The sequence below is a fragment of the Pseudomonas uvaldensis genome (assembly GCF_021271205.1).
In the GTDB taxonomy this organism is placed as follows: Bacteria; Pseudomonadota; Gammaproteobacteria; order Pseudomonadales; family Pseudomonadaceae; genus Aquipseudomonas; species Aquipseudomonas uvaldensis.
In genome coordinates this window covers 230,687-687,053 of the sequence record NZ_JAIWKS010000003.1, presented here as the reverse complement: position 1 = coordinate 687,053, position 456,367 = coordinate 230,687, and the positions used below count along the sequence as shown (strand labels likewise).

Annotated in this window: 442 protein-coding genes, 3 tRNA genes and 5 pseudogenes; 172 read left to right on the top strand and 278 right to left on the bottom strand. The window is 60.7% G+C overall.

The features are described from left to right. A partial coding sequence (locus tag LCU97_RS09705; RefSeq protein WP_232776236.1) for an OprD family outer membrane porin occupies positions 1-160 on the top strand: 160 nt, incomplete at its 5' end. A 473-nt stretch (positions 161-633) separates the two neighbouring features. Here the strand turns inward: LCU97_RS09705 and pcaC are convergent. The 11 genes from pcaC to pcaR form a co-directional block, all read right to left on the bottom strand. Then, positions 634-1,026 (bottom strand): 4-carboxymuconolactone decarboxylase, encoded by a 393-nt coding sequence (pcaC, locus tag LCU97_RS09700; RefSeq protein WP_053146328.1) that lies wholly within the window; start codon positions 1,024-1,026, stop codon positions 634-636. Between the two features lie 10 nt (positions 1,027-1,036). Continuing rightward, the gene (gene pcaD / locus LCU97_RS09695; RefSeq protein WP_232776226.1) at positions 1,037-1,828 is read right to left on the bottom strand and encodes a 3-oxoadipate enol-lactonase; all 792 of its coding nucleotides are present in this window, start codon (positions 1,826-1,828) and stop codon (positions 1,037-1,039) included. A 12-nt stretch (positions 1,829-1,840) separates the two neighbouring features. Then, a complete protein-coding gene (locus LCU97_RS09690; RefSeq protein WP_232776225.1) occupies positions 1,841-3,205 on the bottom strand; it encodes a 3-carboxy-cis,cis-muconate cycloisomerase in 1,365 nt (454 codons plus the stop codon). 21 nt (positions 3,206-3,226) lie between these two features. Then, positions 3,227-4,522 (bottom strand): MFS family transporter, encoded by a 1,296-nt coding sequence (locus LCU97_RS09685; protein WP_053146322.1) that lies wholly within the window; start codon positions 4,520-4,522, stop codon positions 3,227-3,229. A 195-nt stretch (positions 4,523-4,717) separates the two neighbouring features. Further along, on the bottom strand, positions 4,718-5,284 hold the full coding sequence (pcaG, locus tag LCU97_RS09680) for a protocatechuate 3,4-dioxygenase subunit alpha (RefSeq protein ID WP_232776224.1): 567 nt from the start codon (positions 5,282-5,284) through the stop codon (positions 4,718-4,720). A 1-nt stretch (position 5,285) separates the two neighbouring features. Continuing rightward, entirely contained in the window at positions 5,286-5,990 is a 705-nt protein-coding gene (gene pcaH, locus LCU97_RS09675) for a protocatechuate 3,4-dioxygenase subunit beta (protein WP_053146314.1), read from the bottom strand. 37 nt (positions 5,991-6,027) lie between these two features. Continuing rightward, a complete protein-coding gene (gene pcaF / locus LCU97_RS09670; protein ID WP_232776235.1) occupies positions 6,028-7,233 on the bottom strand; it encodes a 3-oxoadipyl-CoA thiolase in 1,206 nt (401 codons plus the stop codon). Further along, positions 7,230-8,009, bottom strand: a complete 780-nt coding sequence (locus LCU97_RS09665) for a CoA-transferase subunit beta (protein ID WP_053146309.1) — start codon at positions 8,007-8,009, stop codon at positions 7,230-7,232. The genes pcaF and LCU97_RS09665 overlap by 4 nt, the downstream gene beginning before the upstream one ends. After that, positions 8,006-8,866 carry a CoA transferase subunit A gene (locus LCU97_RS09660; RefSeq protein ID WP_232776223.1) on the bottom strand — a complete coding sequence of 287 codons (861 nt, stop codon included), beginning with the start codon at positions 8,864-8,866 and terminating at the stop codon, positions 8,006-8,008. Before LCU97_RS09660 ends, LCU97_RS09665 begins: the two co-directional genes overlap by 4 nt. Positions 8,867-9,145: 279 nt before the next feature. Continuing rightward, positions 9,146-10,492 carry an MFS transporter gene (locus LCU97_RS09655; RefSeq protein WP_053146303.1) on the bottom strand — a complete coding sequence of 449 codons (1,347 nt, stop codon included), beginning with the start codon at positions 10,490-10,492 and terminating at the stop codon, positions 9,146-9,148. 142 nt (positions 10,493-10,634) lie between these two features. Next, positions 10,635-11,477, bottom strand: coding sequence for a pca regulon transcriptional regulator PcaR (gene pcaR, locus LCU97_RS09650; protein ID WP_232776222.1), 843 nt, complete (start codon positions 11,475-11,477; stop codon positions 10,635-10,637). A gap of 584 nt (positions 11,478-12,061) precedes the next feature. Here pcaR and LCU97_RS09645 point away from each other — a divergent pair. Continuing rightward, a complete protein-coding gene (locus tag LCU97_RS09645) occupies positions 12,062-12,262 on the top strand; it encodes a hypothetical protein (RefSeq protein ID WP_053146297.1) in 201 nt (66 codons plus the stop codon). A 363-nt stretch (positions 12,263-12,625) separates the two neighbouring features. Continuing rightward, on the top strand, positions 12,626-14,101 hold the full coding sequence (locus LCU97_RS09640; protein WP_053146294.1) for an inorganic phosphate transporter: 1,476 nt from the start codon (positions 12,626-12,628) through the stop codon (positions 14,099-14,101). Positions 14,102-14,289: 188 nt separating this feature from the next. Here LCU97_RS09640 and ccoM read toward each other — a convergent pair whose 3' ends face one another. From ccoM to LCU97_RS09630, 3 genes are all read right to left on the bottom strand, one after another. After that, positions 14,290-14,406 carry a cytochrome c oxidase subunit CcoM gene (gene ccoM, locus LCU97_RS26670; RefSeq protein WP_053146291.1) on the bottom strand — a complete coding sequence of 39 codons (117 nt, stop codon included), beginning with the start codon at positions 14,404-14,406 and terminating at the stop codon, positions 14,290-14,292. 144 nt (positions 14,407-14,550) lie between these two features. Beyond that, on the bottom strand, positions 14,551-14,751 hold the full coding sequence (locus LCU97_RS09635) for a hypothetical protein (RefSeq protein ID WP_232776238.1): 201 nt from the start codon (positions 14,749-14,751) through the stop codon (positions 14,551-14,553). 52 nt (positions 14,752-14,803) lie between these two features. Next, positions 14,804-15,145, bottom strand: a complete 342-nt coding sequence (locus LCU97_RS09630) for a hypothetical protein (protein WP_053146286.1) — start codon at positions 15,143-15,145, stop codon at positions 14,804-14,806. 248 nt (positions 15,146-15,393) lie between these two features. Here LCU97_RS09630 and rapA point away from each other — a divergent pair, with 248 nt between their 5' ends. After that, positions 15,394-18,240: an RNA polymerase-associated protein RapA gene (gene rapA / locus LCU97_RS09625; protein ID WP_053146282.1), complete on the top strand. Its 2,847-nt coding sequence runs from the start codon at positions 15,394-15,396 to the stop codon at positions 18,238-18,240. Positions 18,241-18,315: 75 nt separating this feature from the next. Here the strand turns inward: rapA and LCU97_RS09620 are convergent, their stop codons facing one another. The 4 genes from LCU97_RS09620 to LCU97_RS09605 all read right to left on the bottom strand — a co-directional run bounded on the left by LCU97_RS09620 (position 18,316) and on the right by LCU97_RS09605 (position 22,285). Beyond that, positions 18,316-19,158, bottom strand: a complete 843-nt coding sequence (locus LCU97_RS09620) for a cache domain-containing protein (RefSeq protein ID WP_232776221.1) — start codon at positions 19,156-19,158, stop codon at positions 18,316-18,318. A gap of 182 nt (positions 19,159-19,340) precedes the next feature. Next, on the bottom strand, positions 19,341-20,216 hold the full coding sequence (locus tag LCU97_RS09615) for an ATPase (RefSeq protein ID WP_232776220.1): 876 nt from the start codon (positions 20,214-20,216) through the stop codon (positions 19,341-19,343). A 107-nt stretch (positions 20,217-20,323) separates the two neighbouring features. After that, entirely contained in the window at positions 20,324-21,307 is a 984-nt protein-coding gene (locus LCU97_RS09610) for an NAD-dependent epimerase/dehydratase family protein (RefSeq protein WP_232776219.1), read from the bottom strand. A gap of 78 nt (positions 21,308-21,385) precedes the next feature. Beyond that, positions 21,386-22,285 (bottom strand): LysR family transcriptional regulator ArgP, encoded by a 900-nt coding sequence (locus LCU97_RS09605; RefSeq protein WP_053146266.1) that lies wholly within the window; start codon positions 22,283-22,285, stop codon positions 21,386-21,388. Between the two features lie 95 nt (positions 22,286-22,380). Here LCU97_RS09605 and LCU97_RS09600 point away from each other — a divergent pair, with 95 nt between their 5' ends. The 4 genes from LCU97_RS09600 (at position 22,381) to LCU97_RS09585 (ending at position 27,662) form a co-directional block, all read left to right on the top strand. Further along, entirely contained in the window at positions 22,381-22,983 is a 603-nt protein-coding gene (locus LCU97_RS09600) for a LysE/ArgO family amino acid transporter (protein WP_232776234.1), read from the top strand. A gap of 175 nt (positions 22,984-23,158) precedes the next feature. After that, positions 23,159-23,755, top strand: coding sequence for a superoxide dismutase (locus tag LCU97_RS09595; RefSeq protein WP_053146260.1), 597 nt, complete (start codon positions 23,159-23,161; stop codon positions 23,753-23,755). Between the two features lie 307 nt (positions 23,756-24,062). Further along, a complete protein-coding gene (locus tag LCU97_RS09590) occupies positions 24,063-26,114 on the top strand; it encodes a putative bifunctional diguanylate cyclase/phosphodiesterase (protein ID WP_053146257.1) in 2,052 nt (683 codons plus the stop codon). 204 nt (positions 26,115-26,318) lie between these two features. Beyond that, a complete protein-coding gene (locus LCU97_RS09585) occupies positions 26,319-27,662 on the top strand; it encodes an imelysin family protein (RefSeq protein WP_053146254.1) in 1,344 nt (447 codons plus the stop codon). Positions 27,663-27,859: 197 nt separating this feature from the next. Here the strand turns inward: LCU97_RS09585 and LCU97_RS09580 are convergent, their stop codons facing one another. The 4 genes from LCU97_RS09580 to LCU97_RS09565 form a co-directional block, all read right to left on the bottom strand. After that, on the bottom strand, positions 27,860-29,095 hold the full coding sequence (locus tag LCU97_RS09580; protein ID WP_053146251.1) for an RNA polymerase sigma factor: 1,236 nt from the start codon (positions 29,093-29,095) through the stop codon (positions 27,860-27,862). Further along, a complete protein-coding gene (locus tag LCU97_RS09575; protein WP_053146248.1) occupies positions 29,095-29,571 on the bottom strand; it encodes an SRPBCC family protein in 477 nt (158 codons plus the stop codon). Before LCU97_RS09575 ends, LCU97_RS09580 begins: the two co-directional genes overlap by 1 nt. A 27-nt stretch (positions 29,572-29,598) precedes the next feature. Further along, a complete protein-coding gene (locus tag LCU97_RS09570; RefSeq protein ID WP_053146245.1) occupies positions 29,599-29,943 on the bottom strand; it encodes a YciI family protein in 345 nt (114 codons plus the stop codon). 67 nt (positions 29,944-30,010) lie between these two features. After that, positions 30,011-30,445 (bottom strand): YybH family protein, encoded by a 435-nt coding sequence (locus LCU97_RS09565; protein ID WP_232776218.1) that lies wholly within the window; start codon positions 30,443-30,445, stop codon positions 30,011-30,013. Between the two features lie 83 nt (positions 30,446-30,528). On the opposite strand from LCU97_RS09565, the pseudogene LCU97_RS09560 reads away from it, so the two are divergent. Next, positions 30,529-30,714: pseudogene (locus LCU97_RS09560) on the top strand (GNAT family N-acetyltransferase); the annotation flags it as partial. Here the strand turns inward: LCU97_RS09560 and LCU97_RS09555 are convergent. Both LCU97_RS09555 and LCU97_RS09550 read right to left on the bottom strand, forming a co-directional pair. Beyond that, positions 30,711-31,196: a GyrI-like domain-containing protein gene (locus LCU97_RS09555; RefSeq protein ID WP_053146239.1), complete on the bottom strand. Its 486-nt coding sequence runs from the start codon at positions 31,194-31,196 to the stop codon at positions 30,711-30,713. The pseudogene LCU97_RS09560 and the gene LCU97_RS09555 overlap by 4 nt on opposite strands. Before the next feature lie 78 nt (positions 31,197-31,274). Beyond that, the gene (locus LCU97_RS09550) at positions 31,275-31,937 is read right to left on the bottom strand and encodes a LysE family translocator (RefSeq protein ID WP_232776217.1); all 663 of its coding nucleotides are present in this window, start codon (positions 31,935-31,937) and stop codon (positions 31,275-31,277) included. A gap of 206 nt (positions 31,938-32,143) precedes the next feature. Here LCU97_RS09550 and alaC point away from each other — a divergent pair, with 206 nt between their 5' ends. Next, positions 32,144-33,361 carry an alanine transaminase gene (gene alaC / locus LCU97_RS09545; RefSeq protein WP_053146233.1) on the top strand — a complete coding sequence of 406 codons (1,218 nt, stop codon included), beginning with the start codon at positions 32,144-32,146 and terminating at the stop codon, positions 33,359-33,361. 131 nt (positions 33,362-33,492) lie between these two features. Here the strand turns inward: alaC and LCU97_RS09540 are convergent, their stop codons facing one another. Further along, entirely contained in the window at positions 33,493-34,845 is a 1,353-nt protein-coding gene (locus LCU97_RS09540; RefSeq protein WP_053146231.1) for a GntP family permease, read from the bottom strand. Between the two features lie 89 nt (positions 34,846-34,934). Continuing rightward, positions 34,935-35,468, bottom strand: coding sequence for a gluconokinase (locus LCU97_RS09535; protein WP_053146228.1), 534 nt, complete (start codon positions 35,466-35,468; stop codon positions 34,935-34,937). Between the two features lie 216 nt (positions 35,469-35,684). On the opposite strand from LCU97_RS09535, the gene gntR reads away from it, so the two are divergent. From gntR to LCU97_RS09520, 3 genes are all read left to right on the top strand, one after another. Further along, a complete protein-coding gene (gntR, locus tag LCU97_RS09530) occupies positions 35,685-36,716 on the top strand; it encodes an HTH-type transcriptional regulator GntR (protein WP_053146225.1) in 1,032 nt (343 codons plus the stop codon). Positions 36,717-36,869: 153 nt separating this feature from the next. Continuing rightward, complete coding sequence (locus LCU97_RS09525) at positions 36,870-37,379, top strand: hypothetical protein (protein WP_232776215.1); 510 nt, start codon at positions 36,870-36,872, stop codon at positions 37,377-37,379. A gap of 94 nt (positions 37,380-37,473) precedes the next feature. After that, positions 37,474-37,896, top strand: a complete 423-nt coding sequence (locus tag LCU97_RS09520; protein ID WP_232776213.1) for a GNAT family N-acetyltransferase — start codon at positions 37,474-37,476, stop codon at positions 37,894-37,896. 122 nt (positions 37,897-38,018) lie between these two features. On the opposite strand, the gene def is transcribed toward LCU97_RS09520, so the two are convergent. The 3 genes from def to LCU97_RS09505 form a co-directional block, all read right to left on the bottom strand. Continuing rightward, positions 38,019-38,558: a peptide deformylase gene (gene def / locus LCU97_RS09515; RefSeq protein ID WP_053146219.1), complete on the bottom strand. Its 540-nt coding sequence runs from the start codon at positions 38,556-38,558 to the stop codon at positions 38,019-38,021. Further along, complete coding sequence (locus LCU97_RS09510; protein WP_053146216.1) at positions 38,555-39,505, bottom strand: YihY/virulence factor BrkB family protein; 951 nt, start codon at positions 39,503-39,505, stop codon at positions 38,555-38,557. The genes def and LCU97_RS09510 overlap by 4 nt, the downstream gene beginning before the upstream one ends. A gap of 177 nt (positions 39,506-39,682) precedes the next feature. Next, entirely contained in the window at positions 39,683-39,874 is a 192-nt protein-coding gene (locus LCU97_RS09505) for a CsbD family protein (RefSeq protein WP_053146213.1), read from the bottom strand. 194 nt (positions 39,875-40,068) lie between these two features. On the opposite strand from LCU97_RS09505, the gene LCU97_RS09500 reads away from it, so the two are divergent. Continuing rightward, complete coding sequence (locus LCU97_RS09500; RefSeq protein ID WP_232776212.1) at positions 40,069-40,446, top strand: hypothetical protein; 378 nt, start codon at positions 40,069-40,071, stop codon at positions 40,444-40,446. A 102-nt stretch (positions 40,447-40,548) separates the two neighbouring features. Here LCU97_RS09500 and fadD1 read toward each other — a convergent pair whose 3' ends face one another. After that, positions 40,549-42,240 carry a long-chain-fatty-acid--CoA ligase FadD1 gene (gene fadD1 / locus LCU97_RS09495; RefSeq protein ID WP_053146207.1) on the bottom strand — a complete coding sequence of 564 codons (1,692 nt, stop codon included), beginning with the start codon at positions 42,238-42,240 and terminating at the stop codon, positions 40,549-40,551. Between the two features lie 362 nt (positions 42,241-42,602). Further along, positions 42,603-44,291, bottom strand: a complete 1,689-nt coding sequence (gene fadD2 / locus LCU97_RS09490; RefSeq protein ID WP_232776210.1) for a long-chain-fatty-acid--CoA ligase FadD2 — start codon at positions 44,289-44,291, stop codon at positions 42,603-42,605. 223 nt (positions 44,292-44,514) lie between these two features. Here fadD2 and LCU97_RS09485 point away from each other — a divergent pair, with 223 nt between their 5' ends. Further along, positions 44,515-45,459 (top strand): alpha/beta hydrolase, encoded by a 945-nt coding sequence (locus tag LCU97_RS09485; RefSeq protein WP_232776209.1) that lies wholly within the window; start codon positions 44,515-44,517, stop codon positions 45,457-45,459. A gap of 62 nt (positions 45,460-45,521) precedes the next feature. Beyond that, a complete protein-coding gene (locus LCU97_RS09480) occupies positions 45,522-45,992 on the top strand; it encodes a MaoC family dehydratase (protein ID WP_003227420.1) in 471 nt (156 codons plus the stop codon). Positions 45,993-46,123: 131 nt separating this feature from the next. On the opposite strand, the gene LCU97_RS09475 is transcribed toward LCU97_RS09480, so the two are convergent. The 4 genes from LCU97_RS09475 to LCU97_RS09460 form a co-directional block, all read right to left on the bottom strand. Beyond that, entirely contained in the window at positions 46,124-46,987 is an 864-nt protein-coding gene (locus LCU97_RS09475; protein ID WP_232776208.1) for an efflux RND transporter periplasmic adaptor subunit, read from the bottom strand. A gap of 10 nt (positions 46,988-46,997) precedes the next feature. Continuing rightward, entirely contained in the window at positions 46,998-47,204 is a 207-nt protein-coding gene (locus LCU97_RS09470; protein WP_003198565.1) for a DUF1656 domain-containing protein, read from the bottom strand. After that, entirely contained in the window at positions 47,191-49,191 is a 2,001-nt protein-coding gene (locus tag LCU97_RS09465; RefSeq protein WP_232776206.1) for an FUSC family protein, read from the bottom strand. The genes LCU97_RS09470 and LCU97_RS09465 overlap by 14 nt, the downstream gene beginning before the upstream one ends. A 211-nt stretch (positions 49,192-49,402) precedes the next feature. Beyond that, positions 49,403-49,867 carry a ferritin-like domain-containing protein gene (locus LCU97_RS09460; RefSeq protein ID WP_053153183.1) on the bottom strand — a complete coding sequence of 155 codons (465 nt, stop codon included), beginning with the start codon at positions 49,865-49,867 and terminating at the stop codon, positions 49,403-49,405. Between the two features lie 205 nt (positions 49,868-50,072). Here LCU97_RS09460 and LCU97_RS09455 point away from each other — a divergent pair, with 205 nt between their 5' ends. Together LCU97_RS09455 and LCU97_RS09450 are read left to right on the top strand one after the other, a co-directional pair. Next, positions 50,073-50,309 (top strand): DUF3820 family protein, encoded by a 237-nt coding sequence (locus tag LCU97_RS09455; protein ID WP_053153178.1) that lies wholly within the window; start codon positions 50,073-50,075, stop codon positions 50,307-50,309. A 12-nt stretch (positions 50,310-50,321) separates the two neighbouring features. After that, a complete protein-coding gene (locus tag LCU97_RS09450) occupies positions 50,322-51,509 on the top strand; it encodes an aminotransferase class V-fold PLP-dependent enzyme (RefSeq protein ID WP_232776204.1) in 1,188 nt (395 codons plus the stop codon). A gap of 120 nt (positions 51,510-51,629) precedes the next feature. On the opposite strand, the gene LCU97_RS09445 is transcribed toward LCU97_RS09450, so the two are convergent. Genes LCU97_RS09445 through zwf form a run of 3 tightly spaced genes read right to left on the bottom strand, consistent with a single transcriptional unit; the run spans position 51,630 to position 54,482 of the window. Continuing rightward, positions 51,630-52,295, bottom strand: a complete 666-nt coding sequence (locus LCU97_RS09445) for a bifunctional 4-hydroxy-2-oxoglutarate aldolase/2-dehydro-3-deoxy-phosphogluconate aldolase (protein WP_053153172.1) — start codon at positions 52,293-52,295, stop codon at positions 51,630-51,632. Positions 52,296-52,312: 17 nt separating this feature from the next. Continuing rightward, a complete protein-coding gene (gene pgl / locus LCU97_RS09440) occupies positions 52,313-53,026 on the bottom strand; it encodes a 6-phosphogluconolactonase (RefSeq protein ID WP_232776203.1) in 714 nt (237 codons plus the stop codon). Further along, the gene (zwf, locus tag LCU97_RS09435) at positions 53,013-54,482 is read right to left on the bottom strand and encodes a glucose-6-phosphate dehydrogenase (RefSeq protein WP_053153166.1); all 1,470 of its coding nucleotides are present in this window, start codon (positions 54,480-54,482) and stop codon (positions 53,013-53,015) included. The genes pgl and zwf overlap by 14 nt, the downstream gene beginning before the upstream one ends. A 197-nt stretch (positions 54,483-54,679) precedes the next feature. Here zwf and LCU97_RS09430 point away from each other — a divergent pair, with 197 nt between their 5' ends. Beyond that, positions 54,680-55,540, top strand: coding sequence for a MurR/RpiR family transcriptional regulator (locus tag LCU97_RS09430; protein WP_172679636.1), 861 nt, complete (start codon positions 54,680-54,682; stop codon positions 55,538-55,540). A gap of 130 nt (positions 55,541-55,670) precedes the next feature. Here the strand turns inward: LCU97_RS09430 and LCU97_RS09425 are convergent, their stop codons facing one another. The 11 genes from LCU97_RS09425 to edd all read right to left on the bottom strand — a co-directional run bounded on the left by LCU97_RS09425 (position 55,671) and on the right by edd (position 69,362). After that, complete coding sequence (locus LCU97_RS09425; RefSeq protein WP_232776201.1) at positions 55,671-56,525, bottom strand: D-hexose-6-phosphate mutarotase; 855 nt, start codon at positions 56,523-56,525, stop codon at positions 55,671-55,673. 186 nt (positions 56,526-56,711) lie between these two features. Next, complete coding sequence (locus tag LCU97_RS09420; protein WP_053153154.1) at positions 56,712-58,058, bottom strand: carbohydrate porin; 1,347 nt, start codon at positions 58,056-58,058, stop codon at positions 56,712-56,714. Positions 58,059-58,286: 228 nt separating this feature from the next. Further along, a complete protein-coding gene (locus LCU97_RS09415; RefSeq protein WP_232776199.1) occupies positions 58,287-59,447 on the bottom strand; it encodes an ABC transporter ATP-binding protein in 1,161 nt (386 codons plus the stop codon). A 2-nt stretch (positions 59,448-59,449) separates the two neighbouring features. Then, positions 59,450-60,295, bottom strand: coding sequence for a carbohydrate ABC transporter permease (locus LCU97_RS09410; RefSeq protein ID WP_232776198.1), 846 nt, complete (start codon positions 60,293-60,295; stop codon positions 59,450-59,452). Beyond that, the gene (locus tag LCU97_RS09405; protein WP_053153146.1) at positions 60,288-61,196 is read right to left on the bottom strand and encodes a carbohydrate ABC transporter permease; all 909 of its coding nucleotides are present in this window, start codon (positions 61,194-61,196) and stop codon (positions 60,288-60,290) included. The genes LCU97_RS09410 and LCU97_RS09405 overlap by 8 nt, the downstream gene beginning before the upstream one ends. Before the next feature lie 176 nt (positions 61,197-61,372). After that, complete coding sequence (locus tag LCU97_RS09400; protein ID WP_053153266.1) at positions 61,373-62,659, bottom strand: ABC transporter substrate-binding protein; 1,287 nt, start codon at positions 62,657-62,659, stop codon at positions 61,373-61,375. 114 nt (positions 62,660-62,773) lie between these two features. Then, entirely contained in the window at positions 62,774-64,033 is a 1,260-nt protein-coding gene (locus tag LCU97_RS09395; protein ID WP_232776197.1) for a D-mannose isomerase, read from the bottom strand. A 172-nt stretch (positions 64,034-64,205) separates the two neighbouring features. Next, positions 64,206-65,675, bottom strand: coding sequence for an ATP-binding protein (locus tag LCU97_RS09390; RefSeq protein WP_053153142.1), 1,470 nt, complete (start codon positions 65,673-65,675; stop codon positions 64,206-64,208). Further along, the gene (locus LCU97_RS09385; RefSeq protein WP_053153139.1) at positions 65,665-66,396 is read right to left on the bottom strand and encodes a response regulator; all 732 of its coding nucleotides are present in this window, start codon (positions 66,394-66,396) and stop codon (positions 65,665-65,667) included. Before LCU97_RS09385 ends, LCU97_RS09390 begins: the two co-directional genes overlap by 11 nt. Positions 66,397-66,579: 183 nt before the next feature. Then, entirely contained in the window at positions 66,580-67,539 is a 960-nt protein-coding gene (locus LCU97_RS09380; RefSeq protein WP_053153136.1) for a glucokinase, read from the bottom strand. Next, positions 67,536-69,362 carry a phosphogluconate dehydratase gene (gene edd, locus LCU97_RS09375; protein ID WP_053153133.1) on the bottom strand — a complete coding sequence of 609 codons (1,827 nt, stop codon included), beginning with the start codon at positions 69,360-69,362 and terminating at the stop codon, positions 67,536-67,538. Before edd ends, LCU97_RS09380 begins: the two co-directional genes overlap by 4 nt. Positions 69,363-69,581: 219 nt before the next feature. Between edd and gap the strand changes: the two genes are divergently transcribed. From gap to LCU97_RS09315, 12 genes are all read left to right on the top strand, one after another. Then, complete coding sequence (gene gap / locus LCU97_RS09370; protein WP_232776195.1) at positions 69,582-70,583, top strand: type I glyceraldehyde-3-phosphate dehydrogenase; 1,002 nt, start codon at positions 69,582-69,584, stop codon at positions 70,581-70,583. Between the two features lie 202 nt (positions 70,584-70,785). Beyond that, positions 70,786-71,304: an RNA polymerase sigma factor gene (locus tag LCU97_RS09365; RefSeq protein WP_232776193.1), complete on the top strand. Its 519-nt coding sequence runs from the start codon at positions 70,786-70,788 to the stop codon at positions 71,302-71,304. Between the two features lie 62 nt (positions 71,305-71,366). Beyond that, entirely contained in the window at positions 71,367-72,329 is a 963-nt protein-coding gene (locus LCU97_RS09360; protein ID WP_232776191.1) for a FecR family protein, read from the top strand. A 119-nt stretch (positions 72,330-72,448) separates the two neighbouring features. Then, on the top strand, positions 72,449-75,043 hold the full coding sequence (locus LCU97_RS09355) for a TonB-dependent receptor (RefSeq protein ID WP_232776183.1): 2,595 nt from the start codon (positions 72,449-72,451) through the stop codon (positions 75,041-75,043). An 89-nt stretch (positions 75,044-75,132) separates the two neighbouring features. After that, complete coding sequence (locus LCU97_RS09350; RefSeq protein ID WP_053153117.1) at positions 75,133-75,711, top strand: biliverdin-producing heme oxygenase; 579 nt, start codon at positions 75,133-75,135, stop codon at positions 75,709-75,711. A gap of 105 nt (positions 75,712-75,816) precedes the next feature. Further along, a complete protein-coding gene (locus LCU97_RS09345; protein ID WP_232776182.1) occupies positions 75,817-77,163 on the top strand; it encodes a CoA transferase in 1,347 nt (448 codons plus the stop codon). Positions 77,164-77,248: 85 nt separating this feature from the next. Then, complete coding sequence (gene arcD, locus LCU97_RS09340; protein WP_053153113.1) at positions 77,249-78,676, top strand: arginine-ornithine antiporter; 1,428 nt, start codon at positions 77,249-77,251, stop codon at positions 78,674-78,676. A gap of 31 nt (positions 78,677-78,707) precedes the next feature. Further along, entirely contained in the window at positions 78,708-79,964 is a 1,257-nt protein-coding gene (arcA, locus tag LCU97_RS09335; protein ID WP_232776181.1) for an arginine deiminase, read from the top strand. A gap of 68 nt (positions 79,965-80,032) precedes the next feature. Beyond that, positions 80,033-81,043 (top strand): ornithine carbamoyltransferase, encoded by a 1,011-nt coding sequence (locus LCU97_RS09330; protein WP_053153107.1) that lies wholly within the window; start codon positions 80,033-80,035, stop codon positions 81,041-81,043. 151 nt (positions 81,044-81,194) lie between these two features. Further along, positions 81,195-82,124: a carbamate kinase gene (arcC, locus tag LCU97_RS09325; RefSeq protein WP_053153104.1), complete on the top strand. Its 930-nt coding sequence runs from the start codon at positions 81,195-81,197 to the stop codon at positions 82,122-82,124. Positions 82,125-82,187: 63 nt separating this feature from the next. Next, a complete protein-coding gene (locus tag LCU97_RS09320; RefSeq protein WP_053153101.1) occupies positions 82,188-82,547 on the top strand; it encodes a DUF5064 family protein in 360 nt (119 codons plus the stop codon). 171 nt (positions 82,548-82,718) lie between these two features. Further along, complete coding sequence (locus LCU97_RS09315) at positions 82,719-82,895, top strand: hypothetical protein (protein WP_232776180.1); 177 nt, start codon at positions 82,719-82,721, stop codon at positions 82,893-82,895. Between the two features lie 7 nt (positions 82,896-82,902). Here the strand turns inward: LCU97_RS09315 and LCU97_RS09310 are convergent, their stop codons facing one another. Further along, positions 82,903-83,796, bottom strand: a complete 894-nt coding sequence (locus LCU97_RS09310; RefSeq protein ID WP_053153095.1) for a helix-turn-helix domain-containing protein — start codon at positions 83,794-83,796, stop codon at positions 82,903-82,905. A gap of 162 nt (positions 83,797-83,958) precedes the next feature. Between LCU97_RS09310 and pobA the strand changes: the two genes are divergently transcribed. Together pobA and LCU97_RS09300 are read left to right on the top strand one after the other, a co-directional pair. Then, the gene (gene pobA / locus LCU97_RS09305; protein ID WP_232776179.1) at positions 83,959-85,149 is read left to right on the top strand and encodes a 4-hydroxybenzoate 3-monooxygenase; all 1,191 of its coding nucleotides are present in this window, start codon (positions 83,959-83,961) and stop codon (positions 85,147-85,149) included. A gap of 120 nt (positions 85,150-85,269) precedes the next feature. Next, positions 85,270-86,724 carry an MDR family MFS transporter gene (locus LCU97_RS09300; RefSeq protein WP_408636367.1) on the top strand — a complete coding sequence of 485 codons (1,455 nt, stop codon included), beginning with the start codon at positions 85,270-85,272 and terminating at the stop codon, positions 86,722-86,724. A gap of 62 nt (positions 86,725-86,786) precedes the next feature. Here LCU97_RS09300 and LCU97_RS09295 read toward each other — a convergent pair whose 3' ends face one another. Beyond that, entirely contained in the window at positions 86,787-88,136 is a 1,350-nt protein-coding gene (locus tag LCU97_RS09295; protein WP_053153087.1) for a spinster family MFS transporter, read from the bottom strand. A 357-nt stretch (positions 88,137-88,493) separates the two neighbouring features. On the opposite strand from LCU97_RS09295, the gene LCU97_RS09290 reads away from it, so the two are divergent. Then, positions 88,494-90,671, top strand: coding sequence for a hypothetical protein (locus LCU97_RS09290; protein WP_053153085.1), 2,178 nt, complete (start codon positions 88,494-88,496; stop codon positions 90,669-90,671). A gap of 295 nt (positions 90,672-90,966) precedes the next feature. On the opposite strand, the gene LCU97_RS09285 is transcribed toward LCU97_RS09290, so the two are convergent. After that, positions 90,967-91,272 (bottom strand): DUF2288 domain-containing protein, encoded by a 306-nt coding sequence (locus LCU97_RS09285; RefSeq protein WP_232776177.1) that lies wholly within the window; start codon positions 91,270-91,272, stop codon positions 90,967-90,969. A 340-nt stretch (positions 91,273-91,612) separates the two neighbouring features. Between LCU97_RS09285 and LCU97_RS09280 the strand changes: the two genes are divergently transcribed. The 5 genes from LCU97_RS09280 (at position 91,613) to LCU97_RS09260 (ending at position 96,620) form a co-directional block, all read left to right on the top strand. Next, positions 91,613-92,740 carry a branched-chain amino acid ABC transporter substrate-binding protein gene (locus LCU97_RS09280; RefSeq protein WP_053153081.1) on the top strand — a complete coding sequence of 376 codons (1,128 nt, stop codon included), beginning with the start codon at positions 91,613-91,615 and terminating at the stop codon, positions 92,738-92,740. Between the two features lie 228 nt (positions 92,741-92,968). Continuing rightward, positions 92,969-93,892 (top strand): high-affinity branched-chain amino acid ABC transporter permease LivH, encoded by a 924-nt coding sequence (gene livH, locus LCU97_RS09275; protein WP_053153077.1) that lies wholly within the window; start codon positions 92,969-92,971, stop codon positions 93,890-93,892. After that, positions 93,889-95,154, top strand: a complete 1,266-nt coding sequence (locus tag LCU97_RS09270; RefSeq protein ID WP_232776176.1) for a high-affinity branched-chain amino acid ABC transporter permease LivM — start codon at positions 93,889-93,891, stop codon at positions 95,152-95,154. Before livH ends, LCU97_RS09270 begins: the two co-directional genes overlap by 4 nt. Further along, the gene (gene livG, locus LCU97_RS09265; protein WP_053153072.1) at positions 95,151-95,918 is read left to right on the top strand and encodes a high-affinity branched-chain amino acid ABC transporter ATP-binding protein LivG; all 768 of its coding nucleotides are present in this window, start codon (positions 95,151-95,153) and stop codon (positions 95,916-95,918) included. The genes LCU97_RS09270 and livG overlap by 4 nt, the downstream gene beginning before the upstream one ends. Continuing rightward, positions 95,919-96,620 carry an ABC transporter ATP-binding protein gene (locus tag LCU97_RS09260; protein WP_053153070.1) on the top strand — a complete coding sequence of 234 codons (702 nt, stop codon included), beginning with the start codon at positions 95,919-95,921 and terminating at the stop codon, positions 96,618-96,620. A 172-nt stretch (positions 96,621-96,792) separates the two neighbouring features. On the opposite strand, the gene LCU97_RS09255 is transcribed toward LCU97_RS09260, so the two are convergent. Beyond that, positions 96,793-97,707, bottom strand: coding sequence for a LysR family transcriptional regulator (locus LCU97_RS09255; RefSeq protein ID WP_053153066.1), 915 nt, complete (start codon positions 97,705-97,707; stop codon positions 96,793-96,795). Between the two features lie 104 nt (positions 97,708-97,811). Here LCU97_RS09255 and LCU97_RS09250 point away from each other — a divergent pair, with 104 nt between their 5' ends. The 3 genes from LCU97_RS09250 to LCU97_RS09240 all read left to right on the top strand — a co-directional run bounded on the left by LCU97_RS09250 (position 97,812) and on the right by LCU97_RS09240 (position 100,880). Beyond that, positions 97,812-98,411 carry a short chain dehydrogenase gene (locus LCU97_RS09250; protein ID WP_232776175.1) on the top strand — a complete coding sequence of 200 codons (600 nt, stop codon included), beginning with the start codon at positions 97,812-97,814 and terminating at the stop codon, positions 98,409-98,411. A gap of 74 nt (positions 98,412-98,485) precedes the next feature. Next, positions 98,486-99,160 carry a COG3650 family protein gene (locus LCU97_RS09245; protein ID WP_053153264.1) on the top strand — a complete coding sequence of 225 codons (675 nt, stop codon included), beginning with the start codon at positions 98,486-98,488 and terminating at the stop codon, positions 99,158-99,160. 106 nt (positions 99,161-99,266) lie between these two features. Continuing rightward, entirely contained in the window at positions 99,267-100,880 is a 1,614-nt protein-coding gene (locus LCU97_RS09240) for an NAD(P)/FAD-dependent oxidoreductase (RefSeq protein ID WP_232776174.1), read from the top strand. Between the two features lie 122 nt (positions 100,881-101,002). On the opposite strand, the gene LCU97_RS09235 is transcribed toward LCU97_RS09240, so the two are convergent. Continuing rightward, complete coding sequence (locus tag LCU97_RS09235) at positions 101,003-102,097, bottom strand: PLP-dependent cysteine synthase family protein (RefSeq protein ID WP_232776173.1); 1,095 nt, start codon at positions 102,095-102,097, stop codon at positions 101,003-101,005. 260 nt (positions 102,098-102,357) lie between these two features. Here LCU97_RS09235 and nhaA point away from each other — a divergent pair, with 260 nt between their 5' ends. After that, positions 102,358-103,542, top strand: coding sequence for a Na+/H+ antiporter NhaA (nhaA, locus tag LCU97_RS09230; RefSeq protein ID WP_232776172.1), 1,185 nt, complete (start codon positions 102,358-102,360; stop codon positions 103,540-103,542). Between the two features lie 251 nt (positions 103,543-103,793). Here the strand turns inward: nhaA and LCU97_RS09225 are convergent, their stop codons facing one another. Continuing rightward, positions 103,794-104,258: an outer membrane lipoprotein gene (locus tag LCU97_RS09225; protein ID WP_053153052.1), complete on the bottom strand. Its 465-nt coding sequence runs from the start codon at positions 104,256-104,258 to the stop codon at positions 103,794-103,796. A 171-nt stretch (positions 104,259-104,429) separates the two neighbouring features. Here LCU97_RS09225 and LCU97_RS09220 point away from each other — a divergent pair, with 171 nt between their 5' ends. Then, positions 104,430-104,714: a hypothetical protein gene (locus tag LCU97_RS09220; RefSeq protein WP_082339786.1), complete on the top strand. Its 285-nt coding sequence runs from the start codon at positions 104,430-104,432 to the stop codon at positions 104,712-104,714. Here LCU97_RS09220 and pdxH read toward each other — a convergent pair. From pdxH to dinG, 4 genes are all read right to left on the bottom strand, one after another. Then, positions 104,662-105,309, bottom strand: a complete 648-nt coding sequence (gene pdxH / locus LCU97_RS09215) for a pyridoxamine 5'-phosphate oxidase (RefSeq protein ID WP_232776171.1) — start codon at positions 105,307-105,309, stop codon at positions 104,662-104,664. The genes LCU97_RS09220 and pdxH overlap by 53 nt on opposite strands. A 24-nt stretch (positions 105,310-105,333) precedes the next feature. Further along, positions 105,334-106,344, bottom strand: a complete 1,011-nt coding sequence (locus tag LCU97_RS09210) for an OmpA family protein (protein WP_232776170.1) — start codon at positions 106,342-106,344, stop codon at positions 105,334-105,336. 116 nt (positions 106,345-106,460) lie between these two features. Further along, complete coding sequence (locus LCU97_RS09205) at positions 106,461-107,606, bottom strand: serine hydrolase domain-containing protein (RefSeq protein WP_232776169.1); 1,146 nt, start codon at positions 107,604-107,606, stop codon at positions 106,461-106,463. Between the two features lie 112 nt (positions 107,607-107,718). Then, positions 107,719-109,863, bottom strand: coding sequence for an ATP-dependent DNA helicase DinG (dinG, locus tag LCU97_RS09200; RefSeq protein ID WP_053153042.1), 2,145 nt, complete (start codon positions 109,861-109,863; stop codon positions 107,719-107,721). Positions 109,864-109,963: 100 nt separating this feature from the next. Here dinG and LCU97_RS09195 point away from each other — a divergent pair, with 100 nt between their 5' ends. Then, positions 109,964-110,428 carry a CopD family protein gene (locus LCU97_RS09195; RefSeq protein WP_232776168.1) on the top strand — a complete coding sequence of 155 codons (465 nt, stop codon included), beginning with the start codon at positions 109,964-109,966 and terminating at the stop codon, positions 110,426-110,428. A gap of 118 nt (positions 110,429-110,546) precedes the next feature. Here the strand turns inward: LCU97_RS09195 and LCU97_RS09190 are convergent, their stop codons facing one another. The 3 genes from LCU97_RS09190 to LCU97_RS09180 form a co-directional block, all read right to left on the bottom strand. Beyond that, positions 110,547-111,305 (bottom strand): hypothetical protein, encoded by a 759-nt coding sequence (locus LCU97_RS09190; protein ID WP_053153036.1) that lies wholly within the window; start codon positions 111,303-111,305, stop codon positions 110,547-110,549. Continuing rightward, positions 111,298-111,570, bottom strand: a complete 273-nt coding sequence (locus LCU97_RS09185; RefSeq protein WP_232776167.1) for a DUF1145 domain-containing protein — start codon at positions 111,568-111,570, stop codon at positions 111,298-111,300. The genes LCU97_RS09190 and LCU97_RS09185 overlap by 8 nt, the downstream gene beginning before the upstream one ends. A gap of 138 nt (positions 111,571-111,708) precedes the next feature. Then, positions 111,709-112,404, bottom strand: a complete 696-nt coding sequence (locus tag LCU97_RS09180; RefSeq protein ID WP_053153027.1) for an OmpA family protein — start codon at positions 112,402-112,404, stop codon at positions 111,709-111,711. Positions 112,405-112,596: 192 nt separating this feature from the next. Here LCU97_RS09180 and LCU97_RS09175 point away from each other — a divergent pair, with 192 nt between their 5' ends. The 4 genes from LCU97_RS09175 to LCU97_RS09160 all read left to right on the top strand — a co-directional run bounded on the left by LCU97_RS09175 (position 112,597) and on the right by LCU97_RS09160 (position 114,348). After that, positions 112,597-113,094 (top strand): DUF6231 family protein, encoded by a 498-nt coding sequence (locus LCU97_RS09175; protein WP_232776166.1) that lies wholly within the window; start codon positions 112,597-112,599, stop codon positions 113,092-113,094. A gap of 16 nt (positions 113,095-113,110) precedes the next feature. Next, positions 113,111-113,584, top strand: coding sequence for a YchJ family protein (locus tag LCU97_RS09170; RefSeq protein ID WP_053153261.1), 474 nt, complete (start codon positions 113,111-113,113; stop codon positions 113,582-113,584). A gap of 69 nt (positions 113,585-113,653) precedes the next feature. Next, on the top strand, positions 113,654-114,139 hold the full coding sequence (locus LCU97_RS09165) for an LEA type 2 family protein (RefSeq protein WP_053153018.1): 486 nt from the start codon (positions 113,654-113,656) through the stop codon (positions 114,137-114,139). Between the two features lie 5 nt (positions 114,140-114,144). After that, positions 114,145-114,348 carry an SEC-C metal-binding domain-containing protein gene (locus tag LCU97_RS09160; RefSeq protein WP_053153014.1) on the top strand — a complete coding sequence of 68 codons (204 nt, stop codon included), beginning with the start codon at positions 114,145-114,147 and terminating at the stop codon, positions 114,346-114,348. A 119-nt stretch (positions 114,349-114,467) separates the two neighbouring features. On the opposite strand, the gene LCU97_RS09155 is transcribed toward LCU97_RS09160, so the two are convergent. Continuing rightward, on the bottom strand, positions 114,468-115,025 hold the full coding sequence (locus LCU97_RS09155; protein WP_232776233.1) for a cysteine hydrolase family protein: 558 nt from the start codon (positions 115,023-115,025) through the stop codon (positions 114,468-114,470). Positions 115,026-115,211: 186 nt separating this feature from the next. Here LCU97_RS09155 and LCU97_RS09150 point away from each other — a divergent pair, with 186 nt between their 5' ends. The 10 genes from LCU97_RS09150 to pdeM all read left to right on the top strand — a co-directional run bounded on the left by LCU97_RS09150 (position 115,212) and on the right by pdeM (position 128,381). After that, positions 115,212-117,662, top strand: coding sequence for a penicillin acylase family protein (locus tag LCU97_RS09150; protein ID WP_232776165.1), 2,451 nt, complete (start codon positions 115,212-115,214; stop codon positions 117,660-117,662). 149 nt (positions 117,663-117,811) lie between these two features. Beyond that, entirely contained in the window at positions 117,812-118,846 is a 1,035-nt protein-coding gene (locus LCU97_RS09145; RefSeq protein ID WP_232776164.1) for a ligase-associated DNA damage response exonuclease, read from the top strand. After that, complete coding sequence (locus LCU97_RS09140; RefSeq protein ID WP_053153001.1) at positions 118,843-120,531, top strand: ATP-dependent DNA ligase; 1,689 nt, start codon at positions 118,843-118,845, stop codon at positions 120,529-120,531. The genes LCU97_RS09145 and LCU97_RS09140 overlap by 4 nt, the downstream gene beginning before the upstream one ends. Before the next feature lie 246 nt (positions 120,532-120,777). Further along, positions 120,778-121,560, top strand: a complete 783-nt coding sequence (locus LCU97_RS09135; protein WP_053152998.1) for a transporter substrate-binding domain-containing protein — start codon at positions 120,778-120,780, stop codon at positions 121,558-121,560. 57 nt (positions 121,561-121,617) lie between these two features. Continuing rightward, positions 121,618-122,346, top strand: coding sequence for an ABC transporter permease (locus LCU97_RS09130; RefSeq protein ID WP_232776163.1), 729 nt, complete (start codon positions 121,618-121,620; stop codon positions 122,344-122,346). Continuing rightward, positions 122,343-123,053, top strand: coding sequence for an ABC transporter permease (locus tag LCU97_RS09125; protein WP_053152992.1), 711 nt, complete (start codon positions 122,343-122,345; stop codon positions 123,051-123,053). The genes LCU97_RS09130 and LCU97_RS09125 overlap by 4 nt, the downstream gene beginning before the upstream one ends. An 11-nt stretch (positions 123,054-123,064) precedes the next feature. Beyond that, positions 123,065-124,183, top strand: coding sequence for a succinylglutamate desuccinylase/aspartoacylase family protein (locus tag LCU97_RS09120; protein WP_053152984.1), 1,119 nt, complete (start codon positions 123,065-123,067; stop codon positions 124,181-124,183). A 13-nt stretch (positions 124,184-124,196) separates the two neighbouring features. Next, entirely contained in the window at positions 124,197-124,961 is a 765-nt protein-coding gene (locus LCU97_RS09115; RefSeq protein ID WP_053152982.1) for an ABC transporter ATP-binding protein, read from the top strand. Positions 124,962-125,238: 277 nt separating this feature from the next. Then, entirely contained in the window at positions 125,239-127,725 is a 2,487-nt protein-coding gene (locus LCU97_RS09110; RefSeq protein WP_232776162.1) for a ligase-associated DNA damage response DEXH box helicase, read from the top strand. After that, the gene (gene pdeM / locus LCU97_RS09105; RefSeq protein ID WP_232776161.1) at positions 127,725-128,381 is read left to right on the top strand and encodes a ligase-associated DNA damage response endonuclease PdeM; all 657 of its coding nucleotides are present in this window, start codon (positions 127,725-127,727) and stop codon (positions 128,379-128,381) included. Before LCU97_RS09110 ends, pdeM begins: the two co-directional genes overlap by 1 nt. A 25-nt stretch (positions 128,382-128,406) precedes the next feature. On the opposite strand, the gene LCU97_RS09100 is transcribed toward pdeM, so the two are convergent. Further along, positions 128,407-128,622 (bottom strand): hypothetical protein, encoded by a 216-nt coding sequence (locus tag LCU97_RS09100; protein WP_053152974.1) that lies wholly within the window; start codon positions 128,620-128,622, stop codon positions 128,407-128,409. 101 nt (positions 128,623-128,723) lie between these two features. Continuing rightward, entirely contained in the window at positions 128,724-129,290 is a 567-nt protein-coding gene (gene dcd / locus LCU97_RS09095) for a dCTP deaminase (protein ID WP_017126297.1), read from the bottom strand. A 352-nt stretch (positions 129,291-129,642) separates the two neighbouring features. Here dcd and LCU97_RS09090 point away from each other — a divergent pair, with 352 nt between their 5' ends. After that, positions 129,643-129,852, top strand: a complete 210-nt coding sequence (locus tag LCU97_RS09090) for a cold-shock protein (protein ID WP_024780123.1) — start codon at positions 129,643-129,645, stop codon at positions 129,850-129,852. A gap of 131 nt (positions 129,853-129,983) precedes the next feature. Here the strand turns inward: LCU97_RS09090 and LCU97_RS09085 are convergent, their stop codons facing one another. Continuing rightward, complete coding sequence (locus tag LCU97_RS09085; RefSeq protein WP_053152973.1) at positions 129,984-130,991, bottom strand: DUF481 domain-containing protein; 1,008 nt, start codon at positions 130,989-130,991, stop codon at positions 129,984-129,986. Positions 130,992-131,125: 134 nt separating this feature from the next. On the opposite strand from LCU97_RS09085, the gene LCU97_RS09080 reads away from it, so the two are divergent. The 4 genes from LCU97_RS09080 to LCU97_RS09065 all read left to right on the top strand — a co-directional run bounded on the left by LCU97_RS09080 (position 131,126) and on the right by LCU97_RS09065 (position 135,923). Continuing rightward, the gene (locus tag LCU97_RS09080) at positions 131,126-131,503 is read left to right on the top strand and encodes an MGMT family protein (protein WP_371259593.1); all 378 of its coding nucleotides are present in this window, start codon (positions 131,126-131,128) and stop codon (positions 131,501-131,503) included. Positions 131,504-131,547: 44 nt separating this feature from the next. Then, entirely contained in the window at positions 131,548-133,107 is a 1,560-nt protein-coding gene (locus LCU97_RS09075) for an AmpG family muropeptide MFS transporter (RefSeq protein ID WP_053152970.1), read from the top strand. Between the two features lie 129 nt (positions 133,108-133,236). Further along, a complete protein-coding gene (locus LCU97_RS09070) occupies positions 133,237-134,952 on the top strand; it encodes a proline--tRNA ligase (RefSeq protein ID WP_053152967.1) in 1,716 nt (571 codons plus the stop codon). Between the two features lie 17 nt (positions 134,953-134,969). Then, positions 134,970-135,923, top strand: a complete 954-nt coding sequence (locus LCU97_RS09065; protein WP_232776160.1) for a hypothetical protein — start codon at positions 134,970-134,972, stop codon at positions 135,921-135,923. 69 nt (positions 135,924-135,992) lie between these two features. Here the strand turns inward: LCU97_RS09065 and dinB are convergent, their stop codons facing one another. Then, complete coding sequence (dinB, locus tag LCU97_RS09060) at positions 135,993-137,054, bottom strand: DNA polymerase IV (RefSeq protein WP_053152962.1); 1,062 nt, start codon at positions 137,052-137,054, stop codon at positions 135,993-135,995. 282 nt (positions 137,055-137,336) lie between these two features. On the opposite strand from dinB, the gene LCU97_RS09055 reads away from it, so the two are divergent. The 4 genes from LCU97_RS09055 (at position 137,337) to LCU97_RS09040 (ending at position 141,808) form a co-directional block, all read left to right on the top strand. Beyond that, a tRNA-Met gene (locus LCU97_RS09055) sits at positions 137,337-137,413 on the top strand. A 219-nt stretch (positions 137,414-137,632) separates the two neighbouring features. After that, positions 137,633-137,709, top strand: a tRNA-Met gene (locus tag LCU97_RS09050). 170 nt (positions 137,710-137,879) lie between these two features. Next, the gene (mprF, locus tag LCU97_RS09045) at positions 137,880-140,519 is read left to right on the top strand and encodes a bifunctional lysylphosphatidylglycerol flippase/synthetase MprF (protein WP_053152960.1); all 2,640 of its coding nucleotides are present in this window, start codon (positions 137,880-137,882) and stop codon (positions 140,517-140,519) included. After that, a complete protein-coding gene (locus LCU97_RS09040) occupies positions 140,519-141,808 on the top strand; it encodes a virulence factor family protein (protein WP_053152958.1) in 1,290 nt (429 codons plus the stop codon). The genes mprF and LCU97_RS09040 overlap by 1 nt, the downstream gene beginning before the upstream one ends. Before the next feature lie 106 nt (positions 141,809-141,914). Here the strand turns inward: LCU97_RS09040 and LCU97_RS09035 are convergent, their stop codons facing one another. The 4 genes from LCU97_RS09035 to LCU97_RS09020 all read right to left on the bottom strand — a co-directional run bounded on the left by LCU97_RS09035 (position 141,915) and on the right by LCU97_RS09020 (position 147,588). Continuing rightward, positions 141,915-143,675, bottom strand: coding sequence for an isocyanide synthase family protein (locus LCU97_RS09035; RefSeq protein WP_232776159.1), 1,761 nt, complete (start codon positions 143,673-143,675; stop codon positions 141,915-141,917). A 27-nt stretch (positions 143,676-143,702) separates the two neighbouring features. Further along, entirely contained in the window at positions 143,703-144,422 is a 720-nt protein-coding gene (locus LCU97_RS09030; RefSeq protein ID WP_269802866.1) for an HAD family hydrolase, read from the bottom strand. Continuing rightward, positions 144,419-145,414 carry an isocyanide synthase family protein gene (locus LCU97_RS09025; RefSeq protein WP_053152950.1) on the bottom strand — a complete coding sequence of 332 codons (996 nt, stop codon included), beginning with the start codon at positions 145,412-145,414 and terminating at the stop codon, positions 144,419-144,421. Before LCU97_RS09025 ends, LCU97_RS09030 begins: the two co-directional genes overlap by 4 nt. A gap of 272 nt (positions 145,415-145,686) precedes the next feature. Then, positions 145,687-147,588, bottom strand: coding sequence for a potassium transporter Kup (locus LCU97_RS09020; RefSeq protein ID WP_053152947.1), 1,902 nt, complete (start codon positions 147,586-147,588; stop codon positions 145,687-145,689). A gap of 272 nt (positions 147,589-147,860) precedes the next feature. On the opposite strand from LCU97_RS09020, the gene rimO reads away from it, so the two are divergent. From rimO to tsaA, 5 genes are all read left to right on the top strand, one after another. Continuing rightward, positions 147,861-149,201, top strand: coding sequence for a 30S ribosomal protein S12 methylthiotransferase RimO (gene rimO / locus LCU97_RS09015; RefSeq protein ID WP_232776157.1), 1,341 nt, complete (start codon positions 147,861-147,863; stop codon positions 149,199-149,201). Positions 149,202-149,314: 113 nt separating this feature from the next. Then, complete coding sequence (locus LCU97_RS09010) at positions 149,315-149,788, top strand: GNAT family N-acetyltransferase (protein WP_232776156.1); 474 nt, start codon at positions 149,315-149,317, stop codon at positions 149,786-149,788. Between the two features lie 75 nt (positions 149,789-149,863). Then, the gene (locus LCU97_RS09005) at positions 149,864-150,574 is read left to right on the top strand and encodes an rRNA pseudouridine synthase (protein ID WP_232776155.1); all 711 of its coding nucleotides are present in this window, start codon (positions 149,864-149,866) and stop codon (positions 150,572-150,574) included. Positions 150,575-150,631: 57 nt separating this feature from the next. Continuing rightward, entirely contained in the window at positions 150,632-151,093 is a 462-nt protein-coding gene (locus tag LCU97_RS09000) for a YehS family protein (RefSeq protein WP_053152934.1), read from the top strand. Between the two features lie 11 nt (positions 151,094-151,104). Next, the gene (gene tsaA / locus LCU97_RS08995; RefSeq protein WP_053152932.1) at positions 151,105-151,803 is read left to right on the top strand and encodes a tRNA (N6-threonylcarbamoyladenosine(37)-N6)-methyltransferase TrmO; all 699 of its coding nucleotides are present in this window, start codon (positions 151,105-151,107) and stop codon (positions 151,801-151,803) included. Positions 151,804-152,010: 207 nt separating this feature from the next. Here tsaA and fpr read toward each other — a convergent pair whose 3' ends face one another. Further along, positions 152,011-152,790, bottom strand: coding sequence for a ferredoxin-NADP reductase (gene fpr, locus LCU97_RS08990; protein WP_016966062.1), 780 nt, complete (start codon positions 152,788-152,790; stop codon positions 152,011-152,013). A gap of 122 nt (positions 152,791-152,912) precedes the next feature. On the opposite strand from fpr, the gene LCU97_RS08985 reads away from it, so the two are divergent. After that, a complete protein-coding gene (locus LCU97_RS08985) occupies positions 152,913-153,839 on the top strand; it encodes a LysR family transcriptional regulator (RefSeq protein ID WP_053152929.1) in 927 nt (308 codons plus the stop codon). Between the two features lie 4 nt (positions 153,840-153,843). On the opposite strand, the gene LCU97_RS08980 is transcribed toward LCU97_RS08985, so the two are convergent. From LCU97_RS08980 to LCU97_RS08970, 3 genes are all read right to left on the bottom strand, one after another. Further along, on the bottom strand, positions 153,844-154,206 hold the full coding sequence (locus LCU97_RS08980; protein WP_053152926.1) for a diacylglycerol kinase: 363 nt from the start codon (positions 154,204-154,206) through the stop codon (positions 153,844-153,846). 72 nt (positions 154,207-154,278) lie between these two features. Then, the gene (erdR, locus tag LCU97_RS08975) at positions 154,279-154,932 is read right to left on the bottom strand and encodes a response regulator transcription factor ErdR (RefSeq protein ID WP_053152923.1); all 654 of its coding nucleotides are present in this window, start codon (positions 154,930-154,932) and stop codon (positions 154,279-154,281) included. 224 nt (positions 154,933-155,156) lie between these two features. Beyond that, on the bottom strand, positions 155,157-155,903 hold the full coding sequence (locus LCU97_RS08970) for a tRNA-uridine aminocarboxypropyltransferase (RefSeq protein ID WP_232776232.1): 747 nt from the start codon (positions 155,901-155,903) through the stop codon (positions 155,157-155,159). A 184-nt stretch (positions 155,904-156,087) separates the two neighbouring features. Between LCU97_RS08970 and LCU97_RS08965 the strand changes: the two genes are divergently transcribed. Next, a complete protein-coding gene (locus tag LCU97_RS08965; RefSeq protein ID WP_053152920.1) occupies positions 156,088-156,510 on the top strand; it encodes a quorum-sensing-regulated virulence factor family protein in 423 nt (140 codons plus the stop codon). Here LCU97_RS08965 and LCU97_RS08960 read toward each other — a convergent pair whose 3' ends face one another. Further along, on the bottom strand, positions 156,511-156,705 hold the full coding sequence (locus LCU97_RS08960) for a hypothetical protein (protein WP_053152917.1): 195 nt from the start codon (positions 156,703-156,705) through the stop codon (positions 156,511-156,513). Positions 156,706-157,154: 449 nt separating this feature from the next. Between LCU97_RS08960 and LCU97_RS08955 the strand changes: the two genes are divergently transcribed. Continuing rightward, complete coding sequence (locus LCU97_RS08955; protein WP_232776154.1) at positions 157,155-158,273, top strand: LOG family protein; 1,119 nt, start codon at positions 157,155-157,157, stop codon at positions 158,271-158,273. A gap of 46 nt (positions 158,274-158,319) precedes the next feature. On the opposite strand, the gene recX is transcribed toward LCU97_RS08955, so the two are convergent. The 39 genes from recX to LCU97_RS08765 form a co-directional block, all read right to left on the bottom strand. After that, entirely contained in the window at positions 158,320-158,787 is a 468-nt protein-coding gene (gene recX, locus LCU97_RS08950) for a recombination regulator RecX (RefSeq protein ID WP_053152910.1), read from the bottom strand. Between the two features lie 8 nt (positions 158,788-158,795). Then, positions 158,796-159,848: a recombinase RecA gene (gene recA, locus LCU97_RS08945; RefSeq protein ID WP_053152907.1), complete on the bottom strand. Its 1,053-nt coding sequence runs from the start codon at positions 159,846-159,848 to the stop codon at positions 158,796-158,798. Between the two features lie 83 nt (positions 159,849-159,931). Then, complete coding sequence (locus LCU97_RS08940; RefSeq protein ID WP_053152904.1) at positions 159,932-160,432, bottom strand: CinA family protein; 501 nt, start codon at positions 160,430-160,432, stop codon at positions 159,932-159,934. A 70-nt stretch (positions 160,433-160,502) separates the two neighbouring features. Then, positions 160,503-161,015, bottom strand: coding sequence for a lysis system i-spanin subunit Rz (locus LCU97_RS08935; protein ID WP_232776153.1), 513 nt, complete (start codon positions 161,013-161,015; stop codon positions 160,503-160,505). After that, entirely contained in the window at positions 161,012-161,557 is a 546-nt protein-coding gene (locus LCU97_RS08930) for a glycoside hydrolase family 19 protein (RefSeq protein WP_232776152.1), read from the bottom strand. The genes LCU97_RS08935 and LCU97_RS08930 overlap by 4 nt, the downstream gene beginning before the upstream one ends. Before the next feature lie 518 nt (positions 161,558-162,075). Beyond that, positions 162,076-163,347 carry a tail fiber protein gene (locus tag LCU97_RS08925; protein ID WP_232776151.1) on the bottom strand — a complete coding sequence of 424 codons (1,272 nt, stop codon included), beginning with the start codon at positions 163,345-163,347 and terminating at the stop codon, positions 162,076-162,078. Between the two features lie 11 nt (positions 163,348-163,358). Next, on the bottom strand, positions 163,359-163,958 hold the full coding sequence (locus LCU97_RS08920; protein ID WP_232776150.1) for a YmfQ family protein: 600 nt from the start codon (positions 163,956-163,958) through the stop codon (positions 163,359-163,361). After that, on the bottom strand, positions 163,946-164,986 hold the full coding sequence (locus tag LCU97_RS08915; RefSeq protein ID WP_232776149.1) for a baseplate J/gp47 family protein: 1,041 nt from the start codon (positions 164,984-164,986) through the stop codon (positions 163,946-163,948). Before LCU97_RS08915 ends, LCU97_RS08920 begins: the two co-directional genes overlap by 13 nt. Then, positions 164,976-165,374 (bottom strand): phage GP46 family protein, encoded by a 399-nt coding sequence (locus LCU97_RS08910; protein ID WP_232776231.1) that lies wholly within the window; start codon positions 165,372-165,374, stop codon positions 164,976-164,978. The genes LCU97_RS08915 and LCU97_RS08910 overlap by 11 nt, the downstream gene beginning before the upstream one ends. Next, positions 165,374-165,883 carry a phage baseplate assembly protein V gene (locus LCU97_RS08905; RefSeq protein WP_053152865.1) on the bottom strand — a complete coding sequence of 170 codons (510 nt, stop codon included), beginning with the start codon at positions 165,881-165,883 and terminating at the stop codon, positions 165,374-165,376. The genes LCU97_RS08910 and LCU97_RS08905 overlap by 1 nt, the downstream gene beginning before the upstream one ends. 149 nt (positions 165,884-166,032) lie before the next feature. Further along, positions 166,033-167,073, bottom strand: coding sequence for a phage baseplate assembly protein (locus LCU97_RS08900; protein WP_232776148.1), 1,041 nt, complete (start codon positions 167,071-167,073; stop codon positions 166,033-166,035). A gap of 3 nt (positions 167,074-167,076) precedes the next feature. Next, positions 167,077-168,315: a DNA circularization protein gene (locus LCU97_RS08895; RefSeq protein ID WP_232776147.1), complete on the bottom strand. Its 1,239-nt coding sequence runs from the start codon at positions 168,313-168,315 to the stop codon at positions 167,077-167,079. Then, complete coding sequence (locus tag LCU97_RS08890; RefSeq protein WP_232776146.1) at positions 168,302-169,876, bottom strand: phage tail tape measure protein; 1,575 nt, start codon at positions 169,874-169,876, stop codon at positions 168,302-168,304. Before LCU97_RS08890 ends, LCU97_RS08895 begins: the two co-directional genes overlap by 14 nt. Positions 169,877-170,006: 130 nt before the next feature. Beyond that, a complete protein-coding gene (locus LCU97_RS08885) occupies positions 170,007-170,303 on the bottom strand; it encodes a phage tail assembly protein (RefSeq protein WP_053152853.1) in 297 nt (98 codons plus the stop codon). After that, positions 170,300-170,647, bottom strand: a complete 348-nt coding sequence (locus LCU97_RS08880; RefSeq protein ID WP_003198314.1) for a phage tail tube protein — start codon at positions 170,645-170,647, stop codon at positions 170,300-170,302. Before LCU97_RS08880 ends, LCU97_RS08885 begins: the two co-directional genes overlap by 4 nt. Before the next feature lie 67 nt (positions 170,648-170,714). Further along, a complete protein-coding gene (locus tag LCU97_RS08875; protein WP_053152850.1) occupies positions 170,715-172,211 on the bottom strand; it encodes a phage tail sheath subtilisin-like domain-containing protein in 1,497 nt (498 codons plus the stop codon). Next, positions 172,211-172,393 carry a DUF2635 domain-containing protein gene (locus LCU97_RS08870; RefSeq protein ID WP_053152846.1) on the bottom strand — a complete coding sequence of 61 codons (183 nt, stop codon included), beginning with the start codon at positions 172,391-172,393 and terminating at the stop codon, positions 172,211-172,213. The genes LCU97_RS08875 and LCU97_RS08870 overlap by 1 nt, the downstream gene beginning before the upstream one ends. Next, the gene (locus LCU97_RS08865; RefSeq protein ID WP_053152843.1) at positions 172,390-172,974 is read right to left on the bottom strand and encodes a phage tail terminator protein; all 585 of its coding nucleotides are present in this window, start codon (positions 172,972-172,974) and stop codon (positions 172,390-172,392) included. Before LCU97_RS08865 ends, LCU97_RS08870 begins: the two co-directional genes overlap by 4 nt. A 157-nt stretch (positions 172,975-173,131) precedes the next feature. Then, complete coding sequence (locus tag LCU97_RS08860) at positions 173,132-174,148, bottom strand: contractile injection system protein, VgrG/Pvc8 family (protein WP_232776145.1); 1,017 nt, start codon at positions 174,146-174,148, stop codon at positions 173,132-173,134. A gap of 9 nt (positions 174,149-174,157) precedes the next feature. Beyond that, entirely contained in the window at positions 174,158-174,370 is a 213-nt protein-coding gene (locus tag LCU97_RS08855) for a tail protein X (RefSeq protein WP_053152836.1), read from the bottom strand. Continuing rightward, positions 174,363-174,746: a phage tail protein gene (locus LCU97_RS08850; protein ID WP_232776230.1), complete on the bottom strand. Its 384-nt coding sequence runs from the start codon at positions 174,744-174,746 to the stop codon at positions 174,363-174,365. Before LCU97_RS08850 ends, LCU97_RS08855 begins: the two co-directional genes overlap by 8 nt. Further along, positions 174,746-176,815 carry a phage tail tape measure protein gene (locus LCU97_RS08845; RefSeq protein ID WP_232776144.1) on the bottom strand — a complete coding sequence of 690 codons (2,070 nt, stop codon included), beginning with the start codon at positions 176,813-176,815 and terminating at the stop codon, positions 174,746-174,748. The genes LCU97_RS08850 and LCU97_RS08845 overlap by 1 nt, the downstream gene beginning before the upstream one ends. 5 nt (positions 176,816-176,820) lie before the next feature. After that, entirely contained in the window at positions 176,821-176,946 is a 126-nt protein-coding gene (locus LCU97_RS26625) for a hypothetical protein (RefSeq protein WP_256222647.1), read from the bottom strand. After that, entirely contained in the window at positions 176,943-177,512 is a 570-nt protein-coding gene (locus LCU97_RS08840) for a phage tail assembly protein (RefSeq protein WP_053152826.1), read from the bottom strand. The genes LCU97_RS26625 and LCU97_RS08840 overlap by 4 nt, the downstream gene beginning before the upstream one ends. 161 nt (positions 177,513-177,673) lie before the next feature. Next, complete coding sequence (locus LCU97_RS08835; RefSeq protein ID WP_053152823.1) at positions 177,674-178,180, bottom strand: phage major tail tube protein; 507 nt, start codon at positions 178,178-178,180, stop codon at positions 177,674-177,676. Continuing rightward, entirely contained in the window at positions 178,180-179,346 is a 1,167-nt protein-coding gene (locus LCU97_RS08830) for a phage tail sheath protein (RefSeq protein WP_232776143.1), read from the bottom strand. Before LCU97_RS08830 ends, LCU97_RS08835 begins: the two co-directional genes overlap by 1 nt. A 2-nt stretch (positions 179,347-179,348) precedes the next feature. Continuing rightward, positions 179,349-179,576, bottom strand: coding sequence for a hypothetical protein (locus LCU97_RS08825; RefSeq protein ID WP_232776142.1), 228 nt, complete (start codon positions 179,574-179,576; stop codon positions 179,349-179,351). A gap of 89 nt (positions 179,577-179,665) precedes the next feature. Further along, positions 179,666-179,923 carry a tail fiber assembly protein gene (locus LCU97_RS08820; protein WP_232776141.1) on the bottom strand — a complete coding sequence of 86 codons (258 nt, stop codon included), beginning with the start codon at positions 179,921-179,923 and terminating at the stop codon, positions 179,666-179,668. 9 nt (positions 179,924-179,932) lie between these two features. Continuing rightward, entirely contained in the window at positions 179,933-180,553 is a 621-nt protein-coding gene (locus tag LCU97_RS08815; RefSeq protein WP_232776140.1) for a hypothetical protein, read from the bottom strand. A 23-nt stretch (positions 180,554-180,576) separates the two neighbouring features. Then, positions 180,577-181,107 carry a hypothetical protein gene (locus LCU97_RS08810; RefSeq protein ID WP_232776139.1) on the bottom strand — a complete coding sequence of 177 codons (531 nt, stop codon included), beginning with the start codon at positions 181,105-181,107 and terminating at the stop codon, positions 180,577-180,579. Next, on the bottom strand, positions 181,104-181,748 hold the full coding sequence (locus LCU97_RS08805; RefSeq protein WP_232776138.1) for a phage tail protein I: 645 nt from the start codon (positions 181,746-181,748) through the stop codon (positions 181,104-181,106). Before LCU97_RS08805 ends, LCU97_RS08810 begins: the two co-directional genes overlap by 4 nt. Further along, complete coding sequence (locus LCU97_RS08800; RefSeq protein ID WP_232776137.1) at positions 181,745-182,740, bottom strand: baseplate J/gp47 family protein; 996 nt, start codon at positions 182,738-182,740, stop codon at positions 181,745-181,747. The genes LCU97_RS08805 and LCU97_RS08800 overlap by 4 nt, the downstream gene beginning before the upstream one ends. Then, positions 182,737-183,069, bottom strand: coding sequence for a phage baseplate protein (locus LCU97_RS08795; RefSeq protein ID WP_232776136.1), 333 nt, complete (start codon positions 183,067-183,069; stop codon positions 182,737-182,739). Before LCU97_RS08795 ends, LCU97_RS08800 begins: the two co-directional genes overlap by 4 nt. 11 nt (positions 183,070-183,080) lie before the next feature. Continuing rightward, the gene (locus LCU97_RS08790; protein WP_053152805.1) at positions 183,081-183,692 is read right to left on the bottom strand and encodes a phage baseplate assembly protein V; all 612 of its coding nucleotides are present in this window, start codon (positions 183,690-183,692) and stop codon (positions 183,081-183,083) included. 3 nt (positions 183,693-183,695) lie between these two features. Then, entirely contained in the window at positions 183,696-184,208 is a 513-nt protein-coding gene (locus LCU97_RS08785; protein WP_232776135.1) for a hypothetical protein, read from the bottom strand. 36 nt (positions 184,209-184,244) lie between these two features. Continuing rightward, positions 184,245-184,595 (bottom strand): phage holin family protein, encoded by a 351-nt coding sequence (locus LCU97_RS08780; protein ID WP_053152799.1) that lies wholly within the window; start codon positions 184,593-184,595, stop codon positions 184,245-184,247. A gap of 94 nt (positions 184,596-184,689) precedes the next feature. Further along, positions 184,690-185,331 (bottom strand): hypothetical protein, encoded by a 642-nt coding sequence (locus LCU97_RS08775; RefSeq protein ID WP_232776134.1) that lies wholly within the window; start codon positions 185,329-185,331, stop codon positions 184,690-184,692. Positions 185,332-185,349: 18 nt separating this feature from the next. Continuing rightward, a complete protein-coding gene (locus LCU97_RS08770) occupies positions 185,350-185,532 on the bottom strand; it encodes a Com family DNA-binding transcriptional regulator (protein ID WP_232776133.1) in 183 nt (60 codons plus the stop codon). Positions 185,533-186,000: 468 nt separating this feature from the next. After that, a complete protein-coding gene (locus LCU97_RS08765) occupies positions 186,001-186,735 on the bottom strand; it encodes a LexA family transcriptional regulator (RefSeq protein ID WP_053153253.1) in 735 nt (244 codons plus the stop codon). 531 nt (positions 186,736-187,266) lie between these two features. On the opposite strand from LCU97_RS08765, the pseudogene LCU97_RS08760 reads away from it, so the two are divergent. The 4 genes and pseudogenes from LCU97_RS08760 to fdxA all read left to right on the top strand — a co-directional run bounded on the left by LCU97_RS08760 (position 187,267) and on the right by fdxA (position 191,582). Then, positions 187,267-187,625, top strand: a pseudogene (locus tag LCU97_RS08760) (DUF6124 family protein). A gap of 496 nt (positions 187,626-188,121) precedes the next feature. Then, a complete protein-coding gene (locus LCU97_RS08750) occupies positions 188,122-188,289 on the top strand; it encodes a hypothetical protein (protein ID WP_168199556.1) in 168 nt (55 codons plus the stop codon). Positions 188,290-188,556: 267 nt separating this feature from the next. Beyond that, the gene (gene mutS, locus LCU97_RS08745) at positions 188,557-191,124 is read left to right on the top strand and encodes a DNA mismatch repair protein MutS (protein WP_172679630.1); all 2,568 of its coding nucleotides are present in this window, start codon (positions 188,557-188,559) and stop codon (positions 191,122-191,124) included. 134 nt (positions 191,125-191,258) lie between these two features. Then, positions 191,259-191,582: a ferredoxin FdxA gene (gene fdxA, locus LCU97_RS08740; protein WP_053152788.1), complete on the top strand. Its 324-nt coding sequence runs from the start codon at positions 191,259-191,261 to the stop codon at positions 191,580-191,582. Positions 191,583-192,067: 485 nt separating this feature from the next. Here fdxA and rpoS read toward each other — a convergent pair whose 3' ends face one another. From rpoS to LCU97_RS08700, 8 genes are all read right to left on the bottom strand, one after another. After that, positions 192,068-193,078: an RNA polymerase sigma factor RpoS gene (gene rpoS / locus LCU97_RS08735; RefSeq protein WP_053152784.1), complete on the bottom strand. Its 1,011-nt coding sequence runs from the start codon at positions 193,076-193,078 to the stop codon at positions 192,068-192,070. Positions 193,079-193,183: 105 nt separating this feature from the next. Next, positions 193,184-194,032: a peptidoglycan DD-metalloendopeptidase family protein gene (locus LCU97_RS08730; RefSeq protein ID WP_232776132.1), complete on the bottom strand. Its 849-nt coding sequence runs from the start codon at positions 194,030-194,032 to the stop codon at positions 193,184-193,186. Between the two features lie 208 nt (positions 194,033-194,240). Beyond that, positions 194,241-194,876 (bottom strand): protein-L-isoaspartate(D-aspartate) O-methyltransferase, encoded by a 636-nt coding sequence (locus LCU97_RS08725; protein WP_172679635.1) that lies wholly within the window; start codon positions 194,874-194,876, stop codon positions 194,241-194,243. 41 nt (positions 194,877-194,917) lie between these two features. Continuing rightward, entirely contained in the window at positions 194,918-195,667 is a 750-nt protein-coding gene (gene surE / locus LCU97_RS08720) for a 5'/3'-nucleotidase SurE (RefSeq protein WP_053152778.1), read from the bottom strand. Then, on the bottom strand, positions 195,655-196,713 hold the full coding sequence (truD, locus tag LCU97_RS08715; RefSeq protein ID WP_232776131.1) for a tRNA pseudouridine(13) synthase TruD: 1,059 nt from the start codon (positions 196,711-196,713) through the stop codon (positions 195,655-195,657). Before truD ends, surE begins: the two co-directional genes overlap by 13 nt. Beyond that, a complete protein-coding gene (ispF, locus tag LCU97_RS08710) occupies positions 196,710-197,183 on the bottom strand; it encodes a 2-C-methyl-D-erythritol 2,4-cyclodiphosphate synthase (protein WP_053152774.1) in 474 nt (157 codons plus the stop codon). Before ispF ends, truD begins: the two co-directional genes overlap by 4 nt. A gap of 43 nt (positions 197,184-197,226) precedes the next feature. Continuing rightward, on the bottom strand, positions 197,227-198,072 hold the full coding sequence (gene fghA / locus LCU97_RS08705) for an S-formylglutathione hydrolase (RefSeq protein ID WP_232776130.1): 846 nt from the start codon (positions 198,070-198,072) through the stop codon (positions 197,227-197,229). 8 nt (positions 198,073-198,080) lie between these two features. After that, a complete protein-coding gene (locus LCU97_RS08700; RefSeq protein WP_053152770.1) occupies positions 198,081-199,193 on the bottom strand; it encodes an S-(hydroxymethyl)glutathione dehydrogenase/class III alcohol dehydrogenase in 1,113 nt (370 codons plus the stop codon). 106 nt (positions 199,194-199,299) lie between these two features. Between LCU97_RS08700 and LCU97_RS08695 the strand changes: the two genes are divergently transcribed. After that, complete coding sequence (locus LCU97_RS08695; RefSeq protein ID WP_232776129.1) at positions 199,300-200,196, top strand: LysR substrate-binding domain-containing protein; 897 nt, start codon at positions 199,300-199,302, stop codon at positions 200,194-200,196. Positions 200,197-200,361: 165 nt separating this feature from the next. Here LCU97_RS08695 and ispD read toward each other — a convergent pair whose 3' ends face one another. The 23 genes from ispD to rpsB form a co-directional block, all read right to left on the bottom strand. After that, on the bottom strand, positions 200,362-201,069 hold the full coding sequence (ispD, locus tag LCU97_RS08690) for a 2-C-methyl-D-erythritol 4-phosphate cytidylyltransferase (protein WP_053152766.1): 708 nt from the start codon (positions 201,067-201,069) through the stop codon (positions 200,362-200,364). Further along, a complete protein-coding gene (gene ftsB / locus LCU97_RS08685) occupies positions 201,066-201,344 on the bottom strand; it encodes a cell division protein FtsB (RefSeq protein WP_030139474.1) in 279 nt (92 codons plus the stop codon). The genes ispD and ftsB overlap by 4 nt, the downstream gene beginning before the upstream one ends. A 170-nt stretch (positions 201,345-201,514) precedes the next feature. Then, a complete protein-coding gene (gene eno / locus LCU97_RS08680; RefSeq protein ID WP_053152764.1) occupies positions 201,515-202,804 on the bottom strand; it encodes a phosphopyruvate hydratase in 1,290 nt (429 codons plus the stop codon). Between the two features lie 162 nt (positions 202,805-202,966). After that, entirely contained in the window at positions 202,967-203,812 is an 846-nt protein-coding gene (gene kdsA, locus LCU97_RS08675; RefSeq protein WP_053152762.1) for a 3-deoxy-8-phosphooctulonate synthase, read from the bottom strand. A gap of 4 nt (positions 203,813-203,816) precedes the next feature. After that, complete coding sequence (locus LCU97_RS08670) at positions 203,817-205,448, bottom strand: CTP synthase (RefSeq protein WP_053152760.1); 1,632 nt, start codon at positions 205,446-205,448, stop codon at positions 203,817-203,819. 274 nt (positions 205,449-205,722) lie between these two features. Further along, entirely contained in the window at positions 205,723-207,048 is a 1,326-nt protein-coding gene (tilS, locus tag LCU97_RS08665; RefSeq protein ID WP_232776128.1) for a tRNA lysidine(34) synthetase TilS, read from the bottom strand. Between the two features lie 127 nt (positions 207,049-207,175). Then, a complete protein-coding gene (locus tag LCU97_RS08660; RefSeq protein ID WP_053152756.1) occupies positions 207,176-208,123 on the bottom strand; it encodes an acetyl-CoA carboxylase carboxyltransferase subunit alpha in 948 nt (315 codons plus the stop codon). A gap of 150 nt (positions 208,124-208,273) precedes the next feature. Further along, entirely contained in the window at positions 208,274-211,795 is a 3,522-nt protein-coding gene (gene dnaE, locus LCU97_RS08655; protein WP_232776127.1) for a DNA polymerase III subunit alpha, read from the bottom strand. Between the two features lie 79 nt (positions 211,796-211,874). Further along, entirely contained in the window at positions 211,875-212,510 is a 636-nt protein-coding gene (gene rnhB / locus LCU97_RS08650; protein WP_053152752.1) for a ribonuclease HII, read from the bottom strand. 11 nt (positions 212,511-212,521) lie between these two features. Then, a complete protein-coding gene (lpxB, locus tag LCU97_RS08645; protein ID WP_232776126.1) occupies positions 212,522-213,652 on the bottom strand; it encodes a lipid-A-disaccharide synthase in 1,131 nt (376 codons plus the stop codon). Between the two features lie 2 nt (positions 213,653-213,654). Beyond that, entirely contained in the window at positions 213,655-214,431 is a 777-nt protein-coding gene (lpxA, locus tag LCU97_RS08640; protein ID WP_053152748.1) for an acyl-ACP--UDP-N-acetylglucosamine O-acyltransferase, read from the bottom strand. Beyond that, complete coding sequence (gene fabZ / locus LCU97_RS08635) at positions 214,428-214,868, bottom strand: 3-hydroxyacyl-ACP dehydratase FabZ (RefSeq protein ID WP_053152746.1); 441 nt, start codon at positions 214,866-214,868, stop codon at positions 214,428-214,430. Before fabZ ends, lpxA begins: the two co-directional genes overlap by 4 nt. Before the next feature lie 107 nt (positions 214,869-214,975). Beyond that, complete coding sequence (lpxD, locus tag LCU97_RS08630; RefSeq protein WP_053152744.1) at positions 214,976-216,031, bottom strand: UDP-3-O-(3-hydroxymyristoyl)glucosamine N-acyltransferase; 1,056 nt, start codon at positions 216,029-216,031, stop codon at positions 214,976-214,978. 3 nt (positions 216,032-216,034) lie between these two features. After that, the gene (locus LCU97_RS08625; RefSeq protein ID WP_024779019.1) at positions 216,035-216,538 is read right to left on the bottom strand and encodes an OmpH family outer membrane protein; all 504 of its coding nucleotides are present in this window, start codon (positions 216,536-216,538) and stop codon (positions 216,035-216,037) included. A 45-nt stretch (positions 216,539-216,583) separates the two neighbouring features. Then, on the bottom strand, positions 216,584-218,971 hold the full coding sequence (gene bamA, locus LCU97_RS08620; RefSeq protein WP_053152742.1) for an outer membrane protein assembly factor BamA: 2,388 nt from the start codon (positions 218,969-218,971) through the stop codon (positions 216,584-216,586). Positions 218,972-219,045: 74 nt separating this feature from the next. Further along, the gene (gene rseP, locus LCU97_RS08615) at positions 219,046-220,398 is read right to left on the bottom strand and encodes a sigma E protease regulator RseP (RefSeq protein ID WP_053152741.1); all 1,353 of its coding nucleotides are present in this window, start codon (positions 220,396-220,398) and stop codon (positions 219,046-219,048) included. Between the two features lie 52 nt (positions 220,399-220,450). Beyond that, complete coding sequence (gene ispC / locus LCU97_RS08610) at positions 220,451-221,641, bottom strand: 1-deoxy-D-xylulose-5-phosphate reductoisomerase (protein WP_053152739.1); 1,191 nt, start codon at positions 221,639-221,641, stop codon at positions 220,451-220,453. Further along, complete coding sequence (locus tag LCU97_RS08605) at positions 221,638-222,444, bottom strand: phosphatidate cytidylyltransferase (protein WP_053152737.1); 807 nt, start codon at positions 222,442-222,444, stop codon at positions 221,638-221,640. Before LCU97_RS08605 ends, ispC begins: the two co-directional genes overlap by 4 nt. Next, a complete protein-coding gene (gene uppS / locus LCU97_RS08600; protein ID WP_053152735.1) occupies positions 222,444-223,199 on the bottom strand; it encodes a polyprenyl diphosphate synthase in 756 nt (251 codons plus the stop codon). Before uppS ends, LCU97_RS08605 begins: the two co-directional genes overlap by 1 nt. 13 nt (positions 223,200-223,212) lie before the next feature. Beyond that, complete coding sequence (gene frr, locus LCU97_RS08595) at positions 223,213-223,770, bottom strand: ribosome recycling factor (RefSeq protein ID WP_053152734.1); 558 nt, start codon at positions 223,768-223,770, stop codon at positions 223,213-223,215. After that, positions 223,767-224,510: a UMP kinase gene (pyrH, locus tag LCU97_RS08590; RefSeq protein WP_024779012.1), complete on the bottom strand. Its 744-nt coding sequence runs from the start codon at positions 224,508-224,510 to the stop codon at positions 223,767-223,769. Before pyrH ends, frr begins: the two co-directional genes overlap by 4 nt. Positions 224,511-224,723: 213 nt before the next feature. Next, entirely contained in the window at positions 224,724-225,590 is an 867-nt protein-coding gene (tsf, locus tag LCU97_RS08585) for a translation elongation factor Ts (RefSeq protein ID WP_053152732.1), read from the bottom strand. Positions 225,591-225,784: 194 nt separating this feature from the next. Next, positions 225,785-226,522 (bottom strand): 30S ribosomal protein S2, encoded by a 738-nt coding sequence (gene rpsB, locus LCU97_RS08580; RefSeq protein ID WP_003198231.1) that lies wholly within the window; start codon positions 226,520-226,522, stop codon positions 225,785-225,787. 367 nt (positions 226,523-226,889) lie between these two features. Here rpsB and map point away from each other — a divergent pair, with 367 nt between their 5' ends. The 3 genes from map to dapC all read left to right on the top strand — a co-directional run bounded on the left by map (position 226,890) and on the right by dapC (position 231,756). Then, positions 226,890-227,672 (top strand): type I methionyl aminopeptidase, encoded by a 783-nt coding sequence (map, locus tag LCU97_RS08575; protein ID WP_053152730.1) that lies wholly within the window; start codon positions 226,890-226,892, stop codon positions 227,670-227,672. A 37-nt stretch (positions 227,673-227,709) separates the two neighbouring features. Further along, entirely contained in the window at positions 227,710-230,412 is a 2,703-nt protein-coding gene (locus LCU97_RS08570) for a [protein-PII] uridylyltransferase (protein WP_053152728.1), read from the top strand. A gap of 144 nt (positions 230,413-230,556) precedes the next feature. Further along, positions 230,557-231,756, top strand: a complete 1,200-nt coding sequence (dapC, locus tag LCU97_RS08565; RefSeq protein WP_232776125.1) for a succinyldiaminopimelate transaminase — start codon at positions 230,557-230,559, stop codon at positions 231,754-231,756. 79 nt (positions 231,757-231,835) lie between these two features. Here dapC and LCU97_RS08560 read toward each other — a convergent pair whose 3' ends face one another. Continuing rightward, positions 231,836-233,482 carry a Na+/H+ antiporter gene (locus LCU97_RS08560; protein ID WP_232776124.1) on the bottom strand — a complete coding sequence of 549 codons (1,647 nt, stop codon included), beginning with the start codon at positions 233,480-233,482 and terminating at the stop codon, positions 231,836-231,838. Positions 233,483-233,755: 273 nt separating this feature from the next. Here LCU97_RS08560 and LCU97_RS08555 point away from each other — a divergent pair, with 273 nt between their 5' ends. From LCU97_RS08555 to LCU97_RS08540, 4 genes are all read left to right on the top strand, one after another. After that, on the top strand, positions 233,756-234,118 hold the full coding sequence (locus tag LCU97_RS08555; RefSeq protein ID WP_053152722.1) for an ArsC family reductase: 363 nt from the start codon (positions 233,756-233,758) through the stop codon (positions 234,116-234,118). A 33-nt stretch (positions 234,119-234,151) separates the two neighbouring features. Beyond that, positions 234,152-235,186: a 2,3,4,5-tetrahydropyridine-2,6-dicarboxylate N-succinyltransferase gene (gene dapD, locus LCU97_RS08550; protein WP_053152720.1), complete on the top strand. Its 1,035-nt coding sequence runs from the start codon at positions 234,152-234,154 to the stop codon at positions 235,184-235,186. 74 nt (positions 235,187-235,260) lie between these two features. Next, a complete protein-coding gene (locus LCU97_RS08545) occupies positions 235,261-236,466 on the top strand; it encodes an aminotransferase class V-fold PLP-dependent enzyme (protein WP_232776122.1) in 1,206 nt (401 codons plus the stop codon). Then, positions 236,463-236,873 (top strand): SufE family protein, encoded by a 411-nt coding sequence (locus LCU97_RS08540; protein WP_232776121.1) that lies wholly within the window; start codon positions 236,463-236,465, stop codon positions 236,871-236,873. Before LCU97_RS08545 ends, LCU97_RS08540 begins: the two co-directional genes overlap by 4 nt. 115 nt (positions 236,874-236,988) lie before the next feature. On the opposite strand, the gene tcdA is transcribed toward LCU97_RS08540, so the two are convergent. Continuing rightward, positions 236,989-237,801 (bottom strand): tRNA cyclic N6-threonylcarbamoyladenosine(37) synthase TcdA, encoded by an 813-nt coding sequence (tcdA, locus tag LCU97_RS08535; RefSeq protein WP_053152714.1) that lies wholly within the window; start codon positions 237,799-237,801, stop codon positions 236,989-236,991. Between the two features lie 252 nt (positions 237,802-238,053). On the opposite strand from tcdA, the gene dapE reads away from it, so the two are divergent. The 3 genes from dapE to LCU97_RS08520 are packed head-to-tail and all read left to right on the top strand — an operon-like array spanning position 238,054 to position 240,440. Further along, positions 238,054-239,205, top strand: a complete 1,152-nt coding sequence (gene dapE, locus LCU97_RS08530; RefSeq protein WP_053152711.1) for a succinyl-diaminopimelate desuccinylase — start codon at positions 238,054-238,056, stop codon at positions 239,203-239,205. Next, positions 239,205-240,014 (top strand): putative RNA methyltransferase, encoded by an 810-nt coding sequence (locus LCU97_RS08525; RefSeq protein WP_053152709.1) that lies wholly within the window; start codon positions 239,205-239,207, stop codon positions 240,012-240,014. The genes dapE and LCU97_RS08525 overlap by 1 nt, the downstream gene beginning before the upstream one ends. Before the next feature lie 48 nt (positions 240,015-240,062). Beyond that, complete coding sequence (locus tag LCU97_RS08520; protein ID WP_232776120.1) at positions 240,063-240,440, top strand: hypothetical protein; 378 nt, start codon at positions 240,063-240,065, stop codon at positions 240,438-240,440. A 144-nt stretch (positions 240,441-240,584) separates the two neighbouring features. On the opposite strand, the gene LCU97_RS08515 is transcribed toward LCU97_RS08520, so the two are convergent. After that, positions 240,585-240,794, bottom strand: coding sequence for a cold-shock protein (locus LCU97_RS08515; RefSeq protein ID WP_053152705.1), 210 nt, complete (start codon positions 240,792-240,794; stop codon positions 240,585-240,587). Positions 240,795-241,015: 221 nt separating this feature from the next. Here LCU97_RS08515 and plsB point away from each other — a divergent pair, with 221 nt between their 5' ends. Genes plsB through LCU97_RS08500 form a run of 3 tightly spaced genes read left to right on the top strand, consistent with a single transcriptional unit; the run spans position 241,016 to position 244,687 of the window. After that, positions 241,016-243,517, top strand: coding sequence for a glycerol-3-phosphate 1-O-acyltransferase PlsB (gene plsB / locus LCU97_RS08510; RefSeq protein WP_053152704.1), 2,502 nt, complete (start codon positions 241,016-241,018; stop codon positions 243,515-243,517). A gap of 53 nt (positions 243,518-243,570) precedes the next feature. Then, entirely contained in the window at positions 243,571-243,969 is a 399-nt protein-coding gene (locus LCU97_RS08505) for a YbaY family lipoprotein (RefSeq protein WP_232776119.1), read from the top strand. Between the two features lie 28 nt (positions 243,970-243,997). Beyond that, a complete protein-coding gene (locus tag LCU97_RS08500) occupies positions 243,998-244,687 on the top strand; it encodes a DUF4197 domain-containing protein (RefSeq protein ID WP_232776118.1) in 690 nt (229 codons plus the stop codon). A gap of 70 nt (positions 244,688-244,757) precedes the next feature. Here the strand turns inward: LCU97_RS08500 and LCU97_RS08495 are convergent, their stop codons facing one another. Together LCU97_RS08495 and LCU97_RS08490 are read right to left on the bottom strand one after the other, a co-directional pair. After that, positions 244,758-247,823 carry an efflux RND transporter permease subunit gene (locus LCU97_RS08495; protein WP_232776117.1) on the bottom strand — a complete coding sequence of 1,022 codons (3,066 nt, stop codon included), beginning with the start codon at positions 247,821-247,823 and terminating at the stop codon, positions 244,758-244,760. 5 nt (positions 247,824-247,828) lie between these two features. Beyond that, positions 247,829-248,929: an efflux RND transporter periplasmic adaptor subunit gene (locus LCU97_RS08490; RefSeq protein WP_053152696.1), complete on the bottom strand. Its 1,101-nt coding sequence runs from the start codon at positions 248,927-248,929 to the stop codon at positions 247,829-247,831. 93 nt (positions 248,930-249,022) lie between these two features. On the opposite strand from LCU97_RS08490, the gene LCU97_RS08485 reads away from it, so the two are divergent. After that, the gene (locus tag LCU97_RS08485; protein ID WP_053152694.1) at positions 249,023-249,658 is read left to right on the top strand and encodes a TetR/AcrR family transcriptional regulator; all 636 of its coding nucleotides are present in this window, start codon (positions 249,023-249,025) and stop codon (positions 249,656-249,658) included. A 111-nt stretch (positions 249,659-249,769) separates the two neighbouring features. On the opposite strand, the gene LCU97_RS08480 is transcribed toward LCU97_RS08485, so the two are convergent. Continuing rightward, complete coding sequence (locus LCU97_RS08480) at positions 249,770-250,552, bottom strand: class I SAM-dependent methyltransferase (protein WP_232776116.1); 783 nt, start codon at positions 250,550-250,552, stop codon at positions 249,770-249,772. Between the two features lie 92 nt (positions 250,553-250,644). On the opposite strand from LCU97_RS08480, the gene LCU97_RS08475 reads away from it, so the two are divergent. Then, positions 250,645-251,265: a hypothetical protein gene (locus LCU97_RS08475; protein WP_053152690.1), complete on the top strand. Its 621-nt coding sequence runs from the start codon at positions 250,645-250,647 to the stop codon at positions 251,263-251,265. A 24-nt stretch (positions 251,266-251,289) separates the two neighbouring features. Here LCU97_RS08475 and LCU97_RS08470 read toward each other — a convergent pair whose 3' ends face one another. The 7 genes from LCU97_RS08470 to ppc form a co-directional block, all read right to left on the bottom strand. Further along, on the bottom strand, positions 251,290-251,988 hold the full coding sequence (locus tag LCU97_RS08470) for an extensin-like domain-containing protein (protein WP_232776115.1): 699 nt from the start codon (positions 251,986-251,988) through the stop codon (positions 251,290-251,292). A gap of 16 nt (positions 251,989-252,004) precedes the next feature. Continuing rightward, entirely contained in the window at positions 252,005-252,826 is an 822-nt protein-coding gene (locus LCU97_RS08465; RefSeq protein ID WP_053152685.1) for an isocitrate lyase/PEP mutase family protein, read from the bottom strand. 32 nt (positions 252,827-252,858) lie between these two features. Further along, positions 252,859-253,719: a DUF72 domain-containing protein gene (locus LCU97_RS08460; protein ID WP_232776114.1), complete on the bottom strand. Its 861-nt coding sequence runs from the start codon at positions 253,717-253,719 to the stop codon at positions 252,859-252,861. Beyond that, positions 253,719-254,027, bottom strand: coding sequence for a hypothetical protein (locus LCU97_RS08455; RefSeq protein WP_232776113.1), 309 nt, complete (start codon positions 254,025-254,027; stop codon positions 253,719-253,721). Before LCU97_RS08455 ends, LCU97_RS08460 begins: the two co-directional genes overlap by 1 nt. A 262-nt stretch (positions 254,028-254,289) precedes the next feature. Further along, positions 254,290-254,967: a tRNA (adenosine(37)-N6)-threonylcarbamoyltransferase complex dimerization subunit type 1 TsaB gene (gene tsaB / locus LCU97_RS08450; RefSeq protein WP_232776112.1), complete on the bottom strand. Its 678-nt coding sequence runs from the start codon at positions 254,965-254,967 to the stop codon at positions 254,290-254,292. A 93-nt stretch (positions 254,968-255,060) separates the two neighbouring features. Beyond that, entirely contained in the window at positions 255,061-255,711 is a 651-nt protein-coding gene (adk, locus tag LCU97_RS08445) for an adenylate kinase (RefSeq protein WP_053152677.1), read from the bottom strand. A gap of 291 nt (positions 255,712-256,002) precedes the next feature. Then, a complete protein-coding gene (gene ppc / locus LCU97_RS08440; RefSeq protein ID WP_053152676.1) occupies positions 256,003-258,633 on the bottom strand; it encodes a phosphoenolpyruvate carboxylase in 2,631 nt (876 codons plus the stop codon). Positions 258,634-258,826: 193 nt separating this feature from the next. Between ppc and LCU97_RS08435 the strand changes: the two genes are divergently transcribed. The 3 genes from LCU97_RS08435 to LCU97_RS08425 all read left to right on the top strand — a co-directional run bounded on the left by LCU97_RS08435 (position 258,827) and on the right by LCU97_RS08425 (position 260,687). Further along, positions 258,827-259,171, top strand: a complete 345-nt coding sequence (locus LCU97_RS08435; RefSeq protein ID WP_053152674.1) for a hypothetical protein — start codon at positions 258,827-258,829, stop codon at positions 259,169-259,171. 264 nt (positions 259,172-259,435) lie between these two features. Then, positions 259,436-259,849, top strand: coding sequence for a DUF4398 domain-containing protein (locus tag LCU97_RS08430; protein ID WP_053152672.1), 414 nt, complete (start codon positions 259,436-259,438; stop codon positions 259,847-259,849). A gap of 49 nt (positions 259,850-259,898) precedes the next feature. After that, positions 259,899-260,687, top strand: coding sequence for an OmpA family protein (locus tag LCU97_RS08425; RefSeq protein WP_232776229.1), 789 nt, complete (start codon positions 259,899-259,901; stop codon positions 260,685-260,687). A 91-nt stretch (positions 260,688-260,778) separates the two neighbouring features. On the opposite strand, the gene LCU97_RS08420 is transcribed toward LCU97_RS08425, so the two are convergent. The 15 genes from LCU97_RS08420 to LCU97_RS08350 all read right to left on the bottom strand — a co-directional run bounded on the left by LCU97_RS08420 (position 260,779) and on the right by LCU97_RS08350 (position 277,057). Further along, complete coding sequence (locus LCU97_RS08420) at positions 260,779-261,108, bottom strand: hypothetical protein (protein WP_053152670.1); 330 nt, start codon at positions 261,106-261,108, stop codon at positions 260,779-260,781. Beyond that, positions 261,105-262,010 carry an alpha/beta hydrolase gene (locus tag LCU97_RS08415; RefSeq protein WP_232776111.1) on the bottom strand — a complete coding sequence of 302 codons (906 nt, stop codon included), beginning with the start codon at positions 262,008-262,010 and terminating at the stop codon, positions 261,105-261,107. Before LCU97_RS08415 ends, LCU97_RS08420 begins: the two co-directional genes overlap by 4 nt. 145 nt (positions 262,011-262,155) lie before the next feature. After that, positions 262,156-263,433 (bottom strand): flavohemoglobin expression-modulating QEGLA motif protein, encoded by a 1,278-nt coding sequence (locus LCU97_RS08410; protein WP_053152666.1) that lies wholly within the window; start codon positions 263,431-263,433, stop codon positions 262,156-262,158. Between the two features lie 35 nt (positions 263,434-263,468). Beyond that, positions 263,469-264,020: a hypothetical protein gene (locus LCU97_RS08405; RefSeq protein ID WP_053152664.1), complete on the bottom strand. Its 552-nt coding sequence runs from the start codon at positions 264,018-264,020 to the stop codon at positions 263,469-263,471. A gap of 56 nt (positions 264,021-264,076) precedes the next feature. Further along, the gene (locus tag LCU97_RS08400) at positions 264,077-264,793 is read right to left on the bottom strand and encodes a TetR/AcrR family transcriptional regulator (protein ID WP_232776110.1); all 717 of its coding nucleotides are present in this window, start codon (positions 264,791-264,793) and stop codon (positions 264,077-264,079) included. A gap of 101 nt (positions 264,794-264,894) precedes the next feature. Continuing rightward, complete coding sequence (gene lysS / locus LCU97_RS08395; RefSeq protein ID WP_053152660.1) at positions 264,895-266,397, bottom strand: lysine--tRNA ligase; 1,503 nt, start codon at positions 266,395-266,397, stop codon at positions 264,895-264,897. Between the two features lie 88 nt (positions 266,398-266,485). Beyond that, a protein-coding gene (prfB, locus tag LCU97_RS08390; protein WP_156315945.1) for a peptide chain release factor 2 occupies positions 266,486-267,581 on the bottom strand; the annotation gives its coding sequence in 2 pieces (ribosomal slippage) (positions 266,486-267,508 and positions 267,510-267,581; 1,095 coding nt in all). A gap of 139 nt (positions 267,582-267,720) precedes the next feature. After that, positions 267,721-268,722, bottom strand: coding sequence for a diguanylate cyclase (locus tag LCU97_RS08385; protein WP_053152657.1), 1,002 nt, complete (start codon positions 268,720-268,722; stop codon positions 267,721-267,723). 43 nt (positions 268,723-268,765) lie between these two features. After that, positions 268,766-269,776 carry a chemotaxis response regulator protein-glutamate methylesterase gene (cheB, locus tag LCU97_RS08380; RefSeq protein ID WP_232776109.1) on the bottom strand — a complete coding sequence of 337 codons (1,011 nt, stop codon included), beginning with the start codon at positions 269,774-269,776 and terminating at the stop codon, positions 268,766-268,768. Further along, complete coding sequence (locus LCU97_RS08375) at positions 269,773-272,040, bottom strand: hybrid sensor histidine kinase/response regulator (RefSeq protein ID WP_053152653.1); 2,268 nt, start codon at positions 272,038-272,040, stop codon at positions 269,773-269,775. The genes cheB and LCU97_RS08375 overlap by 4 nt, the downstream gene beginning before the upstream one ends. After that, the gene (locus LCU97_RS08370) at positions 272,037-272,708 is read right to left on the bottom strand and encodes a chemotaxis protein CheW (RefSeq protein WP_232776108.1); all 672 of its coding nucleotides are present in this window, start codon (positions 272,706-272,708) and stop codon (positions 272,037-272,039) included. Before LCU97_RS08370 ends, LCU97_RS08375 begins: the two co-directional genes overlap by 4 nt. Continuing rightward, positions 272,705-273,979 (bottom strand): CheR family methyltransferase, encoded by a 1,275-nt coding sequence (locus tag LCU97_RS08365; protein WP_232776107.1) that lies wholly within the window; start codon positions 273,977-273,979, stop codon positions 272,705-272,707. The genes LCU97_RS08370 and LCU97_RS08365 overlap by 4 nt, the downstream gene beginning before the upstream one ends. Next, on the bottom strand, positions 273,976-274,512 hold the full coding sequence (locus tag LCU97_RS08360; protein WP_053152648.1) for a chemotaxis protein CheW: 537 nt from the start codon (positions 274,510-274,512) through the stop codon (positions 273,976-273,978). Before LCU97_RS08360 ends, LCU97_RS08365 begins: the two co-directional genes overlap by 4 nt. After that, positions 274,512-276,134: a methyl-accepting chemotaxis protein gene (locus tag LCU97_RS08355; protein ID WP_053152646.1), complete on the bottom strand. Its 1,623-nt coding sequence runs from the start codon at positions 276,132-276,134 to the stop codon at positions 274,512-274,514. The genes LCU97_RS08360 and LCU97_RS08355 overlap by 1 nt, the downstream gene beginning before the upstream one ends. 215 nt (positions 276,135-276,349) lie before the next feature. Next, entirely contained in the window at positions 276,350-277,057 is a 708-nt protein-coding gene (locus LCU97_RS08350; protein ID WP_053152644.1) for a tellurite resistance TerB family protein, read from the bottom strand. A gap of 176 nt (positions 277,058-277,233) precedes the next feature. Between LCU97_RS08350 and LCU97_RS08345 the strand changes: the two genes are divergently transcribed. From LCU97_RS08345 to LCU97_RS08315, 7 genes are all read left to right on the top strand, one after another. Beyond that, positions 277,234-278,148, top strand: coding sequence for a LysR family transcriptional regulator (locus LCU97_RS08345; protein WP_053152642.1), 915 nt, complete (start codon positions 277,234-277,236; stop codon positions 278,146-278,148). A gap of 97 nt (positions 278,149-278,245) precedes the next feature. Then, entirely contained in the window at positions 278,246-279,703 is a 1,458-nt protein-coding gene (locus LCU97_RS08340) for a gamma-aminobutyraldehyde dehydrogenase (RefSeq protein ID WP_053152639.1), read from the top strand. Between the two features lie 89 nt (positions 279,704-279,792). Then, positions 279,793-280,944 (top strand): putative ABC transporter substrate-binding protein YdcS, encoded by a 1,152-nt coding sequence (gene ydcS / locus LCU97_RS08335; RefSeq protein ID WP_053152637.1) that lies wholly within the window; start codon positions 279,793-279,795, stop codon positions 280,942-280,944. A 138-nt stretch (positions 280,945-281,082) separates the two neighbouring features. Beyond that, positions 281,083-282,120: an ABC transporter ATP-binding protein gene (locus LCU97_RS08330; RefSeq protein WP_053152635.1), complete on the top strand. Its 1,038-nt coding sequence runs from the start codon at positions 281,083-281,085 to the stop codon at positions 282,118-282,120. 1 nt (position 282,121) lies between these two features. Next, the gene (locus LCU97_RS08325; protein ID WP_232776106.1) at positions 282,122-283,069 is read left to right on the top strand and encodes an ABC transporter permease; all 948 of its coding nucleotides are present in this window, start codon (positions 282,122-282,124) and stop codon (positions 283,067-283,069) included. Continuing rightward, the gene (locus LCU97_RS08320) at positions 283,059-283,880 is read left to right on the top strand and encodes an ABC transporter permease (protein WP_232776105.1); all 822 of its coding nucleotides are present in this window, start codon (positions 283,059-283,061) and stop codon (positions 283,878-283,880) included. Before LCU97_RS08325 ends, LCU97_RS08320 begins: the two co-directional genes overlap by 11 nt. Before the next feature lie 60 nt (positions 283,881-283,940). Beyond that, positions 283,941-285,365 carry a gamma-aminobutyraldehyde dehydrogenase gene (locus LCU97_RS08315; RefSeq protein ID WP_232776104.1) on the top strand — a complete coding sequence of 475 codons (1,425 nt, stop codon included), beginning with the start codon at positions 283,941-283,943 and terminating at the stop codon, positions 285,363-285,365. A 57-nt stretch (positions 285,366-285,422) separates the two neighbouring features. On the opposite strand, the gene LCU97_RS08310 is transcribed toward LCU97_RS08315, so the two are convergent. After that, a complete protein-coding gene (locus tag LCU97_RS08310; RefSeq protein WP_053152627.1) occupies positions 285,423-285,608 on the bottom strand; it encodes a hypothetical protein in 186 nt (61 codons plus the stop codon). A 377-nt stretch (positions 285,609-285,985) separates the two neighbouring features. Here LCU97_RS08310 and LCU97_RS08305 point away from each other — a divergent pair, with 377 nt between their 5' ends. After that, positions 285,986-287,614, top strand: a complete 1,629-nt coding sequence (locus tag LCU97_RS08305) for a glucan biosynthesis protein D (protein ID WP_053152625.1) — start codon at positions 285,986-285,988, stop codon at positions 287,612-287,614. A gap of 79 nt (positions 287,615-287,693) precedes the next feature. Here LCU97_RS08305 and LCU97_RS08300 read toward each other — a convergent pair whose 3' ends face one another. From LCU97_RS08300 to LCU97_RS08290, 3 genes are all read right to left on the bottom strand, one after another. Beyond that, complete coding sequence (locus LCU97_RS08300; RefSeq protein ID WP_053152623.1) at positions 287,694-288,800, bottom strand: NADH:flavin oxidoreductase/NADH oxidase; 1,107 nt, start codon at positions 288,798-288,800, stop codon at positions 287,694-287,696. A 247-nt stretch (positions 288,801-289,047) separates the two neighbouring features. Continuing rightward, positions 289,048-290,757 carry a single-stranded-DNA-specific exonuclease RecJ gene (recJ, locus tag LCU97_RS08295; protein ID WP_232776103.1) on the bottom strand — a complete coding sequence of 570 codons (1,710 nt, stop codon included), beginning with the start codon at positions 290,755-290,757 and terminating at the stop codon, positions 289,048-289,050. A 172-nt stretch (positions 290,758-290,929) separates the two neighbouring features. Further along, positions 290,930-291,472 carry a YaeQ family protein gene (locus tag LCU97_RS08290; RefSeq protein WP_232776102.1) on the bottom strand — a complete coding sequence of 181 codons (543 nt, stop codon included), beginning with the start codon at positions 291,470-291,472 and terminating at the stop codon, positions 290,930-290,932. A 130-nt stretch (positions 291,473-291,602) separates the two neighbouring features. Between LCU97_RS08290 and LCU97_RS08285 the strand changes: the two genes are divergently transcribed. Beyond that, positions 291,603-292,802: a CaiB/BaiF CoA transferase family protein gene (locus tag LCU97_RS08285; RefSeq protein ID WP_053152617.1), complete on the top strand. Its 1,200-nt coding sequence runs from the start codon at positions 291,603-291,605 to the stop codon at positions 292,800-292,802. A 167-nt stretch (positions 292,803-292,969) separates the two neighbouring features. Here LCU97_RS08285 and LCU97_RS08280 read toward each other — a convergent pair whose 3' ends face one another. The 13 genes and pseudogenes from LCU97_RS08280 to ffh form a co-directional block, all read right to left on the bottom strand. Further along, positions 292,970-293,257 carry a DUF3509 domain-containing protein gene (locus tag LCU97_RS08280; RefSeq protein ID WP_053152615.1) on the bottom strand — a complete coding sequence of 96 codons (288 nt, stop codon included), beginning with the start codon at positions 293,255-293,257 and terminating at the stop codon, positions 292,970-292,972. Positions 293,258-293,444: 187 nt separating this feature from the next. After that, complete coding sequence (locus tag LCU97_RS08275) at positions 293,445-294,803, bottom strand: transporter substrate-binding domain-containing protein (protein ID WP_232776101.1); 1,359 nt, start codon at positions 294,801-294,803, stop codon at positions 293,445-293,447. A gap of 122 nt (positions 294,804-294,925) precedes the next feature. Next, positions 294,926-296,335, bottom strand: coding sequence for a threonine synthase (gene thrC / locus LCU97_RS08270; protein WP_053152611.1), 1,410 nt, complete (start codon positions 296,333-296,335; stop codon positions 294,926-294,928). A 104-nt stretch (positions 296,336-296,439) separates the two neighbouring features. Next, entirely contained in the window at positions 296,440-297,744 is a 1,305-nt protein-coding gene (locus tag LCU97_RS08265; RefSeq protein WP_232776100.1) for a homoserine dehydrogenase, read from the bottom strand. A gap of 132 nt (positions 297,745-297,876) precedes the next feature. After that, entirely contained in the window at positions 297,877-298,608 is a 732-nt protein-coding gene (locus LCU97_RS08260; protein WP_053152607.1) for a DsbC family protein, read from the bottom strand. Between the two features lie 215 nt (positions 298,609-298,823). Beyond that, a pseudogene (locus tag LCU97_RS08255) lies at positions 298,824-299,006 on the bottom strand (tyrosine-type recombinase/integrase); the annotation flags it as partial. 103 nt (positions 299,007-299,109) lie between these two features. Continuing rightward, positions 299,110-299,628 carry an RICIN domain-containing protein gene (locus tag LCU97_RS08250; protein ID WP_232776099.1) on the bottom strand — a complete coding sequence of 173 codons (519 nt, stop codon included), beginning with the start codon at positions 299,626-299,628 and terminating at the stop codon, positions 299,110-299,112. A 295-nt stretch (positions 299,629-299,923) separates the two neighbouring features. Beyond that, on the bottom strand, positions 299,924-300,820 hold the full coding sequence (xerD, locus tag LCU97_RS08245; protein WP_053152603.1) for a site-specific tyrosine recombinase XerD: 897 nt from the start codon (positions 300,818-300,820) through the stop codon (positions 299,924-299,926). A 132-nt stretch (positions 300,821-300,952) separates the two neighbouring features. Beyond that, the gene (gene rplS, locus LCU97_RS08240; RefSeq protein WP_003175895.1) at positions 300,953-301,303 is read right to left on the bottom strand and encodes a 50S ribosomal protein L19; all 351 of its coding nucleotides are present in this window, start codon (positions 301,301-301,303) and stop codon (positions 300,953-300,955) included. 9 nt (positions 301,304-301,312) lie between these two features. Next, positions 301,313-302,122, bottom strand: a complete 810-nt coding sequence (gene trmD, locus LCU97_RS08235) for a tRNA (guanosine(37)-N1)-methyltransferase TrmD (protein ID WP_172834632.1) — start codon at positions 302,120-302,122, stop codon at positions 301,313-301,315. Next, complete coding sequence (rimM, locus tag LCU97_RS08230; RefSeq protein ID WP_053152601.1) at positions 302,104-302,640, bottom strand: ribosome maturation factor RimM; 537 nt, start codon at positions 302,638-302,640, stop codon at positions 302,104-302,106. Before rimM ends, trmD begins: the two co-directional genes overlap by 19 nt. A gap of 5 nt (positions 302,641-302,645) precedes the next feature. After that, a complete protein-coding gene (gene rpsP / locus LCU97_RS08225; RefSeq protein WP_007927680.1) occupies positions 302,646-302,897 on the bottom strand; it encodes a 30S ribosomal protein S16 in 252 nt (83 codons plus the stop codon). A 230-nt stretch (positions 302,898-303,127) separates the two neighbouring features. Further along, positions 303,128-304,504, bottom strand: coding sequence for a signal recognition particle protein (ffh, locus tag LCU97_RS08220; RefSeq protein ID WP_053152599.1), 1,377 nt, complete (start codon positions 304,502-304,504; stop codon positions 303,128-303,130). Between the two features lie 203 nt (positions 304,505-304,707). Here ffh and LCU97_RS08215 point away from each other — a divergent pair, with 203 nt between their 5' ends. The 8 genes from LCU97_RS08215 (at position 304,708) to cmoB (ending at position 313,835) form a co-directional block, all read left to right on the top strand. Beyond that, positions 304,708-305,520, top strand: coding sequence for a cytochrome C assembly family protein (locus LCU97_RS08215; RefSeq protein ID WP_053152597.1), 813 nt, complete (start codon positions 304,708-304,710; stop codon positions 305,518-305,520). A 12-nt stretch (positions 305,521-305,532) separates the two neighbouring features. After that, positions 305,533-306,774 (top strand): transporter associated domain-containing protein, encoded by a 1,242-nt coding sequence (locus LCU97_RS08210; protein WP_053152595.1) that lies wholly within the window; start codon positions 305,533-305,535, stop codon positions 306,772-306,774. A gap of 117 nt (positions 306,775-306,891) precedes the next feature. Further along, on the top strand, positions 306,892-308,205 hold the full coding sequence (locus tag LCU97_RS08205; protein ID WP_053152593.1) for an MFS transporter: 1,314 nt from the start codon (positions 306,892-306,894) through the stop codon (positions 308,203-308,205). Between the two features lie 160 nt (positions 308,206-308,365). Continuing rightward, positions 308,366-310,780 (top strand): endopeptidase La, encoded by a 2,415-nt coding sequence (gene lon, locus LCU97_RS08200; protein ID WP_232776098.1) that lies wholly within the window; start codon positions 308,366-308,368, stop codon positions 310,778-310,780. A 208-nt stretch (positions 310,781-310,988) separates the two neighbouring features. Continuing rightward, positions 310,989-311,381 (top strand): protease inhibitor I42 family protein, encoded by a 393-nt coding sequence (locus LCU97_RS08195; RefSeq protein ID WP_232776097.1) that lies wholly within the window; start codon positions 310,989-310,991, stop codon positions 311,379-311,381. A gap of 2 nt (positions 311,382-311,383) precedes the next feature. Beyond that, positions 311,384-312,052, top strand: coding sequence for a lysoplasmalogenase (locus LCU97_RS08190; protein WP_232776096.1), 669 nt, complete (start codon positions 311,384-311,386; stop codon positions 312,050-312,052). Positions 312,053-312,138: 86 nt separating this feature from the next. Then, positions 312,139-312,882 (top strand): carboxy-S-adenosyl-L-methionine synthase CmoA, encoded by a 744-nt coding sequence (gene cmoA / locus LCU97_RS08185; RefSeq protein ID WP_232776095.1) that lies wholly within the window; start codon positions 312,139-312,141, stop codon positions 312,880-312,882. Next, positions 312,879-313,835: a tRNA 5-methoxyuridine(34)/uridine 5-oxyacetic acid(34) synthase CmoB gene (gene cmoB / locus LCU97_RS08180; protein WP_232776094.1), complete on the top strand. Its 957-nt coding sequence runs from the start codon at positions 312,879-312,881 to the stop codon at positions 313,833-313,835. The genes cmoA and cmoB overlap by 4 nt, the downstream gene beginning before the upstream one ends. A gap of 19 nt (positions 313,836-313,854) precedes the next feature. Here the strand turns inward: cmoB and tadA are convergent, their stop codons facing one another. The 4 genes from tadA to LCU97_RS08160 form a co-directional block, all read right to left on the bottom strand. Beyond that, positions 313,855-314,352: a tRNA adenosine(34) deaminase TadA gene (tadA, locus tag LCU97_RS08175; protein WP_053152582.1), complete on the bottom strand. Its 498-nt coding sequence runs from the start codon at positions 314,350-314,352 to the stop codon at positions 313,855-313,857. After that, positions 314,352-315,728 (bottom strand): multicopper oxidase family protein, encoded by a 1,377-nt coding sequence (locus LCU97_RS08170; protein WP_232776093.1) that lies wholly within the window; start codon positions 315,726-315,728, stop codon positions 314,352-314,354. The genes tadA and LCU97_RS08170 overlap by 1 nt, the downstream gene beginning before the upstream one ends. A 110-nt stretch (positions 315,729-315,838) precedes the next feature. After that, positions 315,839-316,702, bottom strand: coding sequence for a class I SAM-dependent methyltransferase (locus LCU97_RS08165; protein ID WP_053152578.1), 864 nt, complete (start codon positions 316,700-316,702; stop codon positions 315,839-315,841). A gap of 39 nt (positions 316,703-316,741) precedes the next feature. Beyond that, positions 316,742-317,635, bottom strand: a complete 894-nt coding sequence (locus tag LCU97_RS08160; protein ID WP_053152576.1) for an NAD(P)/FAD-dependent oxidoreductase — start codon at positions 317,633-317,635, stop codon at positions 316,742-316,744. A 106-nt stretch (positions 317,636-317,741) separates the two neighbouring features. Here LCU97_RS08160 and LCU97_RS08155 point away from each other — a divergent pair, with 106 nt between their 5' ends. Next, the gene (locus tag LCU97_RS08155) at positions 317,742-318,401 is read left to right on the top strand and encodes a TetR/AcrR family transcriptional regulator (RefSeq protein ID WP_232776092.1); all 660 of its coding nucleotides are present in this window, start codon (positions 317,742-317,744) and stop codon (positions 318,399-318,401) included. Between the two features lie 69 nt (positions 318,402-318,470). Here the strand turns inward: LCU97_RS08155 and guaA are convergent, their stop codons facing one another. From guaA to LCU97_RS08135, 4 genes are all read right to left on the bottom strand, one after another. Next, entirely contained in the window at positions 318,471-320,048 is a 1,578-nt protein-coding gene (guaA, locus tag LCU97_RS08150) for a glutamine-hydrolyzing GMP synthase (RefSeq protein ID WP_053152572.1), read from the bottom strand. Between the two features lie 79 nt (positions 320,049-320,127). After that, positions 320,128-321,597 (bottom strand): IMP dehydrogenase, encoded by a 1,470-nt coding sequence (gene guaB / locus LCU97_RS08145; protein ID WP_053152570.1) that lies wholly within the window; start codon positions 321,595-321,597, stop codon positions 320,128-320,130. 157 nt (positions 321,598-321,754) lie between these two features. Beyond that, the gene (locus tag LCU97_RS08140; RefSeq protein ID WP_053152568.1) at positions 321,755-322,303 is read right to left on the bottom strand and encodes a sugar ABC transporter ATPase; all 549 of its coding nucleotides are present in this window, start codon (positions 322,301-322,303) and stop codon (positions 321,755-321,757) included. A 68-nt stretch (positions 322,304-322,371) separates the two neighbouring features. Further along, complete coding sequence (locus LCU97_RS08135) at positions 322,372-323,139, bottom strand: sulfite exporter TauE/SafE family protein (protein ID WP_232776091.1); 768 nt, start codon at positions 323,137-323,139, stop codon at positions 322,372-322,374. A gap of 215 nt (positions 323,140-323,354) precedes the next feature. Between LCU97_RS08135 and xseA the strand changes: the two genes are divergently transcribed. The 3 genes from xseA to leuA all read left to right on the top strand — a co-directional run bounded on the left by xseA (position 323,355) and on the right by leuA (position 327,676). Continuing rightward, positions 323,355-324,734 (top strand): exodeoxyribonuclease VII large subunit, encoded by a 1,380-nt coding sequence (gene xseA / locus LCU97_RS08130; RefSeq protein WP_053152564.1) that lies wholly within the window; start codon positions 323,355-323,357, stop codon positions 324,732-324,734. A gap of 3 nt (positions 324,735-324,737) precedes the next feature. Beyond that, entirely contained in the window at positions 324,738-325,559 is an 822-nt protein-coding gene (locus LCU97_RS08125; RefSeq protein WP_232776090.1) for a peptidoglycan DD-metalloendopeptidase family protein, read from the top strand. 437 nt (positions 325,560-325,996) lie between these two features. Continuing rightward, entirely contained in the window at positions 325,997-327,676 is a 1,680-nt protein-coding gene (leuA, locus tag LCU97_RS08120; protein WP_053152560.1) for a 2-isopropylmalate synthase, read from the top strand. Positions 327,677-327,864: 188 nt separating this feature from the next. On the opposite strand, the gene LCU97_RS08115 is transcribed toward leuA, so the two are convergent. From LCU97_RS08115 to trmJ, 22 genes are all read right to left on the bottom strand, one after another. Then, positions 327,865-328,269 (bottom strand): hypothetical protein, encoded by a 405-nt coding sequence (locus tag LCU97_RS08115; RefSeq protein WP_053152557.1) that lies wholly within the window; start codon positions 328,267-328,269, stop codon positions 327,865-327,867. A 67-nt stretch (positions 328,270-328,336) separates the two neighbouring features. Continuing rightward, positions 328,337-329,128, bottom strand: a complete 792-nt coding sequence (locus LCU97_RS08110; RefSeq protein WP_232776089.1) for an amidohydrolase — start codon at positions 329,126-329,128, stop codon at positions 328,337-328,339. Continuing rightward, on the bottom strand, positions 329,116-330,264 hold the full coding sequence (locus tag LCU97_RS08105) for a pyridoxal phosphate-dependent aminotransferase (RefSeq protein WP_232776088.1): 1,149 nt from the start codon (positions 330,262-330,264) through the stop codon (positions 329,116-329,118). The genes LCU97_RS08110 and LCU97_RS08105 overlap by 13 nt, the downstream gene beginning before the upstream one ends. A 292-nt stretch (positions 330,265-330,556) precedes the next feature. Next, positions 330,557-332,029, bottom strand: a complete 1,473-nt coding sequence (gene der / locus LCU97_RS08100) for a ribosome biogenesis GTPase Der (RefSeq protein ID WP_053152553.1) — start codon at positions 332,027-332,029, stop codon at positions 330,557-330,559. A 102-nt stretch (positions 332,030-332,131) separates the two neighbouring features. Beyond that, entirely contained in the window at positions 332,132-333,283 is a 1,152-nt protein-coding gene (gene bamB, locus LCU97_RS08095) for an outer membrane protein assembly factor BamB (RefSeq protein WP_053152551.1), read from the bottom strand. Next, positions 333,276-333,917: a YfgM family protein gene (locus LCU97_RS08090; protein ID WP_232776087.1), complete on the bottom strand. Its 642-nt coding sequence runs from the start codon at positions 333,915-333,917 to the stop codon at positions 333,276-333,278. The genes bamB and LCU97_RS08090 overlap by 8 nt, the downstream gene beginning before the upstream one ends. Before the next feature lie 40 nt (positions 333,918-333,957). Beyond that, the gene (hisS, locus tag LCU97_RS08085) at positions 333,958-335,247 is read right to left on the bottom strand and encodes a histidine--tRNA ligase (protein WP_053152546.1); all 1,290 of its coding nucleotides are present in this window, start codon (positions 335,245-335,247) and stop codon (positions 333,958-333,960) included. A 23-nt stretch (positions 335,248-335,270) separates the two neighbouring features. Continuing rightward, positions 335,271-336,380 carry a flavodoxin-dependent (E)-4-hydroxy-3-methylbut-2-enyl-diphosphate synthase gene (gene ispG, locus LCU97_RS08080; RefSeq protein WP_053152544.1) on the bottom strand — a complete coding sequence of 370 codons (1,110 nt, stop codon included), beginning with the start codon at positions 336,378-336,380 and terminating at the stop codon, positions 335,271-335,273. 3 nt (positions 336,381-336,383) lie between these two features. Further along, on the bottom strand, positions 336,384-337,412 hold the full coding sequence (locus tag LCU97_RS08075) for a RodZ domain-containing protein (RefSeq protein ID WP_232776086.1): 1,029 nt from the start codon (positions 337,410-337,412) through the stop codon (positions 336,384-336,386). After that, positions 337,412-338,170 carry a type IV pilus biogenesis/stability protein PilW gene (gene pilW / locus LCU97_RS08070; RefSeq protein WP_053152540.1) on the bottom strand — a complete coding sequence of 253 codons (759 nt, stop codon included), beginning with the start codon at positions 338,168-338,170 and terminating at the stop codon, positions 337,412-337,414. Before pilW ends, LCU97_RS08075 begins: the two co-directional genes overlap by 1 nt. 12 nt (positions 338,171-338,182) lie before the next feature. Further along, positions 338,183-339,328 carry a 23S rRNA (adenine(2503)-C(2))-methyltransferase RlmN gene (gene rlmN, locus LCU97_RS08065; RefSeq protein ID WP_053152539.1) on the bottom strand — a complete coding sequence of 382 codons (1,146 nt, stop codon included), beginning with the start codon at positions 339,326-339,328 and terminating at the stop codon, positions 338,183-338,185. A gap of 28 nt (positions 339,329-339,356) precedes the next feature. After that, positions 339,357-339,782, bottom strand: a complete 426-nt coding sequence (gene ndk / locus LCU97_RS08060) for a nucleoside-diphosphate kinase (RefSeq protein WP_053152537.1) — start codon at positions 339,780-339,782, stop codon at positions 339,357-339,359. 92 nt (positions 339,783-339,874) lie between these two features. Further along, positions 339,875-340,075, bottom strand: a complete 201-nt coding sequence (gene iscX / locus LCU97_RS08055; protein ID WP_053152535.1) for a Fe-S cluster assembly protein IscX — start codon at positions 340,073-340,075, stop codon at positions 339,875-339,877. A 14-nt stretch (positions 340,076-340,089) separates the two neighbouring features. Further along, the gene (gene fdx, locus LCU97_RS08050; RefSeq protein WP_232776085.1) at positions 340,090-340,431 is read right to left on the bottom strand and encodes an ISC system 2Fe-2S type ferredoxin; all 342 of its coding nucleotides are present in this window, start codon (positions 340,429-340,431) and stop codon (positions 340,090-340,092) included. 3 nt (positions 340,432-340,434) lie between these two features. After that, positions 340,435-342,297 (bottom strand): Fe-S protein assembly chaperone HscA, encoded by a 1,863-nt coding sequence (gene hscA / locus LCU97_RS08045; protein ID WP_232776084.1) that lies wholly within the window; start codon positions 342,295-342,297, stop codon positions 340,435-340,437. A gap of 50 nt (positions 342,298-342,347) precedes the next feature. Then, positions 342,348-342,869 (bottom strand): co-chaperone HscB, encoded by a 522-nt coding sequence (gene hscB / locus LCU97_RS08040; protein ID WP_053152529.1) that lies wholly within the window; start codon positions 342,867-342,869, stop codon positions 342,348-342,350. An 8-nt stretch (positions 342,870-342,877) separates the two neighbouring features. Beyond that, positions 342,878-343,201 (bottom strand): iron-sulfur cluster assembly protein IscA, encoded by a 324-nt coding sequence (gene iscA, locus LCU97_RS08035; RefSeq protein ID WP_030139597.1) that lies wholly within the window; start codon positions 343,199-343,201, stop codon positions 342,878-342,880. A 24-nt stretch (positions 343,202-343,225) separates the two neighbouring features. Continuing rightward, a complete protein-coding gene (gene iscU, locus LCU97_RS08030; protein WP_003185157.1) occupies positions 343,226-343,612 on the bottom strand; it encodes a Fe-S cluster assembly scaffold IscU in 387 nt (128 codons plus the stop codon). A gap of 43 nt (positions 343,613-343,655) precedes the next feature. Then, positions 343,656-344,870 carry an IscS subfamily cysteine desulfurase gene (locus tag LCU97_RS08025; protein WP_053152527.1) on the bottom strand — a complete coding sequence of 405 codons (1,215 nt, stop codon included), beginning with the start codon at positions 344,868-344,870 and terminating at the stop codon, positions 343,656-343,658. Positions 344,871-344,920: 50 nt separating this feature from the next. Beyond that, the gene (gene iscR, locus LCU97_RS08020) at positions 344,921-345,412 is read right to left on the bottom strand and encodes a Fe-S cluster assembly transcriptional regulator IscR (protein ID WP_024777044.1); all 492 of its coding nucleotides are present in this window, start codon (positions 345,410-345,412) and stop codon (positions 344,921-344,923) included. A gap of 251 nt (positions 345,413-345,663) precedes the next feature. Further along, positions 345,664-346,440: a serine O-acetyltransferase gene (gene cysE, locus LCU97_RS08015; protein ID WP_232776083.1), complete on the bottom strand. Its 777-nt coding sequence runs from the start codon at positions 346,438-346,440 to the stop codon at positions 345,664-345,666. 1 nt (position 346,441) lies between these two features. Beyond that, positions 346,442-347,212: a tRNA (cytosine(32)/uridine(32)-2'-O)-methyltransferase TrmJ gene (trmJ, locus tag LCU97_RS08010; RefSeq protein ID WP_053152523.1), complete on the bottom strand. Its 771-nt coding sequence runs from the start codon at positions 347,210-347,212 to the stop codon at positions 346,442-346,444. Between the two features lie 145 nt (positions 347,213-347,357). On the opposite strand from trmJ, the gene suhB reads away from it, so the two are divergent. Continuing rightward, positions 347,358-348,176 (top strand): type III secretion system regulator SuhB, encoded by an 819-nt coding sequence (gene suhB, locus LCU97_RS08005; protein WP_041023393.1) that lies wholly within the window; start codon positions 347,358-347,360, stop codon positions 348,174-348,176. A gap of 308 nt (positions 348,177-348,484) precedes the next feature. Here the strand turns inward: suhB and LCU97_RS08000 are convergent, their stop codons facing one another. From LCU97_RS08000 to queA, 6 genes are all read right to left on the bottom strand, one after another. After that, the gene (locus tag LCU97_RS08000; RefSeq protein WP_053152520.1) at positions 348,485-349,033 is read right to left on the bottom strand and encodes a glycine zipper 2TM domain-containing protein; all 549 of its coding nucleotides are present in this window, start codon (positions 349,031-349,033) and stop codon (positions 348,485-348,487) included. Positions 349,034-349,150: 117 nt separating this feature from the next. Beyond that, a complete protein-coding gene (gene secF, locus LCU97_RS07995) occupies positions 349,151-350,065 on the bottom strand; it encodes a protein translocase subunit SecF (RefSeq protein ID WP_053152518.1) in 915 nt (304 codons plus the stop codon). A gap of 9 nt (positions 350,066-350,074) precedes the next feature. Then, on the bottom strand, positions 350,075-351,943 hold the full coding sequence (secD, locus tag LCU97_RS07990) for a protein translocase subunit SecD (protein ID WP_053152516.1): 1,869 nt from the start codon (positions 351,941-351,943) through the stop codon (positions 350,075-350,077). A gap of 63 nt (positions 351,944-352,006) precedes the next feature. Further along, a complete protein-coding gene (gene yajC / locus LCU97_RS07985; protein WP_007956696.1) occupies positions 352,007-352,342 on the bottom strand; it encodes a preprotein translocase subunit YajC in 336 nt (111 codons plus the stop codon). A 43-nt stretch (positions 352,343-352,385) separates the two neighbouring features. After that, the gene (gene tgt, locus LCU97_RS07980) at positions 352,386-353,501 is read right to left on the bottom strand and encodes a tRNA guanosine(34) transglycosylase Tgt (protein ID WP_172679633.1); all 1,116 of its coding nucleotides are present in this window, start codon (positions 353,499-353,501) and stop codon (positions 352,386-352,388) included. A gap of 14 nt (positions 353,502-353,515) precedes the next feature. Then, positions 353,516-354,565 (bottom strand): tRNA preQ1(34) S-adenosylmethionine ribosyltransferase-isomerase QueA, encoded by a 1,050-nt coding sequence (gene queA, locus LCU97_RS07975; RefSeq protein ID WP_232776082.1) that lies wholly within the window; start codon positions 354,563-354,565, stop codon positions 353,516-353,518. Positions 354,566-354,673: 108 nt separating this feature from the next. Here queA and LCU97_RS07970 point away from each other — a divergent pair. Both LCU97_RS07970 and LCU97_RS07965 read left to right on the top strand, forming a co-directional pair. Then, positions 354,674-354,758: transfer RNA gene (locus tag LCU97_RS07970), tRNA-Leu, on the top strand. Positions 354,759-355,077: 319 nt separating this feature from the next. Next, entirely contained in the window at positions 355,078-355,401 is a 324-nt protein-coding gene (locus LCU97_RS07965) for a hypothetical protein (RefSeq protein WP_053152509.1), read from the top strand. 278 nt (positions 355,402-355,679) lie between these two features. Here the strand turns inward: LCU97_RS07965 and LCU97_RS07960 are convergent, their stop codons facing one another. Then, positions 355,680-356,210 carry an RICIN domain-containing protein gene (locus tag LCU97_RS07960; RefSeq protein WP_172679628.1) on the bottom strand — a complete coding sequence of 177 codons (531 nt, stop codon included), beginning with the start codon at positions 356,208-356,210 and terminating at the stop codon, positions 355,680-355,682. Positions 356,211-356,785: 575 nt separating this feature from the next. On the opposite strand from LCU97_RS07960, the gene LCU97_RS07955 reads away from it, so the two are divergent. Beyond that, positions 356,786-358,138: a HEAT repeat domain-containing protein gene (locus tag LCU97_RS07955; RefSeq protein ID WP_232776081.1), complete on the top strand. Its 1,353-nt coding sequence runs from the start codon at positions 356,786-356,788 to the stop codon at positions 358,136-358,138. A 240-nt stretch (positions 358,139-358,378) separates the two neighbouring features. Here LCU97_RS07955 and LCU97_RS07950 read toward each other — a convergent pair whose 3' ends face one another. Both LCU97_RS07950 and LCU97_RS07945 read right to left on the bottom strand, forming a co-directional pair. Then, on the bottom strand, positions 358,379-358,738 hold the full coding sequence (locus LCU97_RS07950) for a DUF6124 family protein (RefSeq protein WP_232776080.1): 360 nt from the start codon (positions 358,736-358,738) through the stop codon (positions 358,379-358,381). 674 nt (positions 358,739-359,412) lie between these two features. Next, positions 359,413-360,282 carry a LysR family transcriptional regulator gene (locus LCU97_RS07945; RefSeq protein WP_232776079.1) on the bottom strand — a complete coding sequence of 290 codons (870 nt, stop codon included), beginning with the start codon at positions 360,280-360,282 and terminating at the stop codon, positions 359,413-359,415. 137 nt (positions 360,283-360,419) lie between these two features. On the opposite strand from LCU97_RS07945, the gene LCU97_RS07940 reads away from it, so the two are divergent. Then, positions 360,420-361,193 (top strand): sulfite exporter TauE/SafE family protein, encoded by a 774-nt coding sequence (locus LCU97_RS07940; RefSeq protein ID WP_232776078.1) that lies wholly within the window; start codon positions 360,420-360,422, stop codon positions 361,191-361,193. 93 nt (positions 361,194-361,286) lie between these two features. Here the strand turns inward: LCU97_RS07940 and LCU97_RS07935 are convergent, their stop codons facing one another. Both LCU97_RS07935 and LCU97_RS07930 read right to left on the bottom strand, forming a co-directional pair. After that, on the bottom strand, positions 361,287-361,736 hold the full coding sequence (locus tag LCU97_RS07935; RefSeq protein ID WP_232776077.1) for a hypothetical protein: 450 nt from the start codon (positions 361,734-361,736) through the stop codon (positions 361,287-361,289). A gap of 246 nt (positions 361,737-361,982) precedes the next feature. Continuing rightward, the gene (locus LCU97_RS07930; RefSeq protein WP_232776076.1) at positions 361,983-362,549 is read right to left on the bottom strand and encodes a helix-turn-helix domain-containing protein; all 567 of its coding nucleotides are present in this window, start codon (positions 362,547-362,549) and stop codon (positions 361,983-361,985) included. 150 nt (positions 362,550-362,699) lie between these two features. Between LCU97_RS07930 and LCU97_RS07925 the strand changes: the two genes are divergently transcribed. From LCU97_RS07925 to LCU97_RS07905, 5 genes are all read left to right on the top strand, one after another. Next, entirely contained in the window at positions 362,700-363,482 is a 783-nt protein-coding gene (locus LCU97_RS07925; protein ID WP_053152480.1) for an aldolase, read from the top strand. A gap of 19 nt (positions 363,483-363,501) precedes the next feature. Next, positions 363,502-364,389, top strand: a complete 888-nt coding sequence (locus tag LCU97_RS07920; RefSeq protein WP_053152478.1) for a dihydrodipicolinate synthase family protein — start codon at positions 363,502-363,504, stop codon at positions 364,387-364,389. 122 nt (positions 364,390-364,511) lie between these two features. After that, complete coding sequence (locus tag LCU97_RS07915; protein ID WP_232776075.1) at positions 364,512-364,778, top strand: Rho-binding antiterminator; 267 nt, start codon at positions 364,512-364,514, stop codon at positions 364,776-364,778. 142 nt (positions 364,779-364,920) lie between these two features. Then, positions 364,921-366,147 (top strand): colicin E3/pyocin S6 family cytotoxin, encoded by a 1,227-nt coding sequence (locus LCU97_RS07910; RefSeq protein WP_232776074.1) that lies wholly within the window; start codon positions 364,921-364,923, stop codon positions 366,145-366,147. A 7-nt stretch (positions 366,148-366,154) separates the two neighbouring features. Next, on the top strand, positions 366,155-366,409 hold the full coding sequence (locus LCU97_RS07905) for a colicin E3-like toxin immunity protein (RefSeq protein WP_232776073.1): 255 nt from the start codon (positions 366,155-366,157) through the stop codon (positions 366,407-366,409). A 395-nt stretch (positions 366,410-366,804) separates the two neighbouring features. Here the strand turns inward: LCU97_RS07905 and LCU97_RS07900 are convergent, their stop codons facing one another. Then, complete coding sequence (locus tag LCU97_RS07900) at positions 366,805-367,533, bottom strand: class I SAM-dependent methyltransferase (RefSeq protein ID WP_232776072.1); 729 nt, start codon at positions 367,531-367,533, stop codon at positions 366,805-366,807. A gap of 304 nt (positions 367,534-367,837) precedes the next feature. On the opposite strand from LCU97_RS07900, the gene LCU97_RS07895 reads away from it, so the two are divergent. After that, the gene (locus LCU97_RS07895; RefSeq protein ID WP_232776071.1) at positions 367,838-368,923 is read left to right on the top strand and encodes a sensor domain-containing diguanylate cyclase; all 1,086 of its coding nucleotides are present in this window, start codon (positions 367,838-367,840) and stop codon (positions 368,921-368,923) included. Here LCU97_RS07895 and LCU97_RS07890 read toward each other — a convergent pair. From LCU97_RS07890 to LCU97_RS07870, 5 genes are all read right to left on the bottom strand, one after another. Beyond that, positions 368,907-371,267 (bottom strand): TonB-dependent receptor, encoded by a 2,361-nt coding sequence (locus LCU97_RS07890; protein WP_232776070.1) that lies wholly within the window; start codon positions 371,265-371,267, stop codon positions 368,907-368,909. The genes LCU97_RS07895 and LCU97_RS07890 overlap by 17 nt on opposite strands. Before the next feature lies 1 nt (position 371,268). Beyond that, positions 371,269-373,671 (bottom strand): hybrid sensor histidine kinase/response regulator, encoded by a 2,403-nt coding sequence (locus LCU97_RS07885; RefSeq protein WP_232776069.1) that lies wholly within the window; start codon positions 373,669-373,671, stop codon positions 371,269-371,271. After that, a complete protein-coding gene (locus LCU97_RS07880) occupies positions 373,671-374,504 on the bottom strand; it encodes a response regulator transcription factor (protein ID WP_232776068.1) in 834 nt (277 codons plus the stop codon). The genes LCU97_RS07885 and LCU97_RS07880 overlap by 1 nt, the downstream gene beginning before the upstream one ends. A 266-nt stretch (positions 374,505-374,770) precedes the next feature. After that, the gene (locus LCU97_RS07875) at positions 374,771-375,838 is read right to left on the bottom strand and encodes an SDR family oxidoreductase (protein ID WP_232776067.1); all 1,068 of its coding nucleotides are present in this window, start codon (positions 375,836-375,838) and stop codon (positions 374,771-374,773) included. A gap of 3 nt (positions 375,839-375,841) precedes the next feature. Beyond that, a complete protein-coding gene (locus tag LCU97_RS07870) occupies positions 375,842-376,261 on the bottom strand; it encodes an ester cyclase (RefSeq protein ID WP_232776066.1) in 420 nt (139 codons plus the stop codon). A gap of 115 nt (positions 376,262-376,376) precedes the next feature. Between LCU97_RS07870 and LCU97_RS07865 the strand changes: the two genes are divergently transcribed. Next, positions 376,377-377,252, top strand: a complete 876-nt coding sequence (locus tag LCU97_RS07865) for a LysR family transcriptional regulator (RefSeq protein ID WP_232776065.1) — start codon at positions 376,377-376,379, stop codon at positions 377,250-377,252. Between the two features lie 119 nt (positions 377,253-377,371). Then, complete coding sequence (locus tag LCU97_RS07860; protein WP_053152456.1) at positions 377,372-377,959, top strand: hypothetical protein; 588 nt, start codon at positions 377,372-377,374, stop codon at positions 377,957-377,959. A 56-nt stretch (positions 377,960-378,015) separates the two neighbouring features. On the opposite strand, the gene LCU97_RS07855 is transcribed toward LCU97_RS07860, so the two are convergent. Continuing rightward, positions 378,016-378,561 (bottom strand): DUF4256 domain-containing protein, encoded by a 546-nt coding sequence (locus tag LCU97_RS07855; RefSeq protein ID WP_232776064.1) that lies wholly within the window; start codon positions 378,559-378,561, stop codon positions 378,016-378,018. Between the two features lie 140 nt (positions 378,562-378,701). Between LCU97_RS07855 and LCU97_RS07850 the strand changes: the two genes are divergently transcribed. From LCU97_RS07850 to LCU97_RS07840, 3 genes are read left to right on the top strand one after another with little or no spacing between them, the layout of a single operon-like run. Then, positions 378,702-379,406 carry a colicin E3/pyocin S6 family cytotoxin gene (locus tag LCU97_RS07850; RefSeq protein ID WP_232776063.1) on the top strand — a complete coding sequence of 235 codons (705 nt, stop codon included), beginning with the start codon at positions 378,702-378,704 and terminating at the stop codon, positions 379,404-379,406. Positions 379,407-379,414: 8 nt separating this feature from the next. Next, positions 379,415-379,654: a pyocin S6 family toxin immunity protein gene (locus LCU97_RS07845; RefSeq protein WP_232776062.1), complete on the top strand. Its 240-nt coding sequence runs from the start codon at positions 379,415-379,417 to the stop codon at positions 379,652-379,654. 32 nt (positions 379,655-379,686) lie between these two features. Next, a complete protein-coding gene (locus LCU97_RS07840; protein ID WP_232776061.1) occupies positions 379,687-380,091 on the top strand; it encodes a DUF488 domain-containing protein in 405 nt (134 codons plus the stop codon). Between the two features lie 42 nt (positions 380,092-380,133). On the opposite strand, the gene LCU97_RS07835 is transcribed toward LCU97_RS07840, so the two are convergent. Next, the gene (locus LCU97_RS07835) at positions 380,134-380,505 is read right to left on the bottom strand and encodes a PH domain-containing protein (protein WP_053152448.1); all 372 of its coding nucleotides are present in this window, start codon (positions 380,503-380,505) and stop codon (positions 380,134-380,136) included. A 173-nt stretch (positions 380,506-380,678) separates the two neighbouring features. Between LCU97_RS07835 and LCU97_RS07830 the strand changes: the two genes are divergently transcribed. Together LCU97_RS07830 and LCU97_RS07825 are read left to right on the top strand one after the other, a co-directional pair. Then, entirely contained in the window at positions 380,679-381,674 is a 996-nt protein-coding gene (locus tag LCU97_RS07830) for a TRAP transporter substrate-binding protein (protein ID WP_053152446.1), read from the top strand. Between the two features lie 198 nt (positions 381,675-381,872). Next, a complete protein-coding gene (locus LCU97_RS07825) occupies positions 381,873-383,777 on the top strand; it encodes a metallophosphoesterase family protein (protein WP_232776060.1) in 1,905 nt (634 codons plus the stop codon). Between the two features lie 29 nt (positions 383,778-383,806). On the opposite strand, the gene LCU97_RS07820 is transcribed toward LCU97_RS07825, so the two are convergent. Further along, positions 383,807-384,520, bottom strand: a complete 714-nt coding sequence (locus tag LCU97_RS07820; protein WP_232776059.1) for a FadR/GntR family transcriptional regulator — start codon at positions 384,518-384,520, stop codon at positions 383,807-383,809. A gap of 97 nt (positions 384,521-384,617) precedes the next feature. On the opposite strand from LCU97_RS07820, the gene LCU97_RS07815 reads away from it, so the two are divergent. Beyond that, positions 384,618-385,361 (top strand): FadR/GntR family transcriptional regulator, encoded by a 744-nt coding sequence (locus LCU97_RS07815; RefSeq protein WP_232776058.1) that lies wholly within the window; start codon positions 384,618-384,620, stop codon positions 385,359-385,361. Positions 385,362-385,475: 114 nt separating this feature from the next. Here the strand turns inward: LCU97_RS07815 and LCU97_RS07810 are convergent, their stop codons facing one another. From LCU97_RS07810 to LCU97_RS07765, 10 genes and pseudogenes are all read right to left on the bottom strand, one after another. After that, positions 385,476-386,198 (bottom strand): oligogalacturonate-specific porin KdgM family protein, encoded by a 723-nt coding sequence (locus LCU97_RS07810; RefSeq protein WP_232776057.1) that lies wholly within the window; start codon positions 386,196-386,198, stop codon positions 385,476-385,478. A gap of 135 nt (positions 386,199-386,333) precedes the next feature. Then, positions 386,334-387,101: an ABC transporter ATP-binding protein gene (locus LCU97_RS07805; protein WP_232776056.1), complete on the bottom strand. Its 768-nt coding sequence runs from the start codon at positions 387,099-387,101 to the stop codon at positions 386,334-386,336. 12 nt (positions 387,102-387,113) lie between these two features. Beyond that, positions 387,114-387,953, bottom strand: a complete 840-nt coding sequence (locus tag LCU97_RS07800) for an ABC transporter ATP-binding protein (protein ID WP_232776055.1) — start codon at positions 387,951-387,953, stop codon at positions 387,114-387,116. 10 nt (positions 387,954-387,963) lie between these two features. After that, the gene (locus tag LCU97_RS07795) at positions 387,964-388,872 is read right to left on the bottom strand and encodes an ABC transporter permease (protein WP_232776054.1); all 909 of its coding nucleotides are present in this window, start codon (positions 388,870-388,872) and stop codon (positions 387,964-387,966) included. After that, positions 388,872-389,909: an ABC transporter permease gene (locus tag LCU97_RS07790; RefSeq protein WP_232776053.1), complete on the bottom strand. Its 1,038-nt coding sequence runs from the start codon at positions 389,907-389,909 to the stop codon at positions 388,872-388,874. Before LCU97_RS07790 ends, LCU97_RS07795 begins: the two co-directional genes overlap by 1 nt. A 34-nt stretch (positions 389,910-389,943) precedes the next feature. Further along, positions 389,944-391,566 carry an ABC transporter substrate-binding protein gene (locus LCU97_RS07785; RefSeq protein WP_232776052.1) on the bottom strand — a complete coding sequence of 541 codons (1,623 nt, stop codon included), beginning with the start codon at positions 391,564-391,566 and terminating at the stop codon, positions 389,944-389,946. A 71-nt stretch (positions 391,567-391,637) separates the two neighbouring features. Then, positions 391,638-392,792 (bottom strand): mandelate racemase family protein, encoded by a 1,155-nt coding sequence (locus tag LCU97_RS07780; protein WP_232776051.1) that lies wholly within the window; start codon positions 392,790-392,792, stop codon positions 391,638-391,640. Between the two features lie 384 nt (positions 392,793-393,176). Continuing rightward, positions 393,177-393,602, bottom strand: a pseudogene (locus LCU97_RS07775) (aminotransferase class III-fold pyridoxal phosphate-dependent enzyme); the annotation flags it as partial. Positions 393,603-393,662: 60 nt separating this feature from the next. Continuing rightward, entirely contained in the window at positions 393,663-394,358 is a 696-nt protein-coding gene (locus tag LCU97_RS07770) for an OmpA family protein (protein WP_232776050.1), read from the bottom strand. 142 nt (positions 394,359-394,500) lie between these two features. Beyond that, positions 394,501-394,953, bottom strand: coding sequence for a winged helix-turn-helix transcriptional regulator (locus LCU97_RS07765; RefSeq protein ID WP_053152438.1), 453 nt, complete (start codon positions 394,951-394,953; stop codon positions 394,501-394,503). Positions 394,954-395,056: 103 nt separating this feature from the next. On the opposite strand from LCU97_RS07765, the gene LCU97_RS07760 reads away from it, so the two are divergent. Next, entirely contained in the window at positions 395,057-396,289 is a 1,233-nt protein-coding gene (locus LCU97_RS07760) for an MFS transporter (RefSeq protein WP_232776049.1), read from the top strand. Here LCU97_RS07760 and LCU97_RS07755 read toward each other — a convergent pair. Then, entirely contained in the window at positions 396,255-397,430 is a 1,176-nt protein-coding gene (locus LCU97_RS07755; protein WP_232776048.1) for an aspartate aminotransferase family protein, read from the bottom strand. The genes LCU97_RS07760 and LCU97_RS07755 overlap by 35 nt on opposite strands. Positions 397,431-397,528: 98 nt before the next feature. On the opposite strand from LCU97_RS07755, the gene LCU97_RS07750 reads away from it, so the two are divergent. The 3 genes from LCU97_RS07750 (at position 397,529) to LCU97_RS07740 (ending at position 400,152) form a co-directional block, all read left to right on the top strand. Beyond that, a complete protein-coding gene (locus LCU97_RS07750) occupies positions 397,529-398,434 on the top strand; it encodes a LysR family transcriptional regulator (protein WP_232776047.1) in 906 nt (301 codons plus the stop codon). A gap of 130 nt (positions 398,435-398,564) precedes the next feature. Beyond that, complete coding sequence (locus LCU97_RS07745; protein WP_232776046.1) at positions 398,565-399,356, top strand: DUF72 domain-containing protein; 792 nt, start codon at positions 398,565-398,567, stop codon at positions 399,354-399,356. Positions 399,357-399,447: 91 nt separating this feature from the next. Continuing rightward, the gene (locus LCU97_RS07740) at positions 399,448-400,152 is read left to right on the top strand and encodes a hypothetical protein (RefSeq protein ID WP_053152427.1); all 705 of its coding nucleotides are present in this window, start codon (positions 399,448-399,450) and stop codon (positions 400,150-400,152) included. Between the two features lie 120 nt (positions 400,153-400,272). Here the strand turns inward: LCU97_RS07740 and cyoE are convergent, their stop codons facing one another. The 7 genes from cyoE to hmpA all read right to left on the bottom strand — a co-directional run bounded on the left by cyoE (position 400,273) and on the right by hmpA (position 407,885). Beyond that, a complete protein-coding gene (cyoE, locus tag LCU97_RS07735; RefSeq protein WP_025211928.1) occupies positions 400,273-401,160 on the bottom strand; it encodes a heme o synthase in 888 nt (295 codons plus the stop codon). Positions 401,161-401,171: 11 nt separating this feature from the next. Further along, positions 401,172-401,507 (bottom strand): cytochrome o ubiquinol oxidase subunit IV, encoded by a 336-nt coding sequence (cyoD, locus tag LCU97_RS07730; RefSeq protein ID WP_039591596.1) that lies wholly within the window; start codon positions 401,505-401,507, stop codon positions 401,172-401,174. Beyond that, positions 401,508-402,134 (bottom strand): cytochrome o ubiquinol oxidase subunit III, encoded by a 627-nt coding sequence (locus LCU97_RS07725; RefSeq protein ID WP_047228598.1) that lies wholly within the window; start codon positions 402,132-402,134, stop codon positions 401,508-401,510. It lies immediately after the preceding gene. Between the two features lie 3 nt (positions 402,135-402,137). Beyond that, positions 402,138-404,168, bottom strand: a complete 2,031-nt coding sequence (gene cyoB, locus LCU97_RS07720; RefSeq protein WP_053152424.1) for a cytochrome o ubiquinol oxidase subunit I — start codon at positions 404,166-404,168, stop codon at positions 402,138-402,140. 3 nt (positions 404,169-404,171) lie between these two features. Continuing rightward, positions 404,172-405,119, bottom strand: a complete 948-nt coding sequence (cyoA, locus tag LCU97_RS07715; protein WP_053152422.1) for a ubiquinol oxidase subunit II — start codon at positions 405,117-405,119, stop codon at positions 404,172-404,174. Positions 405,120-405,912: 793 nt separating this feature from the next. Then, complete coding sequence (locus tag LCU97_RS07710) at positions 405,913-406,422, bottom strand: disulfide bond formation protein B (RefSeq protein ID WP_053152420.1); 510 nt, start codon at positions 406,420-406,422, stop codon at positions 405,913-405,915. 284 nt (positions 406,423-406,706) lie between these two features. After that, entirely contained in the window at positions 406,707-407,885 is a 1,179-nt protein-coding gene (hmpA, locus tag LCU97_RS07705; protein WP_232776045.1) for an NO-inducible flavohemoprotein, read from the bottom strand. 151 nt (positions 407,886-408,036) lie between these two features. Between hmpA and norR the strand changes: the two genes are divergently transcribed. The 4 genes from norR to LCU97_RS07685 all read left to right on the top strand — a co-directional run bounded on the left by norR (position 408,037) and on the right by LCU97_RS07685 (position 412,619). Next, positions 408,037-409,590 carry a nitric oxide reductase transcriptional regulator NorR gene (gene norR, locus LCU97_RS07700; RefSeq protein WP_232776044.1) on the top strand — a complete coding sequence of 518 codons (1,554 nt, stop codon included), beginning with the start codon at positions 408,037-408,039 and terminating at the stop codon, positions 409,588-409,590. 162 nt (positions 409,591-409,752) lie between these two features. Continuing rightward, positions 409,753-410,655 (top strand): chemotaxis protein CheV, encoded by a 903-nt coding sequence (locus LCU97_RS07695; RefSeq protein ID WP_053152413.1) that lies wholly within the window; start codon positions 409,753-409,755, stop codon positions 410,653-410,655. Positions 410,656-410,788: 133 nt separating this feature from the next. Then, entirely contained in the window at positions 410,789-411,538 is a 750-nt protein-coding gene (locus LCU97_RS07690) for a YkgJ family cysteine cluster protein (RefSeq protein WP_053152411.1), read from the top strand. Positions 411,539-411,647: 109 nt separating this feature from the next. Beyond that, the gene (locus LCU97_RS07685; RefSeq protein WP_053153229.1) at positions 411,648-412,619 is read left to right on the top strand and encodes a 2-hydroxyacid dehydrogenase; all 972 of its coding nucleotides are present in this window, start codon (positions 411,648-411,650) and stop codon (positions 412,617-412,619) included. Positions 412,620-412,664: 45 nt separating this feature from the next. On the opposite strand, the gene LCU97_RS07680 is transcribed toward LCU97_RS07685, so the two are convergent. Next, entirely contained in the window at positions 412,665-413,567 is a 903-nt protein-coding gene (locus tag LCU97_RS07680; protein ID WP_053152409.1) for a DMT family transporter, read from the bottom strand. 135 nt (positions 413,568-413,702) lie between these two features. On the opposite strand from LCU97_RS07680, the gene LCU97_RS07675 reads away from it, so the two are divergent. The 4 genes from LCU97_RS07675 to fecA all read left to right on the top strand — a co-directional run bounded on the left by LCU97_RS07675 (position 413,703) and on the right by fecA (position 418,629). After that, complete coding sequence (locus LCU97_RS07675; RefSeq protein ID WP_053152406.1) at positions 413,703-414,590, top strand: AraC family transcriptional regulator; 888 nt, start codon at positions 413,703-413,705, stop codon at positions 414,588-414,590. A gap of 115 nt (positions 414,591-414,705) precedes the next feature. Continuing rightward, positions 414,706-415,194: a sigma-70 family RNA polymerase sigma factor gene (locus tag LCU97_RS07670; RefSeq protein WP_232776043.1), complete on the top strand. Its 489-nt coding sequence runs from the start codon at positions 414,706-414,708 to the stop codon at positions 415,192-415,194. A gap of 4 nt (positions 415,195-415,198) precedes the next feature. After that, on the top strand, positions 415,199-416,146 hold the full coding sequence (locus LCU97_RS07665; RefSeq protein WP_232776042.1) for a FecR domain-containing protein: 948 nt from the start codon (positions 415,199-415,201) through the stop codon (positions 416,144-416,146). 143 nt (positions 416,147-416,289) lie between these two features. Beyond that, on the top strand, positions 416,290-418,629 hold the full coding sequence (gene fecA, locus LCU97_RS07660) for a TonB-dependent Fe(3+) dicitrate receptor FecA (protein WP_232776041.1): 2,340 nt from the start codon (positions 416,290-416,292) through the stop codon (positions 418,627-418,629). A 96-nt stretch (positions 418,630-418,725) separates the two neighbouring features. Here fecA and LCU97_RS07655 read toward each other — a convergent pair whose 3' ends face one another. Next, positions 418,726-419,133 carry an HPF/RaiA family ribosome-associated protein gene (locus LCU97_RS07655; RefSeq protein ID WP_232776040.1) on the bottom strand — a complete coding sequence of 136 codons (408 nt, stop codon included), beginning with the start codon at positions 419,131-419,133 and terminating at the stop codon, positions 418,726-418,728. Positions 419,134-419,629: 496 nt separating this feature from the next. Between LCU97_RS07655 and LCU97_RS07650 the strand changes: the two genes are divergently transcribed. Beyond that, positions 419,630-419,947, top strand: coding sequence for a DUF3509 domain-containing protein (locus LCU97_RS07650; protein WP_053152397.1), 318 nt, complete (start codon positions 419,630-419,632; stop codon positions 419,945-419,947). Positions 419,948-419,988: 41 nt separating this feature from the next. Here the strand turns inward: LCU97_RS07650 and LCU97_RS07645 are convergent, their stop codons facing one another. Next, a complete protein-coding gene (locus tag LCU97_RS07645) occupies positions 419,989-420,489 on the bottom strand; it encodes a phosphate-starvation-inducible protein PsiE (RefSeq protein WP_053152394.1) in 501 nt (166 codons plus the stop codon). Between the two features lie 315 nt (positions 420,490-420,804). Between LCU97_RS07645 and LCU97_RS07640 the strand changes: the two genes are divergently transcribed. Beyond that, positions 420,805-421,065, top strand: coding sequence for a YebG family protein (locus LCU97_RS07640; RefSeq protein WP_053152392.1), 261 nt, complete (start codon positions 420,805-420,807; stop codon positions 421,063-421,065). Between the two features lie 61 nt (positions 421,066-421,126). Here LCU97_RS07640 and LCU97_RS07635 read toward each other — a convergent pair whose 3' ends face one another. After that, positions 421,127-422,146, bottom strand: a complete 1,020-nt coding sequence (locus LCU97_RS07635; RefSeq protein WP_053152390.1) for a Glu/Leu/Phe/Val dehydrogenase family protein — start codon at positions 422,144-422,146, stop codon at positions 421,127-421,129. A 186-nt stretch (positions 422,147-422,332) separates the two neighbouring features. Between LCU97_RS07635 and LCU97_RS07630 the strand changes: the two genes are divergently transcribed. Continuing rightward, positions 422,333-423,136: a SirB1 family protein gene (locus LCU97_RS07630; protein ID WP_053152388.1), complete on the top strand. Its 804-nt coding sequence runs from the start codon at positions 422,333-422,335 to the stop codon at positions 423,134-423,136. Between the two features lie 49 nt (positions 423,137-423,185). On the opposite strand, the gene maiA is transcribed toward LCU97_RS07630, so the two are convergent. The 3 genes from maiA to hmgA are packed head-to-tail and all read right to left on the bottom strand — an operon-like array spanning position 423,186 to position 426,445. Further along, on the bottom strand, positions 423,186-423,821 hold the full coding sequence (gene maiA, locus LCU97_RS07625) for a maleylacetoacetate isomerase (protein WP_232776039.1): 636 nt from the start codon (positions 423,819-423,821) through the stop codon (positions 423,186-423,188). 11 nt (positions 423,822-423,832) lie between these two features. Further along, a complete protein-coding gene (gene fahA / locus LCU97_RS07620; RefSeq protein ID WP_232776038.1) occupies positions 423,833-425,137 on the bottom strand; it encodes a fumarylacetoacetase in 1,305 nt (434 codons plus the stop codon). 3 nt (positions 425,138-425,140) lie between these two features. Then, complete coding sequence (hmgA, locus tag LCU97_RS07615; RefSeq protein WP_053152381.1) at positions 425,141-426,445, bottom strand: homogentisate 1,2-dioxygenase; 1,305 nt, start codon at positions 426,443-426,445, stop codon at positions 425,141-425,143. Between the two features lie 116 nt (positions 426,446-426,561). Here hmgA and LCU97_RS07610 point away from each other — a divergent pair, with 116 nt between their 5' ends. After that, complete coding sequence (locus tag LCU97_RS07610) at positions 426,562-427,356, top strand: IclR family transcriptional regulator (RefSeq protein ID WP_053152379.1); 795 nt, start codon at positions 426,562-426,564, stop codon at positions 427,354-427,356. Here the strand turns inward: LCU97_RS07610 and LCU97_RS07605 are convergent. From LCU97_RS07605 to LCU97_RS07595, 3 genes are all read right to left on the bottom strand, one after another. Beyond that, positions 427,346-429,898 carry a helix-turn-helix transcriptional regulator gene (locus tag LCU97_RS07605; protein ID WP_232776037.1) on the bottom strand — a complete coding sequence of 851 codons (2,553 nt, stop codon included), beginning with the start codon at positions 429,896-429,898 and terminating at the stop codon, positions 427,346-427,348. The two genes, LCU97_RS07610 and LCU97_RS07605, sit on opposite strands and share 11 nt — an antisense overlap. Before the next feature lie 164 nt (positions 429,899-430,062). Then, on the bottom strand, positions 430,063-431,430 hold the full coding sequence (locus LCU97_RS07600; protein ID WP_053152374.1) for a DUF1329 domain-containing protein: 1,368 nt from the start codon (positions 431,428-431,430) through the stop codon (positions 430,063-430,065). A 22-nt stretch (positions 431,431-431,452) separates the two neighbouring features. Then, a complete protein-coding gene (locus LCU97_RS07595) occupies positions 431,453-433,246 on the bottom strand; it encodes a DUF1302 domain-containing protein (protein WP_053152372.1) in 1,794 nt (597 codons plus the stop codon). A gap of 632 nt (positions 433,247-433,878) precedes the next feature. Between LCU97_RS07595 and LCU97_RS07590 the strand changes: the two genes are divergently transcribed. The 3 genes from LCU97_RS07590 (at position 433,879) to LCU97_RS07580 (ending at position 437,050) form a co-directional block, all read left to right on the top strand. Beyond that, complete coding sequence (locus LCU97_RS07590) at positions 433,879-435,831, top strand: S-type pyocin domain-containing protein (protein WP_232776036.1); 1,953 nt, start codon at positions 433,879-433,881, stop codon at positions 435,829-435,831. Next, on the top strand, positions 435,831-436,088 hold the full coding sequence (locus tag LCU97_RS07585; protein ID WP_232776035.1) for an immunity protein: 258 nt from the start codon (positions 435,831-435,833) through the stop codon (positions 436,086-436,088). Before LCU97_RS07590 ends, LCU97_RS07585 begins: the two co-directional genes overlap by 1 nt. A gap of 194 nt (positions 436,089-436,282) precedes the next feature. Next, positions 436,283-437,050, top strand: coding sequence for an N-acetylmuramoyl-L-alanine amidase (locus LCU97_RS07580; protein ID WP_053152366.1), 768 nt, complete (start codon positions 436,283-436,285; stop codon positions 437,048-437,050). Between the two features lie 42 nt (positions 437,051-437,092). Here the strand turns inward: LCU97_RS07580 and LCU97_RS07575 are convergent, their stop codons facing one another. The 4 genes from LCU97_RS07575 to LCU97_RS07560 form a co-directional block, all read right to left on the bottom strand. After that, positions 437,093-438,004 (bottom strand): SDR family oxidoreductase, encoded by a 912-nt coding sequence (locus LCU97_RS07575; RefSeq protein WP_053152365.1) that lies wholly within the window; start codon positions 438,002-438,004, stop codon positions 437,093-437,095. 182 nt (positions 438,005-438,186) lie between these two features. Further along, positions 438,187-439,089 carry an alpha/beta fold hydrolase gene (locus LCU97_RS07570; RefSeq protein WP_053152362.1) on the bottom strand — a complete coding sequence of 301 codons (903 nt, stop codon included), beginning with the start codon at positions 439,087-439,089 and terminating at the stop codon, positions 438,187-438,189. Continuing rightward, positions 439,089-439,871 (bottom strand): class II aldolase/adducin family protein, encoded by a 783-nt coding sequence (locus tag LCU97_RS07565; RefSeq protein WP_053152360.1) that lies wholly within the window; start codon positions 439,869-439,871, stop codon positions 439,089-439,091. The genes LCU97_RS07570 and LCU97_RS07565 overlap by 1 nt, the downstream gene beginning before the upstream one ends. Before the next feature lie 153 nt (positions 439,872-440,024). Next, entirely contained in the window at positions 440,025-440,480 is a 456-nt protein-coding gene (locus LCU97_RS07560) for a flavodoxin (protein WP_232776034.1), read from the bottom strand. A 156-nt stretch (positions 440,481-440,636) separates the two neighbouring features. On the opposite strand from LCU97_RS07560, the gene LCU97_RS07555 reads away from it, so the two are divergent. Next, positions 440,637-441,113 carry a PAS domain-containing protein gene (locus LCU97_RS07555; RefSeq protein ID WP_232776033.1) on the top strand — a complete coding sequence of 159 codons (477 nt, stop codon included), beginning with the start codon at positions 440,637-440,639 and terminating at the stop codon, positions 441,111-441,113. Positions 441,114-441,165: 52 nt separating this feature from the next. Further along, positions 441,166-441,771, top strand: a complete 606-nt coding sequence (locus LCU97_RS07550) for a hypothetical protein (RefSeq protein ID WP_053152354.1) — start codon at positions 441,166-441,168, stop codon at positions 441,769-441,771. Positions 441,772-441,823: 52 nt separating this feature from the next. On the opposite strand, the gene LCU97_RS07545 is transcribed toward LCU97_RS07550, so the two are convergent. Then, positions 441,824-442,783 (bottom strand): MerR family transcriptional regulator, encoded by a 960-nt coding sequence (locus tag LCU97_RS07545; protein ID WP_232776032.1) that lies wholly within the window; start codon positions 442,781-442,783, stop codon positions 441,824-441,826. Positions 442,784-442,945: 162 nt separating this feature from the next. Between LCU97_RS07545 and folM the strand changes: the two genes are divergently transcribed. From folM to LCU97_RS07515, 6 genes are all read left to right on the top strand, one after another. Then, entirely contained in the window at positions 442,946-443,656 is a 711-nt protein-coding gene (gene folM / locus LCU97_RS07540; protein ID WP_232776031.1) for a dihydromonapterin reductase, read from the top strand. Positions 443,657-443,675: 19 nt separating this feature from the next. After that, positions 443,676-444,236: a GTP cyclohydrolase I FolE gene (gene folE, locus LCU97_RS07535; RefSeq protein WP_053152349.1), complete on the top strand. Its 561-nt coding sequence runs from the start codon at positions 443,676-443,678 to the stop codon at positions 444,234-444,236. After that, positions 444,237-444,617 (top strand): dihydroneopterin triphosphate 2'-epimerase, encoded by a 381-nt coding sequence (gene folX / locus LCU97_RS07530; RefSeq protein WP_053152347.1) that lies wholly within the window; start codon positions 444,237-444,239, stop codon positions 444,615-444,617. A 98-nt stretch (positions 444,618-444,715) separates the two neighbouring features. Beyond that, complete coding sequence (locus tag LCU97_RS07525) at positions 444,716-445,012, top strand: DUF1244 domain-containing protein (protein WP_053152345.1); 297 nt, start codon at positions 444,716-444,718, stop codon at positions 445,010-445,012. Continuing rightward, positions 445,005-445,343, top strand: a complete 339-nt coding sequence (locus LCU97_RS07520; RefSeq protein ID WP_232776030.1) for a HopJ type III effector protein — start codon at positions 445,005-445,007, stop codon at positions 445,341-445,343. The genes LCU97_RS07525 and LCU97_RS07520 overlap by 8 nt, the downstream gene beginning before the upstream one ends. 201 nt (positions 445,344-445,544) lie before the next feature. Continuing rightward, a complete protein-coding gene (locus tag LCU97_RS07515) occupies positions 445,545-446,798 on the top strand; it encodes a 2-aminoadipate transaminase (RefSeq protein WP_053152340.1) in 1,254 nt (417 codons plus the stop codon). Between the two features lie 69 nt (positions 446,799-446,867). Here LCU97_RS07515 and trxB read toward each other — a convergent pair whose 3' ends face one another. Continuing rightward, positions 446,868-447,830, bottom strand: coding sequence for a thioredoxin-disulfide reductase (trxB, locus tag LCU97_RS07510; RefSeq protein ID WP_003205459.1), 963 nt, complete (start codon positions 447,828-447,830; stop codon positions 446,868-446,870). Positions 447,831-448,140: 310 nt separating this feature from the next. Between trxB and cysZ the strand changes: the two genes are divergently transcribed. From cysZ to LCU97_RS07490, 4 genes are all read left to right on the top strand, one after another. Then, a complete protein-coding gene (cysZ, locus tag LCU97_RS07505; RefSeq protein ID WP_232776029.1) occupies positions 448,141-448,896 on the top strand; it encodes a sulfate transporter CysZ in 756 nt (251 codons plus the stop codon). A gap of 85 nt (positions 448,897-448,981) precedes the next feature. Continuing rightward, a complete protein-coding gene (locus LCU97_RS07500) occupies positions 448,982-449,764 on the top strand; it encodes a DUF6538 domain-containing protein (RefSeq protein ID WP_232776028.1) in 783 nt (260 codons plus the stop codon). A 969-nt stretch (positions 449,765-450,733) separates the two neighbouring features. Beyond that, positions 450,734-451,465, top strand: coding sequence for a DEAD/DEAH box helicase (locus LCU97_RS07495; protein ID WP_232776027.1), 732 nt, complete (start codon positions 450,734-450,736; stop codon positions 451,463-451,465). Continuing rightward, positions 451,462-452,190, top strand: a complete 729-nt coding sequence (locus LCU97_RS07490) for a hypothetical protein (protein ID WP_232776026.1) — start codon at positions 451,462-451,464, stop codon at positions 452,188-452,190. Before LCU97_RS07495 ends, LCU97_RS07490 begins: the two co-directional genes overlap by 4 nt. A gap of 714 nt (positions 452,191-452,904) precedes the next feature. On the opposite strand, the pseudogene LCU97_RS07485 reads toward LCU97_RS07490, so the two are convergent. Continuing rightward, positions 452,905-453,201: pseudogene (locus LCU97_RS07485) on the bottom strand (energy transducer TonB); the annotation flags it as partial. A gap of 635 nt (positions 453,202-453,836) precedes the next feature. Further along, a complete protein-coding gene (locus LCU97_RS07480; protein ID WP_232776025.1) occupies positions 453,837-454,061 on the bottom strand; it encodes a hypothetical protein in 225 nt (74 codons plus the stop codon). Between the two features lie 102 nt (positions 454,062-454,163). Here LCU97_RS07480 and LCU97_RS07475 point away from each other — a divergent pair, with 102 nt between their 5' ends. Further along, on the top strand, positions 454,164-454,403 hold the full coding sequence (locus LCU97_RS07475) for a helix-turn-helix domain-containing protein (protein ID WP_332875340.1): 240 nt from the start codon (positions 454,164-454,166) through the stop codon (positions 454,401-454,403). 60 nt (positions 454,404-454,463) lie between these two features. Here LCU97_RS07475 and LCU97_RS07470 read toward each other — a convergent pair whose 3' ends face one another. After that, positions 454,464-455,423, bottom strand: coding sequence for an HNH endonuclease (locus LCU97_RS07470; RefSeq protein ID WP_232776023.1), 960 nt, complete (start codon positions 455,421-455,423; stop codon positions 454,464-454,466). Positions 455,424-455,604: 181 nt separating this feature from the next. On the opposite strand from LCU97_RS07470, the gene LCU97_RS07465 reads away from it, so the two are divergent. Further along, on the top strand, positions 455,605-456,189 hold the full coding sequence (locus LCU97_RS07465; RefSeq protein ID WP_232776022.1) for a recombinase family protein: 585 nt from the start codon (positions 455,605-455,607) through the stop codon (positions 456,187-456,189). Positions 456,190-456,367: the final 178 nt, after the last annotated feature.

The following is a 456,367-nucleotide window of genomic DNA, read 5'->3' as shown; positions in this document are numbered from 1 at the left end:
GGAATGGGGTCGGGAAAGTGAGCTGGCCTATACCGTGCAGAGCGGCGCGCTGAAGAACCTCAACGTGAAATGGCGCAACTCGTCACTACGTCGGGACTTCAGCACCAACGAGTTCGATGAGAACCGCATTTTCATCAGCTACCCGATCAGTTTGTTATAGGACCAGCAACGCGGGTGACTGCACTACCGCTATCGCGAGCAAGCCCGCTCCCACAGGGTCCCAAGGTGGTCGCAACCTTTGTGAACACCCCGAATCCAGTGTGGGAGCGAGCCTGCTCGCGATGGCGGCGATACATCCAACATCATCGCCAGCTGACCTACCGCTTTCGCGAGCAAGCCCGCTTCCACAGGGTCCCAGGGTGGTCGCAGCCTCTGTGAACACCCCGAATCCAATGTGGGAGCGGGCTTGCTCGCGAAGGCGCAGGTACATTCAGCATCCTCGCCGACTGATCCACCACTTTCGCGAGCAAGCCCGCTCCCACAGGGTCCCAAGGTGGTCGCAACCTCTGTGAACACCCCGAATCCAGTGTGGGAGCGGGCTTGCTCGCGAAGGCGCAGGTACATTCAGCATCCTCGCCGACTGATCCACCACTTTCGCGAGCAAGCCCGCTCCCACAGTGGGTTGGCACAGTCTTAAGCTCGGGATTCGATCCCGAGCTCATCCCACACCGACTCGGCCAGGTGGAAGGTCGCATTGGCCGCCGGGATGCCGCAATAGATGGCGCTCTGCATGATCACTTCCTTGATCTCGCTGCGGCTCACGCCGTTGTTGGCAGCGGCGCGCAGGTGCAGCTTGAGTTCTTCGTTGCGGTTCATGCCGATCAGCATGGCGATGGTGATCAGACTGCGGGTGTGGCGCGGCAGGCCCGGGCGGGTCCAGATGTCGCCCCAGGCGTGGCGGGTGATCATCTCCTGGAACTCGCTGTTGAACTCGTTCAAGGCCGTGAGGCTGCGGTCGACATGGGCATCACCCAGCACCGCGCGGCGCACTTGCATGCCTTCGTCGTAACGTTGTTTCTCGTCCACAGAAAACTCCTCAGGCGCCGAGCAGGAAATCCAGCACTCGAGCGCTGAACGCAGCGCCGGCCTGGACATTGGAAAGGTGAGCGGCACGGAACTCGGCGTACTGCGCCCCGCTGACCCGCTCCTGGATAAAGTGCCCGCCCGCCGGCGGTGTCACGGCGTCTTCAGTGCCCGCGATCACCAGCAGCGGCACACGGATCGACGACAGTTGCTCACGAAAATCGGCATCGCGTACCGCCGCGCAGTTGGCGGCATAGCCCTGGGGCGAGGTGGCGGCGAGCATATCGGTGATCTTTTTGGCCTTCTCTGGATGAGCCTCGGCGAAGTCTGGCGTAAACCAACGGGCAATCGAAGCATCGCGCAACGCAACCATCGCCTCCTTGCCATCGCGCAACACGGTTTCGATGCGCGGGTTCCACACCGACGGGTCACCGATCTTGGCCGCCGTGTTGCAAACCACCAACTTATTCAACCGTTCGCCGGCATTGATCCCCAGCCACTGGCCGATCAGCCCCCCCATGGACAAGCCGCAGAAATGCACCTTGTCGAGGTTCAGGGCATCGAGCATCGCCAGCACATCGCGGCCCAGTTGCTCGATGCTGTACGGGCCTTCGGTCACCAACGACCGGCCATGACCACGCGTGTCAAAACGCAGCACGCGAAAGTGCTCGCTGAACGCCGCGACCTGTTCGTCCCACATGTGCAGGTTGGTGCCCAACGAGTTGGAGAGCAGCAGCACCGGGGCGTCTTGCGGCCCGTCGAATGAGTAATGCAGTTCGCCCTCGGCGAGTTTGACGAATCCCACAACCATCTCCTTTCAGGCGTTAAGGGCAAGGTGTTCGGCCACCGCTCGGGCGACCCAGGTCCGGGCCTGGCCGAGGTAATGAGCGGGGTCGAGTAATTGATCGAGCTCAGCGGCGGACAACTGCGCGGTCACCTGGGATTCGTCCCCCAGCACAGCGCGCAAATGCCGCTGTTCGGTGACGGCGCGCTTGCAACACTGCTCCAGCAGATGATGGGCAGTGTCGCGTCCGACCCGCTGGGCCAGGACGATGCTCACCGCCTCGGCCAGCACCAGCCCCTGGGTCAGTTCGAGATTTCGAGCCATACGCGCCTCGTCCACTTCCAGTCCTTCGACCAGCAGCCGCGCCTGTTGCAAGGCGCCGGACACCAGGCAGCAGATCTCCGGCAGGGTTTCCCATTCCGCGTGCCACAGGCCCAGGCTGCGCTCGTGCTCCTGGGGCATGGCGCTGAACAGCGTCGACACCAGGCCAGGCACCCGCGTCGCCGCGGCGATCAGCACCGCCGCGCCCACCGGGTTGCGCTTGTGCGGCATGGTCGATGAGCCACCCTTGCCCGGCGCCGACGGCTCGAAGACTTCAGCGGCCTCGGTCTGCATCAACAGGCTGATGTCGCGCCCCAGTTTGCCCAGGCTGCCGGCGATCAAGCCCAGCATTGAGCCGAACTCCACCAAGCGATCACGCTGGGTGTGCCACGGTTGTTCCGGCAGGTTCAGTTGCAGCTCGGCGGCCAAGGCTTCGGCGACGGGCAGCGCGTGCTCACCCAACGCGGCGAGCGTTCCGGACGCGCCGCCGAATTGCAGCACCAGCAAACGCGGCTTGAGTTCGCTCAAGCGCTGACGACCGCGAGTGATCGCCCCCAGCCACCCGGCGATTTTCATGCCGAGGGTCACTGGCGTCGCATGCTGCAACCAAGTGCGTCCGGCCAGCGGCGTGGCGGCGTAGCGCTCGGCCTGTCGAGCCAGGGTGACCGCCAGTTGTTTCAGCTCACCTTCGATCAGCTCCAGCGCCTGGCGCAGTTGCAGGACCAGGCCGCTGTCCATCACGTCCTGGCTGGTAGCGCCCAGATGCACATAACGCTCAGCCTCGGCGTTCTCGCTGGCAATGCGCTTGCCAAGCGCCTTGACCAATGGAATCGCCGAATTGCCCGCGCTGGCAATCGCCTCGCCCAACGCTGAAAAATCATACAGCTGGGCACGACAGGCCTTCTCGATTGGCGCCACCGCCCTCTCGGGAATCAGCCCGACCCGCGCCTCTGCCCGGGCCAGTGCCGCCTCGACGTCGAGCATGGCCTGCACCCGCCCCGCATCACAGAACACCTCGCGCATATCGCGGGCGGTGAAGTAGGCATCGAACAACTGATTGCCCGGTCGTTGGCTCATAAACAGTCCTTGGTGGCTTACTTAAAGGTCGTGATGCAAATACGCCGGTTGCTTCGGCAGGCGCAGGCTGAACAGGAACGCCACGACCATCATCACCGTGACATACCAGTAGAATGCGTTTTCCATGCCTTGGGCTTTCAGGCTCAGGGCGACGTACTCGGCCGAACCACCGAACACCGCGTTCGCCACCGCGTAAGCCAACCCTACCCCCAGCGCCCGCACTTCGGGTGGAAACATCTCGGCTTTTACCAAACCGCTGATGGAGGTGTAGAAGCTGACGATCGCCAATGCCAGGGTGATCAGGATGAAAGCCAGGAATGGGCTGCTGATGCTTTTGAGGGTCAGCAGGATCGGCACCGTGCACAACGCCCCCAGGGCACCGAACCAGAGCATGGAATTACGTCGGCCGATCCGGTCGGCGAGCATGCCGAACAACGGCTGCATGCACATATAAAGGAACAGCGCGCCGGTCATGATGTAACTGGCGGTCTTGGCGTGCAGGCCGGCGGTGTTCACCAGGTATTTCTGCATGTAGGTGGTGAAGGTGTAGAAAATCAGCGAACCACCGGCGGTGTAACCCAGCACGGTGATGAAGGCTGCCTTGTGGTGGCGAAACAACGCGGCGATGCTGCCGGCGTCCTTGTTCTCGCGCATCTCCTTGCTGCTGGTTTCCTTAAGGGAGCGACGCAGGAACAACGAGATCAACGCCGCCACGGCCCCGACCACGAACGGGATCCGCCAGCCGTAGGCGCGCAGTTCATCTTCGTTGAGAAACTGCTGCAGGATCACCACCAGCGACACCGCCAGCAACTGGCCGCCGATCAGCGTCACGTACTGGAACGAGGCAAAGAAACCGCGCTGGCCCTTGAGGGCGACTTCGCTCATGTAAGTGGCGGTGGTGCCGTACTCGCCACCCACCGACAAGCCTTGCAACAAGCGGGCGAACAACAGCAGCACCGGGGCCCAGACGCCAATGTCCTTATAAGTGGGCAGACAGGCGATGAGCAATGAGCCGAAACACATCATCAGCACCGAGATCATCATCGAATTCTTGCGCCCGTGACGGTCCGCCACCCGCCCGAAGATCCACCCGCCAATGGGGCGCATCAGAAACCCGGCGGCGAACACACCGGCGGTGTTGACCAGTTGCACCGTAGGGTTGTCGGACGGGAAGAACGCCGGAGCAAAATAGATCGCGCAGAACGCATAGACGTAGAAGTCGAACCATTCGACCAGGTTGCCGGATGAGGCACCGACAATGGCGAAGATGCGCTTGCTGCGTTCTTCGCCGGTGTAGTGAGTGGTTAGGGTGGTCATGGATTATTCACTCGTTAGGGACTGACAAGGTCTAGACACACCTTGTAACAGTCCCGTTCCACAAACAGGCGTTGCCTGTGCTGGCCCCATCGCGGGCAAGCCTTGCTCCCACAGGGTTCCAACCTCCACTTGGGATTGAACGCCCCCTCTCTCTGTGGGAGCAAGGCTTGCCCGCGATGCAATCTCAGCATCGACTCAGTAATCGAAGAACACCGTTTCGGCATCTGTCCCCTGCAACACCACATTCCATTGGTACACACCCAATGCATCGGGCTTGGTCACGATAGTCGCGCGGCGTTCTTCCGGCACGCAGGCCAGCAGCGGATCGCTCTCGTTGGCCTGCTCGCCATCGAAATAGATGCGTGTCAGCAGATGCTTGACCAGGCCACGGGCGAACACCAGCACCACCAGGTGCGGTGCCTGGGTCGTCCCGCCCAGCCCTGGCACGGTACCGGGCTTGATGGTGGTGAAGCGGAAACGCCCTTCGGCGTCCACCGGCACCCGACCGAAACCTTCGAAGTGCGGGTCCAGGGGTTTGTCCTGGTCATCTTCCGGATGGGCATACTTACCGGCGGCATTGGCTTGCCAGACTTCCAGCATGGCGTCGTTGACGAACTCGCCGTTGCCGTCAATGACCTGCCCGGTGATTGTCACGCGCTGACCGAGGGTCTGGGCCGCGGTCATGTCTTCGCGATTCAGCCAGGTCAGGCCGATGTGGTAGTAAGGGCCGACGGTGTGGGAGGTAGTGGCGGTAAGCGTCATCTTATTTCTCCATCGGCGTGGCTTCGCGGCCGCGCAAGACGATGTCCCAGCGATAACCGAGGGCGTAGTGGGGAACGGTTTTTTCCAGGTCGAAGCGAGCGATCAAGCGCTCCTTGGCGCTCGTGTCCGGCACGCAGTTATAGATCGGATCGTAGGCCAGCAACGGGTCGCCAGGAAAATACATCTGCGTCACCAGGCGCGTCAGAATACTCGGCCCGAATAACGAGAAATGGATATGCGCCGGGCGCCAGGCATTGTGATGGTTGCCCCACGGGTAAGCGCCGGGCTTGATGGTCTGGAACTGATACCAGCCATCGGCATCGGTGACGGTGCGGCCGGTGCCGGTGAAGTTCGGGTCCAGCGGTGCGTCATGCTTGTCGCGGTCATGATGGTAGCGACCGGCGGCATTGGCCTGCCAGATCTCCACCAGAATGCCCGGCACGGGATGGCCGTTCTCGTCCAGCACGCGCCCGTGAATGATGATCCGCTCCCCCAAAGGCTCGCCGGCATGCTGGGCGGTCAGGTCGTTGTCTTTCTCGTGCAGGCGGTCGGCGCCTACAGTCGGGCCGGTGATTTCCGATAGCGAGTGAGGCAGGTGCACCAACGGCTTGGACGGCGAGCGCAGGTTGGTGGACTGGTACGGCGGATGCAGATACTCCGGCTGGGTGCCCGCTTGAGGGCGACGATAACCAGGCTTGTCAGTCATGAAGCATTCCTCGATTTCTTATTAGTAGAACGACGTGTCAGACGCGTTCGATTGCCAATGCCAGGCCCTGGCCTACACCGACGCACATGGTCGCCAGCCCTTTCCTGCCGCCGGTCTTTTCCAGATGATGCAAGGCGGTCAACACCAGCCGCGCCCCACTCATGCCCAGCGGATGGCCCAGGGCGATGGCTCCGCCGTTCGGGTTGACCTGCGGCGCATCGTCCGCCAGCCCCAGTTCACGCAGCACCGCCAGGCCCTGGCTGGCAAAGGCTTCGTTGAGCTCGATCACGTCGAAGTCGGCGACCGCCAAGCCCAGGCGTTCGGTCAATTTGCGCACCGCGGGCACCGGGCCGATGCCCATCACCCGCGGCGCCACGCCAGCGCTGGCCATGCCCAGGACTCTGCCGCGAGCTGTCAGGCCGTGTTTTTGCACCGCTTCGGCCGACGCCAGGATCAGCGCCGCCGCGCCATCATTCACCCCCGAGGCGTTGCCTGCTGTGACGGTCTTGTCCGGGCCGTTGACCGGCTTGAGCTTGCTCAGCGCTTCCAGCGTGGTGTCGGCACGAGGATGCTCGTCCTGCTCGATCACGGTTTCGCCTTTCTTGTGGGCGATGCGCACCGGGACGATTTCCTCGGCGAAAAATCCCGCTGCCTGGGCCGCCGCCGTGCGCTGCTGACTGCGCAGGGCGAATGCATCCTGGTCGGCGCGGGACACTGCGTAATCGTCAGCGACGTTATCGGCGGTCTGGGGCATCGCGTCCACACCGTACTGGGCCTTCATCAACGGATTGATGAAACGCCAGCCTATGGTGGTGTCTTCCAGCTTCATGTTGCGCGAGAACGCCGCATCGGCCTTGCCCATTACGAAGGGCGCACGAGACATCGATTCCACGCCACCGGCAATCGCCAGGTCCATCTCACCGCTGGCGATGGCCCGGAACGCCGTGCCAACTGCGTCCATGCCCGAGGCGCAGAGACGGTTGAGGGTCACGCCGGGAATGCTTTCCGGCAGGCCCGCCAGCAGCAGTGCCATGCGCGCCACGTTGCGGTTGTCTTCGCCGGCCTGGTTGGCGCAGCCGAGAAACACTTCGTCAACGGCGCTCCAGTCCACCGAGGGGTTACGTTCCATCAACGCCTTGATCGGGACGGCCGCCAGGTCATCGGCCCGCACAGCGGACAGTCCGCCGCCAAAGCGGCCGATGGGGGTTCGAATCGCGTCACAGATATAAACGTCGCGCATCAGGCTTCTCCCGGTGCCTGGCCGTGGGCCGCCGCAGTGCGAGCTTCAAGGTCGCGCAAGGCGCGCAGCTCCACTTCGGTCGGTTCGACGGTGGTGTCCACCTGATCGGCGAAACGGATCGCCCAACCGGTGGCGGCAATGACTTGCTCGCGGGTCACGCCAGGGTGCAGCGATGTGACCACGAATTCATGGGTGCCGGCTTCCGGCTCCATGATGCACAGGTCGGTGATGATGCCCACGGGACCGGCACCCGGCAGACCCAGCCGTTTGCGCGAGTCGCCTCCCTCGCCGTGACCGACCGACGTGATGAAGTCCAGCTTGTCGACAAATGACCGCGCCGACTGCTTGAGGATGATCAGTACGCTCTTGGCGGACCCGGCGATTTCCGGCGCGCCACCGGCACCCGGCAGGCGGACTTTCGGTTGATAGTAGTCGCCCACCACCGTGGTGTTGATGTTGCCGAAACGGTCGACTTGCGCTGCGCCGAGAAAACCGACGTCGATGCGCCCGCCCTGCAACCAATAGCGAAAAATCTCACCGGTCGGCACGACGGTGTCGGCGGTTTCCGCCAGCTCACCGTCACCGATAGACAGCGGCAGGACACTCGGCTTAGCGCCGATCGGACCGGACTCGTAGATCAGCACCACATCCGGCGACGAGGTCAGTCGCGCCAGGTTGGCCGCTTTCGACGGCAGACCGATGCCCACGAAACACACGGCGTTGTTCTTCAAGCGACGGGCCGCCGCGACAGTCATCATTTCGTTGGTGGAATACGTCATTGCTTCGCCTCCGAAGTGGCCGCCAGCCGGAACTGGAACTCACTGAAATCCCGGGTGCCACGGATGAATTCGTCGATCCAGGCGGTAAACGCCCCACGATCCCGTGCGATGGGGTCCCACGCCTGATAGAAACGGTTGTCACGCTCGGTGTAGCCGTGGGCGTAGGACGGGTGAGCGCCGCCTGGCACATGGCATACGGCGCTCAACGCCCAGGTCGGCAGTACGCAGGCGTTCATCGGTGCATCGAGGTCGTCGACGATTTCTTCCACCGTGACGATGCAGCGCTTGGCGGCCAGGGCGGCTTCCTTCTGCACACCGAGAATGCCCCAGAGCAACACGTTGCCCTTACGGTCGGCTTTCTGGGCATGGATCACCGTAATGTCAGGGCGCACGGAGGGCACGGCGGCCAGGACTTCTCCGGTGAAGGGACAGGTCACGCTTTTGATCAACGGGTTGACCTTCGGCAAGTCGGAACCGGCGTAGGCCCGCAATACCGCGAACGGCAGGCCGGAAGCCCCGGCAACGTAAGCATTGGCGAGGTCGGCGTGGCTGTGCTCTTCGATTTCCATCGGATGTGGCCACTGTTTTTCCACGGCATCGCGCAGCCGGTGCAGTGACCCTACCCCTGGGTTACCGCCCCAGGAAAAAATCAACTTGCGAGCACAGCCGGCGCCGATCAACTGGTCATAGATCAAGTCAGGGGTCATGCGCACCAGCGTCAGGTCTTTCTTGCCCTGACGAATGATTTCATGACCCGCCGCCGTCGGAATCAGGTGGGTGAAGCCTTCAAGCGCGACGGTGTCACCGTCATTGACGAACTGCTTCACCGCGTCGTGCAGCGAAAGGATTTCAGCCATGGGGGCAGGCTCCGTTTTCCAGTGAACCGACATGAAGAAAAAGGCGCGAGGTCAAGCGCCTGAATGACTGAAGATTAAGTCGAGGAAAAAGGCCAAACAATCCGATAATCGACTGAGTGTTCGGTTATCGAACGGATTGTTGTTTGGCTAACGATTAGCCCAACGAAACGAAATCCTGTGGGAGCGGGCTTGCTCGCGAAAACGGTGGGTCAGTTATGCATACGCGACTGACACGCCGCCTTCGCGAGCAAGCCCGCTTATACAAATCAAGTTCTTGATTCAGGTCGCATCCGCATGGCTGACCATGCCCTTGATGACCACCGCGCCAGTCGCCAGCGCCGCGGGGATGACCAGGGCCGTCAGCACCTGCTCGAAATTCCAGCCCAGGCCCAACAGGGTTGCGCCCATCCAGGCCCCCAGGATTGCGCCGAACCGACCGATGCCGAGCATCCACGACACGCCGGTGGCCCTGCCCTGGGTTGGGTAGAAGCGCGCCGCCAGGGAAGGCATCGCCGATTGCGCGCCGTTGACGCACATGCCGGCCACCAGCACCAGGGTGGCCAGCAAGGTGATGTTGCCCAGGCTCTGCCCCACCGCGTAGGCAAATATCCCGGCCATCAAATAGAAAAGTCCGATCACCTTGTGCGGATTGAACCGATCCATCGCCCAACCCACGCCGACCGCACTCAACACCCCACCAAATTGGAACAACGCTCCGATGAAGGCGGCCTGCTCCATGCTTGCGCCACTGTCGCGCATCAGGGTCGGCAACCAACTGGTCAGCAGGTAAACGATCACCAACCCCATGAAATAGGTCAGCCAGAGCAGCAGCGTACCGGCGCTACAGGTGCGGGAGAAAATCACCGCCAGCACATTGCGGGCCTTTACGGTTTTCTGCTCGGGCACACTGAAGCTCGCCGCCTGGGCGATGGTGACCGGCTCGATCGGCGCCAGGGCCTTGCGTACTTTATCGGTGCCGCGATTGCGCACCAGCAGGTAACGCGCAGATTCCGGCAGCCAGAACAGCAACACCACGGCGAGGATCAACGGCAGGATTCCGCCGATGAGCAGAAGGCTGTGCCAACCGAAGGCCGGGATCAGCTTGGCCGAGATGAACCCGCCGCCGGCCATGCCCAGGTTAAAGCCACAGAACATGCTGGTGACCAGCAGCGATTTCTTGCGTTCCGGGGTGTATTCAGAAAGTAAGGTGGTGGCGTTGGGCATCCCGGCCCCCAGGCCCAGGCCGGTCAGGAAGCGCAGCACCAACAGTTGGTCCACGTTGGTGCTGTAGGCCGACGCCAGGCTGAAGGCGCCGAACAGCACGACCGCGCCCACCAATACCACTTTTCGCCCGAAGCGGTCAGCCAACGGCCCGGAGCCCAGGGCGCCGAACACCATGCCGATCAGCGCTGCACTCATCACCGGGCCGAGACTGGCGCGGTCGATGCCCCAGTCCTGGGAAAGGGCCGGGGCGATGAACCCCATGGCGGCCGTGTCGAGACCGTCCAGGAAAACAATCAGGAAACAGAGAATCACCACCCGCCATTGGTAGCGCGAGATCGGCTGGGCATTGATGAAGGATTGCACATCGAGGCAGTTGCCTACGGAGATCTGGGGCTGATTCATCGTGTCTCTCATTATTATTGTGTCGGGTCGCCCTTCACCGGCAGAGCGGGTGACCGCGCCGGATGACGCTGCCGCGACATTAATGAGCCCAGACAAATACCGTCAATTCGCCGGAGGCGACTGTGTGCGTTTATCGAACGGCTTAAGTGAACAGCTGCGCACTCAGGTCGCGGCTGGCCGCCAACAAGCCTGGCAGGAAACGCTGTTCCAGCTCTGTACGGCTAACCCGACCGGCATGGGTACTGACATTCAGCGCCGCCACCACTTGGCCGGATGCGTCGTAGACCGGCACGGCAATCGAACGCAGGCCTTGCTCCAGTTCCTGGTCGACTATGCACCAGCCCTGCTGCCGCACCTGCTGCAGGCATTCAAGCAGGGCTTCGGGTGTGTGCAGGGTCCGACTGGTCTTGGCCTGCAAGTCGGCATGGTCGAGATAGTCACGCAAGGATGCGTCATCCAGGGCGGCCAGGAGAATCCTGCCCATTGAAGTGCAGTAGGCAGGCAGCCGACCGCCAACGGACAAATCCACGGAGATCAACCGCTGAGTGGTGGCCGAGCGGGCAATGTAGAGGATATCGTCGCCTTCGAGTGTCGCCATGTTGCAGGCCTCGTGTAGCTGCTCGCTCATGCGGTCCAGGTAGGGCTGGGCGGAAACGGCCAGTGGCGTCGATGACAAGTAGGCATGGCCGAGGGTCAGCACTTTAGGCAGCAACGAGTAGGTGCGCCCATCGGTCGTGGCATAGCCAAGCTTGATCAACGTATGCAGGCAACGCCGGACAGCTGCACGGGGGATCTCGGTGCGATGGCTGATCTGCGCGATGGTCAGGTGCCGCTTGCGCTCCTGGAAGGCCTGGACTACAGCCAGGCCACGGGCCAGGGACGTCATGAAGTCCGGATCACCGGTCAGGGCCTGGATTCGTTTGGCCGGCGAGGCGACGATCGGTGGCGCGACCGAAGAGAAGGCGCTGCGCAATTGGTCGTTCATGTCTGTGCTTCCCCGGAAATGGCAACTATTACATACGCCTGTCCGGCAGGCAGACAAGGCTCGACCGGGCAAGACCGTTCGATTATCGAACCCACGGGCGATAATCGCAATCGGCATGCGTCGGCCATGCTTCGTCTATCCAGGCCGGGATAAAACTCTCATATGAGTAAAGGATTCTATTCGGGACTAGTGCAGGCCAAATGTTGAACTTGTCGTCTTCAATGGCGTCAGGATATCGTCAGCCGTTGCAATCGTTTGCAATCTAATTGCCATAACTTACATATACAAACATTGGTTCACACAATAACGATCAATTCAATTTCCCGATAGTGTTCTTCGAGCGGGTCGCTATAATGCACTTCAGGACGGTACGGCAATCGACCACTACCGCCCGAGGGGTACCAAGGCATATGGATTGCGGGTACCGGAACAGGTATCCGAAGCACCTTCAAGGCTGCTTCCCCTGTGTCGGCAACAACACGAAGCCCTGATGCTACGTCAGCTGTCAGCTCTGGTGCCGTGGCCGTCTGCATATCTTATGCAGTGCGTATCACCAGATTCATTTCACTTTATTAGGTAATACTGTGACGAAAGACGAACTGCGCGCGGAACTTGAGCGCCAGGAACAACGTTACAAGGAAGTTTACGGCGGGGAAATCACCACCTACGCCGCCCAACCTGAACCGGAACGCAAACCCTGGCGTAAACGCGCCACTGTTCAGGATCAGGCCTTTACCCAGGAACTGCAGAAAATGGAAAAAGAACTCCGGGCCGAAGAGCGATGACACGCCTGGCCTGATGTTCCTGAGCAACAGTGTCTGGCCAATACCCGGGCTGGATACCGATACCGGTAGCCCATCAAGAGCGGGCCGCCGTCTCATGCCATGGAGGAGGATCGCCGACCAGCGATCCGCCTTTCAGATATTTCACACGGCCCTTGGTACCTCACTCAAGCGGCGAGAATCGCCCTGCCCGGCTTGCTTTTCATCCCCGAATCAAGGGGTTGCGCCCGCCACCGAACACCTTGCCCGAAAAGCTTTCCTACAAATTATTTCGCAGAAGAATGCTACCGATGAGCAGGGAGTGCATCGATTTACGAGGTTTTCTGGCATAATCGCGCCCCCTTACGACCGGGTCAGAAAACCTTCATGATCGATTTATTCAGCGGACTGGATGCTTGGGTGCTTGTGAGCCTCTTGCTCGCCCTGGCTTTTGTCCTCGCCTTCGAGTTCATCAACGGCTTTCATGACACCGCTAACGCGGTTGCCACTGTTATCTACACCAAAGCCATGCCGCCTCACCTGGCGGTGTTCTTTTCCGGTGTATTCAATTTCCTCGGCGTGCTGCTGGGTGGCGTGGGCGTGGCTTATGCCATCGTGCACTTGCTGCCGGTGGAACTGCTGATCAATGTGAATACCGGCCACGGCCTGGCCATGGTGTTCTCACTGCTTGCAGCGGCCATTACCTGGAACCTGGGCACCTGGTACTTCGGTATCCCGGCATCCAGCTCCCACACGTTGATCGGATCCATCCTCGGCGTCGGCCTGGCCAACGCGCTGATCAACGATATTGCGCTGGCCGACGGCGTGAACTGGCAGAAAGCGATCGATATCGGCGCTTCCCTGGTGTTCTCGCCCATGGCTGGCTTCTTGATTGCCGCCCTGGTGCTGATCGGCCTGAAATGGTGGCGTCCGCTGTCCAAGATGCACAAGACGCCGGAACAGCGCCGCAAGATCGACGACAAGAAACATCCACCCTTCTGGAACCGCCTGGTGCTGGTGATTTCGGCCATGGCCGTCAGCTTCGTACACGGCTCCAACGACGGTCAGAAAGGTATCGGCCTGATCATGCTGGTGCTGATCGGTATCGTCCCGGCGCAGTTCGTCCTTGATCTGAACAGCACCACCTACCAGATCGAACGCACCCGCGACGCGACGCTGCACCTGAGCCAGTTCTACCAGCGCAACAACGAATCCCTGGGCGAATACCTCGCGCTGGGCAAGAGCGTGAACGGCGATCTGCCCGAAAAATTCCGCTGCAATCCGCAGCAGACCGAACCGACCATCAATGCGCTGCTCGATACCCTGAAGGGCGTGGCGGACTATCACTCGCTGCCGTCGGAAAAGCGCATCGAGGTGCGTCGCTACCTGCTCTGCCTGGACGATACGGCGAAGAAAGTGGGCAAGCTCCCTGGCCTGGCCGCGCGTGAGAAGGACGACCTGAACAAACTGCGCAAGGACCTGACCGCCACCACCGAATACGCTCCGTTCTGGGTGATCCTGGCCGTCGCCCTGGCCCTTGGCCTGGGTACCATGGTTGGCTGGAAACGTGTGGTGCTCACCATTGGCGAGAAGATCGGCAAGCAAGGCATGACCTACGCCCAGGGCATGTCGGCGCAGATCACCACCGCCTGCATGATCGGCATGGCGAATATCTTCAGCCTGCCGGTGTCCACCACCCACGTGCTGTCCTCCGGCGTGGCCGGCACCATGGTCGCTAACAAGAGCGGCCTGCAAGGCGGCACGGTACGCAACATCCTGCTGGCCTGGGTGCTGACCCTGCCGGCAACGGTGGGCCTGTCGGCCGCGTTGTTCTGGCTGGCGTCCAAAGCCATCGTCAGCTGATTCCAGCCGCTCACGAAAAAGGTGCGATCCTGGCGGGTCGCACCTTTTTTTATACTCAAGACTTTCCTGCTGTGGGAGCGAGCAGGCTCGCTACCACAGTGGTTTCGTGTCGAAGCAGAAAAACTGCAAAAAAAAGGGCGACCGAAGTCGCCCAAAATGCCTTGCGTGCTCGTTGCAGCTGGAAAGGTCTATGGCTTTCTGCGCTTATGTGCGTCTTTCCAGATGAATAATCCAAATACGGCGAAGAATACGAACATGAGGCCGACCGTCAGTATCCCGGCAAACACCACATTATCTAGAAACATGACGGGCCTCCTGGTCTTGCCCCTGTTGCGATGGGTTCAAGTTAACCAATCAGGCCTGGATGAGAATTGACCGGGGTCAATAACGCTCGCAGTTGAGCGAAAAGGCAGGGAAATAACTGATCTGTGTCAATGGAACGGAGAGAGTCAGCGCTTTTTCGGCTTGTTCTTGGATTTCTTTGCGGGCTTGCCCAGAGGCATGGCCTGCTCGAAAGCCTGGCGAACTTCATTGAGGCGTTTTTCGTTGAGGTCGTGAACGCGCTTGGCGCGTTCGGCGCTGAGGTCGATCAGCTTGTCGTCTTGGCTCATGGCGTCCGGAATCGTGCAGTGGATTGCGAATGCATCCATGATGCTGGGTCTGGGCCGCGTTGACCAGTCTGCCTTCGTCGCAAAACCGAAATCAGATCTGGATATCGACCCATAGCCCCTGACGTGTCTCGCCTTCCACCAGTGGCACCACGGGCACGGTTTTATCGGCATTCAGTTCGGTGCCAGGTACCGCCAGGTGTTCTTCGGGGTCTTCATCGGCTTCGCGTCGACGCCTGTCGCGCTCTTGCTGGCGACGCTGCTCCTCGCGCAACAACAGCGCGGCTTCTTCCGGATCGCGCTTTTGCAGATCGATGGTCGTTTCGCTGGAGCTTTGCTGTACCGGGACCACGGGCGGAATATCCGGTCGCTGACGGATCGGATCCTGTTGAGCGGTAATCGGTACGGCGCTCAAGGGGAGCGTGGGTGGCAACATAACAATCTCCTGTCTTCAGGTTGTCGGCTGCAAGGCAGGCAGCTTGAACCGCCGGTCTGAAACTTGTGACCCGGTTGGCATTAATACAAAACAGACACAAGCTTGTTTGATCACCAAGCCGGATTAAGTTCCATGGAACCGGTTGGCCGGAACCTGTCGATACCCCGGTCGGTGCGTGCGTATTTCCTTTGGTCTGGGGGATCAATCCGTTAAGATAGCCGGCTTTTTCAAGGCGGGAGTCAGGCAGCATGGCGCAGCAGTATCAACCGGGGCAACGCTGGATCAGTGACAGCGAAGCGGAGCTGGGTTTAGGCACCGTCCTGGCACAGGACGGTCGCTTGTTGACCGTGCTCTATCCGGCCACTGGCGACACCCGCCAGTACGCGCTACGGAATGCGCCCCTCACCCGTGTACGGTTCTCGCCCGGCGATGTGATCACTCATTTCGAAGGCTGGAAAATGACCGTCCGGGAAGTCGACGACGTCGATGGATTGCTGGTCTACCACGGTCTCAACGGGCAGAACGAAGTCGTGACCCTGCCGGAAACCCAGCTGTCGAACTTCATCCAGTTCCGCCTGGCCAGCGACCGCCTGTTCGCCGGCCAGATCGACCCGCTGGCCTGGTTCTCCCTGCGCTACTACACCCTTGAGCACACCAGTCGCCAATTGCAGTCCCCGCTCTGGGGCCTGGGGGGCGTCCGGGCCCAGCCAATCGCCCACCAGTTGCACATTGCCCGTGAAGTGGCCGACCGGATTGCTCCGCGCGTGCTGCTGGCAGACGAAGTGGGCCTGGGCAAGACCATCGAGGCCGGCCTGGTCATTCACCGCCAACTGTTGTCCGGGCGCGCCAGTCGTGTACTGATCCTGGTGCCGGAAAACCTCCAGCACCAATGGCTGGTGGAAATGCGCCGGCGCTTCAACCTGCAGGTCGCCCTGTTCGATGAAGAACGCTTTATTGAAAGCGATGCGAGCAACCCGTTCGAAGACACTCAGCTGGCCCTCGTGGCCCTGGAGTGGCTGGTCGAGGACGAAAAGGCCCAGGACGCGCTGTTCGCCGCCGGCTGGGACCTGATGGTGGTCGATGAAGCCCATCACCTGGTATGGCATGAGGATCAGGTCAGCCCGCAATACGCGCTGGTCGAACAGCTGGCCGAGACGATCCCGGGCGTGTTGCTGCTGACCGCGACGCCGGAGCAACTGGGCCAGGACAGCCATTTCGCCCGTCTGCGGCTGCTGGATCCGAACCGTTTCCATGACCTCAAGGCCTTCCGCGCCGAAAGCGAGAACTATCGCCCGGTGGCCGAGGCCGTGCAGGAATTGCTGGACAAGGGCCGCCTGTCGCCCGAAGCCCACCAGACCATCCACGGCTTCCTGGGCAACGAAGGCGAAGCCTTGCTGACCGCCGTCAATGACGGCGATGTCGAAGCCAGTGCCCGCCTCGTACGCGAACTGCTGGACCGACACGGCACCGGCCGTGTGCTGTTCCGCAACACCCGCGCCGCGGTGCAAGGTTTCCCGGAACGCAAGCTGCACGCCTATCCGCTGCCATGCCCGGACCAATACCTGGAATTGCCTTTGGGCGATCACGCCGAACTGTACCCCGAGGTCAGTTTCCAGGCCCAGCCGGACGCCAGTGACGAAGAGCGCTGGTGGCGTTTCGACCCGCGTGTCGAGTGGCTGATCGACACCCTGAAAATGCTCAAGCGCACCAAAGTGCTGGTGATCTGTGCCCACGCCGAAACCGCCATGGACCTGGAAGACGCCCTGCGCGTGCGTTCCGGCATTCCGGCCACGGTGTTCCACGAAGGCATGAGCATCCTGGAGCGCGACCGCGCCGCCGCTTATTTCGCCGATGAAGAGTTCGGCGCCCAGGTGCTGATCTGCTCGGAAATCGGCAGCGAAGGCCGCAACTTCCAGTTCGCCCACCACCTGGTGCTGTTCGATTTGCCGGCGCACCCGGACCTGCTGGAACAACGTATCGGTCGCCTGGACCGGATCGGCCAGAAACACACCATCGAGCTGCATGCGCCCTACCTGGAAACCAGTCCCCAGGCGCGGCTGTTCCAGTGGTACCACGAAGCCCTGAACGCATTCCTCAACACCTGTCCGACCGGCAACGCCTTGCAGCATCAGTTCGGCCCGCGCCTGCTGCCGATGCTGGAAGAAGCCGACGATGGCGAATGGCGGGCGCTGATCGACGAAGCCCGTGCCGAGCGCGAGCGTCTGGAAGCCGAGTTGCACACCGGTCGCGACCGCCTGCTGGAACTCAACTCCGGTGGCGCCGGCGAAGGCGATGCACTGGTGGAGGCCATTCTCGAACAGGACGATCAGTTCGCCCTGCCGATCTACATGGAAACCCTGTTCGATGCGTTCGGCATCGACAGCGAGGACCATTCGGACAACGCGCTGATTCTCAAGCCGAGCGAAAAAATGCTCGACGCCAGCTTCCCGCTGGGCGACGACGAAGGCGTGACCATCACCTACGATCGCAACCAGGCGCTGTCTCGCGAAGACATGCAATTCATCACCTGGGAGCACCCGATGGTGCAAGGCGGCATGGACCTGGTGCTGTCCGGTTCCATGGGCAACACCGCCGTGGCGTTGATCAAGAACAAGGCCCTCAAGCCTGGGACCGTGTTGCTGGAACTGCTCTATGTGAGCGAGGTGGTTGCCCCACGCTCGTTGCAATTGGGCCGCTACCTGCCGCCGGCCGCCTTGCGTTGCCTGCTGGATGCCAATGGCAACGACCTGGCTGCCCGGGTTTCGTTCGAGACCTTGAACGACCAGCTCGAAAGCGTACCCCGCGCCAGCGCCAACAAGTTCATCCAGGCCCAGCGTGATCAGCTCACCCCGCGCATCAATGCCGGTGAAGAAAAGGTCGCCCCACGTCACGCCGAACGCGTGGCGCAGGCCCAGCACCGTCTGGCGGCCGACACCGACGAGGAACTGGCGCGCCTGACTGCCCTGCAAGCAGTCAACCCGACCGTGCGCGACAGTGAGCTGGTGGCCCTGCGTCAACAGCGCGAGCAAGGCCTGGCGATGCTGGAAAAGGCCGCGCTGCGGTTGGAAGCGATCCGGGTGTTGGTGGCGGGCTGATTGCCTTGAGCCAAACAAGAAGCCCGCAGCGATGCGGGCTTCTTTGCAAATGCGCCTAACACAGAAACGCGGGCCTCAAGGGCTGTAATACCCCACCGCCACCAGGAAATGCCCGACCTTCTTCAGGTACGCGTGCTTGTCCTCGACCTTGCCGGTCACCGGATTCTTCCACCGATATTCATACTCCCCCGCATTATGCTTGCCGATCAGAGCCAGGATCGGTTCCCCCACCGGTTTGCCATCGGGGTCCTTGATCTTGGCAAAGTCGATGTTGATCAACCGCAGATTGGTGCCATGAGCGACATACCGACGGGTATCGAGGTCGACAATGAACACGTACAGGTCATCCTGCAAGTAGCCGCCCTTGAGGGAGTTGATTGCCGTCAACGTGCTCTTCTCGTTCGTCAGCAAGTCGCTTGAAGCCTTGTCCAGCAGCGCCCTGGCCTGTTCGGCGGAAGCCCGTGGCAGGTAGTAGCCGACCGCCAGGATCCGCTCGCCGACCCGTTGGAAATACACATGCTTGCGCTCGACCCTGCCGTCCGCCCAGTTTTGCCAACGGTACTCGGCTTGTTGAATGCCACTGGCTTCGGGGGTCTTCAGGGCGTCTTTGAAGGCCTTGCGCAAATCCGGGCCCAGCACTTCGGAAACGTCTCGCCCGATCAGCGCCGACGATGGCCCGCCGCTGGCGAGCATCACTCCTTGGGTGTCCACCACGAACACATAGCGATCCTGATCGACGAATTCCCCTTGGCGACTGAAGGCGGCAAACGCCTTGTCGCCATTGTCGTGGTAGTAGGCCAAGGCCTTTTCCAGCAAAGCCTTGGCTGCCTGGCCATCATCTGCTGTCGCAGCGTGTGCCGATGCCAGCCCCAGCAATAGCATTGCGACCAACCCGGTCGTCCTGCGAAGAAACCCCATGCGCGCGCCCCCGTTCGTTTTGATGTTTCAAAAGCGTAGACGGCGTGGAGGCGATGTAGAAGTATTCAGGGAATTAGGGGTTGTCTGGCAGGACGCCTTCGCGAGCCCGCTCGCGATGGCGTCCTGCCAGTCACTACCTGTAGACAGACCACTATCGAGAGCAGGCTCGCCCCACAAAGGAACTATTGGCCCCGGGCGCTGAGTTGTTGCTGCAAATGCTGAATCTGCGCCTGCAGGGTGTTGATATTGCGGGTGACCTGGCCGCGGAAGGCGTCGAACTCGGCGGTACTGCCGCCTTTGTCCTGCTGACTCTTGAGCACGATGATGTCCTGCTCCAGGCGATCGATGGCGGAGTTGGAGGTGGCCCTTTTCAACGCGGTGATATCGGCACCGATGCTCTTGAGCTGAGCATCCAGGGCGCCGCCCTCTCCTTGGTTTTTAAGAGTGGTGACTTCAGCCGCCAGCGCCTTGAGCTGGGTCTGGAGCTCTTTGTTGATGGCTTGCAGCTGCGTGTTGATGTTCTGCTGTTCAGTGCCCTGTGCAATCAGTTGGGCCAGTTCCTTGTCCAGGTCGGCGGACGGACCGAACGCGCCTTGCAACTGCCGGTATTGCTCCTGCAGTTTGCTCTCGAACAGCCGGGCCTGCTCCTGCAGCTTGCTGTCCAGTTGCCTGACCTGCAATTTCAAGGCTTCGCTGTCGCTCATGACATTGGACTGGCCGGCAACCACCTTGCCGGAAATGTCCTGCAAGCGCCCCGCCGCGTCCTCACTGATCCGGGCGAAGCTTTCCTGGGTGGCCACCAACTGCTGTTCCATCAGGGAAATCTGCTGGAAACTCCACCACGCCAGGAAGCCGAGCGCACACAACAATGCGCCGACCAGTGCCCACAGCGGTCCGGTGCTGGGCCCCTTGACCCTGGCGGCCGCAACGGGCGCCGTACGCGCTTGTACGTGGGGCGGGCGGTTGGACAAAAAGTCCTCGTCATCGGGAATGTCGGCCCGCATCCGCAGGCTCGGTACATCATCGAAGTCGTCGTTGGCATCGTTACGCATGGGCATGGGTTCAACCTTTGGGAAACCGGTAATGGCATGATGCGGCGAGTATAACCCCCTCGCCCGCCGCACCGATTGACCCCGAACCCGGCACTCGGTTCATGATGGGCCGATCAGCGGCCTTTCCACCAACTGCAGAACTCATCGAGAGCCGTCCACAGGCTGACCTGCGGATCGTAATCGAGATAATGCCGGGCCCGGCCGATGTCCAGGGTGAAATGCTTGTTCATGACCTGCATGCCCAGGCGCGATAACGTCGGTTCGGGACGGCCCGGCCATAGCTTGCATATGCCTTCGTTCAAGGCGGCGACGCTGTAGGCCAATCCGTAGGAACGGTAACGCCGCACTTGCGGAACGTCCATCCGGCGCATCACATAATTGACCACATCCCACAGCGGAACCGGCGCCCCGTTGCTGATGTTATAGGCCTTGCCCAGGGCCGAGCCGGTCACCAGCAGACTGCTGAGCAAGGCTTCGTTGAGGTTCTGCACGCTGGTGAAGTCCACCTTGTTCAAACCGTTGCCGACAATGGCCAACCGCCCCTTGCGCTGCATTTTCAACAGCCGTGGGAAAATGCTCATGTCACCGGCCCCGGTCACGAAGCGCGGCCGCAGGGCCAGCACTTCGAGGCCAAACTCCTGGGCACCGAAGACCTTCTGCTCGGCCAGGTACTTGGTTGCCGCGTAAGGATGTCCAAAGCGTTTGGGCACCTGGTCTTCGGTCAACCCAAGGTGATCATGGCCATCAAAATAGATCGACGGCGACGACAAGTGGACCAGGCGCCGGACCTTCTGCTTGAGACATGCCTCGACGATATTCTCGGTGAGCTGGACATTGCCCAGGTGAAAATCCTGATAGCGCCCCCACAGCCCCACCGCGCCAGCGCAATGCACCACGGCCTCGACATCCAGGCAGAGGTCGCGAGCCAGCAGTGGATCGCTCAAGTCCCCGGGTACGAACTGCGCGCCGCGACGCACCAGGTGGTCCACACTCTCGGCCCGGCGTCCGTTGACCCGTACATCCAGGCCCTGCTCCAGGGCGAAACGCGCGAAGCGTCCACCAATGAAGCCGCTTGCGCCGGTGACCAGAATCTTCATGAATACTCCCAACAAGTGCAGCGACGGGCTGCGAGCCCCCGTTGCAGGTTAATCTCAACGCCGCAAGCGGCTTGACGCTTAACGCGGCCTCCAAGGCACCAGCGACTGGCCGCAGGTGCGGATCAATCGATCGGTCAATGAACCGAGCAACTGCCCTCCATTGCGCCAATGATGCCAGTACAACGGCACATCGATCGGTTTATCTGCGAACAATTCCACCAACTCGCCCCGAGCCAGTTGTTCACGCACCTGCAGCTCAGGCACCAGCCCCCAGCCAAGCCCGACCTCGGCAAGACGAATGAAGCCTTCCGACGACGGGCAAAGATGGTGCTCGAAACCACCTTCCACCCCCAGGGAGGCCAGGTAGCGATGCTGGAGAAAGTCGTCCGGGCCGAACACCAGCGCCGGGGTACGGGCCAATTGATCGGCGCGCACACCGTTGGGGAAATGCCGGGCGATGAACGCCGGGCTGGCCAGGGCCCGGTAGCGCATGGCCCCGAGCAATACGCTACGGGCACCAGCCACCGGACGCTCACTGGCGCAGACACACGCCGCCACTTCACCGGCGCGCATGCGCTTGAGGCCGACGGTCTGGTCCTCGACCACCAGATCCATCAGCAAATGATGCTCGGCACAAAAATCACCCACCGCGGCCGCCCACCAGGTCGCCAGGCTGTCGGCGTTCAAGGCGATGCGCAAGCGCTCGGGCACTCCCTCTTCATCCAGCGCCGGGACCTGGCTTTGCAAGTCGCGCTCCAGCAGACGCACTTGCTGCACATGGTTGAGCAAACGCCGACCGATCTCGGTAGGCGCCGGCGGCGTGGCGCGTATCAGTACCGGCTGCCCGACCCGCGCCTCCAGCAACTTGATGCGCTGGGAAATGGCCGATTGCGACAAACCAAGTACTTGGGCGGCCCGCTCGAAACCGGCTTGCTCGACCACCGCCGCCAGAGCGGAAAGCAATTTGTAATCGAACATCAGTTCCTCTAATGAGCAATCAGTAGGATTTGTTTTTCTTATACAGCGTCGCACCGGAGAATGACCAGCACTCAACACCTCGCGGAGAAGTAATGATGTGGCAAAGCTATGTGAACGGCTTGTTGGTGGCCCTCGGCCTGATCATGGCCATCGGTGCCCAGAATGCTTTTGTCCTGGCCCAGAGCCTGCGTCGCGAACACCATTTGCCGGTGGCCGCCCTGTGCGTCACCTGCGATGCCTTGCTGGTGATGGCCGGGGTCTTCGGGCTGGCGACGCTGTTGGCCCAGAGCCCGCTGCTGCTGTCGATCGCCCGTTGGGGCGGCGCGGCGTTCCTGCTCTGGTACGGCAGTCTGGCGTTGCGCCGGGCCTGTTCGAAACAGAGCCTGCAGGAAGGCGGCAAACAAGCCGTGCGCTCACTGCGGGCGGTACTGCTCAGCGCATTGGCGGTGACACTGCTCAACCCACACGTGTATCTGGACACCGTGTTGCTGATCGGCTCCCTCGGCGCCCAGCAGAGTGTTCCCGGTGCCTACGTCGTGGGCGCGGCAAGTGCCTCTCTGCTGTGGTTCTTCACCCTGGCCCTGGGGGCCGCCTGGCTCGCCCCGTGGCTGGCCCGGCCCACGACATGGCGGGTATTGGACGTGCTCGTGGCGGTGATGATGTTTACCGTGGCGGTGCAATTGATCGTCGCCGGCTGATTATTGCAAACCGCTCTGGAACCTCTATTCCACACAGTTGTTGCGTGGTTATGCCGCACCCCCGGTGCTATGATCCGGGTCTTGCGCCGCAAGGAGTATAAACTCCCCGGCGCTAGTCCGGCCGCCCGTGATCGGCCTTGCGCTCACCGCAACTGACCTGATTAGGAGAATCACCATGGCTTTCGAATTGCCGCCGCTGCCCTACGCACACGATGCACTGCAGCCGCACATCTCCAAAGAAACTCTGGAATTCCACCACGACAAGCACCACAACACCTACGTCGTGAACCTGAACAACCTGGTGCCAGGCACCGAGTTCGAGGGCAAGACCCTGGAAGAAATCGTCAAGACTTCCTCGGGCGGTATCTTCAACAACGCCGCTCAGGTCTGGAACCACACCTTTTACTGGAACTGCCTGGCCCCTAACGCCGGCGGCGAACCTACCGGTGCGCTGGCCGAAGCCATCAACAAGGCCTTCGGTTCGTTCGACAAGTTCAAGGAAGAGTTCAGCAAGACGTCCATCGGCACCTTCGGTTCCGGCTGGGGCTGGCTGGTGAAAAAAGCGGACGGTTCCCTGGCCCTGGCCAGCACCATCGGCGCCGGCAACCCGCTGACCAGCGGCGACACCCCGCTGCTGACCTGCGATGTCTGGGAACACGCTTACTACATCGACTACCGCAACCTTCGTCCGAAATACGTCGAAGCGTTCTGGAACCTGGTCAACTGGAAATTCGTGGCCGAGCAGTTCGAAGGCAAGACCTTCACCGCCTGATTCGCGCTCCAGCCCAAAAGAACCCGGCACCTGCCGGGTTCTTTTTTGCCCGACGGGAAAGGGCCCGGCTATCGGAACGCTGGAAACGACCTCACGTCCGAATCCCAACAAAAAATCCCCCGCGGGCTCAAGTTGCGCCCCCTCCCAACCGACATAAAGACCATAGAGCAATCACTCTGAAAGAACCGTATATCGGCCATGTTCCAGGCGAAACTCCCTGTGTTCGATTGTCCCTTTGACTGACATCACAGGATTGCCAATACTCATGGCAACTTGACGCTACCCGCACGGTACAAGGAATCCCTCTTTGAAGCTGGAATTAAAGAACAGCTTGTCTGTGAAGTTGCTCCGGGTCGTGCTCATCTCGGCATTGATCGTCGGCATGATCTTGAGCTGCGCTCAGATCGTGTTCGATGCCTACAAAACCAACCAGGCCGTTACCAACGACGCCCTGCGAATCCTCGATATGTTCCGCGATCCTTCGACCCAGGCCGTCTACAGCCTCGATCGGGAAATGGGCATGCAAGTGATCGAAGGACTGTTCCAGGACAAAGCCGTACGCATGGCCTCCATCGGTCACCCTCGCGAAACCATGCTCGCGGAAAAGACCCGGCCCCTGCAGGATTCGAAAAGCCGCTGGCTGACCGACCTCATCCTGGACAAGGAACGTACTTTTACTACGCAACTGGTGGGTCGCGGTCCGTTCAGCGAATACTACGGCGACCTGAGCATCACCCTCGATACGGCCAGCTACGGACACAGTTTCATTGTGAGCTCGGTGGTCATCTTTATTTCCGGCATGCTGCGGGCCCTGGCGATGGGCCTGGTGCTGTACCTGGTCTATCACTGGATGCTGACCAAGCCGCTGTCGCGCATCATCGAACACCTGACCGAAATCAACCCCGACCGCCCCAGCGAACACCAGATTCCGCTGCTGCGAGGCCATGAGCAGAACGAGCTGGGTCTGTGGATCAACACGGCCAACCAGTTGCTTTCCTCTATCGAGCGCAACACGCACCTGCGCCACGAAGCGGAAAACAGCCTGCTGAGAATGGCGCAATACGACTTTCTCACCGGCCTGCCCAACCGCCAGCAACTCCAGCAGCAGCTGGACAAGATCCTGGTGGATGCTGGCCGCTTGCAACGTCGGGTGGCGGTGCTGTGCGTGGGCCTGGATGATTTCAAGGGCATCAACGAACAATTCAGCTACCAGACCGGCGACCAATTGCTACTGGCCCTGGCCGATCGGCTGCGGGCCCACAGCGGACGCCTGGGGGCATTGGCGCGATTGGGGGGCGATCAGTTCGCCTTGGTCCAGGCCGACATCGAACAGCCTTATGAAGCCGCCGAATTGGCCCAGAGCATCCTCGATGACCTGGAAGCCCCCTTCGCCCTCGACGATCATGACATCCGTTTGCGGGCCACCATCGGTATCACTCTTTTCCCTGAAGATGGCGGCAATACGGAGAAGCTGCTGCAGAAAGCCGAGCAGACCATGACACTGGCCAAGACCCGCTCGCGCAATCGCTACCAGTTCTACATTGCCAGTGTCGACAGCGAAATGCGCCGACGCCGCGAGCTGGAAAAAGACCTGCGCGAGGCCTTGGTCCGGGATCAGTTCACCCTGGCGTACCAGCCACAGATCAGCTACCGCGACCTGCGCGTGGTGGGTACCGAAGCCCTGATCCGCTGGCATCACCCGGAGCACGGCTTCGTGCCACCCGACCTGTTCATTCCCTTGGCCGAGCAGAACGGCACCATCATCGCCATCGGCGAATGGGTACTGGACCAGGCCTGCAAGCAACTGCGCGAATGGCATGACCAGGGCTTCATCGAGTTGCGCATGGCCGTCAACCTGTCGACCGTGCAACTGCATCACGCCGAACTGCCCCGAGTGGTGAACAACCTGTTGCAAAGGTACCGCCTGCCGCCCCGCAGCCTGGAACTGGAGGTCACCGAAACCGGCCTGATGGAAGACATCACCACCGCCGCCCAGCATTTGCTGAGCCTGCGCCGTTCCGGCGCGCTGATAGCCATCGATGATTTCGGCACCGGCTATTCGTCCCTGAGTTACCTCAAGAGCCTGCCGCTGGACAAGATCAAGATCGACAAGAGCTTCGTCCAGGACCTGCTCGAAGACGAAGACGACGCAACCATCGTCCGGGCCATCATCCAGTTGGGCAAAAGCCTGGGGATGCAGGTGATCGCCGAAGGGGTCGAGACGGTCGAGCAAGAGGCCTACATCATTTCCGAGGGCTGTCACGAAGGTCAGGGCTACTACTACAGCAAGCCTCTTCCGGCCCGGGAACTGGGGGCGTACCTGAAGCAGGCACAGCGCAGCAAGGCCCTCATTCTCTGAAGGTTTCAAAAAGCGCTGCCGGGTCCGCGCCTGTCGGGGGATGGAAATGCTTCAAGGCGCAGATCCGGGCTGCAATCTTTCATCTACAGACTAGAAATATTTACAGTCACGCCCTTTACACATAATGCAAATCTTTCGCATTATGTCGCACCTTTTGCGCGCCCTCGCGCCAGTCCCATCCATTACCGAAGCAGGATGTTCGCCATGATTCGTATGCCCCTGGCTTCCGCCAGTCTGCTGGCCATCGCTATTTCCCTCGCCGGTTGCGGCGAAGGCAAGGACAAGGCTGCCGCGCCGCAAGCGCCGACGCCGGCCGCCAGCACTGCCGCACCGGCCACCCCGGCTGCCAGCGGCAAGGTCGACGAAGCCGCCGCCAAGGCCGTTGTCGCGCATTACGCCGACATTGTCTATGCCGTCTACAGCGATGCCGAATCCACCGCGAAAACCCTGCAGACCGCCATTGATGCATTCCTGGCCAAGCCGAACGCCGAGACCCTGAAAGCCGCCAAGGCAGCCTGGGTCGCCGCCCGCGTGCCTTACCTGCAGAGCGAAGTGTTCCGCTTCGGCAACACCATCGTCGACGACTGGGAAGGCCAAGTGAACGCATGGCCACTGGACGAAGGCCTGATCGATTATGTCGACAAGTCCTACGAACACGCCTTGGGCAACCCGGGCGCCACCGCCAACATCATTGCCAACACTGAAGTGCAGGTGGGCGAAGACAAGGTCGACGTAAAAGACATCACCCCGGAAAAACTCGCCAGCCTGAACGAGCTGGGCGGTTCCGAGGCCAACGTCGCCACCGGCTACCACGCCATCGAATTCCTGCTGTGGGGCCAGGACCTCAACGGCACCGGTCCGGGTGCCGGCAACCGTCCTGCGTCCGACTACCTGCAAGGCGCGGGTGCCACCGGCGGCCACAACGACCGTCGTCGTGCCTACCTCAAGTCGGTGACCCAACTGCTGGTCAGCGACCTGGAAGAAATGGTCGGCAACTGGAAGCCGAACGTGGCCGACAACTACCGCGCCACCCTGGAAGCCGAGCCTGCCGAAAGCGGCCTGCGCAAAATGCTGTTCGGCATGGGCAGCCTGTCCCTGGGCGAACTGGCGGGCGAGCGCATGAAGGTGTCCCTGGAAGCCAACTCGCCAGAAGACGAGCAGGACTGCTTCAGCGACAACACCCACTACTCGCACTTCTACGACGCCAAGGGCGTGCGTAACGTGTACCTGGGCGAATACACCCGCGTAGACGGCACCAAGATGACCGGCGCCAGCCTGTCGTCCCTGGTGGCCAAGGCCGATCCGGCTGCGGACACCGCGCTCAAGGCCGATCTGGCCGACACCGAAGCCAAGATCCAGGTCATGGTCGATCATGCCAACAAGGGTGAGCACTACGACCAGCTGATCGCCGCAGGCAATACCGCCGGCAACCAGATCGTGCGCGACGCCATCGCCGCGCTGGTCAAGCAGACCGGTTCAATCGAACAGGCCGCCGGCAAGCTGGGCATCAGCGATCTGAACCCGGACAACGCTGATCACGAGTTCTGATCAACGCTGCTGAATAAAAAGGCGACCTTCGGGTCGCCTTTTTATTGACTGAAACACCCGCATCCCTGTGGGAGCGAGCCTGCTCGCGATGGCGTCAGGTCAGCCAACATCTCTGTCGACAGGTCCACCGCTATCGCGAGCAGGCTCGCTCCCACAGTTGCATTCGGGTGCCCACGCAGGCAGTGTCTAGCCACAGGTCACAGCAACCCCGCCAGCCGCCCCTCGATAAACCGCCGCTCCGGCAGTTGCTGCGTCAACTCGAGCGCACGCCGGTACGCAGCCCTCGCCTCCTCCACTCGCCCCAATTGCCGACAGAACTCCGCCCGCGCCGAATGAGCGAGGTGATAGTCGAGCAACTCGCCACGCCGCAGGATTGCATCAATCAGATCCAGCCCCGCCGCCGGCCCGTCGCGCTTGGCCAGGGCGGCGGCGCGGTTGAGTTCGATCACCGGTGACGGCATGACGCGCAGCAGCACGTCATAAAGCCCGACGATCTGCGGCCAATCCGTCTCTTGGGCAGTCGCTGCTTCGGCATGGACCGCCGCAATTGCCGCTTGCAGGCAATAGGGACCGAATCGACGGGTATTCAGCGCAGCCTCCACCAGGGCACAACCTTCGGCGATCAGCTCAGCGTCCCACAGGGAGCGGTCCTGTTCATCCAGCAGGATCAATTCACCGGTATCGGAGGTGCGCGCCGGTCGACGGGACTCGTGCAACAGCATCAGGGCCAGCAATCCCATGACCTCGGCCTCAGGCAGCAACTCCATCAACAGGCGCGCCAGGCGTATGGCTTCTCGGGTCAGGTCTTCCCGAGTCAATTCGACCCCCATCGAGGCCGAATAGCCTTCGTTGAACACCAGATAGATAACCCGCAAGACACTGTCCAGCCGTTCGGGCAGTTCCGAGCGGGAGGGCACCTGGTAGGGAATTTTCGCATCGCGAATCTTCGCCTTGGCCCGCACGATGCGTTGGGCGATGGCCGCTGGAGCTGCGAGGAAAGCCCGGGCTATTTCTTCGGTGGTCAGGTCGCACACCTCCCGCAATGTCAGCGGCACCTGGGCATCCGCCGCCAGCGCCGGGTGACAGCAGGTGAAAATCAGGCGCAGACGGTCATCTTCCAAATCTTCGTCGCTCCAATCGGACTGTTCCAGCGCTTCGAGCTGGGCGATCAACATCGGTCGCGATGCCGCGAAGCGCGCCCGTCTGCGCAAACGGTCAATCGCCTTGAAGCGTCCCGTGGACACCAGCCACGCCCGAGGATTGTCTGGCACACCGTCGAGCTGCCAACGCTCGACCGCAATGAAAAACGCCTCGTGCAGCGCCTCTTCCGCCAGGTCGAAGTCCCCCAGCAGGCGAATCAGTGTGGCCAGGATCCGTCGCGAGTCCTGGCGATAGACCTGCTCGACCCGCGTCTTGACCGCTTCGGCCGACATCAGTCGGGCATACCTTGGGTGACCAGTGCTTCGAGCCGGTCCAGACTCTCCCCCCAGCCTTCATGAAAACCCATGGCCTCGTGCGCCTGGCGGTCCTCTTCACTCCAGTGAAGGGCACGGGCGGTGTAGCGGGTTTTACCACCCTCGTCATCAAGCACCACCTCGGCGGTCATGAAGGCTTTGCCTGACGGCAGCCAGCCGGGAAGAAATGCATCGGTGAACACCAACCGCTGCGGCGCGACGATTTCCAGGAACACCCCCATGGTCGGGTACTCGCTGCCGTCGGGCGCACGCATCAGCGTGCGGAACTGGCCACCGACCCACAGGTCCATCTCGCACTCCGGCGTAGTCATGCCATGGGGTCCCCACCACTGCGCCAGCAGGGCCGGTTCGGTCCAGGCGCGGAAGATCTTCTGGCGCGGAGCATCGATCAACCGGCTGATGGATAACTCGAAAGAGGCAGGCTTGAGGTTCATGGGCAATATCCTGTTTGTGATTGTTGTTCAGGGGTTCAGTTGGCGTACCGGCCGGACTTCGACACAGCCGACCCGGGCCGCCGGAATGTTGCCGGCGACCTGGATGGCCTCGTTCAAGTCCTTGGCGTCGATCAGGTAGAAGCCCGCCAGTTGCTCCTTGGTTTCGGCGAACGGGCCGTCGGTGATCGACAGCTTGCCACCGCGCATGCGTACCGTGGTGGCGGTCTGTACCGACTCCAGGGCCTCGGCGGCGATCATCCGTCCGCTGCCCTGGACCGACTCCGCGTAAGCCAGGCATTCCGCATCCTCCGGGCTGTCGGGCGAGTCGTGCAGCGTTTGCTCGTTGCTATACACCAGGCATAAGTACTTCATGGAAAGCTCCGGGATCGAACTGATCAACTATGACGGTAGAACCGTGCGATGGAGAAAAAACCGACGATCAGGGCTGCAGATCGAAGATCGCGGTACCGGCCATCGGGTCGAACGGCGCCGACCAATGCTCATGGACAATCTTCCATTGCCCGGCGACGCGTTGATAGCAAGCCGTTACGCGCATCCAGCAAGCTTGTTCTTCGCCTTTGTCGTTGGTACCGCCGCAATAGGCCAGCCAATGGGCGAAGGCAATGTTGTCCGCCGGGGTGATCCGGATTTGATGGAAGTCGAACTTGTGCGGGCCGGGGCACATTTCCATGCAGGCCTGCCAATGGGCGCGATAGGCGGTCTTGCCTTTGAATTGCAAGGCCTGAATGGCATCGAACGAAACGATGTCCTCGTCGTAGAGCGCCATGACTTTTTCGACGTCCTTGGCCATGACAGCTTGGCGATAGGTATCGATCAGGGCCTGGATTTCGGTTTCGGTGGCTTGGGTATTCATGCTGGTTCTCCGCAGGTTTTTGTTGAAGACACCCTTGGTCGTCTGGAGAAACGGAGAATCGACAATCCGGATAAAAATAATTTGCCGGCCTGGAGGCATTGCCCGCCGTGGCGCGTGCAGTCTGGCCGGAAATCAGGGGTCTGGAGCTCTCGGTCGATCCCCGTAACGAATCGGCGATCAGCTTGTATACCTGACTGGGCCGGGTCGACAACGGCGAGGCCTACAAGGGCCTCGCCGGTCATGGACGGCGGATGGGATTGATCTTCTAGGCTTTGAGCGGTATCCAGACCTCCAGGCTGCCTTCGCCGGTCCTGGGGTTGAAGTCTTCACTGTAGCGTTCGAACTCCGGTTGATCCGCTGCTTCATGGCCTGATCGAGGCAACCACTCTTTCCAGATATACCGGAATGTTTCCGGCAACGTCTTCAACGGCCCCCGATGTTCGAACACCGCATAGTGGGCAGGCTGGAGCTCGATCCAGCGGTATTGTTCCGGCAAATCGTCCAGGCGGCTGATCTCGACGCCGGCGATGTATTCGAACCCGCCCTTGCCATCCGGATTGCAGCACACGCCGTAGGTCACGTCACTGACCTGCCCTGGCACCTCACCGAGCCAGGGTAAAAACTTTTCCCAGAGCAGAGGAATATCCTGGGCGGTTTCGGGGGTAAAACGAGCGCCAAAACCGGCAATGAGCTGAAAGTGTCCCTGTTCAAAACGTGGCTGGGCTGTGTAATCGCGCTCGTGCTTTTCCATGCGTCAACACTCCGCAAAACATGAAGTCGGGCTTGGCAGTATAGAAGCCAAACCATGATCGCCAGGCCGTTTCGCTTTTCAGGCTCCGAAAATCGCAGGGCCAGTGGCGACGCTTAAGAACTCGTTGTAACCAGAAACGATCACGTAGAGCGCGAAATAGCAGAAGATCGCAGCGGATGCCCAATAGGAATAACGTAATAATTTATCCCCCAACAGCTTGCCGCCCTGGGTCGCCGCCAGGCACACGCCCGCACACCACAGCAGACCGGCACTCAGGAACCCGCTGAGGAACAGTGCCGAGCTGAGCAGCGTGCCACCACCTGAGCGGGCAATGAGCGTACCGCCTACCGCCGCGAACCAGAGGATCGCGCTGGGCGACGACATGGCCAGGAAGATGCCTCGGAAAAACTCCTGGCGAGAGGAGTTATCGCGGGCCTCGGAAGCCTGGACCAGCACCGCGTCGTGATGAATCGCTGAGTGGACCATTTTCGCGGCAAAGTACAGCAACAACCCTGAGCCGCCGATCCACAAGACCCAGCGTACCGCCTCGTATTGCAACAATACCGTCATACCGGCCAGCGCCAGCACGGCGTAGATCAGGTCACCCACACATGTCCCCAGGCCCAGGGCAAAACCCTGGAAATAGCCCCGCTGCATGGCCAGGGTGATCATCGCAATGTTGGCCACGCCAATGTCCAGGCATAAGGAAAGGCTCAGCAGGAAACCGCTGGAAAACTCCATTGTTCAGTCCATTCGAAGAGGTACGACGGGTTTAGGGCGCGCAGTCGACAACCAGGGTCCTGCGACCGGCTCGACAGTGTCGTCGAAAATAGTTGTCGGCCGCCACTGGACAATATCCCCTGCACGCCCTTATCTTGCGCCGCAGGCCACCGCAGTGGCCAACGTCGCTCGGACGGTTCCGGGCGCTCACGTATCTCGAGGCAACAATGGCCGAACAAGGTTCGTCGCGCCGCTTTGCGCGCATCGATCGACTCCCCCCCTATGTATTCAATATCACTGCCGAGCTGAAGATGGCTGCGCGTCGGCGCGGCGAAGACATCATCGACTTGAGCATGGGTAACCCCGACGGCGCCACGCCCCCGCACATCGTGGAAAAACTGGTCACCGTCGCCCAGCGCGAAGACACTCACGGCTACTCCACCTCAAAGGGCATCCCACGCCTGCGCCGCGCCATTTCGCGCTGGTACAAGGACCGCTATGAGGTGGACATCGACCCCGAGAGCGAAGCCATCGTCACCATCGGCTCCAAGGAGGGCCTGGCCCACCTGATGCTGGCGACCCTGGACCAGGGCGACACGGTGCTGGTGCCCAATCCCAGTTATCCGATCCACATCTACGGTGCGGTGATCGCCGGCGCCCAGGTCCGCTCGGTGCCGCTGGTGCCTGGCGTGGATTTCTTCGACGAGCTGGAGCGGGCCATTCGCGGCTCGATTCCCAAGCCGAAGATGATGATCCTGGGCTTCCCGTCCAACCCCACCGCACAGTGCGTGGAGCTGGACTTCTTCGAGCGGGTCATCGCCCTGGCCAAGCAATACGACGTGCTGGTGATCCACGACCTGGCCTACGCCGACATCGTCTATGACGGCTGGAAAGCCCCGTCGATCATGCAGGTTCCCGGGGCGAAGGACATCGCGGTGGAGTTCTTCACCCTGTCCAAGAGCTACAACATGGCGGGCTGGCGCATCGGCTTCATGGTGGGCAACCCGGAGCTGGTCAGCGCTCTGGCGCGGATCAAGAGCTATCACGACTACGGCACCTTCACCCCGCTGCAAGTGGCCGCCATCGCCGCGCTCGAAGGCGACCAGCAATGCGTGCGCGACATCGCCGAGCAGTACCGCCAACGCCGCAATGTGCTGGTCAAGGGCCTGCATGAGCTGGGCTGGATGGTGGAAAATCCCAAGGCATCGATGTACGTCTGGGCCAGAATTCCCGAGGCCTATGCGCATTTGGGTTCGCTGGAGTTCGCCAAGAAGTTGCTGGCCGAAGCCAAGGTGTGCGTCTCGCCGGGGGTGGGGTTCGGGGAATATGGGGATGATCATGTGCGCTTTGCGCTGATCGAGAACCAGGACCGGATCCGTCAGGCCGTGCGTGGAATCCGCGCAATGTTCCGGGCGGATGGGCTGGTACAAAAGACCAACGCCTGACGCAAAACCCACTGTGGGAGCGGGCCTGTGGGAGCAAGGCTTGCCCGCGATGAAGACGACGCGGTCGACTTGGGATCGAGGTGTCTGGATCGCGGGCAAGCCATGCTCCCACATTGGTTACTGCGTTTCGGTCAGATCACCAGCGACAACAGCAGGATAAAGATCAGCCCCACCACGGACAGGATGGTTTCCATCGCTGTCCAGGTCTTGAAGGTTTCGGCCACGGTCATGTTGAAGTACTGCTTGACCAACCAGAAACCCGCATCGTTCACGTGCGACAGGATCAGCGAGCCGGCACCGGTGGCCAGGACCAGCAGCTCACGGTTCACACCCGGAATCATCCCCACCACCGGCACCACGATACCGGCACCGGTAATGGTTGCCACGGTCGCCGAACCTGTGGCGATACGGATCACCGCCGCCACCAGCCAGGCCAGCAGGATCGGAGAAATCTGCGCGCTCACGGCCATGTGGCCGATCACGTCACCCACGCCGCTGGTCACCAGCATCTGCTTGAAGCCACCGCCGGCACCGATGATCAGGATGATCGCAGCCGTCGGAGCAAGGCTGGCGTCCAGCCACTTCAGCATCTGGTTGGAACCGATGCCCTGCTTGTAGCCGAAGGTGTACAGCGAGAGCAGCAAAGCCAGCAGCAAGGCCGAGATCGGGTGGCCGATCATGTCCATCCAGACCCGGAAGAGGTTGCCGTCCGGCAGCGCCACATCCGCGAAGGTCTTGAGCAGCATCAGGAATACCGGCGACAGCACGGTGATCAGGGTGATGCTGAAGCTTGGCAGTTCGGCGGCATTCGTCTCCCGGGCCAGTTGGTCCACCAGCTCCTGGTTCGGGTGACCGGGAATGTGCTTGGCAATGAACGTACCGAAGATCGGCCCGGCGATGATGGCGGTCGGCAGCGCTACGATCAGGCCGTAGAGAATGGTCTTGCCGATATCAGCGCCGAATATGCCGATCGCCAGCAACGGCCCCGGATGCGGTGGTACCAGGCCATGGACGGCGGAAAGACCGGCCAACAGCGGAATACCGATCTTGATGATCGATACGCCGGTGCGGCGCGCGACGATGAACACCAGCGGGATCAACAGCACGAAGCCGATTTCGAAGAACAGCGGGATGCCCACCAGGAACGCGGCGAACATCATGGCCCATTGCACCTTTTCCCTGCCGAAGGCGCGGATCAGGGTCTGGGCGATCTGATCGGCCCCCCCCGATTCGGCCATCATTTTTCCGAGCATCGTACCCAGCGCTAGGATGATGCCGACAAAGCCCAGCACCCCACCGAAGCCGTCCTGGAACGCCTTGATGATAGTGCCGGTCGGCATGCCCGATGTCAGGCCGAGGAACGCGGCGGCGATGGTCAGGGCAATGAAGGGATGGAACTTGAACTTGGTGATGAGGACGATGAGTCCGATCACCGTGACCACTGCATCCAGCAGCAGAAACGTCTCGTGGGACATGCCAAACATGGGAGGTGTCTCCTGATTTGTTGTTGTTATTGAAGCAGTTATTCGTTAGCTGTCGGGACAGCGCTGTCTTTCTGACGCGTTGAAAAAACTCAGCTGGCGAGCTTGAGGCCGTGGGCCAGCCACCAGACGTAAGCCTCACGTGCCAGCTCGTCGACGCTGTGGCTGGATGCATCCAGGGCCAGGGTCAAGGGCTCGCCGACAGGCGACTCGAGGGTGGCGAACTGACTATCGATCAGGGTCGACGGCATGAAATGGCCCGGACGATGGGAAACCCGGTCGGCAGCCACTTCAGGTGTGAGTTCGAGGAATACGAAGCCCAGGCCCGGCAAGGCGCTGCGCAGGCGCTCGCGATAACTGTGCTTGAGGGCCGAACAGGTCAACACCGGGCGTTCGCCCCTGGCATCGACACGACGCAGCTCTTCGCACAGGCTGTCGAGCCAGCCGGCACGGTCGTCGTCGTTCAAGGGAATACCGGCACTCATCTTCTGGATGTTGGCCGCTGGGTGGAAAGTGTCGCCTTCGATGGCGGTGGCGCCGCTCAACTGGCACAGGGCCTGGCTGACGCATGTCTTGCCGCAACCGGCAACGCCCATGATGACGAGGGCGGTGATGGGATTGTTCATGTAACACCTCAGCGCGCAGACAGCGCTACCTTTGCGAGTTATGACACCAATGCAAAAGCAGAAGTTGCCGACGCCTTCTTGTCATTTTTGTAGTTGCAGCATGTTCGTTCACGACATCCACGGGCGGAGATCAGGCAAAACCCCGGTCACGTATTTGCAGCCACGTCGAGACAGCGCTACCTTAGTGCCTTGATTTTTGTTTGGCAAGCCACCCTGATGACTGTCCCTAAAAACGATAAAAATACACGCACCACCGGTCGCCCTACGCTCAACGAAGTCGCACGACTGGCTGGCGTCAGCCCCATCACCGCCTCCCGAGCCCTGCGCGGGGTCAGCACCGTTGCCACCGAGCTGGTGGAAAAAGTCCGCCACGCCGCCGTTGAACTCAACTACGTGGTCAATCCCGCCGCCCGCGCCCTGGCTTCGGCGCAAAGCCATTCGGTAGTGGTACTGGTGCCGTCGTTGTCCAACCTGCTGTTCATCGACACCCTGGAAGCCATCCATCGCGTGCTCAGACCCAAGGGCTTCGAAGTGGTGATCGGTAACTACCACTACTCGCGGGACGAAGAAGAAGACTTGCTGCGCAACTACATGGCCTATCAACCACGTGGTTTGCTGCTGACCGGTTTCGACCGCACTGAAAGTGCCCGACGCATGATCGAGGCCAGCAACATTCCCTGTGTGTACATGATGGAACTGGACCCCGGCGCGGGCCTTAACTGCGTCGGCTTCTCCCAGCTCAAGGCCGGCGAAACAGCCGCCGAACACCTGATTTCCAGGGGGCGCAAACGCCTGGCCTACATCGGCGCACAGTTGGACCAGCGCACCCTGCTGCGTGGCGAAGGCTTTCGTCGGGCACTGCAAAAGGCCGGTCTCTATGACCCGGACCTGGAGCTGCTGACGCCACGCCCGTCATCGGTGGGCCTGGGCGGCGAGTTGTTCCTTCAACTGCTGGCCAGTCATCCGGACGTCGATGCGATTTTCTTCGGCAACGACGACCTGGCCCACGGGGCGCTGTTCGAGGCGCTGCGCTGTGGCATCAGGATTCCCGAACAAATATCGGTGCTGGGCTTCAACGACCTGCCCGCCTCGGCCCATATGGTCCCGCGCCTGAGCAGCATCAGTACGCCACGGGAGGCCATCGGCCAACGTGCCGCCGAGCAGATGCTGACGTTGATGGCCGGCAACCGCATCGCGCAGCCGGTGGTCGACATGGGTTTTGAACTCAAGGTTCGCGAAAGCACCTGATCTCGATGCGGTGGAACCGTGCCGCCGGGCGGCAAGGGTTGGCCGCCGGGCGGCCTGCCTGCATTCGCTGAAGCCCGGTGGCATGGGGCTTTCCAGCGACGGCATGGTAATTGCTCCTGCCCATCGCTCAGCCATTACCTACAGGTGTCCATCATGTTGGTCAGTGCAAAACAGCAAATGATTAATCTGCCGCTCAAGCGTCCCGGGGAGGACCCCACGGCGGAGGCCGCCATCGGCCTGCAAAGCGCCGCCCTGCAGGCGTTGCGCGACAACGTCCAGGCCCAGGCCAGCCAAGTTCAGGAGTCTGCTACCCGCCAGGCCACCCAGCAGGTCAACGCGGCCACGGTCATCAGCGACAACGTCGATGAAGCGTTCGCCAAGACCCGCGTGCAGTTGCAGACCGTTGGTGGCGCTGCAACGGCCGAGTTCAAGGACTACATGAGCAAGACGCCGGAAGAACGCCTTCGCGACAGCATTCTCAAGGAGATGGGCATCACCGAAGAAGAATACGAGGCAATGCCGCCCGAGAAAAAACTGGCGGTCAGCCAGGAAATTGCCCAGCGTATGCAGGACAAGACGGCAATCGCACAAGTGGAGAAAGAACAGGAACGCCGCACGGATGCCAAGGAACCGTCCGTGGACCCCTTCCTGGCCGCTGTCTGAGCTCAACAGCCCTTCCAAGCTGGGGCCGATGATGCCCCAGCAGCTTCACACCCGACCGTTATAATGCCCGCCCCTCCTCGCCTCCGACTCTGATATGCCTGAGATTCACTACATGCTGCTCGACGCGCCACTATGGCCGTTGATGAACAAGTTCTATCGTGCCCACCAATCCTCGATGAAAGCAGTGCGTGACGCGCAGCTATGGGTGGCGCGCGAGGAACACATCGTCGCAGCCCTCTGTCTGCGGCCGGTATCGGGCGGGCATTGGTTGACCGGGCTGTTTGTCGACCCGGCGTACCGCGAGCAAGGGATCGCCGCCCGGTTGATTGCCGAAGCGATCAAAGGTGTGGAGGAACCGGTGTGGTTGTTCTGCCATCCGGACTTGCGCGGTTTCTATGAGCGACGCGGTTTCAGCTTCGATCCGGCGCTGCCTTATGCGATGGCCGAGCGCCTGAGCCGGTATGCCCGCAACAAGCCGATGATTGCGATGGGGTTGGTGCCCAAGGCACTGAATTGAATGCATCCCCTGTGGGAGCGGGCTTGCTCGCGAATGCGGACTGATTGTCAACATCGTCGTTGGACGCCAGATCGCATTCGCGAGCAAGCCCGCTCCCACAGGGGTTATGTGTAGCTGTCCAATTAATCGTCAGCAGCCGGATCCAGATCCGGAAACATCACTTCAGTGAAACCGAACTTGCTGAAATCCTTGATTCGCGACGGGTAAAGACGCCCGATCAAGTGATCGCATTCATGCTGCACCACCCGCGCATGGAAACCCGAGGCCATCCGCACGATCGGCTCGCCCTTGGGATCGAAGCCTTCATAGCGAATGTGCTGATAACGCTCCACAGCCCCACGCAGGCCCGGTACTGACAGGCACCCTTCGAAGCCCTCTTCCATCAACGGGCTCAGCGGTGTGATCAGCGGGTTGATCAGGATGGTCTGGGGCACTGCCTCGGCATCGGGATAACGCTCGCTGTGCTCGAAACCGAAGATCACCAGCTGCAGGTCCACACCGATCTGCGGCGCCGCCAGCCCGACACCACCAACGCTTTCCATGGTCTGGAACATGTCGTCGATCAATTGCCACAACTGCGGGCTGTCGAACATCTCGACAGGCACCGGCGGGGCGATGCGCAGCAGGCGTTCATCGCCCATTTTCAGGATTTCACGAATCATGGTCGGGCTTCGTCAGGGTGGGTGTGATGGATGGAATGGTCGCGCCCCAGGCCCGACACATGCTGTTTTTCGTGCTGGCCAGGGCTCTTTTCCCCAGGGTCCTTGCCCTCGGAAGACATGTGCTCGATCACCGCATTCATCTCTGCGCCGAGCAACAGCACCGCCGAAGAAATATAGAAGTACAGCAACAGCACGATAATCGCACCGATACTGCCATACATGGCGTTGTAGTTGGCAAAGGTCTTGACGTAAAACGCAAAGCCCAGGGAAGCGATGATCCACACCACCACCGCCAGCACCGAACCCGGCGTGATGAAGCGAAACTCCTGCTTGACGTCGGGCATTACGTAATAGATCAGTGCCACGGCCACCATCAGCAGGAAGACGATCACCGGCCAGCGCACGATCGTCCAGACCGTGACAATGAACTCCTCCAGCCCCACCTGCGCCGCGATCCAGCCCATCACCTGCGGCCCGAGCACCATCAACGCCGCAGCCGCCAAAAGCATGCCGGCAATGCCGACCGTGTACAGAATCGACAGCGGGAAGCGTTTCCAGGCTGGACGCCCTTCCACCACGTCGTAGGCGGCGTTCATCGCACTCATCATCAAGCGCACACCCGCAGAGGCAGTCCACAAGGCAATGACGATACCCACCGACAACAACCCACCCTTGGATTGCTGCAACTGATCGATCACCGGGTTGACCTGCTCCAGGGCCTGGGGCGGCAGCACCAGTTCCGATTGCAGGCGCAGCCAGGAGAAGAAATCCGGCAGGTGCAGGAAGCCGATCAAGGCAATCAGGAAGAGAATGAAGGGGAACAGCGAAAACAGCATCTGGTAGGCCAATGCCGAGGCGTAGGTCGACATCTCGTCGTCGAGAAACTCGGTCACGGTACGCATCATCACACGATGAAGGGGTAAGCCTTTCAAGGCCGGAAACATCATGTGCGTCTCCTTTCGCCGCAAAAAAAGGAAGGTCGTCTGGCGACTCATAGGGTTGTTATCCAAGACAAAGTAACCTGTTTGGCGACTTTGGAACAATTTCCCAGGTGCAAGTTCGAGCCGACATGAAAACGGCCATCCGCAGATGGCCGTTCCAATCGTTTTTTCACGACAGCCCGGTCAAGCCTCGTCGACGCCTTTCTTGAGCGCGTCCTTGGCCTTGCCTGCGGTTTGCTGGGCCTCACCTTTTTTCTCTTGCACCACGCCCTCGGCGCGCATGCGGTCGTTATCGGTGGCCTTGCCGACGCCTTGCTTGATGTTGCCCACAGCTTCGTTGGCAACGCCCTTCACCTTATCGCTCGTGCTACCCATGATGTCTCTCCTGTGAACAACGGTACGAAAAGTCATTACATAAGGGTTGACCGGGGCCGTTTGCGGGGAGTTTCATTTTTCGGCGGCATATTTCATCGTCGAACGCAGGTTGCGCTTTATGTTTGCCGGCCAACCCCCGAGAATGCCCCACGTATTCGGGCTGCGGCCTGAAGCTCCAATCCCGTAGGAATGTTATGAAACTCGATAAGAAACAGGCCATCGCCCGCAGAAACCAGGAACTGGGCGGTGCCGTACTGGGCGTCAATAATTGCCACTTCAGCGAATTGAACCGCAACCGCAACATCTTCTGGTTCAACATCCCGGTGACACGCCTGGCCGTCGGTCAGTACGAATGGGTCCATCTGTTGCTGCACACTCCGACCACCGACGAGCTGCTGCACTTGAAGGTACCGACCGTGTTCCTGCGGGAAAAGATGGAAGGCCTGGAAGTACGTAACCAGGGCAAGCGCAAGGCAGCCCTGAGCCTGGAGCTGAGTGCCGACAAGGATTCGTATCTGCAGGATTTGCGGCCCGGTGGTACCAACCTGAATTTCGCCCAGTTCAAGTTGTAACCGGTACCGCCGTGGGAGCAAAGCTTGCTCGCGATTGCGTCGGCTGGCCTACCTCAATCGCGAGCAAGCTTTGCTCCCACAGATTGTGGATTGCAGCCTGCCCTACTTCTTCAGACCCAGCTTCCTGAGCTCTTCATCCCGCAACTCGCGTCGCAGAATCTTGCCCACGTTGGTAGTCGGCAAGGCATCGCGGAACTCCACCGCCTTGGGCACCTTGTAGCCAGTGACGTTGGCGCGCATGTGCTCCATCACCTGCTCCTTGGTCAGCGTAGCCCCCGGCCGGACGACGATGAAAATCTTGATCGCCTCGCCGGATTTCTCGTCCGGTATGCCGATGGCGGCGCATTGCAGCACGCCCGGCAAGGTCGCCAACACGTCTTCCAGTTCGTTGGGGTACACATTGAAGCCCGAGATCAGGATCATGTCTTTCTTGCGATCGACGATGCGCATGTAGCCGTCCGGCTGGATCAGCGCGATGTCCCCGGTCTTGAGCCAGCCTTCGCTGTCGAGGATCTCGTCGGTGGCTTCCTGACGTTGCCAGTAGCCCTTCATGACTTGCGGCCCCTTCACGCACAGCTCGCCGACTTCCCCCAGCGGCAATTCGACGCCCGCGTCGTTGATCACCTTGCACAGCGTCGACGGCACCGGAATGCCAATGGTACCCACCTGAACCTTCTGGATCGGGTTGACGGTGGCTACCGGGCTGGTCTCGGTCATGCCGTAGCCTTCGCAGATCGGGCAGCCGGTGACCTCCTTCCAGCGCTCGGCCACCGCCAGTTGCAGGGCCATGCCACCGGACAGGGTAACCTTGAGCGCCGAGAAATCCAGCTTGCGGAAACCTTCGTTGTTGCACAGGGCCACGAACAGCGTATTGAGGCCGACGAAACCGCTGAACTTCCACTTGGACAGTTCCTTGACCATCGCCGGAAGATCCCGCGGGTTGCTGATCAGGACGTTGTGGTTGCCGATCAGCATCATCGCCATGCAATGAAAGGTGAAGGCATAGATGTGGTACAGCGGCAGCGGCGTGATCAACACTTCGCAACCTTCATTGAGGTTGGAGCCCATCAGCGCCTTGCATTGCAACATGTTGGCCACCAGGTTGCGATGGCTCAGCATCGCGCCCTTCGCCACGCCGGTGGTACCGCCGGTGTATTGCAGCACCGCCACATCGTCGCTGGACGGGTTGGCCTCGGTCACGGGCTGACCGTGGCCCTTGCTCAGCACGTCGTTGAACTTGACGGCCTTGGGCAGGTGATACGCCGGGACCATCTTCTTGACGTACTTGATCACGCTGTTGATCAACAGACGCTTGAGCGGCGGCAACAGGTCGGCAACTTCGGTAACGATGACGTGTTTGACGCTCGTCTTGGGCACTACGTTTTCGGCCAGGTGCGCCATGTTGGCCAGGCACACCAGCGCCTTGGCGCCTGAGTCGTTGAACTGATGCTCCATTTCCCGCGCCGTGTACAGCGGGTTGGTGTTGACCACGATAAGACCGGCACGGATCGCACCGAACACGGCCACCGGGTACTGGAGAACGTTGGGCAGTTGCACGGCGATTCGATCGCCGGGCTGCAAATCGGTATGCTGTTGCAGATACGCGGCAAAGGCACCGGACAGTTCGTACAGTTCACCGTAGGTGATCGTCTTGCCGAGGTTGCTGAATGCCGGCTTGTTGGCGAAGCGTTGGCAGGATTGCTTCAACACTGCCTGAATATTCGGATACTCGTCTGGATTGATGTCGGCAGCAATCCCAGCTGGGTACTTATCCTTCCAAAAGTCTTCAATCATGGAAGCCCACTCCTCAGCAACGCGAATTCTCACCGCATTTGATGCGATTATTATTGGTGTGTGTTTGTTGGTGAATCTGGCTTGAATGAAGGCCGAGAAGTCACAAAAGCGCGCCGAGAGTAGCAGCTTTGCCAAGGGTCGACTAGAGCCAAAATAGGCCTCCCTAGTCACTAATCCGACTCAAGAATATTCAGTGGTCATTTTTAGAGTAAAAATACTAAGCCCTGTTAAAACCTCTGACATACACATGAACCTGTGGGAGCGGGCTTGCTCGCGAATGCAGTGTGTCAGGCAATGAAAGTCGACTGACACACTGCATTCGCGAGCAAGCCCGCTCCCACACGTTTTATGGAACTCCCAAGTCAGGCGATATCCCGCAACTCCCGCCGCAGGATCTTGCCCACCGGCGTCATGGGCAGGGACTCTCGCAAGACGATGTGCTTGGGTATCTTGTAACCGGTGAAGTTCTCCTTGCAGTAAGCCTTGAGTTCCTCAACGCTTACACCTGCCTCGCGAGCCACCACGAACAGCTTCACCGCCTCCCCCGAACGCTCGTCCGGTACACCGATCACCGCGCAGTTAGCGACCTTCGGGTGAGCCATGACCACGTCTTCGATTTCGTTGGGGTACACGTTGAAACCCGAGACGATGATCATGTCCTTCTTGCGGTCGACGATGCGCACGAAACCGTCCGGGTCGATCACGGCGATGTCGCCGGATTTGAACCAACCCTCGCTGTCCAGTACTTCAGCGGTGGCTTCGGGCTTGTTCCAGTAGCCCTTCATGATCTGCGGGCCCTTGATGCACAGCTCGCCGCGCTCGCCCAAGGGTTGTTCGACGCCGTCGTCGTTGATCACTTTCATCAGCGTGCCCGGCACCGGGAGCCCCACCGTACCCAGCCGGGACTTGTTACCGTAGGGATTGGCACTCGCCACCGGCGATGTTTCGGTCAGACCGTAGCCTTCGGTAATGCTGCAACCGGTAAGTTGCTTCCAGCGTTCGGCGGTGGCCTTGACCAGAGCGGTACCGCCAGAATTGGTGACCTTGAGATGGGAAAAATCCACGGTCCTGAAGTCCGGATGGTCCATCAGTGCCACAAACAACGTGTTCAGGCCCAGCAGCAGCGAGAACCGCCAGTTCTTCAGCTCCTTGATGAAGCCACCGATGTCTCGCGGATTGGTGATCAATACGTTGTGGTTGCCGGTGACCATCATGCACATGCAATTCGCTGTAAAGGCATAGATGTGGTACAGCGGCAATGGCGCGATCATCACTTCCTGGCCTTCGCGCAGCAGCGGATGACCATCGTCGCCGAACTGCCCCAGGCACGCCCTGGCCTGTTGCATGTTGGCCACCAGGTTGCCGTGGGTCAGCATCGCGCCCTTCGCCAGCCCGGTCGTGCCGCCAGTGTATTGCAGCACCGCGATGTCATCGAGGCTGACGTTCAGTGGCCGGATGGCCTGGCCGCGCCCCAGGCGCAAAGCGCTCTTGAAAGAAATGGCCTGGGGCAGCGAATAGTCCGGGACCATCTTCTTGACCTTGCGCACCACGGTGTTGACCAGCCAGCCCTTGGCGGTGGGCATCAGGTCGCCCATCTTCGCTTCGATCAGGTATTGCAGGTCCGTGTCGGGCAGCACTTCCTGGACTTTGCTGCCGAACAGGTTCATGTACACCAGCGCCCGGGCACCGGAATCCTTGAACTGATGGCGCATCTCCCGTGGGGTGTACAGCGGGTTGGTGTTGACCACGATCAGCCCGGCGCGCATGGCCCCGAACACGGCGATCGGGTATTGCAGAACATTGGGCATCTGCACCGCGATGCGATCGCCGGGGGCCAGGTCAGTGTGGGTTTGCAGGTAGCCGGCGAATGCCGCGCTGTAGCGCTCCAGCTCGGCATAGGTCAGGGTCACGCCCATGTTGCTGAACGCCGGGCGATCGGCGAATTTCTTGCAGGAACGCTCGAACACCTCGATGACCGACTTGTAGGCCCCCACGTCAATGTCGGAGGGCACGCCGGCCGGGCGTTTGTCATTCCAGAAATCAGGCTGCATTGTTTTTGTCCTCTTTACCTGAACTGTCCCGGGCCGCCTCCGAGCTGTGCGAGAAGCGGAGCTCTTGGGACACTAGCAGCTCTGGCCAATCAGGCAAATACGGCAATTTGTGTCATAGATTGTGTGAATCTTGCTGCCTTCGCATGGCCTGATCAGGCGGAACGCAACGGATGGGCTATACAATGCAGCAACAGCGCGCATGCTCCCCTGCAAAGGAATCGTCATGATTCATGAAACGTTCTGGCTGACCACGACCGACCACAGCCGCCTGTTCGTCAATCAGTGGCTGCCCGAAAGCGCGCCCCGGGCGGTGATCATGGTGGCCCATGGGATGGCCGAACACAGTGGCCGCTACGCACGCCTGGCCCAGGCGCTGTGCAACGAAGACTATGGCGTCTACGCCCCGGACCTGCGCGGCCACGGCCGCACCGCCGAGAACGCGATCCTGGGCCATTACGCCGACCATGACGGTTGGGCCAAAGTGGTGGGCGACCTGGCCAGTCTCAATCAGCACATCGGCCAGCAACATCCCGAGACCTCCATCCTGCTGCTGGGGCACAGTATGGGCAGCTATATCGCCCAGGCTTACCTGCTGCATCACAGTGCAAGCCTGCATGGGGCGATTCTCAGCGGTTCCAACTTTCAACCGGTGACGCTTTATCGCGCCGCTCGCCAGATCGCCCGTTTCGAACGCTGGCGCCAGGGTGCCACCGGGCGCAGCGCCTTGATCGAGTGGCTGTCGTTCGGCAGTTTCAACAAGGCATTCAAACCGACGCGTACGGCCTTCGATTGGCTCAGTCGCGACCCGGTCGAAGTGGACAAATACGTTCAGGACCCACTGTGCGGCTTTCGTTGCACCAACCAGCTATGGGTGGATCTGCTCGGCGGATTGCAGCAAATCAGCAAAGCGTCCAATCTCGCCCAGATCGATCCGGGCCTGCCGCTGATGGTCATTGGCGGCGAATGTGATCCGGTGAGCGAAGGCAAGCGTCTCAAGGATCTGGCCGATGCCCTGTGCGACGCTGGCAACCGGCACTTGCAATTGAAGATTTACCCGCAGGCCCGGCACGAATTGTTCAACGAAACCAACCGCGATGAAGTGACGACCGACGTGCTTGCCTGGATCGCCCAGGCGTTGAGCCACAAACGGCCGCCACGAAGCGAGTAGTGTTCTTGACGCGGCCCGCTGGCTGCGTTTCTCCTTTTTACCCGTTACAGGATTTGAGACAGATGACCCAGGTTACCAACATCCCTTACGAAGCCCTCGAAGTGGGCCAGACTGCCAGCTACAGCAAGACCGTCGAAGAGCGTGACATCCAGCTGTTCGCAGCGATGTCGGGCGACCACAACCCGGTGCACCTGGACGCCGAGTTCGCGGCGGCGAGCATGTTCAAGGAACGCATCGCCCACGGCATGTTCAGCGGTGCACTGATCAGCGCGGCGGTGGCTTGCGAATTGCCTGGGCCGGGCACCATCTACATCGGCCAGCAGATGAGCTTTCAGAAACCGGTGAAAATCGGCGACACCCTGACCGTGCGCCTGGAAATCCTGGAAAAATTGCCAAAGTTCCGCGTGCGCATCGCCACCCGCGTGTTCAACCAGCGCGACGAGCTGGTGGTCGATGGCGAGGCCGAAATCCTTGCGCCGCGCAAACAGCAGACCGTGACCTTGCCGACTTTGCCGGCCATCAGCATCGGCTGATGATGCACGCACCTGTGGGCGCAAGGCTTGCTCGCGATGAACGATGACACTGTCCTGAAGTTGAACCGTGTCGCCTGTATCGCGAGCAAGCTTTGCTCCCACAGACTCCCGGTTTTGTTCCCACAGGCCAATCAGCGGGTATCGTCCTGCACCTGCACACTCGCGGTCATCCCCGCACTGAGGCTGACCCCGTCCGGCACCTTATCCAGCTTGATCCGCACTGGAATCCGCTGGGCCAGGCGCACCCAGTTGAAGGTCGGCTCAACCTCGGCCAGCAACTGGGTATCGGGGTTGGTGTTGCGGTCGGTGATACCGCGACTGATGCTTTCCACGTGTCCCTCCAGCGCATGGTCGGCGCTCATCAACCAGACCTTGACCGGATCGCCCACGCGGATCCTCGGCAGTTTGGTTTCTTCGAAATAAGCCTGGACATAAAACGTCGAGTCGTCGATCAGCGCCATGACCGGCTGCCCGGCGTTCACGTAGTTGCCTTCGGCCAACCGCAGGTTGGTGATGTGGCCGCTGCGTGGGGCCAGCACCTGGCTGCGGGCCAGGTTTAGCTCGGCGACCTTGGCTTCGGCCTGGGCTTCGCGCAGTTCGCCCCGGGCGATGCCCGCATTGATCTGGGCGTTTTCCCGCAGCTCGGCGCTGATGGCCTGGGGTCCAAGGGCGGCGCGGCGACTGGCTTCGTGTTCGCGCAGGCTCAGTTGCTGCTGACGGGTCTGGACCACGGCCCGGGCCTTCTCCACTGCAGCCTCGAACCGCTCGCGGTCGATGCTCAATAAAAGGTCGCCCGCCTTGACCTGCTGGTTGTCCACAGCCTTGAGTTCGCGCACCCAGCCCGATACATCAGGGGCAATCACCACCACGTCGGCGCGGATCCGCGCATCCCGGGTCCAGGGGGTGAGCATGTAGTATTGCCACAGATGAAAGCCGGCGAAGATGGCCACCGCCACCACGCTCAACGTGACGGCGACGCGTACGGAGGTCCGCATATTCAACTCCTTATAACGGCCCGAGGACCACTGTAATGACAGTCAGGACGCAGACATACAAGGCGCAGTCGAACAGCGCCTCATGCCAGATCCAGCGCCCGGCCGGCACGAGGCTGAGCAACAGGCGCAAGGCACCGGTCACCAGCAGAGCCAGCACGACATAAATCAGAAACGGGCTGAGCAACACCCCGCCGATCGACCATTCACGCAAGCCCATGGCTGTGCTCCCGTCGTTCAGGTTCGTGCTGGCGGCACCAGGCACGCCAGCTGTTTTGCAATTGCACCACCGCGCCCTGGGCCAACTTCAACGCATCGCCCGGCGGCTGCGCCGACAGCACCTTCAGGAACTCGGCGCTCGCCGGAGCCAATGCCTCGGCCTGCTCACCGTTGGGGCCCCGTTCGAGCACCCGCTCCAACGCGTCGAAATAACGCTTCTGCGCCAAGTGATCGGGCACCTGGGCAACAGCCAGGCTCAGGCGCAGGTGCAACAACTCATCACCGATGTCCAGGCCCAACAACCCATCATCCCAACGGCTGCGTGCCGGTACCGGCAGCTCAGGATAATGCCGCGCCAGCTGCAGCAACCGGTCGGCCATGCGTCCACCGAACCAGCTCTCGGCGCCGCGCAGGTTGCGATGGGTCAGGCGCACCAGGTCGTCGAGCGTCGCCTTCAGCAGTCGACGGCTGTGCCAGGCAGGATCGCGCAAGATCAATAGATTGAACGCAAGCACCGCCGCCCCCACGCCGATCATCATGGCCTGAGCATTATTGAAGAACGCGGCAACGTCGTACTTCATGGTATTGAGCGGGGACACCAGCACGATAAAGTGCAGAACGAACGAGGTGGCCGTGGCGAAAATCGGCGGCTTGGCCATGCCCAGCGCCCCCAGGAACAGCGGCACGCCCATGGCCATGCAGAGCATCGCGAAACTGCTCCACTGCGGCAGCACGATCTCGCCAACCACGAAGGCCGTCGGCACGGCCAGCAGGATGCCCCGCAGGAAACTCAGGCCGATCTGCGCACCGTTTTCGCGACTGGCAAACAGGCTGCACACCACGCAGGTGAGTAACAGCGCACCCGATGCGGCGGGCCAGGCCGTCGCCAGCCAGAAACAGCTCACGGCGAGAAACGCCAGGGCGCTGCGGGCGCCGAACACCATCGCCAGGGACAGGTCACGGTGCGGCGTGAGGGTACGTGGCGGATCCGCCGCCTCCCTGCCCTCCTGCACCGCCGATAGCGCAGCGCAGGCAGCCAGGGCGGTATCGAGCAACAAGGCGAAGCGGGCCAGGCAATAGCTTTGCGCCGAGCTGATCTCTGGATCATGGGAGGCGTCCAACACCCTGGGCCGCAAGGCGTGCAGCGTTGCGCTGTCGGCGGCGAGGGCGTGTTGCACATCGTCCATCCAAGGCTTCAAGGCCTCGGCTTCCTGCGGCTCGAGCTGCTTCCATTGCCGGCGCACCGAACGGGATATACGCAACAGCATCAGCAGCTTCTGGCTCAAGCCGCTGATGGCCCGGGCACGCTGCCGGCCGAGGCGGCCTTCGAACCAGGCATGTTCACGCTGGGCGTCCACGGCGACGATTTTGCCGAGGATTTCCAACAAGCCTTTTCGCGCCTGGGCGTCGCCGGCCAAGGTGGCACGGGCGGCCTGCATCCCACTTTGCCAGGCGGCACGGGCCTGATCCGCCAGTTGCCGCTCGACCCGTAACGGCCACAGCAAGGCGCTGGTCGCCGTCGCACAGACAATGCCCAGGCTGATCTCGGTGCAGCGCGCCACCGCTTGGTCGAACACGGTCAATGGATGGGAAATGGCCGGCAAGGCGATGATCGCCACCGTGTAGCCGGCCAGTACGAACGAATAGGACCAAGCGCTGCGCAGCAACGTGGAGCAGGCCGTGCACAGCCCCAGCCATAGCGCCAGCGCTAGAAGGAACAACCATGGCGCCTGGGCGAACAGCCCCATGAACACCACTGACATGACCGTTCCCACCAAGGTGCCGAGCAAACGCGCCAGTCCCTTCTGCACCACCATCCCGGACAAGGGCTGAGCCACGATGAACGCGGTCATCAGCGCCCATGACGGCTGCTCCAGGCCCCAGCGCAGAGCCAGCCATAGCGCCAGCCCACCACCGAGCACGGTTTTGATGGCGAATTGCACAGCGAGGCGGTCGGGGGCAAACAAGGCCTGAAAAGTAATGGGCACGCAAGAAACTCTTCGAGGATTGCAGTAACAATAGTCGCAACGACAAATGCAGGGAGAGCGCAATTATTAGCTAGCTATCTACTTGAGTCCATAGGCAATTACCCCAGAATCGGGCAACACACTTTTACGTATCCGGAGGCAAACGCCGTGGCGCAATCGCAACCACAAAAAAACGCCAGACTAGCTGGCGTTTTTTGGTCAAGAAGCGTACTCAGCTGGCTTTCGCCCGATTACGCAGGGCCTTGACCTGATCATGGTTGCGTTGCACGCCGTGATACTGGCGCTCTACCAAGTCACGAATCCCGACCAGATTGTGCTTGTTGATCTTTTCAAGCGCTTCCTGATAGGCCTTTTTCGCATGGTCTTCGCCACGCTCGGCCTCGTTGAGCACCGCCTCTTCATCCTTGCCGGTGAACATCGACTTCACATCGACCCAACGGCGGTGCAAGTCACCGGCCACGCTGGTGGAGGTTTCCGGATCTCCGCCCAGGGAGCGAACAGCGGCTTGAAGCTCAGACGCAGCAGTGGCGCAATCGGCGGCGCGCTGAACGAACAGAGCCTTGAGTTCGGGGTGCTTGATGTCTTCAGCACAGGTCTTGAAACCTTCCTGACCGTCCTTGCTGGTCTGGATCAGGTCGTTGAGGACGGAAATGGCTTCTTTGTTCATATCGGTCATTTTTCAGTTCCTTTGCTGGTGAATAAAAAACCTGCAAGGAATGTTGCATCGGCCATGCCAGGTCAAATCAAAACTCAATTCCCTTAAAAATCAAATAGTTAATTTATAACCAGCCAACTGTATCCGCGTTATTTGCATGATCTGTCATTTGGCCTGCATGCAGAATGCCTGTATTTTTCAAGGCTGTTGAATCAAGACATTTGCCATGAATCCGGAAACCCTCGAACTGCTGGTTACGCGCCAGATGCCCTTTGGCAAATACAAGGGCAGAATCCTGGCCGACCTGCCCGGTCCATACCTCAACTGGTTCGCCCGCGAAGGCTTTCCGCACGGAGAACTGGGTGGCTTGCTGGCATTGATGCAGGAAATCGATCACAACGGTCTTTCCGAGCTGCTCGATCCCCTGCGCCTCAAACACGGCAAACCCAAGCCCCATCCATGACTGAGCCCCACCATGCCCGAGAATACGCTGCGCGCCCACGATGAAGCTTTCTGGCAGACCTTTGTCGGCCGCTACGATGTTGACCCCGATGGGCCGTTGAACCTGGAGAACGGCTACTTCGGCCGCATGTCGCGGACGGTGGTGGAGGAATACCAGCGCAACATCGAATTCATCAACCGCAGCAACTCGGTCTATGTGCGCCAGCATTTCGACCGTGAACATGGCGAGGCGATTCGCCGTCGGGTCGCGGAGCTGATCGATGTCGCCCCGCAAACCGTGGCGCTGGTCCGTAGCGCGGTCGACGCCCTCCACTCCTTGATCCGCAACTATAACGGCCTGGTGCCAGGCGATCAGATTCTGATATGCGACCTGGAGTACCCATCGGTCAGGGACGCCATGCGTTGGCTGGCCCGCCAGCGTGGCGTGGAAGTGATCGAACTGGTCCACCAACACCCCGCCAGTTTCGAGAGTCTGGTAGGGACCTATCGCGAAGCCTTCATCCGCTACCCGCGCCTGAAGCTGATGACGCTGACCTACGTCAATCACCTGACCGGGCTGGTCATGCCGGTCCAGGCCATTGCCGAAACGGCGCGGGAATTCGGCGTCGACATCATTCTCGACGGCGCCCATGCCCTGGGGCAGATCGACTTCGATCTGAAGAAACTGGGGATCCCGTTCGCCGGCTTCAATTTGCAGAAATGGATCGGTGGCCCGCTGGCCCTCGGCTTCCTGTATATCGCCCCACAGCGGCTGGCCGACATCGACCCGGACATGGGCGATGCCAGTCATCCGTTGAGCGACATTCGCTCCCGCACACCCCACAGCACGCCCAACATTCCGGCCCTGATGACCCTGCCCCTGGTATTCGAAGAACACCATGCCCTGGGTGGCGCTCCGGCCAAGGGCGCACGGCTCGCCTACTTGCGTGACTTGTGGGTGAGTGCCGTGCGTGACCTACCGGGCATCGAGGTGATGACTCCGGATGACCGGCGACTCTACTGCGGCATCACTTCCATGCGCTTTACCGCTCGGACAGACCAGCAGGCGATGGCCGATCGATTGCTCAACGATTACGGAATCTTCACGGTGGTACGCAACACCCATGTTGGACCCTGCATCCGTATCACGCCGGGGTTGATCACGCTGGCCAGCGACATCGAGCGGCTGACCCAGGCCCTGATCGAGCTGAGCCATACGTAGCGGTTGCTCCCACAGCGTTTTTTCAGGGCGGACTCAAGCAAAACTCAGGGCAAAAAAAAACGGTGCGCCGACCAAGCGCACCGTAAAGCCGTAGATACACCCAACGAAATTCGGTCGGATTCAGTCCAGCAGCGCCAGGGCTTCGGCGGTGCATTCCTGGATGCGGGCCCAGTCGCCGTTCTTGATCCACTCGGGATCGAGCATCCAGCTACCGCCCACGCACATCACGTTCTTCAACGCCATGTAGCTCTTGATATTGGCCGGCCCCACACCGCCGGTAGGGCAGAATTTCACTTCGCCGAACGGACCGCCCAGCGCCTTGAGGGCCGCGACGCCGCCGCTGACTTCCGCCGGGAACAACTTGAAGCGGCGATAGCCCAGGCCATAGCCTTCCATGATGCCGGATGCGTTGCTGATGCCCGGCAGCAACGGGATCGGGCTCTGGACGCTGGCTTCGAGCAGATCGCGGGTGATGCCCGGGGTCACGATGAACTGCGAGCCGGCCGCTTCGGCAGCCGCCAGCATGTGGCGATCGAGCACGGTGCCAGCGCCGGTCACCAGCTCCGGGCGCTGCTCGCGCAGCACCTGAATGGCCTTGAGGCCATACTGGGAACGCAAGGTCACTTCCAGCGCCGTCAGGCCACCGGCGGCCAACGCATCGGCCAGCGGCAGGATGTCCTGTTCACGGGCAATGGTAATCACCGGCAGGATCCGCGCCTTGGCGCAGAGGTTGTCGATCAGGGTAACTTTGTCCGCCATGGAAACGGTCGGGGATGGGTTTTTCATAGCGGCTGATCCTTGGTTCATGGGCACCAGTAAATCTCTAACGTAGGTTGCAAAAACGCACGGATCGGCATCTCGGCGACATTGTCACCGGCCACCGCGGTGTTCAGGGTGGTCAACTTCGATTGACCGGAAATCGACAGCACCTTGTGCTTCGCCGAAGCCAGCAAGGCGCGGCTCATGGTCAGACGCTGGTGCGGCACGGTCGGTGCCAGCATCGGCCAGCAACGACGGGATCCTTCGCGGTCCAGGGCTTCGGCCAGGTTCGGGCTGTCGGGGAACAGGGAAGCGGTGTGCCCGTCATCCCCCATGCCCAATACCAGCACGTCGATGGGCGGCAACTCGGCCAGCAGGCGATCCGCCTGTTCGGCAGCGGCCTCCAGGTTGGCACTGGCGCTGTAGAGACTCAGGAACTGAGCCTTGGCTGCGGCCCCCTGCAACAGATAACGCTTGAGCAAGCCGGCGTTGCTGTCGGCGTGCTCGACCGGTACCCAACGTTCGTCGGCCAGGCTCACCACCACTTTCGACCAATCCAACGCCTGCTTGGCCAGGCTTTGGAAAAACGCCACCGGGCTACGACCGCCGGACACCACCAGGGTTGCCGCACCACGTGCCTGGATCGCTTCGCGCAATTGCTCGGCCACTTTCAACGCCAACCCTTCGGCCAGCAGCACCGGGCTCTTGAATTCAAGGGCGCTGACGCCCTGGGGCAGTTTCAGTTCAGATATCGCCATACCATGACCTCCCGTCCCGCGTGATCAGTGCGATAGAGCTCATCGGCCCCCAGGACCCGGCCGCATACGGCTTGGGCGCATCACCGGATTTCTTCCATCCAGCGATCAACTGGTCACACCACGTCCACGCGGCTTCGATTTCATCTTTACGGACAAACAGGTTCTGATTGCCGTTCATGACTTCCAGCAACAGCCGCTCATACGCATCGGGAATCCGTGCGCTGCGCCAGGTGTCGGAAAAATTGAGTTGCAACGGACCGCTGCGCAATTGCATGCCCTTGTCCAGGCCTTGCTCTTTGGTCATCACCCGCAGGGAAATCCCCTCGTCCGGTTGCAGGCGGATGATCAGTTTGTTGCTGATCTGCAGACGCTGCTCGGGAGCAAAAATGTAGTGGGAAGGTTCCTTGAAGTGGATGACGATCTGCGACAGCTTTTGCGGCATGCGCTTGCCGGTACGCAGATAGAACGGAACGCCGGCCCAGCGCCAGTTGCGAATGTCGGCGCGCAGGGCGACGAAGGTTTCGGTGTCGCTCTGGGTATTGGAATTGGGTTCTTCGAGATAGCCAGGCACCGCCTTGCCCTCGCTGTGACCGGCGATGTACTGACCGCGCACCACCTGGGTGGTCAGGCCTTCCGGGCTGATGGGCGCCAGGGCCTTGAGCACCTTGACCTTCTCGTCACGGATGCTGTCGGCGGACAGGTCGGCCGGCGGGTCCATGGCGATCAGGCATAACAGCTGCAACAGGTGATTCTGGATCATGTCCCGCAGTTGACCGGCCTTGTCGAAATAGCCCCAGCGGCCTTCGATGCCGACTTTCTCGGCCACGGTGATTTCCACGTGGGAAATGTAATTCTGGTTCCACTGGGTTTCGAACAGGCTGTTGGCGAACCGCAGCGCGATCAGGTTCTGTACGGTTTCCTTGCCCAGGTAGTGGTCGATGCGATAGGTACGGTTCTCCGGGAAAAACTGCGCCACGGCATCGTTGACCTTGCGCGACGATTCCAGGTCCGAGCCGATGGGTTTCTCCAGCACGACACGGGTGTTTTCGCTCAGGCCGACCTTCGCCAGGTTCTCGCAGATCGCGCCGTACACCGCCGCCGGCGTGGCGAAATAAGCGATGACTTGTTGGGCGGAACCGGCCTGCTCGGCCAGGGCGACGTAATCGTCAGCCTTGAGGAAATCCACGTGCAGGTAGGTCAATCGTGCCATGAAGCGCTCGACGACGGTTTCGCTCAGGTCCTTGTCGCCCACGTAGCGGCGCAATTCAGTGCCGATGAACGCCAGATGCTGCTGCTCGCTACCCGGTTCCCGCGCCAGGGCGAGGATCCGCGTGTCCTCGTGCAGCAGGCCCGCCGCATCGAGTTGGTAGAGGGCGGGGAACAGCTTGCGCAAGGCCAGATCGCCCAGCGCGCCGAACAAGGCAAAGGTGCACGGTTCAACCGTAATCGGAGGCATGATGTTTGTTCTTTTATCAAGTTAAGCTACAAATACCTTTTTTCAAGGCATCACTCAAGGAAAAATGTAGTAATAACCACAACATTTTCCGAAAATACTGATTCCGAGTGGTGGTCCGCCGGAGCCAACAGTAGGATAGGCCACCACAAAGGGTCGTATCAAAGACCCGTCTTTCCTAGGAATCTTTTATGGACCGCGTGCGAAATCTCCTGGAGCAGATCCAGAGTCGCCTTGAAGACCTCAACAAGGCCGAGCGCAAGGTGGCCGAGGTGATCCTGCTCAACCCACAGCAGGCCACCCGCTTCAGCATTGCCGCCCTCGCCCAGGCCGCGTCGGTGAGCGAACCCACGGTAAACCGTTTCTGCCGCTCGTTCGGCGTCAGCGGTTACCCGGAACTTAAGCTGCAGCTGGCGCAAAGCCTGGCCAGTGGCGCGGCTTACGTCAGTCGTGCAGTAGAAGCCGACGACAATCCGCAAGCCTATACCCAGAAAATATTCGGCAGTGCCATTGCCTCGTTGGACAGCGCCTGCCAGGCACTCGATCCAAATTTGATCAGCCGTGCCGTGGACCTGTTGATCCAGGCCCGGCAGATCCACTTCTTCGGCCTTGGCGCCTCGGCCCCGGTGGCTCTGGACGCCCAGCACAAGTTTTTCCGCTTCAACCTGGCGGTGACCGCCCATGCCGACGTGCTGATGCAACGCATGATCGCGTCGGTAGCCCATACTGGCGAGCTGTTCGTGATCATTTCCTACACCGGTCGCACCCGTGAACTGGTGGAAGTGGCCCGCATTGCCCGGGAAAACGGCGCTTCGGTGCTGGGCCTGACCGCCGAAAACTCACCCTTGGCCAAGGCCAGCACCCTGAGCCTGAACATTCCGTTGCCCGAAGACACCGATATCTACATGCCGATGACTTCGCGGATCATCCAGCTCACCGTGCTGGATGTACTCGCCACCGGCATGACCCTGCGCCGTGGCGTGGATTTCCAGCCGCATCTGCGCAAGATCAAGGAAAGCCTGAATGCGAGCCGGTATCCGGTGGGGGATGAGTTCAATTGATGCGGCTCAGGAGCTTTGGCGTCTGTTAGTCCCTCTTCGCGAGCAAGCCCGCTCCCACAAGAGAATGCATTTCAAATGTGGGAGCGGGCTTGTTCGCGAAGAGGGCTGTAGCAGCACTACAAATCCTGAATCAAGCCCCCACCCGCGCCTGCAAGCTCAAATGCGCCCGCTCCCCCGGCGCCAGGCATAGGCTGTCCGTGCCGCCACTGGCCGCCTCGACGCACACGAACTCATTGACTTCATCCCAACTCACCCCCAACAACGGCCGGGCACCGGGATGCCACACCACCGTGTCGGTACCGTCGCCTGTGTCGATGCACAATTGGCGCTGCCAGGCACGGTCCTTGAGCTGCAACTCCCCTTCGTGCTGGAATACCCGCTGACAGCCGCCCTCGACCCGCAACTCGCCTTCCTGCCGACAAACCGCGCGGCTCAGATGGTCGTAACCCTGCGCGCCCTCGAGCCCAGACAGCGCTACCTCACCGACGTCACCAATACGCCAATAAGCGTGCAACGCCTGGCTCAACTGACAGGGCAGGCTGTCCTGATGCTCGGTGCTCAAGCGCAATTCCATGCGCTCGCCCAGGTCTGCATGCAGGTCGACTTGCCAATCGCACAGCTGTAACTGCCAGTGCAGGTGCACGCCGTCATCGTCGCTGCGGCTGTCCATCAACTTCCAATCGATCAAGCGCGCCCAACCATGGGACGGCCAGGCGTTCTCGCTCGGATGGCGGCCATACCAGGGCCAGCACACTGGCACTCCGCCCCGTATCGCGCCGACTTGCGGCCATTTGGACGCGCACCACAGCCACGGCTTCTGGCCACGAGGCTGGAAATGCAACAACTGCGCACCCTGGCGACTGAACACCGCCTGGCACAGCGGATGATCGATCACCAGCACATCGCGCTGGCGATAGCGCTCCCACGCAAACACCGGGCGCTCGCGCAAGGATCTGAAAAAGCGTTGTAGCGGATGCTCATGCATGTGCCGCATTCCTGGAAATCATTGAACTCTCAACCGGACAACCGGGTGAAGCGCGTTGCGGTGGCGAGGGGATGTATCCCCTTGCCCCACAGGGTGCTGTTTCAGCCAAGTGCTTCACAAAAAAAAGCGGACAGCCTTGGCCGTCCGCAAATATGCGCACATAGAGAGGAGCTTATCGCAACAGCGTTAGAACACCGACTGAATTTTCAGGCCGGCCACCAGTGCGTTATCGACTTCATCGACACCGCCCGGGTGAGTGACGTATTGCAGGTTGGGACGAACGGTCAGCCAGTTGGTGACATGGAAGCCGTAGTTGATTTCATAGTTGTACTCGGTGTTGCGCAACGGCGAGAACAGCGGATCGTCGTAGTCCGTGACACCGTTGGCCACGTTGGTCAGCTCGGCGTTTTTCTTCACGTCATCGTTGACATGGATACGGGAGAAGCCGATGCCGACGTCATCTTTCGGACGTGCGTCGAACGGCCCCTTGTACACGAACATCAGCGACTGGTAGTTGTCGACGACGTTGGTGTCCTTGTCGTGGAAAGTCGCGTTGGCCGCGATGTTCAGGCCGCGGGAAGCATCGCCATTGTGGGTGGTGAGCTGCTGCTGCACCACGAGCCAGTAGCCATGCTTGCTGCTGTGGCTGCGATAGGCGAGACCGGTGGTCGCGGCATCGTTGCCGTTTTCGTCCTCGCGTACGTCATCGGCCTTGGCCGTGCTCTTGTAGTAACCCACGCGGTATTCGCCCGGCAGGTTATTGAGTTTAGGCGACCAGACCAACTCCACCGGAATCAGCGTACCTTCAGTGCCGCTGCCGCTGAGCTTGTAGCGGTTGTTGTTTTCCAGTTGCGAAGGGTTCTGGTTGTAGGCGCCGATCTGTGCATAAAGTTCAGGCGTGATGTTGTACTTGAACCGGATGGCCGCCTGCATGATTGGCCAGTTGTACCAGATGTTGGTCGCCCAGTTGCCTGCTTGCGAACCGCAGAACGCCAGGTTCTGGAACTCGCAAGGGAAGGTGTTGAAGTCTTCACCCACGCCGTAGTAACCGGCCTTGACGTCCAGTTTGCTGTCGAAGTACTTCTGCTTGATCCACAACTGGGTCAGACGGGTGGTTTGCCCACGACCCCAGACTTCCTGGGAAGAACTGAGGGTACCGGCACGTGGATCACCGATACGGTCGTTGGAAATGTTGCGACCGTCCCGGCGAGTGAATTGGATCTTGGCTTCCGTGTCGTCCCAACCTGCCAGCTTTTCAAGATCGAGCGCTACGCCCAGGCCAAACTGGCCCGACCAGCGCGCGGTCTTGTCGTCGTTGTAGCCGCCATGGAGATTGGCGCCCATTTCGCCGACGTAATCGGCCTTGATGTCGATACCTTGCTCAAGCAGCCGGGTCCGCTCGCCGCCCCAGTCACCCGTCATCCACTTCGAATTGGCGCTGAACGCTTCGTCAGCCTGTGCGCTACCCACCAGCATCATCGCCGCAACGGCTGACAACTGGCAGATAAGCTGGGCGTTGTTTTTCTTCTTCATCCCTACTTCCCTCGTCTTTATTGTTATTGACTGTTTTTATTTTTTCTAACGCGGTTTACAACGATTGCGGTGGACGGTTTCCCACCCACCGCATACTTCTTTGTGGGAGCGAGCCTGGGTGGGAGCTGAGCTTGCTCGCGATGAAGACGCCTCGGTCTTTTGGATGACCGCGTTATCGTTCTTCGCGAGCAAGCTTTGCTCCCACAGACTCGCTCCCACATTTGTTCTTCACCGGCCCTTGAACTGCGCCACGTTCGGCGCTCGCCCTTCGGCGTGCGCCTGACCAGCCGCTCCCAGGCGCTCACCGGTCTGCGCATCAAATAGTAATACTTTTTGAGGGTCAAACTGAAGCGTCATTGTTTCCCCGGCCTGTGGAGCCACGTCCGGAGCCAGGCGACAGCAAACCTTGGTGTCATTTAGACTGACAAATACCAGAGTGTCGGGGCCGGTGGGTTCGGTGACCTGGACTTCGGCGCGAATGGTCGGCAGGCCATTCGGCTCGCTACCCGCCAGCGCGATCTGCTCCGGACGCAGGCCCAGGATCACTTCGCGATCCTCCAGACCGGCGTCCTGCATGCCCAGCGGCAGCTCGCAACGGGCCTGGCCGCTGTCGAGCAAAGCCAGCAGGCGACCGTCCTTGCGTTGCAGGCGCAACGGGATGAAGTTCATCGGCGGCGAACCGATGAAACTCGCCACGAACTGGTTGGCCGGGTTGTTGTAGATCTCCTTCGGCGTGCCGAACTGCTGGATGATCCCGTCCTTCATCACCGCCACCTTGTCGCCCAGGGTCATGGCTTCGATCTGGTCGTGGGTTACGTAGACCGTGGTGGTCTTGAGGCGCTGATGCATCAGTTTCATTTCAGTGCGCATCTCGACCCGCAGCTTGGCGTCGAGGTTGGACAGCGGTTCGTCGAACAGGTAGATCTTCGGTCGCCGCGCCAGCGCACGGCCCATGGCCACGCGCTGTTGCTGGCCGCCGGAGAGCTGGCCGGGCTTGCGGTTGAGCAGGTGTTCGATCTGCAACAGCTTGGCGACCCGGGCCACTTCTTCGTCGATGGCAGACTGCTGCATCTTGCGGATCTTCAGGCCGAATTCGATGTTCTCGCGCACACTCATGGTCGGGTACAGCGCGTAGGACTGGAACACCATGGCGATGTCGCGATCCTTGGGACTCATGCCGCTGACATCCTGGTCACCGATCATGATCGCGCCGCCGGTAATGGTCTCCAGGCCGGCGATGCAGTTCATCAAGGTCGACTTGCCGCAACCCGAAGGGCCGACGAGGATCAGGAACTCACCGTCCTTGATGGACAGTTCGATGTTCTTCAGGGTGTCGGGCAGGCCGGCGCCGTAGGTCTTGTTTACATTGCGAAGTTCGAGCGTTGCCATGATTACCCCTTGACCGCGCCGGCCGTCAGCCCGCGCACGAAATACTTGCCTGCGACCACATAGACCAGCAGGGTCGGCAGCCCGGCGATCATCGCCGCCGCCATGTCCACGTTATATTCCTTGGCCCCGGTGCTGGTGTTGACCAGGTTGTTCAGCGCCACCGTGATGGGCTGCGAATCGCCGCTGGAGAACACCACGCCGAACAGGAAGTCGTTCCAGATCTGCGTGAACTGCCAGATCAGGCAGACCATGATGATCGGCGTCGACATCGGCAGGATGATCCTGCGGAAGATCGTGAAAAAGCCCGCACCGTCCAGGCGCGCCGCCTTCACCAGCGCATCGGGAATGCTGACGTAGTAGTTGCGGAAGAACAGCGTGGTGAACGCCAGGCCATACACCACGTGTACGATCACCAGGCCGGTGGTGGTGCTGGCCAGCCCCATCTTGCCGAGGGTGAACGAAGCCGGTAGCAGCACGGTCTGGAACGGCAGGAAGCAGCCGAACAGCAACAGGCCGAAGAACAGCTGCGAACCACGGAAACGCCACATCGACAGCACGTAGCCATTCAACGCACCGATGGCGGTGGAGATCAGCACCGCCGGAACGGTGATCATGATCGAGTTCCAGAAGTAACCGTTCACCGTGGCCCAGGCCTTGGCCCAGCCGATGCCACTGACCACGGTCGGCCAGCTGAGCAGGTTGCCGGTGCTGATGTCTTCCGGCGTCTTGAAGCTGGTCAGCAACATGACCACCAGCGGCACCAGGTAAAGCAGTACGGCGAGGATCAGCACTGCATGGATCGCGATGCGACTCAGGTTGATACCGGGTTTGACGACGAGACTAGTCATGGCGCTTGGTCCTCAGCTCGGAATACAGATAAGGCACGATGATCGCGAGGATCGCACCGAGCATCAGGATCGCACTGGCCGAGCCCATGCCCATCTGGCCGCGACTGAAGGTGAACGAATACATGAACATGGCAGGCAGATCGGACGAGTAGCCGGGGCCACCGGCCGTCATCGCCGCCACCAGGTCGAAACTCTTGATTGCGATGTGCGCCAGGATCATCACGGCGCTGAAGAACACCGGACGCAGGCTCGGCAGCACCACTTTCCAGTAGATCGTGGGCATGCTCGCGCCATCGATCTGCGCTGCACGGATGATCGACTGGTCGACACCCCGCAAGCCGGCAAGGAACATCGCCATGATGAAGCCCGAGGCCTGCCACACGGCCGCGATCACCAGGCAATACACCACGCGGTCCGGGTCGATCAGCCAATCCAGGCGAAAGCCCTCCCAGCCCCAGTCACGCAGCAGCTTGTCCAGACCCATACCTGGGTTGAGCAGCCATTTCCAGGCAGTACCGGTGACGATCATGGAGAGCGCCATCGGGTACAGGTAGATGGTGCGGATGAAACCTTCGCGGCGGATGCGCTGATCGAGCAATACCGCCAGCAACACACCAATGACCAGTGTGATGCCGATGAACAGTCCGCCGAAAACGGCCAGGTTCTTGCTCGCCACCCACCAGCGGTCGTTATCGAACAGCCGCGCGTACTGCGCCAGGCCGACCCATTTGTAGGTCGGAAGAAAAGTCGAATTGGTGAACGACAGGAGAAACGTCCACAGGATGTAGCCGTAAAAGCCCACCAGGACGATGAACATGCTGGGCGCCAGCACCAGTTTTGGCAGCCAGCGTTGCAGTGCATCGAACGGCGAGGCTTTGCTGAACACAGCAACAGAACTCATGGGAAGATCCAGTACTTGAAAAACTACAGTGACATTCCTTGTGGGAGCCGCTTGTGTGGGAGCCGAGCTTGCTCGCGATGAAAGCGCCTCAGTCTTTCGACGGACCGCGTTATGTTCATCGCGAGCAAGCTTTGCTCCCACAGGCCCGCTCCCACAGGGACAGCGTTGCTACCCGTTTACTTTGCCGACTGAACCGCCGCGCCAAGCTTCTTCGCAGCATCGGCCGGGTCGGCTTTCGGGTCGTTGATATAGTTGGTCACCACGTCAAAGAACGCGCCTTGTACAGCCAGCGTGGTCGCCATGTTATGCGCCATGCTCGGTTGCAGGCCGCCGGTCTGGGCGTCCGCCAGGAAGTCCTTGGCCGCGGTCTGGGCACAGGAGTCGAAACCGTGCTTAGCCATGTCCTTGAGCATGTCGTTACGCACCGGGATCGAACCCTTGTTGATGCTGAAGACCTTCTGGAAGTTTTCACCCAGGACGACCTTGGCGATATCCTCCTGACCGGCCGAAGTGCCCTTGTCCTTCTGCTTGAACACCGCAAGGGAGTCGATGTTGTAAGTGAAGGCCTTGTCGGTGCCCGGGAAGGCTACGCATTCGTAATCCTTGCCGGCGACTTTCTTGGCCGCGGTCCACTCGCTTTTGGCCCAGTCGCCCATGATCTGCATGCCGGCCTTGCCGTTGATGACCTTGGCCGCTTCCAGGTTCCAGTCCTGGCCCTTGCCGTCCGCGTCCATGTAGGTCGCGACTTTCTTCAGCTGTGTCAGCGCCTCGATCATGTCAGCCCCAGTCAGAGCGTCCTTGTCCAACTCGACCAAGGCCTTCTGGTAGCCCTTGGGGCCCATGACCGACAGCACCACGGCTTCGAACACCGTGCTGTCCTGCCAAGGCTGGCCGCCATGGGCCAGGGGAATGAAGCCCGCTGCCTTGAGCTTGTCGCCGGCGGCGTAGAATTCCTGGAGGGTGGTCGGCGCTTTTTCGATGCCGGCCTTCTTGAAGACTTCAGGGTTGATCCACAGCCAGTTGACGCGGTGGATGTTCACCGGCACGGCGACGTAATCACCCTCGTACTTGACGGTGTCGGAGACTTTCTTGTCGAGCAGCGAATCCCACTTCTCTTGCTTGGCAACGTCCTTCAGGACGTCGCTGTCGAGCAGGCCAGTGGATGCCCACTCCTGAATGTCCGGACCTTTGATCTGGGCAACGCCTGGCGGGTTGCCGGCCACCGCGCGGCTTTTCAGCACGGTCATGGCCGTGGCGCCACCGCCACCTGCGACGGCACCGTCTTTCCAGGTGAAGCCGTCTTTCTCGACCTGGGCCTTCAGGACATCTACAGCCGCCTTCTCACCACCCGAGGTCCACCAATGCACCACTTCGACCGTCCCTTTCGAGTCGGCGGCAAAAGCACTGAGGGGGAACAACGAGGCAATGGAAACAGCAACGGCGAGGCGATTGATCGCGTTCATCTGAGTACCTTTCTTGTTGTTATGCATGCAAGTCTGATGCTTGCGCTGCATGGATTCTAATCAGGGGAAATCCCTTCGCAGGTAACGAAGGGATGCGTCTATGTCACGACACGGTTACACAGCGACCAGGCTGGAATATTCCGCCAGGGCCGACGCCATGCTGGGCGCCAGGGGCAGTCGCGGAATCAGTACCGCCTGCCAGGCGTGATACAGGTCCGGCTTCCCCGGCCAGATATCGGCGCTTGGGCGGTTCCGTGGATCGAGCTCGTGGTGCCAGCTGCCGTTGCAACGGTCGATGAAATGGCGCTCACAGAACTCCCAGAAGCATCGGTACCAGGTTTCGTATTGAGCTTCATCGGTCCGTTTGAGCAAGGCACTGGCAGCGGCGGCCGCTTCGGCATGCACCCAATGCAGCCGATGGCGGACCACGGCGCGATTATCCCAGTCCAGCGTGTAGACAATGCCGGGCGCACCATCGACCTCCCAGCCGTGGCGGCAGTTCCGTTCGAAGAGTTTTTGCGCGTCCTGGACCAGCCAACCCGGGGTCAGCATGCCGATCCGCACCCGCGCCGCTTCGAGGTGCAACAGCAGGCGCGCCCACTCGAAACCATGGCCGGGCGTGGTGCCGTAGGGCCGGAAGCCATCAGCGGGGTTGTCGTGGTTGTATTCGCGCAGCGGTTGCCAGTCGCGGTCGAAATGTTCCACCACCAGGTAGTCGTTGGCGGCGGCATGGCCATGGATCACCCGCTCGACGATACGCAGCGCACGGGCCAGCCAGCGGGGGTCATCAGTGGCATCGGCCAGAGCAAGAAAGGCCTCAGTGGCGTGCATGTTGCTGTTGGCGCCGCGATAGGCCTCTTCGTCACGCCAGTCACGGGAAAAGGATTCGCGCAGGGCGCCCTCCTCCTCGCTCCAGAAATGCTCGTCGATGACCCGCACGGCTTCGTCCATCAACGCTTGGGCGCCGGGACGCCGGGCCACCACGGCTGAACTGGCAGCCAGGGCGACGAACGCGTGGAGATAAGCGGCTTTGCCGGGGTTGTCCTCGGTGGGTTGCGCAGTGGCGAACCAACCGCCGTGCTCGGCGTCCCGCAGCGGGCCGCTGAGGGCCTCGATGCCGTGATCCACCAGCTCGGCGAAGCCTGGCAGGCCCTGGATGTGGGCCATGGCGAAGCTGTGGGTCATGCGTGCGGTGTTCATGGTTTCGGCCTGGGCCCCGGCCGGCAAACGGCCCAGTTCGTCAAGGTTGCCGAAGCCGACCGGCAGCCTCGACGCTCTGGCGAATGCCAGCAGCCGCAAGCCTTCGGCGGCGAGCCATTGCTGGTGGGCAGGAGCGTTCAGCCAACTGCTGAAAGCCGGTTGGAAGGTGTCCATCGGGAATACCTTTTTTGTTGTTTTGACGCAGGGAGTCTAAACAAGGGGTCGGTGCGGGCAGGTAACGAAAGGGGGGAGTTATGTCACCGTCTTGTGACATTTACCTGAGAAGAGTGGTGAGGCTACTGACGTCATCGCGAGCAGGCTCGCGATGAACGATAACGCGGCGTGATCAATCAGCACTGCGCGGCAACTGCAATGTCACTCGCAAACCCCCTTCGCGCAGATTCTGCAAGCTCACCTCGCCACCATGGCTATGGGCAATGTTGCGGGCGATGCCCAGGCCCAGACCATAGCCCTGCTGTTGCCCGGCCAGGCGGAAGTGTGGTTCAAAGACTTGTTCCAGGCGCTGCTCCGGTACACCCGGCCCCTCGTCGTCGACGTGCAGGATGAATGCGGTTTCATCGTCATCGATGTGCAGGTGGGCGTTCTGCCCGTATTTCAGCGCGTTGTCGATCAGGTTACCAATGCAGCGCTTGAGGGCCAGCGGCTTGCCGGGATACGGCGCCAGCGCCCGGCCATCCTGGGTGACGCGACCGTTGCCGTTGGGTGCCACGTAAGGTTCCACCAGGCAATCGAGCACATGGTTGAGGTCCACCGGTTCGATGTTCTCGTGGATATCGGTGTCCTTCACACACTGCAGCGCGCCCTTGACCAGCAGTTCCAGCTCGTCCAGGTCACGGCCGAACTTGGCTTGCAGGTTCTCGTCCTCCAGCAGTTCGACCCGCAGCCGCAGGCGCGTGATGGGTGTCCGCAAGTCGTGGGAAATGGCGCTGAACAATTGGCTGCGTTCGGTCAGGTAACGGCTGATGCGCTCGCGCATGGCATTGAAAGCCCGCCCCACCTCTACCACTTCGCTGCCGCCGCCCTCGGGCACCGGCTCCACTTCGGCGCCCAACGACATGTTCCGCGCCGCCCGGGCCAAGCGCTTGAGGGGCCGGCTCTGCCAATGCACCAGCAAGCCGATGAACAACAGCAACAGACTGCTGGTGAGCACGATAAAGCCGACCTGCTGCTTGGGCAGGTCTTGCTCTTCGAGACTGGTGTAGGGTTCGGGTAGCAGCGAAGCGATGTACAGCCATTCACCCGGCGCCATCTGAATTTGCGTGACCAGTACCGGCGGGTTCACCGGCTCAAGGGTCAGGGCGTAATGAGCCCATGAACGGGGCAACTCATCGAGCTTGAGTCCACCATTGAAGATCCGCAGGTCTTCGGGGCTGACAAACTTGACGGAAATATCGGCGTTATTGCCCAAGGAGCGTCGCAGCACCTCGTCCACCGCCTGGAGCACCGCCAGTTTACGCGGTGTAACGGGCAGGACATCCATGCCCAGGGGTTTGTCGTTGAGCGTGACGACAAACCGCGTTCCGCCCATGCTGCGCAACTGGTCCAGCACCAGCGGCCGGTACGCGACCGGCAGCGAACGCAAATAACTGACACTGGCGGTCATCGAATGAGCGAGGCTGCGGGCGCTGGTCACCAGGCCCTCAAGCTGAGTGGCGCGCAGTTGCGACACCCAGATCAGGCTGGACAAGGTCTGGGCGAACAACACCACCAACAGGGTCAGCAGCAGCATCCGTCCCAACAACGAACGGGGCACCGGCAGCCGTCGGGCGAGTTTCCGAAGCCAGTCAGTGACCATTGCTGGCAACCACATTGGCCGCCAATTGATAACCGCTGCCGCGCACCGTACGGATCAGCCGTGGCGGTTTGTCGGTATCGCGCAGACGCTGGCGCAGCCGACTGACCGCCATGTCGACGATCCGGTCCAGCGGCATCAACTCCCGGCCGCGGGTCGCGTTGCCGATGGTGTCGCGGTCGAGGATTTCCTGGGGGTGATCGAGGAACAACTTGAGCAGGGCAAAATCGGCACCGGAAAGGATCACCTCTTCCCCGTCAGCGTGAAACAGCCGATGGCTGACCATGTCAAGCCGCCACTCGTCGAAGGCCAACACTTCGCTGCCCCCACGCTCCTGTCCGAACTGGGCCCGCCGCAGCAAGGCCTTGATGCGCGCCTGGAGCTCCCGCGGGCTGAACGGCTTGCCCAGGTAGTCGTCGGCCCCCAGCTCCAGGCCGATGACACGGTCGGCTTCGTCGGAGCTGGCGGTGAGCATGATGATCGGCACATGGGCCTGGCGCGGGTGCTGGCGAACCCAACGGCACAGACTGAAACCGTCCTCGTCGGGCAGCATCACGTCGAGGATCACCAGGTCGCTCGGCGCTTCGTTCAGCGCCTGGCGAAACCCGGCTCCATCGGGGGTAGTCCGCACCTGGAATCCCGCACGGCTGAGGTAAGTGTCCAGCAGCTCGCGAATCTCCTGGTCGTCGTCGACCAACAAAATCGATTTGTTCACTGAACTCACGGGGCCTCATCCTTGTTGTTTGGGTTGGGGCGGATTATGCCTGATGAGCCGGATCTATAAACACCGCAACCCCTTGTGGGAGCGGGCTTGCTCGCGAAAGCGGCGTGTCAGTCGACGAAAATGTTGAATGAAACACCGCTTTCGCGAGCAAGCCCGCTCCCACAGGGGACTGCATTTCAAATCTTAAACTTGTGCGGACTGCTCCAAGGCCACCCCAGCCCCCATCAGGCCAGAGTATGGTGCGGTGACCAGCCAGACCGGAATCCCCTTGAAGTAATCGCTCATGCAGCCCTTGTCGGCGAAGCAACGGGCGAAACCGCTTTCGAGGAAGAAATCGGCAAAGCGCGGAACCACGCCACCGACGATGTAGACACCGCCGCGTCCGCCCAACGTCAATACGTTGTTGCCAGCCACGCGCCCCAGCCAGCGGCAGAACTGCTCGAGCACTTCCAGGGCGATGGGGTCGCCGGCCAGGCCGGCCGCGGTAATGGATTCGGGGGTATCGAGTACCGGCACATGGCCGTCGACTGCGCAAATGGCCCGGTACACCCGAGGCAAACCGCTGCCGCTCAAGGCGGTTTCGGCGCTGACGTGGCCGATCTCGTTGTAGATGTGCTGCCACAGTTGGGTTTCCCGCGGGCTGCTCAGAGGCAGGTCGACGTGGCCGCCCTCCCCCGGCAACGCGGCGAAACGGCCCTCACCCAGATCCAGCAGCGTGCCGACGCCCAGCCCGGTGCCCGGCCCGATCACCACCGCCGGACGCATCGGCTCCGGGGTGCCTTCGCACACGACCCGATATTCGTCGGGACGCAAACGGGTCATGCCCAGGGCCATGGCCGAGAAATCGTTGACCAGCAACAGCTTCTCCACCTGCAGGGTCCGGCAGAACGCCAGGTTACTCAGGCGCCAGTGATTGTTGGTAAAACGAAACTCATCGCCGCTCACGGGACCGGCCACCGACAGGCACACCGAACCGATGGCGCCCGGCTTCAGGCCCAGGCCGCTCAGGTACACCTGGATCGCATCTTCCGGGCAGGCGTAATCCGCCGTCGCCAGCACCTGGATGTTTTCCAGGGTGTCGTTTTTCCACAGCGCAAAGCGTGCGTTGGTCCCACCGATGTCACCGACCAAAGCCAGTTTCAATTAAGCGTCTCCAGGGCAGAAGTGAAGGCGCTGGCGCCCTGCTCTGCCGAGCTGAACGCCATGCGCATGAAGCCGAACAGCTCGCGACCGGTGCCGATGTTGTTGCCCAACAGGCCCTTGGCAGGTTCGCGTGCGGCGAATTCCTCGGCGTCCACCTTCAGTTCCAGGGTGCCTTTGACGCCATCGACGCGGATGATATCCCCCTCCTGCACCCGAGCCAACGCGCCACCGACATAGGCTTCGGGGCTGACGTGGATCGCCGCCGGGATCTTCCCCGATGCGCCGGACATCCGCCCGTCGGTTACCAGCGCGACTTTGAACCCGCGATCCTGCAGCACTCCCAGGAACGGCGTCATCTTGTGCAGTTCCGGCATGCCATTGGAGCGCGGGCCCTGGAAGCGCATGACCGCGACAAAATCCTTCTCCAGCAACCCGGCCTTGAACGCATCCGCCAGATCCTGCTGATCCTGGAACACCATGGCCGGCGCTTCGACGATCTGGTTTTCCAGGGCCACCGCCGAGACTTTCATTACGCCGCGCCCCAGGTTGCCTTCCATCACGCGCAGGCCGCCTTCGGGAGAGAACGCCCGAGCCACCGGACGCAGGATATTTTCATCGAGGCTTTCGATCGGACCATCGCGCCACACCAGCTTGCCATCCTCCAGGAACGGCTCCTGGGTATAGCGGCTCAGGCCGCGGCCGAGCACGGTGTTGACATCTTCGTGGAGCAGACCGGCTTCCAACAGTTCGCGGATCAGGAACGACATGCCCCCCGCCGCCTGGAAATGGTTGATGTCGGCCTTGCCGTTCGGGTAGACGTGGCTGAGGGTCGGCACCACCTCGGAGAGGTCGGCCATGTCCTGCCAGGTCAGCTGGATGCCCGCCGCCATGGCGATGGCCGGCATGTGCAGGGTGTGGTTGGTGGAACCGCCGGTGGCGTGCAGCGCAACGATGGAATTGACCAGCGCCCGCTCGTCGACGATTTCGCCGATGGGCATGAAGTTACCGCTTTGCTTGGTCAGACGCGTGACCTGGAACGCCGCTTCGCGGGTCAGCGCATCGCGCAACGGCGTGTTCGGGTTGACGAACGAAGCGCCCGGCAAATGCAGGCCCATCACTTCCATCAGCAACTGGTTGGTGTTGGCGGTGCCGTAGAAGGTACAGGTGCCGGGGCTGTGGTAAGACTTCATCTCCGATTCCAGCAGCTCCTCGCGGGTGGCCTTGCCTTCGGCGTAGCGCTGGCGCACGTCGGCTTTTTCCTTGTTGGAAATGCCCGAAACCATCGGCCCGCCGGGCACGAAAATCGTCGGCAAGTGGCCGAAGCGCAGCGCGCCCATCATCAGGCCCGGCACGATCTTGTCGCAAATGCCCAGCATCAGCGCGCCGTCGAACATGTTGTGGGACAACGCCACCGCCGTGGACAGGGCAATCACTTCGCGGCTCGGCAGACTCAGTTCCATCCCGGCCTCGCCCTGGGTCACGCCATCGCACATCGCCGGCGTGCCGCCGGCGAACTGGCCGACCGAGCCGATCTCGCGCAGGGCTTTCTTGATCTGTTCCGGGAAGGTTTCGTAGGGCTGATGGGCCGACAGCATGTCGTTGTAGGAAGACACGATGGCGATGTTGGCGGCGTTCATCATCCGCAAGTGGTGCTTGTCTTCACTGCCGCAACCGGCCACACCGTGGGCGAAGTTGGCGCACTGCAACTTGCCGCGCATCGGCCCGTCGCTGGCTGCACCGCGAATCAATGCAAGGTAGGCCTCGCGCGTGGCGCGGCTGCGGGCGATAAGCCGTTCGGTGACCTCAAGTACGCGGGGATGCATGTGTAGAACTCCAGGCTAACGGGTGTGGCGACCTGATTGTCTATGCTGGTCAAAACCCCTCGGCGCGTTGGGCGACGGACGGTTTGATGACCACTCGGACCAGTTGATTCAGGTCACTCGTTGTAGATAAAACAAAATATTGCCATCAAAAAGGCTTGTTTTCTATTTTTATGCGAATAATCTTGTAATTCCAACAACAAATCGACGGCGGCGCAGTTAATGACTCTTCGAATCGCAATCAATGGTTTTGGCCGCATCGGCCGCAACGTCCTCCGTGCACTGTATACCCAAGGCTACCGCCGCGACTTGCAGATCGTCGCGATCAACGACCTGGGTGACAGTGCAATCAATGCTCACCTGCTCGAGTACGACACCGTTCACGGCACATTCGATGCCGATGTACAGCACGATCATGAAAGCCTGACGGTCAATGGCGACCGCATTTCGGTCAGCGCCATCCGCAACCCGGCCGAACTGCCCTGGGCCGCCGAGAAGATCGACGTGGTGTTCGAATGCACCGGCCTGTTCACCGACCGCGCCAAGGCCGCCGCGCACATCAGCGCCGGCGCCCGCAAGGTGATCATCTCGGCCCCGGCCAAGGGCGCCGACGCCACCGTGGTGTATGGCGTTAACCACGACATCCTGCGCCAGTCCCACCAGATCATTTCCAACGCGTCGTGCACTACCAACTGCCTGGCCCCGGTGGCCCAGGTGCTGCACCGCGAGCTGGGCATCGAAAGCGGCCTGATGACCACCATCCATGCCTACACCAACGACCAGAACCTGACCGACGTCTACCACAGCGACCCGTACCGCGCCCGTTCAGCCACCCAGAACATGATCCCGAGCAAGACCGGCGCCGCCGAAGCGGTGGGCCTGGTGCTGCCGGAACTGGCAGGCAAGCTGACCGGCATGGCCGTGCGCGTGCCAGTGATCAACGTGTCCCTGGTGGACCTGACCGTGCAGCTCAAGCGCGACACCTCGGCCGACGAAGTCAACGCCCTGCTGCGTCAGGCCAGCCAACATTCCAAGATCCTCGGCTACAACACCCTGCCGCTGGTTTCCAGTGACTTCAACCACAACCCGCTGTCATCGATCTTCGACGCCAACCACACCAAGGTCAGCGGCAAGCTGCTCAAGGTACTGGCCTGGTACGACAACGAGTGGGGCTTCTCCAACCGCATGCTGGATAACTGCCTGGCGTTGTGTAACGCCGAGTAAACCACGAACACGACTGAGCCGTTCTGTGGGAGCGGGCTTGCTCGCGAAGAGGGTGGGCCAGGCAACATGGGTGTTGAATGTGAAATCGCTTTCGCGAGCAAGCCCGCTCCCACAGGATTCGGGAGCGGCCCTTGATTCGAGGCTTGACCATTTGCCTAGATGATAAGCATTATCATCTAGGCAAACCGAATCGGGCCCTACCGTGAGTCAATCGCACTTTCACCATGTCTTCCTCGCCCAGCGCATACCGCTGCTGCGCACCCTGGAGCGAATGGTCAACAACCCCAGCACTGCCGAAGACCTGCTTCAGGAAACGTACCTGCGGGTCACCCGTGCGTTGAACGAACGTACGGTCGATCACCTCGAACCCTTCGTCTTCCAGACCGCGCGCAACCTGGCGCTGGATCATTTGCGCGCCCGGCGCATCCAGTCCCGGACGCTGCTGGAAGATGTGCCGGTGGAGGTCGTGAACAATGTGGTCGCCCCTCAGGGCAGCGCCGAAGATGCCGCTCACGCCGGGCAGATGCTCGAACGGCTCAACGCCAGTCTGCAAGCGCTGAGTCCGCGCCAGCAGCAGATCTTCATTCTCAACCGCCTGCAGGGTTACGGTTACCAGGACATCGCCGAACGGTTGGGTGTGTCACTGAGCACCGTGCAAAAGGAACTGAAGCTGATCATGGCGATCTGTATCGGCGTGGCCGAGCGTCACTCCGATAGCTAGCTGCAAGCCACAAGCCCCAAGCGGTAAACTGCGCCACTTGCCGCCCACGACGAGGTCTTACCGTGACAGACTCTCACCGCGCCGCTGAGCCGACGACTCGCCCGGACACCGCCCATGCCATGGAGCAGGCGCTGGACTGGCTGATCCTGTTGGAGAACCCCAGCCAGGAGCAGACACGGCAATTCCAGGACTGGTTGGCGGCCGATCCGCGCCATGGCGAAGCGTTTGTCAGGGCACAGACCATCTGGGACGGCCCGCAGGTACTGGAAAGTGCGCGCCAGTTGCAGGCCCGGCCAAGGGTCACCGCGCTGTCACGTTTGCGTAGCCACTGGAAACCGCTGGCCACAGCGGCCGTGCTGTTCCTGGGCCTGTTCAATTTCAGCGACCTGCCCCTGCGCTTCCAGGCCGATCACCTGACCGTGGTCGGCGAGCGCCAGCGCCTGCAACTGGAGGATGGTTCCAAAGTCCTGCTCAACACCGACTCAGCCTTCTCCAGTACCTTCAACGGACAACGGCACATGGCCCGGCTGTACAAGGGCGAAGCGTTCTTCGAGGTACCGGGCAATCACAGCCTGCCCCTGGAAATCGAAGCCGGCCCGGTCATCGCCAGCGTCAGCGACACTGCATTCGCGATGCGCTATCTCGACGGCGTCACCCAAGTCCAGGTGCAGCGCGGCGATGTGGAATTGCGGGCCAACCGCAACGACACCCATGTACGACTCTCGGCCGGGGAAAGCATCCGCATCGGCCCCAACGGCTTCGATCGCCCGGCGAGGCTCGATGCCGGCACCGATCTGGCGTGGGTCCAGGGACGGCTGGTATTCGAAAATCGATCGCTGGACCAGGTATTGGCCGAACTGCAGCGCTACTACCCCGGCTGGATCATCAATCGCAACGAGCAGTTGGCCCATATCACGGTGACCGGCAATTACCGCCTCGACCAACCGCTGGACGTGGTGCGCTCGCTGGCCCACATCACCTCGGCACGGGTCCAGGAATTCCCAGCCCTGGTCATCCTGAACTGAAGGAGCATTATTTTTACTCGATAGCGTGAGCTGGTTCGTCTCGTTATAGCCAATGCAATTGATTCGCATCTACAGATGCCGATCTGCACCTATAACAGATGCGACACGGAGCGCTATCGATGTCCTCTCGCCTTACTTGCCGGTTCCTCGCCCCTACCCGCACGTTGTCATTGCTGACCGCCGCCATCCTGATGGCCGGCAGCGTCCCGACCGCCCTGGCCGCCACCGCCGCGCAATCGTCGACGCACAACATGGGCGACTACACCTTCACCATCGCCCAGCAACCGCTGGTTTCGGCCCTGAATGCCTTTACCGCGGTCACGGGTTGGCAGGTGGGTCTGTCGGCCGAACTGGCCGAAGGCGTCGCCTCGCCCGGCGTGAACGGTTCGCTATCGCCGGAAAAGGCTCTGGAGCGCCTGTTGGTGGGGACCAACCTCGGCTATCGCAAACTGAGCAGCAACAACGTTGTCCTGGTAAAGAACGACACCGGCAGCGTGCTGAACCTGGAGCAGGTGACCATCAGCGCCACCCGCCAGGAACAAGCCATCACCCGCGTACCCAGCACCGTCACGGTCCATGATCGGCAGGCGCTGGACCGTCACAACGTCAACACCATCAAAGATCTGGTGCGTTACGAACCCGGTGTCTCAGTGGGGGGTGCCGGCCAGCGCGGCGGTATCAGCGGCTATAACATCCGCGGCATCGACGGTAACCGGATCCTGACTCAGGTCGACGGCGTGGAAATCCCCGACAGCTTCTTCAACGGCCCCTACGCCAAGACCCAGCGCAACTATGTCGACCCGGAAATCGTCAAGCGCGTGGAGATCCTGCGCGGCCCGGCCTCAGTGCTGTACGGCAGCAATGCCATCGGCGGTGCCGTCAGTTACTTCACCCTGGACCCGGACGACATCATCAAGCCGGGCAACGACGTCGGCGCCCGGCTGAAAACCGGCTACAGCTCCGCCGACGAGAGCTGGCTCAAGTCCGCCACCGTCGCCGGCCGCAGCGGTGCATTCGATGGCCTGCTGCACTACAGCCAGCGCGACGGTCATGAAACCGAATCCTACGGCAGCCACAACGGCACCGGCCTGGAGCGCACCGCGGCCAACCCGGAAGACGTACGCGCCAACAATGTACTGGCCAAACTGGGCTGGAATTACAACGAAGATTCGCGCCTGGGGCTGGTCTACGAGAAGTACAAGGACGACCGCGACAGCGATCTGAAAAGCGCCTATGGCGGCCCCTATGCCAACGGCCAGCCGGCCATTCCCCCTTTCGTGCTGCCTGGTGGCATGTACCAGTGGCGCACCGGCAACGACACCATCAGTCGCGAGCGCTTCGGCCTGGAACACAGTTTCGCCCTCGACAGCCTGCTGGCCGACCGCGTGAAATGGAGCCTGAACCACCAGATCGCCAAGACCGACCAGAGCACCGCCGAGTTCTATTTCCCCATCACCCGCCAGGTGTTGCGAACCCGGAATACCCTCTATGAAGAAAAACAGTGGATCTTCGACGCGCAGTTGGAAAAAGCCTTCAGCATCGCCCAGACCGACCACGCGCTGACCTATGGCACCACCCTCAAGCAGCAGAAAGTCACTGGCTCGCGCAGCGGCAATGGCGTCTGCCTGGCGGTCGGCGTGGGCTGTCCGACTGTAGGAGCCATCAGCACCCGCGACGTGCTGGCAAAAGCCAGCGACTTCCCGGACCCGACCATCAATACCTATAGCCTGTTCGCCCAGGACCAGATCAGTTGGGAGAAGTGGACCTTCACCCCGGGCCTGCGCTACGACCACACCCGCCTCAAGCCGCACCTCACCGAGGCATTCCTCAGCACCGTTGACCCCACCGGTGGCGGCGAAGTCAGTGACAGCAACAAGACCTGGCATCGCGTCTCGCCCAAGTTCGGCCTGACCTACGCCTTCACCGACCAGTACACCTGGTACGGCCAGTACGCCGAAGGGTTCCGCACACCGACCGCCAAGGCCCTGTACGGGCGCTTCGACAACCCCGACGCCGGCTACAGCGTGGAACCCAACCCCGACCTGGAGCCGGAAAAAAGCAAAAGCTACGAGACCGGCCTGCGGGGGCGTTTCGACGCCGGCTCGTTCGACGTAGCCGTCTTCTACAACAAGTACCGCGACTTCATCAACGAAGATGCAATCACCCCGGGGGCCAATCAGTTGACCTTCCAGAGCAACAACATCAAGCACGCCACCATCAAGGGCGCCGAGGTCAAGGGACGCCTGGACCTGGACGTGTTCGGCGCGCCACAGGGCCTGTATACCCAGGGTTCGGTGGCCTATGCCTACGGTCGCAACAACGACACCGGCCAGCCGATCAACAGCGTCAACCCGCTGACCGGCGTGTTCGGCCTGGGTTATGACCAGGACGATTACGGCACCCTGCTCAGCTGGACCCTGGTCCGGAAAAAGAACCGCGTCGACGACAGCAACTTCAACTCCCCCGATGGCGTCAGCAGCCAGTTCAAGACACCGGGCTTCGGCATCCTCGACCTGACCGGGTTTTACAAAGTGACCGACGACGTCACGCTCAGTGGCGGGCTCTACAACCTGACCGACAAGAAATACTGGCTGTGGGACAACGTGCGCGGCTACGACAGCGTCGGCGAAGCAGCGGTGCTGAACCCCGCCAACCTCGATCGCCTGACCGCGCCGGGGCGCAATTTCGCGGTGAATCTGATCTGGGACATCTGACCCGGTCACTCCGCCAGACGAATCCTTTGCAGGCGAACGCTTGCGCCTGCAAAGGAACCGAGTACCTGCTTTCATTCAAAGGAATATTCATGAGTCCCCAACGTTCCCAACGCCTGAACCAGATCACCCACGAACCGCACAGCAAGCTCGACGCCCTGGTCAAGGCCCACGCGCCGTTCGAAACGCCGGCCAGCTTCGCTCGCTTCGTCGTCGCCCAGTACCTGTTCCAGTCGGAACTGATGGATCTGTACAACGACCCGGAGCTGTCCGCCCTGATTCCCGACCTGCCGGCCCGCTGCCGTGCCGAAGCGGCCAAGGCCGATCTGGCGGACCTTGACACTGAAGTGCCGGCGGCAGTGGCCGGCGCCGTGAAAAACCCGACCCAGGCCGAGGCCCTGGGCTGGTTGTTCGTGTCCGAGGGTTCCAAGCTTGGCGCTGCGTTCCTGATCAAACGCGCCGTGGCCCTGGGCATGAGCGAAACCTTCGGCGCCCGTCACCTCGCCGAACCGCCGGGCGGTCGCGCCGAAGGCTGGAAAACCTTCACCCGGATTCTCGACGGGCTGGCATTGACCGAACAGCAGGAAGCCGAGGCGGACAAAGGTGCGCTGGATGCCTTCAACCGGTTTACCGTGTTGCTGGAGCGGGCTTACACAACTGAACTGGCCTGAACGGTTACCACAACCTGATGTGGAATGCGTTGTACCTGAAACACCGCGCCCGCCCTCGCAAAGCATTTTGATCTATGCTCGAACCCACGTTCCGGAGGGCCTTCGATGACAGACCTGCTCACATCCATGCAAGCCACACTCGGGTTGCCGACAACGCCGGTTCCTTTCATCGCTGAAGGCGCCCTGCCCTCCGCGTTCGACGTCACCGGACTGGCCTGCGCCAGCATCGCCGTTGCCGGCCAGGCCACCGCCGAACTCATCCGTCAGCAAACCGGCCGGCTGCCGCCGGTCGAAGTCGACCGGCGCCTGGCCTCGTTCTGGTTCTCCACCTCCCTGCGCCCCATTGGCTGGAGCGTGCCACCGATGTGGGACCCGGTGGCCGGCGACTACGCCACCGCCGATGGCTGGATTCGCCTGCACACCAATGCACCGCATCATCGTCTTGCCGCGGAAAAAGTCCTCGGCACGTGCCGTGATCGCGACGACATGGCGAGTAAAGTGGCCGGCTGGAACAAGGTCGAACTGGAACAGGCCGTGGTGGACGCCGGTGGCTGCGCCGCCGAAATGCGCTCGTGGCCGGTCTGGCAGACGCATCCCCAGGGCATGGCGGTGAACGCCGAGCCGCTGGTGCATTTGGCTGAATCCGTCGAGGCACGACCTGGACTCTGGCTCGGTTCCGTGGCGCGACCACTGGCGGGCCTCAAGGTGCTGGACCTGACCCGCGTATTGGCCGGTCCCATTGCCAGTCGTTTTCTCGCAGGCCTGGGGGCCGATGTGCTGCGCATCGATCCGCCCACCTGGAACGAACCCGGCGTGGTGCCGGAAGTCACCCTCGGCAAACGCTGTGCTCGCCTCGACTTGCATCGACCTGACGACCGAACCACGTTCGAGGCGCTGCTGAGCGATGCCGACATCCTCCTCCACGGCTACCGCGCCGATGCCCTGGAACGGCTGGGCTACGGCGCCGAAGCCCGCCGGCAGATGGCGCCGGGCCTGATCGATGTCAGCCTCAATGCCTACGGCTGGAGTGGCCCGTGGCAGCATCGTCGTGGCTTCGACAGCCTGGTACAGATGAGCAGCGGCATTGCCGAAGCCGGCATGGGCTGGAAACCGTCGGACAAACCGACACCGCTGCCAGTACAGGCCCTGGACCATGGCACCGGCTACCTCATGGCGGCCAGCGCCATTGTGCTGTTGTCCCGGCGCCTGGAGAAGGGCCAGGGTGGATCGGCACGCCTGTCGCTGGCACGTACGGCGAAGCTGTTGATCGAGCACGGCCCAGGCACCAGCACGGCGCTGCCTGCCGAGACACCCGACGATCAGGGCCTGCTGGTGGAACAGACGCCCTGGGGCCCGGCCCATCGGTTGCAGGTGCCCCTGAAGATAACCGGTTCGCCATTGCAGTGGGCCTATGGGGCGAGCGAGCTCGGCGCCCATAGAGCCCATTGGTAATCCGCCCCCTCCTGATCTGGATCAGCTAACCCGACGGCGAATCGACCTAGGCTGTGACTCTCTTCTGCAGCATTGGAGTCTCGCCATGTCTGACACCCCCGGAAAACTCCGACTCGGCGCCCTGGTCGCACTGGTCGTCGGCTCCATGATCGGCGGCGGAATCTTCTCCCTGCCGCAAAACATGGCCGCCAGCGCCGATGTCGGCGCCATTCTCATTGGCTGGGCAATCACCGCAGTGGGCATGCTGACCCTCGCGTTCGTGTTCCAGACCCTGGCCAATCGCAAACCCGATCTGGACGGCGGTGTCTACGCCTACGCCAAGGCCGGATTCGGCGACTACATGGGTTTCTCATCGGCGTGGGGCTACTGGATCAGTGCCTGGTTGGGTAACGTCGGCTACTTCGTGTTGCTGTTCAGCACCCTGGGCTACTTCTTCCCGATCTTTGGCGAGGGCAATACCGTCGCAGCGGTGATCGGTGCGTCGGTGCTGCTGTGGGCCGTGCATTGGCTGGTCTTGCGAGGGATCAAGGAAGCGGCGTTCATCAACCTGGTGACCACCGTCGCCAAAGTCGTGCCGCTGCTGTTGTTCGTGCTGATCGCGCTGTTCGCGTTCCGTCTCGATATTTTCACCGCCGACATCTGGGGCGTGAACAACCCGGACCTGGGCAGCGTGATGAACCAGGTGCGCAAGATGATGCTGGTCACCGTCTGGGTGTTCATCGGCATTGAAGGCGCGAGCATTTTTTCCGCCCGCGCCGAGAAACGCACGGACGTGGGCAAGGCCACGGTGATCGGGTTCATTACCGTGTTGTTGTTCCTGGTACTGGTGAACGTCTTGTCGCTGGGGATCATGACCCAGCCGGAACTGGCAAAACTGCAGAACCCCTCCATGGCGGCCGTGCTGGAGCACGTAGTGGGTCACTGGGGCGCGGTGCTGATCAGCGTGGGTCTGATCATCTCGCTGCTCGGCGCGCTGCTGTCCTGGGTGCTGCTGTGCGCCGAGATCATGTTCGCCGCCGCCAAGGACCACACCATGCCCGAGTTCCTGCGCCGGGAGAACGCCAACCACGTACCGGCCAATGCCCTGTGGCTGACCAACGCGATGGTCCAGCTGTTCTTGGTCATCACCCTGTTCTCGGCCAGCACTTACCTGTCACTGATCTACCTCGCCACCTCGATGATCCTGGTGCCGTACCTGTGGTCGGCGGCCTACGCCGTGCTGCTGGCGATGCGCGGCGAGACCTACGAAGGCTTCGCGGCCGAGCGGCGCAAGGATCTGATCATCGGCGCCATCGCCCTGATCTACGCGGTGTGGCTGCTGTATGCCGGTGGAATCAAGTACCTGCTGCTCTCCGCCCTGCTCTATGCCCCCGGCGCGATTCTGTTCGCCAAGGCCAAGCGCGAATTGGGCAAACCGGTTTTCACCTCTGTCGAGAAGCTGATTTTCGCCGCAGTGATCGCAGGCGCCCTCGTGGCCGCCTATGGGCTCTACGACGGCTTCCTGACCTTGTAGCTGGCTGACTGTTTTAACGGGAGGATTTGTAATGACCACGGAAAAAGTGAAGTACGGCGTTCATTCCGAAGCCGGTAAATTACGTAAAGTCATGGTGTGTTCCCCAGGCCTGGCCCATCAACGCTTGACCCCGAACAACTGCGACGAGCTGCTGTTCGACGACGTGATCTGGGTCAACCAGGCCAAGCGCGACCATTTCGATTTCGTCACCAAGATGCGCGAGCGTGACATCGATGTGCTGGAAATGCACAACCTGCTGACCGACATCGTCGCCATCCCCGAAGCCCTGGACTGGATCCTGCAGCGCAAGATCACCGCCAACTCGGTGGGCCTGGGCCTGGTGAATGAAGTCGGTTCGTGGCTGCGCAGCCTGGAGCCACGCCATATCGCCGAGTTCCTGATTGGCGGCGTCTCGGCCGACGACCTGCCAGACAGCTTCGGTGGCAAGACCATCCAGATGTTCCGCGACTTCCTCGGGCACTCCAGCTTCATCCTGCCACCGTTGCCCAATACCCAGTTCACCCGCGACACCACCTGCTGGATCTACGGCGGCGTGACCCTGAACCCGATGTACTGGCCGGCGCGGCGCCAGGAAACCCTGCTGGCAACGGCCATCTACAAGTTCCATCCCGAGTTCACCGACGCCGACTTCCAGATCTGGTACGGCAACCCGGACCTGGACCACGGCAGCGCCACCCTGGAAGGCGGCGACGTGATGCCTATCGGCAACGGCGTGGTGCTGATAGGCATGGGCGAGCGCTCATCCCGCCAGGCCATCGGCCAACTGGCGCTGAACCTGTTCCAGCACAAGGCCGTGGAGCGGGTGATTGTCGCCGGTTTGCCGAAGTCTCGCGCGGCCATGCATCTGGACACCGTGTTCAGCTTCTGCGACCGCGACCTGGTGACGATTTTCCCGGAAGTGGTCAGCCAGATCGTCGCCTTCTCCCTGCGCCCCGATGAGAGCAAGCCCGGCGGCATCGATGTGCGTCGGGAGGAAGGCAGCTTCCTCGACACCGTGGCGGCAGCCCTCAAGTTGCCCGCATTGCGCGTGGTGGAAACCGGCGGCAACAGCTTCGCCGCCGAACGCGAGCAATGGGACGACGGCAACAACGTGGTGGCACTGGAACCTGGAGTGGTGATCGGCTACGACCGCAACACCTACACCAACACGCTGCTGCGCAAGGCCGGGGTGGAAGTCATCACCATCAGCGCCAGCGAGCTGGGACGGGGTCGCGGCGGCGGCCATTGCATGACCTGCCCGATCCTCCGCGACCCGATCGACTACTGACTTTTGCGCCTGGGCCGGTGTTGACCGAACACCGCCCAGGGGATTACCGAAACCCAAGGAGATCCATCATGGCGTTCAACATCCACAACCGTAACCTGCTCAGCCTCGAACACCACACCCCCCGCGAATTGCGCTACTTGCTGGACCTGTCCCGCGACCTCAAACGGGCCAAGTACACCGGCACCGAACAGCAACACCTCAAGGGCAACAACATTGCGCTGATCTTCGAAAAAACCTCGACCCGTACCCGCTGCGCTTTCGAAGTGGCCGCCTATGACCAGGGCGCGAACGTCACTTACATCGACCCCAACTCTTCGCAGATCGGCCACAAGGAGAGCATGAAGGACACCGCCCGCGTGCTGGGGCGCATGTACGACGCCATCGAATACCGGGGCTTCAAACAGGAAATCGTCGAAGAACTGGCGAAGTTCGCCGGCGTGCCGGTGTTTAACGGCCTGACCGATGAATATCACCCGACGCAAATGATCGCCGACGTGCTGACCATGCGCGAGCATGCCGACAAGCCAATCCATGAAATCAGCTACGCGTACCTGGGCGATGCACGGAACAACATGGGCAACTCACTGCTGCTGATCGGCGCCAAACTGGGCATGGACGTGCGCATCTGCGCGCCGAAAGCGTTGTGGCCCCATGACGACCTGGTGCAACGCTGCCATCAGTACGCCGAGGAAAGCGGCGCACGCATCACCCTGACCGAAGACCCGAAAGCGGCGGTCAAAGGCGTGGACTTCATCCACACCGACGTCTGGGTGTCCATGGGTGAGCCGGTCGAAGCCTGGGCCGAACGGATCGAGCAATTGCTGCCCTACCAGGTCAACGCCCAACTGATGAAAGCCACCGGCAACCCACGCACGAAGTTCATGCATTGTCTGCCGGCGTTCCATAACAGTGACACCAAAGTCGGCAAACAGATCGCCGAGCAGTATCCACACCTGGCCAACGGCATAGAGGTCACCGACGACGTGTTCGAATCACCGGCCTGCATCGCCTTCGAGCAAGCGGAAAACCGCATGCACACCATCAAGGCGATCCTGGTGTCGACGTTGGCGGATCTCTGAACCACGCGCCGCCCCCTCTGTGGGAGCGGGCTTGCTCGCGAAAGCGCAGTATCAGCCAACACATCGATAACTGACACACCGCTTTCGCGAGCAAGCCCGCTCCCACAAGGGCATGCGTTGTCAGTTCCATTTTTTGTAGAAGGACAACACCATGCGCATCGTCGTTGCCCTGGGCGGAAACGCCCTCCTGCGTCGGGGTGAGCCCATGACCGCAGACAATCAACGCACCAATATCCGCATCGCCACCGAACAGATCGCCAAGATCCACCCCGGCAACCAGCTGGTCATCGCCCACGGCAACGGCCCGCAAGTCGGCCTGTTGTCGTTGCAAGCCGCGGCCTACACCTCGGTGACGCCTTATCCGCTGGACGTGCTGGGGGCCGAAACCGAAGGCATGATCGGTTACATCATCGAGCAGGAACTGGGCAACCTGCTGGACTTCGAAGTACCGTTCGCGACCCTGCTGACCCAGGTGGAAGTGGACGCCAATGACCCGGCCTTCCAGAACCCGACCAAACCCATCGGGCCGGTCTACAGCCAGGAACAGGCACAGAAACTGGCCGCCGAAAAAGGCTGGGCCATCGCCCCGGACGGTGACAAGTTCCGGCGGGTGGTCGCCAGCCCGCGCCCCAAGCGCATCTTTGAAATCCGTCCGATCAAATGGCTGCTGGAAAAAGGCAGCATCGTGATCTGTGCCGGCGGCGGAGGCATCCCGACGATGTACGACGCCGACGGCAAGCTGCAAGGGGTCGAAGCGGTGATCGACAAAGACCTCTGCTCGGCGCTGCTGGCCGAACAGCTGGAAAGCGATCTGCTGGTGATCGCCACGGACGTCAACGCCGCGTTCGTCGACTTCGGTAAGCCAACCCAGAAAGCCATCGCCCAAGCCCATCCCGACGAAATGGACAAGCTCGGTTTCGCCGCCGGCTCCATGGGACCGAAGGTGCAGGCTGCCTGCGAGTTTGCACGCAACACTGGCAAGGTGGCGGTAATCGGTTCACTCTCGGACATCGACGCCATCGTCCAGGGTACCGCCGGCACCCGTATCGGCACGGCGACACCCGGCATCGCTTATCGATAACAGGAAACTTGCGGGGCAGATCCAGGGTCTGCCCTTCTCCAGGCTTTCAAAGGAGAGATGTTTATGGCCATGTTCCAACCCGGTCACCTGCACATGGAACGCCATGCGCTGAACAAGGACGATTTCAGCTACAACCTGTGCATCGATTATGAAACGGCGCAGGATCCCAAGGAGGGCGAAGGCATGTCGTTCCGCTTGCACGGCACGGTCGAGGACAAGACCGTGGACGAGACGTTCTTCCTCGCCAAGGACCTGGCCTTCGACTTCGCCCGCCACGCCACGCGCATCGCCCAGACATATGGCCTGCCCAAGCACGCCAGCATCGGCTCGATGCACAAGTATTACGATGAAATGTTCGAAGACGTGCGCAAACAACTGGATGTGAAACCGGGGGATCCGGTGCGCCCTGAGCACTTGGCGTAACCCACTTGAAGGTCACGCCGAGCCCTGTGGGAGCGAGCCTGCTCGCTCCCACAAGGGGGATATCGATGTTCTGAATATCGGATTACATCCCGTGCTGTTCGAGTGGCAACTCCCCCACGCTGACCTATGCTCAACGTAGTACCCCCGGGTATTCGTTCAGAGGTCACCGCCATGAACATCAGAACAAAAAGGCGCTTCGCCGTTTTCATCACCTGCGCTGCCACGCTTGCGCTCTATGGCACCGCGGCCTACCGGGTCGAACAGGCCAGGCAACAACCCCGCGAATACGCCAGCTGCAACCTGGAACGCTGTATTCCCCACAACGCGACCCTGAACGCCCTGCGCTGAAGCGGGCTCAGTCGTCCGGCTGATCGGTCTTGAGCCGGTCGCGGAAGGCCTTGGGTGAAATACCGACCCGCCGGCGAAACAGCCGGGTGAAATTGGTCGGGTCGGAAAACCCGAGCATCTCTGAAATCTCGTAGATAGTCAGGCCGGTATAGGTCAACAGTCGCTTGGCTTCCAGCAATTGACGCTCATGCATGATCTGCAACGCCGGTTGCCCTGCCAGCTCGCGGCAGGTGCCGTTGAGGTGCGACACCGAAATGCCCAGGCGATGAGCCAGGTCCTCGACCTTCACGTGCTGGCGATAAGTTTCTTCCACCAACTGGATAAACCCGTTGAGGTATTCCCGGGCCCGCTGTGGACGCTGGGCCTTGGTGCGCCGCTGCATCACCTGGCGACTGACCCAGACCATGATCACGCTGACCAAGGCGTGCATGAGCATTTCCCGGGCCGGTTGATGCCCCAAATATTCGTCCTGCAAGGCACTGAACAGGCTGTTGAGGTATTCGGCGTTGTCCCCGGCCGGATAGCTGTCGGCCTGGGCCAGGATATTGACCGAATGGCCAAGTTGCGCCTGCAAATGCGTCACCAGCGGCGCCGCCAGGGTCACCACGTAACCCTCCACATCCTCGGAAAAACGAAAGCCGTGGACCGACAGTGGCGGCAGGATCTGCACCGTGGGCGGGCTGAGCAGCGCGCGCTGCCCCTCGATTTCCAGCTCCGCTTGTCCCTGGTACACAAACAGCAACTGGCAGAGATCGGCATGCCTGTGCGGTTTGATTTCCCATTGATGCTCGCGGCTGCGCTTGGAAATCGTTTCGCAATGCAGAAGATCCGGCGTCGGCCAATCCTGGCTTTCACCGTAGAGTTTGAACACCGGGATCGAAGGCAGGTCGGTTTTCTTCATAACGAGGATCGGCCTTGGGTTGCGGGCGATAATCGCACCGATTGGCAGAAAGTACAGGAATCGGCTCAGTTTTCCCCTTCAATCGACAGGTCTGCAAGCAAAAAATGCACGTACCAATCATCACCGACCCTGGTCGCGTGCTTCGTGAGAGTCATAACAACAATGAGAACCCTCAAGACCCAAGTCGCCATTATCGGCGCCGGCCCCTCTGGACTGCTGCTTGGCCAGCTATTGCACAATGCCGGAATCGACACGTTGATCCTCGAACGCCAGGCCCCGGATTACGTCCTGAGCCGCATCCGGGCCGGGGTGCTGGAGCAAGGCATGGCCGAACTCCTGCGCAAGGCCGGCGTCGGCCACCGCATGGACGCCGAGGGCCTGCCCCATGACGGTTTTGAACTGGCGCTCAACGGTCGTCGGGTACACATCGACCTCAAGGGCCTGACCGGCGGCAAACATGTGATGGTCTACGGCCAGACCGAGGTGACCCGCGACCTGATGGCCGCGCGCGAAGCGGCTGGCGGCCGCACGCTGTATCAGGTCGACAAGGTCCAGCCCCACGACATCCAGACCGACCACCCCTTCGTTACCTTCGAGCATCAAGGGCAAACCTGGCGCCTGGAGTGCGACTACATCGCCGGTTGTGACGGTTTTCACGGCGTCACCCGGCAGTCGATTCCGGCGGAAAACCTCAAGGTCTTCGAGCGGGTCTACCCGTTCGGCTGGCTCGGCATCCTGGCCGACACGCCACCGGTCCATGAGGAGCTGGTCTACGCCCGCCACGAACGCGGTTTCGCCCTGTGCAGCATGCGCTCCAGGACCCGCACCCGCTACTACTTGCAAGTGCCCGCCGAGGAACAGATAGCGGACTGGCCGGACGACCGTTTCTGGGCCGAACTCAAGCGCCGCCTGCCCAGCGACCTGGCCGAAGCGCTGGTGACCGGTCCTTCCATCGAAAAAAGCATCGCGCCACTGCGCAGCTTCGTGGTCGAACCCATGCAGCACGGGCGCCTGTTCCTGGTGGGCGACGCTGCTCACATCGTCCCGCCCACCGGCGCCAAGGGGCTGAACCTGGCGGCCAGCGATGTCAGCACGCTGTTCGACATCTTGCTCAAGGTCTATCGCGAGGGGCGCGTGGACCTGCTGCGGCAGTATTCGCCCATCTGCCTGCGCCGGGTCTGGAAAGCCGAGCGCTTCTCCTGGTGGATGACCTCGATGCTGCATCGTTTCGACGACGATGCCTTCGGCCAGCGTATCAGCGAAGCGGAGCTGGAATACTTCGTCGACTCCGAGGCCGGGAGAAAAACCATCGCAGAAAACTACGTCGGGCTTCCTTACGAGCCTATCGAATAGCCGCCTACCGATTTACACTGCGGGTTCCGGCCCCGGCGTGACGCCCGCAGGTTTACCTTGAATCACCTCAACACTGCCCAAGCCCAACAACCCGCCATTCACAGCATCCTGATCGCACTGATGCTGGCGATTTTCCTGGGTGCCCTGGACCAGACCATCGTCGCCGTCTCGATGCCTGCCATTTCCGCCCAGTTCAAAGACCTCAGCCTGCTCGCCTGGGTGATCTCCGGCTACATGGTGTCCATGACCGTGGCGGTGCCGATCTACGGCAAGCTCGGTGACCTCTATGGACGGCGCCCGCTGATGCTGTTCGGCATGGGCCTGTTTACCCTGGCCTCGCTCTTCTGCGGACTGGCGCAAAGCATGGAGCAGTTGGTACTGGCGCGGATCGTCCAAGGCATCGGCGCCGGCGGCATGATTTCCGTCAGCCAGGCAATCATCGGCGACATCGTGCCACCCCGCGAGCGGGGTCGCTACCAGGGCTATTTCAGCAGCATGTACGCGGTAGCCAGCGTCGCCGGGCCGGTGCTGGGTGGCTACATGACCGAGTACCTGTCGTGGCGCTGGGTGTTCTGGATCAACCTGCCGCTGGGCCTGGGCGCCTGGCTGGTGGCCCGGCGCACCCTGGTCGGGCTGGCGGTGCCGCAACGTACGCCGATCATCGACTACCTGGGCACCGTGCTCCTGATCATCGGCCTGACCGCGTTGCTGCTGGGCATAACCCAAATCGGCCAGGGATACGCCTGGCACAGCCAGGACGTGCTGGCGTTGCTGGGTGGTGCGGTGGTGGCACTGGCAGTCTTCGTCTGGCATGAGCGCCGGGCAAAGGAGCCCCTGTTGCCAATGCACTTGTTCGTCAACCGCAGCGCGGTGCTGTGCTGGTGCACCGTTTTCTTCACCAGTTTCCAGGCGATTTCCCTGACCGTGCTGGTGCCGTTGCGCTTTCAGAGCGTGACCGGTGCAGGCGCCGACAGCGCAGCGTTGCACCTGTTGCCGCTGGCGATGGGATTGCCCATGGGCGCGTATTTCGCGGGGCGGCGCACATCGGTCACGGGCCGTTACAAACCGATGATCCTCAGCGGCGCCCTGCTCTTTCCTTTCGCCATTCTCGGTATGGCCTTCACACCACCCGGCGCGTTCTGGCTCAGCAGCCTGTTCATGCTGCTCGGTGGCATCGCGTCCGGCATGCAGTTCCCCACCTCGCTGGTGGGCTCGCAGAATTCAGTGCAACAGCAGGACATCGGCGTCGCCACCAGCACCACCAACCTGTTCCGTTCCCTGGGCGGCGCGGTGGGCGTGGCGCTGATGTCGGCGTTACTGCTGGCGTTGCTACAGGACTCCAGCTTTGCCCAGCTCAGCGGTTCGGCGCTGCTGGGCGAAGGACATTCGGGCAACGTCCTGCTGGACGGCCTGAACGCCGCTCCGGGCGAGGCGCAGAACGCCTTGCGCCAGGAGTTGCAGAGCACCTTCCAACACCTGCTGTTGATCAGCGCGGCGGTATCGCTGCTGGGGCTGGCGGCCGCGGTGGCGATGCCCAATCAACTGCTACGTGGGCGGGATGAGAAAGAGCGGTAACCAGGCTTAGCGCAGAAACCCGTGGCGAGGGGTTGTGCAGGGCTTGCTTCTTGTGTGCGGCATTATGCTGTCGCCGCTGTGCCCACCGGGTCGACCACCCCACTCATCCCCTGCTTCATCCTCTTCGCATCGCGGGTGAAACAACGCGACGCCAGGAACAGGAACAGCATGGTCATGAACAACGCCACCGGGATCAGGTACATCGCGTCATGCAAGCCAATGGCCTTGAAGGCCTCGGTCATCTGGTCAACGCCGGCCGCGGCCATGGCGGTGCGGGCGAAATAATCCGACAAGCCACCGACCACCACCGGCCCCAGGCCACCGCCGAGCAGGTACAGGCCGGCGAAGAACAACGCCATCGCTGTCGCCCGCAAGCGCGGTTCCACCACGTCCTGGATCGCTGTGTAGACACAGGTATAGAAGGTGTAGGCAAACAGCCAACCGACGCTGAACACCGCGACGAACACGCCGATTTCAATGCGTCCGGCGTGCAGCGCCCACGCCGTGGTGAGCGTAGAGATCACCAGGCTGAACGCCGCGAACAGCAGGCGACCGTTGGGCACCCTTTGATGAATCTTGTCGGCGATCCAGCCCCCCAGGGTTAACCCGAACAGCCCGGTCACACCGACCATGATCCCCGTGGCAACGGCGGCCTCATGCAATGGCATCAGGAAATAGCGTTGCAGCATCGGCACCAGGAAGGAGTTGCAGGCATAGGTAGCAAAGTTGAAGCACAACCCCGCCAGCACCAGCCACAGGAACGTGGGAATCGCCAGCACCCGACGAATCGGCCGGTCGATTTTTTCCTGGGATACCTGCACGGTTTCCGCCGCGCCGCGCTTGGGCTCCTTGATGAAAAACATGAACACCGCCAGCACCAACCCCGGCACCGCGGCGATAAAGAACGGGGCCCGCCAACTGTCGAAGGCCTTGACCATCGCCCCGATGGTGAAGAAGGCCAACAGCAGCCCGATCGGCAACCCCAGCATGAAGATACCCATGGCCCGCGCCCGGCGGTGGGCCGGAAACAAGTCGCCGATTAACGAGTTGGCCGCTGGCGCATAACTGGCCTCACCAATCCCCACCCCCATGCGCACCACCAGGAATGCCCAGAAGCTGCCCACCAGGCCATTGACCGCCGTCAGCCCGCTCCAGGCCGCCAGCCCCCAGCCCATCAACCGGCTGCGCGAACCGGTATCGGCCATGCGCCCCAACGGCAGGCCAGCGATGGCGTAGACGATGGTGAAGGCCGTACCGATGATGCCAATCTGGAAGTCGCTGAGGCTCCACTCCATGCGAATCGGCTCGATGATGATGGCCGGGATGGTGCGGTCGAAAAAGTTGAACAGGTTGGCCAGGAACAACAGGAACAGAATGCGCCAGGCATTCGCCGCTTGGGTCGAGTTCTGCATGGGTCCGTCTCTTTATTGTTATGGGGCAACGGCGAGGCATCCGGGCCCTGAATCTGCAATCTAGATAGCGCAGCGCGGGCTGTCTCCAATCATTCGCCCCGCTGATACCGGGCCATGGGTGCGGCGGGTTTATTGACGGCAATCAAGTGACTGTGACAATTGCCATCATTTTGCCCAATCCTGATTAAAGATCATCCCTCGCTGGCCGATCCAACATGAATAGATTTACCCGAGCGCTGTCAGGCTGCTGTCCTGAACGCTTGGGCCGACCTTCGCGCCAACCAGGGCGCGAGCTCCCATCAGCGATGGTTCGATGACAACGATTGTCGAGCCGAACAGCTCAGGCATACGCGCACCATGACCTCAAAAAAAACCTCCACTGCGTTATCCGATCTGACCCTGAGCCCGGCCGCCAACGGACCTGAGACCTCAAAGTCCCCGGGTGGCCTGCGCGCCCTGTCGTCCCAGCAGTACCTGTACTTCACCGAAACCAACACCGACCGTATCCTCGATAACCTCGACGGCCTGCGTGACACCGTTTTCCCGCGCCCTGCGCATCTGGTGGACGAGGAAAGCGAACGCGACCAGCAGGAATTCCCGTCGGTGTGCCTGATCGGCCTGGGTCGTTGCGGTTCAAACATTGCCCTGGATGTGGCGGAGCTGGTGTACAACGCCCGCAAGTTCTACCTCAACGAATTCAATGCCGAGGACAAGGGCTACAACGACAAGGGCTACCGGCCTGCACAGTGGATCCGCACCAACCTGCGCCTGGGCACAGGCAAGGCAACCAAGCCGGTGTTCTTGGTGGAGCCTCTGGTCATGCTCGGCGACCTGGACAAGGACATCGCCGGGCGCATCCGCTTCTCGCGCAAGGGCGAAAAAAGCGGCTTCCTGCGTGACTACAGCAAGATGAAAATCATGGACCTGTCGGAGGTTCATGCCGGGGGTGCCGGTAACGCTCCCATCCTCGGCCAGTACCTGGCCAAGATCATCCTGAACAAGGACACCCAGCGCTTTTCCAGCCCTGACTGGAAAATGATCCACTCGTACCTGATCGACAGCTGCGGCATCAAGGCCAACCAGTCGCGCCTGTATTTCTCGATCTTCAGTGCCGGCGGCGGTACCGGTTCAGGCATGGCGTCAGAGTTCGGCCTGGCCCAGCAATACTCCTACATGAACAAGACGTTCGACACCAAGCCGATGGACGAGCATGACAGCAAGAGCGGCCACTCTTTCGTCTTCGAGCCGATCTTCACCAGCGGCATTTGCGTGCTGCCGAACATTTCCGATCACCGCAGCGAAATGTCCGAGGCATTGCACATCAACGCCGGACGCCTGCTGTGCAAATACCTCTCGGAAGAATGGGATTTCTCGTACAACTTCGCCAATGAAGACAGCAGCGAAGCCAGCGTCATGGGCCGTATCCGTCCCTGGAACGCGATGATGCTGATTTCCAACGACATCATGCGCTACGCCGAAGAAAGCGATGACGGCAACATCCAGAACATCGATGTCAATGCCATGGAGAAGCACGCCAACCAGTACATCTCCCAGCAGATCTTCAACATCCTGACGGCCCAGGCCGTCACCACCGACTACGACCAGAACTATTTCCGTCGCGCCGGTATCGATATCGGCGAAACCATCCGCCTGGATGCCAACGACCTGTTCATGAGCCTGGCCGGCCCTGTGGCGATTGCCTACGCCGAATCCGTCGTTCCGGAAACCCCGGCACCCAGCAACGACAAGTTCAAGGTGTTCGATAAAGAGCCGCCACGCCTGAACATCGATGACCTGTTCTTCCGCTCCATCGATCTGCCGCATTTCAACAAGGTGACCCAGGCCATCGAAGGCATCAGCCTGCTGCCGATCGAATCCAAGCGCTACCGGGCTTCGCTGGAGCAGTACAAGAACTCCGGCTACGATGCCGCGGCCCTGCACGACCTGCATTTCTTCAAGAACTGCTCGTCGGTGGTCTCCATCGTCTCGCTGCCCAAGGACTACAAGCTGTCCTATATGGACCTGAACCGGCTCAAGACCCACCTCAACAGCCTGTTTCCCAATACCACCCTCAAGCGCTATGCCCTGGTGATCGGCGCCTCGGCCAACCTGTCGCTGACCACCCTGATCGCCAAGAGCCCATGCCTGTCGGACGATTTCCTGACGCTGATCGTGGCCTTCATCAAGCGCTGCTTCGCCCGCAACCCGTATCGCTTCGACGACACCCTGGACAACTCGATCCTGGACTTCATCATCAACGAAGACTTCGACGAGGAACGGATCGACGACCTGCTCAACGAATTCGAGAACCCGGCAAAGATCCTCGACACCAACTGGTATGCGATCAAGCCGATGTACGAAAAGAAATACCGCGAGCTGATCAGCGACAAGGAGAAGTTCGTGTCGATCAACGATATCCGCCTGTCGCGGGACTGCGTGAAGAAGGCCATCAAGTACCTGCGCGAGATCTACCGGCACCGCATTGGCAAGACCAAGGTTATTTCCCTTAATAACCACACGGGGCGGACTTACTGAGCCCGGCACGACACCGCGTCGCCCCTTTCGCGAGCAAGCCCGCTCCCACATTGAACGGAGTTCTTCCAAGAAGAACGCGGTCCTTGTGGGAGCGGGCTTGCTCGCGAAGAGGCCTTGAACACCCCACCAATACAACATTCAGAAACAATTAAGCAGCCCACCGGCTGCTCAATAAACTGTTCCCGTTACGTATACGTCACCCTCCCCTGTGGCGTTTCACCACGGCACGGCGCCATCACGCTACTCAGCTACACACTTCCTCTCACTCAATAAGCGCACTTATTTGGTGCATCGATCATTTCGACGCCCTTTCCTGGATCAGGATCCAGGGAGAAACCACCACCGCCCAGAGCAGCGGATCGCGCTCCACGTAATACAGCGCCCGCGTTTCAGACAGCTTGGCGACATGCCCGGCGGCCAGCCAGGCGGCGACTTTGTCCCCTTCGTCCTGGGCCACGGCCTCGGCGGCGGCGATCAAATCCAGTGCCGGGTCGACCCACAATAGGGCACCCTTGGCAAAGAACGGTTCCAGCTCCTTCCAGGTAATGGAGGCCGTTTCACCAAGCAGCTTGGCATAGAGGGTGCTAGGTTCTTGATTCATGGGCACTGTCCGGAAAAGAAATCGGCGCGAATGATAACGTCGGTGGTCCGGCAGAAAAACCCGGTAGCAACAGGAGTGACCATTGAAAAGAAACAGCATTGCCAGGGATTGCCGATCAGACCGGACACCGCCCGCCGCTTTTCTGTCTTTTTCTTTCAATAAAGCGACACCCTCTGATTTTGTCCCCAAGCGCCAGCTTCCCTTGCCAACAACGGGCGCTCTACACTGTACCGGTACAGTTGCCGGGGGCATTTTCCGTGGGGATATCCAGCATATCTGACCCGGTTCTGCCGCTGCGGCGCCAGGACTATAAAAACTACAACAGCATGAGTGGAGCACTATGACTAAGGCTACTAAGCAGATTTCCAAACTGTTTGCCGCTATGGTTCTGGCTGGGGTTGCCAGCCATTCGTTCGCCGCCGACACCATCACGATCGGCATCGCCGGTCCGAAGACGGGTGCAGTCACCCAATACGGCGACATGCAATTCGCTGGCGCAAACCAAGCCGTCAAGGACATCAACGCCAAGGGCGGCGTCGATGGCAAGATGCTCGAAGTCAAGGAATACGACGACGCCTGCGACCCTAAACAGGCCGTTGCCGTGGCGAACAAAGTGGTCAACGATGGCGTCAAGTTCGTCGTCGGCCACCTGTGCTCCAGCTCCACCCAGCCAGCTTCGGACATCTACGAAGACGAAGGCGTGATCATGATCACCCCGGCCGCCACCAGCCCGGACATCACCGCCCGTGGTTACAAGATGATCTTCCGCACCATCGGCCTGGACAGCGCCCAGGGTCCTGCCGCCGGCAACTACATCGCCGACCACGTCAAGCCGAAAGTCGTGGCTGTCCTGCACGACAAGCAGCAGTACGGTGAAGGTATCGCCAGCGCCGTGAAGAAAACCCTCGAAGCCAAAGGCGTGAAAGTGGCCGTGTTCGAAGGCCTGAACGCCGGCGACAAGGATTTCTCCTCGATCATCCAGCGCCTCAAGCAGAACAATGTCGACTTCGTCTACTACGGCGGCTACCACCCTGAACTGGGCCTGATTCTGCGTCAGTCCAAGGAAAAGGGCCTGAAAGCCAAGTTCATGGGGCCTGAAGGCGTCGGCAACGAGTCCATCGCCCAGATCGCCCAGGACGCTTCCGAAGGCCTGCTGGTGACTCTGCCGAAGTCCTTCGATGCCGACCCGGCGAACAAGGCCGTCGTCGATGCCATCAAGGCCGACGGCAAGGATCCAAGCGGTCCGTTCGTGTTCCCAGCCTACTCCGCCGTCCAACTGATCGCCGAAGGCATCAAGGCCGCCAAGAGCGACGACACCGCCAAGGTCGCCGAGACCATCCACAAAGGCACCTTCAAGACGCCGACCGGCGACCTGTCGTTCGACGAGAAGGGCGACCTGAAGGACTTCAAGTTCGTGGTTTACGAATGGCATTTCAACAAGCCGAAAACTGAAGTCTCCCCTCAGTAAGCCAGGCATTACTGGTCAACAAGCCCACTGTGCAAGCAGTGGGCTTTGTTTTACGAGGTTTATGGGCCAGGCACCCGCGATCCGGGCGCTGGTTCACCTGAAAATCTTAAAACCGTCACCAGCGGTTCGCTGGCAAACGCTTGGAGCAAATGTGATCAGAGAACACAGCACCGGGCCGGAACATGACTCCACCAGTGAAATGCGTATCGGGTTTTTAGGAGCGCTGTAATGCCTGAGATCTATCATTTTTTCCAACAGCTGGTTAATGGCCTGACCATTGGCAGCACCTATGCCTTGATAGCCATTGGCTACACAATGGTTTACGGCATCATTGGAATGATTAACTTCGCCCATGGCGAGGTCTACATGATCGGTTCCTATGTGGCCTTCATTGCCCTTGCCGGGCTGGCCATGATGGGTATCGATTCACTGCCGCTGTTGATGACCGCCGCGTTCGTGGCATCGATCATCGTAACCAGTGCCTACGGCTACAGTATCGAACGCGTTGCCTATCGCCCCTTGCGTAGCAGCAACCGGTTGATCCCGCTGATTTCCGCCATCGGCATGTCGATTTTCCTGCAGAACACCGTATTGCTGTCCCAGGACTCCAAGGACAAATCGATTCCCAACCTGATCCCGGGGAGCTTCTCCTTCGGCCCGGGCGGCGCCGAAGAAGTGCTGGTGTCCTACATGCAGATCCTGGTGTTCGTCGTGACCCTGGTCGCCATGCTCGGGCTGACCCTGTTCATCTCCCGTTCCCGCCTTGGCCGCGCCTGTCGCGCCTGCGCCGAGGACATCAAGATGGCCAACCTGCTGGGCATCAACACCAACAACATCATCGCCCTCACCTTCGTCATCGGGGCCGCGCTGGCGGCTGTCGCCGCGGTACTGCTGAGCATGCAGTATGGCGTGATCAACCCGAACGCCGGTTTCCTGGTGGGCCTCAAGGCCTTCACCGCGGCGGTCCTGGGTGGCATCGGCAGCATTCCGGGCGCGATGCTCGGCGGGCTGGTGCTTGGGGTAGCCGAAGCGTTCGGCGCCGATATCTTTGGCGACCAGTACAAGGACGTCGTGGCGTTCGGTCTCCTGGTCCTGGTCCTGTTGTTCCGGCCGACCGGCATCCTGGGCCGTCCGGAGGTTGAGAAAGTATGAACAAATATCTTAAACAGGCGCTGTTCAGCGCCGCGCTGGTCTGGGCCGTGGCCTTCCCCGTGCTGGGCCTCAAGCTGAGCATCGTCGGGGTCAACCTCGAAGTGCACGGCACCGGTCCCCTGACACTGGGCGTGATTGCCCTGTGCTCGGTACTGATGTTCCTGCGGGTGCTGTTCAGCCAACAGGTCGGCACGCTGCTGCGTTCCAACCGCGGACCGCTGGTTTCACCCAAGGTCAGCCAGTTCCTGACACTGCCACGCACCCAGCGCCAGATCATCATCGGCCTGATCGTGGTTGCCCTGGTCTGGCCGTTCTTCGGCTCCCGGGGCGCGGTGGATATCGCCACGCTGATCCTGATTTATGTCCTGCTGGGACTGGGCCTGAACATCGTGGTCGGCCTGGCCGGGCTGTTGGACCTGGGCTACGTGGGTTTCTACGCGGTCGGTGCCTACAGCTACGCGCTGCTGTCCCATTATTTCGGCCTGAGCTTCTGGATCTGCCTGCCGATCGCCGGCTTGATGGCGGCCACCTTCGGCTTCCTGCTGGGCTTCCCGGTGCTGCGGCTGCGGGGCGACTACCTGGCCATCGTGACCCTGGGCTTCGGCGAGATCATCCGCTTGTTCCTGCGTAACCTCACCGACCTCACCGGCGGCCCCAACGGCATCAGCAACATTCCCAAGCCGACGTTCTTCGGTCTGAGCTTCGACCGCACCGCGGCCGAGGGCATGCAGACCTTCCACCAGTTCTTCGGGCTGACTTACAACCCGGTGAGCAAGGTGGTGTTCCTCTACCTGGTCGCACTGCTGCTGGCCCTGGCCGCGCTGTTCGTCATCAACCGCCTGCTGCGCATGCCCATCGGTCGCGCGTGGGAAGCGTTGCGTGAAGACGAAATCGCCTGCCGCGCACTGGGTCTCAATCCGACCGTGATCAAGTTGTCAGCCTTTACCCTCGGCGCCGCATTCGCCGGTTTCGCCGGCAGTTTCTTCGCCGCCCGTCAGGGCCTGGTGACGCCGGAGTCCTTCACCTTCATCGAGTCGGCGATCATCCTCGCCATCGTGGTGCTGGGCGGTATGGGCTCGCAGTTGGGTGTGATCCTGGCCGCGATCGTGATGATCCTGTTGCCTGAAATGATGCGTGAATTCAGCGAATACCGCATGTTGATGTTCGGCGCCTTGATGGTGCTGATGATGATCTGGCGTCCTCAAGGTCTGCTGCCTATGCAACGCCCCGAACTCAAACTAAGAGCGGAGCCGCACAAATGAGCCGCGAGATCCTCAAAGTTGAAAATCTGAGCATGCGCTTCGGCGGCCTGCTGGCGGTCAATGGCGTGGCCCTGACCGTGAAAGAAAAACAGGTCGTGGCACTGATCGGGCCGAACGGCGCGGGCAAGACCACCGTGTTCAACTGCCTGACCGGTTTCTACCAGCCTACCGGCGGCACCATCCTGCTCGATGGCGCGCCGATACAGGGCCTGCCGGGCCACAAGATCGCCCTCAAGGGCGTGGTGCGCACCTTCCAGAACGTGCGGCTGTTCAAGGACATGACGGCGATCGAGAACCTGTTGATCGCCCAGCACCGGCACCTGAACACCAACTTCTTTGCCGGCCTGTTCAAGACCCCGTCGTTCCGCAAGAGCGAGCGCGAGGCAATGGAGTACGCCGAGTACTGGCTGGAAAAGGTCAACCTCAAGGAATTCGCCAACCGCACCGCCGGCACCCTGGCCTACGGTCAGCAGCGTCGCCTGGAAATTGCCCGCTGCATGATGACCCGCCCGCGGATCCTCATGCTCGACGAACCGGCCGCCGGTCTGAACCCGAAGGAAACCGAGGACCTGAAAGCCCTGATCAGCGTGCTGCGTGAAGAGCACAACGTCACCGTGCTGCTGATCGAGCACGACATGAAGCTGGTCATGAGCATTTCCGACCACATCGTCGTGATCAACCAGGGCACGCCTCTGGCCGACGGCACGCCGGAGCAGATCCGCGACAATCCTGAAGTGATCAAAGCCTACCTGGGGGAAGCGTAAATGCTGCAGTTCGAAAACGTTTCCACTTTCTACGGCAAGATCCAGGCCCTGCACAGCGTCAACGTGGAAGTTCGCCAGGGCGAAATCGTCACGTTGATCGGTGCCAACGGCGCCGGCAAGTCCACTCTGCTGATGACGCTCTGCGGTTCGCCCCGGGCCCACAGCGGCAGCATCCGCTACATGGGTGAGGAACTGGTAGGCCAGGACTCGTCGCATATCATGCGCAAGAGCATCGCCGTCGTGCCGGAAGGCCGTCGGGTATTCGCCCGGCTGACCGTGGAAGAAAACCTCGCCATGGGCGGATTCTTCACCGACAAGGGCGACTATCAGGAACAGATGGACAAGGTGCTGCACCTTTTCCCACGCCTGAAAGAGCGCTTTACCCAGCGTGGCGGCACCATGTCCGGTGGTGAACAGCAGATGCTCGCCATTGGCCGTGCGCTGATGAGCAAGCCCAAGCTGCTGCTGCTCGACGAGCCGTCCCTGGGCCTGGCGCCGATCATCATCCAGCAGATCTTCGACATCATCGAACAGCTGCGCAAGGATGGCGTGACGGTGTTCCTCGTGGAGCAGAACGCCAACCAGGCATTGAAAATCGCTGACCGTGCCTATGTGCTGGAAAACGGCCGGGTGGTGATGCAAGGCACCGGTGAAGCGCTGCTGACCGACCCGAAAGTGCGCGAGGCCTACCTGGGCGGCTGAGCGGTTGCGGTAAACCCAAAAAAACGGCCTTCGGGCCGTTTTTTTGTCTGGGCCACTCGCCACAGGGTTGCGCGTATTTAAAAATAAAGAGGCCCAGGGAATGTTGTCGATCGATCACCTGATCGCCAAGCGCTACGCCCACTGACTGCGACTGGAACGCCTGTGGAGCGGGCTATCGCTGTAGCCGATCCAGCACCTCGCCACTGCGCTTGAACCAATCGATCAGATAGTCGGCCAGCACCTGGGTGCGCTTGGGCAGGCCGCCCTGGTACGGGTGGACCAGGTACATCGGCATGCGCCGGGTCTGGTAATCGTGCAGCACATTGCGCAGGCGCCCGTCGGCCAGTTCTTCATGCAGCAGGTAGGATGGCAGCCGGGCAATTCCGGCACCGGCCAAGGCCGCTTTTTTCAACAAGCTGTAGTGATTGCTGGCGAACGGCCCGCAGACACGCACCCGCAGCAGCTCATGCCGTTGGTGGTACAGCCATTCCTCGCGGCCGCTGTAATGGCTGTTGAGCAGGCAACGATGTTCGGCCAGCGCCTGGGGCGTCTGGGGTTCGCCGTATTGATCGAGATAGGCCGGGCTGGCGCAGGTCATCTCATGCCAGGCCAGCAGCGGTCGCGCCACTAGCCGTTCATCGATGGCGGCATCGGAACGGATCGCCAGGTCGAAACCATCCCGGGACAGATCGCGGTAGCCGTTGTTGAGTTCCAGTTCGATCTGCACGTCGGGATAGGTGCGGGCAAATTCCGTCAACAGCCCATCAAAGAAGGTTTCCCCCAGCGAAACCGGAACCGTCATGCGCACCGGACCGCAAATGTCATCCTTCAACCGGGCCAATGCCTGACGCGCACGCTCCACCTGCACCAGCAATGCCTGGGCCTGGGGCAGCAACGCCGCCCCCGCCGCCGTAAGACTCAGGCGTCGCGTGGTGCGCTGCAACAACACCACCGAAAAACGGCTTTCCAACAGACTGATGCGCTTAGACAACTGCCCCTTGCTGCACCCCAACTGCTGGGCGGCCAGAGTAAAACTACCCGCCTCGATCAACACGGCGAACGCCGCCAGGTCATCCATTTCGCTCATTGGATTGTTTCCAGATGAAAACCAAAGGTTGCCTATTAGCATGATTATCAGCGTAAAGAATCCTTCTAGACTGAAAAACTCGTTCAACCCAGTGAGGAATCCCCATGAAAATCCTGTTGATCGGCGCCAACGGCACCATTGGTTCGGCCATCGCTAACGAACTGTCGCCGCGTCACGAAATCGTCCGCGTCGGCCGCCACAGCGGTGACTTGCAAGTGGACATCAGCGACAGCACCTCGATTCGCGCCCTGTTCGAAAAGACCGGGCGCTTCGATGCGCTGGTCTGCGCGGCGGGCAATGTCACCTTCGCCCCCTTGGGCGACATGACGGAGGAAAGCTTTGCCCTCGGCCTGACAGACAAGCTGATGGGCCAGGTCAACCTGCTGCTGATCGGCCGGGAATTCGCCAATGACGGAGCCTCCTTTACCTTCACCAGTGGCGTGCTCAGCCATGACCCGATCAAGAGCGGCGCCTCGGCGGCCTTGGTCAACGGCGCTCTGGACAGTTTCGTCCGCGCAGCAGCCATCGAGTTGCCAAGAGGCTTGCGAGTCAACTCGGTGAGCCCGAACGTGCTGCTGGAGTCCATGGACAAGTACGCTCCCTATTTCCGCGGCTACAAACCGGTGGCCGCCGCCGACGTCGCATTGGCCTACGCCAAGAGCGTCGAAGGCCTGCAAACCGGCCAGACCTTTCACGTCGGTTAAATAAGAGCTCGCCTACGGGTTGTGGTGTAGGACCAGTCTGAGTAACGTGGCGGCACCTGTCTGGAGACCCAATGATGCGTGCCGCCCGTTCCGTTCTGCTTGTTGCCCTCCTACCACTCTTCGCCGGCTGCCAATTGCTCGACGGCACCCGCCAGAGCGCTTCCCACGCTGGCCAGATGCGCATGCAGGGCGAGCTCACCGCGGCCGATGGCAAGCTGATTTTCCAGCCGTGCCAGGAACAACGTCGCTACCTCGTCAATGACAGCGGCGCTACCAGCGTGCTGCAACAAGCCGCGACCCTGGCCAATGACCAGGGCAAGCTGTTTGCCGATATGCGAGGCCCTATTGTCTCCAGTGCAGCGGCCGGTACGGACAGCCAGTTCAACGTAGAGCAACTGTATCGCCTGGAGCGTTCAAGCACGGCGTGCGATGACGAGAACTTCAAGCGGCTAGTCCTGCGCGCCGCCGGCCATGGCCCCGAGTGGAGCCTCAACGCCAGCGGCAAGGGCATGGTACTGGAGCGTGAAGGCCAACCGACACTGGCGGTGCCCTACCTGGAAGAGCAATTGGGTGATGGCCGCTTCAACCTCAGCACCGAAGCCAACGGCCAGACAGTCGAACTTTGGGTCGCACCGCAACGCTGCGTCGATCCCGTCACCGGAAGCGTCCAGCACATGAGCGCCGAAATCCGGGTCAACGGCCAGGTCCAGCGCGGCTGCGCCTACTTCGGCGGTGCCCGCGACGACTGATTCGACGAGCGACCGTTTTAACCTCACGGGCGTTGCGGATTGCAGCTTATAATCACCGGTTTGAACGCCCTGGCGCAGTTGTGCGCCCCGCGAACCGGATCCCGTCATGTTACGAATCACCGAACTCAAGCTGCCGATCGATCATCCCGAAGAAGACCTGCGCGCTGCCATCGTGCAGCGCCTGGGCATCACCAACGATGATCTGCTCGACTTCACCCTGTTCAAGCGCAGCTACGACGCGCGCAAGAAATCCTCCGAGCTGTGCTTCATCTACACCCTCGACCTGACGGTGCGCGATGAGGCCGGCCTGCTGCGCAAGTTCGCCGATGACCGTAACGTCAACGAAGCACCGGATGTCAGCTACAAAATGGTCGGCCAGGCACCGGCGGACCTGAGCGAGCGGCCGATTGTGGTGGGTTTCGGCCCATGCGGGATCTTCGCAGCGCTGTTGCTGGCGCAGATGGGTTTCAAGCCGATCATCCTCGAGCGCGGGCCTGAAGTCCGCCAGCGCACCAAGGACACCTGGGGCCTGTGGCGCAAAAGCGTGCTCAACCCTGAATCCAACGTGCAATTCGGCGAAGGTGGCGCGGGGACGTTCTCCGATGGCAAGCTCTACAGCCAGATCAAGGACCCGAAGTTCCTCGGTCGCAAAGTGCTGCACGAGTTCGTCAAGGCCGGCGCGCCGGAAGAAATCCTGTACGTCAGTAAGCCGCACATCGGTACGTTCCGTCTGACAGGCGTCGTGGAAAACATGCGAGAGCAGATTCGCGCCTTGGGCGGCGAAGTACGCTTCCAGCAGCGGGTAACCGACGTCCTGATCGAAGAAGGCCAACTGGTCGGCGTGGAACTGGCCAGCGGCGAACGGCTTTACTCCCGGCACGTCATCCTGGCCTTGGGCCACAGTGCCCGCGACACGTTCCGCATGCTCCACAGCCGTGGCGTGTACATGGAAGCCAAGCCGTTCTCGGTGGGTTTCCGCATCGAACACCCACAGTCGCTGATCGACAGTGCGCGCCTGGGTAAATACGCCGGCCATCCGAAACTCGGCGCCGCCGACTACAAACTGGTGCACCACGCCAGGAACGGTCGTTCGGTGTACAGCTTCTGCATGTGCCCGGGCGGGACCGTGGTGGCGGCCACCTCCGAGCCGAATCGCGTCGTCACCAACGGCATGAGCCAGTATTCGCGCAACGAGCGCAATGCCAACTCCGGCATTGTTGTCGGCATCACCCCGGAAGTGGACTACCCCGGCGGACCGCTGGCCGGGATCGAGCTTCAGGAACGCCTGGAATCCCACGCCTTCGTGCTCGGTGGCAGCAACTACGAGGCCCCGGCGCAATTGGTGGGTGACTTCATCGCCGGCAAACCGTCCACCGCCCTGGGCAGCGTCGAGCCCTCCTACAAGCCAGGGGTCTCGCTGGGTGACCTGGCGCTGGCCCTGCCGGACTTCGCCATCGAGGCCATCCGCGAAGCCCTGCCGGCGTTCGAGAAACAGATTCGCGGCTATTCGCTGCATGACGCCGTATTGACCGGCATCGAAACCCGTACTTCGTCCCCACTGCGCATTACTCGCAACGAATCGTTGCAGAGCCTGAACGTGAAGGGCTTGTTCCCGGCGGGTGAAGGCGCCGGTTATGCAGGCGGGATCCTGTCGGCAGGCGTGGACGGGATCCGGATTGCCGAGGCGGTGGCGCGGGATCTCCTCGGCCTCAAGACCTGACACCAACCTTTGCGGGAGCGAGCCTGCTCGCGATGGCGGTGGATCAGTCAGACATTATTTGACTGCTCTGCCGCTATCGCGAGCAGGGCTCGCTCCCACAAGGGGCGGCAGCGTTTTCAAGCTCAAATCCCCGCCCGCAACACACTCTCCGGCAGCGCCTCCCCGCGCTCTACGCTCGCCGCCACTGCATCCATCAATCCGCTCAACTCGTATCCCTGTGCCTTGAGCCAGGCCGGATCGTAATAGGTCGTGGCATAACGCTCGCCGCCATCGCACAGGATCGCCACGATCGATCCCGACTCCCCTTTATCCTTCATCCGCTTCGCGGCGATCAGCGCACCGATCAGGTTGGTGCCGCTCGACCCGCCGACCCGCCGACCCAGGCGTTGCGCCAGGTAATGCATGGCGGCCAGCGATAAAGCGTCCGGTACCTTGACCATTGCATCGATGACCTTGGGCAGGAACGACGCCTCGACCCGTGGACGGCCAATGCCTTCGATCCGCGAACCGCACTCCAGGCGCAGGCTTGCATCGCCGCTGCGGTAGTAGTCAAAGAACACCGAGCGCTCAGCGTCGGCACACAGCACCCGGGTGCAATGCTGGCGATAGCGCACGTAGCGCCCCAGAGTCGCGGTGGTGCCCCCGGTGCCAGGGCTGGAGATCAACCAGCTGGGCTCCGGATGCCGCTCGAAACGCATCTGCTGGAAAATCGACTCGGCGATGTTGTTATTGGCCCGCCAGTCCGTGGCGCGTTCGGCGTAGGTGAACTGATCGATGAAATGCCCGTCATGCTCACGCGCCAGTCGCTCGGACTCGGCGTAGATCTGCGTAGGATCCTCCACCAGATGGCTCTGGCCTCCGTAGAAAGCGATTTGTGCGATTTTTTCCCGAGAGGTGGTTGCTGGCATCACCGCGATGAAGGGCAGGCCCAGCAGCCGGGCGAAATAGGCTTCGGAAATCGCCGTCGATCCGCTGGACGCCTCGATCACCGGCGCGCCGGGCTTGAGCCAGCCGTTACACAACGCGTAGAGAAACAGCGAGCGAGCCAGGCGGTGCTTGAGGCTGCCGGTGGGATGGCTGGATTCATCCTTGAAATACAGCTCGATGCCCGAAAAGCCAGGCAGTGGCAACGGGATCAGGTGGGTATCGGCGCTGCGCTGGAAGTCGGCTTCAATGATGCGAATCGCTTCGCGTGCCCACTGGCGGGGGTCGTTCATGTGTTTTCTCGCAGATCGGTTCGACGCGGGGAAGCCTGACGGCCAGGCACAACGCATATTCGGAAAAGCCAGTCCCAAGCTTAGGAAAAAAACTACATCGCGCACAGGTACAGCTAAGGTCCAATATGCCCGGCAACTGCCCGAGCGAACCTCAGGCGCCGTAACGTCATATAACAAAAAAGAATATAACTTTTGTTTTAACAACTAACGGTACGGGTTAGGGTGTGACCACTTTTTGATTGACGACATGGAGAGCGATCTTGCCTCTACGTAATTCTCTGACACGTTTTTTTCAGTTGGAAGCCGCCAGCGGCCTGCTGCTGATCGCCGCTGCCGTACTGGCCCTGATCATCAACAACTCGCCCCTGTCCTGGCTGTACGGCGGCCTGCTGGACACCCCCGTAGTGGCCCAGGTCGGCGCGCTGAAGATCGCCAAGCCCCTGCTGCTGTGGATCAACGATGGTCTGATGGCGATGTTCTTCCTGCTCATCGGGCTAGAGGTCAAGCGCGAGGTACTCGACGGCCAGTTGTCAAAACCATCGCAGATCGTCCTCCCGGGCGCCGCAGCCATCGGCGGCATGGTGGTGCCTGCTCTGATCTACTGGTTTCTCAACCGCGACAATCCTGCGGCCCTTTCGGGCTGGGCGATTCCAACGGCCACCGACATCGCCTTCGCCCTGGGGGTCCTGGCGCTTCTGGGCAAACGCGTACCGGTGTCGCTCAAGCTGTTCCTGATGACCCTGGCGATCATCGACGACCTCGGCGCCATTATCATCATCGCGATCTTCTACTCGGGCGCCTTGTCGACGCTCTCGCTGATGCTGGCAGCGGCGTGCATCGCCGTGCTGGTGGCAATGAACCGAATGGGAGTGGTCAAGCTTGGTCCCTACATGGTCGTAGGCCTGATTCTCTGGGTTTGCGTGCTCAAGAGTGGTGTGCACGCCACGTTAGCCGGCGTCACCCTGGCATTCTGCATTCCACTGCGCACGAGAAACGCCGAGACCTCGCCGCTGTTGTCCCTGGAGCATGCCCTGCATCCCTGGGTCGCGTACGGCATCCTGCCGCTGTTCGCCTTTGCCAATGCCGGCCTGTCCCTGAGCGGTGTCACCGTCGAGAGTTTCACCCATCCCGTGCCGATGGGCATCGCCATCGGCCTGTTGCTGGGCAAGACCGTCGGTGTGTTCGGCCTCACCTGGCTAGCGGTGAAAGCCGGTATCGCCGGCCTGCCCGCCGGCGCCAACTGGGGTCAGATACTGGGGGTGGCGATTCTGTGCGGCATCGGATTCACCATGAGCCTGTTCGTTGGCTCCCTGGCGTTCGAGCCCGGCGCAAGCCAGTACGCCGGCATGGATCGGATGGGCATCCTCACCGGCTCGATCCTCGCGGCAGTGCTGGGTTACGGGGTGACCGCAGCGGCCAGCCGCAAGCACAAAGCCTTGTCCTGACGCATCCTTGAAGACCGATCGCTACGCCTTTTCGCGGCGTAGCGATCCCTCACCCGGTCGATTCGCCCCCTCAAGATCAGACGTTCCAGCAAAGCAGTCCGACAATGCTCGGCAAGCGACCACCGAACGCCCCTGGCCACCGGGTCAGCGTCCGTCCCGCACGAATAGACCATGACCTTCGGCCAATTCAACGAAGGGCATAAAAAAACCCCGATCAGTCACCTGATCGAGGTTTTTCCTTCCCGCTGCGCTTAGTGCGTAACGCGGCTCACACCGTTCACGGTGGCGATACGAACCCGCTCGCCCACACGGAACACTTCGTTTTCCTGAACCTCTTGCACGTAGGCGCGCATGCTGCCGTCGTCTTCGCGAACAGTGATTTCCACACCCTGGGTGCGGGTCAGGCCTTCTTCGGTGGCGGAGCCGATCAGGCCACCGGCCACGGCGCCAATCACCGCGGCGACAATACTGCCGCGACCGCCACCAATGGCGCTGCCGCCGACACCACCGACCACCGCACCGGCGGCACCGCCGATCGGGGTCTTGGTGCCTTCGATCTTGACCGGACGCAAGGCTTCGATGGTCCCCATGCGAATCGTCTGCACGCGACGCGCTTCGTCACGGGAATAGGAGTCACCGGTCAGGCTCGACTGACAACCAGTGAGCAACATCGCCATCGTGGAAAAGGAAGCAACCAGCAAAACAGACTTACGCATAGCATCAGACTCCAAAAGACAGGTATTCATTAAACTCCGCAGCTTGACGCCTGTCACGGCTTCGCCGGGATAAAATTGTTTTCATTCAGGTGGGATACAGGCATACCCGAGAAATTCCACAAAACAGTAGCGCCAATTTACGAAACCTGCGTCGTTGGCCCAAGGATTTCCATGGACTATTTCATCATCGCGGCCACCACCCTCGCCGGTTTGTACTTCCACTGGTGGCTGTACGTACGGATCAAACGCTGGGTGGATCGTGACCTGGCGCTGTCATTGGCAGGGCGGGACGAGGGGAAGAAGGATTACATGCTGCAACAATTGGATCGCGCCCGAGCGCTACGGATCAAGCGCCGGGACCTGCCGCAATGGCTCCAGGCCGCTGCGGCAGATTATCCAGCCCCTACGGGGCCAGACGCTCGCGAGTCCAGTCCGCCCCTTCCAGGCGGTAGTTGAGACGATCATGCAGGCGACTCGGGCGGCCTTGCCAGAACTCGATGCGTTCAGGCAACAAACGGTAACCGCCCCAATGCTCGGGACAATGCGGCTGACTGTCGCTGAAACGCTGCTCCGTGGCCTTGAGCAAGTCTTCCAGCTCATGACGCCCGGCAATCACCCGGCTCTGGGGTGAAGCCCAGGCGCCGAGACGGCTGCCTAGAGGACGTACCTGATAGTAGGCGTCCGATTCTTGCGCCGTCACCTTCACCACCTTGCCTTCGATGCGCACCTGGCGCTCAAGGGTTGGCCAGAAAAAGGTCATGGCCGCGAACGGATTCGCGGCCAGGTGCTGCCCCTTGGCACTGTCATAGTTGGTGAAGAATGTGAAGCCCTGTGCGTCCAGGCCCTTGAGCAGCAGGATGCGGCAGTGAGGACGTCCGTCGGCATCTACCGTCGCCAGGGTCATGGCGTTGGCCTCCACCGGGGCCTGTTCGGTTTTCACCGCCTCAGCGAACCATTGGTGGAACAGCGCAAACGGCTCGGCCGGGGCTTGCGCCTCGGTCAGGCCGTTACGGGTGTAGTCGCGGCGCATATCAGCCAGCGTTTGGGTCATGGCGCACTCCTTGTGGTTCGCCCATCACTGCTTGGAGGTATCGGCGGCCGCGACTTTCTTGGTATCGGTGGCGGCTTTGGCCGGTTCGGGTTTCTTCGCCGGGGTGGCCTTCTTGGCTGGAGCTTTCTTCGCCGGAGCCTTGACCGGAGCCTTGGCCGGGGTCTTCTTGACCGGAGCTTTTTTGGAAGCCGCAGTCGTAGTCTTCTTGGTGACAGGCGCAGGAACCGGGACCGCAGGCTTCACATCCTGGGCCGCCACCATCGTAACCGGCGCAGGGGCTGGCATGTTGTATTTGCCCAGCAGTGCGACCAGGGTATTTTGCGGCGTAACCAACAGCTCCACACGACGGTTCAAGGCACGGCCCTCCACACTGTCGTTGGCAGCACGCGGCTCTACAGAGCCCATGCCCCGCAACATCAGGCGATCACGCTGCAAACCGCTGAGACGGAAAATCGCTGCCACGGACTGGGCACGTTCCTGGCTGAGTTTCAGGTTGGCCGGTGCCGCTCCCGAAGTATCGGCGTGACCGAGAATCAGCACGGCCGCTTTCGGGTCGGCTTCGAGGACCTTCGCCACGCGGGTGAACGGGCCGAGGGTCACCGGCAGCAGCATGGCCGGTCGGTCCGGGTTGAAGGAGCTGTCGACCGGTGCGGTGACCACCAACACGTTATCGCGACGCTCAAGCTCGAGCTTGCTGTCCTTGATGGCCGTGCGCAGCTTCGGCTCGTAGTCGTCGAGCCAGGCCTGGGTGATTTTCGGGTCGGGCATCGGTGCCGCCTTGACGGTTTCCTGCTCCTTATCGCCAAACGGCCACCACCACTTGCCGCCGCCTTGCGTTTCAGCTTTCGCAACGTCGGCAGGAGCCTTGGTCTCCGGCTTCAGGGGAGCCGCAGGCGCCGCTTCCTTGGTCGCCACTTTGTCGGACGAGCCAAATGGCCACCAGCCACCACCGCCCTCGGCATCATTCTGTGGAGTTTGCGCGCAACCGGTAACAACGAAGCACAGCGCCAGAGCGAGGGTTTTATTCGATGACATTGGATATCCACAAAATGATGTAAATGAAAATACAGCCCCCTGCTCGGGGCGCATAAACAGACGCTTTGAAACAAAAAAGGACACGAGGTTCCTGTGCCCGCTTTCTCGAAGAAGCTTTACAGACAAGTGGCGAGCACCCTCGCCAGGTTCTGCGCGCGCGGGTCCATCAGCACATAAGGGCCAAGCGTATTGGTCACAAAACCGAACGCCACGTCATGCTCCGGATCGGCAAAGCCGATGGAGCCCCCTGCCCCCGGATGACCGAAGGCCCGTGGCCCCAGGCCGTAGGTCGCGTTCGGTACATCCGGCTGGTCGAGCATGCAACCCAGGCCGAAACGGGTCTGGGTCAATAACGTTTTGTCGTCGCCGAAACTGTGCTGGCGGGTCAGCTCATCGAGCATTTCGCCTTCCAGCAGGCTGCCGTCCAGCAGGCCAGCGTAGAACCCTGCCAGGCTACGGGCATTGCCATGGCCGTTGGCGGCCGGCTGCTGCATACGCCGCCACTCCGGTTTGTTGGTGCTGGTCATGATCGAGGGCGGGTTGGTGAAGGCTCGCGTGGTCATCGCCGTGGGCTCACGCATCGTCACTTGTAACAGCCGCTGTGCGGCGGCATCGCCGACGTTGCCTTTGCCCCGGGCGATGTGGGCCACGCGGTGAAACTCCGCATCGGCCAGCCCCACATGGAAGTCCAGGCCCAGCGGCCTGGCAACCCGGGCCACGATGGACTCGCCAGGTCCGCGGCCATCCGCCCGTCGCAGCAATTCGCCGATCAGCCAGCCATAGGTGATCGCGGCGTAGCCATGGCCCTCGCCGGGTGTCCACCAGGGCGTTTCGGCCGCCAGCGCATCGACCATGGTCTGCCAGTCATACAGCGCCTCGGGCGCCAGCAACTCACGCAGCGCCGGCAGGCCGGCCTGATGGCAGAGCAATTGACGCAAGGTGATGGCTTGTTTGCCAGCGGCGGCAAACTCGGGCCAATACCGGGCGACCGGGGCGTCCAGTTGCAATTTGCCCTCGGCCACCAGTTGCAGGGCCGTGACGGCAGTAAAGGTCTTGGTGCAGGAAAACAGATTCGCGATGGTATCGCTGTGCCAGGCTTCGTGGCCGTCCTTGTCGGCCGTACCGGCCCACAGATCGATCACCGTCCGACCGCCCACCTGGATGCACAACGCCGCGCCGCGCTCCTGAGGATCATCGAACAACGCCGCGAACGCTTCACGAACGGCCTCGAACTGAAGTTCATAATGACCTTGAATCTGCACTCGCAACTCCTTTGAAACAAAGACTTTTAGCGTGGCCGCATTGTTTCAGCCATTGAGCTTTTTGAAAACCTTCATGGGACGGCTGGTCATGAACGTTTATTCGCCGTGATCATCAGGAAATTTCCCGCCGGAACGGCGGCAACGCGTTGAGGATGGCCTTGCCATAGCGCTGGGTCACCAGTCGGCGATCGAGCAAGGTGATGGTGCCGCGGTCCTCTTCGGTGCGTAGCAAACGGCCACAGGCCTGGACCAGTTTCAGCGAGGCATCCGGTACCGAGATCTCCATGAAGGGATTACCACCGCGAGCTTCGATCCACTCGGCCAGCGCGGCTTCCACCGGGTCGTCCGGGACCGAGAACGGGATTTTGGCGATGACCACGTGCTCGCAGTAGGCACCGGGCAGGTCCACACCCTCGGCAAAACTCGCCAGGCCGAACAGCACGCTGGAATCCCCGCCATCGACCCGCGCCTTGTGCTTGTTCAGGGTTTCCTGTTTCGACAGGTTGCCCTGGATGAACACCTGCTTGCGCCAGTCGCGGTCGAGACCGTCGAACACGTCTTGCATCTGCTTGCGCGAGGAAAACAGCACCAGGGTGCCCCGCGAGCCTTCCACCAGTGCCGGGAGGTCACGAATGATGGCAGCGGTGTGGGCGGCGGCATCCCGTGGATCGGCCCTGAGATCCGGTACGCGCAACACGCCCGCGTCGGCATGATGGAAGGGACTCGGGACCACGGCGGTCACAGCCGTTTTCGGCAGGCCTGCACGCATGCGAAAGCGATCGAACGTGCCCAGGGCGGTCAGCGTGGCGGAAGTCACCAGCGCACCGTAGGCCACGTTCCACAGGTTACGGCGCAACATGTCCGCCGCCAGGATCGGGCTGGCATTGACCTCGATATCGAACAGAGAACCGCTCTCGGCCAGCGTCAGCCACCGCGCCATCGGCGGATTGTCTTCCGGATCTTCGGTGGTGAACGCCGTCCAGAGCTCCCAGTTGCCCTGGGAGCGGGACAGCAGGCTGCCAAACAACGGGTACCACTCCTCGGCCTGGTTGCTGGCGATACCGATGTTCACCTCGCCGTCCATACCTTCCTTGAGCAGGTCGGTCAGGCGCGTGAACAGGTCGGTCAGGCGGGCGAAGCCCTTCTTGAGCTCGATGCCCATTTCGCGCATGTGCTCGGGGATGATCCCTGCGACGAAACGATGCCGTGGCCGCTCGCGGCCCTCGACGTCCTCGCCGGGTTTGAAGTCGGCGATCTGCTCGCAGGCGGTGAACATGAACTGCTGGTTCGTCTTGATCTCCCGCGCCAGTTCCGGCACCTGCTCGATGAACTTGCCCAGATCACCCGGCAACGGATGCTGGGCCAGCAGCTTGGTGAGGTTCTTGGCGGTGGTTTCCAGCCAGTCGGCGGTGGAACGCAACCGGGTGTAGTGGGCGAAATGCCCGATGGCCTTGTCCGGCAAGTGGTGGCCCTCGTCGAACACGTACACCGTGTCGCGAGGGTCCGGCAACACGGCGCCGCCCCCCAGGGCCAGGTCGGCCAGGACCATGTCGTGGTTGGTGACGATCACATCGACCTTGCCCATGCCTTCACGAGCCTTGTAGAACGCGCATTGGCCGAAGTTCGGGCAATGACGGTTGGTGCATTGGCTGTGGTCGGTGGTCAGGCGGGCCCAGTCGGCATCTTCCAGTGTGGTGGGCCAGCTGTCGCGGTCGCCGTCCCACTTATTGCCGGCGAGCTTCTCGATCATGCTGGTAAACAGCTTCTGGCTGGCTTCGTCGACCTCGATCTTGAAGCCTTCTTCCTCGAACAACTGGGCCGTGGCGGTCTGTGCCTGGCCTTCCTGCAACAGCATGTCCAGCTTGGACAGGCACATGTAGCGCCCGCGGCCCTTGGCCAGGGCGAAACTGAAACTCAATCCGCTGTTGCGCATCAGGTCGGGCAGGTCCTTGTAGACGATCTGCTCCTGCAGGGCGACCGTGGCCGTGGCGATCACCAGGCGCTTGCCGGCAGCCTTGGCGGTGGGAATCGCCGCCAGGCTGTAGGCGACGGTCTTGCCGGTACCGGTGCCCGCCTCCACCGCCACGACGGCAGGCTCGCCATTGCGCCGGCCTTCATCGTCGGTGTCGATGTCACCCAGTACTTTTGCCACTTCGGCAATCATCAGGCGCTGGCCGTAACGCGGCTTGAGGCTCTTGGCTTCGAGAAAACGCGAATAGGCGCCCTGGATCGTGGTTTTGAGTTCGGTGCTGATCATGAATGGTCGGGCGCTGGAAAACGCTGGATAAATTTTCAGTGGTTCGGATCGGCGGCTATCATACCCCGCTAATCAGTCCCGCGCAGAACGGAGTAACTCAATGACACTTTTTGCCTTCATCTACACCCTGCATTTATTGGCGGCCCTGACCTGGGTCGGCGGGATGTTCTTTGCCTGGATGGTCCTGCGCCCCGCCGCGGTGACGGCCCTGGAGGGTCCTGCCAGGCTCAGGCTGTGGGTCGAAGTGTTTCAACGTTTTTTCGTTTGGGTCTGGGTCGCGGTGGTGATTTTACCGATCAGCGGCACAGGTTTGATCCATGTGCGCTTCGCCGGCTTCGAAACCGCGCCGCGTTACGTGCAGGTCATGATGGGGTTGTATGTGGTGATGACGGCGTTGTTTATCCGCATCCAGGGCTTGCAGTTGCCGTCGTTGCGTAACGCGGTGGTGGCACAGGACTGGCCGGCGGGTGCGGCGGTGCTGGGCAGGATTCGTCGCTTGGTGGGTATCAATCTGTTGATCGGGTTGCTGGTGGTGGCGCTTGGCGCGGCGCGACCGATGTTCTGAGTATCATCAGGCGTTGCACCGCACCTGTGGGAGCGGGCTTGCTCGCGAAGACGGTGGATCAGTCAATATTGAATAACCTGACACGCCCTCTTCGCGAGCAAGCCCGCTCCCACAAGGGCTAGAAGCGTTGCACGGTCACCGCACCCGCAGCGCCGGCAGGCCCGGGCTGGCCATCGGCGCCGGGGCGACCGTTTTTGCCACCGTCGGCGGTGTAGACCAGGCAGCCCTTGGCCTTGCCGCCGGCGCCGGGTTTTCCGCCCGGTCCTGGCGCGCCGCCCGCGCCACCGTCCACCGCGACCTTGATCTGCGCCTGCGGGTAGTCTCGGGGCAGTTCGAGGCGCACCAGAGCGCCGGCCGCGCCAGGCTGGCCATCGCTGCCATTGCTGCCGTCGGCACCGCGCCCCGCCGAACCCCAGGTGCACCCCGGGGCCTGTCCGTTGGCGCCGTCAAGGCCTACATAACCCGGCGCGCCGGTACCACCGCGGGCATCCACCGACAACAGCGGTGCGTTCAATGCATTGAAGCGCAGGTTGAGGTTGCGCCCCGGCAGCGCTGCCTTCGTATAGGTCCCTGGCGCACCACGGGAAGTAATCTGGCTGCCATCGGCCAGTTCAGCCTGGGTCACGCTCATCTCCAGCGCCTGCTGCGACGGCACGATGGCGATCCGCGCCTCACGCCCCAGGTGCAGTTGGTCAATCGACAATTGAGTCACATTCGAGGGCACCAGCAATGTCCCGTAATCAGCCACCTCCAGCCGCTCCAGCGTCAGGGTGCTGGTGGTATTGGGCAGGCGCATCAGCGAATGACTTTCCACCTGGAGCACTTGGGCAGACGCCCACGGACAGACGAGTGCAGCGAGCAGACACAATTTACGCATGGGGAGCCTCTGCGGCGGTCGGAAGGGTTTGCAGGTGAAAAATGCCGAACAGCAACACCCTGAGGCGATCACGGCCAGGCGCGGGCGAGTGGCGAAAACTGGCCCTGAAGAACAGCAGCTCCAACAGATGGACCGCCAGCAACAGCGCGCCGGCAAGATTGACCAGCAGGTGCAGCGGATAAACGAACGGCAGGACCAGATTGACCAGCACCACCAGCCAGAACAGCAGGGTCAACAAGCGCCCCAACCCGCAAAACACCTTCATACGCCCCTCGGTGGGAATTATTCTTTGCATGCACAGTAACGGCTTGCCCACAGGTTAAGCCAGAGGCCGCGGCAAATTTAATCCAGGGGACAAGAGCGCTTGCCGGTGCGAGGGAGCGTGCCCCCTCGCACCGGGCTTTCAACGGTTGATCTTGATTTCCGTACGGCGGTTCATGGCTCGCCCGTCGGCAGTCTTGTTGTCCGCCACCGGCTGGCTCTCACCGGCACCGGCTACCGAGACGAAGCTGGCGCGAGGCACGCCGCTTTCAACCAGGTAGTTGACCACTGAATTGGCCCGCTTCTCTGACAAGCGCTGGTTGTAGGCATTGCTGCCAACGCTGTCGGTATGACCGGTCACCCGCAGTTGTACGGTTGATGACTCCTGTTTCAGCCGGGTCGCAACGGCGCTCAGTGTCTCCATGTCGGACGGGGTCAACGTGGCCTTGTTGAATTCAAAGTGCACATCGCGGATCACGATGGTTTCTTCCCTGACCACAACCGGTTCTTCAACCACGGGCGCCGGGGCTGGCGGCGGGCAACCGTCGGCATCGACCTGCACGCCCTTCGGCGTGCCTGGGCACTTGTCGCGGCTGTCCGGCACGCCATCGCCATCTTCGTCGCCGTCGCCATGAGCCCAGCACCAGGCGCCCGCCACAGTGCCCGCCACCAGCGCACCAGGGCCGATCCAGGAACTGCTTTCGATGGCGCCCAGTCCCGCGCCAACGACACCACCCGTGGCCGCACAGATCGGCCAGTCGGTTTTTTGCAAACCTGCGCAACCAGTCAACACACTGGTTAGCAGAACCAGGGGTAACACTGTCCGAACGCTGTTCATTGGTTCTTCTCCTTGAGGAATCGGCTTTGCACCGATTCAGGGGAGTAAAGACCCGAGTCGGGTTCCGCGCCAGCACCTGACTATCCTAGGGTTTGCCTCGCATTTGCGGCCGTTCGGCACTTTTAAGCGCAAACCGCTCTAGGCCATGTGGTCTGAGCAGGCTATCGTGAGGGCTCTGATTGAGGAATCTCGATGACCGCTGCCATTTCTCCACGCACGCCCCAGCAAGCCCTGGCCGCCGTGCTTGACCGCTACGCCCCCCGAAAACTGTTGCTGATCGGCGCCAGCGACTTTCCCGCGCTGGAAGCATTTCAACAGGCGCACCCCGATACCCAAGTGGTTCTGGCGCCCCCTGGCCCGCTGCCAGCGGACGTCGCCACGCAACGTTTCGACCTGGCCCTGGCGCTCGATTGCCTGGAGCATTTGCCCAAGCGCGACGGTCTGAACCTGCTGGGCGGGATCCGCAACCTCAACGCCAGCCGTATCGCCGTGCTGGCGGACCTCAAAGCCTGTGGCTGGCAGGAAACAGACTTCTTTTCCCTGGCCCTGCAGGCCAGCGAGCGGTTCCAGCGCGGGGAGCAGGTGCTGACCCTGTTCACCTACGATCTGCTTGAATACAAACAGGTCCCGGACTGGCTCAACTCACGCTTTTGGGCCAACCCGGAAAACTTTGGAAAATATTGGTGGTAGAGCTGTGAACATAAGCCTGCAGACAACCATCTGCCCCTGTGGCAGTGGCAACCCACTGGACGCGTGCTGCGGCCATTATCACGACGGTCACCCGGCGCCCTGCGCCGAAGCCTTGATGCGTTCGCGCTACAGCGCCTACGTGCTCGGTCTGGTGGATTATCTGGTGGCGACCACCCTGCCTGCCCAGCAGGACGGGCTCGACCGCCAGGCCATGAGCGAATGGAGCGCCAAGAGCACCTGGCTCGGGCTGGAAGTGGAAAGCAGCGAGGTCTTCGGCGGCCAACCGGAACACGCCTTTGTCACGTTCACGGCGCGCTGGCACGACGGTCAGGGGGAACACAGCCATCGCGAGCAGTCTTCATTCGTGCAGAACGGCGGGCGCTGGTATTTCATCGACCCGACCGTACCGGTCAAGACCGGACGCAACGACAGCTGCCCTTGTGGCAGCGGACACAAGTTCAAGAAGTGCTGCGCGAGCTATTTCCGCTGATACAGGAATCGTCCGATGCCTCTTGCGTTCGCCGGCGGGCTAGACTGCAGATAGACCAGAGGCGCGGACATGACCTACTCATCCCCCTTGCTACGCATCGCCTGCCTGCTGCTCTTCATCGGGCTCGGCAGTTGTGCCTCCTGGCAGGGTGACGAGCCTCCCGAACCGCAGGTGCATCTGGTCAAGGTCGAAGTCATCCGTGCGCGGTTGCTGGAACAGCGATTCATGCTGCACTTTCGGGTCGACAACCCCGGCGACAGTGACCTGACCGTGAGAGGCCTGACGTACCGGATCCATCTCGCGGACCTGCTGCTGACCGACGGCGAGCACGAACATTGGTTCACGGTGCCCCCGCGAGACAGTGGCTACTTCAAGGTGCCGATCCGGACCAATCTGTGGCCACAGGTGCGGGAGGTGGTGAAATTGCTCGAGAAACCCCGGCAGCAGATCCCCTATCGTCTGGAAGGTGAGCTGGAAACCGGATTATTCATCGCTCACTACGTGCACCTGGAGCGCAATGGCGTGATAATCGCCGCCGATTTAATTGCGGAGTGACACCGATGACCCAACAACCCCACGTCCATGGCCCCGATTGCAATCACGACCATGACCATCACCACGATCATGACCACGGCCACGTCCATGGCCCGCACTGCGGCCACGCCCACCAGGAACCGGTGCGCAACGCCCTGAAGGATGTAGGCCGCAACGACCCTTGCCCATGTGGCAATGGCAAGAAATTCAAGAAGTGCCACGGGGCTTGATTCAGCGGTTCTCCAGTTGAATCGCCATCGCGAGCAGGGCTCGCTCCCACAGAATCGGCGATAAGCATGTGGGAGCATGGCTTGCCCGCGATGACGCCGGCGCAGCCAATGCCGCAGTATCAGCCTGCTTCCAGAATCCGCCTCGCGCTGACCACCGTCGCATACTCTCCATGCAGGTTGCCCAGTGACATCGCGTGCACTTCATCCGCCGAACGGGCGTTACCGAAATAATCGGCCTTGTCGAACGTGAAGCATGCGTCTTCGACGACCCACGTTTCGAAGCCCAGGTTGCCGGCCGTGCGCGCCGTGGACTCCACCGAGTTATGCGTCGCTACGCCCACGACCACCAATTGCCCGATCCCGACGCTGCGCAGGTCCGCCTCCAGCCGGGTGCCGCTGAATGCGTCCGGTACCTGTTTTTGAATAAGCCATTCTCCGGCAAGCGGCGCGAATCGCTCCTGCACCTCCACGCCCGATTGCCCCGGCCAGAACACCGAATCCGGCGAGCGGGACAGGTGATGCACATGGATCACAGGACGCGCCGAGTTTCGCCAGAGCACAAGCAACTCAAGCATGCGCAGTTCCGCCTCGGGATTGTTACGCGGACCGAGCCTGGGATGCAGGATGCCTTTTTGTTGATCGATGAGCATCAGCGCCGCGTCTTTCTTTAGCTCCATGCCGGTTTTCTCTCTGGCGGTCATTGAAACGCCACACTTGAGCATCCTCTCGTCCCGAGGGCAAGTCACAGCGAGGGGCTTTCATCGACAAATCCGTAAATATCCCCTGCCCCCGCTTGCGCGGCCCTCTGCTGCTCACTAACGTAGCGCCTTTCGTTTGGTGCCCCCTCCCGCAGGAGCTTTGCCATGGCCTCGCCAGCCTCTAATTTCTTCTTCCCCCGACTCGGCGTTGCCGCCGCGGTGGCCGGTGTGCTCGGTTTGAGCGGTTGCCAGGCCTGGAACACCCAGGACACGGTCCCGCCCACCTCAGGCGTGCAGCCGCTCAAGGGGCTGGCGCAGAACGTCACGGTCCGGCGCAATGCCATGGGCATGCCGCTGATCGAAAGCAGCAGTTTCCATGACGCGCTGTTCGCCCTCGGCTACGTCCACGCCAGCGACCGCATCACCCAGATGGTGACCCTGCGCCTGCTGGCCCAGGGACGGTTGTCGGAAATGTCCGGGGCCGAGCGGCTGGACGTTGACCGTTACATGCGAGCCGTCAACCTGAAGAAAAGCGCCGACGAGCTGTACAAGGCATCGTCACCGCGGCTCAAGCGCTTCTTTGAAGTCTATGCCCGAGGCGTCAACGCCTACCTGTTCCGCTACCGCGACAAGTTGCCTTCGGACCTGGCCGCCACGGGCTACAAGCCCGAGTACTGGAAACCGGAAGATTCGGCCTTGATGTTCTGCCTGCTGAATTTCAGCCAGTCCGCCAACCTGCCGGAAGAAGTCGCCAGCCTGGTATTGGCCCAGACGATCACGAACGACAAACTGGCCTGGCTGACCCCATCCTATCCGGACGAACCACTGCCCCTGGATGAAGCCGGCAAGCTCCAGGGCATCCGGCTCAACGGCCAGGTCCCGGGCTTGAACGAAATCAGCAACGCCAGCAGCCAGTTGGCGGCGCTGAACCTGCCAGGCGCAGGGTCTTCGAATGACTGGGTCATCGCCCCGCAACGCAGTCGCAGCGGCAAGAGCCTGCTGGCCAGCGACAGCCATGGCCCCTTGAGCACGCCTTCATCGTGGGCGCCGGTGCAGATCCGCGCACCCAAGTACCAGGCCGCCGGGCTTTCCGTGCCGGGCATCCCGATGATCCTGGCGGGTTTCAACGGCAAGGTGGCCTGGAGCATGACCAGCGTGCAGGGGGACAACCAGGATCTGTTCCTGGAGAAAATCCGACGCCAGGGCAACAGCCTGTCCTACGAGGTCAACGGTAAATGGCAGCCGGTGAGCGTGCGTAACGAAACCTACTTCGTCAAAGGCCAGCGACCGATCCGGGAAGCCGTGTTCGAAACCCGCCATGGCCCGCTGCTCAACAGCGCCCAAGGCACCGCAATGGCCAATGGCTTTGGTCTGGCCTTGCAGACGCCGGGCTTGACCGACGACAAGACCCTCGACGCACTCTTCGACCTGTCCCGTGCACAGAATGCCGAGAAAGCCTCCGATGCCAGCCGCGAGATACGCGCCCTGGCGACGAACCTGATCTTTGCCGACGCCAGCCACATTGGCTGGCAGGTCACCGGTCGCTATCCGAACCGCCGCGAAGGCGAAGGCCTGCTGCCGTCGCCGGGCTGGGAAGGTCGCTATGACTGGGAAGGTTACGCCGACCCGATGGCACATCCCTACGACCAGGACCCGGCCCAAGGCTGGCTTGGCAACGCCAACCAGCGGGTCATTCCCCACGGCTACGGCATGCAGTTGTCCAACTCCTGGGCCGCACCGGAGCGTCGCGAGCGCCTGGCCGAACTGGCCGGTGCAGGCAAGCATGACGCCCGCAGCCTGACCGCGATGCAATACGACCAGACCACGCCATTCGCGGCCAAACTCAAGAAAGTCTTCGAGGCGCCGGGCATGGCCCTGCCGCTCAAACAAGCAATCGAGGCATTGCCAACGGCTGAGCGGGCCAAGGCCCGCGAAGCGTACACCCGGCTGATGGCATTCGACGGTCGACTGAGCCCGGTCTCCGCCGATGCGGCGATCTATGAACTGTTCCTGCAGCAAAGCATGCAACAGATCTTCCTCGACGAACTGGGCCCGGAAAGCAGTCCCGCGTGGAAAGCACTGGTCGCCAACGGTCAATTATCCTACTCGGCTCAGATCGATCATCTGCTCGGTCGTGAAGACAGTCCGTTCTGGGACGATGTGCGTACGGCGCAAAAGGAAGACAAGGCCATCATCCTGGCCCGCAGCCTGGCAGCCACCATCACGGCCGGGGAAAGCCAGTTGGGCGGCGACCACAACGCCTGGCAGTGGGGCAAATTGCATCGCTACGAGTGGAAGAATGCCGGCGGTCAAACCGTGCGCGGCCCGCTGCCGGCCGGTGGCGACGCGACCACGCTCAATACCGCGGCATTCGCCCTGGGTCAGGATTTCAACACCACCCAGGCGCCGGCCACGCGCTTTATCGTTGACTTCGGCCAGCCCGAACCGTTGCTGATCCAAGGTGGCATCGGCCAGTCAGGCAACCCGGCCAGCCCGAACTACATCAATGGCATCGATCCATGGATCAAGGGTCAATACCAGAGCCTGCCACTGCAACCGCAGAACTTCGACCGGGCGTATGGCAAGACGCGGCTGACCCTCACTCCCGGAAAATAAAGCGGCCCCCGCTGCAGGGAGGCTTGTTGTGGCGAGGGAGCACGCTCCCTCGCCACTGTTAACGCCAACGCCTCATCGTATTCAAACCCGATAGAACTTCTCCCCGCGCGCCCACCTCTACCTGACAAGCCCATCGCCCCGGTGATTGCATGGATCTTGTCATTGCCCGCCCCGAAGGCCTGTATTGCCCGCCTGGAGATTTCTACATCGACCCCTGGCGACCAGTGGAACGCTCGGTCATCACCCATGCCCACGGCGACCATGCCCGCAGCGGCAACCAGCATTACCTGGCCGCGGCCCCCGGCGAAGGCATTCTGCGTTCGCGGCTGGGCCAGGACATCAACCTGCAAACACTGTCCTACGGCGAACGCCTTCATCATCACGGCGTGACCTTGAGTTTCCACCCTGCCGGCCATGTGTTGGGGTCGGCTCAGGTGAGGCTGGAATATGAAGGCGAGGTCTGGGTGGCATCCGGGGACTACAAGGTGGAACCCGACGGCACGTGTGCCGCGTTCGAACCGGTGAAATGTCATACGTTCATCACCGAATCCACCTTCGGCCTGCCGATCTATCGCTGGCAGCCCCAGGCGCAGATATTCGATGAAATCAACCAGTGGTGGCGCGGCAACATAGCGGCCGGCCGGGCCAGCGTGTTGTTCTGCTACTCCTTCGGCAAGGCCCAGCGAATTCTCCACGGCATTGACGCAAGCCTCGGGCCGATCCTCGCCCACGGCGCGGTCGAACCGTTGAACCGTGTCTACCGCGACGCCGGGGTGTATTTGCCACCCACGATTTATGCCGGCGACATCAAAAAGAACGACCCGATCATGGCCCAGGCCCTGGTTATCGCCCCGCCCTCGGCCGGTGGCAGTACCTGGATGCGTCGCTTCGGGGATTACAGCGATGCGTTCGCCAGCGGCTGGATGCGCCTGCGCGGCACCCGCCGGCGAAGGGGCGTGGACCGGGGATTCGTGCTGTCCGATCACGCTGACTGGCCCGGTCTGCTATGGGCCATCGAACAGACCGGTGCGGAGCGAGTCATGGTCACCCATGGGTCGGTTGGCGTGCTCGTGCGGCACCTGTGCGAGCTCGGCCTCGACGCCCAGGGGTTCACCACCGAATATGGCGACGATGAAGAAGACCTCGTCACCGCCCCGTCCCACCCCGACGAGGACGCGTCATGAAGGCCTTCGCCGAACTGTATGCCGATCTCGATGCGACCACGTCCAGCAATGCCAAGCTGGCCGCCATGCGGAACTACTTCACCCAGGCCCCACCCCAGGATGCAGCCTGGGCCGTGTACTTCCTGTCCGGCGGGCGTCCACGGCAATTAGTGCCGGTGAAAATCCTTCGGGAACTGGCAGTGCAAGTGTCCGGGTTGTCACTTTGGCTGTTCGAGGAAAGTTACCAGGCCGTGGGCGACCTCGCGGAAACCATCTCGCTGGTGCTACCGGAGTCGCCGCACCGTTCCGACGAAGGCCTGGCGGTATGGATCGAAGAAAAACTGCTGCCCTTGCGCGGTGAATCGCCTGAGATACTGGCGGTGCGGCTACCGGCACTGTGGGCGCAACTCGATCGGCCGAGCCTGATGCTCTGCATCAAGCTCATCACGGGCAGCTTCCGGGTCGGTGTGTCCAAGCTGCTGGTGACCCGGGCGCTGGCTGCAATGGCAGGGCTGGACAGCAAACGGGTGGCCCAGCGCCTGGTGGGTTACACCGACCTGTCCCATCGCCCGACAGCCGACAGCTACCTGAAGCTGATCGCGAGCGAATCGGAGGATGAGCATGCCCAACGTGGCGGCCAGCCTTACCCGTTTTTCCTGGCCCATGCGTTGTCCGCCCCGGTGGAACAGTTCGACACCCTGCTGGGTCCGGCCAGCGACTGGCAAGTGGAATGGAAGTGGGACGGCATCCGATCCCAGGTGATCAAGCGCGACGGCCATTTGTGGGTCTGGTCTCGGGGTGAAGAGCTGGTGACCGAACGCTTCCCCGAGCTTCATCCCCTGGCCCAGGCGTTACCCGATGGCACGGTGATCGACGGCGAGATCGTGGTCTGGAAATCTTCGCAGCCGCTCAATGATCAGGCTTTCGACCCGGATACCCCCCTGCAACCATCGGTACAGCCCTTCGCCCTGCTGCAACAGCGTATTGGCCGCAAGACCTTGAGCAAGAAAGTCCTCGAAGACGCGCCCGTGGTGGTGATGGCCTACGATCTTCTGGAGTGGCAAGGGGAGGATTGGCGCAGCCGTCCCCAGGCCGAGCGACGCGAGCGACTGGAGGCACTGATTGTCCAATGTCACAGCCCGGTCCTGTTGCCGTCGCCGGTCGTGACCGGCCAGGACTGGCTCGACCTTGCCCGCCAGCGCGAAGCGTCCCGCAGCCTGGGTGTCGAGGGCATGATGCTCAAGGCCCGTAACGCGTTGTATGGCGTCGGCCGGACCAAGGACATGGGTGTGTGGTGGAAATGGAAAATCGACCCGTTCAGCGTCGACGCCGTGTTGATCTACGCCCAGCGCGGCCATGGCCGCCGCGCCAGCTTGTACAGTGACTACACCTTCGCCGTATGGGACAACCCACCGGGCAGCCGCGAACGCAATCTGGTGCCCTTCGCCAAGGCGTATTCGGGGCTGACCGATGAAGAAATGCGCCAGGTCGACAGCATCGTACGCAAGACCACAGTGGAGAAGTTCGGCCCGGTAAGCAGCGTAACCCCCACCCTGGTCTTTGAATTGGGCTTTGAAGGCATTGCCTTGTCCAAGCGCCACAAAAGCGGGATCGCCGTACGGTTCCCAAGGATGCTGCGCTGGCGCCAGGATAAAACCGTCGAAGACGCCGATACACTGGCTACGCTTCAGGATCTGCTGAAATAAGCCTCTTGCGGTTCCGCAGGAGAGCACAGCCTGCTCTCCCGTCTCGCTCCATCCCGGTGCGCTTTTTAAGGTACGCTGCACGCCCTTGCACCATCCCGTTCCACCGGCCGTCGGCTAAGCTGTTAAACGCTTGTTCGGTACTCTGGTTCGGAAATTGCTATCTTTTTGCCGTCTTACCGTTCGCACCTTTACCGGTAACAAAACTTACGCGCCTCATGCGCTCATTTTGGTTTTAGGGACTCGATAATGAAAAAAGCACTGCTGACCCTTTCTGCACTGGCATTGTGCATGGCCGCCGGCGCCGCCACGGCCAAGGAATACAAGGAACTGCGTTTTGGTGTCGACCCGTCCTACGCCCCGTTTGAATCCAAGGCCGCCGATGGCAGCCTGGTAGGTTTCGATATCGATCTGGGCAATGCGATCTGTGCAGAACTGAAGGTCAAATGCAAATGGGTCGAAAGCGATTTCGACGGCATGATTCCTGGCCTTAAAGCCAACAAATTCGACGGTGTGATCTCTTCCATGACCGTGACTCCAGCCCGTGAGAAAGTCATCGACTTCTCCAACGAGCTGTTCTCCGGCCCAACCGCTTATGTCTTCAAGAAAGGCTCGGGCCTGAGCGAAGACGTCGCTTCGCTCAAGGGCAAGACCGTCGGCTACGAGCAAGGCACCATCCAGGAAGCCTACGCCAAGGCCGTGCTGGACAAGGCCGGCGTCAAAACCCAGGCCTACCAGAACCAGGATCAGGTCTACGCCGACCTGATCTCCGGCCGCCTCGATGCGGCGATCCAGGACATGCTCCAGGCGGAGCTGGGCTTCCTGAAGTCGCCAAAAGGCGAAGGTTATGAAGTCAGCAAGCCGGTGGACAGCGAGTTGCTGCCTTCCAAGACCGCCATCGGTATCAAGAAAGGTAACAAAGAGCTGAAGGCGCTTTTGGACAAAGGTATCAAAGCGTTACACGATGACGGCAAGTACGCCGAAATCCAGAAAAAACACTTTGGCGATCTGAATCTGTACAGCGGCAAATAATGCGTGGCGCCCATCCGGCCTCGGATGGGCGCTTTTTTTCTGCCAAAGGCATTCTTCATGTTCGAACAATTCCTACAAAGTCTGGGGCTCTCGGCCTTCAGCTTGCAGGGCTTCGGCCCCCTGCTGATGCAAGGCACCTGGATGACCATCAAGTTGGCGGCCTTGTCCTTGCTGCTGAGCGTCCTGCTCGGCCTGCTGGGTGCCAGCGCCAAGCTGTCCCCCGTCAAACTGCTGCGTATCCTGGCCCAGCTCTACACCACGCTGATTCGTGGCGTGCCAGACCTGGTGCTGATGTTGCTGATCTTCTACAGCCTGCAAACCTGGCTGACTTCTCTTACCGACTTCATGGAATGGGAATACATCGAGATCGACCCATTCGGCGCCGGGGTCATCACCCTGGGCTTCATTTATGGCGCGTACTTCACCGAAACCTTCCGCGGCGCGATCCTCGCCGTGCCAAGGGGCCAGGTCGAAGCCGCCACGGCGTATGGCCTCAAGCGTGGCCAGCGTTTCCGCTTCGTGGTGTTTCCGCAAATGATGCGCTTTGCCCTGCCGGGTATCGGCAATAACTGGATGGTGATGCTCAAGGCCACCGCACTGGTGTCGATCATTGGCCTGGCCGATCTGGTCAAGGCTGCCCAGGATGCGGGCAAGAGCACCTACCAGCTGTTCTACTTCCTGGTGCTGGCGGCACTGATCTACCTGCTGATCACCAGCGCCTCCAACTTCATTTTGCGCAGGCTTGAACGCCGTTATGCCGCCGGTGCACGGGAGGCCGTGCGATGATCGAGCTTTTGCAGGAATACTGGCGACCGTTCCTCTACAGCGACGGTGTCAACGTCACGGGCCTGGCGATGACCCTGTGGCTGCTCAGCGCTTCGTTGCTGATCGGCTTCGTGGTGTCGATTCCGCTGTCCATCGCCCGGGTTTCGCCCAGGTTCTACGTGCGCTGGCCCGTGCAGTTCTACACGTACCTGTTCCGCGGCACGCCGCTCTATATCCAATTGCTGATCTGCTACACCGGCATCTACAGCATCGCGGCGGTGCGTGAGCAGCCTCTGTTGGACAGCTTCTTCCGCGATGCGATGAACTGCACGATCCTGGCCTTCGCGCTGAACACCTGCGCCTACACCACGGAGATTTTCGCCGGTGCGATTCGCAGCATGAACCATGGCGAAGTCGAAGCGGCCAAGGCCTACGGCCTGACCGGCTGGAAACTGTATGCCTACGTGATCATGCCTTCGGCACTGCGGCGTTCGCTGCCCTACTACAGCAACGAAGTGATCCTGATGCTGCACTCGACGACGGTGGCATTCACCGCTACCGTTCCAGACATACTGAAAGTCGCCCGGGACGCCAACTCGGCTACCTTCCTGACCTTCCAGTCATTCGGGATCGCCGCGTTGATCTACCTGAGCGTCACCTTTGCGCTGGTGGGGTTGTTCCGCCTCGCCGAACGTCGCTGGCTGGCCTTCCTCGGCCCGACTCACTAAGGTTCACGCAAATGCGCCACCAGATACATGACTTGCTGGCCCCGGTGCCGGGGACCGCACGCAAGATCCACAGTTTCCACTTCGGCCCGGAAAAAGCCGCCGGCAAAATCTATATCCAGTCGTCACTGCACGCCGACGAATTGCCCGGCATGCTGGTGGCCTGGCATCTCAAGCAACGCCTGGCGGAACTGGAAGCCTCGGGCCATCTGCGCCATGAGATCGTCCTCGTTCCGGTGGCCAATCCCGTTGGCCTTGAACAAGTGCTGATGGACGTGCCCCTGGGCCGCTACGAGTTGGAAAGCGGACAGAACTTCAACCGCCGGTTCGTCGACCTGAGCGAAGAAATCGGCAATGAAATCGAAGAGCTGCTGACCCAAGACCCACAGCATAATCTGATGCTGATCCGCACCAGCCTGCGCGATGCCCTTGCCCGGCAAACCGCCGCCACCCAGCTGCAATCCCAACGCCTGGTACTGCAAAGGCTGGCCTGCGACGCCGACATGGTACTGGACTTGCACTGCGACTTCGAAGCCGTGGCCCACCTCTACACCACGCCCGAAGCCTGGCCCCAGGTCGAGCCGCTGGCCCGCTACATCGGCGCCGAAGCCTGCCTGCTGGCGACCGACTCGGGAGGCCAGTCATTCGACGAATGCTTCACCCTGCTCTGGTGGCAACTCAAGGAACGCTTCGGCGACCGGTTCGAGATTCCCCTGGGCAGCTTTTCGGTCACCGTCGAATTGCGCGGCCAGGGCGACGTCAACCACGGGCTGGCGAGCCTGGACTGCCAGGCCCTGATCGAATACCTGATTCGCTACGGCGCCATTGAAGGCGAACCGATGCCCCTGCCGGACCTGCCGTATCCAGCCACCCCCCTGGCCGGCGTCGAGCCGGTGGCAACGCCCGTCGGCGGGCTGTTGGTCTACAGCGCCCTGCCGGGGGAATACCTGGAGGCGGGCCAACTGGTGGCGGAAATCATCGATCCGGTCAGCGACACCGTCACCCCCGTCCACTGCCGCAATGCCGGGCTGCTGTACGCCCGCTCGCTGCGCCGCATGGCCACCGCCGGCATGGTGATTGCCCATGTCGCCGGCACCGAAGCCTACCGTAGCGGTTACCTACTTTCGCCTTGAGGATGCACGTTCCATGTACAAACTGACCATCGAAGGCCTGCACAAAAGCTATGGCCAACACGAGGTACTCAAAGGCGTTTCCCTCAAGGCCCGGACCGGTGACGTCATCAGCCTGATCGGCGCCAGCGGCTCGGGCAAAAGTACCTTCCTGCGCTGCATCAACTTCCTTGAACAACCCAACGACGGTGCCATGAGCCTGGACGGCCAATCGATCCGCATGGCCAAGGATCGGCACGGTATGCATGTGGCCGACCCGAATGAGCTGCAACGCATCCGCACGCGTCTGGCCATGGTGTTCCAGCACTTCAACCTGTGGAGCCACATGACCGTGCTGGAAAACATCACCATGGCGCCACGCCGGGTGCTGGGGGTCGACAAGCAGGAGGCCGAGGCCCGTGCCCGTCGTTACCTCGACAAGGTCGGCCTGCCGGCGCGGGTCGCCGAGCAATACCCGGCGTTTCTTTCCGGCGGCCAGCAACAGCGGGTCGCCATCGCCCGGGCCCTGGCGATGGAGCCGGAGGTGATGCTGTTCGACGAACCCACTTCCGCCCTGGACCCCGAGTTGGTGGGTGAAGTGCTGAAGGTCATCCAGGGCCTGGCCGAGGAAGGTCGGACCATGATCATGGTGACCCATGAAATGAGCTTCGCCCGCAAGGTCTCGAACCAGGTGCTATTCCTGCATCAGGGGCTGGTGGAAGAAGAAGGCGCGCCGGAAGACGTACTGGGCAACCCGAAGAGCGAACGGCTCAAGCAGTTCCTCAGTGGCAATCTGAAGTAGCCCTTCCCTGGAAAAGACTCTATAGGAAAGGCTATGGAGCAAGGCACTGCGGGGGATCACACTGTGGGAGCAAGGCTTGCCCGCGATGAAGGCGATGCGGTCTGTCATAGACCGAGACGCCTGTATCGCGGGCAAGCCTTGCTCCCACAGTGCCTTGTTCCCACAGAGCCTCGCTCCTGCAGTCTCATGCTCCCACAAGCCCTGCGCCGTCATCTTTAAACCTTTCGCCTTTCGGCGTGGTCACTGAGAGAGGACTTTCAGGGCGCACGCGGCACGCATGGCAACCTCCAACAATTTCGCAAACCAGTGGTTCAGCGCTCGCGGCTGGAAGCCGTTCGCCTTTCAGAAACAGGTATGGGCCGCAGTCAAGCGAGGCGAGTCCGGGCTGCTGCACGCCAGCACCGGCGCCGGCAAGACCTACGCCCTGTGGTTTGCCGCCCTCAACCGTTTTGCCCGCCCCGCATCAACGCCAGATAAACCGCGCAAGCGCAAGCCACCGGCCGAACCGTTGACCATCCTCTGGATCACGCCGATGCGCGCATTGGCTGCCGACACCGGCAAGGCTCTAGAAGCGCCCCTGCAAGCGTTGCAAATTCCCTGGAGCGTCGGCCTGCGCACCGGCGACACCAGCGCCAGCGAACGGGCCCGCCAGGGCAGGCGCCTGCCCACGGCGCTGATCACTACGCCCGAAAGCCTGACCCTGATGCTCGCCCGCGCCGATTCGCAGAGCGCTACATCGACGCTGCGCATGGTTGTGGTGGACGAATGGCATGAACTGCTGGGCAACAAGCGTGGCGTGCAACTGCAACTGGCGCTGGCCCGCTTGCGACAGTGGCAACCCGGACTCATCGTCTGGGGCGTGTCCGCCACCCTGGGTAACCAGGCCCATGCCGAGCAGGTCTTGATCCCACAGGGCAACGGAATCAGCGTGCAGGGCGCGAACGAAAAAGCCCTGCTGGTCGATACGCTGCTGCCTCCCGCCCTCGAACGGTTTCCCTGGGCCGGACACATTGGCCTGAAGATGCTGCCCCAGGTCGTCGCCGAAATCGAGGCCAGCAACAGTTGCCTGGTCTTCACCAATACCCGGGCCCAATCGGAAATCTGGTATCAGGCCATTCTCGAAGCCCGGCCGGACTGGGCCGGGCTGTTTGCATTGCACCACAGCTCATTGTCCCGCGATACCCGGGACTGGGTGGAGCGCGCACTCAAGGATGGCGAACTCAAAGCGGTGGTCTGCACCTCCAGCCTGGACCTGGGCGTGGATTTCCTGCCGGTGGAGCGGGTGCTGCAGATCGGTTCGGCCAAGGGCGTGGCGCGGCTGATGCAGCGGGCCGGACGTTCCGGCCACGCGCCCGGACGGACCTCACGAATCACGCTGGTGCCGACCCACAGCCTGGAGTTGATCGAAGCCGCCGCCGCGCAGGACGCCGTGGCCCAACGGCGTATCGAACCTCGCGAATCGCCCCACAAGCCGCTGGATGTGCTGGTGCAACATCTGGTCAGCATGGCGCTGGGCGGCGGCTTCGTGCCCGACGAATTGTACCGGGAGGTGCGCGGCGCCTGGGCCTATCGCGACCTGAACGAAGCCGAATGGACCTGGGCGCTGGCATTCGTGCGCCATGGCGGCCTGTCATTGACCGCCTACCCCGATTACCGACGGGTCGAACCGGACGAGCAAGGCATTTGGCGCGTCCCCGATGCGCGCCTGGCCCGGCGTCATCGCATGAGCATTGGCACCATCGTCAGCGACGCCAGCCTGCAATTGAAGTTCTGGAGCAAGGGCGGAGGCGGCAAAACCCTGGGCAGTGTGGAAGAAGGTTTCATCGCCCGTCTGCGACCCGGTGACGGGTTCCTGTTCGCCGGACGATTGCTGGAATTGGTCCGAGTCGAAGATATGACCGCCTATGTGCGACGCAGCCAGGCGAAAAAAGCTGCCGTTCCGCGCTGGAACGGTGGACGAATGCCGCTCTCCAACGAGCTGGCCGCCGCCGTCGTGGCGCGCCTGAGCGAAGCCGCTGCGGGTCGCTTCGAAGGCCCGGAAATGCAGGCCGTACAACCTTTGCTGTTGACTCAGCAGCGTTGGTCCGGATTACCCACACAAACCACGTTGTTGGCCGAAGCCCTGAAATCCCGGGAAGGTTGGCATCTGTTTCTCTATCCGTTTGCCGGCCGCCAGGTTCATCTGGGGCTCGCCAGCCTGCTGGCTTGGCGCGTCAGCCGGCAGCAACCGGTGACTTTTTCCATCGCCGTCAACGATTACGGCCTGGAACTGCTCAGCGCCACGGCGGTGGATTGGTCGCAGCGCCTGAACCGGGAGCTGCTGAGCGCCGACAATTTGCTGGCCGATGTTCTCGCCAGCCTGAATGCCGGGGAACTGGCCCTGCGACGCTTCCGTGAAATCGCCCGGATCGCCGGCCTGGTCTTCGCCGGCTACCCCGGCGCACCTAAAAGCACCCGGCAGGTCCAGGCTTCCAGTGGGTTGTTCTTTCAGGTGTTCAAGCAGTACGACGCCGACAATCTTTTACTGGCCCAGGCCGGCGAGGAAGTCTTACGGGAAGAATTGGACATACGCCGATTGGAGCAGACCTTGGAACGCCTCAATACCTTGAAGCTGGATCTTTACGCTATCAAGCGCCCCACTCCGCTGGGGTTCCCTTTGCTGGTGGAACGGTTCAGGGAAAGCATGAGCTCGGAAAAACTGGCCGATCGCATCCGCCGGATGGTCAGCGAGCTGGAAAAAACCGCCGATCGTGGTGACCGCTGATGCCTGCACCCTATCCTGTCAGCCTCGCCGGCGAGGAACTCTGGTTACTGCCGAAGAAAGCCCTGTACTGGCCCGCCCAGGAAATCCTGATGGTGGCGGATGTACATTTCGGCAAGGCCGCCGCCTATCGCAGCCTCGGCCAGCCGGTGCCCCACGGCACCACCGCCAGCAACATCGCCATGCTGGACGCCTTGCTGGATAGCCTGCCGTGCCGTCAGTTGATCTTCCTCGGTGATTTTCTCCACGGCCCCGGCTCCCATGCGCCGGCGACCTTGAAGGCGCTTGCCGAATGGCGTGAACGACACCCGCACCTGGCGATGACCCTGATCCGCGGCAACCACGACAAGCGTGCCGGTGACCCGCCGCCGACGCTGAACATTCGCGTCGTGCCGGAGCCGTTGCTGCTGGGCCCCTTCGCCGTGCAGCACGAGCCCCATCCACACCCGAGTCGTCATGTCCTGGCCGGACATGTGCATCCGGTCTATCACTTGAGCGGCAAGGGTCGGCAGCGCCTGCGCCTGGCGTGTTTTCGCCTGGGTAGCGAAATCAGCCTGCTACCGGCCTTTGGCGCGTTCACCGGAGGCTTGCGTGTCGAACAGGACAATGACTGCAGAATTTTCGTGATCGGCGACGACGAAATATGGCCCATCAACTGAAAGAGGTTGATGGGCCAGCATTCGATCAGGCGGTAGGCACAGGAGGCGGCTCGTCCGGCAGCACAGGTTCGCCAGTCTCGTCAGGGTCAGCAGGCTGTTCGTTGGGGGTATCGGGATCGGGCTGGCCAGGAATGCCGCCCGCCGCTTCGACAGGGTGGGCCAGCAGGGACCAGGCCAGGACGCCGATCTGGTTGGGCTCAAGCCTTGCCAGTTCGGCACTGATGCGCGGATCGATCTTCATAGAGCAACTCCTGAGCGAAAGCCCGCTGCTCAGACGCAAAAACGGGCAGTACACCCCAATAGAGTGTCTGCCCGTCCAGGAATTCCGACAGCTCGTCAGAATCAGGTGCGCGGCAACGTCACGCCGCGCTGGCCCTGGTACTTGCCGCCACGGTCCTTGTAGGAGACTTCGCATTCTTCATCGGATTCGAGGAACAGCATCTGCGCTACACCTTCGTTGGCGTAGATTTTCGCCGGTAGGGTCGTGGTGTTGGAAAACTCCAGGGTCACGTGGCCTTCCCACTCCGGTTCCAGCGGCGTGACGTTGACGATAATGCCGCAACGGGCATACGTGCTCTTGCCCAGGCAAATGGTCAGCACGTTACGTGGGATGCGGAAATACTCGACCGTACGCGCCAGCGCGAAGGAGTTCGGCGGGATGATGCAAACATCGCTCTTGATGTCGACGAAACTCTTCTCATCGAAATTCTTCGGATCGACGGTGGCCGAGTTGATGTTGGTGAACACCTTGAATTCATCGGCGCAGCGCACGTCGTAACCGTAGCTTGAAACACCGAACGAAATCAGCCGGTCGGCGCCTTCGCCACGCATCTGGCGCTCCACGAACGGCTCGATCATGCCGTGCTCTTGCGCCATGCGGCGAATCCACTTGTCCGATTTGATGCTCATGGCGGGTGTCCTGATAGCGAGGTGGAGAAAAACTGTCCGGCATCTTACCGGGGCATGGGACGGGTTCAAAGTGCAGCGAGCAAATCTCGCCGATCCGCCTTGATTTCCGGGGCCTGCCGGCAATCGTGCGCGCCGTCAGTCACTAAAACCGAGAAACCTTCGCAAAGACCATTGGCACGTTACGGAAAAAGGGTTAAGGTGACGTCACTGTGCTGCTTGTGTCACTGAGAATCTCTACACGATATGTTGAATTTCGATCCAACCATCTACAAGAATTTTTCCTGCTCTTTGCACTCAGTCTCGGCCAGGGTTCTTCCTGAGTCGCAGTTATCTTTGTCCAAGGAGTTACACCATGTCTAATCGCCAAACCGGTACCGTCAAGTGGTTCAACGATGAAAAAGGCTTCGGCTTCATCACCCCACAATCCGGTGACGATCTGTTCGTACACTTCAAAGCTATCCAATCCGACGGCTTCAAAAGCCTGAAAGAAGGCCAACAGGTTTCTTTCGTCGCTACCCGCGGTCAGAAAGGCATGCAAGCTGAAGAAGTAACAGTTATCTAACTGTTCCTGCTTTAGCAAAAAGCCCCGCCCTTAAAAGCGGGGCTTTTTTGTGCCTGTCGATTCATACGAGCACACAAAAACCTGTGGGAGCGAGCAGGCTCGCTCCCACAGGGGTTATTTCTGCTTGGGAATTACCAGGTCACACCAAACCCGGCCGTATAGCGGGTCTTGCTCAAGTCGCTGTCTTCGGTACCCTCGATGACATCCTTCTCGGCCTTGAGGTTGAGCGACGCCCAGTCGGTGACCTTGTAGCGCAGCCCCACCTCGGCATCGTAGGCGTACTCCGCGACACCGGACAGTGGCTTGCCCACTTCCCCATTGGTGAAGAACTCGACGCGCTTGCCCATGAGGTACCGGTTGTAGTCCCACTTCATGGCGACGGAATAGAAATTGTCCTTGCCGCCGTCCCGGTACTCGTAGTCCGTGCGGTTCAACAGCGAGCCCAGCGAGAACGCCCCGAGTTCGTCGTCCCAGAACTGATAGCCCGGACCGGTACCCACCACGCGCTGGCGGGCCAGGTCTTCGACCTTGTCGCGCTTGTAATTGAGGCGCCCCTGCCAGAACCATTTGTCCGTCAGGAACCGGTCGAGAGAATATTCCAGCCTCCAGTTGTCGGCCGAGACCACGTCGTCCTGGAATTCCCGGTTGTACTCGCCCTCGGCGGTATGCCGCCATCGGCCATGGCGCGCCGAGGTCTTGAAGTCGATGTCGTAATCGTCGGTATCGTTTTCCGCGCGTTGATAATCCAACGCGGCATCGATGTTGCCCTTCCACACCAGGTCTTCGACCACTGGCTTGGGCTTGAGGATCTGCTGGATACTGGCCAACTCCACCGTCTTGGGCCCTTCGCCGTTGGCCAGGGTGACCTTGCCGTCGTCGGCCGCTTGCAGGGCCTTGGCTTTTTCACCGGTGTAGGCGTCCTGCTTGACCAGTAGCTGCTGGTCGCTCTCAAGGGTCTTGACCTGGTTCCAGTCGATGGGAACGGCACCTGCATAATCGGTCTGGATCAGCAACTTGCCGCCATCGAAAACGGTGATTTTTCCGCTGAGCTTGTCGCCGTTCTTCAGCCAGACGGTATCGGCAAGCAAGGGCATGGAGGCGCTGGTGACAGCTAGGCATAACAGGGTTCTGGACAACATAAGCGATAATGGGCTCAAGTTTTCGGTGAAAAGGCGGCATTATCCCCCGGGATGACACCTCAGCAACGACTGACCCGCGTAGGGGGAATGAGTTCATTTCTCAACCGCTCCTGTAGGAATTAATCTACGGACGGATACATTTCTCAGGAAAACCTAACGTGACTGATCTTCCTGCGGCCCCCGAAGATGCCGCGCAAATCCGCCGCACCACCCTTTACCTGACCCTGGCGCAGGTACCGGCCGGCAAGGTGGTCACCTATGGTCAGCTCGCCGAGATGGCCGGCCTGGGGCGGGCAGCCCGCTGGGTTGGCCGGACTCTCAGCCAGCTGCCGGACGACACCCGGCTGCCCTGGCATCGGGTGCTGGGTGCCGGCGGTCGGATCAGCCTGCCGGCGGGCAGCGCTTCGGGGGACGAGCAACGCGCCCGGCTGCGCCTGGAGGGCATCAGTGTCCTGAACAATCGTGTTGATATTCGGCGTCATGGCTGGCGCCCGGTAGAGCACAGCGGTTAGAGTGCGCGCTTTGTTTTCGCAATTTTTGAGGCAGACTCCAGCCCATGCCCCGTAAAACCTGGCGCGCCGCCCTCGCCGCCTATGCCAGTCCTTCGACGCTCGTGCTGTTGCTGCTTGGCTTCGCCGCCGGCTTGCCCTACATGCTGGTGTTTTCCACGCTTTCGGTCTGGTTGCGCGAGGCTGGCGTGGCCCGCGAAACCATCGGGTATGCGAGCCTGATCGGCCTGGCGTATGCCTTCAAATGGGTCTGGTCGCCGTTGCTCGACCAATGGCGCCTGCCACTGCTGGGAAAACTCGGGCGACGCCGTTCATGGCTGGTACTTTCCCAGGGCCTGGTGATCCTGGGCCTGGTCGGCATGGGGTTCTGCGATCCGCAGAAACACCTGTCCTGGTTGATCGCCATCGCCGTGATCGTGGCCTTCGCTTCGGCTACTCAGGATATCGCCGTCGATGCCTATCGCCTGGAAATCGTCGACGACACGCGCCAGGCTGCCCTGGCCGCCAGTTACATGTCCGGCTACCGGGTCGCTGCGCTTCTGGCCACCGCCGGCGCGCTCTACTTCGCCGAGGGTTTCGGTTCCACCGGTTTCAGCTACAAACACTCGGCGTGGGCCGGCACGTACCTGTTGTTCGGCGTGTTGATGGTCCCGGCTCTGCTCACTTCGGTGTTCATGCGCGAACCACCGGTACCGCTGCGCACGCAACTGCAGGCCGGACGCTATACGTTCGTCCACCAGTTGGCGTCGGTGTTTGTGTTGATCGTCCTGCTGGTGTCGGTCCCGGCGATGTTCACCCAACTCTACAACACCGACTTCGCCAGCGTGCTGTTCGAGGGCGTCAGCCTGCTCGACCTTTTGCTCGAAGACCGCGCTTTCCTGCGGGCCATCCTTTATATCATCCTGACGGCGATGTGCCTGTCGAGCATGGGGCGCCGCGGCCTGGCACCGGTGCTCACGCCCGTCAACGACTTCATCCTGCGCTACCGCTGGCAGGCCCTGCTGCTGCTCGGGCTGATTGCCACCTACCGGATGTCCGACACGGTCATGGGCGTCATGGCTAACGTTTTCTACATCGACCAGGGCTTCAGCAAAGACCAGATCGCCAGCGTCAGCAAGATTTTCGGCCTGATCATGACCCTCGTCGGAGCCGGCATGGGCGGCTTGCTGATCGTTCGCTTCGGCATCCTGCCGATTCTGTTCACGGGCGGCGTCGCTTCGGCCGCGACCAACATCCTGTTCTTGATGCTCGCCGACATGGGCCCGAACCTGAAGATGCTGGTGCTGACCATCTCCCTCGATAACTTCAGCTCCGGTCTTGCCACCTCGGCGTTCGTGGCGTACCTGTCGAGCCTGACCAACCTGAAGTTCTCCGCCACCCAGTACGCCCTGCTCAGCTCGATCATGCTGCTGCTGCCACGCTTGATCGGTGGCTATTCCGGCGTAATGGTGGAGAAGTTCGGCTATCACAACTTCTTCCTCATCACCGCCTTGCTCGGCGTACCGACCCTGCTGTTGATTGCCCTGCACTGGTTCCAGGAAAATCGTCGCCAGGGCCCGATCGACCCCGTGGAGTCGACACCCACCCGGCCGGCGGAAGAATCGTAGGAAACTTCACTAAACGCTGGGGAAACCGGCGTTAGTAACAGGCAACCGGCCACGCGCCTGTACGCCAGGGCATCTCCTCCGTACAATGCTTCGTCATTTCCAGTTATCAGCAACCGACAACGGCCAACCATGCGCACCAGTCAATTTTTGCTCGCCACACAGAAAGAAACGCCTTCCGACGCGGTCGTGATCAGCCATCAGCTGATGCTGCGTGCCGGCATGATCCGCAAACTTGCCTCGGGCCTGTACACCTGGCTGCCGATGGGCCTGCGGGTGATGCGCAAGGTAGAAGCCATCGTGCGCGAAGAAATGGATGCCGCCGGCGCCCTGGAAGTGTTGATGCCCGGAACCCAGCCGGCCGAGCTGTGGCAGGAATCGGGACGCTGGGAAGAGTACGGCCCCGAGCTGCTGCGCCTCAAGGACCGTCACGGTCGTGACTTCTGCGCGGGCCCGACTCACGAGGAAGTGATCACCGACCTGATGCGCAACGAGCTGAGCAGCTATAAGCAGCTGCCCATCAATCTGTATCAGATCCAGACCAAATTCCGTGACGAGATCCGTCCACGCTTCGGCCTGATGCGTGGTCGCGAATTCATCATGAAGGACGCCTATTCGTTCCACGCCGACCTGGCGTCGCTGCAGGTCACCTACGACCGCATGCACCAGGCGTATTGCAACGTGTTTACCCGCCTGGGCCTGAAATTCCGTCCTGTCGAAGCCGACAACGGCTCCATCGGCGGTGCCGGCTCCCACGAATTCCACGTACTGGCCGAGTCCGGTGAAGACGACATCGTCTTCAGCAGCGGTTCCGACTATGCCGCCAACATCGAAAAAGCCGAAGCCGTGCCACGGGAAACCTCCCGTCCCGCACCGACCGAAGAGCTGCGTCTGGTGGATACGCCAAACGCCAAGACCATCGCTCAGCTGGTGGAAGGCTACAACCTGCCAATCGAGCGCACCATCAAGACCCTGATCGTGCACGCCGAAGAAGAAGGCAAGCTGATCGCTCTGATCGTCCGTGGCGATCACGAGCTGAATGAAATCAAGGCTGCCAATCAGCCAGGCGTCGCCAGTCCGCTGGTCATGGCCTCCGACGCCGAACTGCGCGATGCCATCGGTGCCGGAGCCGGCTCCCTTGGCCCGTTGAACCTGCCGCTGCCGATCATCATTGACCGCTCGGTGGAACTGATGAGCGACTTCGCCATCGGCGCCAACATCGACGACAAGCATTATTTCGGTGTGAACTGGGAGCGCGACCTGCCGGTTCCCACCGTGGCCGACCTGCGCAACGTCGTGGCCGGCGACCCGAGCCCGGACGGCAAGGGCGTGCTGGAAATCAAGCGCGGCATCGAAGTCGGCCACATCTTCCAGCTGGGCAACAAGTACAGCAAGGCGATGAAGTGCGAAGTGCTGGGTGAGAACGGCAAGCCGGTCACCCTGGAGATGGGGTGCTATGGCATTGGCGTGTCCCGCGTAGTGGCGGCGGCCATCGAGCAGAACAACGACGAGAAAGGCATCATCTGGAGCGACGCCCTGGCGCCGTTCCAGATCGCCCTGGTGCCGTTGCGCTACGAGACCGACCTGGTACGCGAAGCCACCGACAAGCTCTACGCCGAACTGACGGCCGCCGGCTTCGAAGTACTGTTGGACGACCGCGACAAGAAAACCAGCCCCGGCATCAAGTTCGCGGACATGGAACTGATCGGCATCCCGCACCGGATCGTCGTCAGCGATCGCGGCCTGGCCGAAGGCAACCTGGAATACAAGAGCCGTACCGAGGCCGAGCCGCAAGCGCTGCCGGTCGCCGACGTGCTGTCCTTCCTCCAGGCCCGTATCCGCCGCTGACACCAGATAGAGACGTCATGTTCAAGCGAAACACCTTAGGCCTCGGGGGCGTCGCACTGTGCGGCGCCCTGCTGGTCAGTGGCTGTGCCAATCAAATGTCGCAACGCAGCGAGCACGAGGAACGGGTCGAGCGCAAATTGCTCGACCACAGCCTGCAGATCGATGCAGGCGAACCCAAGGTGCTCGACCTGCCGCAGCGCCGGGTGCGCATCAACGAGCAGAAGACCTTCGAGGTCACCGAGTTCGAAGTCACGCGCCATTACGACCGCTACACGCCCTACCAACCCTGGCGGGAAATCTACGAGATCCCCCTTGGCGCCGTGGCGCTGGTAGCCGGTATCGGCGCAAACGTGGTCAACGTGATCACCTTCGGCAACGTGCCGGACAGCGCGACCCACGACTGGATCAGCTACGGTGTTTCCGGACTCAACCCGTTCATGAACGTGCCGTCCCATGGCCGTGCCCAGCAGAACCTGGCCGGAATCGACGAAGTCCAGCGTGACAAACGCACCGAATACTCTAGCCTGCCCTGGAGCGAACGCCCGGTGCAGGTCAAGGCTGCCCGGCAAACCTTCGAGCTGAGCACCGACCGTAACGGCGTGCTGCGCTTGAATCTGCTGGAAAGCCCGTTCGCCGAATATGACCCGAGCCATTTGGGTAAATTGCAGATCAGCGTGACGGACGCCCTGGACGAGGTCCATACCGACTCCTCCCTGAGCGTCAGCAGCAACCTGCGTAACAAGTTGGTTGAAGCCCATGCGCTGATTTATGACGATCTGGAAGACGACGAAGTGAGTCAATGGGTCCACCGGGTCAAGCGCCTGTCGGAACTGGGGCTGGAAGAAGAGGCCAGCGAGCTGGAACAGAGCCTCATCGAATTGACCCGCAACGATCCGGAACTGCAGACCGAATTCCTGAAAGCCCTGACCAAGGATGGCGGCCGACTGGTGGCGGATCCGGGCGCGAACTGAAGCACAACCTTTGTGGCGGGGGATTTGTCCCCTCACCACAAAGAAGCGCCTGGTGCAGCCACCGCAACCTCAGCGCTCAAACAACTCCAACTGCTCGAACCCACCCCGCAAATCTTCCAGCCGTACCCCAATACCCAGCAGTCGCACCGGTTTGCCCCCACGGTTGAATGCCTGGGTCAACAGCAACTGATAGCTGCCCAGATCCCGCCCTGCCCCGGCCTGCTCCAGAGTCGTCTGGGTAAAGTCGTGGAACTTCACTTTGACAAACGGTTTGCCGGGCCGATAGCTGCTATCGATTCGCGCCATGCGCCCGCTCAGGGTTTGCATCAGTTCCGGCAGTTTGTCGAGACAACTGGCCAGATCAGGCAAGTCGACGTCATAGGTGTTTTCCACGCTGATGGATTGCCGTCGGCTGTCGTTGTGCACCAGGCGCTCGTCAATACCACGAGCGAGGTTCCACAGCCGCTCTCCGAAACTGCCGAACTCACGCACCAGCGCCAACTTGTCCCACTGGCGCAATTGCAAACAGTCGGCGATCCCAAGCCTGTTCAGTTTATCGGCGGTCACCTTGCCGACGCCGTGGAGCTTGCTGACTGGCAGGGTCGAAACGAAGTCCTCGACCTGGTCCGGCGTAATGACGAACAAACCGTTGGGTTTCTTCCAGTCACTGGCGATCTTGGCCAGGAACTTGTTCGGCGCGACCCCGGCGGACACCGTGATATGCAGCTGGTTGGACACCCGTCGACGGATGTCCTGGGCGATCCGCGTGGCGCTGCCGCCGAAGTGAGCGCTGGCGGAGACGTCCAGATAGGCTTCATCCAGAGACAGCGGCTCGATCAGGTCGGTGTAATCGCTGAATATCGTATGAATTTCCTTGGACGCTTCCCGATACGCATCCATCCGCGGCTTGACGATGATCAGGTCCGGACACAGTTTCAAGGCATGCCCAGACGACATGGCCGAACGTACGCCGTACGCCCGAGCCTCGTAGTTACAGGTTGCGATCACGCCCCGCCGATCCGCCGACCCGCCGACCGCCATGGGCTTGCCGGCCAGCCGCGGGTCATCGCGCATTTCGATGGCAGCATAGAAGCAGTCGCAGTCGACGTGGATGATTTTGCGTTGCGTCATGGCGAAGCGGAATGTGAGGCAGATCGGACCGCCAGTATCGCATCCGAACCTGTATATAGCACCAGTAGTTTGAAAGATCCTTCGCGGAGGCAGGAAATGCCCACGCGGAATTTAATTTCCTCAATTGCAACGCCCCCTCCAATAGCCTCCAGCCCTTGCCGGGCCTGCGTCACAGGGCAGTCACAATGCATTCTTCCGAGGCTAAGCACTTGAAGCGGAACAGTTTTTCCCGGACCAAGGGTTGACAGCCGTTCAATCCTCTGTAGAATGCCGCCTCACAGACGCGGGATGGAGCAGCCTGGTAGCTCGTCGGGCTCATAACCCGAAGGTCGTCGGTTCAAATCCGGCTCCCGCAACCAAACGTCTGAAAAAGGCCATTCGAAAGAATGGCCTTTTTTGTGCCTGATGGTTTTTCAGTTACCCACACTTGTGGGAGCTAGAGGTTCGGGTTGTAGGACAATTTCCTTTTTAATTTCGAGCATTTAGCCGCATCGGCTGCGAATGGGCCGTTAATTTGACCTTGCTCTGTTTTAACGGTTGACACCTGAGCTTTCGCCTGTAGAATGCCGCCTCACAGACGCGGGATGGAGCAGCCTGGTAGCTCGTCGGGCTCATAACCCGAAGGTCGTCGGTTCAAATCCGGCTCCCGCAACCAAACGTCTAAAAAGAGGCCATTCGAAAGAGTGGCCTTTTTTGTGCCTGTTGTTTTTTGCTTTTGGTAAAAATCGACTTCATTACAAAAGTTTTGTAATTATTTTCTGCCGCAGGGATTGGTAACCTGGCCGGATACCCCCATCCTGTCGCGCATAGCTCAAGAGGTGATTGATGCGCGCCCACTCTGACCCGCAAGACACTGTTACCGCGACACAACCGATCAAGGCCGAACGACTGCGCTGGCTGGACCGGATCAGCCAGTACCGCCAGCCCTTGGGCCTCGCCGTCACGCTGTTGCTGTTTGCGATTGCACTGATTGCCTGTCGTCATCTGCTTAGCGAACTCGATCTTTACGCGCTACACGACTCGATCCTCGACGTGCCTCGCCCGGCCCTGCTTGGCGCCATAGCCGCCACGGTCACAGGTTTCATCATTCTGTTGGGCTACGAATGGTCCGCCAGCCGTTATGCCGGCGTGACGCTCCCTTCCCAGACATTGATCCTTGGCGGGTTTACCGCGTTTGCCATCGGCAATGCGATTGGCCTGTCACTGCTGTCGGGCGGTTCGGTGCGCTACCGATTGTATGCCCGCCATGGCCTCGGAGCGGCGGATGTCGCCCACATGACGTTGTTCGCCAGCCTGTCCCTGGGCTGTGCGCTACCACCGCTGGCGGCCCTGGCCACTCTCAGCAACCTGCCCGCTGCCTCCGCGGCGCTGCACCTGCCCGCGACTTTGCTCGCAGCGATCTCCGTGGCGGTGTTGCTGGTCATGGGTGTGCTGGCCGTCGGTATCTACCGCCGACGCCTGCCTGAACAGCCTCATCGAGACAGCCTTCTGGTCAAGGCCGGACGTCGCACCCTTCGCCTGCCGGGCCGACGCCTGACCTTCCTGCAACTGATCATCACGGCACTGGACGTGGCCGCCGCCGCCACTGTGCTGTATCTGCTGCTGCCCGAGGCGCCGCCCTTCGGCGCATTCCTGTTGGTGTACCTGCTGGCGTTAGCCGCCGGCGTGCTCAGCCATGTGCCAGGCGGCGTCGGGGTGTTCGAAGCGATCCTGCTCGCTGCCTTCGCCGACAAACTGGGCGCCGCGCCGCTGGCCGCTGCCCTGCTCCTGTACCGTCTGATCTACGTGTTGCTACCCATGCTGGTGGCCTGCGTACTGCTGCTGATCAGTGAAGCGCAACGACTGTTCCAGACCCGCCAGACCCTGCGGGCGGCGTCCGGTCTGGCGGCGCCGATCCTGGCGGTGCTGGTGTTCCTGTCGGGCGTGGTGCTGCTGTTTTCCGGCGTGACCCCGGAAATCGACACCCGCCTGGAGCACATCGGTTTCCTGATCCCCCATCGACTGGTGGACGCTTCCCACTTCGGCGCCAGCCTGGTGGGTGTCTTGTGCCTGTTGCTCGCCCAGGGCCTGCGCCGTCGCCTGTCGGCCGCCTGGATGTTGACCACCGTGTTGCTGCTGGTGGGCGCCCTGCTCTCGCTGCTCAAGGGCTTCGACTGGGAAGAGGCGACGCTGCTGACATTGACGGCCGCCCTGCTGGCTGTTTTCCGGCGTTCCTTCTATCGTCCGAGCCGCCTGACCGAGCTGCCTTTTTCCCCGTTGTTTCTGATCGCCAGCCTCTGCGTGCTGGGCGCTTCGATCTGGTTGCTGTTGTTTGCCTATCAGGATGTCCCGTACAGCCATCAACTGTGGTGGCAGTTCACCCTGGATGCCGATGCCCCACGGGGCCTGCGTTCGCTGCTGGGGGCCGCAGTGCTGCTGGTAGTCGTGTCACTGACCTGGTTGTTGCGCACGGCGCGGCCGGTGATCCATCTACCCACGGCCGAGGAGTTGGAGCGCGCCAAGGCGATTCTCATGACGTCTTCGCAACCCGACGGTGGCCTGGCCCTGACGGGCGACAAGGCGTTGCTGTTTCATCCCAACGATGAGGCGTTCCTGATGTATGCCCGCCGCGGCCGCAGCCTGGTGGCGCTGTACGACCCGATCGGACCGACCCAGCAACGGGCCGAAATGATCTGGCAGTTCCGTGACCTGTGCGATATCCATCACGCCCGGCCGGTGTTCTATCAGGTGCGCGCCGAGAACCTGCCCTACTACATGGACATCGGCCTGACGGCGATCAAGCTGGGTGAAGAAGCGCGGGTCGACCTCAAGCGTTTCGACCTCGAGGCCAAGGGCAAGGAGATGAAGGACCTGCGTTACACCTGGAACCGTGGCACCCGGGACGGCCTGTCCCTGGAAATCCACGAGCCGGGCCAGGCCCCGATGGACGAACTCAAGGTGATTTCCGATGCCTGGTTGACCGGCAAGAACGTGCGCGAAAAAGGCTTCTCCCTGGGTCGTTTTAGCAATGACTATCTCAAGCATTTCCGCATCGCGGTGATCCGCTTCGAGGGTCGTCCGGTGGCCTTCGCCAACCTGCTGGAGACCCACAGCCACGAGCTGGCCAGCCTCGATTTGATGCGCGCCCACCCCGACGCCCCGAAGCTGACCATGGAATTCATGATGGTCGGCCTGATCCAACATTACAAAAACCATGACTACGCCCGCTTCAGCCTCGGCATGGTCCCGTTGTCGGGCCTGCAACCGCGTCGCGGCGCACCACTGACCCAGCGTCTGGGCTCGATGGTGTTCCGCCGTGGCGAGCAGCTCTATAACTTCCAGGGGCTGCGCCGCTTCAAAGACAAATTCCAGCCTGACTGGGAACCTCGTTACATGGCTGTGCCTGCCGGACTCGATCCGCTGGTGGCGCTGGCCGATACCGCCGCCCTGATTGCGGGCGGCCTGACTGGACTGGTGAAACGCTGATGATGCAACGCTCCTGGCGATATGTAGTGGCCGCCCTGCTGGTGCTGGCGGTGATCCTCGGTGGCGGTTACTGGTATTGGAACCGCCCGGCCCCACAACCCACTCTCGAACAACTGACGCCCGCCGATGGCGCGCCGATGACCCGGGTCATTCCAGGCACCAAGCCTCGCGCCCAGGTCCTGGTAGCCGTCAATGAAGATCAGAAACTCAGCGATACACAATTGACGACCCTGAGCCGCAGTGGCTCGGCGCAGATCGTCCAGGTGATCCTGCCCAAGGACTGCATGCTGCAGGGGCGCGCCCTGCAAGCCGGCCTGAGAGAACTTCAAGGACCGGCGACGCTGGTCAGCGGCATCGGCCCGGGGGCCGTGCTGGCCTGGCGCTGGCTGGCCGAGCAGAAGGACGACAAGGCCAAGGCCGTCTCGGTGGACCTGGCCCTGGAAAAACCCGGTTGCACCCACCTGCTGCCCAAAAGCGCGGCCCACGGCCACTGGCTGGTAGCCTGGAACGACAACCCCGACGACACCAGCGCTGCTTTCGTGCGGGATCAGAAGAATGCCGAAACCAGCATCAGCGACTACGACATCAACTTGCCGCAAGTGCTGAACAACGAACTGCGCAAAATCCTGGTGGGCGCGGAAAAAGGCAAGGGCGGCCTGGCCATCCCGGTGGTCGAAGTGCCCGCCAGCCAGGCCAGGGATACCGTGACCCTGTTCCTCTCCGGCGATGGCGGCTGGCGTGACCTGGACCGCGACGTGGCCGATGAAATGGCCAAGCTCGGCTACCCGGTGGTGGGCATCGACACCCTGCGCTACTACTGGCAGCACAAGAGCCCCGAGCAAAGCGCCGTGGACCTCACCGAACTGATGCAGCATTACCGCCAGGTGTGGGGGACCAAGCGCTTCATCCTCACCGGTTATTCGTTCGGCGCCGACGTGCTGCCAGCCATCTATAACCGCCTGCCAGCCACCGAACAGCAGCGGGTCGATGCAATCATCCTGCTGGCCTTCGCCCGCACGGGCAGCTTCGAGATCGAGGTCGAAGGCTGGCTCGGCAACGCCGGCACCGAAGCCGCCACCGGCCCGGAGATGGCCAAGCTCCCTGCCGAAAAAGTGGTGTGCATCTACGGTGGCGAAGAAGCCGACGAAAGCGGCTGCACCGACAAGACCGCCGTGGGCGAGACCGTCAAACTGCCGGGCGGCCATCACTTCGACGAAAACTACCCGGCCCTGGCCAGGCGCCTGATCGACGAGATCAACGATCGGCAGCCCAAGCCCGCCGATCAGTAATTCGATACCGGCTTAACGACAAGCCCCTGCTGCCTTACAGCCGCAGGGGCTTGTCGTTTTGTCGGTGCCGGCGCCTTCGCGACCAAGCGCCCACTGAGGGGTGGTCTTAGTAGACCTGAACCCGCCACAACTCCCGCGAAGCGGAACCCGCCGACATCGGCAGCCGCCCGTGCAGCGTTCGATAGTTGTCGATCAGTACCAGATCGCCCTCGCTCCATTGATGGGCAATCAGGCACTCCGGGTCGTAGACCAGGCTGTTGACCCGATCCAGCAACGCCTGTTGAGCCTCCTCGTCATGATCCTGCACAGACTGGCTGAGAGTCTGCAACGTCGAATCGGTGCCTTCCTGATAACGCAGGATGAGTTCGCCGCTGCGGGGATGATGATCCACAAGGCTGTACATGCGTGGCGAACCGCCGAAGTAGGTCATTTTGGTGTAGTAGGTGATGTTCACCGCCTGCCATTGCCGGGCGACCTGTTGCCCGACCTTGCGCAACACGTTCCGGCTGTCGACGATGGTGGTCTGGCCTTCGCCCGGCAGCGGCGCCGTCTTGCAATACAACATGAACTTACTGGCGCAGAATTTCGGGTTGCGCTGAACCTGGGCGTCGCTATCGGGCAGCATGTTCAAGTCCCAATGCAACGGTGTTTTCTCCAGCGAATGCACCACGCCTTGCGGTTTGTCCGCTGGCTTGACCACGTGTACAGCGCCGAAAGCCCATTCGTACAAGGTGCCAAAACGTTCGCAACTGCGGGCGAAACTGTCCTGGTCCTCGAAATGGCAACCCTTGAGGCAAACAAAGCCGAAGGTTTCCACCAATGCCTCCAATAACCCCGTGGACAGTCGTTCGAAACCCAGCCCCAACGGATCCCGCACCACCAGGCCGAAGAGCGGCAGCTTTTGCAGCTCGTACTCGAAGCCTTGTGCCTGGGGACCTTCTGTCTGGTGGTAAAGCCACGGCCGCCCCTGCCAGGTGACCAGCACATGCTGGTCCAGGTCGACCTGGGCCCGGGCGCGCAGGCTCTGGCTCCCGTCGAGGTTACATACAGGCACGGCGTGCCAGGGACTGTCGACGCGACTCAACCCTTCGGCCAGCCCGACGGTAAATTTGGGCCCGGTATTGCTGTACTGATGGACCGACAATCGGATGTCATCGGGGAAGAAGCGATCCACCGCAGCATTCAACGCCTGGCCACGCAGCATCATCTGATAGGCCTTGTAACTGATTTGCTGCAGGTACTCGTCCTCGCTCTGCCCTTCCTCGCGACACAGGCGCAGGTCGTTGTAGAGATGACTGCACAGATTGTCGTGGGTCCGACCGAGGGCTTCATCATGCCGGCTCTGTTCGATCAGGTCCCCCAGGTTTTTCCAGGGTAATCGGGCCTGCTTGACCAGGCTGGCGCGCACCGCCTCCGCACTTTGAGCCTGCGGGAACAGGTCTTCCATGCTGACCCACTCAATGGTGTGTGTCGTACACAGCTCACGCAGCGCCCGGTTATAGGCCGCACGAACGTCATCGCTCACCCCGACGATGTCATTGAACGTCGTGCCATCGCTGAGGATCGATACCACGCACCCAGGTTCATGCAGCGCGGCAATGGCCTGCCCCAGCTGATCGAGGCGTTCGATGGCCATGACCTCGCCATAGTCCGGCAGCACACCGAAGGTCTGGTCGATGGCATTGGGGGATTTGCAGGGAAAACCCGGCAGAATCAAGCGTACCGGACGGCGCTGATCGAAGCATTGCCCCAGCCGGAGTGCCAGACAGTCCCGGCCCTGTGTTTCGAAACGATCATCCGTACCCTTGAACAGGTAACCGGCCAGCAAATCGCTGACGGCCGTGATCCAGGCGTCTCTATGTTCCATGGAACAGCTTCCTTGAGAGTGGGTGTATCAACAGGTTTTGACGGTATCGCCATGCTCGGTGAACGCCTGCACGGCGCCACGGTGTTGCTTGAGGATGTGTAACAGCCCGGCCGGCTGTTCACAGTAGAAGTCGGGGGCCTGGGCCTGCCCGGCACACGTCGGACCATAGCCCCAGGCGACCATTGCCGAGGGCATGCCCGCGGCACGGGCAGTCTGCAGATCGATCTCCGTGTCTCCGACGAACAGACAGTGTCGGGGATCAACCGACAACCGTCGCGCGGCTTCCCATGCCACCACCGGCTGGGGTTTGAGCGAGCGGCCTGCACGGTGTCCCAGAATCGCGTTGAAAGCCGTGCGCGCGAGCAGCGACTCAGCGACACGGCAGGCCATGTCCTCGGCTTTGTTGGTCACGATCGCCAGTGGCAGTTGTAGCTCTCGACAGCCTTCGAGCATTGCCAATACACCACTGAAGGGCTTGGAAAACTGCACCAGATGATCCTGGTACAGACCCACATAACGCTGGTGCAGCATGCCCGCATCGGCGATACCAAACTGCGTCGCCACCGCCTCGATCATCGCAGTGGTACCACCGCCGATATAGCCCCGCACCGTTTCTGTTGTCAGCGATGGGCACCCGTGCGCCAGCAATACCTGGTTCAGGCACCAGGTGATGTCCGGCAAGGTGTCTACCAGGGTCCCGTCCAGATCGAAGAGCACGGCATCGATCCGCAACCGAGACGTTCTCATTGGGCACTGGCGTAGTGACAAGGACGCCCCTTGCGAAATACCAGCCGATGGAAGCGCTCGTCGACATTGCTGCGTTTTTCGAGGGTCACCACACCCCGTCGCTTGATTGCCACCGAATGCCAGGGCGTACGCCACAGGTCACTGGTCGGAACGAGGCGGATACCGATTTTCGTCGATACCGCCAGTTGCGGGTGAATCGACAGGCGCAGGCAATCCGGATAGCGCGCCTGCAATAATGCACTCCAGGCCTCACTGCGCTGGATCACTCGCTGAGAGGCCGGCTTGGCGATCTTCTTCACCGCGTTGAGGCTCATGCCGGCGAATTCATCAAGCCCCGAATAATCCTCGGACAGGAAACGATGGATACCGCAGTACATCAGCATCATGTGCGGATCGTCCTTGAAGCGCTGTTGCAACAGGATCAATGACTGACCGTGTTCGATCATCATTTCTTCGCGCATCGCGTCCAGGCAATCAAGTTGAGGGTAGGCATTCCTGAGATCGAAATGGGCAAAAGTGCCGCCGTAGTGCTGTTCGGCGTAATCCTGGATCGAGTCGGTATACGCCTTGACGTCCGCATCGGGGACACGCACCAGATCGGCAAACACATAACCATCCGAGCAGATGTGGATCAACGCACCGGGTGCATAAATCGCCTGGATCTGCGCGCACAGGCGATAGAGCTCATCGATGGCATGGTATTCAGCCAGGTCGGGCAAGTGGCTCAGGGTTTTCTTGCGGCTGGGGGATTTTCCGGGAAAGGCCGGCAAAACCATTTCAACTTTGCGACCGCTTTCGACTGCCCGCATGACTTTCGCAAGATGGGGCTCCAACACTTGCAAGGAAAGTTCGTCGCTTTCCCCGGGGGCGAGGCTACGACGGCGAAACAGGCATTCGAGAATCTGTTGGGCAATGTTCCGGGACGAGACAGGCTGATGCTCATGCACGCCCTGACCGCCCACCTGTTGAGCAACGGTGGTTGAACCCTGCATAGACAATCCTTGTTTGATAGTGACGGCAGCCAAATCCTTGGCCACCGGCAGATACTCCTTGATCTGCGGGCGGGTAAAAAATCCTACAGAAAGCAAACACTTGTCAAATTTTTCCGAAGCGCCACAGGACAGTGCTGTCACGGAATACCGGGACAGATGCCGCAAAAAAGCCCCCGCTGCCGCAAGGCAACAGGGGCTTTTGATTGACGCTCCCACGCTCGGCCAGGAACGTTCAGCGCCCCAAAGCGCTGAACACAAATCGTCGGTGGGCGCTACATCTCGACCTGCGTCCCCAATTCAATCACCCGGTTCAACGGCAGATTGAAGAACCGCAAATTGCCATTGGCATTCTTCAACATGAAAGCGAACAGCAATTCACGCCAGCGGGCCATGCCTTCGAGCTTGGAGGCGATGACCGTCTCGCGACTGAGGAAATAAGTGGTGCGCATCGGGCTGAAGTCCAGGTCATCCAGATGGCAGAGCTTGAGCGCCTCGGGCACGTCCGGCTCGTCGGTGAAGCCGAAATGTAAAATGACCCGGAAGAAGCCTTCGCCGTAGGAATCGACCTCGAAGCGCCGTTGTGGCGGTACACGAGGGATGTCTTCGTACACCACCGTCAACAACACCACTTGCTCATGCAACACCTGGTTGTGCAGCAAGTTGTGCAACAGCGCGTGGGGCACGGCATCGGAGCGTGCAGTCAGGAACACAGCGGTGCCCTGGACCCGGTGAGGTGGTTGTACACGGATGCTGCTGATGAAGATCGGCAACGGCAGCGCACCCTCGTCGAGGCGCTCCACCAGCAACTGCTTGCCGCGCTTCCAGGTGGTCATCAGCACGAACAAGGCAATACCGGCAATGACCGGGAAGGCCCCGCCCTGGATGATCTTCGGCACGTTGGCGGCGAAGTACAGGCCATCCACCAGCAGGAAACCGAGCAATACCGGCACCGCCAGCACAGGCGGCCATTTCCATAGCAACAGGATCACGGCCGAGACCAGAATGGTGGTCATCAGCATGGTGCCGGTCACCGCCACGCCGTAGGCCGAGGCCAGCGCGCCGGACGATTCGAATCCCAGCACCAGCAGCACCACACCCACCATCAACGACCAGTTCACCGCACCGATGTAGATCTGGCCCTGTTCGGCGCTGGATGTGTGCTGGATATACATGCGCGGGATATAGCCCAGTTGGATTGCCTGGCGGGTCAGGGAGAACGCGCCGGAAATCACCGCTTGCGAAGCGATCACCGTGGCCAGGGTCGACAGCCCCACCAGCGGCAGCAACGCCCAGCTGGGCGCCAGCAGATAGAACGGGTTGCGCGCCGCCTCGGGATCCCCCAGCAACAACGCGCCCTGGCCGAAATAGTTGAGCATCAACCCCGGCAACACCAGGAGAAACCAGGCGCGGGCAATCGGTTTGCGGCCGAAATGGCCCATATCGGCGTAGAGCGCTTCGGCACCGGTCAGCGCCAGTACCACGGCGCCGAGGATCGCCACCCCCATGCCTGGATGGACCACAAAGAAACGCACTGCCCAGGCCGGGTTCACCGCCAACAGCACTTCCGGTTGCTGACTGATGCCGTAGACGCCCAGCGCACCGAGCACCACGAACCAGGTGACCATGATCGGGCCGAACAGGATGCCGATCCGCGCGGTGCCATGGCGTTGGATCAGAAACAGCGCGATCAAAACCACCAGCGACAGCGGCACGACCCAATGGTCGATGCCCTCGAACGCCAGCCCGAGGCCTTCGATGGCCGAGAGCACGGAAATCGCCGGGGTGATCATGCTGTCGCCGTAGAACAGCGCGGCGCCGATCAGACCGCAGACCACCAGCAACGTGCGCAGCCGGGCCCGGCTTCCCGCCGCCCGCCGTGCCAGGGCGGTGAGCGCCATGATGCCGCCCTCGCCCTGGTTGTCGGCACGCAGGACGAACATCATGTACTTGATCGACACGACCCAGATCAGCGACCAGAAAATCAGCGACAGGATCCCCAGCACCCCGTCATGGTTGACGGGTACGCCATAGGCACCGGAAAACACTTCCTTGAGGGTGTACAACGGGCTCGTGCCAATGTCGCCATAAACCACTCCGACCGCCGCGACCAGCATGCTAAGCGGGTTTGCGGCCGAATGCCCGGCCTCCACCGCCTGACTACTTGCCTGCCCCATCCAATACTCCTGATTCCCAAAACCCGTCTTCTTATACGCAACATGTTTTGTCACGCCCATGCGTCGCTTTACATCTAGTTACAGGTATTCAGTTGACTGTAAAAAGCAACAAAGCGCAAAGGCGCGAAGCATAGCGCAGCACTCGTCGTTTTTCCCCGCATAAAGCTGGTCAAGTGACGCATCCATCGCTAGAATTGCGCACTTTTTGATCAGAGGCGCGTCAGGCGCCCTGTCTCCGCATCAGAGACGATCCCCCTACACCGAGGTTAGACATGTCCACCACTACCGCGCCAGCCAATCCCAAGGTCGGCTTCGTTTCCCTGGGTTGCCCGAAGGCCCTGGTCGACTCCGAGCGCATCCTGACCCAGCTGCGCATGGAAGGTTATGACGTCGTATCCACGTACCAGGACGCCGACGTGGTAGTGGTCAACACCTGTGGCTTCATCGACTCGGCCAAGGCCGAGTCCCTGGAAGTGATCGGTGAAGCCATCAAGGAAAACGGCAAGGTCATCGTCACCGGCTGCATGGGCGTGGAAGAAGGCAACATCCGTGACGTGCACCCGAGCGTGCTGGCCGTGACCGGCCCGCAGCAGTACGAACAGGTTGTCAGCGCGGTACACGAAGTGGTGCCGCCGAAGCAGGACCACAACCCGCTGATCGACCTGGTACCACCACAAGGCATCAAGCTGACCCCACGTCACTACGCCTACCTGAAGATTTCCGAAGGCTGCAACCACAGCTGCAGCTTCTGCATCATCCCGTCGATGCGCGGCAAACTGGTCAGCCGCCCGGTGGGCGATGTACTCGACGAGGCACAACGCCTGGTCAAATCCGGCGTCAAGGAACTGCTGGTTATCTCCCAAGACACCAGCGCCTACGGCGTCGATGTGAAATACCGAACCGGTTTCTGGAACGGTGCTCCGGTGAAAACCCGCATGACCGAACTGTGCGAAGCCCTCAGCACCCTCGGCGTCTGGGTTCGTCTGCACTATGTCTATCCGTACCCGCATGTCGACGAGCTGATCCCGCTGATGGCCGCCGGCAAGATCCTGCCGTACCTGGACATCCCGTTCCAGCACGCCAGCCCGAAGGTCCTCAAGGCCATGAAACGCCCGGCGTTCGAAGACAAAACCCTGGCCCGTATCAAGAACTGGCGCGAAATCTGCCCGGACCTGATCATCCGCTCCACCTTCATCGTCGGCTTCCCCGGCGAAACCGAAGAAGACTTCCAGTACCTGTTGGACTGGCTGACCGAAGCCCAGCTCGACCGCGTCGGATGCTTCCAGTACTCCCCGGTCGAAGGCGCACCGGCCAACGACCTGAACCTGGACGTGGTACCGGACGACGTCAAGCAGGACCGTTGGGAGCGCTTCATGGCGCACCAACAGGCCATCAGCTCGGCGCGCCTGCAAATGCGCATCGGCCGTGAAATCGAAGTGCTGGTGGACGAAGTGGACGAACAAGGCGCCGTGGGCCGCTGCTTCTTCGACGCTCCGGAAATCGACGGCAACGTGTTCATCGACAACGGCAGTCACCTCAAGCCGGGCGACAAGGTCTGGTGCAAGGTAACCGATGCCGATGAGTACGATCTGTGGGCTGAACAGATCAACTAACCTGTCGCCTCCACAGTAAATTCTGAAAGCCCTGCTCTTGCGACAAGATGCGGGGCTTTTTTACGGCTATCGTAAGGAGACCACGGGATACTCAGCACAAGGAACAGGCGGGCATGCGCCAGCATTCGGTCATTCACACCCCAAAACCCAGCGATTACCAGGAGCTGACCCAAGTATGGGAGGCTTCGGTGCGAGCCACCCATGATTTTCTGCCGGACAGCTACATCGAACTGCTGAAAAACCTGGTGCTGACCCGTTACCTGGACGCGGTGATGCTGATCTGCACCCGGGACGCTCGACTGCGCATCACCGGGTTCGCCGGTGTGGCGGCCGGCAAGATCGAGATGCTGTTCATCGACCCGCAACATCGGGGCCAGGGACTGGGCAAGCAGTTGTTGCATTACGCCATGGAACACATGAACGCCGATCAGCTGGATGTCAACGAACAGAACCCACAGGCCCTGGGCTTTTACCTCAAGCAAGGGTTCGAAGTGGTCGGCCGTTCGGCACGAGACGGCATGAACCAGCCGTACCCGCTGCTGCACATGCGCTACCGTCAGCCCGAGCTGAAGGTCCAGAGCGGCTGAACGAGGCAAATCGACGCGCGATTAACCGGCGCCAGACAGGTACAATGACTGCCCTCTTTTCGTTACGGCCCTGTCATGACTGACCCGATTCGCCTCTCCAAACGCCTTATCGAACTGGTCGGCTGCTCCCGGCGGGAGGCCGAGCTGTTCATCGAGGGCGGCTGGGTCACCGTGGACGGCGAAGTGGTCGACGAACCGCAGTTCAAGGTCACCACGCAAAAAGTCGAGCTTGATCCGCAAGCCAAGGCCACCGCGCCGGAACCGGTCACCCTGCTGTTGAACGTTCCGGCGGGCATGGACGTGGACATCGCCATGGCCGGCCTGGGCCCGCAGTCCCTGAGCGAAGAACATCGCTTCGGCAAACGTCCGCTCAAGGGTCATTTCCTGCGCCTGACCGCCAGCGCCGACCTGCAGGCCAACGCCAGCGGTCTGCTGGTGTTCACCCAGGACTGGAAAATCCTCCGCAAACTCACCGCCGACGCGTCCAGAATCGAGCAGGAATATGTGGTGGAAGTCGAAGGCGAGATGGTCGCCCATGGCCTCAATCGCCTGAACCATGGCCTGACCTACAAGGGCAAGGAGTTGCCTGCGGTCAAGGCCAGCTGGCAGAACGAGAACCGCCTGCGCTTCGCCATGAAGAATCCGCAGCCGGGGATCATCGCGCTGCTTTGCCAGGCGGTCGGCCTCAAGGCGACGGCCATCCGCCGCATCCGCATCGGCGGCGTGTCCATCGGCAAGGTGCCGCTGGGTCAGTGGCGCTACCTGTCGGCCAAAGAGAAATTCTAATTTTCCGATGCCCCGCCGAGCCGGGGCGTCCACTGCAGATCGATCAGGATTGCATACATGATTCACAACGACGTACTGCGCAGCGTGCGCTACATGCTCGACATCAGCGACAAGAAGGTCATCGAGATCATCAAGCTCGGCGGCCTGGAGGTGTCCCTCGCGGACCTGGCAGGCTATCTGAAGAAAGATGATGAAGAAGGCTTTGTGTTCTGCCCCGATGAAGTCATGGCGCACTTTCTCGATGGCCTGGTGATCTTCAAGCGAGGCAAGGATGAGAGCCGGCCGCCATTGCCCATCGAAGTACCGGTGACCAACAACATCATCCTCAAGAAGCTGCGGGTGGCCTTCGAATTGAAGGAGGATGACATGCACGCGATCCTCAAGTCGGCGGATTTTCCGGTGTCCAAGCCGGAACTCAGCGCACTGTTCCGCAAATTCGGCCACACCAACTATCGTCCGTGCGGCGACCAGTTGCTGCGCAACTTCCTCAAGGGGCTGACGCTGCGCGTTCGCGGCTGACGTCACGACACATGACCTACACCGTCTCCCCCATCGGCTTCGTACGCTCCTGTTTCAAGGAGAAGTTCGCCATCCCCCGGCAACCGCAACTGGCCCCGGCCGCGCGGGGCGTGCTGGAGCTGGTGACGCCGTTCGATCAGGGCGACGCGGTGCAGGGCCTGGAGCAGGTCAGCCATGTCTGGTTGCTGTTCCTGTTCCACCAGGCCCTGGAAGACAAACCGCGGCTGAAGGTTCGCCCGCCGCGCCTGGGCGGAAACAAGTCCATGGGCGTATTCGCGACCCGTGCCACTCACCGTCCCAATGGCATCGGACAGTCCGTGGTCAAGTTGGATCGGGTCGAAGCCGGTCGGCTGTGGATCTCGGGAATTGATCTGCTGGACGGCACCCCGGTCCTGGATATCAAGCCCTACGTGCCCTATGCCGACATTGTCGGCTCGGCGACCAACACCATCGCCCAGGCCGCGCCCGGGTTGATCCCGGTGCAATGGGCGGATACGGCGTTGCTCCAGGCCCGAAGCCATGCCAATCGCCTGGAAGAACCCTTGGTAGAACTGATCGAACAATGCCTGGCCCAGGATCCGCGTCCGGCGTACCAGATACCTACGGCCGAACGGGAATACGGAGCGCAGTTCTGGGACCTGGATGTGCGCTGGCATTACCCGCAGCCAGGGTTGATCCGGGTGCTTGAAGTCATTCTCGCGAAGAGATAACCGCCGGAAACGAAAAAGCCCGCGCTGCCTTCATCAGGTAGCGCGGGCTTTTTCGTGGGCTGTCAGTCAGACCGAGTCGTCATCATCGCGAGCAGGCTCGCTCCCGCAAGGTCCGGGGTGACCGCAGCCCTTGTATACACTACAAATCCAATGTGGGAGCGAGCCCTGCTCGCGATAGCGGCCTGTCAGACGCCGTAAATCTTCAGCTTATTTCTCTACAAACGCCCGCTCGATCAGGTAATCACCCGGCTCACGCATACGTGGCGAAACGGTCAGGCCGAAGCTGTTGAGCACTTCGCTGGTTTCTTCCAGCATGCTCGGGCTGCCGCACAGCATGGCGCGGTCGTCCTGCGGGTTGATCGGTGGCAGGCCGATGTCGCGGAAGAGCTTGCCGCTGCGCATCAGGTCGGTCAGGCGGCCTTCGTTTTCGAACGGCTCGCGGGTCACGGTCGGGTAGTAGATCAGCTTTTCACGCAGGGCTTCACCGAAGAACTCGTTCTGCGGCAAATGCTCGGTGATGAATTCGCGGTAAGCGACTTCGTTGACGTAGCGTACGCCGTGGCACAGGATCACTTTTTCGAAACGCTCGTAGGTTTCCGGGTCCTGGATGACGCTCATGAACGGCGCCAGGCCGGTACCGGTGCTGAGCAGGTACAGGTGCTTGCCCGGCTTGAGATCGTCCAGCACCAGGGTGCCGGTGGGTTTCTTGCTGATGATGATCTCGTCGCCTTCCTTCAAGTGCTGCAGTTGGGAAGTCAGCGGACCGTCGGGTACTTTGATGCTGAAGAACTCGAGATGCTCTTCCCAGTTCGGGCTGGCAATCGAGTAAGCGCGCATAAGCGGGCGGCCGTTGGGCTGCTGCAGGCCGATCATCACGAACTGACCGTTCTCGAAGCGCAGGCCCGGATCGCGGGTGCACTTGAAGCTGAACAGAGTGTCGTTCCAGTGATGAACACTGAGGACACGCTCGTGGTTCATGTTGCTCATGTACGGGGGACTCCTGGAAATGATGCCTGCGCCGGGAAGGAGCGCAATTGCATCGCATTCTAATAGCGGCGACAATATCTGTTAAATGGATTATTAAGATAAGGGTTATCGGTTATATCGATATGCGATTTACTCTACGTCAACTTCAGGTTTTCGTCGCCGTTGCCCAGCAGGAAAGCGTTTCCCGTGCTGCGGACCTGCTCAATCTGTCGCAATCGGCGGCCAGCACTTCCATCACCGAACTGGAGCGTCAATCCAGTTGCCAGTTATTCGACCGAGCCGGTAAACGCCTGAGCCTCAACGCCTTGGGCAAACAGTTGCTGCCCCAAGCGGTGGCGCTGCTGGACCAGGCCAAGGAGATCGAGGACCTGCTCAACGGCAAGTCAGGCTTCGGCTCACTGGCGGTCGGCGCCACCCTGACCATCGGCAATTACCTGGCGACCCTGTTGATCGGCGGTTTCATGCAGCGCCATCCGGAAAGCCAGGTGAAGCTGCATGTACAGAACACTGCCAATATCGTGCATCAGGTTGCGCACTATGAAATTGATCTGGGTCTAATCGAAGGCGATTGCAGCCACCCGGATATCGAAGTGCAGAGTTGGGTGGAAGACGAACTGGTGGTGTTCTGCGCGCCGCAACATCCACTGGCCAAACGCGGCCAGGCAACCATGGACGAATTGACTCATGAAGCCTGGATTCTGCGCGAACAGGGCTCCGGCACCCGACTCACCTTCGACCAGGCCATGCGTCATCATCGCAGCGCGCTGAACATTCGCCTGGAGCTGGAACACACTGAAGCCATCAAGCGCGCGGTGGAATCCGGCCTGGGCATTGGCTGCATCTCACGTCTGGCCCTGCGCGATGCCTTCCGGCGCGGCAGCCTTGTGCCAGTGGAGACGCCGGATATGGACCTGGCGCGACAGTTCTATTTCATCTGGCACAAGCAGAAATACCAGACCTCGGCCATGCGCGAATTTCTCGAGCTGTGCCGGGCCTTTACGGCCGGGGCACAGCGTAGCGACGAAATCGTGCTGCCGGCCATTGCCTGAGCATTTAAAGCAGCACCAGGCCCCACACCAACGCAATCATCGTCAGGGCGACAAGCTGGGCAGCACTGCCCATGTCCTTGGCGTTCTTGGACAGTGGGTGCAATTCCAGGGAAATGCGGTCGATGGCCGCTTCCACCGCTGAATTGAGCAATTCCACGATCAAGGCCAACAGACAGACCGCAATCAACAGCGCCTGCTCGACACGGCTGACGTTCAGAAAGAACGACAGGGGAATCAGGACAACATTGAGCAGAACCAATTGACGGAACGCCGCTTCGCCGACGAAAGCCGCGCGCAGACCGTCCAGGGAATAGCCGGAGGCGTTAAGGATGCGTTTCAGGCCGGTTTGGCCTTTGAAAGGTGACATAGAGTAGGCAACTGATTGAAAGAAGGTGGAAAAGCTAATCCAGGCCTGGTCAAAAAAGCGTGAATGGACACGCTATGGCTGCGGCGAAATTGACTCAAGTTGTTGCAACAACAAAGCCGCCTGGGTTCGGGTGCGCACATTCAGTTTACGGAAGATCGCCGTCACATGGGCCTTGATAGTGGCCTCGGACACATTCAATTCATAAGCGATCTGCTTGTTCAATAGCCCTTCGCAGACCATGGTCAGCACGCGAAACTGCTGCGGCGTAAGGCTGGCCAGGCCTTCACTGGCGGCCTTGGCTTCCTCGGACACACTCACCGCCTCGAACGCCTGGGGCGGCCAGGCGGCGTCGCCATCCAGCACCGCCTTCACAGCCTTCTGAATCGCTTCAAGTGAACTGGACTTGGGGATAAATCCGCTGGCGCCGAACTCCCGGGCCTTGACCATCACCGAGGCCTCTTCCTGGGCCGAAACCATCACGACAGGAATCTGTGGGTATTGACCGCGCAACAGTACCAGACCGGAAAAGCCATAGGCGCCGGGCATGTTCAGGTCCAGCAGCACCAGATCCCAGTCGGCCTTTTCGGTCAACCGGCTCTCCAGCTCCGCGATACTGGCCACCTCCGTCAGCCGGACATCCGGGCCCAGGCCCAGGGTCACCGCCTGATGCAACGCGCTACGAAAGAGCGGATGGTCATCGGCAATCAGGATTTCGTATGTGGCCATTGTTCAAATGATCCTGTTTTTTATGGCAGACCCGATGCAATCGCGCCCTGCCAGAGCCACTCAAGACACCGTCATACGGCGGGGTCCAAAGGGAGCACGTTCTACGCCAAGGCGTCGCCATCACAGCGTTTCTTACCCTCGGCCGTGCCCCGGTCGGCGCCAAGCATGCCCAGCGAAACCGGGGTGGTCAAGCAGCATGGCCACCCTGCCTTCAGTATGGGCCACTATTGGGCCAATACTGGTTGGGCCATACGGATAAAGGGCATCAGCTCAGCGTGAGCCGGGGTCAATACATTCACTTCCTGCTGCCCTTTGGCACCCAGGTAGTGCTGGCTGAACACATCGAAATAGGCGTCCAGGGCCGAGGCGGCGTCACGGTCCCCCGCGAGCTCCAGGCACAGCGCCGCCACTTCGGCCGTACACAGATGCTCGCTGCGGGTGGAACGGCGCAAGCGATAGCGCGACAGCTTGTCAGGCAGCAGGCTCAGGATTGGCAAACGGTCGAAATAGGGACTTTTTCGGAAAATCTTCCGCGCCTCCGTCCAGGTCGCATCCAAAAGAATGAACAGCGGACGCCTGGAATGATCGATCTCGACCGTGTGGGTGACCCTCGACGGCTCGACGTACTCACCGGGAAACACCAGGTAGGGTTGCCACTGGGGATCGTTGAGCAAGGCCAGCAACTGCGGGTCGGCTTCGGTGCGCGACCAGATGAACGCATGATTGTCGCGAACAACGTCGGCTATCAGCCAACCGGTATTGCTCGGTTTGAACACTTCCTTGTTGGTCATGATCAGACAAACCCCGGAGCGGGATTCGACATTTGGGCGCCAGGCGCAAAGGCAATGGCTTTCGATCACCCGGCAAGCGCTGCAACGGGGAGCGCGCCAGCCCCGGGCCTGGAGCGGCTTGATGCCCTCGTCGATGCGCTGGTCGCGCAGGCGGGCTACGGCGTTGGGGGCATGATTCATCATGGGAAACGCCGACAGGCAGGAAAACTCGACACGAACGACACTCGGCAGGGCAATGAAGGCCGGCAGTTTACCAGAGCGCGCAAGCCTGTACCGTCCACCCGTGCTCCCCTATAATCCGCCGCCACTGAACGCACAGTCACGTGACCGGTCGAACCACCTGTCACTGAACCAGGAGAGTTTCATGCTGCGCCTTATCGTCCCCACCGTTGCCGTTCTGCTGGCGACGTCCTTCAGCGCTCAGGCTGCCTCGCTGAAAGAACTCGAACTGAACAAGATGCTGCAGAACGTGGCCAGGGAAAGCAGCGTCGGCACGCCACGGGCCATCAATGAAGACATTCTCGACCAGGGCTATACGGTCGAAGGCACTGAATTGATCAACCATCTCAGTGTGCAAAGCAGCCATGCCCAACAAATGCGCGCCGATCCCAAGGCCGTGTATTTCCAGCTGGGCGCCAAGGTATGCACCAACCCTGGCTTCCGCAAGCTGATGGCCCAGGGCGCGACCATGCGTTACGAGTTCACGGAAGTTAAAACCAACCGCCCGGTCGCGACCGAACGCTTCCAGGAATCGGATTGCCCGAAACCGGCCAAGACCAAGAAGTAATCACCCCGTGCGTGCGCGCCGTTGCTCATCGTCGGCGCGCAGTTCCGCCACCAGCGCCTGCAGATAACGCGAGCGCCACGTCCGGCCCTCCAGCCGGCGGCAACATTCTTCCTCAAGACTGACTTGATTGGCCTGGGCCGCTTCCAACAGCGCCAGATACAACTGCCTGTCGAGTTCCAGAGTCACCCTGGTCATCTTCTCCCGCCTCCATGCCCGATCCGCTTCAATCCATCGAGAGGCCCGGCCATGGGCATCGAATAGCATTGGCGCGCCTGTTATCAGTAAATCAGAGCGGCACGCACCCGGCGTTCAATCAGACGAGCGGCATGGTATTTCCAGTGTATGCATCCGGCGGTTGCCAACGGTCACTTTTGGGCGCCATGATCTGGACGTGAAGGTCAACTAGATTAATGAGTATCGCTTTGCTTTGGGCAGAACGAGGCTGCCCCAGAACCTTGCCGTGAGATTGTTTTTTAATCCAAGGGAAAAACAGAACCCGATGGATGGCTCGATCGCTTTGCAGCAGACCGCATCGAGCCAAATCGAACGCTCGGGCACCGCCTGGACGACAACGACACACGAAGTGTCGTGGCCCTGACGAATCTCTCGTCCGGGCCGGGGTTCTGTAAGAAGGAGAAGCTTGAATGCCTTACAAACCGAATGACCTGCTCAGTCGTCATTTTGAGAACCATGGCCACGACCTTACCCGCAAGGTCGAAGAGCAACTCAACCTGGTATCACCCGACAGTCCCAACCTTCCCATCTACCGCGACATGATCCTGACCGTGCTGCGCATGGCCCAGGAAGACCACAACCGCTGGAATGCCAAGATCACCCTGCAGGCGCTGCGGGAGCTGGAACATGCATTCCGTACACTCGAACAATTCAAGGGCCGCCGCAAGGTGACTGTCTTCGGCTCGGCCCGAACGCCCATCGAACACCCCCTGTACGGCCTGGCCCGGGAGCTGGGTGCAGCGCTGGCCCGCTCGGACATGATGGTCATCACCGGTGCCGGCGGAGGCATCATGGCCGCGGCGCACGAAGGTGCGGGTCGGGAACACAGCTTGGGATTCAACATCACCCTGCCCTTCGAACAGCATGCCAACCCGACCGTCGAAGGCACACCGAACCTGCTGCCGTTCCATTTTTTCTTCACCCGCAAACTGTTTTTCGTCAAGGAGGCCGACGCTCTGGTGCTCTGCCCCGGCGGTTTCGGCACCCTCGACGAAGCGCTGGAAGTCCTGACGCTGGTGCAGACGGGCAAGAGCCCGCTGGTGCCGGTGGTCTTGCTGGACGTTCCAGGGGGTAAATTCTGGCAAGGCGCCCTGGACTTCATTCGCGAACAATTGGAGGAAAACCGCTACATCCTGCCCACCGACATGAAACTGATGCGACTGGTATTCAGCGCCGAAGACGCCGTGGAAGAAATCAACCAGTTCTACCGCAACTTCCACTCCAGTCGCTGGCTCAAGCATCAATTCATTATCCGCATGAACCACAAGCTCAACGAGCAAGCCATGGAGCAGATGCAGGTGGAATTTGCCGACCTGTGTCTGAACGATCGTTTTCACCAACTGACCTACAACGGCGAAGAATCCGACGAGGCGCGGTTCAGTCATTTGACGCGATTGGCATTCAACTTCAACGCCCGAGACCATGGCCGCTTAAGAGCGCTGGTGGATTACATCAACCTGCCGGAGAACTGGGCCCAGCCCTACCCCAGAGCCCGCCTCCATACCTGGGAGACGATCAAGGTCACCTGAGCCCATAAAAAAACGGCCCGCTATCGAAATAGCGGGCCGTTTTTTATCAATCGTCCAGGCCGCGACCGCTGAACAAGCGGTTGATCATCTCCATGGAGTAACCTCTGTACGCCAGGAAACGCCCTTGCTTGGCCCGTTCTCGTGCATCAATGGGAAGATGCCCCGAGAACTTGCGACGCCAGGTATCCGTTAACTGATCCTGCCAATCGATGCCACTTTCGCGCAAGGCTTGTTCGATGTCCGAGCGCTGCAAACCACGCTGCCCCAGCTCCTCGCGAATTCGTAACGGACCGTAGCCCGAACGGGCGCGGTACGCGACAAAACTTTCGAGATAACGGGTTTCCGAGAGCAGGCCCTCTTCCGTCAAGCGATCCAAGGCTGTTTCGATCAACTCATCGGGAGCGCCTCGCTGACGCAGTTTACGCGTCAGCTCGACTCGACCGTGCTCGCGCCTGGCGAGCAGGTCCATCGCAGTTCGCCGCACCGCGACGAGGGTATCGAGTACGGCGGTCATCGGATCGATCAGATATCAGCGTCAGCCAGGTCGTCAGCGGTCTCACGGCTGGACAGCGCCTTGACGTCCGCCACGGGGCTCAGCAGCTTGTCGCGCAGTTGCTTCTCGAGGGCTGCCGCCACTTCCGGGTTATCCGCCAGGAACTTGGCCGAGTTGGCTTTGCCCTGACCGATCTTGGTGCCGTTGTAGGCATACCAGGCGCCGGATTTTTCGACGAAACCGTGCAGCACGCCCAGGTCGATCATCTCACCATTGAGGTAGATGCCCTTGCCGTAAAGAATCTGGAACTCGGCCTGACGGAATGGCGAAGCGACCTTGTTCTTCACGACCTTGACGCGGGTCTCGCTACCCACCACCTCATCACCTTCCTTCACCGCGCCGGTACGGCGGATGTCCAGGCGGACCGAGGCGTAGAATTTCAGCGCGTTACCACCGGTAGTGGTTTCCGGGCTGCCGAACATCACGCCGATCTTCATGCGGATCTGGTTGATGAAGATCACCAGGCAGTTGGCATTCTTGATGTTACCGGTGATCTTGCGCAGGGCCTGGGACATCAGGCGAGCCTGGAGGCCCACGTGCATGTCGCCCATTTCACCTTCGATTTCAGCTTTTGGCACCAGTGCCGCCACGGAGTCGACGATGATCACGTCGACCGCGTTGGAGCGCACCAGCATGTCAGTGATTTCCAGGGCCTGCTCACCGGTGTCCGGCTGAGAGACCAGCAGGTCATCGACATTGACGCCCAGCTTGCCGGCGTATTCCGGGTCCAGGGCATGTTCGGCGTCGACGAAGGCGCAGGTCGCACCGGCTTTCTGGGCCTGGGCAATCACGGACAGGGTCAGTGTGGTTTTACCGGAGGATTCAGGACCGTAGATCTCGACGATACGACCTTTCGGCAAGCCGCCGATGCCCAGCGCAATGTCCAGACCCAGGGAACCGGTGGAGATGGAAGGAATAGCCTGACGGTCCTGATCGCCCATACGCATTACGGCACCCTTGCCGAATTGACGTTCGATCTGACCCAAGGCCGCAGCCAAGGCTTTCTTCTTGTTGTCGTCCATTAAAGTCCTCACGTAATCAATAAGGCCTGACGGCCAACACCTGTATAAGTAGCCAGTATTATTCCACAGCGATTCGGGATCGCCTACCCCTGATTTGAGATTTCTACGGCGGCATGTTGCAACAACCCCTCTAGCGCGGCCTTCACCGTTTGTCGGCGGACCTCGTCGCGGTTGCCCGGAAAGAATCGCTGCTCGCTGAAGACCGCGTCGCCGACGCCCCACGCGAGCCACACAGTGCCCACCGGCTTGTTCGGCGAACCGCCGTCCGGCCCGGCCACACCACTGACCGCCACGGCAAACCGCGCCAGGCTCTTATGCCGGGCACCCTCTACCATGGCCTCGACCACCTCGCGACTGACCGCCCCCACCGTCCCGAACAGATCGGCCGGTACGTTCAACTGCTGCGTCTTCTGACGATTGGAGTACGTGACGTAACCCGCCTCGAACCAGGCCGAACTCCCCGGAATACGAGTGATCGCTTCGGCAATCCCGCCCCCGGTGCAGGATTCGGCCGTTGTGACATGGGCATTGAGCAACTGCAAGCGCCTGCCCAGCTCAGCGGCCAGTTCGGTAATCTCGTCCATGGTGCTCTCCTGATTCGACGCAATGGGGCCTACCGTACACGAGCGTTCGAACGTTGCAAGGTTCGCCGGATTACTGACCCAATGCCCTGACGTAAGCCTGGCAAGCCTGCAGCGCGATCAATCCGCGGTCGCCTTCGTCGGTGATGGCGATAATTCGTTGAGCATGCGCCGGGTCAAGTCGGGCGCGTGGGGCGCCATGATCCACGCCGCCGGGGTCGGTGGCGGCAGGCACCGCGCAACCGGCGGTATCATCGGCGTCGAGGAGGACTGACAGCCGCACATCGGCAGTAGCAAGGCGATCGCGCAAACGATCCTGGTCACGTTGGGCATCGCTAAGGGCTCGGTAGTGGGTTTGTTCGCTGGTGGAGAGTCGTTGCTCCAGGGCGAGGCGTTTTTCCTCCTCGGCCTTTTGTTGCGCCGTGGCAACCACTGTCAGCTGACTCAAAGTTTCAGCCTGCAACCTTGCTTGCTCCGCCAATACTTTGCCGTAGCGCCAGTCCTGGATTTTCCATGCTGTACCGGCGACCAACAGCAAAATCACTAGCGCGGTCGTTGGAGCGAACTTCAGCAGGATAGAATTCATTTCAGTACCTTTAGCGCTCGCGCATATAGAGCCCGCCGATCTGCCGCACCGTTCAAGCCACCATTGATCCGGCGCGTGATGCTGTCGAAGTCTCCGATATCAGCAAGGGCGTTCAGCCCACGACTCATCCAGTACCAGGCCGCCGAATGAGCAGCCCATAGTGGTCGCTCCAAGAGTTCGGGCTCGTTTACCAAGTCCAGGCCAAGCCCCTTACCGCACGCCTCGTAATTGGCCCGACCAGTAATCTGAATCAATCCCCGCCCTCGGTATTGTTGACCATCTCCATCTTCTGCCGGCGAGTTACCCAAACGTAACGCCAACTCGCCGGTATCGTATTTCGATAGATAAGTATGGTCACCCAGCTCACGCACGTAATGCAGCTGCCCGGACTCGTGACCGATTTGAGCGATGAACGCCGCAACGCGCTTTGGGCCGATGATCTGATAGCGTTCCATGGCCGAATTTAACGTCGGTGTATAAATATCGGCATTGGCACCGGCATCCGGAAGGATCAGCAGGAGTTGTGCCTGCGTAATTGGCATGATGCTCTCCTTAATAAATCATTTTAAAACTAGAAATCAGGCTATCCATAAAGCGTTGAGCTATATCTCGCGAACAGAATATTCATGAGACCATTAACATACCTAAAACCCGAAAGTTTAAGCCACACTGCTTCCACCCCATAAAAAAACACCCAACAACTTCAACTCAACACATCGCAAGACACAGATCTAATAGAGAGTCAAACATGAACCTCTATTAGAAGAGCGCAAACAACAACTACTGACCGCCCCTTTTCAGGATGGACAGCCGACCTGCACACCACTAAAACTTATCAAAACACATGCCCACGATAAACAACCTCTAAACGCTCACCCAAACCATCTGATAAAAATTGTATTCCACCCTCCACACATAGCTCCTCTCGGATGCAGGGCGTTAGAATAATAGGTGTTTTTATTCTCAAACTCAAAAACTTGAATAACCGAATTAAATCGCCTATCTCATCCTGATTAAAATAAATAGGCATGCGCCCATTACTTGAGCGCATCTTTCAGTTTCAATACTTGATCACATATAGCAAGGCCACATTTCGGGGACGTGACTCGTTCCCCCCCGAAGGAGCAACTGTGATGGTATGGGTATGGTCCCCGGCAGCGATGGTGCTGCCAGTTATCGCATGAGTATGCTCACCAGCTGATACTGCCGATCCGGTAACTGTGTGCCCGTGGGCCCCAGCAGAAGTGGCGGTACCGCTAACAGCATGGGTATGCGCACCTGAGGAGTCTGAGCTTAAGGTAGCGTTGCCCGTACTTCCGCTGCTACGGCCAGCCAAAATCGTAGGGGTTCCATCAGCCCAGCCACCCACAACATCATAACTATGCGTATGCGCTCCAGCAGAAGCCGCTGTCGCACTAAGGGCATGCGTATGCGCCCCGCTGGCTGCGGCTGTTGCACTCAATGAGTGCTCATGTCCCCCGGCGGAAGCAGCGGTTGCACTTAGGGTATGGACATGCCCTCCAGCATTAGCAGCCGTTGCGGTATGAGTATGGGAGGCATTCTGCCCGACCTGCGCCGTCCCCAGCGCCCGACCTGCATCAATCCCTCGTCCATCATCCCAACCACGGATAAACTCGCCTCGTAAATCTGGCAACGCAAAAGTTGTACTACCATCACCCGGACCAAAACGCGTACCTATCGCCGCAAACAGCGCCGCATACTGTGTACGAGACACAAGACTGCCATTGCACTTGAGCCAGCCGTTAGGCGGCTCAAGTGTCGCTACGGCTTTGATATCTCCTACGTCGCTGCCGGTTTCCTTGATCGCCCCGGTACTGGCAATCATTACCCACGCACCACCTCCAACTGAACTGTTCCATTGGACCCAGACATCCCCGCCGTTGGTAATTTCACCGCTCTGGAGGGCATTGTGATCCATACCAAGAATTGGCCTGGCCGCCAGTCCATTCGGAGCGAAGGTACTTGCGCCGGTGTTGGCCCGCGCTGCCTTAAAACGCAGTACCAATCCATCAACCAGCGAAAGAGGAGCAGGTTTATAAGTAGCGATGTAAGCGTTGACCGTCGTACCAGTATCCACTGCGTAATCGACCAACCCTGACTGATTGATCTTACGTACCGCCAAAAGCAATTGCCCCAGGTCAGCTTCGTCAGGAACCATTCCGGCCCCGGTGATGACACCCAGTAACTCTTGCGTAACGGAGTTACCCCATACAGCCGGTATCAACGACCCCGGTGTACCGGTCACCGGATTCTCATCAACAAACTTGCCGTTCACCAACCCAACGCTGGGAACGCTTTTTGGATAATCCATCTCTCTACTCCTTAGTCATAATTGATATGCAGGGTCGTATGCGCCGGCGCACTACGATGAATCAGGCACTCCAGCGCCGACCCTGGATTCACGCCAAACCGCTCGCCCCAATAACTCGCGCCAAAACGTCGCCCGAGCAGCAACCGTCCACCGGTGTTGAGGGTCCACATGAATTGCGCCTGCCAGGTGCCGAAGTGCGCCTCGCCGAAACGGGCGCGCCCCATGCGGGGGGCTTTGTGTTCGGTGATGGTGGCGTTGGGGTAGCCCTGGGTTCTGGCGATTTCGACGTAGTACGCAATGGCCTGGCTGCCGACCGCCAGTAGCCGTCGACGCACCGCCAGGCGGCGATCGTCATACAGCGGCGTGGCGCCCAGGCACGGATCCGGCAGGTTCATTACCCGTTCCCAATCCGGCACCAGTTCACTCACGCCCGCCGGGTCCATTTCGTGGAGCAGGTCGGCGGCGCGGGCGTCGAGGCGGGCCAGTTCCTGGGCGATACCTCCCAGCACGTTTTCCAGTTCCGGCACCCGCTCCGGGTCCCAGGCGGGGCCGCTGGGCAGCAGGCTGCGCAGTTGGGCCTGGTACTGTCCGGCGGTTCTTATTCCAGCCATACGCAGCCTCCGAAGGTCAGCAACTGATTGCTGGCGGCGGTCACGTCGGCGCTGGGCGCGGTGAGTTTGTGGTCGGTCTCGCCGGTGGCGCTGCTGATGGCTTCGGCGATGTGAGTCAGCAACAGTGTTTCACCGAGGCCGGCTTCGCGATTGTGCAAGTCACGCAACTGCGCTTCGATGGCCGCACGCACCGTGCTGGTGTCCGGGGTGATACGCAGTTTGTAAGTCACCGGCACCTGGGTCGGCGCCAGGACATGCACCTCGGCGGTCACCGGGCGCAGCGGCTCGATATAGGCCCGGACTTCCTCCAGTTGATCGGCGGTGGGAATCGGTTGCGGATCGTCGTCGCGCATCACGAACAAGCCAACCGTGCCGGGCCCCAGGTAGCTGCCGCGGCACCAGGCGCGGGTGATGCCGGGGCATTCCAGGGCCCAGGTTTCATAGTCTTGCGCCGAGCCGCCGTGGGGAATGATGCGGTAGGAGCGGATCACCCGCGCCCGCAGGGACTCGAGGCTTTCCCGGGCGACGCCGCCGGTCAATCCTGGCGCCAACACGGTGAAACTGCTGCCGACGCCCAGGATCGGTTGCACCGGTGTCAGGACCAGGCCGGCCTCGGCATTGCCCAGGCTGCCGGCGTCCAGCGCGGCGACAGTGGCGGTGTTCAGGCCATTGCCGGTGGTGCGGGCCGTCGTCACTTTGTAAGTGCGACCGTCGTTGGCTTGCAGCAGCGTGTCGACGTCCAGGACCGCTCCGGCAGTGGCCGTGAAGCTGACGCTGCCGCTGGCCACCTGGGCCGCTTTGCGCGCCTGGTTCAGGCGCAGGGCAGCGATGCGTTCCAGGGTGGACTCGTCGGCCTTGTCCGGCAGGATCTGCTCGGCGATCCAGTCCAGATAACCATACAGGCCATAGGCGGCGCCGCCGAGGGTGCGGGCCAGCACCTGGGCATCGGACTGGCGCAGCGAGTCGCTGGCCAGGTCGCTTTGGGCGCGCTTGATCAGCACCGGCAGCGAAGGGGTTTCAAACGGCATAGGTCACCTGCCAACTGTTATCGGGGTTGATGTCCAGGCGCTCGCCGTCGGCCAGGGTCAGGACCGTGCGCAGGTTCAGGCGCTGGCCGTCGAGGCGTTCGCTGATGATGTCGATGGCGCTGCAGTGGCCGTCGTCGATCAGCCATTGCAAGGCTTCCCGGGCATAGAATTCGGCGTCGAGCTGGGTCTGGCGGGTCAGCTTGACCCGTCGCAACAACCACAGCCGCGAGCCGATGCGGTCATCGGCGACGGTAGGAAAGGTGTCGCCCCACCAGCCGAAACGCTCTTCGTCATCGACGGCATCGTCGTCAGCGGCGCGGCGCCAGGTGAACAGGCTGATCAGCACCGAACGGGTCAGCGCGGCACGCAGGTTCTGGCTGATGAACATCATTGGCCTCCCGCCGGCGCACCGGTCTGACCGCTGCCGGCCTGTACGCCGACATGCACGTGCTTGATCTGGCTGATGCCACCTGCGACCTGGTCGCCCTGGGAAACGATCTTGCCGGTGTGATTGATCACGGGACTGTCGATGTTCACCGCGCTGCTGGCGCGGATATTCAAAGTCGCGGTATCGATGTCGATGACGTGGCCGCGCTTGAAGTGAATCCGATCGCCTTCGTCGGTGTAGATCGCCACTTCGCCGGGGGCCAGGGCCTTGAGGCGAAAACGGCGGTCGGCAACCACCAGAACCACGGCATGGGAACGGTCACCGCCCAGGAACGTGGCGATACCCTCGGCGCCGGCGAGAGGGTTGCTGGTGAAGCCGTAGGGTTCGAAGTGTTCCATGTCGTCGTTCACTTCGCCGGCGGTGAGGCGCATTTGCAGCGATTGAAGCTTGGAGGCCGAGTTGGCGAGCACGACAGTGCCGCGCGCCAGGAGGCGGGTCAGTAGGCTCATGAGAGGGTCCTTTGGAATCACAAAATATGTCAGCCCGCGCGGAACGTTGTGGGAGCGGGCTTGCTCGCGAAAGCGGCAGCACATTCACTCTCGATGCAAGCTGAACCACCGATTTCGCGAGCAAGCCCGCTCCCACAACGGTGTCGATTTCAGGATTTGGGCGGCACCGGGTTCGCGTCGAAGGTATGGGGCGGGGCGACTTGCAACGTGGTGATCGAGCCTTGCGCTGACAGCGAATAGGTGACTTTGGAAATCAGCATGTCGCCATCGAACCCCAGCACCGGGTCGATCACCCGCACCAGGGTGTTGTGCCGCCACAAGTCGCCATTGGCCTGGCGCCAGCCCTGTACACGGTAGGTCGTGGTGAGGGCACGGCCGGTGCGGATGGCGCTTTCCCAGTCGGCCCGTTGCTGGGCCAGTTCGAAGGTCAATTGGGCGCTCTCGCTGATCACCGTCACCCGCTTGCGCTTGAAACTCAGGTCGGTAGCGGTGCCGGAGACTTCACTCACCGCCGCCCCGCTCTGTTGGTCGTTGCCCTTGTGCTGGCCAATGACGCGGTACTCGGAGAACACTTGGCTGTAATCCATCGGTGCGTTGCCCAACAGAATATTCTTGCCCAGTTCCAGCACATCACTGGCCCGCCCGGCGCTGCCGGGTTTGGCCAGCAGCACGCGCCCTTCGGCGTCGTCGGTGGAAAACACCCGGAACAACGTCAGCAGGCGATCAATGGACTGGAAGACCGTTTCTCCGGGCACGATGCTGTGCTGGCTCAACCGAGCGGTTTCCGGGATCTCGCTGACTACCCCGACGCCATATTGCGACGCCAGGGCCTGGACGATGCTCAGTACCGTCTGGCCGCGCCATTGGGTCGGGCGATTGATCGCCGCGCAGTCCACCAGGTCCTGGGTCTTGGAACCGCCTTCGATGCTCAGGCTGATCTGACGTCCGTCATAGCTGATCGGTGCCTTGAACACGTAGCCACTGAGCACCAGGTCGGAACCGATGCGCACCTGGCATTCGTCACCGGGGCGGATCGGTACCGCCTGGGTCTGCCCCGGCCATTGCCAGGTAATGTCGAGTTTGAATGTGCGGAACTGACGCTCCAGATCCGCACTGATTTCCACGCTTTTCCAGCCACCGTAATCCAGCCCGCCGACGGTGAGCGTGACAACATTGTCGAGCTCGCTCATGGCTTACTCCCCCGAGACTTTCAGGTCATTGGGTGGCAGGAAACCAGGGTGGGCGACGCCGTTGCGCTGGGTCACTTCGGTGACACGGGTGGCATCGGCGAATTGCTGATACGCCACCACCAGCGCCGGCAGACTCTGCTTGAACGACAGGTTGATCAGCCTGACACCCGAAGAAGCCACTGCCGTCAAGTGCGCAGCCATTTGCTGACGCAGGTTATTCAAGGCCTGGTAATGTTCCGGATCGGCCTTGAGGGAGGCCTGCCAGATGGCATCGTTGAGGGCATCGCGCAGGGCCAGTACATCGTCGGCCACCGGCACGTCCCGACGCCGGATCGGCTGCACGGCCTGCTGCGCCACCGATGGGGTGGCGCCCAGCTTGACCACCGGCGCCGCCACAGGCATCGCCGCAATCCATTGCGCTGCCTGCACCAGCAGCGTGTCCTGCACCAGATCGGCCACGGCCTGAGCCGCCGCCGTGGTGTCCTTGCCGGTGGTGAGCTTGGGCGCGTCCGTCTTGCGAATGGCTTCCACCTGTTGTGACACGCTGGCAATCACGCCGCGATAGCCGTCACGGGCGAAGTCCTTCAACTCCCGGATATCCCCCAACAGTCCCTTGAACTCCGCCACCACTTCCTTGGGCAGTTCCTTCACCGCCTTGACCAGATCGCTGAGTTGCCGATAGGTCTCGATCAATGGCTTGAGCTCCTGCTCGATGACGCCGTACACCTCTTTGAGGCTGTTGCGCAGGTCGGCGATGCCGATTCGCGCCGCCTTGATCAACGTCATGGCGTCTTCGAAGCGCCGCACCGCGGAACCCAGCAGACTGTCAGCCGACACCAGCAGCAGTTTCTGGCTGTTGATGGCAGCCGAGGGGAACTGCAGCGGTTGGTCGGGATAGAACTTCAAGGCAAAGGTCACCAGCCCGCCGTCCTGGCGGGTCTGGGTCATGTCGCACTCGCCGACCTTGACTTGCAGGCGCCCCAACCACGGATGCACCAGTTCGCCGCTGCCCTGCTCCAGCGCCTTGAGCAGCTTGTCGCGCTGCTCCAGGCAATCGGGGCCGACGATGAACGCGGTCAGTTCATGAATCCTGGCCTGCTGGCCCAGCCCTTCGAAGAACGGCTGGTCGCGCTGGGGATATTCATGCAACTGCCCCTTGTGGCCGACCGGGGTCTTCGCCTGGTCGACCCAGAACCCGACGCCACGAAACGACGCCGGCAACAAACGATCACGCCAGCTCATTGGAGCCTCCTGTGGAAAGTGAGCGATAGCCGATGCGCGAATTCACCGCCAGGCCCGGTTGATTGGTCTGTGGTGGATCGGCGCGCAAACCGGCCGGCGCGTTTTCGAAGCGTACGGTCAGGCCGCCTTCGAGTTGCGTTCGGTTGTTGGCAGCGCTTTGTTGCACCAGAGCGCTGGAGGTTTGCGGCAATGCACCCGGCGCCAGCGCCGTTTTCGCCACCGGGTTGCCGGATGGCGGCGCAAGACTGGACGACAGGCCCGAAGGCTGTTCACTGGCTCCGCCAAAGAATGCTGGCGCCAGTTCGCCCTTGCCTTCGGCATTGGTCTTTTGCTGCGCTTCGGTCAACCCCTGCACCTTGCCGGTGAAAGTGGTGATGATTTCCCCGAAGCCACCGTTGAAAAACGCCTTGATCGGCGCAATCACGCTCTGCAACTCGTCCCACCACTGGGTGAACCACTCGCCCACCGGCCCCCACTGCTTAACGAGCCCTTCGATGGGCGACCAGTCGAACAAACTGCTGAACACCGCCAGCATGAGCGACACCTGGTTGCGAATGCCTTCGCCGATGCCGGCAAAGACCTCGACGATGCTTCCCCAGTTCGTAATGACCAGGCCCAACGGCGTCCAGTTGAACAGTCCCTGGAGCGCGTCCATCACCGGCACCGTCAATGCCTTGAGTAAATCCCAGATGGCTGAGAACAACCCGGTCAGGGGCGTCCAGTTGCTGATGATCAACCCCAGGGGTGACCAGGCGAACAAGGTCCGCATGAACCCGATGACTGGCGTCGCCGCCGCCACGAGCACATTCCAGAGCGCGCCGAAAAACGCGCTGATCGGTCCCCAGTTGCTGATCACCAGCCCCATGGGTGTAAAGGCGAACATCGTTCTGAAGAACTCGGCCATCGGCAGCACGATGGGCGCAAGCCTTTGCCATAGCCCGGCGAAAAACGCCGAGATCGGCTCCCAGTAGGCGATGATCATCCCGGCTGCCAGGGCGATGCCCATGGCGATCAGGCCGATGGGATTCATCTTCAGGGCCAGGTTGACCACTTCGAGGGCCTGACTTGCGCCAGTGACCGCCGTCTGGATCGCACTGAACGCCACGGCGCCGGTGGCCAGGCCCTGCACCAGTTGCGGGTTGTCCTGCAGCACCTGGCTCACGCCGCTGACCATCGGCTGCAAACCGATCGCCACCGCGTTGACCGCCGGCCCCAGCGCCGAACCGAACTGTACCGACACGTTACTGATGGAAGTCTTCAATCCATCCAGGCTCTGTGCCGCCGCGCGGGGCGCTTCAGGTGCCTGGAGAGCACCCGTCACCACGTTCACCTCGGTGACTTCGCTCTTGAGCGCCGTCGCCGACCGCAGCCCCTCCATGAACGGCTTGGCGAGGCCACCGTCCGGGAGCAGGCCTGAAATATCCAGGCTGCCCAGGCCCGTTGCATCGAGGTTCTGCTTGAACAGTTGGACTTTCGCCCGAAGGCCGGCGAGCTTGGGCGACAGCTCATCGATGCCGGTCAGCAGCACCGCCCTTTTCTCTACCTTTTGTGTGTCTGCCATCACTGCACCTGCTGCATCGCATTGATCCGTTGCGCGTGCTCCAGGGATTCGCGGAGCACATCCAGTGGCCTGGCCATCATCTGTTCGGGGTCAACCTTCCAGAACCAGGCCAGGTCATAGGCGGCCGCGATCAGGTCGCCGATGGCTGCGACGCCGCACTCATGAAAAAACTCGCGACGGCCCAGCTCAGCGCGTTGAGGTCAGCCAGGTCCAACTGGTTGACCGACGACGGCGGGATGCCGGCGCAGACCGCGATGTATTTGGCCGCGACGTCCATGTCCAGGCTCACTTCTTCGCTCTTGTCGATCTTGTACGGCAGCGCCTTGATCGCGCGGACCTCCTGCACCGTCGGGCGGCGCAGGGTCAGTTCGTGCAACGGCTCGCCGTGGGCCTCGATGGCCACGCGCAACGTCACGACATCCGTCATTGCCAAGTCCCCTTGATGCCCTCGAATTTCAGCTCGATGGTGGCATCGTCGCCCTTGGACACCGGCTCTTCCACCAGGTAGGCGCCGGCCAGTACATAGACTTTGCCGTTGTTGAATTCACAGGTGACGGTCATGTCGGTGCCGGCCACCAGCTGCTTGAGCGGGAAGTCCGCGGTGTGCAGGGCCGTCACCTTGAAGGACGGCGCGATGTCGGTTTCCTTGTAGAAGCCCGGCACGACGGTTTCGCGTTTGGTGAACATCAGAGGTGCTTCACAGCCGCCGTTGATGGTCAGTTGAGCGCCGTCCACTTTGACGTAGCAGGTGCCCGCAATCAGTTGACCCATGGTGTTTCTCCCTTCAAATAAAAAGCCCACATGAAGTGGGCTGAATTCAGCTGTCCGAACACTATGTTCAGGCGACGTCGTCGTATTGCAGGCGGAACTGGTTGAGCAGCGCGAACACTCGCAAGCCGTTGATGTAGTCCGGCGGGAACAGCACGTTGACCCGGCTCGGGTCCTGGCTGTCGCGCTCGACGATCAAATGCTCGGCGAACAGTTCGGCGTTTTCCACGTGGCCTTCCAGTTCGAGCTTGGCGTACTGGGCAATCAGCTCACCGCGAATGGTGCTCGGCGTGACGATGGGCTGGCCTGCGCCGAAACGGGTGCCGTCGGAAGCCAGTTTGTGGCGACCGTACTTGCTGGTGATCACGCTTTGCAGGCGGCGGACGATGAACGCCGACTGGTGCATGGTTTCGCTGTCCAGGTAGGAGTTGTCGGCCTGGCCGAAGGCATTCTTCTGATAGGTGGTGATGGAGCGCTGGATGCGAACGTAGCCACCTTCGTAGTACGCCGTGGCGATGCCGTAGTTGAGCAGCGACTGACGCTCGGTCAGGGTGAAGCGTTCGCTGGCCGGGGCCGGATCCAGGCCTGGCAGGCTGCCGCTCTGGGTCGGACGGCTGGCGTCGGCCGAGATGAACACCGCGGTACGCGCGGCCAGTGCAGCGGCCTGGACCCAGAACGGTTGCGGTACGCCCGGCTCCAGGGCCTGGAGGGTCATGTGCTGGTCATTGCGTGCCTGACCGGCAGCCACCAGCGTGCCGATAGTACCGCGCTTGGCGCTGTAGACATGGCCGAACAACTGCTTGGCCCAGGACCAGCGACCGGTGCTGTCATCCATGACCGCTTGCCAGGTGTTCAGACTCGACACGTCGGACCATGGCATGGCGATGAACTCGAACGGCTCGTCGCCCAGGGCCGCGACGGCAGCGGTCTGGTCCGGCACACCAGCGCCGCCGGTCATGGCGGTGACGGCCGTGGTCAGGCCCGCCGGCGTATCTTCGCCGTTGCTCTTGCCGAGGCGATTGAATTGCAGGCTGATGTCGTTGCCGCTGTCGCCGGTCCATTTGGCGCTGAGGGTCACGACGCCATCGACGGCCGCGGCAGTCACCGGCAGGTCGGCTGCTGCGTTGACCTTCTGGGCCAGTGCCGTGGCAGCCTGGGCAGCGGTGGCGCCATTGACGATGGCAGCCTGGACACGCACACCGCCCACATACAGGTTGAGCACACCACTTTCGGTGGCGGTACCGGTGAGGGTCAGCACGCCCTTGGCGATGGCACCTTCGACGTTGTGCAGGGGCAGGCACCAGATTTCGCCGAGAGGATCGGTCTTGCGCCAGGTTTCGTACATCGAGGCGAGCATCGAGCCCTGCCCACCGATGCTTTTCGCCAGGGCAGCGCTGGAAACCAGCACCAATTTACCGACGTCTGCCGGCGGTACGTTGTCATTGACCTGGGCCACGATCAGCCGGCGCATGGCCGACGACGCGCTATTGGCGGCCGAGTTGTCCATTTCGGCGTAGAACAGCGGAACACGAATGTCCGCGGGAATGTTGCTGAATCCGATCGCCATTATTTGGCTCCCTGTGGTTTTGCCGTTTTCACGGCTTTGGTAGTGATATCGCCATCGGCCAGACGTCGACGCCACCAGGCGTTGTCCGGCACTTCACGGCCCTCGAGGGGCAGCAAGTCGCCCGCTTCCGGGTCCGGTACAGCCCGGCCCGGGGCCGGCAGCACGGTGATGCGTTTGCTCATGGGGTTACGTCTCCAGAGAAAGTCAGTTCCAGGCGCCCGTCGGGGCCGGGATGTTTCAGGTTGGGGTCCGCCGGATCGATGGCATCGACCCGCACGGTGACCCCGGTAAAGGACGACAAGCCGTCCAGTTCACGCTCGTGCCAGCTTTCGGCAGGCTGGCTCGCCAGATTGCGGCCCAGCTGGAACTCGGCGAAAAAGCGCAGCCGGTACAACACACGGCTGCCATTGACCGAAACCGGCTCGCTGCCGTCGTACTCGATGCCGACGTAATCGCTGCCCGGCTTGAATCCCACCAGCGCGCGCCACAACTCGGCCCGTAGCTCATGCAACAGTTCCAGCGCTTTTGTCGGGTCGCTGGCGTCAAGCACCAGCACGACGTCGAAGCGATCACGCACGGTTTGCAGCGTGACGTTCTGCGCGGTATTCCGGCCGGCGCTGTCGGCGCTCGGCAGCACATAGGCGCAAGGGGATTGCAGCGGCGTGTCGGCCAGCAGCATGGCGAGGTCGAAGCCGGCCGCCACGCGACGGGCGAGCGTGGGGCATTGCTCACGCAACTGCGTGAGGATCGGGGTGATCTTCATGGAGAGGCTCCAGCATTATCGGGATGTGCAATGAATGCCTTGTGGGAGCGGGCTTGCTCGCGAATGCGGCCGGACATTGACGCTGATGTCGACTGGCACACCGCTTTCGCGAGCAAGCCCGCTCCCACAGGGCCGGTGTTGTCTCAGCGGGTTGGGGTCAAGCCCTGGCGTCCAGGCAGGTCGCCTCGATCAGGCAGCGGTAGCTCTTTTCCCGATTGCCGGTGGCGGTGACCTTGTCGATGGACCAGCGACCGCGCATGAAATCCGGCCAGGTGGGGTCCAGCAGCACGATGCCTTCGGCGGACAACCCCGGGTTGCCCGGGCACTCGATCGCCACCTTGAGGGCTTCGCGCATCATCCTGCGCACTTCGCCTTCGCCGGCGGCGCGGGCATCGGCGGCGCTTTGGAAGCGCTGGCGCAGGGTCTTGAACGGCGCGATGCCGCTCTCCTCGACCTGCAGCTTGCCTGCCGCCGCATCCCACCAATGGGTCTTGCAGCCTTGGTACTTGGCCCGGGCGCCTTCATCCAGCTTGGCCGAGATGAACGCGTGGTCTCCCGGACGATTATCGGTGGTGACCGAGAGTTTCATTTCCGGTAGTACCTTGCCCGATAACGACTTCGCCTGACCGCGCCTGGCGAGCACATACAGCTCGTTGATCGGCTTGGCGACGGCATCGTAACGGCGGGCCAGTCGCGTCAGGAAACCCATGTCGGTTTCGTTGGACTGATCGATGTGCTCGATTTGGATCAGCGACAGCTCCGGCGCCACGCGGGGCGAAAATCCATGCCTGGACGTCAACTCCCGAAACAGCGCGCCCAGGGTCGTGGGGCCATGGCTGACGGACCGGCGTTGCTTGAATCCGGTCTCATCCGCCGCACTGAACGGCGCCGCCATGGCCACCAGCGTCAGGCGCAGGGGAAACAGGGTCGGCGTACGCCGGGTAATGACGAACTGGCCTTTATCCACCAGCCCCGATTCCAGGTAGCCGACCCGCAACCCGATTTTCCCGCCCAGGCTGGGCAGGCCTTCAAGTCCCTCCAGGTCAAGGGTGAGCGTCAGTTGGTCGGACTCGAAGCCTGCCGCGTCGACATGACTCCAACCGAGCAATCGTTCGTTGAGCAGCGCGGCATTGGCGCCGTAGATTTCCACGGCAGGCGTGAAACCCAGTGACATATCGCCTCCTTAATCCCAGGCCGAAACCGGTATGGACGCGACGGGCTTGAGGTCCACTTCCGGCAACACCACCCACACACCCGCCGGTAACACCGGACCCCATTCGGCCAACTGCGGATTGAGGCGCCAGAGCGCCTCTTCGGTGGCGTCGTCACAACGCTCCAGCTCGCGGTAGAGCAACAGATTCACCGAATCACCGGCGATACTTCGAACCCTACGCATTGGCGAACTCCGTCAAGTCAACGACCCAACCGACCACCATCGCCGTGCCGTCATCGATGATGTCGGTCTGGGTTTCGGTCACCTTGTTGATCTGCCACAGGCCCCAGTTGCGTCCGATGCCATCCACCAACGGCAACGGCACACGTTGGGCCTGCAAGGCTCGCAACTCATCGAGGCGATCCATGGCCGTCGCATACATGGATTTACCGGTGATCTTCAGCTCTTGCAGGCCTTGACCGACCTGGCTGGACTTGGGCTTGCTGGTGAGAATATCGATGCTTTTCCAACCGCCGTCCGATGTGCGCAGCAGGCTGTGATAAGCGAAATTCCTGGACAGTCCGAAGATGAAACTGCCGAGGACCATTTGTTGACGCATCATGTACCTCCGTCGGTCAGGGCCGCATCACTGCGCATGGCCAGGGTGTTGGGCTGGGCGGCCAGTCCGAACTGACCCGCGATCTGCTGAACGACCAGATTGGCCAATTGACTGGCACTGGCCTGGTCCTGGCCGTTGATGTAGATGTTGGCGGTCATGGTGTTTTGTTGGGTGGTGGTCTGGGTGTTGCTCAGGTCCTTGCTCACCTGATCCGGCGACTTGAGGCGATCAGCCCCGGTATAGATAGCCTCACCCAGGGATTCGCCGCCCTGGCTGCCGAAATAGGAACCCAGCGCACCGCCGACCAATGCACCAATGGCGGTGCCGATCACCGGAACGAAACTGCCGAGCATCGCGCCGGTGGCGGCACCGGCATAACCGCCCGCCAGCCCGCCAAGGCCGGCTCCGGCCGCCCCCGAAGCCGCCTTGTAGTCACCGGCCTCCAGGGCCTTGATGCCGTCGTAGCCGGCACTCGCCAGCGCCAGAGGCGCGCCCAGCCTGCCGGTGAAAGTTTTCGCTCGAGCAGCGGAGATTGCCAGTCGACTGCGCATATCCGGACGGGAAGTTTCGGCTTTTCCGGCGTCCGGCCCGCCGCCCTTGGCTTGATTTCCAGGCGGATCGCTGGCCGGTGGCTGGATCGCCGAGTCCGGTTTCAGCAGTGCTTCGCGGGTCGAGGCAACACCCGACGTCACTTTGTCCACAATGGCGCCGCGAAACGGCGACGCGAGCGCCGCGCCGAACAAGGCCAACGCCGCGGTGACTTTCGGCAGCGACTCGGCGACGGTGCTCAACCCCGTCGCCAGCGCGTCCACGCCAAGCATTGCCAGGTCGGTAATGGGCGCCACGGCGCTACCGATGGCGGTATCGAGACGGGTCACACTGGCATCCAGCGCATTCCAACGCGCCTGCGAGGTGTTTCCCCGGACGTCTGCGGTTTGGGCCATCGCCCCCTTGTCACCGTCGCCCTTATCGGAGGCCACGGTGAGCGCGGTCTTCAAGTCCTGGGGCGACTTCATCAACTTGCCGATGCCCTCGTCGCCTTCAAACAGCGTCTTGAGCAATAAGGTCTGCTGCTCGGCAGGTTTGCTTTGCAGCGCCGCCAGCACATCCTCGATCGCACCCGATGCGTCCATGCGCAGCCTGCTGGCAAGTGCCGCCGGTTCGATGTCCAGTTGAGCCCAGGCCGTTCGCTGTTCCGGCGTGACCTTGTCGCCCTTGCCCAACGCGGCTCCCAGGATTTCCAGCGAGGTGCTCGCTTCGTCCTTGCCGACAGAGGCGCTCAACAGCGCGGCTGCGATGGCGGCGATCTGCTCGGGCGTCATGCCCGCTTCGATGCCGGCCTTGCCACCGCGCTGGGCAACCGAACCGATGTCCGCCGCCGAGGTCTGCAAACTGGCACTGGCGCCAAGGCGGTTGGCCGCGTTACCCAACTCGAGACTTTTCCCTCGATCCAGGTTCAATGAAGTGCGCAAGCCAGCCATAAGCGCGCCGGCGTCCTTCAGCTCGATCTTGTAGGCCGACGCCATCACCGCACTGTCGCGGGCGAAATCCGTCAGCACCTGCTGACGGTCTTCCGGTTTGATATCCTTGACCAGCCCTGCGTTGACCGCCGCCAGCTGGATTTGCGCCAGTTGCACAGCGGTCGCCCCGCTGGATGCGGTTTGCTTTTCACCGGCGATCTTCTGGTTTTCGTTGGACATCACCTGCAGTTGTTCCGGCGACAACTGCAACTTCTGGTTCAGGTCAACCATGGCCGTCTGCATCGCCATGGCAGGCTTGAGGACGTCGGGGGGCGCCAGCTGATCGACCTCGGCCTTGAGTTTCGACTTCGGTTCCGCACCCGCCGCTGGCGCAGCTGCACTCGTCTTGAACAGCGACTGTTGCCCCAAGAGCGTGGTGTTCAGCGATGCCAGCGTCTCGCGCAGTTTCATTTGCTCCGACACCAGCAGCCGGATGTCGAGGCTGGCGGTGCTCAACGCCAGATTCAGCCCCGACGCTTCGGCCACACCGCCGAGTGTCGGCATCTCGACGCTCGCCGCATAGGACAGCGAATATTTACTGTCTGCCATCCGCTCTACTCCTGTTTCATGCCAAGGCGAGTGATCGCGATGTCGTAGCGGCGCAATGCCTTGCCGGCGTCCCACTCCAGGATCTCCGCTTCACTTACCGAGTAAATGAGCGGCACCACATCGAGGATCACTTCGATGTCGCGTTCCGAAAGAAGTCCGCCGGTTTGTTTAAAAAATCGTCGATGCGCACCTGAAGCTGAGTCCAGTCCGGCACGGTCAACAGGTCCAGGTCGGGAAGCATCAGGCCTGTGCAATGGGCGGTGATGAACTCGGCGCGTTCCTTGGCCGTCTTCAGCTTCTTCATCGCCTTGGTGGCCCGCAGCACCGGCATTTCCAGGCTCAGGGACGTCAGGCTGCGCCCCGCTACGTCGAGGGGTTGCAACAGCTGCACCTGGTCAGGATCGACCTCGGTGGTGGGCTCGAGAAAGTACGAGGCCGGGCGAGTCGACATGTCGTGCACGTACTGCGCGATGCTCACGTAGTCCGGGCGCTTGAGCTGGTCGAGCTCCTTGACCGAAAGGCCGGTGGCCAGTTTGGCCAGCTCGAAGAACTGATCGTCTTCATCTTCGCCGGCACGGGCCAGGGCTTCTTTCTGTGCGGCGTAAAACAGGGGTTTGAGTTGAAGTTGCTCGATCTGCGACCCATCGTCACCGGTGAGCGGCGACAGCAGGACGTGAACGGGAGGCGTCCAGGACATGGGATGGAATTCCTTAGAAGGTCATGGAGGGGGAGTCCCTTGTGGGAGCGGGCTTGCTCGCGAAGACGGCGGCACAGTCAACCAACATGTCGCCTGACACACTGCCTTCGCGAACAAGCCCGCTCCCACAAGAGGTCTGCGTTCAGTCGGTTGGCATCCGTTTAAGGCAGCAACACCGCACGGCGAGCATCGCCGAGGATGTCGACGCCGTTGAGCACGAACTTCTGGGTGCGCACGTCGATGTCGATCACCGGGATGCCGTTTTCCAGCCGGTTGTAGGTGCGGCAGGACAACTCCAGGTTGGTCTTGGGCTTCTCGTTCATCTTGAGCGCAGTCTCCTCCAGCGACTTCAGCTTGCCGCCGACGGTGTGGTAGGTGAACCAGGTGTTGCCGTCCTGATCCTGGCCGGCTTCGCGCACGTTCAGAAGGATGTCGTCGCCCACGCTCACGCCCAGCGCCAGCATGATTTCCGGGCCGACACCTTGCAGCGTCAGTTTGGCCGTCAGCGCTTTGCCGCTTTTGGCCATTTCCTCGGCGATGAAGCGCCCGCCGGTCATCGCCTCCATTTCGAACTCGATCTTCGGCGGGGTGAACTCTTCCACGGTTGCCGACAACGGCAGGCCCTGCAGGGTGGCCGCGATGGCCTGTCTTACGCGGTTGGTAAACATTAGAGAACATCCTCCAGGAACTGCTCGATGATTTCATCGCGGGCGTTGAGTTGATAAATCATGTGTTCGTTCGGCGCGTAGCGGCCGTAGTCGATCACCACGTACCAGGTGCCGTTCTTGTACTTCTCGACGCTGTTCAGTTCCGGATGCAGGTAGACACTGCCACCGGGAATGGTTTCGTCGGCCACCAGGGTTTGCAGCCAGTCGTTGATGCGCTTGACCTCCTGGTCCATGAACGACTTGGTCAGGTTCTTCGCCATGGCCTTCTGGCCGGCTTTCACCAGCTTGCGGCTGATCGCATCTTCCAGTCCCACATAGCTGATGAACTTGCCGGTGACCGAGCGGTTGCCCAGCAGCGAGAAACCGCCGAGGACGGTCCGGGAGTAATAGCTGACGCCGTAGCGGTTGAGCAGATCGCCTTCGGTGGAGGTGTCGAGGATGTTGTATTCCACGGTGCGGGACACGTCTTCGGCAAAGGTCACCTGGTTGCCCGGGCTCTCCCATTGCTTGACCTTGGCGAGGGCGGCGATGGCCAGGCTCGACGGGGCCAGGAAAACGTTTTTCTTCGCAGCCTTGGAGTACACCGCCGGCATGTTGTGCACCACCAGGCAACGGTCGAAACCGAGGTCGGCACCGCCCAGTTCCTGGCTGTAGGTCACCTGATCGGCCACCGAGGCGTCCTTGCCATCGAGCACCACACGGGCCTTGATGCGCTTGCCGAACGAGGCGAACTCGCTGGCCACGGCCTTGGTGCCGGTAAAGCCTGGCGCACCGATGATGGTCAGGTCTTCAGCGACCCCACTCAACGCGGCCAAGCCCAACTTGCGCCCGGTCTGCGCCTCGATGCCGCCGATCACATTGTTCTGCGTGTCGGCCAGCGTGGCGCCCTCTTCGACGATCACCACGTACACCGACACCTTGACCACTTTAAGGATCTGGTAGACCGCCTGGAACAGCGTGCCCGCCTCCGCACCGGTCGGGTCCAACTGAGCTTGGGTGGTGAAGCTGTTGATGCGGAACGGGGTGTTTTTCGGAATCAGCGGGTTGGCATTCGGCGCGGTGCCGACCAGGCCGATGACGTTGTCGCCCAGGCCACCCATGGCCTCGGGGGATTCGGTGGCATTGACGGTGATGCCGTTGTGCTCGAAGTTCAAAACCTCAGCCATGGTTATTCAGCCTTCTTGGCGGCGGCCTTTGTGGCCGGTTTGGATGGGATGGCTTGCGTATCGACAGCCTGGTTATGCGTCTCCAGGACGCTGGTCAGTTCAAGGCGACCGGCACTGCGCAAGGCATTGGCCTCGACATCCAGCAGCTCCAGTTGCTGACCGAGGCTCGACCAGTGCCCCCCGCCGGTGGGGAATGGCAACAGGACGGTGTATTGCTTACGAATGGGCATCTATGGGTTCCTTTCAGACGCAAAAAACACAAAACCCCCTGTCGCGGGGGCTTCTTGCGGGCGAAAAAAAACCGCTCTCGCGGTTCGGGTTACTTGATGAAGGTTGGCAGCACAGGCCAGGTGAGCTTGGACGGATCCTCGACCTGCTCGGGAATGTCACGCAACGCCTGGCGGTATGCTTTTACCTCGGCTCGCTGGGCGTCCGTCGCAGGGTAATCCAACAGTTGGGTGAAATCCGTATCGCGCAAGAGCTGGTTGCGGCGAGTGCGAATGGTGGCCCATTCAATTTCGCGTGACGGCACGGCGAGTGGGAATTCGGAGGTATCCACGGTGGGGGTATCAGACATGTTTGCTCCTTAACTGAAAACGACGGTATCGGACAACGACAACTTGGTCTTCAAGTCGCCCAGGTTGAACAGCCGACCATTGCCGACACGCATGGTGTCGATTCGTACGGTGGTGTAGTAAATATTGGGAATCAGAATACGCATGACGATGTTGCCGCTCGTATCGACGTATACCGCCGGCGTCATGTTCCCAAAAGTCGCGACATTCTGTAGGACCCGAGTGGGTTGATAGCAGTATCCAACCAACGTCTCTTCAATAATTTTCGCGGTACCGTAGCTGTACCCCTTGATGTTGAACCAGAACATTTCCGAGTTGGCATTGACGTTCAATGGCACCTTGAAATGCATGTATACGTTTGTGCTGGAGCCCAGTTCGGTGGAGGTAAAATCACCTTGCGCGGTAGAACCATAAGACCCTCCAGTCCCGTAGACATGCCCCTGCAGAACATTGCGCCGAATCGTACCGAGCGCAGTCGGATCCCCTTCCACATCCTTCAGGCTTCGCCACTCATTGAACTGAGCCAAAGCGGTAGCCATGGTTGTATTGATACTGCCGATCTTTCCGTTGACAACCGTGGTCAGGTTGTTGGCCGCCGATACCAGCGACGCGATGGTAGTTTCGAGACTCACGTTTCAGATTCCTGTGTTATTGGTCATTTGGCTTCAAGCGACATCACTCTGAACATCAGGCCGATGTGCCGAGCCATGTTGTCGATATTGGCTGTGGCCAGCGTGGCGATTTCCTCGCTGACCAGGATGTTCAGATTGTCGGATCCGACGACCACCGTGACGCTTTGCGCCGGCAGCGGAGAAATATCCAGCGTAAACCTTTGCAGTACACGGGCCGCGGCCGCCTTGTAAGTCAGCAACTTTCCAGCCACCGAATACACCGCCAGCAACGTTCCGGTTGACAGATAAAATCCGAATTCACCGATCTCGTATTCATCTTCCCCGTCGAACAGCGCGGCCATTCTCAGTTGCCCTGGATCGAGGTCCTCGTAGTCCACGATCGCCACACGCTGTCGCTCATTGCGAAGCGCGATTTCCGATCCCGTCGGATCGTACCGGGCGGTGCCGGCACCGATGTGAGTGATCTCACCTTTCAAGCCTTGGTTCTTTGCCTGCAACACCTCTTCCAGACCGGCGGAGGTGAAGCGAACCAAGCGCGTAATGTCTTCTGTCATGGCTGCGCCTTGAGGTCGTAATCGTTAATGAGGTAACGCTGGGAAATTCCAATGCTGAGGAGCCGCGCACCCAGTTCATGTCGCGGCAACGCTGAGCCGAGAAATAGTTCTCCTTCGCTCAACGGTCCGTGTATCGCCGCCGTTGCCGCGAGGCCGCCACTGGTTTGATGCACCAGCGTGATAGTGGCCTGGTCACGCTCGCTCTTGGCTGCATTGATCCTTCGGATCAAGCGGTTGTGATCGCCACTGGACCAACCCTGGCCGATGATGGCCTGCACATCGAAGGTGTACGGGTGAGCGCGGGGCTGCTGTTCATACCAGGCAGTGACATGAGGCGTGAACCCAAGAGACTCGACGGCATGATTCAAGGCCAGACGCGTGCCGGCCTGACGCTGGATCTGCCAGGACAACGAAATCGTCAGGCGTTTCTCCAAGTCTCCAGCGACCGCATCCCACTCACCCACCCCACGATCCGCCGCCAGATACGGCAAAAACGCCGAAGGCGCCGCGACCGGGTTCATCAGTTCGGGGAACGGCGGATCAATGTGTTCGAGCAACCGGGCGAAGCCGATATCCAGGGCCTTTTCCAGCGGTGAGCTGTTGGCCGGCAGCAGGCTCGGGCGAGGTGTGTCGTCTTTCATAGCGTGTCCACCTCGACCTCGACGCCCGTACAGTACGGCGCCTGGAAAGCCGTGGTCACGATAGGCTCGAGGGGTTCGAGAATCTCGAGACGGACCGCGCCGGCGCTATGCAGGGTGTAGTCGATCCAGCTCGGATCGACCCGGCCTTCCAGGCGATGACACGCCTCGGCATAGGCCCGTAGTTGCTGTTCTGCGGCGAGCCGGGTCAGGCCCGAATCCGGGCCGGGATTGATCTTCGCCGCGACACGGATTTTGTAGGGTTTGATCTGCGCGGGTTGGACGATGACCAGGTCCGTTTCCGGTCGTACATCGGGCCGGGCAAAATGCTGGCGGACGCTGTCGAGCAGGGCCTCGGATGGTGTGCCGTCGCCCTCTCGGGACAGCACCGTCACGGTGACCTCCCCCGGCGCCGTGCGGCGTCCGTTGCCGTCCTTGACCTGCGCCGCATGACCGTTAGGGTCGAAGGTGTAGGTGACCGTCACCACACCCGCCGCCGTGTTTTCCACGTTCACCGCCGGGCGTTCACCCAGGGTGAAAATCTCCCGACGATATTGCATGCGCGAACCCGCCGCCGGGGCGTGGGGGGCCAGGTAGTAACGCAGTCGGGCGTCATCGTCGCTTTCGTAGACCGGGGCGATGGGCGGGAATGCCGACGGGTCGCCCGGATCCAGCAGTTGGCGCTCCAATCCCATGTCGGCGAGACGTGCATCGAGGTTGGTCCCGGTGGCCCACCACGCCAGCATCTGCTTGATGCGGGCGTTGTACTTGCGTTCGTGGGTTTGCAAGCGGACGCAAAAGGCCTCGAGGGCCAGGGTCAGCAGTTCGCTTTCGTTCTCCAGGCTGGTGGCAAGCTTGGCGGCGCTATCGGGCGAACGTGCGCCGACGTATTCGACGACGAACGTCTTGAACTCCGCGAGCAGCTCTTCAAAGGCCTCGACAGTGACGATGGCCGGTTCGGCCAACTGGTTCTGACCAGGGATCAGCATGCTCATGTCACCACCTCGAAGGTCTGTTTGCGGTTTTTCCAGATACCGGCGAAACGCAGCAGCAATCCGGCCCCGTGTCGGCTGGCCACAATGACTTGCGGCTCGAAGTCGCCGATGCCGTTGTGCGGGTTGTAGAAGGCTTGGGCTGCGTGGCTCTGGGCGAGGATCAGCAGGTCATCGCCGAGGTTCTGCCCCAGCAACTGCGTGAGTGCGCAGCCGTATAGAGGACGTTTCTGGCGAGTCCCCAAAGGCGTGGTCAACGCCCGGGTGGCGCGCTGCACGAACTGCAGCCAGTCGTCGACCGTGGCGCCGGTATTTCGATCGATTCCAATCATGAGGAAATCTCTTATGCGGTACTGATGACGCGTCCTTGGTGATCCACCACCGAGCCGCTCAGGTGCACACCGGAAGCGTCGAGCCGAATGCCGACGGCGCCGACTTGCAATTCGATAGCCTCGGGTGTCATCGCCAACCGCGACGGGCCAATGTTCAACTGCAGGGCTTCGCGTGAACCGCTGAACGCCACCGGGCCGTTTTGCCAGTGCAGGACATGGCTGGCATGGTCGTAACCATTCTCCGTACCGTCCTGATAGAGCCGACGCGTCAGCGAGGCTTGTGTCGAGACGGGTGGGAACTGGCCGCCGTTGAGGCCGAACAACGCCACCGATTGCCCGCCGCCATCGCCACCGCCATGGTTGAGCAACAGGCATTGCTCGCCCACGGAAGGGATTCGCGACTCGCTCTGGGCGCCGGCGCTCGGGTTGAAAAAGCGGATCGCCGGAGTCAGCAACCCACCATGGCTGACCTTGCAGGTGTTGCTGGTTGCATCGACTTCCTGGCAAACGCCGATGCGGCAGAAACTCTCCGCACGTCGATGGAGGTCTTCCAGCTCGGTTTCCATCTGTGCCAGACGCTCGATAATCGGCCCCAGATGCATCTGTAACAGCCCATCGAACATGGCTCAGCCCTCGAGTGCGGTGTATTGATTCGGGTCGTCGATGTTCGACACTTCCCAAGTACGGGCAAATTTCGGGATGCCCAACGGGTCTTCCTGCAGCGTCGGGCCGAGGTACAGGGTCTGGGTGAACGAGAGGGTCCAGGCGGTGTATGGCCGGGTCCCACCGCTGAAGACGGACGCAATCCCCTCGACATCCGCCGGCCGACTGCATTGCTCGGCCGACAGGTTCCAGCGGTTGTCGACGATCACCCGTTTCAACTCACTGGCCAGATCGCAAGCCGCCAGACCCGTGTCGGGCGACACGACTTGCAGGGACAGCGTCAGGACATGAGCGATACGTCCGTCATTGGCACGGTTGCCTGAGGCATCGCGCTCGATGGCTATCAAGACCCAAGTCTGATCGCCTGTGTCGTCAAAATCCTGGGGGTTTCCGACTTTCAGGGCGGGAAGCGTGGTACGGAGCGTTTCGGCCATGGCGGAGAACAGCTGCGAGGGTTTTTCAATGAGAGCAGGCATGGGATGGCCTCTTGCTGTGAACCGGCGGCACCAGGCTCACTGTGGGTCGGAACGGGAATCCGGTGGTGGCACTTCGCACACGCCGATCCGCTTGGCGACCCAGCGCTCGTAGAGACCGATGGCCACGTCGGCACCGGCCATGGCGGTCAGGCAACCCAGGGCGCAAGCACTCCAGATCGACATGCCGAGGGCATACAGCAGCATGATTGCCGAGACACCGCAGATCACGCAGGCACCGGAGCGCAAGGCCAGTCGGCGTAACAGCGACCAGCCACGGGCCCCTTCCTTGTCGGCACGCCACATCTCGCCGGACACCCCGCCCACCAGGGCGAGCAGGATGACCAGCCAGATCGGCATGTCCAGCAACGCTTGTTGCTCGTTTGTCATTCATGTCTCCTGGGGGGATTGGTGGGATTCAAAACGCTCAGGGTGCACATGGCCTCCCAAGCCATTAGGCTGAATGAAAAAGATGCGGCTCCTCTCAACGCGTAATCAGCATGTCCAGGCTGGTGGCATCGCAGGCGTTGGTGGATTTCCTGTCGATTACCAGGTAGAGCGAAGAGGTCGGCGTAACGGCCACGCTGTTCAACATGAACGTGGCGCTGCCACCGTTTGCAAGACTGCCGGACTGGAGCACGGTGTCACCCAGGTTGAGCGACCAGCCGACGCCGTCCCCGCATGCGTTGTGCAGGTCGTTGATTCGTCCGAGTACATTGATGTTGCCGGAAACAGGACTGGCCCAACGAATGATGCTCTGGCTGTTCGCCCCTGGATGCGTGGCCACGTCTCCCTGCTTGAACACAAAACTGGTTCCGGAGCCGGTGAAGGTGAAGTTCTGCTTGACGCTGGCGACGTACGCGCCAGTGGCGTCGTCTCGCCAACAGGTTGACGGCTTGGCGCTGCATTCCATGTTGAACGTTGGCAAGAGCGTGTAATTGGCCGAGGCGTTGACCGTCGTTTTGTTTTGCATGAAAGACCACGGCGAACCGGCCGGCGACTGTTCGGTCATCAAGTACATGTCCCTGGCAAGATTCCACGACAGCGCGGTATCGGCACGGGAGTTCAGGGAGATGAAGGACGACAGAAGCCCAATCGCCAATAGAAGTTTTTTGGAGAGTTGCATTTTTTACCTCGATAGATGTCATTGAGCGTTGGTTGCACGGCTTACCCCGCACGCTGTTCGCTCGACGGCGTTTACTCGAGGCTCTACGGCCTTCACATGATTCAACGTCCCGCATCGGGAGCATTTGATCTGGAGTTCGGTGTGCTCGCCCATACGGGCCAGAAGTCGTTTGCACTGACCGCATCTGAAATCCTTCAGCATTGAAAGCCCTCCATTGGCGGTGGTGATGTGTTTGAACGCACCTCACGGTGCAGGCATTCCAAAAAGCCCGGTTGCCCAGGCTTTTCAGTAATGCGCTTGATCTTTCGGCGCGACTGGCGCGGTACGGATCCATTCAAATTGTTCCTCCGACCGCGGTCCCTGCCCGCCGGATAACTGCTTCTGGTGCTTTACGCTGCACACCTGGGCCAGTTGCCAACCCTCTGAACCGTTGAGGCCGGTTCATCGCTGCCTGTGGGTGAAACTAAAGAGCGGTTGTTGCCAGCCACTTTGTCGAGCGGCTTGGACACAGAATATGCATGTATGCATATCCAGTCAATGCGTAAATGCATTTATTTATGTACGTCAAATGCACAAACGCATCAAGCCTCAATGAATACGGGGGGCAGGGATTTTTCAGTGCGAAAAAAAACCCGCACGGTGGCGGGTTTTTATCGGATGGCAGTGAGGTTAACGGGCGTACATGCCCCACCAGAAGACGTGACCAAGAATGACGATCTGCTCATCCTGCATTTCCTGGAAGCTGTAGTCCTCGTCTGGATGCTCGTCGCGGTTGAAGCTGCGCAGACGGATGCCGGTAGGCAGGCGGTAAAGCTGCTTCACCCGCAGCTGGCCGTTGTGATTGATAGCATAGAGATCGCCATCGACAATATCGCCGATCCCGCACTTGCCCGCGTTCACCCCGACCGTCGCGCCGTCGCGCAACACCGGCAACATGCTGTTGCCTCGAACGGTCACGCATTTGGCCTGGTCGAACTGCACGCCGTTATGCCGCAGGCTGCGCTTGCCGAAGCGCAGGCTCGAGCGCTCGCTTTCCTCGATGACGAATCTTCCTGATCCAGCAGCCAATTCAACCTCACGCAGAAAAGGGACCGACACCTCGTCTTCTTCGACAGGGGTATCGTCGTCCCACAGGCTAATGTCCTTGAGTTCGGAATGCGACGCCTCGCGGCGGCTGTTGCCAGGGGGCGACACATCCGCGCGCCCGCGCAACTGGTCGGTGCTCACGGCAAAGTATTCGGCGATCTTCGAGATGTGTTTATCCGAAGGATCGACAATCTTGCCGCTGAGGATCCGCGAAAGTGTGGATTGAGGCACGCCGGTACGACGGTGAAGCTCCGTGGGGGAGATCCCGTGCTGATCGAGCAGTGCTCTTAATACGGTAGAAACGTTGCGTTTTTGCATAACGCGCATGATGCTTGTTCTTTTGGCAGAAGACAAATGCTGATTTGCATAAACCTGCATATCCGGGCGAAAACCTGTGGGAGCAAGGCTTGCCCGCGATGACGGTGGCACATCCAACATCGCCCCAAACTGACCCTCCGCCGCCGCGAGCAGGCACTTGGGAGATTTCCCCTACACCCTCTTGGGAAACGGCCCGATCCGCGTCCTTCAAATGTGCGACACCAGGCTACGTTGCCTTGCGCCTCTGCCTACAACTACGCCAGAATCCGCCGGCTTGTGCGCCTTGGGCCTCGTCGATACTTTGGTTCTCGTCACTGCCCATCAGTGATCGGGTTTAGTAGCCCGGCATCCAAGATGTACATAGCGCCATTCAGTCAGGTGTCCAATGCCTGCACCCAATGGCAGCTGTGCGCAGGGCGCCTTCGGGTGCGCCGGTTTCTTGGATCCCCGGTCTACTAACCTGCGTACAGCTGCCACTCTCTTCGTTTAGTAGCGACTCAGTGGCGGCTCCCACTTCGAGGATCCAAGACTATGTTCAAGCACACTCCTAATCCACCACTTACTGACGGTCACACATCCCGCACCCAGTCGGCGAATGCCAAAAACTCGACGAAGCCGCTACCCGCGCCTTGGACTATTACCTCAAGCCACCGGCCGAAAAAGAAACATCCGACACCCTCGACACCCTTTTCATCATCGCCCCTAACATCGACACCGAATGCCTGCTCGCCAACCTCAGCGAAACCCTGGCCTCGGCCAATGCCATGGTCAGTGATTTGGCATTCGACCTGGAGGGCTCGCGGCGACATATCGCGTTGGGGGTCCAGCAGATGATCGAACTGGGCCAGTTGCTGGCGAATCGGGCGTTGGATGTGGTTGAAGTGAGGTAGGCATTCATAATGCAGGCCCGGCGAGGGGAATGCGCCCCTCGCCACGGGCTCACCCGCTTCATTAAAACAATACTGGCGGCCTGGCTCGGCTCAGACAGCAGACATTATCGAGAAGGAGTTGGATTGATGACGGACGATGCCGATTCACGCAACCAGGTAATGACACCAGCGGAGAAAGCCGTTTGTGAAGACGCGTTGCGCTTCGCTCGATCCAATAAAAAAATAATTGCGAGAAGACTCACAGATAAGCTGATTTATCCGCCAGAAGAGGCTCCAGTATCAGTTTTCATGGCCGGCTCTCCCCCGCACGTGACGTAGTGAACGCGCTTAAGCTAGAGTATCAAGGCGACGTCCACGTGGATCTATTGCTCAAGCATATCGACAACTCGGGACGACTTTATAAAGCTGGTGTCGATAAAATTGACTACCATATCCCTGAGCGACACACGCGGGCCGACCTAGAGGCCACGCTCGGGCCACCATCAGGAGCGCACCTATGATCTCGATCAAGCTAGGTTTGACTAAAGGGGCCAAAAGCACCTTTGCCGATTTTATTCGCAATGCAAAATCGGACCAAAAGAAGCGTGTTTACAGCGAGGTTTTGATTGAAGCTACCAAGCAGCAGAATCAGTTGATGATGCAAGCCGAGGCGAAACGAACCTGATATCCAGATTTCAGAGAAGCCCGACCAAGCGTCGGGTTTTTTATTATCTCCAACCCATGCTCCGTAAGGCGATTGCAGGCACTCCGGCGGCAAGAAATACCCAAGGGTCAGAAATCCTGCTTTACCAAAGCGATGGAAGACGCTCATCCCTGGGTCCCACCAGACCACCCATGTTAACCTTGCGCCCATCGCGGAAAAGCCGGGCCAATGCCCCTCCTTTTGCCCCACACCTTTCAACGAGCTTGCCTGACACCCATGAACACCGCCGTGAACGACCTGTCCTCCCACACGCCGATGATGCAGCAATACTGGCGCCTGAAGAACCAGCATCCCGATCAGTTGATGTTCTACCGCATGGGCGACTTCTACGAGATCTTTTATGAGGATGCGAAGAAGGCCGCCAAGTTGCTGGACATCACCCTGACGGCGCGTGGGCAATCGGCGGGCATGGCGATTCCAATGTGTGGGATTCCTTACCACGCAGCGGAAGGTTATCTGGCGAAACTGGTCAAGCTCGGCGAGTCGGTGGTGATTTGCGAGCAGGTGGGCGATCCGGCTACCAGCAAAGGGCCGGTGGAACGCCAGGTGGTGCGCATCATCACCCCCGGCACGGTCAGCGATGAGGCGTTGCTGGATGAACGCCGCGACAACCTGATCGCGGCGGTGCTGGGGGATGAGCGCCTGTTCGGCATGGCGGTGCTGGATATCACCAGTGGCAACTTCTCGGTACTGGAAATCAAGGGTTGGGAGAACCTGCTGGCGGAGCTGGAGCGGGTCAATCCGGTGGAGCTGTTGATTCCCGATGACTGGCCCAAGGACCTGCCGGCGGAAAAACGCCGTGGCGTTCGTCGCCGGGCGCCGTGGGATTTTGAGCGCGATTCGGCGCTGAAAAGTCTCTGCCAGCAGTTTTCCACCCAGGACCTCAAGGGGTTCGGCTGTGAAAACCTGACTCTGGCCATCGGTGCGGCCGGCTGCCTGTTGGCCTACGCCAAGGAAACCCAGCGCACCGCCCTACCCCATTTGCGCAGCCTGCGCCATGAACGCCTGGATGACACGGTGGTGCTGGACGGCGCCAGCCGGCGCAACCTGGAATTGGACACCAACCTGGCCGGCGGTCGCGACAATACCCTGCAATCGGTGGTGGATCGCTGCCAGACCGCGATGGGCAGCCGCTTGCTGACCCGCTGGCTGAACCGTCCGTTGCGGGACCTGACAGTACTGCTGGCGCGCCAGTCCTCGATTACCTGCCTGCTGGATCGTTATCGCTTCGAGCAGTTGCAGCCGCAGCTCAAGGAAATCGGCGACATCGAGCGCATCCTGGCGCGGATCGGCCTGCGCAACGCCCGTCCCCGGGACCTGGCGCGCCTGCGCGATGCCCTTGGCGCCCTGCCCGAACTGCAAGTGGCGATGACCGACCTCGAAGCTCCGCATCTTCAGCACTTGGCGCGCATCACCAGCACTTACCCAGAACTGGCCGCGCTGTTGGAAAAAGCCATCATCGACAACCCACCCGCGGTGATCCGTGACGGTGGCGTGCTGAAAACCGGTTACGACGCCGAACTCGACGAGCTGCTGGCGCTGAGCGAGAACGCCGGCCAGTTCCTCATCGACCTCGAAGCCCGGGAAAAGGCCCGTACCGGCCTGAGCAATCTCAAGGTCGGCTACAACCGCATCCACGGCTATTTCATCGAATTGCCGAGCAAGCAGGCCGAACAGGCTCCGGCCGATTACATCCGTCGCCAGACCCTCAAGGGCGCCGAGCGCTTCATTACTCCGGAACTCAAGGCCTTCGAGGACAAGGCGCTGTCGGCCAAGAGTCGCGCCCTGGCCCGCGAAAAAATGCTCTATGACGCGCTGCTGGAAGATCTGATCAACCAATTGCCGCCCCTGCAGGACACCGCCGCCGCCCTGGCGGAGCTGGACGTTCTGAGCAACCTGGCCGAGCGCGCATTGAACCTTGACCTGAATTGCCCGCGCTTCGTCAGCGAACCGTGCATGCGCATCAGCCAAGGTCGTCACCCAGTGGTCGAGCAGGTACTGACCACGCCGTTCGTGGCCAACGACCTGAGCCTGGACGACAATACCCGCATGCTGGTAATCACCGGTCCGAACATGGGCGGTAAATCCACCTACATGCGCCAGACAGCCCTGATCGTGCTGCTGGCTCACATCGGCAGTTTCGTACCGGCGGCCAGCTGCGAGTTATCCCTGGTGGACCGCATCTTCACCCGGATCGGCTCCAGCGATGACCTGGCCGGCGGGCGCTCGACCTTCATGGTGGAAATGAGCGAGACCGCCAACATCCTGCACAACGCCACCGAGCGCAGCCTGGTGCTGATGGACGAAGTCGGACGGGGCACCAGCACCTTCGATGGCCTGTCCCTGGCCTGGGCGGCGGCCGAGCGATTGGCACAACTGCGCGCCTACACATTGTTCGCGACCCATTATTTCGAGCTGACGGTGCTGCCGGAAAGCCAGCCGCTGGTGGCCAACGTCCACCTCAACGCCACTGAACACAACGAGCGCATCGTATTCCTGCACCATGTACTGCCCGGCCCGGCCAGCCAGAGCTACGGCTTGGCGGTTGCGCAGTTGGCCGGTGTACCAGGCGAAGTGATTGCCCGGGCCCGCGAACATTTGAGCCGCCTGGAAACCTCCAGCCTGCCCCACGAGGCGCCGCGTCCGACAAAAGGCAAACCGGCGGCCCCTCAGCAAAGCGACCTCTTCGCCAGCCTGCCGCATCCGGTGCTCGACGAACTGGCCAAGCTTGACCTGGACGATCTGACCCCACGCCGGGCACTGGAATTACTCTATACATTGAAGACACGGATCTAACGCACGGGCGTTCAAGCTGTTAGAATCTCGCGCGGTTTGGAATGCTGAGGACTATTAGCCTGGTCCGCACCCAAGCCTGGCGAGCCCTACCGTGAAGAGGGACCCGCTGCCGCCGCCTGAGGAGAGAATTAGAAATGACCTTCGTCGTCACCGACAACTGCATCAAGTGCAAGTACACCGACTGCGTAGAAGTGTGTCCGGTGGACTGCTTTTACGAAGGCCCGAACTTCCTGGTCATTCACCCGGACGAGTGCATCGATTGCGCCCTGTGTGAACCGGAATGCCCGGCACAAGCCATTTTCTCGGAAGACGAAGTCCCGGCTGGCATGGAGGACTTCATCGAGCTGAACGCCGAACTGGCGGAAATCTGGCCAAACATCACCGAGAAGAAAGACGCCCTGCCGGATGCCGAAGAGTGGGATGGCAAGCCTGGCAAGATCGCGGACCTCGAACGCTGATCGTCCCTGTGTACGTCTTGAAGGCCCCTTGCGGGCCTTTTTGCTGCCTGGACCCAAATCGCAGGCAAAAAAAAGGGGCGGTTTGACCCGCCCACATTTTTTCCCTAATCCCTTTGTTCCCTTTCATCGTCCTGATGAATCGCGTCCTGCGATGTCCTTCCTTCCCCATCGTCCGTGACGGGTGTGTCTGTCCGTCGACACAGGACTGATATTAGTGTTTTCCCTGGCGAGTGCAATTCACCTCAAGCGGGCCGACAGTTGCTGTCATCGTTCGTTCATAAAAAAATAACCTTTAAAATCAATCCAGTATAAAAATTCATGCGCTTTATTGTCCTCTATCCCCGGCCATGAGAAACCGAACGCTTACACAACACTAGGCAAAAGCTTACAAACCAAACCGGAAAACAGCGCAGGATTAGAAAAGCGCCGCCCAGAAACGGCAAAGCCCCGAACCGGTCGGGGCTTTTTCTGCTGTAGCGGAGTGGTTACTGGAACAGCGACTCGCTCGACAAACCATTCTTCTCCAGGATTTCCCGTAGACGCTTGAGGCCCTCTACCTGGATCTGCCTGACCCTTTCCCGAGTCAATCCAATTTCCAGGCCGACATCTTCGAGGGTGCTGCTTTCGTGACCGCGCAGGCCAAAACGTCGGATCACCACCTCCCGTTGCTTGTCCGTCAGCTCCGAGAGCCACTGGTCGATGCTCTGGGACAAGTCGTCGTCCTGCAGCAGTTCACAAGGGTCGGTGGGACGCTCGTCGGTAAGGGTGTCCAGCAGGGTCTTGTCCGAGTCTGGCCCCAGCGAGACATCCACAGAGGAAACCCGCTCGTTGAGCCCAAGCATTCGCTTGACCTCGCCCACCGGTTTTTCCAGCAGGCTGGCGATTTCTTCCGGTGAGGGTTCATGATCGAGTTTCTGGGTCAGCTCACGGGCAGCCCGCAGGTAGACGTTCAGCTCCTTGACCACATGAATCGGCAGCCGGATCGTGCGGGTCTGATTCATGATCGCCCGTTCGATGGTCTGGCGGATCCACCAGGTGGCGTAGGTCGAAAAACGGAAGCCCCGCTCAGGATCGAATTTCTCGACAGCGCGGATCAACCCCAGATTGCCCTCTTCGATCAGGTCCAGCAGTGAAAGCCCACGATTGACGTAGCGTCGAGCGATTTTCACCACCAGGCGCAGGTTGCTTTCAATCATGCGTTTTCGACCGGCCGGGTCGCCCTTTTGCGACAGGCGCGCAAAATGTACTTCTTCCTCGGGGGAGAGTAGCGGCGAAAAACCGATTTCGTTGAGGTACAGCTGAGTGGCGTCCAGCGCCCGGGTGTAATCGATGTACTTATGTTGTTTAAGCGAAGCGGAGTGTCTGGATTTGGCGCGAACGGAAGGTGGAGATGACGCCCCTTCATCATTCGACATCGAATCCATAGCGATGCCGGTCTCCATCAGGAGAACCTCATCGTCGATGTCAAACTCCGGCACTTCTTTACTGAGAGCCATTGTTATAGTCCTTTGGTGAGTTCGACCTCAAGCTCGAGCGGCGCCTTTATCCTTGGCAACGCTGGAGCCTGTTCCCTCTACGTGACGGAACAGGCTGACAACCAATCAACGACGTGGCAGGAATTGCAGCGGATCTACCGGTTTACCTTGTCGGCGAATCTCAAAATGCAGTTTCACCCGGTCTGTACCCGTCGACCCCATTTCGGCAATTGTCTGTCCGACCTTGACCTGCTGCCCCTCCCGAACCAACAGCCTGCGGTTGTGACCGTAGGCACTGACGTAGGTATCGCTGTGTTTGATGATCACGAGTTCGCCGTAGCCCCTCAAACCACTCCCGGCGTACACAACCGTGCCATCAGACGCGGCTAAAACAGGCTGTCCCAAATCCCCGGCGATATCAATTCCTTTATTCAAACTACCGTTTGAAGAGAATTTCCCAATAAGAACGCCATTAGAAGGCCATCCCCAGCCTGTCGGGGCGGGGCCTGCCGGAGGCATCGGCGCGGCCTCCGGTTTGCTCGCGACGGACGGTACGGTGGCCGTCCCTGCGCCGACCGGCCGGCGAATGACCGTGGTTTTACTCGACGACGAAGGTGTCGACCCTGACTGGGTGACCACCGCGGTCGGTGTTGAACCGCTGCGCCCATCGAAGCGAATCGTCTGACCCGGATGGATCGTATAAGGCGCAGGAATGTTGTTCCGCGCGGCCAATGCTTTGTAGTCCCAGCCGTAGCGAAAAGCGATGGAAAACAACGTATCGCCCTTACGGACTACATACTGACCGGTCGTTACTGTAGGACGTTGTGGCGCAGCAGTGGTGTTGCGATCGACAACCCGGACGTTACCCGACGGTGTACTGGAACAACCGACCAGCAAGGTACTCAAGACAAGGCCAGTCACCAGGCGCTTAAAGCTCGTGATACCCATACGCTGCGCAATGACTGTGAGACTCACCCGCTGCTCCCTTTGTGGTGGCTGAAAAAATGGAAACTGCCTGTCCAGGCAGTGGTGGTGCGAGTAACGGGCGCATCCATCCTTCTATTAATGAAGCACGGGACGTTGCCGCACACGTTTGCTCGCCGCCGTTGAAGCCTGTTCGATGAACCGATGCCGCTGTAAGACACAGCAAGCGTCACGGAATTCAGCCGCTGTTTATAAATGCTCAGGCCAACGGCCCATTGAGTAATGGTACGAACCGCACCGCTCCCAGAACGTGCCGCGAGAAGCCATGTTCCTCTCGTACGATCAGCATCAGTTGCTGCACTTCGCCGGCACCCACCGGGATGACCATGCGTCCACCGGGAGCGAGTTGATCCAGCAGGGCCTGGGGAACATCCGTCGCCACGGCAGTGACAATGATTCCGTTATACGGCGCGAGGGCCGGCCAACCTTCCCAGCCGTCGCCCCAGCGAAACACCACGTTGCGCAGGTTAAGCTCCACCAGGCGCTCCTTGGCGCGGTCCTGCAACACCTTGATCCGTTCTACGGAAAACACCCGCTCGACCAACTGCGACAATACCGCCGTCTGGTAACCCGAACCGGTACCGATCTCCAGAACCTTGTCCAGGGGCCCCGCCTCCAGCAGCAACTCGCTCATGCGGGCCACCATATAAGGCTGGGAAATGGTCTGGTTGTGTCCGATCGGGAGAGCCGTGTCTTCATAGGCACGATGGGCGAGGGCTTCATCGACGAACAGATGCCGCGGCGTGCGGCGGATTACTTCCAGCACCTGGGCATTGGACAGCCCCTCTTCGTAGAGCCGCTGGATCAGGCGTTCACGGGTGCGCTGCGAGGTCATGCCGATCCCGCGGCGCAGCATATCGTCTTGCTCGCGAGCCATCAGCGCAACCCCTCCAGCCAGCCATCGAGATGTCGGAAGGCATCATTGAAGGTGCGATCGAGCTGCAACGGTGTAATCGAGACGTAACCTTGCATCACCGCATGAAAATCCGTGCCCGGCCCGCCATCCTCGGCATCCCCGGCGGCGGCGATCCAGTAGCCGGCCTTTCCGCGTGGATCGACCACGTGCATGGGCCTGGCGGCGCGGGCGCGATGGCCCAGGCGAGTCAGCTGGATGCCCCGGACGTGGTCGAGGGGCAGGTTCGGGATGTTCACGTTCAACACCGTACGCGGTGGCAGGTCCAGCTCGCCGTGGGCTTGCACCAGTTTGCGGGCGAAGTAGGCGGCGGTGGGCAGGTTGTCGACCTGCCGGGAAACGAACGAGAAGGCAAACGACGGGTGTTCGAGGAAACGACCCTCCAGGGCGGCGGCGACCGTGCCGGAATACAGCACGTCATCGCCCAGGTTGGCGCCCAGGTTGATGCCTGAAACGACCATGTCCGGCGCACGCTCCAGCAAACCGTTGATGCCCAGGTGCACGCAATCGGTCGGCGTACCGTTGAGACTGATGAAACCGTTATCCAGATAGCAGGGGTGCAACGGACGGTCGAGCGTCAGCGAGCTGCTGGCGCCGCTTTTGTCCTGGTCCGGGGCGATCACCACGCACTCGGCAAAATCTGCCAGCGCAGCATAGAGCGCGGCAAGACCGGGTGCTGTTACCCCGTCGTCGTTAGAAATCAGAATACGCATGGGCTGTCCGTCTGCCCTACCGGCACCAGATCGACGAGTTCGCGCACCAAGGCAGTGGCGAAACATCCGGCCGGCAGGACGAATTCCAGTTGCAGAATGTCTAGCGAGGGATAATGCCACGACAGCCCGCCAATGGGCAGTCGCAGGATGCGACGTTCGTGATTCATTCCCGCGTTTATCAACCAGTCCCGCAGCTCGGTCTCTTCCTCGGCGATGGCCTGCTCCAGCTCGAAAGTCGCGCCGGCGGCCGGCGAAGGCCCCTCGCCCCACTGTGGCCCGGTCGGATGCAGGTCGAGGATAGCCAGGCGCGGATCGCTGCATTCAGCCTCCGCGGCCGGGAAAAAGCTGCGGCTGTCAGTGAAGGCCAGCAAGTCACCCACCTGGGCCAGTTGCCAGGTGCCATCGGCCACCCGGGCCGCAAGTACCCGGTTGAACAAATAACTGCGGGCTGCCGACAGCAGCCGCGAACGCACGTTGCGCTGCTCCGGCAAGGCCTTGCGCGCCGCCCAGGCACGGGCATCGACGACGTTACCGCCGTCATGGCCAAAACGCTGGGCGCCAAAATAATTGGGAATGCCCTGGCGGACAATCTGCTGCAGGCGCGCATCGATAGCCGCTGCATCCCCCTTGAATTGGGTCAGGCGCAAAGTGAAGCCATTGGCCGAGTGCGCGCCACGCTGCAGCTTGCGTTTATGCCGAGCGGTCTTGAGGATTTTCAGCGTGTCATTCTCTGCCGACGACAGGTCCGGATCGGCCTTGCCGGGCAACTGGACGCTGAACCATTGGCGGGTCAGGGCTTGACGGTCCTTGAGCCCGGCATAGCTGACGGTGCGCAACGGCACGCCGGCCGCCTTGGCAATCCGTCGGGCAGCCTCTTCCGTATTCAGGCCGCGTTTCTCGACCCAGATCCACAAATGCTCGCCATCACCGGTCAACGGGATGTCGAGGACTTCATCGACCTGGAAATCTTCGGCGGTGGCTTTCAGCACCGCGCTGCCCAGCGACTCGCCATAGGCCCGCGGGCCCAACAGTTCCAGTTCGGTCATGGGCGCAGCAACAAGGCAACGGAATGAACGGCGATGCCTTCTTCACGACCGACGAAACCAAGCTTCTCGGTGGTGGTGGCCTTCACATTCACTTGATCCAGTTCGATCTGCAGATCCTCAGCGATCAGCCGGCGCATCGCTTCGATGTGCGGCGCCATCTTGGGAGCCTGGGCAACGATGGTGTTGTCGACATTGCCGACTTTCCAGCCCTTGGCGTGGATCAGCGAGACGACATGGCGCAGCAGCATGCGGCTGTCCGCGCCCTTGAATTGCGGGTCGGTGTCGGGGAAGTGCTTGCCGATGTCGCCCAGGGCGGCCGCGCCGAGCAACGCATCGCTCAAGGCGTGCAGCAGGACATCACCGTCAGAATGCGCGAGCAGCCCGAAGCCGTGTGCGATCCGCACGCCGCCCAGCGTGATGAAATCGCCCTCAGTGAACCGGTGAACATCGTAGCCGTGGCCAATACGCATAAAAAAACGCCCTGATTTCTGTCAGGGCGTGATTCTACCTGCATTAGGCGCTTAGAGCGCGTGCATGATGTTGCAGATGATCATCGATGAAACTGGCGATGAAGTAATAGCTGTGGTCGTAGCCCGGTTGCAGGCGTAACTCCAGCGGATGCCCGGCCGTCCTGGCCGCTTGCTGCAAGGCTTGCGGCTTGAGCTGGTTGTCGAGGAAATCATCGCGATCGCCCTGGTCCACCAGCAATGGCAGTTTCTCGTCGGCCTCGGCAATGAGCGCGCAGGCGTCCCATTCCCGCCATTTGGAGCGATCTTCGCCCAGGTAGCGGGAAAAGGCTTTCTGACCCCACGGACAGTCCATCGGATTGTTGATCGGCGAAACCGCCGACACCGAACGGTAACGACCAGGGTTGCGCAAAGCGCAGACCAGTGCGCCATGCCCCCCCATGGAATGACCGCTGATGCCGCGTTTATCCGACGCGGGGAAATGAGCCTCAACGAGCGCAGGCAATTCCTGCACCACATAGTCATGCATCCGATAGTGCTGCGCCCAGGGTTCCTGCGTGGCGTTCAGATAGAATCCCGCGCCCAGGCCGAAGTCCCAGGCGCCGTCCGGATCGCCCGGCACGTCGGCACCACGGGGACTGGTATCCGGTGCAACGATGATCAACCCCAACTCGGCAGCCATGCGCTGGGCCCCGGCCTTCTGCATGAAGTTCTCGTCGGTGCAGGTCAGACCGGATAACCAGTACAACACAGGCAACTTGCCGCCCTGCTCGGCTTGCGGCGGCAGGTAAACCGCAAAGACCATGTCACAGCCGAGCACTTCGGAACGATGCCGGTAACGCTTGTGCCAGCCGCCGAAGCTTTTCTGGCAGGAAATGTTTTCCAGACTCATGACCGACCTCAGAAATGAATAACGGTGCGGATGCTCTTGCCTTCATGCATCAGGTCGAATGCCTTGTTGATATCTTCCAGGCCCATGGTGTGGGTAATGAAAGTATCCAGCGGGATCTCGCCCTTCTCGGCCATTTCCACGTAGCTGGGCAACTCACTGCGCCCGCGCACGCCGCCGAATGCCGAACCACGCCAGACGCGTCCGGTCACCAGTTGGAACGGACGAGTGGCGATTTCCTGGCCGGCACCGGCCACGCCGATGATCACCGACTCGCCCCAGCCCTTGTGGCAGCATTCCAACGCGGCACGCATCAGCTGGACGTTGCCGATGCACTCGAAGGAAAAGTCCACGCCGCCATCGGTCATGTCGACGATGACCTCCTGGATCGGACGGTCGAAGTCCTTCGGGTTGACGAAGTCGGTGGCGCCCAATTGCCGGGCGATTTCGAACTTGGACGGGTTGATATCAATGGCGATGATGCGCGAGGCCTTGGCCTTCACCGCTCCGATCACCGCCGACAGGCCGATACCGCCCAGACCGAAGATGGCCACTGTGTCACCGGGCTGGACCTTGGCCGTATTGATCACCGCGCCAATACCGGTGGTGACACCGCACCCCAGCAGGCAGACTTTTTCCAACGGTGCATCCTTGGCGATCTTCGCGACGGAGATTTCCGGCAGCACGGTGTATTCGGAGAAGGTCGAGGTGCCCATGTAGTGGAAAATCGTCTCGCCCTTGTAGGAAAAGCGCGAAGTGCCGTCAGGCATCAGACCTTTGCCCTGAGTGGCGCGAATCGCCTGGCAGAGGTTGGTCTTGCCCGACTTGCAGAACTTGCACTGCCCGCACTCCGGTGTGTACAGAGGGATCACATGGTCCCCCACCGCCACCGAGGTCACGCCCTCGCCGATGGCTTCGACGATTGCGCCGCCTTCGTGGCCTAGAATCGACGGAAAAATCCCTTCCGGGTCGGCGCCCGACAAGGTGTAAGCGTCGGTGTGGCAGACGCCGGAGGCCACCACGCGCAGCAGCACTTCACCCGCCTTGGGCATGGCGACGTCGACTTCTACGATTTCCAGGGGTTTCTTGGCCTCGAAGGCAACGGCGGCGCGCGACTTGATCATCGTGTTTCTCCAGCAAATAAAAACGAGACCGGAGTGTAATCCGCCGCCATACAAGGAATAATCCAGTCAAAAGCAAAACATTATTGCCATACAGGGATAATCTTTCATGGCTGACAATCGCTGGGAAGGCATCGACGAGTTCGTCGCCGTGGCTGAATGCAGCCAGTTCACCGCAGCAGCCGAACGTCTCGGGGTATCGTCCTCCCACATCAGTCGACAAATCGTACGGCTCGAAGAGCGCCTTCAAACACGACTGCTGTATCGAAGCACTCGTCGCGTCACCCTGACCGAGGCCGGCCAGACTTTTTTGCAACATTGCCAGCGCTTGCAGGATGGACGGGAGGAAGCCTTGCGAGCGGTGGGGGATCTGGCCAGCGAACCCAAGGGCATGTTGCGAATGACCTGTGCCGTGGCCTATGGCGAACGTTTCATCGTGCCCTTGGTGACCCGGTTCATGGGGCTGTACCCGCAATTGCGAGTGGACATCGAACTGAGCAACCGGCCGTTGGACCTGGTTCATGAGGGGCTGGACCTGGCGATTCGCCTGGGTCGCTTGCAGGACTCACGCTTGATCGCGATACGCCTGGCCCCACGCCGCATGTACCTGTGCGCCTCGCCGTCCTATCTGGAGCGCTACGGTCGGCCCCATAGCTTGTCGGAACTGAGCCGTCATAACTGTCTGATCGGCAGTTCCGACCTCTGGCAACTGGAGCAGAACGGGCGGGAATTTTCTCAGCGTGTGCAGGGAAACTGGCGCTGCAACAGTGGGCAAGCGGTGCTGGACGCGGCACTGCAAGGCGCGGGCTTGTGCCAACTGCCGGACTATTACGTGCTGGAGCATTTGCAAAGCGGCGCGTTGATCTCGTTGCTTGAAGCCCATCAGCCGCCGAATACGGCAGTGTGGGCGTTGTATCCACAGCAGCGGCATCTGTCGCCGAAGGTGCGCCAGTTGGTGGATTACTTGAAGGAAGGGTTGGCTGAGCGGCCGGAATATCGGGGTTAGGCTCGACCGGTTTCTGTCCGTGGTTTATCCCGCGCCGGGGCTATCGCCTTCGCGGGCAAGCCCGCTCCCACATTTGGCCTCAGTGGATACCTGTTTTTTGAACAACCGAGATCCAGTGTGGGAGCGGGCTTGCTCGCGAAGGGCGCGGCACGGTATTGGAATTGATCAGCGACGGCCAGCCCAGTGCCGACGCAACCACTCCAGATCCTCGGGACGGGTGATCTTGATGTTATCCGATCGCCCTTCGATCAACCGAGGTGCCTGCCCTGCCCACTCCATCGCCGAGGCCTCATCGGTAATCACGACATCCGCCACCAGGCTGTCAGCCAACGCCCGATGCAAGGCGCCAAGGCGAAACATCTGCGGCGTGTAGGCTTGCCAAATCACGCTGCGATCAACGGTTTCCAGCACCCGACCGTGCTTGTCGACGCGTTTGAGGGTGTCACGCGCCGGAACGGCCAGCAGACCGCCGACCGGGTCGTTCGTCAACTCGCTGAGCAAGGTGTCCAGGTCACCACGGGATAGATTGGGCCGGGCGGCATCGTGCACCAGCACCCAATCGTGATCGTCGGCGCCCTGGCCATGAAGATGCAGCAAGGCGTTGAGCACCGAATCCGAACGCTGGGCTCCCCCGTCCACACGCTGGATGCGCGGGTCGCTGGCGCAGGCCAGGGTCGGCCAGTAGGGATCATCGTGCGCAACACTGACCACCACGCCTTTGACGGTCGGATGATCGAGGAAACAGCCGAGGCTGTGTTCGAGAATTGTGCGGCCACCCAGTTGCAGATACTGCTTGGGACGGTCCGCAGCCATTCGGGCTCCGATGCCCGCGGCAGGAATCACGGCCCAGAAGGCCGGCAAACGAATGCTCATTGGGCCAACTGGTAGAGGGTTTCGCCCTCCTTCACCATGCCCAGCTCATGACGAGCCCGCTCTTCAACGGTCTCCATGCCTTTTTTCAGCTCCATCACTTCGGCGTCCATCACCCGGTTGCGCTCCAGCAAGGCCTCATTCTCGGCGTGCTGGTCGGCAATCTGCTGAGTCAGCTCGGCCACTTGCGCAAGGCTGCCATTGCCCACCCAGAGACGGTACTGCAGGCCGGCCAGCAACAGAAGCAAGACGAGGAACAACCAATTGGGACTGCGCATCGAATATCGGGTATCCAGTGAAAAAAGACCGCCATGCCAAACTTTGAAGCATCTGATAGCACGAAGCCTGGAAAACCAGGCTTGTGCTTGATAAGGCATCAGATTAGAGGGAAAGCCACCGTTATGACGACTTTTCCGACGCAATCCGTTGTCTTTTTACCATTTACCGCTTAACCGCGAAACTCGGCGCGACCGTTGTACTTGGCCTTGCCGTTCAACTGCTCTTCGATACGCAGCAGTTGGTTGTACTTGGAAACGCGGTCGGAACGGCACAGCGAACCGGTCTTGATCTGGCCCGCCGCAGTGCCCACGGCCAGGTCGGCAATGGTCGAATCTTCGGTTTCGCCGGAGCGATGGGAGATCACGGCGGTGTAACCGGCGGCCTTGGCCATCTGGATGGCTTCCAGGGTTTCGGTCAGGGTGCCGATCTGGTTGAACTTGATCAGGATCGAGTTGGCGATCTGCTTGTCGATACCTTCTTTCAGGATCTTGGTGTTGGTCACGAACAGGTCGTCGCCCACCAGCTGGGTCTTGGCGCCGATCTTGTCGGTGAGGATTTTCCAGCCGGCCCAGTCGGACTCGTCCAGACCATCTTCGATGGAGATGATCGGATAGCGCTCGGTCAGGCCCTTGAGGTAATCGGCGAAACCTTCGGCAGTGAACACCTGGCCTTCGCCGGACAGGTTGTACTTGCCGTCTTCGAAGAACTCACTGGCGGCGCAGTCCAGGGCCAGGGTCACATCGGTGCCCAGCTTGTAACCGGCGTTGGCAACAGCTTCGGAAATCACTTTCAGCGCGTCTTCGTTGGAGGCCAGGTTCGGTGCGAAACCGCCTTCGTCGCCAACGGCGGTGCTCAGGCCACGGGCTTTGAGCACGGCCTTGAGGTGATGGAAAATCTCGGTGCCCATGCGCAGGCCTTCGGAGAAGGACTTGGCGCCCACCGGCTGGACCATGAATTCCTGGATGTCGACGTTGTTGTCGGCGTGCTCGCCGCCGTTGATGATGTTCATCATCGGCACCGGCATCGAGTAGACGCCCGGAGTACCGTTGAGGTTGGCGATGTGAGCGTACAGTGGCAGGTCCTGGTCCTGAGCGGCGGCCTTGGCGGCGGCCAGGGAAACGGCGAGGATCGCGTTGGCACCCAGGGAGGCTTTGTTCTCGGTACCGTCGAGCTTGATCATCGCCAGGTCGAGGGCTTTCTGGTCGGCAGGATCCTTGCCCAGCAGCAGGTCACGAATCGGACCGTTGATGTTGGCGACGGCCTTCAGCACGCCCTTGCCCAGGTAACGACCCTTGTCGCCATCACGCAGCTCCAGCGCTTCGCGCGAGCCGGTGGAAGCACCGGACGGCGCACAGGCGCTGCCGATGATGCCGTTGTCGAGAAGCACGTCCGCTTCGACAGTGGGGTTGCCACGGGAGTCGAGAACTTCACGACCTTTGATGTCGACGATTTTTGCCATTGTTGTAAACACTCCAAAGTTGACGAAAACGCTGTGGGAGCACGGCTTGCCGGCGATGGGGGCCTCAAGGGCGCCATCGCTGGCAAGCCATGCTCCCACAAGAGCAGTGCGGCCAGCGGGCCAGAGCGATAATCGAGCGGTACTTTACCGGAGAAAACCGGGTTACGCGGTTTCTATCGTCGGAAAACCCTTGACCAGCTCATCCAGAGCCTTGAGCTGAGACAGGAAAGGTTCCAGCTTGTTCAAGCGCAAGGCACACGGACCGTCGCATTTGGCGTTGTCCGGATCCGGATGCGCCTCGAGGAACAGGCCCGCCAGGGACTGGCTCATGCCGGCCTTGGCCAGGTCGGTGACCTGGGCACGACGACCGCCGGCAGAGTCGGAACGGCCGCCCGGCATCTGCAGTGCGTGGGTCACGTCGAAGAACACCGGGTATTCGAACTGCTTCATGATGCCGAAGCCGAGCATGTCCACCACCAGGTTGTTGTAGCCGAAGCTCGAACCGCGCTCGCAGAGGATCAACTGGTCATTCCCGGCCTCTTCGCACTTGCTCAGGATGTGCTTCATTTCCTGGGGCGCGAGGAACTGGGCCTTCTTGATGTTGATCACCGCGCCGGTCTTGGCCATCGCGACCACCAGGTCGGTCTGGCGCGACAGGAAGGCCGGCAGCTGGATGATGTCGCAGACCTCGGCGACGACCGCGGCCTGGGCAGGCTCGTGGACGTCGGTGATGATCGGCACGCCAAAGGCTTGCTTGATGTCCTGGAAAATCCGCATGCCTTCTTCCAGGCCCGGACCACGGTAGGAGGTCACGGACGAGCGGTTGGCCTTGTCGAAGCTGGCCTTGAACACGTAGGGAATGCCCAGTTTCTGGGTGACCTTCACGTATTCCTCGCAGACCTGCATCGCCATGTCGCGGCTTTCCAGCACGTTCATGCCGCCGAACAGCACCATGGGCTTGTCGTTGGCAATCTCGATGTCGCCGACGCGGATGATCTTCTGAGCCATCGTCTTATGCCTTTTTCTGGTGTTGAGCCAAAGCGGCCTTCACGAAACCGCTGAACAGCGGATGGCCGTCCCGTGGCGTCGAGGTGAACTCAGGGTGGAACTGGCAAGCGACGAACCATGGATGATCCGAGGATTCCACCACTTCCACAAGCGCGCCATCACCGGAGCGACCGGAGATTTTCAGGCCGGCTTCGATCAGTTGCGGCAGCAGGTTGTTGTTCACTTCGTAGCGATGGCGGTGACGCTCGACGATCACGTCCTTGGCGTAGCACTGGTGGACCAGGGAGCCAGGCTCGAGCAGGCATTCCTGTGCGCCGAGGCGCATGGTGCCGCCCAGGTCGGAGGCTTCGGTCCGCACTTCCACGGCACCGGTGGCGTCTTCCCATTCGGTGATCAGGCCCACGACCGGATGGCCACTGGCGCGATCGAACTCGGTGGAGTTGGCGTCTTTCCAGCCCATCACGTTACGGGCGAACTCGATGACCGCCACCTGCATGCCCAGGCAGATACCCAGGTAAGGCACTTTGTTCTCTCGGGCGTATTGCACGGCGGTGATCTTGCCTTCCACGCCCCGCAGGCCGAAGCCACCCGGTACGAGAATCGCATCGGCGCCTTCGAGCAGGCCGGTGCCCTGGTTCTCGATATCTTCGGAATCGATGTAGCGCAGGTTCACTTTGGTGCGGTTGCTGATACCGGCATGACTCATCGCTTCGATCAGCGACTTGTAGGCGTCCAGCAGTTCCATGTACTTGCCGACCATGGCGATGGTGACTTCATGCTCCGGGTTGAGCTTGGCATCGACCACGGCGTCCCATTCGGACAGGTCGGCGCCGGCGCATTGCAGGCCGAAACGCTCGACGACGAAATCGTCCAGGCCCTGGGAGTGCAGGATGCCCGGAATCTTGTAGATGGTGTCGGCGTCTTCCAGGCCGATGACCGCACGCTCTTCAACGTTGGTGAACTGGGCGATCTTGCGGCGCGAGGAAATGTCGATCGGGTGATCGGAGCGGCAGACCAGCACGTCCGGTTGCAGGCCGATGGAACGCAGTTCCTTGACCGAGTGCTGGGTCGGCTTGGTCTTGGTTTCGCCGGCGGTGGCAATGTACGGAACCAGCGTCAGGTGCATCAGCATCGCGCGCTTGGCGCCGATTTCGAAACGCAACTGACGGATGGCTTCGAGGAACGGCTGGGACTCGATGTCGCCCACGGTACCGCCGATCTCGACCATCGCCACGTCGGCGTCGCCGGCGCCCTTGATGATGCGGCGCTTGATTTCATCGGTGATGTGCGGGATGACCTGGATGGTCGCGCCCAGGTAATCACCACGACGCTCCTTGCGCAGCACGTGCTCGTAGACGCGGCCGGTGGTGAAGTTGTTGTTCTGGGTCATGGTCGTGCGGATGAACCGCTCGTAGTGGCCCAGGTCCAGGTCGGTCTCGGCGCCGTCGTGGGTGACGAACACTTCGCCGTGCTGGAACGGGCTCATGGTGCCCGGGTCGACATTGATGTACGGGTCCAGCTTGAGCATGGTGACCTTAAGTCCCCGCGCCTCCAGGATGGCCGCCAATGAAGCCGAGGCAATGCCTTTCCCCAATGAAGAAACAACACCGCCCGTGACGAATATGTAGCGCGTCATGAAAAACCCTAGAAGTCTGCGTTAAAGCGGTCCGAGCCGCCGGGGAAAGCGAAGGAAGGCCGAAGCCCCCGATCACCTGCATTAATCACAGTGCACCTTTCAAAAAAACCGCCGCGTTGGGACAGACCGGAAGAGAAATCACCGGTACGTTGCTCGCTACACATTTTTTGGAATCGCCCAGCAAAGACTGCTTGGTAATCGGCAACTCCTGCAATTCAGGCGAATCCACAGAAGTTGTATCAAGAAGGGAGCGTAGTCTACCGGAAAGCCCCTTTCAGCTCAAACCCCGATCTTGCCCTGGTGGCTGCCAACGCAATCGCCAATTGCCATCCAGGTCTGCATCCAGCCCCGGAAGGCCGGCCACCGCCAGCAATTGCTCACCCCGATACAGCAGCGGCAATCGGCCGCGAACGAACCCCGGCACGCCACGTTCGTTAAGCAGGCGCTTGAGATCCCGATGACCGCGACCAGGCAGCATCATGATTTCACCGCCCTGACGATAGCGCACACACAGCGGCCCTGCAGGGGGATAGCCCTCGACAATCACTTGCCCATTGCCCGGCAGGTTCAGGGGCTCGGCGATCAGCGGCCAGTCGAGGGCGCCTCGGAGCGGGCCCCGCCAGTGGTCGGGTAACCACCAGACCCGCCCGCCCGTACGGTGCAGCTCACCACCGGCCAGTCGCCAGATCGGTCGGGCATCGTCCCCGGCATCGCGCAGCGAATCCCAGCCAGCCCAATGATCGCTGTCGGGCAGCATCGTCATCGACGCCAGCCAATGGCTCAATGCATTGCGTTGGCGAGCGGGCGACAACGCCTGCAACGGCGCCAGCTCCAACGACCGCAATCCTAGCCAGTCGAACGCTCCCGGAGTCGTGGCGTGACCCAGGTCGATTCGCGCCAGGTCATCCAACAGGCCTTGGGCTTCGCTCAGGTGCGCGGCACCGCGCGCCAGGGTAGACGAAGCTTGAGGCCACTGCTGCGTCAACACGGGAAAAACCCGCTGACGCAGATAATTGCGTGCATAACGGTGATCATCGTTGGACGGGTCTTCAATCCAGCTCAGGCCGTGCTGCCTGGCGTAGGCTTCCAGTTCCGCACGTGACACATCGAGCAACGGCCGCAACAAATGCCCAGCCCCCAGGGAACGCTGCCTCGGCATCGCCGACAACCCCCTCACCCCCGTGCCCCGCAACAAGCGAAACAGCAGGGTTTCGGCCTGATCGTCGCGGTGCTGGGCGGTGAGCAGCACTTCATTGTCCTGAAGCGCCGCGATGAACGCACCGTAACGCGCTTCCCGTGCTGCGCGCTCGACACTGGCGCCAGGCCGCACCTGGACGTTCACCACCTCAAGCGGAACGCCAAGGGCTTCGCACACCGAACGGCAATGACCAGGCCAGGCGTCCGCGACAGCCTGAAGGCCATGGTGGACATGGATAGCGCGCAGGGTGGGCAGGGTTTGAGTGTTGGCGAGAGACGCGAGCAGGTGCAACAGGACGGTGGAGTCCAGGCCACCGGAGAAGGCGATGCGCCATGTGGCGGCGTTGCGCCAGGGTGTTAGTTGGGTAAGGAGGCGGGTGGGTAGATCCGCACGGGAGTTCATTGGATGTCAGCCCTGCATAAACCAATGTGGGAGCGAGCCTGCTCGCGATAGCGGCGTTGCATGTGCCGACGTCATCGCGAGCAAGCTTTGTTCCCACAGGCTCGCTCCACAGGGTATTGGAGTCGGCTTAGAGACCGTAGCTCATCAACCGCTCATAGCGACGGGCCAGCAGCGCGTCGTTGTCGAACTTCTTCAGCATCGCCAACTGCGAGCTCAGCTCGGTGCGAATCAGTGCAGCCGCGGCAGCCGGGTCACGGTGAGCGCCGCCCACGGGTTCGTTGATCACCTTGTCGACGATGCCCAGGCCTTTGAGGCGCTCGGCAGTGATGCCCATGGCTTCGGCGGCATCCGGCGCTTTCTCGGCGGTTTTCCAGAGGATCGAGGCGCAACCTTCCGGCGAGATCACCGCGTAAGTGGAATATTGCAGCATGTTCAACTGATCGCAGACACCGATAGCCAATGCACCGCCGGAACCACCCTCACCGATCACGGTGGCGATGATCGGGGTTTTCAGCCGCGCCATGACCCGCAGATTCCAGGCAATCGCTTCGCTCTGGTTGCGCTCTTCGGCATCGATACCCGGATAGGCGCCCGGCGTGTCGATGAAGGTCAGGATCGGCATCTTGAAACGCTCGGCCATTTCCATCAGGCGGCAAGCCTTGCGGTAGCCTTCGGGACGCGGCATGCCGAAGTTGCGGCGTACTTTCTCGCGTACTTCGCGACCTTTCTGATGGCCGATCACCATGACCGGCTTGTCTTCCAGACGGGCCACACCACCGACAATCGCGGCGTCATCGGCAAAGTGACGGTCGCCGTGCAGCTCATCGAATTCGGTGAAGATGTGTTCAATGTAGTCCAGGGTGTATGGACGACGGGGATGGCGTGCCAGGCGCGCGATCTGCCAACTGGTCAGCTTGCCGAAGATGTCTTCGGTCAGCGTGCGGCTTTTGTCCTGCAAACGGGAGATTTCATCGCCGATATTCAGCGAATTGTCATTACCGACCAAGCGCAACTCTTCGATCTTGGCTTGCAGGTCGGCGATCGGCTGTTCGAAATCTAGAAAATTCGGGTTCATAGGCGTCCGTCTTGGGTCGACGTCCAAGAGAGCTTGGGCCGGCCGGTTGTCTATTCGCGCCCTACCTTAAGGGAGAGGCGCGTTCAGGTCGAGATTAAAAATTCAGGTTGGGGTCAGGGCCACTCCGAGTCCAGGAGTGGCACCTGGCCGTCAACGGTATTGGAGGAAGACGTTGTCTTTGCCGAACTGGTCACGCAAGGCTTGAATCAACGCATCCGCCGGATCGATCCGCCAGCCTTCGCCAAACTGCAGCACGGCCTTGGCGTCGGGGCGCACGTATTCCATGGTGATCGGGCAGGCACCGCGATGGCGGGTGAACAACTCTCCCAGCCAGCGTAGCTGATCGCCCTTGAGATCCTGGGTCTGCAACTTCAAGCGCAGGCTCTCGGCCAGGTTGGTACGGGCATCCTCCATGCTCATCACCCGCTTGACCCGCAACCGCAGGCCACCGGAAAAATCATCGTTGCTGACCTCGCCTTCAACCACCACCATCGCGTCGGTCTGCAACAGCGACTGGGCCGAATGGAACGCATCGGCAAACAGCGAAGCCTCGATGCGCCCGGAACGGTCGTCGAGGGTGATGAAGCCCATCTTGTCACCCTTCTTGTTCTTCATCACCCGCAGGGCAATGATCATTCCGGCGACGGTTTGCGTATCGCGGGCCGGCTTCAGGTCGATGATGCGCTGACGGGCGAAGCGGCGGATCTCGCCTTCGTATTCGTCGATCGGGTGACCGGTCAGGTACAGGCCCAAGGTGTCCTTCTCGCCTTTGAGGCGTTCCTTGAGGGTCAGCTCCTTGGCCTTGCGATGGTTGGCGTAGACATCGGCATCTTCCTCGACGAACAGCCCGCCAAACAGGTCGGCATGTCCGCTGTCGTGGGTCCGGGCGGTCTGCTCGGCGGCCTTGATCGCTTCTTCCATGGCCGCCAGCAACACGGCGCGGTTGCGGTCGATGTTGGCTTGGTAGGCCTTGGGTTCATCGTGGAAATAGGGACCCAGCCGATCCAGCGCGCCGCTGCGGATCAAACCGTCCAGGGTGCGCTTGTTGATGCGCTTGAGGTCGACCCGTGCACAGAAATCGAACAGATCCTTGAACGGCCCGTCCTGGCGCGCCTCGGTGATGGCCTCGACCGGCCCCTCGCCCACACCCTTGATCGCGCCAAGACCATAGATGATGCGGCCTTCCTCGTTTACCGTGAACTTGAACTCCGAAGCGTTCACGTCCGGCGCGTCGAGGCGCAGCTTCATGGTCCGCACTTCCTCGATCAAGGTCACGACCTTGTCGGTGTTGTGCATATCCGCCGACAGTACCGCGGCCATGAACGGCGCCGGGTAATGGGCCTTCAACCACGCGGTCTGGTAGGACACTAGGCCGTAGGCGGCGGAGTGGGATTTGTTGAAGCCGTAGCCGGCGAACTTCTCTACCAGATCGAAGATGTTACCGGCCAGGTCTGCATCGATGCCGTTCTTGGCGCAACCTTCGATGAAGCCACCGCGCTGCTTGGCCATTTCCTCGGGCTTTTTCTTACCCATCGCCCGGCGCAGCATGTCCGCGCCGCCAAGGGTGTAGCCCGCCATGACCTGGGCGATCTGCATCACCTGTTCCTGGTACAGGATGATGCCGTAGGTCGGCGCCAATACCGGCTTGAGGCCGTCGTACTGGTAATCCGGGTGTGGGTACGCCAGCTCGGCGCGCCCGTGTTTGCGGTTGATGAAGTCGTCCACCATGCCCGATTGCAGCGGGCCCGGACGGAACAGAGCCACCAACGCGATGAGGTCTTCCAGGCAGTCGGGCTTGAGCTTCTTGATCAGCTCCTTCATGCCTCGGGATTCCAGCTGGAACACCGCCGTGGTCTCGGCCTTCTGCAACAGACTGTAGGTCGGCTTGTCGTCCAGCGGAATGAAGGCGATGTCCAACGGCTCTTCGCCAGCCCTGGCCCGGTCGCGGTTGATGGTTTTCAGCGCCCAGTCGATGATCGTCAGGGTCCGCAGGCCAAGGAAGTCGAACTTCACCAGGCCCGCTGCCTCGACATCGTCCTTGTCGAACTGGGTGACTAGGCCATCGCCCTCTTCATCGCAATAGATCGGTGAAAAGTCAGTCAGCTTGGTCGGCGCGATCACCACGCCACCGGCGTGCTTACCGACGTTACGCACCACGCCTTCGAGCTTGCGGGCCATTTCCCAGATTTCCGCGGCCTCTTCATCGACCTTGATGAAGTCCCGCAGGATTTCTTCCTGCTCATAGGCCTTTTCCAGGGTCATACCGACTTCGAACGGAATCATCTTCGACAGGCGATCGGCCAGGCCATATGACTTGCCCTGCACCCGCGCCACGTCTCGCACCACCGCCTTAGCCGCCATGGAACCGAAGGTGATGATCTGGCTTACGGCGTTGCGGCCGTATTTCTCCGCCACGTAGTCGATCACCCGGTCACGGCCATCCATGCAGAAGTCGACGTCGAAGTCGGGCATGGATACCCGTTCCGGGTTGAGGAAACGTTCGAACAGCAGGTCATATTCCAGCGGGTCGAGGTCGGTGATCTTCTGTACGTAGGCCACCAGCGAGCCAGCACCCGATCCACGGCCAGGCCCCACCGGCACGCCGTTGTTCTTGGCCCACTGGATGAAGTCCATCACGATCAGGAAGTAACCGGGGAACCCCATCTGGATGATGATATCCAGTTCGAAATTCAGCCGGTCGACGTAGACCTGGCGCTTGGCTTCGTAATCTTCGGTCGTGTCCTTGGGCAGCAGGACGCTGAGGCGTTCCTCCAGGCCGTCGAAGGACACCTTGCGGAAATACTCGTCGATGGTCATCCCATCGGGAATCGGGAAGTTGGGCAGGAAGTGCTTGCCCAGCTTCACTTCGATGTTGCAGCGCTTGGCGATCTCGACGGTGTTTTCCAGCGCCTCGGGCAGGTCGCTGAACAACTCGGCCATTTCCTCGGCGCTCTTGAGATACTGCTGGTCGCTGTAGTTCTTGGGCCGGCGCGGGTCGTCGAGGGCCCGGCCTTCGCCGATGCAGACGCGGGTTTCGTGGGCTTCGAAATCTTCCTGCTTGATGAAGCGCACATCGTTGGTCGCCACCAGCGGCGCGCCGATCCGGTCGGCCAGGGCCACCGCGGCATGCAGGTGCTCTTCATCGTTGGGCCGGTTGGTACGCTGAACTTCGATGTAGAAGCGATCCGGGAATACGTCCATCCACTGCCGGGCCAGGGTTTCGGCTTCCTCGTTGTTCCCGCTGAGCAGCGCCAGGCCGATTTCGCCCTCCTTGGCCGCCGACAGCATGATCAGGCCTTCGCTGGCCTCGGCCACCCACTCGCGCTCGATGATGATCGAGCCGTTGCGCTGACCATCGATAAAGCCACGGGAAATCAACTCGGTGAGGTTTCGGTAGCCGACGGCGTTCATCACCAACAGGCTGATACGGCTCAACGGCGCATCCGGGTCCTTGCTCGACAGCCACAGGTCGGCGCCGCAGATCGGCTTGATCCCACCGCCCATGGCCGTCTTGTAGAACTTGACCAGCGAGCACATGTTGTTCTGGTCGGTGACCGCCACGGCAGGCATGTTCATGCCGGCCAGGGTCTTGATCAGCGGCTTGATCCGCACCAGACCGTCGACCAGGGAGTATTCAGTGTGCAGGCGCAGATGAACGAATGAAGCCGGCATAGTGATCCTGCGTAAAGTCATGAAAACAACAAGGCCCGGATTGTACCGGGCCTTGTTCTGAGTGGCGAATGTCCGTCAGTTATGGCGCAAAACTTTCGATCAACCCCTCACGCGCCTCATACGCCAGCCGCACCGGAGCGAACGAACGCCGATGAATGGGCGTGGGGCCCAGGCGAGCCAGGGCTTCCAGATGAATGGGCGTCGGGTAACCCTTGTGGTTGCCGATGCCGTAGCCCGGATAGATCAATTCAAAGGCGGCCATTTCGCGGTCGCGGCTGACCTTGGCCAGGATCGATGCCGCCGCGATGGCCGGCACCTTGCCGTCGCCCTGGATGACGGCTTCGGCGCGCATCGACAGCTTCGGGCAGCGATTGCCATCGATCATCGCCAGTTTCGGCGTGATGTGCAGCCCCTGCACGGCCCGCTGCATGGCAAGCATGGTGGCGTGCAGGATGTTCAGCTCATCGATCTCTTCGACTTCGGCTCGGGCGATGCACCAGCTCAGGGCTTTCTCGCAGATCTCGTCATAGAGGGCTTCGCGTCGAGCCTCGGTAAGCTTCTTCGAATCGTTGAGGCCCAGGATCGGCCGGTTCGGATCGAGAATCACCGCCGCCGTCACCACCGCGCCACACAACGGCCCACGCCCGACCTCATCGACGCCCGCCACCAACTCTTCCACCTCGGCGACGAGATTGAAGTCCAGACCCATCTGCATCTTCGGGTTACTCATGATTTTGCGCCGATCAGAGTCAGTACCGCATCCGCTGCCTGATTGGAGGCATCACGGCGCAAAGTACGGTGGATTTCATCGAAGCCCCGGGTCTGCTCCTCGCCACCCTCGATCAAGGGTAATAGCGTATTGGCCAGCGCCTCGGGCGTAGCTTCGTCCTGCAGCAACTCAGGCACCAACAGGCGCTGGGCCAACAGGTTCGGCAAGGAAACGTAGGGGCTCTTGACCATGCGTTTGAGGATCCAGAACGTCAACGGCGCCAGGCGATAGGCGACCACCATCGGGCGTTTGTACAACAACGCTTCAAGGGTAGCAGTGCCGGACGCAATCAACACGGCGTCACAGGCCGCTAGTGCCTGATGGGAACGACCATCGAGCAACGTGACCGGCAGATCGCGCCCCGCCAACAGCGCTTCCAATTGGACTCGGCGCTGTGGACTGGCGCACGGCAGGACGAAACGCACCCCCGGACGCACCGCCCGCAGCCGTTCGGCGGCGTCGAAGAACAAGCCCCCCAGGCGACTCACCTCACCGCCGCGACTACCCGGCATCAGGGCCACCAGCGGCCCCTCAGGCAGCCCCAACGCGCGGCGCGCCTCGTTGCGGTCGGCCTCCAGGGGAATGGTATCGGCCAGGGTGTGACCGACAAAACGCACCGGCACACCCTTTTCCTCGTAGAACCGGGCTTCAAACGGCAACAACGTCAGCATCAGATCGCAACCTTCGCGGATCTTCAGCACACGCTTCTGCCGCCAGGCCCAGACCGAAGGACTGACATAGTGCACGGTCTTGATCCCGGCCTGACGCAACTTGAGCTCGATATTGAGGGTGAAGTCCGGCGCATCGATGCCGATGAACACATCCGGCTTCTCTTCGATCAAGGTCTTGATCAGCGCCTTGCGGCGCGCCAGCAGCTCTCTCAGGCGGCCGAGCACCTCCACCAAGCCCATCACGGAGAGGCGCTCCATCGGGAAATAGGAGTCCAACCCCTCGGCTTGCATCAACGGACCGCCGACACCGATAAACTCGACTGCCGGATGCTGCGCCTTGAGCGCACGCATCAAGCCGGCACCCAGAATGTCGCCGGAAGCCTCTCCCGCCACCAGCGCGATACGCAGATTAGCCATGGTTAACGGGTGATGCCGCGGGTCGAAGACTGGATGGAGTCGCGGAATATCGCGACTTCGGGGTGCTGCGCTGCAGCCTCGGCCAGCTCGGCCAGCGCCTGCTCGACGGTCAGCCCCTGGCGATACACAACCTTGTAGGCACGACGCAACGCAGCAATAGCCTCTTCGCTGAAGCCGCGACGACGCATGCCTTCGAAGTTCATGCTGCGTGCTTCGGCCGGGTTGCCGAATACCGTGACGTAGGCCGGAACGTCCTTGCCAATGGCGGTGCCCATGCCGGAAAAACTGTGGGCGCCGATATGGCAGTACTGGTGCACCAGGGTGAAGCCGGACAGGATCGCCCAGTCGTCCACATGAACATGGCCAGCCAGCGCCGTGTTGTTGACCAGGATGCAATGGTTGCCGATAACGCTGTCATGGCCGATGTGTGCATAAGCCATGATCAGGTTATGGTCGCCCAGGGTCGTTTCGGAGCGATCCTGGATGGTGCCACGGTGAATCGTCACACCTTCACGGATCACGTTATGGTCACCGATGACCAGGCGGGTTTCCTCACCTTTGTATTTGAGATCGGGCGTGTCCTCGCCTACCGAAGAAAACTGGTAGATGCGGTTGTGCCGGCCGATCCGGGTCGGCCCCTTGAGAATTACGTGGGGCCCGATCACCGTGCCCTCGCCGATTTCCACACCTGCGCCGACAATCGACCACGGGCCGACCTCGACATCGGCGGCCAGGACGGCCGTCGGGTCGATGATTGCGCGAGGGTCGATCAAACTCATAGTTTGCGTTCCGCACAGATGATTTCAGCGGAGCAGACTGGCTTGCCGTCGACCGAAGCCTGGCATTCGAATTTCCAGATCTGGCGCTTGCAACTGATGAACTTGGCCTCGAGGATCAATTGATCGCCCGGAGTGACCGGCTGACGGAAACGCAGCTTGTCGGAGCCTACGAAGTAGTAGAGCGTACCGTCTGCGGGTTTTACGTCCATGATCTTGAAGCCAAGGATCCCGGCAGCCTGAGCCATCGCCTCGATGATCAACACGCCCGGCATGATGGGATGCGCGGGGAAGTGACCATTGAAGAACGGCTCGTTGATGCTGACATTCTTGTAGGCGCGAATGCGCTTGTCCTCAACATCCAGCTCCACTACCCGATCCACCAGCAGGAACGGGTAACGGTGAGGCAGGTATTCGCGAATCTCGTTGATGTCCATCATTTCGGGGGGAAGCCTATGTAAAGATTGGGAGCGCGGGTTGCCACGCACTCCGCTGGCAAATCAAGGAGGCAGTCTAACGGCTGTGCACACTTGACATGAAAATGGTATCAGCCATCTGATGAAGCATTACCGTCAGGGGTCACGTCCCCCACACGCTTTTCCAACTGTCGCAAGCGTCGAGCCATGTCGTCGAGCTGCCGGATACGGGCCGCGCTCTTGCGCCATTCGGCCGCCGGCTGCATGGCGGTGCCGGAAGAATAAGCACCCGGCTCGGTAATCGAGTGAGTCACCATGGTCATCCCGGTCAGGAAAACGTTGTCACAGATCTCGATATGCCCCACCAGCCCTACGCCGCCGGCGAGCATGCAATGCTTGCCGATTTTGGTGCTGCCGGAGATCCCCACGCAGGCCGCCATGGCGGTGTGATCACCGACCTGGACGTTGTGGGCAATCTGGATCTGGTTGTCCAGCTTGACGCCATTGCCGATGATCGTGTCGGCCAACGCACCACGGTCGATGGCGGTGTTGACGCCAATCTCCACGTCGTCGCCGACCGTCACGCCGCCGATTTGGGCAATCTTCTGCCAGATGCCTTTTTCGTTGGCAAAACCGAACCCTTCACCGCCCAGCACCGCGCCGGACTGGATGACCACGCGCTTGCCGATGCGTACGTCGTGGTACAGGGTGACCCGGGGAGCCAGCCAGCCGCCCTCGCCGATCTCGCTGCGAGCGCCGACGAAACAATGAGCCCCCAGCGTGACTCCCGCACCGATGCGCGCCCCACTTTCGATGACCACGAAAGGACCGATGCTGGCGGTGGGATCCACCACGGCATCGGCAGCAATCACCGCAGTGGGATGAATGCCGGCAGCCGCCTTGGGCTTGGGGTCGAACAGATGGGAAATCCGTGCATAGGCCAGGTACGGGTCGGGCACGATCAGGGCATCGCCGGTAAATCCTTCGGCATCGGCAGCCTTGAGCAACAGCGCGGCAGCCCGACTGTCGGCCAGGTATTTTCGATACTGGGGATTTGCCAGGAAGCTCAATTGAGCTGGGCCAGCCTCTTGCAAAGTGGCCAGCCCAGTGATTGCCTTCTCCGGGTCGCCACGCAGGGTGGCGCCGAGGAACTCGGCCAGTTGGCCAAGCTTGATAGTCGCTGTCATGGATTACTTCAGCTGATTCATGCGCTCGATAACCTGGCGCGTGATGTCGTACTGAGGTTTGACATCGATCACCGCGCCACGCTCGAACACCAGGTCAAAACCACCTTTCTTGATGACTTCTTCCACGGCACTGTCGAGCTTGGGCTTGAGCTGCTTGAGCATTTCACGGTCGGCCACGGCTTTGGCTTCGTTCAGTTCCTTGGACTGGAACTGGAAGTCACGGGCCTTTTGCTTGAATTCAAGCTCCAGACGCTCGCGCTCGCCCTGGGCCATCTTGTCGCCACCGGCTACCAGACGATCCTGAATGCCCTTGGCACTGCTTTCCAGGCTCTTGAGCTTGGTCAGCTGCGGGCCGAACTTCTTCTCGGCATCCACGGCGTACTTCTTGGCCGCATCGGATTCCAGCAAGGCCATCTGATAGTTCAGCACGGCAATCTTCATGTCGGCAAATGCCGGACCTGCGACCAGTACGGTCGCCAGGAGAACCAATTGAGTCAACTTACGCACGATGTACTCCTACAAAATCCATTGTCGTTATCTTGGGTCAGACGCTTAGAACGTCTGGCCGAGGGAGAATTGGAACACTTGGGTTTCAGCTTCATCCGGTTTCTTGATCGGCATCGCCAGGGCGAAGCTCAAAGGACCGAGCGCGGTGACCCAGGTCACGCCCACACCCACGGAACTGGCCAGGTTGCTGAGGCTGACTTCGTTGCACTGAGTATTGGACTTGCTGCCATTGGTGTTGGTCGTGGTTTCGCACTTGGAATCAAACACGTTACCTACGTCCCAGAATACTGAAGTGCGCAACGAGCGTTGATCCTTGACGAACGGCATCGGGAACAGAACCTCGACACCACCTTGAATGAGCACATTGCCGCCGAACGGCAGTGGATCCTGGTCCGGGTCCAAGTCGGTGCCTACGTTACCTGTCCTCGCTACGCCACGGCTCGGAGTACTGCGTGGACCAAGGGTACTGTCCTTGAAGCCACGAACCGAGTTGAAACCACCTGCATAATAGTTCTCGTAGAATGGCAGCCCTTCAGTGGAACCGTAGCCGTCACCATAGCCCAGTTCGGTGTGCAGGCGCATGGTGTAGTTGTCGGTCAGCGGTTGGAACAGCTGGCCACGATAATCAAGTTTGAAGAACGACAGGTCACTACCAGGCGTCGTCGTTTCCAGCACCAGGCTCTGGGAATGACCACGGGTCGCCAGCACGCCCTTGTTCAAGGTCGACTCGGACCAGCCGGCGGACGCCTTGAAGTTCAGATAGCTGTCGCCTTCCCTGTTGACGAAGTCGAAGATCTCGTCAACGGTGTAACGACCGGTGTTGATCTTGTCCTGCTGGGCAGTCAGACCGAACGTCAGGCGCGAGGTCTCGCTGATCGGATAGCCGATGTTGGCGCCGACACCGTAACTGTCGACGGCATAGCTGGAAATATCGGAGTCCAGCTCGTCATAGTCGGTGGTGCGGTAGAAGGCGTTGTAACCCAGGCTCACACCGTCAGCGGTCCAGTAGGGGTCCACGAAACCGAAGTTGTAACGGGTCTGGTATTCGCTGCGGGTCAGGCCGATGCTGACCTTGTTACCGGTACCCAGGAAGTTGTTCTGGGTGATCGAGCCACCGAGGATCAGGCCCGCGCTCTGGGCGAAACCGACACTGGCGGTGATCGAGCCGGAAGCCTGCTCTTCGACGCTGTAGTTCACATCGACCTGGTCATCGACGCCCGGTACCGCCGGGGTCTCGACGTTGACTTCCTTGAAGAAGCCCAGGCGCTCCAGGCGGGTCTTGGACTGATCGATCAGGTAGGTCGAAGCCCAGCCACCTTCCATCTGGCGCATTTCGCGACGCAGCACTTCGTCCTCGGACTTGGTGTTGCCACGGAAGTTGATGCGGTTGACATAGGCACGCTTGCCCGGGTCCACGGCGAAAGTGATGTCGACGGTATGGTCTTCGTCGTGCGGCTGCGGCACGCCGTTGACGTTGGCGAAGGTATAGCCTTCGTTACCCAGTCGACGGGTGATCAGTTCGGAGGTGGTGGTCATCAGCTTGCGCGAAAACACCTGGCCCTTCTGCACCAGCAACAGCGACTTGACCTGGTCTTCCGGCACCTTCAGATCACCGCTGAGCTTGACGTCGCGAACGGTGTACTTCTCGCCTTCGTTGACGTTGACGGTGATGTAGACGTGCTTCTTGTCCGGGGTGATGGACACCTGGGTCGAGGCGATGTCCATGTTGATGTAGCCACGGTCCAGGTAATAGGAACGCAGGCGCTCCAGGTCACCGGAGAGTTTCTCACGGGCGTACTTGTCATCGTTCTTGAAGAACGACAACCAGTTGGTGGTCTTGAGTTCGAACAGGTCGATCAGGTCTTCGTCGGGGAAAACCGTGTTGCCCACCACGTTGATGTGCTGAATGGCCGCCACGGTGCCTTCGTTGATATTGACCTTGAGGCCAACGCGGTTGCGCGGCTGCGGCACCACTTCGGTGTCGACGGTGGCGGAGTAGCGGCCCTGGGCGACGTACTGGCGCTGCAGTTCGTTACGGACGCCTTCGAGGGTCGCGCGCTGGAAGATCTCGCCTTCGGCCAGACCGGATTGTTTGAGGCCCTTCATCAGGTCTTCGGTGGAGATCGCCTTGTTGCCCTCGATCTCGATACTGGCGACCGAAGGCCGCTCCACCACCGTGATGACCAGGACATTGCCGTCGCGGCCCAGCTGGATATCTTGAAAGAAGCCGGTCTTGAACAGCGCACGAGTGGACTCCACCAGGCGCCGATCATCCGCCTGCTCGCCGACGTTCAACGGCAAGGCACCAAACACGCTACCCGCGGAGACCCGCTGGAGGCCGTTGACGCGAATATCAGAGATAGTGAAGGACTCGGCGTGAACTTCGGCGATCATCAACACGGTAATTACCGCTGTTAGCAGCAGACGTTTCATGAAGTCCTTTCTTATTCCAACTGGCAATAAACAAACTGCCGCAAAATGCGGCAGATTCGCAATTCAGCGAAGCGTTACAGACGACCCAGATCGTTGACCAGGGCAAGCAACATCACCCCGACCACCAAGCTGATACCGATCTGTATCCCCCAACCTTGAACCCGATCCGACAAGGGACGACCACGCGCCCACTCGATCAGATAAAACAGCAGATGCCCCCCATCCAGTACCGGGATAGGCAGCAAATTCAGAACCCCCAGGCTAATGCTCAGATAAGCAAGGAAATTCAGGAAATCAGCGACGCCCGACTGGGCAGAAGCGCCCGCCACTTTAGCAATGGTTATCGGTCCACTCAAGTTTTTTACCGAGAGCTCACCGAACAACATTTTCTTCAGCGAATCGAGGGTCAGGACACTCATGGTCCAGGTACGACGCGCACCCTCGCCAATCGCCGCGACAGGCCCGAAACTGACCTCGCGGATCATTTCCGGTGGCCACTCGACGGCCTTGACACCCGCCCCCAGGTAGCCGCTCGGCGCCTTGCTCTCGCCACGGGCAGCCAGGGCGACCGGGACGTCGATTGGAACACCGTCGCGCTCGACGCGCAGCACAATTCTGGTATCAGGACGTACACGAACCGCATCGACCACCTGCTGCCAGTCGCTGACCGGTTGTCCGTCGAGGGCCAGCAGGCGATCACCGGTCTTGAGGCCCGCGGCCTGGGCCGGACCTTTGGGATCGAGCTCGGCCAGGATCGGCGGCAGCGCCGGGCGCCAGGGGCGAATGCCCAGGGAGCGGATCGGGTCCGGCTCATCGGCGCCCTTGAGCCAGTTATCCAGAACCAGCTCCCGAGGGGAATCGGTTGTCGAACCTTGCTCACGCACCGTGAGCTGCATCGAACCGCTCTCGCCCAGGCGACGAACCAGCTGCAGATTGACGGCAGCCCAGCCGGAAGTCGGCTCGCCATCGATCGCCACGATCTCCTGTCCCGCGTTCAGCCCCGCGCGCGCCGCCACGCTGCCGGCCTCGACCGCGCCGATGACCGGCCGCACCTGCTCGCTACCCAACATGGCCAGCGCCCAGAAAAACACCAGCGCCAGCAGGAAATTGGCGATCGGACCCGCCGCCACGATGGCGATACGCTGACGGACGGTCTTGCGATTGAAGGATTGGTCGACCTGATCGGCAGGCACCTCCCCCTCACGCTCGTCGAGCATTTTTACGTAACCGCCCAACGGGATAGCCGCCACGACGAACTCGGTACCCGTCTTGTCATGCCAACGCAGCAACGGCATGCCAAAGCCGACTGAAAAACGCAGCACCTTCACGCCACAGCGACGCGCGACCCAGAAATGACCGAATTCGTGAAAAGTGACCAGCACGCCCAGTGCAACCAGGGTGCCGACAATCATATAGAGCGCGCTCATCTGCTTTCTCCGCAATCCAGTCCAGGGCTGACCTGGCTAACGTATCGCAACCTCAACGCCCGTAGCGCTTCAGCCATTGGCCCGCCAGCTCGCGAGCCTTGGCGTCGACAGTGAATACCGCGTCGAGATCATCGAGGCGAACCACAGCCTCGAGGTTCAAGACCTCTTCGATGATACTCGCGATCTCGAGGTAACGGACACGCCCATCGAGAAACGCGGCTACCGCCACTTCATTGGCCGCGTTCAGCATGGCCGGTGCGCTGTCCCCTGCCTCGGCGGCCTGTCGGGCCAGGCGCAGGCAAGGGAAGCGCTGCTCGTCGGGCGCCTGGAAATCCAGGCGAGCGATGGCGAACAGGTCCAGCGGCGCCACGCCCGAATCGATCCGCTCCGGCCAGGCCAGCGCATTGGCGATGGGGGTACGCATGTCCGGGTTGCCCAACTGGGCCAGCACCGAACCGTCCACATAATCCACAAGGGAATGAATCACGCTCTGGGGATGGATCACCACCTCGACCTGGGACGGCTTGGCATCAAACAGCCAGCAGGCCTCGATCAGTTCCAGCCCTTTGTTCATCATGCTGGCCGAATCCACGGAAATCTTACGCCCCATGGACCAGTTCGGATGAGCACAGGCCTGCTCAGGCGAGACATGCTCCAGTTCCGCCAGGGGTGTCTGCCGGAACGGACCGCCGGACGCCGTCAGCAAAATTCGCCGGACCCCCACCGCCCCCAGGCCGCGGGAAAAATCCTGCGGCATGCATTGAAAGATCGCATTGTGCTCACTGTCGATCGGCAGCAGCACCGAACCACTTTTTCCGACGGCCTGCATGAACAGCGCGCCGGACATGACCAGCGCTTCCTTGTTGGCGAGCAGGATCTTCTTGCCCGCCTTCACCGCCGCCAGCGTGGGACGCAGGCCAGCCGCACCGACAATCGCCGCCATCACCGCATCGACCTCAGGATCGGAGGCCACCTCGCACAGCCCTTCCTCCCCGACCAGCACCTGGGTCTGCAGGCCGGCCGCGCGCAGGTCGTCCTGCAACGCCCGCGCCACGCCGGCCTCCGGCACCACCGCGAATCGCGGGGCATGGCGTATGCACAAGGCCAGCAATTCGCTCAGCCGGGTGAAGCCACTCAAGGCGAAGACCTGGTAACGCTCTGGATGCCGGCCAATGACGTCCAGCGTGCTAAGACCGATCGAACCGGTGGCACCCAGCACAGTGATCTGTTGAGGGCGACTCACGGCGCGGCCATCCACAGCAGCACGGCAAAGATCGGGATCGCAGCCGTCAGGCTGTCAATGCGATCCAGCACACCGCCGTGGCCTGGCAACAGGTTACTGCTGTCCTTGATCCCGGATTGGCGCTTGAACATGCTTTCGGTCAGGTCGCCGACCACCGATACGAATACGATCAGCGCGGCGCCGAACAGGCCGATCAGCAGCTGTCCAGCCGTCCATTCGCGCACGACACCGACCACGGTCGTAATCACCAGGCTCAGGGCCAGGCCACCGTAGACGCCTTCCCAGCTCTTGCCGGGACTGACCTTCGGCGCAAGCTTGCGTTTGCCGAACGCCTTGCCGGAAAAATAAGCACCGACGTCGGCGCCCCAGACCAGCACCATCACAGCCATGATCTGCCAGTTGCCCAACGGACCCTGCTTGATCCAGATCAGCCCTTGCCAGGCCGGCAGCAGGATCAAGAGGCCGATGGTCAGCTTGGTCGCCGCGTTGGCCCAGTGATGGGTGGTCCGAGGGTAGGTCAGTACCAGGAACGTTGCAGTGGCCCACCACAGCACCGACGCGCCCAGCACCCAGGGCGCGATGCCCGGCACCACGTACATGACGAACAGCATGGCCGCCACGGCCGCCGCATAGGTCATACGCGCCGACTGCGCGGCGAACCCCGCCAGCCGGGCCCACTCCCATGCTCCCAATGTCACGACCAGGCCGATGAACAGGGCAAAGCCAGCCCCTTCCAGCAGGAAGAAACCACCCAGAGCGATGGGCAACAGGATCAGGGCTGTGATGATTCGTTGTTTGAGCATTAAACCCGGGCTCCAGCTTCGATCTGCTCGCTCGTTTTACCGAAACGACGCTGACGGGAAGCGAAATCGGCCAACGCAATGCGCATGGCTTCGTGTTTGAAGTCCGGCCAGAAAAGGTCGGAGAAGTACAGCTCGGCGTAAGCCAGCTGCCAGAGGAGGAAATTGCTGATGCGGTGCTCACCCCCCGTGCGGATGCACAGGTCCGGCAATGGCAGGTCGCCCGTGGCCAGGCACGTTTGCAGCAGATCGGGCGTGATGTCTTCCGGCCGCAGATGTCCGGCCTGGACTTCGCGCGCCAACCGCTGGGCAGCCTGGGCAATGTCCCACTGGCCGCCATAGTTGGCGGCGATCTGCAGGACAAAGCGGTCGGCACCGGCTGTCGCCGCCTCGGCTTCGCGCATCGCGGCCTGCAACTCCGGATGAAAGCGCGAGCGATCACCGATGATGCGCAGACTGATGCTGTTCTCGTTGAGGCGCTTGGCCTCACGGCGCAAGGCCTTGAGGAACAGTTCCATCAAGGCGCTGACCTCATCGGCCGGACGCTGCCAGTTTTCACTGGAGAACGCGAACAGGGTCAGCACTTCAACCCCGGCCTCCGCGCACACCTCGATGACCGCGCGAACCGCATCGACCCCCGCCTTATGCCCGGCGACACCGGGCATGAAGCGTTTCTTGGCCCAACGGTTATTGCCGTCCATGATGATCGCCACATGGCGCGGCACCGCGAACGACCCGGCCTGCTTGGTCTTTTCCATGAAAACGAGACCCTTATACGGCCATCAGGTCTTTTTCTTTCTGCGCCAAATCCGCATCGATCTTAGCCACATACTTCTTGGTCAGGTCGTCGATCTCGCCCGCGGCGCGGCGCTCTTCGTCCTCGCTGATTTCCTTTTCCTTGACCAGGTCCTTGAGCGAACTGTTGGCATCGCGGCGGATGTTGCGCACGGCGACACGAGCCTCTTCAGCCACATCGCGGGCCTGCTTGGTGAAGCCCTTGCGTGTTTCTTCGGTCAGGGCCGGCATGGAAATCAGCAGCAACTCACCCAGGTTGGTCGGGTTCAGGTTCAGACCGGCACTGCCGATGGCCTTGTCGACCGCAGCGAGCATGTTGCGCTCGAAGGCCACGACCTGCAGGGTGCGGGCGTCCTTGACCGTGATGTTGGCCACTTGCTTGATCGGGGTGTCGGTACCGTAGTAAGGCACCATCACGCCCTCGAGAATGCTCGGGTGCGCCTGGCCGGTGCGGATACGACCGAAGTTGTGCGCCAGAGACTCCAGGGACTTCTGCATGCGCTGTTCGGCGTCTTTCTTGATTTCATTGATCATTGTTGAACTTCCTCGATCAGGGTTCCTTCGGCGCCGCCATGCACGATATTCAGCAGGGCACCGGGCTTGTTCATGTTAAAGACACGCAGCGGCATCTTGTGATCGCGGCACAGGCAAATAGCCGTCAGGTCCATGACACCCAGCTTGCGATCCAGCACTTCATCGTAGGTCAGATGATCGAACTTCTCGGCATGCGGGTCCTTGAACGGGTCGGCGGTATAGACGCCATCGACCTTGGTTGCTTTGAGCACGACATCGGCATCGATCTCGATCGCTCGCAGGCAGGCGGCCGAATCCGTGGTGAAGAACGGATTGCCGGTGCCGGCAGCAAAAATCACCACTTCCTTGGCGTTGAGGTGGCGCATGGCTTTGCGGCGATCGTAGTGATCGGTCACGCCAACCATGGAAATGGCCGACATCACGATGGCCGAGATATTGGCACGCTCCAGCGCGTCACGCATAGCCAGGGCATTCATCACAGTGGCCAACATGCCCATGTGGTCGCCCGTGACCCGATCCATGCCAGCCGCGCTCAGGGCCGCGCCACGGAACAGGTTGCCGCCGCCGATGACCAGGCCGACCTGGACACCGATCCCGACCAGTTGGCCGACTTCCAGGGCCATGCGATCCAGCACTTTCGGATCGATCCCGAACTCTTCCGAGCCCATCAGGGCCTCGCCGCTAAGCTTGAGTAGAATGCGTTTATAGCGAGCCTGATAACCACTGCCCTGCTGAGCCATTGCGAATCTCTCCTGCGGCGTATTTTCAAAAATTCTTTGCAAGCTGTTTGCAGCCTGCCTTCAGCCTAGCTTGACGCTGACACAGCGTCATCGGAACACGGCTTTGTAAGCCAGTTCCGACAGGAAACCAATATAAATCGGCGTCCTCATCCAAAAAGAGGCTGCGCGCGTGAGCGGGCAGCCTCTTCTGGGCGACAGTTGTAAAAACCTGTCTTATTGCTTGGCGGCAGCAGCCACCTGGGCGGCAACTTCTTCAGCGAAGTTGTCGACCGGCTTCTCGATGCCTTCGCCTACTTTGAAGTAGGTAAAGGATACGATTTCAGCGCCGGCTTTCTTCGCCAGGTCACCCACCTTGATTTCCGGGTTCTTGACGAAAGCCTGCTCAACCAGGCTGGCTTCGGCCAGGAACTTGGAGATACGGCCAGCCACCATTTTCTCGGCGATGTCAGCAGGCTTGCCTTTGAGCTTCTCTTCGTTCAGCTGCAGGAAAACCGCTTTTTCACGCTCGATCGCTTCGGCCGAAACGTCCGAAGGCAGCAGGAATTCAGGGTTGGTCGCTGCTACGTGCATGGCGATTTCTTTCGCCAGCTCGGTGTCGCCGCCCTTGAGGACGACAGCCACGCCGATCTTGTTGCCGTGCAGGTAAGTACCGACCACGTCACCTTCAACGCGAACCAGACGACGGATGTTGACGTTCTCGCCGGTCTTGCCAACCAGAACCAGACGCGCTTGTTCCTGAGCTTCGATCAGCGGAGCAGCATCGGTCAGCTTGTCAGCGAAAGCTTTTTCAACGCTGGCAGCGACGAATGCCTTGAAGTCGTCCTGCAGAGCCAGGAAGTCGGTCTGGGAGTTCACTTCCAGCAGAACGGCGGCCTTGCCGTCGTCCTTGATGGCGATGGCGCCTTCAGCGGCAACGTTGCCGGCTTTCTTGGCAGCCTTGATGGCGCCCGAAGCACGCATGTCATCAATGGCTTTCTCGATGTCGCCGCCAGCCTTGGTCAAGGCTTTCTTGCAATCCATCATGCCTTCGCCGGTACGCTCGCGCAGTTCTTTGACCAACGCTGCAGTAATCTCTGCCATTTCAAAATCCTCTTGGATAGGTTTTCAACCATTCCACCCGACCGAACGGGCGATCAATTCTTCCTGAAAACCATTGCTTATAGACCGCGGCAGGTTACAAACAGGTAGCGGTGCCGGCGACAAATGGTTTTCGAGGTGGCAAAAAGGGGGCCAAGCCCCCTTTTTGCTTACTGAGTCAACGCCAGGGGCGTCGATTACTCAGCGGCTGCTGCCGGAGCTTCTTCAGCGAAGACTTCGGTGCCGCCATTAACGTTGTTGCGACCACGGATAACAGCGTCAGCCATCGAACCCATGTACAGCTGGATGGCGCGGATGGCGTCATCGTTGCCTGGGATGATGTAGTCAACACCTTCCGGGCTGCTGTTGGTGTCGACAACGCCGATGACCGGGATACCCAGCTTGTTGGCTTCGGTGATCGCGATGCGCTCGTGATCAACGTCGATCACGAACAGTGCGTCAGGCAGACCGCCCATATCCTTGATACCGCCCAGGGAGCGGTCCAGCTTCTCAAGATCGCGAGTGCGCATCAGCGCTTCTTTCTTGGTCAGCTTGGCGAAAGTGCCGTCTTCGGATTGGACTTCGAGATCACGCAGACGCTTGATGGAAGCGCGGATGGTCTTGAAGTTGGTCAGCATGCCGCCCAACCAGCGGTGATCGACGTACGGCGAACCGCAACGTGCTGCTTCTTCAGCAACGATCTTGCCAGCGGAACGCTTGGTGCCGACGAACAGAATCTTGTTTTTGCCCTGGGCCAGGCGCTCTACGAAGGTCAGTGCTTCGTTGAACATCGGCAGGGTTTTTTCAAGGTTGATGATGTGGATCTTGTTACGCGCGCCGAAAATGTACTTGCCCATTTTCGGGTTCCAGTAACGGGTCTGGTGACCGAAGTGCACACCGGCCTTCAGCATATCGCGCATGTTGACTTGGGACATGATAGTTCCTTGATAAGTCGGGTTTGGCCTCCACGTATCCCAATGACCAACCAGCGACTTATATAAGCCGAAGGCACCCAGGTCATCGTGTCGACACGTGTGTGGATTTAAGCTTGCGGGGTCATCCCCGGAAAGCGGCGCATTTTATACCACAGCAAGGGCGAAAACGAAACCCGGATTCTGAAAACCTGTGGCGAGGGGATGAAGGGAGCAAGCTTTGCTTACTCAATCCACTCACCACAGAGCGCCAGGTCGGGAGCGCTTTGCCCCGATCGTCTGTTAGAATCGCGTCTTTAAGGGCCGCCCGGATCATCATCCGTCGCCCATTTCGTTTCGAACAGCGCCGCCGGGCGCAGAGAGAGCCTGTATGACCGTCACCCTCAAGACCCCCGAGGACATCGCGAAAATGCGTGTCGCGGGCAAACTCGCCGCCGACGTTCTGGAAATGATCGCCGACTACGTCAAGCCCGGCGTCACCACCGAAGAACTGGACCGCATCTGCCATGACTACATCGTCAACGAGCAGAAAGCCATCCCCGCGCCGCTCAACTACAAAGGCTTTCCGAAGTCGATCTGCACCTCGATCAACCACGTGGTCTGCCACGGCATCCCCAACGAGAAGCCGTTGAAGGATGGCGACACCCTGAACATCGACGTCACCGTCATCAAGGACGGCTATCACGGTGACACCAGCCGCATGTTCCATGTCGGCAACGTGCCGGAATGGGCCCAACGCCTGTCGAAAGTCACCCAGGAATGCATGTACATGGCCATCGAGCTGGTGAAACCGGGCTGCCGCCTGGGCGACATCGGCGAAGTGATCCAGAAGCATGCGCAGAAGAACGGTTTTTCCGTGGTACGCGAATTCTGTGGCCACGGCATCGGCAAGGTCTTTCACGAGGAACCGCAGATTCTGCACTACGGCCGCGCCGGCACCGGCATGGAACTGCAGGCGGGAATGACCTTCACCATCGAGCCGATGATCAACCAGGGTCGTGCCGAAACCAAGGTATTGGGCGACGGCTGGACGGCCATCACCAAGGACCGCAAGCTGTCGGCCCAATGGGAGCATACCCTGCTGGTCACCGAGACCGGGTACGAGATCTTTACCCTGCGCAGCGACGACACCATCCCTCGCGTTTCCGCCTGAACCGACACCAGCTATAGATAGAAAGGAAAGCCATTCGATGCCGCAGGTGGATCCCGAACTCTTCGACCGCGGCCAGTTCCAGGCTGAACTGGCCCTGAAGGCAAGCCCCATCGCGGCCTTCAAGAAGGCGATCCGCCAGGCCCGTGAAGTGCTCGACCAGCGCTTTCGCAATGGCCGGGATATCCGTCGGCTGATCGAGGACCGTGCCTGGTTCGTCGATAACATCCTGCAAAGGGCCTGGGAGCAGTTCAACTGGAGCCCCGACACCCACATCGCCCTGGTGGCGGTGGGCGGCTATGGTCGTGGCGAACTGCACCCCTATTCCGACATCGATCTGCTGATCCTGCTGGACGGCGCCGACCACGAAGTCTTTCGCGACTCCATCGAGCGCTTCCTGACGCTGCTCTGGGACATTGGCCTGGAAGTCGGCCAGAGCGTGCGTTCAGTGCAGGAATGCGCCGATGAAGCCCGTGCCGACCTGACAGTCATCACCAACCTGATGGAAAGCCGCACCATCGCTGGCCCCGAGCACCTTCGCCAGCGCATGCTCGACGTCACCAGCACGGCGCACATGTGGCCCAGCAAGGACTTTTTCCTGGCCAAGCATGCCGAGCAGAAGGCCCGCCACCACAAGTACAACGACACCGAGTACAACCTGGAACCCAACGTCAAGGGCTCCCCCGGCGGACTGCGGGATATCCAGACCATCCTCTGGGTTGCCCGTCGCGAGTACGGAACCCTGAACCTGCGGGCCCTGGCTGGCGAAGGGTTCCTGGTGGAGAGCGAAAATGCCCTGCTGGCGTCGTCCCAGGAATTTCTGTGGAAAGTTCGCTACGCCCTGCACATGCTCGCCGGACGCGCCGAGGACCGCTTGCTGTTCGATCACCAGCGCTCCATCGCGGGCCTGCTGGGCTTCGAAGGAAGTGATGCCAAGCAGGCCATCGAAAACTTCATGCAGCAGTACTACCGGGTGGTGATGAGCATTGCCCAGCTCAGCGAGCTGATCATCCAACACTTCGAGGAGGTCATCCTCGCGCCGGAAGACGCCGAGCCACCACAACCCATCAACGCCCGGTTCCAGTTGCACGATGGCTACATCGAAGCACGCAACGCGAACGTGTTTCGCCGCACGCCTTTCGCCATGATCGAAATTTTCGTGCTCATGGCCCAGCAGCCGGAAATCAAGGGAGTGCGGGCCGATACCATCCGCCTGCTGCGGGAGAACCGTCACCTGATCGATGACGACTTCCGCCACGATATCCGCAATACCAGCCTGTTCATCGAGTTGTTCAAATGCAAGATCGGCGTGCACCGCAATCTGCGGCGCATGAACCGTTACGGGATCCTGGGACGCTATTTGCCGGAGTTCGGTTTCATCGTCGGGCAGATGCAGCACGACCTGTTCCACATCTATACGGTCGACGCCCACACCCTGAACCTGATCAAGCACCTGCGTAAGCTGCAATACACCCCGGTATCCGAGAAATTCCCGCTGGCCAGCAAGCTCATGGGCAAGCTGCCCAAGCCCGAACTGATCTACATGGCCGGGCTGTATCACGACATCGGCAAAGGTCGTCACGGCGACCACTCCGAGATCGGCGCCGTGGATGCGGAGGCGTTCTGCCAGCGGCATCAACTGCCGGTCTGGGACAGCCGGCTGATCGTCTGGCTGGTACAGAATCACTTGTTGATGTCGACCACGGCCCAGCGCAAGGACCTGTCCGACCCGCAGGTAATCCACGACTTCGCCCAGACCGTCGGCGATGAAACGCGCCTGGACTACCTTTACGTACTCACCGTGGCCGACATCAATGCCACCAATCCCACGCTGTGGAATTCCTGGCGTGCCAGCCTGCTGCGCCAGCTTTACACCGAGACCAAGCGCGCCTTGCGTCGCGGCCTGGAAAACCCGGTGGACCGGGAAGAACAGATCCGTCGCACCCAAAGCGCGGCACTGGACATCCTGGTGCGCGGCGGCACCGACCCGGACGACGTCGAACAGCTCTGGTCACAATTGGGCGATGACTATTTCCTGCGCCATACCGCAGGCGACGTGGCCTGGCACAGCGACGCGATCCTGCAGCAGCCAGCCGACGGCGGCCCCCTGGTGTTGATCAAGGAAACCACCCAGCGCGAGTTCGAGGGTGGCACGCAAATCTTCATCTATGCCCCGGACCAGCATGATTTCTTCGCCGTGACCGTGGCCGCGATGGACCAACTCAACCTCAACATCCACGATGCCCGGATCATCACGTCCAGCAGCCAGTTCACCCTCGACACCTACATCGTGCTGGACACCGACGGCGATTCGATCGGCGACAACCCGGCACGGGTCAAGCAGATTCGCGACGGCCTCACCGAGGCCCTGCGTAACCCGGCGGACTATCCGACCATCATCCAGCGCCGGGTACCACGCCAGCTCAAGCACTTCGCGTTTGCACCCCAAGTGACCATCCACAACGACGCCCTGCGCCAGGTCACGGTACTGGAACTCAGCGCCCCGGACCGTCCGGGCCTGCTGGCGCGGATCGGGCATATTTTCCTGGAGTTCGACCTGTCGTTGCAGAACGCCAAGATCGCCACCCTGGGCGAGCGGGTGGAGGACGTGTTCCTCATCACCGATGCGCATAACCAACCGTTGTCCGACCCGCAGCTGTGCAGCCGCCTGCAGGACGCGATCGTCCGGCATTTGAGCGTCAGCCAGGAACCCGATATCAGCCCGACGCGCATCAACATCTGAACCAACAAAACTTCCCTTTGTGGGAGCGGGCTTGCTCGCGAAAGCGGAGTGTCAGTCGACTTCGCTACAGCTGATACACCGCTTTCGCGAGCAAGCCCGCTCCCACACACAAAGGACAGCGCCCCACTTTCGAAGAGGCCCTCGATGAACAACGCTCTGAACCAGTTGCAGCCCTACCCGTTCGAAAAGCTCCGTGCCCTGCTGGGCGGCGTCACGCCAAACCCGGACAAGCGCCCGATCGCCCTGTCCATCGGCGAGCCCAAACACCGCTCGCCCAGCTTCGTGGCTGAAGCCCTGGCCAGTAATCTGGAAAAAATGGCTGTATACCCGACCACCCTCGGCATCCCGGAACTGCGTGAAGCCATCACCGGCTGGTGCGAACGTCGTTTCAATGTACCGAACGGCTGGCTCGACCCGGCGCGCCACGTGCTGCCGGTCAACGGCACCCGCGAAGCGCTGTTCGCCTTCACCCAGACCGTGGTCAACCGTGGCGACGACGCATTGGTCGTCAGTCCGAACCCGTTCTACCAGATCTATGAAGGCGCCGCGTTCCTGGCCGGGGCCAAGCCGCATTACCTGCCGTGCCTGGACGAAAACGGTTTCAATCCGGACTTCGACGCCGTGTCGCCAGACATCTGGAAACGCTGCCAGATCCTGTTCCTGTGCTCCCCTGGCAACCCGACCGGCGCCCTGATTCCGGTGGATGTACTGAAGAAGCTCATCGCCTTGGCCGACGAGCACGATTTTGTGATCGCTGCGGACGAGTGCTACAGCGAACTGTATTTCGACGAACAGAGCCCGCCGCCGGGCCTGCTCAATGCCTGCGTCGAACTGGGTCGCAAGGACTTCAAGCGTTGCGTGGTGTTCCACAGCCTGTCCAAGCGCTCCAACCTGCCAGGCCTGCGCTCCGGCTTCGTCGCTGGCGACGCGGACGTGCTCAAGGGCTTTTTGCTGTACCGCACCTACCACGGGTGCGCGATGCCCGTTCAGACCCAACTGGCGAGCATCGCTGCATGGAACGACGAAGAACACGTGCGGGCCAACCGGGCGCTGTACCGAGAGAAATTCGACGCCGTGCTGGAAATCCTCAGCCCGGTGCTGGACGTGCAACGTCCTGATGGCAGCTTCTACCTGTGGCCGAATGTGGCTGGCGATGACGCAGCGTTCTGCCGCGACCTGTTCGAACAGGAACACGTGACCGTGGTGCCGGGATCCTATCTGTCCCGCGATGTGGATGGCGTCAATCCAGGGGCCGGGCGCGTGCGCATGGCCCTGGTTGCGCCGCTGGCGGAGTGTGTGGAAGCGGCGGAGCGGATTCGGGCGTTCATCCAGCGTCGGGGGTGATGGACCGTTTCGGTTGAACACTGAAGTTCTGTGGTGAGGGGATTTATCCCCTCACCACAATGAGTCCTGCGCAAAACTACTATTTACCCAACCCCAAATTCGCCTCCGCCAGATCCAACTCCCCCAGCACCTCACGCAGTACATCATCCCCGATCTGGTGATGACGACTGAGGCGATACAACTCCAGCCGTTGCGCCCGATAAGCCTTCAAGCGCAGCCGGCGCTCCAGCAGGTCCATTTCGAATGCCAACGCCTGGGCCTCGGCGGAGTCGTTGAACACGTCGAGCTGATGACGATACTCGGACATCAACCGCGCCTTGACCTCAGTAGCCAGCGCCGCCTGGGCCGCATCCGGCGTACTTGTCGCCTCGCTCGGCTCCTCCACTTCCAGCGCGCGGATCGCCGCTTCAGCGGTCTTGCGCCAGGCCTCGCGGACTTCGTTGCGGCGCTTGTCATCGGGGCTTTTTTCGATGCCCTTCAGTAACAGCGGCAAGGCAATGCAGGCCGCGATCAATGACAACAGGATCACCCCGGCGGCAATGAAGATCAGCAGGTCCCGCTCGGGAAACGCCTCGCCCGCACCCAATAGCAACGGCACAGAGAGCACGCCCGCCAGAGTCACCGCGCCTCTCACCCCACCGAACGTCAGCAGCCAGCAGGAGCGCGCGGTGGGCACCAGTGTCAGTTCCCCCTGGCCACGCCAGCGCCGCAACAACCCGGACAGGCGCCAGATGCTCTGCACCCAGACGAACCGCAGCACCAGCAACACCAGGAAAATCACCACGACATCCAGGCAGCGGTAGAACAGGGTTGGCCACAGCGTGGTTTCGTGGCTGGTCACGGCCTTGATGATGTCCGGTAACTGCAAGCCCAGCAGCAGGAAGATCAAACCGTTGAAGGCGAACTCCAGCAACGTCCACACACTGCGATTGAGCAGCCGCGTGCCGGTCTGGCGTGGCAGCAGGTCGAGCCAGCTCTGCATCATCCCCGCCGCCACCGCCGAGAGAATGCCCGAGGCGCCCAGTCGCTCTGCCACCACGTAGGCGGCGAAGGGTAGCAATAACATGAACACCACATGGGTGGCCGGGTCGTCCCAGCCCCGGGCGACCATCCAGGCTCGCAGGCGTCCCATCAACCAGCTCAAGGCGACCCCGACGAGCAGTCCACCTACCGCCACCAGCACGAACGTCAGGCTGGCATTGGCCAGGGAAAACATCCCGGTGATGGCCGCCGCCAGGGCGAACTTGAAGGTCACCAAGCCCGACGCATCGTTCATCAGCGCTTCGCCCTGTAGCATGTGCATCAGCGGTGCGGGCAAGCGATCCCGGGCAATCGCCGAGACAGCCACGGCATCGGTAGGCGACAACACCGCCGCCAGGGCAAAGGCCACCGGCAACGGGATACTCGGCAGGAGCCAATGAATGAAGTAGCCGGCGCCCACCACCGTGAACAACACCAGCCCCACCGCCAGCGTCAGGATCGGCCCACGCAGGCGCCACAGCTCCCGCTTGGGCATGCGCCAGCCATCGGAGAACAGCAGCGGCGGCAGGAAGAGAAACAGGAACAGCTCAGGATCAAGGGCCACGTGCAGGCCCAGGGAGGGCCAGGCCAGCACGGCTCCGGCGCCGATCTGCACCAGTGGCAGGGGCAGTGGGATCAACCGTCCGATCAGGCGCGACACGCCCACCAACATCAACAGGATCAGGACGGTATAAGCGCTTTGCATAACGGTTTCCACTTGCAGCGACACACATCCGGCAACAGCTTGCCGTTGAAGTGCCATATTAACCGCCTAGGATTAACTTGGCCGTTACACCTATGTCGCAGCAGCTCTTTAGTGCGCAAGCGGTGGGAGCAAAGCTTGCTCGCGATGAAAGCACCTCGGTCCGCCAGGAGATCGCGTCAACGCTCATCGCGGGCAAGCCTCGCTCCCACAACCGTCCGGTCATGGCATAATCCTTCACCTTTTATTTCCAGCACCTGCAAAGGGGGCAGTTCCTTGACGGATTCAAGCAAAACGTTGCACCTTTTCGGCATCAAAGCCTGTGACACGATGAAAAAAGCGCGCACCTGGCTCGATGAACACGCAGTACGCTATGAATTTCACGACTACAAGACTGCCGGCATCGACCGTGAGCACCTGACCCAATGGTGCAACGAGCATGGCTGGCAAGTGGTGTTGAACCGTGCCGGTACGACCTTTCGCAAGCTCGACGACGAACGCAAAGCCGATCTCGACCAGACGAAAGCCATCGAACTGATGCTCGCCCAACCCTCGATGATCAAGCGCCCGGTGCTCGATCTCGGTGACCGAACTCTGATTGGCTTCAAGCCTGATATCTACGCGGCGGCGCTTCAGTAAGCCTGCCCTGTCCATTTTTTTGAGGTAACGTTCATGTCCACTACTCTGTTCAGCCTGGCCTTCGGTGTCGGCACTCAAAACCGTCAAGGCGCCTGGCTGGAAGTGTTCTACGCACAGCCACTGCTCAATCCGTCGGCCGATATCGTCAAGGCCGTCGCGCCGATCCTGGGTTACAGTGAAGGCAACCAGGCCATCACCTTCACCACCGCTCAAGCCTCGCAACTGGCCGAAGCCCTCAAGGGCGTCGATGCCGCGCAAGCCAAGCTGCTGACTCGCCTGGCCGAGAGCCACAAGCCTCTGGTCGCCACCCTGCTGGCCGAAGATGCCCAACTGAGCTCCACGCCTGAGGCCTACCTCAAGCTGCACTTGCTGTCCCATCGCCTGGTCAAGCCTCACGGCCTGAACCTGGCCGGCATCTTCCCCCTGCTGCCGAACGTCGCCTGGACCAGCCAGGGTGCAATCGACCTGAGCGAACTGGCCGAGCACCAGCTCGAAGCCCGCCTGCGCGGCGAGTTGCTGGAAGTGTTCTCGGTGGACAAGTTCCCGAAAATGACCGACTACGTGGTTCCGGCCGGTGTGCGCATCGCCGATGCCGCGCGGTTGCGTCTGGGCGCCTATGTGGGCGAAGGCACCACCGTGATGCACGAAGGTTTCGTCAACTTCAACGCCGGTACCGAAGGCCCGGGCATGATCGAAGGTCGTGTCTCGGCCGGTGTGTTCGTCGGCAAGGGGTCGGATCTGGGCGGCGGCTGCTCGACCATGGGCACCCTGTCGGGCGGCGGCAACATCGTGATCAAGGTCGGCGAAGGCTGCCTGATCGGCGCCAACGCCGGCATCGGCATCCCGCTGGGCGACCGCAATACCGTGGAATCGGGCCTGTACGTGACCGCTGGCACCAAGGTCGCGCTGCTGGACGAGAACAACCAACTGGTCAAAGTGGTCAAGGCCCGCGACCTGGCCGGCCAACCGGACCTGCTGTTCCGTCGCAACTCCGAGACGGGTGCGGTGGAATGCAAGACCCACAAGTCGGCCATCGAGCTGAACGAAGCACTGCACGCGCATAACTAAGCCGCTTCACCGTCACCTGTGGGAGCACACTTACCCCCACAGGTGACGGCGTCACTCCAGCAGGGCCCGAAAGCATGTTGATTCCCTCCCCCTGGCGTGCCGATTTCCCGGCCATCGCCGCCCTTCAACGGCAAGGCCAGACCTACCTGGACAATGCCGCCACCACGCAAAAACCCCAAGCCCTGTTGGACGCCCTGGCGCACTACTACGCCAATGGCGCCGCCAACGTGCACCGTGCGCAGCATTTGCCGGGCGCCCACGCCACCCAGGCGTTCGAGGACAGCCGCCTCAAAGTGTCGCAATGGCTTAATGCGGGGAGCTGCGGGCAGGTCGTCTTTACCCATGGCGCCACTTCGGCGCTGAACCTCCTGGCCTATGGGCTGGAGCCTCTATTCGTTCCGGGCGATGAGATCGTCATCAGCGCCCTGGAACATCATGCCAACCTGTTGCCCTGGCAGCAGTTGGCCGAGCGCCGTTCGCTGAAGCTGGTGGTGTTGCCACTCGATGCCTGTGGGGTGATTGACCTCGACGCAGCCGCTGAACTCATCGGTCCGCGTACACGGGTGCTGGCGGTGAGTCAGTTGTCCAACGTGCTGGGGACCTGGCAACCCTTGCCGGCGCTGTTGGCGCTGGCCAAGGTCCAAGGGGCGCTGACGGTGATCGATGGCGCGCAGGGCGTGGTCCACGGTCGCCATGACGTGCAGGCCCTGGGTTGTGATTTTTACGTATTTTCCAGCCACAAGCTCTACGGCCCCGAAGGGCTCGGCGTCCTGTTCGGTCGCGATGAAGCTCTTGGCAAGCTGCGTCATTGGCAATTCGGCGGCGAGATGGTGCAGCAGGCCGATTACCACAGCGCCAGTTTCCGCCCCGCACCGCTGGGCTTCGAGGCCGGCACACCGCCCATTGCCAGCGTGATCGGCCTGGGGGCGACCCTGGATTACCTGTCCGGTCTCGATGCCCAAGCGGTCGTCGATCACGAGACGGCGCTGCACGACTATCTGCTCCACGGCCTGCTCGCGCGCAACGGCGTGCGTCTGGTAGGCAACCCACGCCTGGCGCTGGTCAGTTTCGTGGTCGAGGGCATTCACAACGCCGACCTCGCCCATCTGTTGACCGAGCAAGGCATCGCCGTACGCGCCGGACATCATTGCGCCATGCCGCTGTTCAAGCATCTGCATTTGTCGGGGGCGATCCGGGTGTCGCTGGCGCTGTATAACGACTCCGCCGACATCGAACGTTTCTTCGAAGCAATGGATCAGGCCCTGGAGATGCTGCGATGAACCTGCCGGACGACGCCGTCGCGGCGCTGCAGATCTTCCAGGACGCCTCAGGCTGGGAACAACGCGCCCGGCTGTTGATGCAATGGGGCGAGCGCCTGCCCCCCCTGAGCGACGCGGACAAATGCGAGGCCAACCTGGTCAGCGGCTGTGAAAGCCAGGTGTGGTTGGTGGGCCGGTTGCAGGATGGTCACTGGCAATTCCGCGCAGCCAGCGATGCGCGGTTGATTCGCGGGTTAGTGGCGTTGCTGCTGGCGCGGGTCAACGGGTTGTCCGCCGCCGAATTGCGGCAGGTGGATCTGCCGGGCTGGTTCAATCAGCTGGGATTGTCACGCCAGCTTTCATCTTCGCGCAGTAATGGGTTGAATGCGGTATTGCAGCGGATGGTTGAGTTGACTCGGAACCGCTAATAGCTTCGCGAGCAAGCCCGCTCCCACAGGGGATCTCATCGAACACAAATCTTGTGTACACCCCATATCCACTGTAGGAACGGGCTTGCTCGCGAAGAGGCCATCAGCGACACCCTCAAGTCTGAGGCTTGACCCGGTCAGCCGGCCGCCGCACACCCGCGACGATCTTATCCACAGCCTTGGTCGCCGCGACCATGCCGAACGTTGCCGTCACCATCATCACCGCGCCAAACCCGCCGGCGCAGTCGAGCTTCACGCCGTCGCCGACAAAACTCTTCTGCAGGCAGATGCTGCCATCCGGCTTCGGGTAACGCAGTTGCTCGCTGGAGAACACGCACGGCACGCTGTAGTGGCGGGTCACGGTGCGGGAAAAGCCGTAGTCGCGGCGCAGGGTCGAGCGCACTTTGGACGCCAGCGGATCGTTGAACGTGCGGTTCAGATCGCAGACCTGGATCAGCGTCGGGTCGATCTGCCCGCCCGCGCCACCCGTAGTAATGATCTGGATCTTGCGGCGCTTGCACCAGGCGATCAGTGCCGCCTTGGCATTCACACTGTCGATGCAGTCGATGACACAGTCGATGTTCGGTGTGATGTATTCGGCCATGGTGTCACGGGTGACGAAATCCGCCACCGCGTGCACCGTACAGTCGGGATTGATGCCGCGCAGCCGCTCGGCCATCACCTCGACCTTGGGCTTGCCGACCGTGCTGTCCAGGGCGTGCAACTGACGGTTGGCGTTGCTGACGCAGACGTCGTCCAGGTCGAACAGGGAAATCTCGCCCACACCGCAGCGGGCAATGGCCTCCGCCGCCCAGGAACCGACACCGCCCACCCCGACAATCGCCACGTGGGCCGCCCTCAGGCGCTCCAGACCTTCGATGCCATACAACCGAGCGATGCCGGCAAACCGTGGATCTTCTGTACTCATGACCGTTACCCCAAAAACCGGCGCGCATTATAGGGCACCGGAAACCAAACAGTCGTCGTTTTGCTATAAGATAACTGCCATCTTGTGAGTGCTGGCCGAACACTAACCAACGGCCGGACTCAGACCTGTCGGAGCGGGCTTGCTCGCGAAGGCGGTATATTCAGTCATCTATCAATTGCCTGACACACCGCCTTCGCGAGCAAGCCCGCTCCCACAAGGGTCCCGCCTTTATTCCCTGATCCGGAGCTTTCCATGACGGCCCCCGCCGACCTCTCGCCGACCCTGCAACTCGCCTGCGACCTGATCCGCCGCCCGTCCGTGACGCCGGTGGATGCCGATTGCCAGAAACTGATGATGCAGCGTCTGGGCAACGCGGGCTTTACGCTCGAGCCGATGCGCATCGAAGATGTGGATAACTTCTGGGCCAGCCATGGCAAGCATGACGGACCGGTGCTGTGTTTCGCCGGGCACACCGATGTGGTGCCCACCGGTCCGGTGCAGGCATGGCAGCTCGACCCGTTCGATGCGGTCATCGATGAACACGGCATGCTCTGTGGCCGTGGCGCAGCGGACATGAAAGGCAGCCTGGCGGCCATGGTGGTGGCAGCCGAACGTTTCGTCGCCGATTACCCGGACCACAAGGGCTCGGTGACTTTCCTGATCACCAGCGATGAAGAAGGCCCGGCACACCACGGCACCAAAGCCGTCGTGGAGCGCCTCAAGGCCCGCCAGGAGCGACTGGACTGGTGCATCGTCGGCGAACCGTCGAGCACCACCCTCGTGGGCGACGTAGTGAAGAACGGCCGACGCGGCTCCCTCGGCGCCAAATTGACCGTGCGCGGTAAGCAGGGCCACGTGGCTTATCCACACCTGGCGAAAAACCCGATCCACCTGGCCGCGCCAGCCCTGGCGGAATTGGCCGCGGAACATTGGGATCATGGCAACGACTTCTTCCCGCCCACCAGTTTCCAGATCTCCAACCTCAACGCCGGTACCGGCGCCACCAACGTGATCCCCGGTGAGCTGGAGGCAGTGTTCAATTTCCGTTTCTCGACCGAATCCACCGTCGAAGGCCTGCAACAGCGCGTCGCCGACATTCTCGACAAGCATCAATTGGACTGGCACATCGACTGGGCGCTGTCCGGCCTGCCGTTCCTCACCGAACCGGGTGCGTTGTTGGACGCCGTATCGTCGAGCATCAGGGACGTCACCGGCCGCGAAACCCACGCGTCCACCAGCGGCGGCACCTCCGATGGTCGCTTCATCGCCACCATGGGCACCCAAGTGGTGGAGCTGGGACCAGTCAACGCGACCATCCACCAGGTCAATGAGCGTGTGCTGGCAGCCGATCTCGACGTGCTGACCGAGATTTACTACAAGACGCTGATCAAGTTGCTCGCCTGATGCTCGCCTGTCCGATCTGCAGTGAACCGCTCAATTCGGTGGATAATGGTGTGGCCTGCCCGGCCGGCCATCGGTTCGACCGCGCACGCCAGGGCTACCTGAACCTTTTGCCGGTGCAGCACAAGAACAGTCGCGACCCGGGCGACAACCAGGCCATGGTCGAAGCCCGTCGCGATTTCCTCAACGCCGGGCACTACGCGCCGGTGGCCCGGCGGCTCGCCGAGCTGGCCGCAGAACGAGCGCCGGGGCGTTGGCTGGACATTGGCTGTGGCGAGGGTTACTACACCGCGCAGATCGCCGACGCCTTGCCCGAGGCCGATGGCTACGCCTTGGATATCTCCCGCGAGGCGGTCAAGCGCGCCTGCAAACGCAACCCGCGCCTGACCTGGTTGATCGCCAGCATGGCCCGGGTTCCGCTGGCGGACGGTTGCTGTCAGTTCCTGGCGAGCGTGTTCAGCCCATTGGACTGGGAGGAAGCCAAGCGCCTGCTCAGCCCCGGTGGCGGCCTGATGAAAGTCGGCCCCACCCGCGGCCACCTGATGGAACTGCGCGAGCGGCTGTATGACGAAGTGCGCGAATACACCGATGATAAGCATTTGGCCCTGGTGCCGGCGGGCATGGCGCTGGATCACAGCGAAACCCTGGAATTCAAGCTCACGCTCGACAACGGCCAGGACCGCGCCAATCTGCTGGCGATGACGCCCCACGGCTGGCGCGCCAGCGCCGAACGCCGCACCAGCGTGATCGAACAGGCCGAGCCGTTCGAGGTCACCGTGTCGATGCGCTACGATTATTTCGTTCTTCAATAACCGATCAAATCCGCGAATGGATTTTTCAAGACCGCAGCGAGGACATCCATGCGCCAACCCGATATCGAGATTTACCTCAAGGACGCCGACGTCGACCACAAGGCCATCGCCGCCTGGCTGAGCCAGGCCCTGGGCCCGTGCAGCGACTGGACCCAGAAGGGCCAGACCTACAAATGCAAGGCCGGCAACATCCCGGTTACCTGGCTGCCCAAGGCCGTCGGCAAATGGAACAGCCTGTACCTGGAAAGCGACCAGACCCCATGGGACGACGACATCGCCTGCGCCCGCGCCGCCTACGCCGCGCTGAACGTCGAAGTGCGCTGCGCGCCCGGTTCGTGGGTGGAAGAGGAAGGCGAGGATTCAGCTGATCGCTGGATTCGGATCAGTGCCGATGGGGAAGAGGAGATTACCTGGCGAACGGCTTGAGGTAGTCTGCTTCAATGTGAACGCAGATCTCATGTGGGAGCGGGCTTGCTCGCGAATGCAGTGTGTCAGGCAATGAAAGTATCGACTGACACACTGCATTCGCGAGCAAGCCCGCTCCCACAATGAGTTCTGTGTAATCAGGGTTTACAACCCCACCACATCCTCAGCCTGCAAGCCCTTCTGCCCTTCCACCACCGCGTATTCGACCTTCTGGCCTTCGGTCAGCGAACGGTGGCCTTCGCCACGGATCGCACGGTAATGCACGAATACGTCTGCTCCGCCCTCACGCTGGATGAAGCCGTAGCCTTTCGCGTCGTTGAACCACTTCACGTTGCCGGTTTCACGTGCTGCCATGATGCTCACTCCCATTCTTATTTTTAGGTCGGCTGTTCGAACTTTCGCCACCGTCCAGCCGTCCATGAGGGAGGCGGAGGCAGCCAGCCGACCGAGTATAAGACAGCCGCAAAAACTCTCAACTGACTTTACTTCGCCGCTTTTTTGCCGATTTTCGATGAATCCTGCAAACTAGCGAGCCCGAGCATCCGCTCGGTTTCATCCACTCACGCAGAAGCCGTATGACCCGTTCTCCGCTCCGCCGTCTTGTGTTTGGCACCCTGCGCCGACTGCTGTACCTCTGGGTTCGCTCCGAAACGATCAACCAGTCGTCCTTCACCCTCAATCTCGACCGCAGCCGTCCGGTGTTCTACGTCCTGCAAGACCCTTCGCTCACCGACCTGGCGGTGCTCGACACCGAGTGCACCAAGGCCGGCCTGCCCCGTCCGGTATTGCCGGTGTCGGTGGGCCAGCTGTTGGAACCGGCGGCATTTTTCTATCTGACACCGGCCCCGGACTGGCTCGGGCGCCAGGACAAACGCGGCGCGCCGCCAACGCTGACGCGGCTGGTCAACGTGCTGAGCCATGACGCCGCCGAAGATGCGCAGATCATTCCCGTGAGCGTGTTCTGGGGCCAATCACCGGACAGCGAGTCCAGCCCGTGGAAGCTGTTGTTCGCCGACAGCTGGGCGGTCACCGGGCGTCTGCGCCGCCTGTTGAGCATCATGATCCTGGGTCGCAAGACCCGCGTGCAGTTCTCCGCGCCGATCCACCTGCGCGAGCTGATCGAGCACGACAAGGGCCACGAACGTACCGTGCGCATGGCCCAGCGGATTTTGCGGGTGCATTTTCGCAACTTGAAAGCAGCAGTGATCGGGCCCGATATTTCCCACCGACGCAACCTGGTCAAAGGGTTGGTGAACCAGCCGCTGGTCAAGCAGGCGATTGCCGACGAGGCCGAACGGGAAAAGATTTCTGCCGAGAAAGCCAAGGCCCAGGCCCTGCGCTACGGCAACGAAATCGCCTCGGACTACACCTACACCGCGATCCGCTTCCTCGAAGTGGTGCTGAGCTGGTTCTGGAACAAGATCTACGATGGCATCAAGGTCAACCACATCGAGAATGTGCAAGCGATCGCGCCCGGTCACGAGGTCATCTATGTGCCCTGCCACCGTAGCCATATCGATTACCTGTTGCTGTCGTACCTGCTGTTCCGCAACGGCCTGACGCCACCGCACATTGCCGCCGGCATCAACCTGAACATGCCGGTCATCGGTGGCCTGCTGCGCCGTGGCGGAGCGTTTTTCATGCGCCGTACGTTCAAGGGCAACCCGCTCTACACCGCTGTGTTCAACGAATACCTGCACACGCTGTTCACCAAGGGCTTCCCGGTGGAGTACTTCGTCGAGGGCGGTCGCTCACGCACCGGACGCATGCTGCAACCCAAGACCGGCATGCTCGCCATCACCCTGCGCAGCTTCCTGCGCTCATCGCGCACGCCCATCGTGTTCGTGCCGGTCTACATTGGCTATGAGCGGGTACTGGAAGGCCGCACCTACCTGGGCGAACTGCGCGGAGCCAGCAAGAAGAAGGAATCGATCTTCGATATCTTCAAGGTCATCGGCGCCCTCAAGCAACGCTTCGGCCAGGTGGCAGTGAACTTCGGCGAACCGATCAAGCTGGCCGAATTCCTCGACGGTGAGCAGCCCGGCTGGCGCCAGCAGGAACTCGGCCCGCAATTCAAGCCGGCCTGGCTCAACGCAACCACCCATCGCCTGGGCGAGCGCGTGGCGCGGCACCTGAACGAAGCCGCCGCGATCAACCCGGTCAACCTTGTGGCGTTGGCCCTGCTGTCCACCAGCCGCCTGGCCCTGGACGACCGCGCCATGGCCCGTGTATTGGATTTATACCTGGCGTTGCTACGCAAAGTGCCGTATTCGCCCCACACCACCCTGCCCGCGGGCGACGGCCGGGCGTTGATCGAGCACGTCAAGGGCATGGACCTGCTGTCGGAACAGAGCGATGCCCTCGGCAAGATCCTGTACCTAGACGAGCAGAACGCGGTATTGATGACCTACTACCGCAACAATGTGCTGCACATCTTTGCCCTGCCGGCGTTACTGGCCAGTTTCTTCCAGAGCACTTCGCGCATGAGCCGCGAGCAGATCCTGCGCTACACCCACGCGTTGTACCCATACCTGCAATCGGAGCTGTTCATCCGCTGGTCGCCGGAAGAACTCGACGGTGTAGTCGACCAGTGGCTCGAAGCGTTCGTCGAACAAGGCCTGCTGCGTTTCGAAAAGGACCTGTACCTGCGCCCGGCCCCGAGCTCGCGGCACTTCGTGCTGTTGACGCTGCTGTCCAAGAGCATCGCCCAAACCTTGCAGCGCTTCTACATGACCGTCTCGCTGCTGCTCAACAGCGGCCAGAACAGCATCAGCGCCGAGGAACTGGAAGATCTCTGTACCGTGATGGCCCAGCGCCTGTCGATCCTCCATGGCCTGAACGCCCCGGAGTTCTTCGACAAGAGCCTGTTCCGCCACTTCATCCAGACCCTGCTGGACCTCGACGTGCTGCGCCGGGACGAAGCGGGCAAGCTAAGCTATCACGAGCTGTTGGGCGAACTGGCCGAAGGCGCCGCGAAACGGGTGCTGCCGGCGGAGATTCGCCTGTCGATCCGCCAAGTGGCGTTGCATCGCAGTGAAGACGCGGCGGATCAGGTTGCCCCGGTGTCCCGGGACTGATCTTCCCACAGGCGCCAGTTCATCGACTGGCGCCTTCAATCAAGGACCGCCCCATGAACAAGCTTCTTATCATTGCCCTCGCCGCACTCCTCAGTGCCTGCTCCAGCGCGCCGCTGGCGGGCAAGCACAGCCTCGACGGCGAAGTGTTTTATCTGCAACGCATCGCCCTGCCCCCCTCCGCGATCTTGAGCGTGAGCCTGCAGGACGTATCCCTGGCCGATGCCCCGGCCGTGGTGCTCGATGAACAGAGCGGCCCGGTCAACGGCCAGGTCCCGCTGCCGTTCCACCTCAGTTATGATCCGGCCCAGGTCAAGCCAGGCCATCGTTATGCCGTCAGCGCTCGGATCGAAGTCGACGGCCAACTGATGTTCGTCACCACCGAACAACACACCGTGCACCTCGATGGCAACGATCCACAGCCGTTGAAGATCCGCGTCAACGCGGCACGCTGATTCCTTTTACTTCACCAAGGACGCTCTCATGTTCCGTTCCACCCTGCGTTTCACCGGCCTGTGCGCCGGCCTGTTGTTCGGCGCCCATGCCATGGCCCTGTCCCTGGGCGATCTGTCGCAATCGGATGCCACGGGCGGTCTCAAGGATGCCTTGACCCAAGGCGCACAAATCGCGGTCAAGCAACTGGGCACGCCCGGCGGTTTCAGCAACAACCCGGACGTGAAGATCGAATTGCCGGGCAAGCTCGGTAAAGTTGCCAGCAAGATGAAAGCTTTCGGCATGGGCGATCAGGTCGATCAGCTGGAAACCAGCATGAACCAGGCTGCCGAGGCCGCGGTTGTCCAGGCCCAGCCGATCTTGGTCAACGCAGTGAAAAACATGAGCGTGAACGACGCCAAGGCTATTCTGAGCGGTGGCAACGATTCAGCCACCCAGTACCTGAACAAGAGCAGCCGCGAACAGATCCGCGCCAAGTTCCTGCCTATCGTCAAGCAAGCCACCGACAAGGTCGACCTGGCCCAGAAATACAACGCCTTCGCCGGCCAGGCCGCGACCTTCGGTGTGCTGGATGCGAAAAGCGCCAACGTCGAAAACTACGTGACCGAGCAAGCGTTGGATGGCTTGTTCGAAATGATCGGCAAGCAGGAAGCCACCATTCGCAAGAACCCGGCAGCGGCGGCGACCAGTCTGGCGAAGAAGGTGTTCGGCGCGCTCTGACACCTAGCACAAAACACCTGTGGGAGCAGGCTCGCTCCCACATTGTTTTTTGGCGGTCAGAGAACTGCAGTCAGGTTTTCTTGACCCTGAACCACGCCGCATACAACGCTGGCAGGAACAGCAGCGTCAACGCCGTCGCCACAATCAGCCCGCCCATGATTGCCACGGCCATCGGGCCGAAGAACAGGCTGCGTGACAGCGGGATCATCGCCAGTACGGCCGCCAGTGCGGTAAGCACGATAGGCCGGAAGCGACGCACCGTGGCTTCGATGATCGCCTGCCACGGCGTGAGGCCGGCCTCGATGTCCTGTTCGATCTGATCCACCAGGATCACCGAGTTGCGCATGATCATCCCCGACAGCGCAATGGTGCCCAGCATGGCGACGAAGCCGAACGGCTGGCGGAATACCAGCAAAAACAGCGTCACGCCGATCAGCCCCAGGGGCGCCGTGAGAAAGACCATGGCCGTACGCGAGAAACTGCGCAGTTGCAACATCAGCAGCGTCAACACCACCACGATGAACAGCGGTACACCGGCGTTCACCGATTTCTGGCCACGGGTCGAGTCCTCGACCGTGCCCCCGACCTCCAGCAAATAGCCGTCCGGCAATTCGGCCTGAATCGGTTCCAGTGTCGGGAAGATCTGCTGCACCAGCGTCGCCGGCTGCTCCTTGCCGTAGATATCGGCCCGCACGGTCACGCTCGGTAGCCGGTTGCGGTGCCAGATCACACCTTCTTCGAAGCCGTACTCCAACGTTGCGATCTGCGACAGCGCCACGCTGGCGCCATTCTCGGTGGGCACCGCCAGGCTTGGCAGCAGCGACAGTTCGGTGCGTTCGTGCACGGTGCCACGCAGCAGGATCTCGATCAGCTCGTTGTCTTCCCGGTACTGGCTGACGCTGGAGCCGATGAGGGAGCTTTGCAGGAATTTCGACAAGTCGACGGTGCTCACACCCAAGGCCCGGGCACGCTCTTGATCGATATTCAGGTACACGACCTTGCTCGGTTCTTCCCAATCCAGATGCACATTGGCCACATAGGGATTCTCGCGAACCTTCGTCGCCACTTTGCGTGCCAGGGCGCGGACCTGCTCGATATGTTCGCCGGTGACCCGGAACTGCACCGGGTAACCCACCGGCGGTCCGTTCTCCAGGCGCGTGACCCGTGAGCGCAGGGTCGGGAATTGCTCGTTCAGCGTGGTGATCAGCCAACTGCGCAACGGCTCACGGTCCTCGATGGTCTTGGCCAGCACCACGAATTGGGCGAAGCTCGACGCCGGTAACTGTTGATCCAGCGGCAAGTAGAAGCGCGGTGAACCAGTACCGACATAGGCCACATAATTGTCGATGCCCGGATGGTCCTTGAGCATGGCTTCAAGGCGCTTGACCTGCTCGGCGGTGTTGCTCAGGGAGGCACCCTCCTCAAGCTTCAGGTCCACCATAAGCTCCAGCCGGCCCGACGCCGGGAAGAACTGCTGCGGAACGAAACGGAACAGCACCACCGAGCCCAAGAACAGCAGCACAGTCAACATGATCACGGTTTTGCGTCGCCGTACGCACCACTCCACCAGTCTCCGGACACGCTGGTAGAACGGGGTGGCGTAAGGGTCCGGATGCCCGTCACCGGTGCCGTGCTTGGCCGCATGAATTTTCGCCAGGTCCGGCAGGAGTTTTTCCCCCAAGTAAGGCACGAACACCACCGCCGCCACCCAGGACGCTACCAGCGCGAGGGTCACGACCTGGAAGATCGAACGGGTGTATTCGCCGGTGCCCGATTGCGCCGTGGCGATCGGCAGGAAGCCCGCCGCCGTGATCAGCGTACCGGTGAGCATCGGGAACGCCGTGCTGGTCCAGGCGAAGCTGGCGGCCTTGATCCGGTCGAAGCCCTGCTCCATTTTGATTGCCATCATCTCGACTGCAATGATGGCATCGTCCACCAGCAGCCCCAGCGCCAAGACCAACGCGCCCAGGGAAATCTTGTGCAGGCCGATCCCCAGGTAATACATCGCTGCGAAAGTCATCGCCAGCACCAGCGGAATCGCCAGGGCCACCACCATCCCGGTGCGCAGCCCCAGGGAGAAGAAGCTCACCAGCAACACGATGACCAATGCTTCCACCAGCACCCGGACGAACTCGCCGACGCCTGTCTTCACGGCCGCCGGCTGGTCAGACACCTTGCGCAGCTGCATGCCGGCCGGGAGATTGTTCTGGATTCGAGCGAACTCGGCCTCCAGGGCCTTGCCCAGGATCAGGATGTCGCCACCTTCCTTCATGGCCACGGCCAGGCCGATGGCGTCTTCGCCCATGAAACGCATGCGTGGCGCGGGTGGATCGTTGAATCCACGACGCACATCCGCCACATCGTCGATACGGAACGTACGGTCGCCGACCCGGATCGGAAAGCGACGGATCTCTTCTACCGTCTGGAAATTCCCCGATACGCGCAGTTGCAACCGTTCCGTGCCCGTTTCGAAGAAGCCGGCGGTGGACACCGCATTCTGTTCTTCGAGGGCCTGCTGAACGGCTGCCAAAGGCAAGCCCAGAGTCGCCAGCTTCACGTTTGACAGCTCGATCCAGATCTTCTCGTCCTGCAGGCCGATCAGCTCGACCTTGCCCACGTCTTTGACCCGTTGCAATTGGATCTGCACGCGGTCGGCGTAGTCCTTGAGCACGCCGTAGTCGAAGCCGTCGCCGGTCAGGGCGTAGATATTGCCGAAGGTGGTCCCGAACTCGTCGTTGAAGAACGGTCCCTGAATGCCCGGCGGCAAGGTATGGCGAATGTCGCTGACCTTCTTGCGGATCTGGTACCACAGCTCGGGGATCTGCGCGGAATGCAGCGAGTCGCGGGCCATGAACGTTACCTGGGATTCGCCCGGGCGGGAGAAAGAAACGATGCGCTCGTAGTCGCCGGTTTCCATCAGCTTCTTTTCGATGCGCTCGGTCACCTGACGGGACACTTCCTCGGCCGTGGCGCCCGGCCAGTTGGTGCGGATGACCATGGCCTTGAAGGTAAACGGCGGGTCTTCACTCTGGCCCAACTTGGTGTAGGAAAGGGCACCAACGATAGCCAGCAACAGCATCAGGAACAGTACGATCTGGCGGTTACGCAGCGCCCATTCGGAAAGATTGAAACCCATCGGGATTACTCCTTGGCCGCCAGATTGACCACGCGGTTGGAGCGATCCACCGGCCGTACCTGCTGGCCGTCGAGGAGCACATGCACGCCGGCCGCCACCACCCAATCATTGGGGTTCAGGCCTTCAAGCACCGGCACGGTCTTTTCGCCGAAGGCGCCAACGCGCACCGGGACTTTTTTCAGCGTGTTGTCGGGGTTGACCACCCAGACATAGGTCGCGCCGTTCTCGGCGGTGAGCGCCGAAAGTGGAACCGACAGTGGCACCTTGTCCGCGGCCTGGATAAACACCCGCGCACTCTGGCCCAGCTCAGCCGGAACGCTGCCCGACGTGAACGCTACGCGAGCAGCGAACGTTCGGGATTTGGGGTCCGCTGCCGGCGAGAGTTCTCGAATATGCCCACTGAAGCGCTGATCGGGCTGACTCCACAGCTCCACCGAGACAGGCTGACCAATCTTGAACCGACCGAAACTCTGTTCCGGCAGGCTGATCAGCACTTCACGTTCGCCATCGGTGGCCAGGGTGAAGACGGTCTGCCCGGCCGACACCACCTGTCCGACTTCCACCGAACGCCGCGCCACCACACCATCCTGGGGCGCGCGCAGGACCGAATAGCTGGCCTGGTTGTTGGCGACGTCGAATTCGGCCTGGATCTGCTTGAGCCGGGCAGCGCCGGAACGGTAGAGATTTTCGGCGTTGTCGTACTGCGAGCGACTGACCATCTGCCGATCCAGCAAGGTCTTGTAGCGGTCACGTTCAGCACGCACCAGGTTGAGATTAGCCTCGGCGGCGGCGACCTGGGCCCGGGTAGCTTCCAGTTGCAGGCGCACATCCTGGGGGTCCAGTTCGGCCAGCGGTTGATTGGCCTTGACCCGCTGGCCTTCTTCGACCAGTCGTCGGCTCACTTTACCGCCGATGCGAAACGCCAGGTCCGGCTCGAAACGAGCCCGCACTTCGCCGGGATAGCTTTGCGTCGCCTGAGCCGAAGGCTCCGGTTTGACCACCATGGCGGGGCGCACGGCGACGGACACCGGCTCGTCATGGCCACACGCAGACAATAAAAAAACCAGGCTGACTGGTAGGGCGAGGGACGACGCATAGCGGAACATGACGAGAGACCTTTCGCTAAGGGTGCTTGGAATAATTATACTGGCGAGTATGTTATTAATAGCAAACTCACCAGTCCAGTATTAAAGCGAAGAATGTCGAACAATCTTTCCCCGCCCAGCGGCCCTGGCCGTCCGAAGGATCTGGCCAAGCGCCAGGCCATTCTCGATGCGGCAAAACGGCTGTTTCTCAGTATGGGATATGCCAGCACCAGCATGGACGCGGTGGCCGCCGAGGCGGGCGTGTCGAAGCTGACGGTCTATAGCCATTTCAACGACAAGGAAACACTGTTTTCCGCTGCCGTGATCGCCAAGTGTGAAGAGCAGGTACCGCCGCTGTTTTTCGAATGGCCTGAAGGCGTGCCGATTGAAAACGTCCTGCTGAACATCGCCCGTGGCTTCCATCAACTGATCAGCAGCGCTGAATCGGTGAATCTGCACCGGCTGATCATGGCCCTGGGCAGCCAGGATCCGAAACTCTCGACGATTTTCTACGAAGCCGGTCCACAGCGGATGCTCTGCGGCATGGAACGGTTGTTGGGCAAGATGAGCCAGAGTGGCGCCCTGTCCATCGACAAACCCCGCCATGCCGCCGAGCATTTCTTCTGCCTGATCAAGGGTGCACCGAATTTCCGGCTGTTGTACGGCTGCGGCGCGCCGCTGGACGCCGAAGCGGCCGAGGCCCATGTGCGGGAAGTGGTGGGGTTGTTCATGCGGGCTTATCGCCCTTAGGTATTGGGTGGCTGGAAGGGCCTGTGGGAGCAAAGCTTGCTCGCGATAGCAGCTTCGCATTCAACATTCATACTGGCTGGTCCGCTATCGCGAGCAAGCTTTGCTCCCACATCAGGGCTTGAGCGCCTTCTTGGGATAGATATCGTAACGACTGGACTTGCCCTCCAGCCCATGGCTCGGCTTAGGTCCTTCGATGCACGGCGCCTTGCGTGGGCGCTTGACCACCACCCGATGGGTCGCCAGGGCCAGGGCCGCCGCCAGCAATGCAGGGGCATCTGTGTCATCCCCCACCAGAGGACGGAACAGACGCATCTCCTTCTTCACCAGTGCGGTTTTCTCACGGTGGGGAAACATCGGGTCCAGGTAGATCACCTGGGGCGGCTCGCCTTCCCAGTTACGCATCAACTCGATGGAATTGCCCTTGAGCAGGCGCATACGAGCCACAATGGGGGCCACGTCGAAATCCTCGGCCCCACGAGCCAGCCCGTCCTCCAGCAAGGCACCGATCAGTGGCTGGCGCTCGATCAGGCTCATGTCACAGCCGAGGCTGGCCAGCACGAAGGCGTCCTTGCCCAGCCCGGCCGTGGCATCAAGCACGCGTGGACGTACACCCTGGGCGATACCGACCGCCTTGGCGATCATCTGCCCGCTGCCGCCGCCATACAACCGGCGATGAGCCGCCCCGCCCTCGACGAAATCCACCCGCACCGGCCCCGGCGCATCCGGCCCCAATTGCTGCAATTGCAGCCCCTGCTCGCCGATCTGCAAGGCAAACTCGCTCTCATCCACCTGAAGGGGCAGCCCAAGCCGCTGGGCCCAATGCTCAGCCTGAGGCTGGAAGGCCGGGGCCAGGGCCTGGACGTGGATGCGGCAGGCCGCAGGTTGCTCGCTCATGGAAAACACACTCAAAAAATTAAGGATCGGCAAAAACGGCCGATAACAACGGTGAACGGCATTTTGCCAGAGCTGAGCGTCGACCGAAAAAAATGTCAGACATTCAATCCACATCGATAGGCGTTATCTCCCCTTACGGCGATTACAGCCTGCGTAACACCCAAGCGCTGAGCGGTGTCAGTCACCTGTGGCAGGATTTCTTTGCCCGGGCCCTGGCCGATCAACTGGGTGAAAACGCACCGGCGCCTGGCAGCTATCAGCCCGTCGCCCTCGATGAAGCGGTTGAACCGACCCTCGGCGCCGAGTTGCTGGATCACATCGTCAGCCAACGCACTCTCGACGTGAAAGACACCCCGGTCAAACCACCGGAGCCGTTGTTCCTGCCCATCGCTGAGTTCGAACTCGACTTGCTGGACAAACCGTTCCCACCCTTCCCGCCGGAAGAGATCACCGCCCAGCAAAAACAGCAGAACTTCGAGAGCCACTGGGTTCGCCCGATCGTCCTCGCCGCCGGCCAACCGCTGCCCGAACCTGGCCCGGCTCCACAGCCACGCCCGCTGCACCTGCCGATTGCCGAGTTCGAACTGGACCTGCTGGACAAGCCCTTCCCGCCATTCCCGGAAGAAGAAATCGTGGCCCAGCAGAAAGCCCTGGATTTCGATACCCGCTGGGCACGCCCGATCGTATTGCAGAACCTGCGTATCGCCGCCTGACGGGTGCCCTGTACACAAATACTTCTACCGACAGATCCACCACGGCCCCACGTCCAGATGGAAATGGTTGCGGTGCGCCGCGTTGTAATCCGGGCTCAAGACCACACTGAACATGTCACAGGCGCCGTCGCGTACCTGGCGCAGGAAGCGAGCGTCGTTGCCGTCCTTCGGCCAATCCCTGAGCACGCTGATCGTGCGACCGTTCGCCAGGCGAAACCCAGCGATGTCCAACGCACTGGCCGTGGCATGCTGGCTGCGCGCACCGGTTTCCCGACCGTACATGTTGCGGCAGGCGAAACTGCCCAGGTGATCCACCCGCGTCACTTTCTGCCCGTAGGCACCTATAGCCGCCGGCTGCAATGCATGGCGCTCGAACAGGGCGAACGCCACCGCCAACGGACAACTGGCCAGGAAGCTGCTGCTCAATGCAACCTCGCCACCCTGCACCCTCAACACGTTGGTCAGCGGACAATCAGACTTGGCGCCACTGTCGGCCTGGCGAGCGGTCCGCAACCCGGATGTCGCGAGGGCCTGGTCGCACAGCTGCGGGTCGTTGCGCAGGGCCATGAGCTTGTAGCGGGTCAGCAGGTTCGGCGGGACGTTGACATCCAGGGGCGCCCAGGGATTCCACTGCGGCGGCAGCGACAGCCAACCCCGCCATACCGCGAATAACGCAACGCCCACCAACAGCCCCACCACCAGCAAACCTTTTAGAACCCGCACGGCCATGCCTCGATCATCAGCCCTTGAACAGCTCGTTGGCCTGCTTGAACGGCATCGAGCGTTTTGTAAAGGTGAACGTGCCCTGCTGCTGGATTTCCTCGGCAGCGCGGAAGAATTCGCCATACGCCGCCAGGGCCAGGGCCGAACCGACGCTGATACGCTTGACGCCCAATTCGCTCAGCTGCGCAACCGTCAAGTCCAGCGCCCCGGACATCAACACGTTGACCGGCTTCGGTGCCACGGCCTGAACCACGGCGAGCACTTGCTCGGCAGTGCTTAACCCCGGGGCATACAACACATCGGCACCTGCGTCGGCGAACGCCTTCAATCGACGAATCGTGTCATCCAGATCGGGATTGCCGTGCAGGAAGTTTTCCGCGCGGGCCGTCAGCAGGAAAGGAAACGGCAGGCTGCGCACCGCGTCGGCTGCGGCCTTGATCCGCGCCACGGCATGGTCGAAGCAATAGATCGGGCTTTCTTCGCGCCCCGTGGCATCTTCGATGGATCCCCCGACCGCACCGGCGTGCGCCGCACGAAGCAGGTTGCGGGCGCAATCCTCGGGCCCATCGGCAAAGCCGTTCTCCAGGTCGACCGCCACCGGCAAGTCAGTGGCCGCCACGATGGCCCGGACATTGGCAAGCGTGTCCTCCAGCGCCAGGGCACCATCGGGCCGGGCCAGGGAGAAAGCAAAACCGGCACTGGTGGTCGCCAGCGCCTCGAAACCGAGCGTTGCCAGCATTTTCGCGGAACCGGCATCCCACGGATTGGGAATGACAAAGGCCCCTTCGCGTTCATGCAAGGCCTTGAACGCCTGGGCTCGACGGGTTTGTGCATCCATGAATGTCGCTCCTGAGCAGAGAAGATATCGCCTCAGAGCAAACCCAGTTGCTCGGCGGCGGGCTCTCTGTATAGCTCAGGCAGGGCCGGCAGGCCAGGCAATCGAGACATCAATCGCCGGTGGAAATGTTGTGCGAGTTTCGCCGCCAGCAGGTTATCGGAGGTATGCAAGAAGATATAAGGCGTACGCCCTTCTTCGATCCAGCCGGCGATTTTCTCCACCCAGGGCGTCAGGAACGGCTCGTTGGCCTCCAGCACCGGATGACCGATGAAACGCACTTGCGGGTATTGGGTGAAAGCTGCCGGGCGGGGCGGCACCCGTGGCTTCTTCGATTGAGCATGGAGCACCGCCGGATCGGTCGAGGTGCAACTGAACAAAGCCCGTGGGTCGAGGCAGATGCGCTCTACGCCACGGTCCAGCAACAAGCGATTGAGACGCCGCTCGGCATCGCCTTTGGCGAAGAATTCATCGTGGCGGACTTCTACCGCCAGAGGACGCTGCAAGGCGTCGATGAACCCGGCCAACTCGGGCAGTCGATTCGGGGTGAAGGCCTTGGACAGTTGCAGCCAGAACGGCGAGACACGCTCGCCCAAGGGGCTGAGCAGTTGCAGGAACGTGTCGACCGCCACCGGGTGCTCGCGCAAGTCGCCAACGTGGCTGATATCACCGGGAAACTTGGCGGTGAAGCGAAAATGCTCAGGCATGACATCGGCCCAGCGCTGCACGATAGCCGCTGACGGGCTCGCGTAGAAGGTGGTGTTGCCTTCCACGGCGTTGAACACTTGAGCGTAGAGATTCAGGAAATCGGAGCTTCTGGCATCCTGGGGATAAAGGTAATCGCGCCAGGCGTTTTCGCTCCAGGACGGACAGCCCAGGTAATAAGGCAATACCATCAGATGTAGAGGTCGAGCCCCAGCACTTCCATATCCCAGTCGACGAAACCGGCGGTGCTCAAGTAGCTCGCCAAGGCCGTCGCCACGCTTCGAGTCATGGCGCGATGGTAAATCATGTCTTGCTGGCGGGCGGGAAGATTGCTCAGGCGCTGTGCGGAGGCTTTGGCGGCACGGGCAGCCAATTGCTCTTCAGACGGAAACTCCAGTTCGCCATCGAGGTCGTCGAAGGTCTCCTGATCAGCGATCTTGCCCGTACGGGGCCTGCGCTTGATGGGATAGGACTGAGAAGAAACGCCGTCTATACGCATAACAGAATGCTCGGTATCAATGATGGCAATTTAGCGGCACTTTTAAAGCCGCGCAAATGCGCAAGTGATAACTAGAACACATAAAGGCCAAAAGGTTTAAAAACCGGGTAAAAAAATGACGACTGGTAATATTGGGTGTGACTTTTGGGGTGCAGTTCATTTTGTGGGAGCAAGGCTTGCCCGCGATCAAGGCACTTCGGTTTCATGACAAACCGCATCAATCCATCGCGGGCAAGCCTTGCTCCTACACACCGACACCGCTTTACCGTTCGGACTTGGGCGTGGCGACCTTGTCCCGCAGGTAAACCGGCTGGGCATCATCGGCCGGAATGGCTTCGCCACGCTCCCAGGCAAAACGCGCCAGGGTGAGCAGGTCTTCGGCGTGAGGCAACGAGGTGACGTCCTGGCCGCTGAGCTTCACGGCAATTCGCTCGCCGTAGCCCCAACCGGTGCCGGCGCCGAACCACTCCCCCTCGGCGCCTGCCGGCAACGCCGCGACTTCGGGTGGCAGAACCGCTTCGGCCCCCACCAGGCGCATCTCGCCAGCGGTTTCCCGGTAGCAGCCCCAGTACACCTCATCCATGCGCGCATCGATGGCAGCCGCCACCTGACGGGCGCCATGCTCGCGCAATGCCCGCTGGGCCAGCACCGCCAGGTTCGAGACGGGCAGCACCGGGCGCTCCAGGGCAAACGCCAGCCCCTGCACCACGCCGATGGCGATGCGCACGCCGGTGAAGGCCCCTGGGCCACGACCGAAGGCAATTGCATCCACCGCCTGCAAGGTCGTGCCGGCATCGCTGAGCAATTGCTGGATCATCGGCAACAGTTTCTGGGCATGCAGGCGCGGAATCACCTCGTAATGGCTCGTGACCTTGCCGTCGTGCAGCAAGGCAACGGAGCAAGCTTCAGTCGCGGTGTCCAGGGCCAGCAAGGTGCTCATCGGTGTGTCCGTCAATCAGGTAGGAAAAAGTGCGCCAGTATAAACAACTCCGGCCCGCAAGCGGGCCGGAGTCGAGACAGCGGATCAGATCTCTCAGCTCAGCGCTTCAAGCACTTTGCTGGTGATCGCGTCGACCGAACCGACGCCCGGGATGTGGCTGTACTTTGGCTTGCCCTGGGTCTTGGTGGACAAGTCCTGGTAGAAGGCCACCAGTGGCTTGGTCTGGGAATGGTAGACCGACAGGCGATGACGCACGGTTTCTTCGGTGTCGTCCTTGCGCTGCACCAGTTCTTCACCGGTGATGTCGTCCTTGCCAGCCAGTTTTGGCGGGTTGTAGACGGTGTGGTAGACGCGGCCCGATGGCTCGTGGACGCGGCGCCCGGCGATACGCTGGACGATCTCTTCGTCATCCACGGCGATTTCCACGACATGATCCAGTTCCACACCGGCTTCCACCAGGGCTTCGGCCTGTGGAATGGTGCGTGGGAAACCGTCGAACAGGAAACCGTTGGCGCAGTCGGGTTGAGCGATACGATCCTTGACCAATGCGATGATCAGGTCATCCGACACCAGGCCGCCAGCGTCCATGATGCCCTTGGCCTTGATGCCCAACTCAGTGCCGGCCTTGACCGCCGCTCGCAGCATGTCGCCGGTGGAGATTTGCGGGATACCGAATTTTTCAGTGATGAACTTAGCCTGAGTACCTTTACCGGCCCCGGGAGCTCCCAGCAGAATGACGCGCATCGATGTGCTCCTCAATTTTTTTATGTAAAACGCTCGGATTCGCCTCGTGGGGCCAATCTCGGAAAACTGGATCGTGGCCGCCCAAACGGCCAAGGGCTGCTCAAGATACACAGCGGGCCCCACCCACACAAGCCGCCGAAAGTCGGAGGAACCCCCGCCCGGCGCGACCTTTGGAGGAGGTGGCGAACGTCGCAACCGGGCAACAAACTGTCGCCTGGCCGACCTGCTCATGCACACGCCAGGCACTGCCCGGCGAAACCGGGCGTGCCCTGGCAAGACGTCCGACGCACCTCAACCGGTGTTGCGCAAGCCTGCGGCGATCCCCGCTACAGACACCAGCAACGCCTGTTCCACGGGGCTGCCCTGGGCAACGTCCTGCTGCCTCGAGCGTGCCAGGAGTTCGGCCTGCAACAGGTGCAACGGGTCCAGGTAGGTGTTGCGAAGACTGATGAATTCCAATGTCTCTGGGCTATGTGCCAGTAGCTGCGACTGACCGGTCAAACCCAGGACCACGGAGCAGGCCTGCGACAATAGGTCGCGTAAGTGCGCACCCAAAGGTTGCAGTGCCGGTTCCACCAGACGCTCGTCGTAGGAGCGCGCGATATCGGCATCCGCCTTGGCCAGCACCATTTCCAGCATGTCGATGCGGGTGCGGAAGAAGGGCCACTGCTCGCGCATCTGCCCTAGCAACTCACCCTCACCACGCTCCAGCGCCTTGCCCAGGGCGGTTTCCCAGCCGAGCCAGGCCGGCAACATCAGGCGGGTCTGGGTCCAGCCGAAGATCCAGGGAATCGCCCGCAGGCTTTCGATGCCTCCAGCCCGCCGCTTGGCCGGTCGACTGCCCAGGGGCAGGCGGCCCAGCTCCTGCTCCGGCGTGGACTGGCGGAAATACTCGACGAACTGCGGGTTTTCCCGCACCACGGCGCGGTAGGCCTTGACGCCGTCGGCCGCCAGTTCATCCATCAGGTGCCGCCACTGGGGCGTGGGCGGCGGCGGAGGCAGCAAGGTCGCCTCCAGCACCGCTGCGAGGTAGAGGTTGAGGTTTTGTTCGGCGATGTCCGGCAGGCCGAATTTGAAACGAATCATTTCACCCTGTTCGGTGGTGCGGAAACGTCCCGCCACCGATCCTGGCGGCTGCGACAGGATTGCCGCGTGGGCCGGGCCGCCACCACGCCCCACGGTGCCGCCACGGCCATGGAACAGCAGCAATTCGACTTGCTGTTCGCGGCATATGTCCACCAGCCGTTCCTGAGCCCGGTATTGGGCCCAGGCCGCCGCCGTGGTTCCAGCGTCCTTGGCCGAATCGGAGTAACCGATCATCACTTCCTGGGGCCCTTGCAACCGGGAACGGTAACCCGGCAACAGCAACAACCGCTCGATTACCGGCCCGGCGTTGTCCAGGTCCGCCAGGGTTTCGAACAGCGGCACCACCCGCATCGGCCGCAACACGCCTGCCTCTTTCAGCAGCAGCTGGACCGCCAGCACATCGGAAGCCGCGCCAGCCATGGAAATCACATACGACCCCAGTGATGCCGCCGGCGCCGCCGCGACTTCCCGACAGGTCGCCAGGACTTCCGCCGTATCCGCCGAAGGCTTGAAATTGGACGGCAGCAGCGGGCGACGGTTGTTCAGCTCATCCAACAGGAAGCCGATGCGCTGCTCCTCGTCCCATTCCTCGTAGCGGCCAAGCCCCAGGTAATCGGTAATTTCGGTCATGGCAGCGGTATGACGTGTCGAGTCCTGGCGCACATCGAGGCGCACCAGGAACAGCCCGAACGTCACCGCCCGGCGCAGGCAGTCGAGCAGCGGCCCGTCGGCGATCACGCCCATGCCGCACTCATGCAGCGACTGGTAGCACAGCTCCAGAGGATCGAGTAGCTCGCGGTTGTTCTGCAGCACCTCCGCCGGGGCCGGCGTAGCGACTTTGAGCGATGCCTGTGCCCAATTACGCGTGGCCCGCAGGCGCTCGCGCAATTGCTTGAGGACCGCACGATAAGGTTCGGCACTGTCGCCGGCCTGGGCACGCAAGGCGTCGCTGGCCTTTTGCATGGACAGGTCGGCCGCCAGTTGATCGACGTCGCGCAGGTACAGATCGGCCGCCATCCAGCGCGCCAGCAACAAGACTTCGCGGGTCACTGCGGCCGTGACATTCGGGTTGCCGTCGCGGTCGCCGCCCATCCAGGAAGCAAAGCGCACCGGCGCAGCCTCCAAGGGCAGGCGCAGGCCGGTGGCGGCGTGCAGGGCCTGGTCGGCCTTGCGCAGGTAGTTGGGGATGGCGTGCCACAGCGAATGCTCGATCACTGCGAAGCCCCACTTGGCTTCATCGACGGGAGTCGGCCGGGTACGGCGGATTTCCTCGGTGTGCCAGGCTTCGGCGATCAATCGCTGAAGACGCTGATGAATCTGCGCCCGTTCGACGGTAGTCAGGTCCCGATGATCCTGGGCCGCCAATTGCGCGGCGATGGCGTCGTATTTCTGGATCAGTGTGCGGCGGGCCACTTCCGTGGGGTGCGCCGTGAGGACCAGTTCGATCTCCAGCCGGCCCAATTGCCGTGCCAGGGATTCGGCACTGTGTCCCTCTGCCCGCAACCGCGCCAGCAGTTCCGGCAACACCCGCGCCTCGAACGGCGCGGGCTTGGATTCGTCGCGACGGTGGATCAGTTGGTACTGCTCGGCGATGTTGGCCAGGTTCAGGAACTGGTTGAACGCCCGTGCCACCGGCAGCAGTTCATCCTCGGTCAACTGATTGAGGCTGGCGCTGAGCTCGGCGTCCGCGGAGCCACGCCGATCGGCCTTGGCGCCCTTGCGGATCTGCTCGATCTTGTCGAGAAACCGGTCCCCGTACTGTTCGCGGATGGTGTTTCCCAACAACTCGCCAAGCAGGTGAACATCTTCGCGCAAGCGTGCATCGATATCGGTCATCAGCAGTTCTCCAGCAAAAAGGTCCGGGCAGCTATCGGGTTAGACACATGAGTCAGAGAGTGCCGATACCAGTCGTTTATGACAAGCGACGAAGGGTCTTTAAACCTTGTAGGGCAAAGCTAGTCTCATAAGTAAGCCACACGACGGCTTGCCACTCACCGCGCCTGCCACGAGCAGACTGATTGAGGCCATCATGAAAATCCGTGAACTCGCCCAGCACTGGGAAGAAAACGCCAAGGGCCACCTGACCCAGACCGGCTACACGATACATCTGGATGTAGAAGCCGCCGCACGCCTGGCGGCGATCTGCGATATGTACCCCAAACGCCAGCCCGAAGAACTGCTCGGCGAGCTGATCGGGGCAGCCCTGGAAGAACTGGAAGCGAGCTTCCCGTACGTCAAGGGCTCACAAGTGGTCGCCACCGACGAAGAAGGCGACCCTCTATACGAAGACGTCGGTCCTACGCCGCGATTCCTCGCCCTCTCCCGCCGCCATCTGCATCAGCTTTCGTCGCAGAACGACAAATCGAAGCACTGACCCATCCTCCCTCCCGGCGCCATGATTTGGCGCTGGGAATACCGCTGCGCGCCTTGAAAGTTCAGCTTTTTTAACCCTGACCGATTGGTCAGCAATACTTTTTGGCGATTGGCCATCTTTGCTGAACTTTTGAAAAACGCTCCGTGTCACACCGAATAACCATACTGGAACGGTTGTTTAAATAAACGCGCCCTGGCCCCCCAAAAAACAGACGCCAGGCTTGGCGTTTCAGCATGGATTTGTAGTTTTCTCAGGAGTTTTCCAATGGAGTTGAAGCCTATGAATACCTGCACTGCCAAACCCTCAGCCAATGGCCTGCGCGGCCTGAAATTGGCCACCCTGGCCATCGGTAGCAGCTTCATCCTGGCCGGTTGTGCCGGAAATCCACCGTCGGAGCAGTACGCGGTAACGCAATCGGCGGTCAACAGCGCCGTCAGCGCCGGCGGTACCGAATTCGCCGCCGTGGAAATGAAGTCCGCTCAGGACAAGCTCAAGCAGGCCGAGATCGCCATGCACGACAAGAACTACGCCGAAGCCAAGCGTCTGGCCGAACAGGCCGAGTGGGACGCTCGCGTAGCCGAGCGCAAGGCTCAAGCCGCCAAGGCCGAACAGGCTCTCAAGGATTCCCAGAAAGGGGTTCAGGAATTGCGTCAGGAAGGCATGAACAAGATTCAGTAAGCCACTCATGCCGCGACCACTGTTATTGATAAAAGGACGACAGAATATGATGCACAAACATTTGATGATGCCCGCCCTGCTCGCCGCCTGTGTATCGCTGGCCGCTTGCTCCCATGACCCGAACGTGAACCTGGAACAGGCCCGCACCAACTACAACGGCCTGCAGGCCGATCCGGCAGCCACCAAGGTCGCCGCACTGGAAACCAAGGAAGCCGCCGATTTCCTGGCCAAGGCCGACAAGGCCTATCTGGACAAGGAAGACGAGGCCAAGGTCGACCAGCTGGCCTACCTGACCAATCAACGCGTTGAAGTGGCCAAGCAGACCATCGCCCTGCGCACCGCCGAAGCCGAACTGAAAAATGCCGGCGACGAACGCGCCCGCGCTTTGCTTGAAGCTCGCAACGCCCAGATCAAGCAACTGCAAGACAGCCTCAACGCCAAGCAGACCGAGCGCGGTACGGTCGTGACATTCGGCGATGTGCTGTTTGCCACCAACCAGTCCGATCTGCGCGCAAACGGCGTGACCAACGTGAACAAACTGGCGCAGTTCCTTCAGGAAAACCCGGACCGTAAGGTGATCATCGAGGGCTACACCGACAGCACCGGTTCAGACTCCTACAACCAGTCATTGTCCGAGCGTCGCGCCAGCTCCGTGCGCACCGCACTGGTGAAAATGGGCGTCGACCCGGCCCGCATCGTGACCCAGGGTTATGGCAAGGAATTCCCGGTGGCTGACAACACCAGCGTCTCGGGCCGTGCCATGAACCGTCGGGTGGAAGTGACCATTTCCAACGACAATCAGCCAGTGGCTCCGCGTTCGACCATGAGCGCTAACTGATCGGCTGAGTGCAACGCAAAAGCCCCGCCTGACTGCATCAGGCGGGGCTTTTTACTGGCTGCATACTCGGCCAATGTGGGAGCGGGTTGAGTTACGGCTGGAGCTTCTGCGGCGTCTCCTGCCCCATGCACCGCACCGCGCGCTTCTTGTTGTTGATCAGCACACCGGTCAGGCCCTTCTGTTCGGTGTCGAACAGCACCAGCACGCCGTCGATGCATTGGGCCACCTGGGGCGCCGGCTCCAGGGAGACCTTGTAGTCTTCACCCGGCACGGTCTTGAGCATGGTGAACTCGTTAAGCAACAACGCATCCTCGGGCTTGGCGAAGTGCAGGTAGCCGTAGTACCAGAGCACCGCGACGGTGCCGAGGATGCTGCAGATACCGGTGATGATCAGGGGAATGGCGTTACGTTCTTCGCTCATTGCGGGCTCTCAGGAGATTCAACGGATGTTTTCGGATAATTCGGGACCTCGCCCAGGCGGCGCAGGCCGTCGAAATGCCGGGGGTCGTCGAGGTAGCGCAGCATCACCGTACGCCAGGTCGGGTCGGCGAACGTCTGCACGTGGCCGCCGCGGGTCAGTTGCAGGACCCGGGGCGGCGGTGCAGCTTGATACAAGCGGATGCCATTGGAAAGCGGCACGATGGGATCATCCAGGCTGTGGTAGATCAACTTCGGCACACCATTCAATTGCGCCACGGAACTGATCGCGCTGTCGCCGTCTGGCACCAGCCAGGACAACGGCACCTGGAACGGCCAGGTCAGCCACGATGTACTCAGGGCAAAGCGCCCGACGTCGCGGTAACTGGCGGGCACGCCATCGAGCACCAGGGCCTTGAGCTGCCGTTGCCGCTCGGGATGTTCCACCAGGTAATGCACCGCCAATGCGCCGCCCAGGCTCTGGCCGAGCAGCACCAGCGGCTTGCCCTGGACCTCGGGGGACTGATCGAGCCACTTGAACGCCGCATCGATGTCCTTATAAATCGCCGGCAGGCTCGGCTCGCCTTCGGACAAGCCATATCCCCGATAGTCGACCATCAGAACCTGATAGCCCTGCTCCGGCAGCCACCAACTGCCACCGAGGTGCCAGGCCAGGTTGCCGCCGTTGCCGTGCAAGTGCAGCACCGTCCCCTTGATCTCGACGCCTTTCTTGACGGGCAGCCACCAGCCGTGGAGCCGCAGGCCGTCGGCAGTGGTCAGCGTGACGTCACGGTAATCGAGCCGGGCCCGCTCCGGGGTGAAGGGCTGGCCGCGCTCGGGGTAGAACAGCAGGGAACTGCAACCGCTCAGGGCCAGCAGCAGGCAGATGATGCCGAGGGTTCGCATCCGATGAAACCTCGTAACACTTGAAGTTGAAACACGTTCCCTGTGGGAGCGGGCTTGCTCGCGAATGCGTTGAGTCAGTGACCTATGTATCGACTGACACACCGCCTTCGCGAGCAAGCCCGCTCCCACAGGGGGTTGGGGTGACTCAAAGAATATTGGAATAATCCGCTTCGATCCGATCCAGGCTCAGATGGTTCAGGAAGTTGGAAAAACACATCCACGCCGACAACGCATTCATGTCGCGGAACTGATCGGGCAGGTATTTGGGCGGCACGACCAGGCCTTCGTCCACCAGTTGCCGCAGGGTACGCATGTCCTCCAGGGTGGTCTTGCCGCAGAACAGCAGCGGCACTTGCTCCAGCTTGCCCTTGCGCACGGCCAGCTGAATGTAGTTGTAAACCATGATGAAGCCCTTGAGGTAGGACAAGTCTTTGGTGAATGGCAGACCGGTTGGCACCGAGCCACGGAAAACCCGACTGGCGTTGCCGTAGCTTTCAGCCATCTCGAAACCCTGCTCGCGGAAGAATTCGAAGATCTGGAGGAAATCGGCGCCCTCTTCCACCATATGGATCGCCCGGGTGCGGTTGGTGAGTTTGCGCAGGCGGCTCGGATAGGACGCGAACGTAATAATCTCCATCAGGATCGCCAGGCCTTCCTGGGTGACCGTGGACGAGGGCGGACCCTTGGAGAGGAAGGTGCAGATCGGCTGGTTCAAGCCGTTGAGGGTCGTCCCGACGTGGACCAGGCCCTCATGGACCTCCAGGGCCCGTACGTCGCGCTCGTTGAACATCGCATCGGTACGGATCTTGATGTAGTCGGCGCCCGCCGCCGCGTCGGCGACGATGCCATCGGACTCGAACACCCGGATGGTTTCCTCGGCCTCGCCGAACACCCGGTTGAGCCGGTGTTGCAACAGGTTGACCGCGTCCTTGGCACTGAGGACCTTTGGCTCGTCCTTCAAATCCCCACGGCCATCGATGTTGTTCAGGTAATCGGACAGCATCAGGCCCAGGTCGGACAGGGTCGGGTCACCGGCATGGAAGGCGTCGGACGCGGCGCCGTACAGTTCCTGGGAAATCAGCCCGAAATCCTCGGTGCCGCGGGCCTCGAGCATGCGCACCACCATGCGGTATTCCTTGCACATGCGACGCATGATCTGGCCGACCGGGTTGAACTGCCCGAGCTGACGGGTAATGTCCCGTTCGATGTTCTGGAATTCCAGCTTCACCCCGCTGGAGTCGAAGGACAACGGTCGGTTGAGGTAATAGTCGCGGTCCACGGCGGGCAGTTCCTTGCCCTTGGCCTTGAGAAAACCCTTGCGGATGTTCTCGTCCCACTTCACCGCGTCGAGAATGCGAATCGGCGTTTGCGCCAGCACTATGCGATCGGACAAGGTGCGTATCGTCTGCTGGTAATCGTCCACCCGAAACTCCTGATAAAAACGTCCGTTGAATACTGTTATTGGGCTTTGAGCCGTTGGTAGCGCACGGCCTCCGAGAACACGTCGGAATTGGCCGGGTCGTCGAGGTAACTGAAGACCTTGCGCATGTCGCTGTCCACCAGCACACCCTCTCCCTCTTCGCTGTGGTTCGACTGGCCGCTGAGAAGCTTCTGGCCGATGGCCTGATTGATCTGTTCCATGTCCAGGTTGTAGACCACCAGTTCCTGCTTGTCGGTCAGCTCAAACCCAGCGATGACGAAATGCCCGCCGTATCGGGCCGGCACCTTGGCCGACAGGTACCAGCGGCTGCCGTGACGGGAGACGGTCAGAGGAATGGCTTCGCGCTCATGGGGCCGAGCCCGGAAGTAAGTGATCGCCTGGTAGCGGTGCTTGCCGACTTTCGTCAGCTCCAGGTTCAATGGCTCGCCCCAGGCGTTGGTACTGGTCCAATGACCGAGCAGGCCTTCGGGCGCAGCTTCGCTGTCGGGCAACGGCGCCTTGAAGGATACCAGGCAACCGCTGAGCAGCAGCAACGACACGGCCAGTACCACGGCACGCCAGGCTTTCATTTGAACTCCCTATGGCAGGCGCCCTCACCACAAGGACAGTGGTGCTCCTGAACGGGTTACACCGACGCCAATACCAAGTGCATATAGCGGGTCAAAATGCCGAGCATGTCCTCATCTGCGACGGGCTCGGCGCCATTGAGCAAGCCCTGATATTCCATCCGTCCGATAATAGCCGTCAACACTTTGGCATCCTGTTGCGGATCGCGCGAGCCCAAGACCTGGAAAATCTGACAGGTCCCCTGCAGCAGGATTTGCTGGTGAGAGCGCACCAGCTCAGCCAGCCGTGGGTTGAGCAGCGCTTCCTGGCGAAAGGCCTGTTCGGCCATCAGGTATTCGCGACGGGTATGCAGTTGGTGTTGCACGTAGTCGGCGGCCAGGCGTGCCATATCGTCCGCCAGTTTCGTACGGGATTCGGCACTGCCGTCTCCGTAAGCGACCATTTCCCGAAGCAGGCCTTCCTTATTGGTCCACAGCTTGGCCATGAACGCCGCGCTGCGTTCCACGTACTGGGCGAAGGTATCGGTGAGCAGGTCATCGATGTCCTTGAAATAGTACGTGGTGGCCGACAATGGCACGCCCGCCTCGGCGGCCACCGCACGGTGTCGTACCGCTCGCACGCCATCGCGCACGACAATGCGCATGGCCGCGTCGAGAATCTCCTGGCGACGCTGTTCACTGCCCTGTCGGCTGGCCTTGCGGCCCTGGTACTGAACACTTTCAGCCACAGCGGTGGCGATGCCCGCTGCACCTTCTTGAACCATTGCACGATTCACGACAGGTCTTTCCTCGCTATTTCAAAAGAACCAATTGATACGTTTGTACCAGACAGGCATTAAAAAGCCGCCTGTGAGAGGCGGCTTTTTAATTGAAGCACTTACGCTTGGGGCCGCATGTGCGGGAAAAGAATGACGTCCCGGATCGACGGCGAGTTGGTCAGCAACATCACCAGGCGATCGATGCCGATGCCTTCACCGGCGGTCGGCGGCATGCCGTATTCAAGTGCCCGGACGAAATCGGCGTCATAGTGCATGGCTTCGTCGTCGCCGGCGTCCTTGTCGGCCACCTGGGCCATGAAACGCTCGGCCTGGTCTTCGGCATCATTGAGCTCGGAGTAGGCATTGGCGATTTCGCGGCCGCCAATGAACAGCTCGAAACGGTCGGTCACGTTCGGGTTCTCGTCGTTGCGGCGAGCCAGCGGCGAGACTTCGAACGGGTACTGGGTGATGAAATGCGGCTGTTCCAGCTTGTGCTCGACCAGCTCTTCGAAAATCATCACCTGCAGCTTGCCCAGGCCTTCGAAGCCCAGCACCTTCGCACCGGCTTTCTTGGCGATTGCACGCGCCTTGTCGATGTCGTTGAGATCATCGGCGGTCAATTCAGGGTTGTACTTGAGGATCGAGTCGAACACCGACAGGCGCGCGAATGGCTCACCGAAGTGGAACACCTTGTCGCCGTAAGGCACGTCGGTGGTGCCGAGCACCAACTGCGCCAATTCGCGGAACAGCTCCTCGGTCAGGTCCATGTTGTCTTCGTAGTCGGCGTAGGCCTGGTAGAACTCGAGCATGGTGAACTCGGGGTTGTGCCGGGTCGAAACGCCTTCGTTACGGAAGTTGCGGTTGATCTCGAAGACCTTTTCAAACCCACCGACCACCAGGCGCTTGAGGTACAGCTCCGGCGCAATGCGCAGGAACATTTCCATGTCCAGGGCATTGTGGTGGGTTTCGAACGGCTTGGCCGCTGCGCCGCCGGGAATGGTCTGCAGCATCGGCGTCTCGACTTCGAGGAAGTCGCGCTTCATCAGGAAACTGCGGATGTGCGCAATGACCTGCGAACGCACGCGGAACGTCTGACGTACGTCTTCGTTGACGATCAGGTCGACGTAGCGCTGGCGGTAGCGTTGTTCGGTGTCGGTCAGGCCGTGGTGCTTGTCCGGCAGCGGGCGCAGGGACTTGGTCAACAGGCGCACGTCGGTCATTTCGACGTACAGGTCACCCTTGCCGGAACGGGCCAGGGTGCCCTCGGCGGCAATGATGTCGCCCAGGTCCCAGGTCTTGACCGCCGCCAGGGTTTCTTCCGGCAGGGTCTTGCGGTTGACGTAGACCTGGATGCGCCCGGTCATGTCCTGGATCACCATGAACGAACCGCGATTGAGCATGATACGACCGGCCACCTTGACTGGAATCGCCGCCTCGGCCAGCTCTTCCTTAGTCTTGTCCGCGTACGTCTTCTGCAGCACGTCGCAATAGGCGTCGCGGCGGAAGTCGTTGGGGAAGGCCTGGCCCTTGGCACGCTCGGCAGCAAGCTTTTCCTTGCGCAGGGCGATCAGGGAGTTTTCTTCCTGTTGCAGGGCTTGCGGGTCGAGTTCTAGGTCGCTCATGTCTTTAAGGATTCCATCACAGGTTCGTTGCCACCGGCCGGGGCCGCGCTTTCATGAAAGCGTGCCCGCCCGCCGCATGGGTGTCGCGTTACAGCCCTTGTTTGAGGCTCGCTTCCAGGTATTCGTCGATGTCGCCGTCGAGCACCTTGTCGCAGTCACTGCGTTCGATGTTGGTGCGCAGGTCCTTGATGCGCGAGGCATCGAGGACATAGGAACGGATCTGATGACCCCAACCGATGTCGGACTTGCTGTCTTCCAGCGCCTGGGACGCCGCGTTGCGCTTCTGGATCTCCTGCTCGTACAGGCGGGCCCGGAGCATCTTCATCGCGGTGTCTTTGTTGGCGTGCTGGGAACGTTCGTTCTGGCAACTGACCACGGTATTGGTCGGTACGTGGGTGATCCGTACGGCCGAGTCGGTGGTGTTGACGTGCTGGCCACCGGCACCTGAAGAACGATAGGTGTCGATGCGCAGGTCCGCCGGGTTGATCTCGATTTCCACCTTATCGTCGATTTCCGGGGAAACGAACACCGCCGAGAACGAGGTGTGGCGACGGTTGCCGGAGTCGAACGGACTCTTGCGCACCAGACGGTGCACGCCGATCTCGGTGCGCAGCCAGCCAAAGGCGTATTCGCCCTTGATGTGCACGGTGGCGCCCTTGATCCCGGCGACTTCACCGGCCGACAGTTCCATGATGGTCGCGTCGAAACCGCGTTTGTCAGCCCAGCGCAGGTACATGCGCAGCAGGATGTTGGCCCAGTCCTGGGCTTCGGTACCGCCGGAACCGGCCTGGATGTCCAGGTAGGCGTTGTTCATGTCCATCTCGCCGCTGAACATGCGGCGGAATTCCAGCTTGGCCAGGGACTCGCCGAGGCGGTCCAGCTCGGCGACCACGTCACCGACCGCGCCTTCGTCGTTTTCTTCGACGGCCATGTCCAGCAGGTCGCGGCAATCGGCCAGGCCACCGGACAATTCATCCAGGGTCTCGACGATCTGCGCCAGCGCGGCGCGCTCGCGGCCCAGTTCCTGGGCGTACTCAGGCTTGTTCCAGACACTCGGATCTTCAAGCTCGCGATTGACTTCGGTCAGACGCTCATGCTTTTGATCGTAGTCAAAGATACCCCCGAATAGTTTCGGAGCGCTCGGACAGGTCCTTGATAGTGTTCAGGATCGGGTTGATTTCCATGGCGGGCAACACTCGTTGGCGAACTTTTGAAAGCCGGCGAGTATAACGTAATCAAGCGTCGACGGCAGCCCGCCTGGCGGCTTTGGGGCAGTTCAAGCCTTGCTCCTGCAAGTTCGCCCCTGACCGCCCCCCCTTGGGCCTACTCCACACCGACCCGGTTACGACCACTGTGTTTGGCCATGTACAGGCCCTTGTCCGCCGCTGAAATCAACTGCCGGCAATCGCCACCCTGCTGCGGAGTCACGGTCGAGACGCCGATGCTGACGGTCAGGTTCTCGCCGCCGTCCGGGGTGGCGTGGGGAATGTTCAGGGCAACGACACTCTGGCGCAGTTTCTCGGCCATCAGCCGGGCGCCGCCGGATGCCGTGCCGGGCAATACCAGGGCAAACTCCTCGCCGCCGTAACGGGCCGGCAGGTCGGACGGCCGGCTGCACGCCTCGCGGATCGCCGTAGCGACTTTGCGCAGGGCTTCGTCACCGTCCAGATGGCCGAAGTTGTCGTTGTAGGACTTGAAGTAATCCACGTCGATCATCAATAGCGACAGCTGGGACTGGTCCCGCATCGCCCGTCGCCATTCAAGTTCCAGGTATTCGTCGAAATGCCGGCGGTTGGACAATCCGGTCAGGCCATCGGAATTCATCAACCTTTGCAGCACCAGGTTGGTGTCGAGCAGTTGCTGCTGGCTAACCCGCAGGGCGCGGTAGGCCGCGTCGCGTTGCAACAGCATCATGTAGGAGCGCGAGTGATAGCGGATACGCGCCACCAGCTCGATGTTGTCCGGCAATTTGACCAGGTAGTCGTTGGCCCCGGCGGCAAACGCCGCACTCTTGACCAGCGGGTCTTCCTTGGTAGACAGGACGATGATCGGGATGTCACGGGTCGCCGGGTGGTTACGGTATTCGCGCACCAGGCTCAGGCCATCGAGACCGGGCATCACCAGGTCTTGCAGAATCACCGTCGGCTTGATGCGAACGGCATGGGCGATGGCCTGGTGCGGGTCGGAGCAGAAGTGGAAGTCGATGTTGTTTTCATTCGAAAGCCCACGCCGCACCGCCTCGCCGATCATCGCCTGGTCGTCGACGAGCAGAACCATCGCGGCGTTTTCATCGCGCTTGAAATCGTCGAGCTGTAATTCATTCATGGGGCTCACCTGAGTGCAACCTGGGCCAGGACTGCTGGGATTGTCATTTTGCAAAAATCTCTACCAAGCGGGGGGCTATGGCGTCCAGGGCAAGAATCTGCGTCGCCGCGTCAATGGCCGCCGCGGCCTTGGGCATGCCGTACACCGCACTGCTTCGCTGGTCTTGAGCGATGGTCACGCAGCCTTGCCGGCGCATCAGTTTAAGCCCTTGCGCACCATCGCGGCCCATGCCGGTGAGCAGGATACCCACCGCATCACCGTTCCAGAAGTTGGCGACACTCTCGAAAAACACATCGATGGACGGCCTGTAGATTTCATTCACCGGCTCGGCGGTGTACGCCAGGGTGCCGTCCTTCAACAGGCGCAGGTGATGGTTGGTACCGGCCAGCAGTACCGTGCCATTTTGCGGCGATTCGCCGTGTCGTGCCAGGCGGACGTTGTGTCCGGATACACTGCTCAGCCATTCGGCCATGCCCGCGGCAAACACCTCGTCCACGTGCTGGACCAGGACGATGGCCGGGGCGAAGTGCCGTGGCAACGCCTTGAGCAAGACTTCCAGCGCCGCCGGCCCGCCCGCCGATGAGCCGATGGCCACCAGGCTCTTGCGAGACGCAGCGGCGCGTTGAGACGAGAGTGCGGGACGCTCACGGTGACCGCGCTCGCCGATCAACCAGCCGATGTTGGTAATCTTGCGCAGCAAGGGTGCCGCCGCGTCTTCGGGATTGCCGACACCCAGGGCCGGTGTATCGACCACGTCGAGCGCGCCATTGCCCATGGCCTCGAACACGCGGTGGACGTTCTGCTGACTGTCGCCGGTGACGATCAGGATGGCGCAGGGGGTTTCGGCCATGATCCGGCGCGTGGCCTCCACGCCATCCATGATCGGCATGAGCAAATCCATCAGGATCAGGTCGGGGGTGTATTCGGCGCAGCGCTGCACCGCCTCGGCGCCATTGGCGGCCACCCAGACCAGTTGATGGGCCGGCTCGAACGCCAGCGCACGGCGCAGGGCTTCGACCGCCAGGGGCATGTCATTGACGATGGCGATCTTCAAGTACGTGCCCCTCCGATCAGTTCGACCACGGCATCGAGCAAGGCGTCGTCATGAAAGCTCGCCTTGGCCAGATAATAATCGGCTCCGGCATCCAGGCCACGGCGGCGATCTTCTTCGCGGTCTTTGTAGGACACCACCATCACCGGCAGCGATTGCAGGCGGTTGTCGCGTCGCAGCAGCGTCACCAGCTCGATGCCATCCATGCGCGGCATGTCGATGTCGGTGATCAGCAGGTCGAACGCCTCCGAACGCAGCGCGTTCCAGCCGTCCATGCCGTCCACCGCCACGGCGACGTCATAGCCGCGATTGAGCAGCAGTTTGCGCTGCAACTCACGCACGGTCAGGGAGTCGTCCACCACCAGGATCCGCTTGCGCGGGGCTTGGGTCCGGTCCTGACGGGCGATGCGTTCCAGGCGACCGGTATCGAGCAGCTTGTCCACCGAACGCAAGAGGTCTTCCACATCGATGATCAGCACCACCGAGCCGTCGTCCAGCAGCGCTCCGGCGGAAATGTCCTGGACCTTGCCCAGACGTTCGTCCAGCGGCAGGACCACCAGGGTCCGCTCGCCGATGAAGCGCTCCACCGCCACCCCGTAGCTCGTCTCCCGCTCGCGAATCACCACCACTTTGAGGGTCTGGCCGCTGCTCTGCGTGGCCGGCCGACCGAGCAACTGGCTGGCGGCGACCAATCCGACGTGCCGGCCTTCGTGCCAGAAATGCTGGCGCCCCTCGACCTGCACGATGTCTTCCGGCGCCAGGTCGCACATGCGGTCGATATGCGCCAAGGGAAAGGCATAGGCTTCGGCACCGACTTCCACGACCAGGCTGCGCACCACCGAGAGCGTCAGCGGCACCTCGAGGTGGAAACGACTGCCCTCGCCTGCCGTCTGCTCCAGCACCACCGCCCCTCGCAATTGCCGGACCATATGCTGGACGGCGTCCAGGCCGACGCCACGCCCGGAGACTTCGGTGACCTTGTCCCGCAGGCTGAAACCGGGCAGGAACAGGAATGCCAGCAGTTCCTCTTCGCTCAAGCTGGCGGCTGTGTGCTCGGGAGAAAGGCCGCGCGCGACGACGCTGCGGCGTACCCGTTCAAGGTCGACGCCGGCGCCATCGTCCGACAGTTCAAGGACCAGCAGGCCGGCCTGATGGGAAGCGCGCAGCCGGATCAGGCCTTCGGCAGGCTTGCCCGTCAGTAATCGCTGATCCGGGGATTCGATGCCGTGGTCCACCGCGTTGCGCAGCAAGTGGGTCAACGGCGCTTCGAGCTTTTCCAGGACGTCGCGGTCGACCTGGGTTTTTTCGCCTTCGATCTCAAGGCGCACCTGCTTGCCCAGGCTGCGACCCAGGTCGCGCACCATACGTGCCTGACCCGACAGCACGTCGGCAAAAGGTCGCATACGACAGGCCAGCGCCGTGTCGTACAGCACTTGCGCCCGTTGGCTGGCCTGCCAGGCGAATTCGTCCAGCTCGGCTATTTTCTGTGCCAGCGACAGTTGGGTCTCGGCCAGCAGCCGCCGGGCGTCCCCCAGAGCCTCCTGGGCCTGGAGGCTCAAAGCCTGGTCCTTGAGGTGCACGTTCAGCTCTTCCAGAGCACGCAAGCCGTTGTCCTGCTGACGCTTGAGCCGCTGCATCGTTGCCAGCCAGGGCCTGAGGCGCTGGGTTTCCACCAGGGATTTGCTCGACAGGTCCAGCAAGCTGTTGAGGCGCTCAGCCGTGACCCGCAGGACCCGCTCACCACTGTCGGTGATCCGCCTGTTCCGGGGAGCCGGTTCCCCTGGCACGTCGGGCGCAATTTCGGGCACCTCGACACGAACCGGTTCGACGGGTATCTCGATCTGTGCCGGCGCTATTGCCGCCGGAAGCGGTACCGCGTCCGGATCGAGCAGACGCGTCATCATCGCCACATAGGCATCGACGTCCGCGGCGCCGACATCGTGGCCCGGTGTCGCGATACGCGTCAGCAAATCAGTGCCTCGCAGCAAGGCATCGATGTGTTCGGCACCCAATACCAGGCGCCGCTCCTGGGCCCCCACCAGGCAATCTTCCATGACGTGCGCCACACTGACACCGGCGTCCACCCCGACGATGCGCGCCGCCCCCTTGAGCGAGTGAGCCGCTCGCATGCAGGATTCGAGGTGGTCGGCCTGGGTCGGGTCGCGTTCCAGGGCCAGCAGACCGGCGCTCAGCACCTGGACCTGGGCTTCGGCTTCCAGGCTGAACAGTTCCAGCAACGAGGCATCGCGCATCTGATCGGGGGTCATGACAGGCTCCGGGCCATGGCGCTCAGCAAGTATTCCTCGTCCAGCCAACGCAGGCTGCGCCCCCTGAAAGGCAACACGCCGCGGGTGTACGTGTCATCCGATGGCGACGCGGCCGCCAGGATGCGTTCATCGATGGCATGAATGCCGTCCACTTCATCCACCGGCACCACCACCGGCCCACCCTGGGCCGCGACGATCAGCATGCGCGGCATGACCCGTGCGCCGGGCACAGCCACCGGGCCTGGCTCCAGGTCCAACAGTTCCACCAGCGACAGGCAAGCCACCAGTGCACCACGTACATTCGCCACGCCCAACAAGGCTCGCGAGCGCTGGTGGGGCAATGAATGGATCGTTTGCATCGGCGCCACTTCCACCAGGCTGCGGGTGGTCAGGCCCAGCCACTCTTCGCCCAGGCGGAACATCAGCAACGAGCGGGTGACGACATCGGTGTCCACCGGACCATGAACCTGCTCGTAGCCATCCTGTTGCAAGGCATAGCGGTCGAGCAGCCGGGTTGCGGCCGCCGAATACACCGAGCAGTTGCGACAGTGGATATGTTCGGCCAGTAGAGGACAGGATTTGTCGCCATGCACGCCGATGCGGTTCCAGCAATCGTCGATAGCCTGGGCATCGTCATGGGTGACGCTCTGAAAAGCCGAACCGCTCATGGTTTACGCTCACTGTCAGCCGCGCGCCCGCCACGGGCAGCACGTTCCTGCAATCGACGGGCTCCGACCGCGTCTCCCTGGGAAGCCAGCAGCGCCGCCAGATGGACCAGGGCTTCGGCATGTTGCGGCTCAAGATACAGCGCCTTGCGATAAAAACCCTGGGCTTCGAGTGCGCTACCGGCCATGTCGCTGAGCAGGCCCAACCAATAGAACACCTGGGCTTTGGGTGGATGGCTGCGCAGATACTGCTCGCAGGCCGCACGGGCCTCGGCGCTTTTGCCGCTGTTGGCAAAGGTGGCGATATCGGCCAGCAAAGTCGCGGCGTCACTGCCTTTGGACTCGGCAAGGGCGGTGACGTTTGCCGTAAACGGCCGAGGTCGGACGACCGGGGGCGTACCCGGAGGAGCGACTCGGGCAGGCTGACGAACCGGAAGCGGTGTCGGCATCAGCGTGGGCAACGGCTGCGGATCGGGCGCGCCCTGGCGACTGAAGGCGAACGATTGGGGCACACCGATCGAACGCATGCCCAACCGTCCGAGCAGACTGCCCTCAGCGGGCCCGATAAACAACACGCCGTCCTGATGGGTCAGGCGCTTGAGCACCTCGAATACCAGGCGCTGGGTCGGCTGGTCGAAATAGATCAGCAAATTGCGGCAGAACACAAAATCGTACGGGGCCTCATTCACCAGCAACGCCGGGTCCAGCAGGTTACCCACTTGCAGGCGCACCTGTTCGCGGACACGCTCGTCGAGGCGGTAGCCTTCCTCATCGGCGCTGAAATATCGCTCGCGAAAAGCCAGGTCTGCACCCCGGAACGAGTTCCTCCCGTAACGCGCGCCCCTGGCTCGCTCTACCGACAATGGGCTGACGTCCAGCCCGTCGACCTTGAATTGATGGGGCTCCAGGCCCGCATCGAGCAAGGCCATGGCAATGGAGTAGGGTTCTTCACCCGTGGAACACGGCAAGCTGAGGATGCGCAGCGCACGCAGGTGTCGGATCTCGGCCAGGCGATTGATGGCCAACCGGGCCAGGGTGGCGAAAGATTCCGGGTAACGGAAGAACCAGGTTTCCGGGACGATTACCGCTTCGATCAGCGCCTGCTGCTCCTTCGGCGATTGCTGCAGGTACTGCCAGTATTGATCAACCGTACGCCCAGGCTCGGCAACGATGCGCTGGCGTACCGCCCGTTCGATAATGGCGCTGCCCACCGAGCCGACATCCAGGCCGATGCGCTCCCTGAGGAAGTCGAAAAAACGCTGGTCATCGCTCATGGCCGGGCCTCAAGCGCGTCAGGACTCAGTGGCGGCATGGGAAACAGTACGGCGCGGACCGATTCATCGAGCAGGTCATCGACCCGTACCCATTGCAACAGTCCCTGGGCGTCTTCGCGCACCGGCCCCAGATACGGCGCCTGGCGATTGTCCAGGCCATAGGGCTGGAACTGCGCCGGGTCGCAGCGCAAGGTGTCGGTGGCCTGTTCCAGGATCAGCCCCAGGACCTGCCCCGCCTGCAGTCCATCGGGGTGATAATGCACCAGCACCAGTCGCGTGCTGGTGCGGGTCTCGGCGCGCTGGCCGAAGGTCAGGCTGCGCAGATCGATCACCGGCACCACCGCCCCCCGCCAGGCAAATACCCCTGCCACCCAGGCCGGCGCCTGGGCAATCGGCTTGAGGGGCATGCGCGGCAGCACTTCCACTACATCAGTGGCTTGCAGAGCGTAACGCTCGTTACCGATGCAGAACACCAGGAACAGGATCTGACGGGCCGCAGGCGCGGCGCCACGTCTGGCCTCGAAGTCACTCATCAGACTTTGAAACGCGAGACGCCGCTGCGCAGCCCCACGGCTACCTGGCTCAGCTCATCGATGGCTGAACTGGCCTGGCGCAAGGACTCGACGGTCTGACTGCTGGCATCGCCCAGTTGCACCAGGGCGTGGTTGATCTGCTCGGCGCCGGTAGCCTGGGCCTGCATGCCTTCGTTGACCATCAGCACTCGCGGCGCCAGCGCCTGGACCTGATGGATGATCTGCGACAACTGCTCGCCCACCTGCTGCACCTCGGCCATGCCACGGCGCACCTCTTCGGAGAACTTGTCCATGCCCATCACACCCGCCGACACGGCGGACTGGATCTCGCGCACCATCTGTTCGATGTCATAGGTGGCCACGGCCGTCTGGTCGGCCAGCCGCCGTACCTCAGTGGCGACCACGGCGAAACCACGCCCGTACTCGCCGGCTTTTTCGGCCTCGATAGCCGCATTGAGGGACAGCAGGTTGGTCTGGTCGGCCACTTTGACGATAGTGGTCACCACCTGGTTGATGTTGCCGGCCTTCTCGTTGAGGATCGCCAGCTTGGCGTTCACCAGGTCGGCGGCACCCATCACTGAATGCATGGTTTCCTCCATCCGCGCCAGGCCTTGCTGGCCGGAACCGGCGGCCACCGACGCCTGGTCGGCGGCGGTGGACACTTCGGTCATGGTGCGCACCAGGTCGCGGGAGGTGGCGGCGATTTCCCGGGACGTCGCGCCAATCTCCGTGGTGGTGGCGGCGGTTTCCGTCGCCGTGGCCTGTTGCTGGCGGGAGGTGGCGGCGATCTCCGTCACTGAGGTAGTGACCTGCACGGACGAGCGTTGGGCTTGGGAAACCAGCGAGGTCAGCTCGGCCATCATGTCGTTGAAACCGGTTTCCACCGCACCGAATTCGTCCTTGCGCGCCAGGTTCAGACGCCCACTCAGATCACCGCTGCGCATGACGTCGAGGATTTCCACGATACGGTTCATGGGCGCCATGATTGCCCGCATCAGCAGCAGGCCGCAAAGGATCGCAACGACCAGCGCGACGAGGAACGACAAGCCCATGGCGACCTTGGCTGCCGAGACTGCCTCGCCAATGGTCTCGGTGGCTTTTTCTGCCAGCTCACGATTACGCTCGATGATGCGATTCAAGTGGGTGCGGCCGCCGATCCATGCCGGCGTCAGCTCTTTGTCCAGCGTCCGCCGCGCGCCTTCGTAGTCCTTGCGCTGATAGAGATCCAGGACTTTCGCCATGGCCTGGTTGAATGCCTGGTGCTGGGTCTCGAACTCATCGAAAGAGGCTTGGTCGGCCGGGTTCTGGATCAGCTTTTGATAGTTCTGTATTTCTTCACGCAGGTGCTGCTCGAAGCCTTGGTAACGGGCCTTGTCCTCGGCGGTGATCTCCCGATTCCCCGAAAGACCGACAATCTGCTGGGTCAGCACATAGCTGTCTACCCAACCACCCCGGATCATGGAGCTGTAATACACGCCCGGCACCGCAGCGGCTCGTACCTTTTCTTCACTGTCCTGGATCTTGAACAACCGCGAATACGAGACAACGACCATTAACAGCATGATGGCGATGATCACCGCAAAACTCGCCAGGATGCGTTGGCGCAATGTCCAGTTCTTCACAGTAAAACCTCGGGGAACTTTGAAATGCTGGGGAGTATAGCCGAGGGTTGCATGATGCCGCGTGGGTTGGATGGCGCCTGAGCAAACGACGCAGCCCCCTTGTGGGAGCGAGCCTGCTCGCGAAGGCAGCGTCCCTGTCATCTACCATGTTGGATAAAGGTCCGTTTTCGCGAGCAAGCCCGCTCCCACAAGAAGCAATGTGCGCCGAACGATGGTTATACGGCAGCCTGCCGCACCTGATTCTCCAGCTCCACCTTCAATCCCGGCTCCAGCTTGAGCTGCCGTGCCAGTTCATCGAGGTAGGACTTCTCCATGAAGTTTTCCTCGTCCACCAGCATCACGCTGGCGATGTACATCTCGGCGGCGATCTCCGGCGTACTGGCGGCGCGGGCAACGTCAGCAGGGTCCAGGGGTTTGTTGAGTTCGGCATGCAGCCAGCGCTGCAATTCCTGATCGTTGTCGAGCTTGGTGAACTCGCCCTCGATCAGCTGCCGCTCACGCTCGTCCACGTGGCCGTCGGCCTTGGCCGCCGCCACCAGTGCCTTGAGAATCGCCTGGCTATGCAGCTCGACCTGCGCCGGGGGCACCCGGTCCAGCGTCTGGGGTTCGGTTTTCATGACACCGCCCTGCTGGGCCTGCCAATTGCCATACGCCTTGTAGGCGATCACGCCCAGGGCCGCCAGACCACCATAGGCCAGGGCCTTGCCACCAAAATTGCGCGCTTTCTTGTTGCCCAGCAACAAGCCCATGGCCCCGGCCGCGAGGGTTCCACCCCCTGCGCCGGAAAGCAGGCTTCCCAGGTTGCCGCCCCCGAGCAACCCGCCCAGGCCACCGGACGACTTGCCCTGGGAACCGCCAGCCTTTTTTTCCAACATTTCCTGACCGGACTTGAGTAGCTGGTCGAGCAATCCACGAGTGTTCATTTGCTGCCTCCACGCATTCGGGGTAACCGGATCATTAAGGCCATCAGCCTAGACCGAAAGTGCCCCTGCACCTCGACTGACATTGCTTCGGAATGTTGCCTGCCTGATCGCCTTCCATTGAAAAAAACGATATACACTTCAACCCATCGATAAAACCGCCCCACAGGGTGCTTTCCATGATGACGTTGCGCCAGATTCGCCATTTCATCGCCGTGGCCGAAACCGGCTCGATCTCCTCCGCCGCACAGACAGCGTTCATCTCGCAATCCACCCTGACCCTGGCTATCCAGCAATTGGAACAAGAGCTCGGCGTCGGCCTGTTCAATCGCCACGCAAAAGGCATGACCCTGACTCACCAAGGGCATCAATTCCTGCGCCAGGCCCATTTGATCCTGGCCACTGTCGATAACGCCAAGCGCAGCCTGCAGCACAGCACCGACCAGGTGGCCGGTCACATCACCATCGGGGTTACCAGCCTGGTCGCCGGCTATTACCTGGCGGATTTGCTGACCCGTTTCCAGCGCGCCTACCCCAACGTGGACATCCGGGTGATGGAGGACGAACGGCGCTATATCGAGCATCTGCTGGTCAGCGGTGAAATCGATGTCGGGGTGCTGATCCTGTCCAACCTTGAAGACCGTCACGCCTTGCAGACCGAGGTGCTGACCCATTCACCCCACCGCTTATGGCTACCGGCACAACATCCGCTGCTGGAACACGACAGCATCAACCTGACCGATGTCGCCCGCGAACCGCTGATCGAACTGAACGTCGACGAGATGGACCGCAACGCCCAGCGCCTGTGGCGCGGCGTCGGGTTGCAGCCGAAAATCACGCTGCGCACCGCCTCGACCGAAGCGGTGCGCAGCCTGGTCGCGGCGGGGCTGGGCGTGTCGATCCAGCCGGACATGACTTACCGCCCGTGGTCACTGGAAGGCGACATCATCGAGGCCCGTGCCATTGCCGATCTCAACCAGACCCTGGACGTGGGCCTGGCCTGGCGCCGGGGTACGGCGCGACCGGCCATGGTCGAGCCGTTTCTGACCGTTGCGCGAGAGAACCCCCATGGGGGGCGCAAGCCATCGATTTAATAGAATGCCTCCTTGAGTATTTAGAATTTGTCGGTATTGACGCCGCGCACTAGTCTTGCTTCATTCCCGAGGCCGTCTGGAAAACGAGAAAGCGAACATGACTGGCATGCCCCCTGCGTTGTGTACCGCGCTGTTGATCGACGGGGAACTGGTCGCAGGCCAGGGCTTCGTCGAGCCGATCCTCAACCCGGCGACCGGCGAGATCCTGGCCCACATCGCTGAAGCCAGCACCGAACAGGTCGAAGCTGCCATCCTGGCCGCCCACCGCGCCGCTGACGGATGGGCGCGCACCACGCCACAACAACGTGCCAGCCTGCTGCTGGACATTGCCGGCGCCATTGAAAGGAACGCCGATCAACTGGCCCGTCTCGAATCCCTGAACTGTGGCAAGCCGCTTCATCTGGCCCGACAGGACGACCTGGGTGCCACGGTGGACGTATTTCGTTTCTTCGCCGGCGCCGTGCGCTGTCAGACCGGCCAGCTCAGCGGCGAGTACCTGCCTGGCTACACCAGCATGGTGCGCCGCGACCCGATTGGCGTGGTGGCGTCCATCGCACCGTGGAATTACCCGATCATGATGGCCGCGTGGAAAATCGCCCCGGCCCTGGCCGCCGGCAACACCCTGGTATTCAAGCCATCGGAACACACACCGCTGTCGATCCTGAGCCTGGCGCCGGTACTGGCCGAGATCCTCCCACGGGGCGTGATCAACATCATCTGCGGAGGCGGCGAAGGTGTGGGCAGCCATCTGGTCAGCCATCCCAAGGTGCGCATGGTCTCGCTGACCGGGGATATCGTCACCGGGCAGAAAATTCTTCAGGCGGCGGCCAGGACCCTCAAGCGCACGCACCTGGAACTGGGCGGCAAGGCGCCCGTGATCGTGTGCAACGACGCCGACCTCCAGGCCGTGGTCGAAGGCGTGCGCACCTACGGCTATTACAATGCCGGGCAGGATTGCACCGCTGCCTGTCGGATCTATGCCCAGGACGGCATCCACGATCGGCTGGTGGCCGAACTTGGCGCAGCGGTCAGCAGCCTGCGCTTCGCCGGCAAACGCGATGCCGATAACGAAATCGGCCCGCTGATCAGCACCCGCCAGCGCGACCGCGTCGCCAGTTTCGTCGAGCGTGCCCTCGGCCAACCGCATATCGAGCGCATCACTGGCGCGGCAGCGCATTCGGGGGCGGGCTTCTTCTACCAACCCACACTGCTGGCCGGCTGCAAGCAAAGCGACGAAATCGTCCAACGCGAAGTATTCGGCCCGGTCGTCACCGTGACCCGTTTCGACGAACTCAGTCAGGCGGTGGACTGGGCCAATGACTCGGAATACGGCCTGGCCTCCTCGGTATGGACGCAGAACCTGGACAAGGCGATGCAAGTCGCGGCAAGGCTGCAATACGGCTGCACCTGGATCAACAGTCATTTCATGCTGGTCAGCGAAATGCCCCACGGCGGCCTCAAGCGCTCGGGCTATGGGAAAGACCTATCCAGTGATTCGCTCCAGGATTACAGCGTCGTTCGCCACATCATGGCCCGCCACGGCCAGCATTTGTAGTGATCGGCACTACTCTAATAACAGGCCTTCAATGGCGCTTCACCCGTTGAAACACTGCCCCGATCATAATTAAAGCAAGAGGGATTTCCATGTACGCGCACAAGACCGTATTGCTCAGCGCAATCACCACGGCGCTGCTGACCAGCGTCGCCCTCCAGGCCGCCGAGCTGCCCAAGGCTGTTGGCGCTGGCGAAGGCCAACTGGATATCGTCGCCTGGCCGGGGTACATCGAACGCGGCGAAAGCGACAAGGCCTACGACTGGGTGACCGGTTTCGAGAAGGAAACCGGCTGCAAGGTCAATGTGAAAACAGCCGCCACGTCCGATGAAATGGTCAGTCTGATGAGCAAGGGCGGCTACGACCTGGTCACCGCTTCCGGCGATGCCTCGCTGCGTCTGATTGCCGGCAAACGCGTGCAACCGATCAATACGGCGCTGATTTCCAACTGGAAGAACCTCGACCCACGCCTCAAGGATGCGCCATGGTACGTGGTCGACCAACAGACCTACGGCACCCCGTACCAGTGGGGGCCGAACGTGCTGATGTACAACACCGACGTGTTCAAGCAACCGCCCACCAGCTGGAGCGTGCTGTTCAGCGCCCAGGACCTGCCGGACGGCAAGCCGAACAAAGGTCGCGTACAAGCCTACGATGGCCCGATCTACATCGCTGACGCGGCGCTGTACCTCAAGACCGCCAAGCCCGAGCTGGGCATCAAGGACCCGTACCAACTCGACGAAGCGCAATACAAGGCCGTGCTGGAATTGCTGCGGGCCCAGCAACCGTTGATTCACCGCTACTGGCACGACACCACCGTGCAGATGAGCGACTTCAAGAACGAAGGCGTGGTGGCCTCCGGCGCCTGGCCGTATCAGGTCAACGGCCTGATGAACGAGAAACAACCGATCGCCTCGACTATTCCAAAAGAAGGCGCCACCGGCTGGGCCGATACCACAATGCTCCATGCCGACGCCAAGCACCCCAACTGTGCGTACAAGTGGATGGACTGGTCGCTGCAACCGAAAGTCCAGGGCGACGTGGCGGCCTGGTTCGGCTCCCTGCCAGCGGTGCCGGCAGCGTGCACGGGCAATGAACGGCTGGGGGCCGAAGGCTGCAAGACCAACGGCTTCGACCAGTTCGACAAGATCGCCTTCTGGAAAACCCCACAGGCCGAGGGCGGCAAGTACGTGCCCTACAGCCGTTGGACCCAGGACTACATCGCGATCATGGGCGGGCGCTAGCTTCATCAGCCGGCCACAAGAGCGGCGGATGAACGCTGCTCTTGTGGCGAGGGGACGCCATGTTCCCGATCCAAATAGCTCGTGCCCGGCAACCGGGTAATGATTCAACACAAGCCCCGCTTTCTGGAGCACCGCACCATGACACTTGCAGTCCAGTTCACCCAGGTATCCCGTCAGTTCGGCGAGGTGAAAGCCGTCGACCGGGTTTCCATCGACATCCAGGACGGTGAGTTCTTTTCCATGCTGGGCCCTTCCGGCTCGGGCAAGACCACTTGCCTGCGGCTGATCGCCGGTTTCGAACAACCCAGCACCGGTTCGATCCGCATCCATGGCGAAGAAGCCGCCGGGTTGCCGCCCTACCAGCGCGACGTGAACACGGTTTTCCAGGATTACGCCCTGTTCCCCCACATGAACGTACGCGACAACGTCGCCTATGGCCTGAAAGTCAAAGGTGTCGCCAAGGCCGAGCGCATCCAGCGTGCCGAAGAAGCATTGCAGATGGTCGCCCTGGGCGGCTATGGCGAGCGCAAACCGGTACAGCTGTCCGGCGGCCAGCGCCAGCGCGTGGCCCTGGCCCGTGCGTTGGTCAATCGTCCGCGGGTGCTGCTGCTGGACGAACCCCTGGGCGCTCTCGACCTCAAGCTGCGCGAGCAGATGCAGGGCGAATTGAAGAAACTGCAACGCCAGTTGGGCATCACCTTCATTTTCGTCACCCATGACCAGACCGAAGCCTTGTCGATGTCCGACCGCGTGGCGGTGTTCAACAAAGGCCGCATCGAACAGGTCGATACGCCGCGCAACCTGTACATGAAACCGGCGACCACCTTCGTCGCCGAGTTCGTCGGCACCTCCAATGTGATTCGTGGCGAACTGGCCCGGGAACTGAGTGGTTATCCACAACCGTTTTCGATCCGCCCGGAACACGTACGCTTCGCCGAAGGCCCGTTGGCCGGCAATGAAATCGAGGTCCACGGATTGCTCCATGACATCCAGTACCAGGGCAGCGCCACGCGTTATGAGTTGAAACTCGCCAACGGCCAGACTCTGAACCTCAGCCAGGCCAATACCCAATGGACCGACAACGCGGTCCGGCATCAGGCCGGCCAGCCACTGCGTGTTCGCTGGGCCCGTGAAGCGATGGTTGCGCTGCATGACACCGTCGGCGGCGAGGCATGAGATGAATACCCTGACCCTCCACCCGGCGCCCGCTTCCGGTTCGCTGTTGCGACGCTTTTCCAACCTGCTGTACCGACGGCCCAACCTGTACCTGTCGATGCTGCTGATTGCGCCGCTGATCTGGTTCGGCGCGATCTACCTGGGTTCGCTGTTCACCTTGCTGTGGCAGGGCTTCTACACCTTCGATGACTTCACCATGGCGGTCACGCCCGACCTGACCCTGGCGAATTTCACCGCACTGTTCCAGTCCTCGAACCTGGACATCTTGCTTCGTACCCTGGGCATGGCCATCGTCGTGTCCATTGCCAGCGCCATCGTCGCGTTCCCGATTGCCTACTACATGGCGCTCTACACCAGCGGCAAGACCAAGGCATTTTTCTATATCGCGGTGATGCTGCCCATGTGGGCCAGCTACATCGTCAAGGCGTACGCCTGGACGCTGCTGCTGGCCAAGGGTGGCGTGGCGCAGTGGTTCGTCCAGCATCTGGGCCTGGAACCGGTCTTGCAGTTCGTGCTGGGGCTTCCCGGCATCGGCGGCAGCACCTTGTCCACCTCACACCTGGGACGTTTTCTGGTCTTCGTCTACATCTGGCTGCCGTTCATGATTCTGCCCATCCAGGCCTCCCTGGAACGTCTGCCGCCCTCGTTGCTGCAGGCCTCGGCGGATTTGGGCGCCAGGCCGCGCCAGACCTTCATGCAGGTGATCCTGCCCCTGTCGATTCCGGGCATTGCCGCCGGCTCGATCTTCACTTTCTCGCTGACCCTGGGAGACTTCATCGTGCCGCAACTGGTAGGCCCACCGGGCTACTTCATTGGCAGCATGGTCTACGCCCAGCAAGGCGCCATAGGCAACATGCCCATGGCCGCGGCGTTCACCCTCGTGCCCATCGTGTTGATTGCCGTCTACCTGTCTATTGTCAAGCGCCTGGGGGCTTTCGATGCACTCTGACTCATCTCGAGGGCAGGCGTCCCGGGGCCTGCGCGTCGCGGCGTGGGGCGGACTGGTCTTCCTGCACTTTCCGATCCTGATCATTTTCCTCTACGCCTTCAACACCGAGGACGCGGCCTTCAGCTTTCCTCCCAAGGGCCTGACCTTGAAGTGGCTCAATGTCGCCTTCTCGCGCCCGGACGTACTGGAGGCCATCAAGCTGTCGCTGCAGATCGCGGCCATTGCCACGCTGATCGCCATGGTGCTTGGCACATTGGCCTCGGCGGCGCTGTACCGCCGGGACTTCTTCGGCAAGCAAGGGATTTCGCTGATGCTGATCCTGCCGATCGCCCTGCCGGGGATCATCACCGGCATTGCCCTGCTGGCCACCTTCAAGACCTTGGGGATCGAGCCCGGGATGTTCACCATCGTGGTGGGACACGCGACCTTTTGCGTGGTGATCGTCTACAACAACGTCATCGCCCGCCTGCGTCGTACCTCCCACAGCTTGATCGAGGCATCGATGGATCTGGGGGCGGATGGCTGGCAAACCTTTCGCTACATCATCCTGCCCAATCTGGGCTCGGCGTTGCTGGCCGGTGGGATGCTCGCGTTTGCCCTGTCGTTCGACGAAATCATCGTCACCACCTTCACCGCCGGTCATGAACGCACGCTGCCCCTATGGCTGCTCAACCAACTCAGCCGCCCCCGTGACGTGCCAGTGACCAACGTGGTGGCAATGCTGGTAATGCTGGTCACCATGCTTCCCATACTCGGCGCCTACTACCTGACCCGTGGGGGTGAGAGCGTGGCGGGTAGCGGAGGGAAGTAAATACCACTGGGGAAGCAGGCTCCCACCTAGATCACAGACAAGTTTCAGGAGGACAAGAACATGCAAACCAAACTGCTGATCAACGGCCATCTGGTGGCCGGCGAAGGACCCGGCCAGGCGGTGTTTAACCCGGCGCTGGGCCGGGTACTGGTGGAGATCAACGAAGCCAGCGAAGCCCAGGTCGACGCGGCGGTGCGTGCCGCCGACGGGGTGTTCGAAAGCTGGTCACAGGTTTCACCCAAGGATCGCTCCCTGCTGTTGCTCAAACTGGCCGATGCCATCGAAGCCCATGGCGAAGAACTGGCCAAGCTGGAGTCGGACAACTGTGGAAAACCCTTGAATGCCGCCCTCAACGATGAGATTCCCGCCATCGCCGACGTTTTCCGCTTCTTTGCCGGCGCCAGCCGCTGCATGAATGGCTCGGCGGGGGGCGAGTACCTGCCGGGGCACACCTCGATGATCCGTCGCGACCCGGTGGGCGTCATCGCCTCCATTGCGCCTTGGAACTACCCGTTGATGATGGTCGCCTGGAAAATCGCTCCGGCCCTGGCCGCTGGTAATACCGTGGTACTCAAACCGTCGGAACAAACCCCACTGACGGCGTTGCGCCTGGCGGAACTGGCGTCGCAGATTTTCCCCGCCGGCGTGCTCAACGTGGTATTCGGCCGTGGGCAAACCGTCGGCCAGCCGCTGGTCACTCATCCAAAAGTCCGCATGGTCTCGCTGACCGGTTCCATCGCCACCGGCTCGCACATCATTTCCAGCACAGCCGACAGCGTCAAACGCACACACATGGAACTGGGCGGCAAGGCCCCGGTGATCATCTTCGACGACGCCGACATCGATGCGGCGGTGGAAGGCATTCGCACCTTCGGCTTCTACAACGCCGGCCAGGACTGCACGGCGGCCTGCCGGATCTATGCCCAGCAAGGCATCTACGAAAAATTTGTCGAGAAACTCGGCGCGGCGGTCGCCAGCATCAAATATGGGCTGCAGACCGCGCCAGACACCGAGATGGGCCCACTGATCACCGCCCAGCACCGCGACCGCGTGACCGGCTTCGTCGAGCGGGCCATCGCCCAATCGCACATCCGTCTGGTTACCGGCGGCAAGGCCGTGGACGGCAATGGGTTCTTCTTCGAGCCGACGGTACTGGCCGATGCCCAGCAGGACGACGAGATCGTGCGCCGGGAAGTCTTCGGTCCAGTGGTATCCGTCACACCGTTCCTGGACGAAGCGCAAGTGCTGACCTGGGCCAACGATTCGGACTACGGCCTGGCTTCATCGGTCTGGACCGCCGACATCGGTCGCGCCCATCGCCTGTCGGCGCGGCTGCAATACGGCTGCACCTGGGTGAATACCCACTTCATGCTCGTCAGCGAAATGCCCCATGGCGGTCAGAAACGTTCCGGCTATGGCAAGGACATGTCCATGTACGGACTCGAGGACTACACGGTGGTGCGGCATGTGATGTTCAAGCATTGAAGCGCAATGCAATTGCAACCACGACCAGACGATAAAATCTGGTCGTGTGCTGGTATTTCAAAACCTCGAAACACTCCTCATCGCGTCCAGCAGACAACGCATCGCGATCCTGTCGTTCTCCGACAGTTCGCGATAGCGTTCCACCAGTCGCAATTCCTCCAGGCTCAGCCGCCGTGGTCGACGTCCATTCTGCAAACAGGGAAAGAGCCCCAGCATTTCGACAATGCCCTTCATTTTTGTCATGAACCTTGTCCTTCTCACGTCGGGTTGGATGCTCCGAATCCTGGTAGCGCCTTTTTTGGATTGACGGGCTGAACCGTCTTCATGGCCTAAGCATAGGGATGATTCACATCGAGAAAAGTGATTTTTAGAGTAATTAGTCAAAAATGGCAGATAGGCCCGATAAAAAAGAAATATCTGTAAGAAAATTTAACCAATCCACGCTTTCCTCTCTCACCCCGCCCCACGTATCCCCTATGATTTTGCGCCCCAGTGAACCGATGCGGTTCTCAGGCATCTGTTCTTACGTTTGTCGCGTTTGGCCAAAGGCATGTCCGAACTCCTTTACCAGTCCCTGTTGCCAGGTACGGCTCGGGAATATTTCGAGAAAGGTTGTATTTATGCATCGCAGGAACCTGCTCAAGGCCTCCATGGCTTTTGCCGCCTACACCGGACTTTCCGCTTCCGGGCTCATGGCCGCCCGTGCCTGGGCCGCTGACCAGACGGCAGACGGCGAAGCCCGCCCCTTCGATTTCAAGGGGCTGAAAGACCAGGCGAAGCGGCTGGCTGAGCGTCGCTACGTCGACACCAAGCAAGTGTTACCCGAGACATTGGCGCTGATGTCGCCATTGCAGTTCAATGCCATCCGCTACGACGCCAATCATTCACTGTGGAACAAGGTGGAAGGTCGTCAACTGGACGTGCAGTTTTTCCACGTGGGCATGGGGTTCAAGCAGCCGGTGCGCATGTACAGCGTCGACCCGAAAACCCGCCTGGCCCGCGAAGTGCACTTCCGCCCGGAGCTGTTCAACTACGAGAAAACCACGGTCAACACCTCGCAACTGAAAGGTGACCTGGGATTCGCGGGGTTCCGTGCGTTCAAGGCTCCAGAGCTGGACCGCCACGACATTGTGTCGTTCCTGGGCGCCAGTTACTTCCGCGCCGTGGATGCCACGGGGCAGTACGGGCTCTCGGCCCGTGGCCTGGCGATCGACACTTACGCCAAGCGTCGCGAGGAGTTCCCGGACTTCACCCAGTTCTGGTTCGAAACCCCGGACAAGAACAGCACCCGTTTCGTGGTCTATGCCCTGCTCGACTCCCCCAGCGCCACGGGTGCCTATCGGTTCGACATCGATTGCCAGCCGACCCGGGTGGTCATGGAGATCGATGCCCACATCAACGCCCGTACCGCCATCGAGCAACTGGGCATCGCACCGATGACCAGTATGTTCAGCTGCGGCACCGTCGAGCGGCGCATGTGCGACACCATCCACCCGCAGATTCACGACTCTGACCGACTGGCCATGTGGCGCGGCAATGGCGAGTGGGTCTGCCGCCCCCTGAACAATCCCGCCACCCTGCAGTTCAACGCCTTCGCCGACAAGAACCCGAAAGGTTTCGGCCTGGTGCAGACCGACCACAGCTTCGAGAGCTACCAGGACACCGTGGACTGGTACAGCAAGCGCCCGAGCCTGTGGGTCGAGCCTACAACCGCTTGGGGCGAAGGCTCTGTCGATCTGCTGGAAATTCCTACGACCGGCGAAACCCTGGATAACATCGTCGCCTTCTGGACACCGAAGAAACCAGTGGCCGCCGGTGACTCGCTGAACTACGGCTACAAACTCTACTGGAGCGCCCTGCCGCCGGTGAGCACCCACCTGGCGCAGGTCCATGCGACGCGTTCGGGCATGGGCGGCTTCATCGAGGGCTGGGCTCCGGGCGAGCATTACCCCACCGTCTGGGCCCGCCGTTTTGCCGTGGACTTCAACGGCGGCGGAATCGACCAGCTACCGCCGGGTACCGGCATCGAACCCGTGGTGACCTGCTCCCACGGCGAGGTAAAGGACTTCAACGTGTTAGTGCTCGATGCCATCAAGGGCTATCGCATTACCTTCGACTGGTACCCCACTGACGACCGCGTGGATCCGGTGGAAATGCGCCTGTTCCTTCGCACCAAGGACCGGACCCTGAGCGAGACCTGGTTGTATCAGTACTTCCCGCCGGCGCCGGATAAACGCAAGTATCCCTGAACATAGTTCGGGTGTCGGGGCTGGCCCGATAAACAACAAGCCCCGGCCAGAACGACCGGGGATTGTTGTTTATCGGCATTCAGTCCCGAAGATCCGACTCATGGATCGGCTGGTCCCGGTGCGTCGCCCGTTGGTACTGCGCCGGCCAGACGGCCTTGCGCCCGCCCAGGTCATCATCGGCATGCAGCGCCCAATACGGATCGCGTAACAATTCACGGGCCAGGAAGATGATATCGGCCTGACAGGTCCGCAGGATGTGCTCGGCCTGGGCCGGCTCGGTGATCATGCCTACAGTGCCGGTGGCGATTTCCGATTCCTTGCGCACCCGTTCAGCGAAACGGGTCTGGTAACCCGGACCGGTCGGGATTTCCGCGTTCGCCGCGGTGCCGCCCGATGACACGTCGATCAAGTCAACCCCCAATGCCCTGAACCGGCGCGCCAGCTCGACGGTTTCGTCGGGGTTCCAGCCGTCCTCGACCCAGTCGGTAGCCGATACGCGCACGAACACCGGCAGCTCCTGTGGCCAGACGGCCCTGACCGCCTCGGTGACTTGCAGCACCAGCCGGATACGGTTTTCGAACGAACCGCCATATTGGTCGCGGCGCTGATTGCTCAACGGCGAAAGGAATTGATGCAACAGGTAACCATGGGCCGCATGGACCTCGACGACTTTGAACCCGGCCGTCAGGGCGCGCCTGGCGGCCGCCACGAACGCCTGGATGATCCCGCTGATCTGCCCCTCATCCAACTGGACCGGCTGGGTGTGTTGCGGGTCGAAGGCAATGGGCGAAGGGCCGACCGGCGTCCAGCCGCCGTCCTCCGGCTTCACGCTGCCATGCTTGCCCAGCCAAGGCCGCCAGGTACTGGCCTTGCGCCCCGCATGGGCCAGTTGAATGCCCGGCACGGAACCCTGGGCGGTGATGAAACGCGTGATGCGTTGCAGGGGTTCGATCTGTTCGTCGTTCCACAACCCCAGATCCTGAGCGGTGATTCGCCCGTCGGCAGTGACGGCGGTGGCTTCGGTGAAGACCAGGCCGGCGCCACCCACGGCACGACTGCCGAGGTGCACCAGATGCCAGTCATTGGCCAGGCCATCGGCGCTCGAATACTGGCACATCGGGGATACCGCGATGCGATTGGGCAGGGTCAATTGGCGTACGGTGTAGGGTTCCAGCAGCAGACTCATGGGGCACCTCTCGAATAAGTGGGCAGGCTCCAGGGTTCTGTTTGAAAAGTCGACGAGTGACAAAGGGTGTTGCACCCGCCCCCGCGGGCAAAGAAATGGACAAGACGTCACAACGGCTATCAACCAGTGCTTAGAGCCTAGTCGACAACCGGGGACAAGGCAGGGTTCCTCGCCTGGATTTCTGGAAGACCGCGGGGTGTTCATCGCGGGCACGCCTTGTTCCCAACACCTTGTGCCCGCCGTTCCTCTAGCGCGGCTCGATATGAGCAATCATCAACTGCACCGTTTCCTGACCGCGGAACTCATTGAGGTCGAGCTTGTAGACCAGCTGGACCCAGCGAACGGTCGGGTTGGGCCAGATCTCGCGATCGATGCCAAAGGCAATGCCATCGAGCTTCACCGAGCCGCATTCGCTCTTGAGTACCACTTTCAAATGCCGCTCGCCCACCACCCGCTGTTCGACCAACTGGAACACGCCATGAAACATCGGCTCGGGGAAGTGCTGGCCCCAGGGGCCGGCGTGACGAAGGGCCCGGGCGAGCTCGAGGTGGAATTCTTCCACCGCCAGGGTGCCGTCCGACAACAGGCGCCCGGTCAGGTCCTCTTCCCGCAGTTGCCTGCGCACTTCAGCGTCGAACGCCTCGGCGAACTGTGAGAAATTAGCCTCCGGCAAGGTCAGACCGGCCGCCATGGCATGTCCGCCGTACTTACTGATCAGCGTAGGATGTTGCGCCGCCACGACACTCAAGGCATCGCGGATATGAAACCCCGGCACCGAGCGACCGGACCCCTTCAGCAACCCGTCCCCGGCGTCGGCAAAAGCGATGGTCGGGCGGAAATAGCGCTCTTTCATCCGCGAGGCGAGGATGCCGATGACGCCCTGGTGCCACTGCGGATCGAACAGGCACAAGCCAAACGGCATCGTGTCCACCGGCAGGTCCTTGAGCTGGGCCAATGCCTCACGCTGCATGCCTTGTTCAATGGACTTTCGGTCCTGGTTCATGCCATCCAGTTGCGCGGCCATGTCCCGAGCCAGGGCCGGGTCATCGGTCAGCAGGCATTCGATGCCCAGGCTCATGTCGTCCAGACGTCCGGCCGCGTTCAGACGCGGACCGAGGATAAACCCCAGGTCGGTCGAGGTGATGCGCGAGTGATCGCGGCGGGCCACTTCCAGAATGGCCTTGATACCCGGACGGGCGCGCCCGGCCCGAATGCGTTCCAGACCCTGGTGCACCAGGATCCGGTTATTGGCGTCCAGGGGCACCACGTCAGCGACGCTGCCCAAGGCCACCAGATCCAGCAGCTCGCCGATGTTCGGCTGAGGTTTGCTGGCGTACCACCCCAGGCTGCGCAGACGCGCGCGCAAGGCCATCAGCACATAGAAAATCACTCCGACGCCCGCCAGTGCCTTGCTCGGGAACTCGCAGCCCGGCTGATTAGGATTGACGATGGCATCGGCCGCCGGCAGCTCGGGGCCGGGCAAGTGGTGATCGGTAACCAGCACTTTGAGCCCCGCTGCTTTTGCCGCCGCCACGCCCTCGACGCTGGAAATGCCGTTGTCCACCGTAATCAGCAACTGTGGCTCGCGGGTCAGGGCGACCTGGACGATTTCCGGGGTCAGCCCGTAGCCATATTCGAAGCGATTGGGCACCAGGTAGTCGACATGGGCCGCTCCCAGCAGGCGCAGTCCCAGCAGGCCGACCGAACTGGCCGTCGCGCCGTCGGCGTCAAAGTCACCGACAATCAGGATCCGTTGGCGCTGCTCCAACGCTGTCACCAGCAGATCCACCGCAGCTTCGATGCCTTTGAGCTGCTGAAAGGGGATCAGGCGCGCCAGGCTCTTGTCCAGCTCGGCCTCGGATTGAACGCCCCGCGCCGCGTACAGGCGAGTCAGCAGGGGCGGCAGATCGCCGAGGAACGGCAGGGTATCGGGCAATGGACGGGGTTCTATGCGCATGGGATAGCAGACATTTCTCTATGAGTCGTGGGATGTATTTTGGCAAAGGGATCCGAGTGGGAGCGGGCTTGCTCGCGAAAGCGGTGGATCATATAGCCTCGCATTGACTGACCTGCCGCTTTCGCGAGCAAGCCCGCTCCCACAACAGTTCACTTGATACCGACTTACTGGCTCAACCACGCTCCCCCAGCAGCCACTGCAATTGAACTTCATGCTGGCCACGGTCGTCGGTCACGAAAATCGTCCCCTCGCTGATCATCACATCCCACTTGATCACGCGGGGCATGTCCTGGGCCAGGGTTTCCAATACGTCCTGGGGCACAGCCGCGATGTTGACGTTCTTCAGGGCTTTGACCGCCGGCACCACCTTGCCCTCCCAGACCCGCAGACTGCCGTAAGCCAGCAGGCTGGTGCGTTCGGTACGGCGCGAGCACCAGGTCAGGCGCTCGGCATCGGGCTGGCCCACTTCGATCCAGTGCAGCACACGGTCATCCAGGCTTTTTTCCCACAGGGCGGGTTCATCGACATCCGACAGACCACGGCCAAACGCAAGCAGCTCGTTGTACCAGAAGGCGTAGGCCAACAGGCGCACGGTCATGCGCTCCTCGGTTTCCGAGGGATGACGAGCGATGGTCTGCTTCACATTCTCGTAGACGCCGCGGTCGAGGTCGGTGAGGTTCAGTTCAAACTTATAGGTCGTGGACGGCTGGGCCATGAACGGGCTTCTTGATACAGGGAAAGGCGGCAAGTCTAACCGATGATGCAGGCAATCCACGAATTGCCGATCACTGACCCGCGGTGATAAAACGCTTTATCCGTTCTGCCTTTGTCCTACAGGATTGCCTATGTCGCTCACTGCCAAACCCCTTGCCGGCGTCAAAGTCATCGAACTCGGCACCCTGATCGCCGGGCCTTTCGCCTCGCGAATCTGCGCCGAATTCGGGGCAGAAGTGATCAAGGTCGAATCGCCCGACGGCGGCGACCCACTGCGCAAGTGGCGCAAGCTGTATGAAGGCACGTCCTTGTGGTGGTTCGTCCAGGCCCGCAACAAGAAATCCCTGACCCTGAACCTCAAGCACCCCGACGGCCTGGACATCCTGAAAAAGCTGATCGGCGACGCCGATATCCTGATCGAGAACTTTCGCCCCGGGGTGCTGGAAAAGCTGGGCCTGGGCTGGGACATGTTGCATGCGCTGAATCCGAAACTGGTGATGGTTCGCCTGTCGGGCTTTGGCCAGACCGGCCCGATGAAGGATCAACCGGGATTCGGTGCGGTGGGCGAGTCCATGGGGGGCCTGCGCTACATCACTGGATTCGAGGATCGCCCGCCGGTGCGCACCGGGATATCCATCGGTGACTCCATCGCGGCCCTCTGGGGAGTGATCGGCGCGCTGATGGCCCTTCGTCATCGAGAAGTGAACGGCGGCACCGGGCAAGTGGTGGACGTGGCCTTGTACGAGGCGATCTTCGCCATGATGGAAAGTATGGTGCCGGAGTTCGACGTGTTCGGCTTCATCCGCGAGCGCACCGGCAACATCATGCCCGGCATCACCCCGTCGTCCATTCATACCAGCGCCGACGGCAAACACGTGCAGATCGGCGCCAATGGCGACGCGATTTTCAAGCGCTTCATGCAGATTATCGGGCGTGACGATCTGGCCAACGATCCACAACTGGCCAGCAACGACGGTCGGGACAGTCGCCGCGACGAGCTGTACGGGGTGATCGATCGTTGGGTCAACTCACTGCCCCTCGACAGCGTTATGGAACAGTTGAACCGGGCCGAGGTGCCCGCCAGCCGCATTTTCAGCGCCGAAGATATGTTCAGCGACCCGCAATTCCTGGCCCGGGAAATGTTCTTGCAGGCCCGGCTGCCGGATGGCAAGCCGTTCAAGATGCCAGGCATCGTACCGAAGCTCTCCGACACGCCGGGCACGTCCGAATGGGTCGGCCCGTCACTGGGCGAACACAACGCCCAGGTGCTCGGCGAGCTGGGCTACGATGCGCAGCAGATCACCCGCCTGCGTGCCGAGGGGGCCATTTAGAAAAAACGGACAAAAAGAAACCCCGAGAAGTGGGGAGACAACTCGGGGTTAAACGAGACCATCTTGTGGTCCGTGCAACAAGCGACAAGCACCGGAGCACAATGCTTGATCTTGCTGGTAAAGAGTCTGACTCATCAAGACGTAGGAAGGTTCCCACGACCTGCCATTCAATTCGCGGCGGCCATGACCTTGTCGCGAGCCAGGTTACGCAGTGCCGCGGTCACACAGGGCTCCAGGCGTCCCTCGGCAATCAGCACATCACGATGCAGGCCATCGACGACATCCGTCAGTTGACGCTTGTCGGTCAATTGCGCCTGATTGAACATCCGTTCAACCATGATGCCCCCGGAGGCGTTCCTGAGCGTCACCAGGCATTCGCCCCTGGCGCCGGAAGGCGTCAGCGTGACCTGATACGGGCTCAAGGCCTCACCCAGCAATAGGCTGATACTTTCCATTCGATCACCCTTCAATAGTCCGAAAACAACTGCATGTGCACAGTAAGTGACCGTGAGCCGCAGCAGAAAGTTCTTCAGCGCACCGAAACGGCTCGCTTCCGACCTGTCCGATCGAGCATGCGCGTGCAATATGACAGGCAAATAACTGCCTTCGGTGTAAGGCGACACTTGTCGTGCCGCCGCGTTTTCATTCAGAACGATGCCAACGCCGCCCCGCATCGCTCCAGCCACCCAGCAGACCTCGCAACTGCCCATCGGCGCCGTAAAAGGGTACCGACCAATGGTAGGTATTGCACAGTCGGCCATTGAACAGCAGTTGCCGGTCGATGAACCGTGACTGGCCGGTTCGCAGCTGCTGCATCATTTCTCCATGCAGCAACTCGGCAGTGGCCGGTGGGAACGCCGCTGAGTCCACCAGGCGCGTACCTCGCAGCTTTTCGAAGCGGATCGCGAAATGCTCTTCGTAACTCTTGTTGCACATCAGCAGGCGCCCCTCCAGATCACGGATGAAAATCGGGTCGGGAATGGCATCCATCAACGCCCGCTGAAGCATCAACTGGTCGTTGAGGACGGTCTCGGCCTTGAGGCGCTGGTCAATCTGCATCTGCAGACGCCGGTTCCATAGCAACGACAACAGACCGAACACAGCGATCACCACCACGCACCAATACCCCCAGCGAGACACGCGTAGCCACAGCGATGGCGCCTGGCCAGGCAGGACGCCTGCCATCCATTTGGTGCGCAGGGCACGCATTTCTTCGGCGGGGAACGCCTCCAGGGCCTTGTTCAGAATACCCAACAGGGGCAGCAGATCCTGACGGACAGCCAGGTAATCCGGTTCCCACTTACCATCCAGACTGTTTCCCACCTTTAACTGCCCGGCCGGATATAAATGGACCCCGGTTTCGTTTTCGATGGTGGCGTGGGCCTCGCCGCTTTCCACCAGCGCCCTCGCCTCCCCGTAAGTCTTGACCGTGTGCAGTTCAATCGTGGGGTATTCGCGCCTGATTTCCGCCTCCAATGCATGACGGGCCGGCAGTGCCAGCACCTTCCCTTCGAGCTGTTCCAGCGAATGAAGCTCGGAGTCCCCGTCACGTCCCACCAATACCCAGCCAGAACCACCAAATGCGTGACTGAAATTCAGAAAGTCCCGACGCTCGTCATTCATCGCCATGGTGGTGGTCATATCGGCTTCGCGCCGCTCCAGCATCGCCAGCAACTGGTCTGGAGAGAATGATTCGCGGTGTACGAATTCGAGTCCGGTCATGTTCGCGATCCGCTGGAGAATGTCGTGGTTCAATCCGCTCCACTGCCCCATTTCATTTTTGAACAGGTACAACGGAAACTGCATCGAAGCCACGACGACCCTGGGGTTCTCCTCGATCCACTTCAGTTCCTGTGTGTTCAGCGCCAGCCGCTCGCCGGCATTGGACGGCCGTGATTCGAGGGCCGCCAGTTGCGCCGTGCTCGCCAACGTCATCCAGCACGTCAGGGCCAGACCTGTCATCCAGCTCAGCGCTGGTTTGCATTTGATAAAAAACAACATCTGCCTTTCCTTCGAGATGGCTCGCCCCGTCCCTCCAAGGGGCGAAAACCCGATCAGTTTGGCATGCAGAAACAAGAAAGCCCGTCAGGAGACGGGCTTCAAAATGTGACAGGTTTCAGCGGTCAGAGTGGCTTGCCACGGTTGCCATGCTGGCTGACAAAGGCCTGCACGGCTTTCAAGTCGTTAGGCAGCACGGTGCAGCGCTCTTCTCGCTCAAACAAATCAGAAAGATGTGCAGGTAGTTCAAGCGCTTTTCCTACGCCTGCTTTCTCCACCGCGTCCGGGAACTTGACCGGGTGAGCGGTGCCCAGCACCACCATCGGAATGTCCAGGCTGCGACGGCACTCGCGGGCAGCCTTCACGCCGATGGCCGTGTGCGGATCGAGCAGTTCGCCGGATTGCTCGAATACCTCGGCGATGGTTTCGCAGGTCTGCGCGTCATCCACGGCCAGGGAGTCGAACAGCTTGCGGGCCTCAGTCCAGCGCTCGGGCTCGACGCTGAAGCCGCCGCCCTGCCTGAAGCTGTCCATGAGGCCGGCAATCGCCGCACCGTTGCGTCCATGCAGGTCGAACAGCAGGCGTTCGAAGTTCGACGACACCATGATGTCCATGGACGGCGACAGCGTGGCGTGCAAGGTTTCCTTGACGTACTGGTTACCGCTCATGAAGCGGTGCAGGATATCGTTGCGGTTGGTGGCGACGATCAGTTGATTGATCGGCAGGCCCATGTTGCGAGCCAGGTAGCCGGCGAAAATATCACCGAAGTTGCCGGTAGGCACCGAGAACGAAACCGAACGAGCCGGGCCGCCCAGTTGCAGGGCCGCATGGAAGTAGTAGACGATCTGGGCCATGATCCGCGCCCAGTTGATCGAGTTCACCGCCACCAGGCGTGTGCCCTTGAGGAAGCCCTGGTCGGCGAAACTGGCCTTGACCATCTCTTGGCAGTCGTCGAAATTACCTTCGATGGCGATGTTGTGGATGTTTTCGCCGAAGATCGTTGTCATCTGACGACGCTGGACTTCCGAAACCCGGTTGTGCGGGTGCAGGATGAAGATATCGACGTTCTCGCACCGCTTGCAGCCTTCGATGGCGGCCGAACCGGTGTCGCCAGAGGTTGCGCCGATAATCACCACACGCTCGCCACGCTTTTGCAGCACATAGTCCAGCAGGCGACCGAGCAGTTGCAGGGCGAAATCCTTGAACGCCAGGGTCGGACCGTGGAACAGTTCCATCACCCATTCGTTACCGTTGAGCTGACGCAACGGCGCAATGGCGTTATGGGAAAAGACGCCATAGGTTTCTTCCAGGATTTTCTTGAAATCGGCATCAGGGATGCTGCCGGCGACGAACGGGCGCATGACCCGGAAGGCCAGTTCGTGGTACGGCAGGCCCGCCCAGGAAGCGATTTCCTCCTGGGTGAAACGTGGCAGGTTTTCCGGCACATAGAGGCCGCCGTCCGTGGCCAGGCCGGCCAGCAGGACATCTTCGAAATTCAGGGCCGGTGCCTGGCCGCGGGTGCTGATATAGCGCATAAGGGCAAACCTTTGGTTTGAGCTTCGAGCCTCAAGCTGCAAGCTTCAAGTTGAAACCGATCGGCTCTTACTTGCAGCTTGCCGCCTGGGGCTTGCAGCTTTGATTAATTCAGATGCTCAACGCGGATGCGGACCACTGGCCCCACCACGCCCTGGAGTGCTTCCAGCGCAGCGATCGCGTCGTTGATGCGCTGCTCGACCACACGGTGGGTCAACAGAATCATCGGCACCAGGCCGTCGTGCTCCTCGACTTCCTTCTGCATGATCGACTCGATGTTGATACCACGCTCCGAAAGAATACTCGCCACTTGCGCCAATACGCCCGGATGATCCTTGGCCTGGATACGCAAGTAGTAGGAGCTTTCGCACGCTTCTATCGGAAGAATCGGGTGAGCCGACAGCGAGTCTGGCTGGAAGGCCAGGTGTGGCACACGGTTTTCCGGATCCGAGGTCATGGCGCGAACCACGTCCACGAGGTCGGCCACCACCGAAGAAGCGGTCGGTTCCATGCCGGCACCTGCACCGTAAAACAATGTCGAGCCGGACGCATCGCCGTTGACCATCACTGCGTTCATCACGCCGTTGACATTGGCGATCAGGCGGTCGGCCGGGATCAGTGTCGGGTGCACGCGCAGCTCGATGCCGCTGGCGGTGCTGCGCGCCACGCCCAGGTGCTTGATGCGATAGCCCAAGGCTTCGGCATAATTCACGTCGGCGGTGGTCAGCCGGGCGATACCTTCGGTGTAGGCTTTGTCGAACTGCAACGGAATGCCGAACGCGATGGATGCCAGGATCGTCAGTTTGTGCGCCGCGTCGATGCCTTCCACGTCGAATGTCGGGTCCGCCTCTGCGTAGCCCAGAGCCTGGGCTTCGGCGAGTACGTCCTCGAAGGTGCGCCCCTTCTCGCGCATCTCGGTGAGGATAAAGTTACCGGTGCCGTTGATGATGCCGGCAACCCAGTTGATCCGGTTGGCCGAGAGGCCTTCGCGGATCGCCTTGATGACCGGAATACCACCGGCCACGGCGGCTTCGAAAGCTACAATTACGCCTTTCTCGCGAGCCTTGGCGAAAATTTCATTACCGTGAACAGCGATAAGCGCCTTATTCGCGGTGACCACATGCTTGCCATTGTCGATGGCCTTGAGTACCAGCTCGCGGGCAACGGTATAGCCGCCCAACAGCTCTATGACGATGTCGATCTCAGGGTTCGTGGCCACTTCGAAGACATCGTTGGTAATCGCAATACCGGTCGTCTGGAACTGAGGCTTTGGCGTGCGCATGGCAATTTGTGCCACTTGAATCCCACGCCCGGCACGACGAGCAATTTCCTCGGCGTTGCGCTGAAGTACGTTGAAGGTGCCGCCACCGACGGTACCTAACCCACAGATGCCTACTTTGACCGGATTCACTCTTGACTCCCCATGAAACGGCCGACACAAGGTCGGCCGTGAAATACAGCCGCGCAGCTACGCGACTTTGTGTTTAACGGCCCGACGAAGATTTTCGCCGAGCCGTGATCTTCAACAGCGGATCGTTCATGCTCATTTCGCGCCAAGAGCCAGTTTGGCGACTTGTGGCGCCGGCTGGTAGCCCGGAATTACCTGACCGTCGGCCAAAACAATTGCCGGTGTACCGTTCACACCTATTGACTGACCGAGTGCAAACTGCTTGGAGACCGGGTTTTCGCATTTGGCGGACTTGATCTCCTTGCCATCGACCATCTTGTCCATGGCCGCTTTCTTGTCCTTGGAACACCATACCGCCTGCAACTGCTCATCGCCTGGCGACCCCAGGCCCTGGCGCGGAAACGCGACATAGCGCACTTCAATGCCACGCTTGTTCAACTCCGGTACTTCGGCGTGCAGCTTGTGGCAATACGGGCAAGTGGTGTCGGTGAACACGGTGATGTGGGACTTGGTCTCGCCCACTGCCGGATACACCACGGTTTCGGCCACCGGGATGCCGTTGATCAGCTTGGAAATGCCCTGGCGCTCGGTGAGCTCCGTCAGATTGACCGGCTTGCCGTCCTTGAGCTCGAACAGGTTGCCCTGAACGATGTACTGACCGTCGGCGCTGGCGTAGAGCACACGACTGCCCTTGAGCTTGACCTCATACAGGCCGGACATGGGGCTGGCGGAGATGGCTTCGATCGGTACTTCGAGCTCAAGGTTCTCCAGGCTCTTGCGAATAGCCTTGTCGGCCGCATCGTCGGCGATAGCGAAGGTGCTGGCCAGCGCAAGGGCGGCAGCGGTGAACATATGGATCAAGCGCATGAGGACTCCTGAGGCGAACAAATGGGACGGGGGAACGCCAAGGCAAAATCGGGTCCCAGCCGCCCACTGTGCAAACCGCCCAAGCCTACCACATAAGGCTGGCGTGACCGAATGCCGGTGATACAAGGCATTGGCGAGCGCTTTACTGTGGGAGCAACTGTCTTGGGTGATTTATTTAGCCATTCTTTTTCAAGGCAGCAAAAGCTCTCACAGCTCTTGGCGTGCAGATCCTGCAACCGCGCCCGGGCGACACGGGTGTAGATCTGAGTAGTGGACAGGTCGCTATGGCCGAGCAACATCTGCACCATGTGCAGATCGGCGCCGTGGTTGAGCAGGTGCGTGGCGAAGGCATGGCGCAAGGGGTGGGCCGAGAGGGATTTATGGGTCCCCTGCGCGGCCGCCCCATACACGCTGCCAGCGATTGCCGGCGACCAGAGCTATCACGCCGAAGCTCTGCGTCGCTATTGTGATCGCTAACGAAAGCAATGTTACCTTTCGCACTTAACTTCCTATTCGTACTAATTTAAATACCTGATTTGTCGTTCCCTTATAGGGCCAGGCGATAATACGCGTACCAATTCCTGTATTGGAACCACGGACATCCAGAACGCGGCCATTATATTGATTTTTAATAACGTACAAGCCAGAGCCAGCCGTATCAAAATCCCAAAAATGTTGTGGCCGGAAAAGAATTGGGCGTACTGCTGCAAATACATCATACTCATCAGCCACAAAGAGAGATCGCTCCCTTACATTATGTTGATTTGTAATTATGTGTGCGCTGTACTCGGCTTCGTATGTAATACGCCATAAATTCTGAAGTGTATTATTGTCAGGCCATAGAGTGATTATCCGTGGCTCGGCCATACTATTCGTATCCATTTGGATAGTAAGGCCGTGATTTAAATTTGTCGCAATTTTATAAAGCCCCTCTACTGTTACTTTTGCCTCAGGCTTCTGGTCATCGCCGTATTTCCGTTCAGAGGCTTCATCGTTATCCTGAGCGGTTTTATCTCGCATGATAAATCTCCTGAGGTCGTCGTGTGGCAGGGGCCCTCCCCGAGCCACCCTCTCCCGAAGTGGCCCCACGCAGTGTTCAATACCGGGGGAAACATATTTATAGAGCCGTTGCTGAATATTTTTACCAGTCTTGCCGAACCGGTCTACTGTCAGAACTTACAGGCCCATAGATGAATTACGAATAGCGAGATGAGTTCTTGGAATACGGCAACTTCACTTAATAACCGTTTGGTAACCCACCAATTCGACAGAGCGTGTGATCGCCCACTCAAAGTAAGCTTGTGTAACAACAGCTTCAGCCACGCGGATGATGCTTCGCGTGCAGGTCCTGCAGCCGCGCCCGGGCGACATGGGTGTAGATCTGGGTAGTGGACAGGTCGCTATGACCCAACAGCATCTGCACCACCCGCAGGTCGGCACCGTGGTTGAGCAGATGCGTGGCGAAAGCATGACGCAGGGTATGGGGCGAAAGGGACTTGCCGATCCCGGCCACTTTGGCTTGGTGCTTGATACGGTGCCAGAACGTCTGGCGGGTCATCTGCTCGCCGTTACGGCTGGGGAACAAGACATCGCTGGGGCGCCCGGCCAGCAGCTCATTGCGGCCATCACGCAGGTAACGCTCCACCCATACAATCGCCTCTTCACCCATCGGCACCAGGCGCTCCTTGCTGCCCTTGCCCATCACCCGCAGCACCCCCTGGCGCAAGTTGACCTGTTCCAGGGTAAGGCTGACCAGCTCGGTGACCCGCAGGCCACAGGCATATAACACCTCTAGCATGGCCCGATCACGCTGGCCGATGGCTTCGCTGAGATCCGGTGCCGCCAGCAGGGCCTCCACGTCGGCTTCGGACAAGGATTTAGGCAGCGGACGCCCCAATTGCGGCATTTCCACCCGCAGGGTCGGGTCGACCGCGATGAGCTTTTCCCGCAGCAGGTAGCGATAGAACCCACGCAGGCCGGAGAGAAATCGTGCGGTCGAGCGGGGTTTGTAGTTTTGCTCCAGGCGCCACGACAAATGATCGAGGATCAACTCCCGCCCGGCATGGGCCAGCTCCAGGTTTCTTTCCTGCAACCAGCCATTGAACAACGCCAGGTCGCTGCGATAGGCACCTCGGGTGTTATCCGACAAGCCCTTTTCCAGCCAAAGGGCATCGAGAAACTGGTCTATCAGGGGATGATCGATCGCAGGCATAGACACTCATGAAGGACTGGTGGCGCGCACGCACCGGAATGGAAAGCGAAAGTATGCAGGGTGCTCAAAGACCAAACTCCAGGCAACAAAAAAGCAGCCCGCAGGCTGCTTTTTTTGCATCGGACGCTGGACTTAAGCCAGTTTTTCCTTGATGCGTGCTGCTTTACCGGACAGGTCGCGCAGGTAGTACAGCTTGGCTTTACGCACGTCACCGCGACGCTTGACAGCCATGCTGTCGATTTGCGGGCTGTAGGTCTGGAAAGTACGCTCTACACCAACACCGTTGGAGATTTTACGAACGGTGAAAGCACTGTTCACGCCACGGTTGCGCTTGGCGATAACGACGCCTTCGAATGCCTGCAGACGGGAACGGTCACCTTCCTTCACTTTCACCTGGACGACGATGGTGTCGCCTGGGGCAAAGGTAGGGATTTCTTTGGTCATCTGCTCTGCTTCGAGTGCAAGAATGATTTTGTTGGTCATGCTGTGCTCCTAAGGCAAGTCTTTGGACTTACCATCGATACGTTGTGAACTATCGTCCCGCTCGTGGATATATTCCTCGAGCAGCTTCTTCTCTTCTCCAGAAAGCGAGCGGCTTTCCAGAAGATCGGCGCGTCGTTCCCAGGTCCGACCAAGGGACTGCTGTAAACGCCAACGCCGGATGTGCGCGTGGTTGCCACTCAGCAACACGTCGGGAACACGCTGATCCGCATACACCTCCGGTCGGGTGTAATGCGGGCAATCCAGCAGACCATCCGTAAAGGAATCTTCCTCAGCGGAATCCGCATGCCCTAAAGCTCCAGGCAGCAGTCGTGTAACCGCATCGATCAGGACCATCGCCGGCAGCTCGCCGCCAGACAGTACATAGTCACCAATCGACCACTCTTCATCGACATGAGCTTCAATGAAACGCTCGTCAATGCCTTCATAACGACCGGCAATCAGGATCAATGCATCCGAATTCGCCAGTTCGCGTACCGCCGACTGAGTCAGCTGACGGCCTTGGGGCGACAGGTAGATCACCTTCGCACCCTCCCCGGCTGCCGCCCTGGCCTGAACCAGTGCATCTTCCAGGGGCTTGATCTTCATCACCATGCCCGGACCACCGCCAAACGGGCGATCGTCCACAGTGTGATGCCGATCCGTGGTGTAGTCCCGCGGATTCCAACAGGTCAGCTGCAAGAGCTCCTGTTTCACCGCGCGGCTGGTTATGCCGTACTCGCTGATGGCGGAAAACATCTCGGGAAACAGCGTGATGACTTCAACGCGCAAATTAGCCACGTTCAGAAATCCGCATCCCATTCCACCTTCATCTCGCCTGCCTCCAGGTCGACGGCCAACACGCACTGCCCGGTATAGGGCAACAGGCGCTCGCGATCATCCAGGCTGCCGACGCACGGTTTTACCACCATGACATCGTTCGAACCGGTCTCGAGCAGGTGATCGATTTTCCCGAGCAGTTGCCCGAGTTGGTCGATGACCTTCAGACCCACCAGCTGGTACCAGTAGTACTCGCCGTCGGTCAGTTCAGGGAACAGGTTGCGCGGCACGCAGATCTCATAACCGGCCAGAAGACGTGCTTCTTCGCGATCATCGAGACCCTTGAGCTTCGCGACCAGGAACTTGTCGTTCCCGCGTCCGCTGACCAGCTCAACCTGTTTCACGCTGCCTTCGCGCTTGAGCGTCCAGGCCTTGTAGTTCAACAGGTTCTTGATCGGATCAGTAAAGGAATAAACCTTCACTTCGCCGCGAACGCCATGTACAGAATAGATTTTGCCGACAACGATCAGATCATCAGCATCTTTTGGCGTCGCGTTCATATTGCTCAGGCCGCAGCCTTAGCCGATTCCTTCAACAACTGAGCAACACGCTCAGAAGGTTGTGCACCAACGCTCAGCCAGTAGGCAACGCGCTCTTGGTTCACGGACAGACGAACTTCCTGACCACGGGCGATAGGGTTGAAGAAACCAACCTGCTCTTTGTGGGAACCGTCACGCGGGTTGCGGCTGTCGGTTACGGTCAGGTGGTAAAACGGGCGCTTTTTGGAGCCGCCAAGGGCAAGACGGATTGTTAGCATGTGAACATCGTTCCTGTAGTCGGTGCTGCAAATCTAAATGCACAGCGGGCATGGGTGCCCGAAAGGCCGCATATTCTAAGGAATATCCAGACTTTTGCAAATGACTTTTTCCGGCGAGTGCCGGCCTGCCATTCAGATCTGCCACGTTCAGCGCCCGCCGGAGACGGGTCCGCTGGAGATCCCGCGTCCCCGCGGGCAACGCCGGCAGGATTGCCGGCGCCTGGGATTGGTTACAGCTTGGGCATGCCGCCGCCGGGCAACATACCGCCCATGCCGCGCATCATCTTGGCCATCCCGCCCTTGGCGGAGAATTTCTTCATCATCTTCTGCATCTGCTTGTGCTGCTTGATCAAGCGACCGATATCCTGCACCTGGGTACCGGAGCCCATGGCGATCCGACGCTTGCGCGAGCCGCTGATCAAGTCAGGGTCGCGGCGCTCGGCCGGGGTCATGGAGTTGATGATGGCTTCCATCTGTTTGAACTGCTTTTCGGCCGCGCTCTGGGCGTTGCCCATCTGCGCCAGGTTCACGCCACCGATGCTCGGCAGCTTGTCCATGAGGCCGCCGAGGCCGCCCATGTTCTTCATTTGTTGCAGCTGGTCGCGGAAATCCTCGAGGTCGAAGCCCTTGCCCTTCTTCAGCTTCTTGGCCAGTTTGTCGGCCTTTTCCTTGTCGAGGGTCTGTTCGGCCTGCTCGATCAGGCTGAGCACGTCGCCCATGCCCAGGATGCGCGACGCGATACGCTCGGGGTGGAACGGTTCGAGCGCTTCGCTCTTCTCGCCCATACCGATGAACTTGATCGGTTTGCCGGTGATGGCGCGCACCGACAGCGCGGCACCGCCACGGGCGTCACCGTCAACCTTGGTCAGGATCACACCGGTGAGTGGCAGCGCATCGCCGAAGGCCTTGGCGGTGTTGGCCGCATCCTGGCCGGTCATGGCGTCGACCACGAAGAGGGTTTCCACCGGATTGACCGCGGCGTGCAGTGCCTTGATCTCGCCCATCATCTCTTCATCGATGTGCAGGCGACCGGCGGTATCGACGATGACCACGTCGATGAACTTGAGCTTCGCTTCCTTGATAGCCGCCTGGGCGATGTCCACCGGCTTCTGGCTCAGGTCGGACGGGAAGAACGTCACGCCGATGTCGTTGGCCAGGGTTTCCAGCTGCTTGATCGCCGCCGGACGATAAACGTCCGCCGACACCACCATCACTGACTTCTTCTTGCGCTCCTTGAGCAGGCGCGCCAGCTTGCCGGCAGTGGTGGTCTTGCCCGCGCCCTGCAGGCCGGCCATCAACACCACCGCTGGCGGCACGGCGCTCAGGTTAAGGTCTTCGTTGGCAGCACCCATCAGGCTTTCGAGTTCAGCCTGGACGATCTTCACGAACGCCTGGCCCGGCGTCAGGCTGCGTGACACCTCGGTGCCGACGGCGCGTTCCTTGACCGAATTGACGAAGTCCTTGACCACTGGCAGGGCGACGTCGGCCTCAAGCAACGCCATGCGCACTTCGCGCAGGGTGTCTTTGATGTTGTCCTCGGTCAGTTTCGCCTTGCCGGTGACATGGCGCAGCGTCTGCGAGAGACGGTCGGTTAGGTTTTCAAACATGCGCGATCCTTTCAGGCCCGGATGAGGCCGGGATAATGGCGGCCCAGACCGTGAAAAAATGTGCTCGGCGAGCCTGCGGCGTGGGCAGGTCGCGGATTATAGCGAAGAAGCGTGCGGCGTACACCTGGTGACTCCGGTGGTCTTTCGTACGGTATGGGTTCTATGCCAAACTCAGCGACTTTCGGGCCTGCCTAACAGGATTTATGCTCCCCTTGTCACCCAGCTTGCTTGCCTCCCTCGCCGCCGCCTGCCTTTATGCCGCTGCGACCCTTTACCAAGGCACCCGCCTGGCCTCCGGCGCCAGGGCGAACAAGCGCCTGCTGGTCACGCTCGGCGTGTTGGCGGTGTTCGGCCACGCGGCCAGCCTTTATACCCATCTGATGACGCCGATCGGCCTGGGCCTGGACTTTTTCAATGCCGCCAGCCTGATCGCCGTGGCCGTGATCGGCCTGACGCTGCTGGCCTGCTCGCGCATCCCGGTGGAAAACCTGCTCGTGCTGCTGTTCCCGCTGGGGCTGGCCACGGTGCTGCTGGCGCAGTTCGCGCCATCGGGTACGGTCCAGATCATCGATGAGGAGCCGGGGATCCTGGCTCATATCCTGCTGTCGATCCTGGCCTATGGATTATTTACCATCGCGGTGTTCCAAGCCTTGCTGTTGCTCGTACAGGACCACCAGCTCAAGCACAAGCATCCGTCCGGGCTGATCCGCAATTTCCCGCCCCTGCAGACCATGGAGAGTCTGCTGTTCGGTTTCCTCTGGGCCGGCTGGACCCTGCTCTCGCTGTCGCTGATCTCCGGCTGGCTGTTCGTCGAGAATCTGTTCGCCCAGCACCTGGTGCACAAGACTCTGCTGGCCTGCCTGGCCTGGGTGGTGTTCAGCGTGCTGCTCTGGGGCCGCAACCGTCTCGGCTGGCGCGGCCATAAAGCCATTCGCTGGACCCTGGCCGGTTTCTGCCTGCTGATGCTGGCGTATTTCGGCAGCAAACTGGTCCGTGAATACATCCTGCATATCTGACGGACGGCGCTGATGGATAGGTTGCCCGCGGGGCCGCTGTTGGCCGTACTGGTGGTGCTGATCCTCTGGTCAGCCCTGTTCACCGCCATCGAAGCTGCCCGGCAGCACCTGCTGGCCAAACGCAGGGCTTCGCGTGCCGGCGATAAACCGTCGGCGAGACTGAGCTTTCCCCTGACCAGCCTGATCCTGTGCAATACCCTGTGCCGCACCCTGGCGGTGGTGATCTGCACTTTGCTGGGTATTTTCACCTGGCTGGAAAACGGCCCGTGGGTCGCGTGGCTCGCCAGCGGTGCGATGCTGCTGGTCTTTGCCGATTACCTGCCGCGCATCCTGGCCACCCGTCACCCCGATGCGGTACTGGCACTGGGCAACGCCTTGCTGGGCGTGCCCTTGAAAATGGTCTATCCGCTCGCCTGGTTGTTGGACGGCCTCAGCAAATTGCTGCTGCGCCCCTTTTCCCGCAAGGCTGTCGTCGTGCAGCAAAGCGACGACGAAATGCCGACGCCGCCGCGTACCGAACAGGAACATGAACATGGCACAGGACGCCCCCACGGGGCTCCCGGCATCCATGCCCTGGACAACATCACCGTCAACGACATCCTGGTGCCCCGCAGCGAAGTCGACGGCATCAACCTCGATGACCCCATCGAGGAAATCATCGAACAACTTCTGCTGAACCGTCGAACCCGGTTGCCGGTCTTCCACAGTGACATCAACCAGGTCGAAGCGGTGCTCAACACCCGCCAGGTCCGCCATTTGCTGGCGGACGCAAGCCTGACCAAGGAAGCGTTGCTCGCCGCCTGCCACGAACCTTACTTCGTACCCGAAAGCACGCCGCTGCAGCTGCAACTGCTGAACTTCCACAAGCAACAGCGACGCCTGGGCATGGTGGTGGATGAATATGGCGAGGTGCTGGGCATCGTTACCCTGGAAGACATCCTTGAAGAGATCGTCGGCGAGTTCGAAAACGAGCACAACCTCGACAACCCGCACGTTCATCCCCAGCCCGATGGGCGTCTGATGATCGATGGCGCGGCGTCGATCCGTGAATTGAACAGAGCCCTCGGTTGGCACTTACCCTGCGACGGTCCCAAGACACTTAACGGGCTGGTGACCGAAGCGCTGGAAACCATCCCCGAAAGCCCGGTATGCCTGAAGATCGGTCGCTACCGGCTGGAAATCATCGAAACTGTGGACAATCGTGTCAGCCAGGTGCTGATGTGGCATAACGGGTCGGTGCCAAGCGTCGCCTGAGTTCCGGATAGAATCACTGCGGGAACAAGCCCTGCTTCTGCAGCATTCAGGTCTTCCCCAAAGCGTTCAACAATAATAAATGCTCCAACGGAGCACATGACTGTCAGGGATAACTGCATGACGACCACTACCCTCAACGACACCGCGGCTGCCCAGCCGACGAACTCCACCACCCGCGTGGCGACTGCGAGCTTCATCGGCACGGCCATCGAATTCTATGACTTCTACGTGTATGCCACGGCTGCGGCCCTGGTGATCGGGCCGGTGTTCTTCCCGCAGACGTCGGGTACGGCACAGATGCTGTCGTCCTTCCTGACCTTCGGCATCGCCTTTCTCGCACGGCCGCTGGGTTCGGCGCTGTTCGGCCATTTTGGCGATCGGATCGGGCGCAAATCCACCCTGGTGGCCTCTCTGTTGCTGATGGGCATCTGCACCACCCTCATCGGCGTGCTGCCCGGCTACGCCAGCATCGGCGCCTGGGCACCGATCCTGTTGTGTCTGCTGCGCTTCGGCCAGGGGTTGGGGCTGGGTGGTGAATGGGGCGGCGCCGCGCTGCTCGCCACCGAGAATGCCCCCAAGGGCAAGCGGGCCTGGTTCGGCATGTTTCCTCAACTGGGCCCCTCCATCGGTTTCCTGGCGGCCAACGGGCTGTTCCTGAGCCTGGCCATGGGTCTGGACGACGAACAGTTCCGCTCCTGGGGCTGGCGCATTCCATTCCTGCTCAGCGCCGTGTTGGTGATCGTCGGCCTCTACGTGCGCCTCAAGCTCCATGAAACACCGGTCTTTGCCAAGGCCATGGCTCGCCAGGAACGGGTGAAAGTGCCGTTGGTGGAACTGTTCAGCCAATACTGGGCCCCGACACTGCTGGGCGCGGCGGCGATGGTGGTGTGCTATGCGTTGTTCTATATCTCCACCGTGTTCTCGTTGAGCTATGGCGTAGCCACCCTTGGCTACAGCCGCGAGACGTTCCTCGCCTTGCTTTGCTTTGCCGTGCTGTTCATGGCCGCCGCCACGCCATTGTCGGCCTGGGCCAGCGATCGCTTGGGTCGCAAACCGGTACTGATCGTCGGAGGGGTGCTGGCGATTGCCTCGGGATTTCTCATGGAGCCGCTGCTGACTCACGGTTCGACCTGGGGTGTCGCCCTGTTCCTGTGCATCGAGCTGTTCCTGATGGGCGTGACCTTTGCCCCCATGGGCGCTCTACTGCCAGAGCTGTTTCCCACCCATGTGCGTTATACCGGCGCCTCGGCGGCTTATAACCTGGGCGGCATCGTCGGTGCCTCGGCCGCACCGTTCTTCGCCCAGAAGCTGGTGGCGATGGGCGGCTTGAGCTATGTCGGCGGCTATGTGTCGGCGGCAGCGTTGCTGAGCGTGATCGCCGTGCTGTGCCTGAAGGAAACCCGCCATAACGATTTGAACCAGATCGCCTGAAACCCGCGTGGCGAGGGGCCCACCCCTCGCCCCCCCCTGTCGCCAAACCTGTCACAAACCTGAACACCTTCCAATGAAATAATCGCTAACAGTCCCCGCCCATTGAAACCGTCCTCTACCTGCCCCATCTAAGACGCATATTCCATTGCGCAGGTGCCCCATGAGCGACCAGCACTCTACTGAAGCCACGAACGACTACGCGGATTCCGAACACATCGAACACACCGTTTCCGGCACCGGCCTGGCGCTGCCCGGCCAGAGCCTGCCGGACAAGGTCTACATCATTCCCATCCACAATCGCCCGTTCTTCCCGGCCCAGGTCCTGCCGGTCATCGTCAATGAAGAGCCCTGGGCCGAGACCCTGGAACTGGTGGCCAAGTCCGAACATCATTCCCTGGCGCTGTTCTTCATGGACACGCCCCAGGAAGACCCGCGTCATTTCGACACCTCGGCGCTGCCGCTGTACGGCACCCTGGTCAAGGTGCACCATGCCAGCCGCGAAGCGGGCAAACTGCAATTCGTTGCCCAGGGCCTGACCCGCGTGCGCATCCGTACCTGGCTCAAACATCATCGCCCGCCGTACCTGGTGGAAGTCGAGTACCCGCACCAGCCGAGCGAGCCGACCGACGAGGTCAAGGCCTACGGCATGGCGTTGATCAACGCGATCAAGGAGCTGCTGCCGCTCAATCCGTTGTACAGCGAAGAACTGAAGAACTACCTCAACCGCTTCAGTCCCAACGATCCCTCGCCCTTGACCGACTTTGCCGCCGCCCTCACCTCCGCCACCGGCAATGAATTGCAGGAAGTACTCGACTGCGTCCCCATGCTCAAGCGCATGGAAAAAGTCCTGCCGATGCTGCGCAAGGAAGTGGAAGTCGCGCGGCTGCAAAAAGAGATCTCCGCCGAGGTCAACAGCAAGATCGGCGAACATCAGCGCCAGTTCTTCCTCAAGGAGCAGCTCAAGGTCATCCAGCAGGAACTGGGGCTGACCAAGGACGACCGCAGCGCCGACCTCGAACAGTTCGAGCAACGCCTGGAGAGCAAGGTGCTGCCGGCCCAGGCCAAAAAACGCATCGATGAGGAAATGACCAAGCTGTCGATCCTGGAGACCGGCTCACCGGAATACGCCGTTACCCGTAACTACCTGGATTGGGCCACCTCGGTGCCGTGGGGCGTCTACGGCCAGGACAAGCTCGACCTCAAGCATGCTCGCAAGGTCCTCGACCAGCACCATGCCGGCCTGGACGACATCAAGGACCGCATCCTGGAATTCCTCGCCGTGGGTGCCTACAAGGGTGAGATCAGCGGTTCCATCGTGTTGCTGGTGGGCCCGCCGGGCGTGGGCAAGACCAGCGTGGGCAAGTCCATCGCCGAATCCCTCGGCCGGCCGTTCTACCGTTTCAGCGTCGGCGGCATGCGCGACGAAGCCGAGATCAAGGGTCATCGCCGTACCTACATCGGCGCCCAGCCGGGCAAGCTGGTGCAGGCCCTCAAGGACGTAGAGGTGATGAACCCGGTGATCATGCTCGACGAGATCGACAAGATGGGCCAGAGCTACCAAGGCGATCCGGCCTCGGCCTTGCTGGAAACCCTCGACCCGGAGCAGAACGTCGAATTCCTCGACCATTATCTGGACATGCGCCTGGACCTGTCCAAGGTGCTGTTCGTGTGCACCGCCAACACTCTGGACTCGATCCCCGGCCCGCTGCTGGATCGGATGGAAGTGATTCGCCTGTCCGGCTACATCACCGAGGAAAAAGTCGCCATCGCCAAGCGCCATCTCTGGCCCAAGCAGTTGGCCAAGGCCGGCGTATCCAAGGGCAGCCTGACTATCAGCGACAGCGCCCTCAAGACCCTGATCGACGGTTATGCCCGCGAAGCCGGGGTGCGCCAGTTGGAGAAGCAATTGGGCAAGCTGGTGCGCAAGGCGGTGATGAAGCTGATTGAAGATCCCAAGGCGGTCATCAAGCTCGGGCCGAAAGACCTCGAGGCCTCCCTGGGCAAGCCGGTGTTTCGCAACGAACAAGTGTTGTCCGGCGTTGGAGTGATCACCGGCCTGGCCTGGACCAGCATGGGCGGCGCCACGTTGCCCATCGAAGCGACACGCATCCATACCCTCAATCGTGGCTTCAAGCTCACCGGGCAACTGGGAGAGGTGATGAAGGAATCGGCGGAGATCGCCCACAGCTACGTCAGCTCGCACCTGAAGCAGTTCGGCGGTGACCCGAAGTTCTTCGACGAGGCGTTCGTGCACTTGCATGTACCGGAAGGCGCTACTCCCAAGGATGGCCCGAGCGCCGGCGTGACCATGGCCAGCGCACTGCTGTCCCTGGCCCGCAACCAGCCACCGAAGAAAAGCGTCGCCATGACCGGCGAACTCACTCTCACCGGGCACGTGCTGCCGATTGGCGGCGTGCGGGAAAAAGTGATCGCGGCGCGACGGCAGAAAATCTTCGAGCTGATCCTGCCCGAAGCCAACCGGGGCAACTTCGAAGAACTGCCGGACTACCTCAAGGAAGGTGTCACGGTGCATTTTGCCAAGCGGTTTGCGGATGTGGCGAAGGTGTTGTTCTGAGGGTTTTATAGACGCTGTACCGGCCTCATCGCGAGCAGGCTCGCTCCCACAGGGTTTGGTGTGGATCACAAATGCTGTGAACACCACAAATACCCTGTGGGAGCGGGCTTGCCGGCGAAAACGTCATCAGCCACAACCCCTGCTCACCTGACACACCTGGTAGCATCTTCGGTTATGCTCCCCATTCGTCGTGAACGCCGGAGCCCCTATGTCCCCCACCCGCCTGCTCGTCCCCTTGAGCCTCGTCTTGCTGAGCGCCTGCGCCACGCAGTCGAAACACAACGTGACCGTGGAAAAGCTGAGCGAATGCCCGGTTCGGCTCAACAACGGACAGAACCTGATCCTGAGCCTGCCCAGCAATCCCAGCACCGGTTATCGCTGGGCGGTCCTGGATTCGGCCGGCGGTGTTCTGAAAGCACTGGGCCCCGAGGTATACCGCAACCCGGAGGACGCCGGCATCGTCGGAGCTGCCGGGGTTTCAACCTGGCGCTTCCAGGCATTCAACCCGGGCACCGGCCGGCTGCGCCTGACTTATCAACAGCCCTGGGCCCCTGAAGTGCCGCCCGTGGAGACCTTCGACTGCGCTATCGCGGTGAAATGAGCATGGGCTGGCTGATCCTCGCTCTGATGGGAGCGGCCACCTACCTGTATGGCCTGAGCGTGCATGCCTCGCTGCTGTGCCTGCTGGTCAAGCCGATGCCGGTGTTGGCGCTGCTGGGCTGGCTGCACGACGCGCCGCCCGGCGACTATCGACGTGGGATCAGTCTCGGGCTGATTTTTTCGCTGGCGGGCGATGTACTGCTGGCGTGGCCGGGCGACTTGTTCGTGTTCGGCCTTGGCGCGTTTCTCCTGGCGCACCTGGCCTACCTGAAAGCCTACCTCAGCGATTGCCGCCAGCCCGCATTGCTTACGCTGGCCCTGGCCTTGGGCATCGGCGCGGTGTTGTTGGGGATCCTGATATCCAGCGGCCTCGGGCCGTTGCTGGTTCCAGTGATTGTCTACGGCCTGGCCATCAGCGCCATGCTCTGGCGAGCCCTGGCACGCCTGGGTGGTACGGTACCCAAGCGCTCGGCGTGGCTGGCCGCTGCGGGAGCGCTGGCGTTCGTCTTTTCCGACAGCCTGATCGGCATCGACCGGTTCGTGACCCCCTTCCCCGCTGCGCCTTACCTGATCATCATCAGTTACTGGCTAGGCCAGTGGGGCATCACCGCCTCGGCTTTCCCCCGCAAGTCCTGCCGAACCACTGGCGATAGCGGTCTGTCGGCAAGCTGATCCGTCGCCGTCGCGAGCAAGCTCGCTCCCGCAGCTTTTTTGGTTAAAATGCCGGCCTTTTCACCACCCATGCCGCTGGAATCGCCGTGAGCAAAGAGTCCGACCGCCTATTCGCCCAACCCCTGGCCCAAGTGCCTGACTTCGCGTTCAACGAGGACGTGGTGCGGGTGTTTCCAGACATGATCAAGCGTTCGGTACCAGGCTACCCGACCATTGTCGAAAATCTTGGCGTACTCGCCGCGCAGTTCGCCCAGCCGGGCAGCGTCCTCTATGACTTGGGGGCATCCCTGGGCGCGGTGACCCAGGCGCTGCGCCGCCATGTGCGCACCGACGGTTGTCGGGTGATCGCTGTGGATAACTCGGCGGCCATGGTGGAGCGCTGCCGCGAATACCTCAACGGCCAGAACTCGATGTTCCAGGAGCTGCTGCCGGTGGAACTCATTGAAGGCGACATCCTGGCCCTGGACTTCCAGCCGGCTTCGGTGGTCGCGCTGAACTTCACCCTGCAATTCATTCCGCGGCCGCAGCGCACCGAGCTGCTGAGCCGAATCCGCCAATCCCTGTTGCCCGGTGGCGCCCTGATTCTCTCGGAAAAACTGCGTTTCAACGACCCCGAGGAACACGCCCTGCTCACCGACCTGCACGTGGCGTTCAAGCGTGCCAATGGCTACAGCGAACTGGAAATCGCCCAGAAGCGCAGCGCCATCGAAAATGTCATGAAGCCCGACAGCCTCGAAGAACACCGCGAACGCCTGCTGGCGGCCGGGTTCTCGAAAGTCGTGCCGTGGTTCCAGTGTCTTAACTTCGCCTCGTTGATTGCCCTGCCATGATCGATCTGTCTCCCCTCGCCCGCCGTCTGGCCGGTACCCCCCTGGCCGACTGGGCCGCGACGCTGCAGTCGCAGCTCGATATCAAGATGCATAAAGGCCATGGCGATCTCGAACGCTGGCAGAACGCCCTGGATGCCCTGCCGTCGCTGCAACCGACCCGGATCGACCTGTTGAACAGTCTGACCCTCGACACCGATTGCAGCGATGAAACCCGCGCCCAGATGCGCACCGCCCTGATGGGCCTTTCCCCATGGCGCAAAGGCCCGTTCGATCTGTTCGGCGTGCACGTGGACACCGAATGGCGTTCGGACTGGAAGTGGTCACGGGTGGCACCGCACCTGGACCTCAAGGGCAAGCGCATCCTCGATGTGGGATGCGGCAACGGCTACTACATGTGGCGAATGCTGGGGGCCGGGGCCGACACCGTAATCGGCGTCGACCCCAATTGGCTGTTCTTCTGCCAGTTCCAGGCGGTGCAGCGCTACCTTTCGCAGCCCAACGCCTGGCACCTGCCGTTCCCCTTCGAAGACCTGCCGCCGGACCTCGAAGGCTTCGATACGGTGTTTTCCATGGGCGTGTTCTACCACCGCCGCTCGCCGATCGAGCATTTGCTGGCCTTGAAAGACTGCTTGGTGAAGGGTGGTGAGCTGGTACTGGAAACCCTGGTAATCGAGGGCGACGAGCACCAGGTACTGGTGCCCGAAGACCGCTACGCGCAGATGCGTAACGTCTGGTTCCTGCCGTCGGTTCCAGCCCTGGAGCGCTGGCTGCGCCGGGCCGGGTTCAGCGACGTGCGGTGTGTGGACGTGAGCCTGACCACCGTCGAGGAACAGCGCAGCACGGAGTGGATGAAGTATCAATCACTGAGTGACTTCCTCGACCCCGAGGACCACAGCAAGACCATCGAAGGCCTGCCGGCGCCGATGCGGGCGGTGATTGTGGCGCGTAAATAAATAACCCCAAAACCCTGTTTCAGTCTGCCGGTTTGGCTCTACGCGCCTTGAAAAACTCGCTCAGCACCGTGCTGCATTCCTCAGCCAGTACCCCACCCTCGAACATCACTCGGTGATTCAGGAAACCCTGGCTGAAGAACTGCCCTTGGCTCTGAACGATACCGGCCTTGGGTTCCAGGGCGCCGTAGACGACTCGGGCAATGCGTGAGTGGACGATCAGGCCGGCGCACATGCTGCACGGTTCCAGCGTGACGTAGAGCGTACTGCCGGGCAGGCGATAGTTGCTCACGGCCTGGGCCGCGGCGCGGATGGCGACCATTTCCGCATGGGCACTCGGGTCGTGGCCACTGATCGGGCAATTGAAACCGCGGCCAATGATCTCGCCATCCTGCACCAGCACCGCCCCCACCGGCACCTCGCCCAGGGCCGCACCTTGCGCGGCGAGGGCCAGGGCTTCGCGCATGAAGTCCTGGTCACGACTGCGGTCGATGATCCGGGCGGGACGAATCTGGCGCATCACGCCACCTCGATGGCGGCCATCAGGCCGGTTTCCATGTGATCGATCACGTGGCAGTGGAACATCCATACCCCAGGATTATCCGCCACCAACGCCACCTGTGCCCGCTCGTTCTTGCCCAACAGGTAGGTGTCGGTGAAATACGGCACGACCTTGTGCCGGTTGGACGCGATCACCTTGAAGCTCATTCCGTGCAGATGGATCGGGTGCTGGTACTGGGTCATGTTCTTCAATTCGAAAATGTAACTCTGGCCTTTCTTCAGCGTGGCGATCGGCCGATCAGCGCAGGTCTTGTCGGTAATGTCCCAGGCTTTGCCGTTGATCTGCCACAGACTCGGCGGCTTGCCGTTGTCCACATTGACCGACACCGAACCGACCCACTCGAAATTGAAGTTGAGTTTCTCGGCATTGGCCAGGTCCGGCTCTGACACCGGGTTGGCCGGCAGCGCGGGCGGCCAGGCGGTGGGCGCATCGTTGTTGGGCACCGAACGCAGGGTGCCCAGTCGCACCGGGCCATTGCGCAACGACAGTTCTTGCCCGACCGGTGGTGCCTTGATCGCCAGGCAGATGCGCATGCCCGGGCCGAGCCAGTATTCCTTGCCCAGCGGCCGGGGATCGACGGGATTGCCGTCCAAAGCGTAGATCTGCGCTTCGACACCGGGAATGTTGATGCGGTAGGTCAGCGTGTTGTCCAGGTTGAGCAAGCGTACCCGGGTAATCTGCCCGGCAGGCAGGTCGATCACCGCCTGCGGCACGCCGTTGATCGTCGCCAGACGCCCAGCCGTACCACCACGGGCGGCTTCACGGGGAATGCTGAATTCAACGAACTGACCTTGCTCGTCCACATGCCAGCTCTTGAGGCTCAGGGTCTGCTCGTACTTGAACCCGGTGGGCTCGCGTTCCTCGACGATCAATGGCCCCACCAGCCCCCGCCCGAGCTCTTCGCTGCTGTTGACGTGCGGGTGATACCAATAGCTGCCGGCGTCCGGCACACGGAACTTGTAATCGAAGTATTCCCCCGGCAGCACCGGGAGTTGCGAGACATACGGCACACCGTCCATTTCCAGTGGCAGACGGATGCCGTGCCAATGGATCGTGGTCGCCACCGGCAGGTGGTTGATGAAGCGCACCCGCAGCCACTCGCCTTGGCGCACCCGCAACTCAGTGCCCGGCGCCGACGGGCCGAACGCCCAAGCCTGGGTCTTGTACCCGGCCACCAACTCGACATCCAGGGGCGCCGCGATCAACTCATAGTCATGGCCAGCGTCGGCATCCGCCCGCTTACCCAACCAATACCGCGATGCGCCTCCCGCGCCTACGCCCACGACAACAAGACCGACCAGGCCTCCGAGTATTTGGCGACGGGTGAAGGACATGTACGCAACTACCTCTGAATCCGCGACGGACCGGTGGGCCCGCAAAAGGCGAATACGATACACCTGCACTTGAGAAATATTAAGTGAAGGATTGTCGCGGATAAGTAATGTCAGCTCGCCGGTTTGCGTGCCGTGACGATCCATGCCGCGCCGTCAATCACCACCGACCGTTCGCCGGGGAGACCCGCGAAGGCGGCGCGAACCGCGGCCCAGGCGTGGGCGCGGATGTCGTCGGGCTGATCCGCGAGCACAAGCGACAGCGGGCCACCTTCGAATGCCATCTTCACCGCGTCGTCGATCGCCGCGTCCCGAGTCTCGCCTTGGCCGAACGAGATGGAAGCATCGAAGGGCGCGATAGTGATATCGGTGAAGCCGGCCGCCGTCAGGATGCGCTCCACGCGCCCCCGGTCGCCGAACGAGAATGGGCCGGGCGCTTCGGGACCGGGGGGCGCGGGCAACGGGACAATGTCTTTGATCGCTATCATGGGCAGACGCACCCAATCATTCTCGGCCACGCCGCGCCAGCAGACGAAAGCGACCCGCCCGCCCGGTCGGAGCGCGCGTCGCATATGAGTGAACGCCGCTGTCGGATCGTCGAAAAACATCACGCCGAAACGCGAGAACAGGATGTCGAACGCGCCCTCGGGCAGCTCGTCGCTGCTGGCGTCGGCCACATGGAACAGGACCGGCGTGTCCTGTGGCGCAAGCGCGCGCGCACGACCGATCAACGGCTCGGATATGTCCACGCCCAGCACTTGGCCGCCCGCGCCGACGCGGGCGGCCAGATCCAGACTCGATGCGCCCGCGCCACAGCCGACGTCCAGTACACGCTCACCCGTCGCGGGCACGGCGGCTTCGATCGCGGCCTGGCCGAATGCTGCAAACATGGCGTCGAGCCGGGCCTGGTTGACGGCCCAATACTCTCCGCTTTGGCCATTCCAGTCGGCGACCTGATAGGCTTTTTGCTCTGTCATGACATTTCCTCGTACTGTCCGAGAAGAGAATCTGCGCTTTCAAACCAACATCGATTGCTGAGCGGAGATACCCGCCGTCGCGCCGTGCGCTATTGCCTGGGTGACGGAGGCCATGAGGGGATTGGCGAGATCGCCCGCGGCGTAAATGCCGGGCATGCTGGTTTCGCGGCGCTCGTCGACCTTAAGGGCAATGCCGAAGGGCGTATCCACCGTGGCGAGGCCCAGTGATTCATGCAGCCTCGCGGACGGCGTGTTGCGCGGATGGGCGAACAAGATGTCGACCGCGACAGAAGGGCCGGCGTCGAGCCTGACGGTGGTGTTATGGCTCTCGTTATGGTCGATTTCGGTGATCCGGCCATCGACGACAGGGACGCCGCGACGCGCCAGATCGGCCCGAACGTCGGGTGGCATGTCATGCCCATTGGCAAAGACCGTCAATGTGTCGGTCCAGTCGTGGTACAGCCTGACGTAAGTGTGCGACTGCGGGCCGGACCAGACGAGGCCCCAATGCCTGCCGGCAACTTCAAAGCCATCGCAATAGGGGCAGGGCACGATGGAGGAGCCCCAGCCGTCGGCAAAGCCGGAAACTTCAGGCATCTGGTCGACGACGCCATAGCTCAGGATCAAACGACGCGCCCTGAGGCTTTCGCCATCGCCAGTGAGCACGGAAAAATCGTCGATGGCGCCGGAGACGCTCTCGGCCCGGGCATTGACCAATTGGACCGTGGGGTAGCGCGCCAGCTGCTGTCGCGCCTCGGCCAGGATCTCCAGCGGTGACTTGTGATCGTGGCCGAGCAGGCCATGCGAATGGTCGGCGAAGCGATTACGCGGCAGTCCGGTGTCGAGAACGGTGACCTTGCGTCGGGCACGGCCGAGCTGCAAGGCGGCGGCAAGACCGGCAAAGCTGCCGCCGATAATGATGACGTCATTCATGGTGATGGGCTCCGCGCTGTGGACAAAGGGAGATTGGCTTGCAGCTTTAAGATACTTTGAAGTACCATAATCCAAGGATTACGATACTGTCAAGTACTGGAATTTTATGACTGAAAACAGCCAGAACCGGCGCGGCCGGCCCGTCAACGAGGCGCTTGGCCAGACGATCATCGACGCCGCGTTCGAACTTTTCGTGGAATTGGGGTTTCAGGCGACGACCATGGACAAAGTCGCCCAGCGGGCGAAGATATCCAAGCTAAGCATCTACCGGCACTTCGAGAACAAGGAGGCGCTGTTCAGCGCGGCCATCGCGACCCGCTGCCATCAGTTTGCACCACAGGCCCTTTTTGAAGGCGTCGACGGTTCGGCCGAAGACCAACTCATGGCGGTGGGATCAACCCTGCTTCGCACGCTGTTGAACCCGGACGTGCGCAGTGTCGAAGCCATGATCATGGCCGACAAGACGAACCAAGCGTCGTTAAGCAAACGCCAGTACGAAGCCGGCCCCGCCTATGTCATTGCCCAGATCGAAATCCTGTTGCGTCAGTTGCATGCGAAGGCGATTTTGAATGTGCCCGATCCTCGCCAGTCCGCCCGCTTGTTTGCCGCACTGATCAAAGGATCCGATCTCTTGAACATCGCCCGCTTCGATGAAGCGAGAGCAGAGGACGATAACGAAATCGAATCCTACTGCCGGTCGGCCGTCGCCATGTTTATCGCCGCACACGCGACGCGAGCTGCCGACAATCAGACAGCGCCAGGCTAAAAATGCAAAAAGCCCGCATTACGCGGGCTTAGAGGTGCTCCTTGCTGCCGGCCTATGCCGGAGGCAGGATCATTCCCACTCAATCGTCGCAGGCGGCTTGCTCGACACGTCATACGTCACGCGGGAGATGCCGTCGATCTCATTGATGATCCGCCCGGAAACAGTCTCCAGCAGCTCGTACGGCAGATGCGCCCAGCGGGCGGTCATGAAGTCGATGGTTTCCACGGCACGCAGGGCCACGACCCAGGCGTAACGGCGGCCATCGCCCACCACGCCGACCGATTTCACCGGCTGGAACACCACGAATGCCTGGCTGACCTTGTGGTACCAGTCGGCCTTGCGCAGTTCTTCGATGAAGATGTGGTCGGCGCGACGCAGCAGGTCGGCGTATTCCTTCTTCACTTCACCGAGAATCCGCACGCCCAGGCCTGGGCCGGGGAATGGGTGGCGGTAGACCATGTCGTACGGCAGGCCCAGTTCCAGGCCCAGGCGACGGACTTCGTCCTTGAACAGCTCGCGCAGCGGCTCGACCAGCTTGAGGTTCATTTCTTCCGGCAGGCCACCGACGTTGTGGTGAGACTTGATCACGTGGGCCTTGCCGCTCTTGGCGCCAGCCGACTCGATCACGTCGGGGTAGATGGTGCCTTGGGCCAGGTACTTGATGTTGTCCAGCTTGCAAGATTCGGCGTCGAACACGTCGATGAAGGTCCGGCCGATGATCTTGCGCTTCTTCTCCGGGTCGGACTCGCCGGCCAGGTTGGCCAGGAACTGTTCCTCGGCGTTGGCGCGGATCACCTTGACGCCCATGTTCTCGGCGAACATGGCCATCACTTGCTCGCCTTCGTGCAGGCGCAGCAGGCCGTTGTCGACAAAAACGCAGGTCAGCTGATCACCGATGGCCTTGTGCAGCAGCGCGGCAACCACCGAAGAGTCGACGCCGCCGGACAAGCCCAGCAGCACGTTGTCGGTACCGACTTGGGCGCGGATGCTGGCGATGGCGTCTTCAGCAATGTGCGACGGCGTCCACAGGGCTTCGCAACCACAGATATCGAGGATAAAGCGCGACAGGATGCGGCCGCCCTGCTTGGTGTGGGTCACCTCGGGATGGAACTGCACGCCGTAGTACCGGCGATCATCGTTGAACATGCCGGCGATCGGGCAGCTCGGGGTGCTGGCCAGGATATGGAAGTCTTCCGGCATCTTGGTGACCTTGTCACCATGGCTCATCCACACGTCCAGGCCGAACAGGCCGTCGGCGTCGATGTGGTCTTCGATACCGTCCAGCAGGCGGCTCTTGCCGACCACGTCGACACGGGCATAACCGAACTCACGCAGGTCGGACCCTTCTACTTTGCCGCCCAGTTGCTCGGCCATGGTCTGCATGCCGTAGCAGATGCCGAAGACCGGCACGCCCAGGTCGAACACCGCTTGCGGGCAACGCGGGCTGTTGGCTTCGTGCACGGACTCGGGGCCGCCGGCGAGGATGACGCCTTTGGGCGCGAATTCGCGAATCGCTTCATCATCCATGTCGAACGGATGCAGTTCGCAGTACACGCCGATTTCACGCACGCGGCGGGCAATCAGTTGGGTGTACTGGGAACCGAAGTCGAGGATCAGGATGCGGTGAGCGTGAATGTCGAGGGCCATGACTCATTCTCATGTAGGGAATCAGAAACAACTCGGGGCTGAATGAACAGCCCCGGTGATTACGTTTTTGCTGAAGGCCTTAACCTACGCGGTAGTTCGGCGCTTCCTTGGTGATCTGCACGTCGTGGACATGGGACTCGGCCATGCCGGCACCGGTGATGCGTACGAACTCAGGCTTGGTGCGCATTTCTTCGATGTTGGCGCTACCGGTGTAGCCCATGGAAGAACGCAGGCCGCCCATCAACTGGTGGATGATGGCGGTCAGGGTGCCTTTGTACGGTACGCGACCTTCGATGCCTTCCGGTACCAGCTTCTCGGCCCCCGCGGAGGAGTCCTGGAAGTAGCGGTCGGAAGAGCCCTGGGCCTGGGACATCGCGCCCAGCGAGCCCATGCCGCGGTAAGCCTTGTAGCTGCGCCCCTGGAACAGTTCGATCTCGCCTGGTGCCTCTTCGGTACCGGCGAACATGGAACCCATCATCACGCTGTAGGCACCGGCCACGATGGCCTTGGACAGGTCACCGGAGAAACGGATGCCACCGTCGGCAATCAACGGGATGCCAGTGCCTTCAAGGGCTGCGGCGACGTTGGCAATGGCGCTGATCTGCGGCACGCCGACACCGGCGACGATACGGGTGGTGCAGATCGAGCCAGGGCCGATACCGACCTTGACCGCGTCGGCGCCGGCTTCGGCCAGTGCCTTGGCAGCGGCGCCGGTGGCGATGTTGCCGCCGATCACCTGCACGTCAGGGAAGTTCTGCTTGACCCAGCGAACGCGGTCGATCACACCTTTGGAATGACCGTGGGCGGTATCGACGACAACCACGTCCACGCCGGCATTGACCAGAGCGGCGACGCGATCACCGGTGTCCTTGCCGGTGCCGACTGCGGCACCGACGCGCAGGCGACCTTGGTCGTCTTTGCTGGCCAGCGGGTAGGCCTTGGCTTTTTCGATGTCGTTGACGGTCATCATGCCCTTTAGGGTGAATTTGTCATCGACGATCAGCACACGCTCGATGCGGTGCTTGTGCAGCAATTCACGGACTTCGTCCTTGCTGGTGCCTTCCTTGACCGTGACCAGGCGCTCTTTCGGCGTCATGACCTGGCGGACGGTGGCGTCCAGGCGATTCTCGAAACGCACGTCGCGGGAGGTGACGATGCCGACCAGGTCGCCATCGTGCAGCACCGGAACGCCGGAGATGTTGTGCATGCGGGTCAGTTCGAACAGATCGCGCACCGTGGCATCAGCCTCGATGGTGATCGGATCCTTGACTACGCCAGCCTCGAACCGCTTGACCTTGCGCACTTCGGCGGCCTGCTGTTCGATGGTCATGTTCTTGTGGATGATACCGATACCGCCTTCCTGGGCCATGGCGATGGCCAGACGGGCTTCGGTCACGGTGTCCATGGCGGCGGAAACCAGTGGGATATTCAGCTCGATGCCACGGGTAAGACGGGTTTTGAGACTGACTTCGTTAGGCAGCACCTCGGAATAACCGGGCACTAGGAGAATGTCGTCGAAGGTCAGGGCTTCTTGGCTGATACGCAGCATCGCGGGGGCTCCCGAGCGGGAAAATGGAAGCGCGCCATTATACTCATGCACCCCGCCGGGCTCAATGTAAAACTCTCTCTATTATTAGCGGGCTGATTGATGGGCTGGAACACCACCTGGCTACCTGCTTACATCACTGTGGGTGTAACCAATCGCTCTACAGCTCCACCCGCACCCAACTCACCGGCTGATCCAGCCAATCGGCAAATTCATCCAGAAACGCTTGCTTGAACCCCGCCTCCAGCCAGTTGTTGAAAATGAACCCCAGGTTCGAAAAGGCGCACGGTTGCAAGAACAGGAACCCATTAATATCGTCTTCATGACCGCATTCAGGGCAGATGAAATTGTCGGTGCGGCCCGGCATCCAGTCTTCCAGGCTTTCGAACAGCGCCTCGCCGATTTCCTTGCGGCATTCGGGGCAACCGGCTTCTTCGAGAAAACCCTTGGCCGGTGTATAGATGCAGCGCTTGGTGATGATCTCCAGACCATTGATCGCGCCGCCGAACGGCAAGACGTCGGGATGCAGGACTACCTCGCGGGCACCCGGGGCGATGGCATGGCCCATGCGATTGCCGGTGCGTCCGCACGTGGTCAGTTGTTCCTCGACGATATTCTTGCGCACCAACCAGCGAAGGATGGCCCGGGCCCGAGGTTCGTGGACCGGCAGCGTGGAAATTCTCGGAACGATGATGCTTTGCGAATTCATGGTACGGCCTGGCGGTATGCGTTGCGGTGCGATGGGAGGCCGGCAGCTTAATCCCTGGCCGAGCCAGGTCAAGCGCTCAGGTATCGCATGATCAAGGCGATGCCGCTGGCGAGAACCAGCCAGGTTACCAGACGCACGAACGCCTCGCGGGACATCCTCATGGTCAAGTGACGCCCTATCCACAAACCCAGCGCCATGGCCGGCAACAAACACAGCGCCAGTAGCAACAAGGGTAGTTCGGCATACACGCCTGCGACAGCGAACAGACTCAGCCGCACCACGGTGCTGCAGCTGATCAGCGCACTTTGAGTGGCGCGTGCAGGCTCCTTGGGCAGCCGACTGTTCAGGTAGATGGCATACAAGAAGCCACCGCTGCCGAACAAGGCTCCGAACAATCCGCCCACCGTGCCCATCGGAATCGCCCACAGGGCCGACAGTTGCGCGGGCCGGGCCTTTATCCACAGGCTGTAGATCGCATAGGCACTGATGAACAGGCCCATCAACAATAGCAACAGATCGGACTTGAGGTTGAGCAGGAAAATCACCCCCAGGGTGCAGCCCACCGCCATGCATGGCAATAGCCGAAGCAGCTCCGGCCGGGCCACATCCCGGCGTGAAGGCAGCAGGTTGCCGAACGCGGCGACAAAGTCCAGCAGCACCAGCAGCGGCACGATCTTCGACAACGGCATGAACAGCAACAGGATCGGCGCGGCCACCAGTGCCGTACCGAACCCGGCGATGCCGAACACGATGTAAGCCAGGGCAATGGCGAGGCCGATGACCAGCCAATCCATTGGAGCGAAGGCCCACTGGCCCAACCACGGCAGAAGATTCATCCGGCACTTCCTTGCTGACGAAGCGGCGACTTTAGCCAGAGGTCAGTGGCTTATCCAGCATTTATGATGGCTGTACCGTCGCTTTCGCGAGCAAGCCCGCTCCCACAGGATCGACACTGTACGGGTGGGAGCGGGCTTGCTCGCGAAGAGGACGACTCGGTCTAATTGTCTCGACACATGGAGCTTGAGCCACAAATGCCCTTATCATGCCGCCCATGATTAAAGATCCCTTTGCCCGACTGGGCCTGGACCGCGAGGTCCTGACTGTCAGCCAGCTCAACGGCCGTGCGCGGGTGTTGCTTGAAGACGTGTTCAGCAACATCTGGGTCGAGGGCGAGATTTCCAACCTGGCCCGGCCGGCCTCCGGCCATGTGTATTTCACCCTCAAGGACAGCGGCGCCCAGGTGCGTTGCGCACTGTTCCGGCAGAACGCCGCGCGGGTACGCCAGGCGTTGAAGGACGGGCTGGCCGTCAAGGTGCGCGGCAAGGTCTCGCTGTTCGAGGGCCGTGGCGACTATCAACTGATCCTCGACACCGTGGAGCCGGCCGGCGATGGCGCCCTGCGCCTGGCCTTCGATGCCCTGAAGGAAAAACTCAGTGCCGAGGGCCTGTTCAGCGCCGAGCGTAAAGTCCCATTGCCGGCCCATCCGCAACGTATCGGCATCATCAGCTCGCCCACCGGTGCGGTAATCCGCGACATCATCAGCGTCTTCCGCCGCCGCGCGCCGCAAATCTCTCTGACGCTGATCCCTACCGCCGTCCAGGGCCGCGAGGCCACTGCACAGATCGTCCGCGCCTTGAAATTGGCAGACGCCCGGGGCTTCGATGCGCTGATCCTGGCCCGGGGCGGCGGTTCGCTGGAAGACCTGTGGTGCTTCAACGAGGAAGCCGTGGCTCGGGCGGTGGATGCCTGCGTCACGCCCATCGTCAGCGCCGTCGGTCATGAAACCGACGTGTCCATCAGTGATTTCGTCGCCGACATGCGTGCTCCCACGCCCTCCGCCGCCGCTGAATTGCTTGCGCCGGATGCCGGCGATCTGGTGCGCCGGGTCGAAAGCCTGCACCGCCGATTGGTGATGCGCATGCGCGACCGCCTGATGCGCGATCAACTGCGCCTCGAAGGCCTCATGCGACGCCTGCGCCATCCGGGCGAGCGCCTGCGCCAGCAGGCCCAGCGCCTCGACGACCTGGACATGCGTCTGCGCCGGGCCTTCGAGCGCAGCCTCGATACCCGCCGCGAACGACTGATCCGTCTGGAAACCCGCCTGGCCGGACAACATCCCGGTCGACAACTGGCGTTGCTGCGCCATCGCCTGGACAGCCTCGCCACCCGCCTGCCCCGCGCCATGAATGAAGGCCTGAAAGCGCGGCGCCTGCAATTGCAGAACCAGATGCAGACCCTGCACATCGTCAGCCCCCTGGCGACCCTCGGCCGGGGCTACAGCATTCTGCTGGACGAACGTGGTCACGCGATCCGTAGCGCTGGTCAGACCCAGACCGGCCAGCGCTTGACCGCCCGTCTCGGCAAAGGCGAACTGCTGGTGCGCGTCGAAGACAACCACCTGACTCCCGTCACCCTTTCTTTACTGGATTGATCGATGTCGCGATTCCTGGCGCCACTGCTGTTGCTTTGCCTGACCTTCAACGCCCACGCCGACAGCTACATCACCCGCCTGTTGAACAAACCGGTACCCGGCGGCGTGGCCGTGGTCGATCTGGGCAATGCGCCCCAGGCGCCGAAAGCCACTTACCTGGGCAAGCCGTTGCTGGTGGTCAAGGAACAGCAAAACTGGCTGGCGATTGTCGGCATTCCGCTGACGGTCCAGCCCGGCACCCAGCAGATCAAGAGTGGCGGCAGCACCCAGCCATTCGTGGTCGGCTATAAAAAGTATCCTGAGCAGCACATCACGTTGAAGAACAAGCGCCAGGTCAACCCGAACCCGGCGGACCTCAAGCGCATCGACGCCGAAATGGCCGTGCAGTTGAAGGCCTACCGCAGCTTCAGCCCGAACATCCCGAGCAACCTACTGCTGGACAAACCGGTGGATGGCCCGCTGTCGAGCAAGTTCGGCGTGCGCCGCTTCTTCAACGGTGAAGAGCGCAACCCCCATGCCGGCCTAGACTTCGCCGTCCCCGCCGGTACGCCGATCAAGACACCGGCAGCTGGCAAGGTGATCCTCACCGGCAATTTCTTCTTCAATGGCAATACCGTGTTCGTCGACCACGGCCAGGGTTTCATCAGCATGTTCTGCCACATGTCGAAGATCGACGTTAAAGTCGGCCAACAACTGGCACGAGGCGCGGTGGTGGGCAAGGTCGGCTCCACCGGTCGGGCGACGGGGCCGCATATGCATTGGAATGTCAGCCTGAACGATGCGCGGGTGGATCCGGCGATTTTCATTGGGGCGTTTCAGCCCTGAAGAATTGTGGTACGGCTACTGGCCTCGTCGCGAGCAAGCCCGCTCCCACAAAGATCAACACTGCACCTGTGGGAGCGGGCTTGCTCGCGAAGGCTTCAGCTGTATCACCCGATACTCAAGGATTGCCAAGCCAGAAACATCGACGCAATAAAACTACAATTCCCGCCGGAATACGCGATTAAATCTCGCCAAACCTTCCCAAAGCAAAACTTCTCTCAATTTTTCCCGACTGCTTGCGATCCTTCCCCCACGCGGTTAGGGTTGAGGGCATGAAAACCTCTCACACCCTCATCCAGCTTCGCCAGCACCGCAGTCTGTGCCTCGTCAGCGCACGACTGCCGGGCTGACTCGCGTCACCTCGTCCAGGCTGTGAAGCCACCCCTTCGAACCACCGGCAGGCCGCCTTTTTCCGGCCACGATAATAAAGGATTCCGCTCATGAGCATGCTCAAAGACCCGTCTTCCAAATACCGTGCGTTCCCGACCATCAACCTGCCGGATCGCACCTGGCCGTCGAAGACCATCACTACCGCGCCGATCTGGTGCAGTTCAGACCTGCGTGACGGCAACCAATCGCTGATCGAGCCGATGGACGCGGTCAAGAAGCTGCGCTTCTGGAAAACCCTGGTCGCCGTTGGCGTCAAGGAAATCGAAGCGTCATTCCCAGCCGCTTCGCAGACCGACTTCGACTTCGTGCGCACCCTCATCGAGGAAGGCCACATCCCAGACGACACCACCATCCAGGTGCTGACCCAGGCCCGTGAAGACCTGATCGCCCGTACCTTCGAATCCCTGCGCGGCGCGAAGAAAGCCATCGTTCACCTCTACAACGCCACCAGCCCATCGTTCCGCCGTATCGTGTTCAACCAGGACAAGGAAGGCGTGAAGGAAATCGCGGTGAACGCGGCCAAGCTGTTCGTCAAATACGCCGCCCAGCAGCCGGAAACCCAATGGCAGTTCGAGTACTCGCCGGAGACCTTCAGCGCCACTGAGCTGGAGTTCGCCAAGGAAGTCTGCGACGCCGTGATCGAAGTGTGGAACCCGACGCCCGAGCGCAAGGTGATCCTCAACCTGCCGGCCACCGTGGAAGTCGCCACCCCGAACGTCTACGCCGACCAGATCGAGTGGTTCCACCGCAACATCAACCGCCGTGACAGCGTGCTCATCAGCCTGCACACCCACAACGACCGTGGCACCGGCGTAGCCGCCACCGAGCTGGGCCTGATGGCCGGCGCCGACCGTGTCGAAGGCTGCCTGTTCGGCAACGGCGAGCGCACCGGCAACGTCGACCTGGTGACCGTGGCCCTGAACCTCTACACCCAGGGCGTCGACCCTGAACTCGACTTCTCCGACATCGACGGCGTGCGCAAAGTGGTCGAAGAGTGCAACCAGATTCCGGTCCACCCACGTCATCCATACGTTGGTGACCTGGTCCACACCGCGTTCTCCGGCTCTCACCAGGACGCTATCCGCAAGGGCTTCGCCCAGCAGAAACCGGACGCTCTCTGGGAAGTGCCGTACCTGCCGATCGACCCGGCCGACATCGGCCGCAGTTACGAGGCGGTGATTCGCGTCAACAGCCAGTCGGGCAAGGGCGGCATCGCCTACCTGCTGGAGCAGGAATACGGCATCAGCCTGCCACGTCGCATGCAGATCGAATTCAGCCAGGTGGTGCAACGCGAAACCGATCGCCTGGGCCTGGAGATGACTGCCCAGCAGATCCACAGCCTGCTGCAACGCGAGTATCTGCAAGCCAACACCCCGTATGCGCTGGTCAGCCATCGCCTGCAGGAAGAAAACGGCCACAGCGCCGTGGAAGTGGAAGTGGCCAGCAAAGGCCAGGGCGAAACCAACCTGCACTGGCGCGGCAAGGGCAACGGTGCGCTGGAAGCCCTGGTGGCCGGCCTGCCGATTCCCGTGGAAATCATGGACTACAACGAACACGCCATCGGCGCCGGCACCAACGCCAAGGCGGCGGCGTACATCGAACTGCGCGTCAACGGCGAGCGTCCGGTGCACGGCGTGGGCATCGATGAAAACATCACCACCGCCAGCTTCAAGGCGCTGTTCAGTGCACTGAACCGTTCGCTGAGCCAGCCTGAGGCCAAAGCGGCTTGATCCATCGTTGAGATGCAAAAAGGCCCCTAGGTGCGAACCTTGGGGCCTTTTGTTTGGCCGGTAGTTTTATGCTGATTGTTCTGGCCTCTTCGCGGGCAAGCCCGCTCCCACATGGGATTTGTGATGATCACGGATCCACTGTGGGAGCGGGCTTGCTCGCGAAAGGGCTCTACCAGACGACAAGCATCTCAGGCGTGGGTATCAACCCCAACCGTCATAGCCTGCAACAACGCGCCGCGCAGGGTCTGCAAGGCAGCCTGGGTGCCCATGATCTGGGTCTGGATAGCCATTGCCTGCTGAGCCTTCTGCTCTTCACTGGCCTGGCTCTTCTGCACGCGGGCCAACTGCGCTTGCTGTTGGGCCAACAGCTTTTCGGTCTGCTCGATCTGCTTCTTGATCTGCTCGATGATATCCACCCCCTTGCTGGCGGGTGCACCGGCGACGTTGGCGCCGCTGGTATCGACCTTCAGTGACGTTTCCTTTTCGCTGCCGGCCTTCGTCGATGCAGTCGTATCGTCAGTCGCCCCTTTGATCGAGACTTTAGGCGTCGACATCGCGTAAGGGCTAGCAATCGTTGCGCTGATAGTGGTCATAGGTGTTCTCCTTGGCTGCCCGTTTATCGGCCTGCCCTGACACTTCTTGAGGGCTGAATCGTTTCAATCAGATGAATTCGAATCGGTCGGCATCCAGGTTCGCCGGGAAACGCGTGCGATACGCCGCCAGATCCGCCGCATTCAGACTCACCATGAATACGCCGTCGGCCTCCCCTACGCTGAGCAAGGTTTCGCCCTGGAAATCCAGCACCTGGCTATCACCGGCGTAGGCGAAACCCTTGCCGTCGGTGCCGATGCGGTTCACCGCCGCCACATAACACAGGTTTTCGATGGCCCGTGCCGGCAGCAGGCGGTTCCAATGCAGGCGCCGGGCGCCCGGCCAGTTGGCTGTGTACAACAGCAGGTCGGTGTCCTCGGCGTCACGACTCCAGGCCGGGAAACGCAGGTCGTAGCAAATCAGCGGGCGAACCCTCCAGCCCTTGAGCTCGAACAGCACCTGGCGGTCGCCCGGCGTGTAGTGGTTGTGCTCGCCGGCCATGCGGAACAGATGACGTTTGTCGTAATGCAGCACTTCGCCGTCCGGTCGGGCCCAGAGCAGGCGATTGCGGTGGCTGCCGTCGGCGGCCTGGACGATCAGGCTGCCGGTGATCACCGCGTCCAGCCGCGATGCCTGGGTCCGGAGCCACACGCTGGTGGGCCCCTGCTCCGGCTCCGCGAGCGCCTCGGACTCCATGGAGAAACCGGTGGTGAACATCTCCGGCAGGATGATCAAGTCCGCGCCGCTTGCCTGTTCCAGCAAGCCGTCGAAATGTTCGAGGTTGGCCTCGCGGTCATGCCACGCCAGGGTGGTCTGGATCAACGCCACATTGAGATTGGGCAACGCACTCAGATCACGCATAGCTTTTGCGCCGCTTCGCGCAGCGTCTCCTCACGTTTGGCAAAGCACAGCCGCACCAGGCGCTGGCCTTGAGGTGGGTTCTGGTAGAACACCGACACCGGAATCGCCGCCACACCGTGCTCGCGGGTCATCCAGACTGCCATGTCGACGTCGTTCAGGTCCGGGCGGATCCGGGAGTAGTCCACCAACTGGAAATAAGTGCCGGCCACCCGCTTGAAGCTGAAACGCGACGGGGCCAGCAGATCGCAAAACAGGTCGCGCTTGGCCTGGTAGAAGCCGGGCAATTGTTCGACATGTTCCGGATGATCGGCCATGTAGTCGGCCAAGGCATACTGCAAGGGCGTGACGCCGCAGAAGCTGACGTACTGGTGCACTTTGCGCAGCTCGGCCGTCAGGGCCGGTGGCGCCACGACGTAGCCGGTCTTCCAGCCGGTGACGTGATAGGTCTTGCCGAACGAACTGATCACGAAAGCCCGCTGATACAGCTCCTCATGGGCCAGGACGCTGACATGGGGCACGCCGTCGAACACCAGGTGTTCATAGACCTCGTCGCTGACCAGATAGATGTCGCGATCACGGATCAGCGCTGCCAACTGGTCCAGTTCGGCGCGGCTGATCAGGGCGCCACTGGGGTTGTGCGGCGTGTTGAGAATGATCATGCGCGTACGCGGGCTGAGGGCTTCGCCGAGCTTCTGGAAATCGATGGCAAAGTCATCCAGGCCCAGTTGAACGTGCACGCAACGCCCACCGGCCAGTTGGACGGCGGGTTCGTAACTGTCATAGCTGGGATCGAATACGATCACTTCGTCGCCGCTTTGGACCACCGCCGCGATGGCGCAGAAAATCGCCTGGGTCGCGCCAGGGGTCACGGTGACTTCCTGATCGGCATCGACACCGGCACCGTAGCTGCGGGCAATCTTCGCCGCGATCTGCTGACGCAGGGTCGGCAGGCCGGTCATGGGTGAGTACTGGTTATGGCCTTGAGCGATATGCCGGCCCACCGCATCGCGCAAGGCCTGCGGGCCATCGAAGTCGGGAAAGCCTTGGGACAGGTTCAGCGCACCGGTCTGTGCGGCAAGCTGGGACATCTGGGTGAAAATCGTGATACCGACATTCGGCAACTTGCTGGTGATCATCAAGGCTTCTCTGCGTCTGCACCCGGCTCTGGCGCGGCGCGGGAGAGGTCGAGGATAGCCCAATCGCCGGGCATGAAAAAGGGTGCCGGTGGGCACCCTTTTTCATGCCACTGTCACACATGGTGCAAGTGCGTCCTGTGGGAGCAAGGCTTGCCCGCGATAGCCACACCGCGGTGCAATAGTTGGACCGCGTCATCGTTCATCGCGGGCAAGCCTTGCTCCCACAGCATTGCTCCCACATCCTCACTCCAACAGGCCTTGCTGCCACAGGGGGATCGGCGCAGGCTTTCGATCAGCGCTTGTCCCGGCGCTTCTTCTCGGCCTTCTTGTGGTGGGACATCAAGCGGCGCTTCTTGTTGACCTGACGGTCGGTGAGCGTGTTCTTGTTGCCTTCGTACGGGTTCTCGCCGCCCTTGAACTCGATGCGGATCGGCGTGCCGACCAACTTCAGGACGCGGCGATAGGTGTTCTCCAGGTAACGCACGTACGACTTGGGCACCTTCTCGATCTGGTTGCCGTGGATCACGATGATCGGCGGGTTGGCGCCGCCCAAGTGAGCGTAGCGCAGCTTGATCCGGCGGTTGTTGACCATCGGTGGCGCGTGCTCGCTGACCGCATCTTCCAGGATCTGGGTCAGGCGATTGGTCGGCCAGCGGGTAACCGCCGACTTGAACGAGTTCTGCACCGACGCGTAGAGGTTGCCCACGCCTGTGCCGTGCAACGCCGAGATGAAATGGATATCGGCGAAGTCGACGAAAAACAGCCGGCGCTGCAATTCGACCTTCACGTAATCGCGTTCGCTCGGGGTCATGCCGTCCCACTTGTTGATGGCGATGACCAGCGCACGCCCGGCTTCCAGGGCAAAACCCAGCAGGTTCAGGTCGTGATCGACCACGCCTTCGCGGGCGTCCATCACGAAGATCACCACGTTGGCGTCCTTGATGGCCTGCAGCGTCTTGACCACGGAGAACTTCTCGACTTCTTCGTGGATCTTGCCGCGCTTGCGCACACCGGCGGTGTCGATCAGCGTGTACTTCTCGTCGTTACGCTCGAACGGGATGTAGATACTGTCGCGGGTGGTGCCGGGCTGGTCGTACACGATAACCCGGTCTTCGCCGAGCATGCGGTTGACCAGCGTCGACTTGCCCACGTTCGGGCGGCCGATGATCGCGATCTTGATCCCGTCCTTTTCGCTCGGGCCCGGAATGCGCTTGGCTTCCTCGCCTTCGGCAACGATTTCTTCCTCGCCCTCTTCGGGCTCGTCTTCATCGTCTTTCGGGAAATCCGCCAGGGCAACTTCCAGCAACTGGCTGATACCGCGACCGTGGGCACCGGCAATCGGAATCGCCTGGCCCATGCCCAATGGCGCGAACTCGGCGCGGGCCATGTCCGGGTCAATGTTGTCGACCTTGTTGGCGACCACATGGGAGCGCTTGTTACGTTTGCGCAAATGCTCGGCGATCATCTGGTCGGCAGCGGTAAAACCGGCCTTGGCGTCTACCAGGAACAGCACAACATCCGCTTCTTCAATGGCCAGCAGCGATTGCTCGGCCATTTTCTCGTCCATACCGTGTTCGTCACCGGAGATGCCGCCGGTGTCGATCAGAATGTAGGTACGCCCTTGCCACTTGGCCTCACCGTACTGGCGATCACGGGTCAGACCGGACAAGTCGCCGACAATGGCGTCGCGAGTCCTGGTCAGGCGATTGAACAAGGTGGACTTGCCGACGTTCGGTCGGCCCACCAGGGCGATTACGGGAACCATGCGGCTCTCCACTTCGTTATTTCAGAAAATACAAAAGCCGCTGCGAGGCAGCGGCTGGTGCTCAGGTGAAGCCGCCTGGGGAATTTATCCCCAAGCATAGTCTTACTTGATGGTCAGGGCTTCCAGTTTGCCGCTGTTGCCATACACATAGATCATGTTGCCTGCCACCAGCGGACGGGCACGCAGGCCGTCGCTGTCGATGCGCTCGCGGCCGACGAAACGGCCGTCCACCTGGCTCAGCAGGTGCAGGTAACCTTCCAGGTCACCCACAGCCACGTAGCTGGAGAACACTTCCGGGGCCGACAACTGGCGACGGGCCAGGGAATCGTTGCTCCACAGTGCGGTGGTGGAACGCTCGTCGACGCCTTCAACCGTACCCGAGGACAGGCTCACGTAGACGCTGCCGAAACCCTGGGCGACGCCGGCGTAGCTGGACGCATCGCGCTGCCACAACGGGCGGCCGGTTTCCAGGTCCAGTGCCGCGACGCGGCCCTGATAACTGGCGACGTACAGCGTGCCACCGGACAGCAGCAGGCCGCCGTCGATGTCGACCACGCGCTCCAGCTCCGAACGACCTTGCGGGATAGCAACACGTTGTTCCCACACCGGCACGCCGTTGGAGATATCCAGGGCGACCACTTTACCGGTGGACAACCCGGCTACCGCGAGACGGTTGGTGACAACCGGCGCGCTGGTGCCCCGCAGGGTCAGTACCGCTGGAGTGCTGTCATACACCCAGCGCTGGTTGCCGCTGGCGGCATCCAGGCCGATCAGGCGGTCATCCTGGGTCTGGACCACCACCACGTCACCGTTGGTGGCCGGCGGTGCGAGCACTTCGCTGGTCACGCGGGCACGCCATTTTTCTTCACCGCTGCTGGCGTCCAGGGCGACGATCTCTCCCTTGAGGGTGCCGATCATGACCAGCCCATAGCCCACGCCAACGGCGCCGGACACAGGCAGCTCAAGGTCCTTCTCCCACTTCACGTCGCCGTTCAGGCGATCCATTGCCATGACCACGCCCGTGACGTCGCCGGCATAGAGGGTGTCGCCGTCGATGGCCGGCACCAGCATGTTGTAGGTTTCGCCCTGGCCATCACCGATGGTGCGGCTCCACTGCTTCTGCAGCACGACTTCTTCTTTGAAGTCGGTCAGTTCGGCCGGCGGCAGTTCTTTCTTGCTGTTGCTGCTGCAACCCGCGGCCAGAATGGCCAGAGCCAGCAATGCTGCATGTTTCCACTGGATCACGTCACGCATCCCCTTTGGCCAGGTCGTCCAGCTTGATTTGCAGGCCACCGACTGCGGCTTCGTCCGACAGCGCAGCCTTGGCTTTTTGGTAGGCCGCATGGGCCTCGTCGGCACGACCCAGTTGCACCAGCAGGTCGCCCTTGAGCTCTTCGCGAGTAGCCAGGAAGGCTTTGTCGGCATCACCGGCAAGCAGCTTCAACGCGTCTTCGGCTTTGTTCTGCGCAGCCAGTACCTGGGCCAGGCGCTGACGCGCCACTTCGCCCAGGGTCGGGTTGGCCGGCTTGTCGACGATGCCCTTGAGCTCGGCGGCGGCGTCATCCAGCTTGCCGCTGTCCACCGCAACCTTGGCCACGAACAGATGGCCATATTGGGCGTAAGCCGTGCCACCGAATTCCTTGTCCAGCTTGCCGGCCAGGTCCGCCACGCGGGCAGCGTCAGGCTTGCCATCCGGGGTCAGCGTGGTTTCCAGCAATTGCTGGTAGAGCATCGAGGCGCCTTGCGACTGGTTGCTCTGGTATTTCTGGTAGGCCTGCCAGCCGAACACGATGACCAGCGCCAACAGGCCGCCAGTGACCAGCGGCTTGCCGTTGCGCGTCCACCAGTCCTTCAAATCCGCCAGCTGTTCATCTTCGGTACTCGACACCCCAATACTCCTTAATCGCTAAATCGGCTGTTTGACAGCTTCAACCCTGCACGACGCAGGTGGCCAGGTGTGCAGCAAGCGCATCCCAGGCAATGCTTTGTTGTTCGCCCTGGCCACGCAGGGGTTTGAAACCTACCACTTGTTGGGCCAGTTCGTCGTCACCCAGGATCAGTGCATACAGCGCACCGCTCTTGTCGGCCTTCTTGAACTGGCTCTTGAAGCTGCCGGCGCCGGCGTTGATCTGCAGGCGCAGGTTGGGCAACTGGTCACGCACCCGCTCGCTCAGGGCCAGGGCCGCCAGTTCCGCCGCTTCGCCGAAGGCGCAGAGGTAGACGTCAACCTGGCGGGCCAGCTCTTCAGGCACCTTGTCCAAGGCTTCGAGCATCAGCACCAGGCGCTCGATACCCATGGCAAAACCCACGCCGGGGGTCGGCTTGCCGCCCATCTGCTCCACCAGCCCGTCGTAGCGGCCGCCAGCGCATACGGTGCCCTGGGCGCCGAGCTTGTCGGTGACCCATTCGAAAACGGTCTTGCTGTAGTAATCCAGGCCACGCACCAGCTTGGGGTTGATCACGTAGGGAATGCCGACAGCGTCGAGACGCGCCTTCAGCCCTTCGAAATGCGCACGGGACTCGTCGTCGAGGTAATCGGCCATCTTCGGCGCATCGGCCAGGATCGCCTGGGTATCGGCATTCTTGGTGTCCAACACGCGCAGTGGGTTGGTCTTGAGGCGGCGCTGGCTGTCTTCGTCGAGCTTGTCCAGGTGCGCGGAGAGAAACTCCACCAGCGCTTCGCGATAGCGAGCGCGGGATTCACTGGTGCCCAGGCTGTTGAGCTCGAGCTTGACCGCGTCACGCAGCCCCAGCTCGCCCCACAGGCGCCAGGTCAGCACGATCAGTTCGGCGTCGATGTCCGGCCCTTCGAGGTTGAACACCTCGAGACCGATCTGGTGGAACTGGCGATACCGGCCTTTCTGCGGGCGCTCGTGACGGAACATCGGGCCGACGTACCAGAGCTTCTGCACCTGACCACCGCCGGTGATGCCATGCTCCAGCACCGCGCGCACGCAGGCCGCCGTACCTTCGGGGCGCAGGGTCAGGGAATCGCCGTTGCGGTCGTCGAAGGTATACATTTCTTTTTCGACGATGTCGGTCACTTCGCCGATGGAGCGCTTGAACAGCTCGGTGAACTCGACGATGGGCATGCGGATCTGGCGATAACCGTAGTTATCCAGCAAACGCGCCACGGTGCCCTCGAAATAGCGCCACAGGGGCGTCTGTTCGGGCAGGATGTCATTCATGCCACGGATGGCTTGCAGGGACTTGCTCACAGAATTTCCTTAGATTCGTTCGATCAGCCGCGTGCGATGACCGCTGCGTCGGCTTCGACCTTTTCGGCCGCCTTCTCGCGGATCAGCTTTTCCAGCTCGTCCACCAGATTGTCATTCGTCAGTTTCTGCGACGGCTTGCCGTCGATGTAAATCAGGTTCGGTGTACCGCCAGTCAGGCCGATATGGGCCTCTTTGGCTTCACCCGGCCCGTTGACCACGCAACCAATCACCGCGACATCCAGCGGCACCAGCAGGTCTTCGAGACGCCCTTCCAGCTCGTTCATGGTCTTGACCACATCGAAGTTCTGCCGCGAGCAACTCGGGCAGGCGATGAAGTTGATCCCACGGGAACGCAGGTGCAGGGACTTGAGAATGTCGTAGCCGACTTTCACTTCCTCAACCGGATCGGCCGCCAACGAAATGCGGATGGTATCGCCAATCCCCTCGGCGAGCAGCATACCGAGGCCGACGGCGGATTTCACCGTGCCCGAACGCAACCCACCGGCTTCGGTGATGCCCAGGTGCAGCGGCTGGACGATTTCCTTGGCGAGCAGGCGATAGGCTTCGACGGCCATGAACACGTCGGAGGCTTTCACGCTGACCTTGAAGTCCTGGAAATTCAGGCGTTCGAGGTGCTCGACATGGCGCAGGGCGGACTCTACCAGCGCGGCCGGGGTCGGTTCGCCGTATTTCTTTTGCAGGTCTTTTTCCAGAGAACCGGCGTTGACGCCGATGCGGATCGGAATGCCCCGGTCGCGGGCGGCATCCACCACGGCGCGCACGCGGTCTTCGCGACCGATGTTGCCCGGGTTGATGCGCAGACAGTCGACGCCCAGTTCAGCCACGCGCAAGGCAATGCGGTAATCGAAATGAATGTCGGCCACCAGCGGCACCTTGACCAATTGCTTGATCTTGCCGAACGCCTCGGCGGCATCCATGTCCGGCACCGAAACCCGCACGATATCGACGCCTGCGGCTTCCAGGCGGTTGATCTGCGCGACGGTGGCAGCCACGTCGTTGGTGTCGCTGTTGGTCATGCTTTGCACAGCGATAGGCGCATCGCCGCCCACGGGCACGTTACCGACCCAGATCTTGCGGGATTCGCGACGTTTGATTGGAGATTCGCCGTGCATGACTTATTGACCCAGCTTCAGGCGAGCAGTCTCGCCAGTGGTGAACGGAGCCACGTCGACCGGCTGGCCGTTGTAGCTGACCTGCGCGCCACGGGCATAGCCCAGGCGTACGGCAAAGGGGGGCTTGCCGTTGACTGAGGTGCTATCGCCCTTGCGCTTGAGGCCGCTGAACAACACCTTGCCGTTGCCGTCGGTGATCTGCGTCCAGCAATCGGCCGTGAATTGAATCTGTACCTGGCCTTCGCCGGCGGCAGGCGCCACGGGCGCAGCCGGGGTGACGGGAGGCACCGTCGGAGCTGCCACGGTCGGTGCTGGCGTGGCCGGCGCCGGCGTTGCGGGGGCTGCGGGGGCTGCCGGGGCCGGTGCAACCGGCGCGCTGGAGGTTGCCGCAGGCGCGGTCGGGGCCGTAGGTGTCGCGGGAACGCTCGGCTCGGCGCCGGCTTCGGCATCGGCGCCGTCCTGGCCTTGCGGCAGCGCCAGGCTGGTTTCGCCTTCGGTTTGGCCTTCCAGCACCGCCTGATCTTCCGGTTCGTCCAGCGGGTGAATCCGGGTGGTGCCGTCGGCACCCTCCACTTCCACATGTTCCGGGGCCATGGCGACCGGCTCCTTGGTACGCAGGGACGTCTGATCCTGCCACCAGATGAAACCGCCACCAATCACCGCGATCAGCAGCAACAGGCTGACGATTCGCAAAATGGTGTGGGAAACGCGAACCGGCTCCTCGATGCGACCCAGGCTGTGCACGCTGCTGCCCTGGGCGTCGGAACCGGTGTATTGATCGAATTGCTGCACCAGTACGGTCTGGTCCATGTCGAGCAACTTGGCATAGGCACGGATGTAGCCCCGGGCAAAGGTGTGCCCTGGCAGCTTGTCGAACGCGCCCGATTCCAGATTGCTCAGGGAAGCCACGGTAAGATTGAGCTTGAGGGCCACTTGGGCCAGCGACCAACCATTGCTTTCGCGGGCTTGACGCAGGGTCTCACCGGGATTTACGCGAGTCGCTGCTACAACTTCGGGATGCGCCGCTTTCATCATTGCTCCGACAGGTATTGCTGATATTCCGGCGTACCGGGATAGAGTCTTTTGAGTTGCAGGCCGTAGCTGGCGGCCTTGTCGCGATCTTCAAACACATGGGCCAGCCGAACGCCGAGCAATAGACTACGTGCATTTTGCTCGCTCAGCAGGCTAAAACGTTCGTAATAGTCGCGTGCGGGCACATAATGCCTGTCTTCGTAAGACAACTCAGCCATTTCCAATAGTGCCCGCGGCTGCTGGCGGTTGAGCCGCAACGCCTTTTCCAGCTGCTGGCGGGCCAGGTCGCGCTGACCGAGTTTTGCAGCGGTCATTCCTAGGTTCTCGAACACCCGCGAACGTTCGGGATAAAGCGTATCGGCGGCGGCCTGCTCGAAGCGCTCGTAGGCCTCTTTGTAGCGCTGTTGCTCGTAGAGGAAACTGCCGTAATTGTTCAGAATCCGCGCATCCTGAGACCGGGCGGACAATGCCTTGCGAAAATGTTCGTCGGCCAGCTCGGGCTCCAGCTCGGCCTGGAACACCAGGGCCAGGGCCGCGTTGGCATCGGCGTCGGAACTGTCCAGCTCCAGGGCTTTCTTGAGCGGGACCTTGGCCCGTTCGGTCATGCCCTGCTGCAGGTAGCCGATGCCCAGTTGAACATAGGCCACACGGGCCTCATCGCGGCCCTTGCTGGTCTTCATCGGGTTGTAGTCGCCCGACAAGACACACCCGGCGCAAAGCCCGGTCAACAGCAACAGCAGCGCGAAGCGCAGGGACATGGAGTTCCTCTCTTAGTGACCGTTCGCAGCGTTCTGCACCGCATCGTCGGCGTTCAATTCGCGCACGGCGATGTAGCGTTCGCTACGACGGGTGCGATCCAGCACCTGTCCGACCAATTGACCACAGGCCGCGTCGATGTCTTCGCCACGGGTGGTGCGCACGGTGACGTTGAAGCCTGCGTGATGAAGCTGATCCTGGAAGCGACGAATCGCATTGTTGCTCGGACGCTCGTAGCCGGAGTGCGGAAACGGGTTGAACGGGATCAGGTTGATCTTGCATGGGATGTTCTTGAGCAGCTCGATCATCTCGACCGCATGCTCGACCTTGTCGTTCACATCCTTGAGCAGCGTGTACTCGATGGTCAGCACGCGTTTTTCACCCAGGGCCGACATGTAGCGCTGGCACGAGTCCAGCAGCATCTTAAGCGGATACTTCTTGTTGATCGGCACCAATTGGTTACGCAATGCGTCATTGGGTGCGTGCAGGGACAACGCCAGGGAGACGTCGATGTGCTTGGCCAGCTCATCGATCATCGGCACCACGCCGGAGGTGGACAGGGTCACCCGGCGCTTGGAGATGCCGTAGCCCAGGTCATCCATCATCAGGTGCATGGCGGCGACGACGTTGTCGAAGTTCAGCAGCGGCTCACCCATGCCCATCATCACCACGTTGGTGATGGCACGGTCGACGGTCGCCGGGACGCTGCCAAAGGATTTGTTGGCAATCCACACCTGGCCGATCACTTCGGCGGCGGTGAGGTTGCTGTTGAAGCCTTGCTTGCCGGTGGAGCAGAAACTGCAATCCAGGGCACAGCCTGCCTGGGACGAAACGCACAAGGTGCCGCGCTTGCCCTGGGGAATGTACACGGTCTCGACGCAGCTGCCGGACGCCACGCGCACCACCCACTTGCGGGTACCGTCGCTGGAAATGTCCTGGCTGACCACTTCAGGGCCGCGAATCTCGGCAACCGCCTTGAGTTTTTCACGCAAGGCCTTGCCGACATTCGTCATGGCATCGAAATCGTCGACGCCAAAGTGGTGAATCCATTTCATCACCTGGCCGGCACGGAAACGCTTCTCCCCGATCGAGTCGAAGAATTTCTCCATTTCCGGCTGGGTCAGGCCCAACAGGTTGGTTTTGCCGTTCGATGTAGTCATGGATTCACCTTCACTCAAAAGCCTGGGCTTAGCGAGTGGTTACTTCAGTAGCGGAGAAAAAGTAAGCGATTTCGCGAGCAGCAGCGGCTTCGGAGTCAGAACCGTGAACGGCGTTGGCGTCGATGGACTGGGCGAAGTCAGCACGGATGGTGCCTGGAGCGGCTTCTTTAGGGTTGGTAGCGCCCATCAGCTCACGGTTGCGAGCGATAGCGTTTTCGCCTTCCAGCACCTGAACGACAACCGGACCGGAAGTCATGAACGCAACCAGCTCACCGAAGAAGCCGCGCTCGCTGTGCTCAGCGTAGAAGCCTTCGGCTTCGGCCTTGGACAGTTGCTTCATTTTCGAAGCGACAACGCGTAGGCCAGCGTCTTCGAAACGGGAAACGATCTTGCCGATCACGTTTTTAGCAACGGCGTCAGGCTTGATGATGGAGAAAGTACGTTGAACAGCCATGGTGTAACTCCAGAAACGGTAATGTGCGAAAAATTAAACCCGCGAATTATACGCGGGTTATCGGGTATTGCCTAACTGCGTACAGTACAGACTCAATCTGCTTCTTCGATCCAGGCGGCCTGGATGGCCTCAAGCACTTTCTCGCCGCCACGGGACGGATCATCGCTGAACTCCGGCAAGGCCAGCACCCACTGGTGCAGATCGACGAAGTTCACGTAACGCGGGTTTACATCAGGCTTGGTCTCGGCCAGCTGGATCGCGATCTCCAGCACATCAACCCATTTCAGACTCATGTTGGATTCCCGGATCAGTGCGGCGCTTCGGCAGCGTGGTTGAGCGAGTATTTGGGGATTTCGACGGTCAGGTCTTCCGTACCGACGATAGCCTGGCAACCCAGGCGCGATTGCGCTTCCAGGCCCCAGGCCTTGTCGAGGTAATCTTCTTCCAGTTCGTCCGCTTCTTCCAGCGAATCGAAGCCCTCGCGAATGATGCAATGGCAGGTCGTGCAGGCGCAGACGCCGCCGCAAGCGCTTTCCATTTCAATATCGTGTTTATGGGCCAATTCAAGGATAGAGATCCCAGGCTCAGCCTCCACCACCATGCCCTCGGGGCAGAACTTCTCGTGGGGCAAAAAAATCACCTGTGGCATCAATTACTCCTCGATTTCATTCAGGTTACGCCCCGCCAGGGCGGCTTTGACCGTTGAGTCCAGGCGGCGGGCGGCAAAGGCATCGGTGACGCTCGACAGACGCTTGGTCTGCTGCTCGATGGCATAGCCATCGGTGCCTTTGATCAATTCGGACAATTCCTGCATCTGCATTTCGATGACCATGCGCTCTTCGGCGTCCAGCAGACGGTCGCCGTCAGCCTCAAGGGCGCCCTGCACGGCTTCGATCAGGCGCTGGGCGTCGACTTGCTGCTCGCGCAACACACGAGCCACTTTGTCATCGCCAGCGTACTGGAAGGAATCCTTGAGCATCCGGGCGATTTCGCCGTCGGTCAGGCCATAGGACGGCTTGACCTGGATGCTGGCCTCGACGCCAGAGCCCAGCTCGCGAGCGGAAACGTTGAGCAAACCATCGGCATCGACCTGGAAAGTGACGCGGATCTTCGCCGCGCCAGCCACCATGGCCGGAATGCCGCGCAATTCGAAACGCGCCAGGGAGCGGCAGTCGCTGATCAGTTCACGCTCGCCTTGCAGCACGTGGATCATCATGGCCGACTGGCCGTCTTTATAAGTGGTGAAATCCTGGGCGCGGGCCACGGGAATGGTGGTGTTGCGCGGAATCACCTTCTCCATCAGGCCGCCCATGGTTTCCAGGCCCAGGGACAGCGGGATCACGTCGAGCAACAGCAGTTCGCCGCCGTCGCGCTTGTTGCCGGCCAGGGTATCGGCCTGGATCGCGGCGCCGATGGCAACCACCTGATCCGGGTCGATTTCGGTCAGCGGCTGGCGACCAAAGGCCTCGGCGACGGCTTGGCGAACCCGAGGCACGCGGGTCGAACCGCCGACCATGACCACGGCCTTGACGTCTTCGATCTCGACGCCGGAATCACGCACGGCGCGGCGGCAGGCCTTGAGGCTGCGGGCCACCATGGGTTCGATCAGCGCGTCGAAGGTTTCGCGGCTCAGGGACGCTTTCCACTCGCCGTAGACCACTTCAACGCTTGCGGCGTCGGTCAGGGCTTCCTTGGCCGCGCAGGCGGTTTGCAGCAAATGGCGTTGCGCACCCGGATCCAGGTCGGCGGACAGGCCCGCCTGCTCGATGATCCAGCCGGCGATGGCGTGGTCGAAGTCATCGCCGCCCAGGGCGCTGTCGCCACCGGTGGCCAGGACTTCGAATACACCGCCGGTCAGGCGCAGGATGGAGATGTCGAACGTGCCGCCGCCCAAGTCATAGATAGCGACCAGCCCTTCGGCGTGTTGGTCCAGGCCATAGGCCACCGCCGCGGCGGTCGGCTCGTTGAGCAGACGCAGCACGCTGAGACCGGCCAACTTGGCCGCGTCCTTGGTAGCCTGGCGCTGGGCATCATCGAAATAGGCCGGGACAGTGATAACCGCACCCACCAATTCGCCACCCAACGCGGCCTCGGCGCGCTGGCGCAACACCTTGAGGATATCGGCCGATACTTCCACCGGGCTTTTCGGCCCCTGCACGGTTTCGATGAACGGCATGTGGGACTCGCCGCCGACGAAGCGGTACGGCAACTGATCGCCCAATTGCTTGACGTCGGACAGACCACGACCCATCAAGCGCTTGACCGAGACAATAGTGTTCAACGGATCGGTGGCCGCAGCCAGCTTGGCCGATTCGCCGACTTCGACGTGGTCGGCGTGATAACGCACGGCAGACGGCAGGATCACCCGCCCCTGCTCGTCGGCCAGCGGCTCGGAAAGACCGCTGCGTACCGCAGCGACCAGGGAATTGGTGGTACCCAAGTCGATTCCGACAGCCAGGCGACGCTGGTGCGGTTGTGGACTTTGGCCGGGTTCGGCGATCTGCAGTAGGGCCATCGTAATCAGGACTTATCTGTAATCAGGCGTGCGACCGGAGCGGCACTGGGTTAATCGTCGAGGCGCTCTTCCAGCTGGCGCACTTCGTAGGTGAGCTTGTCGAGGAACTGCATGCGCCGCATCAGGCGCTCGGCCTGCTCGCGTTGCGCGGCATCGTTCCAACAGGCCGCGAAGCTGTCGTTCAGTTGCTGCTGGGCGTCTTTCAGGCGGCGCTTGAAGGCGGTGACACCGGCCAGGTCGGCACTGTCCTGCAAGTCTTCGAGCTCTTCGCGCCACTGCATCTGCTGCAACAGAAACTCGGGATCGTGAACCGTGACTTCCAGGGGCAGTTCATGGCCGCTGATGGCGAGCAGGTAACGTGCGCGCTTGGCCGGGTGCTTGAGCGTCTGGTACGCCTCGTTGAGGTTCGCGGACTGCTCGAGCGCCCGTCGCTGCTCAGCCTCGGAGGCGTCAGCGAAACGATCCGGGTGGACACCACGGGCCAGTTCCAGATAACGCGCGGACAACTGATCGAGATCCAGCTGAAAAGCAGGCTGCAACTGGAACAAAGCAAAATGACAAGGAGTACCCACAAGCCGCCTCAGATATTGAAGCTTTCGCCGCAGCCACATTCACCGCGCACGTTGGGGTTGTTGAACTTGAAGCCTTCGTTCAACCCTTCCTTGACGAAATCCAGCTCAGTGCCGTCCAGGTACGTCAGGCTTTTCGGGTCGATGATCACTTTTTGACCATGACTCTCGAACACCTGGTCGTCTTCGCCGACTTCGTCGACGAATTCCAGTACATAGGCAAGGCCGGAACAACCGGTGGTGCGAACACCCAGGCGGATGCCCTCGCCCTTGCCGCGCCCCGCGAGGGAGCGCTGTACATGCTTGGCGGCTGCTTCTGTCATCTGGATAGCCATGGAAAACTCCTTACCTGTCGCGGTTCAGATCAAGCCTTTCTTCTGCTTGTAGTCGCGAACGGCGGCCTTGATGGCGTCTTCAGCGAGTACCGAGCAGTGGATTTTCACTGGCGGCAGGGCCAGTTCTTCGGCCAGCTGGGTGTTCTTGATGGTTTCGGCTTCGTCGAGGGTCTTGCCCTTCATCCACTCAGTCGCCAGGGAGCTGGACGCGATGGCCGAGCCGCAGCCGTAGGTCTTGAACTTGGCGTCTTCAATGATGCCCTGCTCGTTGACCTTGATCTGCAGACGCATCACGTCGCCGCAGGCCGGGGCGCCGACCATGCCGGTGCCGACATCAGGATCCTGCGCGTCCATCTTGCCGACGTTGCGCGGGTTCTCGTAGTGGTCGATGACCTTTTCGCTATATGCCATTTGCTTCAATCCTCATCAATGAGTCGCTCTGGTGGCGACTTCTTCAGTGCGCCGCCCACTCGATCTTCGAGATGTCGACGCCGTCTTTGTACATGTCCCAGAGCGGCGACAGAGCTCGCAGCTTGGTCACGGCCTCGCAGACTTTCTGCGCGGCGTAATCGATTTCTTCTTCGGTGGTGAAGCGGCCGAAGGTGAAGCGGATCGAGCTGTGGGCCAGTTCGTCGTTGCGGCCCAGGGCGCGCAGTACGTACGAAGGCTCGAGGGACGCCGAGGTGCACGCCGAACCGGACGACACAGCCAGATCCTTGAGCGCCATGATCAGCGACTCGCCTTCAACGTAGTTGAAGCTCAGGTTCAGGTTGTGCGGGACGCGGGCGGTCATGCTGCCGTTGACGTAGAGCTCTTCCAGGTGCTCGACCTGCTTGAAGAAGCGGTCGCTCAGGGCCTTGATGCGCACGCTCTCGGCGGCCATGTCTTCCTTGGCAACACGGAAGGCCTCGCCCATGCCGACGATCTGGTGGGTCGCCAGGGTGCCGGAACGCATGCCGCGCTCGTGACCGCCGCCGTGCATGGTCGCTTCGAGGCGAACACGCGGCTTGCGGCTCACGTACAGCGCGCCGATGCCTTTCGGGCCGTAGGTCTTGTGGGCGGAGAACGACATCAGGTCGACTTTGAGCTTGGACAGGTCGATGTCGACCTTGCCGGTGGACTGGGCCGCGTCGACATGGAACAGCACGCCTTTGGAGCGGGTCAGTTCGCCGATGGCCGCGATGTCGTTGATGGTGCCGATTTCGTTGTTCACGTGCATGATCGAAACCAGGATGGTGTCGTCGCGCAGGGCGGCTTCGACCATGGCAGGGGTGATCAGGCCGTCTTCGCCGGGCTCGATGTAGGTGACTTCGAAGCCTTCACGCTCCAGTTGGCGCGTGGTGTCCAGGACCGCCTTGTGTTCGATCTTGGAGGTGATCAGGTGCTTGCCCTTGGTGTGGTAGAAATGCGCGACACCCTTGATTGCCAGGTTGTCGGACTCGGTGGCACCGGAGGTCCAGACGATCTCACGCGGGTCGGCGTTGACCAGGTCGGCGACCTGGCGACGGGCGTTCTCGACCGCTTCCTCGGCTTTCCAGCCGAACACGTGGGAGCGGGACGCCGGGTTGCCGAAGTTTCCGTCGACCAGCAGGCATTCACTCATTTTTTGCGCGACACGCGGATCAACCGGGGTGGTCGCAGAGTAATCAAGGTAAATCGGCAATTTCATGGACTCTCTCCTAAATCAGGCTGGCTGGCGTTCCGCTTGCTCTGCGGCGGTCATTCGACGGCGGACGCTTCAATCTTGTCCAGGTGCGGCGCCTTGCCATTGCAACGGCGCTGGTCCTGACGCTGGGCTACTTCCTGCACCTCACGACGAGTGACAAGGTCAGCCAAGCTGATACCGCTCAGAAATTCGTGGATCTGCAAGCTCAGGTCGCACCACAAGTGGTGGGTCAGGCAAGTATCGCCGCCATGGCAGTCGCCAAGGCCCTGGCATTTGGTCGCATCGACCGATTCGTTCACGGCATCGATCACCTGGGCGACCTGGATGCCTTGCATGTCACGGGACAGCTGGTAGCCACCGCCTGGACCGCGAACGCTGGACACCAGGTTGCTGCGGCGCAGTTTGGCGAACAACTGCTCGAGATAAGACAGGGAAATGCCCTGGCGCTCGGAGATATCGGCCAGGGACACCGGCCCGTGCTGCGCGTGCAATGCCAGATCCAGCATCGCGGTCACGGCGTATCGGCCTTTTGTAGTCAGTCGCATGGACAATTACCACGGAGTTCGGAATGGGGGCGAGTATGCAATTCCCGAGTATTTAAGTCAAGTATAAGACCTAGTGGGTTACTCGGGTTTACCCGCGAAAGAGCGGGCGCATGATAGCAAAGGCTTGGCGGGCAGGACCAGCGATACCGCGTCATCGTTTAATCGCGAGCAGGCTCGCTCCCACATGGGATCGTGGGCGTTCGTGCGATCCCTGTGGGAGTGAGCCTGCTCGCGATGAGGCCAGTCGGGTTTCAGCTGGCCTGGGTTTCATCCTTATCCTTCACACACGCGAAGTCTTCCTCGCGCAGTTCAGGCAGGTCCTTGGCACAATAGTTACTCCCCAGCTCCTTCAGGGCGCCGCACATCCCCTCCAGGCGCCCGTCAACGGCTTGCAGGTGATCGAGCAACTGATTGATGGCCCGAGCGACCGGGTCGGGCATATCTTCGCCGACGCCGTAGGCATCGAAGCCGATCTTCTCGGCCATGGCTTTGCGGCGGGCGTCCTGCTCCTCGTCGGACTTGACGATGATCCGCCCCGGGATACCGACCACGGTCGCGCCAGGCGGCACGGCCTTGGTGACCACGGCATTGGAGCCGACTTTCGCCCCCGCGCCCACCGTGAACGGCCCGAGCACCTTGGCGCCCGCACCCACCACCACGCCATCTTCCAGCGTCGGGTGACGCTTGCCCTTGTTCCAGCTGGTGCCGCCCAGGGTGACACCCTGGTATAGCGTCACGTCGTCGCCGATCTCGGCGGTCTCGCCAATGACGATGCCCATGCCGTGGTCGATGAAGAACCGGCGACCGACCTTGGCGCCCGGATGAATCTCGATGCCGGTGAGCCAGCGACCGAAGTTCGAGACCAGCCGCGCCAGCCACTTCCAGCCCATGTTCCACAACGCGCCGGACAGGCGGTGGATCCAGATCGCGTGCATTCCCGGGTAGCAGGTCAGCACTTCAAAGGCGTTGCGCGCCGCCGGGTCACGATGGAAAACGCTTTGGATATCTTCACGCAAACGATCGAACATTTTATTCCTTCCGCTTAATCAGCTCGCCACGGGCCGCTTTCTGGGTTTCCGTGAGGATGCCGCGCAATATATTCATCTCCGCCCGGCTGACCGAGCTTCGTCCGTACAACCGACGCAGGCGTGCCATCAAGTGCCGAGGCTTGTCCGGGTCGAGGAATTCGATGTCCACCAGGGTCTGTTCCAGGTGCTCATAGAATCGCTCCAGTTCATCCATGGTCGCCAGTGTCTCACTGCGCGGCGACGTCACCTCGGTTTTTTCGACCTTGCTGGGCTTGCCTTCGGCCGCCAGCCAGGCCATGCGCACTTCGTAGCTCAACACCTGCACCGCCGCCCCGAGGTTCAGCGAACTGAAACCGGGGTCGGAAGGGATATGCACGTGAAAGTGACATCGGTGCAGCTCTTCGTTGGTCAGGCCGGAGTCTTCACGGCCGAACACCAGGGCGATTTCAAAGCCTTGCGCGGCCTCTTCGACCACTTTCGTGCCGCATTCGCGGGGGTCGAGCAGTGGCCAGGGAATGCGGCGATCACGGGCGCTGGTACCGAGCACCAGGTTACAACCCACCAGAGCGTCTTCCAGGGTGGCGACGACCTGCGCATTGGCCAGGATGTCACCGGCGCCGGAGGCCCGGGCGTCGGCTTCGTGATGGGGAAACACCCTTGGCTCGACCAGCACCAGGCGCGACAGGCCCATGTTCTTCATGGCCCGCGCAGCCCCGCCGATGTTACCCGGATGGCTGGTATTGACCAGGACGACACGAATGTTCTGCAACAAGGGAGGCGCTCTCGAACACGATAAAGGGGAGCAAATCTTACATAAGCACCTACCGTTAAGCTATGAAAGCGAACGCCAACCTTCTCCTGATAAAACTTTCTGATAGAATGCCCGGCTTTCTTTAACAACCTTAGGTGACACATCCATGCAGCCAATGCTGAATATCGCGCTGCGCGCCGCCCGCAGCGCCAGTGAACTGATCTTCCGCTCCATCGAGCGCCTGGATACCATCAAGGTCGATGAAAAAGACGCCAAGGACTACGTGTCCGAGGTGGATCGCGCCGCCGAACAGAAAATCGTCGACGCCCTGCGCAAGGCTTACCCGAACCACTCGATCATGGGTGAAGAGACCGGCATGCACGCCGGTACCGGTATCGAGGGTGAAGAGTACCTGTGGATCATCGATCCACTGGACGGCACCACCAACTTCCTGCGCGGCATCCCTCACTTCGCTGTCAGCATCGCCTGCAAATACCGTGGCCGCCTGGAACACGCTGTCGTGCTGGACCCGGTTCGCCAGGAAGAATTCACCGCCAGCCGTGGCCGTGGCGCCCAGTTGAACGGTCGCCGCCTGCGCGTCAGCGGCCGCACCAGCCTGGACGGCGCCCTGCTGGGTACCGGTTTCCCGTTCCGTGACGACCAGATGGACAACCTGGACAACTACCTGGGCATGTTCCGCGCCCTGGTCGGCCAGACCGCCGGCATCCGCCGCGCAGGTGCCGCGAGCCTGGACCTGGCTTATGTGGCTGCGGGCCGTTTCGATGCGTTCTGGGAATCGGGCCTGTCCGAGTGGGACATGGCGGCAGGCGCCCTGCTGATTCAGGAAGCGGGCGGCCTGGTGAGCGACTTCACCGGCGGCCACGATTTCCTTGAAAAAGGCCATATCGTTGCTGGCAACACCAAATGCTTCAAGGCTGTGCTGACGGCCATCCAGCCGCACTTGCCGCACTCGCTGAAGCGCTAAGCGACGGGCTATGAAAAAGCACCTTTCGGGGTGCTTTTTTTGTGCCTGTGATTCTGTGGATGAACCCGATCCTTGTGGGAGCGAGCCTGCTCGCTCCCACAAGGGGCGTGTGCCGGACATGAAATTTGAGTTCACTGAAGATCCAGTGTGGGAGCGGGCTTGCTCGCGAAAGCGGTGGGTCAGTCGATGTCTGGTTTGAATGCCAGTCCGCATTCGCGAGCAAGCCCGCTCCCACAGGGTTGAGTGATGGTCCCTGGAATCCGGGCATAAAAAAAGCACCCCGAAGGGTGCTTTTTGTAGCGGTTGGATCACTGGGCTGGTTCGTTCTGCCCCAGGATCAGTTGGCCTTCCTTGTTCACCGGGATCTGGTTGCCCGGGTCGCGGTCCATGCGGACTTTGCCTTCCTTGCCATCGAGCATGTAGCGAACGTCGTAGCCGACCACCTTGTCGCTGATGTCATTGACGGTGTTGCAGCGCGTCTGGGTAGTTGTGTAGGTGTCGCGCTCCTGCATGCCTTCCTGAATCTTGTTACCGGCATAACCACCACCGGCCGCACCTGCCACGGTGGCGATTTTCTTGCCGGTGCCGCCGCCGATCTGGTTACCCAACAGGCCACCCGCCACGGCGCCCAGTACGGTGCCGGCGATCTGGTGTTGATCCTGGACCGGTCTCTGACGGGTCACGGTAACATCCTTGCACACTTCACGCGGGGTCTTGATCTGGGTTTTGACCGGCTCCACGGCCAATACTTGCGCGTACTCAGGACCACTTTTCACCAAGCTGTAGGTGGCGACCGCACCACCGGCAGTTACACCGACAGCACCCAATACCGCACCAACCAGCATCGATTTGTTCACTTGAACCTCCAGGCCATCACAAGCGGAATAATCCGCGCTTCTCCCAGCCTTGGAGCATAAAAAAAGGCGCGAGTTCAACTCGCGCCTTCCAAGCGGTGACGGACGGGGCGACAGGCCCTATGGGCGGTCGTCCACCTCCGTTTCGGTGGCCGCGGGAGGAATCAGGTCCTCGGTGCTCAGGTTCAGCCAGATCAGCACCACGTTGGCGATGTAGATCGACGAATAAGTACCTGCCATCACACCAATGAACAGGGCGATGGAGAAACCGAACAGGTTGTCGCCGCCAAAGAACAGCAGCGCCGCAATTGCCAGCAACGTGGAGATCGAAGTCGCCATGGTCCGCAACAGGGTCTGGGTGGTCGAGATGTTGATGTTCTCGATCAGCGAGGCCTTGCGCAGCACACGGAAGTTTTCACGCACCCGGTCGAACACGACGATGGTGTCGTTGAGCGAGTAACCGATGATCGCCAACACCGCCGCCAGCACCGTCAGGTCGAAGGTGATCTGGAAGAACGACAGGATGCCTACGGTCACGATCACGTCGTGGATCAGCGAGACAATCGCACCCACCGCGAACTTCCACTGGAAGCGAAAGGCCAGATAGAGCAGCACACCGCCCAGCGCCATCAGCATGCCGAGGCCGCCCTGGTCGCGCAGCTCTTCACCGACCTGCGGACCGACGAACTCGACACGCTTGACCTGGGCCGGGTTGTCGCCGCCCGCCTTCTGCAAGGCCTCGGCAACCTGATGGCCCAGCTGCGGGTCTTCACCCGGCATACGCACCAACAGGTCGGTGGTGGCACCAAAGCTCTGGACGACCGCTTCACCGTAGCCCGATGTCGCCAGCTGCTCGCGCACTTTGGTGACATCGGCCGGACGCTCGTAGGTCAGCTCGATGAGCGTACCGCCGGTAAAGTCCAGGCCGTAGTTCAGGCCCTTGGTGGCCCAGCTGAACAACGCCAGCACGGTGAGAAACAATGTGACGCCGAACGCAATGTTGCGGACGCCCATGAAGTTGATTGTACGTAACATGGCAGCCCCTTAAATCCACAACTTCTTGAAGTCACGACCGCCAAAGATCAGGTTGACCATTGCGCGGGTCACCATGATGGCTGTGAACATCGAGGTAAAGATCCCGAGGGACATGGTTACTGCGAAGCCTTTTACCGGGCCGGTGCCCATGGCAAAGAGAATCCCGCCGACCAGCAAGGTGGTCAGGTTGGAGTCGAGAATCGCAGTGAATGCCCGGCCGAAGCCTTCGTTGATTGCCCGCTGGATCGACATGCCCGCGGCGATCTCTTCACGTATCCGCGAGAAGATCAGCACGTTGGCGTCCACCGCCATACCCATGGTCAATACGATACCGGCGATACCCGGCAGGGTCAGCGTGGCGCCCAGCAGCGACATCAGCGCCAGCAGCATCACCATGTTTACCGCCAGCGCGACGGTGGCGATGAGGCCGAAGAAGCGGTAGATGGCGATGATGAACAGCGACACGAACAGCATGCCCCACAGCGAAGCATCGATACCCTTGGTGATGTTGTCGGCACCCAGGCTTGGGCCGATGGTGCGCTCTTCAGCGAAGTACATCGGCGCGGCCAGGCCACCGGCACGCAGCAGCAGGGCCAGTTCCGAGGACTCGCCCTGGCCGTTCAGGCCGGTGATGCGGAACTGGCTGCCCAGCGGCGACTGGATGGTCGCCAGGCTGATGATCTTCTTCTCTTCCTTGAACGCTTGCACCGCGACGTCTTTCTCGACACCGTTGACCACCTGCTTGGTGTAGGTGGTGGTCGGCTTCTGCTCGATGAAGATCACCGCCATGCTGCGACCGACGTTGCTGCGCGTGGCGCGGCTCATCAGTTCGCCGCCGTGGCCGTCGAGGTGGATGTTCACCTGTGGGCGACCCTGCTCGTCGAAACTCGCCTGGGCGTCGGTGACCTGGTCGCCGGTGATGATCAGGCTGCGCTCGATCTGCGCCGCCGGGCGATTGCCCTCGCGGAACTCGAAACTTTCGGAAGTGGCCTTGGACGCACCCGGTTCGGCCGCGAGGCGGAATTCCAGGTTGGCGGTCTTGCCGAGGATACGCTTGGCTTCGGCGGTGTCCTGCACGCCGGGCAGCTCGACGACGATGCGGTTGGCGCCCTGGCGCTGCACGATCGGTTCGGCCACACCCAGCTCGTTGACCCGGTTACGGACCGTGGTCAGGTTCTGCTTGATGGAGTATTCGCGGATTTCCGCCAGCTTGGCCGGGGTCATCGCCAGACGCAGCACCGCCTGACCATTGAGGTCGGCCGGTACGATGTCGAAATCATTGAAGCTTTTGCGGATCAGTGCACGGGCCTGCTCGCGGGTATCTTCATCGCTGAAGCCCAGCTGAATGGCACCGTTGAACGCCGGCAGGCTGCGATAGCGCACGCGCTCTTTGCGCAACAGACTCTTGACGTCGCCTTCGTAGACTTTCATCCGGGCGTCGAGGGCCTTGTCCATGTCCACTTCCAGCAGGAAGTGCACACCACCGGACAAGTCCAGGCCCAGCTTCATCGGATGCGCGCCGAGTTTGCGCAGCCATTGCGGGGTGGTCTGGGCCAGGTTCAGGGCCACGACGTATTCGTCGCCCAACGCCTTGCGCACCACGTCCTTGGCCGGCAGCTGGTCTTCAGCCTTGACCAGACGCAACAGGCCGCCCTTGCCGTTTTCGGCAATGGAGGCAGCCTTGACCTCGATATTGGACGCCTTGAGCGCCGCGCTCGCACGGTCCAGATCCGCCTGGGTGACCTGCAACGCCGTGCTGGCGCCACTGACCTGAATGGCCGGGTCATCCGGGTAGAGGTTGGGAGCGGAATAAATCACACCGACCACCAGCACCGCCAGGATCAGTACGTATTTCCACAGAGGGTATTTGTTCAGCATCACGCCGCCCGCTTATGACGCGGGGCGCCTTGCGCGCCCCGTCGATTGAAGAGAAGTTGTTACTTAGATCGCTTTCAGCGTGCCTTTTGGCAGCGTGGCCGCGATGGCGCCCTTCTGGAACTTCATTTCAACAGTGTCGGACACTTCCAGTACCACGAAGTCATCAGCCACTTTGGTGATCTTGCCGGCGATACCACCGGTGGTCACCACTTCATCGCCTTTCTGCAGGCTGCTGAGCAGGTTCTTCTGCTCTTTGGCGCGCTTGGCCTGTGGACGCCAGATCATCAGGTAGAAGATCACCAGGAAGCCGACCAGGAAAATCCACTCGAAACCGCCACCCATAGGCGCAGCTGCAGGGGCAGCGGCATCAGCCATGGCGTTAGAGATAAAAAAGCTCATTTAGCACTCCAGTTGCAAGTATTGAATCTTAGGATCGGAAAACTCAGTCCAAGGGCGGAACAGGCAACCCGCGCTTGGCATAGAAGGCCTCGACGAAGGCGGCCAATGTACCCTGTTGAATAGCCTCGCGCAAACCAGCCATCAGCACCTGGTAATGGCGCAAATTGTGGATCGTATTCAACATGCTACCGAGCATTTCGCCGCACTTGTCCAAATGATGCAGATAAGCGCGGGAGAAGTTCTTGCACGTGTAGCAATCGCAGGTCGGATCCAGCGGCGAATCATCATGGCGATGGAACGCGTTACGGATCTTCAGCACGCCCGTGTCGACGAACAGATGCCCATTGCGAGCATTACGGGTTGGCATCACGCAATCGAACATGTCCACCCCGCGGCGCACACCCTCAACCAGATCTTCCGGTTTGCCAACGCCCATAAGGTAACGAGGTTTGTCAGCCGGCATCTGGCCCGGCAGGTAATCCAGCACCTTGATCATCTCGTGCTTGGGCTCGCCCACCGACAGGCCGCCGATGGCCAGGCCGTCGAAGCCGATCTTGTCCAGGCCTTCGAGGGAGCGCATGCGCAGGTCCTGGTGCATACCGCCCTGGACGATGCCGAACAGTGCCGCCGTGTTGTCGCCATGGGCGTTCTTCGAGCGCTGGGCCCAGCGCAACGACAGCTCCATGGACACCCGCGCCACGTCTTCATCGGCCGGGTACGGCGTGCATTCGTCGAAGATCATCACGATGTCCGAGCCCAGGTCGCGCTGCACCTGCATCGACTCTTCCGGGCCCATGAATACCTTGGAACCGTCCACCGGAGAAGCGAAGGTCACGCCCTCCTCCTTGATCTTGCGCATGGCGCCCAGGCTGAACACCTGGAAGCCGCCGGAGTCGGTCAGAATCGGGCCTTTCCACTGCATGAAATCGTGCAGGTCGCCGTGGGCCTTGATCACTTCCATGCCCGGACGCAGCCACAGGTGAAAGGTGTTGCCCAGGATGATCTCCGCGCCAATCGCCTCGATGTCCCGTGGCAGCATGCCCTTGACCGTGCCGTAGGTGCCCACCGGCATGAACGCGGGGGTTTCCACCGTACCGCGCGGGAAGGTCAGACGACCGCGACGAGCCTTGCCATCGGTGGCGAGCAACTCGAAGGACATGCGACAGGTGCGACTCATACTGTTTCCTCGGGTCCGCGTGGCGCGGGGTTACGGGTGATGAACATCGCATCACCGTAGCTGAAAAAGCGGTATCCATGCTCGACGGCGGCCTTGTAGGCGGCCATGGCTTCGGGATAACCGGCGAACGCCGAAACCAGCATCAACAGCGTGGATTCGGGCAAATGAAAGTTGGTGACCAAGGCATCGACCACATGAAACGGCCGGCCCGGGTAAATGAAAATGTCGGTGTCGCCACTGAACGGCTTGAGCACGCCGTCACGGGCGGCGCTTTCCAGGGAACGCACGCTGGTGGTCCCCACCGCCACCACCCGCCCACCGCGAGCGCGACAGGCCGCTACCGCATCGACCACTTCCTGGCTCACTTCCAGCCATTCGCTGTGCATGTGGTGGTCTTCGATGCGCTCGACCCGCACCGGCTGGAACGTCCCGGCGCCGACGTGCAGCGTCACGAACGTGGTCTCCACGCCCTTGGCGGCAATCGCCTCCAGCAACGGCTGATCGAAATGCAAGCCCGCCGTCGGCGCCGCCACCGCCCCCAGGCGCTCGGCGTACACGGTCTGATAACGCTCGCGGTCCGAGCCTTCATCGGGACGGTCTATATAAGGAGGCAACGGCATGTGCCCGACACGGTCGAGCAGCGGCAACACCTCTTCGGCGAATTCCAGCTCGAACAACGCATCATGCCGCGCCACCATCACCGCCTCGCCGCCGCCGTCGATCAAAATCGACGAACCCGGCTTGGGCGACTTGCTGGAGCGCACATGGGCCAGCACACGATGACTGTCCAGCACCCGCTCCACCAGAATCTCCAGCTTGCCGCCGGAGGCCTTCTGGCCAAACAACCGCGCCGGAATGACCCGGGTATTGTTGAACACCATCAAATCGCCCGGGCGCAAATGCTCAAGCAAATCAGTGAATTGACGGTGAGCCATGGCACCGCTAACCCCGTCCAGGGTCAACAGTCGACTGGCGCGACGCTCCGCCAGAGGGTGGCGAGCGATCAGCGAATCCGGGAGTTCGAAGGTAAAGTCAGCAACACGCATGATGGGGTTCGTCTAGCAGGGCCGGAAAGTCTAGCGGAAATATCAAAAATTGACCATGAAACGTGATTGACCAACGGTAGTCACCTCTCTATACTTCGCCGCCATTGAGCCCTGATGGCGGAATTGGTAGACGCGGCGGATTCAAAATCCGTTTTCGAAAGGAGTGGGAGTTCGAGTCTCCCTCGGGGCACCATCTTAAAGAAAGACCTTGAAATTCAAGGTCTTTTTTTTCGTCTGCAGGAAAGTGATTGGCCATGACCCAAGCAGATCTCAGCCAATCCTGATCCCTTTTTGGCGAGGGGGTTTATCCCCGCTGGGTCGCGAAGCGGCCCCAATTACCAAACCCGCGGCAAGGATGAATCTGTGGCCAGTAGGAACCCGTGGCGAGGGAGCTTGCTCCCGCTTGAGCGCAAAGCACTTACAAAAATGTCACGCCCCCCACCAATGCTCCGCCTTGCGACGCCCAGTTGATCCACCGCCCCTCCTCACCCGCTGACAAAGGACTTCACCCCATGGAATTGCTACTGGAAACGGTCGCTCTTTACTCGCTGAAGCTGGCTTATGAGACAGAGGGGCACAGCCCGATTTTACGGGATGACCACCTGATGGCGAATTATGATCGGGAGGTGTTTGGGTTGTTGGTGCGCAAGGGGGACGTTGCTGCTATCCAGGGCAAAGTGGAGCATTGCCTGAATCTGGCGTTGGAAGCCATTGGGGACGGGGTACTGGGACGGGAGCTGCGACGCTTGGCCGCAGACCTCAGCGCCGAACAACCGATGGAGCAATTGGATACACCCCTCACTGCACTTAAGCACTATCTGAAGGACATTCAATGAGCAAACACTAAGTGGGCGCTGAAGCCTATCTTGATCTGTACATCGTTTGTTTTATCGGATTTCAAAGGCTGGTCCCGCCCTCGCTCGAGAAAACAAAAAGACATTACCACTCCTTCAAGCTTCTCCAAGTTCAAGGTCCATATGCGATAGTCCTCGGGCTGCAGCCCAATCACCTCGGACCCTGTGTGCTACGGGACTGTGCACGCCTCCAGATTCGTTCCTTCTATAAGCCTTACTTGAGCCACCAGAACCAGCCACGAAAAAATCCAACAATGACTCTAAATGGCATGCATTTTTTTAAGCCTAAACCTCTGCCCCCCATGATAGGGTGGAGAAATTATAATATTAGTACCATCTACAACACTACCATCCTGCACATCCAGCATCTCATCACCATAATGAGCATTAACAATGTAAACTACGTCGTCACCTGCATCGGCAAAATACCAAATATGCAAAAGACTATCCGCACCGGCGAGTTCCGCTACAACATTCTCAAAAGGGTTTTGTGGACTGCCAGGAACCACTCCGAGCCGGAGAGAATCATCTCTATCGTTGAATATACTATATAAATACCCACTCCCCTTGATAGGTACAATATTCCAAATGGATTCGCGCTCATTGTTATCCCTATTCAATCTTACATTAAAAACAAAAGCTTCCCCTTCTATCGGAGAGATATCAACAATACTCGTATTATTTATTGCCGTATAGATTTTATAGAAACCCTCATCAACGGTTATTATGTCTTTATATTCCTTGAGCTTTTGCTCAAGCGCCCTGAGATCACTAGAGGGAATTTCACGCATGATCACTCTCCTTATATAAACAACCAATAAAAGCGCAGCAAAGCACAGCAAAACCCCGACAACCATAAACTAAACGAACTTGCAATTCCGCCAACTGTCAGGAATGACAGTTTTATAGACTCTTTCCAAATAAGGATCGTACTTTAAATGCAACTAGTATCTTGACTGACACCTATCATGCCCATATTTGATTCTATAGAGTCGCGTCCGGGCAGGGCACGTCAAGGTTTAGGATCGTTTGATCAAGTCACGCAGTTGGCGCTAGCGATTGTCATCGCGTGTCTGCCGTAGCGCAGCCGGTGCATCTTGTCGGCACGGGTGTAGATCAGCTTCCAGTTCTTTTCTGGCTTGAAGTTCTGCGGGTTGATCTCTTCGGGTTTAGCAGCCGCGGTAATACGAGGTGGCAAGAGGTAAGCGCGAATTGGGTTCTAGCTAGTATCGGCGGGGTTGGATTGCAGTGGTTAGACGGTACGCAGGCGCTGTCTCCCTTCAACAATCACTCCTTCCATAGACGCGAACCCTCCCGGCTGAGGTATAAAAGCAGCCACGCACCAATGCATACAAAGGACTGAAACGTGAGCACGCTGCAATTCTGGTTGGATAAGTTGAGGAACAAGCAGGCGCCCGCGTCCATTTGGGCCGACCATCGTCGAAACGAGGCGCTGGAAGCGCTCGCCGGTGCAGGGACCCACAATAGTTGGATTGAACTGAGCCGCCATCCCAACGGTTTCGTTCGCGAGATTGCGGTTAGGGAGCTGTGTGCCCGGCCATCTCCTGAAGCGCTGGTGGCGTTGATAGACCGGTTGAATGACTGGGTGCCGCAGATTCGGGATCTCGCCACGGTTGGTCTGGAGCATTACCTGTCCCCTGCTCACGTCCAGGCATTGCTATTCGCGACGGAGCAGCTAATCGCCCTGGCCGTACGTCAGCGGGCCGACCACGGCAGAACTCTTAAGTCCACACGCGCTGTTTTGCAGTTGGCCGCGGTACGGGATGAGGTCTACGCGAATTTTCTGACGAGGCACGGTAAAGCTGCCCGCTATTTGTTTGAGCTTTTGCTGGACAGCGATCCGAATCCTGAGGAGCTGCTGCGCAGCGCCCTTGCCCACCGTGAGGTGACCGTGCGATTGCTGGCAGTGTCCACCTGCCAAAAGCTACCCAATATTCAGGCTCGGCAGTTGCTGCTCGAAGCCCTGTCTCAACCCGGTGCAAAATTTCGCGTCTGGGTGTTGCGTGCATTGCTCCCTTTGCTTGACGAGCCTCGCCCTGTGCTGCGTGAGGCGTTGCTTGATGCATCCGCCTCGATCCGTAGCCTGGCGCGCTGGGCGGCGCCAAGCAGTGGTGTTGATGCGCATGCGGTCCTTGCCGACCGACTGGAGCAGGATCTACCCTGCAAGAAGCGAGATTGGCTCGGCGTGCTTGGACTTGCGAAAGAGCTCGGCGTTGAGCTGGATCCGCAGTGGCTGAAAGAAGCACTGTGCTCTCGTTATCCCACGGTGAGACGCGCCGCCATTAGCGTGGTGTCCGATGATCAGCTGCCCGAATTGTTCAAAGCACTCGATGATCCATTGGACTCGGTTTTTTCCGCAGCCATCGATCGGCTCAAAACGCTGCCATGGGCTTTGGTGAAGCTTGGGTTAGATACCCAACTGGATCGGAGCTGGCATGAACTTTCAGTGATGCGCCGAAACGCACTGCTCCAATTGCGTCCTTTATGGCAGCAAGCGGCGTATCTGTTGGACAGGCTGGATACCGAGCCAGCAATCCAGGCTTTTTGGCTTCGACAATTAAAAATATGGTGTGATCGTCAGTATCAAATGGTCGATCCGGTAACGCCCAAAATCGAGCGAACGGTGATTGTAGAAAGACTACAGAAACTGGCTGCCCAGAGCCTTATCGATGGTAATAGCGTTGGTCGCGTTGTTTAGCTAGTACCCGAATTTTTATGGACCCTCGATGAATCCGTTCGCCACGGGCATGCTGAAATGGACCTGTTCCTTCGTTGCCTTCCGAAGGAGACAATGTCTTCTGGCCTTGCCATCGGCCACACCCAGGGAAATAGGCCAAGATATCAGGTAGAAGAGGCTCGCGAATTTTCCGAAAAAGGGAGCGAAAAAGGGGGACGGATATTTTTCCGAAAATAAATCCGTTCCCCTTTTTCTGGCCCGCTACCTCACCTCAACAATATCCAACGCCCGATTCGCCATCAGCTCACTCAACTCAATCACCTGCTGAATCCCCAACGCCACATGCCTTCGCGATCCATCGAGATCGAACGCCAGATCACTGATCATGGCATTGGCCGAAGCCAGGTTCTCGCTGAGGCTGGCAAGCAGGCATTCAGAATCTACATCAGAAGCAACGCGGAAGATGGTGTTGGGATTGTCGGACGATTCTTTGTCAGGCTTGGGATTCAGATAGAAATCCAACGCTCGCGTAGCAGCGTCGTCGATTTTCTTGTTGCGCGCAGTCTGGGCGCGGGAGACATGTTCGTCCGTAACTGGGGGGTTGGGTGTAATTTTGACCATGGTCTTAGCTCTCTCTGGTTGAGGCTACGACCCGCTCGCGACTAAACGATGGGAGGCAGCTGTACGCAGGTTAGTCGACCGACGAGCTAAGAAATCGGCGCGCCCAAGGGCGCCCTGCGCACAGCCACCATCGAGTGCAGGGATGGGGGATACCTGACTGATGGACGCTTGAAGCGACTTAGCTACGACGGGCGACTAAACCCGATCACTGATGAGCAGTGACAGGACTCAAACTACCGACGCCACCCCAGGCGCACAAGCCGGCGGATTCTGGCGTAGTTGTAGGCAACGGCGCAAGGCGATGTCGGCTGAGCGTTAGAGGAAGGATCTGATCGCACCACGGACGTCAGCCAATTCTGACACGGCTTTCTCTTCGACAGGCGTAGCGATGATTTGCGGGCCTTCTGAAGAGCAACGTTCAGTTGGCAGACTTGCTCATCTGCTGAAGCTCAAGTTCAAAGCATAGGGTTTTCCCTGGGAAATAGGCGAGACTCTGAACGCGCAGCGCACCCAGTAGATCGACCGTGCCGAAGGCGCCAAGCTGATTGAAAAGGTATATTGCATCGTCGACCAGTGAGTTTAAGAAGCCCGGCGTCTCCGAAGGCGCCCTGTAAAGCCACCATCGATATAGGAGCGGCAAAGCCTGATGGAAAAACCGCTTTGTAAAAGTCCCATCACACTTTTTTAAACTCTTCTATCAGCAGCTCGACAAACTTATCTTTCGCACGATAGACCTCAACATTTTTGTTCCACATAAAATAATTTGGTATAGGAATCAAATCGTCAAACACATATCCACTGATGCTTCCGATGCTCTTGAACTGTTCGAATATCCCTCTCGGAACTAACGAGACTCCTGCACCGGAGCTAACGCAGCCAAGAATGGTGCCATAGCTGGCTATGTTGGTTATGGGGCTCGACACATCATGCTTCCTCAACCAACTTTCTAGCGCTCCCCTGTAAGGACATCCTTCTGGCCACATGAATATGTCCATGCCACTTAAATCCTGCGGTTCACTTATTCGCCCCGCCGTTGTAGAGGCAATTAATACAAGCTCCTCCTTGTAAATCTCAACGTTTGCAACATCTGGATGCTCAGGTCTGACAGCGATGATTGCCCCATCCAGTTTATGACTCAGCACATCGCCTAATAACTGCGACCAATCGCCGGTACTGAACTGCATTTGCACAAGAGGATAAAGATGATGGTACTTTAACAACAACTTTGGCAATCGACCTGTAGCGGACGACTCAATAGCGCCAATCTTCAAAATTCCCGACGGCGCTGCAGCAGGATCGAGAGCTCTTTGCGACTCCTGGCATAAAGATAATATTCTATTCGTGTAGTCGAGAAACAGCCTGCCCGCAGGACTGATGACGAGCCCCCTACCCTGCCTTATAAACAATAAGACGCCCAACTCTCTTTCTAAAAGTTTTATTCGGTTTGTGATATTTGACGGAACGCAGTGCAACCGTTCAGCAGCGCGGACAATGCTGCCTTGATCGGCCACTGTCTTGAACATCGTTAGCTGGGAGAGTTCCATGGCATTGCTCACTCAAAGTGAATGATTTGACGAGTATAAGTTACTTGTCGTGAGTATTCCAACCCGTTAATTTCAAGCCTCCGAGTGACTCGAGAGGTTTAATTGGGCATTCAAACAAATTACGGAAGGAGACCTGGATGGACTTTAACCAAGCTCTGATCGCGCTAGGTCTTTTTGCCTTTTGCGGCGGCTTGATAGATGCAGCAGTAGGCGGTGGCGGGCTTGTACAAGTGCCAGCACTTTTACATGCCCTGCCCCAGCAAAGTCTGGCCACTGTTTTCGGCACCAATAAACTGGCTGTCCTGGCGGGCAATGCGAGTTCCATATTCAGCTACTTGAGGAGAATAACCATCGTATGGAAGCTGATGCTTCCCACCATGTGCTCAGCGTTTGTCTTTGCTTTCCTTGGGGCCGTCGCTGTATCTATTGCGCCCAAGAAGCTGATGGAATTTGTTGTCTTTTTTATCCTGATAGTAATGGCTGTTTATACCTTCAAGGAGAAAAAGTTGGGGTTGGTGGCTTCCAACAAACCCTGCGGACCAAAGGAGATTGGATGGGGGATCTTTTTTGGCGGTCTGATCGGATTTTATGATGGTGTCTTTGGCCCTGGCAGCGGTAGTCTTCTGCTCTTTATTTTCGTTAAATTTTTCGGCTTCGACTTTTTAAATGCATCAGCATCGGCAAAGCTGGTTAATTTGGGGACGTTTAGCGCAGCGCTTATGTTTTTTGTTCCGACAGGCAATGTGTTATGGACTGTTGGAGGCGTGGTTGCTCTTTGTAATATGGCGGGTTCTCTCGCCGGTGTTTTTCTGGCACTGCGTTACGGAAGTGGCTTTATAAGAGTCTTCTTCCTGGTGCTGCTTTTTTTCCTGATAGGTCGAATGGGGATGACTATTTTTTTGCCTGCGTGACTGACCCGCCCCAATCGCGAGCAAGCTTTGCCTACAGGTTTGCGGCTTAGCTAAACGGCATTAGCCTTAAGCCTTATTACGGCGCTTATTACACTATCTGACATAACCAATATCAAACTCCCCCGTAACAGCTTGCCCTTCCGTATCAACAAAGGAGAATGTCCCTCTGAAGAAGGCGAAGTTATTGCCAAACTCTACAGTAATCGTCCCGGTATCGGCTGAATGACGCTTACCCTCTTGGTCAATATGGACCCATCTCACGTATGGCTCGTGGAAATCGCTTGGATATTGGAACGTTTGTGGGTTACCGGCGCCGGCCCGTGCTGCGGAGAAGCCTAAGACGATCACGGCTTCATCGTTGTTCTTCAGGTTCCAGGCTTTTAAATTTCCCTGCAACAAGCCGCCACTGGTATTGTTGCCATCACTGTTGAACAATACCGCATTGACCTCTGTAAAAGTTATAGGGGATGGCGTAGCAATGGTAAACGTTCCTACCATGCGAGCACCTGGGTTGCGCTCTGATTTATTTTTGTCGGTTGTCATGATTTAATCCTCAACGTAACCAATCGATGATCTTCGATTGAACTAGGCTAGAAATATAAACATTCAAAAAATGAGCGACTACTGTAGGAAGTTACAGGTCGTAAGACCATTTTGATTGGTTGATCATGAGTAATCTGTAAAACCGCAATAACTGCATCGTTTCTCGAAGGCCGCCCGCGCCGGGCGGCTCATCGGTGGTGAGTTGGTTATTCCAGGCCTGGCCCACATCGGCGCAGCGACACACCTCTACGCCTCCTCGCCCTTCTCCGCCGATTCATCGCTGTGCACCACCACCAACAACTGCGCCTGAACATCCCCCACCGAACGCAGGCGATGGGGTTTCTGCGCATTGAAATGCAGCGCATCACCGCGGTTCAGCAGCACCCGCTCATTCATGAAGTCCACTTCCACCTGGCCCTCGTGCACGAACAGGAACTCCTCTCCGGTGTGTTCCTTGAACGCGTGATGGGCGGTGAATTCGGCGGCCGGGTAGAGGATGAAGGGCAGCAGGCTGCGCTCGGACACTTGGTGGGCCAATACCGCGTATTCGGAGCTGCCGCTGCTCGCTGCGAGGGATTGGCGGTCTTCGCTGCGCACCAGGCTGTAGCTGTCGAGGGAGACGGTTTCTTCGGAGAACAGCTCCTCGACTTTCACGCTCAGGGCCTTGGCGAGTTTGAGCGCCGTGGCGATGGAGGGCGTGCTCAAGCCCCGTTCCACCTTGGACAGGTAGCTCTTGGTCATCCCGGTTTTTTCGGCCAGGACGTCGAGTGTCATGCCGAGTTTTTTCCTGAGCAATTTCAAGCGAATGGACATAGGTAACCAACATTTCCAGAGAAACGGACAATCAAAGGTTGCAAATGACACTTTGTGTCATATAGTATTTTTTGTGTCATTAGCACCTTCCTTTCACAGCTTCCATGACGCGGATCAAGAACGGTCAAAGAACGAATCAGGAGAACGGGTATGAGCAAGACACTGGCGACGCCCAAGGACCAGTTGGTCCAGCATGCTGTTAACCAGATGCAGAAAACACTGCCGGATAATACGTGGACTGTACGACAAAAGCTGGCCCTGACCTGCCGCATCCTGTTCGAGAACGGCCACGACTCAGGGCTGGCGGGGCAGATTACCGCGCGTGGGCCGCAACCGGGCACTTACTACACCCAGCAATTGGGCCTGGGCTTCGATGAGATCACCGCCGGCAACCTGTTACTGGTCAATGAAGACCTCGAAGTGTTGGAAGGCCATGGCATGCCCAACCCGGCCAACCGCTTTCACACTTGGGTCTACCGCGCCCGGCCGGATGTGAATTGCATCATCCACACCCACCCGACCCACATCGCTGCGCTGTCGATGCTGGAGGTGCCGCTGCAGATTTCCCACATGGACCTCTGCCCGCTGTACGACGACTGCGCGTTCCTGGAGGGCTGGCCGGGGGTACCGGTGGGTAACGAGGAAGGCGAATTGATCGCCGGTGCCTTGGGTGACAAGCGCGCCATCCTGCTTTCCCACCACGGCCAGTTGTCCACCGGTGCCACCGTGGAAGAGGCCTGCAACATCGCCCAACTGATCGAACGCGCCGCGAAGCTGCAATTGCTGGCGATGGCCGCCGGCGAGGTGAAACCGATCCTGCCTCACCTGGGCCGCGAAGCCCACGACTGGATCGCCCGCCCCAAGCGCCACGCGGCCGCCTTCAACTACTACGCCCGGCAGACCCTGCGTCAACACGCCGATTGCTTGAACTGAACCCACCAGGAGCGAAGCCATGTCTACCCCCAACATCCACGGCATCATCGGCTACACCATCACGCCCTTCTCCACCGACGGCCAGGGCTTGGACCTGGACGCACTGGGCCGGTCCATCGACCGTCTGATCGACAGCGGCGTGCATGCCATCGCGCCCCTGGGCAGCACCGGCGAAGGCGCCTACCTGAGCGACGCCGAGTGGGACCAGGTCAGCGAGTTCAGCATCGCTCGCGTCGCCGGCCGGGTGCCGACCGTGGTCAGCGTGTCTGACCTGACCACCGCCAAGGCGGTACGCCGCGCACGCTTTGCCCAGGCGAAGGGCGCCGATGTGGTGATGGTGCTGCCGGCCTCTTACTGGAAACTGAGCGAGGCGGAAATCCTCGCGCACTACCAGGCCATCGGCGCCAGCATCGACTTGCCCATCATGCTCTACAACAACCCCGCCACCAGCGGCATCGACATGTCGGTGGAGCTGATCCTGCGGATTTTCAACGCGGTGGATAACGTCACCATGGTCAAGGAGAGCACCGGCGACATCCAGCGTATGCACAAGCTGCAGTTACTGGGCGAAGGCCAGGTGCCGTTCTACAACGGTTGCAACCCTCTGGCGCTGGAAGCCTTCGCCGCCGGGGCAAAGGGCTGGTGCACCGCCGCGCCGAACCTGATCCCGCAGCTCAACCTCGACCTGTACGCCGCCGTTCTCGCCAACGACCTGACCCAGGCCCGGACATTGTTCTATCGTCAGTTGCCGCTGCTGGACTTCATCCTCAAGGGCGGCTTGCCCGCCACCATCAAGGCCGGTTTGCGCAACCTCGGCCTGGAAGTCGGCCACCCGCGCCTGCCGGTGTTCCCGCTTGATGAAGCGCGCAACGCCCAACTGCAGACAATGTTGAAAGAACTGCTCTGATCCTGCGGGCAGTCCTTGCGACCGCACAGGTGGCGCCCATGGGCGCCACCTGTGCGGGACCGTCGAAGGCTACGCTTGGCAGGGCTACGTTATTCCCGCACTGCAACGTTGCGAGGCATGAGATGCGTACCTACATACCCTTGGATTGTGATCTGCATGATTATCTGGAGATTGCCTGCCTGTACGGCTATGCGCTGGACATCGAACTGACTGACGGCCAGCGGTTGACAGCCCGTGCGATCACCACGCGCACCTCGCCGACGCGAGAGGAATTTCTCGAAGTCGAAACCGCTGATGGTCGCCTGGAGATCCGCCTCGATCAGTTGTTGGCGATTACACCGCAGGACAAGAACGCCAGGTTTGGCCGTGTGGTGCTGGCGAATGGCTGAGGGCTGCATCAGGTCTTTACCCGCCGTCCTTACCTGCATTGAGGAAAACAGCCCCATCACTCACAGAAACCTCCTACATCTCCCTCCATAGCTCCCGCGTTAGCGTCTGTCCTGCCTTTTATCGGACGAGACGCACCACGTCGTGACACGCAAACAAGACATCCCCCAAGTCCGAAACCCGCCCGGCGGTGACGGGCACTACGTCACCTACCGGGACATGACCGCCACCGAACTGGCCGAGCGCGAAACCCGACAGCGGGCTTATGAAGCCATGCTTGCCCGACAGGCCGCTTACGTACAGGCGCGGTGGGCCACAGCGGATAACAAGCCGTTATCCAGCGTAACCGGAAGCGTGTTTGCCAAGAGCTGCACGCTCCCCAACGGCATCATCGATTACAGCAACCCCAACGGCTACGTCCCGGCAGACCTGGTCAAACAGTACGGCGACCTGATGTGGCTCGGCGGCCGGAGCGCCGACCCATCCGGCACGGTGCCCCTCAAGCAGATCGGCGCGGGTGCGGTTCCGGCTACGTTGGGCAGGCTCGCGCTGGGCGGTTCGGCAGCTTCTACGGCGGCTAGTGCTGGCGGCACCGTCGGCGCAGCGCTACTGACCGGCATCGTTGCTTTGCTCTGGCCCTCCAGCCTGGGCGACAGCGCGCTCTATAGCGAAGACCAGCTGAGAAACCTCAAGCAAGCCCGCAGCCGCATGCGCCTGAGCATCGAACAGCAAGCCGATGGCAGTCTCAAGGGTTATGGTTTCTATACGGGGCACAATCGCGACTGGGAAATGGTCGACGTTGTCCAGTTCACCCCACGAGCCGACCAGTTCGTCGCTGACCTGGGCGATGGCGTCGAACTGATCTGGACGCCGGCTACCGATCCGTCCGACACCCTTGGCATCCCGGCTCTGGAGGCAGCCCCCCAGGCACCGGCTATTTGGATCTACCCGCCGACACCGATGGCTGACAGCATCATTGTCGACCCGATTTATCCGCCGGAGTACAGGGATTTCATTCTGGTGTTTCCGGCGGATTCGGGGGTTCGGCCGGTTTATGTGGTTTTGAGTGTTCGTCGAAAGGGCTTGGCCGAAACCGGCCACGACTATCATCCTGCTCCGAAAACCCACGAAATCACTGGCTTCCCTGGATTGAAAACAGGCATAAAAAAGACACCCGTGCGAGGCGGTGGAGGCCTACGGCATCGCTGGCTTGATGCTAAAGGCAGAACAATCTATGAATGGGATTCTTTACATGGCGAATTGGAAGCCTATCGTTCAAGTGACGGAAGCCATTTAGGGGCATTCGACCATATTACTGGTGAGCAGACAGACGTCCCCCAAAAAAACCGTAATATCAAAAAATATCTGTGAGAATTAAATGGGACTCAAACTAAGACTCGAATGGTTTAGCAAGCAAACCGAATCCTACGAAGGGGAAGAGTATTCAAAAGATTTGGGCGAGGACGGTGCTGTTATTGAAGCCCTAGGAATCCCACTCGAAAACAACATAAATAACGGAGGTTTTAATGTCCCACAAGAATGGATAAAAATTCTTCAACCTTACTTTGAACACCCAATTAATTGGCCCACCTACTACTATCAGGTGTCCTTCGATTATCGAGACAATTGGTAGCCGCAGAGAGCAGCCAAAAATAAACCAATCTGCTTCTGCCCCACGGACACAAATAAAAATAAAGGACACCGCTGACGCGACAATTGCACCTCATATTAACAACGCTCTGCATTGACATTCGAGCTTCCTCGCAACTTGTTGCTTTTCCGGACCAGTAGCAATTAGTTAGCAGCGAGTCATGATCCCTTTACGATGAACTGAGTTGGGCGGTTTGGGGGCTGCTACGCAGCCCTGCGGGAGAACTGCCTGCCGTCCCCTTTCAATAAGCGCCGGCGTGCGTTCGTCGTCAGGACGGCGGATAGGCCTCGTTGAACACCTTGCAAAATCTTCCGCCTTCGAAAAGAGCAGCTGTACATTGATTTGCCCTTGCTGTGTTGCCTGGCTGGCCCAACTGGCTAGCACAAGCCGCTTGGACGGCGCTTCAGATCGGCCTGCCGCGTACAGAACCATCCATGCATTAACCCCGCTTGAAAGAACTGCACAGGGGCGTCAAACCCGGCGGCCTTTATAAGACCCGCGACCTGTTGCGCAGGCAGGATCGCAACGTTCCTGGCGTAGGCAGTGCGCGCTCGCTCCAGCCCTTCTGGCCGAAGACCATCGGAGGACATCAGCGTCAGCCAACTGCGTAACAGCACCTCATAGGCAGGCGATTCGGTATCAGAGGCAAGGTCAGCGTTCGCCAATATTCCATGAGGTTTAAGGCGGCGGGCAATCTCGTGAAAGAACGTGGTGCGAGCGCCTCCATCTAACAAAAATTGGGATACCAGCAAGCAGGTAGCAGCGTCGTAGCTGGCCTCGGCGACGAGCGTGTCAAGGTAGCCTTCGTGAAAATGGCAGCGTGCGAGAAAGCCATTTTGAACGGCCTTCTGACGACAGACGTCAAGCATAGCGCCCGAGGGGTCGACAGCAGTGAAATGCCAGCCTGGGAAGCGCTCTGCCAGATGGGCAAGTTCCGCCCCTGTGCCAACGCCTACGCAGAGTATCCGGGCATCTTCCGGCAGACCGATAAATTGAGATTCGAGCAGCAAATAGAGAGCGGCGCGAATCGGCGCCATCCCTTCCCATTGCTTGTCGTAGCTGACAGCTTGCTGGTCGAACACTGTCTTGAGTTCTTCATTGCGCATAGGGCACCTTGAGTCGTGACAGACGCATCGCGTTAACCGCGGTATTGCTTCTAGTATCCCTGCCCTGTCAAGCCCTGCACATTTGCGGCCGCAATGCCATGGATCAGCACCGGAACAGGAACCCAGCCGAACACTTCCGCCAGCTCAGAAGCTGCCCCCACAGCATGCCCAGCAAAAAATATTTCCCTCCCATCCCCTCCCGCAAAGCTCCCATCCGCTCCAGCAAAGCCCCCGGCAAATCCGCCCCCCGATAATCCCCCCCTTCGCTCGCACTCCCCTCCCCCGCCAGCACCGTGAAACGCCCATGAACCTACGCACCTTCATCCGTAGCTATTGCCTCAACTCCAGGCTCGCCACAAATACGCTGATCCAACTGCACCGGGCGCTTTCGTTCCTGGCCGGTTACTTGGCGCGGCAGGGCTTCGACTCCAGGACATGGCCGGCAACCCGTGACGCGGACACGCTGGAGCAGCGCGGTAGCGCCGTTTGCCCGGAGCTGGCAGCAACGGTCTTCAGCCACGCACGGGAGGGGGTCGTTCTGGTGGATCCGTACGGCCGGGTCATCAGCGTGAACGAGGCCTTCACGCGGCTCACCGGTTATGGACAGGACGAGGTCAGGGGCCGGGATCTGAATTCCCATCGCATGGTTCGGCGGCTCACTGCGTTCTATGCACCTATGAAGAATGCGCTGGATTTCCATGGGCATTGGTCCGGCGAGATTCAAAGCAGTCACAAGGATGGCCGGGAGATGACGTCGCGCATCAGCATCAGCGCGGTGCATGACCGTCACGGGAACGTTCAGCATTATGTGGCGCTGGTCAGCGACATGACGCAGGTGAAACAACGTCTTCAGTTGCTGGAACGCGATGCTCGTTTTGATGCGCTCACGCAATTGCCCAATCGGCTACTGTTGGCCGAACGGATGCGTCAGGCATTGGGCAAGGCGCGTATCCATCAGCACAAGGTCGCCATTGCGTTTATCGACCTCGATGGGTTCAAGGCGCTTAACGACAGTTACGGCCATGACTGGGGGGATCGGGTGTTGCAGATTGTCGCGGCGCGGATCAATGCGACGCTGCGTGAAAGCGACACGCTGGCGCGGCTCGGTGGCGATGAGTTTGTGGCCGGGCTGGTGGGTTTGCAGGAGGTGGAGGACTGCGAGCCGTTGCTCAAGCGCATGTTGCAAGCGGCCAATGCGCCAATCCTGATTGGCGCGCAAACGGTGGAGATCGCCGCGAGTATCGGCGTGGCATTTTTCCCCGAGCATGGGCAGGAGGTGGATGCGCTGATCAGCAAAGCGGATCAGGCGATGTACTTGTCGAAGAAGGCCGGCGGCAACCGCTTGGCGTTTTGTCCCACGCGTTTTATTTCGCTCAATAGCGAAGCCTGAGGGTGGTGCCGAGGGTTCTTTCGCTGCCGGTCATCACGCCGTAGTCTCCGGCCCCCAGCAATGAGTAAACGGCGGTGATGTAGTGCCGGTCGAAAGCGTTGTGCATCCAGCCTTCCACTTCCCAACCCCGGTCCTGGCTGCGCAGCCCCAGGCGCAGATTGGTAATGCCGTAGCTAGGTTGATAGCTGCCTTCCCCACCTTCGAGGGTGCCGTAGTAGCCGGTGCGAAAGCTGTAGTCGATGCCGCTGTAGACTTCCAGTCCGTAGGGCAGCGGATGGCTATGGTCCAGGCCGCTGCTGAGGTTCCATTCCGGGGCGTTGTAGAGGCGGTCACCGCTGAGGTCGCAGGTCCATTGGCCGGTCTGCGGTGGGCACGGTGCGTTGGGGAAGCTGCGATAGCGTGCATCGCTCCAGGCCAGGCCCAGACGCCAGGTGAGTCGGGGGGCCAGTTGCCAGGCCGAATCCAGTTCGACGCCGCGCAGGCGGACCTTGCCGACGTTGATCAGGTTGTCCCGCAGCGGTGGCGCGAACATCGACGTCGGTGGGCTGTAGGTGAGCGCCTGGTAGTTGTCGACATCGGTCTGGTAGACGGCGAGGTCGAGCATGGCCCGCTCGTCCCAGAAGCGCACCTTCAGGCCCAGTTCCAGTGAGGTGGCGCGTTCCGGCTCGAATGTGGGCGCGGTGAACGGGCCGACCACGTCGAAGTTGATGCCGCCAGCCTTGTAGCCCCGCGACCAGCTGACGTAGCCCATCACCGCATCGCTGAAGCGGTAGCTGGCGCCGAGCAGGCTGGAGACGTTGTGTTCTTCGATCGAATCCTCGCGGTAATAACCACGGCCGAGGGCGATGTCGCGCAGTAATTGTCCACCGCCCTGAAAGATCGGAGGCAAGCCCGTCAGCGGCGCAAGGTTGCTGACATCACGGGAAACCCAGCCGTCCTTGCGCTCCCGACTGTAGCGCAGGCCGCCGGTCAGTTCGAGAGGGTCGACGGGGCGCCAGGAAACCTGGCCGAAAATCGCCCGGCTGTCACCCCTCTGCTCGCCGTCATAGTGTTGCCGGGCGCCGTCCAGAAGCAGCGACGGCACTTGGCTCGGATCGGTAAAGGTGATGCCGTAGAGTTTCTGCAGTTGCTCCAACTGATCGCCGACGAACCAGGGCGCGGCGTCCTTGCCGAACTGAACGTCGATGTCCCGGTCGAGCTGCTGGCGCAAATAATAGAGCCCGGCGACATAATCGATGGACGAGCCGACCGTGCCCGATAGCCGCCACTCCTGACTGAACTGCCGGTGCCCCAGTTCCGTCTCGGACTGAGCGACCGACAACGTAGTGCTGTCGCCGTCGCGGGCGGCGCGGTAGTCCCAGTCACGGTAGGCGGTGATGCTTGTAAAACGCATCGCGTCATCCAGATCCCAGTTCAGTTCCAGCGAGACACCGTCCTGCAGGGTTTTCGGACGCCCCGGTGCGTCGATACGCACCTCGCGTTGATAAGGGTCGGGCTCGGACAGCGGATAGCCGAGAAATTGAGCGCGTTTGCGCGTCTGCTGGCTGTAGTGATTGACCAGCAGCACATTACCGGCCTCGTTTTGCCGGGCATGGTCTGCGATCAGGCGGGCGCTGAAGTCCGTGGTCGGCGTCCACAGCAGTTGTCCGCGCAGGCCCTGGCTGTCGGCGTCACCGAGGCGGGAGCCGTTTTCCATGTTTTCCACTTGCCCTTCCTCCGAGCGGTCGAAAACATTCAGCCGCCCCGCCAGGACATCGTCGCGCAGCGCCCCGGAAATCGTCCCACGATACTCCCGCAGGCCGTGGTCTCCGTAGCTGGCCTCAAGGTTGGCCTCGGGTTGGAACGTCGGTGCGCGGGTGATGATGTTCAGCGCACCCGCCGTGGTGTTCTTGCCGAACAAGGTGCCTTGGGGGCCCCGCAGCACTTCGATGCGCTCAATGTCCATCAACTCGGTGAAGGCCATGCCCTGGCGCGCCTGGTACACACCATCGACGTAGGTGCCGACACTGCCTTCCAGGCCATCGTTGTAGGCGGTCGCGCCGAACCCGCGCAGGCCAAAACCGGCATAGCGGGCGTCATGCCCGGACACCACCAGTCCGGGCACACGCTGCTGGATATCTTGCAGCGTGTGCAGGTTGGCCTCGTCCAATTGCTCGCCGTAGAGAACGTTGATCGGGATGGGCACCTGTTGCGGGTCTTCCTCGCGACGGCGGGCGGTCACCGTGGTTTCGTCGAGGACGATGGCGTCGAGCGACGGCGCAACCTCTTGCACGGCATGGACGGACGCCCAAGGCAACATCGCCAAGCCGCCGAGCAAGAGCAGCCGGTAACCCCGATTGAGCACCCTAGCGCTCCCGGACCATCGTGCGCTGCACCGTGTCCAGGCCCGTGAGCGTCTTGACCCACGCCAATAACTCGCGGCTGTCGGCGGGCTTGAGCAGGACTGCATCGAACACCAGGTCTTGCGGATAGGCCTGTGGCCGGCGCGCCGGCACTGCCGAATAGAGCATCACCGGCAGAGGGCGGCAGCGCTCGCGGACCTGACGCAGCAGTTCCCAGCCGTCCATGCCGGGCATCATCTGGTCACTGATCAACAGATCGATTGGCTGCTCCGCCAGGCAGGCCAACGCTTCTTCTCCATTGGCCGCGATGCTCACGTCGAAGCCGTAGCCGGCCAGCAGGTCATAGAGCCATTCGCTGTTCTGCTCGACATCGTCCACCAGCAAGACTTGCTTGCCCTGGCCGTCAAACGGGGCGGCGTGGTTATCGACGATGCCGATTTCGAGGTCGTGCTCGTGAGCGCACTTGAGTTGCAGGCGAAAACGCAAGCAACTGCCGCCCTGCCCGGTGGCCTGTGGTTCCAGGCGGCTGCCCATGCGCTCCAGCAGTTGCGTAACGATGGACAAGCCGAGCCCGCTGCCTTCGTAGCGTTGCGCATTGCGCCCGCGCTGGAACGGTTGCAGCAGTTGCTCGAACTCTTGCGGATCGATGCCAATGCCGGTGTCGATCACGCTGAAACACAGCTCGACGGTGTCAGGGCCGGCGCCCGGACAACCGCCCACTTCAAAACGAATCTGGCCGTTACGGGTGAATTTCGCTGCGTTTGCCAAGAGGTTCATGAGGATCTGCCGAAGGCGTTTGAAATCGGCCTCGACCAGCGCCGGCAGATCGTCGGCCACATCGGATTCAAAGGTGTTGCCCTGCCGTGCGGCAAGGAAACCCGCTTCCTCGGCAATCTCCCTGAGAAAGCCGTACAGGTAGCCCGGTGCCAGGCTCAGTTGCATTTGCTCCAGCTCGCCTCGGGAGAACTCAAGCATCTCGTCGATCAACTCCAGTTGCTGGCGGGCATTGCGTTCGATGGTGGCCGGGTACTCGCGGTTTGGCCCGCCGTGCAGCAGGCGCGCATAGTCGATGATGCGCACCAGCGGCGAGCGCAGGTCGTGGCTGATGCGGGCCATCAAGGCACTGCGGGCCGCCAGGGATTCGCGCAACTGCGCCGTGCGCAGGGCTACGGTGCTTTCCAGGCGTTCGTGCTCGGCCTGGCGTTGTTGGTCGAGACTGGACAGCGCGTGCTTTTCCCGCTGGCGACTGCGATTGACTTCCATGATCAGCGTACACACCAACAAGGCCACGCCCGGCAGGGTCGACGACAAACTGTGTTTACTTTCCGGCGACTGCCAGGGCAACTGCTCCTGCGGGAAGAAATAGCGCATCAGCAATTGCCCCAGCAGCAACCCCGGCACCAGCCACGCCATCCAGTCGTAGCGCAGCCGTTTGCGCCAGGCCATGAACAACGTGGCGAGCAGCACCGCATAAAAACTCAAGAGCGACAGTTGGATGAACTGCGCGCCTTGGACCGGATCGACCTTCAACCACCAGGCTCGGCCAAAGGCGCACCCCAACAGCGGCACCCAATAGCTGCAACCAATGACTTTTGGCAGCCGGGAAACCTGCAACAGCACGCGCATGTAGGCGAGGAACAGGATGAACGAGATCACGCTGGCGCCGGCCAGCAACTCGCGGGTCCAGCCGAGTGCCGAGGCCCAGTAGATCAGGTAGCCGTTCACCAGGCAGGTCAGCAGGATGTAACTGAGTACCGCGCCGGCATTCACTGTCAGCAATCGGGAGCGCAGGATCGCGCCGACAATCAGCCCGAACGGGACGACCAGCAGGACAATGCCCAGGGTCAGTCCATCGCTCAGGTACGTCTGCTGCTGACTGCGCAGCAATGCCGGCTCGGACCACAGCTGTGGCTCCAGCAACATCTGGAAGTGGCTGGTGACGCGGACGAACAACGTTGCGCCCTGTCCGGCCGCCAGCGAAACTGGAAACGCCGGCTGCCGCGCCGCCGGCTGGGGCCATTCGGCCAACGGATAGGCGGCACCGGCGTGGGCCTCCCGCCAACGTCCGTCGGCGTATTGAAAGACACGAATGTCTTCCAGGCGCGGCGCGCCGATCACCAGCAGGCGCGAACAGGCCACATCGCTGGAGTTGGTGAGTTGCAGTTTCAACCAGAAGGCCGAGCGGCTGTAGCTTTGCGCTGGCCACTGCGGGGTCGCGGCATGAAATTGCGCTTCGGGCAGTCGGGCGACGTCCTCCACGCTCAACCTCGCCTGGGCGTCCTCGACGATCTGCATCGCCGGCATCAGGTCCTGATAATCAGCCTGACAAAGGTCCACGGGCGCCGCGCACAACAGGCCGGCGGCCAGCAGCGTCGTCACCAGTAATAGAACCTGCAGAAGCCGCATCAGGCGGACCCGGCCGACTCGGTATCAGCGATGCCCAGGGTCTGCTGGCGAAACTGGCTGGGCGTCATGCCGATTCGCTGCCGGAAGGCCGTGGTGAAGTTGCAGGCATTACGAAAGCCGATCAACTCGGCGACGTCCTGCACGCTCATGGCGCTTTCGGACAGCAGCTCCTGGCCGCGACGCAGCCGAGCATCCCGGATGTAGGCGAACACGGTCAGGCCCAGATGCTCGCGAAATATCCGGGAAAGGCGTTTCTCATGGGTGCCGACTTTTTGCGCCAGCGCGACAAGAGAAGGCATGTCGTCGAGGTGGTGTTCGATCAATCGCATCGCAGCCCGCAGCACGATCCCGTCGCCATCCGGCTCCGGTGCCGCCGGGTTGTCCTGCCTCGCCGGCGGCGCGCGCCAGGTCAATTGCAGGTGGATCCTGATACGCGCCAGCACTTCCTCGGGGGCGCAGGACTTGGGGATGTAATCGACCCCGCCCACGGTCAACCCTTCCAGGCGCTCGAAAGTGCTGTTGGCCGACGACAGGAAAAGAATCGGCGTCTGCCGGGTCGACGGAGCCTCGCGCAGTAGCCGGCAGAGGCTGAAACCGTCCATGTGCGGCATGTGCACATCCAGTACGATCAGGTCCGGACGCAATGCCAGCGCACGCTGATAACCCTGTTGGGCATCGCTGGCCAGGGAAATGCGCCAGGGTTGCGCCTTGAGCAGAACGACCGTTGCCCGGATGTCCTCGGGTTCATCGTCGATAAGCAGGATATGCGGCAGCGGCCCGGATGACACAGCCGCGTCCCCTGCCGCCCGCCTTTCGTATCGCCCGTCGTCCATACGCTGCGTTCTCTTATCGTGCGTTTGCCAAGCCCCTGCCGAAAAAGCAAAGGTATCGCAAAGGCAATCGATGGATCGGTAAAAATCGTTATACCGATAGCGGCAGGTCAGGTGAAGACTTGAAGGCGTCGCGCATGGACGACAGCCCTTTCCTCTAGGCTCGACAAAAAAGGTCCTGCACGGAGCAAGACTTGTCTCTCGAAAGACAAGGGTTTATCCGGTAGCTCCTACTGGGTCATGCAGGCAGCATCGATCCGGTATCCAGATCAATAGTCAGTCATGACCACAGGCTTTTCTTTCCTCACGCCACGCGCACTTGGCTTCTCAAGCCCACCCTGCTCTCGATACCACGCCACCGTGTCCGCGATGGTCACCTCCAATGCTCGAAAACTCAGGTCCAGCTCCTGCACGCTCTTGAGGTGGTTGAAGCAGGTGCGGTTCTCCTCTCGCCTCATGAGACGCAACGTGGCCATGCTCAATAAGATCGGTTTGCCGGTCACCCGCGCATAAAGCTCCTGCACCGCAGCCAAGGTGTACAACAAGGGGAACGGCAGCTGTCGATCGGGCGTCTTGACGCCCGCCACGCGTCCCAACAGCGGCACCAATTGACGCATCGTGATATGCCGACCCGCCGCAAGGTAGCGCTCGCCTCGCCGGCCTTGTCTGGCAGCGGCAATCATTGCCCAGGCGACATCCCGGGCATCGACCACGGAAAAGCTCCCCGGGATCAGGCCAGGCAACTTGCCGTTCACGACATCCTTGAGCAGTTGGCCCGACGAGGTCGGCCCGATGTCGCCGGGGCCCCACATCCAACCGGGCAGGACCATGCAGGCGTGCATGTCGGGATAGGTGTCCAGGAATGACAACACCACGCGGTCAGCCAGGATCTTGCTGCGGTAGTAATTATCGGCATCGGCGTCAGCACGCAGACAGGTCTCGTCGATGGACGAGCAGGGTTCGCCGTCAAGCACGGCGATGGATGAGGTGTGGACAAAGCGTCGTATGCCGGCGCGGTAAGCGTGGTGAAGCAGGTCCCGGGTGCCGTCGACGTTGATCTTTTCGAGTGCTTCCCAGTGGTTGCCACCCTTGTAGTTATCGCGAAAGAACGCCGCCGTGTGGAACACGGTGTCGCAGCCTTGTAACGAGGCGGCGAAGGCCGCGACATCGGCCATGTCTCCGACCACCCATTCCAGATCGGGAAACTCGCTGAACTGCTGTTCACCTTTGGCCCTGGAGCGCACCAGGGCTTTGACGGTGCAGCCACGGGCAACCAGTTCCCGTACCAGGTTGTTGCCCAGCAGGCCCGTGGCGCCGGTCACGAATACGTTGCGCATGGTTCAGCCCTCATCCTGTCCGTAGGACGGCAGCAACACTGCAGTGTCGAAGAACACCTCTTCATGGGTCGCCAGCCCGTCCTTGAAGATGAAGTGCGCCGCAAAGTGCGTGGTGATCGGGCGACCATGGGGCGGAATCACGCGGTCTGCCAGCACCAGGGGAGCCGTAAAGGTGCCGGACAGGACAGCGACCAGCGCCAATCGATCATCGGCGACCATGAACGGAGTGAGAGTTACTTCGGCATCGGGCAGCGCTTCGAACAGCGCGAGTTCGCGTTTGCGCATGGCCTCGCGACCGATTTGCACCCCCATGCCGTCGAGGTAGATGAAATCTTCGCTCACTAAAGCGAGCATCGCCTCCACATCACGGCGATTGAAGGCTCTCGAGGCGCGTTCCGCATAGTCGTTGGGGCCGGTGGTCATACAATCCATTCCATTCATTTCGAAGGGCGTAGGTATACCGTCGGGCCCGCTTTCGAAAAACAGCGACTGCTGCATAATGGCTTTGCATATATGCAGATCAGGGAAGACGGGACGCATGGCATCGCAAGCAAATTGGGACGATCTTCGGCTGCTGTTGGCGGTGTCGCGACGTGGCAGCTTTCTTCAAGCGGGGCAGTTGTTGGGGATCGCGGCGTCTACGGTGTCCCGCCGGCTGACTCAGTTGGAGGCGGCCCTGGGTGAGCCGCTTGTCGAGCGGGGCGTCGAAGGTTGCTGGTTGACCTCGCGAGGCCAATCCCTGGTGGATGTTGCCCTGGCGGCAGAAGCGGGGTTGCGGCGACAGACCTTTGCGAGCCTGCCCGGGCGACAGGCAGAGCTCAGTGGCAGTGTGCTGGTCAGTGCCGGGGAAGGATTCTCGTCCTCAGTGCTGGAAGCCGCGAGCCGCTTCACAGCCCTGCATCCACGTTGCTCGGTGGAGCTGCAGTTGAGCGCCGAGTTCCACAAGATCGTCCGCGGCGTGGCTGACGTTGCGGTTCGCACCGCTCACTTGGGCGAGCCTTCGCTGATTTACAAATCCATAGGCCGGGTCGCCTACGGCGTCTTTGCGCAGGCCAGCTACCTCGAACGGTTACCTGGGTTGACACCTGCCACTGCGCCCCCAATCGGACTGCTTCCCCCTCTGGACATGTTGCCCCAAATGCGCGCGGCAAAAGCCGCCGGCCTGGCGCGCGCGCAGATCAGCGTGAATTCGTTCACCGCACAGCTCGAGGCGGTGCGGCGGGGACTGGGGGTAGGCGTTCTGCCCCGTATCTTGGCACGGGACCTGGTCGAGGTGTTTGCCCAGTTGCCTATTCCCGATCTGGAGGTCTACCTGGTGAGCCGGCCCCAGGCGTTGAAGCAGGCGCATATCAAATGTTTTTTCGGAATTCTGGAGCAGGTGTTGCTTGAGAGCGTATCCGAGGGAAATGACTGAGTGGAAAGGCTGGCGAGGTCCCGTGCTTTAGCCTGTCTCGTTTTTACTTACGAACTGCGCAAACGTTTTTTTCATCTAGGCTAAATGGTTCAAACCGGGACACAAGGACGCTTTCCATCATGGACTTGGACGACGACATCAATCCGTTTGGTCATCTGGCGGTAGATCCCGTCATGCCGCATTTAGGCAGGCTGTTTCGGGTTGTCCGAACGGCGGCTTATACCGTTCCGGCAGGTTTATTCAATGCTCCCCTGACCGCGCAGGTACTCACCCGGCTCCCTTCCCCCGGCAACTTTGATGAATTGATGGTCGAGAATGGGACTCCCAGGCACCTGGAGGGATTGGCCGCCTTGGCCGCTGTCAGGTACCGAGCCGTTCCCTGGCCTGTCAGGCGAGGCGACGATGCCACTGTCGACTTTTATGACGGCAACGGCGAGCCGTTCGATGTAAAGACCCCTGCACCTGGACATAACATTCAAGCCGCCGCAGATTCCGTCGCACATGAGCTTGAGGGGGGTGGGCAAGCCGGTGTAAATGACGTCTACGTACCCAGAGTAGTCATGGACACCACGTTTCTCTCTAACGGCGAGCATGCTGCACTTTGGGGATACCTCGCGCCTTACGTTAACGAACGTCGCCTGATCGAGGTGTGTCTGCCCTATACCTTGCCGAGGCTGGCGGGAGGCACGTGGCACTGGTTGCCGTGACTGGCAATGAACTGAATGGGGACCGTCGAACTCACCGTCTCGCCCCCCAGCTCAGATCACACTTGCAACATCCCGCGAAACCCTCTCGCCGCGTAATACGACTGCACCCCGTTGTGGTAGATGAACACCCGCCCATAACGGCAATCCCCGAATATCGCCCCACCCAGCGCCCGCACCTCGGCGGGCGTCGCCAGCCAACTGGACGTTTTCAAATCAAACGCCTCCAGCGCCTGGAGTTCGCGGTACTGCTCTTCGGTCAATAGCGCCACACCCATCTCGGCGGCCATGTCCAATGCGCTGCCCTGGGGCTTGTTTTCCTTGCGAGCATCCAGGGCAGCACGGTCATAGCAGAGGCTTCGGCGGCCGGCGGGGCTTTCCCTGGCGCAGTCGCAGAACGTGACGCGCCCGGTTTTCCTGTCGTGGCCGATCACGTCGGGCTCGCCTCCGCTGGCCTCCATGGCCTGGAGGGTGTTCAGGGCGGTGGGGTTGCCTTCGAGCCGGGCCTGGACGTCGGACCATTTGAGGTCCGGGTGGCGATGGGGGTTCTTTTCGAAGCGGGACTTCAGGGTTTGAAGCAGGGCGGTTTGTTCTTGTTTTTTCATGGGGTGAGGTCCATTGGTTTGGAGTTCCGCTGATCGTTCCCAAGACCTGACATATACCGCAAAGGTCCTTCCGTTGCCGGTCGCGCCAGCCCTCACCAGAATAGCCCGCCTGGATAAACTGCAAGGATTGCAATGCCAAATTGGCTGACGGCACGCTTTACAGCGACGATCAATTACGTCGCATAGATCACGCGTCCACGCGGGTGCGCTTTCAATTTCGCAGCGACCCGGAAGGTGCGTTGCAGGTTTATGGCATCCATAGCCGCGCAGCGGGCGACGATTCGGTGCGCACGGTGCAAGTGGCGTGGAACGCCGACAAAACCGCAATGGAGGCCAAGCTCAATGGCCTCACCATTCTATGGACACCTCAACATGGACCGCTTGGGTCGATCCCACCGCTGATTTTCCCCGAAAACATCGGCGAACGACTGGGTACGATCCTCGTGCATCCGATTCCGGAAGATGTCGACAGCCAGATTGATGGGCTGCCGGGAGAGGATATTACTGCAGACGACTGTATTCTGGTTTTTCCTGCGGATACGGGATTGAAGTCGCTTTATGTGGTGTTCGCCCGGCCCTTTGGCGGGGACCATAAGTATCACCTTCCACCGAGAAGTCTGACGGCCTTCCCAGATGCAACAAAAGTAGACTCCAAAACAAGGGTACAGGGCGGTGGAGCAGTTCGTCGGCGCTGGAAAGATAAAAAAGGACGTATCTACGAGTGGGACAGCCAACATGGAGCGGTTGAAATTTACGATAGGCAGGGAAAGCATTTAGGTGAGTTTGATGCTGAAACAGGCATGCAAACCAAACCAGCCAAACCGGGTAGAAAAATAGAGAAATAGGTGTATTTATGAACATATGCGTAAGCGGCTTTCTGGCAGACAGCTCCGTAGATGATTCGCTCAAATTTGAGCTTTACCTGGACTTTTCTTTTATCGAAGAAATTCTAAAAATACTGGGTCACAAAGATATCAATGCAATGGCAGAGGGCGAATGGCTACTAACGGACGAACAGGCGATGGCAATATCAAAAATGGTCGGCGAACCGATTCCGACTGACTTAAAGCTATTTATTGGTCTTGAGACTTAACCGGTTTAACTAGACATTGAAGGCCCGCCACCATGATCCACTGCAAACGAGCCTACGACGCGCCCGCCCAGGATGACGGCAAACGCATCCTGGTCGACCGCCTGTGGCCGCGCAATTGCCGCAGGGACGAGTTGTCCATCGACGAGTGGCTGCCCGACGTCGCGCCTTCCCACGCATTGCGCAAAGCCTTCAAGACAGGCGACCTTTCTTTCGCGCAATTCAGGACGGCCTACCGCCAGGAACTGACCGCACAACCGCAACATTGGTGGAAGCTGGTGGACTTCGCCCGCAACGGCAACCTGACGCTGGTGTACACGGCCAGGTCCACGGTTGAAAACAACGCAGCGGTGCTGGCCGAATGGCTGGAGGATGAGTTGGAAAAACGGGGCGACATGAGTTCGCCCGCTTGTTATCTGCCAGAGTTTCCGGGGCGCTAGCGGCAGGCCCCTACGGGAACACAGCAGCAAGGCCCTGGGCAATCAGCCCAGGAGGTACTTGGAGATCAGTCTGGAGATTTCAACGATGCCCGTCTTGCCCGTGAATTCGAATTTTACTTTGCCCAGGGACGAGAAGTAGATTTCCAGTTCGGAATCCAGGTCGAACGTGCCGGAGGTTTCGATCGAGTAGGCAACGATGTTTTTATAAGGCAGAGATGTGAAGTCTTTCTTGCTGCCGGTAATGCCCTGCACGTTCACCGCGATGATGCGTTTATTGGTGAAGACCACGCCGTCGCGCATGGATTTATAGGCATCGATGACCTGCTCTCCGTCCAGCAGCAGCGCCGTGACACGCTCGGCGTATTCGTCGTTTTGCTTGAGCTTGAAGAAGCCTTTGTTGTTGAAGTCGATCATGGGTCGGTCCTTGTCGAGTTGAAAGCATTCCAGGCTTGCCGGGCCCGAGCTACCGGATTCTGCGTGAGCGGACAGAGATATCACAAGGACATTGGTTTCTTCTCCTAGACTTGCCCTTGTCTCGTCTTCCGATGAGTTCGTACTGTCCATAAAAACGCAGAGGGAACCTCGCAATGCTCAAAGCTTTTTGGAAAGTATTTGTCTGTAGCCTGGCTGTCGGTACGTTGGGCACGGCGCTGGCGGCCGAGCCGATCGTGATCAGGTTTTCCCACGTCGTGGCCGAACAGACGCCGAAGGGCCAGGGCGCGTTGATGTTCAAGAAGTTGGTGGAGGAGCGCCTGCCGGGCAAGGTGAAAGTCGAGGTGTACCCCAACTCCACGCTGTATAACGATGACAAGGAGATGGAAGCCCTGCTGTTGGGGGAGGTGCAAATGATTGCGCGCTCGCTCGCCAAGTTCGAGCAATACACCAAAACCGTGCAGCTGTTCGATCTGCCGTTCCTGTTTGACGACATGGCCGCAGTGGAGCGTTTTCAACTGAGTCCCGAGGGCCAGAAACTGCTCAAGTCCATGGAGAGCAAGAACATCACCGGACTGGCTTATTGGCACAACGGCATGAAGCAATTGTCGGCCAACAAGCCTCTGCGCAAGCCTGAAGATGCCCGTGGCCTGGTGTTTCGGATACAGAACTCCGAAGTGCTCGCCGAACAATTCAAGGCCGTGGACGCGAAGGCCCAACCGATGATTTTTTCGGTGGTCTATCAGGCCCTGCGCGCGGGCGTGGTAAACGGTACGGAAAACCCCTATTCGAACTTCTACAACCAGAAACTGCATGAAGTGCAGAAGTACGTCACCGAAACCAACCACGGCGCACTCGATTACATGTGGATCACCACCTCCGACTTCTGGAACGGCCTGCCGTCGGACATCCGCACCGAACTGGACAAGATCGTGGCAGAAGTCACCACCTACACGAACGGTGAAGCCGAACGCCTGAACCAGCAGGACAAACAGCGCGTGCTCGACGCCAAGACCACCGAGATCATTACCCTCACCCCAGAAGAGCGCAATGCCTGGCGCGAAAAGATGAAACCGGTGTGGGCCAAATTCGAAAAGGAAATCGGGCCGGATCTGCTTAAAGCGGCGCAGGCGGCCAACCAGGCCCAATGACCCTTGCGGGAGCAAGGCTTGTGAAAGCAAGGCCTGTGGGAGCAAGGCTTGCCCGCGATGAAGCCAACTCGGTCTTGGCAGTAACCCCAGCAATCGCGAGCAAGCTTTGCTCCCACAGTAAAACTCGCCTCCATCCCTGCGCCAGAGCCCATTGCGTTATGATCCCCGCCTCCACCTGAACCCGAGCTTTACCCACGCATGCCGTTCACCACTGACATCCCTCCTGTCCTGCCCCCCGTCCTGGTCGGTCCGCTGCTGCGACGGCTGGAGCCCAGGCGGTTGGTGATGTGGCTGGTGGGGACACGCTCGCTGGCGTTGACGCTACGGCTGGACGGCATGGGCGATCTGGCGTTGGATGCCTCGCGTTGCACGGTGGTACCGGTGGGTCAGCAGGCCTTCGTGCATCTGATCGATGTACGCCTCGACAGTCCCTTGCCCGAGGATGTGGTCATCGACTATGACCTGCTGGTGGAAGGCGCGCCCATCGCCGAATGGGCACCGCACCTGTTGTATGGCGCAGCACAACGCCCGAACTTCGTATTGCATTCGCGCATTGGGCAGTTGGTCCACGGCTCATGCCGCAAACCTCACCATCGGGCCAACGACGGCTTGCTCTGTGTCGACCGACTGCTGGCCGAGGCCCCGGCGCAACGGCCGGCCTTGTTGATGATGAGTGGCGACCAGGTCTATGCCGATGACGTCGCAGGACCGATGTTGCGGGCAATTCACGCGCTGATCGAACGGTTGGGACTGTTCGAGGAACGCCTGGACGGTGCCGTGGTGGAAGACAGTGCACGGCTCTACCGCCACCCTGCCAGCTATTACCACCGCGCCGATCTGCTGCCGGCGCTGGAAAGCAACGAGACCCTGCGCGAACGGTTTTTCGGAGGGGCCCGCAAGCCGATCTTCACCAGCAGCAGCGCCGACAATCATCTGGTGACCTTCGCCGAAGTCATGGCGATGTACCTGTTAGTCTGGTCCCCGGTGCCATGGACGCTGATCGATCCGCAGCCGCCCGAACTGACTGCCGAACGCCGCCAGCGCTACGAGCAGGAACGCCTGCGCATCGACGATTTCAAGGCTGGGCTGGGTGGCGTGGCCCGGGTGTTCGCGCATCTGTCGTGCCTGATGATTTTCGACGACCACGACATCACCGATGACTGGAACCTGTCCGCGCAGTGGGAGGAAACGGCCTACGGCCATCCCTTCTCCAAGCGCATCATCGGCAACGCATTGATCGCCTACATGCTCTGCCAGGGCTGGGGCAATAACCCGGACGCGTTCGAGGCGGCGATCCGGCAAACCGTGGCCTTGAGCGACACGGCGCGGGACCGCTATCTCGACAGCGAGCCCCAGGACAAACTGATCGACGGGCTGCTGGGCTTCCAACAATGGCATTACGTGCTGCCCAGTACCCCCGCCCTGGTGGTACTCGACACCCGCACCCGTCGCTGGCGCAGCGAGCATAACCTCAGGCATCCCTCCGGCCTGCTGGACTGGGAAGCCCTGAGCGAGCTGCAACAGGACTTGCTGGATCATCCATCGGCGATCATCGTTTCGCCGGCGCCGATCTTCGGGGTGAAGCTGATCGAAACCGTGCAGCGAGTCTTCAGTTGGTGCGGTTACCCATTGTTGGTGGATGCTGAAAACTGGATGGCGCATCGCGGCGCGGCCCAGGTGATCCTGAACATTTTCCGACACTCCCGTACACCGGGGAGTTACGTGGTGCTGTCAGGAGATGTGCATTATTCCTTCGTCTATGAGGTGTTCATCCGACACCGCAAGGGCGGCCCGCGCATCTGGCAGATCACCAGCAGCGGCATCAAGAATGAATTCCCGCCGACCCTGCTGGAGTGGTTCGACCGCCTGAACCGCTGGCTCTACGCGCCCCGCTCGCCCCTGAACTGGTTCACCCAGCGCCGACGCATGCGCATCATTCCTCATACCCCGGAACATGCCGAGACCGGGGAGCGATTGTGGAACTCGGCGGGCATCGGCCAGGTGTTCTTCAATGAACAGGGGCAGCCGGCTCAAATCTACCAGCACAATGCCGACGGCAAACCGCCTACGCGCATGTTGCCGCCGAAATCGCCGTCAGCCTGAGCTGTCGATGCCTTGAAAAATCGCGGGGGCTATTGCTCCGCCAGCTCGACCACGCCGCGGATCCGCCGCAGCATGTTAATCAGGTGCAGGCGCATCGATGCCCGGGCTGCCTCGGCATCGCACCGGGTCAGCGCCGCGTGGATCTGCTCGCGCTCGCGAATCACCAGCGCGCGGTTTTCATTCGTCACGGCAGGCCCGGCCTGTTGCACGACGGCGATCAGCGTGTTGCCCACATGGGTCATGGCATCGATAAAGAAGCTGTTGCCCGTGCACTGGGCGATCAGCAGATGAAATTCGAAATCCTTCCGAGCACTTTCGCTATCCGCGGCATCAAGTTCATTCGCCGCGTCGAGCGCTTCGCGCATCATCAGCAGTTGTTGCGGCGTTGCCCGTTGCGCAGCGATGCCCGCCGCTTCCACCTCCAGGCTCAGGCGCAGTTCAATCACCGCCAATGCGTCATGGGTCCCACCCTTGACGTGCTTGCCACCCTGGAAATCACCCGGCCGGGCGGTGTCCACCACGAAGGTGCCGATACCATGGCGAGTCTCCACCAAACCTTCGGCCTGGAGTCGCGACATGGCTTCGCGAACCACCGTCCGACTGACCCCGCGCTCCTTGATGATGACCTGCTCGGTGGGTAACTTGCTGCCCGCGGGCAGTTCGCCAGCCAGTATCTGTTGCGTCAGGTCGACCACCAGTTGCTGGGTCATGCTCAAGCGGCGATCGGTTGTGACACGGTCCATTGCACCTATCCATTAAAGCCAGACGATCGCGGCATTATAGCCGCGACCTAGCGGCAAAACGCACTATAATGCCCGCTGATCACCTTAGAGCAAGCCGATGACGGACCAAGCGCTATCTCCACTGAACAAGCCGCGCCGCCTCGCCGAAACCCTGGTCGACCGCTTCGCCCAGCGCATGCGCGACGGCATTCTCAAGTGCGGTGAAAAACTCCCCACCGAAGTGCACATCATGGAAGCCGAAGGCGTCAGTCGCTCGGTGGTGCGCGAGGCGCTGTCGCGCTTGCAGGCGGCGGGGCTGGTGGAGACGCGCCATGGCGTCGGCACCTTTGTCCTCGACATGCCGGCGCCGGAGGGTTTTACCCTCGGACCGGCGACGATTGCCACGTTGTCGGATGTACTCAACCTGCTGGAATTTCGCCTGAGCCTGGAAGTCCAAGCCGCCGGCATGGCCGCCGAGCGCGCAACGCCTGAAGCCCTGGCCGAGCTGTCTCAGGCATTGGAGGCGTTGCTGCAAGGGCCGGAGAAGTCCGGCACCACCATCAACGCCGATTTCCAGTTCCATCTGAAAATCGCCAAGGCCGCCGGCAACTATTACCTGATCGACATCATGAAGCATTTGGGTACCAAGCTGATCCCGCGTACCCGCATGAACTCCGCCTACTCCGGACAAAGTGATCGCAGCGCTTACCTGCAAGGCGTCAATGCCGAACACCAACAGATCTTCGATGCAATCGCCAGCGGTAATGTCGACGCAGCTCGTGCCGCGATGTTCCTGCACCTGAGCAACAGCCGCATGCGCTTGCGCGAAACCCAACAACGCCAGGCGTTCTATAACGAATAAGTTGCCTTTTCACCTGCCCCTGTGGGAGCGAGCCTGCTCGCGATGACGGCGTCACATTCAACATCATCGCCCCAGGCAGACCGCCATCGCGAGCAGGCTCGCTCCCACACAATCTCAGAAGAAGTTGTATTGGATGCCGACGCGCAAACGCAGTTGCCGATCATTGTCCACGGAGTTGACTTTGATATCGCCCACTTCAAAAAACGGCGCCCAGCGTTTGTCCCACTTGTACTTGACCACGACATTCTGCTCATAGTCATCGGTGCCGCCGTCATAGCGAATGTAGTCAGCATCAAAGTAGGTCAGTTGATACTCATAAGCCCACGGCCCTTGATCGGCATAGTTGACGTAGACGTCGTAGCGATTGATTTTCTGATCGTCCTTACCGTTCCGGGGCACGTCATGGTCGACCTGGTCGCGGTCCAGCTTGGAGGAGTCGTAACGATAGCGACCGGCGATGCTCAGTTCCTTGGTAATGCGATACCCCAGGCGCATGCCCAACTTGTAAGTGGTGGATTCCTCGTCGCTTTCCATGGCAAACGAAGGCGTCAACGTCCAGCGATCATTGAGTTTGTGCTGATAGTTGACGGTGAACTCATGACCGGCGCCAACGGTATTATCGAAAGCGACATCTTCACGATCACCGGCGGTCTTGTATTTGAGTTCGCCCTCCAGACCTACGCCATTGTCCAATCGCATGCCGAACTTGGCACGGTCGGCATGCATGCGGGTTTGCTCCGCATATTGGTGGCGGACGTTGATATAGCCGGTGTCGGCCTGGGCAACGAACGAAGCGAACAACGAAGCGAGGGAAACGGATACAAGTGTCTTTTTCATGTTTTTTATTCTTGTTAGTTGCAGGGGTTAGTTGGGTGAAACGTCAAATCGCAGGCGAGCGCGGGCGCGGCATTGAAACCAGGGGCTCAACGTCTTCTGCGGGTTAAAACAAATACAATCGGGTTAACGCGTGACTCAGACCGCTATGGGAACGCGCTGTATGTCGCGGCTGGCCTGCACCAGCAAACGGGTATACGCGTGCGTTGCGCCGTCACTCGCCAGCAAGTGGCTGTCGAGCGTCTCCACCACCTTGCCCTGCTGCATCACCGCCAGCCGGTCACACAAGTGCGCGACCACTGCCAGGTCGTGGGTGACCATCAAGTAAGTCAGCCCTTCCTGACGACGCAGATCGGCCAGCAGGTTGAGGATTTCCGCCTGCACCGAGACGTCCAGCGCCGAGGTCGGCTCATCCAGCAACAGCACCCGCGGCCGCAAGATCAGCGCACGGGCGATAGCCACACGCTGGCGCTGGCCACCGGACAACTGGTGCGGATAACGGAAGCGGAAGCTATCGTTCAGACCAACCTTGCGCAGGATCTCGCTGACCTTCTGCGAACGCCCGCTGATCCCGTGAATGCGCAGCGGCTCTTGCAGCGCAGCATCGACGGTGTAGCGTGGATGCAACGAGGCGTACGGGTCCTGGAACACCATCTGCACCGTGCGGTAGTGGTTCAGCGGCAGGTTGCGAGTCACGGCCTGGCCGGCGATCCGCAACTTGCCGGTCCAATGCTGGTACTGCCCAGCGAGGCAGCGCAGCACCGTGGTCTTGCCCGAACCGGACTCTCCCACCAGACCGAAAGCCTCGCCCTCGGCCACGCTCAAGTCGACATCGTGCAATATCGTGTTCAGTGCCGCGCCGGTGCCAAAACCGAGGTTAAGGCCGGTGATTTCAATCATGCTCATGACAGGCTCTCCTCAGGCATTCAACCAAAGCGGGTCACGTTGCAGCACCGGCAGGATGGCACGCGGATGGTCCAGGCTGGGCAGTGCGGCCAACAGGCCACGGGTATAGGGATGAGAGGCTTGGTCCAGGTCAGCGGCGGCGATCGACTCGACCACGCGACCGGCATACATCACCAGCACACGGTCGCAGAAGTGCCGCACCAGGTTCAGGTCGTGACTGATGAAGATCAGCCCCAGGTCTCGCTCGCTGACCAACTCTTCCAACACGTTGAGCACCTGCCGGCGCACCGATACGTCCAGCGCCGAAGTGGGTTCGTCGGCGATGATCACCTGGGGATCGGTGATCACCATCATCGCGATCATGATCCGTTGGCCCATGCCGCCGGAGACCTCGTGCGGGTACAAGTCATAGACCCGCTGCGGGTCACGGATGTGGACCTTGCCGAGCATGTCCAGGGCCCGTTCGCGGGCTTCTCGATGCGGCACCTTGTGATGAGCAAGGTACGCCTCGGCAATCTGTTCGCCGACCCGCACCACCGGGTTCAGCGAGTATTTGGGGTCCTGCATGATCATCGACATGCGTGCGCCACGGATCGCCTGGATCTGCTTCTCACTGGCCGCCAGCAAGTCGATGTCGGCAAAGCGCAGGGTCCTGGCGGTGATGCGCGCCGTGGGTGGATGCAGGCGTAGCAGGCTGCGACCGACGGTGGATTTTCCAGAGCCGGACTCGCCGACGATGGCGAGTTTTTCCCGGCCCAGGGTGAACGATACGTCACGGACCGCCAGGGTCGTTTTGCCAGCGTTGCGGAACTCGACGCAAAGGTCTTGTACTGCCAGTTTTATTTCGGTCATGGGCTGTTCCTCAGGATTGGCTGCGCGGATCGAGGACGTCACGCAAGCCGTCGCCCAGCAGGTTGAAGGCCAGACTGACCAGCATGATCGCCATACCTGGCGCAGCTACCAGCCACCAGCTTTCGAGCATGTAGCGCCGCCCGGTGGAAATCATCGCGCCCCACTCCGGCAACGGTGCCTGGGCGCCGAGGCCGAGAAAGCCCAGGGCGGCAGCGGTGAGGATGATGCTCGCCATGTTCATAGTCAGGCGGATGATCACCGACGAGAGGCACATCGGAATGATGTGGCGCAGGATGATGCGGGTACTCGACGCGCCCTGGAGCTGAACCGCTACGACGAAGTCGGCGTTGCGCAGCGGCAATGTCTCGGCGCGTGCCAGACGGGCAATCGGCGGCCAGGCCGTCAGTGCGATGGCGATCACCGCATGCTCCAGGCCTGGACCGAGGGCCGCGATGAACGCCAGCGCCAGGACCAGACTGGGGAACGAGATGAAGATGTCGGTGATGCGCATGAACAAGTTGTCGACCCAGCCGCCGAAGTAGCCGGATACCGTCCCGACCAGCAGGCCGATGGGGCCGACGATCACCGTCACCAACAACACGATGTACAGGGTGATGCGCGAGCCGTACACCAGCCGGGCGAAGACATCCCGACCGTACTCGTCCGTGCCGAACCAGTGCACGCTGCCGGGTGCCTGCAAGGCACCGGCAAGGTTCTGCAGCAGCGGGTCGTGACCGGCAATCCACGGGGCAATGGCGGCCACCAGGATCAAGGTCGAAACCACGATCAGGCCGACGAAGGTCATCGGGTTGCGCAGCAAGAATCGCAGCAGGCGCAGGGTGCTGGCGGTCAGCGCCGCGGCGCTTGAGGCGGGCAGCGCGGCACTGCCGGCCGCGCTGGAAGCAAGGGGCAGGTTCATTAGCGAGTCCTCGGGTCGAAGATCTTGTACAGCGCATCGCTGATCAGGTTCAGCGTCACGAAGATGAGGCCGATCAACAGCACGCAGGCCATCACCGCGTTCATGTCACCGAGCAGCAGGCTGCCGGTCAGGTATTGGCCGAAACCCGGCCAGGCAAACACGGTTTCGATCAGGACCGCCCCTTCCAGCAGGCCACCGTAGGCTAGCGCGACAATGGTCAGCAGTTGCACGCGGATGTTGCCAAAGGCGTGTCCCCAGACAATCCGCCGTTGGGACAGCCCCTTGACCCGGGCGGTGATGATGTATTCCTGAGACAACTGCTCGAGCATGAAACTGCGAGTCATGCGGCTGATGTAGGCCACCGAGTTGAAGCTCAGGATCACCGCCGGCAGCAGGATGTGCCGCAACGCGCTGCGAAAGGCTTCCCACTCGCCGGACCAGGCGGTGTCGATCAACAGCAGACCGGTGTGCCGGGGGATCAGTCCGTCATAGGCCAGGCCGATCCGCCCAACGCCACCGGCCCAACCCAGCCAGGCGTAGAACACCAGGAAGGCCATCATGCCGATCCAGAAAATCGGCGTGGAATAACCAAACAGTGTGATCAGGCGCGCGACGTGGTCACCGGCACGGCCCTTATGAGTCGCGGCGTAGACACCCAATGGCAAGCCCGCCAGCACGCCGAACAGAATCGCGAGGGTCGCCAGTTCCAAAGTGGCCGGGAACACCCGGGCGATGTCGGTGATCACCGGGTTGCCGGTCAACAAGGCCATGCCGAAATCGCCCTGGAGCAGGTCGCCCAGGTAGATCGCGAACTGGTTCCACAACGGTTTGTCCAGGCCCAGTTCTTTGTGCACCTGGGCGTAGGCTGAGGCATCGGCGTCGGGGCCGACGATGGCCAGAACCGGGTCCAGGGGCATCACCCTGCCGATGAAAAAGGTCAGTAGCAGCAACCCCAGCAGCGTGACCGCCACCGAGCCGCCGCGCCGGGTCGCTGACGCGGCCCGGGTGGTCCAGATTGAAAAGAATGCAGTCGACATATTCATTCCTGCCTTGGCCGCATGGCCGTCGATTTCAGCGCTGCTTGTAGACGTCCCGAAGACGCGTGGTGGCGGCGGTGTGGCCGATGTAGTTGCGCACGTCCGCATGGGTCACCACTTCATCCACCATCTGCGAGACCGGCATGATGGCTCCAGCCTGTTGGTCGTAGCGGTTCTGGATCTGCCCGTAGAGTTCACGCTGGCGCTCGGGATCGCGCTCGCGTTCGGCCTGCTCGATCAACTGATTGAGCTGCGGGTCGAAGAATGAAGTGCGCCAGCCCTGGAAGTTGCTCAGCTTGGCCTCGGTGCGGTTGTCCGGGTTGTATACCAGGGCGCGCAGGCTGGAATGGGGATGGCGCTCCGCCCCGCCACCGCCGCGGCCGACGAGGATGTCGAACTGACGGTCGCGCATCGCCCCGTAGATCTGGTTGCCGGTGCCGGTGATGATCGTCGCCTGGATACCGGCCTGGGCCAGCGTCGCTTGCAGGCTGGTGGCGATGTTGATGAAGGGCGGATCGGTGAGCGAGCGAATGCTGATCTTGAAGCCGTCCCCATGACCGGCCGCCGCCAGCAGGCGCTTGGCCTCGGCCACGTCCAGGCGATAGCCCGGATCCGGCAGGCGTGCCGCCAGCCCCAGCTGCAACGGCCGTTGATTGAGCACGCCGTAATGCGGCATCACCACTTCATTGATGCCCTGGTAATCGATCAACAGGCGGATGGCCTGGCGCACGCGGATGTCCTGGAACAGCGGCTGCTGCATGCTCATCGCCACATAGTACAGGGTGCCCCGAGCGATGCTCTGGATGCGCACCTCGTCGACCTTGCCCAGGGCCTTGATGTCGGTGGCCGCCATGCCACGGGCCACGTCCAGGTCACCGCGCTCGACCATCAGGCGCAACGCCTGGGACTCAGTCATGTTGCGCATGATCACTCGGCGCAATTTCGCCGCGCCGCGCCAGTAGTCGTCATTACGACTCATCAGGATCACGTCGTTGGCGCGCCAGATGTCGAGCTTGAACGCGCCGGAGCCGGCCGCGTGCGTCGCCAGCCATGCCGCGCCTTGGTCATCGGCGACCTGATGTTGCAAAGCGACCGAGCGATCGATGATGAAGGCGCTGGGAGAGGTCGCCAAGGTGTTGAGCACCAGCATCGGGTCAGTGACGCGTGGTAACTCCATGACAAAGGTGTGCGGCCCCTCGGCGCGCATCAGTTTGACGACATTGTCAGCGGTGAAGCCGTAGGCTTTCCAGGTGGACGCCAGGGCGCGGTTGAGGGTGACCACGCGCTGCAATGACCAGGCGACGTCCTGGGCGGTGAGCGGCGCACCGGAGTGGAAACGCACGTCATCGCGCAACTGGAAAGTCAGCCGCAGGCGGTCGGGGCTGATCTCCCAGGTTTTCGCCAGGGCCGGAATCAGCATATCCGGCTGCGCCGCGTCCTGCTCCAGGAGCATGTCATAGACGTTGGCGTTGACTTCGGCGACCTCCAGCCCCGTCGCGGCGGCCGGGTCCAGGGACAGCAAATTGATCATGCTCATGCCCACCACCAATTGGTCGGGGGGCGTTTCGCCTTGAGCCAGGCTGACGGGCGCCTGCATTGCGCACAGGGCCACGGTGACACACAGCAGCCGGGTCAGGCGCTTGGGCCAGAGATTCATGGTTCAGTCCTTTCTTATATTTATAAAGACTTGTCGTTCGGGCCGTTATCGGCCCCGGACGGGGCACACGATCAATGTCGGGACACGGTGTTCGCCTCGATGTACGCGAAGTTGATGTCCTCGCCCAAGCCGGGGCGATCCGAGAGGTGCACAAAGCCGTCGGCGTCCATGGGGTCGACGAGGCTGTTGAGGTGCGCCGGCACTTCGTCGTAGTCGAGGAACGGGTGCAGCAGGCCACGCTCGTACCAGCGGCAGTTGCTGATCGCGCCGACCACCGCCAGGTTCGCCGCGCCATTGCCGTGTACTTCGCAGTCCATGCCGAATGACTCGGCCAGGTGCGCCACCTTCAGGCACGGCCCGATGCCACCGACCCCGGCCACGCCGGCACGCAGGATGTCACAGGATTTCTGCGTCACCCAACTGGCGCGACTGTGGAATTTTCCGGCGATGCTTTCCGGGCCCAGCACCGGGATGTCCAGGTTGGCGGCCAGCCAGGCATAGGACTCCGCCGAGTCTTCCATCATCGGTTCTTCGAACCAGGCGAAATTCAGTTCCTGAAGGGCCTTGCCAATGGTCAGCGCGTCCATGCGGCTGTACCAGTGGTAACCGTCGAGCATCAGCGCGATATCCGGCCCCACCGCCTCACGCACCGCGGCGCAGGCCTGGATATCCATTTGCGGGTTCGGCGCGAAGGATATCGGCGGCATCCAGGTGTGCAGCTTGATGGCCTTGTAGCCGCGCTGGACCAGTTTCTCGGCGAACTGACCGTATTCATCCGGTGTGGACAACCCGCCCGGCAAATCGTCGCCGCACATGGTCGAACCGTAGGCCGGAACCTTGTCACGGTAGCCGCCGATCAGCTTGTGCACCGGCAACTTGAGCTTGCGCCCGGCCAGATCCCACAGGGCTTGCTCCACCAACGCCAGCGCCCGATCGGTGAACTGCCCGGCACTGCCACGCTGCCAGTGCGCCAGGTCCTGCCAGATGCTCTCCCGGTCCATCGGATCGCGGCCGACCAGAACCTTGCGCACGAAGGATTCGATGATGTGCGGACGAATCAATTCAGGCGGGCCGAAGGCATACCCCTCGCTGCCATCGTCACATCCGATGCGCAGCAAGGCCATCTTGATCATGACCTCCTCGCCGGGGTGGGCATGACCGGCGCTGTCCTGGGCACGGCGCGAAGGGGTGGAAAAGATGTCGACGTGAACGCCTGTGATTCTCATAGGGAGGGAGCACCGTGTCTTGTTATTTATTTGTATGTCGTCATACAACATGACGGATTATTCTGACGTTGGTGGCGCGGTGTCAACCGTAAATTCTCTATTTATGGTGAATAACCAAGAGAGCGCTCACATAGCGATGTGGCGACTCACAAAAAGTCGTCATACTACCAAGCGTCACAGAGGAGAGATTTGGGATAGGAAATATGTGATCGGAGGTGGCCATATGTCCGCAGCCACCAGGGGGAAATCTGTGAGCAAGGCCTGCCCGCGATGACCTCGGTACATCCGACATCACCTGTTCAGGCACACCGCTATCGCGAGCAGGCTCGCTCCCACAAGGGATTGAGGGTGGCTACGCCTCTCGCAGCCACACTACAGCACTGCTTAATCCAGCACTTGCTCCGCCACCTGATCGATGGCGCCTTTGGTGATGTCGACGATCAGGTCGGCGTCTTCACGGGTGAGGATCAGCGGCGGGGCGAAGCCCAGGATGTCGCCGTGAGGCATGGCGCGGGCGATCATGCCCTGCTCCAGGCAGGCAGCCGAGACCTTGGGGCCGACTTTCAACGCAGGATCGAAAGCCGTGCGCTGTTCGCGGTCCGCCATGAATTCCACCGCCGCCAGCATACCGTCCCCGCGCACCTCGCCCACCAGCGGATGGCCTTCGAGGGTTTCGCGCAAACGGCGGTTCAAGTAGCCGCCGACCTCTTCGGCATTGGCCGTCAGGTTTTCCCGCTCAAGAATGTCGAGGTTGGCCAAGGCCGCCGCTGCGCAGATCGGGTGCCCGGAATAGGTCCAGCCATGGCCCATGAGGGGCATGAAAAACGGGGGCCATGTTTCCATGGCCCCCGTTTCATTTGCCGTCAGCAATCATGGGTATTGCTGGCCTGGAATCGCCTTGAGGTTGACCTCGACACGACGGTTCTGCGCACGGCCGTTGACGTCGGCATTGCTGGCAACCGGGTTGTCCGGGCCGGCGCCACGCGCACTCAGGTTCGCACTGCTCACGCCTTGGGAGGTGAGGTAGGTCGCCACGCTTTGCGCACGACGCTGGGACAGGTCCATGTTGTGCTGGCGGCTACCGGTACTGTCGGTGTAGCCCACGATTTCGATCTGGTTCTGGTTGAACTCCTTGAGGGAGTTGGCCAGGTTGTTCAGCGGCTGATAGAAGCTGGGCGCGATGTTGGCCGAGTCGGTGGCGAAGGTGATGTTGCCCGGCATGATCAGTTTGATCTGGTCACCCTGGCGCTGCACTTCCACGCCCGTGTTGGCCATACTGGCTCGCAGTTTCTTTTCCTGCTGGTCGGCGTAGTACCCGTAACCGGCAGCGGAAGCGCCCACGACCGCGGCGCCGATCAATGCACCTTTGCCACGGTTATTGTGATCGATGGCCGCACCGGCCAACGCGCCCGCCAGGGCCCCCAGACCGCCGTACTTGGCAGTTCTGCTCATCCCTGAAGAATCGGTAGAAGCCTGACCCTGGTTATCATAAGGGTTAGGCGACGCGCAGCCGGACAACAGGGCCACAGCGGTAGCGACAACAATCAAGCGACGCGGGGTGAACATGGGGAAAAGCTCCTGGTTTTTCGGTCTGATGTGCCAGGGCACGGGCAATCGACTCTGGCTGGCGTTGGAACGCGGCAAAGGTTGAAAATTCCGTGCAATGGCGAAGGTTTACCAAGAACTTACAAATCGAAACGCCCCCCCTTCAAGCCTTGATCACGCGACGACGATGGCAATCGCCCGCCTCGAGTTTCCTTCCATCAAGCGAACGAACCTCGAGCAACGCCACCGGCTCGTCCCGCTCATTGTCCAGCAGCACCGAGTGCGTTTCCCCGGCCTTGAACAAATGTCGCTCACCCCACTGGCGCAGGGAAACCACGATGGGGAATACCTCGCGCCCCTTTTGCGTCAGTACATATTCCTTGTAGGCGCTGCCATCGGAGGCAGGCCTCGTCTCCAGCACCCCCACCTCCACCAGCGCCTTGAGGCGCGACGCGAGGATGTTCTTCGCAAGCCCGAGGTTCTTCTGGAATTCACTGAACCTGCGCACGTCGTCGAATGCGTCGCGAACGATCAGCAGCGACCAGCGATCCCCAATGACCTCCACCGCCCTGGCCACCGGGCATTCATGGCTGCCTGACCCTGTCTGCTGCGTCATCTGAATCACTCTCGCCGGAAAACTGGTTGCAGATTAAAACCCAAACAGTTAGAAATCAAATTAGTGGTTTCAAATCAAAACCTGAATCTGCCAAGGAAGCACCATGACTTCACATGATTCCACCCTCCCCCAGTCGGACCGGACAACCGCTCCCGGGCTCACCCGGGGGATGACGCTGCTGTTCTCCCTGGCCTGCGGCCTGGCCGTGGCGAATGTCTACTTCGTCCAACCGTTGCTCGACTCCATTACCCAGGACCTGCGGATCGCCCCTGGCTTGGCCGGCACCGTGGTGACCGCTACCCAGGCCGGCTACGCCGTGGGCCTGGTGTTCATCGTTGCCTTGGGAGACCGGGTCAATCGCAAGCACCTGATGGTCTGCCAGACGCTGCTATCGGCCGTGGCACTCGCTGTCGCCGGGTGCGCCAGGCAATGGCCGGTGCTGTTGGGGGCGATGGTCATGGTGGGGATGCTGGCGGTGCTGGTGCAGGTCATTGTCGCCTCTGTCGCCGCCCTTGCCTCGCCGCAACAGCGCGGCCGTGCCGTGGGGTCGGTCACCAGCGGCGTGGTGGTGGGCATTCTGCTGGCCCGTTTGGTGTCGGGGGGGATTGCCGACCTGGCGGGATGGCGCATGGCGTATTTCGTTTCGGCGGGACTGATGCTGATCCTGTGCGTCGTGCTCGCCAGGACGGTCCCGGCGATCAGCACACCCAGGCCCGACATGTCCTATGCGAGGTTGATCGGCTCGTTGTTCGCACTGTTCGTCACGGAGCGCACCCTGCGGACCCGGGGCCTGCTTGCCTTGTTGATCTTCGCCGCATTCAGTGTGTTATGGACCGCGATGGTGTTGCCTCTCAGCGCTGCGCCGCTGTCATTGTCCCATACCCAGATCGGCCTGTTCGGCCTGGCCGGCGTGGCCGGTGCCCTGGCCGCCTCGAAAGCCGGACGCTGGGCCGACCGGGGACTGAGCCGACGCACCACGGGCATTGCCCTGGCCTTGCTGACGCTGTCGTGGCTGCCCACGGCCTTACTCCAGGTATCATGGCTGGCATTGATTGCCGGGGTGATCATGCTGGATTTCGCCGTTCAGGCCGTGCACGTGACCAACCAGAGCCTCATCTTCGCCGCCCGCCCCGATGCGCAGAGTCGCCTGGTGGGCGCGTACATGTGCTTCTACTCCCTCGGCAGCGCAGTGGGCGCCAGCGCCGCGACCCAGGTCTATGCCCAGTGGGGCTGGGGCGCGGTCTGCCTGTTGGGCGCGCTGATCAGTGCGACGGCCCTCGCCTGGTGGGCCTGGACCGACCTCATGCCTGCGCGAGCACCCGGCTCACGCCCCTGACGATCATTTCCACTTCCCGCTCGTCGACCGTCAACGGCGGCAGCAGGCGGATGACCTTGCCACGGGTGACGTTGATCAGCAGGCCATGGTCCTGCGCTGCGCGCAACGCCAGGTCGCGGACCGGCTGCTTGAGTTCGATGCCGATCATCAGGCCCTGGCCGCGAATCGCCAGCACGTTCGGGTTATCCGCCAGTTCCGCCCGCAGCCGGCTCAGTAACCGTTCGCCCTGGCACCTGGCGTTATCCACGAGGCCTTGCTCTTCGATGATGTCCAGTACCGTGCAGCCAACCCGACAGGCCAGCGGATTACCGCCGAACGTACTGCCATGGCTGCCGGGCGTAAACAACTCGGCCGCCTTGCCCCGGGCCATGCAGGCACCGATGGGCACGCCATTGCCCAGGCCTTTGGCGAGGGTCATGACATCCGGCACGATGCCCTCATGCTGGAACGCGAACCACTGGCCGGTACGGCCGATGCCGGTCTGGATTTCATCGAGCATCAGCAACCAGGCCCGGCGGCTGCACAACTGCCGCAAGGCCTTGAGATAGCCCGGCGGTGCGAGTTGCACACCGCTTTCGCCCTGGATCGGCTCCACCAGCACCGCGACGATGCGTTCGCCGTGGACTTGCTGGATGGTTTCCAAAGCCTGGAGATCACCGAACGGTACCTTGATGAAATCTCCCGGCAACCGATTAAAACCCAGCCGCACCGCCGGACCGTCACTGGCAGACAAGGTGCCCAGGGTGCGCCCGTGAAACGCATTCTCCATGACCACCACCAGCGGCTGCTCGATGCCTTTGTGCCAGCCATACAGACGTGCCAGCTTCAACGCTGTTTCGTTGGCCTCGGCGCCCGAGTTGTTGAAAAACACCCGTTCCAGCTCGCAGAGCTGCGTGAGTTTATGCGCCAGCCGTTGCTGCCAGTCGATGCTGTACAGGTTGGACGTGTGCAGTAACAGGCCGGCCTGTTCGCTGATCGCGGCGACCAGTCTGGGATGGGAATGGCCCACGTTGGTCACCGCCACGCCGGCCACCGCGTCGAGGTATTCACGACCGTTCTGATCCCACAGACGCGTCCCCAGCCCGTGGGTGAAATTCAGTGCCAGGGGTTGATACGTGGTCATCAGGCAGGCGGCAGTCATGACGTCAGGCTCCATCGGGTGGTTTTTTCCAGTATCGTTAGCCACCTGAATTGGATAAACAGCACTTTACTTCAATCATTTAAAAGCCAGGCTTGATAATGGATCTGTTCCAGGCAATGGGCGTTTACGTCAAAGTGGTGGAAACCGGTAGCCTGACGGCAGCAGCCCAGGCGTGTGAAATGTCCACCACCATGGTAGGCAATCACCTTCGCGCATTGGAGCAACGCCTGGGCGTGCGGCTGCTCAATCGTACGACCCGTCGTCAGCGCCTGACGGAATTCGGCTCGACCTACTATCAACGCTGCCTCGAAGTACTGGGGCTGGTGGCCGACTCCGAACGCCTGGCGGAGCAGACCCAAGGCGAACCCACTGGCACCTTGCGCATCACCGCACCGCTGACCTTCGGCACCGAGCGTCTCGCGCCGGCATTGGCCGAATTCAGTCAACGTTATCCACAGGTCAAGCTCGACGTGGTACTGACCAACCAACGCCTGGACCTGCTCGACCATGGCTTCGACGCAGCCATCCGCCTCGGCCTGCCCGACCCGAAACTGATCGCCCGTCCGTTGGTGGACTACACCTTGACCATCTGCGCCTCCAGGGCTTACCTGGCCCGGCGAGGCACACCGGAACAACCGGCCGACCTGCAACATCACGATTGCCTGTCGTTCGCCTATTCCGCCGGAGACGAATGGCGATTCGCCCAGGACCATTGGCCCATCAACGGCCCCGAGGGTGAAATCAAGATACCGGTGAACGGGCCGATGCTGATCAACAGTTCCTCGGGCCTGCATCGCGCCGCCCTGGCCGGCATGGGCGTGGTGATGCTGCCTGATGCATTGGTGGAACAAGACCTCAAGGAGGGGAATCTGGTGGCGCTGTTACAGGGTTACCAACTGCCCCACCGGCCGATGAACCTTATCTATGCCCAAGATCGCTATCGGTTGCCGAAGCTGCGCAGTTTCGTGGAATTTACGTTGGAGCAATGGGGGAAAATTTCCTGACGAAACGCCGATGTAGCCTGCAGAGGCTACTTTGAGCAAAGTAGCCTCTGCAGGCTACATCGGAAAAGTTTGCAGCTTTGAGGCACGTGCAGCGGTCGTAAGGGTAACGCTTGCAACCGGGCCATCGAACTTGTCGACTTCACTCCCCTCTCCCTCAGCTTTTTACCTGGGCTGCGCTGGCTGGTCACTGCCCCGAGAGCAGTGGCCAGCTTTCCCCAACGAAGGCACGCACCTGCAGCGCTACAGCGCCCGCTTCCCGGCCGTGGAGATCAACAGTTCGTTCTACCGTCCGCACCGCCCCGCCACCTATGCAAAGTGGGCCGACAGCGTTCCTCCGGGTTTTCGGTTTTCGGTCAAGGTGCCCAAGCAAATCACTCACGAACGGCGGTTGCGCGATTGCGAGGGGCTGGTGGATGAATTTCTCGGACAGTGTTCGCAGTTGGGTGAAAAACTGGGCTGCCTGTTGATTCAGTTACCGCCGTCGCTGGCCTTCGAGGCCACCGCGGAGGGGGCATTTTTCAAAGCCTTGCGCGATCGTTATCAAGGCCATGCCGTGCTTGAGCCCCGGCATCCGAGCTGGCTTGCAGAGCACGTCACGGCACTGCTGCAAGACGAGCACATCAGTCGCGTCGCCGCCGACCCATCGCCCTTACCCGGCTGCGGTCAACCTGCGGGATGGCGTGGCGTTCGTTACTACCGACTGCACGGCTCACCGCGAATTTATCATTCGTCCTATGAAGACATCTGGTTGGGACAGCTTGCCGGCCAATTGAACAGCGAGCCCGATACGCCGACCTGGTGCATTTTCGACAACACGGCCAGCGGTGCCGCGATACCCGATGCGCTGCGATTGGAGACGCTGATGGGCAGCTCAATACTGGCCCCGACAATAAAAGACGACCTGCCGCCGGTTCAACCGTGACAATGCCGCCCGCCTCCAATAGATTAGGCGACCGAAAAAAAGCGCCATACCTTTCTCGCCTCATCCCGCTAACAGAAGTAGTGAAATTTCAATGTCCGATTCCAACACCGCTGAATCCGTAGTCACCCTGTCGTCCAAAGCGGAATACGAAAACTCCATCAATCTTTCACAGCATCTGCCCCAGGCCAAAAGCATCAGTGAGATGGTGCTCGACGCCTTCCAGTCAAACCGCGAAAGCGATCAGATCCGCGAACTGCGCAGCGCCATCCGTCAGGCTCACGATGCGTTCGACGATGACAAAGCCTACGAGCTCATGGGCCAGCTCAAACAACTCAAGGATGCCGAAGCCGCCGATTTCGCGGCCCTGGAAGACCTGAGCAGCCGCTTCCCCATCAGCCGCATCCTGTCGAGCTACAAGGACGATCCGGCGTTTCAGGAACTGGTTTATGGCCTGGCTCTGAAAGTACTGAACCAGACACACCAGGCCATCAGCAATCCGAGCGGCAGCAAGGGCAAAGCCTCGCGCGCCAAGAAAGAAGCGGAAGTATTTGTCATCAGCAAAGACGGCATCAGCGTCACCCTGCCCCTGCGCACACCACGCTCCAAGCCGAACGTCGACCGCGAAGCCTTCGAATTCCTGGGTTTCAATTTCGTGGGCGAAGGCGACGACGCCGAGCTGGAAAGCGAAACCTTCCTGGACAACGAAGGCACCGAACACCAGGCGACCCGAAAAAGCATCGTCACCGCCCTGCAACAGCAAAAGGCATTCGACGGCTACAGCATCGCCCAGCAGTAAAGCGCCCCCCGCTTTCCTGTGGGAGCGGGTTTGCTCGCTCCCACAACAGCCCAGAAAAATGTCCAAGAAAAAGCCCCGCCCTTCTCACGAAGGCGGGGCTTTTTGTGCAGTGTCTGAAGCTTAAGGCGCGTAAGTCAGCAGCAGCTCACTCGGCACTTTGAAGTCCAGCGACATCATGACGCTCAAGGCAGTGATGGTGAAGATCGAGAACACGAACAGCTTGCGTGCCCAGACCGTGTCATCCACCGCCTTGTAGCCGGTCCAGGCCATGTACAGCCAGTACATGCCCATGGCAGCGGCGACAGCGAGATAGCTCATGCCAGCGTAGCCGCTGAAGGTCAGCATCAGGGTCGCCACCAGGAAGGCCAGGATGTAGAGCAAGATGTGCTTCTTGGCCACGCGAATGCCGCGCTTGACCGGCAGCACCGGAATCGACGCTGCCAGGTAGTCATTGAAGCGGAAGATCGCGATGGCGTAGGAATGCGGCATCTGCCACAGGCTGAACATCACCAGCAGCGTCAGCGCGGCCATGTCGAAGCTGTTGCTGACCGCCACATAGCCAATCACGGGGGGCATCGCCCCCGACAGGCTGCCCACCAGCGTGCCGTGAACCGACTTGCGCTTGAGGTACAGGCTGTAAAGGCCAACGTAGATGACGAACCCGATGACCGCAAACAGCGCCGCCAACGGGTTCGCCACCCGATACAACAACGCCACGCCCGCGACTCCCAGCACTGTGGCGAACGCCAGGGCCAGTTGCACCGGGATCAGCCCCTGGACCAGCGCACGGTTTTTAGTGCGCTCCATCTTGATGTCGATGTCGCGGTCGATGCAGTTGTTGAACACGCAACCGGACGCTACCACCAGGGACGTGCCGATCATCGCCGCCAGGAAGATGGCCAGATCGACATGCCCTTTCGAGGCCAGGAAAAACCCGCCTGCCACAGAAAGCACGTTACCGAAAATGATCCCCGGCTTGGTGATTTGGATAAAGTGCTTTAAGGACATCCGGACTTTCCTCAGTGCGCCATCATGTTGGTGTGGATGCTGAACATGATCCACAACGACAGGCCGACCAGCAGGACGATCACCAGCGCAGCGAAGACAAACGCAATCACGTTGTTACGCTGTGCGGCGGAGCGATCCAGGTGCAGGAAGTACACCAGGTGCACCAGGACCTGGACCACGGCGAAGATCAGGATGATCCACAGGGTCAGGCTCTTGGGCAGCGACGGGTACATCACCAGGCCAAACGGAATGACAGTCAGGATCACCGACAGGATGAAACCGATGGCGTAGGACTTGACGCTGCCGTGGCCGGCGTCGTGGCCATCATGGGAATGAGCGTTAGCCATTTACAGGGTCCCCATCAGATAAACAACGGTGAATACGCAGATCCACACCACATCCAGGAAGTGCCAGAACAGGCTCAGGCAGCTCAGACGAGTCTTGTTGGTGGCGGTCAGGCCATTTTTATGGACCTGGTACATCATGATCGCCATCCAGATCAGGCCGCTGGTCACGTGCAGACCGTGGGTACCGACCAGGGTGAAGAACCCGGACAGGAAACCGCTGCGGCTAGGGCCGTAGCCTTCGGCGATCAGGATATGGAACTCGTTGATCTCCATGGCGATAAAGCCGGCACCCAGCAGGAAGGTCATGGCCAACCAGCCCAGTACCTGGGTTTTCTTGCCCTTGAACAACGCCAGCATGGCGAAGCCGTAGGTGATCGAGCTGAACAGCAGCAGCGCGGTTTCGCCCAGTACGTACGGCAGTTCGAAGATGTCGTGGCCCGACGGGCCACCGGCGACGTTGTTAACCAGCACCGCGTATACCGCGAAGATCGACGCAAACAGAATGCAGTCGGTCATCAGGTAGAGCCAGAAACCGAATACGGTCATCTCGCCCGAGTCGTGGTGATGGTCATCGTGCCCATGGTCATGACCATGGGCGTGTCCAACATTGGTCACTAAGTTCGACATGGTTTAAGCCTGTTCCAACGAGGTTTCAACACGGGTGGCGGTGGCTGGGACTTTCCCGGCCGCGACCAGACGTTTGTGCTGCTCGGCTTCGATGCGTTCGATGACATCCACCGGCACCATGTAGCCCTGATCGTCACGGGCGGCATGAATGGCGAAATACACCACGGTGCCGACCAGGCTGGCGATGGCCAACCACCAGATGTGCCAGATCATCGCGAAACCGAACACGGTCAACAGGCCGCCCATGACCACACCAGTAGCGGTGTTGTTAGGCATGTGAATCGGCGAGTACTTGGCCGGAGTTTGGTACGCAGTACCGTTTTCCTTGGCTTCGGTGAACGGGTCGATGACGTCCGCTTTCGGCAGCACGGCAAAGTTGTAGAACGGCGGTGGCGAAGAGGTCGACCATTCCAGGGTATGGGCATTCCACGGGTCGCCGTGTTCGCACCGGTTCTCTGCCTTGTTGCGGTCACGCACGCTGACGTACAGCTGGATCAGCTGGCAGGCGATACCGACCGCGATCAACACCGCACCGAACATGGCGACGTACAGGTACGGCACCCACTCAGGGTTGGTGGTGGTGTTCAGGCGACGGGTCATGCCCATGAAGCCCAGTGCATAGAGCGGCATGAACGCGACGAAGAAGCCAGTGATCCAGAACCAGAACGCGCCCTTGCCCCAGCCTTCGTGCAGCTTGAAGCCGAACGCTTTCGGGAAATAGAAGGCGAAGCCGGCGATGTAGCCGAACACCGCGCCGCCGATGATCACGTTGTGGAAGTGCGCAATCACGAACAGGCTGTTGTGCAGGACGAAGTCAGCACCTGGGATGGCCAGCAGTACGCCGGTCATGCCGCCGATGGCGAAGGTCACCATGAAGCCCAGGGTCCACATCACATGGCTGGTGAAACGCAGCCGGCCCTGATAAATGGTGAACAGCCAGTTGAACAGCTTCACCCCGGTCGGAATCGAGATCAGCATGGTCGCCAGGCCGAAGAAGGCGTTGACGCTGGCGCCCGAACCCATGGTGAAGAAGTGGTGCAGCCAGACCATGAAGCCCAACACCGAGATCGCGCCCGAAGCGTAGATCATCGAGTGGTGGCCGAACAGTTTCTTGCCGGAGAAGGTCGAGATGACTTCGGAGAAGATACCGAACGCCGGCAAGATCAGGATGTACACCTCGGGGTGACCCCAGGCCCAGAACAGGTTCACGTACATCATCGGATTTCCACCCAGTTCATTGGTGAAAATGTGGAAATCCATGTAGCGGTCAAGCGTCAGCAGTGCCAGGGTAGCAGTCAGGATCGGGAAGGAAGCGACGATCAGGACGTTGGCCCAGGTGCAGGTCCAGGTGAAGATCGGCATGTCCATCAGTTTCATGCCAGGGGTACGCATTTTCAGCACGGTGGCTAGGAAGTTGACCCCGGTTAGCGTTGTTCCCAATCCGGATAGCTGTAGCGCCCAGATGTAGTAGTCCACACCGACGCCTGGACTGTACTGCAGCCCCGACAACGGCGGATAGGCGACCCAACCGGTCTTGGCGAACTCGCCGACACCCAGGGAAACGTTGATCAGCACCACGCCGGACACCAGCAGCCAGAAGCTGAGGGAGTTCAGGAATGGGTAGGCCACGTCGCGCGCACCGATTTGCAGCGGCACTGCCAGGTTCATCAGACCGGTGAAGAATGGCATCGCCATGAAGATGATCATGATCACACCGTGGGCGGTGAAGATCTGGTCATAGTGTTCAGGCGGCAGGTAGCCAGGCGAACCCTCGGTGGCCATGGCCAACTGGGTACGCATCATGATGGCATCGGCAAAGCCGCGCAGCAGCATGACCATGGCGACGATGATGTACATCACGCCGATTTTCTTGTGGTCGACGGACGTCAGCCACTCGGTCCACAGGTAGGTCCACTTCTTGAAATAAGTGATCCCGGCGACCAGCGCCAGACCACCGAGCGCGATGATGGCGAGGGTCACCATGACAATCGGCTCGTGGAACGGGATCGCTTCCCAACTTAATTTACCAAACATCGTTTACTCCTCTGCCCCGGCAGCTGAATGCGAGCTCATGTCCATCCCTTCCATGTTGTGCGCCACTTCCTTCTCTTTCTTCTCGTGGTGCATTGGCTTGCCCGGGTTCATCCCTTCATATTTGTCGATGATGGTCTGGAACAGGTTCGGCGTAACCGACGAGTAGAGTTCGACTGGGTTGTTCTGGCTCGGTTTGGAAAGGGCTTCGTATTCAGCTTTTTCAAGCTGCTTAGGTGCCTTCTTCACTTCGTTGACCCAGGCGTCGAATTCTTCCTGAGTCGTGGCGACTGCCTTGAACTTCATGCCGGTGAAACCCGCGCCGCTGTAGTTGGCGGAGATACCTTCAAGTTCGGTGTTCTGGTTGGCGATCAGGTGCAGCTTGGTCTGCATGCCCGCCATTGCGTAGATCTGGCCACCCAGGCCCGGGATGAAGAACGAGTTCATCACAGTGTCGGAGGTGACTTTGAAGTTGATCGGCGTGTGGGCCGGGAACACGATCTTGTTGACGGTGGCGATGCCTTGTTCCGGGTAGATGAACAGCCACTTCCAGTCCATCGACACCACCTCGATGGTGACCGGCTTGACGTCGGAATCCAGCGGACGATATGGGTCCAGGGCGTGGGTCGACTTGTAGGTGACATAACCCAGGGCAATGATGATCAGCACCGGGATGGTCCATACGGCCACCTCGATCTTGGTCGAGTGCGACCACTTCGGCGTGTACACGGCCTGGGTGTTGGACGCGCGGTATTTCCAGGCGAACAGGAACGTCATGACGATGACCGGCACAACGACCAGCAACATCAGCAGCGTGGCGGTGATGATCAGGTTTCGTTCATCCAGGCCGACCTGGCCCTTGGGATCGAGCAAGGTCATGTTGCAGCCTCCCAGCAGCAACGTGCCGAGCAGCGGCAACAAGCCTAGTAATCGGGGGTACCTGTTTTTACTCATCTCACGACCTCTAAAGCAGCTTGCGCAATGCAGTTGGGTTTTGATCGCCAACACTTCACCCTGCCAAGGGTTGGCATTTTCTTGGATTTGAATAAGGGCTGTCCGTCGAGCGTCAGACGCTGTTCGACACATCCTGGGCCAGCAGTGAGTTCTTATTCGAATTCGTCGGTAAAAGGCCTTGTTACAGCCCAATTCCATTTGGTGCGGGTAGTTGGAAGGCACCGACACCTGGGATCGCATGGGGCGGGACGCCCTTCGACCACCTCTCGCGCTCAAGCCTGAGCCGGGTCGGATATTCGGTGCGGGCGATTGTAGTGAGCTGGAGCGCTGTAGACCATGTCTCATCCCGAAATAATTTTTATCCGAACCGGCAACAATCTATGGCGGATTCTGCAACAGACGCCCATGTTATCGAAAACAGTTCTCAACAAGAACCCCAAAAAACGTAGGTCTACTAAGCCCGATTTAGACAGGCCACAAGGGATTCACAGACTTTTCAGGCCACGCAAGCGCCCAGTTTTCGGGGGCTTTGCCCCATGGCGCGATATTGTTAAAAATGCCTGCCCTGCGCGGGAAGGCGGTGGCGAAAGCGGGGCACTCGAGGCCTTTTTTTGTTACAGGACAACGCGACTATTGGCGTCGTGGAAGACGTGTCATCGGCAGGATGTGTGACAACGTGTCGCAGATTGTCGCAGAGCATTCTTGTCCGGGATCAAGGCCATCGCCTTGGACGACTGAAACGAAAAACGCCCCGGCTCTTCGGAAGAAAAACCGGGGCGTTTCCGTCAGGCATTCAGCGAAGCGATTTGCGGTTGCGCGACACCAACAGCGGCACCAGCACCACGATCAGCACGAAGGCCACCAGGGCCCATTGCGCCAGGGACAAGCCTAGGATCGGCGGATAGGGCGTGGAGCAGAAACCGTCGACCTGGAAACCCAGCGGGAAGATCTTGGCCAGCGGCAGGTCGTCGACGATCGGCTGCAGCACATCGACTCCGCAGCTCACCGCCGGAAAGAACTGGGTATAGACGTGATGCCCCGCCACTCCCGCACCGGCCAGGGCACAAAGCACCACGATGCCTTCAAGGATTGTCAGGCTGCGACGGGTGCGCATGGCCGCGCCGATAAAGGCGAAGATCGCGATCAGCAACAACGCATAGCGCTGCAGGATGCACAGCGGGCACGGCGCTTCACCGAGGGCCACCTGCATGTACAACGCGCCACCGATCAGCGCCAGGCAGATCACTCCCAACAGCACCAGGTAGCGCCGTTCACGGCCCAACCGGATCATTTCCTCACTCATTGCGTTTCCCTTATGTAGGCATGGATCGACGCACAGCCCAGAGACACTCGGCGCGCTGGCGGATGGCCGAAGTCTACACGCTGACCATGACAGTGAACGAGCGGCTGGCGTCAACTTTGAGAGGGAATAAACAGGAGGTGGGTTAAGTGCGGATTAATCGCTAGCAGGCTCGCTCCCACATAGGTTCCGAGTGAACGCCAAATCTGTGTTCACAGCAGATCAAATGTGGGAGCGAGCCTGCTCGCGATAGCGGCGACCCGGTTTCCCGGGTCAGCCGCCTGCTTTCATTCCAGCGCAGCCGCCGGCCCGAAGAACTCGTAGCGGCTCTGCTCATCTGGCACGCCGAGGTTCTTGAGGTGGCGCTTTATCGCCGCCATGAAGCCCTTCGGCCCGAGGAAGTAGGCGTCCACATCACGCTGCTCCGGCAGCCATTTGGCCAGTTGCTCCTGGCTCAATAACCCCACCTTGTCGGCCGGGCTGGAACCGTCGTCTTCGTCGTAGCAATAGAAGCGCTTGAGCTGCGGGTGCCGCTTGGCCAGGTCGTCGATCCAGTCACGGAAGGCATGCACCCGGCCGTTGCGTGCGCAGTGGATGAAATGCACCGGTCGCTCGGTTTGCAGTGCCGCCTGCAACATCGCCAGGGTCGGGGTGATGCCGACGCCGCCGCTGATCAGCACCAGGGGCTTGTCGCTGTCAGTCAGGTAGAAATCTCCGGACGGCGGGAACAGCTGGATGCTGTCGCCGATGTGGAAATCGTCATGCAAGTGGTTCGACACCCGCCCACCCGCTTCGCGCTTGACACTGATCCGGTACTGACCATTGTCCGCCAAGGCCGACAGGGAATAGTTGCGCCGTACTTCCTCACCTTCCAGCAGCAGTTTCATGCCGATGTACTGGCCGGGCTCTGCTACGAGGATCGGCCCTTTATCCGCCGGTTCGAAGTAGAACGAGGTGATCTCCAAGCTTTCCTGCACCTTGGCGGTCAGGATGAACTCGCGCTCGCCACGCCAGCCGCCCGGTGCCGCGGCTTTCTGGTCGTACATGCCGGCTTCGGCACCGATCAGGATATCGGCCAGCTGGTTATAGGCCGCGCCCCACGCTGCAATCACCTCGGGGGTAGCGATTTCCTCGCCCAGCACCTCGGCAATGGCTCGCAACAGACAGGCACCGACGATCGGGTAATGTTCTGGCAGGATCTGCAAGGCCACGTGCTTGTTGACGATTTTCGCCACCAAGTCGCCCAACTGGTCGAGCTGGTCGATGTGTCGCGCATACATCAATACGCCATTGGCCAAGGCGCGGGGCTGGTCGCCGCTGGCCTGGTGAGCCTGGTTGAATAGCGGACGCACCTGGGGATATTCGGACAGCATCATGCGGTAGAAATGGGTAATGAGCGCTTCACCACCGCTTTCCAGTAATGGAACGGTGGAACGAATGATGGCGCGTTCTTCTTGGCTGAGCATAAGGTGACTCCATGCAAGGACTTGATAACAACTGCCTTGTCCTATCAGATTTCATGCCATGATTAATTTCATTATTTATCAATGACTTAAAATAAAAGTAGTCATAAAGACACAAGTGCCGATATAGTCTTTCGGACTACATGGAGTCTTTATGACCGCAACCTCCCTGCTTACAGCCTTGTTGCCCCTGGTGGCGGACCTGTCCCGGGAACTGCCTGAAGGCGAGCGCTATCGCCGCCTACTGGGGGCCCTGCGCGCCTTGTTGCCCTGCGACGCCGCCGCACTGCTGCGCCTGGACGGAGACTGCCTGGTGCCCCTGGCGGTGGACGGCTTGAGCACCGACACCTTGGGCCGACGCTTCCGGGTCAGCGAGCACCCGCGCTTCGAGGCGCTGCTGGCCAACCCGAACCCCACCCGTTTCGCCACCGACAGCGATCTGCCCGATCCGTACGACGGGCTGGTGGAAGGCCTCGACGATCATCTGGAAGTCCACGATTGCATGGGTTGTCCGTTGTTCGTCGACGAGCGCCCCTGGGGCCTGCTGACCCTCGACTCCCTGGATCCAGGCCGCTTCGAGCCGATCGACCTGAGCGCCTTGCAGGCCTTCGCCAGCCTCGCCGCAGCCACGGTCAGCGCGGCCGAACGCATCGAGCGCCTGGCCTTGAAAGCCGAAGACGAACACCGCCGCGCCGAGGTTTATCGCCAGGCCAGCGGCCAGCAACACCGGGACATGGTTGGCCAAAGCAAAGCCCATAGGCGCCTGATGGAAGAAATCAACCTGGTGGCCGGCAGCGACCTGACGGTGTTGATCACCGGCGAAACCGGCGTCGGCAAGGAACTGGTCGCCCAGGCCATCCATGCCGCCTCGAAGCGCGCCGAGCAGCCGATGATCAGCCTCAACTGCGCCGCCCTGCCGGACACATTGGTGGAAAGCGAACTCTTCGGCCATGTGCGCGGCGCGTTCACCGGGGCCACCAGCGACCGGCGCGGCAAATTCGAGCTGGCCGATGGCGGCACCTTGTTCCTCGATGAAGTGGGCGAGCTGTCCCTCACCGTCCAGGCCAAATTGCTCAGGGTTCTGCAAAGCGGCCAGTTGCAGCGCCTGGGCTCGGACAAGGAACACCGGGTCGATGTGCGCCTGATCGCCGCCACCAACCGTGACCTTGCCGAGGAGGTGCGAAACGGTCGCTATCGGGCCGACTTCTATCATCGCTTGAGCGTCTATCCCCTGCAGGTACCGGCCTTGCGGGATCGCGGGCGGGACGTGCTACTGCTCAGCGGCTTTTTCCTGGAACAGAACCGCTCGCGCATGGGCCTGGGCAGCCTGCGCCTGAGCAGCGACGCCCAGGTCGCACTGCTGGCCTACGACTGGCCGGGCAACGTGCGCGAACTGGAACACCTGATCGGCCGCAGCGCCTTGAAAGCCTTAGGCCGATGCCCGGCGCGACCGAAGATCCTCAGCCTGGGTGCCCAGGATCTGGACTTGCCCCAAGTCACTGCACAGAACCCTACCCCTGCCAACGCCCCTGCGCAGGACGGGGGACCTGTGGCAGGCGACTTGCGCGAAGCCGTGGATGACTTCCAGCGCAAAATGATCGGCGCCAGCCTGGAGCGCCATCAACACAACTGGGCCAGTGCCGCCCGGGAACTGGGCCTGGACCGGGCGAACCTGGGTCGGATGGCCCGGCGGTTGGGGCTCAAATAGCCCCCTCAACCGCCACAGGTGTGTATTCACAGGCCGCTGGCAGGAATTCGGATGTCGACAGCTTTTATCCTAAAGCCTGCCCCTGACAAGTCGATAACCCAATATCACCAGCTGTTCTGGCGAACTTCATGCTCGCCCCACCTTTTTACACAGAAGGTTTTTATGTCTTCCAACAAAGCCCGCGCAGATTCACTTTCGCTTCTGCTGTTTACCTTGCGCAGCGGCAAGCTGATGGCAATCAACCTGCTCAAGGTCAGTGAAATCATCCCGTGCCCGCCACTGACCAAACTGCCGGAGTCGCACCCCCACGTAAAAGGTATCGCGACCTTGCGTGGCACTTCGCTGTCAGTGATTGACCTGAGTCGAGCCATCGGCGAGCGGCCACTGGAAGATCCGGATGGCGGGTGCCTGATCGTCACCGATGTCAGCCGGTCCAAGCAGGGCCTGCACGTACAGGCAGTCAGCAAGATCGTGCATTGCCTGACCACCGACATCAAACCGCCGCCTTATGGCTCCGGGGGTAATCGTGCGTTCATCACCGGCGTGACCTCGGTGGACGGCACGCTGGTACAGGTACTGGACATCGAAAAAGTCATCCACGGCATTGCCCCGGCGCAGATCGAAACCGCGCCTACCGAGCTGAGCATGGAAGACGCCGAAGTGCTGGGTAACGCGCGGATCCTGGTGGTCGACGACAGTCAGGTAGCGCTGCAACAATCAGTGCACACCCTGCGTAACCTGGGCCTGCAATGCCACACCGCCCGCAGCGCAAAGGAAGCCATCGAGTGTCTGCTGGATTTGCAAGGCACAGCAGGGCAGATCAACCTGATCGTTTCCGATATCGAAATGTCGGAAATGGACGGTTACGCCCTCACTCGCACCCTGCGTGAGACACCGGACTTCGCTCATCTCTACGTGCTGCTGCACACCTCCCTGGACAGCGCCATGAATGCCGAGAAGGCCCGGTTGGCCGGGGCCAACGGCGTGCTGACCAAGTTCTCTTCGCCGGAACTGACCAAGTGCCTGATCACCGCGGCCAAGGCGGTTGCCGAGCAGGGCCACTGACAATCAGGCTTTCACAAAACGGCGGGAGCCGAGCCTGCTCGGCTCCCGCAGGAATGTATGGCGCACAACTTGCTTCGGCCCGGCCCGTCACGGCGTTTTTCTGTCGCCCTTTTCATTCCCGATCGGTCGCTCAATGAACACACGGTTTTCCTGCGTAGGCTGCGGCAAATGCTGCAGCGATCACCATGTTCCCCTCACCCTCGACGAGGCCAGGATGTGGGCTCACGACGGAGGCCAGGTTATCGTCCTGGTGGAAGCGTTCCTGTCCAATGGGCTCGGCCTGCCGGCGGCGCAGCACGAACATGCGCAACGTCGCTCGGTGGTGGTCCGCAGCGGCACCACCGAAGCGTTCGTAGCGATCACCTTCGCCGCCTACAATGCCGGCCGTTGCCGCAATCTTGACGAAGAAAACCTGTGCCGGATCTATGAACGCCGGCCGTTGGTCTGTCGTATCTATCCGATGGAGATCAACCCGCACATCCCGCTCAATATCGCCGTAAAGGAATGCCCGTCAGAATCGTGGGAGACCGGACCGCAGTTGATCGTGGGAGGCGAGCTTGTGGACCGTGAACTGGCCGGGCTGATCGAACGTTCGCGTCAGGCCGATCGCGAGGATATCCGGATCAAGGAGCGCATCTGCGCAGCGCTGGGCATCCACACCGCCGCGTTGAAGGGCGATGGGTTTACCGCGTATCTGCCAGACATGACTGCCTTTGCCGCGACGATCGATCGGGTGCGTTTGCAGCCGCTGGAGCAGCAAGCCGGTGAATGGCAATTCCACCTGTCCGGTGAGGACATAGCCGGTCAGGTCATAGCCTGTGGGGCGCAGGTCGTGACGGGCACGCCGCTGGACTATACGTTTATTTCATTGCGGGCAGCGTAACGCCTGTGGGAGCGGGTGCCTGACTGCGCCCAATCGATACTGCCTCTCGCCTAACCCTCGCCAAGAATGTTAGCGTGCTTGGTATTCTCTGCCAGACGAGCCTTGCATGATGAAAAAAACCGTACTTGCCTTCAGCCGTATCACGCCCCAGACCGTCGAGCGCCTGCAACAGGATTTCGACGTGATCGTGCCCAACCCGGCGAACGGCGACATCAACGCTCAGTTCAACGAGGCCCTGCCCCACGCGCATGGCCTGATCGGTGTCGGGCGCAAGCTCGGACGCGAGCAGCTGCAAAGCGCCGCGAACCTGCAAGTGGTGTCCAGCGTGTCGGTGGGCTATGACAACTACGACCTGGCCTATTTCAATGAACGCGGCATCATGCTCACCAACACTCCCGACGTGCTCACCGAAAGCACCGCCGACCTGGCTTTTGCCTTACTGATGAGCAGCGCCCGGCGCGTCGCCGAGCTGGATGCCTGGACCAAGGCCGGACAATGGCAGGCCACGGTCGGTCCGCAACTGTTCGGCAGTGACGTGCACGGCAAGACGCTGGGCATCGTCGGCATGGGCAACATCGGCGCGGCCATCGCCCGGCGTGGCCGCCTGGGCTTCAACATGCCGATCCTGTACAGCGGCAACAGCCGCAAGACCGAACTGGAAAACCAGCTGGGCGCACAATTTCGCGAACTCGATCAGTTACTGGCCGAAGCGGACTTTGTCTGCCTCGTGGTGCCCTTGAGCGAGAAGACCCGTCATCTGATCGGCCAGCGCGAACTGTCGCTGATGAAGCCGAGCGCCATCCTCGTCAACATCTCCCGCGGCCCCGTGGTGGATGAACCGGCGCTGATCGAAGCCTTGCAAAACAACCGCATCCGCGGCGCCGGGCTGGATGTCTACGAGAAAGAGCCTTTGGCCGAGTCGCCGCTGTTCCAGTTGAAAAACGCCGTCACCCTGCCCCACATCGGCTCGGCCACCCACGAGACGCGTGAAGCCATGGCCAATCTCGCGGTGGATAACCTGCGCAGTGCGCTGATGGGCGAGCGGCCACAGAACCTGGTCAACCCTCAAGTCTGGAAATGACGCCCGTGGCAGGCCCGGTCTGGCGGGCCTGCCATCGCTGTCGATTCAGCGTGCGCCCCAGGCAACCTTCGCGGTCACTGGCCGGGGTTTGCGGAACACCAGCACGTTGCCCAGCATCACCAGCACCAGCCCGACCAGTGCCGGTGCCGTCCACTGGTAACCTTCGGCAAACGCCGAGACGTTCAAGGCCACCACCGGAAACAGCACCGTGCAATACGCCGCCCGCTCCGGCCCCATGCGCCCCACCAGCGTCAGGTACGCGGTGAAACCGATCACCGAGCCGGGAATCACCAGGTACATCAGCGAGCCGATATAGCGGGTGTTCCACTCCATGTCGAAAGGGATGCCGTTGAACAGGCACCACACAGCCAGCATCGTCGCGCCATAAGCCATGCCCCAGGCATTGGTCGTCAACGGCTTGAGCCCGGCTTTCTGTTGCAGGCTCGAAAGCATGTTGCCCGCCGAGAAACACAAGGTCCCCAACAGCGCCAACGCCAACCCCAGCAGCGTCTGCGGGCTCGCATGATGGCCGGCCAGTTCCGGCCAGAACAGCATGCCCAACCCCGACAACCCCAAGGCGCCGCCCAACAGCACATTTCGCGCGATCCGCTGGCCGAAGAAGATCCGGGCGTTGAGGGCGTTCCACAGCGTGGCGGTCGAAAACACCACGGCCACCAGGCCACTGGGGATCCATTGGCTGGCGGTGAGGAAACACATGAAGTTGATGCAGAACAGACACAGGCCCTGGGCCAGGCAAATCAGATGGCCGCGCCGACTCATCGCTTGCAGACGCCGACTGAGCAAAAGCATTGCAAACAGGATCAGCGCCGCGAGAGCGAAGCGATAGACGATCGACACGGGAATCGCAACGACGCCCAACTGCAGTTTCAACGCGATCCAGGTGGTGCCCCAGATCAATACGGTAAGCAAGTACAGCGAGAGATTCATGACGGCGGCTCCTGACAGTGGCCACCAGTGTCACGCCAAGGGCCGACGGCCAGTTGCGTAAACTTGCGGTTTTGTCAGTGGGCGGGCTGGCATGGGACGGCCTACGGAGTAGGATGCAGGCTGGAGAGAACGATCATGTCCACACTGCAAACCCTGCAAGTCTTTCAAGCCCTCAACAGCTCACCCAATGCTCGCCTGGAGTACAGCGCCGAGCTGGGGGATGGCATGGCGGCCGCGTTATGGAGCAATCATCATGACGCCCGGGACTACGAGGCGCCGACTCATCATACGCTGTCGTGCTACATCGCCGGTGGCACCGGTACCTTTCGCCGCGAGCGCCCCGAGACTACGGGGGCACCGGACAAGCTCTGTGTCCTGCCGGCCGGCCATGAATCGGCCTGGGTCATCAACGGTGACATCCGCCTCGCCCACCTGTATTTCAGCCCCGAGCAGTTCGCCCTCGGTTGCGTCACGTTGCTGGACCGAGAACCCCGGCAAGTCCAATTGCACGAAGCGACCTTTCTCGACGACCCGCAACAAGCTCAGCGGTTTCGCCAGTTGATCGGCCTCGACTGGAACGAACCCGCCGAACGCCTGCTTTGCACCAGCCTGGCCCATGACCTGCTCGGTCATTTGCTGCTGAGCCAGGTCAGCCCGCGCCAGGGGCTACGCCTCAAGGGCGGACTGGCCGCTCACCAGCGACGCTTGCTGGTGGACTACATCGACAGCCACCTGGCCGATGCCATCAGCCTTGGGCAACTGGCGGCGTTGTGTGCCTTGTCCGAGTATCACTTTGCCCGAATGTTTCGCGAGAGCTTCGGACTGCCCCCTCATCAATACGTGCTTGCGCGGCGTCTTGCCCGGGCGCGACACCTGCTACGCACCACCTCACACCCCTTGGCGGATGTCGCCCTGGCTTGCGGATTCGCCAGCGCCAGTCATTTCACCCACCGTTTCCGCCAGGCTCTGGCAGCCACGCCTGGAGAGTATCGACAGGCCTTTTTACGCCAGACACTCAAGTAACCGCTTCAACGAAAGGATCCGATTCTCATCCCGATTGCCGTAGCCCCCGTCGCGCCCCTACAATGCGAACAATTCTTGTTCTCTAACGTAGTCGATCGCTGTCGGAGTGTCCCCGTTGCCGCCCGCCCCCACCGTCGAAGTGCTTTACACCGCCCATCACAACTGGCTCAACGGCTGGCTGCGACGCAGGCTTGGCTGCCCCGACAGCGCCGCCGACCTGGCACAGGACACATTCATTCGGGTACTGACCGCTCGCGATCCACAACCGATCCTCGAGCCGCGGGCCTTTCTCACCACCATCGCCAAACGCGTGCTGTTCAACCATTACCGCCGCCAGGACCTGGAGCGCGCCTACCTCGAAGCCCTGGCTCAATTGCCCGAGCAGGTGGCGCCGTCGGAGGAGGATCGGGCGATCATTCTGCAAACCCTGCTGGAACTCGATCAGCTGCTCGACGGCCTGCCGCGTGCAGTCAAACGCGCCTTCCTGCTAGCCCAGGTCGATGGGCTGACCTACAACGAAATCGCCCGCGAACTGGGCATCTCCCTGGCGACGGTCAAACGACATCTGAACAAGGCAGCGATGCGCTGCTATTTCGCGCTGTGAACCCATGAATATGCCTCCCAATGTGAGCACGTGCGTCGCCGAGCAGGCGGTCCACTGGCTGCTGGAAATGCAGCAGGGGCCACTCACCCCGCGTCAGCAACAGGCCTGGGAGCAGTGGCTCGATGCCCACAGCGAACATCGCCGTGCCTGGGAGCATATCCAACGCGTCAATCAACGACTGCGCAGCGTGTCGTCCCCCTTGGCCCACGCGGCCCTCAATGCACCGAAGCGCAGTACCCGGCGCCAGGCGCTCAAGCTGCTCTCGATCCTTGGCGCCGGTTCGGCATTGACCTGGGGTCTGCGTGAGCGTCAAGTGCTGCCCCCACTGCTGGCTGACTATCGCAGCCCGGTGGGCGAGCGTCGTCGCCTGACCCTGGATGACGGCAGCCAGTTGCAGCTCAACACCGGCAGCGCCGTGGACGTTCGCTTTGACGCCCAACGCCGCGTGATTCGCCTTCTCGGAGGGGAACTGCAGTTGGCCAGTGCCCGGGACCCTCGTCCGCTGCACATGGTGACCGCTCACGGCCTGCTGGAAACTCATGGTGCTCGATTCAACGTCCGCGAATTTGCCGACCACACCCAGGTGGCGGTGTTCGAAGGGCAAATGCAAGTCCGCGACCGGCATGGGGCCTCACTCTTACTGACGGCCTCGCGACAACTGGGCCTGGGCGTCAACGGCCCCGGCCCGGTCACGGCACTGGACACCAACAGTGGCGCCTGGACCGAGGGCATGCTGGTGGCGTCCCACATGCGCCTGGCGGATTTCCTCGACGAACTCAGCCGCTACCGGCGCGGCCAGTTGCACTGTGACGAAGCGGTCGCCAACCTGCTGATTTCCGGAAGCTACCCACTGGACAACAGCGAACGCATCCTCGACCTGCTGGAAGTCAGCCTGCCGGTGACTGTGCGGCGGTTTACCCGCTACTGGGTCAGCGTCGAAGCTCGCAGCTGAACATGACGAGTGCAGGCGTCGCCTTCGAACGAACCCGGATGCGCCCGGTTTCAAAAAAATAATGTTCCGGTGAGCCGTTTTCGACACCTCGGGTGACAGAGAAGTAAAGCCACTTTGACACAACCTTCTCAGGACCCTCCTTCATGCAGCAACTTCCTAGCCGCCTCACCCCGATCACTCGCACCCTGCGCCGACTGCTATTGGGGGCGAGCCTGGGCCTCGTTGCGTTACCGCCAGTGCAGGCAGCCGAGACCAGGGCCTACCACATCGCGCCGTCCTCGCTGGAAGAGGCCCTCAATCAGTTCGGTCGAGAAGCGGGGGTCTTGATTTCCTTCGGCTCGCAAGTGACCAGCGGGTTGAAAAGCCGCGGCCTGGAAGGCAGCTACAACCCCGAACAGGCCCTGGATGCGTTGCTTGAAGGTACGGGCCTGCAAGCCCGTCCCGAAGGCGACAACGCCTTCAGCCTGCAACCGGTCAGCGACGCCGCGCTGGACCTGGGGACCACCACCGTGGTGGGCGACTGGCTCGGCGATGCCGCGCAGGTCAACGTGTTCGAGCATCCCGGCGCCCGTGACGTCATCCGTCGCGAAACCTTCGAACGGCAGGGCGCGACCCAGGCCCGCGACGTGCTCAACCGTATTCCCGGGGTCAACGCACCCGAGAACAACGGCACCGGTAGCCACGATATGGCGCTGAACTTCGGCATCCGGGGCCTCAACCCACGCCTGGCCTCACGTTCCACGGTGTTGATGGACGGCATCCCGGTACCCTTCGCCCCGTACGGGCAGCCGCAGCTATCGTTCGCCCCGGTCAGCATGGGAAACATGGACGCCGTGGATGTCGTGCGCGGCGGCGGTGCGGTGCGCTATGGTCCGCAGAACGTCGGTGGCGTGGTCAACTTCGTGACCCGGGCGATTCCCGATGCGCCGACGGTCAAGGGTGGCTTCCAGACCGAGACGAGCCCGTCCTCCAGCCACGACGGCTTCAAGACATCTTCCAACCTGTTGGCCGGCGGCACCGCCGAGAACGGCCTGGGCGGTGCGCTGCTGTATTCCGGAACCCGTGGTGGCGATTGGCGCGAACACAGCGACACGCAAATCGACGACCTGATCCTCAAAGGCAATTACCAGCTGGACGATGCCAACAGTTTCAATGCCATGGCCCAGTACTACGAGGGTGAGGCCGATATGCCCGGCGGCCTGAATGTCGCCGACTACGATGCCGATCCGTACCAGTCCACTCGACCGAACGACCGGTTCTGGGGACGTCGCACCCTGGTCAACGTCGGCTACCGCTACCAGCAAGACCGCCGGGAATTCACTGCCAGCACATTTTTCACCAAGACCTTGCGCAGCGGTTACCTGGATCAAGGCTCGTTCCTCTCCCTGTCGCCTCGCGAATATTGGGTGCGTGGCCTGGAAACCCGATTCGCCCAAGGCTTCGACCTCGGCCCGACACGCCACGAAGTCGGGGTCGGCTACCGTTACATCAACGAAGCCGGTCACGAGTTGCGCTATCGCACCCCCATCGCCAGCAATGAGTTGCCGACGACCGACAGCCGAAACGACCGAGACACCCGTGGCGGCACGCAAGCCAATGCGTTTTTCATCGATGACCGGATCGACATCGGCAAGTGGACCATCACACCGGGTATTCGCTACGAGATGATCGAATCGCAGCAAACCAACAACCTGACGAATGTGAAGTACAAAGGCGACTACAACACCGCCCTCCCGGCGCTGAACGTGCTGTATCACCTGACTGACGACTGGAACTTGTATGCCAACACCGAAGGCTCTTTCGGTAGCGTGCAATACAGCCAGATGCCCAACCGTGTCAGCAGCGGCGAAGTGAAACCGGAGAAAGCCCGCACCTGGGAGCTCGGCACCCGCTATGACAATGGCAACCTGAAGGCAGAGATTGGCGCATTCCTGATCAACTTCGACAACCAGTATGAAAGCAACCAGACCAACGACTCGGTGATCGCCCGCGGCGAAACGCGTCACCAGGGCCTCGAAACCAGCATCAACTATGCCCTCGATGGCCTGAGCCCGGCGCTGGCCGGTTTCGATGTCTACGCCACCTACGCCTTCGTCGACGCCACGATCCGCGAAGACGGGCCGAACAAGGGCAACCGCGTACCGTTCTCCTCGAAACACAAAGGCACCCTGGGGATCGGTTACACCGAAGGTCCATGGAAGCTCAACCTGGACAGTACCTACCAGAGCGCGCAGTTCGCCGACAACGCCAACACCCGCACCGAAAGCGCCGACGGCAGCACTGGCAATATTCCCGGCTACATGCTCTTCAGCAGCCGTGCCGCCTACGATTTCGGCCCCCAGCTGTCGGACCTGAATGTCGCCGTGGGGGTGAAGAATATTTTCAATACCCAGTACTTCACCCGCTCCTTCGACGACAACAACCGGGGCAAGTACGTAGGGGAACCGCGCACGTTGTATGTGCAGACATCCGTAGCATTCTGATCGGCACGCAACCCGCGTCCTGTCCATGACACCGCAGAAACGAAACGGGCCTGCGATTGCAGGCCCGTTTAGCAGGTCAGTGAATTTGAATCAGGCTCAGCCGTTCAGGGCAGCCCGCTCGTTTTCCAGGAATTCTTCCTCCAGCATCGCATCGGCCAGTGCCACGGACTCGGTCTTGACTGCCGCGGTGCGCTTGCCGCGCAGCTTGCCGAACAAATGTTCCAAGGCGTTTTCAAGCTTGGTTGCCGCGCCTTCGATCGCTGCCTCCAGCGAACCGGCCTTGTGCGTCACGGAGATCGGCTGATGGCCCTTTGGCCGAGCTTCGATCTGGCAACGCATATCATGGGGTCCGGGCTTGTCGCCGTTCTCATCCCCCAAGTGAACCTCGACCCGAGTCAGGTCGTCTTCATAACGTTCGAGCGTGCTTTCAATGGTTGTACGTACCCACTCCTCCAGTCGGATGCTGCTTTGAATATGGTTATCGCTGTTGACTTGGATTTGCATAGTTCATCCCTTATCTCGGCTAGCTCGCCAGGGGCCTGTCGACGTTGGCGTAACGGCCCCTTGAGTACAGAGTCGGGCTGGCGGAGGAACAATTCAAGCCCTTGAGAAAGATAAATATTCATTTGCAAATAAAGGCGGACAACGGGCGAAAGCGCTGTTAATGTCGGGAATTGCCTCGCCCCACCGTCCCCCTCGCAGCCCCTCTTTCCTGCACCGTCAACGATCATTGCGCCCCGAAACGGGCAGTCTTCGCAGCCGCTCCCTGAGTGCTGCGGATCGATGCGCCAGGAACCATTGTCCGAAGATTTTTCCGGCATGTCCCTTGCTACCTTTCAGGCAGACGCAGGCGCAAGCGATAACTATCAAATGGCCACCCGCCTGCCGTCTTGAAACAGAGGATGAACACGAACATGGAATGGCCGATGGTCCGGTATTGCGAACTAATCCCGATCAGGGCCGGTCAACAACTGCACGTTCAATCAGGCGGTGACGCATCATGGACAACCCTTTTCAGATCATTACCGACGCTTTTGCGCCGCACTATCAGGTCAACCTGAGCATCCAGGGCCTCGACGGCAGCATTATGCTGACCTTGTCCAAGGCCGGACGGATCGTCGCCCGGCGCATGATCAGTGCCCAGCAACGCAACGATCCGGAACGCCTCAAGCGGCTGGTGCAAAGCATTCAGTTCGGCATCGCCATCGAGCAGGGCCACAGCGCCGTGGCCATCCTCGAAGCCATGACCGGCGGTGACAACGTCAGGCTGCCACCCCGGCAGGCACAACCCCAGGGCGCTCCCGCCGCCAGCCTCTAGGCTTGGTGCTCGCAGTGCCTGCGCGACGTTTCGTGCACGTCCTAAATCTCACCCTTCTCCACTTCGGCATGCTCACTGGAACCCGCACCGACCTTACGGTGCGGGGGTTCGATCTTCACCGAAGGGAATTGCGAAGAGGCGTAGCGCACCACCAGGATCGAGAACGCCAGCAGCAGGATGCCACCACACAGGTAGATGATGCCGAGGTCCGGCGGGCTGTGATGGGAAACGTTGGAAATCAGCAAACGGGTCAGCGCGGTGATGGCCACGTAGATCAGAAACCGTACTGGCATGTGATTGGTCTTGAAGTAGATCCCGACCATCGCCCCCAATTCCAGGTAGATGAACAGCAGGAGGATGTCATCGATCTTGATGTGTCCCTCTTCGATCATCTGCAAGAACTCCATCACCGCCGCCCACGCAGTGACCGCCCCGATGGCGAACAACGCCAGGTAATGAAACGTCTCGACGAACAGATTGCCCAGGGACTCGGCCACTTGATGCACGTTTTGCCGCAAATTCTCGGCCCAGTTGATTTTCACGGTGTGGTTTCCTTAGGTCGTTTCGACCGGATGATGCGGGTTGGACGTGACGGTTTTTCTGCATGCAGAAAAAAGGCCAGCGGCTAGGGATGAGATGGCGATGGGCCGTGTTCCGACACTTTTTGCAGGAGCTCGTGCCGGCCTCATCGCGAGCAGGCTTGCTTCCCCCCTCGCTCCGCACCGTCAAGACAAATACCGAAACCGGTCTACATTAAAAAGCCACTACCCAAAGGGAAAGGATTTCGCGTATTCTCTTGCCTGTATATAAATACAGTACTCAGAAAACAACCAATGTGAAGGCATGTGAGGTGGTGAATGGCCGTCGAAGTGGTATACCGCAGCAGCCGAGATCTGGAGCGCTTGTTCATGGATAAAGCCGAAGCTGACCGTCATGACAAAATGCTGGAACTCGCCGAGCTGCTGGCCGAAGTGTTGCAAAAAGCCGTTCCATCGCTGAACGAGCAGCAGGTAGAGGAAGTTGGCATCTACATGGCGAAGAATCGCGATGTGTTCGCCAAGGCATTCAAGAGCCAACCGGATGCATTGTCCGAACTGCTCAACCCTGGCGCCGAATAAAAAAGATCGCGGCCTTCCAGCAGCGCACGCTGTCGGAAGGCCGCGATCTTTTCTTATCGGTTCATTTGTACAGCAGACGCTCCGCCAGTTCGTCCGCTACCCGCGCCGGTGAGCGCTTCTCTGCCTGGGCATGGGCGAAGACTTCGGTCAGCCGGGCGCCTATTTTCGACAGGTGGGCCGTAATGGTCGGCAGCTCTTCGCCGCGATGTTTCAGGGCCACGTAGATCAGGCCACCGGAATTGATCACATAGTCCGGCGCATAGAGAATCCCACGTCTTTCCAGTTGATCGGCCACTTGCAGGTTGCTCAACTGGTTGTGGGCCGAGCCGGCCACGGCCGAGCAGCGCAGTTGCGCCACACTGTGGCTGTTGAGCACGCCACCCAGGCCACAGGGCGCAAGAATGTCGCAGGGAGTGCTGAGTAATGCGTCGTTGGCGATGGGATGGGCGCCCAATTGCTCCATCGCCAGCTGCACCTTGCCCGGGTCGATGTCGCTGACCAGGAGTTCAGCGCCCGCCGCGTGCAGTTGTTCGGCCAAGGCATAACCCACGTTGCCCAGGCCCTGGATGGCCACGCGCAGGCTTTCCAGATTATCGCTGCCCAGGCGCGCCATGGCCGTGGCGCGGATGCCGGCAAACACCCCCATCGCTGCATGAGGCGCAGGGTCTCCGGATGCTGTGGTGCTGGTGACATGGCGGGTCTGCTGGGCAATGCAATCCATGTCGGCCACCGATGTGCCGCTGTCGATGGCAGTGATGTAGCGACCATCGAGTTGCTCGATGCAGCGGCCGAAGGCTTCGAACAGCGCGGCCCGGCTCTGGACATGGGCCGGGCGCATGATCACTGCGACGCCGCCGCCCACCGGAAGGCCGGCCAGGGCTGCCTTGTAGCTCATACCCTGGGCCAGGCGCACCGCGTCGACGACGGCACTTTCGTCGTCAGGGTAAGACAGATAACGACACCCTCCCAGGGCCGGCCCAGGACGGCTGCAATGAATGGCAATGACCGCCTTCAACCCGGTCGTCGGGTCTACGCTCAAGTGCAGCGATTCAAGGCGGGAGCTTTGCATGAGAGCAAACATCGAAAGGCTCCCGAATCACTTTTGTTTGTTCCGCCAGTATAGGCGTGTAGTCGAAAAATGCTGGAGCGCGCCGGAATAAGCCGTACCACGTGTCAGTCTTTTCGGAAATAACCAGAACAATGACAGTCCGGGACTGGACGAAACCCCATGGCAGAGCTAAAAACGAGGCAATGCCCGGAGACTGTGATGAAACCGCGCCAAGCTTTTTTCGACTGCCTGCACCGCTCGCCACCGGCGCTTTTCGAAGCGGCGCTCTGGATAGCCGCCGAACATGATCGCGATGTGGACGTGCCGGCCTTGCTGAAAGATTTCGTGGACCTGCAACATCGGGTCAGTCAAAACCTGCCGATGCTCCCTGTCGCGGAACTGGGCCAGCCCCTGTTGCGATGCCTCAATGACCTTGGGTTCGCCCAGGATGACTTCACCCCACTGCGTCCTCGCGCCGCGTTGCTGCACAAGGTGCTGGCGCGTAAACGCGGGCAACCGTTGGCGCTTTCCCTGATTGCCCTGGAGCTGGCGCGACGTCTGGAAATTCCGATGGTCGGCGTCAACTTCCCCGGACATTTCCTGCTGCGCGTGCCCGGCGCCGACCATTTGCTCGACCCTTGCGGCGGCCGCCGGCTTTATCCCAATGACTGCAGGGAATTGCTGCAACGCCAATACGGGGCGAACATGCCGCTCAAAGCCGAACACCTGGTCACCGCCGAACCGGTACAGATGTTCCAGCGGTTGTCACGCAACCTACGACAATTGCATCTGACCAACGACGAGTTCATCGATGCCTTGATCGACGCCGAACGGGTATTGGAACTGGGGGATGCCAGCGCCGCCGATTACTTGGCCCGCGCCAGCCTGTACCAGCGGCTCGACTGCCCCAATGCCGAACGCTTCGACCTGGAACATGCCCTGATGCTCAGCGAAGACCCGATTCAGCGGATCCGGCTGACGGAACGGCTGGGGCACTTGCCACCGAACTCGATCGTACATTGAGCACAGCACCCTCGCGAGCACAGAGAATGCTGTAGCCGTGGGAGCAAGCTCAGGGAGTGTCCGGCTGGTTGGCCGGGTGCGCTTGCCGGAAGGCGGGGTGTGAAGCCGCCAATGCCGCGACGCGACGAATCCGAGGGAAGGTCTGCAACGAAACGTTGAACCGTTCGGCCGCATACAACTGCGGGATCAAATAAACGTCCGCCAGTCCTGGCTCGGCGCCGAAACAATAGCCGTCGTCGCCGATCAACTGTTCCACCGCCGCCAGGCCCTGGACGATCCAGTGCCCGATCCACTCCGTCACCTGAGTTTCGTCGTGCCCCCACTGCCGCAGCTTGTTGAGCACGCTGACATTGTGCAGTGGATGAATGTCACAGCCGATCAGCGCGGCGACACCTCGCTCATGGGCCCGAACCGTCAGGTCCGGGTTGAGCAACGGCACCTGTGGATAACGTTCCTCCAGGTACTCGATGATGGCGGGCGACTGTACCAGCAGCGCGCCCTCGTCGGTGCGTAGCGCCGGTACACGCCCCTGCGGGTTGACCGCCAGGTAGGCCGGTTGGCGATGCTCCCCGCCTGGCGGTGCGATCAGGTTGACCGGCAAGGCCTGGTAATCCAGCCCCTTGAGCGCCAGGGCAATGCGTACCCGGTACGAGGAAGTCGAGCGGTAATAGGTGTAGAGTTCCATGCCCCTGCTCCTTAACGCGCCGGCAGAATCTTGCCGCGGCACTCGCCGAAACCGATGGACGCGACGCCCTCCCTGCTGCAACGGGCTCGCAAAATGATTTCATCACCGTCCTCGAGGAATTTGCGTATTTCGCCGGAGGCCAGTTCGACCGGCTTTTTACCGCCTTCGGTGATTTCCAGGAGACTGCCGAACTGTCCGCTTTCAGGCCCCGACAAGGTGCCCGATCCAAACAGGTCGCCCGCCTGCAACTGGCAACCGTTGACGCTGTGGTGGGCGATCATCTGCGCCACGGTCCAGTACATGTACCGCGTGTTGCTTAGCGTCAGGCGATGGGCCGGCAGATTCCGCTCGCGCATGGTTTCGGTCAGCAGCAGCACTTCCAGTTCGATGTCGAATGCCCCGCCAGCCTGATCACGCTTGTCCAGTAGATACGGCAGCGGTTGTGGATCGCCTTCCGGGCGCGCCGGTTGCGGGCGTCGGAACGGTTCGAGGGCCTCGGCCGTCACCACCCAGGGCGACACGCTGGTGAGAAAACTCTTCGACAGGAAAGGCCCCAGCGGCTGGTATTCCCAGGCCTGGATATCCCGCGCCGACCAGTCGTTGAGCAGGCAAAAACCACCGATATGTTCAGCAGCGTCACCGATGGCGATGGGCTCGCCCAAGGCGTTGCCCTTGCCGATCCAGATGCCCAGTTCCAATTCGTAATCCAGCCGCGCACAAGGGCCGAAAGTCGGTTCCGTCTGGCCGACAGGCAGGGTCTGGCCCTTGGGGCGACGCACATCGGTGCCGCTGGGGCGCACGGTTGAGGCGCGACCGTGATAGCCGATAGGAACGTGTTTGTAGTTGGGCAGCAATGGATTGTCGGGGCGGAACAGCTTGCCGACATTTTGCGCGTGCTCGATGCCGACATAGAAATCGGTGTAGTCATTGATCCTGGCCGGCAGGTGCATCTGGCAGTCCGCCGCCAGGGGAAGCAGTTTTTCACCCAGGCCCAGGATCTGGTCACGCTGCGGGCTGTCTTCGCCCAACAGCGTCAGCAGCCGCTCGCGCAAGGCCACCCGGGCGGCGCGGCCCAACTCGAAGAAAGCGTTCAACTGGCCATTGCCCATGGCCTCGACCGCTTCGCGGGCCATGCCATCGAAGAGGCCCGCCTCGAGCGCAGCCTGCAGGTCGAAGATATGATCGCCGATGGCGACGCCGCTGCGCGGGGCGCCATTGCCCGTGCTGAAGATGCCTAATGGCAGGTTCTGCAGGGGGAAATCGGCATGGCCGTTGGCGGAGGCGACCCAGCTACGGGCAGCGGATACTTGGGTCATGGTTTATCTCCGGGTCGGGTCGAACGTGACAGGCAGCGAGGCCCAGCAGGCATCATAGTCGGTTTGCAATTGCGGGCAGTCCAGGGCGAAACGAGTCGGACGCAGCACCTGGCTGGTCTCGAACATAAAGGCCATGGTGTTGTCGATCTTCGCCGGCTCAAGCGCGGCATTGATCGCCCTGGTGCAGGTTTCGCCGTCCGGACCATGGGCGCTCATGCAGCTGTGCAAGGAGGCACCACCGGGCAGGAAACCTTCGGCCTTGGCATCGTAGGCGCCTTGGATCAGGCCCATGAATTCGTTCATCAGGTTGCGATGGAACCACGGCGGACGGAAGGTGTTTTCCGCCACCATCCAGCGCGGCGGGAAGATCACGAAGTCGAGGTTGGCCAGGCCGTGGACGCTGGTCGGCGACGTCAATACGGTGAAAATCGAAGGGTCCGGGTGGTCGAAACTGACCGTGCCAATGGTGTTGAAGCGGCGCAGGTCGTACTTGTACGGCACGTTGTTGCCATGCCAGGCCACCACATCAAGCGGTGAGTGATCCAATTCGCAAGCCCACAATTCGCCAAGGAACTTCTGCACCAGCGTGGTCGGTTGCGCAACGTTCTCGTAATGGGCCACCGGTGTGAGGAAGTCACGTGGATTGGCCAGGCCGTTGCTGCCAATGGGCCCCAGGTCCGGCAGGCGAAGCGCTGCGCCATGGTTTTCGGCCAGGTAACCACGGGCCTGCGGGTCGAGCAGTTCGACCCGGAACTTCAGTCCGCGAGGCAGCACGGCGATTTCCAGCGGAGCCAGTTCCAGCACCCCCAACTCGGTGGCGATCCGCAGCCGTCCCAGCTGCGGCACGAGCAGCCATTCACCGTCGGTATTGAAGAACACCCGCTCCATGGAGCGATTGGCGCGGTAATGATAAAGACTGATGCCGGCCGGCTTGTCCTGATTGGCATTGGCCGCCATGCGCACCAGTCCGTCGATGAAGTCGGTGGGCTCTGCGGGGATGTCCAACGGGTTCCAACGCAGGCGATTGGGCGTGACGTCCCCCAGCGGACCACCATCGAGCTGGCGTTCCAGTCGGGTAAAGGCCGGATGGTTGGCCGACGGCCGGATGCGGTACATCCAGGTGCGTCGCGCTTCGCTGCGGGCCATGGTGAACGCCGTACCGGAAAACAGCTCGGCGTACAGTCCGTACGGGGCTTTCTGCGGGGAGTTCTGGCCAACGGGCAATGCACCCGGCAGCGCTTCACTGGCGAATTCGTTGCCAAAGCCCGATTGATAGATCAGGTCCGATGCAGCGGGATCGACGTTCATGGAGCCTCCTGAACACCTGTTATTTTTATCGTAATCGAATTACGCATAACGTAATTTGCTCGACAGCGACCGTCAAGCTATAAAGACGCCCATTCGCCTCTGGACCCTGCGCCTCCATGGAAAACCCGCTCAATAACGGCAAACAGAAAGTCCGCTCGGCCGAAGTCGGTACCGACATTCTCAAGGCCCTGGCCGAACTCTCTCCATCCACCTCGCTGTCGCGCCTGGCCGAACACGTGCAGATGCCGGCAAGCAAGGTTCATCGCTACCTGCAAGCCTTGATCGCCAGTGGTTTTGCCGAGCAAAACACGGCGACCAACCATTACGGCCTGGGGCGCGAAGCGCTGCGGGTGGGCCTGGCGGCGTTGAACGGCATGGACGTGCTGCAGGTGGCCGCCCTGCCCCTGGCCGAGCTGCGGGACGACCTTAACGAAACCTGTTTCCTGGCAGTGTGGGGTAACCACGGTGCGACCGTGGTACGGATCGAACCTGCCGTGCGAGCGGTGACTGTGGTCACGCAACTGGGCTCGGTACTGCCGTTACTCAGCTCGTCTACCGGCCTGGTGTTCAGCGCCTATCTGCCGGAACGTGAGACGATCGAGTTGCGTGAGCAGGAAGTGAAGAGTACCCATGGGCACCTCCTGGCCGATGATCAGGCCTATGGCAGCCTGTGCGAGCAGATTCGCAGTCGCGGCCTGCACCATGTGCACGGCTTGCTGATGCCGGGGGTGGATGCATTGTCCGCCCCGGTCTTCAATGCGGTCGGCCAGGTGGCTGCCGTCATGACCATCGTCGGTCCGACTTCACTGTTCCATGCCGACGAACATGGCCCGGCGGCGCAACGGTTATTGGCGGCCACTCGGGCCGTGAGCTGGCGGATGGGCTACGAATGCGATGGCGCTAGCTCATGACCCCCATGCCCTTGGCCTTCGCCACCGCTTGAGTACGCCGCTGCACACCCAGTTTGCTGTGGATCCGACGCGCGTGGGTTTTCACAGTGTGCAGCGAGATAAACAGCTGTTCGGCAATCTGTTGGTTGGAATGACCTTGCGCAATCAATCCCAGCACTTCCAGCTCCCGCTGGCTCAGTAATGTTTCTTCAGCCACGCTCACATGCGTCTCGAGAGGTTGCGCCGCCTGTGACCAGCGCAACAGCTCCGGCTGGCGCAGGCCCAGTTCGTGCAATGCCTGCTCTGCCCGCCAGCAGGCGACTCGTTCAAGTCCTTCCCGCATGAGTGCGCGCGCCAGGGCATGATCGGCGGACAGCCAGGCAACTTCCGCCAGAGCCAGGTGCAACTCGGTCTCCAGCCCATGCATGCCGCAGCGCTGCGCCCGGTCGATCATTGCCTTCAGGCGCGCCTGCGGGTCTTGCGCCCGATGCAGATAGACCTCGGTGAGCACCAGCAGGTATTCAAGTCGCGGGATCAGCTCCAGCGTCGCCGGAGGCGCTTGCTTGGCCTGGGGCCCATGAAAATGGCGAAGGACTCGGGTCAGGGCCTCATGGGCCAGTTCCGGGCGCCCTTGCTGCAACCAGAACTGGCAACTGGTTTGCAGCAACACGCCGCGATAGACCGTGTCGGGGATGTTTCGCTGCTGCATGATCCGCTCTGCATCACGCAACTGCATGAACGCCTCACCGTAATCGCCCCGGTTGACGGCCAGGTTGGCTTTACCAAGGAAACCATAAAGCACTTGTTTGTCCTGGTAGCGCATCGCTGTCTCCAGCCCCAACTGGAATTGCTCGGTGGCCTGCTCATCGAAGCCCATGCGCAGTGCCAGGCGTCCACGGCGCAAGGCGATGCGCCCCAGGAGCGCCGAAAAATCCTGGCCCGACTTATCAAGCAACGCCTGGACCGCACTCAGCAGAGCGTCGGCTCGATGAGGTGCGCCACGCTGCTCCAGGATCTGGGCATGGTCCAGCTCCAGCAAACCTTCGAACACCAGCGAGCCATGAGCACGCGCCAGGCATAACGCCTGGCGACTGGTCCACTGGGCGCTGGCCAGTTCGCCCTTGAGCAGCGCCTGCTGCGTCAATCCCGACAGGCATAGCAACTGCAAGGCCCAGGTGTTCGGGTCCAGGTTGGCCTGGGCCTGGAGAAAGTGCTCGCAGGCTCGTTCGCCGTCGCCCGACAGATGCAACAACCAGCCCCGAAGCACCTGCCAGCGAGCCACCAACTCTCTCTGTTGGCAGGCCTGTGGTTGCGGCAGGAAGCGGGTCAACTGCTCGATGCACACCGATGCCTGGTCGAAGCGTCCGGCGAACAGCAGCGCGGCAGTGACCAACCCCACCGATTGCGGAGTGCTCAGCGTCAGCGCCTCGCCTTGCTGGTCATGCAGGTCGAGCAACAACAGCACATTGTTGCGCTGCAGTAGATGCTCGAAACTCAGGTGCTGCAGGAAACTGATGGCCGTTTCGAACTCCTCGGCCTGGATGGCCTGCTCGAACGCCATCTGCCAGTCCTGCTCGGCGGCGAACCACTGGCAGGCCCGTCGATGCCAGGAACGTCCCTGCGGCCAGGGCTCGTCACGTACCAGCCGGGCCAGGGGCGGATAGACCTGCAACCAATCCGAGGATTGTTCCCACGGTTCAATGAAACACCCCAGGTCCAACAACAGGGGAAGACACTCCACCCCGACGGTGTCCCCGAACAGGTGCTCACAAAGACGGGCATTGAACCGCGGCAGATGCGCCAACACGCGCCAGGCTTGCGCCAGGTCCGCCGTCAGCGTGCTGAACAGCTCGTACTCAAGGTAGTCGAGCAGGGTCCCGGGCCGCCCTGGCGACGCGTGGCGGCGCGCCCATTCACACCGTTCGAGCAAGGCGATGCGCACCCCGGCGCACCAACCACCGCTGCGCTGTATGACTTCGCGGGCCGTGCGGATCGCCTGGGGTGCGGGCAGGTGACCGAGCAAGGGGAGGATATCGTCGGACGTGAAGACCAATGCCTTGGCATCGAACTCGTACAGCTCGTCATCGAGCAGAAGGCGCGTCCAGTTGCAGTGTGGACGTCGGCGGCCATTGAGCCACAGGTGAAGCAACGGACTGCCGGCATTCAACAAACGGTCGAGCAAGCGGTCCAGTTCGGGGTTCGGCACTCGGCAGTAATCGTCCAGGAACAGCCAGGTGGGGGTTTGCAGACGGGCCAGATGATTCAGCAGCCCCGCTTCATCCATCACTGGCAAGCCGAGGGCTTGCGTCAGGCGCTCGCACATCTGCGCCCCATCCAACGCAGCGCCTGCCAGTGGCAACCAGTGCAATCGGCAGTCGCTGGGGGCTTGCAGGAAGCATTCGGCGAACAACGCGCTCTTGCCGCTACCTGCCGGGGCGCACAGCAATTTCACCCGCGCCCCCGAGGTCAGCAGGGGCTCGCTCAGGGACCTGCGCAACACATGCGTCGCAGACAGGCGAGGCAGCAATCCAGGACGGTCCGGGCACGGGGTCATGGCGGTCATGTGTGCAGGTCCTTTTTATTGTTCTTCCACCACCCTAGTCCTGTGTCGTCCACCTTTGGAGAAGTATTCAGCGCGCTGATTGGCTCCCATAAAAAAACGACCGACAGATGCGGCTGCCGGTCGTTCGTGATGATCAAATCAGGCAAAACCCCATCCATCACACCTTAACGCACGCCTGAAGAGCGTAGCGCCGCCGGCGTGTAGTCGGCCGCACGGGCCTCGAAACCATATACGTAACTGTGCTTTTCTTCGTTCTTCATGCCCAGAGCAATGTAGCGACCGGCGATCAGATCGTAGAGCGCCTCGAGGGTGTAGCCCGGGTTCTGATGATCGTAGTAGAACTGGGCATGCCCTTCGGCCACGCGCCACAGTTGGCCGCGACCGTCATAGTGATCCACCAGCGCGGCCTGCCAGCTGTCCTCGTCGATGTACATGTGGCGCTTGGCGTAGATGTGCCGCTCGTTGGGCTTGACCGTACCGATCACTTCCCAGACCCGGTGCAACTCATAACGAGTCAGGTCCTGGTTGATGTGTCCGGCCTTGATCACATCGTCGTACTTGAGAGTGGGCGAGTCGAGCTTGTAGCTGTTGTACGGAATGTACATTTCCTTCTTGCCGACCAGCTTCCAGTCGTAGCGATCCGGCGCTCCGGAGAACAGATCGAAGTTATCGGAGGTGCGCAACCCGTCGGCCGCCGTGCCCGGACCGTCATAGGCCACTTGTGGCGCGCGTCGCACACGACGCTGGCCCGCGTTGTAGATCCAGGCCAGACGCGGCTCCTTCACCTGGTCCAGGGTTTCATGCACCAGCAGCACGTTGCCGGCCAGGCGTGCCGGGGCGGTGACTTCCTGCTTGAAATAGGTCAGCACGTTGCTGGCCTTTTCCGGATCGGCGTCCTTGATCAGGAACGGCACGGCAATTTCTTCTTCAAAACGGATCGGCGTGAAACTGCCGTTGGTCTGTGGCGTCGCCTGAGTGATGACACGCCGCAGGTTGCCACCGTGATAACGAGTGACGTGGTTCCACAACACTTCCACACCGTTCTTGGGAATCGGGAAAGCGTAATAGCGGTTACCGGTGAAATTGGCCAAGCCGTTGCCGTCGTTGATTGCAGTGACGTTAAGTGCGCTGCGCTTGACCGACTCGTAGATTTCCGGCGGCAGGCCCACGCTGCGATGAGTCGGGTACACAGGGATCTTGTAGGTTTCGGGGTAGCGCTTGAACATTGCGACCTGGCCTTCGGACAGCTTGTCCTTGTACTTGTCCACGGTCGCGGCGGTGATGGTGAAAAGCGGTTTTTCATTGGCGAACGGGTCGGCCAGGAACCCCTTGCTGTCTACCGCACCGGCGTTCTTGGGAATGCCGCCGGTCCAGGCCGGGATCGAGCCGTCGGCGTTACCCGCCTTCTCAGCCCCCAGCGGCGTGAGGCTCGTCCCCAGCTTGTTGGCTTCTTCCGGCGAGACCGCCGCCATCACATTCGCAGCCAGCAGGCTCAAGGCCAGGGCACCGCATTGCAGGATCATCTTGCGCATTGGGTTTTCCTTGTCAGCCAGATCAGAAGTTCACGCCGAAGCTCAGCGCGAGGAAGTCGCGATCTTCGAGAACGTTGTAATCGCCGCCAAAGAAATCGGTGTAGCTCAGGCTGGCGGTGTAGGTGTTGCGGTAGTCGGCATCGACACCAACGCTGACGGCCTTGGCGCCTTCGTTGAAAAGCCCGTTGGGGCCGTAGCCGGCCACGTCATGGGACCAGGACAGATTAGGCTTGAAGTTGATGCCGGCGACGACGTTGGAGTAATCGAGGATGGCCCGGGCGCGATAGCCCCAGGAGGTCGACGTGACGAAGCCGTCGGTGTCACCGTTGAATCCGTACTGACCGTAGACCGAGTCGCGGCCATAACGCAGTTTGTCCTTGGACTCCAGCCCGCCGACGTGCACCACCGCCGCCTCGCCCACCAGGGTCAGGCGATCGGCGCCCAGCACTTGGTCGAAGAAATGCGTCATGGTGCTCTGGACCTGGGTGATTTCCTTGCGCCGGTAACCGGTATTATCCGCCCCTGCCGACGTGGCAATGGGGGATGCGGCACCACCGGCGATTGGATTGAGCAAGGCCAGGGTCAGGTCGTTGGTGTTGAGCTGTACCGGCGCGTTGGGGCGGTAGCTGATTTCCCCGGTCCATGCGGTGCCGGTGGGCAGCGTGGTTGAGAAGCTGGCGCCGTACAGGCGGATATCCTCGGGGTATTCCAGGTAGTACTGGCCACGTCCCAACATCACGCTTTGCGCCAGGCCGGCGCCGCTGCCCGGAAAAATACCGTTGGCAATCGCGACCATCCCGGGCAACGCCGCCAGCGTGGAAGCACCGGCCGTGGTGGTGCCGACAGTTGGCGTGCGGCTGTGATAGTTCATGAAATACAGGCCGTACTCGGTGTCATCGCCGAGCCAGCGCAACGCCGTACCCCACTGGCCGGAGTCCCGCGCATCGCGGTCACCGCCCCGAGGGATGATCACCCCTTCGTCGACCACTTGAATGCCCTGGCCGAACAGCTGGGTCAGCGGCACGAACGGCGCGATCGCCGGGCTGCCCACCGTGTAGCCGGTGGTGCATCCGTCGGCGACAACATCGTTGCCGAAAAACGTGCCGCAGTTATCGACCACCGTCTGGTCCCACTCCAGTTGGTAGAACCCCTCGAGGGTGAGTTTGTCGGTCAGGCCCTGGGAAGCGAACAGCATGTTCACCGGGATCAGGCCTTCCTTGATCTCGGCGCCCGGACGGCGGAACGCAGAAACGTCCACCGGGTTGATGCTATTGATCGAGTTGCCGATGAAGGTGCTTTCGCCCCAACTCACCACTTGCTTACCGGCGCGCACGGTGCCCGGCAGGTCGGCGATGGAGTAGTTGTGATAGACGAAGGCGTCGAGAAGCTCGGCTCCGGAGGACTTGGCGCCTTCCTTGCGATTGCTGTCGCTGATGTCCTTGAACTCGCGGCCTTCATCCTTGAGCTCGAAGTCATACCAGTACTTGCCGCGCACGAACACGCCGGTGTCGCCGTACTTGAGTTCGAGGTCGTGCAGACCTTTGAATATTTTGGAAAAGGTCTCGCCTTTCTTGAAATTCAGCCGCCCATCATCACCGGTGGACGATTGGCCCCGACCGCCGTTGACCGTGCCAACCAGGTCCTTGTCGGCATCGCGCATGCCCCAGCTCGCGCCCACGGACAACGAGGAGTCGAACTGGCCTTCGATCTCGCCAATGTTGAATGAAACGGCCTGCGCCTGGGCGCAGCAACCCAAGGCCACCGCAACGGCCAGCGCTTGCGGCTTGAAGATGGCGCGCATTGTTATTGTTGTCATGCGTCTTCCCCGGTGAGTGACAGAGCCTTCACCCTACTGCCGGCCGGGGCGGGCGATAAGCGCACCAAGGAGGTATTCGCGCTGTCGCTCGAAAGGATTACAGCTCTTGTGGGACGGGGCTTTGCGTCGTCCATGGACGCACTGGATGACGGGTCATCAGCGCCACGCATACCTATCCCAGCGGGCAGCACTATTGCGCCTGATGCAACAGTGCATGTCCGGATCCGGGCTGTTTCCCGGCCCGGTCAGTCCTTATGCTGGCCGGGCTTGCAGGGTAACGGGCCTGCAACATCCGCCATGGCATCCCTCACGCCTGGCGCACCGTCATTCGGATGGATGGGTGTATCGGTCCATCAACCCGTGCTTACCGACGTTGATTTGTAGCTCCTTTGCAACGTCATCTTCAGGCCGCTGCTTTTTGCAGCGGCCTTTTTTATTTGCGTTTATTTCCTGCATGCAACTTACAACTTTCCTACAGCACGCTCGGAACCCCCCATCTGTCCAGCGTTTGCTGCGGAACTTATAGTGACTCCCGGCGCAACGGATGGCGCTGACACAAGCAATCACGAACAACCGCCACTATTGAGTGCCGAAAGGACAAATTTTCCATATTCAATCGAAAGGAACTCGATATGCCACAAGAGAAAAACATTCTTATAAATAGAGGTATACCTCGTAAGCCTTCATCGTCGTTTGGATTCGGATTTAGCGCCAGGGGCGTATTAGGCCCCGACCACGCCGACCGCGCATACGATGCAGTTGACTATGCCTTTGAATGGCTGGAGGAAAGTAATGAATCTGTTGAAAAATGCTTCAAAGAAAATATCAAAAACATTACCTACATAACCGATGCCGAGCTCGCAAAAACAAGAGCAACTGCTCGGTCTGCGATCCCGACAGCGGCCTCCGGTTTCGACATCGAATTACGGGCACTTAATCTGCTGCTTTCCAAAGCCAGAGCAGATCACCAACAACAAATAAAAACCGCCAACCTTTATTATGGTCACGACCCGCTGACCCACAAGGCCAGAGATCCCGCCTATAAAGGTTTCGAACTCGTTGGTCGTCGCGGAGGGCAAAGAGGTTATTACAGCGCAATAGCTAAATGGAATGTTTCTTACGCCGCAGCTTACCAAGCGAAATTTCTGGCCGAACAGATAAAACTGTTGGAGTCCCGCTTAGCCATACAAAACAAAGCCATTGCCGAGGCCAAGGCAAAATCGGCAGCAGCTCAGGCAAAGGCCCAGGCCGAAGCTAAACGTGCGGCGGAACGAGCACGGCTGGCGGCAGAGACACAGCGCCTGGCAGCGGCTGCCGCAGCTCACGCTAAAGCCCAGGCCGAAGCCAAACGCGCAGCTGAAGAGCAGGCACGCAAGGCAGTCGAAGCCGAGGTCCAACGTGCGGCCCATGCACAAACAAAACGCCCAGTCCTGGCTGGTCGCACATTCCCGCTGCCGGGCGCGGCAACCGCAGTCGGCCCGGTATTCGCCATCTCCGGCAGCACCTTGGCCATAAGCCCGGCAACAACCCTGGCCATCCAGGCTGCGCTACGCTCCACCGTCTCGGCGATTGTCGAAGTCGTCGCCGCAACGGCCGGCCCGGCAGTCGGCGGCATTGCGGCATTGCTTTATCCCTCGGAACTGGGCAACAGCGATCTGTATGCCCTGAGTGTCCCGCTGTCAGAACTCGCGCCGGACAACACCGATGACTTGCACCTCGTCGCCACATCAACAAGGGAAATGACGCTCCCCGTCGTCCTCGGCTCCAGGACCGTCGCAGACAAAACGGAGTTCGTCGTCGCGGCCCCTTCAAGGGTTTCCAAGCACTCCAGGGTGCCGGTCAGACTCGCCACGCTCGATGCGCAAGCCAACACTTACAAGTCCTACCTCCCGAACGCCGACATCGGAATGACATGGACGCCTATCGTCACACCGGGCGATGCTTCTACGGCGCTACCGGCAAGCGTTTCGAACGCCACGATCTATGACGGCGCCACTCCCGTCGCCGGAAACGGGCGAATCGATAGCCACCCGGAACTGGATCGCTACAGCTTTGGCGGGTTTGTCACAGTGTTCCCGGCTGACTCGGGCATTCCTCCGCTGTATACCGTATTCAGCAGTCCTTATGAGGGAGCGACGACCACAGGGGAGCACAGTGGACGCAGATTCAATCCCGAGCAGGCGGGTGGGCCGATTCTTGAATTGGATTGGAGGACGGCGACCATTACCCCGAAAGGGATTGAAGAAGTGAAGCTGCATATTGCGCGCTTGGATCAGTCCGACGCGAATATCGTCATGATTGACCGATTAGAGAGAATTCAGAAGGGTCAGTTGACTGTAACGGATGTCGACAAACGCTTCTACACCCATGAAATCAGAGAGCTGGAGAGGTTCAGAGCCCTAGGACTCACTGACAGCTTCAATCCAGGTGATGACTCGGTGGAATGGAACAACGCCCATACCGCTACACTGGAAGACTACAAACTGGACAGCAAAGAATCATCGCTGTACTCCCCTGAGGCTCTCACCGCCGCGAACAAACAAATGGAAGCAATATACAAACGCCTTCTGAAAGGAGAGCTTTAATGAATAGCATAGAGCAAATTATAAAAAACGAATCGATTGAAGATATCGTTTCCGCATTCGGCATTGGTCTAGCCTATCCATCGCTTGACAGAATGGTTAGTCGTTATCGCTTTGATGCAGTGGCAAACGGTGAATTGTTAAGAACCTACACCAAGCTATTTGAAGAGGGAATACTGGCCAACGGTGACGGGCCTGTAGCAATCAAAGGCCCCAACTGGAAAGCACCAAAATTCGTAACTGAAAAACGATACACGTAATACTGCCCGCACCCTGAAGGCGCCGTCGCCTAAACAGCGGCGCCTTCTTCCTGACCTCGATTTTCTTACAAACCAAACGCCTATTCCCACATCAAACCCAGACCTTCACTACATGCCAACCCCACGATCATTGTTAGCCTGAAACCGGTCCCAGTTTGTCGCTTCGACCTTATTCAGTTATCAGTGAGCTCTTTATGTTTCCAATAAACTCCAGCAGTTATCGTTCAAGAAAAAGCTATAACAACCGCATTCGTTTCCTGGTCTTTCATTACACGGCCGCCAATTTCTCTTCTTCCATCAACGCACTGACCGGCCCGTCGGTCAGCGCCCACTATCTGATCCCGGACTTTACCGACCCCACTTATTTGAAAGCAGGTTTCAACGAGCCACAGATTTTCAATCTGGTGGACGAGCAGCACCGCGCCTGGCACGCGGGCGTGAGTAGTTGGGGCAATCGCAATAATTTGAATGACACCTCCATCGGCGTGGAGATCGTGAACCTGGCCGCCGATCACCAGGGGCAGTTCACGTTTCCTCCTTATCAGCCGCAGCAGATAGAGGCCGTGGAGCAGTTGGCGCTCGACATACTCAAGCGCTATCCCGACATCAGCCCGGTCAACGTAGTGGCCCATTCAGACATCGCCGCCGGCAGAAAAAGCGATCCCGGCCCGATGTTTCCCTGGCAGGCGTTGTACGCCAAGGGCATCGGAGCCTGGTTTGACGAGCCGACGCAAAGGGCCTATCTGGAGGCTTACCAATGCAACGGCTTGCCCCCTCGCGAGCATTTGCTCGGCCTGTTCAAGAAATATGGGTATGACATTTCGGCCGCCACGACAAGTGCGGGCTTCCAGCGCCTGGTGCGCGCCTTTCAGCTGCACTTTCGCCCGGCCAGATATGATGGGCTGATGGACTTCGAGACCGCTGCGAACCTGGCGGCGTTGGTGAATAAGTATTTTCCCTGACCGACGTTGCCGTCGCTGACGGCAACCGGTCGAGGTCACGAATCAAACGGCGTAGCGTTGCAGATTCGCCATCATTTCCTTCAAGGCTTCCAGGTTGTCATTGGGGTGCACGGCGTTTTCGAAGTCACAGATCTGCTGCCAGTGGGCGGCGACGTCCTCGGGTGAAAAGCCCTTGCCCGGATCGAATCCGGCGCCGAGGCTACGCTCCCAGCGAACCTTGCCCATCCAGCCGCCGCCCACCTCGAACAACCCGGAGGTTTCTTGGCATGCTTCGCTGGCCAGATACACCACCAGTGGGCTGACCAGTTCAGGCTTGAGTTGCTCGAACACCTGCGGCGGCATAAGGCCTTCGGTCATACGGGTTCCGCCGGTAGGCGCGATGGCGTTGACCAGGATGTTGTGCTTGCGCCCCTCAATGGCCAGGGTCCGCGTCAACCCGTAGAGACCGAGCTTGGCCATACCGTAGTTGGACTGGCCGAAGTTGCCATAGATACCGGACGTGGAAGCCGTGAAGATCACCCGGCCATAATTCTGCTCGCGCAGGTGTGGCCACGCGGCACGGGTGACCTTGTAGGCGCCCTCGACATGGACGCGGTAGACCAGGTCCCAATCGGCGTCATCCATTTTGTGAAAGGTCTTGTCCCGCAGGATACCGGCGTTGTTGACCACTACATCGACCCGGCCGAACACGTCGAGCGCGTTCTGTACCAGCTTGTCGCCATCGGTGACCGAATCGTGGTTCGCCTCGGCGATACCACCGGCTTCGCGAATCTCAGTCACCACCCGGTCTGCCGCCGAGGCATTGGCCCCCTCCCCCTGGGCGGAACCACCGAGGTCGTTGACCACCACCCGGGCCCCCTGCCTGGCGAACAGCAAGGCATGAGCCCGCCCCAGGCCACCGCCAGCGCCGGTGACGATCACCACTTTATCTTCGAAGCGCACAGATTCACTCATGGGCAGAACTCCAGCAGGCCGAATGGTTTGCAAAGCCCGAGTGTCCGGTACAGGGGGGACGGTCTTCAATCAACTCGGCTGAGAGTGAATGGTGGGCGATAAGGTGAGGGGATGATGCTTGCGCGCCTCGCTGGGCAAAAAATGCCTTGGCTTGGCTCAACGTCATCGCCCTGAAACAGAAATCACGAGTACACCCTTTGCCGGACCGGACCGGCGATTCCTGCACGAAACGCCAGGTAATGCTTGAGTACCTGCACCGGGGCTTCGGCCTGGGGGTAGTGGCCGATGTCAGGCAACAGCACCGTGTCCGCATTCGGAATCAGCGCCTCATAGCGCGCCACCATGTGCGCACCGGAAATCGGATCGAACGCGCCGTCTATGACACGCATAGGCACTTCGCCACGCTGCATCGCCTGCACCCAGCGATCACGCTGCACACGGCGCTCGGGAATGTAGCGGATGAGCTTATGCATGATCCGCGGTCCGTCATGGCTTTGCACCAAACTCCAGTAGTCGTCCAGTTCGCTTTCGCTGGGACCTGTCCACGGACCGAAGATTTGCCGGAAACTCTTGGCGATATCCTCTCGGGAAACAGCCCGGCCCACCAGCCAGCCCAAAGGGCTGAGCAACAACTTCTGCACCAGCACCGGACGATGGGTTTCGGGAAACAGGCCACCATTGAGGAACACACAACTGGCAATGTCGATCCGCGCCTCGCAATGGCGAGCGATCAACTCCTGGGCCACGCTGTCCCCATAATCGTGAGCCAGCACGTGGACCGCTTGCCTCACATTCAGATGCGCCAGCAGTGCCTGCTGCAGATCGGCCTGTTCCAGCAGGCTGTAGACGTGGTCCACCGGCTTGGCCGAATCGCCGAACCCGAGCATGTCGCAGGCGATCACCCGATAACGCTGTGCCAGGGGCTGCCACAGGTAATGCCAATCCCAACTGGCCGTGGGGAATCCGTGGATCAACAATAATGGCTCACCCTGCCCCGCCACCCAGTACCGAATGGCGTGCCCCCGGAACATGAAGGTCTGCCCACGCTGGCGCCAGATACGCAGGGGAACCTGTACCATGGGCATCAGTTTTTATAACCCGGGTCTTGCTGATCGAGTTTGCGCAGCAATGCCGGCCAGGCCAGCACACCCCCCATGCCCTGCGCGCTCTTGGTGACCCCGGCGATCATCGCCCGGGCACCGGCCAGGATCGGCGGCTCAATGGCAATCAACTCCGCCCCGCCGTTCTGCGCCAACACCTGGATCTCACAGGCGCGCTGGAACGTGAACATCATCAGGAAGGTATCGGCAATGGTGCCGCCACAGGTCAACAACCCGTGGTTGTGCAGCATCATGAAGTTGTTGTCGGCCAGGTCGGCCTGCAGGCGAGCCTTCTCTTCGGGGTTGAGTGCCACACCTTCGTAAGGGTGATACGCAAGGCTCGACAATACGAACACCGATTGCTGGCTGATGGGCAGCACCCCTTGCTTCTGTGCCGATACGGCGACACCGGCGGCGGAGTGAGTATGCAAAACACAGGCTACATCGTGCCGCGCCTCGTGCACCGCACTGTGGATCGTGTAACCGGCCGGATTGATCTCGTAAGGGCTGTCCATCAGTTTGTTACCGGCCAGGTCGACCTTGACCAGGCTCGACGCGGTGATTTCATGAAACATCATCCCGAACGGGTTGATCAGGAAATCTTCGGTGCCGGGAACCTTTGCGGAGATATGCGTGAAAATCAGATCATCCCAGCCGTGCAACGCGACCAACCGGTAACAGGCGGCCAGGTCGACCCGAGTCTGCCATTCCGCTGCACTGACTTGTTCCTTGATGCTGAGTGTCGATTGGATGGGCGCTACGCTCACGGCTCTGACCTCTGGCTTATCTTTATAAGGTGTCACGAACACGCCGTGCACAAGAGGATGAGTCTAGTCAGCTATGATGGGGGTGCTAGTTGCCTTTGCAGCCAGCTTACTGACCGAGCGAGTCACACCGCCCGGTGCGCAGGCCACCTTCCTTCAGCGACGCAATACCTCGATCAATTCCCCCAGCCATGGCTCGGCATCGGTTTCCGGGGTGACGCTTTCGCTGGCATCCAGACGCAACATGGGCAACACCTCGGACACTCCAAGCTCGGCGAACAACTCACGCATCTGCTCGCCACCGCCGCAGAATGTATCGCCGTAGCTGGCATCCCCCAGACCGATCACAGCGCCGGGCAAGCCACGAAAAAATGCGGGCAACTGATCGCGAATGGTCGAATACAAGGGGATCAGGTTATCCGGCAGTTCCCCCATGCCGGTGGTGGATGTCACGGCCAGCAGAGCCTGGGGGGCGAATGCCTGGATGTCCGCCAAGGTCGCTCGGGGATTGCACAACGTTTCGAAACCGGCCCCACCGAGCAGTGTGGCGGCGTGCCGGGCGACTTCTTCGGCAGTGCCGTATACCGAGCCGCAAAGGATGGCGATTTTCATCAGCGTGGTCCTGAACCTGATATGAAAAAGAGTCGGGATAGTAACAGGCTGAGCGATAAGGCTGCGATTGACCTCCAACTGCATAATGGCCATTGGACAGCCCATCGGTTTCTTCTAAAATGCTGTATTTCCAAGGATTTCAAAAGGACGAGATCCATGATCAACGGGCAACTGATGCAACTGGTGATAAACGCTTCCAATGACGGAATCGTCATCGCTGAAAAGGAAGGCGACGAAGACAATATCCTGATCTATGTGAATCCGGCCTTCGAACGACTGACCGGTTATAGCCGCGACGAAATCCTGTATCAGGATTGCCGCTTCCTGCAATCGGGTGATCGCGACCAGCCAGCGCTGGAGCATATACGCAGAACATTGAAACAAGGCGGCGCCTGCCGGGAAGTGCTTCGCAACTATCGCAAGGATGGCACTGCGTTCTGGAACGAATTGTCGCTGTCCACGGTAAAGAGCGAAGCGGATGGCAATACCTACTTCGTCGGCGTACAAAAAGACGTGACAGCCCAGGTCAAGGCGCAAAAGCGCATCGCCCAGCTGGAAAAGGAACTGGCGGACGCCAGGGCCACGATTGCGCGGCTGGAAGCGACAAACGGCGCAAACAAAACGGCGAATTAAGAGTCAATCGCTACACTCGACCGTAAACATGTAAAAACATTCCGAGCACACTATGCAGCGCGACGCCCTCTTGACCCAGGATGAGCTGGACTTCATCCGGACCATGCAGCACAACCCGCAACTGAACGAACGGGATGTCACGTCGAGCCTGCTGGTCAATGGCGGATCGCAGATCCGTGACCTGCTGACGCGTCTGGCGGCAAACGAACAGGTCACGCTGCAAGCCCATTTCGATAACCAGCAGATGACTTTCCCGTTGCATCTGGTGGAGGACGAATTTCACGCGATGCACTTGCGTCTGGGCGTACCGAGCATCTACGAAGACGGTCCGAAGGTGCGTCCCTGGCGCCTGGCGCTCCAAGAACCGGTGGCGCTGGAGAACGCCAAGGGTCAGCCAGTACCTTTATGGGTCCACGAGGTGTCGTGCAAGGGGGTGCTGCTTGAGAACCGCAGCCGCATCAAGCCACCGAAGCAATTCGCCCTGTGGTTCAGCCCATCAGGCTACGAAAGAATTTCATTGCGCGGCACCTTCGAACGGGAAACCCATCAGGGCCTGTATGCCTACCATCTGAGCCAGGATGACCAGGACGAGACCGAGCGCCTGCGTCAGTACATTCTCCAACAACATCGTCTGACCCACCCGGCCATGCATGTGTAGGCTTCGTCCGGCCAGGGCCTGAAACATTCGTTCGGCCCGTGTTCATCTGGCCTTATGTGTCCAGGTTTCCCGCCAATAGTTGACGCAGGCGCTGGCGCATCACCGTCCCCTCATTACCCAGGCAGCCGATGGACGACCCCGCCAGACTGTCCTGGATCAAATCGGAAGCATCGCCCGCCAGCATCAAGGGACAATCCAGGCTCATCGCCAGTTTGTTCAAGCGCTTGGATAGCTCAGGCGCCGGCGCATGGTTGGACACCAATACCAACGCCACAGGCTTTACCTTCTGGCACACCAGGGCCAGCTCATCGAACGGCTGCCCGACCGTCAATAATCGGATGCCCACTTCCGCCTTGGAGAGGAACAGCGCCGTGATCAATAACTCCAGTTCGCGGCATTGACCGGCGATGGCCGTGATCAGAATACGTCGCGATGGGGAGTCACGCTTGAGTAAAAGTCGCTGCGCGACGCGCGAACGCAGGAAACCGTCGTAGAACAGCCATTCGCTGGCTTGCCCGAACTCCTGCTGGCGTTGCAGCAGTTGTCCCCACAGCGGCATCAATATGTTCTGGAATACGATCGGCACCGAATAGGTGGAAAAGATCTGCCCATAGACGCGGTCCAGTTGCATATCGTCAAAGTTACTGACTGCATCGGCCACCTGCTGTTGCCACTGGGCATAGTCACTGATTACCCGACCGGATGGGATAGAGGGGATGCCCGATTTCACCGAATCGGCCCTGGCCAGGAGTTTGCTCACCTTGCTTACCGCCACGCCACGATCGATCCACGCCAGGATGGTGCGGACCTTCTCGATGTCCCCCAGGGAATACAGGCGGTGGCCGCTTTCGGTACGCGTCGGCTGGATCAGACCATAGCGGCGTTCCCATGCACGCAATGTCACCGGGTTCACGCCGGTCAGTCGAGACACCTCGCGAATTGGAAACAGATCCTCCCGTTCCATAGTGTGTGAAGCCCGGAAAAGGATCTTATCGTCGGACACTACGCTCATCTTGGAAGTCATCCATGGCGAATTGGATCCTATCTTACTCCTTCTTAGTCATACGATGACAAGCGCAACGCTGATCGACCCGCGGATTTGTCAAAGGCGCTCGTAGGTACAGGTCCACAGCGGCTGTTATAGTTTTGGACCCGCTTTGAACCGAGCCGTCCCATGCCCAGTGCAAACGCTCCGATCCTGCTCACCGGCGCAGCCCAGCGCGTTGGCTTGCATTGCGCCCAGCGCCTGCTTGAAGAAGGCCATCCGGTGATCGCCACCTATCGTACCGAGCGCCCGGGCGTACAAACGCTGCGGGATCTCGGTGCGACCGTGCTGTACGCCGATTTTTCCGGCGAAGCCGGGATCCTGGCCTTTATCGAACAACTCAAGCAGCACACCGACCGGCTACGGGCTATCGTGCACAACGCCTCGGCGTGGCTGGCCGAAACCCCCGGCGACGAAACCAGCGCCTTCACGGCCATGTTCGGTGTGCACATGCTCGCGCCGTACCTGATCAACTTGCATTGCGCCGAGATGCTTCTACGCTCGACCCCGGCGGACATCGTGCACATCAGTGATGACGTCACCCGCAAGGGCAGCAGCAAACACATAGCCTATTGCGCCACCAAGGCCGGCCTCGAAAGCCTGACCCTGTCGTTTGCGGCGAAGTACGCACCGGCCATCAAGGTCAACGGTATCGCCCCGGCCCTGCTACTGTTCAATGCCGATGACGATGCGGATTACCGCGCCAAGGCCCTGGCGAAGTCAGCGCTGGGCATCGAGCCCGGCAGCGAAGTGATCTACCAGAGCCTGCGTTACCTGCTGGACAACCCCTATGTCACCGGCACTACCCTGACCGTCAACGGCGGGCGGCACGTCAAGTAGCTTGTTTCGAGGAGTCATCATGGCGCTAACCCTGCCCCAGAATTACCGCGAGATTCTCATCGGCCTGGGCGAAAACCCGGAGCGCGAAGGGTTGCTGGACACGCCGCTGCGTGCCGCCAAGGCCATGCAGTACCTCTGCCATGGCTATGAGCAAAGCGTCGAGCAGATCGTCAATGGTGCCCTGTTCGCTTCGGACAGCGATGAAATGGTGATCGTCGCCGACATCGAACTCTACTCCTTGTGCGAACATCACCTGCTGCCCTTCATCGGCAAGGCCCATGTGGCTTATATTCCTACAGGCAAGGTCCTGGGGCTGTCGAAAATCGCCCGGCTGGTGGACATGTTCGCCCGTCGCCTGCAGATCCAGGAAAACCTCACCCGGCAGATCGCCGATGCGGTGCAGCAGGTGACCCAGGCCGCCGGCGTGGCGGTGGTGATCGAAGCCCAGCACATGTGCATGATGATGCGCGGTGTCGAAAAACAGAACTCGACCATGAACACTTCGGTCATGCTGGGCGCCTTTCGCGAGTCCAGCACCACCCGCCAGGAATTCCTGCAATTGATTCGACGGAGCAACTAAATGCCACAACTCCAGCCAGCCATGGCGCGCATCCGGGTCAAGGATCTGCGCCTGCGTACCTTCATCGGTATCAACGAGGACGAAATCCTCAACAAGCAGGATGTATTGATCAACCTGACCATCCTCTACCCGGCCCAGGACGCGGTGCGTGATAACGACATCGATCACGCCCTGAACTACCGCACCATCACCAAGGCGATCATTGCCCACGTGGAAGGCAATCGCTTCGCCCTGCTCGAACGCTTGACCCAGGAATTGCTGGACCTGGTCATGAGCAACGAATCGGTGCAATACGCCGAAGTGGAAGTCGACAAACCCCACGCCTTGCGATTTGCCGAGTCGGTCTCGATTACGTTGGCGGCAAGCAGGGCGACTTCGTAGTCGCTTCAAGCAGCAAGCCACAAGCGGTAAGCTTGGCGACCTCAATCCACCTTGCAGCTTGAAGCTTGCCGCTTTATAGCTGTCTCGCAGAGACCACCATGACCGACCAACAACGCCTCGAACTCGAAGCCGCCGCTTTCCGTCGGCTGGTAGCCCACCTGGACAGCCGCAAGGATGTGCAGAACATCGACTTGATGAACCTCGCCGGCTTCTGCCGCAACTGCCTGTCCAAGTGGTACAAGGCCGCCGCTGACGAGCGCCGGATCGAGGTCAGCCTCGACGACGCCCGTGAAGTGGTCTACGGCATGCCGTACGCCGAATGGAAAGCCCAATACCAGAAAGAAGCCAGCGCCGAACAACAAGCGGCGTTCGCCAAAGGAAAACCCGATGCCTGATCTGAACTCCTTCCGCGCCCGCCTCAAAAGCGGCGAGCACGCTTTTGCCGACACCCTGACCTTCATCACCGATGATTATGAATACCAGCCACAAGCTTTCACCAACGGCGACGTGAAAAATGCCGCCGGTCAAAACGAAGGCTCATGCAAAACCCTGGGCCTGGCGCTGCTTGAAAGCCTGAGCGACGAAGAAGCCCTGCTGGCGTTCGGCGAACATTACCGCTCGGTGCTGGCCACGCCCGAAGGCAGTGATCACGGCAATATCCGTGCGCTGATGGTTCATGGGCTGGCGGGTGTGAAGTTCGATGAGTTGCCGCTGCAACGGCGCTGATCGATCCTACCTGTGTGGTGAGATCCGCTCTTGTGGCGAGAGGATAAATCCCCTCGCCACAAGAGCTGCATACATCCTTACTGACGAACACCTCGCCACATCCCGACTTTTAAGATTGACCCGGCAACTTTATTTCGTTTGTCGGCGCCCTGCTCTCACGGCTTAGATAACGCAACCCTATTCACCTACGAGCCGTCGTCCATGAGCAGCAGCGAAACCATCAGCCAGTCGATTTCCACCGTGCATCCCATCAGCCTCAGCCACGGCCGAAATGCCGAAGTCTGGGACACCGACGGCAAGCGCTATATCGACTTTGTGGGCGGTATCGGTGTGTTGAACCTCGGCCATTGCCACCCGCATATCGTCGAAGCCATCCGCGAACAAGCCACCCGACTGACTCATTACGCCTTCAACGCTGCGCCCCATGCCCCTTACATTGAATTGATGAAGCGGCTGACGGCGTTTGTGCCGGTGGAGTATCCGGTCAGCGGCATGCTCACCAACAGCGGCGCCGAGGCTGCGGAGAATGCCCTGAAGATCGTACGCGGCGCCACGGGTCGCAGCGCCGTCATTGCGTTCGACGGCGGTTTCCACGGCCGGACCCTGGCGACCCTCAACCTCAACGGCAAGGTGGCGCCGTACAAGCAGAAAGTCGGCGTGCTGCCTGGGCCGGTGTATCACCTGCCCTATCCCAGCAAGGACAACGGCGTGACCTGTGCCGAAGCGTTGAAAGCGATGGAGCGGCTGTTCAGTGTCGAGATCGACGTCAACGACGTGGCCTGCTTCATCGTCGAACCGGTGCAGGGCGAAGCCGGTTTTCTCCCGCTGGACATGGCCTTCGCCCAGGCACTGCGACAGTTCTGCAATGAGAAGGGCATCGTGTTGATCATCGATGAAATCCAGTCCGGTTTCGGGCGCACCGGCCAGCGCTTCGCATTCTCGCGCCTGGGCATCGAGCCGGATCTGATCCTGCTGGGCAAGAGCATTGCCGGCGGCGTGCCCCTGGGCGCGGTAGTGGGGCGCAAGGCGTTGCTGGACAACCTGCCCAAGGGTGGACTGGGCGGCACCTACTCAGGCAACCCCATTGCCTGCGCCGCCGCGCTGGCAACCCTGGACACGATGACCGACGAGCGCTTGCGAGCCTGGGGTACGCAGCAGGAAGAAGCGATTGCCAGCCGCTACGAATCGTGGCGCAGCCGCGGACTCACGCCTTACCTGGGGCGCTTGACGGGCGTCGGCGCCATGCGTGGCATCGAGCTGGCCCACGCCGACGGCACCCCGGCGCCGGCACAGTTGACGCAACTGTTGGCCCTGGCGCGGGAAGCGGGCTTGCTGCTGATGCCCAGTGGTAAATCGCGGCACATCATCCGGTTGCTGGCGCCGTTGACGACCGAGGCGAAAGTGCTGGAGGAAGGGTTGGCTATTCTGGAAGCTTGCCTGGCGAAACTGGTGTGAATACAGAACCCTGTGGGAGTGACAGGCATGAAAAAACCGGCCGAAGCCGGTTTTTTCATGCCTGACGAATCAGAACGAAGCGTTCTGCAAACCGTCCAGGTAGCGCTCAGTGTCCAGGGCCGCCATGCAGCCGGCGCCGGCCGAGGTGATGGCCTGGCGGTAGACGTGGTCGGCCACGTCGCCGGCGGCGAAGATGCCTTCGACGCTGGTGGCGGTGGCGTTGCCGTCGCGGCCGCCCTTGACCACCAGGTAGCCGTCCTTGAGTTCCAACTGGCCTTCGAACAGCGAGGTGTTCGGAGTGTGGCCGATGGCAATGAATACGCCATCAACCTTGATCTCGTCGAAGCTGCCGTCGTTGTTCTTCAGGCGAGCACCGGTCACGCCCATGTTGTCGCCCAGTACTTCGTCCAGGGTGGCGTTGAGCTTGAGGATGATCTTGCCTTCGGCTACGCGGGCATTGAGCTTGTCGATCAGGATCTTCTCGGCGCGGAAGGTTTCACGGCGGTGGATCAAGGTGACCGTGCTGGCGATGTTGGCCAGGTACAGGGCTTCCTCGACGGCGGTGTTACCGCCACCGACCACGGCCACAGGCTTGTTGCGGTAGAAGAAACCGTCGCAGGTCGCGCAGGCGGACACGCCTTTGCCCATGAAGGCCTCTTCCGACGGCAGCCCCAGGTAACGAGCGCTGGCACCGGTGGCGATGATCAGGGCATCGCAGGTGTAGGTGGCGCTGTCACCAGTCAGAGTGTACGGCTTGGCGGCAAAATCCACGGCATTGATGTGGTCGAAGACGATTTCGGTTTCGAAGCGCTCGGCGTGTTCTTTCATGCGCTCCATCAGGGCCGGACCGGTCAGGCCATGGACGTCGCCCGGCCAGTTGTCGACTTCGGTGGTGGTGGTCAATTGACCGCCGGCCTGCATGCCGGTGATCAGCAGCGGCTTGAGGTTGGCACGGGCCGCGTAGACTGCGGCGCTGTAACCGGCAGGGCCGGAACCGAGAATAATCACTCGCGAATGACGAACTTCAGACATGACCTGCTCCTGTTGACCGGACCTCGCGGACCGGAACGCCGGGTGAGCGGCGGGAATAAAAAAGGACCGTTGATGCACTTGGGGAAGGCTTTGGTTCGACGGCCCTGAAAAAGAATGGGTGCAGCGTATCGAGGGAGCGAAGATTAAGGAAATACGGTTTAACAATCCAGCTCATAGCTGCGTTCTATCCGCAGCGGACCCGTCGATAGGACAGCCCGTGCAACAATCCTGTTACAGGCCATGTAGACGCTTTCCCAGGCGGGGCAAAGCCGGTAAGGTCGGCGCGTTCAACTTTCGTTCGGAGCTTCCCATGCCCGCCCCCGTCCTGTCCGGCCCGCAATATCTGCAAGAAGGTCTCAAGCTGGTCCTCAGCCCGGGCTTGCGCCTGTTCGTGCTGTTGCCGCTGGCGATCAACCTGCTGTTGTTCATCGGTCTGATCTACCTGGCCGGTCACCAATTCAGCCTGTGGGTCGACACCCTGATGCCGTCGCTGCCGGACTGGCTGAGCTTCCTCAGTTACATTCTCTGGCCGCTGTTCGTGGTCCTGGTGATCCTGATGGTATTTTTCACTTTCACCATGCTCGCCAATATCATCGCCGCACCGTTCAATGGTTTTCTCGCGGAGAAAGTCGAAGTGGTGATCCGGGGTACCGATGATTTCCCGGCCTTCAGCTGGGGCGAACTGGTCGCCATGGTGCCTCGCACCCTGGCCCGGGAAGCCCGCAAGCTCGGCTATTTCCTGCCCCGGGCCCTGGGCCTGTTCGTGCTGTCGTTCGTGCCGGTGCTCAATCTGGTGGCCGCACCGTTGTGGCTGCTCTTCGGCGTGTGGATGATGGCGATCCAGTACATCGACTACCCGGCGGACAACCACAAGCTGGGCTGGAACGAAATGCTCGCCTGGCTGCGGGAAAAACGCTGGCAGAGCCTGGGTTTTGGCGGCAGCGTGTACCTGGTACTGCTGATCCCGGTGGTGAACATCCTGATGATGCCGGCGGCAGTAGCCGGGGCGACGTTGTTCTGGGTGCGCGAGCAAGGCGCCGAAACCGCTTTGGCCCGGCAAGGCTGAGCCGGTCATGACAGGTTAGAAGAACTCGGTTGCTACTCGCCTGAACTGCCCTTTCCCAGCCAACTGGTACACAAGGCTGGTACATATGGCACTGATAGCACAACCATTCCGGCATCCCGACTCTGGTATCTATTACCTACGACGCAGGGTGCCGGATGACATCCGACAAGTGATCGGTAAAACTGAAATTCGCCGGTCGCTGAACACACGAAACCCTCAACGGGCGAAGGCTGCATTTTTAATCGCGTATGCAGAGTCCGAGCGCTTTTTTCAACAGGCGCGCAGTGGTCATTCGAGCCCGATTGCCGCACCACGTTTTAATCCGTCTTCAATCCCGATCTGTACGCAAGCGACCACCGCGAGTGGAAGAGAAAGCCCCCCATCCAGAAAGCCCCTAAGGCTCTCAGAAGCGTTTCTTGGTTACGTTGAATCATTAGCTCTGGGAAACAAACCTGCCCATGTGGTCCGTCGGCATACAGTCGACTACAAGCGATCCGTTGATCGATTCATAACTCTGATGGGCGACCGTGACGTGGCGGAAATTGGACAACCGCAAATCCAGGATTTCGCCGGGAAGCTAACTAGGTCCGTGGTCAAGCACAGCAATACGCCACTGGCGACATCTTCGATTCGGCTGATTATCGCCCGTCTATCATCCGTATTTTCTTATGCTGTGGATGCGGGCTTGATTGAATTGAATCCGGTGAGTGCATCACGTATTCACAAACGCTTGGGGCCGGCGAAACCGAAACGCCTACTCGAAGATGCCAAAGGGTACGAATGGAGCGAGCTCGTAACCCTTTTTAGTCAGCCTGAATTCAAAGCATTACGGTATACATCCGGCCGTCCCGGTAACGCGCTGTTCTGACTGCCGCTAATCGCAGCTTACACCGGAGCAAGACGTGAAGAGATCAGCCAGTTGTACGTGTGCGATTTTCGTCAAGACGCCGAGGGGCATTGGTTTATCAGAATCGACGATGATAAGCCGGACAAGTCCGTCAAAACGGAAGGCAGTCGACGCGATGTGCCCCTGCATGACGACCTGCTAAATCTGGGGATTCTAGAGTTGGTGAAAGGCAAGGACCACGAATCTCGCTTATTCCCCCAACTGATCAAGGTATCCGACGGCTTCGCGGGTATCGTTTCTAAAGCATGGCGCCCGTTGGTTATTCGTTGGGGCGTCTACCAAAAAGGACGGCACCCCCTTCACGGCTTTCGACATACCTTTAAGACTACGGCCAGGAAGGTTGGAATACCCAAGGAAGTAAGTGATTGGATAACAGGCCATGCACGATCAAGTGAAGGTGATCGATATGGGGTTAACCCGTTGTCTAGAATGGTCGAAGAAATTCGAAAGCTGCCAAACATTGCAGAAGCTGCGGGTTTATTACCGGCTAGTATTCACAAAACCAATGCACCGGACGAAGCACGATCAATGGCTAGGAATAAGAGCTAAGGTAACGTCGCACCGCGCATTCGTGTTCAAATCCATAACGCCCATACGTCTTCACCACAAAAAAACTGCATATTTCAAAATAGTCACACAGACTCGTAGGACGGGTCTTACCCAACATAAAATATTATATAAACATGCCCTCAACATGCGGCGATCTCTGCGAGCTACGGAGGCAATGATACAAAAACGTGAAAAATAGTCGCTACATCACCACCGCCACAATTAAACAACGACCCAACGAATGATATAACAACCCTGCTGGCGTCAACCCTAATAAGCTAGAAATCACGCCCTCACAACAAACATCCTGGTTTAATGTTTAGAATTTGAAATTTCCGTGCAATCATTAGCAACAAGAAACAACAACCCCAGGAATGCATAATGAATAAAACCATTAACATCGCCTTAGCTCGACCGGGCACAGGTAAAACATGGACCGCTTGTAAAGCTGCGCGTGAATGGATCGCAAAAGGAAAAAATGTTCTTTTCGTGGTACCGACCAAACCATTAGCAAACGAAGTATGTACAGAGCTGCTGAATTTAAACCCATTGAAAATTGAAAGCCGACCTAACGACCCATCAATCGCAAAGCTGAACAAATATCTCGACCCGGCTGAACTGACTTCATTAATTGTCTGCCAACATGCGGCTTTTCATCGATGCAGCAAAAAACATCTTCGCCACTGGCACGTAATCATTGATGAATTACCGCACCCAGTAAGCATTTCTCCGACACCAATTGCGAAAAACCAATTAGGCGCGCTTCAATACTTCGAGGTAGACGCCGAAAACAAGCTGAAAATCAAAAAAGAGGCAACCAGAAAACTAATTAAACACGTAAAAGACTTCGAGAAAGCTGGAGAAACGAAATCCCCGGTATCACTGATTAGTTTTGAAGCATATAAAATCTGCAAGGCTGCTCTAGACAAAAATGACATTTACATATCAGACTACGGCAAGGATCAAAGTCTAATTTACTATTCAGAAGAAAGTGGATTTTTGCAACGATTTACTTACTGCAAAGAAATTCATTTATTATCCGCCACTTGGAAGGGATCATATTTGAGTGGTTCGCCACCGCGCAAGGCTTTGTTACACAGAAATCAATTTTGACACCTATTGCGCCACCTGAACACAAGCAGAAAATCCGGATAATCCCGCTACTCACTAAAAACCAATGCAGCAAAAGTGTTCTGGAATCCGAGGCGCCCACCACTTCAGAATCTGACACTTTAAAACTCAGAAACATTCAAGTTATTGCCGACCTGATTTCTAAACGTATTGGCAACGATAAATGTTTGGTCTTCGCTCACGACTGGGCAAAACTTAATGATGCTGACAATCTGATCATGTGTAGACTGGATAGTCGTGGATTGAACGGCTATACCCAACACTCTAACGTATTATGTTTATTTCATGGCAATCCACTTCCAACGGCCACGAAGGCCTTTGAAGCCTTAGCAAAAAAACACTCTGGATGTTACAAATCGTTAATTCATGCTTGGAAATGTACGCATTTGTATGAACGAGTCTTACAAAACGTATATCGCTGTTCGCTTCGCATTAAGGAGTCTTTGGTAGACGTAACCCTTTATGTCCAGGATGAATTGGTAGCTGAATATCTTGTCAAGACTTATTTACCAACCGCAATCATTGATCGCTCCCTGGCGAAAGAATACAAAACACCGAAAAAAAGAGGCCCCTCTGGCGAACCCCAAGAAGCAGAAGCAATCGCGTTGCTCGAAGCAGGCATGAAACCCGCTAAGGTAGCAAAAGCAACTCGTATTGAGGTTGGAAAAATCTACGAATATCAACGGAAACTGAAAGCTGCGGCATGACGACGATAATTGATTTTGGTTCTGGTCCAAAATTTGGGAATTTCCTTAAAGGTCTTTAAGGAATCTCCCAAAAAACCACCAACAGCAAAGTCAAAGTTATTCGTGAGCGAACGCGAACGATTCGAAGCGTATGCGGAGAATAGTCAGAATAATTAAAGATTATTAATAACAATACAATCATGATCTGTTCCCTTGCTACGCAAGGAAAACTCGCTACGCGTCGTGAACTCATTTGTTCCAGTAAAGTTCGATATACTCGATCCAAAGCTAATACAATATCCTACAAGGTACCGAACATATTTGGTTACCCTATACCATTCGGACCGTTCCAAACGCACTAGAACAGGATTAACCCACGTTGACCATGCCGAACATATTGGGTCATCCCATATCGTTCAGCCCCTTCCAAGCGCACTGGGACTGGTATAACCAACGCTGGTCATACCATACATACTTGGCCGTTTGGACGTTTTCAAACGCACTAGGGTGGGGTTAACCCGCGTTAACGAAGCCGAACATACTTGGATGCCGTACAGAAAACTGGAGATTATCGAAGATTTACATATTGGTGCCATCAGGTACGGGTAGCAGCTAGCTGGTAGAACGTACCGGCTAGCTTTGTAAGCTGACCACATCATTCGGTCTTTCGGGGAATGGTCTTAGGCTTGGCATTTTTCATAAGTCGGATGCCGAACGAACAGGCCGCAACTCCAGTTATAAAGACAAATCATCAGGTGTAAATGTCATGCTGAATGAACGGTGCGCATTGATATCGCTCGGCCTCATATCTTGGACTTCGCTCAATCGCCCAATATTCCGAATGGCTGCCATCACAGAATGGTCATATGGAACGTCACCGCTTGATTTCGTGATTTCAGTCGACATTATGGTCCCGTCGACTTGCATGCTAATTTGAACTGTTGTGGCCATGCCACGCCGTGCACTTGGCGGACGAGCCCATCCTTCGGCAGCTCTGGCCTTGATCAAGTCTTCGAAACCCACAGCAACATCCATGTCGTAGATCACCTCTGGTCGAGCCTTGCCCAAGGCGATGTTCGGCGGAAGAGCGATGCAGTTAACGAGGTAAACCCCAATACCAAATTCGACCCTCATGCAATGAAAGAACATTTCGCGGCCCACATCGATACCAGCGGCAAAATCGCGGTTCGTCTGCAATTCACCGCCCTTCAATTGGCCTCCCACAACTACCCATGATGCGGCCTGAGTTGGCGCTAAAACCGCTGTCACAGCAGTTTTCTTACCGTAATCCAAAATAAAATTTGCATTACCATTGTCCGCTACGATTTTACCGATACGACCGTGGTAGAGCCCAGGTTTGGCATATTTGATTTCTGCACGCGGCTGATTTGCTTCCCAGTCTTTGAAAATTTGAGTGGGGTTTATGGCCTTGGAGAAATTCCAATCTGTCGTTTCGACAACGTTCAGTAAGCGTGTATTGAAATAGCTCGATGCACCATTATCGTAGGCAGCTTGAGCCCAGCATGAGACCGACCACAGCGCGACAATCAAGGAATATCTCATTTGTTTCCTCTTACGTTGATCAGGTTGTGTTTGCCTATACCGTCACCGTAGACCCCGCCGCACGGCCAGCCCCAACGAGAAGCAGCATTGATTCGGCGACTGGTTTACTCGTGGGGACGGGCTCGCGCACGCAGACGCTGCAAGGTCGAGGGAACGCCGGCTAAAAACAAGATCAACGCCACCAACAGCAGCACAGAGCCCACTAAGACGCCAACACCCAGTGCCTGCCGGATATTCCAGACATAACCCAGTTCCATGGCAAAAATGCCGGCCATGCTGGCCAATGGCATGCTAAGCGTTGCAACGAACATGGCGATGTATAGCTTCATTTGGTACCTCAGAGGCTGTGTTTTTAGAGTCAATATTCACAGTATACTGTGAGGACGAATGCACGACCATCGCGGACAGTGATCCATCTTTGAGATGGATCTGTGCACGTGGATATCGGCTTAGCTTTCGGAAAGGTACTACGCCAAAAACGCAAGGAGGCCGGGCTGACCCAAGAGCAGCTAGCACATGATGCTGATGTGCAGCGTAACTACGTCAGCTTGATAGAACGGGGGATTCACCACCCTACTATTGCCGTAGTTTTCAAGCTTGCACAAGCCCTACACTGCCTGCCGTCCACTCTCATATCTGAACTGGAAATAGAGCTGACTCGCCACCAGTAGTTGCGGAGGCTTATGTTTTGTCCTTGACTCCCAATACAGGCTCACCTGCGCCGCTCACGCCTATAAAGACCTCATGCGTTCCGCAACAATTTCGAGGCACTGTCGTCGCAAATCCTCGCGATCCACAGCATAGTGCGCTCGACGATGGGCATCGGCGGACAGTGCTATGACATTTTCGATTGCGTCAGCTCCTCCCTCCGAAAGCGGGACAATATGGTGAGTTTCTAAATAAATGCCGCCGTTTGCCATTTTGAAACCTGGAGCGCTCGTCAGCTCACATGTGCCCCCCGATCTTGCCAGTACAAGCGCACGTACCTTCGGATCTCGGTACCGTTGAACACCATTGTACGTATAGGCCTCAGAGCGGTTTCCCTCCCGAAATTGATCGCACATTACCTGTCCATCTGCAATGGCAAGACCTGCTGCGTCCTCCCCTTCACAACCCGCTGTGCCTAAAGGCTGATCAGAAATCCATCCGCGAACCAGGACAATATCACCAGTGTCTTTATCAAAGCGCTCCACCGTCCAAGATTCGCTATCTAAGTAACGACCAACAGCACGGTCATTCCCAGAATCAATGTCTTCTATCTCGCGGACAGGTCCTGACACGATCACCACACGTACAGGGACTGAATTCATGTAGGCAAGCTGAACTGTCGAGTTGAAATGCTGCGCACGACTAATGCGTGGGTCCTTGATAGTGCGGCTTCTATTTTTGGGGGCTTTTTCGAGTTGCCTGATCAACGTATCGGCATAGGAAGCTAGGTTGCCCGAAAAGTGAACTCGTCCCCGGTCATCCACTCGTAGCTCTTCGAACCAGACGCATAGCAAAAATATACGCTCGTTATAGTTGCGAAAAGACCATTCGTAGCAGTACCCACCATTGGACTGGGGCAAAGCGACCGGTTGACCGTCTTTCTTTCTGAAGCTCCACGCACTGACATCGATACCCGCTTCCTCCACGCAATCGATGATCATCCATTTGCCCTTGGGCCTTAAAGCTTCCAATTCAGTATCCAACGCTTGCTCCTTATCAAAACCTAGATTTAGCGTGCTGATAATAGCAGCGCATCATCTAACGACCGATTTACGAGCCCTTAAAAATCCCAGTGGTTTAGGCATAACAAATTACCCCTTGACGATTTTTGATACCATGGTAATGTGATACTACCTTTTATGATACCGAAACAGGGATCAACTCATGTCACGAACGTTTCTCTACTGCCGAGTGAGTACCGCGAGCCAGATCACCGAAAACCAAGTTCAAGAAGTGAAATCTGCGGGTTTTGATATCCAACCGAACCGCGTTGTTGAAGAAACAATTTCGGGCAGCATTGCTGCGTCAGAACGTCCAGGATTTCAAAAGCTACTTGACCGAATAGAGTCGGGTGACGTTTTAATCGTTACCAAGCTTGATCGTCTGGGCCGAAATGCAATGGACGTGCGCCAGACAGTTGAGGGGTTGGCAAATAATGGAGTCCGCGTCCATTGCCTAGCTCTAGGAGGTGTTGACTTAACCTCTGCGGCAGGGAAAATGACAATGCAAGTCCTTGGAGCGGTCGCCGAATTTGAACGTGATCTGCTGGTCGAACGTACCCAGCAAGGCTTGAAGCGTGCAAAAGCCGAAGGAAAGAAATTGGGTCGTCCAGTCGCGGTGAAAACCACTGCAAGCGTTCAACAATTGAAGGCACAAGGATATACACAGACCCAGGCTGCATCAGAATTAGGGATTGGTATTGCAACGGTAAAACGACACTGGCACGTTGGCGGGCTGCCGGGGGCTTAAATTCAATACCTCCCTATTTTTGGCCTAAACAGCATTCTGGCCCCATAGGGATATTAAGTTGCGTTAACGACGCACTTCGCCCCTCTAAAAGTGCGAGTAAGAAACTGAACTTGGAAGCTAGATTTACTCTAAAAAACTACGCCCATTACCTGCCCGGTCCGCTCGATGTGTATAGATG

Bases quoted from the DNA above. Each gene is read 5' to 3' on its own strand.
- cyoB (WP_053152424.1), bottom strand. From the start codon at position 404,168: ATGTTTGGTAAATTAAGTTGGGAAGCGATCCCGTTCCACGAGCCGATT.
- LCU97_RS08660 (WP_053152756.1), bottom strand. From the start codon at position 208,123: ATGAACCCGAATTTTCTAGATTTCGAACAGCCGATCGCCGACCTGCAA.
- LCU97_RS07930 (WP_232776076.1), bottom strand. From the start codon at position 362,549: ATGTCCATTCGCTTGAAATTGCTCAGGAAAAAACTCGGCATGACACTC.
- plsB (WP_053152704.1), top strand. From the start codon at position 241,016: ATGACCCGTTCTCCGCTCCGCCGTCTTGTGTTTGGCACCCTGCGCCGA.
- LCU97_RS09130 (WP_232776163.1), top strand. From the start codon at position 121,618: ATGTTCGAACAATTCCTACAAAGTCTGGGGCTCTCGGCCTTCAGCTTG.
- truD (WP_232776131.1), bottom strand. From the start codon at position 196,713: ATGACCGAACTGGAACTGTTGGGCCCGCGGGCCTATGGCGAGTCGCTG.
- dinB (WP_053152962.1), bottom strand. From the start codon at position 137,054: ATGACGCAACGCAAAATCATCCACGTCGACTGCGACTGCTTCTATGCT.
- LCU97_RS08780 (WP_053152799.1), bottom strand. From the start codon at position 184,595: ATGACAAACGAGCAACAAGCGTTGCTGGACATGCCGATCTGGCTGGTC.
- LCU97_RS08140 (WP_053152568.1), bottom strand. From the start codon at position 322,303: ATGAATTCGCAAAGCATCATCGTTCCGAGAATTTCCACGCTGCCGGTC.
- LCU97_RS07575 (WP_053152365.1), bottom strand. From the start codon at position 438,004: ATGAGTGAATCTGTGCGCTTCGAAGATAAAGTGGTGATCGTCACCGGC.
- LCU97_RS08105 (WP_232776088.1), bottom strand. From the start codon at position 330,264: ATGATCACCAGCAAGTTGCCGAATGTCGGTATCACGATTTTCACCCAG.
- tilS (WP_232776128.1), bottom strand. From the start codon at position 207,048: ATGAACTCCCGTGCGGATCTACCCACCCGCCTCCTTACCCAACTAACA.
- LCU97_RS08520 (WP_232776120.1), top strand. From the start codon at position 240,063: ATGCGCCAACCCGATATCGAGATTTACCTCAAGGACGCCGACGTCGAC.
- adk (WP_053152677.1), bottom strand. From the start codon at position 255,711: ATGCGCGTCATTCTGCTGGGAGCTCCCGGGGCCGGTAAAGGTACTCAG.
- LCU97_RS08980 (WP_053152926.1), bottom strand. From the start codon at position 154,206: ATGTCACCTTTCAAAGGCCAAACCGGCCTGAAACGCATCCTTAACGCC.
- fadD1 (WP_053146207.1), bottom strand. From the start codon at position 42,240: ATGATTGAAGACTTTTGGAAGGATAAGTACCCAGCTGGGATTGCTGCC.
- LCU97_RS07750 (WP_232776047.1), top strand. From the start codon at position 397,529: ATGGATCTGTTCCAGGCAATGGGCGTTTACGTCAAAGTGGTGGAAACC.
- maiA (WP_232776039.1), bottom strand. From the start codon at position 423,821: ATGGAACTCTACACCTATTACCGCTCGACTTCCTCGTACCGGGTACGC.
- LCU97_RS09075 (WP_053152970.1), top strand. From the start codon at position 131,548: ATGCCCCGTAAAACCTGGCGCGCCGCCCTCGCCGCCTATGCCAGTCCT.
- tcdA (WP_053152714.1), bottom strand. From the start codon at position 237,801: ATGAGTACAGAAGATCCACGGTTTGCCGGCATCGCTCGGTTGTATGGC.
- LCU97_RS08925 (WP_232776151.1), bottom strand. From the start codon at position 163,347: ATGGATTATCCAAAAAGCGTTCCCAGCGTTGGGTTGGTGAACGGCAAG.
- LCU97_RS08670 (WP_053152760.1), bottom strand. From the start codon at position 205,448: ATGACGCGCTACATATTCGTCACGGGCGGTGTTGTTTCTTCATTGGGG.
- LCU97_RS07665 (WP_232776042.1), top strand. From the start codon at position 415,199: ATGAATATGCCTCCCAATGTGAGCACGTGCGTCGCCGAGCAGGCGGTC.
- LCU97_RS09110 (WP_232776162.1), top strand. From the start codon at position 125,239: ATGGCAACCTCCAACAATTTCGCAAACCAGTGGTTCAGCGCTCGCGGC.
- LCU97_RS08920 (WP_232776150.1), bottom strand. From the start codon at position 163,958: ATGGCTGGAATAAGAACCGCCGGACAGTACCAGGCCCAACTGCGCAGC.
- LCU97_RS07905 (WP_232776073.1), top strand. From the start codon at position 366,155: ATGGGACTCAAACTAAGACTCGAATGGTTTAGCAAGCAAACCGAATCC.
- hmgA (WP_053152381.1), bottom strand. From the start codon at position 426,445: ATGAACGTCGATCCCGCTGCATCGGACCTGATCTATCAATCGGGCTTT.
- LCU97_RS07770 (WP_232776050.1), bottom strand. From the start codon at position 394,358: ATGTTCACCCCGCGTCGCTTGATTGTTGTCGCTACCGCTGTGGCCCTG.
- LCU97_RS09290 (WP_053153085.1), top strand. From the start codon at position 88,494: ATGACCTCAAAAAAAACCTCCACTGCGTTATCCGATCTGACCCTGAGC.
- LCU97_RS08570 (WP_053152728.1), top strand. From the start codon at position 227,710: ATGCCGCAGGTGGATCCCGAACTCTTCGACCGCGGCCAGTTCCAGGCT.
- LCU97_RS08190 (WP_232776096.1), top strand. From the start codon at position 311,384: ATGGGCTGGCTGATCCTCGCTCTGATGGGAGCGGCCACCTACCTGTAT.
- LCU97_RS09010 (WP_232776156.1), top strand. From the start codon at position 149,315: ATGCGCCAGCATTCGGTCATTCACACCCCAAAACCCAGCGATTACCAG.
- LCU97_RS07600 (WP_053152374.1), bottom strand. From the start codon at position 431,430: ATGCGCAAGATGATCCTGCAATGCGGTGCCCTGGCCTTGAGCCTGCTG.
- trxB (WP_003205459.1), bottom strand. From the start codon at position 447,830: ATGTCTGAAGTTCGTCATTCGCGAGTGATTATTCTCGGTTCCGGCCCT.
- LCU97_RS09085 (WP_053152973.1), bottom strand. From the start codon at position 130,991: ATGTTGTCCAGAACCCTGTTATGCCTAGCTGTCACCAGCGCCTCCATG.
- LCU97_RS07550 (WP_053152354.1), top strand. From the start codon at position 441,166: ATGCAGCGCGACGCCCTCTTGACCCAGGATGAGCTGGACTTCATCCGG.
- LCU97_RS07810 (WP_232776057.1), bottom strand. From the start codon at position 386,198: ATGAAAAAGACACTTGTATCCGTTTCCCTCGCTTCGTTGTTCGCTTCG.
- LCU97_RS07685 (WP_053153229.1), top strand. From the start codon at position 411,648: ATGAAAAAAACCGTACTTGCCTTCAGCCGTATCACGCCCCAGACCGTC.
- yajC (WP_007956696.1), bottom strand. From the start codon at position 352,342: ATGAGCTTTTTTATCTCTAACGCCATGGCTGATGCCGCTGCCCCTGCA.
- folE (WP_053152349.1), top strand. From the start codon at position 443,676: ATGGCGCTAACCCTGCCCCAGAATTACCGCGAGATTCTCATCGGCCTG.
- LCU97_RS08800 (WP_232776137.1), bottom strand. From the start codon at position 182,740: ATGAGCATGCTGATCCCTGGTCAGAACCAGTTGGCCGAACCGGCCATC.
- LCU97_RS09525 (WP_232776215.1), top strand. From the start codon at position 36,870: ATGTTGGTCAGTGCAAAACAGCAAATGATTAATCTGCCGCTCAAGCGT.
- LCU97_RS08805 (WP_232776138.1), bottom strand. From the start codon at position 181,748: ATGAAAGACGACACACCTCGCCCGAGCCTGCTGCCGGCCAACAGCTCA.
- LCU97_RS09295 (WP_053153087.1), bottom strand. From the start codon at position 88,136: ATGCAGAACTCGACCCAAGCGGCGAATGCCTGGCGCATTCTGTTCCTG.
- LCU97_RS08385 (WP_053152657.1), bottom strand. From the start codon at position 268,722: ATGAATGAATTACAGCTCGACGATTTCAAGCGCGATGAAAACGCCGCG.
- LCU97_RS09685 (WP_053146322.1), bottom strand. From the start codon at position 4,522: ATGACCACCCTAACCACTCACTACACCGGCGAAGAACGCAGCAAGCGC.
- recJ (WP_232776103.1), bottom strand. From the start codon at position 290,757: ATGCGCATAGAACCCCGTCCATTGCCCGATACCCTGCCGTTCCTCGGC.
- dnaE (WP_232776127.1), bottom strand. From the start codon at position 211,795: ATGCCGGCTTCATTCGTTCATCTGCGCCTGCACACTGAATACTCCCTG.
- LCU97_RS08210 (WP_053152595.1), top strand. From the start codon at position 305,533: ATGGATAGGTTGCCCGCGGGGCCGCTGTTGGCCGTACTGGTGGTGCTG.
- LCU97_RS08125 (WP_232776090.1), top strand. From the start codon at position 324,738: ATGTCGCGATTCCTGGCGCCACTGCTGTTGCTTTGCCTGACCTTCAAC.
- map (WP_053152730.1), top strand. From the start codon at position 226,890: ATGACCGTCACCCTCAAGACCCCCGAGGACATCGCGAAAATGCGTGTC.
- LCU97_RS09270 (WP_232776176.1), top strand. From the start codon at position 93,889: ATGAACAAATATCTTAAACAGGCGCTGTTCAGCGCCGCGCTGGTCTGG.
- pobA (WP_232776179.1), top strand. From the start codon at position 83,959: ATGAGAACCCTCAAGACCCAAGTCGCCATTATCGGCGCCGGCCCCTCT.
- LCU97_RS08275 (WP_232776101.1), bottom strand. From the start codon at position 294,803: ATGTTGTTTTTTATCAAATGCAAACCAGCGCTGAGCTGGATGACAGGT.
- LCU97_RS09005 (WP_232776155.1), top strand. From the start codon at position 149,864: ATGACTGACCCGATTCGCCTCTCCAAACGCCTTATCGAACTGGTCGGC.
- LCU97_RS07815 (WP_232776058.1), top strand. From the start codon at position 384,618: ATGACGGACCAAGCGCTATCTCCACTGAACAAGCCGCGCCGCCTCGCC.
- dapE (WP_053152711.1), top strand. From the start codon at position 238,054: ATGACGGCCCCCGCCGACCTCTCGCCGACCCTGCAACTCGCCTGCGAC.
- LCU97_RS09160 (WP_053153014.1), top strand. From the start codon at position 114,145: ATGACCCAACAACCCCACGTCCATGGCCCCGATTGCAATCACGACCAT.
- LCU97_RS09035 (WP_232776159.1), bottom strand. From the start codon at position 143,675: ATGGAACATAGAGACGCCTGGATCACGGCCGTCAGCGATTTGCTGGCC.
- LCU97_RS08075 (WP_232776086.1), bottom strand. From the start codon at position 337,412: ATGAAAGCGGCGCATCCCGAAGTTGTAGCAGCGACTCGCGTAAATCCC.
- LCU97_RS08890 (WP_232776146.1), bottom strand. From the start codon at position 169,876: ATGGCAGACACACAAAAGGTAGAGAAAAGGGCGGTGCTGCTGACCGGC.
- LCU97_RS09280 (WP_053153081.1), top strand. From the start codon at position 91,613: ATGACTAAGGCTACTAAGCAGATTTCCAAACTGTTTGCCGCTATGGTT.
- surE (WP_053152778.1), bottom strand. From the start codon at position 195,667: ATGCGTATTCTGATTTCTAACGACGACGGGGTAACAGCACCCGGTCTT.
- LCU97_RS09330 (WP_053153107.1), top strand. From the start codon at position 80,033: ATGGCGTTCAACATCCACAACCGTAACCTGCTCAGCCTCGAACACCAC.
- LCU97_RS09195 (WP_232776168.1), top strand. From the start codon at position 109,964: ATGACACTTTTTGCCTTCATCTACACCCTGCATTTATTGGCGGCCCTG.
- lon (WP_232776098.1), top strand. From the start codon at position 308,366: ATGAGCGACCAGCACTCTACTGAAGCCACGAACGACTACGCGGATTCC.
- LCU97_RS08490 (WP_053152696.1), bottom strand. From the start codon at position 248,929: ATGTTCCGCTATGCGTCGTCCCTCGCCCTACCAGTCAGCCTGGTTTTT.
- folX (WP_053152347.1), top strand. From the start codon at position 444,237: ATGCCACAACTCCAGCCAGCCATGGCGCGCATCCGGGTCAAGGATCTG.
- livH (WP_053153077.1), top strand. From the start codon at position 92,969: ATGCCTGAGATCTATCATTTTTTCCAACAGCTGGTTAATGGCCTGACC.
- LCU97_RS08865 (WP_053152843.1), bottom strand. From the start codon at position 172,974: ATGAAGATCACCCCGATCCTCACGCAGTTGCGTGAGCAATGCCCCACG.
- LCU97_RS08825 (WP_232776142.1), bottom strand. From the start codon at position 179,576: ATGCCCATTCGTAAGCAATACACCGTCCTGTTGCCATTCCCCACCGGC.
- LCU97_RS08405 (WP_053152664.1), bottom strand. From the start codon at position 264,020: ATGAAAGCCTGGCGTGCCGTGGTACTGGCCGTGTCGTTGCTGCTGCTC.
- bamA (WP_053152742.1), bottom strand. From the start codon at position 218,971: ATGAAACGTCTGCTGCTAACAGCGGTAATTACCGTGTTGATGATCGCC.
- bamB (WP_053152551.1), bottom strand. From the start codon at position 333,283: ATGCGTGACGTGATCCAGTGGAAACATGCAGCATTGCTGGCTCTGGCC.
- LCU97_RS09500 (WP_232776212.1), top strand. From the start codon at position 40,069: ATGAAACTCGATAAGAAACAGGCCATCGCCCGCAGAAACCAGGAACTG.
- LCU97_RS07915 (WP_232776075.1), top strand. From the start codon at position 364,512: ATGCGTACCTACATACCCTTGGATTGTGATCTGCATGATTATCTGGAG.
- folM (WP_232776031.1), top strand. From the start codon at position 442,946: ATGCCCAGTGCAAACGCTCCGATCCTGCTCACCGGCGCAGCCCAGCGC.
- pdeM (WP_232776161.1), top strand. From the start codon at position 127,725: ATGCCTGCACCCTATCCTGTCAGCCTCGCCGGCGAGGAACTCTGGTTA.
- LCU97_RS08810 (WP_232776139.1), bottom strand. From the start codon at position 181,107: ATGACAGAAGACATTACGCGCTTGGTTCGCTTCACCTCCGCCGGTCTG.
- guaB (WP_053152570.1), bottom strand. From the start codon at position 321,597: ATGCTGCGTATCAGCCAAGAAGCCCTGACCTTCGACGACATTCTCCTA.
- ispG (WP_053152544.1), bottom strand. From the start codon at position 336,380: ATGCACGGCGAATCTCCAATCAAACGTCGCGAATCCCGCAAGATCTGG.
- fdx (WP_232776085.1), bottom strand. From the start codon at position 340,431: ATGCCACAGGTGATTTTTTTGCCCCACGAGAAGTTCTGCCCCGAGGGC.
- LCU97_RS08425 (WP_232776229.1), top strand. From the start codon at position 259,899: ATGCACAAACATTTGATGATGCCCGCCCTGCTCGCCGCCTGTGTATCG.
- LCU97_RS07520 (WP_232776030.1), top strand. From the start codon at position 445,005: ATGCCTGATCTGAACTCCTTCCGCGCCCGCCTCAAAAGCGGCGAGCAC.
- LCU97_RS09420 (WP_053153154.1), bottom strand. From the start codon at position 58,058: ATGAAGAAGAAAAACAACGCCCAGCTTATCTGCCAGTTGTCAGCCGTT.
- LCU97_RS07560 (WP_232776034.1), bottom strand. From the start codon at position 440,480: ATGAAAATCGCCATCCTTTGCGGCTCGGTATACGGCACTGCCGAAGAA.
- LCU97_RS07820 (WP_232776059.1), bottom strand. From the start codon at position 384,520: ATGGACCGTGTCACAACCGATCGCCGCTTGAGCATGACCCAGCAACTG.
- LCU97_RS08160 (WP_053152576.1), bottom strand. From the start codon at position 317,635: ATGAATGACGTCATCATTATCGGCGGCAGCTTTGCCGGTCTTGCCGCC.
- rpsB (WP_003198231.1), bottom strand. From the start codon at position 226,522: ATGTCCCAAGTCAACATGCGCGATATGCTGAAGGCCGGTGTGCACTTC.
- LCU97_RS08725 (WP_172679635.1), bottom strand. From the start codon at position 194,876: ATGACCTCGCAGCGCACCCGTGAACGCCTGATCCAGCGGCTCTACGAA.
- LCU97_RS08750 (WP_168199556.1), top strand. From the start codon at position 188,122: ATGATCTCGATCAAGCTAGGTTTGACTAAAGGGGCCAAAAGCACCTTT.
- LCU97_RS09350 (WP_053153117.1), top strand. From the start codon at position 75,133: ATGAGTCCCCAACGTTCCCAACGCCTGAACCAGATCACCCACGAACCG.
- LCU97_RS08205 (WP_053152593.1), top strand. From the start codon at position 306,892: ATGACGACCACTACCCTCAACGACACCGCGGCTGCCCAGCCGACGAAC.
- suhB (WP_041023393.1), top strand. From the start codon at position 347,358: ATGCAGCCAATGCTGAATATCGCGCTGCGCGCCGCCCGCAGCGCCAGT.
- LCU97_RS09175 (WP_232776166.1), top strand. From the start codon at position 112,597: ATGACCGCTGCCATTTCTCCACGCACGCCCCAGCAAGCCCTGGCCGCC.
- rlmN (WP_053152539.1), bottom strand. From the start codon at position 339,328: ATGACTACATCGAACGGCAAAACCAACCTGTTGGGCCTGACCCAGCCG.
- iscU (WP_003185157.1), bottom strand. From the start codon at position 343,612: ATGGCATATAGCGAAAAGGTCATCGACCACTACGAGAACCCGCGCAAC.
- LCU97_RS09605 (WP_053146266.1), bottom strand. From the start codon at position 22,285: ATGTTCGATTACAAATTGCTTTCCGCTCTGGCGGCGGTGGTCGAGCAA.
- lysS (WP_053152660.1), bottom strand. From the start codon at position 266,397: ATGAGCGACCTAGAACTCGACCCGCAAGCCCTGCAACAGGAAGAAAAC.
- LCU97_RS09635 (WP_232776238.1), bottom strand. From the start codon at position 14,751: ATGGATGCATTCGCAATCCACTGCACGATTCCGGACGCCATGAGCCAA.
- xerD (WP_053152603.1), bottom strand. From the start codon at position 300,820: ATGCCTGCGATCGATCATCCCCTGATAGACCAGTTTCTCGATGCCCTT.
- uppS (WP_053152735.1), bottom strand. From the start codon at position 223,199: ATGGAAAAGACCAAGCAGGCCGGGTCGTTCGCGGTGCCGCGCCATGTG.
- LCU97_RS07860 (WP_053152456.1), top strand. From the start codon at position 377,372: ATGGACTTGGACGACGACATCAATCCGTTTGGTCATCTGGCGGTAGAT.
- LCU97_RS08360 (WP_053152648.1), bottom strand. From the start codon at position 274,512: ATGAGTGACTTCGAGGCCAGACGTGGCGCCGCGCCTGCGGCCCGTCAG.
- LCU97_RS08170 (WP_232776093.1), bottom strand. From the start codon at position 315,728: ATGTCCTTCACCCGTCGCCAAATACTCGGAGGCCTGGTCGGTCTTGTT.
- ndk (WP_053152537.1), bottom strand. From the start codon at position 339,782: ATGGCTGTTCAACGTACTTTCTCCATCATCAAGCCTGACGCCGTTGCT.
- frr (WP_053152734.1), bottom strand. From the start codon at position 223,770: ATGATCAATGAAATCAAGAAAGACGCCGAACAGCGCATGCAGAAGTCC.
- LCU97_RS08135 (WP_232776091.1), bottom strand. From the start codon at position 323,139: ATGAATCTTCTGCCGTGGTTGGGCCAGTGGGCCTTCGCTCCAATGGAT.
- LCU97_RS09315 (WP_232776180.1), top strand. From the start codon at position 82,719: ATGAACATCAGAACAAAAAGGCGCTTCGCCGTTTTCATCACCTGCGCT.
- LCU97_RS07465 (WP_232776022.1), top strand. From the start codon at position 455,605: ATGTCACGAACGTTTCTCTACTGCCGAGTGAGTACCGCGAGCCAGATC.
- LCU97_RS08985 (WP_053152929.1), top strand. From the start codon at position 152,913: ATGCGATTTACTCTACGTCAACTTCAGGTTTTCGTCGCCGTTGCCCAG.
- LCU97_RS09040 (WP_053152958.1), top strand. From the start codon at position 140,519: ATGATGCAACGCTCCTGGCGATATGTAGTGGCCGCCCTGCTGGTGCTG.
- ydcS (WP_053152637.1), top strand. From the start codon at position 279,793: ATGTACGCGCACAAGACCGTATTGCTCAGCGCAATCACCACGGCGCTG.
- LCU97_RS07855 (WP_232776064.1), bottom strand. From the start codon at position 378,561: ATGAAAAAACAAGAACAAACCGCCCTGCTTCAAACCCTGAAGTCCCGC.
- LCU97_RS07655 (WP_232776040.1), bottom strand. From the start codon at position 419,133: ATGCAAATCCAAGTCAACAGCGATAACCATATTCAAAGCAGCATCCGA.
- tadA (WP_053152582.1), bottom strand. From the start codon at position 314,352: ATGCGCCAGATTCGTCCCGCCCGGATCATCGACCGCAGTCGTGACCAG.
- LCU97_RS08970 (WP_232776232.1), bottom strand. From the start codon at position 155,903: ATGAATCATGCCCCCAACGCCGTAGCCCGCCTGCGCGACCAGCGCATC.
- dinG (WP_053153042.1), bottom strand. From the start codon at position 109,863: ATGATCAGCACCGAACTCAAAACCACGATCCAGGGCGCCTATTCGCGT.
- LCU97_RS09455 (WP_053153178.1), top strand. From the start codon at position 50,073: ATGAATCCGGAAACCCTCGAACTGCTGGTTACGCGCCAGATGCCCTTT.
- rseP (WP_053152741.1), bottom strand. From the start codon at position 220,398: ATGAGCGCGCTCTATATGATTGTCGGCACCCTGGTTGCACTGGGCGTG.
- LCU97_RS07845 (WP_232776062.1), top strand. From the start codon at position 379,415: ATGAACATATGCGTAAGCGGCTTTCTGGCAGACAGCTCCGTAGATGAT.
- arcA (WP_232776181.1), top strand. From the start codon at position 78,708: ATGACCACGGAAAAAGTGAAGTACGGCGTTCATTCCGAAGCCGGTAAA.
- cyoD (WP_039591596.1), bottom strand. From the start codon at position 401,507: ATGGCTAACGCTCATTCCCATGATGGCCACGACGCCGGCCACGGCAGC.
- LCU97_RS07885 (WP_232776069.1), bottom strand. From the start codon at position 373,671: ATGCGGCTTCTGCAGGTTCTATTACTGGTGACGACGCTGCTGGCCGCC.
- LCU97_RS09140 (WP_053153001.1), top strand. From the start codon at position 118,843: ATGAAGGCCTTCGCCGAACTGTATGCCGATCTCGATGCGACCACGTCC.
- gntR (WP_053146225.1), top strand. From the start codon at position 35,685: ATGACTGTCCCTAAAAACGATAAAAATACACGCACCACCGGTCGCCCT.
- cysZ (WP_232776029.1), top strand. From the start codon at position 448,141: ATGCCCGCCCCCGTCCTGTCCGGCCCGCAATATCTGCAAGAAGGTCTC.
- LCU97_RS08460 (WP_232776114.1), bottom strand. From the start codon at position 253,719: ATGGTATTGCCTTATTACCTGGGCTGTCCGTCCTGGAGCGAAAACGCC.
- LCU97_RS08165 (WP_053152578.1), bottom strand. From the start codon at position 316,702: ATGACAGAGCAAAAAGCCTATCAGGTCGCCGACTGGAATGGCCAAAGC.
- LCU97_RS09065 (WP_232776160.1), top strand. From the start codon at position 134,970: ATGTTCAAGCGAAACACCTTAGGCCTCGGGGGCGTCGCACTGTGCGGC.
- LCU97_RS07835 (WP_053152448.1), bottom strand. From the start codon at position 380,505: ATGATCGACTTCAACAACAAAGGCTTCTTCAAGCTCAAGCAAAACGAC.
- recX (WP_053152910.1), bottom strand. From the start codon at position 158,787: ATGACCGCCGTACTCGATACCCTCGTCGCGGTGCGGCGAACTGCGATG.
- pdxH (WP_232776171.1), bottom strand. From the start codon at position 105,309: ATGACCCAAACGCTGGCTGATATGCGCCGCGACTACACCCGTAACGGC.
- LCU97_RS09540 (WP_053146231.1), bottom strand. From the start codon at position 34,845: ATGTTTGGCATGTCCCACGAGACGTTTCTGCTGCTGGATGCAGTGGTC.
- LCU97_RS09475 (WP_232776208.1), bottom strand. From the start codon at position 46,987: ATGCGGACCTCCGTACGCGTCGCCGTCACGTTGAGCGTGGTGGCGGTG.
- LCU97_RS08770 (WP_232776133.1), bottom strand. From the start codon at position 185,532: ATGCTGAAGGATTTCAGATGCGGTCAGTGCAAACGACTTCTGGCCCGT.
- LCU97_RS08880 (WP_003198314.1), bottom strand. From the start codon at position 170,647: ATGGGTCAACTGATTGCGGGCACCTGCTACGTCAAAGTGGACGGCGCT.
- LCU97_RS08505 (WP_232776119.1), top strand. From the start codon at position 243,571: ATGAACAAGCTTCTTATCATTGCCCTCGCCGCACTCCTCAGTGCCTGC.
- arcD (WP_053153113.1), top strand. From the start codon at position 77,249: ATGTCTGACACCCCCGGAAAACTCCGACTCGGCGCCCTGGTCGCACTG.
- LCU97_RS07590 (WP_232776036.1), top strand. From the start codon at position 433,879: ATGCCACAAGAGAAAAACATTCTTATAAATAGAGGTATACCTCGTAAG.
- LCU97_RS08935 (WP_232776153.1), bottom strand. From the start codon at position 161,015: ATGAATTCTATCCTGCTGAAGTTCGCTCCAACGACCGCGCTAGTGATT.
- LCU97_RS08965 (WP_053152920.1), top strand. From the start codon at position 156,088: ATGCTGCGCCTTATCGTCCCCACCGTTGCCGTTCTGCTGGCGACGTCC.
- LCU97_RS08320 (WP_232776105.1), top strand. From the start codon at position 283,059: ATGCACTCTGACTCATCTCGAGGGCAGGCGTCCCGGGGCCTGCGCGTC.
- LCU97_RS07515 (WP_053152340.1), top strand. From the start codon at position 445,545: ATGAGCAGCAGCGAAACCATCAGCCAGTCGATTTCCACCGTGCATCCC.
- LCU97_RS08485 (WP_053152694.1), top strand. From the start codon at position 249,023: ATGTCGAACAATCTTTCCCCGCCCAGCGGCCCTGGCCGTCCGAAGGAT.
- LCU97_RS09255 (WP_053153066.1), bottom strand. From the start codon at position 97,707: ATGAGCGAAATGGATGACCTGGCGGCGTTCGCCGTGTTGATCGAGGCG.
- LCU97_RS09640 (WP_053146294.1), top strand. From the start codon at position 12,626: ATGATCGATTTATTCAGCGGACTGGATGCTTGGGTGCTTGTGAGCCTC.
- cmoB (WP_232776094.1), top strand. From the start codon at position 312,879: ATGATCGATCTGTCTCCCCTCGCCCGCCGTCTGGCCGGTACCCCCCTG.
- LCU97_RS09555 (WP_053146239.1), bottom strand. From the start codon at position 31,196: ATGGAAAAGCACGAGCGCGATTACACAGCCCAGCCACGTTTTGAACAG.
- LCU97_RS08290 (WP_232776102.1), bottom strand. From the start codon at position 291,472: ATGGCCCAGCCGTCCACGACCTATAAGTTTGAACTGAACCTCACCGAC.
- LCU97_RS08860 (WP_232776145.1), bottom strand. From the start codon at position 174,148: ATGTCACTGGGTTTCACGCCTGCCGTGGAAATCTACGGCGCCAATGCC.
- LCU97_RS08115 (WP_053152557.1), bottom strand. From the start codon at position 328,269: ATGACCACTATCAGCGCAACGATTGCTAGCCCTTACGCGATGTCGACG.
- LCU97_RS08905 (WP_053152865.1), bottom strand. From the start codon at position 165,883: ATGAGCCTACTGACCCGCCTCCTGGCGCGCGGCACTGTCGTGCTCGCC.
- LCU97_RS07525 (WP_053152345.1), top strand. From the start codon at position 444,716: ATGACCGACCAACAACGCCTCGAACTCGAAGCCGCCGCTTTCCGTCGG.
- LCU97_RS08855 (WP_053152836.1), bottom strand. From the start codon at position 174,370: ATGCGTAGGGTTCGAAGTATCGCCGGTGATTCGGTGAATCTGTTGCTC.
- LCU97_RS08195 (WP_232776097.1), top strand. From the start codon at position 310,989: ATGTCCCCCACCCGCCTGCTCGTCCCCTTGAGCCTCGTCTTGCTGAGC.
- queA (WP_232776082.1), bottom strand. From the start codon at position 354,565: ATGCGTGTTGCTGACTTTACCTTCGAACTCCCGGATTCGCTGATCGCT.
- iscR (WP_024777044.1), bottom strand. From the start codon at position 345,412: ATGCGACTGACTACAAAAGGCCGATACGCCGTGACCGCGATGCTGGAT.
- LCU97_RS08960 (WP_053152917.1), bottom strand. From the start codon at position 156,705: ATGACCAGGGTGACTCTGGAACTCGACAGGCAGTTGTATCTGGCGCTG.
- alaC (WP_053146233.1), top strand. From the start codon at position 32,144: ATGGCCGAACAAGGTTCGTCGCGCCGCTTTGCGCGCATCGATCGACTC.
- LCU97_RS08845 (WP_232776144.1), bottom strand. From the start codon at position 176,815: ATGGCAGACAGTAAATATTCGCTGTCCTATGCGGCGAGCGTCGAGATG.
- LCU97_RS09690 (WP_232776225.1), bottom strand. From the start codon at position 3,205: ATGAGCCAACGACCGGGCAATCAGTTGTTCGATGCCTACTTCACCGCC.
- LCU97_RS07935 (WP_232776077.1), bottom strand. From the start codon at position 361,736: ATGACAACCGACAAAAATAAATCAGAGCGCAACCCAGGTGCTCGCATG.
- rimM (WP_053152601.1), bottom strand. From the start codon at position 302,640: ATGAACGCGACGCCAAAAGATGCTGATGATCTGATCGTTGTCGGCAAA.
- LCU97_RS09180 (WP_053153027.1), bottom strand. From the start codon at position 112,404: ATGAACAGCGTTCGGACAGTGTTACCCCTGGTTCTGCTAACCAGTGTG.
- LCU97_RS07785 (WP_232776052.1), bottom strand. From the start codon at position 391,566: ATGAATCTCTGGCCCAAGCGCCTGACCCGGCTGCTGTGTGTCACCGTG.
- LCU97_RS07765 (WP_053152438.1), bottom strand. From the start codon at position 394,953: ATGACGCAGCAGACAGGGTCAGGCAGCCATGAATGCCCGGTGGCCAGG.
- der (WP_053152553.1), bottom strand. From the start codon at position 332,029: ATGGTTCCCGTAATCGCCCTGGTGGGCCGACCGAACGTCGGCAAGTCC.
- LCU97_RS08495 (WP_232776117.1), bottom strand. From the start codon at position 247,823: ATGGGTTTCAATCTTTCCGAATGGGCGCTGCGTAACCGCCAGATCGTA.
- LCU97_RS08545 (WP_232776122.1), top strand. From the start codon at position 235,261: ATGTTGATTCCCTCCCCCTGGCGTGCCGATTTCCCGGCCATCGCCGCC.
- LCU97_RS07755 (WP_232776048.1), bottom strand. From the start codon at position 397,430: ATGACTGCCGCCTGCCTGATGACCACGTATCAACCCCTGGCACTGAAT.
- LCU97_RS09575 (WP_053146248.1), bottom strand. From the start codon at position 29,571: ATGAACCTCAAGCCTGCCTCTTTCGAGTTATCCATCAGCCGGTTGATC.
- LCU97_RS08345 (WP_053152642.1), top strand. From the start codon at position 277,234: ATGATGACGTTGCGCCAGATTCGCCATTTCATCGCCGTGGCCGAAACC.
- tgt (WP_172679633.1), bottom strand. From the start codon at position 353,501: ATGTCCTTCGAGTTGCTCGCCACCGATGGCAAGGCTCGTCGCGGTCGT.
- LCU97_RS08930 (WP_232776152.1), bottom strand. From the start codon at position 161,557: ATGCCAATTACGCAGGCACAACTCCTGCTGATCCTTCCGGATGCCGGT.
- LCU97_RS09165 (WP_053153018.1), top strand. From the start codon at position 113,654: ATGACCTACTCATCCCCCTTGCTACGCATCGCCTGCCTGCTGCTCTTC.
- kdsA (WP_053152762.1), bottom strand. From the start codon at position 203,812: ATGGCTCAGAAGATCATCCGCGTCGGCGACATCGAGATTGCCAACGAC.
- LCU97_RS08310 (WP_053152627.1), bottom strand. From the start codon at position 285,608: ATGACAAAAATGAAGGGCATTGTCGAAATGCTGGGGCTCTTTCCCTGT.
- LCU97_RS08300 (WP_053152623.1), bottom strand. From the start codon at position 288,800: ATGAGTCTGCTGCTGGAACCCTACACCGTACGCCAATTGACCCTGCCC.
- LCU97_RS08285 (WP_053152617.1), top strand. From the start codon at position 291,603: ATGTCGCTCACTGCCAAACCCCTTGCCGGCGTCAAAGTCATCGAACTC.
- ffh (WP_053152599.1), bottom strand. From the start codon at position 304,504: ATGTTTGAAAACCTAACCGACCGTCTCTCGCAGACGCTGCGCCATGTC.
- LCU97_RS08885 (WP_053152853.1), bottom strand. From the start codon at position 170,303: ATGACGGATGTCGTGACGTTGCGCGTGGCCATCGAGGCCCACGGCGAG.
- hmpA (WP_232776045.1), bottom strand. From the start codon at position 407,885: ATGCTCAGCCAAGAAGAACGCGCCATCATTCGTTCCACCGTTCCATTA.
- LCU97_RS08700 (WP_053152770.1), bottom strand. From the start codon at position 199,193: ATGATCAAGTCGCGCGCCGCCGTTGCCTTCGAGGCCAAGAAACCCCTG.
- LCU97_RS09115 (WP_053152982.1), top strand. From the start codon at position 124,197: ATGTACAAACTGACCATCGAAGGCCTGCACAAAAGCTATGGCCAACAC.
- LCU97_RS09610 (WP_232776219.1), bottom strand. From the start codon at position 21,307: ATGAAGATTCTGGTCACCGGCGCAAGCGGCTTCATTGGTGGACGCTTC.
- LCU97_RS07920 (WP_053152478.1), top strand. From the start codon at position 363,502: ATGTCTACCCCCAACATCCACGGCATCATCGGCTACACCATCACGCCC.
- LCU97_RS09390 (WP_053153142.1), bottom strand. From the start codon at position 65,675: ATGGTCACTGACTGGCTTCGGAAACTCGCCCGACGGCTGCCGGTGCCC.
- LCU97_RS09655 (WP_053146303.1), bottom strand. From the start codon at position 10,492: ATGAATCAGCCCCAGATCTCCGTAGGCAACTGCCTCGATGTGCAATCC.
- ispD (WP_053152766.1), bottom strand. From the start codon at position 201,069: ATGAGCATTCGTTTGCCGGCCTTCTGGGCCGTGATTCCTGCCGCGGGC.
- pyrH (WP_024779012.1), bottom strand. From the start codon at position 224,510: ATGGCTCAGCAGGGCAGTGGTTATCAGGCTCGCTATAAACGCATTCTA.
- LCU97_RS08260 (WP_053152607.1), bottom strand. From the start codon at position 298,608: ATGCGCTTGATCCATATGTTCACCGCTGCCGCCCTTGCGCTGGCCAGC.
- LCU97_RS08500 (WP_232776118.1), top strand. From the start codon at position 243,998: ATGTTCCGTTCCACCCTGCGTTTCACCGGCCTGTGCGCCGGCCTGTTG.
- LCU97_RS08795 (WP_232776136.1), bottom strand. From the start codon at position 183,069: ATGATTGGAATCGATCGAAATACCGGCGCCACGGTCGACGACTGGCTG.
- LCU97_RS08110 (WP_232776089.1), bottom strand. From the start codon at position 329,128: ATGCGTGATCTGAGTGCGTTGCCCAATCTCAATGTGGCGTTGATCCAG.
- LCU97_RS08365 (WP_232776107.1), bottom strand. From the start codon at position 273,979: ATGAGCGATGACCAGCGTTTTTTCGACTTCCTCAGGGAGCGCATCGGC.
- LCU97_RS09245 (WP_053153264.1), top strand. From the start codon at position 98,486: ATGCGTGCCGCCCGTTCCGTTCTGCTTGTTGCCCTCCTACCACTCTTC.
- LCU97_RS09580 (WP_053146251.1), bottom strand. From the start codon at position 29,095: ATGTCGGCCGAAGCGGTCAAGACGCGGGTCGAGCAGGTCTATCGCCAG.
- LCU97_RS07925 (WP_053152480.1), top strand. From the start codon at position 362,700: ATGAGCAAGACACTGGCGACGCCCAAGGACCAGTTGGTCCAGCATGCT.
- LCU97_RS09595 (WP_053146260.1), top strand. From the start codon at position 23,159: ATGGCTTTCGAATTGCCGCCGCTGCCCTACGCACACGATGCACTGCAG.
- erdR (WP_053152923.1), bottom strand. From the start codon at position 154,932: ATGGCCACATACGAAATCCTGATTGCCGATGACCATCCGCTCTTTCGT.
- LCU97_RS08850 (WP_232776230.1), bottom strand. From the start codon at position 174,746: ATGCGTCAACAAATGGTCCTCGGCAGTTTCATCTTCGGACTGTCCAGG.
- ispF (WP_053152774.1), bottom strand. From the start codon at position 197,183: ATGCGTATTGGCCACGGCTACGATGTTCACCGGTTCACTGAGGGCGAT.
- ftsB (WP_030139474.1), bottom strand. From the start codon at position 201,344: ATGCGCAGTCCCAATTGGTTGTTCCTCGTCTTGCTTCTGTTGCTGGCC.
- LCU97_RS08525 (WP_053152709.1), top strand. From the start codon at position 239,205: ATGCTCGCCTGTCCGATCTGCAGTGAACCGCTCAATTCGGTGGATAAT.
- LCU97_RS08465 (WP_053152685.1), bottom strand. From the start codon at position 252,826: ATGGATGCACAAACCCGTCGAGCCCAGGCGTTCAAGGCCTTGCATGAA.
- lpxA (WP_053152748.1), bottom strand. From the start codon at position 214,431: ATGAGTTTGATCGACCCTCGCGCAATCATCGACCCGACGGCCGTCCTG.
- LCU97_RS09070 (WP_053152967.1), top strand. From the start codon at position 133,237: ATGCGCACCAGTCAATTTTTGCTCGCCACACAGAAAGAAACGCCTTCC.
- pgl (WP_232776203.1), bottom strand. From the start codon at position 53,026: ATGGCGATATCTGAACTGAAACTGCCCCAGGGCGTCAGCGCCCTTGAA.
- livG (WP_053153072.1), top strand. From the start codon at position 95,151: ATGAGCCGCGAGATCCTCAAAGTTGAAAATCTGAGCATGCGCTTCGGC.
- LCU97_RS09120 (WP_053152984.1), top strand. From the start codon at position 123,065: ATGCGCCACCAGATACATGACTTGCTGGCCCCGGTGCCGGGGACCGCA.
- arcC (WP_053153104.1), top strand. From the start codon at position 81,195: ATGCGCATCGTCGTTGCCCTGGGCGGAAACGCCCTCCTGCGTCGGGGT.
- LCU97_RS09510 (WP_053146216.1), bottom strand. From the start codon at position 39,505: ATGATGTTTCCGGCCTTGAAAGGCTTACCCCTTCATCGTGTGATGATG.
- LCU97_RS07555 (WP_232776033.1), top strand. From the start codon at position 440,637: ATGATCAACGGGCAACTGATGCAACTGGTGATAAACGCTTCCAATGAC.
- LCU97_RS08420 (WP_053152670.1), bottom strand. From the start codon at position 261,108: ATGAGCGAAGAACGTAACGCCATTCCCCTGATCATCACCGGTATCTGC.
- cysE (WP_232776083.1), bottom strand. From the start codon at position 346,440: ATGTTCGATCGTTTGCGTGAAGATATCCAAAGCGTTTTCCATCGTGAC.
- LCU97_RS08900 (WP_232776148.1), bottom strand. From the start codon at position 167,073: ATGAGCGAGCTCGACAATGTTGTCACGCTCACCGTCGGCGGGCTGGAT.
- LCU97_RS08515 (WP_053152705.1), bottom strand. From the start codon at position 240,794: ATGGCAGCACGTGAAACCGGCAACGTGAAGTGGTTCAACGACGCGAAA.
- zwf (WP_053153166.1), bottom strand. From the start codon at position 54,482: ATGCCTCCGATTACGGTTGAACCGTGCACCTTTGCCTTGTTCGGCGCG.
- leuA (WP_053152560.1), top strand. From the start codon at position 325,997: ATGAGCATGCTCAAAGACCCGTCTTCCAAATACCGTGCGTTCCCGACC.
- rplS (WP_003175895.1), bottom strand. From the start codon at position 301,303: ATGACCAACAAAATCATTCTTGCACTCGAAGCAGAGCAGATGACCAAA.
- LCU97_RS09320 (WP_053153101.1), top strand. From the start codon at position 82,188: ATGGCCATGTTCCAACCCGGTCACCTGCACATGGAACGCCATGCGCTG.
- LCU97_RS09400 (WP_053153266.1), bottom strand. From the start codon at position 62,659: ATGAACGCGATCAATCGCCTCGCCGTTGCTGTTTCCATTGCCTCGTTG.
- LCU97_RS08325 (WP_232776106.1), top strand. From the start codon at position 282,122: ATGAATACCCTGACCCTCCACCCGGCGCCCGCTTCCGGTTCGCTGTTG.
- gap (WP_232776195.1), top strand. From the start codon at position 69,582: ATGACTCTTCGAATCGCAATCAATGGTTTTGGCCGCATCGGCCGCAAC.
- LCU97_RS07640 (WP_053152392.1), top strand. From the start codon at position 420,805: ATGGCCGTCGAAGTGGTATACCGCAGCAGCCGAGATCTGGAGCGCTTG.
- LCU97_RS09570 (WP_053146245.1), bottom strand. From the start codon at position 29,943: ATGAAGTACTTATGCCTGGTGTATAGCAACGAGCAAACGCTGCACGAC.
- LCU97_RS07875 (WP_232776067.1), bottom strand. From the start codon at position 375,838: ATGCGCAACGTATTCGTGACCGGCGCCACGGGCCTGCTGGGCAACAAC.
- iscA (WP_030139597.1), bottom strand. From the start codon at position 343,201: ATGGCTATCCAGATGACAGAAGCAGCCGCCAAGCATGTACAGCGCTCC.
- LCU97_RS09485 (WP_232776209.1), top strand. From the start codon at position 44,515: ATGATTCATGAAACGTTCTGGCTGACCACGACCGACCACAGCCGCCTG.
- LCU97_RS09185 (WP_232776167.1), bottom strand. From the start codon at position 111,570: ATGAAGGTGTTTTGCGGGTTGGGGCGCTTGTTGACCCTGCTGTTCTGG.
- LCU97_RS09630 (WP_053146286.1), bottom strand. From the start codon at position 15,145: ATGTTGCCACCCACGCTCCCCTTGAGCGCCGTACCGATTACCGCTCAA.
- LCU97_RS08475 (WP_053152690.1), top strand. From the start codon at position 250,645: ATGTCAGACATTCAATCCACATCGATAGGCGTTATCTCCCCTTACGGC.
- secF (WP_053152518.1), bottom strand. From the start codon at position 350,065: ATGTTACGTACAATCAACTTCATGGGCGTCCGCAACATTGCGTTCGGC.
- def (WP_053146219.1), bottom strand. From the start codon at position 38,558: ATGATTCGTGAAATCCTGAAAATGGGCGATGAACGCCTGCTGCGCATC.
- dapC (WP_232776125.1), top strand. From the start codon at position 230,557: ATGAACAACGCTCTGAACCAGTTGCAGCCCTACCCGTTCGAAAAGCTC.
- LCU97_RS08250 (WP_232776099.1), bottom strand. From the start codon at position 299,628: ATGCGAGATAAAACCGCTCAGGATAACGATGAAGCCTCTGAACGGAAA.
- ppc (WP_053152676.1), bottom strand. From the start codon at position 258,633: ATGACCGATATCGATGCACGCTTGCGCGAAGATGTTCACCTGCTTGGC.
- LCU97_RS08215 (WP_053152597.1), top strand. From the start codon at position 304,708: ATGCTCCCCTTGTCACCCAGCTTGCTTGCCTCCCTCGCCGCCGCCTGC.
- LCU97_RS09000 (WP_053152934.1), top strand. From the start codon at position 150,632: ATGATTCACAACGACGTACTGCGCAGCGTGCGCTACATGCTCGACATC.
- LCU97_RS07500 (WP_232776028.1), top strand. From the start codon at position 448,982: ATGGCACTGATAGCACAACCATTCCGGCATCCCGACTCTGGTATCTAT.
- eno (WP_053152764.1), bottom strand. From the start codon at position 202,804: ATGGCAAAAATCGTCGACATCAAAGGTCGTGAAGTTCTCGACTCCCGT.
- LCU97_RS09210 (WP_232776170.1), bottom strand. From the start codon at position 106,344: ATGTCATCGAATAAAACCCTCGCTCTGGCGCTGTGCTTCGTTGTTACC.
- LCU97_RS08480 (WP_232776116.1), bottom strand. From the start codon at position 250,552: ATGAGCGAGCAACCTGCGGCCTGCCGCATCCACGTCCAGGCCCTGGCC.
- fadD2 (WP_232776210.1), bottom strand. From the start codon at position 44,291: ATGCAGCCTGATTTCTGGAATGACAAACGCCCGGCCGGCGTGCCCTCC.
- LCU97_RS07965 (WP_053152509.1), top strand. From the start codon at position 355,078: ATGGAATTGCTACTGGAAACGGTCGCTCTTTACTCGCTGAAGCTGGCT.
- LCU97_RS08820 (WP_232776141.1), bottom strand. From the start codon at position 179,923: ATGTCTGATACCCCCACCGTGGATACCTCCGAATTCCCACTCGCCGTG.
- rapA (WP_053146282.1), top strand. From the start codon at position 15,394: ATGGCGCAGCAGTATCAACCGGGGCAACGCTGGATCAGTGACAGCGAA.
- secD (WP_053152516.1), bottom strand. From the start codon at position 351,943: ATGCTGAACAAATACCCTCTGTGGAAATACGTACTGATCCTGGCGGTG.
- LCU97_RS07945 (WP_232776079.1), bottom strand. From the start codon at position 360,282: ATGGAACTCTCCCAGCTAACGATGTTCAAGACAGTGGCCGATCAAGGC.
- LCU97_RS07780 (WP_232776051.1), bottom strand. From the start codon at position 392,792: ATGAGAATCACAGGCGTTCACGTCGACATCTTTTCCACCCCTTCGCGC.
- LCU97_RS07595 (WP_053152372.1), bottom strand. From the start codon at position 433,246: ATGACAACAATAACAATGCGCGCCATCTTCAAGCCGCAAGCGCTGGCC.
- LCU97_RS08835 (WP_053152823.1), bottom strand. From the start codon at position 178,180: ATGTTTACCAACCGCGTAAGACAGGCCATCGCGGCCACCCTGCAGGGC.
- LCU97_RS08955 (WP_232776154.1), top strand. From the start codon at position 157,155: ATGCCTTACAAACCGAATGACCTGCTCAGTCGTCATTTTGAGAACCAT.
- tsaB (WP_232776112.1), bottom strand. From the start codon at position 254,967: ATGAGCACCTTGCTGGCCCTGGACACCGCGACTGAAGCTTGCTCCGTT.
- LCU97_RS07710 (WP_053152420.1), bottom strand. From the start codon at position 406,422: ATGAGTGAGGAAATGATCCGGTTGGGCCGTGAACGGCGCTACCTGGTG.
- LCU97_RS09220 (WP_082339786.1), top strand. From the start codon at position 104,430: ATGGACTATTTCATCATCGCGGCCACCACCCTCGCCGGTTTGTACTTC.
- LCU97_RS07545 (WP_232776032.1), bottom strand. From the start codon at position 442,783: ATGAGCGTAGTGTCCGACGATAAGATCCTTTTCCGGGCTTCACACACT.
- LCU97_RS09415 (WP_232776199.1), bottom strand. From the start codon at position 59,447: ATGGCAACGCTCGAACTTCGCAATGTAAACAAGACCTACGGCGCCGGC.
- rnhB (WP_053152752.1), bottom strand. From the start codon at position 212,510: ATGCAGATGGGTCTGGACTTCAATCTCGTCGCCGAGGTGGAAGAGTTG.
- LCU97_RS07690 (WP_053152411.1), top strand. From the start codon at position 410,789: ATGAACACACGGTTTTCCTGCGTAGGCTGCGGCAAATGCTGCAGCGAT.
- LCU97_RS09470 (WP_003198565.1), bottom strand. From the start codon at position 47,204: ATGGGCTTGCGTGAATGGTCGATCGGCGGGGTGTTGCTCAGCCCGTTT.
- LCU97_RS08370 (WP_232776108.1), bottom strand. From the start codon at position 272,708: ATGAGCGGTTCGGCTTTTCAGAGCGTCACCCATGACGATGCCCAGGCT.
- LCU97_RS07635 (WP_053152390.1), bottom strand. From the start codon at position 422,146: ATGTTTGCTCTCATGCAAAGCTCCCGCCTTGAATCGCTGCACTTGAGC.
- LCU97_RS09225 (WP_053153052.1), bottom strand. From the start codon at position 104,258: ATGCGTAAGTCTGTTTTGCTGGTTGCTTCCTTTTCCACGATGGCGATG.
- LCU97_RS08895 (WP_232776147.1), bottom strand. From the start codon at position 168,315: ATGAGCTGGCGTGATCGTTTGTTGCCGGCGTCGTTTCGTGGCGTCGGG.
- LCU97_RS08315 (WP_232776104.1), top strand. From the start codon at position 283,941: ATGCAAACCAAACTGCTGATCAACGGCCATCTGGTGGCCGGCGAAGGA.
- tsf (WP_053152732.1), bottom strand. From the start codon at position 225,590: ATGGCAGAGATTACTGCAGCGTTGGTCAAAGAACTGCGCGAGCGTACC.
- LCU97_RS08605 (WP_053152737.1), bottom strand. From the start codon at position 222,444: ATGCTCAAACAACGAATCATCACAGCCCTGATCCTGTTGCCCATCGCT.
- LCU97_RS08155 (WP_232776092.1), top strand. From the start codon at position 317,742: ATGACTGAAAACAGCCAGAACCGGCGCGGCCGGCCCGTCAACGAGGCG.
- LCU97_RS07865 (WP_232776065.1), top strand. From the start codon at position 376,377: ATGGCATCGCAAGCAAATTGGGACGATCTTCGGCTGCTGTTGGCGGTG.
- fpr (WP_016966062.1), bottom strand. From the start codon at position 152,790: ATGAGCAACATGAACCACGAGCGTGTCCTCAGTGTTCATCACTGGAAC.
- trmD (WP_172834632.1), bottom strand. From the start codon at position 302,122: ATGGGATGCGGATTTCTGAACGTGGCTAATTTGCGCGTTGAAGTCATC.
- LCU97_RS08695 (WP_232776129.1), top strand. From the start codon at position 199,300: ATGGCTGACAATCGCTGGGAAGGCATCGACGAGTTCGTCGCCGTGGCT.
- dapD (WP_053152720.1), top strand. From the start codon at position 234,152: ATGTCCACTACTCTGTTCAGCCTGGCCTTCGGTGTCGGCACTCAAAAC.
- LCU97_RS09285 (WP_232776177.1), bottom strand. From the start codon at position 91,272: ATGAATCAAGAACCTAGCACCCTCTATGCCAAGCTGCTTGGTGAAACG.
- LCU97_RS09020 (WP_053152947.1), bottom strand. From the start codon at position 147,588: ATGGGGCAGGCAAGTAGTCAGGCGGTGGAGGCCGGGCATTCGGCCGCA.
- LCU97_RS08330 (WP_053152635.1), top strand. From the start codon at position 281,083: ATGACACTTGCAGTCCAGTTCACCCAGGTATCCCGTCAGTTCGGCGAG.
- LCU97_RS09155 (WP_232776233.1), bottom strand. From the start codon at position 115,025: ATGGAGCTAAAGAAAGACGCGGCGCTGATGCTCATCGATCAACAAAAA.
- xseA (WP_053152564.1), top strand. From the start codon at position 323,355: ATGATTAAAGATCCCTTTGCCCGACTGGGCCTGGACCGCGAGGTCCTG.
- mprF (WP_053152960.1), top strand. From the start codon at position 137,880: ATGCGCGCCCACTCTGACCCGCAAGACACTGTTACCGCGACACAACCG.
- LCU97_RS08430 (WP_053152672.1), top strand. From the start codon at position 259,436: ATGGAGTTGAAGCCTATGAATACCTGCACTGCCAAACCCTCAGCCAAT.
- LCU97_RS08375 (WP_053152653.1), bottom strand. From the start codon at position 272,040: ATGACCCCCGATCAGATGCGCGATGCCTCGTTGCTGGAACTGTTCAGC.
- LCU97_RS07760 (WP_232776049.1), top strand. From the start codon at position 395,057: ATGACTTCACATGATTCCACCCTCCCCCAGTCGGACCGGACAACCGCT.
- LCU97_RS07870 (WP_232776066.1), bottom strand. From the start codon at position 376,261: ATGACCACCGGCCCCAACGACTATGCGGAACGCGCCTCGAGAGCCTTC.
- LCU97_RS07900 (WP_232776072.1), bottom strand. From the start codon at position 367,533: ATGCGCAATGAAGAACTCAAGACAGTGTTCGACCAGCAAGCTGTCAGC.
- LCU97_RS09660 (WP_232776223.1), bottom strand. From the start codon at position 8,866: ATGGCTGAAATCCTTTCGCTGCACGACGCGGTGAAGCAGTTCGTCAAT.
- LCU97_RS09535 (WP_053146228.1), bottom strand. From the start codon at position 35,468: ATGAACAATCCCATCACCGCCCTCGTCATCATGGGCGTTGCCGGTTGC.
- LCU97_RS07585 (WP_232776035.1), top strand. From the start codon at position 435,831: ATGAATAGCATAGAGCAAATTATAAAAAACGAATCGATTGAAGATATC.
- LCU97_RS08340 (WP_053152639.1), top strand. From the start codon at position 278,246: ATGACTGGCATGCCCCCTGCGTTGTGTACCGCGCTGTTGATCGACGGG.
- LCU97_RS08305 (WP_053152625.1), top strand. From the start codon at position 285,986: ATGCATCGCAGGAACCTGCTCAAGGCCTCCATGGCTTTTGCCGCCTAC.
- LCU97_RS09125 (WP_053152992.1), top strand. From the start codon at position 122,343: ATGATCGAGCTTTTGCAGGAATACTGGCGACCGTTCCTCTACAGCGAC.
- rimO (WP_232776157.1), top strand. From the start codon at position 147,861: ATGTCCACCACTACCGCGCCAGCCAATCCCAAGGTCGGCTTCGTTTCC.
- LCU97_RS08455 (WP_232776113.1), bottom strand. From the start codon at position 254,027: ATGCGTATAGACGGCGTTTCTTCTCAGTCCTATCCCATCAAGCGCAGG.
- fghA (WP_232776130.1), bottom strand. From the start codon at position 198,072: ATGAGTCTGGAAAACATTTCCTGCCAGAAAAGCTTCGGCGGCTGGCAC.
- LCU97_RS08280 (WP_053152615.1), bottom strand. From the start codon at position 293,257: ATGGAAAGTATCAGCCTATTGCTGGGTGAGGCCTTGAGCCCGTATCAG.
- edd (WP_053153133.1), bottom strand. From the start codon at position 69,362: ATGCATCCCCGCGTACTTGAGGTCACCGAACGGCTTATCGCCCGCAGC.
- LCU97_RS08840 (WP_053152826.1), bottom strand. From the start codon at position 177,512: ATGTCCTGGACGCCTCCCGTTCACGTCCTGCTGTCGCCGCTCACCGGT.
- LCU97_RS09615 (WP_232776220.1), bottom strand. From the start codon at position 20,216: ATGCCCATGCGTAACGATGCCAACGACGACTTCGATGATGTACCGAGC.
- LCU97_RS07680 (WP_053152409.1), bottom strand. From the start codon at position 413,567: ATGAATCTCTCGCTGTACTTGCTTACCGTATTGATCTGGGGCACCACC.
- LCU97_RS08775 (WP_232776134.1), bottom strand. From the start codon at position 185,331: ATGCAACTCTCCAAAAAACTTCTATTGGCGATTGGGCTTCTGTCGTCC.
- LCU97_RS09260 (WP_053153070.1), top strand. From the start codon at position 95,919: ATGCTGCAGTTCGAAAACGTTTCCACTTTCTACGGCAAGATCCAGGCC.
- LCU97_RS08540 (WP_232776121.1), top strand. From the start codon at position 236,463: ATGAACCTGCCGGACGACGCCGTCGCGGCGCTGCAGATCTTCCAGGAC.
- fecA (WP_232776041.1), top strand. From the start codon at position 416,290: ATGCAGCAACTTCCTAGCCGCCTCACCCCGATCACTCGCACCCTGCGC.
- LCU97_RS09150 (WP_232776165.1), top strand. From the start codon at position 115,212: ATGGCCTCGCCAGCCTCTAATTTCTTCTTCCCCCGACTCGGCGTTGCC.
- LCU97_RS08875 (WP_053152850.1), bottom strand. From the start codon at position 172,211: ATGGCGATCGGATTCAGCAACATTCCCGCGGACATTCGTGTTCCGCTG.
- LCU97_RS07790 (WP_232776053.1), bottom strand. From the start codon at position 389,909: ATGTCGACTGCATTCTTTTCAATCTGGACCACCCGGGCCGCGTCAGCG.
- pcaH (WP_053146314.1), bottom strand. From the start codon at position 5,990: ATGACTGACAAGCCTGGTTATCGTCGCCCTCAAGCGGGCACCCAGCCG.
- LCU97_RS07830 (WP_053152446.1), top strand. From the start codon at position 380,679: ATGCTCAAAGCTTTTTGGAAAGTATTTGTCTGTAGCCTGGCTGTCGGT.
- pcaR (WP_232776222.1), bottom strand. From the start codon at position 11,477: ATGAACGACCAATTGCGCAGCGCCTTCTCTTCGGTCGCGCCACCGATC.
- lpxD (WP_053152744.1), bottom strand. From the start codon at position 216,031: ATGACAGCGACTATCAAGCTTGGCCAACTGGCCGAGTTCCTCGGCGCC.
- LCU97_RS07950 (WP_232776080.1), bottom strand. From the start codon at position 358,738: ATGGTCAAAATTACACCCAACCCCCCAGTTACGGACGAACATGTCTCC.
- recA (WP_053152907.1), bottom strand. From the start codon at position 159,848: ATGGACGACAACAAGAAGAAAGCCTTGGCTGCGGCCTTGGGTCAGATC.
- guaA (WP_053152572.1), bottom strand. From the start codon at position 320,048: ATGGCCCTCGACATTCACGCTCACCGCATCCTGATCCTCGACTTCGGT.
- LCU97_RS07840 (WP_232776061.1), top strand. From the start codon at position 379,687: ATGATCCACTGCAAACGAGCCTACGACGCGCCCGCCCAGGATGACGGC.
- norR (WP_232776044.1), top strand. From the start codon at position 408,037: ATGACCGCAACCTCCCTGCTTACAGCCTTGTTGCCCCTGGTGGCGGAC.
- thrC (WP_053152611.1), bottom strand. From the start codon at position 296,335: ATGCGCTATATCAGCACCCGCGGCCAGGCACCGGCCCTGAATTTCGAA.
- LCU97_RS08790 (WP_053152805.1), bottom strand. From the start codon at position 183,692: ATGTTCGATGGGCTGTTACAGATGCATCTGGGGCCGATTATCGAGCGT.
- LCU97_RS07880 (WP_232776068.1), bottom strand. From the start codon at position 374,504: ATGGACGACGGGCGATACGAAAGGCGGGCGGCAGGGGACGCGGCTGTG.
- LCU97_RS08940 (WP_053152904.1), bottom strand. From the start codon at position 160,432: ATGGACGAGATTACCGAACTGGCCGCTGAGCTGGGCAGGCGCTTGCAG.
- LCU97_RS09190 (WP_053153036.1), bottom strand. From the start codon at position 111,305: ATGCGTAAATTGTGTCTGCTCGCTGCACTCGTCTGTCCGTGGGCGTCT.
- LCU97_RS09505 (WP_053146213.1), bottom strand. From the start codon at position 39,874: ATGGGTAGCACGAGCGATAAGGTGAAGGGCGTTGCCAACGAAGCTGTG.
- LCU97_RS07795 (WP_232776054.1), bottom strand. From the start codon at position 388,872: ATGAACCTGCCCCTTGCTTCCAGCGCGGCCGGCAGTGCCGCGCTGCCC.
- LCU97_RS09345 (WP_232776182.1), top strand. From the start codon at position 75,817: ATGACAGACCTGCTCACATCCATGCAAGCCACACTCGGGTTGCCGACA.
- LCU97_RS08765 (WP_053153253.1), bottom strand. From the start codon at position 186,735: ATGCAAAAACGCAACGTTTCTACCGTATTAAGAGCACTGCTCGATCAG.
- LCU97_RS09100 (WP_053152974.1), bottom strand. From the start codon at position 128,622: ATGAAGATCGATCCGCGCATCAGTGCCGAACTGGCAAGGCTTGAGCCC.
- LCU97_RS08870 (WP_053152846.1), bottom strand. From the start codon at position 172,393: ATGAGCAAACGCATCACCGTGCTGCCGGCCCCGGGCCGGGCTGTACCG.
- LCU97_RS07825 (WP_232776060.1), top strand. From the start codon at position 381,873: ATGCCGTTCACCACTGACATCCCTCCTGTCCTGCCCCCCGTCCTGGTC.
- LCU97_RS09445 (WP_053153172.1), bottom strand. From the start codon at position 52,295: ATGAAAAACCCATCCCCGACCGTTTCCATGGCGGACAAAGTTACCCTG.
- LCU97_RS09250 (WP_232776175.1), top strand. From the start codon at position 97,812: ATGAAAATCCTGTTGATCGGCGCCAACGGCACCATTGGTTCGGCCATC.
- LCU97_RS07800 (WP_232776055.1), bottom strand. From the start codon at position 387,953: ATGACCGAAATAAAACTGGCAGTACAAGACCTTTGCGTCGAGTTCCGC.
- LCU97_RS08025 (WP_053152527.1), bottom strand. From the start codon at position 344,870: ATGAAATTGCCGATTTACCTTGATTACTCTGCGACCACCCCGGTTGAT.
- LCU97_RS09450 (WP_232776204.1), top strand. From the start codon at position 50,322: ATGCCCGAGAATACGCTGCGCGCCCACGATGAAGCTTTCTGGCAGACC.
- LCU97_RS07605 (WP_232776037.1), bottom strand. From the start codon at position 429,898: ATGACCGCCATGACCCCGTGCCCGGACCGTCCTGGATTGCTGCCTCGC.
- LCU97_RS07630 (WP_053152388.1), top strand. From the start codon at position 422,333: ATGAAACCGCGCCAAGCTTTTTTCGACTGCCTGCACCGCTCGCCACCG.
- LCU97_RS08830 (WP_232776143.1), bottom strand. From the start codon at position 179,346: ATGGCTGAGGTTTTGAACTTCGAGCACAACGGCATCACCGTCAATGCC.
- LCU97_RS09090 (WP_024780123.1), top strand. From the start codon at position 129,643: ATGTCTAATCGCCAAACCGGTACCGTCAAGTGGTTCAACGATGAAAAA.
- LCU97_RS09565 (WP_232776218.1), bottom strand. From the start codon at position 30,445: ATGAATACCCAAGCCACCGAAACCGAAATCCAGGCCCTGATCGATACC.
- LCU97_RS07495 (WP_232776027.1), top strand. From the start codon at position 450,734: ATGAATAAAACCATTAACATCGCCTTAGCTCGACCGGGCACAGGTAAA.
- LCU97_RS08910 (WP_232776231.1), bottom strand. From the start codon at position 165,374: ATGTTCATCAGCCAGAACCTGCGTGCCGCGCTGACCCGTTCGGTGCTG.
- cyoE (WP_025211928.1), bottom strand. From the start codon at position 401,160: ATGTCCTTAAAGCACTTTATCCAAATCACCAAGCCGGGGATCATTTTC.
- LCU97_RS08915 (WP_232776149.1), bottom strand. From the start codon at position 164,986: ATGCCGTTTGAAACCCCTTCGCTGCCGGTGCTGATCAAGCGCGCCCAA.
- LCU97_RS08435 (WP_053152674.1), top strand. From the start codon at position 258,827: ATGAAAATCCGTGAACTCGCCCAGCACTGGGAAGAAAACGCCAAGGGC.
- LCU97_RS09520 (WP_232776213.1), top strand. From the start codon at position 37,474: ATGCCTGAGATTCACTACATGCTGCTCGACGCGCCACTATGGCCGTTG.
- LCU97_RS09410 (WP_232776198.1), bottom strand. From the start codon at position 60,295: ATGACTAGTCTCGTCGTCAAACCCGGTATCAACCTGAGTCGCATCGCG.
- LCU97_RS07480 (WP_232776025.1), bottom strand. From the start codon at position 454,061: ATGAAGCTATACATCGCCATGTTCGTTGCAACGCTTAGCATGCCATTG.
- LCU97_RS07675 (WP_053152406.1), top strand. From the start codon at position 413,703: ATGTCCACACTGCAAACCCTGCAAGTCTTTCAAGCCCTCAACAGCTCA.
- LCU97_RS07650 (WP_053152397.1), top strand. From the start codon at position 419,630: ATGGACAACCCTTTTCAGATCATTACCGACGCTTTTGCGCCGCACTAT.
- tsaA (WP_053152932.1), top strand. From the start codon at position 151,105: ATGACCTACACCGTCTCCCCCATCGGCTTCGTACGCTCCTGTTTCAAG.
- LCU97_RS09460 (WP_053153183.1), bottom strand. From the start codon at position 49,867: ATGACCGATATGAACAAAGAAGCCATTTCCGTCCTCAACGACCTGATC.
- dcd (WP_017126297.1), bottom strand. From the start codon at position 129,290: ATGAGCATCAAATCGGACAAGTGGATTCGCCGCATGGCGCAAGAGCAC.
- LCU97_RS09240 (WP_232776174.1), top strand. From the start codon at position 99,267: ATGTTACGAATCACCGAACTCAAGCTGCCGATCGATCATCCCGAAGAA.
- LCU97_RS09135 (WP_053152998.1), top strand. From the start codon at position 120,778: ATGAAAAAAGCACTGCTGACCCTTTCTGCACTGGCATTGTGCATGGCC.
- LCU97_RS09585 (WP_053146254.1), top strand. From the start codon at position 26,319: ATGATTCGTATGCCCCTGGCTTCCGCCAGTCTGCTGGCCATCGCTATT.
- LCU97_RS09025 (WP_053152950.1), bottom strand. From the start codon at position 145,414: ATGCAGGGTTCAACCACCGTTGCTCAACAGGTGGGCGGTCAGGGCGTG.
- LCU97_RS09425 (WP_232776201.1), bottom strand. From the start codon at position 56,525: ATGCATGAGCATCCGCTACAACGCTTTTTCAGATCCTTGCGCGAGCGC.
- LCU97_RS09405 (WP_053153146.1), bottom strand. From the start codon at position 61,196: ATGAGTTCTGTTGCTGTGTTCAGCAAAGCCTCGCCGTTCGATGCACTG.
- pilW (WP_053152540.1), bottom strand. From the start codon at position 338,170: ATGTCCCTGCGCTTCGCGCTGCTGTTGCTGTTGACCGGGCTTTGCGCC.
- LCU97_RS09395 (WP_232776197.1), bottom strand. From the start codon at position 64,033: ATGGACACCTTCCAACCGGCTTTCAGCAGTTGGCTGAACGCTCCTGCC.
- LCU97_RS07805 (WP_232776056.1), bottom strand. From the start codon at position 387,101: ATGAGCATGATTGAAATCACCGGCCTTAACCTCGGTTTTGGCACCGGC.
- LCU97_RS07740 (WP_053152427.1), top strand. From the start codon at position 399,448: ATGTCCGATTCCAACACCGCTGAATCCGTAGTCACCCTGTCGTCCAAA.
- LCU97_RS07695 (WP_053152413.1), top strand. From the start codon at position 409,753: ATGTCTTCCAACAAAGCCCGCGCAGATTCACTTTCGCTTCTGCTGTTT.
- LCU97_RS07570 (WP_053152362.1), bottom strand. From the start codon at position 439,089: ATGCCCATGGTACAGGTTCCCCTGCGTATCTGGCGCCAGCGTGGGCAG.
- LCU97_RS08415 (WP_232776111.1), bottom strand. From the start codon at position 262,010: ATGCGAACCCTCGGCATCATCTGCCTGCTGCTGGCCCTGAGCGGTTGC.
- cyoA (WP_053152422.1), bottom strand. From the start codon at position 405,119: ATGAGTAAAAACAGGTACCCCCGATTACTAGGCTTGTTGCCGCTGCTC.
- ccoM (WP_053146291.1), bottom strand. From the start codon at position 14,406: ATGTTTCTAGATAATGTGGTGTTTGCCGGGATACTGACGGTCGGCCTC.
- LCU97_RS09550 (WP_232776217.1), bottom strand. From the start codon at position 31,937: ATGGAGTTTTCCAGCGGTTTCCTGCTGAGCCTTTCCTTATGCCTGGAC.
- LCU97_RS08560 (WP_232776124.1), bottom strand. From the start codon at position 233,482: ATGCAAAGCGCTTATACCGTCCTGATCCTGTTGATGTTGGTGGGCGTG.
- LCU97_RS09145 (WP_232776164.1), top strand. From the start codon at position 117,812: ATGGATCTTGTCATTGCCCGCCCCGAAGGCCTGTATTGCCCGCCTGGA.
- LCU97_RS08350 (WP_053152644.1), bottom strand. From the start codon at position 277,057: ATGAACACTCGTGGATTGCTCGACCAGCTACTCAAGTCCGGTCAGGAA.
- LCU97_RS09620 (WP_232776221.1), bottom strand. From the start codon at position 19,158: ATGGGGTTTCTTCGCAGGACGACCGGGTTGGTCGCAATGCTATTGCTG.
- LCU97_RS07610 (WP_053152379.1), top strand. From the start codon at position 426,562: ATGGAAAACCCGCTCAATAACGGCAAACAGAAAGTCCGCTCGGCCGAA.
- LCU97_RS07960 (WP_172679628.1), bottom strand. From the start codon at position 356,210: ATGCGTGAAATTCCCTCTAGTGATCTCAGGGCGCTTGAGCAAAAGCTC.
- LCU97_RS09235 (WP_232776173.1), bottom strand. From the start codon at position 102,097: ATGAACGACCCCCGCCAGTGGGCACGCGAAGCGATTCGCATCATTGAA.
- rpoS (WP_053152784.1), bottom strand. From the start codon at position 193,078: ATGGCTCTCAGTAAAGAAGTGCCGGAGTTTGACATCGACGATGAGGTT.
- LCU97_RS09030 (WP_269802866.1), bottom strand. From the start codon at position 144,422: ATGAGAACGTCTCGGTTGCGGATCGATGCCGTGCTCTTCGATCTGGAC.
- fabZ (WP_053152746.1), bottom strand. From the start codon at position 214,868: ATGATGGACATCAACGAGATTCGCGAATACCTGCCTCACCGTTACCCG.
- LCU97_RS07895 (WP_232776071.1), top strand. From the start codon at position 367,838: ATGAACCTACGCACCTTCATCCGTAGCTATTGCCTCAACTCCAGGCTC.
- LCU97_RS07725 (WP_047228598.1), bottom strand. From the start codon at position 402,134: ATGTCGAACTTAGTGACCAATGTTGGACACGCCCATGGTCATGACCAT.
- LCU97_RS07580 (WP_053152366.1), top strand. From the start codon at position 436,283: ATGTTTCCAATAAACTCCAGCAGTTATCGTTCAAGAAAAAGCTATAAC.
- LCU97_RS09665 (WP_053146309.1), bottom strand. From the start codon at position 8,009: ATGACGTATTCCACCAACGAAATGATGACTGTCGCGGCGGCCCGTCGC.
- LCU97_RS07940 (WP_232776078.1), top strand. From the start codon at position 360,420: ATGGACTTTAACCAAGCTCTGATCGCGCTAGGTCTTTTTGCCTTTTGC.
- LCU97_RS08785 (WP_232776135.1), bottom strand. From the start codon at position 184,208: ATGCCTGCTCTCATTGAAAAACCCTCGCAGCTGTTCTCCGCCATGGCC.
- rpsP (WP_007927680.1), bottom strand. From the start codon at position 302,897: ATGCTAACAATCCGTCTTGCCCTTGGCGGCTCCAAAAAGCGCCCGTTT.
- LCU97_RS09480 (WP_003227420.1), top strand. From the start codon at position 45,522: ATGACCCAGGTTACCAACATCCCTTACGAAGCCCTCGAAGTGGGCCAG.
- lpxB (WP_232776126.1), bottom strand. From the start codon at position 213,652: ATGGCTAATCTGCGTATCGCGCTGGTGGCGGGAGAGGCTTCCGGCGAC.
- hscA (WP_232776084.1), bottom strand. From the start codon at position 342,297: ATGGCCCTACTGCAGATCGCCGAACCCGGCCAAAGTCCACAACCGCAC.
- LCU97_RS09300 (WP_408636367.1), top strand. From the start codon at position 85,270: ATGCTGGCGATTTTCCTGGGTGCCCTGGACCAGACCATCGTCGCCGTC.
- LCU97_RS09310 (WP_053153095.1), bottom strand. From the start codon at position 83,796: ATGAAGAAAACCGACCTGCCTTCGATCCCGGTGTTCAAACTCTACGGT.
- LCU97_RS09600 (WP_232776234.1), top strand. From the start codon at position 22,381: ATGTGGCAAAGCTATGTGAACGGCTTGTTGGTGGCCCTCGGCCTGATC.
- pcaG (WP_232776224.1), bottom strand. From the start codon at position 5,284: ATGACGCTTACCGCCACTACCTCCCACACCGTCGGCCCTTACTACCAC.
- fdxA (WP_053152788.1), top strand. From the start codon at position 191,259: ATGACCTTCGTCGTCACCGACAACTGCATCAAGTGCAAGTACACCGAC.
- LCU97_RS09355 (WP_232776183.1), top strand. From the start codon at position 72,449: ATGTCCTCTCGCCTTACTTGCCGGTTCCTCGCCCCTACCCGCACGTTG.
- fahA (WP_232776038.1), bottom strand. From the start codon at position 425,137: ATGACCCAAGTATCCGCTGCCCGTAGCTGGGTCGCCTCCGCCAACGGC.
- iscX (WP_053152535.1), bottom strand. From the start codon at position 340,075: ATGAGTCTGAAATGGGTTGATGTGCTGGAGATCGCGATCCAGCTGGCC.